Consider the following 330,137-nt stretch of genomic DNA (forward strand, 5'->3'; position numbering starts at 1 on the left):
CAGCTCGACAGTGAGCTGGCACAGGGCCGGGTGACCCCAGAGGACTACCGCCAGCGCCGTGACCAGCTGTTGGGGCTGGCCCAGCAGGCCGGCGGCGCGCCCACCGGGCCGCCCTCGCAGCCGGTGCCGGCCCAGCCCGAGCAGGCCGCGCCGAGCCCCTTCGGCGCGCCGTTCCGCTGGCAGCCGAGCAACCCCGGCGGGGAACCGGCCGCCGAGTCGACCACGATCATGCCGCCGATCACGGACCTGCCGCAGGCCGGCGACCACGCGGAGCGCACGCAGGTCGTCCGCGGCGGCACCGCCGGTGTGCAACCCCAGCAGGGCCCCGAGAACGCCGAGCGCACGCAGGTGGTGCGCAACCCGCAGCAGCCGAACTTCCCGCCGCCGAACTACCAGGGCGGCTTCGGCATGCAGCAGCAGTCGCAGGGCAACTGGAACCAGCCCGCCCCGTGGGACAACGACAACGACATGCCGCTGCCGAACCCGAGCTCGCTCAACTGGATGCGGCAGGGGCCCGAGGTCTTCGAGGAGCGCAAGCGCTCCCGGGGCAAGATCATCGGCATTGTCGCGGTGGTGGTCGTGCTGCTCGCGGCCGGCTTCGGCGCGTACATGATCTGGGGCCGCGGCGGGCCGAGCACCCCGACCGCCGGCGGCGGCTCGACGACCGTGGCGCCGACCACCACGACCAAACCGAGCGATCCGCTGCTGGCCGACATCGCCGGCACCTCGCTGATCCCGGAGGGCCGCAAGGTCACCGACTTCGCCGCCGTGCAGGGCCTGAACTACCTCACCCCCGGCGCCAAGGACAGCGAGGTCGCCGCGTACGAGGCGGGCAACCCGTCCACCGTGCGGTTCGCGATGTCCAAGAGCGGCGGCGACACGATCATCGTGCTGGTGGTCAAGGAAGGCAGTGCGGACGCGGCCAAGCAGGCCAAGACCCAGCTGCTCGCGCTCCAGACCGGCTACGGGCAGAAGACCGAGACCGCGCCCGTGGGTGTCAGCGCGACCGGCCTGGACACCACTCCCGGTGCGTCCCCGGTGCTGCGCCGGGCGCACTACGTCTCCGGCGACTACGTGGTGCGCATCGAGGTCAACGGCACCAGCGTCAGCAGCGTCGAGAAGGACTTCACCAACACGATCACCGCGCAGACCACCAAGCTGAAGCCCGATGCCTGATCAGCCCACCAGGGGGCCGGTCGCGTGCACGATCGTCGCTCGGAACTACCTGCCCGCCGCCCGGGTGCTGGCCGCGTCCTACCTGCGTCAGCACCCGCGCGGCCGGTTCACGATCATGGTCGTGGACGCGCTGCTCGGCGAGCTGACCGGCGGCACGGACCAGCTCGACCTGGTCGGTCCGGACGTGCTGACGGTGTCGGAGCTGGACTTCCACCGGATGGCCACCGCCTACTCGGTGACCGAGCTGTGCACGGCGGTCAAGCCGTTCCTGCTGCAACACCTGCTGCGCAGCCATGACGTCGTGACGTACCTGGACCCCGACATCGAGGTGTTCGCCCCGATCACCGAGGTCGACGAACTGGCGGCGCAGCATGGAATCGTGCTCACGCCGCACGTGCTGGAGCCCATGCCGCGGGACCAGTTGCGACCGTCCGAAGGCGACATCATGGCCGCGGGCGTGTTCAACCTCGGCTACGTCACGGTGTCCCGCAAAGCCGCCCCGTTCCTGGACTTCTGGGCCGAGCGGCTGCGCCACGACGCGATCTCCTCGGTGACCGAGCAGCTGTTCACCGACCAGCGCTGGGTCGACAACGTGCCGGCGCTGTTCGACCACACGGTGGTCCGCGATCCCGGTTTCAACCTGGCGTACTGGAACGTCTACCAGCGTGAGCTGGCCCGGACGGCCGACGGCACGCTGACCGCGAACGGCGTGCCGCTGCGGTTCGTGCACTTCAGCGGGTACCGGCCGGAGAAGCCGTGGCTGCTGAGCACGCACTACGCGGACAAGCCCCGGGCGCTGCTGTCGGAGTACCCGCTGCTGGCCGACCTGTGCGACAGCTACCGGGACAAGCTGATCGAGGCCGGCTACGCCGAGTCGCTGGAGTCGATCCCGTACCGCTGGAACACCGCGGCCGACGGCACTCCGCTGTCACATTCGCTGCGCCGCGCCTTCCGGACCGCGTGGGTGCAGGCCGAACGCAAGGGCGCCGAGATCCCGCCCACGCCGTTCGACCGGGACGACCCCGACGCGTTCCTGCGCTGGGCCTGCTCGCCCGCTGACGGGGCGCAGGCGGGCGTCGGCATGACGCGCTGGGCGATGTCGGTGTGGAGTGCCCGCGCCGACCTCCAGATCGCCTTCCCGGACCCGCTCGGCGCGAACGCCGAGGACTACCGCCACTGGTGCATCACCTCGGGCGTCGCCGAGCACGAGATGCCGCGGCGCGCGGTGCCCACGGGCCCGAAGGCCGGCTCCACGGTGGCGATCGAGGACACGCGCGGCGTCAACGTGCTGGGCTACCTGACTGCCGAACTGGGCGTCGGCGAGATGGGCCGGCTGGTGCACGACGCGATGCGCGAGGCCGGGCTGCCGATCGCCGTGGCGGTCGAGGAGTCGACGGTGCACAACCGCACCGACCACAAGCTGCCCGACGGCGTGCGCCCGCAACCCCCGAAGTTCCCGGTCAGCGTGCTGTGCGTGAACGCTGACATGACCGAGCAGACCCTGCGGCTGCACTCCCAACTGGGCGGCGATCGCTATGTGATCGGCGTGTGGTCCTGGGAACTCGAGGAGTTCCCCGAGTGGATGCACTCCGCCTACGGACTGGTCGACGAGGTCTGGACGGTCAGCGACTTCTGCCGCGCCGCGCTGGCCGAGCACTCCTCGGTTCCGGTGCACACCGTCCCTGTCCCGGTGCGTGATCCGCTCGACGGCGCCGAGCCGCCCGCCCGCGACGGCGACGGCCCGACCCGGTTCCTGTTTGCCTTCGACTACAACAGCTTGTTCGACCGGAAGAACCCGCTGGGTCTGGTCCGCGCCTTCCAGAAGGCATTCGACGGACGGACCGACGCTGCACTGGTGATCAAGTCGATCAACGGCGACCTGCATCCGGCGCAGCGCGAGCGGCTGCGTGCCGCCGTGCGCGGCGACGACCGGATCACTCTGGTCGAGCACTACCTGTCCAATGCCGAGGTGCGCGAACTGTTCGCGTCGGCGGACTGCTACGTGTCACTGCACCGCAGCGAGGGCTTCGGCCTGACCGTCGCCGAGGCGATGGCGCAGGGCCTGCCGGTGATCACCACCAACTACGGCGGCTCCGGCGAGTTCCTGACCGACGGCGTCGGCTGGATCGTGCCGTACGAGCGGGTGGCGGTCGGCAAGAACCAGCACCCCTACCCGCCGACCGCCGTGTGGGCCGAGCCTGACACGGACGCGGCGGCCGAGGCGATGCGTGCGGTCGCCGCCGACCCGGCCGAGGCTCGTCGCCGGGGCCTGGCTGGTCGCAACCACGTGCTGACGACGCGGACGTTCGAACGGGCCGCGGCCTGGGTCGACGAGCGGGTGACGGCGGCCTACCAGCAGTGGCGGGCCGAGCCTGACGCCGCCCCGGCGCCCACGGAGTCGGGTTCGGACGACGACCAGCAGGTGCTCGCCCCGCTCCAGCAGTCCCGCGAGGCGCTGCGCTGGCGGGCCGATCCCGGTGTGCCGAGCAGGATCCCGGTCGCGCCGATGGTGCGTCGTGGCGTGCTGCGCCTGATCGATCACTACGACGTGCACCAGCGGCGGGTGCTGGCCAAGCTGATGGACGGCGTCGAGGGCGCGGTGCGTCGGGTGGAGAACCGCCTGACGGTGTCCGAGCAACGCACGACCGCCCGGCAGACGCACCTGGACCAGCGCATGGACGAGGTGGTCAGCCGGCTGGCGGAGCTGAACGCCCAGGTCGGCGCGCTCGACAGCGACGCGCAGCGGCTGGGCAAGGGCCTGGCCGGCGAGGCCGAGGAACGGTTCCGGCAGGTCAGCGAGCTGGCCGGCCGCGCCGACGAGGCGAGCCGGCGCATCGACGACGTGCGGCGCAGCGCCGAGCACGTCGACCACAAGCTGGTCGGTATGGTGCAGGACCGAGACGCCCGGATCGAGGAGACGGCCGCGGCGGTGACGAGCCTGAGCCGTCAGGTCCGTGCGCTGGACCGCAGCGTCCGCAGCCACCACGAGCTGCTGGATCCCGCGCCGGTCGACGGCCCGAGCGAGCCGGTCTCGACCGACGTCGGCATGCTGCGGCTGCCGGCTGAGGACACGGTCGTGCTGCCCTGGCTGCGGGCGTATTCGACGTGGGAGGAACGCGAGTCCCAGCTGCTCGACGAGCTGCTGAGCCCGGGGGCCACCTTTGTCGACATCGGCGCGCACGTCGGCTACCACACGGTTCGGGCGCTCCGCCGAACCGGCGAGACCGGCGCCGTGTTCGCCGTCGAGCCCTGGCAGCGACTCGGCGAGCTGCTGGCGCACAACGTCCGCGCCAACCTCACCCCCGCTGTCGCCAGCACGCTCACCGTGCTGCCGGTCGCCGCGTGGGACGAGGACCAGACGCTACGGCTGGAGCTGGCCGGTGACGGCAACAGCGGCGACAACCGGATCGGCGCCAACGGCGAGATCGAGGTTCGGGGCGTGGCCCTGGCCGGCGTCGAGGAGCTGCGGGCCCGCCGCCTCGACGTCGTAAAGGTGGATGCCCAGGGCCGCGACCACCGGGCGCTGGCCGGGCTGGCGGAGCTGATCCGTCGCGACCGGCCGCACGTGGTCTGCGAGTTCTGGCCTGAGGGCGTGCGGGACCTCGGCGACGACCCGGCCGCGACGCTGGCCCGCTACCGGTCTTGGGGGTACGAGCTGGTGCCGGTGATCGAGGGTTCCGACGAGGACCTGACCGCCGCTTCCGACGACGACGTGATCCGGCGCGCCGAGGCCGAGCAGGGCGGATTCGTGACGTTGTGGCTGCGGCCGACGAGCAGAAGGAAGTAGCGGGATGCCCCCCAGCGATGTGACGTCGGTGCGCTCCACCTGGGAGCAGTTGGGCCGCACCGACCCGATGTGGGCGGTGCTGTCCACGCCCGGCCAGCGCGACGGCGAGTGGCGGCTGGAGGAGTTCCTGGCCACCGGCCGGGACGGCATTGCGCACATCCGCGGCCAGCTCGAGGCCTGCGGCGCGGAGCTGGGGCAGCGGGCGCTGGACTTCGGCTGCGGCATGGGCCGGCTCAGCTTCGCGCTGGCCGAACTGGTCGACGACGTCACCGGCATCGACATCGCGGCCTCGATGGTCGAGCAGGCCGACAAGCTCAACCGGGAGCCCGAGCGGATCCGGTTCGTGCACGGCGACGGCGAGACGCTGCCGTTCCCGGACAACTCGTTCGACAGCGCGATCAGCCTGATCGTGTTGCAGCACGCGCCCGCCGCGGTGTCGCTGCGCTGCCTGCTCGAGCTGGCCCGGGTGGTGCGCCCCGGCGGCGTGCTGGTCTTCCAGGTGCCCAGCCATCTCGAGGAGCCCGTGTCGCTGGACCCGCAGGCGTACCGGGCGCGGCTGGAGATGGTGGATCCGCCCACGCGGATGGCGGTCGGCGAGGCCGTGAAGGTCCGGGTGCGGGTGACCAACGACAGCCCGCTGGCCTGGCAGCACGCGGGCGCGCTGCGGCTGGGCAACCACTGGCAGCGCGACGGCCGGCACATCGTCCAGGACGACGGCCGGGTGCGGCTGCCCAGCACGGTCCAGCCGGGCGAGACCGTCGAGCTGGAGCTGCGGGTGTCCGCGCCGGAGCAGCCGGGACGCGCGCTGCTGGAGCTCGATCTCGTGCACGAGCACGTGACGTGGTGGAGCGGCGTGGGCAGCCCGACCACGTTCGCCGACGTGGACATCGAACCCGCGCCGACGGCGCCGGTCGAGACGGAAGAGACGGCGACCGAGACGCCGGTCACGGTGGACGCCGCGGTGTCCGACGCGGCGATCGAGATGCACCCGCTACGGATCGACCTGGTGCGCGGGCTGTTCGAGCACCTCGGAGCGGCCGTGCTGCGGGCCGAGCGGGACGACCTCGCCGGCGACGGCTGGATCAGCTACACGTACGTGATACGTCTGAATGGCCCATCGCACTGATCAGGCTCCACTAGTCTGACCACACTGGTCGGGCGTCCTGAGGGGGGCAGGTGGCAGCAGGGCAGCAGACGGGCAAGCGACGTGTCGTGTTCATCGACATCGCCCGTGCCCTCGCGGCCCTGCTCGTGATGGAGAGCCATCTCGTCACGGCCTGGACGGTGCGCCACCACGTCAGCTCGCCGGTGTTCGACGTGGTCAACTCGCTGTTCACCGATCCGCTGTACCTGTCCAACCAGGGGATCGGCCAGCCTGGGGTGCCGCTGTTCTTCCTGATTAGCGGCTTCATCGTGACGCCGTTGGCGGTGCGTCAGGGCGTGGGCCGGTTCGCCGTCGGCCGCGTGCTGCGGATCTATCCGACGTTGATCGTCGTGGTGTTGCTGACCGGCGGCGCGATGCTGCTCGGCCTGCAGCCGTTGCTGACCGGGCAGGCCGACGACGTCACCCCGCTGACCCTGCTGACCAACGCCACGCTGGTGAACTACCTGCTGGTGCCGCAGGTCGTGCTGATCGGCGTCGCCTGGACGTTGATCATCGAGGTCGTCTTCTACCTGTTGATCATCGCGCTGCTGCCGCTGGTGCGCCGGCACCTGTGGGCGGCGATCGCCGTCGAGCTGACGTTCGTGCAGATCGTGCTGATGACCGCGCGGTCGTTCGGCCCCAACTACCTGCTGTTCGCCGTGACGGTGTCCTACATCCCGATCGTGGTGATGGGCCAGGTGATCTGGGCCGCGAACAGCAAGCGGATCCCGCTGTGGGCGGCCGGTGTGCTGATGACCGCGTGCTGGGTGCTGTACGTGTGGGCGGGCATGCGTGACATGGGCCGGATCGACAGCTCCTACGATCTGTCGCTGGCGATCGCGCTGCTGTGCTTCCTGCTGGGCCTGTTCGCCGAGGACCGGCTGAAGGAACGCGCGGCCTGGACCTGGCTGTCCGAGCGGACCTACTCGCTGTACCTGTGGCACGGCCTGGTCGGCTACGGCGTGCTGAGCGCCGTCGAGCCGGTCGTCGGCTTCGAGTTCGCCCTGGTGGTCGCGGTGATCGCGACGTTCGGCGCGGTCGAGGTCAGCTACCGGCTGATCGAGCACCCCAGCCACGTGCTGGCCCGCAGACTGGCCAGCCGCAAGCCCGACGAGAAGCCGCGTGACATCGCCGCCGAGATCGCGGCCGAGGTCACCACCCGCATTCCTCGGGTCGAGGAGCCGACTCGACAGGTGGCGGTTCGTCCCCGCCCGCCGCAGCCGCCGCAACGCATGCCGATGCCGCAGCCGCGCGACCAGTACCCGCCCCGGAATCCGCAGGCCCGACCGGCCCCTCGTGCCCCGCAGCTGCCGACCGCGCCGCCGCCCGGCCGGCACCGCGGCTGACTACCGCCGGGGGTGGGTGGCCATCGCCTTGGTCAGCGTGTCCAGCACCTTCGGATCAAGTTCCACCGAGATGCCCGGGGCGATGCCCCGCTCGACCATCTCGACGACGACCGTGTCGCTGTCCACCATCAGCTGCGCGACGGCGGCCGGGTCGCTGAGCAGCTTCGCGCCCTGCACGACGCTGACGTTCTGGAAGGCCGCGGCGATCGACGGCGTCGCCCAGGTGGTGAACGAGTCGCCGATCCAGGTGGTCGTGCCGCCGACCGTGCCCTTGACGTCGGCCGGGTTGTGGAAGGTGAGCACGTTGCGGGCGTCGAACGAGTCCTGGAAGGTCCGGTCGGTCGTGCCGTCGGGGGCCAGGGTCAGCCGGTCGGTCGTGTCCACGCCGGTCCGGCCGATCAGCGGCGGCAGATCCGCCGGGCCGCTGTAGGACTGCCCCTTGGCGACCTTCCACGTGCTGTCGATGCCCGGCACGATCGAGTCGGCGACGGCGCGGGTCATCAGGAACCCGCCGACGAAGGTCCAGTGGCTGTCCTGCGGGAAGTACACCGGGCCGCCGATCTGCTTCTCCGCCGCGTGCACCGCGCCGCGCAGGTCGATCGCGCCGGCCTCCTTGACGATGCGCGGCCAGAACTGGTCGCTCAGCTTCTTGGCGCAGTCCTTGCCCTCGTACTGCGACGGCAGGTTCTGCGGCTCGATCGTCGACTTGTCCGGCGGCACCACCAGGACGAACCGGCGGCCGGAGCCCACCACGTCGTCCTTGAGCCGCAGCACGCTCTGCATCACCGCGTCCAGCGAGGCGTTCGGCTGGCACTTGGCCCGCATGTCCTCGCCGTAGTACATCCAGCCGTTGTTGCCCTCGATGACCTGGGGGAACACCGCCGCCTGCTGCGGCGGGGCCTGGATGCCGCCGGGGGCGGCGTCCGTGCCGCTGGAGCCGAGCGCCGGCGGCTCGCCGAACACGCCTCGGCTGATCTGGTCGTTGGCCTGGATCGCGCTGTTGCGGAAGGACAGGTTGTCCACCGCCCACGGCACCAGGCCGCTGAAGAAGCCCCAGCCCTGCGACAGGCTCGGGAACGGGTGCAGCGGTCGGTTCTCGATCGCCGGCGGCTGGCCGAACACCGCCAGCCCGGCGAGCGGACCGAGGAAGAAGATCACCGAGCACACCAGCGCGAGCCGTTGCTTGGCCGCGTGCCGCGGCCGATAGTTCGGATGGTCGCTCGGCAGCCGCGCCTCGTGCACGGTGAACGGTTGGGTCTGCTCCGGGTCGGGCTCCCCCGTTTTCAATGGCACCGACACGAGCAGCACTCTAGTCACCCGCCGAGCCGGCACGGCCCTGGTTGGGGAACTAGTGCGTAAGCGCACGCCGGGGCAGCGGGCTGGAATAGACGATCGTCGTCGTGACGGGGCCGAGGGAGGAGATGCGGCCGGTGACCTCCTCCAGGTGGCGCATCGAGTGGGCCAGGACCTTGAGCACGAAGCAGTCCTCGCCGGTCACGTGGTGGGCCTCGACGACCTCCCGGGTGGAGTCGAGGACGGCGTGGAACGGCTTGTAGTTGTTGGTGGGGTAGCGCAGCCGCACGAAGGCCATGATCGACAGGCCCAGGCGCTCGGGGTCGACGACGGCGGAGTAGCCGGTGATGACACCGGATTCCTCCAGCCGACGCACCCGTTCGGTGACGGCGCTGGGGGACATGGCGACGGTGCGGGCGAGGTCGGCGTAGCTGGCGCGGCCGTCGGCCTGGAGTGCCTCCAGGATGCGCCAATCGGTGGCGTCCAGGGAATCCATGGTCACAGCGGCAGAATGTCATGGAATCCCCGCCCGTTGGGCGAAGGTGCCGTGGACGTTGGGTTCAGCCCGGGGGCTCCCCTCCCTAGCGTTGAGGCATGAACTTCTTCGAAATGCGTCTGGCATCCCAGACGGACCCCAGCGACGTCAGACAGGCCCTGACCAGCGGAAACCCGGGTTTTGTGCTGGTGGACACACGCAGTGACGAAGCCTGGGCGCAGGGGCGGATTCCGGGGGCGGTGCGGCTGGCGGGGGCCGAACTGGACCCGGCGGTGCCGGTGGTGACCTACTGCTGGGGACCCGGCTGCAACGGCGCGACGAAGGCGGCGGCGGAGCTGACGCGGCGCGGCTACCAGGTGCGGGAGATGATCGGCGGCATCGAGTACTGGATCCGCGAGGGCTTCCCGGTCCGCACGGACACCGGCGACGAGCTGCGGGAACCGGATCCGCTGACGGCGCCGGCGCGAGCGGTGGACTGCGGTTGTTGACGAGTTAACCTTCGCTGGTGGCAGTTGTGCTCGACGGTAAGTCGCTGACGTGCACGGAGGTGATCGCGGTCGCCGTCCGCGGCGAGGCCGTGAGCATCGACCCGACCGCGCGGGAATGGGTGCGACGGGCGGCGGACCTGGCCAAGGAGGTCACGGGCCGCCGGCCGGTCTACGGCCGCACGACCGGCGTGGGCGCCAACCGGATGGTCAGCGTCGAGGAGCAGGAGGTCGCGGCGTTCGGCCGCCGGCTGCTGCGCAGCCACGCGGGCGGCACCGGACCGCTGATCCCGGAGGCGGAAGCGCGGGCGATGATGGTGGTCCGCGCCAACCAGATCCTCGCCGGCCACTCCGGCGTCTCGGAGCACGTGCTCGACTCGCTGGCGCTGGCCCTCAACGCGGGCTGCTACCCGCAGGTGCACTCGATCGGCGCGATCGGTACCGGCGACCTCACGGCGTTGGCGGAGCTGGCGCTGACCCTGCTCGGCGAGCAGCAGTGGCTGGGCCCGCACCCGTTGCCGCCGATCGACTTCGCGACCTCGGACGCGCTGGCGTTCCTGAGCAGCAACGCCCTGACGATCGGCCAGTCGGTGCTGGCACAGGGGCAGTTGTCGGCGTTGCTGGACCAGACGTGCACGACGGCGGCGCTCTCGCTGCTGGCGGTCGACGGCTCGGTGGAACCGTTCGCGGAAGTCGTGCACCAGTCCCGGCCGCACCACGGCAGTCAGCTGGTGGCGCGGCGCATCCGCGACCTGCTCGGCGAGATCACGCACACGCCGGCGCGGGTGCAGGACCCGTTCGGGCTGCGGTGTTTCCCGCAGGTGCACGGCGAGGCGGTGGACGGCCTGTCCGCGCTGGAGCAGGTGCTCAGCATCGAGATCAACGCCGGCGCGGAGAACCCGCTGGTGTCGGTGCTCGACGGCGACGTCTTCCACCACGGCGGATTCCACAGCATCACCCTCAGCCTGGCCCTGGACAAGGCGCGGCTGTCGGCGTTGCAGTCGGCGCAGCTGTGCGTGAGCCGGCTGGCAATGCTGTGCGAGCCGAACTACACGGGCCTGCGGCCGTTCGCGGCGGACGAGGCGAGCGGCAGCTCCGGCCTGATGGTGATCGAGTACACCGCGGCGGCCTCGCTGGCGAGTTTCCGATCGATGGCGATGCCGGCGGTGCTCGGCCACGCCACGCTGTCCCGCGGCGTGGAGGAACACGCGAGTTTCTCGGCCCAGTCGGCGCGGATGACCGGCGAGGTGGTGCCGCACTTCGTGATCGTGCTTGCGTGCGAGCTGATCGCGGCGGTCCGCGTGCTGCGGATGCGGCAGATGCACCCCATCAACAGCGTCGAACTGCGCACGGCGTTCGAGAACGCGGTGCACATGCTGCCCAAGGAGACCGAGGACCGGCCGCTGACCGTGGACCTGATGACGGCAAGCGCGCTGCTCACCGGTGAGCGCGTGGAGGTGCCGGAGCAGCTCCGCCGCGTCACAGATAAGCCTGCGTGAGCTGCCGCTCGGCGTCGTCCAGGTACTCGACGAGCATCCGTTCGGCCCGCTCCGGCCCATGCTCGGCCAGCGCGTCCAGGATCTCCCGGTTGCGCTTGATGTACGGCTCGTGGAACCGCTTCGGGTCGCCCATCACGTGAAAGACAAGCCGCAGCTCGGCCAGGATGCCGCGCATCATGTCCACCACTCGAGGGCTGCCTGCGAGGGCGCACAGTGCCTGGTGGAACCGCAGGTTGTGGGTGCCGACCGCGACCCAGTCGGCCCGGTCGGCGGCGGCCACGGCCTCGTCCACGACCTGGTGCAGCCGCCGCAGCTCGTCGTCGGTGACCACGGCGTAGCGCAGCGCGCCGCACTCGACGACCTTGCGCAGCCGGTACAGGTCGGTGACATCGTCCCTGGTCAGGGTGCGCACGAACACGCCCCGGTTCAGTTCGTGCACCAGCAGCCGCTCGTGGGTGAGCAGCCGGAACGCTTCGCGCAGGGTGTTGCGGGAGACGCCGAGGGCGGCGCCGATCGCCTCCTCGGACAGCCGGGTGCCCGGCGGCAGATCGCCGACGGTGATCCTGGTGCGCAGCACGTCGGCGACGCGTTCCGCGGTGCTCACGCGGTCCAGCTGGAGGCGGTCGGCGGCGAGCAGCTCCACCGGACCGCCGGTCGGATCGGCCACGGGGCTCCTTTCGGCGATAACGTTGAACAATATATTTTCACCGGTTCGAGCGGCCAAGCTCCACCCCAGCGTGTGACGGCGCCGGTGCCACAGTGGGACCGGCCGGGCGAAGTGGAACGTGGGCGTGGCAGGGGATGGGCGCCCGGCCACGCCCACGACAACTACGGTGGGGCCCGTGAAGGAGCGACGCGCCGCGCACCTGTTCGCCTTGTTGGTGCTCGTGGTGACGGTCGGACCGGTGGTGTCGATCTGGCTCTCTGTGATCGCGGCGGCCGCGCTGTTCCTGCCGCAGGTGCCGACCAGCTTCACCGGCGGCGGGCTGCGGTCGATCGGGCTGCTGGTGGCTGCGTCGCTCGCGGTGTCGCAGGTCCTGGTGCCGGTGCTGCGGTTGGTGCCCGGGCGGCCATACCCTCGCATCGGCGCTGCGCTGTGTGCGCTAATTGGGTTGTTTGCCGGCGTGCTCGTGGCGATCCTGGCCTAGCGTGAATCACATGACCGAGCGAGCCGAGGTGATCGTCGTCGGCGGTGGTGTGATGGGTCTGTCCGCGGCCTTCCACCTTGCCGAGGCAGGCGTCGACGTCATGCTGCTGGAACGGGACGAACTCGGCTCCGGCAGCACCTGCCGGGCGGCCGGCGGCGTGCGCGCCCAGTTCTCCGACCCGGTCAACATCGAGCTGGCCCGGCGCTCGCTCACGGCGTACGAGAGCTTCGGTCGTCGTCCCGGCGCCGAGATCGACCTCCGCCAGCACGGCTACCTGTTCCTGCTCGACAATGACGCCGACGTGGCCGCGTTCGAGGCCGGCGTCCGATTGCAGAACCAGCTCGGGGTGCCCAGCCGGATGCTGACCGTCGAGCAGGCGGTCGAGCTGTCGCCGCTGATCGTCGGGGACGGCCTGCTCGCCGCCGCTTTCTCGCCCACCGACGGTCACTGCACACCCGAGGCCGTCGTCCAGGGCTACGCCCGCGGCGCGCGGGCGCTCGGCGCGCGCATCCGTCAGCACTGCGCCGTCACCGGGATCGAGGCCGCCGACGGCGTGATCACCGGCGTTCGGACGACAGACGGACTTGTCGACACGTCGACCGTCGTCGTGACGGCTGGGGCGTGGTCGGCCGAGGTCGGTGCGATGGCCGGCGTGCCGCTGCCGGTGGTGCCGCTGCGGCGGCAGATCATCGTCACGTCCGAGCTGCCGGATGTGCGCGCCGACCTGCCGATGACCATCGACTTCGGCACCTCGTTCTACTTCCACCCCGAGGGCCCGGGGTTGCTGGTCGGCATGTCCGATCCGGACCAGGAGCCGGGTTTCCACCTGGGCACCGGCGACGAGTGGCTGCCCGGGCTGGCGGAGGCGGTGCAGCGGCGGGCCCCGGCGCTGGCCGACGTCGGCATCGCGCACCGGTGGGCCGGTCTGTACGAGATGAGCCCCGATCACAATGCGCTGATCGGCGAGGCCCGTGACGTCAGCCGGCTGCTGTACGCGACCGGCTTTTCCGGGCACGGGTTTCTCCAGGGGCCGGCCGTCGGCGAGGTGCTGCGGGACCTCGTGCTCGGCGTGCCGCCCGTGGTCGACGTGTCCGGCCTGTCCGCCGGCCGGTTCGCGGCCAGGTCGGCTCGCCCCGAGCTCAACTGCGTCTGATGCTGAACCCCATCCATCTCCGTACGCTGACCGAGGCGGTCCGAACCGGATCGTTCGCCGAGACCGCGCGTCTGCTCGGCTACACCACTTCCGCGGTGTCGCAGCAGATCGCCATGCTGGAACGGGCTGTGGGCGCCCAGCTGTTCGAACGCTCCGCGCGCAGCGTCCGGCCGACCGCCATCGCCGAGCGGATGGCGCTGCTCAGCCGGGACGCGCTGGCCGCACTGTCCGAACTGGAGCGTGAGGTGCGGGCCCTGACCCGTGGCGACGCCGGCACGTTGCGGCTGGCCAGTTTCGCCACCGCCAACGCGCGGATCATGGCCTCCACCCTCGCCGCCATCGTCGAACGCCGCCCCGGCGCCGATGTCCTGCTTGACGAGGGCGAACCCGACGAGGTGCTCGCCGGTGTGCTGGACGGCGACCGGGACGCCGCCGTCGTGTTCGCGTACGACCTCGATCCTCGGACCTGGCCCCGTGAGCTCATCGCCACGCCCCTGCTGTCCGAGCCCCTCGTGCTGGTCACCTCCCCCGGCCACCGGCTCGCATCGCGGGCCGACGCGTCCCTTGTGGAGGTCGCCGACGAGCGCTGGATCTGCACCCGCAGCGACACCGCCGGCTCGAAGTCCCTGGAACGCCTCTGCGCCACCGCCGGCTTCGTCCCGCGAATCACGTTGCGTAGCAACGACTACGGCGTCGTCTGCTCACTGGTGCGGCGCGGGCTCGGCGTCGCCGTCGTGCCCAAACTCGCCCTGGGCATCGACGCCGGGCTCGGTGTGCTGCGGATCGCCGACGGCGACGTGTTCCGGCGGATCCTCGCGTTGCACCGGCCCAGCAACACCAACCCCCTGCTGCCGATCGTGCTGGACGCGCTGCGAGCCCAGTGTCAGGCGATAGCCCACCGCTGGGGCTGACTTGTCCACAGGCGCCGAGTTGTCCACATCTGGATCTTCGCCCCGCCCGGAGACCCCTCCGGTCGGTACGCTGGGAGCGGGGCCGGCCCCCAGGGATGGGCGGGGGCTGTTTTTTGCTGGAGCTAGAGCTTCTTCATGCGGACGCGGCTGATGGAGTGGTCGGCCTCCTTGCGCAGCACCAGGGTCGCGCGGCCGCGGGTGGGACGGATGTTGTTGACCAGATTAGGCTCGTTGATCTCCTGCCAGATCTGCGTCGCCCGGGCCACGGCCTGCTCGTCGGTCAGCGACGCGTAGCGGTGGAAGTACGAGGCCGGGTTGGTGAACGCGGTGTCCCGCAGCTTGAGGAACCGGCTGACGTACCACTTCTGGATGCAGTCGGTGCGCGCGTCCACGTAGATCGAGAAGTCGAACAGGTCGGACACCGCGAGCCGCGCGCCGGGCTGGAGCACGTTGAGACCCTCGACGATGAGAATGTCGGGCTGCCGCACCGATTGCCGGGTTCCGGCCACGATGTCGTAGCTGAGATGCGAGTAGACCGGGGCCTCCACCTCGGGCGCGCCGGCCTTCACGTCGGCGACGAAGCGGACCAGCGCCCGGCGGTCGTAGCTCTCCGGGAATCCCTTGCGGGTCATCAGACCCCGCCGCTCCAGCTCCGCGTTGGGCAGCAGGAATCCGTCGGTGGTGATCAGGTCGACCCGCGGATGGTCGCTCCACCGGGCCAGCAGCGCCTGGAGGATGCGGGCGGTGGTGGACTTGCCGACCGCGACGCTGCCGGCGACGCCGATGATGAACGGCACCTTCTCGGACGGCTCGCCGAGGAACGTGGTGGTGGCGGCGTGCAGCCGCTGCCGGGCCGCGACCTGGAGGTTGATCAGTCGGGACAGCGGCAGGTAGATGTCGGCGACCTCGTCCATCGACACGCGGTCGCCGAGGCCCTGGAGGCGGTGCAGCTCCTCGGAGGTCAGGCTCATCGGCGTCGCCGCGCGAAGCTCGCGCCAGTGATCGCGCCCCAGTTCCACGTACGGGGTCAGGTCCCGAGCTCGCGTCACCCGCACAGTGTCCCCGCAGGTCCCGGTTTCGTTCACCCCCGCGACACGTGATGTTGACGACGCTGAGCACCTGCCACCGCTACACGAACGGAGTAACGCCCGAGATCAACATGTCTCCGTTGGATAACGATCTTATCGCGGAATGTCGACTGTTTCATGACAGCGTAATCGTTTGCGCCGATGTGACCTGCGAAAACGCAAAGCCGCGGATGACTCTCGTTAACTGTGATCGTCGCGGTGGATCGCCGAATTACGTGACGCTCGGTGATAACCGAGTTCAGCTCGCCTAGTCGATCTTCACGTCATGTCACGACCGGGTGACGTTTCCGCTGGTCAGACACTATGGGGTGAGCCTTGGGCGGCATAGATCACTCCATCGAGTAGTGTGACGCCGCGTTCCACACAGGACTTTCACCGAACGCGGCGCTAACCGCCCGTTCGGACTATGTGTCATGAGCTTCGAATACGCCCTTTCGGGTCAGCGCTGCTCGAACCGTGACACCGCAGGGCAGGTCAGAGGTCGGGGACCAGCGCTAGCAGGCAGTCAAAGAGGAGAGTCATGGCAAACCGGTTCCACCCGGGTCGTATCGGCGCGGCCGTGCTCGGCGCCTCGATCGCCCTGATGGCGGCGGCACCGCTGGCATTCGCGGCGCCGGCGGCCCCCGCGGACGGCACCTCGTCGGTGACCGCAACGCCGATCAAGCCGAACCCCGGGCCCACGGGCGTCAACGTCGAGCTGAAGAACGACAAGCAGCAGACCACGCCCGAGGAGACCGAGCTGATCGGGTTGAAGGTCGAGGGCGTCAAGGACCCGGTCTTCACCTATTGCATCGGCCTCACCCGTGACCTCAACGGCGAGAAGATGCACGAGGTCGACTGGGACAAGTACCCCAACGAGAGCGTCGACTTCAACAAGAACAAGGCGCAGATCAACTGGGTGCTGCACCACTCGTACCCGACCACGAGCCTGGCCGACCTGGGCAAGGCCGCTGGCATCCAGAACCTGGCGCAGGACGTGGCCATCGGCGCCACCCAGGCCGCCGTCTGGCACTACAGCGACGGCGTCGACCTGGTCGGCGCCCAGAGCACGGACCCGAGCCACCCGTACTCGCAGAAGGTGGTCCAGGACACCGACAAGCTGTACCACTTCCTGACCGACAACAACCCCGGTCTGGACCAGCCCAAGCCGACGCTGAACATCAACTCCAAGGACGCCAAGCAGAACGGCGACCTGGTCGGCCCGTTCGTCGTCGCCAGCACCGCGACCGGTGAGCTGAAGCTGGACACCAGCAAGCTGCCGAAGGGCGTGACGCTCGCCGACGGCAAGGGCAATGCGGTCACCTCCGTCAAGGACGGCGACAGCGTCTTCCTCAAGGTCGCGGACGGCACCCCGGCCGGCAGCGCCACGTTCGGCATCTCCACCGAGGCCACGCTGGAACTCGGCCGCATCTTCATCGGCGTCGACGACACCCCGAAGAAGTGCAGCGGTGATCTCACCGAGGACCAGAAGAAGCACGAGTGCCCGCAGGAGCTGATCGTCGCGCAGGCGTCCAAGGCCACCGTCTCGGCCCAGGCGACCGGCTCGTGGACCATCACCACGACGTCGAGCACGACGCCGCCGCCCACGACGACCACCACCACGACCACCACCACGACCACGACGCCCCCCACGTGCGTCACGGCCACCACCAGCAACACCAACGGCGGTGGCGGCGACACCCCGATGCCGCCGACCTGCGCCACCCCGACCACCAACGCGGACACCAGCCAGCTGGCTTACACCGGTGCCTCCGTGATCGGCCCGATCATCGCCGGCCTGGTGCTGATCGGCGCGGGTGTGGGCGCGCTGTTCTTCGTGCGTCGCCGTAAGGCCAAGCACACCGCCTGACATCAGGCGACACGCTGATCCATGTGGGGCCTCCCGTGCGAACGGGAGGCCCCACTGTCGTTCCGGTTAGGTACGCTCCGTTGTCGACCCTGACCTCGAAAGGTGGACAGTGAACGTCCCCAACGCGACTGAGCCCGCACAGTCCGACAGCACGCCCCGTGCCGGCCGCCGGCCGGTGATGGTGACGTGGCAGGGCCTGACCGGCCCCCGCCTGGAGTCGGCCCGGCTGGTGCTGTCCGAGCAGCGGATCAAGGGCAGCGGCCGGGTCGTCGCGGCCGCCATCGAGGGCAAGGAGGCGTACAACGCCTCCTTCGAGCTGTCCGTCGGTGAGGACGGTGTGGTGAGCCGGCTGCTGCTGCGCAGCACCACGGCGGAGGAGGAGCGCACCATGTCGCTCAGCCGCACCGAGGACGGCATGTGGATCGTCGACCGCGGTCGCGGCGCCGAGCGCCGGGACTTCGAGGGCGCGCTGGACGTCAACCTCCAGAGCAGTGTCCTGTTCAACACCCTGCCGGTGCGCCGGCTCGGGCTGCACCATGAGGCCGGCGAGCACGAGCTGCCCGTCGTCTGGGTGTCGCTGCCGGACCTGTCGGTCAGCCTCGTCCGCGAGCGCTACCGCACCGTCTCAGTCGACGAGAACGGCAGCGTGCTGGCCTTCGACCGCGGCGACGCCAGCGTCGAGCTCAGCGTCGACTCGAACGGCCTGGTCATCGAGTACCCGGGCCTGGCACGACGCGTCTGACGTCCCTTCCGTCCGTGATCACAGCACCTGGACGACGGCGACGGTGCCGTCCAGGGAGGTCAGCCGGCCGCCCTTGTTGCCCAGGTCCCGGAGGTTGGCCAGGGCGTCCCGTGCCTCCAGGTCGACCTTGACGGCATGCCGGGCGCCGGAGCGGTGCTGTTCGAGCTCGCGACGGGCGAGGTGACCGGCGTTGACGGTGGCGGCGAGGCCGCCGGTGGAGGCCAGGGAGCCACGAGCTGCGCCGAGGCGGCCGAGGGCGTCGTCGACGGCGTCGAGCAGGGCGGCCCGGTTGCCCTCGCACATGGCCTGCACGAGCTCGGGACGGCTGCCGGCGACGCGGGTGCCGTCGCCGAAGGCGCCGGCAGCCAGCGCGAGGGACAGCGGCCCGCCGGAGGCGCCGACGCTGGCCAGCACGGCGGCGAGCAGGTGCGGCAGATGCGAGATGCGGGCAACGGCGTCGTCATGTGCGGAGGCAGAGGCGGGCACGACGTGGGCACCGCAGGCCAGGGCCAGGTGCACGACCTCGGCCCACACCTCCTGGTCGCTGTCGTCCTCGGTGGTGACGACCCAGGCGGCGTCCCGGAACAGCTCGGCCGACCCGGCGGACCAGCCGGAGCGCGAGGTGCCGGCCATGGGGTGGCCGCCGACGTACCGCGCGTACGGGTTGATCTTGCTGACGGCCTCCGACACGGCGCCCTTGACGCTGATCACGTCGGTGAGCCGGCACCCCGGCGCGTAGGCGGACACCGACCGCAGCACGTCGGACAGCGCGGTCAGCGGCACGGCCAGCACGATGAGGGCGTCCTCCTCATCCGCCCGGCGCAGCGCGTCGTCGACGCTGTCCTCCACGGTGAAGCCGGCGGCCCGGGCCGCCTCGGCGTCGGTTGTCGACGCGGTGGCACCCCAGGTCGCCCGGCCGGCGGCGCTCGCGGCGCGCATCACGGACCCGCCGACCAGACCCAACCCGATAACACAAACAGGCAGCACGCTGCCCATCCTGCCGGCACGGGCAGACCCGGCGAAACCACCCCTCCGTGTTTAACGGAGCGCGTCCAGTGCGAAGGCCGCGTACATGGCCACGCCGTGCTCCATCGCGGCCTCGTCGAACAGCACCCGGTTGGAGTGGTTGGGGGCGGCGGCGTCCAGCTCGACCGACGGCGGGCAGGCCCCCAGGAAGGCCATGGTGCCCGGAATCTGCCTGGTCACGTACGAGAAGTCCTCGGCGCCCATCATCGGGTCGGCCATGGGCTCGCTGTTGCGGGTGCCGAGCACGGTGGCGGCCAGGTCGAGCACGGTCGCGGCGACCTCGGCGTCGTTCACGGTGATCGGGTAGCCGCGTTCGATCTGGAACGTGGCCGAGCAGCCGTAGGCGGCGGCGGTGTGCTCGCAGATCCGCTTCGCCTCGGTGTGCACCTGGCTGCGGGTGGTCTCGGTCAGGGTCCGGATGGTGCCCTCCAGCTCGGCGATCTCCGGGATGATGTTGTTCGTGGTGCCGGCGGCGATCTTGGCCACGGTCAGCACGGACGGCTCCGAGGCGCTGACCCGCCGGGTCATCATCGTCTGCAGCGCGCCGACCATCGCCGCCGCGGCCGGCACCGGGTCCAGGGCCTTGTGCGGTTGCGAGGCGTGCCCGCCGCGGCCGATGACCCGCACCCGGAACACGTCGGCGGCCGCCATGATCGGGCCGGGCCGGGTGGTGATCACGCCGGACCGCATCGTCGAGGTGATGTGCAGCGCGAGCGCCTTGTTTGCCAGCAGGCCGGACGCGCCGAGCACGCCCTCGTCGATCATGTGCTTGGCCCCGTGGTGGCCCTCCTCGCCGGGCTGGAACATGAACACGACGTGACCGGCCAGGGCCTCCTTGCGGGCGCACAGCAGCCGCGCGGCGGAGGCCAGCATCGCCACATGCGTGTCATGGCCACACGCGTGCATCGTCCCGTGCACCTCGGAGGCGAAGGCACAGCTGGTCTGCTCCGTCAGGGGCAACGCGTCCATGTCGGCCCGAAGCAGGACGGTCGGGCCGGGACGGGCCCCGTGCAGCACGGCCACCACCGAGTCGGTGGATTTCCCCGTGGTGATCTCCAGCGGCAGACCCTCCAGCGCGTGCAGCACCGCCGCCTGCGTCTGTGGGAGGCGAAGTCCCAGCTCAGGCCGCTTGTGGACCTGTCGGCGCAACGCCACCGTGCGGGGCTGGAGCGCGCGGGCTGCCTCGATGAGACCAGCGAGCCGGGGGTCGCCTGACTGGGTGGTAGCTGGGCGTGCCGCTGAAGTGGTCATCCAGCCATGGTCCCACCGGAACCACCGTCCGGCCGATCTTCGTGACGCCGGCTTGGGGGATGGTGCTTCCGGGTGACCGGCCCGTGCGCATACGGTGTGCACATGTCGGTGCACGAGCCGGTCAGTGGTTTCGGTGTCGCCGTCGTCCGGGAGGACGGCAAGTGGCGCTGTAGCTCGCTGGAACTGGCCACCCTGAGCGAGCTCGACGCCGCCATCACCGCGCTGCGGAAGATCCGGTCGACCGGGGCCCTGTTCGGCATGCTCAACGTCGACGACGAGTTCTTCGTGCTGCTGCGGCCCAGCCCGGGCGGCGTGTCGTTGCTGCTGTCCGACGCCGCCGCCGCGCTGGACTACGACATCGCCGCCGACGTGCTGGACCTGCTGCGCGTCGAGCCGCCCGACGACGAGGACGACGGCCTGTGGCCGGAGGGCGACCTGGCCATCCTCGCCGACCTGGGGCTGCCCGACGGCGAGTTGCAGGTGATCGTCGACGAGGTGGACCTCTACCCGGACGAGCAGCTCCAGATGATCGCCCAGCGCTGCGGCTTCAGCACGGAGTTCGCGGCGCTGGTCGACCGTGTCCAGCAGTGACGAGGAGCTGATCCGGGCGGCCATCCGGGTCGCCCGCGAGGCCGGCGAGGACATCCCCATCGGCGCCGTCGTGATCGACCGCGACGGCCGGGAGCTGGCCTCCGCATGCAACGCCCGGGAGCGCCTCGGCGACCCCACCGCTCACGCCGAGATCCTCGCCCTGCGCGCCGCTGCCGCCGAGCTCGGCGACGGTTGGCGACTGGAGGGCTGCACCCTCGCCGTCACCGTCGAGCCGTGCACCATGTGCGCCGGCGCCCTGGTGCTGGCCCGGGTCGAACGCGTCGTGTTCGGGGCGTGGGAGCCCAAGACCGGGGCCGTGGGTTCGCTGTGGGACGTCGTCCGTGACCGTCGGCTCAACCATCGGCCCGAGGTGCGCGGCGGCGTGCTCGAGGCCGAATGCGCCGCCTTGATGGACGATTTCTTCGCCGCCCACCGACCGTGACCTGGCTAACTGTCCCGTTTTGTCCGGCTCCGACCGGGCATCCCTGTGGGGACGGTCGCACAGGGAGGCACTGATGAGCGTGTTCGACAAGGCCAAGGACAAGGCCGAGCAGCTGATCGGCGAGGCCAAGCAGAAGGTCGGCGAGCTGACCGGCAACGAGAACCTACAGGCCGAGGGCCAGAAGGATCAGTTCGTCGGCAAGGCCAAGGCGGCCGGCCACGACCTGCTCGACAAGGCCGGCGCCGTCGTCGACGACCTCAAGGCCAGGCTCCACCGCAAGTGAGCCCCGCGTGCCGGCCGGCGCGACGGCTCCTGTAATGTTCTTACCGGTGGCGTGTCCGAGCGGCCGAAGGAGCACGCCTCGAAAGCGTGTGAGGGGAGACCCTCCGTGGGTTCAAATCCCACCGCCACCGCTGCTCAGAGCCCCGGCAACCGAACCAGGTTGCCGGGGCTCTGACGTGTGGTGGCATTCGTCGTCAGAAGTCGGTGCGTCGCCAGGCACCGACGAACTCGCGGTAGACGAACTTCTGGTACGCGTTTCCTGAGGCGGCTAGTCGACGGCCCAGCGTGCGTCCACCGATGAGCAACGGACTCACCACGGGAACTCCGATCGCGCTGTCCGCCACGGACGCGACCCCACGGACCAGCTCACGTTCGGTCTCGTTGAGCTGGGTGGAGCTAAGGCCGAGTCTCTCGAGCAGCTGCCGGCACACGTGATCGAGCTCGACGCGCAGCCGTAGCTTGTCCTCCTCACAGATGCACCGCGACACCGCGCGTCGCAGGTCCGTGGCACGGATTCGGTACTCGTCCAACCGCCCGCAAGCCAACTCGAGCCATCTGTCGTCGGTGTGACGTCCACGCTCGCGCGACGTCCACAGTCGACCACCCAGCAGCGGAAGCTCGAGTTCAAGCAGCTGCAACCTGCTGTCGTTCGCCGTCCCAGCAGCGTCGCGCAGCGTCCGGTGGATGCCCCTGATCTCCCGGATGACATCGAACACCTCGCTGTCGGACGCCCCGCCCGCAGTCATGTCGAACGTCAGACAGAAGTCGCGGCGGAGCGGGTGCGGCTGATAGGTCAACTTCTTCACGTCCGCTCGCGCGGTGTACTTCAGCGATCGGACGAGAGTCGCGGTGAGCCTCACCTGTGAGTCCGGCTCCGGAAGCACCTTGCGGAGCTGACCCTCGAGCGCCGAGGCGGACGCGCGTGCCCAGTCCCCGAGCTGATCGGCCTCCACGCCGTCCGGAGTGCCGATCCTCGGACCCTGATAGGGGTGCACACGGGCGGCCTGGAAGGCGGTCCAGTCGGTGATCCTGGCGAGCATCGGGTCCGTGCCGCCGCGCTCCCGCTGTGCACGGTCGCACCGGGCGGTCTTGTCCACGAAGCTGAGCAACGACAGCACACCGTCTGTCTTCAGCGCGTCGAGGACTCCACTTTCGACGCGTCGCAGGCTTGTGCCCTCCGTCTGGTCGAAAGTCAGCGGTTCGACCACTCCGAGGGCGAACAGGTTGCGGAGCAGGCGCGGGTGCTCGCCGAAGTCCTCGGGACCCGGCGTCAGCAGGGTCGGATGCGGGACGAACACGTGGTCGAAGAAGATCAGCGACTGGACCACTTCCGCGTAGCACTGCCGTGCGAACGGATCGGCGGGCTCCGTGCCGTGATTCTGGGACAGCACGAACTCCTCGGCGCTGATGAACGACGTCACGTCGAGAACGATCGCGCTGTCCCGGTTCACGAGCGCATGGCCTCCACGAGCCAGCGCACGCAGCCGGGCGCGCCCACGAGGGAACCCGCGAGCGTCGGCTCGCGCTGGGCGAGGAGATCCTCGCCGAAGGGCAACAGGTCCTCACCGTCGGTACCGACCGCGAGCCGCCCCATCGCCGTGCTCAGCCCGATGCCCGCGGCCCCGTCCCAGATCTTCTGCGAGGCCCGGTAGAACACGTCGAACTGCTCCTGCGGAGCGCCGGTGACGTCCGAGACGTCGATCGACGTACGCAACATGTCCAGCGTCTGCGACGTCGTCCGCAGCTTCACGCGCGAGCCGATCCGGTCCAGCTCCGCTTCGAACGGACGCGCGTCAGTGCCGCGGCTGCGCGTCACGGAGGCCCGGGCCGGTACGTCCGGCGTCGGCATCGCGACCGCGGCCGAACCGTTCACCTGCACCTGCCCCGCCCAGTGCACCCGGACCGGTCCGCCACCGGTCGCGAGCTCGGGGGCCAGCACGTACGCGCCCGTCGGGCGTCCCTCGTCGAGCCGGCACACCACGCTGCAGTACTCACGGGAGCCCGGGGCGAGGAACTCCGCCGTGCCGTCGATAGGGTCGACGACCCAGGTCGGGGAGCCCGTACGGGGCAACTGTTCGTCGTCCTCCTCGGCGACGAACCCGGAGTCGGGGTAGTGCTCCAGAATTGTGTCCACGATCATGCGCTGAGCCGCGATGTCCGCCTCGGACAGCAGCGTGCGGTCGGACTTCTCGACGACGTCGAGCGCCGACAGCCGGCCACGGTAGTCCAGCAGCAGCGGTAGCAGGTGTTCGTCCAGGGCGGTCCACAGCGACTCGAGGTCCACGGGAGGAAAGGCTACGGATACGCGGATCGGTGCGATTCCTCCGGACGGGCAGAACTGACGGGTTGCGCCCCCTAACCTGCTGTCGTGAGCCTTGCCGACATCACACGGGACGACGTGCTCCGGGCGATTGCCGAGTACGACGACATCGAGCGGTCCGCATTCCTGCGTCGCTACGGATTCAGGGGAGCGAGGTCGTACTTTCTCGTCCACAACGGACGGAGCTACGACTCGAAGGCGATCGTGGGTGTCGCGCACGGGTATGCCACCGGCCGCTTCCTGCGCGCGTCGGACTTCAGCGGTGGCCGGCGCACCGTCGCGGCAACCCTTGAGCGTCTGCAGTTCAAGATCGACGCGGACGTTGCGGACGATGAGCCGGGCGAGCTGCTCGGCGCGGTCGAGGATCCGAGCAAGGCGGAGGCCTTCGCGCTCGTCTGGGCCGTCTGCCAGTACTGCCTGGGGACCCGCGCGGAGTTCGACGTGGCCCGACTCGGGTCGCTGCTCACCCGATACGGCGTGCCGGGATCGGCCGAGAAGACGATCGTCGACCTGCGCCTGTCCGAGCTCTGGACCCTGGCCGACGGCCTGGTCGGACTGAGCGAACGGGCCGAGTCGGCGCTGAGTGACCGCGACGTCGCCTGGGAGTTCGTGGCGCACCTGACCGACACGTATCTCACCGAGATCGACCTCGTCGACCTGCTGCGTTCGGCGGGCCTGCCGGCGCCGGCACGAGGTCGCGCCCATCGGGCGTGGTCGCTGTTGACGCTGAGCGGCAGCCGGGACTTCCAGGGCAATGACGGATATGCCGACGTCACCGGCGCGACGTACACGTACGACTCGACGGTCGCCCATCATGCCGAGCTGGCCGAGGGCGACCTGGTCTTGCTGCGCGACCGGGAGATGGCGCTCGGGACGGCCAGCGTGGAACGGATCGAGGTGCAGCCGAACCGGACGAAGATCCGCCGACAGTGCCCTGACTGCCGGCGGACGGGTTTCAAGAGTCGTACCCGTCAGACGCCCCGCTACCTGTGTCTCGACTGCCGCCACACCTTCGACGAACCGGCCACCGCCGAGATCGAGGTGACCGTCTACACCGCGCACTACGGCGGTACGTGGTACTCGCTCGACGGCGCAATTGCCAAAGCCGACATCGAGGAACTGGCCACCAATCGGGCCATGCAGCAGTCGATCCGCCCCTTGGATGCCGACCGGGCGGCCGAACTGCTCGGGCAGCTCGCTGTCCCGCTGCCGCAGCCGAACGACACACCGACACCGGAAGCCCGGGAGATCCGCGGCGGGACGAGGTCGGCAACGGTCTCGGTGCGTAATGGCCAGGGGGATTTCCGCAGAACGTTGCTGCGTTGGTACGGGCTGCGTTGTGCAGTGACCGGGCCGTGCCCGGAGGAGGCTCTGGAAGCCGCGCACCTACGTGGATTCGCCGAGCACCAGCGGCACCGCAGGGAGGAGGGGTTGTTGTTGCGCGCCGACATCCACACGTTGTTCGACCGGGGCTTGGTAGCCGTCGATCCGGAACGGTTGGCGATCGTCGTCGACCCTCGTCTGATGCATTACGAGGACTATGCGGCCTTGGACGGACGCCCGCTCTGTGTTCCGGAGGGACGCGAACCGGACCGGTCGGCCCTGGCGGAGCACTACGCCGCGTCCAGCGCCGGGCGGTGAGCGCGAGGTGCGATGCGCGGATGGGCCGCGGCGGAGACAGCGGGCATTCGAACCAGGACTGTTACGCCTGTGCTCAGTCTTGCGGCGGGGAGTTGTCGATATCCCGGTGCAGCGTGATGTTCGTGCGGCGCTCGTCGGGCTCGGGCTCCGCCGGCTCGGGGCCGACGTTGAGCGCGATCAGGCAGTGCAGGGCCAGCATGGCCAGGAAGAACACCGCGAACCCGGCCTCTGACCGCGGCCAAGCCAAGTGGATCTGTGCCGCCTCGGCGGCGGTGTAATAGGTCTTGTGCCCGTGGTTGTTCGACACCCACTGGCCGTCGATGAGCTGCGGATTACTGAACGGCAGGTTGGCGAACAGGCAGCCGAGGCCGACGGCGGCCAGCACCTTCAATCGGCGGCCACGCAACGTCGACACCAGGAGCACGGCGATCGCGCCCGGCACGAAGAAGGCCACCAGTTCGGGCTCGGTGATCGGCAGCGCGACGGCGGGGATCCAGGACAGCACAACCGCGACGAGGGCGCACAAGGCGTCCACCGTCAGCACGATCGCCAGCCACTTCATGCGGCGACGGTAAAGCGCGATTCCGCCTGATATGACGGAAACATCCGACCTTGGTGCGAACGGCGCAGCAAGCGTGACGGCCGTTCGTACTACCAGGTAACCGTTGCGCAAAAGCCTCCCTTCGTTCACTCAACCGGGGGAGGATGCCCCGACCACTGAGCTAGGAGGACGAGGGTGACCCCATCCCCACACCGCCGTAGAGCCCTGGCCGGCACGGCGGTGACCGCGCTGCTGTCGGCCGGACTCGTCGTGACGGCGGCGCCGGTCTCGGCGGCGCCGAGTGCCGATGCCCTGATCGCCGAGGTATACGGGGGCGGCGGCAACTCCGGCGCCACGTTGACCTCCGACTACGTCGAGCTGGCGAACCGGGCCGCGACGGCGGTGTCGGTGGACGGCTGGAGCGTGCAGTACCTGCCGGCGGCGCCGAAGGCGACGAGCACCTGGCAGACGACGCCGCTGACGGGCAGCATCGCCCCGGGCGCGAAGTACCTGGTGGGCGAGGCGAAGGGCACGGGCGGCACGATGGCCCTGCCAACACCGGACGCCACGGGCACGATCAACATGTCGGCGACGGCGGGCACGGTGGCGCTGGTCTCGGGCAAGGACCCGCTGACCTGCCTGACGGCGGCGGACTGCGCGGCGGATTCGCGGGTGCACGACCTGGTGGGCTTCGGCGGCGCGGTGGTGGTCGAGGGCACGAGTGCGCCGGCCGCGAGCAACACGACGGCGGTGACCCGGGCGGCGGGCGACACCGACAACAACGCGGCGGACTTCACCGCCGGCACGCCGGCCCCGACGAACAGCAAGGGCGAGACGGCGCCGGGCGGCACGCCCCCGCCGACCGGGGTGCCTGCCCGCATCCACGACATCCAGGGCACGACCCGCCTCTCGCCGCTGGTCGGCAAGCAGGTGGTCGACGTGCCGGGCATCGTGACGGGCGTCCGCTCCTTCGGCTCCAGCCAGGGCTTCTTCTTCCAGGACCCGAACCCGGACAGCGATCCCCGCACGAGCGAGGGCATCTTCGTCTACACGGGATCGGCGAAGGTCACGGTGCAGCCGGGCGACTCGATCAAGGTCGCCGGCAAGGTGTCGGAGTTCTACCCGGACGAGACCGGCGCCAAGTCGCTCTACCAGTCCAACACGGAGATCGACTCGCCGACGATCACGGTGGTGTCGAGCGGCAACCCGCTGCCGGCGGCCGAGGTGCTCGGCCCGGACACGGTGCCGACGGCGTTCGCCCCGACCGGCGGCAACATCGAGTCGCTGGACCTCCAGCCGGACAAGTACGCGCTGGACTTCTTCGAGTCCCGCGAGGGCATGCGGGTCGAGGTGGACGACGCCCGCGTGGTCGGCCCGACCGACAAGTACAACGAGCTGTACGTCACCACCAAGCCGACGCAGAACCCGAGCGTCCGCGGCGGCACGGTGTACCTGGGCTATGACGACAACAACTCGGGCCGGCTCGAGGTGCAGTCGCTGATCCCGTTCTCCCAGACGCCCTTCCCCAAGGCGAACGTGGGCGACAAGCTCGCGGGCGCGACCGCGGGCCCGCTGGACTACACCCAGTTCGGCGGCTACGTGGTGCAGGCGACGCAGCTGGGCAGCTATGTCTCGGGCGGCATCAAGCCGGAGACGACGTCCAAGCAGACCGTGGACGAGCTCGCCGTGGCCACCTACAACGTGGAGAACCTGGCGCCGACCGACCCACAGGCCAAGTTCGACCGCCTCGCCGGCAACCTGGTGCACAACCTGGCCGCGCCGGACGTCGTGTCGCTGGAGGAGATCCAGGACAACTCGGGTGCCACCGACGACGGCACGGTCGCGGCGGACCAGACGCTGACGAAGTTCGCCGACGCAGTGGTGGCGGCGGGCGGCCCGCAGTACAAGTGGGCGGAGATCGATCCGACCAACGACGCCGACGGCGGCCAGCCGGGCGGCAACATCCGGATCGCCTTCTTCTACAACCCGAAGCGGGTGTCCCTCGTGGACCGTCCGGGCGGCGACGCGACCACCGCGACGACGATCGTGAACAAGCACGGGCAGGCCGAGCTGTCGATCTCGCCGGGCCGCGTCGACCCGACCAACCCGGCCTGGAACGCCAGCCGCAAGCCGCTGGCCGCCGAGTTCCGGTTCCAGGGCCGCGAGGTCATCGTGATCGGCAACCACCTGGTGTCCAAGCTCGGCGACCAGCCGGACGTGGGCCGCAACCAGCCGCCGGTGCGCTCCTCGGAGGTGCAGCGCGCGCAGCAGACGGCGGCGCTGCGGGCGTTCGTGGACCAGATCCTGGCGGTGAACCCGAAGGCGAACATCGTCATTCCGGGCGACTTCAACGACATGCAGTTCTCGCCGACGGTGGCCACGCTCACGGCCGGCGGCAAGCTGCGTGACCTGGTGAACGAGCTGCCCGCGGACCAGCGCTACAGCTACGTCTACCAGGGCAACTCCGAGGTGCTCGACCACCTGCTGGTCAGCACCGCGCCGCGCGGCGTGCAGTACGACGTGGTGCACGTCAACGCCGAGTTCGCCGACCAGGCCAGCGATCACGACCCGCAGGTGGTCCGATTCCGGCCGAGCACCGGGAACGAGTTCCTGGACGAGCTGCTCGACCTGGCCCACTGCTTCGCCCCGCCGGCGAAGTAACACCGCAGTTCCGTGAGGGGAGCGCTCAGCCCGAGCGCTCCCCTCATGTCATTGTTGGGGACGTGACTCAGCCGAGGGCCGGCCAGGTGTTGGCGGCGAACCTGAAGGTGCTGCGCGAGCGCAGCGGCCTGTCGCTGTCCGAACTGGCCCGCCGGTCGGGCATCGCCAAGGGCACGCTGTCCCAGCTGGAGTCCGGCGCGGGCAACCCGACCATCGAGACGGTGTTCAGTTTGTCGAACGCCTTGAGTGTGCCGGTGTCGACGCTGCTGACGTTGCGCGGCGACCCGGACGTGGTGCTGATCCGCTCCGCCGACCTGGAGGTGCTCAGCAGCAACGCGGTCGACCTGCGCATGCTGCGCCGGCTGGACGTCACCGAGACCGTGTTCGAGGTCTACGACCAGCGGGTCCGCCCCGGCCAGCAGCAGCACTCGGACGGCCACGCCGGCATCGAGCACGTCACGGTGGTCACCGGCCGACTGCTGATCGGCCCGCCGGAGGACCCCTACGAGCTCGGCCCCGGCGATTACGTGAGCTTCCCGGCCGACCGTCCGCACATCTACCGCGCGGTCGACGAGCCGGTGCTGTCGGTGCTGCTGCTCCAGTACCCCGCCGACGCCGGGCCGCCGGCCTTGACCTGCGCCACCCCCGACGCGTAGCGTTCATTTTAACGAACGAGGGTGGTGGCCGTGCACGTTGTGGTGGTGGGCGCCGGAGTGATCGGCGCGGCCTGCGCCGAGGCGCTCAGCGCGGCCGGCGCCACGGTCACCGTCGTCGACCGCAGCGGCCCGGCCGCCGGCACTACCGGCGCCGGCGAGGGCAACGTGCTCGTCTCGGACAAGGAACCGGGGCCTGAGCTCGAACTGGCCCAGGCCGCCCGCCGACAGCTCCCGGAACTGCTGGCCAAGCTCGCCGACGAGCTCGGGCCGGAGCTGTCCGATGTGGAATGGCAGCCCAAGGGCGGGCTGGTCGTCGCCACCACCGATCCCCGGCCGCTGCGGGACTTCGCCGAGCGGCAGCGAACCGCCGGCGTGACCGCGCACGAGATCACCCCGGAGCAGGCGTTCGAGCTGGAGCCGAACCTGACCCGCGAGATCACCACGGCCGTCCACTACCCCGAGGACGGCCAGGTGCAACCCGTGCTGCTGGCCACCACGCTGCTGTCCGCCGTACGGCAGCGTGGCGGCCGGCTCCTCTCCGGCGTGACCGCGACTGGTGCAACGAAGTCCGCATTGGTAACCGATAGCGGCACTATCGCGTGCGATCACATCGTCAACGCCTGCGGACCGTGGGCCGGCGACTTCGCGTCGAAGCTCGGCGCGCCGCTGCCGGTGCTGCCGAGGCGCGGCCTGATCCTGGTGACGACGCCGGTCGCGGATCTGGTGCGGCACAAGGTGTACGACGCGGATTACGTCGGCGCGGTGGCCAGCGGCGACGCCGATCTCCAGACGTCGACGGTGGTGGAGTCGACACCGGCCGGCACGGTGCTGATCGGCTCCAGCCGGCAGCGCGTCGGCTTCGACGAGACGATCCAGGTCGACGTCCTGCGCGAGCTGGCCCGCAAGGCGATCCGGCTCTTTCCCAGGCTGGCGGGCGTCAACGTGATGCGCGCCTACGGCGGGTTCCGGCCGTACACGCCGGATCACCTGCCGGTCGTCGGGGCCGATCCCCGGGTTCCCGGCCTCTGGCACGCCACCGGGCACGAGGGCGCCGGCATCGGACTCGCCGTCGCCACCGGCCGGCTGCTCGCGGAGCTGATGACCGGCCAGGAACCGCACGTCGACCCGAAGCCGTTCCGGGTCGACCGGCCGGGGCTGGCGGCATGAACGTCACGATCAACGGCGAGCCGGCGACGGTCGAACCGGGCCGGACTATTGCCGCAGTGGTGCCGAACGTGGGCGTGTTCTGCGCCATCGGCGTCTGCCACGGCTGCCTGGTCACGGTCAACGACGTGCCAGATGTTCGTGCGTGCCAGCGGGTTCTGCGCGAGGGTGACGAGGTGATCACGCGATGACCATCGTCGTGGTCGGCGCGGGCCCGGCCGGCGTCAACGCGGCCGTCACGGCGGCCCGCGCCGGCAAGGACGTGCTGCTGATCGACTCGGCTGCGCGGATCGGCGGCCAGTACCACCGGCAGTCCTTTCGTGCCAAGGAGATCCGCGTCGCCCACGAGCGGGTTCGGCACCTGCCGGACACCACGGTGTGGGCGATCGAGGACAACCGCCTGCACCTCACCGGATCTCGCGTCGTGACGGCCGAGAAGCTGATCCTGGCCACCGGCGCGTACGACCGCACGCTGCCGTTCCCCGGCTGGGACCTGCCCGGCGTCTACACCGCCGGCGCGGCGCAGGCGATGGCCAAGGGCCAGGGAATCGCCTTGGGCCGCAACGTGATCGTCGCAGGAACGGGGCCGTTCCTGCTGCCGGTGGCGAGCTCGCTCCTCGATGTCGGCGCGAAGGTGCGGGTCTTCGAGGCGAATTCGCCCTCCCACAGGTGGCTCCGCGAACCGACAGCCCTGTTCGCGGGCCGCCGCAAGCTTCTCGAACTGACTCGGTACGCCAAGGTCGCCCGGCACTACCGCGAGCGCACGGCCGTGATCGCCGCGCACGGCGACGACCGGGTTCGCGAGGTCACCGTCGCCGAGCTCGACGACAACTGGAACCCGTTGCGGCAGAAGAGGATCGCCGTCGACGCGGTCTGCGTCGGCTACGGCTTCGTGCCGCAGTTGGAACTCGCGATCGCCGCGGGCTGCCGCCTCAGCGACGGCTTCGTCGCCGTCGACGAGCAGCAGCGCACCTCGGTGCCGTGGATCTTCGCCGCCGGCGAGATCACCGGCGTCGGCGGCGCGGACCTCGCCGCCGACGAGGGTGTCATCGCCGGCGCCGCGGCGGCCGGCGTGCAACTCGGCCTCACCGTCGACCGGCGCTTCGCCGATGCCCTGACCAGGGTGTATGCCGTCAAAGACGGCTGGAAGTCCTGGCTCACGGACGACACGATCATCTGCCGCTGCGAGCGGGTCACCCGCCACAGGCTGCAAGAAGCCACCGGCAGAGGCGCCACCGCCACCCGGGCGGTGAAGCTCGCCAGCCGCGCCGGCCTCGGCCCCTGCCAGGGCCGGATCTGCGGCGCCACCGTCGCCGACCTGCTCGACCTCGATCCCACCACGTTCGCCCGCCGGCCGATCGCCACCCCGATCCCGCTCGGCGACCTCGCCGCCAATCCCGTGGAGGAGCAATGATCTTCGATGGAGTGGTCGTCGCGACCGCCCTGCCGTACAAGGAAGACCTCAGCGTCGACTACGACCGGTACGCCGAGCACTGCCGCTGGCTGATCGACAACGGCTGCCACGGCATCGGCCCGAACGGCTCGCTCGGCGAGTACTCGTCCCTCACCGACGACGAGCGCCGGTCGGTGGCCAGGACCGCGATCGAGACCGTCGGCGACGACGGCATCGTGGTCGTCGGCGTCCACGCGCCGGGCTCCCACCAGGCGAAACGCTGGGCCGAGCTGGCCGCCGAGGACGGCGCGGACGGCCTGCTCTGCCTGCCGCCGACCATGTACCGGGCCAACGACGCGGAGGTGGTGGCCCACTTCGAAGCGGTGGCGTCGGTCGGCCTGCCGGTGATGGTCTACAACAACCCGTTCGACACCAAGGTGGATCTCACGCCGGCGCTGCTGCGTGAGATCGCCCAGATCGACAACGTGCTGGCGGTCAAGGAGTTCTCCGGCGACGTCCGCCGCGTGCTGGAGATCCGTGAGCAGGCGCCGGAGCTCGCGGTGATCGCCGGCGCGGACGATGTGCTGCTGGAGGCCGTGCTGATGGGCGCGACCGGCTGGTTCGCCGGCTTCCCCAACGCCTACCCGGCGGAGTCGGTCGAGCTGTTCACGCTGGCCTCGCAGGGCCGGCTCGACGAGGCCCGCGAGCTGTACGAGCGGCTGGTCGCGGTGTTCCGCTGGGACTCGCGCACCGAGTTCGTGCAGGCCATCAAGTACGTGATGGACAAGATCGGCCGCTACGGCGGGCCCTGCCGGCCGCCGCGCGGTCCGCTCACCGAGGCCAACCGCGCCCGGCTGGACGCCGACCTGGCGCGGGTGGCCTGACGATGCGCGCGAGCAGGTACTTCACCGCCGTCGACTCGCACACCGAGGGCATGCCGACGCGTGTGGTCACCGGCGGCGTCGGGCCGATCCCCGGTGCCACGATGGCCGAGCGGCGCGAGCACTTCGTCAAGAACATGGACCACATCCGGCAGTTCCTGGTGAACGAGCCGCGCGGGCACGCCGCCATGAGCGGCGCGATCCTCCAGCCGGCGACCCGCCCGGACGCCGACTGGGGCGTGCTCTACATCGAGGTCTCCGGCTGCCTGCCGATGTGCGGGCACGGCACCATCGGCGTCGCGACCGTGCTGGTGGAGACCGGCATGGTCGAGGTCACCGAGCCGGTCACCACGATCCGCCTGGACACCCCGGCCGGCCTGGTCGTCGCCGAGGTGACCGTGCGCGACGGCCGCGCCGAGTCGGTGCGGTTCCAGAACGTGCCGGCGTACGCGCAGGAGCTCGACGCGGTGGTCGACGTGCCGGGCCTGGGCGAGGTCCGCTACGACATGGCCTACGGCGGGAACTTCTACGCCATCCTGCCGATCGACTCGATCGGGATTCCCTTCGACGTCAAGGAGAAAGACCGGATGCTGGCGTCCGGTCTGTCCATCATGGACGCTATCAATGCGCAGCGCCGGCCCGTGCACCGCGAGGACCCCGGCATCGCCGGCTGCAAGCACGTGCAACTGGTGGCCGAGGGCCGCGACGGCGGCCACGCCCGCAACGCGATGGTCATCCACCCCGGCTGGTTCGACCGGTCGCCGTGCGGAACCGGTACCAGCGCGCGGATGGCGCAGCTGCACGCCCGCGGCGAGCTCCCGCTGAACACCGATTTCGTGAACGAGTCGTTGCTGGGCACCAGGTTCACCGGCCGGCTGGTAGCGGAGACGTCACGAGGCGTGACCCCGACGATCGAGGGCCGCGCGTGGCTGACCGGCATGGCACAGTACCTGCTGGACCCAACCGACCCGTTCCCGAACGGGTTCACGCTGTGAGGAGTGCTCGTGATGACTGATCGGCCGGCGAGGCGCGACCCGTCCAGGCTGGTCGAGGCGACCGGATTCCGGACCTCGGTCGGAACCGGCTGGGGCGACGCCGCCCGGGAGGTCCGGCTGACCCCGGGCGCCCGCGAGGCCGCCGCCGCGCACCGGGCGCGGCTGTCCGCGGAGTTCCCGGGGCAGCGCATCGCGGTGGCGTCCGGGCGGGCCCCGGTCCGCGCCAACGACACCGACTACGACTTCCGCCCGGACAGCGACTTCTCGTGGCTCACCGGCTGCAACGCCGAGGGCGCGGTGCTGCTGATGCTGCCCGTGTCGGGCGGCCACGAGTCCGTGCTGCTGCTGCGCGAACCGGCGCGCCCCGGCGACCCCGAGTTCTTCGGCAGCGCCCGCGACGGCGAGCTGTGGATCGGCCCCGTGCCCGGGCTGGCCGAGTGGGGCGAGGCGCTCGGCCTGCCGTGCCGCCGGATCGAGGACCTGCCGGGGCTGCTGCGCGGCCAACACCCGTCGGTCAACGCGACCGGCGGCGTGGAGCCGATGCTGGACGCCCTCGGCTACGGCAACAGCTCCAACCTGCGCACGGTGCTGGCCGAGCTGCGCCGGTTCAAGGACGCGTGGGAGATCGGCCAGCTACAGGCCGCCGTCGACGCCACCGTGCTCGGCTTCGCCGAGGTGGCCGCCGAGCTGCCGATGGCGATCAAGGGCGGCGGCGAGCGCTGGCTCCAGGGCACCTTCGACCGGCGGGCCCGCACCAGCGGCAACGCCCCCGGCTACGCGTCCATCCTGGCCGCCGGGCCGCACGCCCCGGTGCTGCACTGGGTTCGCTGCGACGGCGACGTGCCGGCGGACGGCCTGCTGCTGATGGACGCCGGCGTCGAGGTCGACACGTACTACACCGCCGACGTCACGCGGACCTTCCCCGTCAGCGGCAAGTTCAGCGGCCCGCAGCGCCAGGTGTACGAGCTCGTGCTCAAGGCGCACCTCGCCGCCATGGCCGACGTGCGTCCCGGCGTCGAGTACCGGGCGTTCCACCACACGGCCATGCGGGTGCTCGCCGAGGGCCTGCACGACTGGGGCCTCCTCCCCGTCTCCGTCGACGAGGCGCTGGACCCGGACGGCCAGCACCACCGCCGCTACATCGTCTGCGGCGTCGGCCACTTCCTCGGCCTGGACGTGCACGACTGCGCCCGGGCGCGGGCCGAGGCGTACCACGAGGGCACGCTGGCCGCCGGCATGGCGCTGACCGTCGAGCCGGGGCTGTACTTCCACCCCAACGACCTCACCGTGCCGCCGGAGCTGCGGGGCATCGGCGTGCGCATCGAGGACGACCTGGTCGTCACCGAGACCGGCGCCGACGTGCTGTCCGCGGCGCTGCCGATCACCGCCGACGGCGTCGAGGAGTGGGTCAGCGGCTGTCTTCGGGGCTGACCAGCTCCAGTTCCAGCTGCGGCGGGACGTGGTCGGACGCTGCCTGCCGGACCTGCGGGGACCGCAGGCAGCGTCCGCACGTCACCGGGTCGTTGGTCGGCTCGAACCGGGTGAAGTCCCAGGTGCCGGTGCCCACGTGACAGCCAGGCGCCGGGATCAGCATCTCGCCCAGCCACCGCTGTAAATGCACCGCGTGCACGGTCGAGGAGTTGCCCAGCCGCCCGTTGCGCCGGTCGAACCGGCGGCGGGCCTGGGCTGCCGTCCCCTCCAGGAGCACGCTCAGCGGATCCGTCACCCCACCAGCCTGGCACGCGGGTCTGACATTTCGCCTCAGCAGGGCCGTCCGGCGTGGGGGCGCAGCCCGCCCGCCTTGGGGTCTGGGGCGAGAGCCCCAGAAAAGCGGAGAGCGAGGTGGCTGGCGTTGTCTGCCGGCACACCTCGCTCACTCGCGAGCGGAGGATACGGGATTTGAACCCGTGAGGGGTTTAATCCCCAACACGATTTCCAGTCGTGCGCCCTAGGCCACTAGGCGAATCCTCCGCGTGGGAGCTTACCCGAGGGGCTATTTACCAGCCAAAACGGCTGGTGAGGGCCTTGCGGGTGGATCAACGGGCACACTGGACCCGTGGGGGACAGGTTGTTCTGGGTCTACATGACGGTGACCGGCTGGCATCTCGCCTGGGTGATCGTGGCGATGGTCTACGCCGGCACCATGCCGTGGGGCGTGATCCTGCTCGCCCTGGCCGTGTCGGCGCTGGTGGTGTCGCTGCCGATCGGCCTGGGCACGGTGTGGCTCCTCGCGCGGGCGGGCGCACGCAACCGTGTGGGGCTGGCGATCGCCGGGTGCGTGGTGGGGCCGGCGATCGTCTTCCTCGCGGCGGTCGTGCTGGGTCAGCTGCGGGCGCGGGTGCCGGCGTAGACGTACTTCCAGCGGCCGCGGGTCGGCTCGGCCGGCCGCTCGTAGACGATCACCGGGGACGAGGCCAGCGCCGCCTTCAGCTTCTCCCGGTTGCGTTCCTTGGGCAGCTGCGGGAACTCCCAGCGCGGCAGCGTCGGGACCCCGTCCCGCTGCGCCGGGACCGTGATCGTCCGGCCGTCCTCGGGACCGCCGAACAGCTCGATGTCGATCTCAAGCCGTGTGTCCTCCGCCATGGCCCGGCATCCTGCTCCCGATCGCACGGCACCGCCCCTCGGAGCACCGGATCGGGCGACCCGCTACACTGAACGTGGACCTCGTGCGGTGTCCATCCTGTGAACCTCCCCAGGGCCGGAAGGCAGCAAGGATAAGCGGGCTCTGACAGGTGCGCGGGGTCCCCGAACTTAGGGACGCCCCTGTCCGCGGAGAGCGCGGACAGGGGCGTTCGGCGTTGTATCTGGGGTACGACCCCCAGGCCCCCGATGTGGGGGCTCCGCCCTCACGCCCCCGAGACGCACCCGCGGCCTCGGATTGTCGGACCACCGCAGTAGGGTCGTACCCGTGGCGCTCGCCCTCTACCGCAAGTACCGGCCCGCGACCTTTGCCGAGGTCGTCGGCCAGGATCACGTCACCGAGCCGCTGCGGGCCGCCCTGGCCGCGGGGCGGGTCAACCACGCCTACCTGTTCTCCGGGCCGCGGGGCTGCGGAAAGACGTCCAGCGCCCGCATCCTGGCCCGGTCGCTGAACTGCGTGCAGGGCCCGACGCCGAACCCGTGCGGGGTGTGCAACTCCTGCGTCGGCCTGGCGCCGGGCGGCTCCGGCACGGTGGACGTGGTGGAGCTGGACGCGGCCAGCCACGGCGGCGTCGACGACGCCCGCGAGCTGCGCGACCGCGCCTTCTACGCGCCGGCCGAGGCCCGCTACCGCGTCTTCATCATCGACGAGGCGCACATGGTCACCACGCAGGGCTTCAACGCCCTGCTGAAGATCGTGGAGGAGCCGCCGGAGCACCTCATCTTCGTGTTCGCCACCACCGAGCCGGAGAAGGTGCTGCCGACCATCCGGTCTCGCACCCACCATTACCCCTTCCGGCTGATTCCGCCGGGCACCCTGCGCGGGCTGCTGGAGAGCATCTGCGGCGACGAGGGCGTGAAGGTCGAGCCGGCGGTGTACCCGCTGGTGCTGCGCGCGGGCGGCGGCTCGGCCCGCGACACGCTGTCGGTGATGGACCAGCTGCTGGCCGGCGCGGGCGACGAGGGCGTCACCTACGAGCGGGCGATCTCGCTGCTCGGCGTCACCGACGTCGCGCTGATCGACGACATGGTGCGCGGCTTGGCCGCCAACGACGGGGCGGCCGTGTACGGCACGCTGGACCGCGTCGTCGAGGCCGGCCACGACCCCCGGCGCTTCGCCGCCGACCTGCTGGAGCGCCTGCGTGACCTGGTGCTGCTCTCGGCCGTGCCGGACGCCGGCCAGCGCGGGCTGATCACCGCGCCGGAGGACGAGCTCACCCAGATGCAGGACCAGGTCTCCGGCCTCGGCCCGGCCACGCTCACCCGGTACGCCGAGATCGTGCACGCCGGCCTGATCGAGATGCGCGGCGCGACCGCGCCCCGGCTGGTGCTGGAACTGTTGTGCTCCCGGATGATGCTGCCGGCCGCCAGCGCCACCGACGCGGCCCTGCTGCAACGGATCGAGCAGCTGGAGCACCGGCCGGTCGCGGCCGCCGGTGCGGTCGCCGCGCCGTCGTCGGAGGCACAGGCGCCGGTCGCGAACAAGTTCCAGCGGCCCTCCCAGCGGCCGGCGGAACCCCAGCCGGCCGCTGCGCCCGAACCCACCCTGACTCCGCCGCCGGCAGCTCAAATCCCTCAGCCCCAGGCCGCGGAGCCGGTCGCCCAGGCCCCCGCGCCCCGGCAGCCGGAACCCCCGCAGCCCCAGCCGGTCCAGGTGCAGCAGCCCGAACCCGAGCCGGCCCCCGCGAGCGACGGCGCGATGGACGTGGCGACGCTGCGCCGCCTGTGGTCCCAGCTGCTCGCGGCGATCCCCAGCAAGTCCACGCAGGCCATGCTGATGAACGCCGCTGTGCAGTCCGTGGACGGCAACAACGTCACCATCGCGCACACCTCGGCCCCGCTGGCCCGCCGGCTGGCGGCGGCCCAGAACCAGGACGCCATCGCCGCCGCGATCGGCTCGGTCGTCGGCGGGTCGTGGCAGGTTCGCGTCGTGCACGGCGAGGCCGGCGGTGGTCCGGGCGCGATGGCCGCCCCGGTCGCGGCCCCGCCCCGGCAGCGGCCCGCGCCGGTCCGGCCCAGCCAGGCCGCGCGCCCGCAGCCGGAGCCCGAGGCCCAGTCGACGCCGGTCGCGCCGCCCCCGACGGCGGCCCCGGTCGACGACATCCCGCTGCCGCCGGAGCCGGAGGAACCCGAGCCGGAGCCGGAGACCGAGGAGCAGATGCTGGCCGAGGCCGCGCGCAAGCCGGAGCCCGGCGAGCTCGTGGACCGCCGGGACCCGCACGACGTGCTGCTGGAGATGCTGGCCGAGGAGCTCGGCGCGGTGCCGATCGAGAAGCGCGCTAAGCCAGCCGGCGCGTGACGAACTCGATGGCCCGCGGATAGGTCGCCAGCTTGTTGTCCAGGTTGGCCATCTGGTGCCCCTCGTCGCCGTGCACGACCAGCTCGCACTCCACGCCGTTGGCGCGCACCGCCTCGGCCAGCTGCTGGGCCTCGCTCAGCGGCACCCGCGGGTCGTTCGCCCCGTGCACCACGAACAGCGGCGCCCGGATCTGGTCGACCTTGTTCAGCGGGGACGCCTCCTCGAGGAAGTCCCGGTCGCGGTCCAGCCAGCCGTACTCGCGCTCCCGCGCCCGCCGCCGGTACGGCGAGGTGTTCTCCAGGAACGTGACGAGCGAGGAGATGCCGACGATGTCCACGCCGGCCGCCCACCGCTCAGGCAGGAACGCCAACCCGGCCAGCACCAGGTAGCCGCCGTAGGACCGGCCCCACAGCGCGACCTTCGCCGGGTCCACCCCGATCGACGGCAGCCAGTCGTGCAGCACCGCCAGGTCCTGCACGGAGTCCAGCCGCTTGCGGCGGTCGTCGGCCGAGTAGTACGACTTGCCGTAGCCGATGGATCCTCGGATGTTCGGCACGACGACCACGTGCCCGGCCGCGGCCAGGCCCTGCACCAGCGCGTCGAACCGGCGCTGCGACTGCCCCTCCGGGCCGCCGTGCAGGAACAGCACCGCGGACGTCCCGCTGCCGTAGACGAAGCACGGGATCTGGCCGTTGGCGCGGACGTGCGTCGGCTCCACCATGCCGGCCAGCTGCGACCCGGTGTCGGTCAGCTGGGTGACCTTCGCCGACTCCAGGTCGACCACCAGCACGTCCATCGGGATCGTCGGCGAGCTGAAGGTCAGCGCCACGTACCGGGAGTTCGGCGAGAACACCGGCTCGGGCAGCGGATCCGACACCCAGCCGTCGGCCGGCAGCTGGATCTCGTCGAGCTGACGCCCGGTCGTGCCGTCGTGCACGGTCAGCCGTGCGACGCCGTCGACATTGGTCAGCACCAACAGCTTCCGGCCGTCCGGCGACAGCCAGCCGGTCAGGTCGTGGTGGTCGGAGGCGACCAGCCAGGTCCACGTCCCGGCGAGGTCGACCCGGGCGACCGCCTTGAACTCCCGGTCCCGGTTGCTGGTCACCAGCAGCCCGCCGCTGTCGGGCAGCCAGGCGACGCGGCCGTTGTAGGCCTCCTCGTCCGCGCCGGTCAGCTCCCGCACGCGGTCGGTCTCCGTCTCCGGCATGGTGTCGATCAGCACCAGCTGCGTGGAGTACGCCTGGTCGGCGGCCACCGTCGTGGCCAGGAACCGGCTGTCCGGCGACAGCGCCGCCGCGGACTGGTTGCCGCCGCGGTCGTAGACGACCTCCTCGGCGCCGCTGAACAGGTTGCGCACCAGGATGTCGAAGTCGACCTTGTTGCGCCGGTTCGTGGCGTACACGATCCGGCCCGGCAGCACGCCCATCAGCCGGTGCAGATACCGCTCGTCGTGCACCAGCGGCTCGAACTCGTCCTCGCCGATGCGCAGCAGCGACAGCTGCCCGCGCTCATTGCCGCCGTGGTCGTGCTCCACCACCACGGCCCGCTCGCTCTTGACATATTTCGCGGTGCTCACGCCGGTCAGGTGCGGCAGCGGGGTCGCCGTGCCGTCCGCCGCCAGCTCGACGAGCTGCACCCGGCCCGTCTCGTCCGAGCCGGCCAGCACCCGGCCCTCGTCGTCGACGTCGAACGCCCGCCAGGTGCGCAGTTCCAGAAGTCGCCTCACGTCCAGCCCCATGGATCCACCCTGTCACACCCGGCGACTACGCTGGTGCTGGTCACGCCGACGAGAGGAGCCGCGGTGCAGCCCGGCCAGCCCAACATGCAGCAGATCCTGCAACAGGCCCAGCAGATGCAGCAGCAGCTGGTGAACGCCCAGCAGGAGCTGGCGGCCGCGGAGGTCACCGGCACCGCGGGCGGCGGCCTGGTGACCGCGACCGTCACCGGCGCCGGCGAGCTCACGGCGCTGAGCATCGATCCCAAGGTGGTCGACCCCGACGACGTCGAGACGCTGTCCGACCTGATCGTCGCGGCCGTCCGGGACGCCAACACCAACGCCCAGGAGCTGGCCGCGCAGAAGATGGGTCCGCTGGCCGGTGGCCTCGGCGGCGGGTTCGACCTCGGCGGCCTGAGCCTGCCCGGGTTCTGACGGTGTACGAGGGACCGGTCCAGGACCTGATCGACGAGCTGGGCCGACTGCCCGGCGTCGGTCCGAAGAGCGCCCAGCGCATCGCCTTCCACCTGCTGGCCGCCGAACCGGCGGACATCGGGCGGCTCCAGGACGCGCTCCAGAAGGTGCGCGAAGGGGTGCAGTTCTGCCAGATCTGCGGCAACGTCTCCGAGGAGCAGACCTGCCGCATCTGCAAGGACTCGCGCCGCGACGCGACCGTGGTGTGCGTCGTCGAGGAGCCCAAGGACGTCGTCGCGGTGGAGAAGACCCGCGAGTTCAAGGGCCGCTACCACGTGCTCGGCGGCGCGCTCGACCCGTTGTCCGGCATCGGACCGGACCAGCTGCGCATCCGCGAGCTGCTGGCCCGGATGGGCGCGGACGACATCAAGGAGATCATCCTCGCCACCGACCCGAACACCGAGGGCGAGGCGACCGCGACCTACCTGGTCCGCCTGCTGCGCGACTTCCCCGGGCTCACCGTCACCCGGCTGGCCTCGGGCCTGCCGATGGGCGGCGACCTGGAGTTCGCCGACGAGCTGACGCTCGGCCGGGCCCTGTCCGGCCGCCGGACCGTGTGAGGATCATCGCGATCGACGGGCCGTCCGGCGCGGGCAAGTCCGAGTACGCGGCGACGCTCGGCCTGCCGACCGTGCCGACCGACCACTTCGCCACCTGGGACGACCCGGTCGCGTGGTGGCCGCGGCTGGTGGACGGCGTGATCCGGCCGCTGCTGCGCGGCGAACCGGGACGGTACCGGCGCATGGAGTGGACGGGCGGTGTGCCCGCGCTGGGCGCCGAGGTGATCGTCGAGCCGACGGAAGTCCTTGTCGTGGAAGGGGTTTCCGCCGGGCGCCGGGCGGCGATGCCGTGGCTGTCCCGCCTGGTCTGGGTTGAGGCCGACGATGCGCTGGAGCGGGCGGTCGCGCGTGACGGCGAGGCCAGCCGCGCGGATCTGTTGCGGTGGAAGGAATTCGAGCGCGGCTGGTTCCAGGTGGACGGCACGCGGGCGCGGGCCGACCTAATCGTCCAGCGCTAGCGCCAAGGCCTCCTGCGCCTGCTTGAGCAGCAGCGGGTCCACCACCGACTCGACCATCGCGAGTGCCTGCCGGGCCAGCTCCACCGCGTGTTTCCCGTTGCCCATCCGCCGGTGCAGCCTGGACTGCGCGATCAGCACGCCGGCTTCGAGGACCCGGTTGTCGATCTCCTGGGCGATACGCATCGCCTGGTCCAGCTGCCGCACGGCGCCGTCCCGGTCGCCGCGTCGGAACGCGACCTCGGACAGCGTGCCCAGCGCGGTCGCCTCGCCGCGACGGGAGCCGGTCTGACTGGCCTGCGCGACCGCGCTCGCCGCGTACTCCTCGGCCTGCGCCAGGTCCTCCAGCTCCAGGTACACCATGGCGATGTTGTCCAGCAGGTTGCTGCGGCCGTTCATCGAGCCCAGCTCCGTACGCAGGTCCAGCGCCGCGTGCAGGTGCGGCAACGCCTTGTCGGGCTGCCCCGTCTCCAGGTAGGTCAGGCCGAGATTGGTCAGCACCGACGCCTCGTCGTACCGGCGGTTCAGCGCCCGGAATCCGACCAGCGCGCGCTCGTACAGCGCCACCGCCTCGTCGTACTCCAACCACGCCATCTTCAGCGTGCCGAGCTTGGACAGCGCGGTGGCCCGGCCGCCCGGCAGGTCGACCTTGTCCGCCACGTCGAGCGCCTGCTCGAAACACGCCGCTGCCAGCGGCAGGTCCCCGGTCTCGCCGTACACGCCGCCGAGGTCGGTCAGCGCCTCGATGAGGGCCTCGTCCGGACCCATCTCGCGGTAGTAGGCCAGCGCCAGCGACAGCTGGTCGATGGCCTCCTCGTAGTGGCTCGAATCCCACGCCAGCGCGCCAAGTGCCTGACGCATAACGGCTTCCGCTCGCCGGTCGCCGGACCGCAGCGCCGCGGTGAGGCCGATCCTGGCGGTCGCCTCGCCCTCGTCGCCGGGCCGGTAGCCGCGGAAGTACCGGTGCAGCGCGTCGGCCAGGCCCCAGGCCGCCGGCAGCGGGCCCGTCTCCTCCGCCTGCGCCACCGCCGCGATCAGGTTCGCCCGCTCCGCGTCCAGCCACGCCAGCGCCTCGAAGTGGTCGCCGAACCGCGGCGTCGTCACGACGAAGCCGGCGCCCGGGACCGGCAGCCGCACGCTGCCCGGGGCCAGCGCGTTCGACGCCGCCGCCGACGCCTGGTGGTAGTACGCGGCCAGATTGGACCGGGCGATCACCTTCGAGCCGGGGTTCTCCTCGACGTTCGTGCGCAGCTCGGCGTACAGACGGAGCAGGTCGTGCAGCTGGTAGCGGCCCGGCGAGTGCTGCTGCACGAGGTTGGCCGCCGCGAGGCGGTCCAGCAGCCGCTGCGACTCGTCCAGCCGCAGCGAGGCCACCGCCGCGGCCGCCTCAGCCGTGAAGTCCGGGCCGGGGATCAGGCCCAGCAGCCGGAACAGCTGCCGCGCCGCCGGCTTCAACGCGTGATACGACAGGTCGAACGCCGTGTGCACGGCCGCCTCGTCGTCGCCGTCCACCACCAGCGCGTCCAGCCGGTTGCCCTGCCTCAGCTGCGCCACGTAGTTCGCCACACCCGGCCGGTTCGCCAGGTTCGCCGCCGCGATCCGCAGCGCGAGCGGCAGGTTGGCGCACAACTGCGCAAGCTCCACCACCGCCTCCGGCTCGGCGTTGACGGCCTCGGCGCCGAGCATCTTGCCGAGCAGGCCCGTCGCCTCGTCCGGCGTGAGCGCGTCCAGGCCGACCGGCCGCGCGCCCTGCAACGCCGTGAGCCCCAGCAGCGTGTCGCGGCTCGTCACCAGCACCGCACAGCCGGGGCTGCCCGGCAGCAGCGGGCGCACCTGCTCGGCCGCCGCCGCGTTGTCCAGCACCACAAGCACCTGCCGGCCCGCCATGCACGACCGGTAGAGCGTGATCTGCTCCTCGACGTCCAGCGGGATCTGCGACGGCGGAACCCCCAGCGCGCGCAGGAACCTGGTCAGCGCGTCCACCGTGCTCATCGGCGGGCCCGGGGCGTAGCCACGCAGATTCACGTACAGCTGACCGCCGGGGAAATGGCCGCTCACCTGGTGCGCGACGTGGATCGCCAGCGCCGTCTTGCCGATGCCGGGCGGCCCCGACAGCGTCACCAGCGGCACCGCGGTGTTCGTATTGCCGGCCAGCAGCCGGTGCGCGATCCGGTCCGACACCTCCTGCCGTCCGACGAAGTCCACCAGGTCGGCGGGCAGTTCCGAGGGCACCGCCTTCGACGGCGGGCGCGGCGACCGCTCCGGCGGCGCCAGGCCCGGGTCGTCGCGCAGCACCGCCTGGTGCAGCGCCCGCAGCCGCTCGCCGGGGCCCACCCCCAGCTCCTCCGCCAGCAGCCGGCTGATCTGGCGGAACGCCTCCAGCGCCTCCACCTGGCGGCCCGAGCGGTGCAGCGCCAGCATCAGCTGGCCCCAGAACCGCTCCTGAAACGGGTGCTCGCCCGTTACCGCGCGCAGCATCGGGATCAGGTCCGTGTGCCGGCCCAGGCTCAGCTCCACTTCGATGCGGCGCTCCAGCACCTCCAGCCGCCGCTCGACCAGGCGCTGGATCTCCTCGCGATGCAGCACGTCCGAGGGCACGTCCACCAGCGGCTGGCCGCGCCACAGGGCCAGCGCCTGGCCGTACAGCTCCGCTGCGGTCGGCAGGTCCCCGGTGGCCAGCGTCGACTGCGCCGCGGCGGCCAGGTCGGTGAATCGCAGCAGGTCCAGGTGGTCGGCGTCGACCGAGATCAGGTAGCCGTCCGGTGCGGTGCGGATCACCGACGGGTCGCCCAGCACCTGCCGCAGGCGCATCACGTACGTCTGGAGCGTCGCCTTGGACCGGTGCGGGGTGTCACCGTCCCAGATGCGGTCCACCAGCTCGTCCACCGAGACGACGCGGTTGGCCCGAAGGAGCAGGCAGGCGAGCAGGGTGCGGTGTTTGGCAGCGCCGATCGGCGCCACCTGGCCGTCCACGACGACCTCCAGTGGCCCGAGGATCCGGAACTCCACGGCCAACCCGGTCGCACCCCTTCTTCCCTGGCGAACGCTGCAAGTACAGATTGTGCACGCCGTCGGCGCGACGGCCGTCGGGTTCCCGCCCTATTGCGACAAGTAGGCACCGGCACGTGCACGGCGAATCGACTACCGGGCGCCACTCGCGCTGGTCACACCCCCCGACTGGTTTGCGGCGGGGCCGGCATCGAAGATGTGCGCGTGCGGTCCGGTCACGGCCGGACGGGAACCGGTCGCGCGCGACCGGCGTCGTAGGGCCCGACGTGAGAGGTGTTGGTGATGACCGATCCGGACCTGAGTCCTGAACAGCGCGTGGCCAAGGTCGCCGAGCTGCGGCAACAGGCCGACGGCGCGCTGGCCGGGCTGCGCGCCCAGATGGCCGCCGTGAAGCAGGCGCAGCAGCAGGCCCTGTCGAGCACCGGCGAGGCGACGTCGCGGGACGGCAGCGTGCAGGTCGCCGTGGACGCCACGGGCGTCGTCACGTCGCTGAAGTTCGCGCCCACCGCGTTCGACCGCACCACCCCCGACAAGCTGGCGCAGACCGTCGTCGCCACCATCCAGGCTGCCGCAGCAAAGGCCCGCGCCAAGGTCAGCGAGACCCTGGCACCGGTTCGCGCGCAGAGCGCCAACGTGCTCGCCGCCGCCGGCAGCGCCGTCGGCATGGACGCCGGGCAGCTCAGCACGCCCGCCGTGCCCCGGACCGCCACCGACCCCGGCGACCAGGCCGACCAGTGGCGTCAGCCCGCGCCGCCCGCGTACAGCCCGCCCCCGCCCGCTCCGCCGGCGCGCCCCGCACCGACCCAGCGGCCCGCCGCTCGCCGTGATGACGACGATGACGACGGCGGCTCCGTGCTCAACGAAGGGTCGTGGTGATAGCTCATGGGCGTCACCCTGCCTTCCGAGGTCACCTGGGTGCTGGACCTGATCGGCGTCGAGTGGCCCAACATCGACGAGGACGAGTTGAGATCGGCCGCCGACCAGCTGCGTCAGCTCGGCGGCGAGCTGTCCGGCAACAACGGTGACGCCAAGTCCGAGATCGAGGAGATGCTCGGCGTCAACTCGGCCGAGTCGCTGGAGATCTTCGAGGCGCTCTGGAAGAAGCTCTCCGATGGTCACCTCCAGCAGCTCGGCGAGGGTATGGACCTGCTCGCCACCGGCCTCGACATAGCGGCCGTCGTGATCATGGGCATGAAGCTGGCCGCCATCGTGCAGCTGGTCGTGCTCGCCGCCGAGCTGATCGCCGACCAGGCCGCCGCCATCGAGACGCTCGGCGCGTCCGAGGCGCTGGCCGTCGCGCAGACCGAGTTCACCGAGCAGATCGTCAAGCAGGCGATCAAGCAGGCCATCCAGACCGTCGAGCAGCAGCTGCTGTCCGTCGTCGAGGGCCCCATCTTCGCCGCGCTGGAGAGCGCCGGAGAGGAGCTCGCCACCCAACTCGTCGGCGACGCGCTGGGCACCCACCAGGGCATCGACCTCGGCGCCGTCGCCAATGCCGGCGCCGGCGGCTTCACCCAGGGCGTCAGCGACTCCGTCGACCAGGTCGAAGGCATGGTCTCCAGCGTCGTCAACGATCCCCTCGGCACCGCCGAGTCCGTCGCCACCAACCAGGGCATCCCGACATGAGCAAGGTCAACATCCACCCCGACCACCTGCGCAAGTCCGGCGGGAAGCTCAAGGACTTCGGCGGCAAGATCGAGCAGGGCGGCTCCAAGCTGGAGGAGACTGGCCAGAACCTCGTCTCCCACGCCTCCGGCGACCGCTCCGGCATCGGCGCCGTCGTCGCCAAGGCGATGGGCCGCGGCGTGGAGGTCACGGGCACGGTGTTCAAGGAGGGCGGCCGGGTCGCCGGCTCCGCCGGCGGCCGGCTCGGTACCACCGCCGACCTGTTCGAGGAGGCCGACGACACCGCCACCAAGGGCCTGCGCAAGGCTCATCCCGGCGTCAAGGGCAAGGTCGACCCGCCCGGTGCCTCTTCACGCGTCGGCTCCTCCGTCGGCAGCGGGGGTGGCGGCAAGGACAGGACCGCCAAGCCCGTTGCCGGTGGCAGTGCGAAGCCGACCAAGAAGGTCACCGTCGGCCGCGGCAAGGGGTTTCGGGCACCTGAGAAGCTTCCGTCCGGCACGGCCACGTTGCATCCGTCGGCCCGTGGCGACCTGCGGGATCCGGCGCCGTCCGGGAGCAAGGTCAGGTTCCTCGACGAGACCGGTATCCAGCAGCGCAACCCTGACGGCACCGCGATTCCCAGTTGGCAACTGAAGCATCCCCGGGCGGACCTGGTCGATTCCGCCGCGATCGAGCGAGCCCAACTCGACCCGCGCCGTCAGGGCATCGTCGACACGCCGGGCCGCCCGGCGTCGGATCCCGAAGTGCAGCGGCTCACCACCAGTTATGCCGGCACGCAGTGGCGGCCCTACAGCGCGGATGATCCGCAGGCCGAGCAGAAGTGGCGGCACGATTACGTCACCGCAGTCGATCCCGCCACGGGAAAGCCCAAGGACTACCACTGGCCGGACGCCGACACGCAGCCCAATGGATTCGACAGCCCGGAGGAGCGCCATCCCGCCGTCATCGAGTCAGGAAGCGTGATCGATCGATTCGGCAAGGCCGACGGGCGTTTCCTGTCGCCCGCGGGCACGCCGTACGAGCAGCGTGGGCTGCCGCCGCAGAACCTTGACGACGGCTACCATCAGTATCAGGTCATGAAGGACATCCCGGTGTGGGCAGGCAAGATCGCGCCGGCAATGGGGCAGCCCGGCGGCGGCATCCAATATCTCTCGCCGACCACGGTCGCTGACCTGATCCTTTCCGGTCATCTCAAGGAAATCTAGCCAGGAGCACACGTGATTATCTCGCTGAACAGCCTTCCCGATTTCCTTGAGACCATCGGCATCGATGAGGATGACGTCTCGATCGGTGAAAACGCCGACAACCGCTGGTGCATAGTGCGCCGCGAGGACGGAAAGTGGGCCGTGTTCTACCGCGAGCGCGGTGGCAACTTCGACGAGTCCATCTTCGATGCCGAGTCTGACGCCTGCTATACGATGCTGGGCAGGATGACGCTGCTTCAGATCACGAGGGGTGCGTTCCAGTTCGAGGACGACGACCGATGACAGATTTGTACGAGCAGCGGTACTACTCGCTGCTCGGCGGCCGCCAGTTCCGCACCGCCATGACCGTAGACCCGGATGTCGTCGACCTCTACTGGTACGACGACAATCCGCCGCTGACGGGATTCGAGAAGGTCGCGCCGAACATCTACATCCGGCACACGCCGCTCGTCGAGGTTGACAGTGTGCACCGCGTCGAGTGGTTCGCCGAGTATCGTGGCGAGCCGTTCAAGGTGACCGCCGGCCGAGGCGACAGGCTGCTCCTGTACTACCTCGGCGGGAGCGAGCCCAAGACGCGCGAACTGGGTCTCGACGTCGAGGAGCGGTTCGTAGCCACCGGCCTTATAGCCAAGTCCGACGTCGAGAACCTCCGCGAGGTGGACACGGTGGTCTGGCCCGAGGAAAAGGTTGCCAATTGAACGTGGCCGTCCTGACTGTCGACACCCTGCGTTCCGTGCTGGTTGCCATGGGCTGCTGGCATCGGGCGTGTGTCATCGGTGAAGCCGAGATGTGCTTCGGCATCGTCCACGACGATGACGGGTTGTGGCGGGTGTTCTGGATGGAGCGCGGAAACCGCAACGAGCTCTCGGAGTTCGCGGACGAGCAGGACGCCTGCCTCGAATACATGGGCAGGGTCGCCGGCAGCGCCAAGGTCGCCGAATGGCTCGTCGGTATCGGCCGTGCCGACCTGGTCACCAAGGTGGACTAAGACCTTGTCAACGCCGGTTAGCTGAGGGAGGTTCCCCGTGAATCGTGAAGAACTCAAGGAAGCGACCGCGGAAATTGGCATCGAGAACACTCTTGTTGCCATCAAGGGGTATGCGGAGTATGCGTGGTGCGTCGTTGAGGCTGACGACGGCGCGTGGGAAGTGTTCTGGGGCGAGCGTGGCAACAAGAACGAGTTGGAGCGGTTCTCTTCTGAGTATCAGGCGTGCAACTACCTCCTCGGTCGTCTCACGTATTCGCAGATTCTGGCTGGCCTGAGCTGGGTTGACGCTAATTAGTTCTCTTGATTGCGCCCTTGCGGTATGCCGTCCCGTCGGGAGGGTGCAATCGTTCGGGGGCTTTCGTGGTCAACTCGCTGGTCGGCCTTTCTGGGCGTCGAGTCTGATCTTTGGCGGCGGGTAATGCCACTCGATTCGGTGGAGGAGATCTACCACTCGAAGTGGTTGTGTGAGGTTCAAGGCGAGCCCGCTCTGGTGGGTGGCGAGACCGATGGCTCGGTATATCTACATTACATTGGCCATAATGGAATACGGGCTGCTGGGGAAGATGACAACGCTGGGTTATAACCGGATTTCGCGTTGATCAGAGCCGGTGGGTCACCAGTTGGTGGCGGCCGGTCTCTACGGAGCGTTGGCCGGCCTCGTAGGCGAGGCGGATGCGCAGGTCGGCGACGGTGAGGGCGGCGCCGTGGCGGGCGCCGGCGTGTTGGGGTTTGGGGCCGAAGACGTGCGGCTGGACGAGGACGGCGGCAACCAGAAGGACAACGCCGAGAGCGATCAGTACGAGCATGGCTGACGGAGGTCGGCGGCGGCTTGGCGCAGGGCGGCCTGGACGGCGAGGGGGTCGCCGGGGACCCAGTCGGTGGCGATGGGGGACACCCACCAGGTGAGGGCGCCGCCGCGGACGGGGCTGGGTGGCAGGGGGACGAACTCGCCGGCGGTGCAGAGTTCGGCGCCGGGGAGGTCGGGGGCGAGCGGGAAGCCGGGGAGCACGAGGAACCGGACACGGTCGGGCGACAGGGATGCCGGGGCGAGGGACCGTCGGAAGGGGCCGGTACGGGTGGCGGCGACGCCCAGTACGAGCGGCACGGAGATGACGTCGAACGCGGTGCCGGTGGGCGCGAGCACGGAGTACGGCGCGATCTTCCACAGCGAGTGGACGCGCCGGACGTCGCGGGTCGGCCGTGGGAAGACGGGCTCGAATTCGCCGGCGGCGCGGTCGGTGTGGCCGCGGGTGTACTCGCTGCCGGTCCACACCGAGCCCGGGACGATCTGCCAGCCGGCCAGGTGTGTGTAGTCGCACGCCGCCTGCTGGAGGCGGGTGCGGAGGGCGGGATTGGGGGTCATGGAGCCCAATCTAGTGGGTATGGTTGTTGGCAAGCTACCAAGTAGATGTCCCTCGATCGGGTGGGGTTGGGGGTGGCGGCCGGCTCGACGGGCAGGATGGGTGGCCGCGGAGTGGTTCGGAGGGGTGTGCTGATGGGGTCTGCCGCCGTCGCGGCGTACCGCGAGCTGCTGGGTGCGGTCCTGCGGAGCTGCCGGGAGAAGGCCGGCATGTCGCCGACCCAGGCCACGAAGTCCCTGGGCTGGTACAGCAGCGTCAAGATCGCCCGGCTCGAGGCGGGCGCCATCAAGATCCCGGAGGACGAGCTGGAGCGCATGCTCGAGCTCTTCGGGGTGCCGGCCGGCGAGGCCGAGAAGATCCGGTTCTTCGGCGTGAAGGCGCGCGAGCGGCCGTCCCGGGTGACGCCCAGCGAGAGCACGCTGCGGGCGTTCGTGGCCGAGGCGTCGGAGGTCAGGACGTACGCGGACCAACTGCTGCCGGAACTGACGCAGACCGTGGACTACGCGTACGCGCTGCTGTCGACGTCGCTGCGCACGGCGCCCTCGGACGTGGGACGGGAGGCGCGCGAACGGGTGGAGGCGCAGCGGCCGCTGACCTCGGTGCAGCCGCCGGACCTGCACGTCGTCGTGGGGGAGCCGGCGCTGTTGCGGCCGGTCGGCGGACGCCTGGTGCTCAGAAACCAGCTGGAGCACCTGCGCGCGCTCGTCGACCGGCCGAACGTGACGTTCCGGGTGATCCCCATCGACCACGGCGAGCACGCGGCCCTCGGCATGGCGTTCACGCTGATCACGCTGGCTGTGCCGGCGTTCACCACGGTCTACACCGAGGGGCTGACCGCCACCTCCTACGCGGACGCGCCGGACGAGGTGGACGCCTACAAGCTGGCGTTCCGCCGCATCACGGAGGCGGCGCTGCCCGAGGAGGACTCAGCGAAGCTGCTCGACCGTCGCATCGACGAGCTCGTCCAGTGACAGCCCGACCGCCTCGGCGACGGCGGCGACGGTGAAGAACGCGGGCGTCGGCACGCGGCCGGTCTCGATCTTGCGGAGGGTCTCCACCGAGATCCGGGCGTCCGCCGCGACGTCGACCATGCTGCGGCCGCCCCGCGCGGTGCGCAGCAGTCGGCCGAGCCGCTCGCCGCGGGCTCGTTCGGACTCGGTCAGCGGGACGCGCACCACAACCGTCATAGTAATACCGGTAAAGTTATTGGTGTGATCGAGCTGAAGACAAAAGCCGAGATCAGGGCCATGAGGGTGGCCGGCTCGGTGGTGGCCGCGGGGCTCGCGGCCGTCCGGGAACGAGCCGTCGTGGGCGTCGGCCTCAGGGAACTCGACGCGGTCGCGGCGGAGGTCCTCGCGCAGCGGGGCGCCCGCTCGTCCTTCCTGAACTACCACCCGCGCTTCGCGCCGACGCCTTATCCGGCGGTCCTGTGCACGAGCGTCAATGATGCGGTGGTGCACGGCATTCCGAACGACTACAGGCTTCGCGACGGCGACGTGCTCAGCATCGACTTCGGCGCCGAGGTAGACGGCTGGCACGGAGACGCGGCGATCACCGTGCTGATCGGCGGGCAGCAGCCGGAGGACGTGGCCCTGGTGGAGGCCACCGAGCGGGCGCTGCGAGCGGCGATCGAGGTCTGCCGGCCGGGCAACACCCTCGGCGACATCGGCCACGCGATCGGGCCGATCGCCCGCAACGCCGGTTACGGCATCCTCGCCGACCACGGCGGCCACGGCGTCGGCCACGCCATGCACGAGCTGCCCCACGTGCCCAACGAAGGGGAGCCGGGCAAGGGCCTGACGCTGCACCCGGGCCTGGTGATCGCGATCGAGCCGATGTTCACCGGCGGCGGCGAGGACACGTACTGGACCGGCGTCGACGGCTGGACACTGCTCACCGAGGACGGCAGCCGGGCGGCGCACTTCGAGCACACGATCGCGATCACCGAGGACGACCCGATCGTGCTGACGGCGCCCTGATGTTGCTCGCGGACGCCAGGCGACAGGTTGTCGAGACGTGTCGGCGAGCGGTCGAGGACCGGCTCGTCATCGGCACCGCCGGCAACGTGAGCGTCCGCGTCGGCGACCTCGTGGCCGTGACGCCCACCGGCCTGGACTACGGCGATCTGACGCCGGACCTGGTCGGCGTGCACGAACTGGACGGCACCGCCGTCGAGGCGCCGCTGAAGCCGACCAGCGAGCTGCCGATGCACCTCGCGGTCTACGCCGACACCGATGCCAAGGCGGTCGTGCACACGCATTCCATAGCCGCCGCTGCGCTGTCGGCGGTCGTGGACGAGGTGCCGGCTGTGCACTACTACCTGGCGCTGCTCGGCGGCCGGGTGCTGGTCGCGCCGTATCGCGCCTTCGGTTCGCCGGAGCTGGCCGCCGCGCTCGTGGACGCGCTGGGTGACCGAAGCGCCTGCCTGCTCGGCAACCATGGGGCCGTCACGACCGGTGTGGACTTGGCGCAGGCGTATCAGCGGGCCGGCTACCTGGAATGGGTCTGCGAGGTGGCGCTCAAGGTGCTCGGCACCGGGCACGAACCGACGTTGCTCTCACGGCGGCAGATGGACGAGGCCGTGGCCAATTTCGTCGGCTACGGCCAGTCAGCCGGCGACGGGCTCCAGATCGGGGTCGTCGTCGATGTCGAGGGCGACGGCGGTCTCTGCGGGGAGGGCACGACGCCGCTGGGCCCGTAGGAACATGCTGGCCGGCAGGCTGAGCACGGCCGCGATGCCGAGCGAGACGCCCAGCGCCAGCGGGATGTCGTCGTCGGCGAGCTCACCGCCGAGGTAGCCGAGCAGCGTCGCGTACAGGCACCAGAGCGTGCAGCCGATGGTCGACGCCATCGCGAACCGGCGCAGCGGGAAGCGGAGCGAGCCGCACAGCACGGCGCCGATGGTGCCGCCGCCGGGCAGCCAGCGGCCGCCGATCAGGATCGGCTCGGCGTTGCGGGCCAGCCGGTCCTTGATCCACTCCAGCACCAGCGCGGGCGTCCGGCGCTGGGCGAACTTCGCGATCGCCGGATGTCCGAGCCGTCGGCCGATGCCATAGTTGACGAGGTCGGCCAGCACACACGAGGTGATGGCCGTGATCACCACCCATTGCAGCGGGAGCTTGCCGGACGCGGCCAGCACCCCGCACGAGATGAGCACCGGCTCGGTCGGCAGCAGCGGCACGAAGCCGACGAGGAACACCAGTCCCAACGCCGCCGCCACACTGTCCGGAACGCTCATGTCCACAGTCAACATCGTCCCGGCCCGCGTGATGCCAGATCACATCGACTCCTCAGGAAGTCGACAGCGGCCCGACAGCCGGAGTTCGATCGGGCACACTGGACACAACGTACGGACAGGGGAAGGACCGACGACCTTGCACATCGACCAGTGGATCGCGGCCATCCCACCGCTCGCGGTGTACGTCACGATCGGCCTGATCGTGATGATCGAGAGCCTCGGCATCCCCATCCCGGGTGAGATCGCCCTGGTCAGCGCCACCCTGCTGACCATCCACCCGTCATCGGCGGTGCAGTGGGAGTTCATCGCGGTGGCGGCCACCGCCGGCGCGATCATCGGCGACTCGATCGGCTACTCCATCGGCCGCAAGGGCGGCAAACCGCTGTTCGAGTGGCTCGGCCGCAAGTTCCCCAAGCACTTCGGGCCCAGCCACCTGGCCACCGCCGAGCGGGCGTTCGCCAAGTGGGGCATGTGGGCGGTGTTCCTCGGCCGCTTCATCGCGTTGCTGCGGATCTTCGCCGGTCCGCTGGCCGGCGCGCTGCACATGCGCTACCCGAAGTTCCTGGTCGCCAACGCGCTCGGCGGCATCGTGTGGGCCACCGGCACAACGGCGCTGATCCACTTCGTCGGGCAGGCGGCGGAGAAGTGGCTGAGCGGTTTCGCCTGGGTCGGCCTCGGCGTGGCCGTCGTCGCCGGCGCCGGCATCTCGCTCTACGTCAAACACCGCGCCGGCAAGGCCATGGCCGCCCCGGCCGACGAGTCCCACTGACTTCTCGACGTTTGGAAAGGACCATTCCTGACGTCGAACGTCAGGAATGGTCCTTTCACCGTGTCAGCGCGAGGTGCGGTTGACCGCGGAGACCACCGCACGCAGCGAGGCGGCGACGATGGAGCTGTCCACCGCCACGCCCCAGAGCACGGCGTCGCCGACGGCGCACTCCACGTAGGAGGCGGCGCGGGCGTCGTCGCCGGCGGTGAGCGCGTGCTCGACGTAGTCCATGACCCGGACGTCGAAGCCGACGGTGCTCAGCGCGTCCACGAACGCGGCGAGCGGGCCGTTGCCGACGCCGGTGATCTCGTGCTGGTCGCCCTCCACCCGGACCTGGGCGGTGATCCGGTAGTGGCCCTCCTCGTCGTCGTCGACGCGGTGCCGGACCAGCTCCAGCGGCGTCACCCGGTCCAGGTACTCGCCGGCGAAGGCGTCCCACATCTGCTTCGGCGACACCTCGCCGCCCTGCGAGTCGGTGACGCGCTGGATGACCTTGGAGAACTCGATCTGCAACCGGCGCGGCAGATCGAGCTGGTGCTCGGTCTTCATCACGTAGGCGACGCCACCCTTGCCGGACTGCGAGTTGACCCGGATCACGGCCTCGTAGGTGCGGCCCACGTCCTTCGGGTCGATCGGCAGGTACGGGACCTCCCACGGGAAGTCCTCGACCGGCACGCCGGCCTGGTCGGCGGCGGCCTTCAGCGCGTCCAGGCCCTTGTTGATCGCGTCCTGGTGGCTGCCGGAGAACGCGGTGTACACCAGGTCGCCGCCATAGGGGTGGCGCTCGGGCACCGGCAACTGGTTGCAGTACTCGACGGTGCGCCGGATCTCGTCGATGTCGGACAGGTCCAGCTGAGGGTCGATGCCCTGGCTGAACAGGTTCATGGCCAGCGTGACCAGGCAGACGTTGCCGGTGCGTTCGCCGTTGCCGAACAGACAGCCCTCGATGCGGTCGGCGCCGGCCTGGTAGCCCAGCTCGGCGGCGGCCACGCCGGTGCCGCGGTCGTTGTGCGGGTGCAGCGACAGGATCACCGAGTCGCGGCGCTCCAGGTGGCGGTTCATCCACTCGATGGAGTCGGCGTACACGTTCGGCGTGGCCATCTCGACGGTGGCCGGCAGGTTGATGATCACCGGTCGCTCCGGGGTGGCGCCCAGGATCTCGGTGACGGCGTTGCACACCTCGACGGCGTAGGACAGCTCCGTGCCGGTGTAGGACTCGGGCGAGTACTCGAAGCGGAAGTCGGTGTCGGGCTGCTTCGCCGCCAGCTCGACGACGTACTCGGCGGCCGAGGTGGCGATCTTCTTGATGCCCTCGCGCTCCTCACGGAACACCACGCGGCGCTGGAGGATCGAGGTCGAGTTGTAGATGTGCACGATCGCCTTGCGGGCGCCGCGCAGCGACTCGAAGGTGCGCTCCAGCAGCTCGGGGCGGCATTGCGAGAGCACCTGGATGGTCACGTCATCCGGGATCGCGCCGTCGGTGATGATCTCGCGGACGAAGTCGAAGTCGGTCTGGCTGGCCGCCGGGAAACCGACCTCGATCTCCTTGAAGCCCATCCGGACCAGCAGGTCGAACATCTTGCGCTTGCGGGCCGGCGACATCGGGTCGATCAGCGCCTGGTTGCCGTCGCGCAGGTCGACCGCGCACCACAGCGGCGCCTTGGTGATCCGTTTGTCGGGCCAGGTGCGGTCGGGTACCGAGATCTCCTCGACCAGCTCGTGGAACGGCCGGTAGCGGTGCGTCGGCATCGAGCTGTCGCGCTGGGTGTTCCATACCGGCTGGTCGGCCGAGGCGGGGCGGGAGGGCGTGCGGATCTTGCTGGACTCGCTCATGGATGTGAACTCCTGCTGACCGGGATGACTCGACCGGCGGCAGCGCTCAACTCCGCGACGGGGGGCCGGTCTGGATCAGACCCCGCCACGGCAGCGAAGCAGGAGGGCGAAACGCACGGGCGGAGCGTAACCGCTATCGCCGGATCGTGAAACCCGGGACCCACATGCTGGGCACGATCGGGGAGCAAGGGGCTGTGGTTAGGTGGACCCATGGCGTCAGGGGGCAAGAAGACCGGCGTGCTGTCCACGGTGATCAACCTCTTCGGCGTGCTCACCGGCCTGGTCATGATCATCCGCATGCTGCTGGTGCTGACCGGCTCGACCTCGGACAACGTGTTGTTCTCCGTGGTCAAGGTGTGGTCCGACCTGCTGGTCCTGTGGTGGGGCAGCATCGTCAAGCCGGCCGGCGCGCCGGCCAGTGTGATCATCACGTACGCGCTCGCGGCGGCGTTCTGGCTGCTGGTGACCCGGATCGTGGCCCGGGTGCTGCGGTGACGGTGTAGCGATCACGCGGGGTGGGTATTCACCACTCGACGCCACCCGATCGGGTGGCAAACGTGTCGAGCGAGGTGAGGTCGGTCATGGCTACCTACGTTCGTGGCGGTCGCGCGACGGCCGGGACGGTAGTTCGCGTCATCGGAACGATCATCGCGGTCATCCTGGTCGCCCACATCCTGTTCGGCCTGCTAGGGGCCAACCCGAACAACCCGTTGGTGGTGTTCGTCGCGCAGTGGGCGGACGTGCTCGCGATCTGGTTCCGCGGCCTGTTCGCCACCGGTAGCGACGCGCTGAACGTGATCTTGAACTACGGCCTGGCTGCGGTGTTCTGGCTGGTCGTGACGGGTCTCATCGCCCGGGTGCTCTACCGCGCCGGCTGATCGACGCCGGCCGGCGGGCATGGCAGACTGCCCCGTATGGCGGAACAGACGGAGACGCACGCGCGCGGCAGGGTGATCGGCATCGTCGCCGCCGTCCTGCGCTGGGTCGGCACCATCATCGCCGTCATCCTCGTCGCGCACGTGCTGCTCACCGTGTTCGGCGCGAACCCGGACAACCCGATCACCGAGTTCGTCCGGTCCTGGGCCGACCCGCTGGCGCTGGCCTTCCGCGACCTGTTCACGCCGGCCGACGCCAGGCTGCGGGTGCTGGCGAACTACGGTCTCGCGGCGATCTTCTGGCTCATCGTCACCAGCATCGTGGTGCGGCTGGTTCGCCGCCTCGGCTGAGTTGTCCACAGGCGACCCGCTAACAAGATCGACTAGGCGTCTCCGCTGGTAGACTGGGCTTGGGGTCGCCCCCCTGGGTTGGGTGGGGGCTGGTCAGAAGGCTGGGGAGCCCCAATTTTCCGTGAAAACCAGCTCCGACAACGGCTTTCGGGTTCGCGGGGCAACTTCACGGGTGGCGAGGTCCTCGGGCAGTAGGTCGGTCGAGCCCAGCACCCCCACGGCGATCACCACGACGGCCCGGGCCGTCGACGGAAGGCCGAACGACGAGGCGATGTCCTCCGGCGAGAAGCCGCCCATCTGGTGCGCGACGAGGCCCTCGGCGACGGCCTGGAGCACCAGGTTCTGAGCGGCGAGCCCCAGCACGTAGTCGGGCTTGGGCATCGGCCGGCCGGTCTCGTCCTCGGTCACGACGCACCCGACGATCAGCGCCGACGCGGCGCCGGCCCATGTCTGGTTGCCGGGTCGCAGGGCGGCGAAGATCCGGTCGAAAGCCGACGAGCCGCGGCGGCCGACGAGCCAGCGGCCGGGCTGGGTGTTGCCGCTGGAGGCGGCCCAGCGGGCGGCCTCGAACAGGGACTCCAACTGCTCGTCGGTGATCTTCGCGGCGGGATCCAGGGCCCGGGGGCTCCAGCGCTGGCTGATCAGGGGATGCATGCTCAGATAGCGTAGGGCCAGGCGGTGATCGAGTACGCGCCGAACCAGGCGCTCATGGCGGCGACCGAGGCCAGGGTGAGCCACTGGGTCGGATTGCGCCGCTTGACCAGGGCCATGGCCAGCGGGATGAGCAGCGTGAACGCCGGCAGCATGAGCCGGGCCTTGGAGTTCATCAGGCCGTTCGAACCGAGGTCCATGACCAGGACGGCGACGCCGTACACGATCAGCGGCCACGGCACGCGGTGCCGGACGCACAGCACGATCAGGGCGATGGCGGCGACGCACAGGCCGACGGTGAGGACCTCGAGCACCGAACGGCCGGAGGCCAGGGCGTCGAGGGCGAACTTGAAGGTGGCCTTGCCGCCGTCGAACTCTGAGCCCCAGCCCCGCTGCTGCACCACGAACCAGCCGTCCCACTGCCCGGTCCGCACGCCGACCCACGCCAGGTACCCGAGGAGCCCGAGCGGCGAGAGCAGCGCCCCGACCCACGGCCGCCAGCCGTCCTCGCGCCGCACGATGGCGATCACGGCCGCCACGCCGATGGCGGCGATCACGGCGGCGGCGGTCGGCCGGACCAGACCGGACAGCAGGCACAGCACCCCGGCCCACAGCCACCGCCGCTCCAGCAGGAACACCAGCGACCACACGGCCAGCGCGCAGAACAACGCCTCGGAGTACGTCATCGACAGCACCACGGCCATCGGCGAGGCGGCGAACACCGCGGCCAGCACGAGCCCGAGCCGGCGGGACCCGCCGGGCACCAGCGAGCCGAGCCGGACCAGCCCGTACGAGCAGGCCAGACCGGCCAGCACGGTCACCGCGAAGGCGGCGTCGACCAACGTCACCCCGGGCAGGTGCGCGAACAGGCTGATCAACGCCGGGTAGCCGGGGAAGAAGGCCAGCAGGTTGGTCTGGTCGTGCTGGAAGTGGGCGTCCACGAGGCCGCCGCCGGCGATGTTGTAGCCGCCCTGCGCGAGCCCCAGGAACCACTGCCCGTCCCACGATGTGAGCGCGGCGGTGATCGTCCGGCCGTTGCGTGCGGCCATCCAGGCGAGCATCGCCAGCCCCGCGGCGCGCACCCCGAGGAACACCAGTGCGGGCGCGGTGAGGTACGCGACCTGCCGCGACGTGGCGGAACTGGCCTCGGGACGGGCCGTCGTGATGGCTGACACCCCGATCCCTTCGTCTGGCCACCGGGTCTGCTGCCGAGGGTACGCTGCGACCCGACACGCTCTGGCCCGGTCTGCGAGGAGGTTCGATCAGTGGCACTGGTCGTGCAGAAGTACGGCGGCTCCTCACTCGAAAGTGCCGACCGGATCAAACGCGTGGCCGAGCGGATCGTCGCTACCAAGAAGGCCGGCAACGACGTCGTCGTGGCCGTCTCGGCCATGGGCGACTCCACCGATGAGCTGCTGGACCTGGCCGCGCAGGTCGCGCCGGTGCCGCCCGCCCGCGAGCTGGACATGCTGCTGACCGCCGGCGAGCGGATCTCGATGTCGCTGGTCGCCATGGCCATCCACTCCTTGGGATCGGAGGCCCGGTCCTACACCGGCTCGCAGGCCGGCGTGATCACCACCGCGGTGCACGGCAACGCGCGCATCATCGACGTCACGCCGGGCCGGATCCAGGACGCGCTGGCCGACGGCGCGATCGCCATCGTGGCCGGCTTCCAGGGCGTCAGCCAGGACAGCAAGGAGATCACCACGATCGGCCGCGGCGGCACCGACACCACCGCCGTCGCGCTGGCCGCGGCGCTCAAGGCCGACGTCTGCGAGATCTACACCGACGTGGACGGCGTGTTCAGCGCCGACCCGCGCATCGTGCGGGACGCGGCGCACCTGCCCCAGATCACCTACGAGGAGATGCTGGAGATGGCGGCGGCCGGCGCGAAGGTGCTGCACCTGCGCTCGGTCGAGTACGCGCGCCGGTACGGGGTGCCGCTGCGCGTCCGTTCCTCGTTCAACAACAAGCCGGGCACGCTGGTGACCGGGTCGATGGAGGACCTTCCCGTGGAGCAGGCGATCATCACCGGCGTCGCGCACGACCGGTCGGAGGCCAAGGTCACCGTCACGGCGGTGCCGGACCACCCGGGCATCGCGGCGCGCATCTTCCGCGTGGTCGCCGACGCCGAGGTCGACATCGACATGGTCGTGCAGAACGTCTCCCAGGTCGCCACCGGCCGCACCGACATCACGTTCACGCTGCCCAAGGCCGACGGCCCGAAGGCGGTGGCCGCGCTGGAGAAGGCCAAGCCGGAGATCGGCCACAGCGGCGTGCTCTACGACGACCACGTGGGCAAGGTGTCGCTGATCGGCGCGGGCATGCGCTCGCACCCCGGCGTGACCGCCACCTTCTGCGAGGCGCTGTCCACCGCCGGCGTGAACATCGAGATCATCTCCACCTCGGAGATCCGGATCTCGGTGATCTGCCGCGATACCCAGTTGGATGACGCGGTCCGCGCCCTGCACGATGCGTTCGAACTCGGCGGCGAAGAAGAGGCCGTCGTCTACGCGGGGAGCGGGCGATGAGCAATCGACCGGTGCTCGCGCTGGTGGGTGCCACCGGCGCGGTCGGCAGCGTCATGATCGACATCATCAACGCGCGGGAAACCGTGCCGTGGGGCGAGATCCGGCTGATCGCGTCGGCCCGCTCGGCCGGCCGGAAGCTGACCGTGCGCGGCGAGGAGATCACCGTGCGGGCGCTCGCGCCCGAGGTCTTCGACGGCGTGGACATCGCGATGTTCGACGTGCCGGACGAGATCTCGGCGGAGTGGGCGCCGATCGCCGCCGAGCGCGGCGCGGTCGCGGTGGACAACTCCGGCGCGTTCCGGATGGACGACGACGTGCCGCTGGTGGTGCCGGAGGTGAACGCGCACAAGGTCGCCGAGCGGCCGCGCGGCATCATCGCCAACCCGAACTGCACGACGCTGTCCATGATGGCCGCGCTGGGCGCCCTGCACCGCGAGTTCGGCCTCAAGGAGCTCGTCGTCGCCTCGTACCAGGCCGTTTCCGGCGCCGGCGCGCCCGGCATCGACCGCCTGTACGCGGAGCTGGAGGCCGTCGCCGGCCAGAAGCTCGGCGTCAAGGCCGGCGACGTGCGCGAGGCGCTGGCCGCGGCGGGCCTGGGCTTCGAGGACTCGCCGTTCCCGGCCCCGCTCGCGCTGAACGTGGTGCCCTGGGCCGGTTCCTACAAGGGCGACGGCTGGACGTCCGAGGAGCTCAAGGTCCGCAACGAGTCCCGCAAGATCCTGGGCATCCCGGACCTCAAGGTCTCCGCGACCTGCGTGCGCGTCCCAGTGATTACCACGCACTCGCTGGCCGTGCACGCGGTGTTCGAGCGCGAGGTGACGGTGGAGCAGGCGCACAAGGTGTTCGCCGCGCAGCCCACGGTGGTGCTCGTGGACGAGCCGGAGCAGAAGAAGTTCCCGACACCCGCGGACGTCGTCGGCGAGGACCCGACCTACGTCGGCCGGGTGCGGCAGGCGCTGGATTTCCCGAACACGCTGGACTTCTTCGTGTGCGGCGACAACCTGCGCAAGGGTGCCGCGCTGAACACGTACGAGATCGCCGAGACGCTGGCCCCCGAGTTCGGCTGAGGCGGACATGACCGAGGTCGTGTTGGGTGTCGACCTCGGCACCACGGCGACGAAGGTGGTCGCCACCCGGCCCGACGGCCGGGTGGTGGCCACCGCCGAGCAGGGCTATCCGCTCAAGACCGGCGAGCACGGCGAGGCCGTGCAGGACCCGGACGTGGTGCTGGCCGCCGCCACCAAGGCGTTGTCTGAGTGCGTGCAGTGCACCGAAGGCGACATTCGCGCGCTGTCGTTCAGCTCGGCGATGCACACGCTGCTCGCCCTCGACGGTGACGGCGAGCCGATCACCCCGGCGCTGAGCTGGGCCGATCACCGCGCCGCCGACATCGCCAAACGCTTGCGGGCGGACCGCGGCCTTGCGCTGGACCTGCACGCGGCGACCGGCGCCCCGGTGCACCCCTCGTTCCCGCTGGCCAAGCTGGCCTGGTTCGCCGAGCACGAGCCGGATATCTGCCAGCGGGCCGCGAAATGGGCCGGCCTCAAGGACTACGTGCTGGCCCGCTTCACCGGACGGCTGGTCACCGAGCACTCCAACGCCTCGGGCACCGGCCTGTTCGACATGTACGACCTGACCTGGCACGGGCCGGCGCTGGCGATCGCCGGCGTGCACGCCGACCAACTGCCGACGCTCGTCGAGCCGACCAGGGCGCTGGCCCTGGCCGACGGCATCGCCGGCCTGCCGAGCGGCCTGCCGGTGATCGCCGGCGGCGGCGACGGGCCGCTGGCCAACCTCGGCGTCGGCGCGATCCGGCCGGGCATGGCGGCGTTGTCACTGGGCACCAGCGGCGCGCTGCGGGTCGTCCGAGACCGGCCCGGCGTCGACGATCGCGGCCGCGTCTTCTGCTACGCCCTGGCCGACGGGCTGTGGGTGCTCGGCGGCGCGGTCAGCAACGGCGGCGTGGTCGCGCAGTGGGCGTCCGAGGTGTTCGGCGTGCCGGTCCCGGAGCTGCTGGCGGAGGCCGAGGCGGAGCCGCCGGGCGCCGCCGGCCTGCTCGCTTTGCCTTACCTGCTGGGAGAACGGGCGCCCTGGTGGGACCCCGATCCGCGGGCGGTGCTGGTCGGCCTGCGCCGCGAGCACGGCCGGGCGGTGATCACCCGGGCCATGATCGAGGGCGTCGGCCAGCAGCTGGCGCTGGTGCTCGACGCCGTTCGGGACGCCGGCGCGAGCGTGCACGAGATCCGCGCAACCGGCGGCGCCTTCCGTGGTCCACTGTGGACGTCGGTGATCGCCGCCGCGTTCGGGCAGCCGCTGTCCTTCGTGGACGGCAACGAGGGATCCGGTGTGGGCGCGGCACTTCTGGGCTGGCGCGCGCTCGGCGAGCTGCCGTCCCTGGACGCGGCCGCGGACCTCGTGACGCCGGTCGACACGGTCGCGCCCGAAGAGTTCGCCAGCCACCGGATGGCCCGCAACCGCCCGGCGCTGGAACGGATCTACGACGCGCTGAGGGAGCTCGACAGCTGAGGACGGCCGAGCTTGCGCCCGCCCAGCGCGACGCCGACCGCAGTGCCCAGCAGCCCGACGCCGCCCGCGGCGGCGAAGCCCCACGCCGGTGACGAGTTGTCCATGACCACGCCGATCAGCGGCGCGCCGATGGCCGCCCCGATGGTGTACGCCGAGCTGTAGACGCCCATCACCGTGCCGCGCACCGACTCCGGCGACAGCCGCGTCACGGCGTCCGATGTGGACGAGAAGGTGGGCGCGCACAGCAATCCGTTGGGCACCAAGGCCAGGGCCAGCAGCCACCACTGGCTGGTGATCAGGCCGACCGGAATCATGGTCGCGCCGACCAGCGTGATCAGCACGACCAGCGGCACCGGGCGCGGCAGCGCGCCGTGCACGATGCCGCCGACCACCGAGGCCAGGCACCACACCGCGATCACCAGCCCCGACCAGCCGACCTGGCCGGTCTGGCGCAGCGCGGCGACGATCGCCACCTCGGACCCGGCCATGATCAGCACCATCGCGCCGGCGATCACCAGCGCGGCGATCATCGGCCCACGCAGCCACGACATCAGCGGCGCATGCTCGTGCTGCTCGGCTTCCTCCGACTTCACCGGCGGGTCCAGCGCGTACAGCCAGACGCCGGACAGCACCGAGGCGGCGCCGACGGTCAACATCGCCGTGGTCGAGGAGAACGTGGTGGTCAGGAACACGCCGGCGGACGGCCCGACCATGTACGAGAGCTCGGTGAGCACCGAATCCAGCGAGAACGCCGGCCGTCGGTAGCTGTCGTCCGGCGGCAGCAACGCGACCATCGACTGCCGGGCGATGGACATCACCGGCAGCGCCAGCACACCGCCGACGAAGGCCAGCACTATCAGCGACCAGTAGGGCAGCCAGGGGATCGAGGCCCAGAACACGCCCGCGGCGATCGTGCTCAGCAGCACCGTCCGGCGCACGCCGCGACGATCGATCATCCGGCCGAGCATCGGGCCGCCCAGCGCCATGCCGATCGTGGTGGCGGCGGCCACCGCGCCGGCCTCGCCGTAGCCCATGCCCAGGCCGAGCACTACGTGCAGGGTGATGGTCACGCCCGAGGCGGCCGCCGGGATGCGAGCCAGCCCGGTGACCACGAACAGGGTGCGCACGCCGGGCAGGCGCGCCACCCGGCCGTAGGACGTCAAGACCACACGCTCGATGTCACTAGGTACCAGGCCCGCCGCGCAACCGATTTCTTGTCGGATTCAAGGATGCGTGGTGAGCTGGTTGAACGATGACTCTCGACGACTCCAGCGTGCAGACACTGCGCCGACGCCTGCGCACGGCCGGGCTGCGGGTGACCGCGCCCCGGCTCGCCGTGCTGGAGTGGCTCGCCGGACATCCGCACACGACCGCCGACCAGGTCGCGACCGGCGTGCGCGACCACATCGGCTCGGTGTCCACGCAGGCCGTGTACGACGTGCTCAACGCCTGCGTGCGGGCCGAGCTGGTGCGCAAGATCGAGCCGGCCGGCTCGGCCGCCCGCTTCGAGACGCGTACCGGTGACAACCATCACCACCTGGTGTGCCGCGGGTGCGGCCGCACCGAGGACGTGGACTGCGCGGTCGGCCCCGCGCCGTGCCTGGACCCGTCCGACTCGCTGGGGTTCGAGCTGGACGAGGCCGAGGTGGTGTTCTGGGGCCGCTGCCCGGACTGCCTGCGGGCTCAGGTCAGCCAGCCGCCTACCGGGTAGCCGTTCAGCTCGTCGGGCTTCACGGCCTTGCGCCGCGGCCGGCCGTTGCGGCTGATCGCCAGGCCCGTGCGCAGCGCGCTGGCCGCCTCCAGCGTCGCCTCCTTGAACGAGTGCCCCAGGCCGGTCATGCTCGCGAAGCCGTGGAAGAGGCCCTCGTGCCGGCGCAGCACGATCGGCACGCCGGCCTCCGCGACGCGACGGGCGAACAGCTCGCCCTCGTCGCGCAGCGGGTCGAAGCCGGCCGTCGCGAGGTACGTGGGCGGCAGCCCGCTGAGGTCCTCGGCCAGCAGCGGCGACACCCGCGGGTCCGGCCGGGTCGCCGGGTCCGGGACGTAGCGCTCCATGAACCAGTCCATGCCGGCGTCGGTGAGAAAGTAGCCGTTGCCGAACAGCTCCCGCGATCGCCGCCGGGTCGTCGCGTCGACGGTGGGGTAGAGCAGCAGCAGGAACACCGGGCGGGCGTTGCCCGAGGCGACCTGCAACGCCGTGACGATCGACAGGTTGCCGCCCGCGCTGTCGCCGCCGAGCGCGATCAGCTTGGGGTCCGCGCCGAGGGCGGACGCCTCCGACACCGCCCACTTGAAGGCGGCGACGCAGTCGTCGACGGCGGCCGGGAAGGGGTCCTCCGGGGCGAGCCGGTAGCCGACGGACAGCACCCGCACACCGGCGTTGCGCGCGAGGAACCGGCACAACCCGTCGTGGCTGTCGATGTCGCCGATGACGAAGCCGCCGCCGTGGAAGAAGACCAGCAGCGGCGAGCCCTCCGGCAGGTCGCCGGGGCGGTAGAGCCGGGCCGGGATGTCGCCCGGCAGCAACAGATCCTTGGTCGAGACGGGCTCGATCTCCGCGCCGCCGACGAGCTCGCGGCCGCCGCTGATCGCCGCCCGTGCCTGCTGCACGCTCTTGCCGTGCAGCTCGACCCCGGACAGGCGCTGCATCTTCAGCAGCAGCTGCGCGTCCAGGTCGAGGGTCTGGCCGTCGATGCGCACCGGCCGGCCGGCGATCAGCCGCCGCGCGGGCGCCGGCAGCGCGAACAGCGCCTGAAGCAACTTGCCTTGCCATCGGACCGGAATGGACTGCGCAAGCGTCGCCATGGGGCAGGACACTACCCGTCGGTAGGTACCGGAGCGAGGGATCTTGACCTCAAGCGCGCTGTAACTCGTACGGTGTGTGTATGACGGTGACGGTGGTTGGTATCGGCGGCTCCTTGCGGGCCGACTCGCAGTCCGAGCGGGCGCTGCACGTCGCGCTGTCGGGCGCGGAGGACGCGGGCGTCAAGACCATCGCCATCACCGGAACCGACCTGGTGCTGCCGTTCTACGACCCCGCCGTGCCGGAACGCCCGGAGGCCGCGACCCGCCTGGTCGAGCTCCTGCGCGACGCCGACGGGGTGGTGCTGGTCTCGCCCGGCTACCACGGCTCGCTGTCGGGGCTGGTCAAGAACGCCCTCGACTACGTGCAGGACCTCAGCGACGACCCGCACCCGTTCCTGGACGGCCGTGCCGTCGGCTGCGTCACCAGCGCGATGGGGTGGCAGGCCGCCGTGAGCACGCTCACCGCGCTTCGCTCGATCGTGCACGCCCTGCGCGGTTGGCCCACGCCGCTGGGCGTGCCGCTGAATACTGCGGAGGTCCGCTTCGAGACCGACGGCACGTGCTCCGACCAGCGGGCCTACGACTCGCTGCGGTTGGTCGGGCGGCAGGTCGCCGAGTTCGCCCTGGGTGAAGTCGGTCACCACCGACTTCATTGAGCCGGGTCGGAGCGTTGTACCGGTCGGTAACTTTGAGCAGTAGGGAGACCGACATGGCAGCGCTGTACACCGCCGAGGCGATCGCGATCGGCGAAGGCCGCAACGGGGAGGTCCGCTCCTCCGACGGCGTGATCGACGAGATCCTGGCCGTGCCGAAGGAGCTCGGCGGCCCCGGCGGCGACAAGACCAACCCCGAGCAGCTGTTCGCCGCCGGCTACGCGGCCTGCTTCCACAGCGCGCTGCAGGCGGTCGCCCGCCGGCAGAAGATCACCCTGCCCGAGACGTCCATCACCGCCAAGGTGAGCCTGCTGCCGCTCGAGGGCGGCGCGTTCACCCTGGCCGTCGAGCTGTCGGGCCACTTCCCGGGCTTCGAGCAGGGCGCCGCCGACCAGCTGGTCGCCGCCGCGCACCAGGTGTGCCCGTACTCCAACGCCACCCGCGGCAACATCGACGTGACCGTCAACGCCACGGTGTGACTTTTAGCCGCTGCCTCCTCGGGTACTCGATCCGTACCCGATTCCCGAGGAGGCAGCAATGGGCAAGGCCCCGATCACCAGCCCGCTGGAGGCCAAGGCGCGGGACGCGACCGGGCAGGTGCTCCAGGAGGCGCTGGTCGACCTGATCGACCTGTCCCTGGTGGCCAAGCAGGCGCACTGGAACGTGGTCGGACGCAACTTCCGCAGCGTGCACCTCCAGCTCGACGAGCTGGTCGCCGCCGCCCGCGAGTACACCGACCAGGTCGCCGAGCGCGCCTCGGCGATCGGCGTGTCCCCGGACGGGCGTGCCGGCACCGTGGCCAAGCACTCCGGCGTGCCGGAGTTCGCGGTCGGCTGGCGCAACGACGAGGACGTGATCAAGGCGGTCACCGCGACCGTCGGCGAGGTCGTGCAGCGCATGCGCGCGCGGATCAAGACCACCGACGACACCGACCTGGTGACGCAGGACCTGATCATCGAGCTGACCGCCAAGCTGGAAGAGGCCCACTGGATGTGGCAGGCCCAGCTGGCGTGAGGCGAGGGGTGGGGCCGCGCGGCCCCACCCGTCTCACATGCCCAGGGCCCGCCGGGTGAAGTCCACCTCGATGGCCGTCTGCTTGATCGTCTCGGCGACCACCAGTGAGCCGTGGCCCGCCTCGTACCGGTACACCTCGTACGGGGCCGTGCGCGCGGCCAGCCGGTCCAGGTAGTTGTCGATCTGCCGGATCGGGCAGCGCGGGTCGTTCTCGCCGGCCAGCACCAGCACCGGGGCCGTCACCTCGTCCACGTAGGTCAGCGGCGAGCACTCCCGGTACAGGTCCGGCAGCTCCTCCGGCGAGCCGCCGAACAGGGCGCGGTCGAAGGCCCGCAGCGGCTCCATCTCGTCCTCGTACGCCGCGACGTAGTCCGCGACCGGCACGCCGGCGACGCCGACCGCCCAGCGCTTGGGCTGCACGCCCAGCGCCAGCAGGGTCAGGTAGCCGCCCCAGGACGCGCCGTTGATCACGCACTTGCTTGGGTCGGCGAGCCCGGACTCGACCGCCCAGTCGTGCACCGCGGCGATGTCCTCCAGCTCCGTCAGACCCGGCCGGCCCTCGATCGCGTCGCGCCACTGCGAGCCGTAGCCCGTGGAGCCGCGGTAGTTCACCTGCACCACCGCGAAGCCGGCGTCCAGCCAGACCGCGCGGTAGGGCGAGAACCGGTCCTCGTCGTTCGCGTGCGGGCCGCCGTGGATGGCGAAAACCGTTGGCAGCGGGCCGTCTCCGGCGTTCGCCGGGCGGGAGATCAGCGCGTGCACGTCACCGACGAAGGCATCCTCCATCGGCTGTGAGGACGGCGCCTTGTCACCCGGCGGCGTCAGCAGCACGCGGTCGCCGTCGGCGCTCAGCGTGCGCACCACCGACGGGTGCTCCGCCGAGGACCAGGAGTACTCCACCGACCCGTCCGGCCGCGCGCCCGCGCCGCCGATCGTCCCCTTGGGAATGTCCAGAGTGGACAGCTCGTCGGCGGCGATGTCGTAGCGGTGCAACGTGGTCCGCGACCGGTAGCTGTGCACGATCAGCAGCGCGCTGCCGTCGGTGTACCAGTCGGCGGAGAGCTCCCCGGGCAGGTCGAGGTGGATCTCCGTCTCGGTGTCGGCCTCGACGTCCCAGATCAGCAGCTCTTCCTTGCCGCGGCGTTCGTGCAGCACCAGCAGGCGGGGGTCGCCGGCTACGGGGCAGAACGCGATGCCGTCCAGGCCCTTGCCCTTGCCGTCCCACTTCTCCGCCACCACCACGCCGTCGGCCACGTTCAGCACGCGCAGTGCAGGGTGCCGGCTGTCGCCGTGTTCCGAGTGCGAGATCGCCAGCAGGCGTTCGTCGTGGGACAGGCTCGCCACGCCGCCGTCGTTCTCGTTGACGTAGATCACCTCCGGCTGGCCGCCCCGGGTCACCCAGATCGTCGTCCCGTCATCGGTCGACGCCCCCACCGCCACCGTGCCGTCCCCGACCTGGAGGCCCGCCGGGTACCCGTCGTGCACCCCCGGCAGCGCCGGCTGCTTCTCGCCGCCGGCGTAGGGCTCCACCACCCAGCTGCCGAACTCGTCGCCATCGGTGTCGTTGAACCACCAGATCTGCTCGCCGTTCGGGCTCAGCGTCGAGTGCAGGGTCCCGTTCGGCCGGTCCGTGACCTGCCGGTGCGTGTCCGTGGCGCGGTCCCAGGCGTACACCTCCCACACCCCGCTGGCGTTGGAGACGTACAGGGAGCGGTCCGGCGCGTTCAACGCCCAGTCCGGCAGCGACACCCGTCGCGCCGTGAACCGCGCGCGCCAGCGCTGTTCAGCCTCGGGGTCCTCGAACAGCCGATCCGGCACGGGGGCAACGGGATGATTGGTCACCCCCCGATCCTGTCACGACCGGCGGCGTTCTTCACGAGGGTGCGGACCGCCCCTGGTGGCGGCCAGGGTCGATCCGCCGCATCAATGAAAACGTTCTCAAACCGCCGTGTCAACTACCTTGCCGCCATGCAGCCGCAGGTCTCCATCTGGGTCCCCCTGGCCGTGGGTCTCATCGGTCTTCTCGGCGTCCTGGCCACGCAACTGATCACCACCCGCCGCGACCTCTCTCGCGAGGCCGCCGCCATCCGCCGTGCCGATCACATCTTCTGGCGCGACAAACGCCTCGACGCCGCCCTGACCCTTCTCGTCACCATGAACGCCTGGCGCGAGATCGTCGTCGACACCTGGCACAACCCGCCCGACGACGCCACCTACGCCGAACTCCACGCCGCCGTCACCACCATGAGCGACACCCTTGCCACTCTGAAACTCATAGGCACCAACGAAATCCGCCAGGCCGCCACCCAAGCAGTGGACGACCTCCTCACCACCGCCGCCACCGTCCGCACCTCCCCCGCCACCGCCGACCTAGCCGCCGCCTCCCGCCACCTCAGCGCCACCATCAACATCCTCCGCGACCACCTCCGACACTCCCTCTCGATTCCCTGACCGCTCTGGCAAGGCGAAGGAGTGGAGAGCAGGAAAGGTGTAGGGGACGGAGCGCCTCCTGCCTTGCCCTTGTCCGAGGGATTTACCACTCAGCAGTCTGTGATCTCGTCCGTAGAGCTGTCGTGGGTAGGAGTTGGTAGGTCCCCTGATACGACGGCTCGCGTCGTGCGCTCGGCGTCGCCCGTTCGGCAGATCGGCGGAGTCTGAGGGTCCCTCGCGGCCGTAATCTGGGACCTACGCCTGGAACGTCCAGGTCAGGGGCGTCCAGGTCGAGGGCTTGAGGTGCGGCATGTCGATGAGCACGGGCCAGAACCTGACAGCGTCGTTGGAGCATGTCACGGCCTCCTACCTCGATCCAACAGGTCAGGCCCGTCCGACCGCAGCGGCGGCGATCACCCCGACACCCGGCCAGTTGGCTGGTTACATCGATCTCAGCCTGAACGAACCCCAACTGGTCCGGAGCCTGCACGAAGCGACCACTGATCTGCACGAACGCCCCGGGCTCGCGGCGGTCCTGCCGACACTGCTCGAGGATGCGCTGTCCCTGACGGGCGCCGAGGCCGGGAACATCCAGCTGCTGGACCCTCGGGACGGCTCGCTGATACTGGTCACCCAACTCGGGTTCGGCCCCGAGTTCCTCGACCACTTCGCGGTCGTCAACGACGGCGGTTCCGTCTGTGGACGGGCCGCCTCCTCGTGTGCCCAGGTGGTCGTGCCCGACGTTCGGGAAGACCTGGCCTGTGCCCCGCATCAACGAGTGTTCCGCGCTGCCGGTGTTCGTGCCGTCCAGTCCACTCCCCTGGTGGACCGCGCCGGCCGGATGATCGGCATGATCTCCACCCACCGGCCGCATCCCGCCGAGCCAGGTGAACGGGACCTGCGGTTCATCGAGCTCTACGGCCACCTCGCCGGTGAGGTCATCGCCCGCCAGCTGGGCATTGCGTCTCCGGTGGCATCGAACGGCACCACGCCGAGGTCGGTCTCGCGTGAGGCGGCCCTGGCACAGCTGCTCGACGATGCGGTCAACGGGATCCTCGACGCCGGACTGAGCTTCGCCGCGGCCCTGTCGCTAAGCAGCGACGACCTCCTCGTCCAGCAGTTGCGGGCCGGTATCGCCACGCTGGACGACACCATCCGCGCAATTCAACTGAGCATGTACGAACTCGGCAGGCCCTGAGCCAGGCACGAGTTGGCTCGCAATCGATTCTCTCTGCGTGCCTGTGGGGCCGGGAATGGAGAAACGATTGTTCCTCACAAAGTCGGATGATCTTGAGTCATGCCCGCGCCCGCACCACGCTGGGGCTGGTCTCCGTCTTGGCCGCAGGCCTCGGAGTGGACGGCAACCTGACTGTCTTGCAGGCGTGAGGCGGCCCGGTGGAAGCCATCGCATCGGCTGTCGCCGGACGGACCTTCGCGGTCGAAGGAGCGTAGTCACTCAGACACAAATCAGGGGCTGCCCGCTATACAGCGAGCAGCCCCTGACCTGGTCGGGGTGACAGGATTTGAACCTGCGACCTCTTCGTCCCGAACGAAGCGCGCTACCAAACTGCGCCACACCCCGGTTGATCGAACGAGGGGAAGTCTAGCTGATGTCCGCGCCAGCTCCGAATCGGGTCCGGTTTCCGCGGCCGGACCCGTCTTGACCTGCGACGTTGCTGCGGGGCACGAGGGTGAGCAGGCTGGCTTCGGGCGGGCAGGCGAAGCGGACGGGCGCATAAGGCGAGGTCCCGAGGCCTGCGGACACGTTGAGCCAGGTGTGGGCGCCCCAGCGGGAGACGCCACGGGCGCGGGTGCGATCCAGCTCACAGTTCGTGACGAGCGCCCCGTAGCCGGGCACGCGGAGCTGGCCGCCGTGGGTGTGGCCGGCCATGACGAGGTCGTAGCCGTCGGCGGCGAACAGGTCGAGGACCCGGGGCTCGGGTGAGTGAGTGACGCCGAGCCGGAGCGCGGCGGAGGGGTCGGGCTGGCCGGCGATGTCCTCGTAGCGGTCGCGCTTGAGGTGCGGGTCGTCGACGCCGGCGGCGACGATGGTCTGCTCGGCGACGCTGAAGGTCTGCCGGCTGTGGGTGAGGTCGATCCAGCCGTGTTCGACGAACGCGGCGCGCAGGTCGCGCCAGGGCAGCGGGATGCCGTGGATGCGCTTCTTGCGGGCCTTGGGCAGCAGGTAGCGCACCGGGTTCTTGGGCTTGGGCGCGTAGTAGTCGTTGCTGCCGAACACGAACACGCCGGGCAGGTCGAGCAGCGGGCCGAGGGCCCGCACGACGGCGGGCACGGCGTGCCGGTGGGCCAGGTTGTCGCCGGTGTTGACGACGAGGTCGGGTGCGAGGGTGGCGAGGTCGGCGACCCAGCGCTGCTTGGACCGCTGCCCCGGCATCATGTGCAGGTCGGAGATGTGCAGCACCCGCAGCGGCGCCGCGCCTTCGGCGAGCACCGGCACGGTGGCTTCGCGCAGGGTCCACCGTGTCCGCTCGATGGCGGCGGCGTAGCCGACGGTGGCTGCTCCCAGGGCGGCGGTGCCCACGACTATCCGACCGAACGTCTTCACGCCTCCAGGGTACGGCCGTTTACTCGATCGGGGTTGTGGTGCCCGCCGGAGTAGCGTTTGCGCCCATGGCGGAGTTGAAGGCGAAGCTGCGGACCGATCTGACCGCGGCGATGAAGGCCAGGGAGACGACGGTGGTCGGCACCCTGCGGATGGCGTTGGCGGCGGTGACCAACGAGGAGGTCGCCGGCAAGGTCGCGCGTGAGCTGTCCGACGACGAGGTCCTCAAGGTGCTCACCCGCGAGGTGAAGAAGCGCAACGAGGCGGCGGAGGCGTTCGCCGGCGCGGGCCGCAAGGAGCAGGCGGACGCGGAGCTGGCCGAGGCCGAGGTGCTGAAGTCGTACCTGCCGGCGCAGCTGTCCGATGAGGAGCTCGCCGAGATCGTGGCGCAGGCCGTCGCCGAGGTCGCCGCGCAGTCGGGCGAGCAGCCGGGGCAGAAGCAGATGGGGCAGGTCATGAAGGCCGCCAATGCGAAGGTCGCCGGCCGCGCCGAGGGCGGCCGGGTCGCCGCCGCCGTGAAGGCGAAGCTGCTGGGCTGAGGCGCCGATGGGCCGGGAGTCGTCCGCTCCCGGTCCTGTGGGTCGCCCCGGAACCTTGTTGGATTCCTCGGTTTCCGGCGTTCGCCCACGTGCGAAGGGACGCTGGTGGCGGTGTCGATGTCGGAGCCGGCGGTGTACCGCTGTTCCCTGCGCAACGGGCGCGTGTCGTACCTGGTGTCCGTGATGGGACTGCTCACCGCCGGCGTCCTCGCCGCCGGCCTGCTCGGCGGCGGGGTGGCCGGCCGGGGCGTCGGTCAGCTCCTGGCCTGGCTGGCCGTGGTCGTGCTCGTGGTCGGGCCGACCATCGCCTACCTGCGCCGCACCAGGATCGTCATCGACGCAGAACAGGTCCGGGTACACACCCTGGTCGGCGTGGCCGGCTCCGCGCGGCGGGCGGCCGTCGCCAAGGTCATCGTTCCGCGGTCCGGTATCGGCTTTTTCGTCGATGCCGACGGAAAAGTGCTGGTTCCCTTCCGGGACGCCTACACCCGGGAGCAGCTGGCCGCGATGGCTGGCGTGCTCGGGGTCGACCTGGTGACGACAGGCAAGTCGAAGTGACCATTACGGCGAGCGCACGTGGTCGCTGTACGGCCGTCAGCGGAAACGGCCGCTGTCCGGGGTGGCGTACCTGATCGCGGCGCTGTCGTTCGGCGTCATCGTGCGGCGCCTGCGAATGACGAGGGGCCGGGAGCGATCGCTCCCGGCCCCTCGTCAGGTCAGCCGCCCGGTGTGTTCGACGTTGACGTCGGTGGCGGTGAGGTCGCGCCCGGGGCCTGGGGCACGAAGCCGGTGCTCACGTAGAGCGTGACGGTCTGGCTGTGCGGGGCCGAGCCGATCGGGGTCTCGCCGACGACGGTGCCCTTGGGGGCGGTGGAGTTGAAGTCGGCGGTCTGCACGCCGGGGTAGCCGGCGGACTTGAGCGCATTGGTGGCGTCGCCGACGTTCTGGCCGACAACGTACGGGATGGCGGGCCCATGGTTGTTCTTGTCCATGTACGCCGGGTCGGCGTTGGGCAGCGGCAGCGTCGGCGTGCCGGCGAGGATCTGGTTGAAGGCGTTGAAGAACGTCGGCGCGGCCACGGTGCCACCGAACGCGCCGTTGGCGCCGGCGCAGTTCGGGCTGCTGTGGACGGGCAGCGTGCCGCAGATGGGCTCCGGCGTGGAGCCGTCGGCGTAGACCATGGATGAGGCCGCGAAGTTGGGCAGGATGCCGAGGAATCCGACCGACCGGCTGGTCTCGGTGGTGCCGGTCTTGCCGGCCATCGGTCGGGTCCAGTGCGCATTCTTCGCGGCCTGCACCGAGGTGCCGCTGATGGTGTCGTCCTTGAGGCCGTTGACGATCGTGTCGGCGACGGCCTTGTTGACCACCTGCTCACAGGCCGGGGCGTTGATCTGGACCGGCTTGCCGGTGTGGTCGGTCACCCCGGCGATCGGGTTGGGCGGGCACCACACGCCGCCGCTGGCCAGGGTCGCGCCGACGTTGGCCAGCTCCAGCGGGCTCAGCGGGGTCACGCCGAGGGTGAACGACACATTGTTCAGCATCGACTGGCTCTGCGGCTTGGTCGTCAGCTCGTTCGCGCCGTTCGGGTCCGGCGCCCCGCCGGCCTGGTTGGTCTTCATTGTGTTGCGCATGCCCAGCCGCGACGCCATGTCCAGCACCGCCGGCATGCCCGCGCCGAGCTCGACGTTGGTGAACGAGGTGTTCGGCGAGATAGCTAGCGCCTCGTGCAGGGTGATCGGATCCGGGTTGGTCGCGTCGTCGTTGGCGACCGTGTGGCACTTCGTGTCGGGGTACCGGACCGGTGGGAAGAAGCAGAACGTCTTCGGATTGGGGATGCCGGTGTTGAGGCCGACCTGGCCCTTCTCCATGGCCGCCGCGGTGGTGAAGATCTTGTAGATGGAGCCGGCGCCGAAGTTGTCGCTGACGTCGGCGGGCAGGTTGGTCAGGGTCTGTCCCTGGGCCGAGTCCACGCCCAGGTCCCGGTTGGCCACCATGGCCACGATGTCGTGCGACTGGGTGCCCGGCTTGACGATCACGAACGTGTTCGCGATGCCGCTGGCCGTCTTGCCCACGTTCGTCTCGGCCGCCTGCTTGGCGATCTTGGAGATGCCCGGGTCCAGGTTGGTCTTGATCACGTAGCCACCGGTCTGCAACTGGTCCCCGGTGAAGCCGGCGTCGTGCAGGTAGCCGAGCACGTAGTCGCAGTAGAAGCCGTCCTCCGGGGCCACGCCCACGCAGCCGGAGCCGGGCAGCTGCGGCTCGGGGCCGACGCCCAGGTCGGTCTTCTTGGCGGCGGCGCCGGTGTCCTGGGTGATCTTGCCGGTCGACACCAGGGCGTCGATCACCTGGTCGCGGCGGTTCTTGGCGGCCTGCGGGTGCTGCCACGGGTCGAAGCTGACCGGGTTGTTGACCACGCCGGCCAGCAGCGCGGACTGCTGGAGGTTGAGCTTGTCGGGGGTGGTGTTGAAGAACACCTGCGCGGCGGTGCCGACGCCGTCCACCCGGCCGAGGAAGGTGACCAGGTTGAGGTATCGGGTCAGGATCTCGTCCTTGGACAGCTTCTTCTCCAGCTGGAGCGCGACCCGCGCCTCCTTGAGCTTGCGGGCGACGGTCTGCGCCTGCGCCTGCTCCTGGGCGGCCTTGTCGTCGCGCCCGGCGACCAGCACCTGGTAGTTCTTCACGTACTGCTGCGTGATGGTGGACGCGCCCTGCGACACGCTGCCGTTGACCTGGTTGGTCAGCATCGCGCGGAAGGTGCCCTGCCAGTCCACACCGTCGTGCTGGTAGAACCGCCGGTCCTCGATGGCGACGATCGCCGCCTTCATGAAGGGCGAGATCTGGTCGGACGGCGTGTTGACGCGGTACTGCTGGTACAGGTACGCGATCGGCTTGCCGTCCTTGTCCTCGACGACGGACATGAGCGGCGGGTCGGTGGTGACCAGGTCCGCCGACGTGGCGTCGACGGTGTCGCTCGCGCGGTTGGAGACCACGCCTAGCGCCCCGACCGTGGGGAAGAGCAGGCCCGCGACCAGAACACCGGCCAAAAGGCACAAACCGACCAACTTCACAAGACCGTTGCCGACACGCACGACAGCCACAGTACGCGTCATCACGTGGTGCTCCGGTGTGAGCGCTCACCGCTACGTTCATTCACCACTTCGGGTGGGTGAAGCTCACATTCGGGTAACCCGGTGTTGGCATGGGAACCGGATGGCTCTACAGTCCGTCAACGTCTCATGACAACGCCGGAGGACAGTCCGCACCCGCGGTCAGCCTACGGCACCCGGTACCGGGGGGTATCGGTTTTTGGACGAGACGTAGGGGAGCGGGGGTCATGCAGTTCGTTCAGGGGGATTGGCGTGTCAACGCCATGTGTCGTGACGAAGATCCGGAACAGCTGTTCGTTCGAGGCGCTGAGCAGCGCAAAGCCAAGGTCATCTGCCTGAGCTGCCCGGTGCGGACCGAGTGCCTGTCCGAGGCGCTCGACAATCGCATCGAGTTCGGTGTGTGGGGCGGAATGACCGAGCGTGAGCGCAGGGCTCTGCTCCGTCGTCGACCGGATGTCGACTCGTGGTTCGAGTTGCTGGAGTCCGCACGGCGCGAGCATGCCGATCTCGGCGAGTACAAGGTCAGTTGATCGACGCCCTTTGTTGAGGGCTCAAAAAACAATCCAAGATCGACACCAATTTTGCCGGGGGCGGCAATCCCGCCGCCCCCGGTGAAACGAAGCTGTCGTTTCACTCACCGGCCAGCCGGCGGCCGATTTCCCGCAGGCCGGCCAGATCGTGCACGTCCTCGGCCAGCGCCGGCACCCCGGTGACGGCCACCGACGGGTGCGCCTTGGTGAACCGGGCCAGCAGCCGCTGCTCCCGGGTCGCCACGGCCACCCGGTCGGCGTGCACGCGCAGCACGGCGGCGGCCAGCGGCGCGTCGCCGGCTCGGTCCAGCTCGTCGGCGGCGGCCAGCGCCCGGCCGACCGGCAGCTTCGCCAGCACCGGATGGGTGCGGTTGAGCACCAGCCCGGCCAACGGCATCGACTCGGCGGCCAGCCGCTCCACGAAGTAGGACGCCTCGCGGAGCGCGTCCGGCTCCGGCGCGGCCACCACCAGGAACGCGGTGCCCGGGGACCGCAGCAGCTGGTAGGTCTTCTGCGCCCGCTCCCGGAAGCCGCCGAACATGCTGTCGAAGGCCTGCACGAAGGCGGACGCGTCGGCCAGCAGCTGCCCGCCGATGATCGTCGAGATGGCCTTGGTGAACAGCCCGAACCCGGCGCCGACGATCTTCAGCAGGCCCCGGCCGCCGGCCCGCGCCGGCGCCGACAGCAGCCGGATGATCCGCCCGTCCAGCACGGTGGACAGCCGCTGCGGGGCGTCCAGGAAGTCCAGCGCGGACCGGCTGGGCGGGGTGTCCACCACGATCAGGTCCCACGACCCGTCCGCCGCCAGCTGCCCCAGCTTCTCCATGGCCATGTACTCCTGCGTGCCGGAGAACGAGGAGGAGATGGTCTGGTAGAAGGGATTGCCCAGGATCTGCTCGGCCCGCTCCGGGCCCGCGTGCGCCAGCACCATGTCGTCGAACGTGCGGCGCATGTCCAGCATCATCGCGTGCAGCCGGTCCTCGGTGTCGAAGCCCTCGACCTGCACCCTCCGTGGGGTGTTGTCCAGTTCCCGCAGGCCCAGCGACTGCGCCAGCCGGCGGGCCGGGTCGATCGTCAGCACGACGGTGCGCCGCCCGCGCTCGGCCGCCCGCGCGGCCAGCGCCGCCGCGGTGGTGGTCTTGCCCACGCCGCCGGAGCCGCAGCAGACGATCACCTTCGTCGCCGGGTCGTCCAGCAACTTGTCGACATGAAGCTTTGCCGCCATCAGCGGACCCCCTGGTCGACCAGCACCTCGGCCAGCTCGTAGAGCGCGCCGACGTCGACCCCGTCGACCAGTTCGGGCAGCTCCACCGCCGGCAGGTCGGCCTCGGCCAGCAGCTCACGGGCACGCGTCTCGGCCCGCAGCCGCACCGCGTGCTCGACGGTCTCCTCGACCAGGCCCTGGACCTCGTCGTCGGCCAGTTTCAGGCCGGCGGCGGCCAGTCCGGCGCGGACCCGGGCGGCGTCCACCCGGCCGTCGGCCGCGGCCGGCACCGAGCGGTCGGCCAGCCGCGCCGGCCGCACCCGGTTCACGAACACCGCGCCTGGCCGCAGGTCGGCGCCGTCCAGCTCGACGACCGCGTCCAGAGTCTCGCGGACCGGCATCTCCTCCAGCAGCGTCACCAGGTGCACGGCCGTGTCGCCGGAGTGCATCAGCCGCACCACGCCCTCGCTCTGGCCCTTGATCGGACCGACCTTGGCGACGTCCTGCACGGCCTTGGTGACGTCGAGGAACTTCACCACCCGGCCGGTCGGCGGCGCGTCCAGCACCACGTGGTCGTACATGTGCCGGCCGGTCGCCTCGGTGCGGCCCACGCACTCCTTGACCTTGCCGGTCTGCAACACGTCCCGCAGGCCGGGCGCGAGCGTGGTGACGAACTCGATCGCGCCCATCCGGCGCAGCGTCCGCCCGGCGAAGCCCAGGTTGTAGAACATGGCCAGGTACTCCATGAACGCCGCGTCGGCGTCCACCGCGAGCGCGCGGATCTCGCCGCCGCCGGGTGCGGAGGCGATGCGCTCCTCGGAGTACGGCAACGGCGGCCGGTCGAACAGCTGGGCGATGCCCTGCCGCTCCTCGACCTCGACGAGCAGCACGCGTCGGCCACCGGTGGCCAGCGCGATGGCCAGCGCCGCGGACACGGTGGTCTTGCCGGTGCCGCCCTTGCCGGTGACCACGTGCAACCTGGCTCGGCTGAGCTCCTCGGTCCAGCCGACGATGGGAGTGGTCACGGCATCCAGCCTAGGCGTCGCCATCGGACGTCGCTTTCGGTTGTGACGGGTTACCCGATGTGATGCATCAGGACGAGGATCATGTACTGGGCGGCGACGATGCCCCAGACCACGGTGCTGGGCAGCACGGTGCCGATGAGCAGGCACAACGCCAGGAAGAACAGGGACGCCCAGGCGGCGACCCGCCAGATGTCGCCGGCGGTGCTGTCCCGGCGGTCGCGGACCTTGCCGGTCATCAGCAGGATCATCACCACGCCGGCGAACGCGCACAGGCAGGTCGCGATGATCCGCCACGTCTCCACGTGATCGAAAATAGCGTGCCGGATAGGCTGCCGGCATGACTAAGTGGGAGTACGCCACCGTCCCGCTGCTGATCCACGCGACCAAGCAGATCCTGGACCAGTGGGGCCAGGACGGCTGGGAGCTCGTGACGGTGCTGCCCAACCCGAGCGGCGAGCAGCACGTCGCCTATCTCAAGCGGGAGAAGGCATGAGCTGGCAGGCCAGGCTGAAGGAGCTGGGCATCGAGCTGCCCGCGGTGGCCGCTCCGGTCGCCGCCTACGTGCCGGCGGTCCGCTCCGGCTCGCACGTCTACACCTCCGGCCAGCTGCCGTTCGTGGCGGGCGCGCTGCCCGCGACGGGCAAGGTCGGCGGGGAGATCGGGCCGGACGAGGCCAAGGGCTACGCCCGAACGTGCGCGCTGAACGCGCTGGCCGCGGTGGACGCGTTGGTCGGCCTGGACTCGATCACCCGGGTGGTCAAGGTGGTCGGCTTCGTCGCCTCCGCCGAGGGCTTCACCGGCCAGCCGGCCGTGGTCAACGGTGCCTCCGAGTTGCTGGGCGAGGTCTTCGGCGACGCCGGCGTGCACGCCCGTTCCGCCGTTGGGGTGGCCGAGCTGCCACTCGGTGCACCCGTCGAGGTGGAGTTGATCGTCGAAATCGGCTAATTCTGTCGCCCGTTCGGGTGGCGCTAAGGTGGCGTCTCCTGGTCTGCTAGACCGCGATGGTCACCTGCGCCACTGGAAGGGGCGGTGGGCGTGCCGGACAACGCCGAGCTGAACGCGCATGAGCTGCTGCTGAGACTGGCCGGACGGCTGTCCGACGCCCAGTTGTGGCGGTTTCGGGACTGGCTGGCCAGCGGGGCGCTGCCGGTGCTGGGCCGGGCACTGCCCCGGGCGCTGCTGCACGACCGGATCGGCCTGACCGCCGACGAGCACGGGCTGCTGCGGGAGATCGGCGCCGATCCCTCGCTGACCAGCTCCGTGCTCGGCATCGGCGCGGTGCCGGAGCCGGCCTTCACCTTCACCGGCGAGGCCGCCGACCAGGCCGCCAGCGGCGACCCGGTGGGCGTGGTGCTCGGCGCGACGCTGCGCGGCCGCGAGGGCCTCGGCGAGGTGCGCTGCGCGTGGCGGCACGCGCCCGGCGACTCCACGCACCGTGTCGTGCTGGTGTCGGCGGTCGACGACCACCACCGGCTGGCCGGCGAACTCCAGCGCATGCTGCGGGCGCTCGGCGAGCACGAGCCGTGCGTCGAGGTGCTGGCGCCCGACTTCGAGCTGCCGCCGTACCACCGCGCCGCGCTCGACGTGTCCGAACTGCTGTGCTTCGGCGCTGCCGATCTCGCCCACGCCTGAAAGGAGACCCGTCGTGTCGGACGTCGCGACTGGGGACGGACTGCCCGATCGGCTGCACGACATCCTGCTGCGGATGGCCGGGCGGGTCGACGACGACGCGCTGACCTCGGCGCGTGAGCTGGTCGCGATCGCCGAGTCGGACCGCGCCGTCGAGCTGCTGGTCGGCTGCCTGATCGCCGGCGGCGTGCCGGTGACCCCGGCCGAGAACGGCCAGCTGCGGGCGCTGCTGGACCAGTCCCGGTCCGAGCCGGCGCTGGCCGACCGGCTCAAGGTCCGCGACACCTGGTACGCCCCGCCGCACCGGTTCAGCTACGAGCCGGACGCCGGCGCGGGTGTCGGCGCGGCGCTGGCCCCGGTGGTCGACTTCCTGATCGGCGTGCGGTCGGTGGCGGCGGTGTGGCGCGTGACGCCGGCCGGCGCGACGCCGGGCGCGGTGCCGCAGCGGGTGGTGCTGGTCGAGATCGGCCCGGACGGGTTCGCGCCGGCGACTGCGTACCGCATCGCCCAGGCGCTCGAGACGGCCGGCATCCGGGCCGTGGTCGAGGTGCTGAAGTCCGGTGCGGACCGCAGCGACTACCACAAGCTGGCCGCGCAGGACGCGAAGCCGATCAACTTATCGGGCCAGCACGCGGCCGCGCCGGCCCCGTCGGGCGGTGGCCGTCGGGCCAAGGGCGCGTCGGTGGTGCCGATCAAGCCGGTCGCGCACGCCGAGGCGAAGCCGGAAGTGGTCGCGCAGGCCGCGCCGGTGGAGCCGGTCGCGGAGGAGAAGTCCGTGCCGCAGCCGCCGGTGCTGGAGCCCTCGGCCGACCCGTCGGCGCTCGGGCTGGTCGACTACAAGCCGATCGCCGAGGACAAGCTCAGCGACGTGGAGCGCGACCTGCTCCGTCAGCTGCACGAGGAACTCGCCCAGCGCGAGCAGTAAAGCCGGAAGGGGCGCTCACCACGGTGAGCGCCCCTTTTTTCATGCCAGCTTCCGGCGGACCTGGTCGAGGATGAGTTGCAGGTGCAGGCCGCGCCGCGCGTCGCAGGCGTGGGTCCGCACGTCGCTGTGCGCCATGGCGACGAAGTCGTTGAGCATCAGGGCGTAGGCCTGCTGCGCCGAGGTCTGGCGGCCGCCGAGCGCGCGGTAGCCGTGCGCGCCGTACACCGCGACGTCGACCACCGTGGGTCGGGTCGCCAGCCGCATCGACAGCGTGACGGTGCTGGTCACGCCGTTCTCGTGGCCCAGGATCAGGTGCCAGAGGTCGTTGTCGGCGTGGTGCGCGGCGAGGACCTCGGTGATCGGGCCCAGCGCCGCGTCGAGCAGGTCGAAGGCGTGCGGGCCGACGTCGGCCAGTGCACCGTCGTCGTGCCGCCACTGCGAACCCGAGTACGCGCCGCCCAGCAGCGCGCCGGACAGCCACTGCGCGCTGCCGCCGGCCCAGCCGCCGAGCTTGTCCAGCTCGGCCAGCCAGTCGACGACCTCGGGCGAGAACCGCAGCGTCAGCATCACCATCGAGGCCAGGTTGTTGTCCGCGATGGTGTCGACGATGCGACGCGCGTCCTCGACGGTCTCGGCCAGCGGTTTCTCCAGCAGCAGGTGCTTGCCGGCCCGCGCCGCCCGAAGGGCGAGGTCCGCCTGCACGGCGGGTGGCACCGCCACCGCCACCACGTCGACCTCGTCGATGAGCGTGTCCACGTCGTCGGCGACCTCGGCCCCGTAGCGACCGGCCAACTCGGCGGCGGCGTCCCTGCGGCGGGCCCACACCGTGGTCAGGCGGGTGCCGGGGTGGTCGGCCAGGCCGGGTGCGTGCACCGTGCTGGCCCAGGGCCCGGCGCCGATCAGTCCCACGCGCAGTTGTTCCTCCACGTGACGATTCTCCACAAGGCGGGACGGCCGATCGCCCTTAGGCTCGGGGACGTGCCACGACTGCCCGAGGAACTGACGCTGCCCGAAGAGATGGTGCCGGCGATCCCGCCGAACCCGCCCGTGACGCCCAAGGACGCCGCGACCGTCGCCCTGGTCCGCGAGGGCGGCGCCGGCCTGGAGGTGTTCCTGCTCCGTCGGGTCGCCGGCATGGCCTTCGCCGGCGGCATGACCGTGTTCCCCGGCGGCGGCGTGGACCGCCGCGACGCGGACACGTCGGTCGCGTGGGTCGGCCCCGAGCCGGCTTGGTGGGGCCGCAAGTTCGGCTGCGACCCGCACCTGGCCCGGGCCCTGGTCTGCGCGGCCGTGCGCGAGACGTTCGAGGAGTCGGGCGTGCTGCTCGCCGGCAAGGACGACACCTCGGTCGTCGCCGACGCCGCGAAGTACTCGGAGGCCCGGCACGCGCTGGTCAACCGCGAGGTGTCGCTGGCCCAGTTCCTCAGCGAGGCCAACCTGGTGCTGCGGGCCGACCTGCTGCGGCCGTGGGCGAACTGGGTGACGCCGACCGAGGAGCCCCGGCGCTACGACACCCGGTTCTTCCTGGCCGTGCTGCCCGAGGGCCAGCACGCCGACGGGCAGACCAGCGAGGCCGACCACGCCGGCTGGCAGCGCCCGCAGGACGCGATCGACGACTGGAAGGCCGGCCGGGTCGGCCTGCTGCCGCCGACCTGGATGACCCTGGCCGAGCTGCGCGAGGCCGGCACCGTGGCCGCCGCGATGACGGCCGAGCGGGCCACCGACAAGATCATCCCGAAGGTGATCCGGCGCGGCGGCACGCTGCACGCCGTGCTGCCCGGCGACCCCGAGTACGGCACCGCGCCGCTGGCCATCCAGCCCGGCCCCGACGACGAGGTGGCGGGCCGATGAGCGGCAGCCCCGCCGTCGGCGAACGCGCCGAGCATCCCGCCTACGGCGTCCTGCGCTCCGTGACGCCCACCGCCGCCGTGCTGCTGGCCGACAACCCGTCCGAGATGACCCTCGACGGCACCAACACCTGGGTGCTGCGCGCCCCCGGCTCCGAGACGTGCGTCGTCGTCGACCCCGGGCCCGACGACGAGCGGCACCTCGGCCTCGTCGCCGCGCACGGCCCGGTGAGCACCGTGCTGCTCACCCACGGCCACCCCGACCACTCCGCCGGCGCCCGGCGCTTCGCCGAGCTGGTCAAGGCCCCGGTGCTCGCGCTCGACCCCGCGATGCGGCTGGGCTCCGAGGGCCTGTCCGACGGCGACGTGCTGGCCGAGGCCGGCCTGGAGATCCGCGTGCTCGCCACCCCCGGCCACACTGCGGACTCCCTGTGCTTCTGGCTCGAACACGACGCCCCGCCGGCCGTGCTGACGGGCGACACGGTGCTCGGCCGTGGCACCACGGTCACCGACGACCTCGGGCCGTACCTCGAGTCGCTGCGCCGGCTCGCCGAGCTGCCGGACGGCACCGCCCTGCTGCCCGGCCACGGCCCCGACCTGCCCGATGCCGGCACCACCGCCCGCGCCTACCTCGCACACCGCGAACTGCGTCTGAACCAGGTTCGCGGCGCCCTCGCGCAGCTCGGTCCGGATGCGACTGCGCGCCAGGTGGTCGAGCTCGTCTACGCCGACGTGGACCGGTCGCTGTGGCCCGCCGCCGAATGGTCCGTACGGACCCAGCTGGCGTACTTGCGTTCGTTGACCTGAGGCATCACCCGCCCTGCGGCAGGATCGGCACCACCAGGTACTGGAGCCGTCTCCCCCCAGAATTGGACGCAGTGTCGGTGATCATGGTGCCGCGGCGGCCCGGCTGGATCGCCAGCGTGACCTGCCTGTGGGCGAACGCCTTGAGCGCATCGGACAGGTAGCGCAGCTGGTAGGCCGGCCGCGGCCGGCCGCCGGTGATCTCGGCCTTGACCAGCTCCTCGGCCTCGCCGACCTGCTGGCCGCCGCAGTGCACCCGGATCTCGCCGTCGCCGAGGTCGAGCTGCACGATGGCGTGGCCCTCGCTGAACAGGCCGACCCGGCGGACGGCCCCGGCCAGCGCGTCGGCGTCGACGGTGACGCTGGCGTCCACTGTGGACGGCAGCAGCTTGCGCTCGTCGGGCAGCGTCGAGGCCAGCAGCGAGGTGACGATCGCCGAGTCGTCCCACACCAGACCGGCCCGGTCGCCGTCGACGTGCAGGGCGACCCGCTCGGCCGACGCCGCCTGCTTCGCGGCCTCCACGAGCAGCGCCGCCGGCACCATAGCGTCCACTTCGGACTCCCCGGCCCACGGCAGCGTCGCGATCGCCAGCCGGTACCGGTCCGTCGCGACCATCGACAATGGACCGCCGGGGCCGCCACGAAGCCGCACACCGGTCAGCATCGGCAGCGCATCGTCACGGGAGGCCACCGATGCGACGACCGACAACAGGCCGGCGAACTCGGGGCCGTCGACCTCGCCGACCCGCGCCGGCGGCTCGGCGACTCCCGGGTGCAGGTCGGCCTCCAGCAGCGGCAGCGCGAACCGGCCGCCAGGCACCCGAACCGCCAGCCGCGCACCCTCCACGACCAGCCGAACCTGCGGGGCCTCCAACGCGCGCAGCGTCTCCGCGAGCGGCTTGGCCGGCACGAGGACCTGACCGTCCTCGTGCACCGTCGCCGCACACCGCAGCCGCACGCCACGCTCCCGATCGGTGCCGCGGACCAGCACCCCGTCCCGATCCGCGGTGATCAGAACGCCGGCCAGCACCGGGTCGTACATCTTGGTCGGCAGCAGCCGGACCAGGTCGGCGACGGTGCTCGCCAACTGGGCGGTCGTGGCGGTGAGGTCCATGTCCCGCAAGCTACGCGCCACCCCTGACAAAACCGGGTTCCCGTCAACGAGCAACAGCGTTCATCTCGCGGTGGTGTTCGAGTCACGTTCCGACGCCTAGCGTCGCCAGGCATGAGCATCAACCGGAGGGCGCTGCTCATCGCGGGTGGCGCGTTGGCAGCGGGCCAGATGTTGCCGGGCATCGCGTTCGCCGACGGCACGGACGGCAGCGCGCAGACGATCACCGTCACGGGTCGGTTCGAGCCGGGCGCTCCCGACTGGTACTACCTCCCCGTCGAGGTCCCACGCGGGGTCGCCGAGCTGACCGTCGTCTACAGCTACGACCACCCACAGGTGCCGTCCGGGCAGCTCGGCAATGCCCTGGACTTCGGCGTCTTCGGGCCGGCCGGCCACGAGTTGGGCAACCACCACGGCTTCCGCGGCTGGTCCGGCGGTGCCCGCGATCGGTTCACGCTCAGCGCCTCCGACGCGACCCCCGGCTACCTGCCCGGGCCGATCGACCCCGGCACCTGGCACGTGGTCCTCGGCCCGTACACCGTCGCCGAGCAGGGCCTGAACTATCGCGTCGACATCACGCTGACGTTCGGGCCGGCCGGCAAGCCGTTCGAGGTGAAGCCGGCCCCGTCGTTCGCGCCGGCCCGCCGCCGCGGCCGCGACTGGTACCGCGGCGACGGCCACCTCCACACGATCTACTCCGACGGCAAGCGCACGCCCGACGACCTGGTCGCGGCGGCGCGCGCGGCCGGCCTGGACTTCATCATCTCCACGGAGCACAACACGCCCAGCGCCTCGCTCCAGTGGGGCCGGCACGCCACCGAGGACCTGCTGATCCTCAACGGCGAGGAGGTCACCACCCGCTCCGGGCACTGGCCGGCGTGGAACCTGCCGGTCGGCCGCTGGATCGACTGGCGCTACCGCGACACCGAGCCCAACGAGTTCCGCCGCTTCGTCGACGAGGTGCACTCGGTGGGCGGCTTAGTCGTGGCGGCCCACCCGTACGCGCCGTGCATCGGCTGCTCGTTCGAGTTCCGCTATGACCTGGTCGACGCCATCGAGGTGTGGAACGGGCCGTGGACCGAGGACGACGAGAAGACGCTCCAGGCATGGGACGCGATGCTGCGGGAGGGCCGCTGGATCCCGGCGGTCGGCGACAGCGACGCGCACTCGGAGCCGCAGGTGGTGGGCCTGCCGCACAACGTCGTGCTGGCCGAGGACCTGTTCGGGCCGTTCCTGTTCGCGGGGCTCAAGGCCGGCCACAACTGGATCGCCGAATCGGTCCAGGTCCAGCTGTCCCTCACCGTGACGGACGGCCGGCGCAGCGCCGGCATCGGGGAGACGCTGCGCACGGGCCGTCCGGTGACCGTCCACGTCGAGGTGGACGGGGCGCCGGGCACTCAGACCAGGGTCATCGACCAGACCGGGGTCGTGCACACCGGCGAGGGGTCGGTCGATTTCGCGACCGGCCCCGCCGACTCCGACTGGATCCGGGTCGAGGTGCGGCGGGGCGAGCAGATGGTCGCGCTGACTAACCCAGTCTTTCTTCGACGCTGACCAGCGCCGCGGTCGTCAGGGTCGACTGCTTGACGGTGCCGCGGAACGCCCAGACCAGCGCGGCGATCACCAGGCCGGCGCCGGCGGCCGCGAGGAACGACCAGCTGGTGCCGAAGCTCTGCACGAGCTGGCCGCTGGTGGACTGGCCGATGGCCAGGCCCAGCGTCACCGAGGTGATCACCCAGCCGAACGCTTCCGTGGTGGTGCCGGCCGGCGCGACCAGCTCGATCGCCGCCGAGTGCGCGGTCGACTGCGGCGTGATCAGGATGCCCACCGCCAGCAGCGCCAGGCCCAGTCCGAACAGCGTGGACGGCAGCAGCAGGAGCAGCAGGAGCAGCGAGAACCCGGCCAGCAGCACCGGCAGCCGGTGGTGCATGGCCCGCGGCCACGGCCGAACCCCGTACAGCACGCCGAACGCCACCGAGCTGATCGACCACAGGCTCAGCATCAGGCCGCCGGCCGACGGCGCGCCCGCCTCGGTGGCGAACGCCGGCACCGCGACCTCGACGAAGCCGATGGTCACGCCGAAGCCCAGCGCGGCCAGCGCCACCGTCCGCATGCCGGGGCTGGCCAGCGCGCCGAGCAGGCTCGACGGCCGCAGCTCGTCGCGCTCGGGCCGCCAGGCGCGGACGGTCGGCGTCAGGGCGAACGCCAGGCCGCCGGCGACCATGCAGACCGTGCCCACGACCAGGCCCGTGCCGGCCCACGGCAGCGCAGTCATCAGGCCGGCCAGGCCCGGGCCCAGGATGAAGAAGACCTCCATGCTGATGGCCTCGTAGGCGTAGGCGGCCTGGCGCACCGGGCCGGGCGGCACCAGCCGCACCCACAGCGACCGGGACGCCGAGCCGACGGTCATCTCGGTCAGGCCGATGCCGAACGCCAGCGCCACCAGGATCCACTCGGCCTGGTGGGTCTCGACCGCCCACACCTCGGCGCCGACGAACAGCAGCGTCAGGGAGGCCGTCGCGCACAGCGGACGGGTCGGTCCCAGCCGGTCCATGATCCGCCCCTGGACCACCGAGCCGACCGAGACGCCGATCAGCGCCGCGGCCGAGGTGAGGCCGGCGATCGCGAACGAGTCGGTGGCGCGCTGCACGTAGAGCAGCAGCGCCAGGCCGATCATCGCGACCGGCAGCCGGGCCAGCGCGGAGGCGAGCACCGGCAGCTTGGCGCCGGGCGTGGTCAGGGCCGTGCGGTAGTCGGAGAGGGACGCGGAGTGGGACATGCGTACAAGTATGCCAGATACTGGTACGACCGTGCCAGAGTGGCGATGGAGGTCACGATGTAGTCACGGCGTTGCGATGACTGGGTGAACGCCGGCAACGTAAAGACCCAATTCGGAGTCCTTGAGAGTGAATCCGGTTGTTCGTGGCAGGCAGTTTCGTGTCACAGTGACCAGGCACAACCTCCTCTGGCGTCGGGTTCGGGGCCTGACATCGGAGGGGACGGGGTGCGCGGCCCGTCGGGGGATGGCCCGCGCAACACGAAAGGCCGGTACGTGGCGTCGGGGGCCACTACCGGCCTTTCGTCGTGGGCGGGCAGTGCGGTCATTCCGGGTGATCTTCGGCCGGGCGAAGTGTGGCCGATAGTTGACGCATGGTTGCCTGGTTGGGCAGCAGAACGGCCCCCGTCCCGAGTGGGACAGGGGCCGTTCGCGGTCTTGCGTGCGCTACCGAGCGCGGCGGGCGAGGCGCTCCGGGTCGAGGATGAGCACGCTCTTGCCCTCCAGGCGGAGCCAGCCGCGGTGCGCGAAGTCGGCCAGGGCCTTGTTCACGGTCTCGCGGGAGGCGCCGACGTACTGGGCGATCTCCTCCTGTGTGAGGTCGTGAGTGACCCTCAGCAGGCCCGCCTCCTGGCTGCCGAACTGCCGGGCGAACTGGAGCAGCGCCTTGGCCACGCGGCCGGGCACGTCCGTGAAGATCAGGTCGGCCAGCATGTTGTTCGTCCGGCGCAGCCTACGGGCCAGCACCCGCAGCAGCTGCTCGGCGATCTCGGGCCGCTTGCTGATCCATTCCCGCAGCTCGGGGCGGCCCATGGTGAGCGCCCGGACCTCGGTCACGGTGGTCGCGGTCGACGTGCGCGGCCCGGGGTCGAAGATCGACAGCTCGCCGAACATGTCCGACGGGCCCATGATGTTGAGCAGGTTCTCCCGACCGTCCGGCGACTTGCGGCCGATCTTCACCTTGCCGCTGTGGATGATGTACAGGCGGTCGCCCGGCTCACCCTCCGCGAAGATCACGTGCCCACGCGGGAAGTCGATCGCCTCCAGCGTGATGAGCAACGCCTCAGCCGCCGCGGGGTCCACACCCTGGAAGATGCCCGCGCGGGCCAGGGTCTCGTCCACCTCGTCCCTCCTTCGAGACGCGGCGGCCGGTGCCGCCGATCACTAGCGTGCCAGTCTAGGACCCGTTGCCCCTGGTCCGCCGGGGACGCAGCCTCGCGGCGCGTCCGCCCAGCCTACGCAGACGGAACAGCTCCAGCGCCCGGCCGATGCCGTGTCCGTAGAGCGCCCGGACCTCGTCCGGCCGGGCCTGCTCCAGGAATTCCTCGACCTCGTTCTCCTGCACGGCCACATGGCGCAGGCGAGCTTCCACGCGCTCCATGAAGAGCGCGAAGAACATGATCAGAAGTGGTACGACGAGCACCAACCAGGCAGTCATGATGACCTCATCCTCTCCCATGCCCGTCCGGACGCGCGCATCGGGGGGTCACCCCGGCGTGTCGGCGATGTCGGTGGGGGTCCGTACGCTGGGTGAGTGCCACCGACCGCCGCGAACAACCTGGGTCTGGTCCGCCGTGTGCGGCGGATGACGCGCGCGCTGCGGGAGGGGTACCCCGACGCGCACTGCGAACTCGACTTCGGCACCGCTCTCGACCTCACCGTCGCCGTCATCCTGTCGGCCCAGTGCACCGACAAACGGGTCAACGAGGTCACGCCGGCGCTGTTCGCACGGTTCAAGACGGCCGCCGACTACGCCGGCGCGAACCGGGTCGAGCTGGAGGAGATGATCCGGCCGACCGGCTTCTACCGGAACAAGGCCACCTCGATCATGGGCCTGGGCGCGGCGCTGGTCGACAAGCACGGCGGCGAGGTGCCCGGCACCCTGGAGGAGCTGGTCCGGCTGCCCGGGATCGGCCGCAAGACGGCCAACGTCGTGCTCGGCGAGGCCTTCGACGTGCCCGGCATCACCGTCGACACCCACTTCGGACGGCTGGTCCGGCGCTGGCAGTGGACCGACGAGACCGACCCGGTCAAGGTCGAGCACGCGATCGGCGAGCTCGTCCCGCGCAAGGACTGGACGATGCTCTCGCACTGGACGATCTTCCACGGCCGGCGCGTCTGCCACGCCCGCAAGCCGGCCTGCGGGGCCTGCTTCCTGGCCCCGGACTGCCCCTCCTACGGCGAGGGGCCGACCGACCCGGCAGTGGCGGAGAAGCTGGTCAAGGGCGACGAGGCGCCGCACCTGCTGGCCCTGGCCGAGAAGGTCCGGGCGACCAAGAAGCTCGGCAAGAAGGCCGGCGCCGCGCGATGAGCGTCCGCTGGCGTTGGGTGCTGGTCGCGGTGGTCATCGCGGTGGCCACCGCGGTCGCCGTCTGGCCCCGTGGCCAGGCGCCCACCCACGCCGATGTGCCCGCGCCGGACCTGAACGCCCTGCGGGCCACGGCCGCGCTGCCGCAATGTCCGAAACCTGTCGGCAAGGGCAGAACCGCCGGTCTCAAGGTCACCTGCATGGCTGACGGCGCGGAGACCACCCTCGGCGGCGGCCCGATGATCGTCAACTTCTGGGAGCCCTGGTGCGTGCCGTGCCGCACCGAGCTGCCGGCGCTCCAGGAATACGGGTCCCGACCTGGGGCGATGCCCGTGCTGCTGGTCGAGATCCCGGACCAGAGCGACCAGGCCGGCGGCCTGGACCTGCTCGGCTCGCTGCACGTCAAGCTGCCGTCGGTCTGGGATCCGAACGCATCCGTGGCCAACGCGCTGGGCAAGCCGAACGTCTTCCCTGTCAGCTACGTACTTGCAGCGGACGGCACGTCGAAGAGGATCACCACACCGGCCTCCTTCGACACGGCGGACCAGGTGGAACAGGCGGTGCGGCAGTATGCGGACGGGAGTGTCACCGGATGAGTCCTGGCCCCCTGGTGGACCCGGCGGACGTGCCCGGGTGGCTGTCCGGCCTGGTCGCGGCCACCGCCGACCTGGACGCCTCCGCGCTGACCAGGGTGCGCCCTCCCGGCGGCCTGCCGACCCGGCCCGCAGCGGTGCTGATGCTGCTCGGTGACGGCGACAACGGCCCGGACGTGCTGCTCACCCGCCGCGCCGACACGCTCAACTCGCATCCCGGCCAGGTCGCCTTCCCCGGCGGCGGCGCCGACGACAGCGACGACGGCCCGGTGGCCACGGCGCTGCGCGAGGCCGAGGAGGAGGCCGGCGTACGGGCTGACGGCGTGCGCGCGGTGGCCCTGCTGCCGGACCTGTACGTGCCGGTCTCGGGTTTCATGGTGACGCCCGTGCTGGCCCTGTGGGAGCATCCGTCGCCGGTTCGCGCGGTCGACCCGCGGGAGACGGCCGCGGTGGCCAGGGTGCCGATCGCGCACCTGGTGGACCCGGCCAACCGGTTCCGGGTGCGCCACCCCTCCGGTTTCACCGGACCCGCCTTTGCGGCCCCGGGCATGCTGGTGTGGGGTTTCACCGCCGGACTGCTCGCGGGGCTGCTGCGGCTGGCCGGCTGGGAACGCCCCTGGAACGCGGCGGACGTGCGGGATCTGGACGAGTCGCTGCGGGCGGCCAACGCGGAGGTGCAGGCGTGAACTGGGTCGACCTGGTTGTCGTGCTGCTGGCCGTGATCGCCGCGGTCTCGGGGGCGCGGCACGGCCTGATCACCACCCTGCCCGCCACCATCGGCGTGCTCGGCGGCACCGTGCTCGGCCTGATCGTGACGCCGATGATCATGTCCAACTTCAGCAGCAACGTCACCCGGATCGCGGTCTGGATGGGCGCGCTGGTGCTGCTGGTCGCCCTCGGCGAGACGTTAGGCGTGTGGCTGGGCCGGTCCATCCGCCAGCACGTGCGGCTCGGCCCGTTCACCGGCGTCGACCACACGCTCGGCGCGCTGGTGCAGTGCGCCGTGGTGTTCGTGGTGGCCTGGGTGTTCGCGCTGCCGCTGACCTCGGTGCCGGTGCCCGGGCTGGCCTCGGCAATCCGCGGCTCGGTCGTGCTGGGCACCGTCAACAATCTGATGCCGGCCGAGGCCGAGCAGCTGCCCAACGACGTGAGCCGGCTGCTCAGCTCGGGCCTGCTGACCGCCACCGGGCCGTTCACCCGGACCCCGATCACCGACGTCGACCCGCCGGACACCGCGCTCCAGAACAGCCAGGTCGTGCAGGCCGTGCAGTCCAGCGTGCTCAAGGTGCGCGGGCGGGCGCCGTCCTGCTCGCGGGCGCTGGAGGGCAGCGGCTTCGTGATCGCCCCGGAGCGCGTGATGACCAACGCGCACGTGGTCGCCGGCACCGACGACGAGTCCGTGGAGGTCGGCCGCGGCCAGCTCACCGCGCACGTCGTCTACTACGACCCGGAGGCCGACGTGGCGGTGCTGTCGGTGCCCGGCCTGGACGCCCGGCCGCTGCCGTTCACCCAGCAGGACTACACCTCCGGCCAGGACGCGATCGTGCTCGGCTACCCGCTGGACGGCCCGTACACCGCGCGGGCGGCCCGGGTGCGGCAGCGCATCCAGCTCAACGGTCCCGACATCTACGGCTCGCAGAAGGTCACCCGGGACGTCTACACGATCCGGTCGACGGTCAAGAGCGGCAACTCCGGCGGCCCGCTGATCAACCCGGCCGGCCAGGTGATGGGCGTGGTGTTCGGCGCGGCCGTGGACGACCCGGAGACCGGCTTCGCGCTGACCACCGCCGAGGTCAGCCGGGTCATCCAGCAGGCGCCGACGCTGTTCCGGCCGGTGTCAACGGGCTCCTGCGCCGAGTAGCAGCTCCGTGACGGCGTCGGGCCGCTCCCACTGCGGGAAGTGCCCGGCGCCGTCGATCACCTCGTACGGCTCGAAGCGCGTACGGGGCGACGTGCGGGCGTCGTGCGCGCCGCGCAGCCTGCGGACAGGGGCCTCCAGCGGCCGGCTGACAGCGGCCTTGAACTCGCGGCCGTCGCCGCGCAGCCGCGAGCGGAAGGCCCAGCGGAAGTACTCCATGCTGCAATGGGCCACGCCCCGAATCAGCATCGCCTCACGGTTGCGGCGCAGCACCTCGGCGTCGGGAGTCCACTGCGGACCGGCCCACGTGCGGATCAGGCGCTCGACCGCGGCGGCGTCGTCGGCGAGCAGCCGGCGTTCCGGCCAGAACGGCGGCTGAGCCGGCAGCAGTGGCCGCAGCGGAACTTCCAGCGGGTGCGGCGCGGAGATCGTCGTGACGGACTCGACGAGCCGGGGATGCAGCGCAGCCGTCGTCCAAGCGAGAACGCCGCCCCAGCCGTGCCCGACCAGGTGGGCTCGGCGCGCACCGAGGGCCTTGATCAGACCGGCGACGTCGCCGGCGAGCGTCCAGCCGTCGTAGCCGCGCGGCGTCTTGTCCGACTGGCCGTAGCCGCGCAGGTCCACCGCGACCGCGTGCCGGCCGTTCGCAGCGAGCGCGGGCAGCTGGTGCCGCCAGGTCCACCAGAACTCGGGGAACCCGTGCAGCATCAGCGTGAGCGGACCGCTGCCGGCCTCGGCGACGTGCAGCCGGATGCCGTTGGCCGAGACGGTCCGGTGGCGTGGGCCTGTTACGAGCGCTCGCCGGGGTGACTCAGCGCCGCGGCCGTGTCCTTGATCGTCTCGATGGTGCGTGCTGGGGCGCGCAGCTGGCGAGCCTTGCGGTAGCCCAGGAAGCCGAGGCCGCCGGCGCACAGCAGCATCGCGAACCAGACGATGCCGAACGACAACGACCGGTACAGGCCGAGGTCGGCCAGCAGCTCGGCGATCGCGAAGAAGAGGAAGAACAGGCTGAACATCAGGATCGTGATCCCGGCGATGATGAAGACGCTGCCGCGCAGCACCTTCTTCACCTCGGCGCTCAGCTCCAGCTTGGCCAGCTCGATCTCGGCGCGCAGCAGGACCGAGACCTGCGTCATCACGTCCTTGATCAGGCCGCCCACCGACTGCTCGCCGGCGACGTCGCGCGGCGTCTCGTCGGCCAGCGGGATCGAGGGCACCGGGGGCAGCCCAGCGCCGTGGCCGTTCGCGTTGTGTCCTGGGCCTGTCACGATGGTCATCGTGCCATGCACCCTCAGGTGTTCGCCGTGCGGTGCACCCGACTCCGTCGAAGAAGCAGGGCCGCGCCCAGCAGCGACGCGGCCGCCGAGGCGAGCAGCACCGCCGCCTTGGCCCGCTCGGCGGCGTCGCCGGCCAGGGCGAGTTCGGCCATCAGCAGACTGACCGTGAAGCCGACACCGCCCAACGTCGCCACCGCCGCCATGTCCCGCCAGCCCAGGCCACGCGGCTTGCTTGCCAACCCGGTCGTCACGGCCAGTGCCGACGCGCCCAGCACGCCGACGATCTTGCCGATCACCAACCCGACCACCACGGCGATGGCCACTGTGTCCGTGACGATCGCGTGCAGGGAGTCGGCCCCGATCGGCACGCCGGCCGCGAACAAGGCGAACATTGGCACCGCGACGCCCGCCGACCAGGGCTGCAACCGGTGCTCCAGCCTGATCGCCGGGGCCTCCGCCTCGCCTGGGTCGGCCGTCACGCGCGTGAGCAGACCCAGCGCGACGCCGGCGATCGTGGCGTGCAAGCCGGCCTCGTGCACGGCGAACCAGGTCGCGGCGGCGATCGGCACGTACAGCCAAGGGCTGCGGACCCGTCGCCGCTGCAAGAACCAGTAGCCGGCCAACAACGCGACGGCCGCACCCAGCGCGACCAGGTTGATCGTGGTGCTGAAGGCGACCGCGATCACCGCGATGGCGCCGAGGTCGTCGACCACGGCCAGGCTGAGCAGGAAGACCCGCGCGGTGGCCGGCAGGCCGGAACCGGTGATCGCCAGCACGGCCAGGGCGAATGCGATGTCCGTGGCCACGGGGATCGTCCAGGCCTGGCCGCCGCCGATGGCCAGGGCCAGCAGTGCCGGCACCACCATGCCGCCGAGCGCTGCCACCACCGGCAGCACCGCCGCCCGACGGTCGGCCAGTTCGCCGACCACCAGCTCGCGCTTGAGCTCCAGGCCGGCGACGAAGAAGAACAGCGCCAACAGGCCGTCCTCGGCCCAGGCGTCCAGCGCCAGCGGGCCGACGGTCAACTCGCGCAGCGCGTGGTAGCTGTCGGCGAGCGGGGAGTTGGCCCACAGCAGGGCCACGGCGGTCGCGGCCAGCAGGAGCAGGCCGCCGACGGTCTCGGTGCGCAGGTAACGGGTCACGGGCAGCTCCAGTGCGGTCGACGATCACGTTGCCGACCAGACTTCCCGGCGCACCCTTCGACATTATGTTAACCCGGGAACGCCGAAGCCGCCCGCGCAAGCGTTCGCGGGGGCGGCTTCGGGCTGTGCTCAGTCCTCGGACTTGCCCGACTTCAGGCCGCTCGAGATCAGGTCCATCACGGTCGAGTCGGCCAGCGTCGTGACGTCGCCGATCTGGCGGTTCTCGGCCACGTCCCGCAGCAGCCGCCGCATGATCTTGCCGGAGCGGGTCTTGGGCAGCTCCTGCACGACCAGGATCTGCCGCGGCTTGGCGATCGCGCCGATCTCCTTGGCCACGTGGTCGCGCAGGTCCTTCACCAGCTCGGTGGCGTCCTCGTCCTCCTTGACGCCGCGCAGGATCACGAACGCCACCACCGCCTGGGTCGTCGTCGGGTCGGTCGCGCCGACCACGGCCGCCTCGGCCACCCGCGGGTGCGAGACCAGCGCCGACTCCACCTCGGTGGTGGAGATGTTGTGGCCGGACACCAGCATCACGTCGTCGACCCGGCCGAGCAGCCAGATCGCGCCGTCCTCGTCGTACTTCGCGCCGTCGCCGGCGAAGTAGTAGCCCTGGTCGTGGAAGCGCGCCCAGTAGGTCTCGCGGAAGCGCTCCTCGTCACCCCACACGCCGCGCAGCATCGACGGCCACGGCTTGTCCAGCACCAGGTAGCCGCCGCCACCGCGGCCGACCTCCCGGCCGGTGTCGTCGACGACCTTCGCGCCGATTCCCGGCAGCGGGCCCATCGCCGAGCCGGGCTTGGCCACGGTGACGCCGGGCAGCGGGGCGACCATGATCGCGCCGGTCTCCGTCTGCCACCAGGTGTCCACCACCGGCGTCTTGCCGGCGCCGATGTGCTCGCGGTACCAGATCCAGGCCTCGGGGTTGATCGGCTCGCCGACGCTGCCCAGCACCCGCAGCGAGGACAGGTCGTAGCGGGCCGGGATCTCGTCGCCCCACTTCATGAAGGTGCGGATCAGCGTGGGCGCGGTGTAGTAGATGGAGACCTTGTACTGCTGGATGATCTCCCAGTGCCGGCCCTCGTGCGGGGTGTTCGGCGTGCCCTCGTAGACGATCTGGGTGACCCGGTTGGACAGTGGGCCGTACACGATGTAGCTGTGCCCGGTGACCCAGCCGATGTCGGCGGTGCACCAGTAGACGTCGGTGTCCGGCTTGAGGTCGAAGACGTTGTAGTGCGTGTAGGACGCCTGGGTGAGGTAGCCGCCCGAGGTGTGCAGAATGCCCTTCGGCTTCCCGGTGGTGCCCGAGGTGTACAGGATGAACAGCGGGTGCTCGGAGTCGAACGCCTCCGGCGTGTGCTCCTCGGACTGGCCCTCGACCACGTCGTGCCACCACAGGTCGCGGCCGTCGGTCCAGTCGACCTCGCCGCCCGTGCGGCGGACCACCAGCACGTTGCCGATGGTCGGCGTCTTCGCCACCGCCTCGTCCACGGCCGCCTTGAGCGAGACCGGGTTGCCGCGGCGGTACTGGCCGTCGGTGGTGATCACCAGCTTGGCCTGGGCGTCGTCGATACGGGAGCGCAGCGCCTCGGCGGAGAAGCCGCCGAAGACCACGCTGTGCACCAGGCCGAGGCGGGCGCAGGCCAGCATGGAGTAGATGGCCTCGGGCACCATCGGCATGTAGATGGCCACCCGGTCGCCGGTGGTCAGGCCCAGCGACAGCAGCGCGTTGGCGGTCTTGGAGACCTCGCGCTTGAGGTCGTCGTAGGTGATGGTGCGGGTGTCGCCGGGCTCGCCGACCCAGTGGATCGCGACCTGGTCGCCGTGGCCGGACTCCACGTGCCGGTCGACGCAGTTGTAGGCGACGTTGAGCTTCCCGCCGACGAACCACTTGGCGAAGGGGGCGCCGCTCCAGTCCAGCACCTGGTCCCATTTGGTCGCCCAGGTCAGGCGCTCGGCCTGCTTGGACCAGAAGGCCTCGCGATCCGCGTCCGCCTCCTCCTGCAGCGCGGCGGTCGCGTTGGCCTGAGCGGCGAACTCCTCGCTGGGCGGGAACGACCTGCTCTCGGAGAGCAGGTTGCTCAACGCGGACGACTCAGTCATGGTGCATGGCCTCCTGGATATCGCCTGCCGTATTGCTGCTGAACCTAGTGCTACGGGGACTCCCGTACCAGTGCCGTAAGGTCTAGACCATATCGGCGGGTAGGGTCGCGCGCTGTGACCGAGCTTGCGAGGGAACCATCCAGCATTGCGACCTTGGTCGCGGACCTTCGTGTGCCGAGCGTCAGCGAGGAAGGTCCGTGACCGACCCGCTGGCGCCGCTGCTGGATCTGCCTGGTGTCGAGGCTGCCGTCGAGGCCGCTCGCGATGCCGTCGCCGAGGTGCACCGCCACCCCTCCAACCGCCGTGGCTGGCCCACCACCGCCGCCGAGGCCTCCGTCCGCGCCGCCCGGGCGTCGGCTGCCCTGGACGGTGGGGCCGTGGAGATTCCCTCCGACGGTTCCGTATCCGATCCGATTCTGGCTGGGGCGCTGCGGGTCGCCGAGGCGATCGGCCCCCTGCTCGGCACTTGGCAGAAGGCGCCGCTGCAAGCGTTGGCGCGACTGCACGTGTTGGCCGCGGCCGATCTTGTGGAGTCGTCTGCTCTGGGACGCCCCTCCGCCGGCGGCGAACGCCTCGAACTTCTTGCCTCCTTGGTCGCCGGTGGCACGAAGGTCGCCGCTCCCGTGCTGGTCGCCGTCGTGCACGGCGAGCTGCTGGCGCTGGCTCCCTTCGGACCCGTCAGCGGCGTCATCGCCCGTGCCGCCGCGCGGTTGACGATGATCGGCACCGGATTGGACACCAAGGGGCTGGCCGTGCCGGAGGTCGCGTACCTGCGGCGTTCCGGGGAATACCGGTCCGCTTTGGACGGCTTCGCCTCCGGCACGCCTGAGGGCCTCGGCGCGTGGCTGCTGTTCAGCTGCTCCGCCCTCGAGGCCGGCGCCCGGGAAGCCGCCAGCATCGCCGACGCCGTCGGTCAAGGCTAGTTTCGCTGCTGTGGATGACTTCGCGGTTGTCCACAGCAGCGCCTTAGTCAAGATCACTGCAGTGTTTGCGCTGGTAGACTGGGCCTGGGACGCCCCCCGGGATCGGGTGGGGGCTGTTCTAGCTAGCTACGGCGCCCAAGGCCACCAGGGCGTTCCGGACGTGGCCGCCGGTGGCGGTCAGCGCCTCCGCGGCCTGTACGGAGTCGATGCCGGCGAGCAGCCGCACCAGCGCCACCTTCAGGTCACCGTCGGCGTCCAACAGCGCCGCCATGCACTCGGGCTCGTCCAGGCCGGTGGCCTCGCGCAGGATCCGCAGCGTCCGCCCACGGAGCTTGGCGTTGGTGGCCCGCATGCTCACCATCAGGTTGGAATACGTCCGTCCGAGCTCGATCATCACGGCCGTGGAGAAGGCGTTGAGCACCAGCTTCTGGGCGGTGCCGGCCTTCATCCGGGTGGAGCCGGCGATCACCTCGGGCCCGGTGGCCACGGCGATCAGCACGTCCACGGGCACGCTCGGGGTGGCGGCGGGGTTGGCCGACATCAGCACGGTCCGGGCCCCGATCTCGTTGCCGGCGGCCAGGCCGCCGAGCACGTACGGGGTGCGGCCGGAGGCAGTCAGCCCGAACACCACATCGGTGGGACGGACGGTGGCCCGGATCTCGGCGGCCCCGCCCTCCCTGTCGTCCTCGGCGTTCTCGACGGCGGTCCGCAGCGCGGTCGCCCCGCCGGCGTGGTGCGTGACGAACCAGTCGGCGGGGGTGTTGAACGTCGGCACGAGCTCGGCGGCGTCCAGGGTGGCCAGCCGCCCGGAGGTGCCGGCGCCGATGTAGTGCACCCGCCCGCCGGCGCGCAGGGCGTGGACGGTGAAGTCCACGGCCCGCGCCACCTCGGGCAGGACCTTGGCGACGGCGGCCGGCACGAGCCGATCCTCGTTGTTGATCATCCGCAGCACGTCCACCGTGGGCAGCCGGTCGATCCCTTCGGTTCTGGGGTTGCGCTGCTCGGTGGGGGAATCGACTCGCACGATCGACTCACGTGGCTGCGGCAAAGTCATTTACCTGCCTCCCGTGCCTTTCGACGGCCGTCGGGACGCGGACCGAGCCGGTGCCCGCCGACAGCCTCGTAGGTCGACTCCAGCGCGTTACGCGCGCTGTCCAGGTGTTTCTGCGCGACGCCGATGAACAGGCAGTCGATCACCGTGAGCTGGGCGATCCGGCTGGCCATCGCGCCCGACCGGAAGGTGGTTTCCCGCGCGGCGGTCGTCAACACATGGTCGGCGACCTCGGAGATCGGCGACCGCGGGAAGTTGGTCAGCGCCACGGTCGTGGCGCCGCGCTCCCGGGCCACCCGCAGCGCCTCCACGGTGTCGGCGGTGGCGCCGGTGTGGGAAATGCCGAAGGCGACGTCGCTGCTGCCGAGCACGGCGGCGGAGGTCAGCATGATGTGGGTGTCGCTCCACGCGAAGCTGACGCGCCCGATCCGGTGCAGCTTCTGCTGGAGGTCGGCGGCCACGAAGGCGCTCGCCCCGACGCCGTACACATCGACTCGCCCGGCGCCGGCCACGGCGTCGACGACGGCGCTGAGCGTGGCGATGTCGAGCTGGTCGGCGGTCTCCTCGACGGCCCGCGCGTCGGCGAACGCGACCTTGCCGACCACCTGCGACAGGTCGTCGGTGGGCGCGATGTCGCTGCCCAGGTCGCGATCGATCCGGGCGGCGGTCCGCGCGGTGTCGGCGGCAAGGGCGATGCGCAGCTCGGGGTAGCCCCCGACGCCGATCGCCTTGCAGAACCGGGTCACCGTCGTCTCGCTCGTGCCGGCCGCCTCGGCGACCTCGGTGATGCTGCGGTGCGCGACGACCTGGGGGTTGTCGAGCACGACCTTGGCCACTCGCTGTTCGGCCCGGGCCAGACCGGGTAGCAGCGAACGGATCCGGACCAGCGGGCTCGCCTCGCTGATCTCACTGGCTGACTTGGCGGGTGCCACGTGGGAAACTTACTAACAGTAACTGTTTCGGTCAACATGATGGCCCCTGACCTGCCGTTACACCAGTTGCCAGCCGGCCGGGGTGAACGTGGTCCGCCCGGTGCTCAACCGGATGTCGGCCACGTTCACGCCCCTACCTTCGTAAGCGGGGTCGGTTGTGTAACGCCATCGGAGCAGCAGACCGTTCGACGACCCGGCCACGTGTGCCCGAACCTGCCGCCACGCCCGTACGGACTGACCCGACAACGCCGTCTGCGGCGCGCTCTGACCACGCACCGTGAGCGGAACTGTGGTCCAGGTGGCTCCGCCGTCGACGCTGGATTCCAGCGTCAGCAGATCCGTCGACTCCGTGTTCACGAAGGCTTCGAACGAGACGTTCTCCGGACCGTGCAGGACGCCCGTCGTCAACGTGCTGGTCGACGCCGGCCCCTGCCCGGAGAACCACGACTGCCCGCCGCCCGGCGCCGACACGGTCATGGCTTGCGCCAACGCCTCCGCCGCGGCTCGGCGGGCGCCGTTGGTCGACGGCGTGTTCCGGGTCGGGTGCACGCGGTTCGTCAGCAGGATCGCGAACGACCGCGAGCCCGGGTCGATCACCAGCGACGTGCCGGTGAACCCGGTGTGCCCCAACGTGTTCGGCCCGGACAGACCGCCCATGTACCAGATCTGGTCCAGCTCGAAGCCGAGCCCGTGCGAGTCGTCCGGGAACTTCTGGTTGAAGTTCTGCTCCATCAGCTGCACGCCGTGCTCGCTGAGGACGCGGTGTCCCCGGTAGACGCCGCCATTGAGGATCGCCTGCGACAGAACCGCCAGGTCGTCGACGGTGGAGAAGACGCCGGCGTGCCCGGCGACGCCGCCCATCGCCCACGCGTTCTCGTCGTGCACAGAGCCACGCACCATGCCCCGCGGCGGCGAGGTCTGGTACTCGGTGGCGGCGATTCGCCCCAGCTTCGAGGCCGGTGGGTTGTACCCCGTGTCGACCATGTGCAGCGGCTCGGTGACGTCCTCGCGTACGAGCTGGTCGAGCGGCTTGCCGGTGACGTGTTGCAGCACCAGCTGCATGCTCAGCATGTTCAGGTCGGAGTACACGTACGCGGTGCCGGCGGGCTCCTGCGGCGCGGCGTCGAGGATCGCCTTCTCCCGCGACGGAATGTCCGGGTAGCCCTGCCACAGCGAGGGAACCGGGTCCGGCGCGAGGCCGGAGGTGTGCGTGAGCAGCTGCTCGATGGTGATGCCGCCCTTGCCGTTGGTGGCGAACTCCGGCAGGTAGTGGGCGACGGGCGTGTCCAGCGCGATCTTGCCGGCCTCCAGCTGCTGCACGGCGACGATCGACGTGAACAGCTTGGACAGCGACGCCAGGTCGTAGATGGTGTCGGTGCGGGCCGGCACCTGCTGATCCGCCGGCAGCAGCGTGGTGGCGTCCTTGTACTTGACGGCCTCCCCGGTCGCCGTCCGGTCGACCACGACACCGTTGTGCGCCAACAACACCGTCGCGCCGGGGTAGATCGACGGGACCCAGGCGGCGAGCTGCTTGTCGAAGGCGTCGATCGGCGCCGGGTTCAGCCCGGCCGCGGCCGGCGATCCCGCGCGCAGCACCGTGTTCGCCGGCGCGAAGCCCTGGTACGGGCGGTCGAACCGGGCCGCGTTCGGCGCGCCGCCGGCGGCGCTGGTCACGGCGAACGCCAGGACCAGCACGGCCGGTAAGGCGAGGGCACGAATCCGCATGGCCACCTCATCTGTACAGCAGATACCGGGAACGATCTCGGCGGAAGGCCGCGAGCTCGCCGGCCCACGCCCCCACGATGTCGTCGACGCCCGCGCCCGCGTCCACCATGCTGCGCAAACGCGCCGAGCCGCTGAGGTTGTCGACCCAGTGGTCCGGCCGCCAACCCCACACTTTCGGGTACAAATCGCGGGCCGTCACGAGCATGGCGACGGCGGTTCGGATGGCGTCGACGCGCGGCCGGTCGGTCAGATGCACCTGCACGCCGCCGCACGTCTGGTTGACGAACTTGCTGAACGTCGGCACGAAGTACGCCTCGCGGAACTCGACGCCGGGCAGGTGCAGGGTGTTCAGCCGCTCGGCCCACCGCCAGTCGATGCCCGGTGCCCCGATCGTCTCGAACGGCCGGCAGGTGCCGCGTCCCTCGGCCAGCAGTGTGCCCTCGAACAGGCAGGTGCCGGGGTAGAGCAGCGCCGTGTCCGGGGTCGGCATGTTCGGGCTCGGCGGCACCCACTGGCCGGTGAACAGGTCGTCGCGCCGCCAGCCAGTGCACTGGACGATCTCCAGGCTCGACAACCGCGTCGTCAGGAATTCCGCGTCGAACAGCCGCGCCAGCTCGCCGTTGGTCATGCCGGGCTGCTGCACGATCGGCTTCAACCCGACCAGCGTGGCGTACCTGGGATCCAGCTGCGGCCCGTACGCCCGGCCTCCGATCGGATTCGGCCGGTCCAGCACCATGAACGACGCCCCGGTGGTGGCGGCCGCCTCCATCGCGATGAACATCGTCCACGTGTAGGTGTAGAACCGCGCGCCGACGCCTGCGATGTCGAACACGACGGTGTCGACGCCGGCCTTGCGGTACATGGCGGCCAGCGCGTCGACGGTGACGTTGTACGCGTCGTACACCGGGATCCCGGTTCGCGGATCCGTGTAGTCACCCTCGGATCCGCCGGCCTGCGCGGTGCCACGAAAGCCGTGTTCGGGGCCGAAAACGGCAACAGGGCGGACTTCGTGCGCCACCATGTCGTCGACCAGGTGCGTGAGGTCGGCCAGGACGCCGGTCGGATTCGTCAGCACGCCGACCTTGTGCCCCTTGAGCCGCCGGTAACCCTCGGCCGCGAGGATGTCCGCGCCGTTCAACCGTTTCTGCGTCTGGGCTGTGGCCGGCACGGCCGGCGCTGCCGCCGTCAGCGCCGACGCGGCGAGGAAACCCCGGCGCGACAGGCTCACCAGGTCAGCCCCGTGCCGAACGAGTACGAGTTCGGGATGTCGACCGGCAGCTTGCCGCGCGGACCGACCACCCCGGCGAGCACCCGTGCCAGCGACCGCATCGACACCGCTGTGTACGAGTAGGTGTCGATCCACGTGTGGGCCTCGGGAATCGCGCCCGGGTCGTAGGGATTGCCCACGCCGACGGCGATCACCGGCTTGCCGGTGGCGACCAGGTCGCGTACCCGTTGCCGCTGCGCGGGATCCGTCGCCGCACCGTTCGTCGTCACGACGATCGCGTCGTAGTCGGTGGCGGTCTTGCTCGCCGGAATGCCTTGCGCAGTAAGGGCATCCGCCAACGTCTGAGTCGTCGTCACGCCCCATCCCGTGACCAGCACGGACTTCGCCTTCAGCGGCAGCGTTCCGTCGTTGCTCAGCACGGTCACCGACTTGTCGGTGATGCGCTGCGCGGTGGCCAGACTCGGTGCCGTGCCGACCTTCTTGGCCACGGTGTCGACGTTCACGAACGGGTTGAACAGCACGCCCCGCCGCAGCTTCGCGGCCAGGATGCGGGCGACGCTCTGATCGATGCGCTGCTCGGACAGCTGCCCGGTCTCGACGGCGTTGATCACCGCATCGACGGCGGTGCCGACGTTCTGCGGCATGAGCAGCATGTCCGCGCCCGCCTGCAACGCCTTCACCGGGATCTCGGCATCGCTGTACTTCTGCCGCACGCCGGCCATCTGCAACGAATCGGTGATCACCACGCCGCGGTAGTCGAGCTCGTCGCGCAGCATGCCGGTGAGGACCGTCGGCGACAGCGTGGACGGGTCGCCGGACGGGTCGATCTTCGGGAACACGATGTGCGCGCTCATGATCACGTCCACGCCGGCCTTGATGGCGGCCCGGAACGGCGGCGCGTCGATCTTCTCCCAGGTCGCCTTGTCGTGGTCGATGACCGGCAGCCCGGTGTGGCTGTCGGTGGCCGCGTCGCCGTGGCCGGGGAAGTGCTTCGACGTCGTCACGACGCTCTGCTGATAGCCCTTGACCTGAGCCGACACCATGTTCGAGACCAGCGTCGGGTCAGCGCCGAAGGACCGCACGCCGATCACCGGATTCGCCGGGTTCACGTTCACGTCGGAGTCCGGGGCGTTGTTCATGTTCACGCCCATCGCCCGCAGCTCACGGCCCGTGATGGCGGCCGCCTGCTCGGCGTCGGCGGTGCTGCGCGTCGCACCCAGAGCCATGCTGCCCGGGAAGGTGGTCGCCGGCGCCCCGATCCGCGTGACCAGGCCTTCTTCCTGGTCGGTGGAGATCAGCAGCGGGATGTGCGCGCCGGAGGAGAGCGCCGCTTGCTGGAGGCCGTTGGACAGGCCGGCGATCTGTGTGGGGTTCTGCACGTTGTCCGACCACGCGAAGTAGATGACGCCGCCGAGGTGGTACTTCTGCACCAGCTGGGCGGGGGTGTCGACGCCGAACTCGGACTGGTTGCGGGCGTCGACGGTGCCGGCGGTCGGGCCGTAGCCGTAGGTCATGAACAGCTGGCCGACCTTCTCCGCCAGCGTCATGCCGCGCATCAGGGCGCCGACCTGATTGGGTCGGGCCTGGTCGGGCTGGGCGTCGGCGGCGCCGGCGGGAACGGTGGTGGCCATCGCGGCCAACCCTGCCAGTAGGGCGACGACTGTCCTGCGCACGGCGTCCTCCCGTGACCGGAAATCTTCTCACCGACTATGCAGATCAATCGGCAAGTTACTGACGTCACGGGTTGGAGGTCAACGGCGCTAACTGGATTGGACCAGTGCCCACACAGCACAGCGGCTCCCCAGCCTCTCGCGAGGCTGGGGAGCCGCTAGTCTCAGCGCGAACGGATCGGGTTACCAAGCGTGCAACTGGTGTCGTATCAGCGGGGTGCTCGGCGTCCGGCGTCCCGGTACGCAGCCCCCAAACGACATGCCTCCCGCGGCGTGCAGTGCGTGGGTGCCCGATGTTCGCGCACGGAGATCTTCCGGGGTGGACGGGGCTTCTCCTCCGCTCCGTCCCTGGCCGACTCGATGTCCGCACCTCCTTTGTAGTGCGTGACGGCGGCCACAGCAAGGGCACGGACGGGTGCACCGGTCAAGTGGCGCTGGGTGACCGAGCGGGCCACCCGCACAGATCATGACCTGCGCCGATGCCCTCTTCGGGTGGTGTTCAGCTCCGGCGCCGCCGGCGGATGCCGTACCAGGCGACCCCGGCCGCGGCGACCGCGCCGAGCCCGACCGCCGTGACGGCGACGGCGGTGCCGGACGGGGTGGGGATGCGGGCGCGCAGCGACACCGGGTCGGAGAAGGTCAACACCGGCCAGCCCTGCTGCGCGGCGACCCTGCGCAGCGCCCGGTCCGGGTTGACCGCGGTGGGGTGGCCGACCACGGCCAGCATCGGCTCGTCGGTCGCTGAATCCGAGTAGGCGTGGCACTGCGCCAGGTCGTAGCCGTTGGTGGCGGCCAGCTGCTTGATCGCGACGGCCTTGTTCTCCGCATAGCAGTAGAAATCGACGTCGCCGGTGTAGCGGCCGTCGGCGACGACCATGCGGGTGGCCAGCGACTGCGTCGCGCCGAGCATCTCGGCGATCGGCGTCACGATCTCCTGCCCGGACGCCGAGACGACCACGACGTCGTGCCCCGCGTCGCGGTGGTCGGCGATCAGCTGGGTGGCTTCCTTGTAGACCAGCGGGTCGACGATGTCGTGCAGCGTCTCCTCGACGATGGAGCGCACCTGGCCGACGTCCCAGCCCGCGCACAGCGCGGTGATGTGCTGGCGCATCCGCTCGATCTGGTCGGCGTCCGCACCGGACTGCATGAACACGAACTGGGCGTACGCGCTCTTGAGCACCGCTCGCCGGTTGATCAGGCCCTCCTGGAAGAAGGGACGGCTGAAGGCCAGCAGGCTCGACTTCGCGATGACGGTCTTGTCCAGGTCGAAGAAGGCCGCCACACGTGCGCCGGTGCTGGGATTCACGCGGCCAGCATAGGTGTCGTCACGAAAATATGGCGTGTCTGTTGCGGGGATGGGAAGCGCGACGGGCCTCCGGGGGGATACAGTAGTGAGGTCCGGCCACAGATCCGGACGTGTTCAGTCCAACCCCCCGGGACTGAACCTTCGGCGACCCCCGTCCCTCCCCCCTGACGGGGGTCGTCCCATGTCCAGGTCCGGGTGGCTCTCTCCGCTGGTGCAGCCGCCTCCCTCGCATCGGCTGCCGGCGCGTCCAGCTCGAGGTGCCTGTCTCCTCGCTTATCCGCCCTCGGTCGTGTCCGTCTCCCGCCGTATCCAGCTCTCTGCGTCCGAGCCCGGGTATCGCCCCGCTCCAGTATGGCCAGAGGGTCTGACACTTTCGGTCGCGAAGATCAACCTCGGCCGAGTTGTCCACAGCCTCCGAGTTGTCCACATGTTGATCTCCGACCGCCCCGCGCCGCCGGCCGCCGGGGCGAGTCTGGTCCCGCGGCGCACCTCCGCGCCGAGTGACGAGGACGGGGGAGAACGTGGACCGAGCACGGCCGCTGGCCCTGGTCGACAGCGACGACCTGCTCGACGACCTGCTCAGAGTGGCCGCGGCGGCCGGCTGCGAGGTGGACCGCGCGGCCGATCTGGCGGCGGTCCGGGCCGGCTGGGCGCACGCGCCGATGGTGGTGCTGGACGAGCGGGCCGCCCGGCGCTGCGGCGAGGCCGGCCTGCCGCGACGGCCGGGCGTGGTCCTGCTCGCGGCGGGACAGCCGCCGCCGGTCATGTTCGAGCACGGCGTCGCCGTCGGCGCGGAACGTGTCGTGGGCCTGCCGGACGCGGAGTCGTGGCTGGCCGGGGCGATCGCGGACGCCGTCGAGGGTCCCGCCAAGGACACCGGCCGTGTGATGGCGGTGATCGGCGGCAGGGGCGGCGCCGGCGCGTCCGTGTTCACGGCGGCCGCGGGCTATGCGGCGCTGCGCCGAGGCCGCCGAGTGCTGCTCGTCGATTGCGATCCGATGGCCGGCGGGCTCGATCTGGTGCTCGGTGCGGAACGCGTGGACGGACTCCGCTGGCCGGATCTCAAGCTCAGCGCCGGCCGCGTCGCCGCGTCCTCGTTGCACTCGGCTCTGCCCGGCAACGAGCGCGGCCAGACCAGGCTGACGATCCTGTCGTGCGACCGGGGCAACGTCGAACTCGATCCGAACGCCGTGGCGACGGTGGTCAGCTCGGCCAAACGCAGCGGCGAACTGGTCATCTGTGATCTGCCACGGCACCAGACCGAGCCGTCCCGAGCGGTGCTCGACCGCGCCGATCTCATCGTCGTCGTCCTGCCGGCGGAACTGCGTGCCTGCGCGGCCGCGCGGCGGCTGGTCACCCGGTTCATCGAGGAGGGACGGCAGGCGCAGATCGTGGTGCGCGGGCCCGCGCCGGGCGGGTTGCGGGCCGACGAGGTGGCCAGCGTCGTCGGCCTGGACCTGCTGACCGGCATGCTGGCCGAGCCGGGGCTCGCGATGGCGCTGGAGGCCGGCAAGCCGCCGAACCGCCCGCGCGGCCCGCTCGCCGAGGCGGCCGACCTCGCCGTCGAGGTCCTGTGCGGGGTGCCCGATGCGGCGTGACCTGGTCGAACGGGTGCGGGAACGGCTGGCGGCGCTCGGCAGCGACGTCACCGATGCCGTCGTCGCCGACGCGTTCCGGGCCGAGACCGGCGGCGTGGCCAGCGATCTGGACACCCTGGGGGCGGTCCGGGAGTTGCGCCAGGAGTTCTCCGGCACCGGCCCGCTCGCGCCGCTGCTGCGCGATCCCGGCGTCACGGATGTGCTGGTCACCGGCCCCGAGGGGGTGTGGATCGACGGCCCGGAGGGCCTGCGCCGCACCGCCGTCGCGTTCCGGGACGACGACTCCGTGCGCCGGCTCGCCCAGCGCCTGGCGCTGGCCGCCGGCCGAAGGCTCGACGACGCCCAGCCGTTCGTCGACGCCTGGTTGCCGGACGGGATCCGATTGCACGCCATGCTGCCTCCCATCGCCGCCGACGGCACGTGCCTGTCGCTGCGTGTGCTCCGGCCCGCCGGGTACGACCTCACAGCGCTGCGGGACCTCGGCACATTCGACGCTGCCGCCGAGGAGTTGCTGGACCGGATCGTGCGAGCGCGGCTCGCGTTCCTGGTGATCGGCGCGACCGGTTCGGGCAAGACCACGTTGCTCGCGGCCTTGCTGGCCAAGGTGCCCGCCGGCGAACGGATCGTCTGCATCGAGGACGCCGGCGAGCTCAACCCCGAGCACCCGCAGATCGTGCGGCTGGTGTCGCGGCCGCCCAACGTCGAAGGGGCGGGCGAGGTGACCTCCCGGGAACTGGTGCGCCAGGCCCTGCGAATGCGGCCCGACCGCATCGTCGTCGGCGAGGTTCGCGGCGCCGAGGTCTGCGAGTTGTTGGCCGCCTTGAACACCGGCCACGACGGCGGCGCCGGCACCGTGCACGCCAACTCGCCGTCCGAGGTGCCCGCCCGCATGGAGGCCCTCGCCGCGCTGGGCGGCGTCTCGCGTTCCGCGCTGCACAGCCAACTCGCCGCCGCGATCCGGGTTGTCCTGCACATCAAGCGCTGTGCAGACGGCGTGCGACGCCTGGTCGAGATCGGTGTCGTTGCCCGCGACCGGGACGACGTCGTCGTACGCACCGCCTGGCGCGACGGCGAGCCGGGCGAGGCCTGGTCACAACTCACAGACCTGTTGGCAGAAAGGGGTTTCTCATGCTGAGCCTTTCCCTCGCTCTGCTGGCGGTGGCCGTTCTGGTCTGGCCCGTTCGGCATGCGCCGCGACGGCTGCGGGCGGTGCTGCCGGTGTCGCATCACCCGAAGCACCGTCGGCGGCTGCCCCGTCCGACCAGCGCGGTGCTGGCGGTCGCCGGTGCCTTCGTCGGATGGTCGGTGCTCGGGCCCGGTGGCGCGGTGGCGAATGCAGTGCTGTGTCTGACTTGTTGGCGGCGATGGCATTCCCGGCGCACCGCTCGTCGCCGGGCCCAGGTCACCGAGGGCATGGTCGGTGCGCTCGGGGCACTGGTGGCAGAACTCCGCGTGGGCGCCCATCCGGCCACCGCGGCCGAGCGGGCCGCCATGGACGCCGATCCGTTGGCGGCCAAGGCGATGAGCACCGTTGCTCACACCGCCCGACTCGGCGGTGACGTCGACCGGGCGCTGGCGCGCAGTGCTCACACCGAGCCCTCCCTGGCCGGCGTGCTGGGACATGTCGGCCGTGCGTGGCGGCTGGCCGCTCGGCACGGCGTTCCGCTCGCCGAGGTGCTCGACGCCGTCCGACGAGATCTCGACCAGCGGCTCCAGTTCAGTCGGCAGGTGCACGCCCGCATGGCCGGTCCACGGGCCAGTGCCGCCGTGCTCGCGGTCCTGCCCGAGCTCGGTGTGCTGCTCGGCGAGGCCATCGACGCACGGCCGCTGCACGTGCTCGCCAGCACGCTCATCGGACAGCTGTTGCTCGCCGGCGGCGCACTGCTCATCTGCGGCGGCGTCCTGTGGAGCGCCAAGCTGACCGACCACGCGGCGTTGCCGTGAGGTGGGGTCATGGGATGTGTTGCCGATGACCGGTTACGCGGTGTCCGCGCTCCTTCTCGCGGTCGCACTCCTTCTATTACCGGGACCGACGACTGCTCGCGTTCGGCTCACGATCGTGTTCGGGCCGGCGGGTGCCACGGCCCGGCGCGGACCGCGGGTGCCGCAGGAGTGGCTGCCGGCGTTGGCCGGAATCTCTGGCGGGGCGTTGGCCGAGGTGCTGTTCGGTTGGGTGCCGGCGCTGGTGGTGGCCGTTGCGGCGTTCCTGTGGTGCCGGCGGGTGACCCGCCGCGGACCGCCGCCACCGGATCCGCTGCGGATGGCAGCGACGTGGGATCTGCTCGCCGCCTGTCTGCGGGCCGGTCTTCCGGTGCCGACGGCGATCCGGGCCGTGGCGGTGGACGCGCCGTCCGGCTGTGCGGAGGTGCTGCACAACACCGCGGAACTGCTGGCGCTGGGTTCCGATCCCGTGCGCGCATGGGCACCTGCGCTGGCGGATCCGGCGACGGCGGCGTTGGCCAAGGCCGCTCGCCGCAGCGCCCGCTCCGGCACCGCGCTCGCCGAGGTCGCCGACGGCCTGGCGCGGCGGATCCGGGCCACGGCCGCCGACACGGCCGAGATCCGGGCGCAACGGGCGGCGGTGTTGATCACGGCTCCGCTCGGCCTGTGCTTCCTGCCGGCCTTCTTCTGCCTGGGTGTGCTGCCCGTGGTGGTGGGACTGGCCGGACGACTGCTCCTCACGTGGTGACAGAGAACAAGGAGGAAAGATGCGGGCTCTGCGCCGGCGGATCCGGGTGATGCTCGGTTCCGAGGACGCCGGAATGACGACTGTGGAATACGTCATCGGCACTCTCGGCGCTGCCGCGCTGGCGGTGGTGCTGTTCAAGGTGGTGACCGGTGAATCCGTCCTTTCCTTGCTGGAGGGTCTGATCGATCGTGCGCTGTCGGTGCCGCAGTGACCGGGGCGCGGTCACCGTCGAGGCCGCCATAGCCGTCTGCGGCCTGATCGCCGTGCTGGCGCTCAGTCTCTCGGCGGTCGGCGCCGTGATCGCCGCCATGCGCTCCATCGACGCCGCCGCCGAGGTCGCCCGGCTGGTCGCCCGCGGCGACCGGTCCCGTGGCACCGACGCCGCCCGTCGTCTCGGCCCCGAGGGCGCCGATGTGTCGATCACGGTCAACGGCGACGAGGTGAGCGTGACGGTCACCGCCAAGCCGGTGCCGCTGCTGCTGGGCCTACGCCCGTCCGGCACGGCCTACGCGGTGATGGAACCGGGGGCGGGGGACGGATGAGAGTCGCCCTCGACGAAGAACGAGGCGTGGCCACGGTGCTCGTGGTCGGCGTGATCGCGGTGCTGATGCTGCTCGTGGGCGTCGGCGTCCAGCTCGGCGCGGCGGTGGTGACCCGGCATCGGGTGGCCGCGGCGGCGGACCTCGCGGCGCTCGCGGCGGCCGGTCAACTGGTCGTCGGCGGGGACCGCGCCTGCGAGCGGGCGGGCCGGATCGTCGAGCGGATGTCGGCGTCGATGACCGCTTGTCGCATCAGCGGATGGGAGGCCTACGTCGAGGTGACCGCCCGACCACCGGGCTGGGCGGCGTTGTCCGGCACGGCCAACGCCCACGCCCGTGCAGGTCCGGCTGAAGTGGCCGGCGGCCGTTGACCGGTAATGACACGACGAGCGGTCGCTCAGCGGCGGTGAGTGGTGTCACACCCGCTTGGCGGCGTGTCGTCACTCTTCGGGGCCGCTCCTCGTCGCGGGACGGGCTGCCGTCCACCGTTCAGCCCATCGCCGGCGGGCGCATCACTCGCCGTGCGTCAGCTACCAGTGGTCGACGCGGGGTTACGGAGCCGGGACCGGATGCCGTTGAGTGTGTTGTGGGCGCCGACACGGTGCCTGACGGTCAAGGAGGCGACGGAAGATGGATTGGTCGGATAGCTGGCGCGGCGCGTTCCGCATCGAGCTGCGGGCTGAGGCGATGGGCCTCGCGTGGCGCGGATGGCCGGTGCTGCCGGGCACCTATCCGACGGGCTCGCAGTGGGCGGGCAGGGACGGCGTCGAGCAGACCGGCCCGGTGCCGGTGCACCGCGACTGGGTCGACCGCATCGGCACCAAGCCGGAGCAGGTCGCGGCCTGGTGGACCGGCCGGCGGTACAGCCTGCTGGTCGCCACCGGCTACGTGGTGGACGCCATCGAGGTGGACGCCGAGCTCGGCCGGCGCGTGGCCACGGTGCTGCGCTCGACCGGTGTGCCGGTGCCGATCGCCGCGACCCCTGCCGGCAAGTGGATGTTCCTGGTCAACTCCGGCCAGGAGCTGTCGGCCGATCTCGCCGGACGCGGCGACATCGTGCTGCACGGCCTGAACAGCTGGATCCCTTTGCCGCCCACGCCCTTCCAGCACGGTGTCGTGCACTGGCGGGTGAAGCCCGAGGTCTGCGGTTGGTCGCTGCCGGATTCCCAGGTCGTGCAGGAGGCCCTCGTCGAGGCCACCCGACCGGATCACGTTGTCGAGCTGCTGGGTTCCTCCGCCCAGCGCCTCGTGGCGGCCGACTCCTTCTGATCGCTCCACCGGCTGCGTCGGGTCCTCGCGACGTCTCCCGCGACGACCCCGAGCGCGCGGACCCGACGCAGCCACCGCACCACCGTCGAAGAACCGCACCACAGTTGGAAGAACGACCCTGCCCGACCGTCGCCTCGCCGTTCCCGCTCGTGGGCGAGGTGGACCCGGGACAGGTGCACAGCCGAACACCAGCACCGAAGATCGCCTCCCGGATGCGACCGGGAGGGGCCGGGTCCCGCCGGCCCCGACGAGGGCGACCGCCGCGCCGGACACCACCGCCTCCCTGGTGCCCGTGAAGCGCCTCGCGGTCGAGACGCCACCTCGCCGGTCGCACACACAACGCGGTGGCAGGCGATGGTGGAGATGTTCGGCGGAATATGGAGAGCGCCGGGGTGCGCGCCGAGAAGGCGCCCCCGGCGCCTTCCTCACGAATGAGCGAACCATGCTCGCGCACGCGCTCGCCTGGTTCGCTCGGAGCTTTTGCGGGGGTGCGGCTCCCGCCCCTCGGCCTTGGCCGCCGCGGCCTCCTGCTTGCCCGGCCCCCGCACCCCCACGCCGGGGCTTCGCCCCGGACCCCGTTTGCGGTGTTCGGGCTAGGCGGTCTTCGTGTCGATCACGTTCAGGATTGCCGTTAGGACGGCGACCGCGCCCTCCTTGTCCAGGGGCTCGTTGCCGTTGCCGCACTTGGGGGACTGGACGCAGGACGGGCAGCCCATCAGGCACTCGCACGAGGCGATGGCCTCACGGGTGGCGGTGAGCCAGGGAATCAGGGCGGCGTGGCCGCGGTCGGCGAAGCCGGCGCCGCCGGGATGGCCGTCGTGCACGAACACGGTGGCCTCGCCGGTGTCGGCGTGCAGGGCGGTGGACACGCCGCCGATGTCCCACCGGTCACAGGTGGCGAACAGCGGCAGCAGGCCGATGGCGGCGTGCTCGGCGGCGTGCAGGGCCCCGGGGACGCGAGGGGCCTCGGTGCCGGCGGCTTCGAGCAGGTCCTGGCTGACCGTGTACCAGACGGCGCGAGTGCGCAGGGTCTGCTCGGGCAGGTCCAGCGGCACTTGGTCGATGACCCGGCCGGACGGGAGTTTGCGCAGGTAGCCGACGACCTGTGAGGTCACGTCGACCTCGCCCAGGCACACCTGCACCCCGCCGGCGAAGTTCTCCTGCTGGGCGGTGCGCACGACCGAGATGTCGACGACGTTGCGCGGCTGGGTGGTCCACTCCGGGTCCTCGGCGTGCACCAGCGCCAGGCCGTCCTCCAGGTCGAGCACGTCGACCACGTACGAGGTGCCCTGGTGCAGGTACAGGGCGCCGGGATGGACCTGCCACGTGGCCGAGCCGGGGTCGACGGTGCCGAGCATCCGCCCGGAGTCGCCCTCGACGACGGCGATCTGCTCGCCGCCCGAGCCACGGATGTCGACGCCGGCGTGCGGCCGCTCGCGGGAGGTCCAGAACCAGCCGGTGGGGCGCTTGCGGAGCAGGCCGTCCTGCACCAGGTCGTCGACGATCTCCCGGGCGATCGGGCCGCCGAGGGTGGCCAGGCAGTCCGGGGTGAGCGGCAGTTCGGCGGCGGCACAGGCGAGCTGCGGGGCAAGCACGTACGGGTTGACGGGATCCAGCACGGTGGCCTCGACGGGCTTGTCCAGCACGGCGGCCGGGTGGTGAACGAGGTACGTGTCGAGCGGGTCGTCCCTGGCCACGAACACCACCAGCGACCCGTCGCCGGTCCGCCCGGCGCGGCCGGCCTGCTGCCAGAACGAGGCGAGGGTGCCCGGGTAGCCGGCGACCACAACGGCGTCCAGACCGGCGATGTCGACGCCGAGTTCGAGGGCGTTGGTGGTGGCGACGCCGAGCAGGCGACCGTCGGCCAGCGACCGCTCCAGCGCCCGGCGCTCCTCGGGCAGGAAGCCGGCGCGGTAGGCGGCGACTCGCCCGACCAGGTCGTCGTCGACCTCGGCCAACAGCCGCCGGGCGGCCAGCGCGGTCAGCTCCGCCCCTCGCCGGGAGCGGACGAACGCCAACGTCCGGGCCTTCTCTATGACCAGGTCGGCGAGGATGCGGGCGGCCTCGCTGCCGGCTGCCCGGCGGATCGGGGCCCCGTTCTCGCCGGCGAGCTCCTCCAGCAGCGGCGGCTCCCACAGCGCGACGGTCCGCTCGCCGCGCGGCGAGGCGTCCTCATCGATGGCCTCACATTCGACGCCGCAGAGTCGGTGCGCGGAGCCGGCCGGGTCGGCGACGGTGGCCGAGGCGAGCACGAACACCGGCGAGGCGCCGTACTTGGCCGCGACGCGACGAAGCCGGCGCATCAGCAGCGCCACGTGCGAGCCGAAAACGCCCCGGTAGGAGTGGCATTCGTCGACGACGACGTAGGCCAGTCGACGGAAGAAGGACTGCCAGCGTGCGTGGTTGGGCAGCACGCCGCGGTGCAGCATGTCGGGGTTGGTGAAGATCCAGCGGGAGTGCGCGCGGACCCAGTCCCGCTCGACCATCGGGGTGTCGCCGTCGAACGACGCGGGCCGCACCCCGTCGACCCCCAGCGCCGACACCGACCTGAGCTGGTCGGCGCCCAGCGCCTTGGTCGGGGCCAGGTACAACGCGGTCGCCCGCTGATCTTCAGCCAGACGGCTCAGCACCGGCAGCTGGTACCCGAGCGACTTCCCGGACGCCGTGCCTGTGGCGAGAACCACATGTTTTCCCGACCAGGCGAGCTCGGCGGCGCGCGCCTGGTGCGTCCACGGCCGCTCGACGCCGGCCTCGCGCAGCGCGCTGACCAGCCCCGGATCGGCCCAGGCCGGCCAGTCGGCGTGCCGGCCGCGCCGCTCGGGCTGGTCGGTGACGTGCGTCAGCGGCGACTCGCCCGCCGGCACTCCGGCCAGGACGCGCCGCAGCAGTTCGCGACCACGCTCGGTTCCGCCCACAGCCCCGAGCTTCGCACACAGGTGCGACACCACTCGACCGGCCGAGCGGACGTTCACTCAAGGTGTTCGGCGGCGCATCGCCACAGGCTCCGCAGATGCCCGCTTTATCGATTCACAAAGCCCGTTCCAGATAACGGACTGTGAACGGAACGGGACTGATCGTCTGGCCGCCTTGACCGACCAATAGACTCCGCCGGCATCGCACCCTTGTGTGAGGGTGCACACGCTGCGTCGGAGCCGACGCACGACACCGGCTCCTGGCGCTGACGGCTGTAACACGCATGACGTCACCAGGAGGACGGATGTCCCGGCAACAACTCGCGGACAGCAGCCTGACGCTGTCCGGGGGTGACTACACCATCGTCGGTGTGGTCGCCGTGGTCGCCATCATCGCCCTGGCCATCGCGTTCGTGCTGCGCAAGGAGGTGCTGGCCGCCGGCCAGGGCACCCCGAAGATGCAGGACATCGCGAAGGCTGTTCAAGAGGGCGCCGCGGCCTATCTCAACCGGCAGTTCCGCACGCTGGCCATTTTCGTGGTCATCGTCTTCGTGCTGCTGTTCTTCCTTCCCGCGGACAGTATCGGCGAACGCATCGGCCGCTCTGTCTTCTTCATCATCGGCGCCGTGTTCTCCGCGGCGATCGGCTACCTGGGCATGTGGCTGTCGACCCGCGCGAACCTGCGCGTTGCCGCAGCCGCCAACGAGCCCGAGGGCGGTCGCGAGAAGGCGATGCGCGTAGCTTTCCGCACCGGCGGTGTGGTCGGCATGAGCACGGTGGGCCTCGGCCTGCTGGGCGCCTCCGTGGTCGTGCTGGCCTTCGCCGGCGAGGCCCCCAAGGTGCTGGAGGGCTTCGGCTTCGGCGCCGCCCTGCTCGCCATGTTCATGCGTGTCGGCGGCGGCATCTTCACCAAGGCCGCGGACGTGGGCGCCGACCTGGTCGGCAAGGTCGAGCAGAACATCCCCGAGGACGACCCGCGCAACGCCGCGACCATCGCCGACAACGTCGGCGACAACGTGGGCGACTGCGCCGGCATGGCGGCGGACCTGTTCGAGTCCTACTCGGTGATGCTGGTCGCGGCGCTGATCCTCGGCTCGGTCGCCTTCGGCACCCAGGGCCTGCTGTTCCCGCTGATCGTGCCGGCCATCGGCGTGCTCACCGCGGTGATCGGCGTCTACATCACCAAGGCCCGGCCCGGCGAGAACGGCCTGGCGGCGATCAACCGCTCGTTCTACATCTCCGCGGTGATCTCCGCGGTGCTGTGCACCATCGCGGCCTTTGTCTACCTTCCGAGCACATTCGCCAAGCTCGACCACGGCATCTCCGACGGCGGCAACCCAGCGCTGATCGCGGCGGTCGCGGTGATCATCGGCATCGTGCTCGCGGCGATCATCCTGTGGCTGACCGGCTACTTCACCGGCACCGAGTACAAGCCGGTCAAGACCGTCGGCGAGACCTCGCTGACCGGCGCGGCCACCGTGATCCTGTCCGGCATCTCGGTCGGCTTCGAGTCCGCCGTCTACACCGCGATCGTCATCGGTGCCGCGGTCTACGGCGCGTTCCTGCTGTCCGGCAGCGTCGCGGTGGCGCTGTTCGCGGTGGCGCTGGCCGGCACCGGCCTGCTCACCACGGTCGGCGTCATCGTCGCCATGGACACCTTCGGCCCGGTCTCCGACAACGCGCAGGGCATCGCCGAGATGTCCGGCGAGATCAGCGAGGACGGCGCCAAGCTGCTCACCGAGCTGGACGCGGTCGGCAACACCACCAAGGCCATCACCAAGGGCATCGCGATCGCCACCGCCGTGCTCGCGGCGACCGCGCTGTTCGGCTCGTACGTCAACGGCGCCGGCCTGGACGTGGTGCAGCAGAACGTGAGCGCGGCCTTCGCGGTGTTCACGCCGAGCACGCTGGTCGGCCTGATCGTCGGCGCGGCCGTGGTGTTCATGTTCTCCGGCCTGGCGGTCAACGCCGTCACCCGGGCGGCCGGCGCGATCGTGTTCGAGGTGCGCCGCCAGTTCAAGGACAACCCCGGCATCATGGACGGCACCGTCCGCCCGGAGTACGGCAAGGTCGTGGACATCTGCACCCGCGACTCGCTGCGTGAGCTGGCCACCCCGGGCCTGCTGGCGATCCTGGCGCCGATCGCGGTCGGCTTCGGCCTCGGCGTCGGCCCGCTGGCCGGCTATCTGGCCGGCGCCATCGCCACCGGCACGCTGATGGCGGTGTTCCTGGCCAACTCCGGTGGCGCCTGGGACAACGCGAAGAAGCTGGTCGAGGACGGCAACCACGGCGGCAAGGGCTCCGACGCGCACGCCGCGACGGTCATCGGCGACACCGTCGGCGACCCGTTCAAGGACACCGCGGGCCCGGCCATCAACCCCCTGATGAAGGTCATGAACCTGGTGTCGGTGCTGATCGCGCCGGCCATCGTGGGGCTGAGCATGCCCGGCCAGTCGCCGGCCATCCGCATCGTCATCGCGATCGTCGCGGTGGCGGTCATCGTGGTCGCGGTCGTGGTGTCGAAGCGCCGCAGCACCACCATCGCCGACGCCCCGGCGGAGACCGTCTCCAACGGCGTGGGCTGATATACGGAACCGGCACGGCCCGTTTCGGAGGGTATCCTCCGGAACGGGCCGTTTCGGCAGGGTTTGTCCTCCAACAAGGTGTCGGACGCTACTCCCGATGGGTGCCGGCGCTGTGTTATGTCACTCTGTCCGTCACGGCCCTGCCTGACAACGGCGCCCGACGGTGCATAGTGGCGGGCTGGGGACACAGGTAGACAAGAGAGCGGGACGGCGTGGCTGGATCGACAAAGGCGAACAAGAGTGGTGCCGGGACGAACGGGTCCGGCCACCGCCGGTTGGTGATCGTCGAGTCGCCTGCCAAGGCCCGTAAAATCGCCTCCTACCTGGGCCGCAACTTCGTCGTGGAGTCGTCGAAGGGCCACATCCGGGACCTGCCGCGCAAGGCCGCGGAGATCCCGGCCAAGTACAAGGGCGAGCCGTGGGCCAACCTCGCCGTGGACATCGAGCACGGCTTCGAGCCGGTCTACATCGTCACCCCGGACAAGAAGTCGACCGTCACCGAGCTGAAGGAGAAGCTCAAGGACGTCGACGAGCTCTACCTCGCGACAGACGGTGACCGCGAGGGCGAGGCCATCGCGTGGCACCTGCTGGAGACGCTCAAGCCCAAGGTGCCGGTCCGCCGGATGGTCTTCCACGAGATCACCGAGCCGGCCATCCTGGCCGCCGCCGCCAACCCCCGCGACCTGGACACCGACCTGGTCGAGGCCTACGAGACCCGCCGCATCCTGGACCGCCTCTACGGCTACGAGGTCTCGCCCGTGCTGTGGAAGAAGGTCATGCCGAAGCTCTCGGCGGGCCGCGTGCAGTCCGTGGCGACCCGGATCGTGGTGCAGCGGGAGCGGGAGCGCATGCGCTTCGTCACCGCCTCGTACTGGGACATCGGCGCGCAGCTCGACGCCGGCGCGGACGCCGACCCCCGCCAGTTCGCCGCCCGGATGGTGCAGGTGGACGGCGCGCGGCTGGCCACCGGCCGCGACTTCGGCCCCGACGGCAAGATGAAGGGCTCCGGCGAGGTCCGGGTGCTCACCGAAGCCGAGGCCCGGCGGCTGGCCGACGGGCTGGCCAACGCCACCCTCAAGGTCACCTCGGTCGAGGAGAAGCCGTACACGCGGCGACCCTATGCGCCGTTCATGACGTCCACGTTGCAGCAGGAGGCCAGCCGCAAGCTGCGCTTCACCGCCGACCGGACGATGAGCACGGCCCAGCGGCTGTACGAGAACGGCTACATCACCTACATGCGTACCGACTCGACCACGCTGTCGGAGTCGGCGGTCGCGGCCGCGCGGGCCCAGGCCACGCAGCTCTACGGGGCCCAGTACGTCTCGGACAAGCCGCGCCAGTACACCCGCAAGGTCAAGAACGCGCAGGAGGCCCACGAGGCCATCCGGCCCGCCGGCGAGGTGTTCCGCACCCCCGGCGAGGTGGCCAACGAGCTGGCCGCCGACGAGTTCCGCCTGTACGAGCTGATCTGGCAGCGGACCATCGCGTCGCAGATGAACGACGCCCGCGGCACCACGATGAGCGTGCGCATCGCCGGCACCGCCGGCACCGGCGAGGTCTGCACCTTCGCCGCCTCCGGCCGCACGATCACCTTCGCCGGCTTCCTCAAGGCCTACGTGGAGGCGATCGACTCCGAGGCCGGCGGCGAGGCCGACGACGCCGAGCGCCGGCTGCCGAACCTGGTCAAGGACCAGGAGGTGACCGCGGTCGAGCTGACCGCCGACGGGCACACCACCAGCCCGCCGCCGCGCTACACCGACGCGAGCCTGATCAAGACCATGGAGGAGCTGGGCATCGGCCGGCCCTCCACGTACGCGACGATCATCAAGACCATCCAGGACCGCGGCTACGTGTGGAAGCGCGGCTCGGCGCTGATCCCGTCCTGGGTCGCGTTCGCCGTGGTGGGCCTGCTCGAGCAGCACTTCGAGCGGCTGGTGGACTACGACTTCACCGCCGCCATGGAGGACGAGCTGGAGCGGATCGCCGCCGGCGACCAGCACCGCACCAGCTGGCTGACCGGCTTCTACTTCGGCGGCGACATCGGCCCGGACGGCTCCGTCGGCCGCGGTGGCGGCCTGAAGAAGCTGATCGACGCCAGCGTCGAGGGCATCGACCCGCGGCAGGTCAACTCCATCCCGATGTTCACCGACGCCGACGGCCACACCGTCGTCGTGCGGGTGGGTCGCTTCGGGCCGTACCTGGAGCGCGAGGTCGACGGTGAGTCGCAGCGCGCCAACCTCCAGGACGGCATGCCGCCGGACGAGCTGACCCCGGAGGTGGCGGAGAAGCTGTTCGCCACCCCGATGGAGGGCCGCTCGCTGGGCAACGACCCGGTGACCGGGCACGAGATCGTGGCCAAGGACGGCCGGTTCGGGCCGTACGTCACCGAGGTGCTGCCGGAGCCGGCGGAGGGCGCGAACGGCAACAAGAAGACCGCCCCCAAGCCGCGTACGGGCTCGCTGTTCAAGGACATGTCGCTGGACACGGTGACCCTGGACGACGCGCTCAAGCTGCTCTCGCTGCCGCGCATGGTGGGCAAGGACCCGGAGACCGGCGCGGAGATCACCGCGCAGAACGGCCGCTACGGCCCGTACCTGAAGAAGGGCACGGACTCGCGGTCGCTGGCCACCGAGGCGCAGCTGTTCACCGTCACGCTGGACGAGGCGCTGAAGATCTACGCCGAGCCGAAGAAGCGCGGCCGGCAGTCGGCCGCCTCCGCGCCGCCGCTCAAGGAGCTGGGCAACGACCCGGTGTCCGGCAAGCCGATGGTGGTCAAGGACGGCCGGTTCGGCCCGTACGTGACCGACGGCGAGTACAACGCGTCGCTGCGCAAGAGCGACAGCGTCGAGGAGCTGACCGACGAGCGGGCGGCCGAGTTGCTGGCGGAGAAGCGGGCCAAGGGCCCGGCCCCCAAGCGGACGACCACCCGCAAGCCGGCGGCGGAGAAGAAGCCGGCGGCCGAGAAGAAGACCGCGGCGGCCAAGAAGCCGGCCGCGAAGAAAGCCCCGGCCAAGGCCAAGAGCTGACCCGCACGTGTGCGCCACGAGTCGACTCGTGGCGCACACGCCGCGGTTACGCTTGAGCCATGGCAGGCGAGTTCGGGCTCGACGGCACCCAGGCGTTGCCGCCGCTGCCGGTGTATCCGGATGCGCTGAGCGGCATCGTGCCCGGGGCGTCCTTGCCGGATGCGCCCGACACCGTCGTGCCGCCGCCCGCGCCGCTGGTGGCCGTCGACCCCGAGCAGGTGCGCGCCGCCGCCCAGCGTGAGCTGGCCCGGGATCGCGCCCGCCGGGCCGCCAAGCCCGCGCCGCCGGCGCCGCTGCCGCCCGCCCCGGGCCTCCAGTACAGGCGGTCGGCCCCGACGATCGGCCTGCCGGCCGCGGGTGGCCTGCCGCCCGCGCCCGGCGCGCAGCAGGTCCAGCGCAAGAACAACGCGGCCGGCTGCGTCGGCTGCGCGGTGGTGCTGGTGTTCGTCTTCATCGTGCTGGCGTTCGTGTTCGTGGCGGTGGGCACCCAGCGATGAGGCGTATCGCCGAGGTGATGGGCATCCCGGCGTTCCGCCGGCTCTGGACGTCCGCGTACCTCTGCTGCGTCGGTGACTGGCTGTCGCTTCTGGGCCTGTCCTCGCTGCTGGCCAAGCTCACCGGATCGAGTGAATTCGCGCTGAGCGGGGTCGTCGCCACTCAGCTGCTGCCCGGGCTGTTGCTGGCCCCGGTGGCCGGGCACCTGGCCGACCGCTTCGACCGCCGCAAGGTCATGATCGCCACCGACCTGGTCCGCTGCGGGCTGTTCCTGTCCATCGCAGTCATCGGCACGACGTGGTGGCTGCTCGCCGCGAACTTCCTCGTCGGCTGTTGTTCGATGCTCTGGATCCCGGCCAAGGACTCGGCGCTGCCGACCCTGCTGCACCGCCCGGGCCAGGTGCAGACGGCCAGCCAGCTGACGCTCGTCACCACGTACGGGCTGGCTTTACTGACCGGCGCCGGCCTGTACTCGGTGATCACGGCGGTGGCCCCGAACTCGGACGTGCACGTCATCGTCGTGATCAACGGGCTGCTCTACCTGAGCTCGGCGCTGGTGATCGCGACCCGGCTGCCGGAGGCGTCCGGCCGGTGGGTCGCGCCGGCGGTCGGCGAGCCCGGCATGGCCCGCGACGGCCTGCGCTACGTGCGCGGCAGCCGGCTGGTGCGGGGCCTGGTGATCGGCATCGTCGGGGCGCTGACCGCGGGCGGCACGGTGATCGCTATCGCCCGCCCGTACGCCAACGCGCTGCGCGGCGGCGAGGCGGCGTTCGGCACGCTGGTGATCGCGATGTTCATCGGCCTGGTGATCGGCGTGGTCGGCACGCCCCGGCTGCGGCTGCCGTTCGGCGTGGCGATCGTCGCCGCCGGCGGGCTGCTCGTGGCCGTCGCGGCGGCCCCACACCTGTGGTTCGCGCTGGCCGCCGTCGGCCTGGTCGGGGCCTGCGCCGGCGTCGCGTTCGTGACGGGCCTGACGCTGATCGGGGCGCAGGTGCCGGACGAGGTCCGTGGCCGCGTCAACGCGTTCGTGCAGGCGCTGGTCAAGGTGGTGCTGTTTGCCGCCACCACGATCGCGCCGGCGATGGTCGACCTGATCGGCATCCGGCCGGCGCTGCTGGTGGCGGCCGTGATCGCGGCCTTGGCCGGGGTCTTCGCGCATCGGCAGTTGGCCGCGCGGCATCATGACGAGGTGACCGAGAAGGTGCAGGCATGACGGTGTGGGCCGACGTCGTCGGCCAGCCCCACGCGGTCGAGGTGCTCGGCACGGCTGCCGAGGCCGCGGCCGACCTGGTCGCGGGCCGGCCCACGACGCCGGGCGCGATGACCCACGCGTGGCTGTTCACGGGCCCGCCCGGCTCCGGCCGGTCCACCGCCGCGCGCGCCTTCGCCGCCGCGTTGCAGTGCGAGGCCCCGGCCGGCCCACGCGGCTGCGGTCAGTGCCAGGCCTGCCGCACGACCATGCACGGCACGCACGCCGACGTGCGGCTGGTGGTGCCCGAGGGGCTGTCCATCTCCGTCGCCGAGATGCGGGCGCTGGTCCAGGTCTCCGCGAAGCGGCCGACCACCGGGCGCTGGCAGGTCGTGATCATCGAGGACGCTGACCGGTTGACCGAGGGCGCGGCGAACGCGCTGCTCAAGGCGGTCGAGGAGCCGCCGGACCGGACCGTGTTCCTGCTCTGCGCGCCGTCCGACCACCCGGACGACATCTCCGTGACGATCCGGTCGAGGTGCCGCAACGTCGGCCTGCGCACGCCCTCGGCGGCGGCCATCGCCGAGGTGCTGGAGCACCGTGACGGCATCGAGCCGGCGACCGCGCAGTGGGCGGCGTCGGTCTGCGGCGGCCACATCGGCCGGGCCAGCCGGCTGGCGACGGACCCGGACGCCCGGCAGCGGCGTGAGTCGGTGCTGGCGATTCCGTTGGGGCTGCGGCGTTTCGGCGACATCTTCAGCAGCGCGGACGCGTTGGTGAAGGCGGCCGAGCAGGACGCCGTCGCCGCCAATGAGGATCGCAACGCCGCCGAGACCGAGGCGCTGAAGACCGCCATGGGCGCGGGCGGCACCGGCAAGGGCACCGCCTCGGCGACCCGTGGCGCGGCCGGCGCGTTGAAGGAGCTGGAGAAGCGGCAGAAGTCGCGGGCGACGCGGACCCAGCGCGACTCGCTGGACCTGGCGCTGGTCGACCTGATGGGCTTCTACCGGGACGTGCTGGTGACGAAGGCGCGGGCGGAGGTGCCGCTGACCCATCCCGACCGCGCCAACGACGTCGCCAACGCCGCCTCGATGTGGACGTCCGAGTCCACGCTGCGCCGGCTGGAGGCCGTGCTGGCGTGCCGGGATGCGTTGCAGCAGAACGTGAAGCCGCGCTTCGCCATCGAGGCGATGATCACGTCGATGCACCGCGGCTAGCGGTGACGAAGCCGCTGCTGGTCTCCTTGCGGATCGGCCGACCGTAGCCCTCGGCGACCGGCCCGAGGGCGTGTTCCGTTGGCTGCCAACCATGTTCGGCCAGCCACTCGCTCGCCGGCCGGCCGAGACCACCCTTCCAGAGCGCCGAATACCGTTGCATGGAAGGGGAGTTCATCGCCTGGTCCTGGTAGGACCGGTCGCCGCGCTCGAACGCGATCCGGCTGCCTTCGGCTGACAACGCCGTGACCGTCGACAGCAGGCGGTCGGCGTCCTCAGGCGTGAGGTAGATCAGCAGACCCTCGACCAGCCACGCGGTCGGCTCGTCCGGTCGGAAGCCGCTGTCCCGCAGGGCCTTGGCCCAGTCGTCACGGAGATCGGCCGCCACAACCGTTCGGCGGCAACGGGGTTCGGCGTCGGCGAGCACAGTTTGCTTGAAGGCCAACACCTTCGGCAGGTCCACCTCGTAGAGGTCGGTGCCGGCCGGCCAGCCCAGCCGGAAGGCGCGGCTGTCCAGGCCGGCGGCCAGCAGCACGACCTGCCGGCAGCCCGATCCGAGCAGGTAGTCGTCGTAGAACCGGGTGCGGATGATCGCGTGGAACGCGAACGCCAGCGACAGCGGCGTCCGCTCGCCGCCCGGCACCCGGTCCGGCGCCGCCGCGCAGAACTTCGCCGCCCATGGGTCGTCGAACAGCGCGTCTCCCCGCTCGCTCTCCGCCGCCCGCACCCGGGCCACGCCCAGCGCCGTCGTGCTCACCTCGTCCATGCCCGCAGATTACATCGCTACCGATGAATCGCCAATGATGTACTTTCTCCGCCATGGACGGGGTGCAGCTGCACCGGCTGGGCAAGCGGCTCATCGACCTGGCCCGGCAGGTCACCACCGACGCCGGCGACACCGTGCTGACGCCCGGCGAGATCGCCGTGCTCGAGGACGTGCTCAAACACCCCGGCAGCGTGGTGACGGAGATCCAGGCCCGCACCGGCTTCGCCCAGAGCCACGTGTCCACCTCGGTGTCCCGGCTGCGCGAGCGGGGCCTGATCATCGCTTCGCCCGACCCGGAGGACCGCCGCCGCACCCGGCTGACGCTGGCGGAGATCGCCCACCAGGCGATCATGCGGCGGGCCGGGCGGCCGGCGGACGAGGCAATCGCCAAGGCCGTGGGTGAGGACAAGGCGGATCGCGTGCTGGCACTCCTGAACGAACTGACCCAGCTGCTCGACTAAACCCAACCCCCGCGAGTCGCGCTCTCAGGCACACCGAATGTGCGTCTCAGGCAGCCAGCTCGAGCTCCAACCACTTCGCCAGGTCCCTGATCTCCCGCCACACCGCCGCCGTGATCGCCGTGGTGAACGGCTCGTCCTCGTGGACCGCGTTGACCGTCAGCACTCCGGCCTTCCGATCCGCCGCGGCGTCGACCTTCCCCACAAGCTCGTCGCCGTGCAGGATCGGCAGCGCGTAGTAGCCCCAGCGCCGCTTGGCGGCCGGCTTGTACATCTCGAGCTGGTAGTCGAACTGGAAGATCTCGACCATGCGCTTGCGGTCGTAGACCAGCCGGTCCAGCGGCGACAGCAGCGCCGTCCGGCCGGCGAAGCGCTGCCCGAGCTGCGCCGGGTCGACCCGCCACTGCCCGCGGACGCCCTCGACGATCGCCGGCTCCCCGACCTCGCCCACGTCGATCGGCTCGACCGGACACCCCGGGCCCTTGGCCCGGGCGATGCCGAGCGACTGCAACCGCCGCTCGTTGCGCGTCCGAAGCGCCTCCGCCAGCGGCACGGCCGGCTGGTCGGGATAGACGCGTTCGGCGAGGTCCCACAGCCGGCCGCTGTCGTTGCCGGCCACCGCGACCTCGCCGGCCAGCAGCATGAACTCCAGCATCTGCACGACGTTCCGGTTGTTGGTCCAGCCACTGGACTTCCACGGCTCCACGCACGTGTCCTCGAACGCGCGTGCCGGTAGCGGCCCCTCGGCGTCGAGCCGGTTGAGGATGCTCTGCCGGCACATCTCGTTGGTGTGCAGCCACTTGTGCTGGTACCGGCGGTAGCCGGGGGCGTCGTCGCCGCCCGGCCATGCGTCCATTTCCGCCCGGTACAAGGCGATGTCCTCGGCCGGCCGGACCATTTGGCGCAGATCGACCAGGGACCGCTTGGCCAACGCCTCGGTCAGCTCCGTGGGGGAGTAGGCGGAGCCGAGCCGGCTCCACGCCACCAGATCCGCACTCGGCGCGACCGCCGCGGTGGCGTCGACCTGCAACAACGTCAAGCCGCGCACGACGTCGTGCAGGTCGGTCGGCCGGGCCTTGCCCAGCAGCTGCGCGCGCACCGCGATGCGCCGCGCATCCGTCCGGGACAGCTTGTGGACTGCCATCCGTCGAGGCTAATGCGTGTGGCCCAGCGCCCGCGAGACCTCGCGCGCGGCAGCCACCACCCGCGGCCCCAGCGCGATCAGCTCCGGCAACGTGTGCTCCAGCGCCAGCGTCGACACGCTCAGCCCGCCCACCACGGTCCCGTTGTGGTTGCGGACGGCCGCGCCGACGCAGCGCACCCCCGGCTCGTTCTCCTGCTCGTCCAAGGCGAACCCGCAGCTGCGGACCCGGTCCAGCTGGGCCCGCAGTCGCACCGGATCGGTGATCGTGCCGGGCGTGCGGGCCACCAGCTCCATCCCGTTCATGTCCCTCGTGGACAGCACCGCCTTGCCGATCGCCGTGCAGTGCAACAGAAGTCGGCCGCCGATGCGGGACGCCATCCGGTACGGCTTGCCGCCCTCCACCTTGTCCACGTACACCAGCTCGTCGCCGAGCAGCATGGCGAAGTGCACGGCGCACCCGGTGCGGGCCTGGAGGGCCTCCAGCACCGGGCGCGCCCGCTCGACGGAATCCACCGGCTGCAACACGTTTCCGGCCAGCACCAGCACCTTCGGGCCGATCCGGTAGTCGCCGTCGGCGGTGTTCACCGCGAAGCCGGTGTCCACCAGGGTGCGCAGCAGCCGGTGCACGGTCGACTTCGGAAAGCCCGTCACCCGCGCCAGCTCGCTGATCCGGCCGTGCTCGGCGAGCGCCGCCAGCACCGCGAGGGCCTTCTCGACCGCGCCCTCGGTCAACGCGACAGCCACCCGCCGTCGACGACCAGCACGTGACCGTTGACGTAGTCCGAGGCCGGCGAGGCCAGGAACACCGCCGCGCCGACCAGGTCCTCGGGCCGGCCCCAGCGGCCGGCCGGGATGCGGCCGCGGATCGCCGGCTCGCGGTCCGGGTCGGCCCGCAGCGCCTCGGTGTTGTTGGTCTCGATGTAGCCAGGTGCGATGGCGTTGACCTGCACGCCGTGCGGCGCCCACTCGTTGGCCAGCGCCTTGGTCAGGCCGGCCACCGCGTGCTTGCTGGTGGTGTAGCCGCTGACGTTGATGCCGCCCTGGAAGCTCAGCAGCGACGCGATGGTGATGATCTTGCCGGAGCCGCGGGCGGTCATCTGCCGGCCGACGGCCTGGCTGAGCGCGAACACCGAGTCCAGGTTCACCGCCTGCACCCGCCGCCAGTCCTCCAGCGACACGTCGGCGGCCGGCTGCCGGTGGATGATGCCGGCGTTGTTGACCAGCACGTCCACCTCGCGGCGGGCCAGCAGCTCGGCCAGCGCCGGCTCCACCGCGGCCGGATCCGTGAGGTCGACGATCATCGTCTCGACGGCCGCGCCGGCGGCTTTTCCCTCGGCGGTGACCTCGGCGAAGTCGGGGCGGTGCCCGAGCAGCACCAGGTCGGCCCCGGCCTGCGCCAGGCCGACCGCGATCGCCTTGCCGATGCCGGTGCGAGCCCCGGTGACCAGGGCGGTCCTGCCCTTGAGCGAGAACATCAGCGCAGCTCCGTCACGGCGACCTGGTCCATGTCGGTGAACGCCTGGTTCTCGCCGGCCATCGCCCACACGAAGGCGTACGAGTGCGTGCCGGCGCCGCTGTGGATGGACCAGCTCGGCGACACCACGGCCTGCTCGTTGGCGACGATGATGTCCCGGGTCTCCTGCGGCTCGCCGCACAGGTGCACGACGCGGTGCTCGGCCGGCAGGTCGAAGTACAGGTAGCACTCGGTGCGGCGGTCGTGGGTGTGCGGCGGCATCGTGTTCCACACGCTGCCGTCGGCCAGCTTGGTCACGCCGACCACGATCTGGCTCGACCGGATGCCGTCGGCGTGGATGTACTTGCGCAGCTCGCGGACGTTGGCGGTGGACTGCTCGCCGAGCTCCGCGAACTCGACCTCGTCGAACCGGGCCACGGCCGTCGGGTAGCTGGCGTGCGAGGTGGCCGAGAACAGGTAGAAGTGGGTCTCGCTGTCGCCGGCGTGGAACTGCACGTCCACCGCGCCCCGGCCGATGTACAGGCAGTCGCGGTGGCCGAGCTCGTGCTTGTCGCCGTCCACCACGACGCTGCCGGCGCCGCTGACCACGACCACCGCCATCTCGCGGCGCTCCAGGAACGACGTCGAGCGCAGCTGGTCGGGGTTGGGCAGCGTGAGCGGCTGGCCGGGCACCGGCGCGGCGCCGCCGAGCACGACCCGGTCGGCGTGGGTGAGGACCGTGCGCACCTCTCCGGTCCGGAACAGGTCCTCCACCAGGTAGTTCTCCCGCAGCTGGGCGGTGTCGAAACCGCGCAGCTGGGCGGGGTTGGTGTGGTGCCTGACCTCCATGTGGTGCTCCTGCTGGGCTAGCGGGGGCAGCGGCGGTTGACCCCTGGCGGATGTTGCGACCAGATGACACGATGTCGCCACTTATGGAACTACGTTCCGTCCTACGGAACAAGTGCCCCCGTGGCCACCGCCGCCGGTTACGGGGTCCGACTTCCATACGGGCTCCAACCTGGGAAAAGGCGGTGAGAAGTGTTCAGACAGACCCTCGACCCGGCCGGCTCGCTCACCTTGTCCGCGGTGCTGGCGCTCATCCCCCTGCTGGCGGTTCTGCTACTGCTGGGCGGGCTGCGCTGGAAGGCCCACTGGGCCGGCATCGCGGCGCTGGTGATCGCCATCGTGATCGCGGTGGCCGGCTTCGGCATGCCGTTGGGCACGGCGCTGGACGCCGGCGTGTACGGCATCGCGAACAGCGTGCTGCTGGTCCTGTGGATCACGTTCAACGCGATCTGGGTCTACAACCTGACCGTGCACAGCGGGCACTTCGAGGTGCTCCGGCGGGCGTTCAGCTCGGTCAGCGAGGACTCGCGGGTGCAGGCGATCGTGATCGCCTTTTCCTTCGGCGCGTTGTTGGAAGCGCTTGCCGGCGGCGGCAGCCCGGTCGCGATCTGCTCGGTCATGCTGATCGCGCTGGGCGTCAACCCGCTCAAGGCGGCGGCGCTGACGCTGGTCGCGGACACCGCGCCGGTCGCGTTCGGCGGCCTGGGCAACCCGATCACCGCGCTCGGCCCGATCAGCGGCCTGCCGGTGGACCAGTTCGGCGCGATGGCCGGCCGGCAGGTGTGTTTCCTGGCCGCGATCGTGCCGTTCGTGCTGCTGTTCATCGCCGACGGCCGCAAGGGCGTGCGTGAGGCGTGGCCGGCCGCGCTGGTCGCGGGTGTCAGCTTCGGCCTCACCCAGTTCCTGGTCTCCAGCTACCTCTCGTACCAGCTGTGCGACATCCTGGCCGCGATCGTGTCGGCCGGCGCCGTGCTGCTGCTGGTCCGGGTGTGGCAGCCGGCGACCGCGACCGTGTCCACCGGCCGGGGAGGCGGCGGTGGCAACGGTGGCGGTGGCGTGGCGACGGTGACCGGCGGCGCGGACGGAGCCCGCGACAGCCGGGCCGACGTGATCAAGGCCTTCACCCCGTACGCGATCATCGTGGTGGTCTTCTCGCTGGCCCAGATCGCGCCGATCAAGAAGGCCCTCAACGCCATCGTGTGGAAGTTCAGCTGGCCGGGCCTGGCCATCCAGAACGCCGCCGGCAAGAAGGTCGACACCAGCTACACGCTGAACTTCTTCGGCGCCACCGGCACGCTGCTGCTCGTATCCGGCCTGCTGTCGCTGTTCGTGCTGAGGATCGGCCTGGGCACCGCGGTGCGGATCTACGGGCGGACCGTCAAGCAGTTCGGCTGGGCGATCATCGCCATCCTCGCCGTGTTCGCGCTGTCGTACGTGATGAACCTGTCCGGCCAGATCACCACGCTCGGCTCGTGGCTGGCCGGCACCGGGGCGTTCTTCGCGTTCCTGTCACCCGTCGTCGGCTGGTTCGGCGTCACCATCACCGGCACCGACGTCGGCTCCAACACCCTGTTGGGCGGGTCGCAGTTCGCCGCCGCGCACCAGCTGGGCGCCTCGCCGATCCTGTTCGGCGCCGCGAACAGCTCCGGCGGCGTGATGGCCAAGATGATCTCTCCCCAGAACCTCGCCATCGGCACGGCCGCGGTCGGCCTGGTCGGCAAGGAGGGGGAGCTGTTCCGCCGGGTCTTCGGCTGGAGCATCGGGCTGCTGCTCGTCCTGTGCGTGCTCGTCTTCCTGCAGTCCACTCCCGTACTCGGATGGATGGTGCCCTGAGATGACCTTGTCGCGTCGCACGTTGATCGCCGGCGCCGCTGTCGCAGCTGGAGGAGCCTTGGTCGCCACACCCGCCACCGCAAGCGCCGCCGACGCCTCGTACGGCGGCAACCTGCGCGGCACGATGGACTACGCCATCGCCAAGCTGCGCGCGGTTGCGCCGACCGTGACGGCCTTCCCCACCGGCACGAAGTTCGAGAAGTACACCACCGCCGCCGACGGCAGCTGGGTCGGCGGCTTCTGGCCGGGCCAGCTGTGGATGGCCTACCTGTACACCAACGACGACTCGTTCAAGCAGCTCGCCGAGTCGTGGGCGCTCAAGCTGGCGCCCAGGCAGACCCAGAACACCGACCACGACCTCGGTTTCCTGTTCACCCCGTCGTGGGTAACCGCTTTCCGGCTGACCGGCGAGACGTCCTGGCGGGACGGCGCGCTGGTCGCCGCCGGCGAGCTGATCAAGCGGTTCAACGAGAAGGGCCAGTTCATCCGGGCCTGGGGCGCGCTGGGCACGCCCGCCAACGCCGGCCGGATGATCATCGACACCATGATGAACCTGGACCTGCTGTGCTGGGCCGCCAAGGTCACCGGCGACAGCAGGTACCAGGACGTGGCCGTCGCGCACGCCAAGACCGCCGCGAGGTACATGGTGCGGCCGGACAACACCACCTGCCACGTGTTCGACTTCGACCCCGACACCGGCGCGCCGATCGGGCAGAACACCGTGCAGGGCTACAGCGCCACGTCGTGCTGGTCGCGGGGCCAGTCGTGGGGCGTGTACGGCTTCGCCCGGATGTTCCACCGCACCGGCGACCGGGCCTTCCTGGACGTGTCGAGGCGGCTGGCGGACTGGACCATCCAGCACATCACCGACGACTACATCCCGGTGTGGGACTACCGGTCGCCGCTCGCGCCGTACGACGTGAAGGACTCGTCGGCCGCGACGGTCAACGCGGCCGGCATGTTGGACCTGGCCAAGCTCACCGGCAACCCGCGCTACGAGGCCGCCGCGCTGCGGTTCCTCGACGCGCTCGGCCGGTCGTGCCTGACCACCAGGTCGGCGCGGGCCGACGCCATCCTGGCGCGCGGCACCCGCAACCGGCCCGCGGAGGACGGCGTCGAGATCGGCCTGCCCTACGCGGACTACTACCTGATGGAGGCGATCCTGCGGGTCCTGCGGCCCGACCGGGCCACCCTCGCGTTGGACATCTGAGTCAGTGGTGGCGGCGCTGCCGGCGATACGGCAGCGCCGCCACCACGACCACCCCGGCCAGCAGCAAGGCGGTGCCCGTCCAGAACAGCGGGATCGTGTCGTAGGCGGCGTTGGTGTAGGCCAGCGGCGGCGAGCCCTGCGGGGCCGGGTTGGTCGCCGGCGGGGTCGTGGAGCCGCACACGACGCCGCCGGTCGGCGCCACCGCGCGGGCCACCTGCTCGCCCAGCGTCACCTGGGCCAGCGCGGACGGCAGGTTCGGCAGGCCCAGGGCGTCGGTCGGCAGCAGTTGGAGGTCCAGCAGCCGGGCCGTCGCGCCCAGCTGGAAGCCGGTGAACGGCTGACCGGTGATCTGCTGGGTCTTCTGGTCCAGCTCGGCGATCTGGAGCCGCAGCACGCCGATGTCGATCTTCTTCAGCGCCGCCGGGATGGGGCTGCCGTTGGGCAGCAGGCCGCCGATGATCGGAAGCTTGCCCAGCTGGTCGGCGCCCGGCAGCGGCACGCCCACCGGCACGTCCAGCTTCGGGTTCGCGGCGTCCAGCGTGCCCAGCGTCTTGCCGCCCTGTACCACCTGGAGCACCGGCGCCGTGTAGTTCACCGTCGAGGTCTTCGGGTCACCCGTCGACGTCACCTGGAGCGTCGGCTGGCTTACCACGTTGACGTCCAGCTCCATCGGCGTGCCCGCCAGCACCTTCACGCTGGCCACCTGCATGGTGGATGTCGACTGCACGGCCTTGTTGGGCGAGCCCGGGATGTCCACCAGCTTCACCACGGAGCGGGAGCTCAGCGTGTTCGGCAGGCTCACCAGCGAGCCCTTGCCGTCCGAGGTCTGCTTGCCCGACAGCAAGCCGCCCAGCTGGCTCAGCGGAGCCGTCATCGTCTTCAGCGAGTCCACGACCTGGTTGGCCGTGCCCTGGTCCAGCTTGCTCGACGGGTTCACCAGGCCGGTGAGGTCCGTCACGTTCGGCAGGTTCGGGATCGCGTTCAGCACGGACAGATCCGCCAGCGACGTCTGCGCGTCCGCGATCGTGTCCACGCACGGGCCCGCCGTCTCGCTCCACCTCGCGTGCACGCTGCCGTTGAGCACGCCCACCTTCAGCAGCGTGTCCAGCGGCGTCGACGGCGGGTTCAGGCCGCCCGACGTCGGCTGCGGGTTGTCCGGCAGGGCCGTCTGCGACAGCGCCCCCGGCGTCTGCGGCGCGTTGCCCGCGATCGCGAACCCCAGCGGCGATGCCTGTGCGATCGCGTGCTCGTAGGAGAGGTATGCCTCCGAGTTCGCCTGCGCGCTCGACAGGCCGAAGCCCGCCTCCGCCGCCGGCTGCTTCGGCAGCTCGTCCTGGAGGTTCGGCAGGATCGACGAGGTCGGCACCGAGTTCGGCAGCAACCGGATCACCGCCAGGCCGCCGCCCGCGTCCCCCACCGCGTGGCCCAGCGGCTGCGGCCCGTTCGGCGCCGAGGCGGGCGGCTGGTTCGGGTCCGCCGGGCTCGGGATCGGGGTCGTCGTCGGCACCGCGAAGGCCGGCCCCGCACCCACCGCCAGGAGGGCGACAGCGGCCGGCAGTGCCAGGGCGAGCGGCGGGCGACCTCGCATCAGCGGCTTCCTCCTCGGTGGCCAGCGCATGAGACCGGCGTCACGTAGGTGCTAACGACAGAGGTAACCGCAGGTAACGGGTTTGTTGCTAGCTTGATCAACACCACCCGGCCAGGTGAGACCCCCGTCACCCGCGCCCGGCCGGTATCCCGTGCACGACTGGTGCCCCCGGCCCGCTATAGTTGTCCACGCACCACGCCGCCTTAGCTCAGTCGGCCAGAGCAGCTCACTCGTAATGAGCAGGTCGTCGGTTCGATTCCGACAGGCGGCTCGCGATCCGGGCGATCCATGTCTGCTGTGAAGCGCAGACATGGATCGCTCGTTGTGTTTTGTGGGGGCCCGGCCCCCACACCCCCACGCCGGGGCTTCGCCCCGGACCCCGACGGGTGGTCCATGGGGTCTTCCCTCTCCGGAAGGCCCGCAGTTTCAGGACGGGTGCTGCCAGACCACCAGGTCGGTGGCCAGCGCGAACTGCCCCTCCGGGTGTCGGCCCTTCACGGTCATCAGGCCGATGTCCCCGTCCTTGTTCTGGAAGCACACACGGTCGCCGACGTGCACGTTCAGGAAGCTGCCGGAGATGTTGTGCAGGAGCAGTTGGCGGCAGTCGTCGAACCCGGCCCCGGCAGCGGGCGTGTCCAGCCTGGCCGCCAACGTGCCGTTGGCGAGGCTCAGCCTGTCCACTTGCTGCTCGTCGTCCATCAGGCCCACGGAGATATTGCCCTCGAGTTCGCTGTATTTGGGCGGCACTAAATGGATGCTCAGCCCGCTCAAGTCGCCGCCACTCGTCAGCACGACCTGACCACTCCATGACGGTGCTGCGCCCCCACCGGACGAGGCCGTACTGGAGACTCCGGGTGAGCTGCTCGGAGTTGTCGACGCCGGTCGGCTGCTCGGCCCGGTGGTGGGTTTGACCGTCGTCGACGTCTGGGTGGGGGTGGTCGTGGTGGACGGCTTCGTGCCGGCCTCGTCTGCGGGCAGCCTCGTCAGCCACAGAACAACAACGGCCGTGGCCAACACGATGATCACGACCAGCAGCACGATCACGACGCCGAGGCGGACACCAACCACGCGCGCCGGGCCGCCGGAACGGTCGTCGCGCCGCACCACAGGGCCAGTGGCGCGAGGCTCGACCTCTGCGGAGCTGGCCGGGACCAACTTTCCGCGGTCGGTCGCCGAGCCAGCCGCTGGCTGCCGAGCGCTGTCACCACCGGCGGGCGACGATGGCGCCGGGCGATGACCCTGCTGCTCGTCGTTGGCCACGTTCGATGCACCCCCAAGGAAAAACGGCGAGCGCCATGGTGGCACGCACGCTGGGGGTCTTCTGGTGTTTTGGTGGATCATCAGCCGGATGGCCGTTACCGCGCCGCGCGGAGTTTGCCCCAAACGTGTTGATCTTCTTGCTCGGGGCCGGCGCGGTGAAGAGGATGGCCGGATGTCGCAGTGGGCGGCCGGGGCCGACCCGGAGCGGGCGAACGTGGCGCGGGTGTACGACTTCCTGCTGGGCGGGTCGCACAACTTCGAGGCGGACCGGGAGATGGCGCGCCGGATGACGGCGGCGGCGCCGGAGGCGCCGATGGTGGCGCGGGCCAACCGGGCGTTCCTGCGGCGGGCGGTGCGGGAGCTGGGGAAGGCGGGGATCCGGCAGTTCCTGGACATCGGCGCGGGGATTCCGACGGTGGGGAGCACGCACGAGGTGGCGGCGCCGGGGGCGAGGGTGGTGTACGTCGACCTTGACCCGGTGGCGGTGGCGCACGCCCACGTGTTGCTGGCGGACGACCCGAACACGGCGGCGATCCAGGGAGACCTGAGGGAGCCGGATCTGCTGCTGGCGCTGGCGGAGGCGACGCAACTGCTGGACTTCGGGCAGCCGGTGGCGGTGCTGATGCTGGCGGTGCTGCCCTTCGTCAAGGACGAGGAGCGCCCGGCGGAGGCGATCGGGCACCTGCGCGAATCCCTGACGCCGGGCAGCCATCTGGTGATCTCGCACGGGGCGAGCGACGCGGTGGCGCCGGACGAGGTGGCGGACCTGTACGCGAAGCGCGCGACGGCGACGATCAACTTGCGCAGCAAGAAAGAGGTGACGGCCTTCCTCGACGGCTGGGAGGTGCTGCCGCCGGGGGTGGTGTGGCTGCCGGAGTGGCGGCCGGAGGACGAGGTGGGAGACCTGGCCGGGGCCAGGATGTACGGGGCGATGGCCCGCAAGCAGTAGCCCTTACAAACCCCGAACATGCGCCGCACGGGGACCGCACCGACGCGCTCCAGGCTGACGGCCATGAGAACAGCGATCACGGCACTGACCCTGACGGCGATGGCCCTGACCACCGCGCCGGCCTGGGCGGACACCACCGCGCCGGCGCCGATCACGATCTCCTCCGACCAGGTGAAACAGATCTGCGAGCAGCGGGTGCCGAGGCTGGAGGAGCGGATCACGGCCCTGACCAAACGCATCCAGGCCGGTCCGGGCGTGGCGGGCTCGGTGCAGTGGCTGCAGGCCCAGGCCAAGCGCGCCCAGGACACCGGCCACCAGGACATCGCGACCAGACTGACCGACCGGGCCGACCGCCGCCAGGGTGACCTGGCGAAACTCGACGACGCCAGCAAGAGGCTGGACGCCTTCAAGGCGGCGCACTGCGGATGAAGCGCCTGACGACAGGACTGCTGCTGGCGCTCGCGCTGTGCGCCGGCTGCCACGCCCGGACGGCCCAGGCGCCGAGTCCGACGACGGTCTCGACCAGCGAACTCGACGGCATCGACAACACGCTGAACAGCATCGAGTCGGACGTCGACGACAACGGGTGACAGGATCCCAGCCATGCAGCCCGGCCGAGGACTGGTGCTCGTCGTCGAGGACGAGCGGGCGATCGCGGACCTGATCGCGATGTACCTGCGTCGCGACGGCTTCGGCGTGCACGTGGACGGCGACGGCCGGAGCGCGCTGGCCTCGGTGCGCCGGCTCAAGCCGGTGGCGGTGATTCTCGACGTCGGCCTGCCGGTCGTTGACGGTATTGAGGTGTGCCGAACGCTGCGGGCGAACGGCGACTGGACTCCGGTGCTGTTCGTGACGGCCCGTGACGACGAGGTGGACCGGGTGCTGGGCCTGGAGCTGGGGGCCGACGACTACGTGACAAAACCGTTCAGTCCCAGGGAGTTGGCGGCGCGGGTCCGTACGGTCCTGCGCCGCGCCCAGGGTCCGCAGGACCCGGTGTTCGAGGTGGGCCGCGTCCGGCTGGATCCCCGACAGCGCCGAGCCTGGGCCGACGGCACGGAGGTCGACCTGACGTCCACGGAGTTCGACCTGCTGGCGCACCTGATGCGCAACCGTGGCCGGGTCTTCGACCGCGACCAGCTGCTGAGCGCGGTCTGGGGCTACGAGGCGGTGGCCGGCACCCGCACGGTCGACGTGCACATCGCGCAGCTGCGCGGAAAACTCGGCGACGCGAGTCCGATCAGGACGGTCCGCGGCGTCGGCTACTCGGCGGACGACAAGTGAAGAGCCTCGCGGTCCGGATCACGGCGCTGTGCCTGGGCGTGGCGGCGGTGGCGGTCATCGTCGCCGGCCTGGTGTCGGCGCGGCTGGTGGCCGGCGCGGCGCAGGAGGTCACTGGCCAGGTTCTGGCCAACCAGGCCGATGTGGTGGCCAGCCAGCTCGCCGACGGCTCGGCGGTGGGCCTGCTCAAGGTGGTCAAGGTGCTGCGCGGCCAGGGCATCACGGTGGTGCTGGTCGGTCCGAACGGGACGCTGAGCAGCACCGATCCGCGGTCGACGGAGGCGGCCCGGCTGGCGGGCTCGGCGAAAGCGGCACAGGGGCAGAGGGTTTCCGGCGTGGAGACGGTGCTGGGCCGCACGCTGCTGGTGGAGGCGCGGCCGGCGCCCAACGGCGCCTTCGCACTGGTGGAGGAGCCGGCGACCGACCCGGGCCGGCAGCTGCTGCGCAACATCCTGCTCGCGCTGGCGATCGGGCTCGGCGTGGCGGCTGTGGCCGGTCTGCTGCTGGCACGTGTGCTGGCCCGGCCCCTTCGACGGGCGGCGCAGGTGGCGCACACGATGAGCGACGGCCGCCGCGATCTGCGGGTGCCGGTGGAGGGCCCGGCCGAGGTCGCGGAGGTGGCGCACGCCGTCAACGGCCTCGCGGATGCTTTGCAGCACAGCGAATCCCGGCAGCGGGAGTTCCTGTTGTCCGTCTCGCACGAACTGCGCACGCCCCTGACGGCCGTCAGCGGTTTCGCGGAATCCCTTGCTGACAGCGTTGTCATCGGCGATCAGGTGGCCGAGGTGGGGCGCACCATCCAGTCGGAGGCGCACCGACTGGACCGTCTGGTAAGCGACCTGCTGGACCTGGCCCGGCTGGGCGCCGACGATTTCCGGTTGGACGTGGTGGAAGTCGACTTGGGGGCCGTGCTGCGGGACGCCGCCCAGGTGTGGGCCGACCGCTGCCGCCGCAAAGGCGTCGAGTTCGGTGTGGACGGCCCGGACGAACCACTGGTCGCCCGCGCGGATCCCCGTCGTCTGCGCCAGGTGCTCGACGGCCTGGCCGAGAACGCGCTGCGGGTGACGCCCGCCGGCCGCCCGATCGTGCTCAGCCTGTCGAAACCCTCTAACGCGGCGGTGCTCCAGGTGCGCGACGGCGGCCCGGGACTGTCCGAGGAGGACTACGGGGTCGCCTTCGAGCGCGGGGCGCTGCACGCGCGATACGAACGATTGCGGCCGGTCGGCAGCGGCGTGGGCCTGGCGCTCGTGCACGGACTGGTGGCCAGGATGGGCGGCACGATTGCAGCCGGTCCGGCGCCCGAGGGCGGCGCCGCCTTCACCGTCACTATCCCCCTCATTTGAGGGTCACTCGTTAGTGTCGGCGCGCACGACATTTGTGGAATTTCCGCCGCACGTGCATCTGCGCGTCATCCTTGAGTCACTCGATAGTGTGAACCGAAGCGTTTCGACGATCATGGCAGCCGATACCCGGACACCGTTCGTCGCCCGTGATCGACCGGTCGTCGATGATCGGGCGGGCGGGGCAACCGGGCTCGTGTCAGCGGCGCGTGACGGGAGCATGATTCCGGCACCGAAAAGCCGCGGTCGGCGTGCCAGCAGGAACCGCGGCGCAGTCCTTCCCTGTCGTCGCCCGAGAGAGGACCGAACTTGAGTGTAGAACCGCCACCGCAGCGTGACGGGTCACACGACCGAGTGCAGATCATCGTGCACGCGTTCCCGGATCGCACCCGGTCGGCGAGCCGGCCGCCGAGCTGCCCGCAGCAGCCGGCGACCGCGGGCCGTGGTCGCGGCGGCGCGCACCGCCGTCCCAGTTCGAGCCTGCTGCCGACGCTGGTCCGCCGGGTTTTCGCGGGGTGGCTGCCGTCCGATTGACGGCGCAAGAATCGATGCAGTGAATGGGCGGGGCGTCCATCGGGAGATCAATTCCGCTGGACGCCCCTTGGTGTGTTCGGGTGATTTACGACCCCCGCCACCCCAATGGGCGAGTTTCGTATCGGCGGTCCGGTCCGATGCTCCTATCAGCGGTACCCGCCGGGTTGCGGCGGGCCCTAGGAGGGGACATCGCCAATGACCAGTCCGACACCGAGGAGCGTCGCCCGCTACGGCTGGGTTCCTGATCTGCCCGACGCCAGGGACCACATCTACGCCGCGCCCCGCGCCGCCGTCGCCAACCTGCCCGCGAGCACCGACCTGCGTTCCGGCCTGCCCGACTGCTACGACCAGGGCCAGATCGGCAGCTGCACCGCCAACGCCATCGCCGGCGCGTTCGAGTTCGCGCTGCGCAAGCAGGCGCTCGCCGACTTCATGCCGTCCCGCCTGTTCATCTACTACAACGAGCGGGCCATGGAGGGCAACGTCGGCACCGACTCCGGCGCGCAGATCCGCGACGGCGTGAAGAGCGTGGCCAAGCAGGGCGTCTGCCCGGAGACCGAGTGGCCGTACGAGGCCATCCCGGCCGACGCCAACGGGCACTTCCCGCCCGGCTCGCGGGAGGCCACCAAGCCGACGGACGCCTGCTACCAGGACGCCCTGAAGAACCGGGTGACCACCTACCAGCGCGTGATCACCACGCTGGACCAGCTGCGCGGCTGCCTGGCCGCCGGCTACCCGTTCGTCTTCGGCTTCACCGTGTACGAGAGCTTCGAGAGCCAGCAGGTCGCGCAGACCGGCGTGGTCCCGATGCCCGGCCCGTCCGAGCAGGTGCTCGGCGGCCACGCGGTGCTCGCCGTCGGCTACGACGACGCCAGCCAGCGGTTCCTGGTGCGCAACTCGTGGGGCACCGGCTGGGGCCAGAACGGCCACTTCACGATGCCGTACGCGTACCTGACCGAGCGCAGCCTGTCCTCGGACTTCTGGACCGTCCGCGTCGTGTCCTGAGAAATGCGACCGCGAAACGGCCCGGCCGTGGCGGCCGGGCCGTTTTCCGTTGTCGGCACTCACTTCTCGCCGGCGGCGGCGTTCACCATCCGGGCCACCGGGACCAGCCAGCGGCGCTGCACCGCCGAGCAGCCGACGATCATCGCGAACAGCGGGATGTTGGTGGCCCACACCGCGGTGTCGAACGGCAGCGTGAAGACGATCAGCAGGCGCGCGGCCACCTCGAGCACGAAACCGATGGCCCACACCATGTTCACCCGCACCAGCAGGTCGCGGAACGCCGTCGAGTTCACCGAGAAGTCGTCCCAGGCCGCCGACTTGCCGGCGCTGTTGGCGATGAACGGCTTGAAGGCCGAGGTCATGACCGGCTGCCGGCGCAGCGCCATCACGCCCACGTAGACGCCCAGCGTCGCGGTGCCGACGCCGTCCTTGGCCAGCATGAACGTCGGCGACCCGGTCAGCAGCGTGATCGGGATGCTGACCAGCGTCAGCACCAGCACCGCCAGCGCGAACTGGTCGGGTTTGCCGGCCCGTAACGTGGTCCATATCGTGCGCGCCGCCGGCACCAGGCCGCTGATCACCAGGGCCGGGATGGCGTCCAGGCCGAAGGCGTTCTTCAGCAGGTAGTAGCTGCCCAGCGGGAGCGCGATGTCCAGGATCAGCGGCAGCACGCGACCCAGCGCGCCCTGCCCCTGAGCGGCGGTGGTGGGGGTCTGGGTGGCTGCGATCTGCTGCGTCGTCGTCATGACCGGAACGCTACGAACGCACGGCTTTCCGCGCGGGTGCCGGACGATCGAGGTCGGCCATGACAGTTGTCACGACCGGTTCGGGCGCAGGGTCCACAGCACGGTGAGCTCGGTGGTGACCACGCCCTCGGCGTTGCTGATGGTCACGTGCACCGGGAACTCCGGCCGCTGGCCGGCATCCAGCTCGGCGACGACCTCGGCGGCGTCCCGGCCGAGCACGGCCTCCGCGCGCAGCGGGCCCAGCGCCACCTTGCGGTAGCCGATCTCGGCCTTGGCCACCAGCGGCGTGGCCCGGCCGAGCTGGTCGGCGAACGCCGTGAGCAGCAGCGCCCCGGACGCGGTCTCGCCGATGCCGAAAATCATGGCCGCGTGCAAGCCGCCGACGTGGTTGTGTTGACGGGGGTCGTCGGCGATCGTCGCGACGACCTTGTCCGGTCCGATGTGCTCGAACTCGACCCCGTTGCTGCCGACCCACGGCACGGCCGTCTTCATGCCCTCGCCGATGAGTGCGTAGTCAGTGCTCATGGGCCGATGCTACTCGACGGTAACTTAGCTCGTCTCCCATGACCCAGCTCACAGAGTATTTCATTTGCTAAGACATCCCCTCGAGATGCATGCTTGTACTCGGCAACTACTTGGATGACACAAGCAACAGGGGGGAGCCCCGTGGTTCCGCTGGGTGAGGTCACGCAGGACGACCTGGAGGTGGCCGACGACATCGGGATGTCGATCGCCCGCCTGCACAGGTTGCTGGCCTGCGTGTCGTCCTCCGGCAGCAAGGCCAAGGCCGGCATGGACCGGCCGACGTTCATGCTGCTGGCCACCCTGGCCGAGCACGGTCCGCGCAGGTCGGGGGCGCTGGCCGAGGCGCTGCACTCCGACCCGTCCACGGTCAGCCGCCAGGTGGCGCAGCTGGTCAAGGCGGGTCTGGTCGAGCGCAAGGTGGACGACCAGGACGGCCGGGCGACCGTCCTGGCCGCGACCGAGCCGGGCCTGGCCCTGCTCGCGGAGATGCGCGGTCGGCGCAACGCGCAGATCGCACAAATGATCATGCACTGGCCCGATGACGACCGAGCCCGGTTCGCCGAGCTCTTCGAGCGGTTCATCACCGACTACGAGCGCCATCTGCCGGTGTTCATCGCCGCGTTCGCCGACAAGGCGGGCGTGGGAGGGGAGAAGTAATGTCACAGACCGCTTCCACGGCGGAACCCACCGCCGTTGTCGGCGGTGGGGGGTTCACCCAGCGTCAGATCATGACCGTGATCTCGGGTCTGATGCTGGGCATGCTGCTGGCCGCGCTGGACCAGACGATCGTCTCGTCCGCCATGCGCACCATCGCCGACCAGCTGCACGGCCAGACGCTCCAGGCGTGGGCCACCACCGCGTACCTGATCACCTCGACCATCGCGACCCCGCTGTACGGCAAGCTGTCCGACCTCTACGGCCGCAAGCCCATGTACCTGGCCGCGATCTCCATCTTCCTGGTCGGCTCCGTGCTGTCCGGCATCTCCACGTCGATGTACGAGCTGGCCGCGTTCCGCGCGCTGCAGGGCGTCGGCGCCGGCGGCCTGATGTCGCTGGCCTTCGCCATCGTCGGCGACATGATCCCGGCGCGGGAGCGGGGCAAGTACCAGGGCTACTTCCTGGCCGTGTTCGGCCTGTCCAGCGTGGCCGGCCCGGTGGTCGGCGGCTTCTTCGCCGGCCTGCACTCGCTGCTGGGCGTGGACGGCTGGCGCTGGGTGTTCCTGGTCAACGTGCCGATCGGCGTGATCGCGCTGATCGTCGTCAGCCGGGTGCTCAACCTGCCGCACCGCCGCGTCGAGCAGAAGGTGGACTACTGGGGCGCGCTCACGCTGTGCCTCGGCGTGGTGCCGCTGCTGATCGTGGCCGAGCAGGGCCAGCAGTGGGGCTGGGGTTCGGCCGGGTCGCTGGCGATGTTCGCCGTCGGCGCCGTCGGCATCGTGGCGTTCATCCTGGTCGAGCGCCGGATGGGCGACGCCGCGCTGCTGCCGATGCGACTGTTCCGCAACTCGGTGTTCAGCCTGGCCAACGTCCTCAACTTCATCGTCGGCATGGGCATGTTCGGCGGCCTGGTGGCGCTGCCGCTGTACCTCCAGATCGTCAAGGGCGAGTCGCCCACCGACGCCGGCCTGCTCACGCTGCCGTTGATGGTCGGCATCACGGTGTCGTCGCTGAGCTCCGGCCAGGTGATCGCCAGGACCGGCCGCTACAAGGTGCTGCCGATCATCGGCACCGCCACCATGGCGCTGGCGCTGTTCCTGTTCACCGGCCTCGGCCCCGACACCAACCTGGCCGTCGCCGGCCTGGTCATGGCGCTCATGGGCATCGGCCTGGGCCTGTGCATGCAGACCCTGGTGCTGGCGATCCAGAACGTCGCCAAGCCGCAGGACATGGGCGTGGCCACCGCGTCGGCCACGTTCTTCCGCGGCATCGGCGGCACCGCGGGCACGGCCATCTCGCTGTCCATCCTGTTCGGCGTGGTCGGCGACCGGATCGGCAACGCGTTCAAGACCGCGCAGACCGACCCGTCGTTCCTCGCCGCGACGCACGACCCGCAGGTGCTGGCCAACCCGGTCAACGCCGGCTTCCTCAAGGGGCTGGCCGGTGGCGGCGGCGGCATCGACCTGGAGAACACCTCGTTCATCCAGCTGCTCGACGCCCGGCTGGCGCGGCCGCTGCTGGAGGGCTTCTCCTCCGCGATGGACACCGTGTTCCTGGTCGGCGGCATCACCACCGCGATCGCGTTCGTGCTGGTCTGGTTCCTGCGGGAGGTCCCGCTGTCGACCAAGTCCGGCATCCAGCGCGCCAGCGAGGAGGAGAGCGCCGACGAGCGCCCGCTGATGCCCGTCATGGAGTGATCGATCCATAGGAAAGGGCCCCTCTCCGCGGAGAGGGGCCCTTTCCGTGATTCAGTGCTTCGCGAACGGCTCGATGCTGCCGTTGGCGATCGCGTCGCGGTAGCGCTGGTAGGAGCGCTCCACCTCGGCCTCGGCCTCGGCGCGGCCCACCCAGGTGGCGCCCTCCACGCTCTTGCCCGGCTCCAGGTCCTTGTACACCTCGAAGAAGTGCTGGATCTCCAGCTTGTGGAACTCGTTGAGGTGGTGGATGTCGCGCAGGTGCTCCGAGCGCGGGTCGTCCGCGGGCACGCAGAGCAGCTTGTCGTCGCCGCCCTTCTCGTCGGTCATCCGGAACATGCCGATCGTGCGGGCCCGGATCAGACAGCCCGGGAACGTCGGCTCCTGGACCAGCACGAGGGCGTCCAGCGGATCCCCGTCCTCGCCGAGCGTGTCGTCCACGAACCCGTAGTCGGCCGGGTACTGGGTCGCCGTGAACAGCGTCCGGTCTAGCCGGATGCGGCCCGTCTTGTGATCGACCTCGTACTTGTTCCGCACACCCTTGGGGATCTCGATGGTGACGTCGAACTCCACTGTCCTCGCTCGTTTCGCCTCTTTGCGCGGGCGCACTCCACGGTCGGCGCGCTGCGTCGGGGTTGGCACTCTCGTAACGCCACTAGTGTGGACCACGAGTCGTGCGTCTCCGGCACCCATGTGACCGGTGAGCTGTGTGAGCTTGGTCCGTGTGGTCACGGGCCCGTCGAGGAGGACCCTGTGCCCGAATCCGGCCAACCGGCGCCGAGCTGGCCGAGCCAGCCGACCGACGGTACCCCGGACCAGGCCGTCGCCGCAGGTGGGGGCGAGAGCGTCGGCTGGCCGGCCGCCGACGGCGACAACGGGGGGCCGGACTGGCCGACCGACGAGCTCGCGTCCCCTGATGTGGTGAAAACCGCAGACCAGGCCCCGGCGGCGGAGGCCGACGCGGAGGTCGAGCCGGACGCCGACGCCGAGCCGGAGCCCCTCTCGGCCGCGAAGCCCGAGGTGGAGGAGCCGGCGGCCGCCCAGGAGGCGGCGGCCGATTCGGAGCCGGAGAGCGCTCCGGAGCCGGAGCCGGAGGCCGGTCCGACGGCGGAAACCGAGTCCGAGCCCGCACCTGAACCGACTCACGACACCACCCCCGACCCGTCTGAGGATGACGCCTCGACCTCGGATCCGATCTCGAACGCCCAGGAGGCCGAGGCCCCGGAACCGGCCGCTGACCCCGAGCCGCAGCCGGCGCCGGCCGCGGACCTGGAGTCGGACTCGGACGTCGAACCGGATTCGGACCCGGAACCGCAATCGGATCGGGAACCGGATTCCGATCCGGAACCGGACTCGGCGGCGGATTCGGCCACGCCGGCTCCGGATGCTGAGGCCGACGACCTGGCGTCGGACGAGCCACCGACCCCGGCGCCGACCGTGGAGACGACGGCGACCTCGACCGACGCGCCGGAGGCCGACGCGAGCTCGACGGCGTCCAGCCCGGCCGACAGCTCGGCGGAGTCGATCACGTCGCCGTTGACGACACCGTCCGAGCAGCCGACCTCTTTCCTGCCGACACCGGTCCCGGAGCCGGATCCGACTTCGGCACCCGCAGAGCAGCCGACCTCGTCGTTCTCGACGCCGCCCACGGAGCCGGCCGAGCCACCGTCGGCCTCGATCACCAAGCCGGAGACTCCGGCCGCGGAGCCGCCCGAACCGGCCCCGGTCGAGCCGGCGTCCGACTCGACCCCGGTCACGAAGCCGCTGCCGGTCCCGCCGCCGGCGCCGACCACGAAACCGCTCACGACGTCGGCCTCGCTGGCCTCCGCGCCGCCCACCACCGAGTCGGCGCCGACGCCTCCCGCGAAGCCGATCCCTGCCCCAGCCCCGCCGCCCGCGGACTCGGCGCCGACCTCCCCGCTGCCGCCCACCAAGCCGGCTCCCACCTCGGCCCCGCCGATCTCCTCGCCGCCGCCCGTGAAGCCGGCGCCGACGGCCCAGCCACCGAGGCCGACGCCGCCCTCGGGTGGGCCGGCCATCCCGCCGTCGGCCCCCGTCCGGCCGCCGACGGGGAACCCCCTGCCGCCGGGCCTGGCCGCGAAGGCCCCGACCGCGCCGCCGCTCGGGCCGCGGCCGCCGATGCCGCCGAAGGCGCCGCCGACCCGGATCCCGCCGTCGCCCCCGATGGCGGCGAAGCAGCCGCCCCGGCAGCCGCCACCGCCGCCGAGGCCGGTCGCCAGCGAACCCGAGACGATCCGGATGAGGCTGGCGGACATCTCGTCGCTCGAGGACACGGTCACGAGCCTCGAAAGCACCATCACGATGCCGGTCGACAACGACCGGGCTCGCCTCGACCCGCCGACGGTCCAGATGTCGGCCCCGGTCGACACGCGGCGTGGCGACGATTCGCCGACGGTGCGGGTGCAGCTGCCGCGTCCGCCTGCTGCGGGACGTCCGGAGCTGGGCGATGACGTCCCCCAGCCGGCCCCGCAGCTGCCGCCACCGCCCCGTGACCACGACGATGACGCGCTGGAGGTGCCAGCGCCGCGGCGGTCCCGCAGGCCGGCGCTGGTGGGTCTGGCGATCGTCGTCGTGCTGGCGGTCGGTTGCGGCGTGTGGTTCGGCGCGCCGAGCGTCGTGCAGGCCCTCGGTTTCGGTGGGACGACGGCAATTCCGACCGCGCCGCCACCGTCGCCCGCGGCACCGGAGGAATTGCTGAAGCCCGTCACCAACGCGCCGACGCCGTCCGCCGAGGGCATCGCCGCGGCGCTGGCGGGCCCGGCGGGATCGCCGGCACTGGGCACGCTGACCGGCACGGTCATCGACCCGGCGACCGGAACCACGTTGTGGGACCACAACTCCACGACGCCGCTGACGCCCGCCTCGTCCGGCAAGCTGCTCGCGACGACGGCGGCGCTGCTGTCGCTGGACCCGCAGTTCCGCTTCACCACCACGGTGGTCGCCGGTCCCGACCCCGACACCGTGATCATCGTCGGCGGCGGCGACCCGTCGCTGTCGTCCCTCCCGGACGGCAAGGAGAGCGTCTACCCCGGCGCCGCCCACCTGGACGACCTGGTGGCCCAGGTGAAGCAGGCGACCGGCGGCGCCGTCCACAAGGTCCTGTTCGACACCAGCCGGTACAGCGGCGACGCGATGGCCCCGGGCTGGGAGGCCAGCGACATCGCCGGTGGCTCGGTCGCGCCGATCACGCCGCTCATGCTGGACGGCGGCCGCAGCCGGCCGACGGTCTCGGAACCGCCCCGCACGGCGACGCCGGACGTCGACGCGGCCAAGGAGTTCGCCCGCCGGCTCGGCGCGGATCCCAACTCGGTGGCCAAGACGACCGCGCCGGCCGGCGCGAAGGTGCTGGGCAGCGTGCAGTCGCCGCCGCTGACGGACATGATCAGCAACCTGCTCCAGATCTCCGACAACGTGATGGCCGAGGCCGTCGGCCGCGAGGTCGCCAAGCAGGCCGGCGCGCCGACGACGTTCGCCGGCGGCGCCAGCTCGGTGCTGAACATCCTGCGCAGCAACAACTTCGACCTGTCCGGTGTGACCATGATGGACGGCAGCGGACTGTCCACTCAGGACCGTGTGCCGGCCAAGCTGTTCGGCTCGATCATGTCGGTGGCCGCCGGCCCGGCGGGCGGCAACGACGCGCGGGTGGCCAAGCTGCGGCCGCTGCTGATCGGGCTGCCGGTCGCCGGCGGCAGCGGCACCCTGTCCGACCGCTACAACGACGCCACCTCCGCGCCGGGCAAGGGCTGGGTGCGGGCCAAGACGGGCACCCTAGACGGGGTGAACACGCTGGCCGGCATCGTCCAGGACACCGACGGCAAGGTGCTCGCGTTCGCCCTGATGTCCAACGGATCCCAGATCGACCAGGGCCGCGCCGCGCTGGACGACGTGGCCGCGGCGCTGCGCGGATGTGGATGCCGCTGATTCGGCTGCTGCCATCACCGCGTCACGCAAGGTAGCGTCGACAGGGTGAACGCGGGAAACGCAGCCAGGTCCCTGCCCGCCGGCGGTGCTCCGTCGCCGGTGGACTGGTCGGTCGCCGCGTCGACCGCCCAGCGGTTGATCCGGTCCGGCCCCGCCGTGCCCAGAGCCGAGGCCGACGCCGTCGTGCGCGAGCTGCGCGACATGACCGGCACGGCCGAGCTGCACGTGCGCGAGTTGACCGGCCTTGGCGCCGATCTGCCGCTGCATGAGGGCGTGGTCGTCGACCGGCACGGCTGGGTGCGGGCCGCGAGCGAGGGCCTGTCCATCCTCACCGAGGGCGCGATGCCCGCGACCGTGCCCGGGCCGCTGGCCGGCGTCCTCGCCGGCACCGCGGGCGTGCAGGCCGGCATGGTGCTGGCGTTCCTCAGCTCACGGGTGCTCGGCCAGTACGACCCGTTCGGCGGCGGCGGCCGGCTGCTGCTCGTCGCGCCCAACATCGTCGCCGCGCGGCAGGCGATGGACGTGCCCGCCAGCGACTTCAGCATGTGGGTCTGCCTGCACGAGGTGACGCACCGGTTGCAGTTCACCGCCGTGCCGTGGCTGCGGGACTACTTCTCCGGGCAGGTCGGCCAGCTGCTGTCCGTCATGGACGACACCGCGGTCGGGGCGTTCACCCGCGTCCCGGAGATGGTCCGCTCGGCGCGCGACCGGCTCAAGTCGGTGCGGCCCACCGAGGTCGGGCCGACCGCGCTGATGGAGCTGATCCAGTCGCCGGAACAGCGAGCCGTGCTCGACCGGCTGGTCGCCATGTCGACGCTGCTCGAGGGGCACGCCGACCACGTCATGGACGCCGTCGGGCCGGTGGTCGTGCCGTCCGTGACGACGCTGCGGACCCGGTTCACCGCGCGCCGCAAGGGCGGCGGTGTGCTGGACCGTGTGCTGCGCGCGGTGCTCGGCGTCGAGGCGAAGATCCGCCAGTACGCCGAGGGCGCCGCCTTCACGCGGCACGTTGTGGATGCCGTCGGCATGCACGGCTTCAACGAGGTGTGGACGTCGCCGGAGACGCTGCCGTCCCGCGCCGAGATCGCCGACCCCGACGCCTGGCTCCGCCGGGTGCTGCCCTGAGTTGTCCACAGGCGCCCCGTTTTCAAGATCGACTAGGGGTTGCCGCTGGTAGACTGGCTTCGGGGTCGCCCCCCTGGGACGGGTGGGGGCTGAGCTGGTTGGGGTTGGAGTGGCGGACAGTGCGCGTCCCGACGAGGCGGTGTCGGCGGTCCGCACCGCGGTACGCCGCCTGATCACCACCGCCCGCAAGGCCGGCCACCTCGCCGACGGGCAGCTGGCCGTGGCGGTCTCCGGCGGCGCGGACTCGCTCGCGCTGGCGGCCGCGGCGCAGCACCAGTCCCGACGCCTCGGCCTCACCGTGCACGGACTGATCGTCGACCACGGCCTCCAACCCGGCTCGGACAAGGTCGCGGCCGTGGCGGCGGACCAGCTCACCGACCTGGGCCTGCGCGCACAGGTCCTGACGGTCGACGTAGACGGCCCGGGCGGCATGGAGGCAGCCGCCCGCCGTGCCCGCTACGCGGCGCTACGCGGCGCCCTGCCGGCGCCGGACGCGATCGTGCTGCTCGGCCACACCCGTGACGACCAAGCCGAGACGGTGCTGCTGGGCCTCGGCCGCGGCTCCGGCCCCCGCTCGATCGCCGGCATGCGGCCGCTGGACCCGCCGTGGGGCCGCCCGCTGCTGGCCGTGACAAGAGCCCAGACGGAGCGCGCCTGCACGGCCCAAGGGCTGACCTGGTGGAGTGATCCGCACAACGCCGACCCGTCCTTCACCCGGGTCCGGCTGCGGCAGGAGGTCCTGCCGCTGCTGGAGGACGTGCTGCGGGGCGGCGTCGCCGACGCCCTGGCCCGCACGGCGGCGCAGCTGCGGGAGGACAACGACGCCCTGGACGCGATCGCGGCCGAACTGCTGGTCGGAGACCCGGCGGAGCTGGCGGTCGAGGCGCTCGCCGGTACCCCGGCCGCGATCCGCCGGCGGGTGCTGCGGACCTGGCTCCGGCGACGCGGTGTGACCGAACTCACCGACGCCCAGTTGCGTGACGTCGACGCACTGATCGGTGAATGGCGAGGTCAGGGGGGCGTGTTGCTTCGCGGCGGCTTGGTCGCACAGCGCGCACATGGCAGGCTGCAACTAGACCGAGCGTCGCCCTGACCAGGGGCGCGCATCCAGGCCGGAAGAGGGGAAGCTGCCCGTGTACGAGGGCGACATCGCCTCCGTGCTCATCACCGAGCAGCAGATCAGCGACAAGATCCAGGAACTCGCCAAGCAGGTCGCCGCGGACCATCCCGCGGCCGACGGCGGCTCCGACCTGTTGCTCGTCGGCGTGCTCAAGGGCGCGGTGATGTTCATGACGGACATGGCGCGGGCCCTCCCGGTGCCCGTCCAGCTGGAGTTCATGGCCGTCAGTTCCTACGGGTCCTCCACGTCGTCCTCGGGCGTGGTGCGCATCCTCAAGGACCTCGACCGGGACATCGCCGGCCGCAACGTGCTCATCGTCGAGGACATCGTCGACTCCGGGCTGACGCTGTCCTGGCTGCTCAAGAACCTGGCCTCGCGCCGGCCGGCGTCGCTGGAGGTGTGCGCCCTGCTGCGCAAGCCCGACGCCGTCAAGGTCGACGTGCCGGTCCGCTACGTCGGCTTCGACATCCCCAACGAGTTCGTCGTCGGCTACGGCCTCGACTACGCCGAGCGCTACCGGGACCTGCCCTACATCGGCACCCTGGACCCGGCGGTCTACTCCAGCTGAACGGAGTCGGTGACCCGCGAGGCCGCCGCCGGTGCCTGGACCGCGGGCATTTCTCGATCGAGTCTTTCCATCGATCGAGAAATGCCAAGGGAAGGCACCGGCCTCGTGGGCGGCCGAGCCGGCGCGCGGAACGCGCGCCAAAAGCTCAACAGCCGCTGCCCGTGCAGGGACGTCGGCTCAAGGCGTCGAACAGGACGCCGCGGAACGAGTTCGCGTCCTGCGCCTGGTAGGCCTTGCCGCCGGTGGCCTGCGCGATCTGGTTGAGGGCGTTCATGTCGGCGTCCGGCCCCAGCCCGATGCCGATCACCTCCACCGGCTTGGACGAGTCCTGCTGCGCCCGCAGCGTGCTCAGCAGGCCGGTGAGGTCCAGCCCGCCCTGCTTCTCGTTCTTGCCGTCGGTGATCAGCACGACCGCGTTCACCTTGGTCGGGTCGAAGTCGTCCCGCAGCGTCTCGTACGCCGCGAACGCCGTGTCGTAGAGCGCGGTCCCGCCCCTCACCCGCGCCGGCAGCGATGTCGCCGCCTGCTGGAGCGCGAACCGCTGGCTGATGCCGCCCACGGTGCCGCCCAGCGGCCCCAGCGGCACGAGCTCCTTCCAGTCGTTGGGCGGGCCCTGCTGCTGCGAGAACGCCCACAGCCCCACGTACGTGCTGTCCGGCATCAGCGACATCGCCGCCAGCGCGCCGTCGCGCGCCACCTCGATCCGGGACTGCCCATCCGGCATCGGCGTGGTCATCGACCCGGACACGTCGATCACCGCCAGCGTCCGTCCGTCCAGGTGCACCACGTTCCACGCCCGCAGCACCGTGCTCACCTGGGCCGCCGACGGCGCCGGCAGCAGTGGCGGGGTCGCGGCCTGCACACCGTCCTTGCCGCCCCAGGTCGCCGACGCGGCGCCCTTCGAGTCACGGAACCCGGCTGCGGCGAAGATGCCCGCCGACCGCGCCGACCGCAGCTCCTGCTCGAACGCGGCCGCCGCCCCGTCGGTGCCGGTGACCTCGCCCCTGGTCGTCACCCGCACCACCGGGTAGTCGAACAGCACCGTGCCCTCGGCCGGATAGATCGCCACCGCCTTCGACGCGGTCACCGAGTCCACGTTGTGCGACACCACCGACTGCTCGGTGGTGGTGAACAGGATCGCGTTCTCCGGGTCCTGCCGGATCTTGGCGAAACCGTCGGTCACCGAGCTCAGCGTCGTGCTGCGCAGGCGCAGCAGGATGGCGATCAGCTCCTGCGGCGGCAGCCCGCTCGGCTGCGCCGGCAGCAGGCCCTGCGCCAGCCCCAGCGTGGCCACGCCCTCGGTGTTGGTCACCGGGTCCGCGATGGCGATCGGCGTCTGCCCGGTCACCAGCCGCTGCCAGCTCACCGGCGACTTCGGCCAGCCCAGCTTGTTCGCCTGCGCCGTGCTGGCCGCCACCACCAGCGGCGAGGACGCCAGCGACGGGTGCTCGGCCAGCTTCGGGCTGTTGCCCGGGTCCTTGCTGTCCACGTCCTGCGCCGTCGACACCCACAGCGACGAGTCCGGGATCCACAGCGCCGGCGGGTCGATCGGCCGGGTCGGCAGCGACTGCACCACGTCCGCCGAGCCCTCGCTGACCACGGACACCTTCACGCACTGGCCGTTCACCGCGGCCTGGTCGTGCTGGAACGCGTCGGCCACCGACTGCACGGCCGTCGCCGCGCTCGGCGTCACCGCGACCCGCAGCGGCACCTCGCCGGCACAGCGCACGGAATTGGCCGTGTTCGCGACCACCACCCCGCCCACGGCCAGCGCGGCGACCACAAGAGGCAGGAAGAAATGCCATTTCCTCCCTCGACCGGGCCGGGACGGGGACCGGTGGGATGCAGTTGGCGTAGACATGGTGGTGCGCGAACCTCCTGGTCGGCGTCCCCCAGTGGGCGCGTTTCCTGCTCGGATCGTCGACGTGGCGGGCCCTACTGGTATCAGCCGGACGACCGGTCCGGCCCTTATTGCGCCGAACGGGGCATTTTCGGGGGCCGAAAGGCTCAGTCCGATGGTGGCGTTGGCACCCGGGCGCCCTCCTTCTTCCGGTGCAGAGCGGCTCCCGGAGGTACGTGGCCGCCGCCGCGCCGGTTCACCCCGAACGGCCCCGGCGTGGCGCCCGTCATGTCGGGGAACCCGACCGCGACCCCGTCCGTTGGGAGCCACGTGAGGCGGGCGTCCGCCGACCGCTGAACTTCCGTCCCGTGGTCCGTCCCCACCGGGCGGTAAGCTAGCTGGACGGGGCGGTCCCGCCGAGTGCGGTGACGCCACTGCTCGAGCTGTTAAGCAGTGTCGTGAGGCAGGGCTTGACGTAAACGCAGGGAGGGTCGAGGCCGCGTGACGGCCGTAGGTGCATGGACCGCAAGCGCGTTCTCCGCAACCCGCTGATCTGGATCGTGGCAGCGGTAGTTGTCTGGTTTGCCATCAGCACTCTGACCGATGACACGCGTGGGTACGCCACCGTGCAGACTTCGGATGCAATTAGCCAGGTGCAGAAGGGCAATGTCAAGTCGGCCACGCTCGAGGACAAGGAGCAGAAGCTCCTGCTCGACCTGAACACGCCGTTCCAGGGGCACAGCCAGATCGTCACGTCCTTCCCGGCCAACGGCTCGGAGGACGCGGTCTTCCGGATGCTCCAGGACCCGGCCAACAAGGTCGGCTCCTACGACGTGAAGGTCACCAGCGACTCGCCGCTGCTGCAGATGCTGATCATCCTGGTGCCCATCGGCCTGCTGCTGCTGGTGCTGATGTGGATGATGAACAACGTCCAGGGCGGCGGCAACCGGGTGCTGAACTTCGGCAAGTCCCGGGCCAAGCAGCTGTCCAAGGACATGCCCAAGACCACGTTCGGCGACGTCGCCGGCGCGGACGAGGCCGTCGAGGAGCTCCACGAGATCAAGGACTTCCTCCAGAACCCCGGCCGCTACCAGGCACTCGGCGCCAAGATCCCCAAGGGCGTGCTGCTCTACGGCCCGCCGGGCACCGGCAAGACCTTGCTGGCCAGGGCCGTCGCCGGCGAGGCCGGCGTGCCGTTCTACTCGATCTCCGGCTCGGACTTCGTCGAGATGTTCGTCGGCGTCGGCGCCTCCCGCGTGCGCGACCTGTTCGAGCAGGCCAAGCAGAACGCCCCGTGCATCATCTTCGTCGACGAGATCGACGCCGTCGGCCGGCACCGCGGCGCCGGCCTGGGCGGCGGCCACGACGAGCGCGAGCAGACCCTCAACCAGCTGCTGGTCGAGATGGACGGCTTCGACTCGCGCGGCGGCATCATCCTGATCGCGGCCACCAACCGGCCCGACATCCTGGACCCGGCGCTGCTGCGGCCCGGCCGGTTCGACCGGCAGATCCCCGTCGGCGCGCCCGACCTGCGCGGCCGCAAGGCCATCCTGCGGGTGCACGCCAAGGGCAAGCCGTTGGCCCAGGACGCCGACCTCGACGGCCTGGCCAAGCGCACCGTCGGCTTCTCCGGCGCCGACCTGGCCAACGTCATCAACGAGGCCGCCCTGCTCACCGCCCGGCACAACGGCACCATCATCACCGGCGCCGCGCTGGAGGAGTCGGTCGACCGCGTGATCGGCGGCCCGGCCCGCAAGAGCAAGATCATCTCCGAGAAGGAGAAGAAGATCACCGCGTACCACGAGGCCGGGCACGCCCTGGCCGCGTGGGCCATGCCGGACATCGACCCGGTCTACAAGGTCACCATCCTCGCCCGCGGCCGCACCGGCGGCCACACGCTGTCGGTGCCCGAGGAGGACAAGGACCTGATGACCAGGTCCGAGATGATCGCCCGGCTGGTGTTCGCGCTGGGCGGCCGCGCCGCCGAGGAGCTCGTCTTCCACGAGCCCACCACCGGCGCCTCCAACGACATCGAGCAGGCGACCAAGATCGCCCGCTCGATGGTCACGGACTACGGCATGAGCGCACGGCTGGGCGCCGTGAAGTACGGCCAGCACGAGGGCGAGCCGTTCCTGGGCCGGCAGATGTCGCACGCCCCGGACTACTCGCTCGAGGTCGCGCACGAGATCGACGAAGAGGTGCGCAAGCTCATCGAGGCCGCCCACGACGAGGCGTGGCAGGTGCTCAACACCTACCGCGACGTGCTCGACGACCTCGTCCTGGAGCTGGTGGACAAGGAGACGCTGCACCAGAAGGACCTGGAGCGGGTGTTCGCCCGGGTGCAGAAGCGGCCGCGGATCACCGAGTTCAACAACTTCGGCAACCGCACCCCGTCCGACAAGCCGCCGGTCAAGACGCCTGGCGAGCTGGCCAAGGAGCGCGGCGAGCCGTGGCCCCCGGTCACCGAGGAGGAGCCCGCGCCCACCCCGGTGGCGACCGTGCCCGGCGGCGGCGAGCTGCCCGGCACCAACGGCTCCGCCGCCTACCCGCCGGCCCGGCCGGCCGGCAACGCCGGCGGCCCGCCCAACTACGGCGCGCCGCCCGGATGGACGCCCGCGACGCAGCCCAACCCCAACGGCTCGTGGACGCCCAACTGGGATCAGAACCCGCCGTCGGGCAATCCGGGTGACACTGAGCGGGACAGCGGCCGTTGAGACGGTCCGCGACCCCGCGGAGGTGTGCATGACCAGCACTGTTGACCGAGGCGGCCCCACTTCCGGGGCCGCCTCGGCCGATCACGGCCCGTTCGACCGGGCCCGCGCCGAGGCCGCGGTCCGGGAGCTCCTGATCGCCTGCGGCGAGGACCCCGACCGCGAGGGCCTGCGCGACACGCCGGCCCGCGTCGCCCGCTCGTACCACGAGCTCTTCGCCGGCCTCTACACCGATCCGGAATCGGTGCTGGAAAAGACGTTCGACGAAAGCCACGAGGAATTGGTTCTCGTCACGGATATTCCCATGTACAGCACCTGTGAACATCATTTGGTGCCATTTCATGGCGTCGCCCATGTCGGTTATATTCCGAATTGCGACGGGCGGGTCACCGGGTTGTCGAAGCTGGCCCGGCTGGTCGACCTGTACGCGCGGCGGCCGCAGGTGCAGGAGCGGCTCACCTCGCAGATCGCGGACTCGCTGATGGCCAAGCTGGAGCCGCGCGGGGCGATCGTGGTGATCGAGGCGGAGCACCTGTGCATGGCGATGCGCGGGGTGCGCAAGCCGGGGGCGCGGACGACGACGTCGGCGGTGCGGGGGATCTTCAAGACATCGGCGACCTCGCGGGCCGAGGCGATCGAACTGATCAAGGGACGATAGGTGCACAGCCGGCTGCCGAATCCCGATCGCTGCGTGGTGATGGGAGTTGTGAACGTCACCGCCGACTCCTTTTCGGACGGCGGCAAATACCTGCGGGTGGACGACGCGGTGGAGCACGGCCTCCAGCTCTGGGCCGAGGGCGCGGACCTGGTGGACGTGGGCGGCGAGTCGACGCGGCCGGGGGCGGACCGGGTGGACGCGGAGGTGGAGATCGCGCGCGTGGTGCCGGTGATCGAGCGGCTGTCGGCGGCGGGCGTGCTGTGCAGCGTGGACACGACCCGCGCGGTGGTGGCGGACGCGTCGCTGGACGCGGGCGCGGCGGTGATCAACGACGTGTCGGGCGGCCTGGCCGACCCGCAGATGGCCAAGGTGGTCGCGGCGGCCGGGGCGCCGTGGATCCTGATGCACTGGCGCGGCCACAGCAAGAACATGAACGACCTGGCGACGTACAAGGACGTCGTGGCGGAGGTGCGCGACGAGCTGTCGGCACGGGTGGACGCGGCGCTGGCGGCGGGCATCGCGCCGGAGGCGCTGGTGCTGGACCCGGGCCTGGGCTTCGCCAAGCAGCGCGAGCACGACTGGGCCCTGCTGCACGGCCTGGATCAGCTGCTGGGTCTGGGCTTCCCGCTGCTGGTGGGGGCGTCCCGCAAACGTTTCCTCGGCGCGCTGCTGGCGGATGCCGACGGCAGCCCGAGACCGCCGGACGGCCGCGAGGTGGCGACGACGACGATTACGGCGCTGGCGGCCGCCGCGGGTGTGTGGGGCGTGCGGGTGCACGACGTCAGACGGTCGCTGGACGCGGCGCTGGTGGTGCGGGCCTGGCAGAGGGGAAGCGGGGAATGAGCGACCGGATCACGCTGACCGGGCTGCGGGTGCGCGGCTATCACGGGGTGTTCGACCACGAGAAGCGCGACGGCCAGGACTTCCTGGTGGACGTGTCGGCGTGGCTGGACCTGACGGCCGCGGCGGCGAGCGACGACCTGCGGCAGACGCTGCACTACGGCGAGCTGGCCGAGCGGGTGGCGGCGATCGTCAGCGGCGAGTCGCGGGACCTGATCGAGACGGTCGCGGGGGACATCGCCGACGAGGTGCTGACCGACGAGCGGGTGCGCGAGGTCGAGGTGACGGTGCACAAGCCGTCGGCGCCGATCCCACTGTCCTTCGAGGACGTGGCGGTCACGGTGCACCGGGCGCGGCCGTGACGAGGGCGGTGTTGTCGCTGGGGTCGAACCTGGGCGACCGGTTCGGTTTCCTCCAGGGTGCGGTGACGGGCCTGAAGGAGTACCTGCGCGCGGTGTCGCCGGTGTACGAGACGGCCGCGTGGGGCGTCGAGGACCAACCGGACTTCCTGAACGCGATCGTGGTGGTGGACGCGGACGACGTCGACGAGTGGGGCTGGCTGCGGTTGGGGCAGCGGCTGGAGAACGAGGCCGGACGAGTCCGAACGAAACACTGGGGCCCGCGCACGCTTGATGTCGATGTGGTCACTGTGGACGGTGTGACGTCTGAGCATCCTGAGTTGTCGCTGCCACATCCGGGAACTCCGGAGCGTGCCACCGTGCTGATTCCGTGGCTGGACGTGGAGCCGGACGCGGTGCTGCCGGGACATGGTCCGATCGCTGCGGTGATGTCCGGTTTGAGCGCCGAGGGTGTACGCCGCCGCGACGATCTCCGCCTGGAGTGGTGATGAAGTTCACGAAAATCCGGGATCTCGTCGGTGTTGCGCTGGTAGCCGGCCTGCTGACGGCGATTTTGCTGAAACTGGTCTACGCGGACCTTCCGACGCTGCCCCGACTGACCGGCGTGACCTTCGGCGTGCTGGCGATCGTCGAGGCGATCCTGGCGTGGCAGCTGCGCAATCGCATCGCCCGCAAGGACGGCGCGCGGCCGGTGCAGCCGTTGACGGCGGCGCGGGCGGTCGCGTTGGCGAAGGCGTCGTCGCTGGTGGGCGCGCTCATGGTCGGCGTGTGGGTCGGGGTGCTGGTGACCGTTTTTCCGATCATGGCGTCGTCCGCGGCGGCGGGCGAGGATCGGACGACCGCACTCGTCGGACTGGTCGGTTCGGCGGCGCTGGTTGCCGCCGCCCTGTGGCTGGAACACAGCTGCAAAACGCCCGATCCTCCGCAGCAGGATGACAATGTCGGTCTCCGTTGAGGGGCCAATCGAGTCCGGGTAGGTCTCGTTCGGGTAACTGACCGGTACCGTAGAGCCCATGACCGGCCGCAGCGGCTTGACCGAAGGCGAGCGCGGTGACAGTCGTGGATACGGTCGGCTACTCCTGGTAGCGGTTCTCGTCCTGGCCATCGCCGCGACCGCCGTGCTCGTCCTGAGCAACGACGCGAGGTTCTTGCGCCTCGGCGTCCTCGCAGCGCTGTGGGCCGCCCTGGTGGGGGCGTTCCTCGCGGTCAAGTACCGCAGAGAGGCCGCCGCGAGCGAGGACGAGGTCGCCGACCTCCAGGCCGTCTACGAGCTGGAGCTGGAGCGCGAGGTCGCGGCCCGGCGCGAGTACGAGTTGGAGATCGAGGCCGAGACGCGCCGCCGCGTGGAGGAGGAGTCCCGGGAGGACCTGGACGCCCTGCGCGGCGAGCTGCGGGCGCTGCGGGAGAACCTGGAGGCGCTGCTCGGCGGCGAGGTGCTGGTGGAGCGGGTGGCGCTGCGCGCGGAGTCGACGCGCATGCGGTCGCTGTCCGACCAGTCGCGGCTGTTGGCCGTGGGCGAGGACCGCATCATCGCCAAGGAGGAACGCAAGCCGATCACCGTCGGCACCGTGCGCAAGGAGACGCCGGCGGACAAGTCGGTGCTTCAGACGGAGTTGATCGAGCGGATCGCGCACGAGCCGGTGCGGGCCAAGGAGCAGTCGCCGCGGCGGCCGGAACCGAGCCGTCCGGAGCCGTCGCGGCAGCCGCTGCGGTCAGCGCAGACCGACGCGTTGAGCCGGCCCGCTTCGCAGGGACGGCGGGAGCCGCAGCGTCCGGCGCAGCAGCCGGCCCCGACCCAGTTCGTGAGCCGCCCGGCCGCCGCGAAGTCCGCCGAGGCCCGGCCGGCCGAACGTCGTCCCGAGCCGCGCCAGCCGGAGCCGCGCCAGCCCGAACCGCGGTCGACGGGTATGCCCGGCGTGGTCGGCATGCGGGTGCGGCCGCCGGAGCCGTCCCAGCCGATGGCGCAGCCGCCGATGTCCCAGCCCATGTCGCAGCCGGCGCGGGCGGCGGAGCCTCGCCAGCCGCGCCGCCCCGAGCCGCGTCAGCCCGAGCAGCGGACCCAGCGGCCGGACCCGGCGACGACCACGATGGCGATGCGCCTCAACCCCGATGCCCCGCCGGCGTCCCGTCAGCCGGCCGCCGCCGAGACCTCCGGTCGCCGTCGTCGTCCCGACCCCGAGGCCACCGCCATGTCGCCGATGCCGACGCAGGCGGAGACGTCCGGTCGCCGTCGTCGTCCCGAGCCGCCAGCAGCGGCGCCGGCACCGGCTGCCGCCGCCCCGCCGGAGCCCGCCGTGGACGGTCCGGTGTGGGACCCCGAGCTGGGCGACTGGGTGCCGAACTCGCTGGAGCTGCCCATCCCGGTGCGGACCGCCCCGGCCGTCACGCCGGCGCCGGCCCCCAGCGCGCCGCCGGTTCCGCCGACGCCGCCGGTCGTCGACACGGGCGCGCATGCCGCCGGCAAGTCCGTCAGCGAGCTGCTGGCCGCGTTAGGCCAGGACGAGTCGCGCGGCCGTCGCCGCCGTCGGTCGGACTGAGCTACTTGTCGATGTCCCCGACGACCACGGCGAAGGAGCCGAGGACGGCGGGGAGATCCGCGACGCGGGTGCCGGGGAGCAGGGCCGACAGGGCCTGCACGTTATTGAACGACGGAGTGCGCAGCTTGAGCCGCCACGGGGTCTTCTCGCCGCGTGAAGCCAGGTGCACGCCGGAGATGCCGAGCGGGGCCTCGGTCCACACGTAGACGGAGCCCTCGGGGGCCTTGACGGCCTTGGGCAGCCGCAGGTTGACCGGCCCGGACGGCAGCTCGTCCAGGGTGGACGCGATCAGCCGCAGGGACAGCTCGATCTCGCCGACCACGCATTCGACGCGGGTCAGCGCGTCGCCGGCGGTGCCCAGCACGGGCTGGAAGTCCTGGTACGCAAGGTGTTCGCCGTCGCGGCGGAGATCGACGTCGACACCGCTGGCCCGACCGGTGGGCCCGGTGACGCCCAGCGCCAGGGCGGCCTCACGGGTGAGCACGCCGAGGCCGGTGTGCCGGGTGCGGAAGGCGTCGTCGTCGACGGTGGCGGCGCGAACGGGGGCCAGCAAGGAGGAAAGTTCCGTCAGCAGCGCCCGGACGTTCGAGGTCCAGCCGGCGGGCATGTCCTCGCGCAGGCCGCCGATCCGGTTGGCCATGAAGTGGATCCGCCCGCCGGAGGCCTGCTCCATCACGGCCTGCACGGCTTCCCGGCCTCGCAGCGCGGCGACTGTGCCGGGGGTTGGCGTGCCGGTGAGCGAGCGGGTCAGCGGCGCGAGGAAGACCAGGTGCGCCAGCATCCGGTTCAGCTCGCACAGGATCATTCGCAGCCGTACGGACCGCGGCGGCACGTCCATGCCGGTCATCCGCTCCACGGCCAGCGCGACGGTGAGCTCGTTGCAGAAGGCGGCCAGCCAGTCGTGCCGGTTGGCCAGGGTGAGCACCTGCCGGTAGTCCCGCACCTCGAATAGCTTCTCCGCGCCGCGGTGCAGGTGTCCGACGAGCGGCTCGGCCTGGGTGACGATGTCGTCGGCGACGGTGAGCCGCAGCCGGTACGCGCCGTGCGCCGACGGGTGCAGCGGCCCGAGGTCGATGACGTGGTCGACGCCCAGGTACCTGGCCCCGGCGCCGACGCCGACAGTGATCTGCACGGGCCTCATGCTCGCACGAGGCCGATGCCGGCCGAGCGGGGACAGAGCAGCCAGTGGAAGCCGCCGAGGCCGGCGGGGTCGCGCAGTTCGACGACCCGGCCGGCACGGGCGGAGGCCGCGAGCCAGCCCGTCGGATCCCGCAGGGCCATCTCGACGGGAGGCGCCGAAGCGGTGATTCCCAAGGCTGCCAACGCATCCCGCTGGGTCATCAGCTCGTACGGACCATCGACGGCCGCGGCGACGGCGTCGAAGGCGACGTGCGCGGTGATGTCGCAACTGCCGTCCGGCACCGGCGGCACCTGCCGGCCCGCCCGGTAACCGGTGAGGGTGCCGGCGAACGGACGAGACCCGGCGAAGTGGCCGTAGTCGACTGCCAATGCGGCCCCTGCTGCGACTCGCGCCACCAAGTCCGCCCACGCGGCGTCCCGCGTCGACCCGATCTCCGCCCGCCGGCCGTCAGCGGACAGCGGCCACCACCTCGACAGCCACCGCGAAGACACCGCAGCGCCAAGGGATTCCGTTCCATCGGCGGACACATGAACCTCGAAGATCCCGTTCCCGTGCATCTGCACGACGCGGCATGGCAGCGAGTCCAGCCACTCGTGGGCGATGACCAAGCCCGTCACCTGATCGGGCAGTTCCGACGACCACTCGACACCGGCCGGCAGTGCCGGCCGGACCAGCTCGACGGCCCGCACGCGCAGCCGTCCGCCGAACCGCGCGGCCAACGAATGGACCTGTGCGGCGAGCTCCCCGCCGCCGGCCCCGACGTCCACGAAATCCAGCGGATCCGGCCGGTCCAGGGCCAGATCGACGCGCTCCAGCAGCGCCACCACGGCCTCGGCCAGCTCCGGTCCGACCAACGGGGAGGTGCGGAAGTGGTCGGCGGGGCGGGCCCCGCCGGCGAAGAAGCCCGTTGGTCCATACAGCGCTGCCCGCCAGGCCCTGTGCCAGTCGGGGTGTTCCATCGGGTCAACCTTATGGCCCTATGGTTCACCCCCGTGACGACAGCAGCGCCACGGACCCGGACCGTGTTGGCCCCGGTGGTCGGACTGATCGCCCTCGGCCTGGCCGGACTCATCCTGCTGGGACTCGGCGTGGGCAAGGTGGGCCCGCTCGGCGTGGCCGTCGGCGCGGCCGCCGCGCTGCTGCCGGTCGGCCCGGTGGTCGCCGTCTTCCTGTGGATCGACCGCTGGGAGCCGGAGCCGGCGAAGCTGCTGTGGCTGGCGTTCCTGTGGGGCGCGTGCGGCGCGACCATCTGCGCGCTGCTGATCAACAGCACCGCGGAGGCGCTCGGCGACCTCGCCTTCGGGCACGGCGGCGGCAACACGATCGCGGCCACCATCTCGGCGCCGATCGCCGAGGAGGCGGCCAAGGGCGTTTTCCTGGTCGGGCTGCTCGTGTGGCGGCGGCAGGAGTTCGACGGCCTGGTCGACGGCATCGTCTACGCGGGATTCGTCGCCACCGGCTTCGCCTTCACCGAGAACATCGAGTACTTCGGCCGCGCCTTCGTGACCTACGGCTTCGGCGGCGCGACCGGGGGCGTGATCGCGGCGTTCGTGCTGCGCGGGGTGTTGGCGCCGTTCACGCATCCGCTGTTCACCGCCATGACCGGCATCGGAATCGGCATCGCCGCCCGCACCACCAGCAGCAAGGTCCGGGTGTTCGCGCCGATCGCCGGCTACGTGTGCGCGGTGCTGCTGCACTCGCTGTGGAACTCGTCGGCGACGCTGGGCGGCGCGGACACGTTCCTGGTCGTCTACTTCCTGGTGATACTGCCGATCCTGGGCGCGATGGCGGCGCTGGTGGTGTGGCAGCGCCGTCGCGAGCAGCGGGTGGTGGCGGCCCAGCTTCCCGGCCTGGCCGCGGCGGGGTGGATCGCGGACAGCGAGGTGTCGCTGCTGTCCAGTCTCGCCGGCCGGCGAGGCTGGCGGGCGGCGGTGCGCAAGCGCGCCGGCAGCAACGCGGCGCGCGCCGTGCACTCGTACCAGACGGCCGCGACGGAACTGGCGTTTCTGCGGGACGCGGTCGAGCACGGCACGGCCGGCCCGGACGCCGACGTGCGGCAGCGGCAGTTGTTGGGGACGATGCTGACCGCGCGGCGGGCGGCCATGAACGCGCCCGACGCGCTCAAGGCGACCCGGCATCACCTGGACCGACGCCAGCAGTGACACCCGGTCTCGGCGGCGCCGGGCGCACCCGTGAAACTAGTCACGGCCGCCGGGCTGAATCGAAGAGTCCGGTTAGCCTCGTCCGGTCCGGTACCCGGCGTCTGATCGGGCCTGGAACAGCGATAAGGGAGCTCCTGCCATCATGACTCGCCCCGCCCGGCTCGCCGTGGGCGTGGTGTCCGCCGGCAGGGTCGGCTCGGTGCTCGGCGCCGCGCTGGCCAGGGCGGGCCACGTCGTCGTCGCCGCCTCCGGCGTGTCCAAGGCGTCCGTGCACCGCGCCGAGGAGCTCCTGCCGGACGTGCCGCTGCTGCCGCCGGACGAGGTCGCCGCGCGGGCGGATCTGGTGCTGCTGGCCGTGCCCGACGATGCCCTCGGCGGCCTGGTGCGCGGCCTGGTGGCGACGGAGTCGCTGCGGCCGGGGCAGATCGTGGTCCACACCTCCGGGGCGCACGGCGTCGAGGTGCTGCGGCCCGCCGCCGAGGTCGGCGTGCTGCCGCTGGCGCTGCACCCCGCGATGACGTTCACCGGTCGCGCCGAGGACCTGCACCGCGTGGTGGCCTGCTGCATCGCGGTCACCGCCGGCGCCGACGACCATGCCGCGTGGAACGTCGGCGAGGCGCTGGTGGTGGAGATGGGCGGCGAGCCGGTGCGGGTGCCGGAAACGGTCCGCCCGCTGTACCACGCGGCCCTCACCCACGGCGCGAACCACCTGGCCACGTTGGTCACCGAGTGCGTGGACCTGCTGCGCAACGCCGGCATCGAGCCGGCGGAGCGGGTGATCAGCCCGCTGCTGTCGGCGGCGCTGGACAACGCGCTGCGGCACGGCGACCGTGCGCTGACCGGGCCCGTCGCCCGCGGCGACATCGGGACCGTACGCAAGCACCTGGCCGTGCTGCGGGACGCTTCGCCGGACACCGTGCCGGGCTACGTGGCGCTGGCCCGCCGCACCGCGCGCCGGGCCGCCGAGGTCGGCGTGCTGCGCGCGGACGCCGTGCCCGAGATCCTGTCCGTGCTCGACGAGGAGACCGAGAGATGAATCTGACCCGGACCGACTACGCGCCCGGGCAGCTGACCGCGCACACCAGCCCGGACAAGCTGGGCCGGATCACCCGGGCGCTGCGCGTCGCCGGCCGCAAGGTGGTGCTGGTGCCGACCATGGGCGCGCTGCACGAGGGCCACCTGGAGCTGGTGCGCCGGGCCAAGCGGCTGGCCGGCACCGTGGTGGTGGTGTCGATCTTCGTGAACCCGCTCCAGTTCGGCGCGAACGAGGACATCGACCGGTACCCGCGGCCGCTGGAGGCCGACCTGGACAAGCTCCGGGCCGAGGGCGTGGAGCTGGTGTTCACGCCCGGCGTCGAGGACATCTACCCGGAGCCGCCGCAGATCACCGTGCAGCCCGGCCCGCTCGGCGACGAGCTGGAGGGCGCGGTGCGCAAGGGCCACTTCGCCGGCGTGCTGACCGTCGTGGCCAAGCTGTTCAACATCGTCCGGCCGGATATGGCGTTCTTCGGGGAGAAGGACTACCAGCAGCTCCAGCTGATCCGCCGGATGGTCCGCGAGCTGCAGTTCGACGTGCAGGTCGTGGGCGTGCCGACGATCAGGGAGGCCGACGGCCTGGCCCTGTCCTCGCGCAACGTCTACCTGTCCCCGGAGCAGCGGGAGGCCGCGGTGGCGCTGTCCGCCGCGCTGGCCGCCGGCCGGCACGCCGCCTTCGACGGCGCCGAGGCCGCGCTCAAGGCCGCCGGCGACGTGCTGGCGTCCCAGGACGGAGTGGACGTGTTCTACCTGGAGCTGCGCGCCCCCGACCTCGGCCCCGCGCCGGCGACGGGCGACGCGCGGCTGCTGGTCGCCGCCAAGGTCGGGAACACCCGGCTGATCGACAACGCCCCGGTGCAGCTCGGCGCCGTGGTCGCGAACCAGTAGAGGGGGCGGGCACATGTTCCGCACGATGCTGAAGTCCAAGATCCACAGAGCCACGGTCACCCAGGCCGACCTGAACTACGTCGGCTCGGTCACCATCGACGAGGACCTGATGCAGGCCGCCGACCTGCTGCCCGGCGAGCAGGTGGCGATCGTCGACGTGACCAACGGCGCGCGGCTGGAGACCTACGTGATCCCCGGCGAGCGGGGCAGCGGCGTCATCGGCATCAACGGCGCCGCCGCGCACCTGGTGCACCCGGGGGACCTGGTCATCCTCATCTCGTACGGGGTGATGGACGAGATCGAGTCCATCGCCTACCGGCCGAAGGTCCTGTTCGTCGACGCCGACAACAAGATCCTGGACCGGGGCGACGACCCGGCGCACGCGCCGGTCGACTCGGGCCTGGCCTCCGGCGCGGAGCTGCGCGGCGAGACCTCCGACGCGGCGCGGCTGGACGCGCTGCTCCAGGCGGAGGCGTAGACACCCGTGCTGCTGTGCGTCGACATCGGCAACACCAACATCTCGCTGGGCCTGTACCGGGGCGAGGAGCTGGTGCACGACTGGCGGATGCGGACCGACGCACGGATGACGGCCGACGAGCTGGCGCTGGGCATGCGAGGCATGCTCGGCCCGCTCGCCGACAAGGTGACCGGGGTGTCGGCGTTGTCCACCGTGCCGGCCGTGCTGCGTGAACTGCGAGTGATGCTCGGCCGCTACTACGGCGACGTGCCGCGCATCGTCGTGCAGCAGGGCGTGCGCACCGGAGTGCCGCTGCTGGTCGACAACCCGCGTGAGGTGGGCGGCGACCGGCTGGTCAACACCATGGCCGCGCACCACCTGTTCGGCACCGCCTGCGTGGTGGTGGACTTCGGCACGTCGACCAACATCGACGTGTCCACGGCCAAGGGCGAGTTCATCGGCGGGGCCTTCGCGCCCGGCATCGAGATCTCCGTGGACGCGCTCGCCGCCCGGGCCGCCCAGCTGCGCAAGGTCGAGCTGGTGCGGCCGCGGTCGGTGATCGGCAAGAACACCGTGGAGTGTCTCCAGTCGGGCATCCTCTACGGCTTCACCGGCCAGGTCGACGGCCTGGTCCGGCGGATCACCGCCGAGCTGGCGGCGTCCGGCGCCGGGCCGGTCACGGTGATCGGCACCGGCGGCCTGGCCCCGCTCGTTGTGGGGGAGTCGGAGACGATCGAGCATCACGTTCCGGAACTCACCCTGCTGGGCCTGCGCCTGGTCTACGAGCGCAACGTCTCCCAGCCGTCTTTTTAAGGCACCTCGACCTGGCCGACGAGATCGCCGGCAGCGCCGACCCGCTCACCCCCGAGCTCGTGCGCGACGCCCGCACCCAGGCCCATGCGCTGAAGGCGCTGGTCAACGACCTGATCGACCTCGCCCGCTACACGAGCGTCGAGTCCCACACCGAGGACACCCGGCTCGACCTGCTCACCCAGCAGGTCGTCGACCGCACGATGGCGCTGGCCACCGTCACGACCCGAGGCATCGGCTTCCGGCTCGACCTCGAACCGTGCCTGGCCCGGGTGGATCCCGACGCCATGCACCGGGCCGTCGCCAACCTCCTCGACAACGCCGTCAAGTGGGGCCCCGCCGGCGGCGCGATCCTCGTTGAGCTGCGCCGCACCGCCGGCGGCCACGTCGAACTCGGCGTCCAGGACCACGGGCCGGGTATCCCGCCCGAGGATCTGTCACGCGTCTTCGACCGCTTCTACCGGTCGCCGGCCGCGCGGGCCATGCCCGGCTCCGGCCTGGGGCTGGCGATAGTCCGTCAGATTGCCGAACAACACGGCGGCACGGTCAGCGCCGTCCCCAGCTCGACCGGCGCTCACATCCTGATGCGCCTGCCCCTGAGCCCGAGCGACCTTCAGGAGCGGATGGTCCGGAGCACCTCGACCCGCAGCGGGTAGTCGAACTCGCCCTCGGCGGTCTCCGGCCTCGACTTCAGGAACGCCAGCATCCGGTCCAGGGTCTCCGTCCGCAGCGGCTCGTCCATGGTCAGGAACAGCGAATGTGTCTCGGCCGTCGCCACCAGCGACTCCGCCGTCCGCCGCTGGCTGTGTTTGAACTCGGCCCGTGCCAGCGGCCCGAACGGCCCCAGCTCCACCGGCAGGTCGATGCCCTTCTTGTTCGGCACGTTGTCGGTTTCGATCTTGGTCGCGGTGTGCAGCCGGTCCAGGTTCCTGACCCAGTCCACGCTCACGTCGTCGTCGTTCCAGACGCCGGCCAGCACGCCGCCGGGCCGCAGCACGCGGCCGAGTTCCGGCATCGAACGCGTGTGGTCGAACCAGTGCATGGCCTGCCCGGCCAGCACGGCGTCGACGGAGCCGTCCGGCAGCGGGATGTCCTCGGCGGTCCCGGCCAGCGCCTGGACCTCCGGCATCCGCGCCGACAGCTCGGCCCGCATCGCGTCGTCCGGCTCGACGGCCACCACCTCGACGCCCAGCGAGGCGATCACCGCCGTCAGCTTTCCGGTGCCGGCGGCCAGGTCCAGCACCCGCGGCGCGGCCGCGAGAACCGGCTCCAGCGCCCACCGCACCGCCGCCGCCGGGTAGTCCGGCCGGTGCTCCGCATAGTCCGCCGCCCGGCGGCCGAACGACGATGCCCTCTTTGCGATCATCTCGTCACTTGTCACGGCGCGAGTATCCCGATAGTGGTCACGGCCGGCGACTACGTAACCTTGTGAGCCGTGACCGAACAGACCCCTTCCCATTCCGCCACGGACGACGACCTTCCCGAGCAGCTCCGCATCCGCCGGGAGAAGCGTGCGCGGATGCTGGAACGGGGCGTGTCGCCCTATCCGGTCGAGCTGCCGCGCACCCACTCGCTGCTCGAGGTCCGTGAATCCCACACGGATCTCGCGCCCGACACCGCGACCGGCGACATCGTCGGCGTCACCGGCCGAGTGATGTTCATCCGGAACACCGGCAAGCTGTGCTTCGCCACGTTGCGTGAGGGCGACGGAACCGAACTCCAGGCGATGCTGAGCCTCGCACAGGTCGGCGAGGAGTCCCTTTCCGAGTGGAAGGCGACCGTCGACCTCGGCGATCACGTATTCGTGCACGGAGAGGTCATCACCTCGCGTCGCGGCGAACTCTCGGTGATGGCCGACGAGTGGCGGATGGCGGCCAAGTCGGTTCGCCCGCTGCCCGTCGCGCACAAGGAGCTGGCCGAGGAAACGCGCATTCGGCAGCGTTACGTCGACCTGATCCTGCGGCCGCAGGCCATGGAGACGGTGCGCACCCGCGCCGGCGTTGTGCGTTCCCTGCGCGATTCGTTCCACGCCCGGGGTTTCCTCGAAGTCGAGACGCCGATGCTGCAAACGTTGCAGGGCGGCGCGTCCGCGCGCCCGTTCGTCACGCACTCGAACGCGCTCGGGATTGACCTGTTCCTGCGGATCGCGCCGGAACTGTACCTGAAGCGCTGTGTGGTCGGCGGTATCGAGAAGGTCTTCGAGATCAACAGGAACTTCCGGAACGAGGGATCCGACTCCTCGCACTCGCCGGAGTTCGCGATGCTCGAGTTCTACCAGGCTTATGGCACTTACGACTCGATGGCCGTGCTGACCAGGCAGCTGATCCAGGAGGCCGCGCAGGCCGTGCACGGCACCCAGGTCGTGACCCTGGCCGACGGCAGCGAGTACGACCTGTCCGGCGAGTGGACCGCGCTGACCATGTACGGGTCGCTGTCCGAGGCGCTGGACTCGGAGATCACCCCGGAGACCCCGGCCGAGCTGCTGCGCAAGCACGCCGACGAGCGCGGCCTGGAGACCGATCCCAAGCTCGGCCACGGAAAGCTCGTGGAGGAACTGTGGGAGCATCTGATCGGCAACCACCTGCACGCGCCGACATTCGTGCGCGATTTCCCGGTGGAGACCTCGCCGCTGACCCGCGAGCACCGCGATACGCCGGGACTGGCCGAGAAGTGGGACCTCTACGTCCGCGGATTCGAGCTGGCCACCGGTTACTCCGAGTTGGTCGATCCGGTGGTGGAGCGCCAGCGGTTGACCGACCAGGCGCGGCTGGCCGCGGCCGGCGACGACGAGGCGATGCCGGTCGATGAGGACTTTCTGCGTTCGCTGGAGTACGGAATGCCACCGAGCGGTGGTGTCGGAATGGGCATCGATCGGCTGCTGATGGCGCTCACCGGTCTCGGTATCCGGGAGACGATCCTGTTCCCACTCGTGCGACCCGAATGAGGTGATTCGGCGGCTGCCATTGACGGAACGCGATAGATATGCGCTAATCTGTTCCCAAGACAGATTTTCCGGGCAGCCGCCGATGGACCCTTTCCGCGGCGCACGTTGCGTAGGAGGCCGCTCATGGCGCAGAAGGTCACTGTCGCCCTGATCGACGATCTGGACGGGTCCGAGGCGAGTGAGACTCTCGAGTTCGCACTCGACGGCGTGTCCTACCAGATCGATCTTTCGGCAAAGAATGCCGGCAAGTTGCGCGACGGATTGGCGTCATTCGTCGCGTCGGCCCGCCGCTCCGGCGGCCGCAAGCGCGGCCCCGGCCGCGTCGCGAGCGGCCCGAGCAAGGCCCGTCCGGCGGCCGCGGACCGCGAGCAGAACCAGGCGATCCGGGAATGGGCCCGCAAGCAGGGCATGAAGGTGTCCGACCGGGGTCGCATCCCGGCCGAGGTGCTCGACGCCTACCACCAGCAGGCCTGACCGATGGTCCGCCCGAAGGGGCCGCCCGCCGGGGCGGCCCCTTCGCCGTTCTTGATGCAGGGAAGGACGCCTTACCCTCGTTCACCGCAGGGAAGGCGTCCTTCCCCGCATGCGTCAGACCCTCCATTGGGTTCGGTTAGGCTAACCGAAGTCGGAGAGGAGGGCTGGTGGGCGCACTCGCGCGGCGACGCCGTCGCCGCATCGTCGGCCTCCTCGTGCTGCTGGGTCTGGCCGCGCTGGCCTGCCTCGCCAGCATCGCCATCGGCTCCAAGCCCATCGCGCTGGACGCGGTCTGGCACGGACTGACCGCACCCACCGACACCGAGAACGACATCATCGTCCGATCCCTGCGTATTCCGCGGACGGAACTCGCGCTGCTGGCCGGGGCCGCGCTCGGCGTCGCCGGCGCGCTGATCCAGGGCCACACCCGCAACCCGCTGGCCGACCCCGGCCTGCTCGGCGTCACCAGCGGCGCCGCGTTCGCGGTGGTCGTCGGCATCTTCGCGTTCGGCCTGACCAGCCTGTACGGCTACGTCTGGCTGGCCTTCCTCGGCGCGGTGCTGACCACCGGCCTGGTGTTCCTGCTCGGCGCGGCCGGCCGCGGCGGGCCGACGCCGCTGACCCTGGCGCTGGCCGGGGCGGCGGTCAGCGCGCTGATGGTCGGCCTGATCTCGGCGATGGCCGTGATCGACCAGCAGAGCCTGGAGGCGTTCCGGTTCTGGCGGGTCGGCGCGGTCGCCGGCCGCGATCCCGTGATCATCGGGCAGGTGCTGCCGTTCCTGGCGGTGGGCCTGGTGCTGGCGCTGGCCAACGCGCCCGGGCTGAACGCGCTGTCGCTGGGGGAGGACGTGGCCCGCTCCATCGGCCAGCACGTGCTGCGGACGCGGGTGCTCGGCCTGGTCGCGATCACCCTGCTCACCGGCGGCGCGGTCGCGGCGTGCGGGCCGATCGGCTTCGTCGGGCTGGTGGTGCCGCACGTCGCCCGGTACGTCACGGGCCCCGACCACCGCTGGCTGCTGCCGTACGCGGGGCTGATCGGCGCGGTGTTGCTGCTGGTCGCGGACATCATCGGCCGGGTGATCGCCTGGCCGGGTGAACTCCAGGTGGGCATCGTGCTGGCGTTGATCGGCGCGCCGGTGTTCGTCGCCATCGTCCGGCGGAAGCGGCTGGTGCGGCTGTGACGGCGCTGCACGGGGTGCGGATCGGCCCGGTCGGCCTGCGGTTCCGGCTGCGGCCGCTGGTGGTGCCGCTGGTCGCGCTGGCGTTGACGGTCTTCGCGGTGGCGCTGAGCATCCGGCTCGGCGACTTCCCGATGTCCGTCGGCGACGTGCTGCGGGTGCTGGCCGGTGCGGGCGACGCGACCGAGCAGTACATCGTCTTCGACCTGCGGCTGCCGCGGACGCTGACCGGCTTGCTGATCGGGGCCGCGTTCGGTGTCGCCGGCGCGATCACGCAGGCGATCTCCCGGAACCCGTTGGCCAGCCCCGACATCCTCGGCGTCACCCCGGGCGCCTCCGCCGGCGCGGTCGGCGTGATCGTGCTGGCAAGCGGCTTCGGTGGGGTGGCCAGCGTGGCCGGGGCGATCGGCCTGCCGGTGGCGGCGCTGATCGGCGGCCTGGTGTCGGCCGCGCTGGTCTACGTCCTGGCCTGGCGGCGGGGCGTGGACGGGTACCGACTCGTGCTGGTCGGCATCGGCGTGCAGGCGTTCATGCTCAACCTCACGTACTGGCTGCTGACCATCGGCGACGTCAGCCAGGCCGGGCAGGCGCTGGTGTGGATCACCGGCAGCCTGGACGCCCGCAGCTGGGCCGACCTCGTGCCGGTGGCCGTCGCGCTCGCCGTGTTCCTGCCGTTGGCGTTGGTCGGGGCGCATGTGCTCGGCGCGCTCCAGTTCGACGACGACACCGTCCGCAACCTGGGCGCCCGCGTCGAGCTGAGCCGGTTCGCGCTGATCCTCATCGCCGTAATGCTCGCGGCGATCGCCACGGCCGCCGCCGGCCCGGTGTTCTTCGTCGCGCTGGCCACGCCGCAGATCGCCCAGCGGCTCGCCGGCACCGCCCGGCCGCCGCTGGTGGCGTCGGCGGTCATCGGCGCGCTGCTGGTCAGCGTCTCGGATCTGGTGGCGCGGACGGCGTTCCCCATCGAGCTGCCGGTCGGCGTCGTCACGGCCGTGCTCGGCGCGCCCTACCTGATGTTCCTGATCATTCGTAAGCGCCGGGAGGTGCGGGCGTGACGCCACGACTGCGGGCCGAAGAGCTCCGCCTGGGCTACGGCGACTCGCTGGTCGTCGACGGCCTCGACCTGGACGTCGTCGGCGGCACCATCACCGCCGTGATCGGGCCCAACGGCTGCGGCAAGTCCACCCTGCTGCGGGCCATGGGCCGCCTGCTCGCGCCGCGCGGCGGGCAGGTGCTGCTGGACGGCAAACGTATCGACAAGATGCCGACCCGTGAGGTCGCCAGGCTGCTGGGCGTGCTGCCGCAGTCGCCGCAGGCCCCCGAGGGGTTGACCGTCGCCGACCTAGTCGCCCGCGGCCGGCACCCGCACCAGGCCTGGTACCGGCAGTGGTCGTCCGACGACCACGCCGCCATCGACGAGGCGCTGGCCATGACCGGCATGACCGACCTCGCCGACCGCACCCTGGACGAGCTGTCCGGCGGCCAGCGGCAGCGGGCATGGATCTCCATGGCGCTGGCCCAGGGCACCGAGCTGTTGCTGCTCGACGAGCCGACCACGTACCTGGACCTGGCCCACCAGGTCGACGTGCTGGATCTCGTGCAGCGGCTGCACGGCGAGCTGGGGCGGACCGTGGTGATGGTGTTGCACGACCTCAACCTCGCCGCCCGCTACGCCGACCGGCTCGTGGCGCTGCGGGCCGGCAAGATGGTCGCGCAGGGCCGGCCGCACGAGGTGCTGACCGAGGACCTGCTGCGGGAGGTCTTCGACCTGGAGGCCAAGGTCATCGACGACCCCGTCGCCGGCACCCCGCTGGTCGTGCCGGTCGGCACCCGGCACCGCACCTAAAAACGCCACATGCGCTTCCTGCGTGGCGTCTGGTGCCAAGTAGGAAGCGCATGTGGCGTCAACGGGTGGCTCGTCGACTCCCCCACGGATACCGACGAGCCGGCGGGTCAGGCTTCGACCAGCTCCGGCTCCGGAGCGGTCACCACCGCCGCGCGCGGCTTGCGCAGGCCGGAGATGGAGACGGTGGCGATCAGGCCCAGCAGGGCCACGCCGGTGACGACGGCCAGCGCCGGGTGGTAGCTGGCGATGACCTCCGCGGTGGTGTGCGGGGTGACGGCGTTGAGCACCGCGGTCACCACCGCCAGCGCGATGGCCCCGCCGACCTGGAAGGACGTCTGGACCAGGCCGGCCGCCAGGCCCTGCTCGTCGTCGGCGACGCCGGTGGTGGCCTGCATGTTCAGCGCCGGGAAGGACAGCGCGAAGCCGATGCCCAGCAGGATCATGCTCGGCAGGATGGCCAGCGCGTAGTTCGGGTTGGCGTCGATCTGGAGGAACAGCCCGTACGCGACGACGAACGAGGCCAGGCCCAGCGCGATCACGCGGCCGGAGCCGAAGCGGTTGACCAGGGCGCCGGTGCGCGGGCCGCCGAAGGCGACGATCAGGCCGGCCGGCAGGAACGCCAGCGCCATGCTCAGCGGCGACCAGTGCAGCAGCGACTGCATGTAGATGGTGCCGATGAACTGGAAGCCGGCGTACGAGCCGAAGACGGCCATCGCGGTGAGGTCGGCGGCGAGCACGTTCTTGTTGCGCAGGATGCCCAGCCGCAGCAGCGGGTGCGCGACCCGCCGCTCGATCAGCACGAAGGCGGCGGCCAGCGCGATGACCACGGCGAACGAGCCGAGCGTGAGCGGCGAGGCCCAGCCGACCGCGGACGCGGACACCACGGTGTAGACGAGCAGCAGCAGCGCGAGCGTGCTGGTCACGGCGCCGGCGACGTCGTAGCCCTGGCGCGGGCCGTCGGGCCGGCCGTGGTTCGGGATGAGCCGGATGCCGAGCAGCAGCACGAGGATCGCGATCGGGGCCGGCATCAGGAAGGTCCAGCGCCAGCCGACCTCGGTCATCAGGCCGCCGAGGATCAGGCCGGAGGAGAAGCCGCTGGCCCCGAAGGCCGTGTAGATGGACAGCGCCCGGTTGCGGGACGGGCCCTCCGGGAACGTGGTGGTGATGATCGACAGGCCGGCGGGCGCGGTGAACGCGGCGGCCATGCCCTTCACGAAGCGGGCGGCGATCAGCAGCGTCGGGTCGTCGACCAGGCCGCCGAGCAGCGACGCGGCCGCGAACACGCCGAGCGCGACGAGCAGGACCTGGCGGCGGCCGAGCAGGTCGGCGGTGCGGCCGCCGAGCAGCAGGAAGCCGCCGTAGCCGAGCACGTAGCCGCTGATCACCCATTGCAGGGACGAGGTGGACATGTGCAGCTCGGAACCGATCGAGGGCAGCGCGACGCCGACCATGGAGACGTCGAGGCCGTCCAGGAACAGCACGCCGCACAGCAGCATCAATGCCGCCCACAGGCTCGCGGGCCAGCGCGTGCCGGGCTGGGCGGACAGGACGGGTGTTGCCGTTGTGGTCACGAGGACGAAGACTACATGCAGATGCATCTAATGCAAGCGGATTTAATGCAGTGGAATTTTATGACGGTGGGGACTATGATGCGGGGCGTGACCGAGAACGAGCTCGTCGACACCTGGCGCGACCTGCTGGGGCGCTACCACTCGACGTGGTGCGCGCTGGACCGCGAGCTGCGCGAGAGTCACGGCCTCGGCGCCAGCGAGTTCGAGGTGCTCGACCAGCTCACCGAGAGCTGCTGCGACAAGCAGGCCCTGCGCATGCAGGAGCTCGGCAAGAAGGTGCAACTCAGCCAGAGCGCCCTCTCGCGGGTGGTCGCCCGGCTGGAGGCCGAGGGTCTGGTCTTCCGGGCGCTGTGCGCCGACGACCGGCGCGGCATCTACGTCGAGCTGACCGACGCCGGCCGCGAGCGGCACGCCGCCGCCGCGCCGACTCATCGCACGGTGCTGGCCGCCAACCTGGCCTAGTGCCCGAAATATCACCCTTTCGGTGACCCCACTCACAGTGAATGTCAGCTGATGGTGGCTTGTTCGCGCTGAGCGGACAGTGGGAATCTCCCTGTCAGAACCCACGTTGTGCCAGACGTCAGGGCGCTCGCGGGGTCTGCGGCTGCGAGCGGCACTGAGAGCGACGGGTCCGCCTACTACAGTGGACCCCAGGTGCTGACCCCACCGGCGAGGACATGGGTGGGTGGAGGACCGCCGACGCAGCTGTCAGGGAGTGCATATGTTCGAGAGGTTCACCGACCGCGCGAGGCGGGTGGTCGTCCTGGCTCAAGAAGAGGCCAGGATGCTCAACCACAACTACATCGGCACCGAGCACATCCTCCTGGGTCTGATCCACGAGGGTGAGGGTGTCGCCGCCAAGGCGCTGGAGTCGCTGGGCATCGCCCTCGAGGGCGTTCGCCAGCAGGTGGAAGAGATCATCGGTCAGGGTCAGCAGGCGCCGAGCGGGCACATCCCGTTCACGCCCCGGGCCAAGAAGGTGCTGGAGCTGTCGCTGCGCGAGGCGCTGCAGCTCGGCCACAACTACATCGGCACCGAGCACATCCTGCTCGGGCTGATCCGCGAGGGCGAGGGCGTGGCCGCCCAGGTCCTGGTCAAGCTGGGCGCGGACCTCAACCGCGTCCGCCAGCAGGTGCTTCAGCTGCTGTCCGGCTACCAGGGCAAGGAGCCGGCCGAGGCCGGCGGCCGCGGCGAGGGCACCCCGTCCTCCTCGCTGGTGCTGGACCAGTTCGGCCGCAACCTCACGGCACTGGCCCGCGAGGGCAAGGTCGACCCGGTCATCGGCCGGGCCAAGGAGATCGAGCGGGTCATGCAGGTGCTGTCCCGCCGCACCAAGAACAACCCGGTGCTGATCGGCGAGCCGGGCGTCGGCAAGACCGCCGTCGTCGAGGGCCTGGCCCAGATGATCGTCAAGGGCGAGGTGCCCGAGACGCTCAAGGACAAGCAGCTCTACACGCTGGACCTGGGCTCGCTGGTCGCCGGCTCGCGCTACCGCGGTGACTTCGAGGAGCGCCTGAAGAAGGTGCTCAAGGAGATCCGCACCCGCGGCGACATCATCCTGTTCATCGACGAGATCCACACCCTGGTCGGCGCGGGCGCCGCCGAGGGCGCGATCGACGCCGCCAGCATCCTCAAGCCGATGCTGGCCCGTGGCGAGCTCCAGACCATCGGCGCCACCACGCTCGACGAGTACCGCAAGTACGTCGAGAAGGACCCGGCCCTGGAGCGCCGCTTCCAGCCGATCCAGGTCGGCGAGCCGACGCTCGAGCAGACCATCGAGATCCTCAAGGGCCTGCGCGACCGGTACGAGGCGCACCACCGCGTCTCCATCACCGACTCGGCGCTCGTGGCCGCGGCCACCCTGGCCGACCGGTACATCAACGACCGGTTCCTGCCGGACAAGGCGATCGACCTGATCGACGAGGCGGGCGCGCGGATGCGCATCCGCCGGATGACCGCGCCGCCGGACCTGCGCGAGTTCGACGAGAAGATCGCCGACGTGCGTCGGGACAAGGAGTCCGCGATCGACGCGCAGGACTTCGAGCGCGCGGCCAAGCTCCGTGACCAGGAGAAGCAGCTGCTCGCGCAGAAGGCCGAGCGCGAGAAGCAGTGGAAGGACGGCGACCTCGACGTCGTCGCCGAGGTCGACGACGAGCAGATCGCGGAGGTGCTGGCCAACTGGACCGGCATCCCCGTCTTCAAGCTCACCGAGGAGGAGACCACGCGTCTGCTCCGCATGGAGGACGAGGTCCACAAGCGGATCATCGGCCAGGAGGAGGCCGTCAAGGCCGTCTCCAAGGCGATCCGCCGCACCCGTGCCGGCCTGAAGGACCCCAAGCGCCCCTCCGGCTCGTTCATCTTCGCTGGCCCGTCCGGCGTCGGTAAGACCGAGCTGTCCAAGGCGCTGGCCAACTTCCTGTTCGGCGACGACGACGCGCTCATCCAGATCGACATGGGCGAGTTCCACGACCGGTACACCGCGTCCCGGCTCTTCGGCGCGCCCCCCGGCTACGTGGGCTACGAGGAGGGCGGCCAGCTCACCGAGAAGGTGCGCCGCAAGCCGTTCTCGGTGGTGCTCTTCGACGAGATCGAGAAGGCGCACCAGGAGGTGTACAACACGCTGCTCCAGGTCCTGGAGGACGGCCGCCTCACCGACGGCCAGGGACGCACGGTGGACTTCAAGAACACCGTGATCATCTTCACCTCCAACCTGGGCACGCAGGACATCTCCAAGGCCGTCGGCCTGGGCTTCTCCGGCGGTGGTGTCGAGGGCTCGAACTACGAGCGGATGAAGATCAAGGTCAACGACGAGCTGAAGAAGCATTTCCGCCCGGAGTTCCTCAACCGCATCGACGACATCATCGTGTTCCACCAGCTGACCCAGGAAGAGATCATCAAGATGGTCGACCTGATGGTCACGCGGGTCGAGGCCCAGCTGAAGAACAAGGACATGTCGCTCGAGCTGACGCCGCTGGCCAAGCAGCTGCTGGCCAAGCGCGGCTTCGACCCGGTGCTGGGCGCCCGGCCGCTGCGCCGGACCATCCAGCGCGAGATCGAGGACCAGCTGTCGGAGAAGATCCTGTTCGGGGAGCTCCAGCCCGGCCAGATCGTGCTCTGCGACGTCGAGGGCTGGAACGGCGAGGGCTCCGACGACAAGGCGCACTTCGTGTTCCGCGGCGAGTCCCGCCCGCTGCGGATCCCGGACGCCCCGCCGGTCGGCCTGGCCGCCCACGGTGGCGAGACCGCGCAGGAGTTCGACGGCGAGTGAGCTGACGTAGCAGCGCAGGAGGGCGGTTTCCCGGTTCGCCGGGGAACCGCCCTCTTTGTCGTTTTCCTGAGGGCTCGGCGTTTTTTGCTGCCACAAGACGGACCGACGGGTTCAATGGGACGGGTGGCCAGCAACGTGCGAACTCGAACTCGCGCGGCCAGGCCGCCCGCCTATCTCGACGAGGGCCGGCGCCGGGTCGGCGGCGCGCCGCTGACCTTCGTGTTCTCGCTGCTCACCGCCGCCGTGATCGGCATGGTCGCGCTGCGGCTGTTCGGCATCGACGGTGATCACCTGATGGTTGTCCTGCTGGCGGGAACCCCGTTCGCCGCCGCCGGCGGGGCGCTGCTGTCGATCGTCGCCATGATGTTCCGGCGGTGGGCCGTGGCCGTGGTCGCGCTGGCCTTCACCGCCTGCCTGTTCGCCGCCGTCGCCCCGCGGGCGTTCACCGCGCCCCGGCCGATCGGGTCCGGGCCGACCGTGCGGGTGCTCACCGTCGACCTCACCCAGGGCAAGGCCGACGCCGCCGCCGTCGTCACCCTGATCCGGGACCAGCACGTCGACGTCGTCGCCTTCCAGGAGCTGACCCCGCAGTCGGCCGCCGCGCTGGCCGCCGCCGGGCTCGCCGGCGTGCTGCCCGACCAGGTCTTCCAGCCCGGCGACGGGCCGACCGGCTCCGGCATCGCCTCCCGCTACCCGCTGCAGCCCGTCGAGGTCGAGGAGGCCGCGACCTTCCCGCAGGTCGCCGTGCAGGTGTCCCTGCCGCAGCAGCGGGCCATCCAGGTCGAGTCCGTGCACGTCCGGCCGCCGACCGACGACAACACCACCGACACCTGGAAGCGTGAGCTGGACGCCCTGCCCGACCCCGTCGACGGCTCGCCGCCGCTGGTGCTCGCCGGCGATTTCAACGCCACCGTCGACCACGCCGGGCTGCGCGCCGAGATGGTCACCGGGTACGTCGACGCCGCCTCCCAGGCCGGCGACGGACTGCTGCCCACCTGGCCCATCGGCGGCCAGCTGCCCGCGCTGCTGCCCATCGACCACGTGCTCGTGGACAAGCGCTGCCCCGTCGACAGCTTCGCCACCTTCGACGTGCCCGGCGGCGACCACAAGGCTGTGCTGACCCAATTCGTCGCCAGCAGCTGATCATCCCTGCCATGCTTCCCGCATGAGGGGGAGGAACTCTGTTGTGGTGCTGCTCGCGCTGGCCCTGGCCGGCTGCGGCGCGACCGATCAGCCCACGGCGCCGGCCCAGCAGCCGGACTTCGTCAAGCACGCCAACGCCGTCGACGTCGACCGCTGGGACGGCCAGCCGTCGGCCACCAGCGGAATCAACCACCTGGTGCCGTACGGACGGTGCGCCCTCGGGATCGGGGTCTACGCCGGCGAACGCGGCCCCGTCGGCACGCACTGGGCCGGCAACGCCGACTGCACCTCGTTCAAGCTGCCGGCGCAGGGCGTCGCCGGCCTGGCGGCCGTGTCCGCCGTCGCCATGCCCGACGGCTCGGTGATCGGCGCCAACACCGTGCTCCAGCGTCTCAACGCGGACGGGACGGTGACCCCGCTGGCCGCCCTGCCCCCGGCGTCAGCCGATTCGCAACAGGGGCCCGCAGAGGCCCGAGTCATCGTGCGGTCCGGCGACCGGCTGGTGACCGGTGGCGGCCATCTCGTCGGCGACAATCCCGCGCCGCTCGCGTGGACCTCGACCGACGGTGGCAAGACCGTGAAGCCGGTGGCGGTGCCGCCGGTCGACAACTACATCGGGGCGATGGCGGCGAGTGACAACACGGTCCTGGCGGTGGAGCAGACCGCCGAGAGCGGCCGGCTCGCCATCTGGCGGTCGACGGACAGCGGCCAGAGCTGGCAGCTGACCGAGCTCGACGCCAAGGCGAACCCAATGGTCGCCAACCTGCTGCGGACCCCGCAGGGTTGGCTGATCGTCGGCACCGGGGAGGACGAGAAGGACCCGGCGGGGCAACCGTTCCTGGCCAGCAGCTCGGACGGCGTCAGCTGGAAGGTGATCGACACCTCCGCCGTGGCGACCGGCCGGGTGGTCGACGCCACCGCCACCACGTCGGGTGAACTGGTGCTCGTCGGCGAGGGCGGCAAGTCCAACTGCGAGGTGGCGTGGGCCGGCGCCGTGGGCTCGCTGCGTCGGGTCGACCTCGGCTGCGGCGAGGCGGCCAAGGCCACGACCACGCTGGCCGACGGGCGGGTGATCATCGTCGGGACCACGTCGGTGTGGGTCAGGGACGTCAGGTGAGGGGTGTCGCGTCGGTAACAGGAAACGCGGGGGCCAGGTCGTGCGATGCTTCCACCATGAGGGGGAGGAACTACGCGATCGCCCTGCTGGCCCTGGCGCTGGCAGGCTGTGGTCACGCTGCGCAGAGCGCACCGACCAGAGCGCACGGTGACTTCGTCAAGCATCCCGACTCGGTGCAGGCGGGCAGCTTCGACGGCGACACCACGACCTACGGCATCGGCATCAACGTGCTGGTGCCGACCGGGACGTGCGCCATCGGCATCGGCACGTACAAGACCGGATACGACACGATCGGCGACAACTGGAACGGCAGCGCGGACTGCACGTCGTTCAAGCTGCCCGACCACGCGCCGACGGGCACGAGCCTGGCGCCGAACCCGACGTCGGCCATCGGCCAGCCGGGCGGGTCGGTGATCGTCGGCGCGGCCACGGTGCAGCGGCTCGACCCGGACGGCACGGTGACCTCGCTGGCCGACCTCGGCCTGGGCAGCACCGGCAAGGTGACGGCGCTCGCGCAGACCGGCAACCGGCTGCTGATCGCCGGCTCGCAGAACAACGGCTACCCGGCCCCGAAGCTGTGGACGTCCACCGACGGCGGCAAGACCGCGACGCCGGTGCAGCTGCCGGCGACCAAGGGCGACGTGGGCGCGCTGGCGGCCAACGACGGCACGGTGGTGGCGGTCGAGGCGGCCGCCGAGAAGAACACCGACGGCAGCCGCCAGCTCGGCGTCTGGCGGTCGCTGGACGGCGGCCAGAACTGGCAGCTGACCAAGTTCGCCACCGGGCAGTCGGAGGTGACCCCGACCGGGGTGCTGCACACCACCGGCGGCTGGCTGATCTTCGGCAACACCTCCGACGGCCAGCAGACCGGGACCTTCCTGGCCACCAGCTCGGACGGCGCGGCCTGGAAGGTGGTCGACGCCTCGTTCCTGGGCGGCGGCGTGGTCACCGGCGTCACCGGAACCGACGTCAACGACCTGGTGTTCACCGGCCAGACCACGATCGCCGTCGGCCAGCAGGCCTGCGGCCTGGCGTGGACCGGGGCGCTGGGCTCGATGACCCGGGTCGACCTGGGCTGCGACGACGTGCCCAAGGCCGTGACGACGCTGTCCGACGGGCGGGTGGTCGTCGTCGGTGGGACGGCGGTGTGGGTCAGGGCTTGAGGCCGCCCGGCCACAGGTACTGATCGGCCGGCTGGGTCACGCCGCGGAACCACGCGTCGAAGAATCCCTTCAGGTCCTTGCCGCTGACCTTCTCGACGTACGACTCGAACTCGGGCCAGGTGGCGTTGCCGTCGCGGTGCAACGCCGGCCAGGTCCTCAGCACCTGGAAGAAGGGATCGTCCCCGATGGCGCGGCGCAGCGCGTGCAGCGCCATCGGGCCCTTCGTGTAGACGGCGGTGAACTCGTTGCCGGCGCCCATGTCGTAGAGCTTGCCGCCGAACACCTGCTGGCCCTTCTGCGCCAGCAGGCGGTACTGGGCGTCGAGGTTCACGCCCTCCTTGGCCTCCGACCACAGCCATTGCGCGTAGCTGGCCATGCACTCGTTGAGGCAGACGTCCTTCCACTGCCGCACCGACACCGAGTCGCCCCACCACTGGTGGGCGTTCTCGTGCACGACCGTGCTCAGGTTGGTCCACTGCGCGAAGATCGGCCGGGTCTGCGTCTCCAGCGAGTAGCCGATCTTGTCGGCGATGAAGATGCCGCCGGCCGCGTCCTGCGGGTACTTGCCGAACTTCGACGACAGGAAGTCGAGGATCTCCGGCAGCCGCGCCTCCAGCGCCTTCTTGTCGTCGGTGCCCGGCGCGAACGCCGACACCACCGGCGTGCCGTCGGCCAGCTTGTCGTTGGCGATCGTCCAGTGGTCGACGCCGACCGTGGTCAGGTAGGACGCGATCGGGTCCGGCTCGTCCCAGCGGAAGGTGGTCCAGCCGTCCTTGGACTCGTTGCGGCCGGGCAGGCCGTTGGAGATCACGCTCCAGCCGTCCGGGACCTTCGCCGCCAGGTGGAACGACGCCTTGTCGGTCGGCGTGTCGTTGACCGGGTACCAGGTCGACGCCGACTGCGGCTCGCCCGCCGCGAACGCGCCGCCGCTGGTGGAGATCTGCCAGCCCTCCGCGCCGATCTTCGGCGACTTGACCGGGGTCGGCACGCCGTCGTACTGCACCTCGACGGTGAAGGTGCTGCCGTCGGCGACGCCCTGCGCCGGCGTGATCACCAACTTGCCGCCGTCCCGTTGCTGCTGCGCCGCGCGGCCGTCCACCGTCACGGTGCGGACGTCGAGGCCGCTCAGGTCGAGGCTGAACTCGCTGAGCGCCTGGCTGGCCTTCGCGGTGATCGTCGTGTCGCCGTCGAGGTGGTGCGAGGTCGGGTCGTACGTGATCGCCACGACGTAGTTCGAGGCGTTGTAGCCGCCGTTTCCGCTGGTCGGGTAGTACGGGTCGCCCGCGGTGCGCGCGCCCGCCGTGCCGGCCACCTCGTCGTCCGACTTGGCGCCGGGCGTGCAGCCCACGCACAGCGCCGCCACCGCCACCAGCGCCGCCACCCTTCGAACCCGCATGCCGTTACGTGTAGCAGGTGGTATGAGTGCTCCGTGTTCGATGTCGTCGAGTTCGGCGGCTCCGGTCCCGGGATCCTGCTGCTGCACGGGTTGATGGGCCGGGCCTCCACCTGGTGGCCGGTGGCGCAGTGGCTGCGGCGGTACGGGCGGGTTGTCGGCATCGATGCGCGGGGACACGGTCGTAATACGCAGCGCGGCGGCGATTGGCGCACCGAGGACTTCGCCGAAGACGCCGCCGCCGTGATCCGGCGGCTCGACCTCGGGCCCGTGATCGCCATCGGCCACTCGATGGGCGGGCTGCACGCCCTCGTGCTGGCGGCCGAGCATCCGGTGCTCGTGCGGGGCGTCGTCGTCGAGGACTTCGCCCCCGACCAGCGCGGACGCACCGTCGACGTGTGGCGGTCCGAGTTCGACGGCTGGCCCCGGCCCTTCGAGTCCCTCGCGCACGTCCGGTCCTTCTTTGGGCCGGTCGGCGACTACTTCGTCGAGTGCTTCGAGGAACGCGCCGACGGCTACCACCTCATCGCCGACTTCGCCGACCTCTACCGCATCGCCGCCGAGTGGGGTCTGCGCTCGTACTGGCCCTTCGTCGACCGGATCGAGGCCCCGCTGCTGGTCATCGAGGCCGAGCACTCGCTGATGCCGGCCGGGCAGCAGGCGGCGATGGCCGCCCGCGTCTCCGACGGCCGCCACCTCGTCGTGCCCGGCGCCGGGCATCTCGTCCAGCTCAGCGCACCCGACGTCTACCGCGGCGCAGTGGAGGCCTTCCTTTCGGGCCTACTGGACCGCTGAGCCTGGGCGTACCGTCAAATCGGTCCGACTGACGGGAGCCCCCGATGGGGACGCTCGCCTTCGACGGCGACAACCTCGAGCTCACCGAGGAATTCCTCAGCAGGGCGTACACGCCGATGCAGATCGGCGGCGACACCGAGCACACCCGGGCCCGGATCTCCCGCAACGTCGTCGGGCCGGTCAGCATCGACCTGCTCGACTTCGACTACGACATAAGCCACGACGCCGATGTCATGGGCAAGGTCTGCCTGTGCAGCGTGCTCTCCGGGACCGCGGAGCGGCAGATCTTCCACGGGGAGGCCGGCTCCTTCGGTCCCGGCGACGCGTTCGTGTACGCCCCGCACGACCGGCCCTACTCCGGCGTCATCCGGCGGGCCCGCTACAACATCGTCCTGTTCGACCCGGAGCTGCTGGACCGGGTGGCCGCCACCGTGCCCGGTCGACGAGCCGATCCGGTGCGGTTGACCGGCGACCGGCCCGTCTCCGCGGCGGCCGCGCGGCACCTGCGGCAGACCATCGCCTACCTGCGCGACGGCATCTTCGCGGATCCGATCCTGAGCGCGCAGCCGCTGTTGATCTCCACTGCCACCCAGCTGTTGGCCGCCACCGTGCTGACGACGCTTCCCAACACTGCGCTCATCGACCCCACCATCGAGGACCGCCACGACGCCACCCCGGACACCGTGCGCCGCGCCGTCGCCTTCATCGACGACAACGCCCACCTGGACCTCGCCGTCGCCGACATCGCCGCGGCCGTCAACGTCAGCGTTCGCACCGTGCAAGCCGCCTTCCTTCGACACCTGGACACGACGCCCATGAGCCATCTGCGCCGGGTCCGCCTGTCGAAAGTCCACGACGATCTGGTGGCGGCCGACCCCGCGACCGGAACGAGCGTCACCGCTGTCGCCGCGCGGTGGGGCTTCTTCGAACTCGGCCGGTTCGCCGCCGCCTACTCGCCGCGACGGCCTGAGCTCAGGCGCGGCTGAACAGGATGTCGACCTCGCCCGTCACGGTGTCGGTGATGCCGACCTCGTCGACCTTGGCGCGGACGGGTTCGACGGGATGCAGGGCGGCGATGCCGGCGGCCAGGGTGGGGGTGTCGATCTCCTGCGCCAACGCGCAGTGCGGCACCCACGAGCCCGGCAGGTAGTAGGCGACCGGGTTCTTGACCTTCTTCGCCAGCACGTCGTGCACGGCGGAGTGCACCGCGAGCAGCTCGGCGTCGACGACGGCGGTCAGCACCAGGTTGTTCTCGGTGGTGGGGAAGGTGCCCAGCGTGTAGAGCCAGATGCTGGGCAGCGCCAGCAGGTCGAGCTCGGCGGCGAGTTCGGCGCGGGTCTGCCGGGTGAAGGCGCCGCCGAGCGCGAAGGTGACGTGCGGCCGGTGCCGGCGGTGGCTGCGGGTGGCCAGGCTCGGCACGCCGGCGCGTTCCAGCCGCTGCCACATTCCCCGCACCGCGGTGTCGGCCTCACCGTCGAAGAAGAACTCCAGGGCCTGTGCCATGGAGTTCATCCAACACGGTCACGAGGGGCGCACACCCACGGCGTCGCGGATCTGGTTGCCGAGCTCGGCGACGGTGCGGGCGCAGTGCGCGCAGCAGTAGAACCGGCCGTCGACCTCGACGCCGTGGCCGACGATGCGGCAGCTGCACCGCTCGCAGCGCGGCGCGAGCTTCTCCATCGCGCACTCGAAGGAGTCGAACCAGTGGCTCTCGCCGGACACCGTCCGGATCTCGAAGGCCATCCAGTAGTCGTTGCCGCAGACATCACAGGTCGCCATGGCGCCAGGGTGCGGGCTGGCCGGGAACCCGGCAAACGGGAGCGCCGGCGCTCACCCGTCAGTGCTCACCCGGCAGGGCGAACAGGCCGGCGTCGGTCTGCTCGATCAGTCCGTCCACGAGCAGCGAGTCCAGGCATCGGTCGCGCTGGCCGGCGTCGGACCACGCGGCGTCGAGCAGCGGCCGGGCGACCGGTCCGGGGGCGCCGCGGAGCACGTCGAGCAGCCGACCCCGCACCTGGCGGTCGGTGCCGGCGAACTTCTGCACGGCCTTGACCGGCCCGTTGTACGCGGGGCGGCCGGCGAGCTGCCAGGCACAGGTGTCGAACACCGGGCAGTCCGCGCACCGGGGCGTCCGCGCGGTGCAGATCAACGCGCCGAGCTCCATCAACGCGGCGGAGTAGCGCGCGGCGGCGGCATCGGTGGCGGGCAGCAGGGCCTCGACGTCGGCCATGTCTCGGGTGGTCGACGGGGGACCGGCGTCGCCGGCGCCGTGCACGGCCCGGGCGACGACCCGCCGGACGTTGGTGTCGACGACGGGACACCGCTTGCCGTAGGCGAAGGCGGCGACGGCGCGAGCGGTGTACGCGCCGATGCCGGGCAGCGCCAGCAGGGTGTCCACGTCGTCGGGCACGACGTCGTCATGCTTGAGGGCGATGGCCGACGCGGCCTCGTGCAGGCGCAGCGCCCGCCGTGGGTAGCCGAGCTTTCCCCACGCCCGGACGACCTCGCCCTGGCTGGCGGCGGCCAGCGCGGACGGCACCGGCCAGCGCGCCATCCACTCGTGCCAGATCGGCTCCACGCGGGAGACCGGCGTCTGCTGGAGCATGATCTCACTGACCAGCACGCCCCAGGCGGTGCATTCGGGACGACGCCAGGGCAGATCACGCGCCGTGTCGTCGAACCAGCTCAGCAGTGTGTCGGCGGCAACCATCGCCCCCGATTATCCCTGGCCGGGTGACAACACCTCGTGCAGGGCACCGTTGTGCACGTCGTAGACGAAGCCGCGGATGCTCTCCTTGTGCGGCAGGAACACGCTGTGCCGCAGGCGGGCCATCGAGGTCCGGACGCTGTCCTTGACCTCCTTGAACGCCTCGACGGCCCAGGTCGGCCGCAGGCCGGTGTCGGCCTCCAGCTCGTCCTTGAACTCGTCGTCGGTGGTCATCGACAGCCCACACGAGGTGTGCTGCACGACCATGATCTCCCGCGTGCCCAGCTTGCGCTGGCTCAGCGCCAGCGAGCGGATGACGTCGTCGGTCACCACGCCGCCGCCGTTGCGCAGCACGTGCGCCTCGCCCTGCTGAAGGCCGAACAGCTCGAACACCCGGATCCGGGCGTCCATGCACGTGAGCACCGCGATGTGCAGCGATGGGCTGGCCGAGGACCGGTCCCCGCGGGTCCGGTCGACCAGTGCGGCATTGCGTTCGAGCAACTCGTCGATGGCGGTCATGTCGCACCTCCCTGCCTCTGATCTCTATGGCACCTGGTCGGGGCACGCCTGACAAGGGCAATTGACCAAAGACACAACCGGATTGGGTGACCGCCAGAATCCCTGGCCCTCGGTGCCGGCGGCGTTACCGTCGGTGCATGATCGAGCCAACCGGACCGCTCGACCCGTCGGTGTACTGGCGTCGCCGGGTGGTCGCGCTCGCCGGCTCGGTCCTGGCCGTGGTGCTGCTCGCGGTGATCATCTCAGGCTGGCTCGGCGGCGGCTCACAGGCCGATCCACAGGGGGTGGCCAACAGGCAGAACGTGGTGACGACCTCGGCCAAGCGGCTCACCTCCTCGCCGCCCACCAGCGGCACGATCACGCCGGCCGGGGCCTCCTCGTCCTCGTCGGCCTCGCCCGCGCCGCCGACGACCACCACCACGACCGGGCCGCCCCCACCGCCGCCCCCGCCCGGGCCGTGCCCGGACGCCTCGATCACCGTCGAGGCGCGCATCGCGCAGCCCAGCTACCGGGTCGGTCAGGCCCCGCTGCTCACGCTGGTGGTCACCAACTCCGGCAAGGTCGCCTGCAACCGGGAGGTCACCCGTCAGCTGCGGGAGCTGGTCGTGCTCACCGCGGACGCCAGCACCCGGCTGTGGTCCAGCTCCGACTGCTACTACAAGCAGGACCCGGACACCCGGCTGCTCCAGCCCGGCGAGCAGGCCACGTTCAGCATCGCCTGGGCCGGCCGCACCTCGTCGCCGAACTGCGCGCCCAGCGGGGCGCTGCTGCCGGCCGGCGATTACACGGTGGTCGGAAAGCTGGGTAACCTGACGAGTCGGCCGACGCCGTTCAAGCTCACGTGATTCGCCCAATGGTGTAACGGCTGGACGCACTATTCCCCAATGCCGATCCAGTACGGTGTGGATCCACGGGAAGTCGTTCGAAAGGATCCGTTTCCGGTCATGGACGAGCAGGCAGCGGCGGGAGTTGACCGTTTCCGGTCGACGCTGCTGCGCGCCCTGGTGCTGATCGGCGGCGTGCTCGCCGGCACCGCGCTGGCGTGGCTGCTGTCCTCGGCGACGGCGTCGGCCGCGGAGGAGAGCCCGGTCTCCGGGCTGGTGTCCACCGCGGGGTACGTGATCGACAACTCCGTCACCCACACCGTGCACATCGGCCAGGACGCGAAGGCGGCGGCGCAGGCGCTGCCGGCCGCCGCGCCCGCCGTGCCGGCCCTTCAGGTCCCGGTGCCGCACCTGGTGGCCCCGGTGATCCTGGTCGAGCAGCGGCTCGGCGAGCTGGCGCAGGCCGGTGCCGCCGAGTCGGTCGACCCGGTCGTGACCAGGACCTTCACTCCCGCCGACGGATCTTCGGCGCGGCACCGCGCCGAGGCGGCGCCGGCCGTGGACCGGGTCGTCGCCGACCCCGACCCGGCCGCCGCCGCGCGTCCGCAGGTCGGCCTGGGCACGACGCCGGCCGCGCCGATGCGGCCGGGCGGCCTGCCCAAGTCGTCCGAGGCCGTGCCGTTCGGCGCGCTGCCCGGCGGCGCCTGCGGCCACGACGGTCCGTCCAACGGCGGCGGCGCCTGCCTCGGCGACGGCTTCGCCGGAGTGCCGGCCGCCGCTCCCGCCATGCCCACGCACGCGCCGTCGCGCTGCGTTCCGATGACCGCGCGCCGTCAGCCCGGCATCACCCCCGACTGATTCGCCGCTCGCGCGAACGGTCCGCTCCACCCTCTTTTCTCTTCATCCCCATTTCTGGGTGATCCCTGCCCCGAATCCGTATTTCGTGGGATCACCCGTGTACTCCCGTGACCCGGGAATTCGACAAGGAGAACATTTCCCATGCGTACCTGGATGAGGCGCGGAATTCCGGCCGCCCTGCTCGCCGGTGGCGTGCTGGCGATGACCGCCGGCAACGCCGCCGCGGCGCTCGGCGACCCGACCGGTGTCGCGGACACCGCGCTGCGCCTGACCGACATCGTCGGCCACAAGGGCCTGCCGCCGCTGCCGGACACCAGCCAGATCCAGCTGCCGACCATGCCGATCGGCCAGTCGCAGCGCTCGCTCGACCCGTCCGACCTCGGCGGCAGCAGCCTCTCCCTGAGCAACGTGCAGCTCAACGGCACCGACCTGCCCAAGCCGGCGCTGCCCGGCCTGCCCGCCCTGCCGTCCCTCGGCGGCGACGACCAGCGGTCCATCGACCCCAGCCACATCGCCATCTCCGACCTGCCGCAGCTCCAGCAGCTGCCGAAGGTGCCGAACGTGGGCTCCGGCCTGCCGATCGCCCTGCTGCCCAACCTCAGCACCGAGCGCTCGCTGCCGAACCTCACCTACAGCGGCGCCGTGCCGACCGGTGGGTTGCACAGCCTGACCAAGGTGCCGGACCTGTCCAACGTGTCCGAGCTGACCCAGCTGTCCGACCCGGCCCAGTTGCCGTCGGTGCCGGCGCTGCCGCTCGGCGACGACCAGCGCTCGCTGCCGGCCGTGCCGGCGCTGCCGAAGCTGCCGCTCAACCTGCCGGGCGTGCCCGCCGGCCGTTCGCTGCCGGGCCTGGCCCTGCCGCAGCTCCCGCTGGCCGGCCTGCTGCCGGTGGGCGCTCAGCGTTCGCTGCCGGGCCTGCCCCAGCTGCCGCTCGCCGGCCTGCTGCCGGTGCCGGCTGGTCGTTCGCTGCCGGGCTTGGACCTGCTGAACACGCTGCCGCTCCAGGGTCTGCTGGGTGTTGCCGGCACTGAGCGTGACCTGCCGGGTCTGCCGGCTCTGCCGCTGGCTGGTCTGCTGCCGGTGCCGGCTGGTCGTTCGCTGCCGGGCTTGGATCTGCTGAACACGCTGCCGCTCCAGGGTCTGCTGGGTGTTGCCGGCACTGAGCGTGACCTGCCGGGTCTGCCGGCTCTGCCGCTGGCTGGTCTGCTGCCGGTGCCGGCTGGTCGTTCGCTGCCGGGCTTGGATCTGCTGAACACGCTGCCGCTCCAGGGTCTGCTGGGTGTTGCCGGCACTGAGCGTGACCTGCCGGGTCTGCCGGCTCTGCCGCTGGTTGGTCTGCTGCCGGTGCCGGCTGGTCGTTCGCTGCCGGCGCTGCCGGGCCTGGAGATGGTGCAGGGCCTGCTCACCAACACCCCGCTCGCCGCGCTGCTGGCCAGCACCCCGCTGGGCTCCGTCGCCGGTCGCGACCTCCCCGCCCTGCCGGGCCTGTCCGGCCTGCCGGCTCTGCCGCTGGCCGGTCTGCTGCCGGTGCCGGCTGGCCGTTCGCTGCCGGGTCTGGATCTGCTGAACACGCTGCCGCTCCAGGGCCTGCTGGGCGTCGCCGGCACCGAGCGTGACCTGCCGGCCCTGCCGAAGCTGCCGCTGAACGTGCTCCCCACCCAGCAGCGCGACCTCCCGCAGCTGCCGCTGGTCGGCTCCGCCCTGGCCAAGCTGCCCGCCCTGGGCAACGGCCTGCCGGGCGCCAGCGTGAACGGCATCCACGGCGTCCCCGAGCTCGGCCCGGAGTTCGCCCCGGCCATGCCGACCGACGACTCTGCTCGCTCCCTCGTGCCGGGTCTGCCCAGCACGCCCGCGGTTCTGGGCGGCCTTCTCGGCCACGCCCCGCGGCTGCCGATCAACGGCATCTGAGTAAGTAACCCCACGAAAACGGCCCCTGCCTTCCGCGCGAAGGCAGGGGCCGTTTCTATGGCACGCGTGCCGCGCGCGGCTCGGCCCCTTCGTCGCGACCTCGCGACTCCGCGGCAGGGCCTAGCAGCTGTTGCCGGATATCAGGGACCGAACCACCGCTCCTCGGTGATCCGCGGCGGCGCGGAGGTGGTGCCGATGACCAGCTCGGTGGACAGCGTCACGGTCCGCGGCCGGTTGTGGTCGGCGGCGTTGACCAGCAGCTTGCCGGCGGCGCGACCCTTCTCCAGTACGGGCTGGCGGACGGTGGTCAGCCCGGCCCGCTCGCTCTCCTGGATGCCGTCGAAGCCGGTGATGGTCAGGTCCTGCGGCACCCGCAGCCCCCGCCGCCGGGCCTCGGCCAGCGCGCCCAGCGCGAGGATGTCCGAGGTGCAGATCAGCGCCGTGACCTGGGGATCCCGGTCCAGCAGCTGGGCCGCGGCGGATGCGCCGGAGGCGATGTTGTGGTCGAAGCGCTCGACCACGGGGATGGTCGTCCAGTCCACGTTGGCCGAGGTGAACGCGGTGGCCAGCGCCTCCAGCCGGGCCCGCTGCACGTGGAAGTGCGCGTTGTGCTGCCGCTCGGCGTTGACGAAGTCGTCGTTGCGGTCCCGCGCCAGCCGCATGCACACCACGCCGACCCGCCGGTGGCCCAGCTCGATCAGGTGGTCCGCGACCTGGGTGATGGCGGCCCGGTCATCGATGCCGACCCGGTCCACGGTGTCCAGCTCGGGCTGGTCGCACACCACCGTCGGCACCGGCCGTTCGAGGACCGCCGCGAGGTGCGGGTCGTCGTCGGGCACCGAATAGACGACGAAGCCGTCGACGCCGGCGCGGTGCACCGCGGCGACGTCCTCCCGTTCCGGATTCGCCGGCACCAGGAGCAGGCCCTGGCCGGCGTCCTCGCACGCGAGCGCGAGACCCTCCAGGAAGCCGACCGCCGCCGGGTCGCGGAACGCGTAGGACAGGTTCTCGGTGAGCAGCAGCCCCACCGCGCCCGCCTTGCGGGTACGCAGCGACCGCGCCACCGGGTCGGGACCCGGGTAGCCCAGCCTCCTCGCCGTCTCCAACACCCGCCGCCGCAGCTCCGGCGAGAGCTGGTCCGGCCGGTTGTATGCGTTGGACACCGTTGTCCGCGAAACGCCCAGCTCAGCGGCGAGGGATGCCAGCGTCGCCGGCCGTCGCACATGCATTGACCGCGCCATGGAGTGACCGTAACGGTCAAGAACCAATTCGTGAAGCCGGGTGGGCGCGTGTCCCCCTGAAGCACTATCCCGGCACGTCAAGTGGTCTTTCCCGTTAAGCAACCTTGGTTTGGACCAAGTCACGCCCTCGGAATCGGTCCCGACGACTCTCTGACCACCAGTCTTGGCCGGAACAGCCGGGTGTGCGACGCCGACGGCTCGTGCCGGGAATCGGGGGCCAGACGCTGCACGAGCTCGTCCACGGCTGCGGCGGACATCTCACTGATGGGCTGCGCCACAGTCGTCAGCGCGGGGGTGCTGTGGGCGGCGAACGGGATGTCGTCGAAACCGACTACGGAGAGTTGCGCCGGCACGCACAGCCCGCGCCGGGCGGCCTCCCGCAGCGCCCCGATGGCCATCTGGTCCGACGAGCAGATCACCGCGGTCGGGGTGACGGTGTCGAGCAGCTGCCCGAGCGCGGCGGCCCCGCCCTCCGGCTCGAACGGGCCGTGCGCGACCAGCTCGGGCGGCGCGGGGTGGCCGTTCTCCTCCAGCGCCGCGGCCCAGCCGGCCCGCTTGAGCCGGGACGGCAGCGCCCGCGCCGGCCCGCTGACGAAGCCGATCCGGGTGTGCCCGAGCTCGATCAGGTGCGACGTGGCGAGGTAGCCGGCGAGCTGCTCGTCCACGGCGATGTCGGCGACGTCCAGGGCGGGGACGGCGCCGTTGATGAACACCATCCGCACGCCGTCGGCGACCAGCCGGGTGTAGTAGGCGGCCGCGGGGGCCTCGCCGGGCGGGGAGTTGGTGATCGCCGGCGACACGAAGATCATCCCCTCCACGCCGCGCGCCAGCACCATGCGCACGTACTCCTCCTCGCGCATGCCGGCCGACCGCGTGTTGCACAGCAGCGAGGAGTAGCCGGCGGCCGCCGCGCGGGTCTCCAGCGCCTCGGCGAAGGCCGGGAACACCGGGTTGGACAGTTCCGGCAGCAGCAGTCCGATCACGCCGGTGCGCTGCAGCGCGCCCAGTCCGCGGGGCGAGTACGGCAGGTCGGACAGCGCCGCCAGCACGCGCTGCCGGGTCTCCTCGTTCACGCCGGCGCGGCGGTTGATCACCCGGCTCACGGTCGAGACGCTGACGCCGGCGATCTTCGCGATCTCGGCCAGACCGGGCACCCGCGTCCTCCTGTGGTCAGGGCGTGTCGGGGGAAGCCTGCCCGTGCCGGAAAGCTTTTGCAACGACCGCGCCGAGTCACTGCGCCATTACGGTGCGATCACGACGGTCACCTTGCCGGAGTCCCGTTCACCTGCGTGAAATCCGTGGCAAAACTTTGCAGGGTAACCAGGAGGGGACGGACAGCAATCATGCGACGCACAGCCCTCGTGATCGCCGGCGCGCTGTTACTCACGGCCTGCGGCGGCGGCGCGAGCTCCGGCACGGACTCCGGCAAGGTCGTCTTCTGGGACACCAGCGGCCCCAACGAGCACCCGGTGTTCGACAAGGCAGCCAAGGACTGCGCGGCCAAGGGCGGCTACTCGGTCGACGTCCAGCAGGTCTCCTTCGACCAGGCGCTGGCCAACTACAAGACGGCCGCGCAGGGCGGGCAGGGCCCGGACGTGCTGCGCTCGGACGTCGGCTGGGTCGCCCAGTTGGCCCAGAACGGCCTGATCGCCGACCTGTCGGACGCCGTCACGGACACGTCCGACTACCTCGACGGGCCCCTGGGATCCACCAAGTACAACGGGAAGACCTACGCGGTGCCGCAGGTCACCGACACGCTTGCCTTGCTGTACAACAAGAAGAAGCTCACGGACGCGGGCGTGCAGCCGCCGGCCACCTGGGACGAGCTCAAGACCGACGCGCCGAAACTGGGCGGCCCCAACGCCATCTTCCTCAACAACGACGCCTACTACGCGCTGCCCTTCATCTACGGCGCCGGCGGCGACCTGCTCGACGTGCCGAACAAGAAGATCGTGGTGAACTCGGCGCGGAACGTGCAGGCGTTGCAGACCGCGAAGGGCCTGCTGGACGCCAAGGCCGCGACCACCGCGCTGGACCAGGCCAACTCGTACAACAACATGAAGGCGGCGTTCTCCGCCGGCCAGGTCGCGATGGAGATCGACGGCCCGTGGTCGGTGGTGGACCTGCTCAAGGGCGATGCCTTCAAGGACCCGGCCAATTTGGGCGTGGCGGTGCTGCCCGGGGTGACCGCCGGCAAGGGCAGCGGCCCCATCGGCGGCCAGGACTACGTCGTGCGGCAAGGAACCAAGGCCAAGGCGTCGTCGGTGAAGCTGATCCAGTGCATGAGCGCGACCGACGCGCAGGTGTCCATCTCCAAGCAACTCGGCCTGCTGCCGACGCGCAAGTCCGCCTACGACAGCCCGGACGTGAAGTCGCAGCCGACGGTCACGGCCTTCGAGCCGGCGATCAAGCAGGCGCATCCGCGGCCGTGGGTGCCGGCGGGCGCGCAGCTGTTCGACCAGCTCAAGATCGACTACGCATACGTGCTGTCCGGCCAGAAGGACGCCAAGACGGCGCTGGACGAGGTCGCGAAGACATACAAGGACCAGGTCGTCACCGACTACGCGGCGGGCTGACGTGCGACGCTCCCTGCAACGCCACTGGTACGCGTACGCGATGGTCGCGCCGGTGGTCGTGGTGCTCGCGGTGCTGGTGCTCTATCCGCTGGCGCAAGGCATCTGGTTCACCCTCACCGACATCAACGAGTCCAGCATCGCCAACCCGGTGCTGGACCGCCCGGCCAGCTACTCCTTCGTCGGGCTGCGCAACTACCTCAACGTGCTCTCCGGCGACGGCAGCTACGGCGCGTTCTGGGGCACGCTGGTGCGCACGGTGATCTGGACGGCCTCGTGCGTGGTGCTGACGTACGGCGTCGGCCTCGGGCTGGCGCTGCTGCTGAACCGGCCGATGCGGCTGCGGTCGCTGTACCGGGTGCTGCTGATCCTGCCGTGGGCGGTGCCGGTGTTCATCAGCGCGTTCGCCTGGAAGTTCATGTTCAACAGCCAGTTCGGCGTGATCAACCAGCTGCTCGGGGCGCTCGGGCTGGGCCAGCCGGTGTGGCTGGGGCAGACCGATCTCGCGCTGGTCGCGGTCGTCATCGTCAACGTCTGGGTGGGCGTGCCGTTCATGATGCTGGCGCTGCTCGGCGGCCTCCAGTCCATCCCGGCCGACCTGTACGAGGCGGCCGAGGTGGACGGGGCGACGCCGTGGCAGCGGTTCCGCGACGTGACGCTGCCGGGGCTGCGGTCGGTGTCCGGCACGGTGGTGCTGCTCGGCATCATCTGGACCTTCAACATGTTCCCGGTGATCTACCTGGTGACCGGGCCGGCCGCGAACCCGAACACCCGGATCCTCGTCACGTACGCGTTCGAGCGGTTCTTCTCCGGCGCGTCCCGGGACTACGCCGTGGCGTCCACGTACGGCGTGCTGATCCTGTCCGTGCTGCTGGTGTTCGCCACGTTCTACCGGCGGGCGCTGCGTCGTCAGGAGGCGTTCGCGTGAGCATCGAGACCCTTCAGGCTCCCGTTGTCAACATTCCGGTGCGGCACAAGAGATCCCGGGCGCGCAGCGTCGGCCTGCACGCGGCACTGGTGCTGGCGTCGCTGATCGCGGTGTTCCCGGTCTTCTGGGTGCTGGTGACGTCGTTCAAGCCGGACGGCCGGGCCGTCGCGCCGACGATCCGGCTGTTCGACGAGTCGTCGCTGGCCAACTACGGAGACGTGCTTTCCGGGCAGCAGGGCGACTTCCTGGCCTGGGTCGCCAACTCCGTGGAGATCGCGCTGCTCACCACGGTGATCGCCGTGTTCCTGTCGGCCACCACCGGGTACGCCGTCAGCCGCTTCCGTTTTCCGGGCAGCCGCAAGCTGTTGCTGTCGTTCCTGGTGGTGCAGATGTTCCCGTTCGCGGTGCTGATCGTGCCGCTGTTCAACGTGCTGCTCACGCTCGGGCTCCAGGGCACGAGCATCGGGCTGGTGCTGGTCTACTGCACCACCTCCGTGCCGTTCTGCACGTACATGTTGAAGGGGTACTTCGACACCATCCCGGCCGACATCGACGAGTCGGGGCGGGTGGACGGGCTGTCGCCGTTCGGCGTGTTCTGGCGGCTGGTGCTGCCGCTGGCCCGGCCGGGGCTGGCGGTGACGGCGTTCTACGCGTTCCTCACCGCCTGGGGCGAGGTCGCGTTCGCCTCGGCCTTCCTGAGCGCTTCGGACGAGTCCAAGACGCTGGCCGTCGGGCTCCAGGTGTTCGTGCAACAGAACCGCGTCGAGTGGGGCCACCTGGCCGCCGCGTCGATACTCGTAGCGATCCCCGCGGTCGCGGTGTTCTACCTGGTCCAGCGATTCCTGGTCGCCGGACTGGCCGCCGGGGCGGTCAAGGGGTGACGATTCAGAAACGGTGCGTAGTCGGGGTCCGTCGAGGGGCTGACGTAAACGCTTTCTCGGGTTACTTTGTCGTCACACGTTCGCAGTGAAAGGGACCACACATGGCCGAGGTCGCCTACGTCAGTGCCTCCCGGGTGTTCGCCGGGAACCCGCCGGTGCGCGCGGTCGACCAGCTGGAACTCGACGTCGCCGACGGTGAGTTCCTGGTGCTGGTCGGGCCGTCCGGCTCGGGAAAGTCCACCGCCCTGCGCATGCTCGCCGGCCTGGAGGACGTTGACGAGGGGGCCATCAAGATCGGCGGCAAGGACGTCACCAACGTGCCGCCGAAGGGCCGCGACATCGCCATGGTGTTCCAGTCCTACGCGCTCTACCCGCACATGACGGTCGCGGAGAACATGGGCTTCGCGCTCAAGCTGCGCGGAACGCCCAAGCAGGAGATCAAGGACAAGGTCGCCGAGGCGGCCAAGATGCTGGACCTGACCAAGTACCTGGACCGCAAGCCGAAGGCCCTGTCCGGCGGTCAGCGCCAGCGCGTCGCGATGGGCCGCGCCATCGTGCGCGAGCCCTCCGTCTTCCTGATGGACGAGCCGCTGTCCAACCTCGACGCCAAGCTCCGCGTCGAGACCCGCGCCAACATCGCCGCCCTCCAGCAGCGGCTGGGCACGACCACCATCTACGTCACGCACGACCAGGTCGAGGCCATGACCATGGGCGACCGGGTCGCCGTGCTCAAGGACGGCCTGCTCCAGCAGTGCGCCTCCCCGCGCGAGCTGTACGACCGCCCGGCCAACGCGTTCGTCGCCGGCTTCATCGGCTCGCCCGCGATGAACCTCAAGACGGTTCCGCTGTCCGCCGAGGGCGCCCAGCTGGACGGCCTGACCGTGCCGCTGACCAGGGCCGCGCTGGACAAGGCGTCGTCCGAGGGCCTCAAGGAGGTCACCTTCGGCGTCCGGCCCGAGACGCTGCGCCTGGCCTCCGGCGACGAGCCGGGCATGGAGCTGACCGTCGAGCTGGTCGAGGAGCTCGGCGCCGACGCGTACGTCTACGGCTCGGTGCGCATCGGCGGCCAGCCGGAGCGGTTCATCGTCCGCGTCGACGGCCGCACGCCGCCGGCGTTCGGGCAGAACGTCAAGGTCGCGGTCCGCGACACCAGCGAGGTGCACCTGTTCCACCCGGAGAGCGGCGCCCGCCTGGAAGTCTGATCCGCTGACTCGTGTGGCCCGCCCGGCTCGTCCGGGCGGGCCACACGCGCAACCGGGGTGACCAGGTCGTCGTCTGACCGGATATGCGCGACCTCTACCGGGATGGCTTCGACTACCTCACGTCGAGGCCCGACGTCACGGCTGCCCTGCTGCTCGGCGGCCTCGTCCTGGGGGCGTTGGCGCTGCTGGCGGCGCAGGTGTTCCGCTGGGGCCGGATCGCCTCCGTGCTGGCCGGCGTCAGCCTGGCGCTGGCCCTGTCGGTGACGCTGGTGCGGCCGTACTGGGGCGGCGTGCTGCTCGGCGACCCGCTGCTCGTGTGCGTGCCGGGCGTGTTCTCCGTGGCCGGCAGCGGGGCGATGCTCAACTTCGTGATGCTGATGCCGCTGGCCTTCTTCGGCGTGCTGGCGACCAAGCGGCCGCTGCTGGTGGCGCTGGGCTGTGCCTCGGTCAGCGCCGGCATCGAGATCAGCCAGGCCGTCTTCGAGCTGGGCGTCTGCGACGGCCAGGACTTCCTGAACAACAGCGTCGGCGCCGCGCTTGGCACCCTGGCCGGCTGGCTGCTCCTGCTGGCCTTCGGCCGTAATCGGCGGCAGCTGCGGCGCGAGGCCGCGCCGGTCGGTCCGCCGCCGCCGCTCTGGGCCTCCGTCCCGGCCCGGGTGGTGCCCGATCACGAGACCGTGCCGCTCGGCCGGCCGACCGCGGCCTCCGGGGCGTGGCGCAGGCCGTAACCGCCCGACTGCGGCGAAGAACACACCCCGGCGCACCGGCAGGCCCTCGACCTGCCGGTTCGTCGTGTCCGGCGGGTCAGATCACTCGTCCAGGTGATAACGATTTTCACTCCAACGGGGAAGTTGATCACTTTTCTCACCTAGGCTGCACACGACAACGGTTTCCATTGTTAGATCTTCACGCTGTCGAGGGGTGTGCTGATGACCGTCCGTTTCCGATGGGCCGGAGCGGCCGTGGTGGCCATGGCGGCGATGACCGCCGCCGCGTGCGGCAACGGCTCGGCCGCCCCGGCCGACGGCAAGATCAAGGTGGTCGCGTCCACGGACGTGTGGGGCAGCGTGGTCCGGGCGGTCGGCGGCGACGACGTCGCCGTCACGTCGATCATCGACGACCCGACCAAGGACCCCCACGACTACGAGATCAAGCCCACCGACACCGCCGCCGTCGCCGGCGCGCAGCTGCTGGTCTCCAACGGAATCGGCTACGACGACTTCTTCGCCAAGGCGGTGTCCACGGTCGGCGCGGGCAAGCCGAGCGTGGTGGCGTTCGACGTGTCCGGCAAGACCAAGACCGACGACACCAACGAGCACGTCTTCTACGACCTGCCCACCGTGAAGAAGGTCGCCGACAAGATCGCCGAGGACCTGGGCAACATCGACGCGGGCAGGAAGGCCACCTTCGACGCCAACGCCAAGGCGTTCGACGCCAAGATCGACGGCCTGATCGCCCAGCTCGGCAAGCTGCCCGCCGGCAAGAAGGCCGTGGTCACCGAGCCCGTCGCCAACTACCTGCTGGCCGCCGGCAACGTCTCCGACGCCACGCCCGAGGCGTTCGAGAAGGCCGTCGAGGGCGGCACCGACATCCCCGTCGCGGCCGTCGCCGCGGCTACCGCGCTCATCCAGAACCACCAGGTCGACGCGCTGGTGAACAACGCCCAGACCGAGACCGACGTGACCAACCAGCTCAAGGCGAAGGCCGCCGCGGCCAACATCCCCGTCGTGGACGTGACCGAGACGCTGCCCGCCGGCACGACCGACTACGTTGGTTGGATCGGCAAGGAGGTCGACGCCCTATCGAAAGCGCTCGTGAAGCAGTGACGGCGGACGCGCTCGTCGACGCCGCCCCGGTCAACGCGCCGGCGGCGGCGCTGCGCATGCGTTCCGCGCGGCTCGCGTACGGCAGCCGCGTGCTGTGGGACGGCCTCGACCTGGACATCAGGCCCGGCGAGTTCCTGGCCGTGCTCGGCCCCAACGGCTCCGGCAAGACCAGCATGCTGCGGGTGCTGCTCGGCCAGCAGCCGCTGTCGGCCGGCACCGTGACGATCGCCGGGCACGCGCCCGGCAAGGCCAACCACAAGCTCGGGTACATCCCGCAGCAGCGGGCCATCGACGCCAACCTCACGCTGCGCGCCCGTGACCTCGTCGGACTCGGCCTCGACGGCCACCGCTGGGGCCTCGGCCTGCGCGGGCGGGCCGAACGCCGGCGCAAGGTCGACGCCGTGCTGGCCGAGGTCGGCGCCAGCGACTACGCGGATCACCCGGTCGGGCTGCTCTCCGGCGGCGAGCAGCAGCGGCTGCGGGTCGCCCAGGCCCTGGTCGGCGACCCCGAGCTGCTGCTGTGCGACGAGCCGCTGCTGTCGCTGGACCTCGCCCACCAGCGGGTCGTCAGCGACCTGATCGACGCCCGCCGGCGCACCGCCGGCACCGCGGTGCTGTTCGTGACGCACGAGATCAATCCGGTGCTGCCGCTGGTGGACCGGGTGCTCTACCTGGTCAACGGCCGGTTCCGGATCGGGCCGCCGGACGAGGTGATGACGTCCGAGAACCTGTCCGAGCTGTACCGGACGCCCGTCGACGTGCTGCGCGTGCGCGGCCAGATCGTGGTGGTCGGCGCGCACCAGGAGGCCCACCACTGCCCCGAGCCCACAGCCGAGGTGCGGCCCTGATGCCGGACAAGCTCACCCTCGCCGTGCATCCGGAGGTGCGGCCCTGATGTCCGACTACATCTCCACCACCCTCCTTCTGCTTCCCTTCGTCGGCACCGCCCTGGTGGCCGCCGCCGTGCTCGGCGTGCTGGCCGGCGTGCTCGGGCCGCTGATCGTCACCCGCAACATGGCCTTCTCCGTGCACGGCACCAGCGAGCTGGCGTTGACCGGCGGCGCTGCGGCGCTGCTGGCCGGGATCAACGTCGGCTACGGCTCGTTGATCGGCGCGGTCGTCGCGGCGGTGATCCTCGGGCTGCTCACCCGCAAGGTGTCGGAACACGACTCGGTGATCGGCGCGGTGCTGGCGTTCGGGCTGGGCGTCGGCGTGCTGCTGCTGTCCTTCTACGAGGGCAACTCCGCCAACAAGTTCGGACTGCTCATCGGGCAGATCGCCAGCGTCGACCCGGGCAGCCTGGTGCTGCTGGTCAGCGCGGCGGTCGGCGTGCTGGTGGTGCTCGCTTTCATCTACCGGCCGCTGCTGTTCGCCAGCGTGGACGCCGAGGTGGCCGCCGCGCGCGGGGTGCCGCTGCGGGTGCTGTCGCCGGTGTTCGCGGTGCTGGTCGGCGTGGCGACGGCGCTGGGCGTGCAGACCGTCGGCTCGCTGCTGGTGCTGTCGTTGATGATCACGCCGGCGGCTGCGGCGTCGCGGGTGACGGCGTCGCCGCTGGTGGCCACCGTGCTGTCGATCGTGTTCGCGGAGCTGGCGGTGCTCGGCGGCATCGTGCTGTCGCTGGTGCCGGGCAAGCCGGTGAGCGCGTTCGTCACGGCCATCTCCTTCCTCATCTACCTGGTGTGCCGGCTCGTCGGCGTGTTGCGGGCGCGGCGCATCGGCAGCGGGCGCGGCATGGCGTCCGCCCACCTGGCCGTAGGGGCGGGGACTCCCTGACCCCTGATCGGGGCTTTCCCTAATGGAACGCCAGTCGTTCCGTACTAGCGTTGAACCATGACTGACGAGATCGCCTCGATCGACCCGGCCAATCTCAGAGTGTCCAACGCCGAGCGCGAGCGGGCGGGCTCGCTGCTCCAGGACGCGCTGGACCAGGGCATGATCACCATCGACGAGTTCGGCGAGCGCAGCGCGATCGCCGCGTCGGCCAAGGTGCGCGGGGAGCTGACCGCGATCCTGGCCGACCTGCCCGCCGCCGTGCAGAACGGCACCGTGGCCCTGACCTCGCGGGCGGCGGTCGACACCGAGCGTCCGCTGGAGCTCAACGCGGGCATGGGCAACGTGAACCAGGTCGGCGAGTGGACCGTGCCGGCCCGGATCAACGCCCGCTGCTCGATGGGCAACGTGAAGATCGACTTCAGCGAGGCGATCTGCCGGCACCGCGACGTGTGGCTGCACGCCGAGTGCGGCTGGGGCAACATCAAGGTGCTGGTGCCGCACGGCTGGACCGTGGTGGTGGAGTCGGTGTCCGTGGGCAGCGGCCGGCTGACCAACAAGATCACCTCGCCCGGTGACCCGCACCTGCCGGTGCTGCACGTCGAGGGCAGCGTGAGCGCGGGCGACATCAAGATCCGTTACGCGGACTGAGATATTCGCTCGTCCCGTTCGCTACCGTCGTCACATGCGGGCCTATTACGAGCGGGACGAAGAAGACGGGCGGCTCGGCCAGGGGGTCGGGCTGCTGGAGCTGGTGCGCACCAAGGAACTTGTGCGGCGCCATCTACCGCCCGCACCGGCGTCCATTGTGGACGTCGGTGATGGCACCGGGGTGCACGCGCGCTGGCTGGCCGAGCTCGGTTACGACGTCGACCTGGTCGACCCCGTGCCGCTGCACGTCGGCCGCGCGGCGGAAATCCCCGGCGTGACGGCGGTTCTCGGCGACGCGCGCAAGCTGGACGCGGCCGACGAGTCGTACGACTCGTCCTCATGTGCGGGCCGCTGTACCACCTGCTGACCGTCGAGGACCGGCTGGCGGCCTGGCGCGAGGCGCGGCGGGTTCTCAAGCCCGGTGGGCACGTCGCCGCCGCGACCATCTCCCGCTTCTCCTCGTTCCACGACGGCCTGTACCGAGATCTGTTCCGGTATCAGGAGTTCCGGGACATCGTGACGTCCACTGTGGTCGACGGGCACCACCGTCCGCCCGAGGACCGGCCGTTCAACTGGTTCACCCACACGTACTTCCACCGCCCGGAGGAGTCCGTCCAGGAGGCGGCGGACGCGGGATTCCTTGCGCCACAGGTGTTCGCCATCGAAGGCAGCGCGCGGGCGCTGTCCGACGACGAGGTGGAGGCCCGGCTGGCCGACCCCGAGCGCCGCGAGCGGCTGCTGTGGGCGCTGCGGCTGGCCGAGACCGAACCCAGCGTGCTCGGCGTCTCCTCGCACCTGCTCACCGTGGCGCGCAAGGGTCAGCCGGCCTGACAGCTCCGGGCGTAGGCGCTGGTCAGCTTGAGCGTCGCCGGCAGCGACGGGCGGGCCGGCCACACCTGCACCAGGTAGGAGTCGACCGGTTCGCCGTCGTGCTCGTCGGCCGTGTCCAGGTCGTGCCCGGCGTCCATTCCCCTTGCGTGGTAACGCAATCGGTGGTTGCCGGGGCCGGCCGGCAGCGCGCCCAGCGGGTGGCTGTCCTCGCCGGCCCACTCCACCAGGTGCAACTCGTCCTCGGTCGGCGCGAAGTCGATCTCCACCACGTCCTCGTAGTCGAGCAGGTTCGCGCCGGGATCGGCCGCGGCGACGTCCACCCGCATGCCGACGTGGCCGGTGTGCAGGCCGGTGAGCAGGATCGCCTCGCCGCCGTACACACCGACGATGCCGACCGGGTTCGCGGTGAAGCAGCGGTCCCAGTCGGGGCCGCCGTGGGGGTCTCCGCTGAGATAGAGCTGGCCGTCGTGAATCCAGACGTGACCGTCGAACGCCATCACCGCATGATCCTAATGGGTGACGTCGTATGGTGGGCCTATGACCGAGCACGATGATCGACAGGCCCGGTTCGACCGGGGGATGGCACTGCTCAACGAGGTCAGCGGGGGCATCGGGCCGGCGGTCGTGGAGTCGCTCGCCGACGTCTCGCCCGAACTCGCGCACCAGACGGTGGCCTGGGGTTTCGGCGAGATCTACTCCCGGCCGCAGCTGCCGCCGCGGGACCGGCAGCTCGTGACCATCGGCATGCTGACCGCGCTCGGCGGCTGCGAGCCGCAGCTGCGGGTGCACGTCAACACCTCGCTCAACGTCGGGCTCACGCCGGCCGAGATCGTCGAGGCGATGCTCCAGGCCGCCGGCTACTGCGGTTTTCCCCGTGCCCTGAATGCGACCGCCGTGGCCAAGGAGGTCTTCGCCGAGCGCGGCCTGCTGCCCGTGACCTGAGTCAGTTCGCGATCGACACCGTGGCCCGGACCGTGGCGTCGTCGGCGAGGCTGCGCAGGATGCTGTCGGCGACGTTCGCGCGGGAGATCCGGCTGCCGCCGCGGACGTTGCGGCCCAGCTGGCTGCGGTAGGCGCCGGTGAGCGGGCCGTTCGTCAGCATCGGCGGTCGGATGATCGTCCAGTCCAGGCCGCTGGCCGTCACCACGTCCTCCATGTGCCGCATGTCGGTCCAGCCGTGCACGAGGATGCGCCGCAGGATCGGCTTGACCAGGGTCTTCGTCAGCGGGCCGTCGCCGTCGGTGACCATGCCGCTGTTGCTCACCACGATCAGCCGGCGGACGCCCGTCGCGCGCATCGCCTCGACGATGCTGGCTGTGCTGTCCGTCTGCACGGTCGTCGGCCGGCGGGCGTCGCGTGATCCGATCGCCGTCACCACCGCGTGCCGGCCGTCGATGAACGGCGCGATCGCCGCCGGGTCCATCACATCCCCCTTGGCCACGTCCTTCGCCTCGAGCGCGGCCGGGTCGCGCACCACCGCCGTGACCTCGTGACCGGCCTTGGTCGCCTGGTCCAGGAACTGCCGCCCGGTGCCGCCGGTCGCGCCGAACAGGGTGATCAGCATCATTCGCCTTCCCTCGGTTGGTGAGTACTCACCAACCGCTATAGTTGGTGAGCACTTACTCACCTGTCAAGCGTTGGAGGCTCGGTGAGCACTCGGGACCGGATGGTCGACGCCGCGGCCGAGGTCATGCGCGCCCGCGGGCTTGCGCATGCCACCACCAAGGAGATCGCCCGAGCCGCCGGCTTCTCGGAAGCCGCCCTGTACAAGCACTTCCGGGACAAGACCGAGCTGTTCCTGGCCGTGCTCGCCGAGCGCACCCCCGGCGAGCTCACCGTCCTGCTCGCCGGCCTCCGCTCCCGGGCCGGCACCGACACCGTCCGTCAGCACCTCACCGACATCGCCCGCGCCGCGCTGGCCTTCTACGGCCACACCTTCCCCATGGCTGCGTCTTTGTTCGCCGAGCCTTCCCTCTTCGCCGCCCACCGCGCCGCCCTCCGCGCCCAGGACGCCGGCCCCCACCGCGTACGCGACGCCGTTGCCGATTACCTTGCCGCCGAACAGAACCTCGGCCGCGTCCCGGCCTCCGCCAACGTCCGCGCCGCCTCCGCCCTACTCATCGGCGCCTGCTTCCAACAGGCCTTTCTCGGCCACTTCGTGGAGGACATCGAGGACGCCGACTCCTTCGCCGAGTCGTTGGCAGACACCGTGATCGCCGGAATCGGCTGATCAGAACTGGTAGTACAGGAACGGGCTGAAGGTGCCTGACGCCAGGAGGATGGCGGCGTAGGGGAGGCCGAGGATCATCACGGCGGCGCGGAGGGCGACGGCGGGGCGGGTGCGGGCGGACTCGAGGAAGCGGCCGGTGGCGTGGCGCGCGGGCATGAGCACGATGAGCAGGGCCAGCAGGAGCACGAGGGTGCGCTGGTTGCTGAGGGTGGGGCCGACGACGTCGCCGAGGCCGGCGAAGTCGGGGACGATCATGTGCCCGAGCATGACGAAGGCCTTGCCGAGGTCGGGGGCGCGGAAGAAGACCCAGCCGACGACGACGAGCAGCATGGTGCCGATGCGGCGCAGGAGGCGGTGGATGGGGACCTCGGGGGAGGCCCGGAGGCCGAAGCCGCGTTCGACGACGAGCAGCGCCCCGTGGAAGAGGCCCCACACCAGGAAGGTCCAGTTGGCCCCGTGCCAGAAGCCGGTGAGCACGAAGACGACGGCCAGATTCCGGTACGTCTTGGCCTCGCCGTGCTTGTTGCCGCCCAACGGGATGTACACGTAGTCCCGGAACCAGCGCGACAGGGACATGTGCCACCGCCGCCAGAACTCGGTGATGGTGACCGACGAGTACGGCCGGGCGAAGTTCTCGGGCAGCCGGAAACCGAGCATGCGTCCGAGACCGATCGCCATGTCCGAATAGCCGGAGAAGTCGAAGTACAGCTGGAGCGTGTACGCGATCGCCCCGAGCCAGGCGATGCCGGACGTCATCTGCGGCGACGCGGTGTCGAAGCAGGCGGCGACGACCGGCCCGAGTTGGTCGGCGACGATGACCTTCTTGGTCAGCCCCAGGGCGAACCGGGGAAAGCCGGCGGCGAAGTCGTCGAGCCGGTGGTACCGCTTCTGCGGCAGCTGGTCGGCGATCTCCCGGTACCGCACGATCGGCCCGGCCACCAGCTGCGGGAACATCGCGATGTACGCGATGAAGGCCACCGGGTTGCGGGCGGCCTTGCGCTCCCCGCGGTGGATGTCGACCAGATACGAGATGTGGTGGAACGTGTAGAACGAGATGCCGATGGGCAGCGCGATCTGCGCCACCTGAACCCCGCCGCCGAACAGGCTCGCGAGGGCATTGGCCTGCTCGGTGAGGAATCCGGCGTACTTCCAGATCACCAGCGCGGCCAGGTTCACGGCGATCGCCCCGGCCAGCACGACGCGGCGGTCACCGGCGCTCAGCCGGCTGCGGTCGGCCTCGAGCAGCATGCCGACCATGTAGTTCAGGGCCATGCTGCCCAGCAGCAACAGCGTCGTCGGCCCGGCCCCCGCGGCGTAGAACACCAGGCTGGCCACGGCGACCACGCCGTTGCGCCAACCACGTGGCGTCGCGAGCACGGCCAGCAGCACGACCGGCACGAAGTACCACAGGAACAGCGGGCTGACGAAGTTCATCCTCGGCCTCGGGTCAGGGACGGACGGTCGACCCTAACCCAAGACCGAGCGGCCGATTGGCCGAACGTTCAGATCCGACCGGCCACCCGTCGACGGCGTGCCACTTCGGCCAGCACGACCCCGGCGGCGACGGAGGCGTTGAGCGATTCGACGCCCGCGGCCATCGGGATGGACACGGTCTGGTCGCACGTTTCCCGCACCAGCCGGGACAGCCCGCGACCCTCCGAGCCGACGACCACGACCAGCGGCCCGGTCGCCAGCTCCAGCTCGTCCACGGAGATCGTCGCGTCGGCGTCCAGGCCGATCACCATCAGCCCCTCCGACGCCCAGTCCTTGAGCGTCCGGGTGAGGTTGGTGGCGACGGCGATCGGCATCCGTGCGGCGGTGCCGGCGCTGGTCCGCCACGCCACGGCGGTCATACCGGCGCTGCGGCGCTGCGGCAGCAGCACGCCCTGCGCGCCGAACGCGGCGGCGGAGCGCACGACGGCGCCGAGGTTGCGCGGGTCGGTCACGCCGTCCAACGCGACCAGCAGCGGCGGCTCGCCGCTGTCCCGCGCCTGCTTGAGCAGCTCGTCGGGGTGCGAGTACGAGTACGGCGGCACCTGGAGCCCGAGCCCCTGGTGCATGGCCCCGGCGGTGATCCGGTCCAGCTCGCCCCGGGCCACCTCCAGCACGGAGATGCCCCGGTTGCCGGCGAGCTTGATCGACTCGGCGACGCGTTCGTCGGCGTCGATGCCGATCGCCACGTACAGCGCGGTGGCCGGCACGCCGGCCCGCAGACACTCGACGACCGGGTTGCGCCCGGCCACCGTCTCGGCGCTGTTGGCCGACCGCTTGGACCGCTTCTGCTGGTCCTCCTTGCGCGCGGCGGCGGCGTTGGCCTTGCGCTGCGCCGGATGCCCGGTGCGGTCCGACGCCTTCGGCGTCGGACCCTTGCCCTCCAGGCCCTTCGACCGCTGGCCACCCGAGCCGACGACGGCGCCCTTCTTGGTGCCGGTCTTGCGCATGGCGCCACGCCGCTGGGAGTTACCCGCCATCAGTCAGTTCCTCACAAGCTCCACTTAGGACCGCCGGGGGTGTCCTCGACGGTGATGCCGGCCTTGGAAAGCCGGTCGCGCAACAGGTCCGCGGTCGCGAAGTCGCGCTCGGCCCGGGCCCGCTGCCGTTCCTCCAGCAGGTGGCCGATCAGCACGTCCAGCGCCTGCTGCATGCCGTTGTCCGCAGTGGACGATCGGGACCACTTGTCGGACAACGGGTCCAGCCCCAGCACGCCCATCATGGCGCGCACCGAGCCGGCCGCCCCGCGGGCCGCCTCCTGGTCGCCGGCGTCCAGCGCGACGTTGCCCTCGCGCACGGCGGTGTGCACGGCGGCCAGCGCGGCCGGCGTGGCCAGGTCGTCGTCCATCGCGGCGGTGAAGTCGGCGCACAGCACGCCGGGCTCCACCGAGCCGGTCTGCTGGACGACGCGCTGCACGAAGTTCTCGATCCGCCCGTACGCCGACACGGCCTCGTCCAGCGCCGCGTCCGAGTACTCGATGGTCGACCGGTAGTGCGGGCCCACCAGGTAGTACCGCAGCTCGACGGCCCGGGCCTTGCCCAGCATGGCCGGGATGGACATGACGTTGCCGAGCGACTTGGACATCTTCTCGCCGCTCATGGTCACCCAGGCCCAGTGCATCCAGTACCGGGAGAACGGGTCGCCGGCCGCCCGGGACTGGGCCTGCTCGTTCTCGTGGTGCGGGAACACCAGGTCCAGCCCGCCGCCGTGGATGTCGAACTCCGCGCCCAGGTAGTACGTGGACATGGCGGAGCACTCCAGATGCCAGCCGGGCCGGCCGGCGCCCCACGGCGTCGGCCAGGACGGTTCGCCGGGCTTGGCGCCCTTCCACAGCGTGAAGTCGCGCGGGTCCCGCTTGCCGCCGAGCACCGGGCCCTCGCCCTGCTTCACCTCGTCCAGCCGCTGCCCGGACAGCGCGCCGTACTCGGGGAAGGACTCGACCGAGAAGTACACGTCGCCGTCGGCGGCGTAGGCCTTGCCGGCGTCGATCAGCCGCCGCATCAGCTCGACCATCTGCGTGATGTGCCCGGTGGCCCGCGGCGAGATGGAGGCCGGCAGGCAGCCCAGCACGTCGTAGGCGTCGAGGAACGCGCGCTCGTTCGTGGCCGCCCACTCCCACCAGGGGCGACCGGCCTCGGCGGCCTTGGTGAGCACCTTGTCGTCGATGTCGGTGACGTTGCGCACGTGCAGCACGGTGGTGCCGTCGTGCTCGAGCCAGCGCCGGAGAACGTCGAAGTTGACCGCGCCACGGATGTGTCCCAGATGCGGCGCGCCCTGCACTGTGGCCCCACACTCGTAGATCGACACGGTGCCACTGCGCGCAGGCTGGAAGGCCCGCAGACTACGGGTCGCGGTGTCGTGGAGGTGAAGGCTCACACGCAAATGGTACGCACCCCCGCATGGCCATTACATTCGCCCAGGTCACGCTGCGTGAGAAGGGGCGCCGGCCAACCGGCCGGCGCCCCTTCCGCGGACGGTCAGGTCAGCTGTCCGTCCTCCTCCTGCGTGTCAGCAGCACGAGCCCGCCGCCGAGGACCAGCAGCAGCCCGGCCAGCGCCACCAGCGGGGCGCTGTCGGCGCCGGTGTAGGCCAGCTGCGCCGGCTGGGCGCCGGTCGGCGTGGCCGGGACGACCGGAGCCGCTTGCGGCTGCGGGACCACACCGCAGTCCATCGACATGTCCTGCCGGTGCCCGGACCCGAGCGTGGTGCTCGGCGTGCAGGCCGACGCCGGCGCGGCCGCCGAGTCGGTGCCGTTGTGGTTGGCGGCGTTCTGCTTGGTGACCCGGTACTTCCCGGTGACCGCGAAGCACACCGTGTACGTGCCGTCCGGCAGGTTGTCGAACAGGTACTTGCCGTTGCCGTCGGTCGTGGTGGTGTACGACGTGCCCTTCAGCGTCACGGTCACACCCTTGATGCCGGGTTCACCGACGTCCTGGATGCCGTTGCCGTTGGTGTCGGACCACACGAAGTCGCCGATCCGGTTGGCCGGCGCGACGATGCCGGCGTCCAGGGTCAGGTCCTTGCGGTGCCCGACGCCGAGCGTGGTCGACTTCGTGCAGCCGCTCGCCGGGTCCGCCGCCGAGTCGGTGCCGTCATGGTTGGCGGCGTTCTGCCTGGTCACCAGGTATTCGGTGTACTGCGCCGGCAGCTTGGCCACGTCGAAGCAGACCGTGTACGTGCCGTCGGGCAGGTTGTCGAACAGGTACTTGCCGGCGGCATCGGTGGTCGTGGCGTAGGAGGTGCCCTTCAACGTCACGGTCACGCCCTGCACACCGGGCTCACCGGCGTCCTGGACGCCGTTGCGGTTGCCGTCGACCCACACGAAGTCGCCCAGCTGGTTCGGCGGCGCGGAGATGCCGGCGTCCAGCGTGAGGTCCTGCCGGTGCCCGACCCCCAGGGTGGTGGTCGTGGTGCAGCCGGTGGTGTCCGCGGCGGAGTCGGTTCCGTTGTGGTTGGCGGCGTTCTGCTTCGTCAGCGCGTAGTCGCCGTACTGCTGGGGGAGCTTCGACAGGTCGAAGCAGACGCTGTACGTGCCGTCGGGCAGGTTGTCGAAGGCGTACTTGCCTCCTGCGTCGGTCACGGTGCTGCCGGGGGTGGTTCCCTTCAGCGTCACCGGCACGTTCGGCACGCCGGGTTCACCGGCGTCCTGGATGCCGTTGTGGTTGCTGTCGACCCACACGAAGTCACCGAGCTTGTTGTTCGGCGCGGCGATGCCGGCGTCCAGCCTCAGATCCGAGCGGTGTCCGACGCCGACCGTGGCGTCCGGCGTGCAACCGTTGGTGCCGACCGCCGAGTCGGTTCCGTTGTGGTTGGCCGCGTTCTGCGTCGTGAAGGCGTAGTCCCCGTACTGCTGCGGGAGCTTCGACAGGTCCACGCACACCTTGTAGGTGCCGTCCGGCAGGTTGTCGAACAGGTACTTGCCGTTGGCGTCCGTGGTGGTGGAGGCGGTCTGCGTGCCGGTCAGGTTGACCGTCACGCCCTCCAGGCCGGGTTCACCGGTGTCCTGGATGCCGTTGTGGTTGCTGTCGACCCAGACGTAGTCGCCGACCTGGTTGGGCGGACTCATGATGCCCGCGTCCAGGGTCATGTCCGCACGGTGCCCGGCACCCAGCGTCGTGGTCATCGTGCAGCCGGTGGTGTCCGCGGCGGAGTCGGTTCCGTTGTGGTTGGCGGCATTCCGCTTGGTCACCTGGTAGTCGCCGTACTGCTGCGGCAACTTCGAGACGTCGAAGCAGACGCTGTACGTGCCGTCGGGCAGGTTGTCGAAGAGGTACTTGCCGCTGGCGTTGGTGGTGGTCGTCGCCGACTGCGGGCCCTTCAACGTCACCGTGATGCCCTGGACACCGGGTTCACCGGCATCCTGAACACCGTTCTTGTTGCTGTCGACCCAGAAGTAGTCGCCGAGGCGGTTCACCGGCGGCTGGATGCCGGCGTCCTGGGTCATGTCCGCCCGCTTGTCCGAGCCGAGCGTCGTCGGCGCGGTGCATGCGGTGCCGGGGTCGGCCGCGGAGTCGGTGCCGTTGTGGCTGGCGGCGTTCTGCTTGGTCAGCTGGTAGTCGCTGTACGCCTGCGGCAGCTTCGACAGGTCGAAGCAGACGGTGTAGGTGCCGTCGTTGAGGTTGTCCACCAGGTACTTGCCGTTGGCGTCGGTGGTCGCGGTGCCGACGACCTTGCCGGTGTTGTCCTTCACCGACACCGGAACGCCCTGCACGCCCGGCTCGCCGCTGTTCTGGATGCCGTCCTTGTTGAGGTCGACCCAGACGAAGTCACCGATCTTGTTCGGCGGGCTGACGATGCCGGCGTCCAGCGTCAGGTCCTCGCGCTTGGTCGGGCCCAGAGTCGTCGGCGCGGCGCACTTGGTCGACGGGTCGGCCGCCGAGTCCGTGCCGTTGTGGTTGGCGGCGTTGGCCTTGGTGAAGCTGTCCCCGCCGTACTGCGCCGGCGCCGTGCTCAGGTCGAAGCACGCCGTGTACGTGCCGTCCGGCAGGCTGTCGAACAGGTAGTGGCCGTCCACATCGGTGGTCGTCGTGGACGAGGTGCCATTCAGCGTGACGGTGACGCCCGGAACGCCCGGCTCGCCGCTGTCCTGGATGCCGTTCTTGTTGGTGTCCAGCCAGACGAAGTCGCCGAGCTTGTTGGTCGGCGGCACCAGGCCGGCGTCCAGGGTCAGGTCCTGGCGCTTGCCGGTGCCCAGCGTCGTGGTGTTGGTGCACTTCGTCGACGGGTCGGCGGCTGAGTCGGTGCCGTTGTGACCGGCGGCGTTGGCCTGGGTCAGCTGGTAGCTGGCGTACTGCCCGGCGGCGCTCGTGTCGAAGCAGACCTGGTAGGTGCCGTCGGCGAGGTTGTCGAACAGGTACTTGCCGCCGGCATCGGTCTTCGTGGTGCCCAGCGTCGTGCCCTGGTCGTTCTTCAGCGTCGCGGTGACGCCCAGGACACCGGGTTCGCCGCTGTCCTGGATGCCGTTCTTGTCGGTGTCGATCCAGACGTAGTCGCCGAGCTGGTTGGGCGGCCCGGTGATGCCGGCGTCGAGCGTGAGGTCCTCGCGCTTGCTGGCGCCCAGCGTGGTCGTCGCGGTGCAGCCGGTGGCGTCCGCCGCGGAGTCGGTGCCGTTGTGGCCGGCGGCGTTCTGCTTGGTCGGCTTGTAGTCGGCGTACTGGGCCGGCAGCTTGGAGAAGTCGAAGCAGACGCTGTACGTGCCGTCCGGCAGGCCGTCGAACAGGTACTTGCCGCTCGCGTCGGTGGTGCCGGTGCCGGTCTTCGTGCCCTTCAACGTCACGGGGATGCCCTGCAGACCCGGCTCGCCGGAGTCCTGGATGCCGTTGTGGTTGGTGTCCACCCAGACGTAGTCGCCGAGCTTGTTCGTCACCGGCGGGGTCGGCGTGGAGACCTTGATCGTCGCTGTCGCCGTCTGGTTCGGCAGGTTGCCGCCGGGGGAAGTCACGCCGGAGACGGTCGCGGTGTTGACGTGCCCGTCATCGGCCGCCGCCACGTTGGTGTGCGAGCAGGTCAGCGCCTTGTTGGCGCCGGCGGCCAGCGTGAACGGGCTGCCGGCGGGCTGCGTCGTGCACCACGGGTCGTTCACCGTGATGCCGGTCAGCTGCTGGGTGCCCTCGTTGGTCACGGTGATGCGGTAGTTGGCGGTGCCGCCGGCCGGGATCGTGGCGGTCGGCCCCCACGCGCCGGTGGTCGGGTCCTGCACCTCCTTCTTCACGCTGTACGCCGCGAGCTGGAGGAACACGCAGTCCCACTTCACCCAGTTGTAGTTGGTGCTGGCGAAGAACTTCACCGAGGCGGTGCCGGCGGGCGCGGTGTACGGCGCGAAGTCCTGCCGTCCGACCTTGCCGTCGGTGTTGACGTCGTGGGTGACCTTCAGCTGGGTCTGCGCCAGCTGGGTGCCGCCGGAATCGTAGAACCGCAGGCCGGTGTACTGGTCGTTGCCGCTCTGGGCCAGGTTCGACGCGTGCGTGCCGGTCCAGTCGGTGAGCGTGTAGATGCCGCCCGGGAACACCTTGGGCACGCTCTCGTACGCGGTGCTGACCTTGCCGTCCGGCGTGGAGATCAGCGCGTAGAGCTTGCCGTCCTGGGGGTAGGTGCCGTCCGTGTACAGCTTGGGCTGCTTGCTGTTCGGCGTGCCCGAGGGCACGGGCGAGGCCGGCGTGAAGGTGTAGCCGGTGGGGGCGCCACCGCTGCCCGTCTGCTCGACGCTCGGATTGGGCGCGATGCCGCCCACGCAGCCGGCCGGCACGGTCGGCCCGGCGGCCGTCGCCGACGGTGCGAGCACGGCGCCGCTGGCCACCAGTGCTATCGACGTGAAAACGGCCAGTATCGACGTTGATTTGGCGCGTGACCTGCTCACCTGACGGCACCTCGGTTCCGCTCGCAGGAGAATTCCTCGCGACCGTATTCGCCGGTGATCGTCGACGGTATCCCTGGAAGGGGGAAATCGTTTACACGCAGGTGGAAGGCCGGGTCGGTTCCGCAGGGAAAGGCCTTTTTCCACGCCGTGGCGGCGCCCGTTTGTCACCCGCGCGAGTTAGTCGCGCGCGCTATCGAACAGGCGTTTCCGGTAGTCGACGGCCCGTTCGGATTAGTCCCCGAAAGAGTGAGTTTGGGCGATGCCGTAAGCGGACAGCGCCGCCAGCAGGGCGTCCGGGCGCTGCGCGGTGGGCAGCGGGTCGACGATCGCCACCGAGCAGCCCAGCGCCGCGGCGCCGCCGTCGGCCTCCTCGCTGTCGCCGACCATCAGCGCGTTGGCCGGCTCCAGGCCGAGCCGCGCGCAGGCGGCGGCGAAGATCTCCGGCTCCGGCTTGACGTGACCCTCCACATAGGACATAACGACGACATCGACCAGGTCCACGATGCCGTGCCTGGCCAGCACCGGGCGGATGTCCCAGCCGATGTTGCTCACCACGGCGCTGCGCAGACCGGCGGCGCGCACGGCCCGAAGGGCCGGCAGCACGTCGGGGTACGGCACCCAGTTCTCGGCGTCCAGCATCCGTCGGTAGACGGTCTCCGCGGCCCCGCCGGGCAGCCCGGCCGCGTGCAGCGCGGCGGTGTAGACGGTGTGGTGCACGGTGGTGTCGAGGTCGCGGCGGTGCCACGCCTCGTGCAGCTCCTCGGGCAGGCCCTCGGAGATGCCGACGGGGGCGGTGAGCCGGCGCATGAGCTCCACCTGGTCGGTGATCTCCAGGGGCGCGCCCGCGTCGTCCATCAGGCCGTCCAGCACGCCGGAGCCGAACTCCAGGCGGCACAGCGTGCCGGAGAAGTCGAACAGGACACCTTGGATGTCAGCCACACCGCCAACGTAGTTGGTCTGGACCGCCGCGCCCAAGCGAACGTGACGCGGTCGCGGCGGTCCACAGTGGACTGATTACTCAGGCCGCGTAGCCGGTCACCTTCTGCGGCGTGAGTCGGATCACCACACGCACGGTGCTCTCCGGCTCCATCGGGTAGTCCTCGCCGCGGTACTTGTGCGACAGCGAGTTGATCAGCTCACGGCCGCCCTCCGGCGTCATCGTCGCCGAGCCGCGCACCTCGATGTAGCTGTACGGCTGCTGCTGGTCGAAGATCGTGACGCTGATCCGCGGGTCCCGGCGCAGGTTGCGCTCCTTCTGTCGGCCGACGACCGTCGAGAAGAGCAGGTCGTCGCCGTCGCGGGCGACCCACACGACCGAGGTCTGCGGGCTGCCGTCGGGGTTCAGGGTCGCGATGGACGCGAAGTTGGCGCCGTCGATGAGGGCGCGGGACGCATCGTTCAGGGAAACCGACATGTGCAGACCCTAGTTCGTTGCTGGCACAACCAGCGCGGTGGCGACCGCCGCGATGCCCTCGCCGCGGCCGGTGAGGCCCAGCCCGTCCGTGGTCGTCCCGGACACCGAGACGGGGCCGCCGATCGCGTCGGACAGCACGCGCTGCGCCTCCTCCCGGCGCTTGCCGATCTTCGGCCGGTTGCCGATCACCTGCACCGCCGCGTTGCCCACGCTGAAGCCGGCGTCGTCGAGCCGACGGCGCACCTCCGTCAGCAGGGTGACGCCGCTCGCGCCGGCCCAGCGCGGGTCGCCGGTGCCGAACACCGCGCCGAGATCGCCCAGACCGGCCGCCGACAGCAGCGCGTCGCACAGCGCGTGCGCGGCGACGTCGCCGTCGGAGTGGCCCTCGCAGCCGTCGACGTCCGGCCAGAGCAGCCCGGCCAGCCAGCAGTCGCGGCCGGCCTCGACGGGGTGCACGTCGGTGCCGACGCCCACGCGGGGGAGGAAGGTCACAGGCCCCCCCTCGCTGGCGCTCGGCGGGTCTGCGACCCAGGTCCCTGTGTTGAACGGTGCCCTCGCAAGCTCGGTCACAGTCCCCCCTCGCTGGCGCTCGGCGGGTCTGCGACCCAGGTCCCGGTGTTGAATGGTGCCCTCGCAAGCTCGGTCACAGCTGCGCTCCTGAGAACAGCGCCTCGGCGATCACCAGATCGAACGGGGTGGTGATCTTCAGGGCGTGCGGGTGGCCGGCGACGGTGGCGACGGGCTCGCCCAGCCGCTCGACCAGACCGGCGTCGTCGGTCACCGGGGCATCTTGCTGATCATGGGCCCGGCGCAGCAAGTCGATGTCGAAGCCCTGCGGGGTCTGCACGACGCGCAGCCGGGACCGATCGGGGGTGGCGACCACGTGCCCCGCGGAATCGACCTCTTTGACCGTGTCCGCGACGGGCAGCACGGGAATCACGGCGGGCGCGCCGGCTCGAACCGCTTCGACGACGGCGCGAATCACCTCGGGCGGGGTGAAGCAGCGGGCGGCGTCGTGCACGAGGACGACACGGGTGTCGGGGTGGGTCGAGACCGCCTCGTCGAGCGCGAGACGGACGGAGTCGGAGCGTTCCTCACCGCCGGGCACGACACGGACGGTGGGACCGAACTCACGCAGCGCGTCGACGACCACGTCCACCATGTCCGGCGGGGCCGCGACGACGACCTGGTCGACACAGCCGGCGGCGAGCAGGCCGCGCACGGCATGGACCAGAAGGGGAGCCCCGCAGACGGGGACCAGCGCCTTCGGGATGGGGGCGCCGAGGCGTACTCCCCGGCCGGCCGCGGGCACGAGCGCCACGACGCGCGCGTCCGCGGCCACCGGAGTCGTCAACGAAATTCAGGATGCGGTAGCGAGGACCTCGTCCAGCAGGACCTCGGCCTTGTCTTCGTCAGTGCCTTCGGCCAGTGCGAGCTCACTGACCAGTATCTGCCGTGCCTTGGCCAACATGCGCTTCTCGCCGGCGGACAGCCCGCGGTCCTTCTCGCGTCGCCACAGATCACGCACCACTTCGGCCACCTTGTTCACGTCGCCGGAGGCGAGCTTCTCGAGGTTGGCCTTGTACCGCCGGGACCAGTTGGTCGGCTCCTCCGTGTGGGGAGCACGCAAGACCTCGAAGACCCGGTTGAGCCCGTCCTGGCCCACGACGTCCCGCACGCCGACGATCTCGGCGTTGTCAGCGGGGACGCGGACCGTCAGGTCGCCCTGGGCGACCTTCAGGACGAGGTACTTCTTCTCCTCGCCCTTGATCAGACGGGTCTCGATCGCTTCGATGAGAGCGGCACCGTGGTGCGGGTAGACGACGGTCTCTCCGACCTTGAAAACCATGTGTCCTCTGCCCCTTTCGCTGACCCCAGCTTAACACGTCCGGCAACTCTCGCGCCTCGGGCCGAAGATCCGTTACCGCAGGTCAGCGGCCGCACGGGGGGTTGACAAACCCCGATTCGGCGTGCTGACACCCCCCTGTCGATCCACAGTGGACAACGCGAAGTGGCACCGTGTGCGCGGGCCGTCGGGGGCAGTGGTTAGGCTTCGGGCGCAGTGTCGGTCTTGAGGTGCGCCAAGGAAGGATCCCGCCACAGTGAGCAGCGGTGAGCAGAACCTGATCACGCGACTGCGCTTGCTTCCCGCCGTGTTGGGGATCGGCGCCGCCCTTGTCGTGTCCGGCTGCAGTGCGGGCCAGGTCACCCAGACCGACACGCAGGTGCCGGCCATCAACGGGGCGTCCGGCACGGTCGGCCAGATCGCGGTGCGTAACGTGCAGCTCGCGTTCCCTGCCGGCAAGCAGTACTACAGCCGGGGCGACAGCGCGCCGCTGGTCGTGACGATCGTCAACACCGGCAGCAAGTCCGACAGGCTGGCCGGGGTCACCAGCCCGCAGTTCGGCTCCGGCGCGCAGATCGTCGGCGACGCCACCATCCCGTCGCAGCACGCCATCGCCGCGTCCGCGAACAAGCTCATCCCGCTGACCACCACCGCGACGACGACGGCGACGTCCACCACCGGCACGTCGACCTCGGGCAGCGCGTCGAGCTCCACCTCCGTGAGCTCCTCCAGCTCCTCGTCGAGCAGCAGCTCCGCGACGTCCACCTCGGTCACGGCGACCACCACGCCGAGCGCGGACCTGCCGGTCGGCAGCATCCAGATCGTGCTGGTCGGCCTGACCCTGGACAAGCTCCAGCCGGGTCAGACCGTGTCGGTCACCTTCACGTTCGCCGGCGCCGGCGACCTGACGCTGAGCGTGCCGATCGCGGCCGACACCGCTCCCCGCGACAACAACTGAGTCGTTCCCAGGTGGCCATGCGAGGCCGCACCGGATCAGAGCGGCCGAGCCCCGCGCGACACGCGCGGCGAAAAAACTGTCAGACCCTCTCGATAGCGTTCCGTCCGTGGTGAAGAACACGAAGCCGGCGAAGTCCAGCTACCGGTGCGCGGAGTGCGGCTTCGAGGTGGCCAAGTGGGTCGGTCGCTGCCCGGAGTGCCAGGCCTGGGGCACCGTCGAGGAGCGCGCGCCGGCCCGCGCAGGGCTGGCCCGGATCGCCGCCGGCGCGCCGAGCTCGCCGGCCCGGCGGATCTCCGAGGTGGACGTCGAGGAGACCAAGGTCCGACCGACCGGCGTCTCGGAGCTGGACCGGGTGCTCGGCGGCGGCATCGTGCCGGGCGCGGTGGTGCTGCTGGCCGGCGAGCCTGGCGTGGGCAAGTCGACCCTGCTGCTGGAGGTCGCGCACCGCTGGGCGGAGAAGGGCGACTCCGGCCCGGTGCTGTACGTCACCGGCGAGGAGTCGGCGGGCCAGGTGCGGCTGCGGGCCGAGCGCACCGGCAACCTGCACCCGGAGATCTTCCTGGCGGCCGAGAGCGACCTGTCCGCGGTGCTCAGCCACGTCGAGGAGGTCAAGCCGGGCCTGATGATCGCCGACTCGGTGCAGACCATCCAGTCCGCCGAGGACAGCGGCACGGCCGGCGGCGTGACGCAGGTGCGCGCGGTGGCGTCGGCGCTGATCGCGCTGGCCAAGGAGAACGCGCTGCCGGTGGTGCTGGTGGGCCACGTCACCAAGGAGGGCTCGATCGCCGGCCCGCGGGTGCTGGAGCACCTGGTGGACGTGGTGCTCCAGTTCGAGGGCGACCGGCACAGCACGTTGCGCCTGGTCAGGGGCGTGAAGAACCGCTACGGACCGGCCGACGAGGTCGGCTGCTTCGAGCTGCGCGACGACGGCATCGCGGGCGTGCCCGATCCGTCCGGGCTGTTCCTGAACCGCAAGGACGTCGGCGTCCCGGGGACGGCCGTCACGGTCGTGATGGAGGGCAAGCGGCCGCTGCTGGCGGAGGTGCAGGCGCTGGTGTCCAAGACCGGCCTGCCGGCCCCGCGCCGCGCGGTCAGCGATCTGGACTCGGCCCGGCTGGCGATGATCCTGGCGGTCCTGGAGCGGCGCGGCCGGGTGCGGCTGACCGACCAGGACGTGTTCGCGGCGGCCGTCGGCGGCATGCGCATCACCGAGCCCGCGGCCGACCTCGCCATCGCGTTGGCGGTCGCCTCGGCCACCGTCGACGCGGCGCTGCCGGCGGACGTCGTGGCGGTCGGCGAGGTGGGCTTGGCGGGCGAGATCCGACGGGTCACCGGGGTCGGCCGGCGGCTGGCCGAGGCGGCGCGGCTGGGCTTCACCCGGGCGCTGGTGCCGCCGGATTCCGGTCCGCTGCCGCCGGAGGTGCGGGCGCTGGTGGTCAGCGACATGGGCCAGGCGCTCCAGGTGCTCTACGACGTGGCCAAGAAGTGACCACTCGTGCCGAGTTCGGGCTGGTGGTGAGGCGCGCGGCGGACGGCGGCGGCCCCGGCTGAGAGACTGCCGGCATGTCGCAATCCCCGTTGGTGCATTCCCTCGGCCCGGCCACCCGCGCGTACGAGCAGCCGACCGGTGGCTGGTTCCTGAACAACGCCGGCTGGGTGACCGGCGGCGAGCGCACACTCGTCGTCGACACCCTGGCCACAGAGGCGCGTACGGCCCGGTTCCTCGACGCCGTGCGCACGGACACGGGGCACGACGGGGACCGCCTCGTCGCGGCGATCACCCACTGGCACGGCGACCACGCCCACGGGGCCATCCAGATCGCCCGCGCCGGCGGCCGGCTGCTGGCCACCGGGCACAGCGCAGACATGATCGCCGCCGGGCCGCACCTGTTCGAGCAGGTCTTCGACTTCCACGGCTGGGGCGACGTCACGCCGCCCGCCATCGACCAGCTGGTCGCCGAGCCGAGCTCCGTCGAGCTGGGCGGCGTCAGCGCAGACGTGCTGCCGGTGCCGTGGATCGCGCACACCGCCGGCGACCTCGTCGTGCACGTGCCGTCCGACGGCGTGCTGTTCACCGGCGACCTGGTGTTCGTCGGCGTGGTGCCGCTGGTGATGGCCGGCACCGCCGCCGGCTGGGTCCAGGCCCTCGACTGGCTGACCACCCTGGAGCACCGGCACCTGGTGCCCGGCCACGGCCCGATGCAGGCCGCCGGTTCCACCGCGATCCCCGACCTGCGGGCGTACCTGAGCTGGCTGCTCGACGTCACCGCCGTCGAGGCGCCGGACTTCGCCGCCCTGGAGGCCGAGGCCCGGCAGCGGTGGTCGACGTGGTCGGAGGGGGAGCGGCACGCCGTGAACCTGATCAAGACTCACGCCGACCAGCACGGGCTGGACGCCGACATCGTCACCATGGCGATGGCCATGCTCAAGCCGTTCGGCGGCCCCATCAAGCTCGACATCTGACCTGTCCACAGTTGTCCCCACTTGTGCACAACCACTGTGCACAACCCTGTGGACAACTCGGGTGCGGAGACGACGGAAGGGGCGTTGCCGGTGGCAACACCCCTTCCGTTCGATCACGGAGAGTGTCGGTTTCCGTGTCACCCGATCGTGGACACGGCCTTTTAGCTACGTACTGTCACTGGTGCGTCGAGAGCAGCTGTGCACAGCGGATCAGGCCCAGGTGTGAATAAGCCTGGGGATGATTGCCCAGCGACCGCTCGGCGATGGGGTCGTACTCCTCGGGCAGCAGCCCCGTCGGCCCGGCGCAGTCGACGAGCTGCGCGAACAGCTCCTCGGCCTCGGTGCGCCGTCCCGACAGCAGGTACGCCTCGATCATCCACGCCGCGCAGAGGTGGAAACCACCCTCGTCGCCCGGCAGGCCGTCGTCCCGGTGGTAGCGGTAGACGGTGGAGCCGGAGCGCAGCTCGGCCTCGATCGCGGTGACCGTCGACTGGAAGCGCTCGTCGGTCGGGTCGATCAGGCCGGTCAGGCCCACGTGCAGCGACGCGGCGTCCAAGTCGGTGCCGTCGTAGGCGGTCGTGAAGGCGCCGACCTCCTCGTTCCAGCCGTTCTTTAGCACGTCGGTGGCGATCGCGTCGCGCAGCGCCGGCCAGGACGGGTCCAGCTCGCGGCCGTAGCCTTCGGCCAGCTTGACCGCCCGGTCGATGGTCATCCAGCACATGACCTTCGAGTAGACGTTGTGCCGCGGCGCGTGCCGCTCCTCCCAGATGCCGTGGTCGGGCTCGTGCCAGCGGCGCGAGACGGCCTCGGCCATGGCCTGCACCATGCGCCAGTCGTCGTCGGTGAGCTTCCCCCGCGCCTCGGTGAGCTTGGCGACGAGGTCCACCACCGGCCCGAACACGTCCAGCTGCACCTGCTGGTTGGCCAGGTTGCCGACGCGCACCGGCCGCGAGCCGGCGTAGCCCGGCAGCGTGTCGATGACGGCCTCCGGGCCGAGCGTGGTGCCGTGCAACGTGTACAGCGGGTGCAGCCGCTCCGGGCCGGGCAGCGTGGCCAGCACGCGGTGCACCCAGCCCAGGTACGCCTCGGCCTCGCTGGTGGAGCCCAGCGACACCAGGGCCTGCGCGGTCAGCGCCGCGTCACGCAGCCAGCAGTAGCGGTAGTCCCAGTTGCGGACACCGCCGATCTCCTCCGGCAGCGACGTGGTCGCCGCGGCCATGATCGAGCCGGACTCGGAGTGCACCAGCCCGCGCAGGGTCAGCGCGGACCGCAGCACCAGCTCCTTCTCCACCGGCGGCAGCGTGAGCGTCTCCACCCACTCCGACCAGTAGCGGCCGCTGCGAGCCCGCCGCTCCGCCTCGCTGACCGGGTTCGGCGACAGGTCGTCGGTCCCGCAGCGCAGCTCCAGCACGACCGGGGCGTCGGGGCCGGGCGAGACGATGGCGGTCGCCGTCTCGTGCATGCCGTCCGAGCTGATCGTCCAGGTAACGCCGGGTGACCGCAGCACGATCGGGTCCCCGGTGCCGACCACGCGCAGGCCGTCCTCCTCGGCGACCAGCGCGACCGGCACCTGCCCGAACTCCGGGCGCGGCGCGAACTCGATCTTCGCGGTGGTCGCGCCCGAGATGACCCGCACCAGGTCGGTGCGGTGCGGGGCGCTGTAGTGGTCCAGGTAGTCCGTGACCAGCAGCCGCGACCAGCGCGTCTCCACGGTCATGGTGTTGGGCAGGTAGCGCTGGCCCAGGGGCAGGCCGTTGCGCTCCGGCTTGATCGAGAACACCCCGGCGGTGGGGCCGCCGAGCAGGTCGGCGAACACCGCCGCCGAGTCCGGCTCGGGATGGCACAGCCAGGTGATCTTGGCGTCCGGCGTCACCAGCGCCACCGAGCGCTCGTTGGCCAGCATGGACAGCCGCTCGATCGGCGGCGCCTGCTCGCCGTACAGCCAGGTCCGGCGCTCCTCCAGGAGGAACGCCAGCACGGTGGCCACCTCGACCGTGTCGGCGATCTTGTAGCCGGCCAGGGTGTCGCCGTCGCCGACGTGGATACCCAGGTCGGGGCCGGTCAGCCGGGCGAACGCCTTCTCGTCGGTGACGTCGTCGCCGAGGAAGATCGCCGCGGTCGCGCCGACCTGGTGACGCAGCACGTCCAGGGCGTGGCCCTTGTCGGTCTGCACGACGGCGAGCTCGATCACCGCCTTGCCCTCGGTGACCTGCACGCCGTCCCAGGTGGCCGGCCCGGAGCGCACGGCGGCCAGCACCCGCTCGCCGGTCTCGGCGTCGGCGGCGCGGCGCACGTGCACCGCGATGCTGGCCGGCTTTGTCTCCAGGTGCACGCCCTCGGCGTCGGCGACCAGGGCCTCCAGGGCGTCCTCGATGCGCCGGTGCAGCGCCTTGGCGTCGGCGTCCAGGGCATGCACGAAGCCCACGTCGAACTCGGAGCCGTGGCTGCCGACCAGGTGCACCTCGCCCGGCAGCCGCGACAGTGTCGCAAGGTCGCGCAGGGCGCGACCACTGATCACCGCCGCGGTGGTCTCGTGGAGTCCGGCCAGCGAACGCAGCGCACCGACCGACTCGGTGGACGGCCGCGCTTGTTCGGGGTCGGACACGATCGGGGCGAGCGTTCCGTCGTAGTCGCACGCGACGAGCAGCCGCGGCGTTCGTGCCAGCTGCACGAGCGCGCGACGGAGCTCCGCGGGGAGGGCCTCGGCGGTCACGCGCCTCCTCCTCAGGCTTTCGGGGGATTTTCGGGGTATTCAGGTGTGGGCCACACTGGTACTGAATTGAATCAGTTCGGCGCCGCGGTGCCGAGAGCCTCGAGGAACGACCGCGCCCAGCGGTCGACGTCATGGGTCAGGACCTGACGGCGCAGTGCGCGCATCCTACGGCGGCCCTCGGCCGGATCCACGGTGAGGGCGGCATAGAGCGAGTTCTTCACCCCGTCCAGGTCGTGCGGGTTGACGAGGAACGCGCTGGTGAGCTCCGAGGCCGCGCCGGCGAACTCGCTGAGGACCAGTGCCCCGCCGAGGTCGTATCGGCAGGCCACGTACTCCTTGCAGACCAAATTCATACCATCTCGGACAGGCGTCACGATCATCACGTCCGCCGCACTCATGAACGCACACAGTTCCCGCCTGTCCACTGATTGGTGGAGATAGTGCACGGCCGGGTGGCCAACCCGGGAGAACTCGCCATTGATTCGCCCCACGACCTGCTCGATCTCGCCGCGCATCTGTTTGTAGTGCTCGACGCGTTCCCGGCTGGGCGTGGCCAGCTGCACCATCACCGTGTCCTCGGCGGTGATGCGCTCCTCGGCCAGCAGCTCGTGCAGGGCGTGCAGCCGCACGTCGATGCCCTTGGTGTAGTCGAGCCGGTCGACCCCGAGCATGATCCGCTTGGGGTTGCCCAGCTCCTCGCGGATCTGCTTGGCCCGGGCCTGGGTCTCCCGGCTGCGGGCGATCGCGTCCAGGCCGGCGGCGTCGATGGAGATCGGGAACGCTCCCACCCGCACCGTGCGGTCACCCACCTGGACGACACCCGGACGGGTGCGCACGCCGACCGCGCCGCGGCTGGGCTCCAGGCCCACCAGCCGGCGGGCCAGCCACAGGAAGTTCTGCGCGCCGCCGGGCCGGTGGAAGCCGACCAGGTCGGCGCCGAGCAGACCGCGGATGATCTCGGTCCGCCACGGCAGCTGCATGAACAGCTCGACCGGTGGGAACGGGATGTGCAGGAAGAAGCCGATCCGCAGGTCGGGGCGCTGCTCACGGAGCAGCTGCGGCACCAGCTGGAGCTGGTAGTCCTGCACCCACACCGTCGCGCCCTTGGCGGCGATCGACGCGCAGGCGTCGGCGAACCGCCGGTTGACCTTGACGTAGCTCTCCCACCAGGCCCGGTCGAACACCGGCGGCGCGACCACGTCGTGGTAGAGCGGCCACAGGGTGCCGTTGGAGAAGCCCTCGTAGTAGTCACGGACCTCGGCCGCGGACAGGCCCACCGGGTGCAGCCGCAGGCCCTCCTCCTCGAAGGCCTCCACCTCGGCGTCGGCCACGCCGGGCCAGCCGACCCAGGCGCCGCTGCGCGAGCGCAGGAACGGCTCGAGGGCGGTGACCAGGCCACCCGGGCTGTGTTTCCACCGCTGGGTGCCGTCCTCCATGCGTTCCAGATCGACCGGAAGCCGGTTGGCGACGACGATGAAATCCGAGCCGTTGGTGCTCAACGGGGTGACGCCTCCTCGACAGGTGCTCGTGGCGCTGCGCCTCCCGAGGCTAACCAGCTTCGGTTGCAGGCGCGTCCTGCCGACGGGGCTACCCCCGAGTGGCGACCGTCACCCGGGTCGAATTCTCGACCCGGCAATGGTATGCGCTCGGGAACTAGTGAAAGGACCATTCCTGACGTTCATCGAGTGGAATGGTCCCTTGCAAAGGAACGAAGGGGAGGGTTCGTCGGGGATTGGTCCGGTCAGCCGGGGCCGCGCAGGCGGCGTTCGAGCCGGCCGAGGCGGGCCCGGACCGGGTGGGCCAGGAACTCGCCGAGCACCATGCCCGCGGCCAGCGCCAGGCCGATGCCCATGGCCAGCACGAGGGTGGACAGGCCGGCCATGTCGCCCTGCACGGTGAGCTGGTACAGCCCGCGGTACGTGGTGAGGCCGGGCAGCAGCGGCGTCAGGCCGGAGATGGCCACCACCAGCGGCGGCACCTTCAGCCGCCGGGACAGCAGCTGGCCGCAGAAGCCGATCAGCACTGCCGCCAGCGCGGAGCCGGTGAGCACGTCCGCGCCGGCGGCTTGCAGCGTGCTGTACACGCCGACGCCCAGTGCGCTGGACAGGCCGGCGACGAGCAGCGCCCGTGGCTGGGCGTAGCTGGCCAGGGCGAAGAACACCGCCGCGGCCGCGCCGGTGACGATCTGGATGGGAACCGTGCCGAAGCTCAGCGGCGACACCGGCGCCAGCGTGGAACCGACCCCGAGCTTCACGCCGATGCGCAGCGCGAACGCCACGCCGGTGATCAGGCCGACCGACATCAGCAGCGTCTCCATCGTGCGGCCCGAGGCGGTGACGTTGTAGCCGTTGATGGCGTCCTGCACGGAGCTGACCACCGACAGGCCGGACAGCAGCACCACGATGCCCGCCGCGACGACCAGCGACAGCTGGTTCGGCGGCACCAGGCCGGTCGCGGTGGCGACCAGCGCCCCGCCGGCCCCGAGCGCGCCGCCGGCCACCTGCTGGAAGAAGAACGGCAGGTTGCGGCGGTTGAGGAGGCGGCCGACGCGGTCCACCACAGCCGTCACTGCCGCCGCGACCAGCGCCATCACCGGGCCGCCGCCGAGCAGCAGCGCAACCGACCCGGCCATCGCCGCCCACGCCACCGTCGCCAGCCAGCGCGGGTACGGGTGCTTCGCCGTGCTGATCTCGTCCAGCTCGGCGGACGCCTCCTCGGCCGACGCCGTGCCGGCGATGACCCGTCGGACCAGCGCCTCCAGACCGGCCAGGCGGGTGTAGTCGAGGCCGCGGGAGCGGACCACGCGCATCGACATCACCGGCGACGCGGCCGTGCCGCGATGACAGCAGACGGAGATCGAGATGAACGTCACATCCACCTCACAGCGGGGAAGGCCGTACGCCGCTGTCACCTGGACGAGTGTCGAGGCCACGTCCGCCGCCGCCGCGCCGCTGGCCAACTGCACCTCGCCGATGCGCAGCGCGAGGTCCAGAACCAGGTTCACCGTGCTGTCCGGCGGCAGCTCCGGGCCCACTTCCGTGGGCGGCCGCGAGGGTGACGGCACCGGTGTCCGCCGCCGTCGCCACAAGCTCGCCCGCACTCCCCGGGTGTGCCGCACGTTGCCCATTCCCTCCTCGATAGCCCGTACGCAGGATCGGCGTCGTTCACCCAACCGTTGCAAGGGCCACGACGTGGTCTCCGACACGCTCCGCCGGGTTACCCCGATCGGCCGACACCGATCACCGATTGCGCATGGCGCGTCTGCGCTGGTCAGGAGTGGTGCGCACCACCCGGGAGGCTGAGTCGACCTCCGGTCGGAGGAACGCGGTTCTACCCTGAGCAGCCCATTCGCCGCAGGTGCCACCAGGCCCTGCCAATTACCATGTGCAAGCGCCATGCCGGCGTAGCTCAATTGGCAGAGCACTCGCCTTGTAAGCGAGGGGTTGCGGGTTCAAGTCCCGCCGCCGGCTCAGTCTCTGGACACGTGTGCCCGCGGAAAGCGCGGGCCACGTCGCCTGATGTCGCGTCTGGGGGGCAACGCCCCAGACCTCGGCCTGGGGCGTTGCCCCAGACGTCACCCGCGTGCCAACGCCCCCAGGACCAGCCGAATCAGCGGGTGGTCCTCGCTGCCCTTCCGCACCGCCGCGAAGACCCGGCGCAGCGACAGGTTGCCCTTGACGGGCACCGCGACCGCGCCGGGTGTGCGGGTGAAGGCGTTGCGGGGGACCAGCGCGACGCCGGCGCCGGCGGCGACCAGGGCGACGATGGCGCGGAAGTCGTCGGACGTGTGCCGGATCCGGGCGTCGGAACAGGCCAGTAAGAGCACGTCCCGCAGCGGGTTGCCGGGCAGCGGCGCGATCCAGGGCTCGTCGCCGAGGGTGGCGACGTCCACTTCGGACTCGGCGGCGAGCCGGTGCGAGGCCGGCAGCACGACGTCGAAAGGCTCCACATACAACGGAAAACGCTTGAGGCGGCGGTCGTCGGTCTGCGGCGCGGGGCGGTACTCCTCGGTGATGGCGACGTCGATCTCGCCGTCCAGCAGCAGCGGGATGCTGGCGTGCCCCTCGGCGTCCTGGACGAGGACGGTGACGTCCGGCGCGGTGGCCCTCAGCGCGGCCACGGCGGGCGCGACGACCTGGGTGATCGCCGAGGCGAAGCTGGCCAGCCGGACCGGGCCCCGCAGGCCGGTGGAGAACGCCGCCAGGGTGGCCTCGGCCCGTTCCAGCTCGGCGGCGACGGCGTTGGCGTGCACCACGAGCAGCTCGCCGGCGGGCGTCAACCACACCCGCCGGCCCTTGCGCCGCAGCAACTCCTGCCCGGTCTCGGCCTCCAGCGCCGCCAGCTGCTGCGACACCGCCGACGGCGTCAGGTGCAGCGCGCGGCCGGCCGCGGTCACCGTGCCGTGGTCGGCCAGCGCCCGCAACACCCGCAGCCGTCGAGGGTCGATCATCCGTCCATCTTGGACCGTGCCGCGACGAACGCGTCGACGGCGCGGTTGACGTCCTCCAGCGTGTGCGCGGCGGACATCTGGGTGCGGATCCGGGCCTTCCCGTGCGGCACCACCGGATACGAGAAGCCGATCACGTAGATGCCCTGCTCCAGCAGCAGATCCGCCATGCGGCCGGCCTTCGCGGCGTCGCCGATCATCACGGGGATGATCGGGTGCTCGCCGGGCAGCAGGTCGAAGCCCTCCTCGGTCATCCGCCGACGGAAGAGCTCCGTGTTGGCCCGCAGCCGGTCCAGCAGCTCGCCGGACGAGCTGAGCAGGTCCAGCGCGGCCAGCGCGGCGCCGGCGATGGACGGGGCCAGCGAGTTGGAGAACAGGTACGGCCGCGACCGCTGGCGCAGCATCTCCACGATCTCCGCGCGGCCCGACACGTAGCCGCCGCTCGCGCCGCCCAGCGCCTTGCCGAGCGTGCCGGTCATGACGTCCACCTTGTCGGTGACGCCGAACAGCTCGGGCGTGCCGCGGCCGGTCGGGCCGGTGAAGCCGACGGCGTGCGAGTCGTCGACCATCACCAGGGCGTCGTAGCGCTCGGCCAGCTCGCAGATCTTGTCCAGCGGCGCGAGGTAGCCGTCCATGGAGAAGACGCCGTCGGTGGCGATCAGCCGGTAGCGGGCGTCGGCCGACTCCTGGAGGATCCGCTCCAGGTCGGCCATGTCCCGGTTGCGGTAGCGCTGCCGCTTGGCCTTGCACAGCCGGACGCCGTCGATGATCGACGCGTGGTTCAGCTCGTCGGAGATGACCACGTCCTGGTCGGTCAGCAGCGTCTCGAACAGGCCGCCGTTGGCGTCGAAGCAGGAGCTGTACAGGATCGTGTCCTCGGTGCCGAGGAACTCCGACAGCCGGGCCTCCAGCCGCTTGTGCAGCTCCTGGGTGCCGCAGATGAAGCGCACCGACGCCATGCCGAAGCCCCACTGGTCCAGCGCCTCGTGCGCGGCCCGCACCAGCACGGGGTGGTCGGCCAGGCCGAGGTAGTTGTTGGCGCAGAAGTTGAGCACGGTCTCGCCGGTGACGCTGACCTGCGCCGCCTGCGGCCCGCCCAGCACCCGCTCCGCCTTGTACAGCCCCGCCTCGCGGATCTCGGCCAGCCCGGCCCGCAGGTCGTCCCGCATCGCGCCGTACATCTACTTCTCCGTCCAGTCGAGCAGCACCTTGCCGCAGCGGCCCGCGCGCGTGGTGTCGAAGGCCGTGCGGTGTTCTGTGTAGTGGAACTTGTGCGTGATCACCGGGGCGACGTCCAGGCCGGCCTGGAGCAGCACCGACATCGAGTACCAGGTCTCGAACATCTCCCGGCCGTAGATGCCCTTGAGGTGCAGCATCTTCAGCACCACCGAGCCGAAGTCGACGGGGAACTCCTTCGACGGCAGGCCGAGCATCGCGATCCGGCCGCCGTGCGACATGTTGGCGATCATCTCCCGCAGCGCCGACGGCTGGCCGGACATCTCCATGCCCACGTCGAAGCCCTCGGTCATGTTCAGCCGGTCGTAGGCGTCGGCCAGCGTCGCGTCGGCGACGTTGAGCGCCAGGTCCACGCCGACCTTGCGGGCCAGCTCCAGCCGGTGCTCGCTGACGTCGGTGATGACGACGTGGCGCGCGCCCGCGTGCCGGGCGATGGCCGCGGCCATGATGCCGATCGGGCCGGCGCCGGTGATCAGCACGTCCTCGCCGATGACCGGGAAGGACAGCGCCGTGTGCACCGCGTTGCCCAGCGGGTCGAAGATCGCCGCCACGTCCAGGTCCACCTCGGTGCGGTGCGCCCAGGCGTTCTGCTCCGGCAGCACCGCGTACTGGGCGAAGGCGCCGTTGCTGTGCACGCCCAGGCCGCGCGTGTTGGCGCACAGGTGGCGGCGGCCGGCCTTGCAGTTGCGGCACGTGCCGCAGACCAGGTGGCCCTCGCCGCTGACCAGGTCGCCGACCTTGACGCCGGTGACGTTCCGGCCGGTCTCCACCACCTCGCCGACGAACTCGTGGCCGAGGACCAGCGGCGGCTTCACGTTCTTGGCCGCCCAGTCGTCCCAGGAGTCGATGTGCAGATCGGTGCCGCAGATGCCGGTGCGGAGCACCCGGACCGCCACGTCCGCGGGCCCGACCTGCGGATCCGCCACGTCGGTCAGCTCGAGACCCGGCGCCGCGTCGACCTTGACCAGTGCCTTCATGGCCGAAGTCTCGCCCTCCCTCCCTGTGTAGTCCATCGCGAGTTTCTGAAGACGCTTGTTAGGGTTATTTCACAGCGACGCCGGATCCGCAGGGCGGTAGCCTCTGGCTGTCCGTTAAGGGGAGAGACGGCGGTAATCCGGAAATGTCCACGGAGCACGAGCAGCAGCCCGCGTACCAGAACTACCCGGCGATGCCGCCCGCTCAGCCGGCGCCCTGGAGCCCCGGCATGCCGCCGAGCTACGGCATGCCAGCCGGTCCGTACGGAATGCCGCCGAGCCCGTACGGCATGCGCCCCGGCGTCAACGGCTTCGCCATCGCGTCCCTGGTGCTGGGCATTCTCGCCCCCTTCAGCGGCCTGGTGCTGGGGTTGGTGTTCGGCATCATCGCGCTCGTCGGCATCCGCCGCACCGGGGAGCGCGGACGCGGCATGGCCATCACCGGCATCGTGCTGTCCAGCCTGTGGATCTTGCTGGTCGTCGCCATCGTCGTTTTCGCCGTGATCGCCGCGGCGACGGATCCGACGCGGACGTCGTCCTCCGGCGCGAACACCAGCTACAACTTCAAGCCGGGGCAGTGCTTCGACCGGGACAACACCAGCAAGGCCGTGACCGTCCGGGACTGCGGCCAGCCGCACGACGCCGAGGTGTTCGCCGTCGAGCCGCTGTCCGCGACGTCCTTCCCCGGCACGGCCGCCGTCCAGGCCGTCGGCCGGTCCAGGTGCACCGCCGACTCCGACCAGTTCCTGACGCCCGGCATGAACTATCCCGACATCGAGGTCCTCTACCTGTACCCGCAGCAGGCTTCCTGGACTCACGGCGACCGGTCCGTGAAGTGCTACTTCGCGAACGCCACCGGGGCCAAGATGACGGGGCACGTCAAGGACACCGGGGTGCCCTACAACGCCGACCAGAAGCGCTACCTCGACGCCGTCGCGCCGTACAACAAGATCGTCGACGAGGAGGAGAACGCCGAGACGTTCGCCGAGGAGCACGACGTCGCGGTGCGGTCCGTTCCCGTTGTGCAGCAAGAGATCGCCGCGCTTCAGGCCGGTCCGTGGCCGGCCGCCGTGCAACCCTCGGTCGACAAGCTCGTGGCCGCCAAGCAGCAGGAGCTCGCCGACCGCCAGCGCGCCGCCGCGGCCACCGACGAGGACAGCCTGGACGACGCGCTGGACGACGCCGACAGTCATGACGGATCCGTCGAGGCCAAGGCCGTCCGGACGGCCCTGCACCTGCCGGCCGGCTGATCAGGGCCGTTCGCCGGGGATCGCGGTAGCCTGGGCTGTCCGTTAAGGGGAGAAACGGCGGTAGATCGCACATGTCCACCGAGCCCGAACAGCCCGCGTACCAGAACTACCCGGCCATGCCGCCGGCCCAGCCCGCGCCGTTCGTGCAGGTCAAACCCGGTGTCAACGGATTCGCCGTCGCCTCGTTCGTCACCGGCGTCGTCGGCATCGTCGGGGGCGCGATCTTCAGCGTGGTGTTCGGCATCATCGCGCTGGTCAGCATCAACCGGACCCGCCAGCGCGGCAAGGGTTTCGCCATCGCCGGCATCGTGCTGTCCGGGCTGTGGACCGTCGTCCTGGTGGTCTTCTTCGTGTCCGGCGTGCTCCAGGGCATCCGCGAGGCGCCGGCCCGGACCGCGGCCGACGCCAGCTACAACTTCAAGGTCGGGCAGTGCTTCGACCGTCCGCAGACCAACCAGTCCGCCGCCTCGACGCCGCTGGACTGCGCCAAGTCGCACTTCGGCGAGGTGTTCGCCGTCGAGCCGCTGTCCGGGAACGACTATCCCGGCAAATCCACCGTCGAGACCATCGGGCACAGCAAGTGCCCCGCCGACGCCGGCCGGTTCCTCACCCCGGGGCTGAACTACCCGGACGTCACCACCGCGTTCCTCTATCCGCTGGACACCTCGTGGGCGCACGGCGACCGGGACATCAAGTGCTTCTTCCACCGGATCGACGGCCTGCCGATGACCGGTCGCGTCAAGGACAGCGGGACGCCCTACACCGCCGACCAGAAGCTCTATCTCGAGGCCGTCGAGCCGTACTACAAGATCGCCGGTGAGCAGGACGCCGCGACGTCCTGGGTCGCCAAGCGCGATGTCTCCGCCCAGGCGGTGCCCGTGCTGGAGAAGGAGATCTCCGAGCTTCAGGCTCGGCCGTGGCCGGGCAACGCCCAGGGCCTGGTGACCGGCCTGATCAACGTCAAACAGATGGAGTTGGCCGACCGGCAGCGGGCCGCCGCCGCCACGGACGAGGGCAGCCTCGAGCACGCGCTCGACACCGCCAGGACTCACGACGTCGACAGCGACGACACGGACGGGGCCATCAGGACCGCCCTGCACCTGCCGCCGCGCTGATCACTGCTGCTCGCCGCGCCACTCCACCGTCTCGTCGTACGGGCCGATGTGGCGCTGGCGCGGCTGTGGGGGCTCCAGGTGCACGGTGCCAGGGGCGAAGCTGGTGAGGATGCTCGTCACGGCCAGGCCGATGGCCAGGTTGATCAGGCCCGTCGTGAGCCGGCTGGCCAGGTCCACCGGCAGGCTCAGCGGCAGCACCACCGCGATCAGCGTCAGCAGCACCATGATCCACGTGAAGAACACCGTCGCCCGCGGGGTCGTCACCAGGAGCAGGTGCAGCAGGCCCGTCGCGGCCAGCGCGATCGCCGCCGACACCAGCGCGTATGTGACCGTGTTGGCATTGCCCCACACCCCCTCGCCCTTCGGTGCCAGCACCTCCACCCCGACGAGGCCGCGGGCGATGAGAATGCCCACCACCGCTATCAGGCCCGCCACCAGCGCGGTCGCCACCGCACCGGCCCACAGCCTGCCCGCGTCGACCCGGATCTGGGGGTTGTTGTCGGTCATCACGCGTCCTTCCGCACGGCTTTCACCCCCGATTGTCCCGCCTATGGCGGCCGCGCGCCCGCCGTCGAACGGGCGCGTCCGGGTGGTGGCGTCCGTTCGTGTCGACTTGACGGCGCCATGTGATGAAACCGCAGGTAGGGCGGGCGTGGGAGGGTCGAACCGTGAAGGAGGTGCAGGTGAGCGCTGCGCTCGAGCATCCGATCGGCCCGAACACCATCGAGCACTGGCTGGCGGTGGACGCACCGGAAGACCGATCCCGCCTGGAGTTGATCTGGGGGACTTCCACGCGAGTCCGATGCCTTCTCTGCAACACCAGTTCGCCGTTGACGAGTTGCGGGCGCTGCTCAGGGACGCGCTCCAACGGGCTGACCGCACCGAGCTGCACGTGCTCACCGCAGCAGCGACCGCGATCAGTTCACCGCTGCGGACCGGCCTGATTCCGGAGGTGCTGGTGATCGACATCCCGCCGTTCGGCGCGGCCAGTACGTGGAGGAGATGACCGCCCAGCCGGGGGAGACCGTCACCGTCAAGGCAGCCCCCGTCCCCGTCACTTTCGATCCGGCGGTGCTCAGCCCCTGACGGTGAACCGACCTAGACTCGCGACCGGTTCGGTGGGACGCGAGAACAGGGAGGCCGGACGGTGCCGTACGAGGCAGCGGGGGCGCGATACGAGGACATGAACTACCGGCGTTGCGGGCGCAGCGGCCTGCGACTGCCGGGGATCTCGCTGGGGCTGTGGCACAACTTCGGCGACGACCGGCCGTACGAGTCGGGGCGGGCGATCGTGCGCAGGGCGTTCGATCTGGGCATCACGCACTTCGACCTGGCCAACAACTACGGCCCGCCCTACGGCAGCGCGGAGCGGAACTTCGGGCGGATGCTGGCGGACGATCTGCGGCCGTACCGGGACGAGTTGATCATCTCCACGAAGGCAGGCTACGACATGTGGCCGGGCCCGTACGGGGAGTGGGGCTCGCGCAAGTACCTGACGGCGTCGCTGGACCAGTCGCTGAAGCGGATGGGGCTGGACTACGTCGACATCTTCTACTCGCACCGGTTCGACCCGGACACCCCGCTCGAGGAGACGATGGGCGCGCTGGTCAGCGCCTACCAGCAGGGCAAGGCGCTGTACGTGGGCGTCTCCTCCTACTCGGCGACGAAAACCCGCGAGGCGGCGGAGATCCTGCGCACAGCGGGCGTCCCGCTGCTGATCCACCAGCCGTCCTACTCGATGCTGAACCGCTGGATCGAGGCCGAACTGCTGGACGCGCTGGACGAGGTGGGCGCGGGCTGCATCGCCTTCTCGCCGCTGGGCCAGGGAATGCTGACGGACAAGTACCTCAACGGTGTGCCCGAGGATTCCCGTGCGGCACAGGACAAGTCGCTGTCGACGAGCCTGCTCTCGGACGAGAATCTGGCCCGCATCCGGGCGCTGAACGAGATCGCGGGCCAGCGCGGGCAGTCGCTGGCCCAGCTGGCGCTGACCTGGTCGCTGCGCGACCCGAGGGTGACGTCGGCGCTGATCGGGGCGAGCTCGGTGCGGCAGCTGGAGGACAACGTGGCGGCGCTGTCGGCCCCGCCGCTGACCGACGACGAGCTGGCCGCGATCGACAAGCACGCCGTCGAGTCGGGCATCGACCTCTGGGCGCAGTCACACCTGGCCGGCTGACAGCGGGAACCGCACGGTGAACACGGTGGTGCCGGGCTGGCTGCGAAGCGAGACGGCGCCACCGTGCGCGGTGACGAGCGAGTGCACGACGGACAGCCCGAGCCCGGTGCCGCCGCTGCCACGCGTCCGCGAGTCGTCGACGCGGAAGAACCGGTCGAACACCTTGGCCTGGTTCTCGGGACTGATGCCCACCCCGGCGTCGGCGACGTCGACGACGGCCCACCCCGGCTCGGTCCGCAGCCGCAGCGCGACGGGCGTGCCGGGATCGGTGTGCACGGCGGCGTTGGTGAGCAGGTTGTCCAGCACCTGCCGAAGCCGCATCGGGTCGCCGACCATGGGCAGCGTCGCCGGCTCGACCTCCAGCGTGAACGGATGGTCGGGCCGCGCGGCCTGGAAACCGTCGGCGGCGGCCACGGCGATCTCGACGAGATCCACCGGCTCGGGTCGCAGCGGCGCCTCCGCGGCGTCCAACCGGGCCAGCAGCAGCAGGTCGTCGAGCAGCAGGCTCATCCGGCCGGCTTCCTCCCGCATCCGCGCGAGGTGCCGCTCCCGCTCGGCCGGCTCGTTCGCCGCGGCGTACGCGAACAGGTCGGCGTAGCCACGGATCGAGGTCAGCGGGGTGCGCAGCTCGTGCGACGCGTCGGCGACGAACTGCCGCAGCCGCTGCTCGGCGGCGGACCGCGCGACCAGCGACGTGTCGATGTGATCGACCATCACGTTGAACGCGGACCGCAGCTCCTCCACCTCGACGCCGCCGCCCTCGCCCTTGGCCCGCACGGAAAGGTCGACGGATTTGGCGGTCAGGTCGGTGGAGGCGATGGTGTTCGCCGTTGACGCCATGTCGGCCAGCGGTCGCAGGCCCCGCCGCAGAACCTGTTGTCCGGCGACGACAAGCACGATCAGCGCGACCGCGAACGTCACCAGGTCGACCATGATCAGCCGCCGGATGGTGGCCTCGGTGTCGGACTCGGACAGCCCGACCACGGCGATCTTGCGCTGTCCCAACTGGTTCGTGAACGGCGCCGCGGTGAACCGGTAGGTGGAGCCGTTGACCGTGATCTCCTGCTCCGGGTGCACGGGACCGCCGAGCAGCGACCGCTGGACGAGCGGGAGCAGCGCGTGCAGGTCGACCTGCGAGGGACCGGTGGCGACGAGGTTGTTGCTGCCGGGGCGGAGCTCGAACTGCATGCCGATCGGCGGGTCGTGCTCGGGTTGGTCGCCGCCGTGCCCGATCTTGCCCGGCGACACCGAGATCTGGCCGGTCGTCTTGTACTGGGTGAGCACCGTGCCCAGCTGCTCGCTCAGCCGCGCGGACAGGTACTGGTGCAGCAGCGACACCGTCACCGCGCCGACCAGCCCGAACACCACCAGCGCGAGGGCGCCGAGCGCCAGCGAGAGCTGGGTTCCCAGGCGCAGCCGCCGCCAGGCGGCCGTGAGTCTGGTCATCACGTGGCTCGGCGGACCACGTAGCCGACGCCGCGGATGGTGTGGATCAGCGGGATGTTGTCGGTGTCGAGCTTCCGGCGCAGGTGCGAGATGACCAGCTCGACCACGTTGGAGCGGCCGCCGAAGTCGTAGTCCCAGACGTGGTCGAGGATCTGCGCCTTGGTCAGCACGGCGGGCGAGCGCCGCATCAGGTAGCGCAGCAGCTCGAACTCGGTCGGCGTCAGCGACACGTTCTGCTCGCCACGGCGCACCTCACGGGTGTCCTCGTCGAGCTCCAGGTCCTCGACGGCCAGCACCGAGCGCTTCCAGCCGGGGCCGGTGGTGCGGCGCAGCACGGCCCGCAGGCGGGCCATCAGCTCCTCCACCGCGAACGGTTTGACCAGGTAGTCGTCGCCGCCGCGGGTCAGGCCGGCGACCCGGTCGGCGGTGGCGTCCTTGGCGGTCAGGAACACCACCGGCACCATCGCGCCGCTGGCCCGCAGCCGGTCCAGCACCGTGAAGCCGTCCAGGTCGGGCAGCATCAGGTCGAGCACGACGATGTCCGGGTTGAAGGCGGCCGCCTCGGTCAGGGCGTCGCCGCCGCTGTTGGCGACGCGCGCCTGCCAGCCCTCGTACTTGGCCACCGTGGCCACGAGGTCGGCGATGTGGGGCTCGTCGTCCACGACCAGCAGTCGGACCGGGGCTTCCGCCTTGTCAGCACGCACAGGACCAATGGTGCGTCAGGTAATCGACAGGTGGCGAGCCGACGCCCCGGTCGACAGCTCCCCGACAGAAGTCCCACAGGTGGGGCACAGCAAGACCACCCATTCTGGGGACATGCGGCACGTCGAGCAGGTGATGGGGATGCCGGTGTCGGTGGACGTCCGGGACCCGGTCGACGTGGCGCCGCTGTACGAGGACCTGCGGCGGGTGGACGCCCGGTTCTCGCCGTTCAAACCGGACAGCGAGGTCAGCCGGTACGGGCGCGGCGAGGTCGCCGAGGTCTCTGACGAGCTGGCCGAGGTGCTCGGCATCTGCAGCCACTACGAGCGGATCAGCTCGGGCGCGTTTACGGCGACGCTGCCGGGGCGGCCGTTCGATCCGTGCGGTGTGGTGAAGGGCTGGGCCGTGCAGCGGGCGGCTGACCTGCTGCGCAAGCAGGGCGCGACCCGGTTCTGTGTGAACGCCGGCGGCGACGTGGTGGCGGCCGGTGAACCCGAGCCCGGTCGGCCCTGGCTGGTCGGCATCCGGCATCCCGAGCTGGCCGACCGCATGTGCGCTGTGCTGGGCGTCAGCGACCTGGCGGTGGCGACCTCGGCGACGTACGAACGGGGCGAGCACATCCTCGACGGCCGCACCGGTCTGCAGGCGCGGGGCCTGCTCAGCGTGACGGTGGTGGCCGCCGACCTGACCACCGCCGATTGTGTTGCCACAGCGGCGTTCGCCATGGGACGGCACGGTGTCGCCTGGGCCGACGCCCAACCCGGCTGCCTGATCTTCGCCGTCGACGCCGACCACGTCGTCCACCGCTCCGCCGGCCTCGACCGCCACCTCATCGCCGACGTCACCTGACAACCCGGCGAGTCGCGCGCACAGACACACCGAAATGCGGTTTCGGGTAGATCGTCATCGGCTGGTGAGCCGGGCCAGCCGCAGTCCGCCGAGCAGCAGCTCCAACCCGTACTCGAAGGTCTCGGGGGTGTAGTAGTCGCCGCCCGCGGCCGTGAGCAGCGGAAACAGCACGGGGTCGGGGGTGTGGGCCACCGGACGTGGGGACTGCTCGTCCGCGACGAAGCCGGCGACGTAGCTCAGCACGGAAACGAGAGCCCGCATCGCGTCCTGGGGGCTGAAGCCGGCGGCGGTGAGGTTGCGCAGCGACAGCTCGGTGAGCCGGCTCATGGCGGGGTCGGCGGTGCGGGCCTCGGCCAGCACGCGAGCGCCGTCGCGGTGTGACAGCAGGGTTTGCCGGAAGCCACGGGCGATGTCGGCGAGCTGGTCCATCCACGCGCCGGCGGTGGCCAGGTCGCCTAGCCCGTCGCGGATCATCGCGGCAGCCATCTGGTCGACGAGCTCCTGGCGGTTCCGCACGTGCCAGTACAGCGCCGACGCCTGGACGTGCAGGCGTTCGGCCAGGGCGCGCAGCGTCAGACCATCCAGGCCGACGTCGTCCAGCAGTGCCAACGCGGCCCGCACGACCGACTCCCGGCTGAGTTTCACGGTGGGCAGCTTAACGGTGTTCTGCCTTGCCTGAACGACGTTCACGGCTGCGGCCGGAACCGATCAAGTCGCCCGATCGGGTTTGCCGCCGAGCACGGAGGGGCATATCGGCTGGGTCGGAGAGGAGACTGCCGGTGCGACTACGGTGCTGCGAACCTGGTTCGGCGGCCCTGATCACCGGTGATGCTCCGATAGGGTGGGGTGGCTGTGACCGGTCACACGCGCTCTGTTACGGTTGCCGCGCAAACCGGGGAGCGGCCGGGTTTGCCAATTCCGTTGGCGCAAGGCCACTTCCGCTTCGCCAGACCTTGATCACCGGCAGGTCGGGACTCCCGCTCGGGGTGAGTTCCGAGCTGTTGGCGGCCAACCTGGCGCAGCGCGGTCCCGCCGTCCGCAATCGGGAGCGGACGGCGGGACCGCTTCGCATCCGGCCGTCGAGTCGCCCACGAATCGGGCAAAGATGTTCGGGTTTTTCGACCAGCTGCCCGGTCCGCCGAAGACCGTCCACCGGCGGTGGCGGTAGCTTGCCCGTCAGAACGACCTGATGGGGCGGGGGAAGCTCGTGACCAGCGCGCATCCGGCAGTCCGTCGAGGCGGTGTCCTGATCCGCCTGCTCGGCCGGCCCGAGATCCTCGGAGTCGACGGCCCACTGGCCGTCGACTCGGCCGAGGCGTGCACGCTGCTGACCAGAATCGCCTTGCACCCCAACGAGATCGTGCTCACCGAGCACTCCGAGGCCGCCGACGAGCTGCGCGTGCTGCTGGACAAGGCCGATCCCGGCGGCGACATCGAGCTGATCACGGAGCGGTTCGGCTACCGGCTGCGCATCGACCCCGAGCGCATCGACGTGCACGACCCGATGGCCATCTCCGCCGCCGACCTCGCGCTGCTGCCGGATACCCTGCGCCGCGCCCTGGTCGGCCGCCAGATGACCGAGCTGCACCGGCAGGGCCGCCGCGCCGAGGCGCTGGCCGTCTACGAGCGCATCCAGGCCGGCCGCCGCGACCAGCCGCTGGACCCGGTGCTGCGCGCCCTCTACGAGCGGATCCTCTACGACGACCCGTCGCTGCTGCCGCCGGAACCGTCCAGTGTGGAGATCGCCGGCGTGATGGCGCCGGCGCAGCTGCCGCCCGCCCCGACCGGCTTCACCGGCCGGCACGAGGAGCTGTCCGGCCTGGACCGGCTGTTGCAGGAGGACACCTCCACGCTCGGCGTGGTGGTCGGCGCGGCCGGCACCGGCAAGACGGCGCTCGCGGTGACGTGGGCGAGCCAGGTGGCCCGGGACTTCCCCGACGGCCAGCTGTTCGCCTGCCTGCGCGGCTTCGACCAGAACCGGCCGCCGGCGGAGCCGGCGGAGGTGCTGCGCCGCTTCCTGATCGCGCTGGGCGTCGCGCCCCAGGCGGTGCCGATCGACCTGGCCGAGCGGGCCGCGCTGTACCGGTCGCTGCTGGCCGGCCGGCGGGTGCTGGTGCTGCTGGACGACGCCCGCGACTCCGAGCAGGTGCGCCCGCTGCTGCCCGGCGGACGCGGCCCGCTGACGGTCGTGACGAGCCGCCGTCGCCTGGACGGTCTGGTCGCCCGCGACGGCGCGGCCTACGTGCCGGTGGGCACGCTGCCCGGCCCCCAGGCCATCCGCCTGCTCGACGAGGTGTCGGACATCCGCTGGTCGCAGCGCGATCCGGTGAACGCCTCACGAATCGCAAGCCTTTGTGGTCATCTTCCGCTGGCGCTGCGCATCGTGGGCGCGCGGCTGGCCATGGCCCCGACCGGCACGCTGGCCCGGCTGGCCGACGAACTGGCCGACGAGCGGCACCGGCTTCAGATGCTCGACATTCAGGACACCGACGACGACATGCAGGTCAGCGTGCGGCGGGCGTTCGACGTCTCCTACCGCACGCTGCCGCCGGAGTTCGCCTCGGTGTTCCGGCTGCTGGGCCTGTTCCCTGGGGCCAACTTCGGCCCGCACCTGGTCGCCGCGATGGCCGACTGCGCGGTCGGCACCGCGCGCACCGCGCTGCGGGCGCTGAGCGCGGCCCACCTGATCACGGAGACCAGCCAGGACTGGTTCACCATGCACGACCTGGTCCGCCTGCACTCGCGGGAGCTCGCGTTCGCCGAGCTGACCCAGGCCGAGCGGTTCGCCGTCGCCGCGCGCGGGCTGGAGTACTACTGCGTGGTCTCCGACCGCGCCCGCCGGCTGATCCGGCCGCCGGCCGACTCGCTCGCCCCGTCGCTGGGCTCGCTGGTGGCCACGCCGCGGCTGGACACCCGCGCGCACGCGCTGGCCTGGTTCGAACGGGAGCGCGGCAACCTGATCTCCGTGCTGCGGGCGGCGCAGCAGAAGGCGTTCTACACCCAGATGTGGCAGCTGGTGCGGCTGCAACTGGACTTCCTGGCCACGCACTGTCCGTGGGAGGACTGGCGGACCAGCCACGAGCTGGGGCTGGCTGCGGCCAAGGAGGCCGGCGACCGCAACGGCGAGGCCCTCATGCACCACGGCCTCGGGCTGCTCTACGGGCGGCTCGGCGAGCACGAGCGGGCGCTGGCCGAGCACGAGGCCTGCCGCCGGCTGGCGGAGGGCGACGGCGACCTGCCGGTGGTGGCGCTGGGCTCGGCGCACGCGGCGTCGGCGCTGTTCCACCTGAGCCGCCATGACGAGGCGACGGCGCTGTCCCGGCAGGCGCTCGCGCTGTACCGGCTGCTCGGCGACCGGTACCGGCAGGCGCAGCCGCTGAGCACGCTCGGCGAGCTGGCCCGGCTGGGCGGCGACTACGAGGCCTCACTGGCCTACAACCAGCAGGCCCTGACCATCTACCAGCAGTACGACGACCAGGAGCGGCAGGCTTGGGTGCGGGTGCACCTGGGGGAGACCAACCGCGCCGCCGGCTGGCTGGACCACGCGGAAGCCTGCTTCACCGAGGCGGTGCGGCTGTCCCGCGTGAGCGGGACCGCGCTGCGTGAGGGGTACGCCGTGCGCGGGCTAGGCGATGTACACCTGGACCGGGGCGACCGTGACGCCGCCCGCGCGGTCTGGGAGGAGGCGCTGCGCTCGTTCGGCCACATCGGCGCGCCCTGGGTGGCCAGCGTCCGGGCCCGGCTCGCGAAGTTGTACGGCTGATACCGGAACTCTTCGCCCCCGCGGTGCGTCTAGTGAGTCATGCCCGAGGGATGACTCGATCGGCCCAATGAGGCCGTGACTCGCTACTGAGAGTGTTCTTTTGTTCGACCGTTCCGGGGAGACGCCTCACGAACGATTAACGGCTTCCCGTAAGTTGGATGCACCGCTCGCCTCAGGGAGCTGCCCCGAATGATGCTGCCGTCCACGACCGTCGAGCGAGCAGGTGCCACGCTCGAGTTCGGCGTGCTCGGACCGGTACAGCTGCTGGTCGACGGGCGCCCGGCGGCGCTCGGCGGATCCGGCGTCCGCAGCCTGCTCGCGCTGCTGGTGCTCGACGCCAACAAGGTCGTCCCGTTCGACCTGATCGTCGACGCGCTCTGGCGCGACGACCCGCCGGAGACCGCCCGCACCATCGTGCACGGCTACGTCTCCAAGCTCCGGCGCATCCTGGCCAAGGCCGGCGGCGCCGCGTCGATCCGCACCCAGCCGCCCGGCTACGTGCTCCAGGTGCAGCCCGAGCTGGTGGACCTGCACCGCGCCAAGCAGCTGATCGGCGAGGCCGGCGGCCGCCCGGCGGCGGAGCGCGCCGAGCTGCTCGGCCGCGCGCTGGAGCTGTGGCGCGGCCCGATGCTGGCCGGCGCCCAGCGGCACACCGGCTCGCCCGACATCGACGAGCTGCGGCTGGCCGCCGTCGAGGAGCGCATCGCCGCCGACCTGGAGCTGGGCCGGCACGCCGAGGTGATCGGCGAGCTGCGCCGGCTCGTCGACGACTACCCGTTCCGGGAGCGGCTGCTCAGCCTGCTGATGCTGGCCCAGTACCGGTCCGCGCGGCGCATCGACGCCCTCGTCTCGTACCGGCGGTTCCACCGCTACGCCACCGAGGAGCTGGGCGTCGACCCCGGCCCCGAGCTGCGTCAGCTGCACGAGCAGGTGCTGCGCGACGACCCCGGTCTGCGCCTGCCCGCGCCGGCGCAGACCGGCCGGCAGGTCTACGGCCCGCTCATCCCGGCCCAGCTGCCCGCGGCGACCAGCGCGTTCGCCGGCCGCGACGTGGAGCTGGCCTGGCTGGACGGGCTCCAGCACGGCGGCGGCGTGGACGGCGCCATCACCGTCGCCGGCGTGGTCGGCCCGGCCGGCATCGGCAAGACCGCGCTCGCGCTGACCTGGGCGCACCGCAACGCCGACGCGTTCCCGGACGGTCAGCTGTTCGCGGCGCTGCGCGGCTTCGACCCCGGCCACGAACCGACCTCGCCCGCCGATGTGCTCACCCAGTTCCTGCTGGCGCTGGGCGTGCCGGCGGAGGCGATCCCGCTGGACCGGGGCGAGCGCGCCGGCCTCTACCGGTCACTGCTGGCCGAGCGCCGCGTGCTGGTGCTGCTGGACGACGCCCGCGACTCCGAGCAGGTGCGCCCGCTGCTGCCGGCCGGTTCCGGCTCGCTGGTGCTGGTCACCAGCCGGCGCCGGCTGGACGGCCTGGTCGCCCGCGGCGGCGCGCGGCTGCTCGCGCTGACCACGCTGTCCAGCGAGGCGTCGGTGCGGCTGCTGGACTTCTCGACCGGGCATCAGCGGCGCAGCGCCGAGATCGACTCGCTGCGGCGGCTGGCCGCGCTGTGCGGACACCTGCCGCTGGCGCTGCGCATCGCCGCCGCCCGGCTCGCCGCCAGTCCACAGTGGACGGTCGACGACCTGGTGGCCGAGCTGGCCGACGAGCAGCACCGGCTGCGCGCCCTGGACCTGGAGGACGCCGACACCAGCGTGCGCGGCGCGTTCGACGTGTCCTACCGGACGCTGCACCCCGAGCTGGCCGAGACGTTCCGGGCGATCGGCGTGCACGAGGGCACGTCGGTGACGCCGCACGTGGTCGCCGCCCTGACCAGCGTCGACCTGGTGACCGCGCGCCGCCGGCTGCGCGAGCTGGCCAGCGCGCACCTGCTCACCGAGACCCGGGCCGACCGCTACACGCTGCACGACCTGATCCGGCTGCACGCCCGCGAGGTCGCCGGCGCCGAGCTGACCGTCGACCAGCGGGCGTCAGCGGCCGAGAAGTTGTTGGACTACTACCTCCTTGTCGCCGATCGGGCGCACCGGCTGATCCGCCCGCCCCGGGACGCCCACGTGCCGACGGTGTCCGGCGCGGTCGCCGAGACGCCGGTGCTGGCCTCGGCCGAGCAGGCGCTGCGCTGGTTCGACGCGGAGTGGCCGAACCTGGTGGCCGCGGTGCGGCTGGGCGCGGCGGTCGGGCTGGACCGGCACACCTGGCAGCTCGCGCTGTGCCTGCGGACCTATGTGTACCTCAGGGGTCTGACATCCGACTGGGCCATGCTGTTCGAGCTGGGCCTGCGCGGCGCGCGGGCGGCCGGCGACCGCGACGGCGAGTCGCGCATGCTGCGCGGCCTGGGCAACGCCGCCGAGCTCGTCGGCGAGTTCGACCTCGCGCTGACGCACTACCAGGACGCCTACCGGATCGCCGCAGACCTGGACGATCCGGCGCTGCTGGCCACCGCCGGCGACAACCTCGGCGGCATCCTGGCCGACCTCGGCCGGTTCGACGAGGCGGCCGAGCACCTGCGCACGTCGCTCGACCTGTTCCGCCGCATCGGCGACTGCCAGGGCGAGGCGATCGCCCTGAACAACCTCGGCGTGCAGGCCCAGGACCGCGGCGATCACCAGGCCGCGTTCGACTACTACGAGCGCGCGCTCGCCCTGCACCGCTCCGGCGGCAACCACGAGGACGGCGCCCGTTCGCTGGCCAACCTGTGCTGGGTGAGCCGGCAGCTGGGCCGCTATGCCGAGGCCGAGGGCTACGCCCGCGACGGCCTGCGACTGGCCCAGACCTACGGCATGGCCTACGTCGAGGCGATGCTGCACCACCAGCTCGGCGAACTGCACCTGGAGCAGGGCCGGGCGCAGGCCGCGCGGCTCGAGCTCAACCTCGCGCTGACCGTCTACCGGCGGATGCGTTCGCCCTACGCGGAGGCCGTCGAGACCCTGCTGGCCGGTTTAGCCGACGTTTAGCCCCCGCGCTGCCGAATGTGAAAGCGTGAAAGGCAGGCACCGCCCCGTGCCTCAAGCAAGGCAGCAGTGCGGGTGATGCTGGGGGACCCAGAGGGGGGTCTGTCACCCGGTCGGTCCAGCCGGCGCTCGGGGAGAGCGCCGGCTGGACCCGTGTCGTGTGGTTCCTACTTGCACCTGGGGGTCAGGTAGGAACCACACGACCGGCCTCAGACCTGGACCGGGCTCAGCTCCGGCCGCTTGGCCGTCAGGCCGTCGCCCGAGGTCACGCCGCGCAGCCGGCGCCCGATCCACGGCATGAAGAAGTCCTTGGCCCAGCGCAGATCCTGCCGTCGGCGGGCCATCGCGGCCAGCACCTCGGCCGGCGGCCACGGGTCGTCCCACGGATCGGCGTCGACGCCGAGGCGGTCGGCCACCAGCAGCGCCAGTCGGCGGTGTCCCTCCGGCGACGGGTGCAGCCGGTCCGCCGCCCACGCCCGGGAGTCGCGCAGCATCTCCAGCGGCCACAGGTCGATCACCGTCGCGCCGTGCCGGTCGGCGCTGGCGCGCAGGTGGCCGTTGTAGGTGGCGATCTTGCCCCGTAACCGGCCCAGCACCGGCGTGCCCTTGGTGTCCATACCCGTGAAGATCACCACGTGGCTGCCGGCGGCGGCCAGCTCGGCGACGGCCTCGTCGAACACCCGCGCCACCTCGTCCGGGTCGCTGCCGGGCCGGATGATGTCGTTCGTGCCGGCGCACAGCGTGACCAGGTCCGCCTTCATGGCCGCCGCGACCGGCACCTGCTCGGTGCGGATGGCCAGCATCTTCCGGCTGCGCACGGCCAGGTTGGCGTAGCGGAACTCCGGCCGGCCCGCCGCCAGCAGCTCGGCCAGCCGGTCGGCCCAGCCGCGGTAGACCAGGCCGTCCGGGCCGATGTCCTCCAGGCCCTCGGTGAAGCTGTCGCCGACGGCCACGAACGTGGTGAAGCGGTGCTGCACTGCCGTTCCCCTCCTCGCCAAACCCCCACAGAATGGTTGGACAGGCCAACCAACCAGTGAGGATGCACCGCTGACCTCGACCTACGCCACCGTCGGTTACGCCGACGTAGGTGATCGCCACCGGCTAGGGTCACCGCCATGTCTGCACGCGTGGCCCCGCTGGTCGCCGGCCTGTTCCTGCTGGTGGCCTGCTCCTCCGGTGCCAACACGGCGGCGTCGGGCGGCACTCCCGGCGTGTCCGGGATCTCATCGAACCGGCCGGCCTCACTCGATGGGGTCGACCCGTGCGCGCTGATCGACCAGTCCGGCCGCGCCGCCCTCGGCATCACCACCGATGCACACAATGGGGTGAATGTGGCGGCGGCCAGCTCGTGCGGCTGGCTGCTCGGCGACGGGGACTACGCCACCGTCAGCCTTTCCACCCAGATCGGCCTCGGTGACCTGGCCCTTCCCGCCTCGGCGACGGCCACCTCGGTGCACGGCCGGGCCGGCAAGAAGATCATCAAGACCGACGACCCGAGCTGCTCGGTGTACCTCGCGGCGACGGCCCATTCCACCGTGCAGATCGACGTTGGCCAGGGCAAAGACGCCGAGACCGCCTGCTACGACGCGGTGAAGGTGGCCTTCGTGGCAGACCCCAGGCTGCCGCCCGCGCCGTGATCCTTTAGGGGCTACTGTCTGCGCCGTCCCTGTCGCTCTCGGTGTCCCCTGGAGTTGACGATGCAGCGCTACGGGTGGCTGGTGGCCGCCGCGGCCACCGGTGTGGTGATGGTCCTCGTCGCCGTCGTGGCCAGTGGCAGCGACGCCGCCCCGCAGACGCAGCCCGGTTTTCTGCCGCCGCAGGGACAGCCGGTCGTCGTGCAGGAGCCGGGCGGCGGGGAGCCGCTCAACTACGGCGACACCGTCGCGTACGACGCCTGCGCGCTGCTGTCCACGCGCACCCTCGGAGACCTCGGCGTGCGCATCGATCCCGGGTCGTCGTTCATCGACAGCCACCTCGACGGCGACGTGCCGGCCGACGCCGCCGTGACGCAGGGGGGCCTGGACTCGATCAGCAACTGCCGGTACACGCTGGTCGGCGGCGACGAGCTGAACGTGACCGTGCAGCAGACGCCGTTCACCACCGAGGAGAAGGTCGACCAGACCCGGGCGTGGCCGCAGCAGAACAACGTCGCCGTCCGGCGCGATCGCGGGCTGGAGGTCGCGTCCTACCGGGACGGTGCCGGCTGGACCACCGTGATCGGCCGGCAGAAGCTGGCCGTGGCGATCAACTTCGACCTGCGGCGGCCGGTGTACGGCGACCGCGACCAGCGCCAGTTCGTCGCCGACGTGACCCGCGCCGTGGTCGACGCCGTGGTCGCCGGCGCGGCCGGGCCCGCGGTGTACCGGCACACCGGGCCGTTCGCCGGCGTGAAGAGCCCGTGCGCGCTGCTGTCCGCCGACGCCTTCCAGCTCGCGTACCCCGGCGGGCCCGCCCCGCTCGTGCTGGAGTACGCCGACGCCGGCTTCGCGACCGTGCGGGAGGGTGACGGCGAGACCGCGCTGCGCACCACCACCAGCTGCGTGCGGTCCAACGTCGTGCCCGACGGCGCGCTCGGCCCGGCGTACCGGGACATCCGGCTGGACATGACGGTGTGGGACAAACCACAGTGGACTGTCCAACGTGACCGGTCGGACTGCGGCGGCTCGGCCGTGACTCTTGGCGTGACTCTTGGTGACGGGGCCGCCTGCCTGACCGATACAGGCCCGTCGACCTGGAACCTGTCGTTCCGATCGGGTCGATCGGTGATCACTCTTTCCACCGGTGGGGCGGCCGCCGGGGACCGCGAGACGGTGAAACGCCTGCTCACGCCGGTGGCCCGGGCCCTGGTGGCCAAGCTGGGCTGAATTTGTCCCGACGAGGGAACCTTGGTGAACCTTTCCGCGTCCGAGTTGCCGATTCGCTAGCATCAGTAGCCGTCAGCGACTCAGGGTGGGGAGAAGCATGTCGACGACCGGCAGCTCGCAGCCGATGGATCCGGCCGCGCAGGCCACGTTCAATTACGCGCAGCAGGTGAACGCCCAGTCCGGCAACACGGGGGGCCTGTTCGGCACGATCTTCTCGGCGATCGACAGCCTCGCGGGCGCGGCCCAGGCCGGCCAGTTCGCCGTCGACGGCGACACCGCCAAGGTCATCAACGACAAGCTGACCGAGATCAAGAACATCGCGCTCTCCGCGAAGGCGAAGTTTCTGAACCTTCAGCAGATGCCGATCGGCGGCGGCTACGCGCAGCAGATTTCCCAGCGCAACCAGCAGATCTCCGTCGGCGGCCCCGATTCCGCGAGTGGACAGATGCTGGCGTTCGCCAACAATCTGGACAAGCTCATCGAAGCGATCAATTCCAGTGTGGCCGGATACCAGAGCACGGATCAGCAGGCCCACGGCGATGTGCGTCGGGCGGGGAACTACTAGTGCGTCGTTCCGTGCTACTCACCGTGGTCACGGCCGGTGTCGCGTTGGCGGCTGGCGGCTGTGGCGGCACCGCGTCCGGATCCGCGTCGCCGGCAACGAACTCGTCGTCCGCGACCGGAGGCCAGGCCACGTCGGCGGCGCCGCCGACCGCGAAGTTCGACCCGTGTGCGGTGCTGCCGGCCGACGGCTTGTCCAAGCTAGGGATCAGCGGACCGCCGAAGATCGATCCGGACACTCACGTGTGCACGTGGCAGGCGTACGCGTCCTTCATCGTCAACACGCATGTCAACACCTACGCACTGGGGCAGCGGCCGGACAACGGCTTCAGTCCGACCGTGACGCCGATGACCGTCGGCAGCCACAAGGCCGAACTGTGGCGGTCGGACTCCGGGGGCGCGTGCGCGGTGAACATCGCACTCGGCACCGGAACTTTCAGCGTCGACGTGAGCGCGGCCGACTCGAAGGGCATGGAGACCGCGTGCACGTCCGCCAAGGAACTGGCCACCGCAGCCGAGCCCAAGCTGCCGACGACATGAGCACCGCAGAAACAGGGGGTATTGAGCGATGAGCGGTCACCCGGCGGTTCCCCCGCGGAACCAGAACTACCCGCACATGACGCACGAGCAGATGCAGCAGCTCGTCACGCAGAACAGCAACCCGGGTGTGGCCTACGCGGCCGGGGACGACTGGAAGAACCTCGGGGGACAGCTGCGCGAGGCGGCGATCACGCTCGACGCGGCCATCAACGGCTCGCAGTCGCACTGGGAGGGCGCCGCCGCGGACCTCGCGCGCGCCCACCTGGCCAAGGTCCGTGACTGGTCGGCTGACACCGCGGAGTACTTCCACGCGACCGGCACCGCCATGCACGACCAGGTCGACGCGGCCGCCAAGGCCAAGTCCGACATGCCGCAGCCGGTGGACTTCGACCCGGCGAAGATGATCGAGCAGGCGGCCGGCAACCCGATCGCCATGCTGACGCTGCCGGTGCAGATGTACGCCACCTACGAGGCGTCCAACTCGGCCAAGGACAAGGCCGTCCAGGTGTTGCAGACGCGTGACGCCTCGATGGCGCAGGCTTCCGGGGCCATCCCGGCCTTCACGCCGCCGCCGGACATCAGCGACGGCAGCACGGCCAGCACGCAGGTGGCCAGCGCGGGCCCGGTGGGGGCCGGCGGCGGGGTCGCGGCGTACCACGGGACGGCCGGCGGCGGTGGCGGGTACACCGGCGGCAGCTACCACCCGGGCACTGGCGGCGGTTACACGCCGGGGTCTTCGGTGCCGGGCGGCGGCGGGTACAACGCGGGTCAGGTCGGCGCGGCGGGCGGCAGCCCGACCCGGATCGCGGGTTACGACCCTGGCATGGGCGGCCCCGGCTACAACGGCGGTCCCGGTTACGGCGGCCCGGGTGCGGGCGGTCCGAACAGCCCGTACGGCGGCGGTCCCGGCGGTCCCGGTCTCGGTGTGGCCGGCGGCTTCGGTCCCGGCGGCGGTGGCGGCACCGGTGGCGGCGCGGGCTACCGCGGCGGCGCCGGCGCGGCGGGCGGCAGCTCGTCGTCCACGTCCTCGGCGAAGCCGGGCGCGGGCTCCCAGGCCGGCACGGGCGGCATGGGCGAGGAAGGCGCGGGCGCGCGTGGCGGCATGGGCGCGGCCGGCAACGCCGGCGGCGCGGGCATGGGCGCCGGCGGCCGCGGCGGCAAGAAGGAAGAGGACAAGGAGCACAAGCGGCCGACCTTCCTGGTCGAGACCGACGACGTGTTCGGCGACGGCCAGATGGTCGCGCCGACCGTCATCGGTGAGAATCCGACCGGCGGGTACTGATGCCGCCGATCGCGATCCTCCCGCTGGCCGCGTTCGACATCGTGTGGGAGGACCTGCGACTCGGGTCCGTGCCCTACCCGTTCGACGTGCCCAGCCAGGGCGAGACCCTGGACGAGCGCGCGCGGATCCGCACGGCCGTCTACGAGGACCTGGAGCGGCACGAGCTGGCGCGCGGCCAGCAGCTCGACCCGAACCTGGTGGAGGCGCTGCGGCTGCTGGCGCGGCCGCACGTCCAGCTGGACACGATCTCCACGCTGGACCGGCAGCGCGGGCTGATGGTGCACGCCGCGTCGGTCGCCAACGGGCAGCGGGCGCTGCTGGCCGTGCAGCAGGGCGGCACGATGCGGCTGGAGCAGATCCGGGACACCGCGCTGGCGGCGTCGCTGGTCTCGCTGCTGCCGCCGCACCAGCCCGGGCCGGGGGAGCAGATCTCCGTGCCGGCGGCGGAGCTCGCCCAGCCCAACCGGCACAGTCCCGAGCACCAGTCGCTGACGGTCATGCTGGGCGAGCCGGTGTTGCGGCTCGGCCAGTTCGCCGGCGCGATGTTCGACGAGCGCGGGGTCGGTCGGCGGATGCCGGGGCTGAGCTGGTTCGACACCGAGGCCGGGCGGTACCTGGGTGTGGCCGGACGAGGGCGGGACGGCGCCGACTGGGCGACCGTGTCGCCGGCCGACGCGAGCGGGCTGATCCGCCGGCTCGGTGACATGATCAGCATGGCGAGCCGGCGCTGACGGTTACCCCTCGATAGGTGGAGATTGTTGACACGAAGGGGTGAGTAACTGCTCCATCCGGTAGCGCGCGTGGTGTGCTGCCCGATGGTCCGACCGACGTGGTCGATGGAGCAGGAGTCCAACCCGTGCGCTTGTCCTTTCGCTCGGCGGTGTCCGCCAGTGCGGCCATCGCCGCCGTCATCGGGATCGTGGTCGGTGTGCAGTTGACGTCCACCGCGGACGGGCAGACCCCGCCCCGCACGGTCGACCGGGGCGGGCAGCCGCTGCCGACCAGCTTCCAGGACGGCGGCGACGCCATGCCGATGGACGGCGACGGCTTCCCCGTCACCGTGATCGCCTCCACGGTGACGGTCAACGGCACCCCGACCGTGAAGACGGTGACGGTCAGCAAGTCCCCGGCGCCGACCTCACAGGTCGAGGCGGTGCGGGCGACGGTGACCACCACCGCGCCCCCGGTCGTCACCACGACGACCACGACCACCACCACGACCACGCCGCCGCCGGCCACCACGACGACCACGACCACGGAGTCCCCGACAGGCCGGTGAGACCGTGGTGGCGGGCGTTCGCGAGGCCCCGCCGATGCTTCGCCTGGTTGGTGGATTTCGATCGGCCGCCACCCGAAGCACACACCACCGAGCCGACGCGGCCGATCGACATCCAGCAAAGGCGAGGCGTCGGCTTGGAAGGGGCCGAGCCGCGACGCCGAAGGCGGCGCCAAAGACACAGCGCCGAGCCCCGCGCGGAACGCGCGGCAACAACTCAGCCCGCGACGAGCCGTTCCTCGGCCTCGGGGGCGTAGTGCGCGCGGAGGCGTCCCTCCACCTCGGCGCTGGCGCCGATGGCGTCCAGGCCGAGCAGTGCCGCGCCGGCGACCGGCGGTAAGTCGACCAGGTGCACGTCGGCCAGCGGGGCCACCTCGTGGCAGCGGCGGGTGATCTCCTCGATCATCGCCGGCCCCGAGTTGGTCAGCACGCCGCCGCCGAGCACGATGTCGACCTGCTCCCCGAGCAGGTCCAGTCGCCGCAGGGACACGGTGGCCAGCAGGTAGATCTCCTCGATCAGCCGCTCGACGACGGAGGCGGCGATCGCGTCACCCTCGGCGGCGACGCGGAACAGGAGCGGGCAGAGCTCGTGCACCACCTCACCGCTGATCTCCTCGAAGTGCAGTCCGGCGACGACCTCGCTGATGCTGGTCACGCCGAAGTGCGCGAGGATGGCCGGCAGCAGGGCGGTCTGCGGGCCACGGCCGTCGTCGGCGCGGACGGCGTGCCACAGCGCGTCCCCGCCGATCTGCGAGCCGCCGCCCCAGTCGCCGGAGATCCGGCCCAGCGCGGGAAACCGGTGCACCCGGCCGTCCCGCGCCACCGCGACGCAGTTGATGCCGGCGCCGCACACCACGGCCACGCCGACGCCGTCGGAGGTGCCGGACCGCAGCAGCGCGAACGTGTCGTTGCCGACGGTCGTGGTGTCCGACCAGCCCAGCTTCCCGAACTCGCGCTGGAGGATCTCCTCCTCCCGCGGCAGGTCGGCGCCGGCCAGGTAGGCCGCCGTGTGCCGGGCGAACGGCTTGTTCGTCGCCAGCCCGGCCTTGCTCGCCGCCTCGCACACCATCCGGTTGAACGATTCGAGGCTGGGGTGCAGACCGATGTTCTGCGGCGACGCGCCGGGCCCGCGCACGTGCGAGAGCACGGACCCGTCGTCGTCGATCAGGATCACGTCGGTCTTGCTGTTCCCGCCGTCGATGGCGAGCACGGCGGCCTTCACGCCTTGGCCCATGGCAGTAGGTCCTTGTTCTCCGCGACCAGCTCGTCGGCGAGCTTCTCGGCGATCGAGTACTGGCCGATCAACGGGTGGGCGAGCAGTGCGTCGGCGACCCGGTCGCGGCCGCCGTGAACGGCCGCCTCCAGCGCCAGGTACTCGTACCCGGTCACGTGCGAGATCAGCCCGGCGAAGCCGGGCTCGACCGGCTTGACCGGAAGTGGGGTCGCACCGCGACTGTCCACAATGGCCGGCACCTCGACCACCGCGTCGTCCGGCAGGAACGGCAGCGTGCCGTTGTTGCGCACGTTGACCACGTGCTCCTCGCCGGCGGCGCCGCTGGTCAGGGAGTGCACCAGCTGGACCGCGGCCTCCGAGTAGTAGGCCCCGCCGCGCTGTGACAAAGCCTCGGGCTTGGTCACGACCTTGGGGTCCTGGTAGACCTTCAGCAGTTCGTTCTCGACCTCGATCACGACGTCGGCGCGCGGCCGCTCGTGCTTCTGCTTGGCCACCACCTCGTCGTGCTCGTAGAAGTACTTCAGGTAGTACGACGGCACGACGCCCAGCCGCCGGATCAGCGGCGCGGGAATGCCGATGTGGCCGGCCAGTTCCTCCGAGTGGTCCTCGATCAGCTTCGGCAACACGTTCTCGCCGTTGACGATCAGGCCCCGCTCCCAGGTGAGGTGGTTGAGCCCCACGTGCTCCAGCTTCACCTCGTCCGGCCGCAGGCCCAGCAGCTGCGAGGTCCAGCGCTGGAAGGTGATCGCCACGTTGCACAGGCCGACCGCCTTGTGACCCGCCTGAAGCAGCGCGCGGGTGACGATGCCGACCGGGTTGGTGAAGTTGACGATCCACGTGTCCTCGCCGGCGATCGCCCGCACGCGGTCGGCGATGTCCAGCACCACCGGCACCGTGCGCAGCGCCTTGGCCAGGCCGCCTGCGCCGGTCGTCTCCTGGCCGACGCAGTCGCAGACCAGCGGGAACGTCTCGTCGGACCGGCGGGCGGTCTGGCCCCCGACCCTCAGCTGAAGAAGAACGGCGGACGCACCGTCGACACCCTCCTCGAGAACGCTGGTGGTGCGAACCTTGGCCGGGTGACCGGCGTGGTCGAGCAGGCGCTGGCTGAACGGGCCGACCACCGCGAGACGCTCCGCGTCCGGGTCGACCAGCACGATCTCGTCGACGTCCAGACTGGTGCGGCGGCCGGCGATGCCGTCGATCAGCTCCGGGGTGTAGGTGGAACCGCCCCCTACGACAGTGAGTTTCACCCTTTGACTCCCGTGAAAGTGATCCCCTTGACAAAAGACTTCTGTGCGAACAGGAACAGCACGATCACCGGCACCAGGACGAGAACGGTCGCGGCCATCGTCAGGTTCCACTGCACCTGGTGCATGCCCCGGAAGGACGCCAGGGCCAGGGAGAGCGTCCAGCTGTCCTGCTTCTCGCCCACGTACAGCAGCGGTCCGAAGTAGTCGTTCCAGGTGTAGAGGAAGGTGAACAGGCCGGCCGCGGCCAGGCCCGGCTTGGTCATCGGCACCAGCACCCGGTACAGCATCTGGAACTCGTTGCAGCCGTCCATCCTGGCCGCGTCGAAGTAGTCCTGCGGCACGGTCACGAAGAACTGGCGCAGCAGGAAGATGCTGAAGGCGTCGCCGAGGAAGTACGGCACCACCAGCGGCCACAGCGTGCCGGTCAGGTGCAGGTTCGCCCACATGCTGTAGATCGGCACGGCCACCACCTGCGGCGGCAGCATCATCGCGGCGATCACCAGCATGAAGATGAAGTTGCTGCCCCGGAAGCGCAGCCGGGCCAGCGCGTACGCCGCGGGGATGCTGGACAGCAGCATGCCGGCGGTGGCCAGCACCGAGTACAGCAGGCTGTTGCCGAAGAACTCCAGCATCGGCGCCTTGTCGAACACCTCGAGGAAGTTCTCCGGGTGCCACGAGCGCGGCCACAGGTCCGAGGTGAGCGCCTGCTGGTCGGACATGAACGCGGTGAGCACCACGAACACGATCGGCAGCGCGAAGCCGATGCCCATGGCCAGCGCGACGGCGTGCACGGCGACCCAGCCGACGATGTCGCGCGGGTGCCTCTTCTTGCGCAGTGCCGCCGAACGCGTCGGCGCCGCGGTCGCGGTCAGGGTCGCCATCAGGATGCCTCCGCCTTGCCGGCGCGCAGCTGCCGGATCAGGATCGCGGTGAACGCGAACGAGACGATGAACAGCAGCACCGCCATCGCCGACGCGTAACCCATGTGGTATGAGCGGAATCCCTCGTTGTACATCCACACCGGGAAGGTCAGGGTGCTGTTGTCCGGGAAGCCGATCAGCTTGCTGTTGCCGACCGCGTCGGCCGAGCCGGACGCCACCGAGCCGGCGACCACCGCCTGGGTGAAGTACTGGAGCGCGAAGATGATCGAGTTGACCACGCCGAACAGCAGCACCGGCGCGATGGACGGCAGCGTGATCTTGCGGAACCGCATCCACGGGCCGGCGCCGTCGATCTGCGCCGCCTCGTAGAGGTCCGCGGGCACGTCCAGCATCGCGGCCAGGATGATGATCATCAGCTCGCCGGAGCCCCACAGCGTGAGCAGGGTCAGCGACGGCTTGGACAGGTTCGGGTCGTTGAACCACAGCGGTCCGTTGATGCCGAGCCAGCCCAGGATCGTGTTCACCGGGCCGGTGCCCGGGTTGAACAGGAACACGAACGTCAGCGTCGCGGCCACCGGGGGCGCCAGCGAGGGCAGATAGCACAGCGCGCGCAGGAAGCCGGAGCCGTTGCGCACCTTGGTGAGGATCTGGGCCACGCCCATCGCGAACAGCAGCCGGCCGATGGTCAGGATCACCACGAGCCAGAGCGTGTTGTACGCGGCCGCCTTCACCAGCGGGTCGCTGGTGAACATGAAGACGTAGTTGCGCAAGCCCACGAAGTCGGCGGTGTTCAGACCGTCGTAATTGGTGAACGAGAAGTACACCGTCGCCAGCAGCGGGTACACGAAGAACAGCACCATGCCGGCGGCCCACGGCGCCAGGAAGAGCAGCACCCACTTCAGATGGCGACTGCGCCGCCGCGCCCGCCCCCGGGAGGGAGCGGACGCGGCGGCCGCGTCGGCCGAGCCGAGCAGAGTCGCTGTCATCAGTTGCCGCCGAGCGCCTTGGCGTCGTCGATCGTCTTGTCCGCCTGGGCGAACGCGGCGTGCAGGTCCTTGACCGTGCCGCTCTGCCAGGAGGAGCCGAGGTCCTCGACGGTCTTCAGGTACGCGCCGCCGTTGGGGCTGGCCGGGTTGTTGGCCAGGTTCGGGTTGTCGAACACCTTGAGGAAGGTGTTGAACTGCGCCGGCAGCTTCAGGTCGGAGCTGTGCAGCGCGGCCTTGGTGGTCGGCACGTTGCCCAGGCCGTTGGCCAGCTGCACCAACGCGTTCGTGTCGAAGGACAGGTACTTGATCAGCTCCCACGCGGCGCCGGCGTTCTTGACGCCCTTGGGGATGCCGATGATCGTGCCGGTCACGTAGCCGCCGCCGTACAGGTTCGACTTGTCGTCGGCGACCGGCGAGGGCGCGGTGTCGTAGTTGACGTTCGGGGCGTCGGACTTGAGGAACGCGGTCCGGTACTCACCGTCGTACATCATCGCGACCTGGCCCTTGTTGAAGGCGTGGTCGGGCGAGTACTCCTGGCCGAGGCCCGCGGTGAACTTCTGGAGCTTGTCCCAGCCGTAGAAGTCGACCAGCTGCTTCTGGAAGTTGAACATCTCGGTCCACGCCGGGTCGGTCGCCAGGTCCGACTTCCCGTTGTTGTCCAGCCACTTCGCGCCGAACTGCGGGGCCCACACCTGCGGGTGGTTGGCGTAGAAGCCGAACTGCGGGATGAAGCCGGCCACCTTGATCGAGCCGTCCGCGTTGAACTCGGTCAGCTTCTTGGTGTCCTCGAGCAGCTCGCTCATCGTCTTGGGCGGCGCGGTGATGCCCTTCGCGGCGAACAGGTCCTTGTTGTAGTACAGACCGTAGTCGTCGGCCAGCATCGGCAGCGCGCAGCGGGTGCCCTTGAACTGGGTGTAGTCCTGCACGGCCTGCGGGATCTGGGTGAGGTCCACCTTGTCCCGGTCGATGTAGGGCTTGAGGTCCTGCCACGCGCCGCTCGAGCAGAACTGCCCGATGTTGTCGGTGGAGAACGAGATCGCCACGTCCGGCGGGTTGCCGCCGCGGATGGACTGGGTGATCTTGTCGTCGTCCTGGCTGCCCTGGCTGTTGATCGTGATGTTGGGATGGGCGGTGTGGAAGCCGTCCAGCACCTTGTTCAGGATGCCCAGCTCGCGATCGGCGAAGTTGCTGTAGACGGTGAGCGTGACCTTCTGGTCCGCGCTCGGCGCTTCCTGCGCGCCGTTGGAACCGCCGCCGCCGGCGGTGCACGCCGAGAGCAGCAGGACTAATGCTCCGACCGAACAGGTGGCTGCTCGGGACAGGGCGGCGCGTCTGGGGGTACGCATGGGCCCTCCAAGGACAGGGGGTTTCATCGGCGGATTTGATGCAGCGGCGGCAGCATGTCGTTGGCCGGGAGGCCGAAGACCTCTTCCCTGACCACGGCCAGGGCGGAGTGCATGGCCCCGGCTCGAACGGCGTGGCCGGCGACCAGCGCGAGTTCGACCGGGGTTCGGGGGATGACCAGGCGGCGCAGCTCGGCGGCGACCAGCTCGCACAGCATCGAGCCGCCGGCCTGTGCGACCTCGCCGGACAGCAGGACCAGCTCGGGGTCGACGACGCTGACCACGTTGGCCACGCCGACGGCGATGCGCCGGGCCAGGTCGGTGAGGAACTCGCGGCCGGCGGTGCCCTGGGACAGCGCCTTGGTGACGGCGCCGAGCGCGTGCCGGGCGGAGATTCCGTGCGAGCGGGCCAACTTCGTCACCGACGAGTTGGACAGCAGGTCGCCGTAGCGGGTGCCGGCGCGGTCGATGCCGGTGTCCTGGCGGGAGAGATCCGGCACGCGCATCCAGTCGACCTCGCCGGCGCCGCCGGTGGCGCCGCGCAGCAGCACCCGGTTGATCACGACCGCGGAGCCGACCGCGTCCACCGGCCAGACGAGCACGAAATCGCGCACGTCCACCGCGCGACCCGTGATCATCTCCTCCAGGGCAACCAGGTTGACGTCGTTCTCCACGGTGACCGAGGTGCCGAGCATGTCGTGCAGCCGCCCGACCACGTCGAAGCCCTCCCAGCCGGGCAGGTGCGGCGCGAAACCGAGCTGTCCGGTGGCGGGGTCGACGGCGCCGGGGCTGCCGACCACGACGTGGTGCAGGTCGCTGACCTGCAGGTTGGCGTCGCTGGCGGCCTTGCCCATGGCCTCGTTGAACACGGCGAGCACGTCGGTGCCCTTGGGCATGAGGGCGTGGTGCTCGGTCAGCGTGGCGCCGGAGATGTCGGCGATGGCCACGTCCACCGAGTCGGGGGTGAGGTCGACGGCCGCCACGTGGGCCAGACCGCCGTTGACCGCCCACAGCTGGGCGCGCGGACCCCGGCCGCCGCCGCGCAGACCGTCGCGGCGCACGATGTCCTGGGCCTCCAGGCGGGTCAACAGTTGGGCCGTCGCGGGCTTGGACAGCCCGATGATGCCCTCCAGTTCGGACCGGGTGAGCGGCCCGTTGCGCAGCAGCGCGTCGATCGCCGCGCGATCGTTGATCTCGCGCAGCAGTCTCGGGCTTCCGGCACGCACTGGTTAACTCCTGTCTGTTAACTTTCCAGACGATTTCGTGCCACCGTAGTGACCGCGCTCACCCAGGTCAATGGGTCGTTCATGGAGTATTCAGGTTGTGACAGTGTGTGCAAGTTACCCATTAGGTTTGCCTTACCTGGCAGGCTGAGGGGGTGATCGAGCGGGAAGAGACCTTCGCCCAGCTGCTCGGCGGCCGCAGCGCGGCCCTGGACGCCACGCTGCCGTCGGTCGCCTTTGTGGCCGGATGGCTACTGACAAATCACTCCGTCGGGTGGGCCGCGCTGATCGCGGTGGCGACGGCCGTGGTGGTCGGCGCGATCCGACTCTTCCGCGGCGACAAGATCCGGGCGGTGCTGGTCGGCGCGTTCGTGGTGTCCGTGGCCGCGCTGGTCGCGCTGTACACCGGCCAGGCCATCGACTTCTTCCTGGTGCAGCTGCTCAGCAACGCCGCCAGCGGGCTGGCCTTCGTGGTCAGCTGGGCGATCCGCTGGCCGCTGCTCGGCGTGATCATCGGCGCGCTGCTGGGCCAGCGCACCCGCTGGCGCCAGGACCCGGACCTGCTGCGCGCCTACGGCCGCGCCACTCTGGTCTACGCCATCCAGTACGGCATCCGGGTGATCGTCTTCGGGTACCTGTGGTGGCAGGACGACGTGGTCGCCTCCGGCATCGCGCGGGTCGCGCTGTCCTGGCCGCTCTACGTGCTGATGCTGGCCCCGACCTGGTGGATCTTCCGCCGAACCCTGCCCTTGGACCACCCGGGTCTACGGCATCCGCGAAGTAGGATCCAGGGGGAATCCGACCCGGGGTAGGGAACATGCGGCGAGGCGGCGCGTCGGCGCTGTTCGGCATCGAGCTGCGGCGGCTGCGCCAGCAGCACGGCCTGTCCCTGCGCGACCTGTCCAGGGTCGTCGGCTTCACGCCCGGCTACCTGAGCAAGGTGGAGAACGGCCGCTCGCCGTCGGCGGAACTGGCCCGGGCCTGCGACGACACGCTCGTGGCCGGCGGCGCGCTGCTCGCCATGGCCAACGCCGAGCCGGCCGTGCGCCCGGCCCAGCTGCCCGCCGGCATCCGCCGCTTCGTCGGTCGGGACGACCAGCTCGAACGGCTCGACACCGCCGGCGCGCGGGTCGTGATCATCGACGGGCCGCCGGGCGCGGGCAAGACGATGCTGGCGTTGCACTGGGCGCACCACGCCGTGGACCGCTTCCCCGACGGCCAGCTCTACGTCGATCTGCGTGGGCACTGCGCGGATGACCGCCCGATGGACGCAAGGGTGGCGCTGGACGAGTTCCTCGCGGCGCTGGGCGTGCCGGCCGACGGCATCCCCGACAGCCTGGAGCTCGGCTCGGCGCTGTACCGGTCGATGCTCGCGGACCGGAAGATGCTGGTGGTCCTGGACAACGCCGCCGACGCCGCCCAGGTCCGACCGCTGCTGCCGGCCGCCGCGGGCTGCGTGGCCGTCGTGACGAGTCGCGGGCGCCTGCCCCGCATCGCCGCTTCGCGAGTGACCCTCGGCCCGATGACGCCGGCCGACTCCGTCGCCCTGATCCGGCGCGTGATCGGCGACGAGCGTGCCGACCGTGAGCCGGCGGCCGTCGCCGATCTCGCCGCACGCTGCGACTACCTGCCGCTGGCGCTGCGGATCGCAGCCGAGCGGGTGGTGGCCCAGCCACACTCCCTGGTCCGCGACCTCGTCGAGGAGCTGGACGCCGACGGCCGCCTGAACGTGCTGTCGACGTACGACTCCATTGCCCTGCGGACGGTTTTCGACTGGTCCTACCGGCGGCTGGACGAGGGCTGTGCACGGATGTTCCGGCTGCTCGGGCTGCACCGGGAGTCGCACATCGACCCCGGCGCCGCGGCCGCGCTGGCCGGCGTCACCGAGCCGGTCGCGCACCTGCTGCTCGATCGGCTCGCCGGCGTGCACCTCGTGCAGAAGGTCGGCGACCGGTACCGGCTGCACGGTCTGCTCCGCGAATACGCCGCCGACCCCCGCGAGTCACGCGTGAGGTCGCGCCGGTCTCTGGACCGCGGGCTCAGCTCGATCGAGTCTGTTCATCGATCGAGCTGAGACAAGGGAAGAGACCGGACCTCCAGCGACCTCACCCCGCGCGGAACGCGCGGCACGAGCACCGTCACACCGAAATGCGGTTTCAGGCACCCAGCAGCTGCGGTCGTAGCGACTGGGCGGCCGGTCCGAGCAGCTCCAATCCCGCCAGCCACGCCGCCCCGGCCGCCCCGTCCCGAGCCACCGACACCACCCCGCCGCACGCCTCCGCCAGCGCCGCCAGCAGACGCTCGCCGAGCACCCCGCCGCCCGCCGCGACGCTGCCGATCACCACCACCGGCGTCCGCTCGCCGGCCGACCGGGCGTCCCGGGCGGTCCGCACCAGCCACTCCACCGCCTCGTCGACGATCTCCGTCGCCAGCGGGTCGTGCGCCGCCGCGCCGGCGGCGACGAGCGGTGCCAGCCTGGCCAGGTGGATGGGAGCCTCGGCGTTCACGGCGGTGATCAACCGCGACACCACCGACCGCCGCAGCACGGGATCGCCGCTGACGTCCTGGATGGCCAGCACGTCGGCCAGCACGCTGCGGGCCAGCACGCCCAGCGCGGCGCCGGTGGCCAGCGTGCGCAGGGTGGCGCGCACGGCCTGCCGCCCCAGCCAGAACGCCGATCCCTCGTCACCGAGCAGCCAGCCGAAGCCGCCGGCGATCGCGACCTGACGACGGTTCACGATCCGCGCCGCCGCCGATCCCGTGCCGGCGACCAGCACGGTGCCGTCGGACACGGCCGTGCCGGCGGCGAAGGCAGCCTCACAATCCGTCACGACCCGCAGCCCGCACTTGAGCCCGGCCCCGTGCCACGCGGCGTCGAACAGCGCGGCGACCCGGTCGTCGGCGAGCTTGCTGGCGCCGGCCAGCCCCAGCACGCCGGCGCGCACCCGGTCGGCGGGCACGCCCGCGGACGCCAGCGCGGCGGCGATCGACGCGGCCACCTGCTCGGCGGCCACCTCCGGCGGATGCGAGTTCGGATTGGCCCCGCCGGCCCGCCCGGTGCCCACCCGAGCCCCGCTCAGGTCGGCCACGAGGGCCCGCGTCGTGGTCCCCCCGGCGTCCACGCCGACCAGGTAACCCTCGGTATTCGCCACAACCACCCCACGAAGTCATCGGATCAGTTGACTGATTGTTGCCACCATGAGTCTGGACTTCCCCGGACTCAGCGGATATACATCGGATGTCTTTCGGTACGAGCGAGGAGGAACCCTCCGTGCAGCTGCTGCGCCTCGGCGCTCCCGGTAGCGAGCGCCCCGCCGTCCGCACCGACGAGGGCGTCGTCCACGACCTCACCCCGGTGACGGCGGACATCGACGGAGCCTTCCTCGGCGGGGGCGGTCTGGCCAGAGCCCGTACGGCCCTGAACGCCGGCGAACTGCCCGTGCTGGACGACAGTGGCCTCCGCGTGGGGCCCCCGCTCGCCGGCATCGGCAAGATCATCTGCATCGGGCTGAACTACTCCGACCACGCGGCCGAGACCGGCGCGACCGTGCCGGACGAGCCGGTGATCTTCCTCAAGACGTCGGACACCGTGGTCGGCCCGTACGACGAGGTCCTGGTGCCGCGCAAGTCCGTGAAGACGGACTGGGAGGTCGAGCTCGGCGTCGTGATCGGCAGGACCGCGCGCTACCTCGACACGCACGAGGAGGCGCTGGCCTGCGTCGCCGGCTACGTGCTCTCGCACGACGTCTCCGAGCGCGAGTTCCAGATCGAGCGCGGCGGCACCTGGGACAAGGGCAAGAACTGCGAGACCTTCAACCCGCTCGGACCGCACCTCGTGCCCGCCGACGACGTCGACGACCCGCAGGAACTCGGCCTGCGGCTGTGGGTGAACGGCGAGCTCAAACAGGACTCCTCCACCAAGAACATGATCTTCCCCGTGGCCGAGGTGATCCGGTACCTCAGCCAGTTCATGGTGCTGCGCCCCGGTGATCTGATCAATACCGGCACTCCGGCGGGCGTCGCGCTGGGCCAGCCGGACCCCAAGCCGTACCTGCGGGCGGGTGACGTCGTCGAGTTGGAGATCGACGGCCTCGGCCGCCAGCGGCAGACCTTCGGGGCGGCCTGAGATGGCCCGCATCGTCGCACTCGACGTCCAGGACATCCGGTTCCCCACGTCGCGCGAGCTGGACGGCTCCGACGCGATGAACCCGGACCCGGACTACTCGGCCGCCTACGTCACGCTGCGGACCGACGACGGCCCCGACGGCTACGGCCTGGCCTTCACCATCGGCCGCGGCAACGACGTGCAGGCCGCCGCCATCCGCGCGCTGGGCCCGCACGTGGTCGGCAAGCCGGTGCCCGAGGACGCGGCGGCGCTGGCCGCGCTGTCGTCGGAGCTGATCGGCGATTCGCAGCTGCGCTGGCTCGGCCCCGAGAAGGGCGTCGTGCACATGGCGATCGGCGCGGTGGTCAACGCCGCGTGGGACCTCGCGTCCCGGCGGGCCGGCCTACCGCTGTGGCGGTTCCTGGCCGGCATGACGCCGGAGGAGATCGTCGGACTGGTCGACTTCCGCTACCTGAGCGACGCGCTCACCCCGGACGAGGCGCTGGGCATCCTCCGCAAGGCGGAGCCCACCCGCGCCGGCCGGATCGCGCAGTTGACCGAGCAGGGCTTCCCCGCCTACACCACCTCGCCCGGCTGGCTGGGCTACTCCGACGAGAAGCTGTCGCGGCTGGCCAAGCAGGCCATCACCGAGGGCTTCGACATGATCAAGCTCAAGGTCGGCGGCGACCTGGACGACGACGTGCGGCGGATGAAGCTCGCCCGGGAGGTGGTCGGCCCCGGCGTGCGCGTCGCCGTGGACGCCAACCAGCGTTGGGACACCGACATCGCGATCCGCTGGATGCGCGAGCTGGCGCCGTACGGGCCGTACTGGATCGAGGAGCCGACCTCGCCGGACGACGTGCTGGCGCACCGGGCGATCGCCGACGCGCTGGCCCCGATCAAGATCGCCACCGGCGAGCACGTGCAGAACCGCGTGGTGTTCAAGCAGCTGCTCCAGGCCGGCGCGGTCGACGTGGTGCAGATCGACGCCTGCCGCGTCGGCGGCGTCAACGAGAACATCGCGATCCTGTTGCTGGCGGCCAAGTTCGGCGTGCCGGTGTGCCCGCATGCCGGCGGCGTCGGCCTGTGCGAGCTGGTCCGGCACCTGTCCTTCTTCGACTACGCCGCGGTCTCCGCCTCGCTGGACGGCCGCGTCATCGAGTGGGTGGACCACCTGCACGAGCACTTCCTGGACCCGGCGGGCGTGGTCAACGGCCGCTACACCGCGCCGAACCAGCCCGGCTTCTCGGCCCGGTTGCGGGACGAGACGCTGAGCCAGTACGTCTATCCGGACGGTCCAGTGTGGACGGAGGTTGTGGCATGACCGACTTCGACGGCCTGGCGGCGATCGTCACCGGCGGAGCATCCGGCATCGGCCGCGCCACGGCGGAACTGCTGGCCGCGCGCGGTGCGCGGGTCGCGGCGCTGGACCTCAACCCGGACCAGGTCGCCGACCCCGTCGTCGGAATCCGGTGCGACGTCACGGATGACGCGAGCGTGCGGGCGGCCGTGGCGGAAGCGGCCGAGCGCTTCGGCCGGCTGGACATCGTCATCAACAACGCCGGCATCGGGGCCCAGGGCGACGTCGCCGCCAACGACGACGCGCAGTGGGCGCAGGTGCTGGACGTGAACGTGATCGGCATGGCTCGGGTCAGCCGCGCCGCGCTGCCGCACCTGCGGCAGTCGCCGGCGGCCGCGATCGTCAACACCTGCTCCATCGCCGCCTGGGCTGGTCTGCCCCAGCGGGCGCTGTACTCCGCCAGCAAGGGCGCGGTGTACGGGCTGACCCTGGCGATGGCCGCCGACCACGTGCGGGAGGGCATCCGGGTCAACGCCGTGGCGCCCGGCACCGTGGACACACCCTGGGTGGGCCGGCTGCTCGACGCCGCCGCCGACCCCGCCGCCGAACGGGCCGCGCTGCAGGCGCGCCAGCCGTCCGGGCGGCTCGTCACCGCCGACGAGGTCGCGCACGCCGTCTGCTACCTCGCCAGCCCCCTGTCGGGATCGACCGCCGGCACCGTGCTCGCGGTGGACGGCGGCATGTACGGCCTGCGCCTTCGGCCGCCGAGTTAGACGAGAAACGAGGAACGATGGACAAGCGCAGCATCCTCACCGTGGCGGTGTGCGTAGCGCTCGCCGGCACGCTGGCCGCCTGCAACAGAGGCGACGCCGCCGGAGGTGGCGGCGACAACGCCAGCGTCGGGCCGATCGGCGTGGACTTCCCCCGGGCCGACACGGACTTCTGGAACTCGTACAACAAGTACGTGCCGACCGAGGCCAAGGACCTCGGCATCAACCTGATGACCCCGACCAACTCCCAGAACGACATCACCAAGCTGGTGTCCAACGTGCAGGCGCTGACCGCGCAGGGGGCCAAGGCGATCGTGATGGCCCCGCAGGACACCGGAGCCATCGCCAGCACCATCACCCAGCTCAACCAGCAGAAGATCCCGGTCGTCACGGTCGACACCCGGCCGGACAAGGGCGGCGCCTACATGGTTGTCCGCGCGGACAACAAGGCGTACGGCCAGAAGGCGTGCAAGTACCTGGGTGACAAGCTCGGCGGCAAGGGCAAGGTGGTCGAGTTCGAGGGCGACCTGTCCTCGATCAACGGCCGCGACCGCTCGGAGGCGTTCGGCGACTGCATCAAGCAGAACTACCCGGGCATCACGGTGTTCGCCGAGCCGACCAACTGGGAGGGCGCCAAGGCGTCGGCCGCGCTGCAGACCGACCTGACCGCCAACCCGGACATCAACGGCATCTACATGCAGGCCGGCGGCGCGTTCCTGGCCGCGACGCTGCAACTGCTGAAGTCCACCAACCACCTGATCCCGGCCGGCCAGCCCGGACACATCGCGATCGTCTCCAACGACGGCATCCCGCAGGAGTTCGACGCGATCCGGCAGGGCCAGATCGACGCCACCGTGTCGCAGCCGGCCGACCTGTACGCCAAGTGGGCGCTGTTCTACGCCAAGGCCGCGGTGCAGGGCAAGACGTTCAAGGCCGGCCCGACCGACCACAACAGCACGATCCTGGACGTCGGCGGCGGCCAGCTGGAGGACCAGCTGCCGGCCCCGCTGGTGACCAAGGACAACGTGGACGACAAGAGCCTCTGGGGCAACCAGGTAGCGAAGTGATGAACGCAGTCGAGGCCAGCAACATCACCAAACGGTTCGGGCAGACCGTCGCGCTGAACGACGTGCACATCACCGTCGCCGACGGGGAGACGCACGCGCTGGTCGGCCGCAACGGCGCCGGCAAGTCCACCCTGGTCTCCATGCTGACCGGCCTGAACCGGCCGGACAGCGGGGAGATCACGTTCCGCGGCGAGCCGGCGCCGGCGCTGTCCGACCGTCAGGCGTGGCGGACGAAGGTGGCGTGCGTCTACCAGAAGTCCACCATCATCCCGACCCTGACCGTCGCCGAGAACCTGTTCATCAACCGGCAGAATCTCGACGGCGGCGCGGTGATCAGCTGGTCTCGGCTGCGTCGCAAGGCATCGGACGTGCTCGGCGAGTACGGCGTGGACGTGGATCCCAATGTCGAGGCGGCGACGCTGACCGTCGAGCAGCGGCAGTTGGTGGAGATCGCCCGCGCGCTGTCGTTCGGCGCCAAGTTCATCATTCTCGACGAGCCGACCGCCCAGCTGGACGGTCCGGCGATCGAGCGGCTGTTCGAGCGGATGCGCTCGCTGCGGGCGGCCGGGGTGACATTCCTGTTCATCTCCCATCACCTCCAGGAGATCTTCGAGATCTGCCAGACGGTGACGGTGTTCCGGGACGCCCGGCACATCGTCACCAGTCCGGTCGCCGACCTGTCCAAGGACCAGCTGGTGGAGGCCATGACCGGCGAGGCGGTCGGCCTCGGCGCCGTCGCGAGCCGGCCGGCGGTCGGCTCGGAGTCCGTCCTGGACATCCGCGATCTGGCTCTGGGCAAGCACTTCAGCGGCATCGACCTGTCGGTGCGCCGGGGCGAGGTGGTCGGCATCGCCGGCTCGGCCAGCAGCGGCAAGGTGGAGCTGGGCGAGGTGATCGTCGGTCTGCGCAAGGCCGACGCCGGAACCGTTGCGGTGTCAGGGAAATCCCTGAAGCCGGGTAGCGTGCCGGCGGCCCTGGCCGGTGGCGTCGGCTTCGTGCCGGAGGACCGCCACAAGGAGGGTTTCGTGCCCGGCCTGAGCATCGCGGAGAACGCGACGTTCCCGATCGCCGGGCGACTGGGCCGGTTCGGCTCGATCTCCGGCCGGCGGCGGGACCAGGTGGCGGCCAGGATGATCGACGAGCTGGCGATCAAGACGTCCGGGCCGGACCAGGACGTGGCCGACCTGTCCGGTGGCAACCAGCAGAAGGTCGTGATGGCGCGGGCGCTGTCCAGCGAGCCGGACCTGCTGGTGCTGATGGACCCGACCGCGGGCGTGGACGTGAAGTCCAAGGAGAACCTGCTGGACGCGGTGGACCGGGCGGCCGCCGCCGGCGCCGCGGTGCTGGTGATCTCCGACGAGCTGGACGACCTGCGTCCCTGCGACCGGGTGCTGGTGATGTTCCACGGCTCGGTGGCCGGCGAGTTCCCCGCCGGCTGGACCGACAACGAGCTGGTCAGTGTGATCGAAGGGATCGGGGAGAGCAGTGGTGAGTGACGTGTCCACCCCGGTCGTGGCCGCCCGGCCGCGACTACAAGTCGCCAAGCTGCGCGACCTGGCGCTGCTGCCGGCGATCCTGGTGCTGCTGGTCGTCGGCTTCATCGCCAGCCCGATCTTCCTGACCAGCGGCAACCTGCTCAACGTCGTGCAGCAGCAGTCCGAGCTGGGCCTGGTCGTGCTCGGCGAGGCGCTGGTGCTGATCGTCGGCAAGATGGACCTGTCGCTGGAGTCGACCCTGGGCTTCGCGCCGGCGCTGGCCATGGTCCTGGTGCTGCCGACGTCGGAGAACGGCCTCGGCCTCGGGCTGCCCGAGTGGACCGCGCTGCCGGTCTGCCTGCTGGCCGGCGTGGCCATCGGCGCCGTCAACGCGTTCCTGGTGCTGCGGCTGCAGCTGTCCGGCTTCATCATCACGCTGGGCATGCTGATCACCATTCGTGGCCTCCAGCAGGGCCTCACCGTCGGCCAGTCGCTGTCCAGCCCGAACATGCCGTCGCTGTACTACCTGGGCAACGCGGTGTGGTTCGGCGTGCACGCGTCGATCTGGATCTTCCTCGCGCTGTTCGTGATCGCCATCGCCTTCGTGGGCTACTTCCGGCACGGCCGCTCGCTGTACGCCATCGGCGGCAACGAGGCCGCGGCCAAGGCCGCCGGTATCCGCACCACCCGCGTCGCCGCCATCGTGCTGATCGTGGCCAGCGTGCTGGCCGCGCTGGCCGGCGCCATGATGGTCGGCCACTACGGCTCCATCACCGCCAACCAGGGCTCCGGCTGGATCTTCAACGCCTTCGCCGCGGCCGTGCTCGGCGGCGTCAGCCTCAACGGCGGCAAGGGCACCCTGTTCGGCGCCATGTGCGGCGTGCTGATGCTCGGCCTGGTGCAGAACATCCTCACCCTGGCGCACGTGAACCCGTACTGGCTCGGCGCGATCAACGGGGCCATCATCATCGGTGCGCTGGTGCTCGCGCGGCTGACGACCGGAAAGGCCCAGGATTAGTGGAGATCCGCGGACTCGGCTTCGGCGGAGCGCCGATCGGGAACCTGTACGCCGAGGTGTCGGACGCGGACGCGCGTGCGACCGTCGACGCCGCGTGGGACGCGGGCGTGCGGTACTTCGACACCGCCCCGCACTACGGCCTCGGCCTCTCCGAGCGACGCCTCGGCGCCGCGCTGGCCGACCGTCCGCGCGACGAGTTCGTCCTCTCCACCAAGGTCGGCCGGATCCTCGAGCCTCGCGACGGCGGGGGGCTCGATGACGCCGGCTTTCTCGTGCCCGCCACACACCGGCGGGTGTGGGACTTCAGCGCCGACGGCGTGCGCCGGTCGCTGGACTCCTCGCTGGAACGCCTCGGCGTGGATCGGGTGGACGTCGTCTACCTGCACGATCCCGACGACCACTGGGAGCAGGCCGTCTCCGAGGGGTTGCCGGCGCTGCACGCGCTGAAGGAACAGGGCGTGATCGGCGCCGTCGGCGTCGGCATGAACCAGTGGCAGATGCCCGAGCGGTTCATTCGCGAGGCGTCGCTGGACTACGTCATGCTCGCCGGCCGGTACACGCTGCTGGAGCAGGAATCGCTGGCCTCCTTCCTGCCGCTGTGCGTGGAACGGGGCGTGTCGGTGGTGGCGGTGGCGGTGTTCAACTCCGGTCTGCTGGCGCGGCCCGAGGTGCCCGTCGACGCCACGTACAACTACGCCGCGGCCCCGGCCGAGGTGATGGAGAAGGCCCGGCGCATCGCGTCCGTCGGCAAGCGGCACGGGGTCGTGCTGCCGCAGGCGGCGCTGCAGTTCCCGTTCGGCCACCCCGCGGTGACGGGCATTGCCGTCGGCGCGCGGACGCCGGCGGAGATCACCGAGAACGCGGCGCTGCTGGCGGAGACCGTGCCGGCGGAGCTGTGGGCGGACCTCAAGGCCGAGGGCCTGTTGGGGGCCGACGTACCGACGCCGGGAGTCGCTTCGTGAGGGTTGACGCGCATCACCACATGTGGGACCTGGCCGTCCGCGACCAGCCCTGGACGGCCGACCCGGACGTCGCCGACACCCTGCACCGCACGTTCCTCCTGACCGACCTGACGCCGCTGACCTCGGCGGCCGGCATCGACGCCAGCGTGCTCGTCCAGACGATCACTGTGCCCGAGGAGACTCCGGAGTTCCTCGCCCTGGCCGAGGAGTCCCCGCTAGTCCAGGCGGTCACCGGCTGGACGGACCTGACCGCGCCGGACGTCGCCGAGACCCTCGCGGCGTTGCGGGCCAGCCACGGCGGCCGGTGGCTGAAGGGCATCCGCCACCAGGTGCAAGGGGAGCCCGACCCCGACTGGCTCATCCGCGACGACGTGCTGCGCGGCCTGAAGGCGGTAGGGGAGGCGGGCCTGGTGTACGAACTGCTCACCTATCCGCACCAGCTGCCGGCGGCCACCCGGGCGGCGGCAGAGCTGCCGGGCACCCGGTTCGTGCTCGATCACTGTTCGAAGCCTCCGATCACCAGCGGTGACCTGGAGCCGTGGGCGACGCGCCTGCGTGCGCTGGCGGCGCTGCCGAACGTGACGTGCAAGCTGTCCGGCCTGGTCACGGAGGCCAGCCCGGACTGGACCGTCGCCGACCTGCGCCCGTACGTCGAGGTCGTGCTGGACGCGTTCGGCCCCGATCGGGTGATGTTCGGCTCGGACTGGCCGGTCTGCCTGCTCGCCGCCACGTACGCCGAGGTCGTGGAGGCAACCGCCGAGCTCATCGGGGGTCTGTCCGAGACCGAGCAGGACGCGGTGCTCGGCGGCACCGCGGCCCGGGTCTACGGGATCACGCCAGGTCTTTGAGCCACTGCTCCACGCCGGCCACGTGCACGGTCGACCATGACCGGGCCAGGTCGGGCTGCCGCGCGGCCAGCGCGTCGACGATCGCCCGGTGCTCGGCGACGGTGCGGTCCACGGCGCTGGCCTGCGTGATGCCGCGCCAGATGCGCACCCGCACGGTCGGGCCGGCCAGCGTGTCCAGCAGCTGCGCCAGGTAGGCGTTGCCGGAGGCCTGCACCACCCGGCGGTGGAACTCCAGGTCGTGCTCGACCAGCTCCTCGACGGATTCGGCCGCGGCGGCCGCGTCGCACAGCTCCCGCAGGGCGATGACCTCCTGGTCGTCGATGCGCTGCGCGGCCATCGCGGCGGCGGCCGGCTCCAGGATGCGGCGGACCTCCAGCACCTCCTGCACCGAGTCCTCGCCGCTGTGCAGGTCCAGCACGAACGACAGCGCCCCGAGCAGGTCGTCGGCCCGCAGGCTGGACACGTAGGTGCCGTCGCCCTGCCGCACGTCCAGCACCCTGACCAGCGACAACGCCTTCACGGCCTCGCGCAGTGAGTTGCGGGACAGGCCGAGGCGCTCGGCCAGGTCCGCCTCGCGGGGCAGCCGGTCGCCCGGCTTCAGCTCCCCGGAGACGATCATCTCCTTCACGCGCAGGATCGCGTCGTCGGTGACTGCCACGACCGCCTCGAATTCGTCGATCAGACCTCGGATGTTTCCCGTCCAGTATGCGTCATGGTCCGTCCTGTCGTGATCGCCGGGCTGGTGGCGGCCGTTCGGGTAGCCCGTTCGGCGTATTTGGTCAGCAAGTGACCAAAAGTTGTCTTATTTGGTGGATGATTGACTGGACGTTGGCCGCCACTGCCCGTACCGTCTAATGGTCTGGACCAATGGAGGGCAATTTGGACGCCGTAGTCGCAGCGCCACGAGCACTCGTCGGCGGGGCCATGACCGGCCCGGTCGCGGTGCGCATCCGGGGCGGCCGTTTCGTCGACGTCAGCGACGGCCACGCCGGCGCGACCGAGGTGCTGCCCACCGGGCTGCTCACCGCCGGCCTGGTGGACGTCCAGATCAACGGCGCCTTCGGCGTCGACTTCGCCGACGTGGACGCGGACGCCCTGCGGCTGGTCGCGGAGTCCCTGCCGTCCACCGGCGTCACCCGGTTCCTGCCGACGCTCATCACGGCGCCGGTGCCGACGGTGCTGCGCCAGTCGCACGCGGTGGTCGCCGCCGCGGCGGCCCTGCCCGCCACCGGCGTCGCCCGGCCGCTCGGCCTGCACCTGGAGGGCCCCTTCCTGTCCCCGGTTCGGCACGGTGTGCACGAGCCGGCCCTGATGGTGCCGCCGGAGCCGGCCAATCTCGACCAGCTGCTGGCCGACGAGACCGTCGCCGCGGCGCTGCGCATCGTCACCCTGGCGCCGGAGATGCCGGGCGGCATGGACGCCGTCCGGCGGCTCGTGGACGCCGGCGTGGTCGTCTCGGTCGGACACAGCAACGCCACCGCCGAGCAGACCGTCGAGGCCGCGGACGCCGGCGCGACGATGGTGACGCACCTGTTCAACGCGCAGAGCCCGCTGACGCACCGGGAACCCGGCGTGCCCGGCATCGCCCTGACCGACAAGCGGTTCACCCTCGGTCTCATCGCCGACCTCGCCCACGTCGCCGGTCCGATCTGCCGGCTCGTCTTCGCGGCGGCCGGCCCGCGTGTCGCGCTGGTGACGGACGCGGTCGCGGCGGCGGGCATGCCGCCGGGCCGCTACCGGTTGGGCGGCGCGGACGTGCTGCTGACCGAGGCCGGCGTGCCCCGCTCGCCGGACGGCACCATCGCCGGCAGCGCCCTGACGTTGGACCGCGCCGTCCGGAACATCGTCTCCCTGGGAGTGTCCGAACAGGACGCTCTGATCGCCGCCACCCGGACCCCGGCCGACGTCATCGGCGAGAAGTGGTTGGGGCGCATCGCCCCCGGCGCCGTCGCCGACCTCGTGTGGTGGGACGACGACCTGCGCCCCCGCAAGGTCTGGGTCGACGGCGAGGTCGTCTTCGACGCCGAGGTCGACGACTACGCCGAACTGGCCACCGCCGGCAACTGACTCGAACCCCCGCGAGTCGCGTTGTGGGACACACCGAATGTGAGTCTCGGGCACATGCCTGAGACTCACATTCGGTGTGCTTGAGAACGCGACTCGCGGGGGTTGCCGTCAGCGAGTCTTGGTCACCTTGTTGAGGCCGCGGGGGCTGTCGGGGTCGCCGCCGCGGGCCAGCGACAGGCCCAGGGCGAGCCGCTGGACGGGGAGCACCTCCAGCACGGGGGCGACCTCCTCGGCGGTCTCGGCGACGGGGATCCGCAGCGCCGCGGACACCCGGGACGCGGCCGAGCCGACCGCGAACACATCGGCGCCGCGGGAGTGGATGACGTCGAGGACCTCACTCATCGCGGCGCCGCCCTTGCCGGCGCTGGTGATGGCCAGCACGCCGGTCTCCGCGTCGACCGCGGCGACCGGGCCGTGCAGCAGGTCGGCGCCGCTGTACGAGCGGGCCGACAGGTAGCTGGTCTCGGCGAGTTTGAGGGCGGCCTCGGCGGCGGTGGCCGACGAGTAGCCGCGGCCGGTGGTCAGCACCCGGTTGACGAACCGGAACCGCTGCACGGCCTCCTGAACGGCCGCCGCCGAGTCGTCCAGGGTCTGCTGGGCCAGCTCGCCCAGCGCGGCGGCGTGCTCGCCGCTGCCGCCCCGCACGGCGTCGATGAGCAGGTACAGCGCCAGCAGCGTGGCGGAGTACGTCTTCGTGGCCGCCACGGCCAGCTCGGGCCCGGCGCCGACGTCCACCGACAGCTCGGCGGCGTTGTTCAGCGGCGAGTCCGGCGTGTTGGTCACCGCGACGGTCAACGCGCCGCGGGAGCGCGCCGACTCGGTGACCTCCAGCAGGTCGGGCGACCCGCCGCTCTGGCTGACCGAGATCAGCAGCACGTCGGTGAGGTCGGGCTGGGCGCCGTACAACGTCGTCGTCGACGGCGACACCAGCCCGGCCGGCAGTTGCAGCAGCACCTCGATCAGGTACTTGGCGTACAGCGCCGCGTGGTCGCTGGACCCCCGGGCGGCCAGCAGCGCGAACCGGGGGCGCCGAGCGGTCACCTGCGCCGCGATCTCCGCGATCTCGCCGCGCCGCGCGACGAGGTCCGCGAAGATCTTGGGCTGCGAGGCGACCTCGGCACTCATGTGCTGCCCGGCCGAGGATTCGGTCTGGCGGGTCATCGCACTCCTCAATCTTGGGATCCTGTGGCGGCGGGGCCCAGGTCCGGCCTGCCGCTGACGGTAGTCCATCCACGGCCGGGATCTCAGCCCTTGACCGCGCCGGCGGTCACCCCCGAGACCAGGTTGCGCTGCACGATCAGGAAGAAGATCAGCACCGGCAGGGTGAACACCGACGACGCCGCCATCGCGCCGCCCCAGTCCACGCCGAACTTCGAGACGAAGCCCGACAGCCACACCGGCAGCGTCACGTTCGACGGGTCCTGCATGAAGGTCAGCGCGTACAGGAACTCGTTCCAGGCGGTGATGAAGCTGAACACCGAGGTGGCGACCAGGCCGGGACCCAGCAGCGGCAGCGTGACCCGGCGGAACGCCGCCCACCGGCCGCAGCCGTCCACCATCGCGGCCTCCTCCAGGTCCACCGGGATGCCCTTGACGAAGCCGCGCAGCGTCCACGCGGTGAACGGCAGTGCGGCCGCGAAGTAGACCAGGATCAGCCCGGGCAGCGCGTTGAGCAGGTCGAACGAGCGAATCATCAGGAACATCGGGATCAGCAGCGCCTCGAACGGCGCCATCTGCGCCACCAGCACCAGCAGCAGGAAGCCCTTGCGGCCGCGGAAGCGCAGCCGGGCCAGCGGCACCGCCGCGAGCAGGCCGGCGACCAGCGCGAAGACCACCGCGGCCAGCGCCACGATCACGCTGTTGCCCAGCGAGTTGAGGAAGCCCTCCTTGGAGATGCCGTCCACGAAGTGCTGGAACGTCAGCCCGAGCGGGACCAGGTCGTAGTCGTCGGACAGCAGCTGGTTGGCCGGCTTGAGCGCGGTGGTGACCATCCAGTAGATCGGGAACGCGAAGACGACCGCGACCAGCAGGCCGATCACCGAGGCGAGGCGCTTGCGGGTCCGCCCCATGTCAGTCCACCTCCTCGGTGCGCAGCATCAGCCGCAGGTTCTGGCCGGTGAGCACGACGAGCGCGAGGATCATGATCACGCTGACCGCCGCCGCCACGCCGAAGTGCTGGGTGGCGATGCCCTTGAGGTACTGCAGCGTCGGCAGCGTCTGGCTGCCGCCGTCCGGGCCGCCCTGGCGGATGGCCCACACCTGGGTGAACACCTTGAAGTCCCACAGCAGGGACAGGAACGTCACCACGTTGACCAGCGGCCGCAGCGCGGTCCAGGTCACCGAGCGGAACGTCTGCCAGCTGGACGCGCCGTCCAGGCCGGCCGCCTCGTACAGGTCCGACGGCACCCCCAGGACGCCGGCGTACAGCGTGAAGGCCACGAACGGGATGCCCTGCCAGGTGATCAGGATGACGATCACCGCCATGGTGCTGAACCCGGTCTGGAACCACGAGTAGTGGTGGAAGCCCGAGAAGCCCAGCACGACCAGGGTCTTGTTCAGGATCCCGTAGTTCTGGTCGAACATCCACTGGAACACGGTGGTCGCGGCCAGGATCGGCATCGCCCAGGCCAGCACCAGCGCCAGCTGGATCACCACCCGCACCCAGCCGTACACGTGCTTCATCAGCAGCGCCACCAGCAGGCCGCCGCCGACGGTGCAGACCACGCAGGCCGCGGTGAACAGCACGGTGCGCAGGGTGATCTGCCAGAACGAGGAGTCCGAGATGAGCGTGGTGTAGTTGTCCAGGCCGACCCAGACGATCTTGCCCTGAAACAGCTCGCCCAGGTCGAGCTTGCGGAAGCTGGTCAGGACCACGGACACGACCGGCCAGCCGAGCATCACCAGGATGGTCGCCGTCGCCGGCAGCAGGAGCAGGTAGGGCAGCGTGCGCTGGCTGAACAGCCGGCGCACGAACGCGCTGATCCCCGACTCACTGTCCGAGACAGTGGAACGCGGTGCCGGCGGGGTGGTCCCCGCCGGCACCGCGGCCTTCGTCGTCACCGACACCAGGTCAGCTCGCGCTCAACGTCTTGTTGATCGCGGCGTCGGCGTCGGCAACGGCCTGGTCCAGGCTCTTCTGACCGGTCAGGTACGCGGTCAGCGCGGCCTTGATCGGGTTGTCGGCCTCGACCGCGGCCCACTTCGGCGTGGTCGGGGTGCCCTTGCCGTTCTTGGCGCCCGCGGCCATCGCCTTGCCGGTCTCGGTGCTGTTCAGGGCGCTGGTGTCGGTCGAGGTGCCCGGCACCACGCCGGCCGCGGCCAGCTGAGACTGGTACTTGGCGCTGGTCTCGATCTTCAGCCAGGCCTTGGCCAGGTCGGCGTTCTTGCTGTTGGCCGGGATGGCCAGGTCGGAGCCGCCGAGGAAGACCGGCGCGGTCTGGCCCGCCGTCTTGGACGGGATCGGGAACGCGGCGAACTTGCCCTTCAGCGCCGGGTTGGCCTTCTCCACCGCGGCCAGCTCGTAGCCGAAGCCGATGAAGCTGGCGGTGTTGCCCTTGGCGACCACGTCGGACTGCTGCGGCGTGGCCTCGTCGGCGTCCTTGGGCGCGGACGTGCCGGAGGTGTCCACGAGCTTCTTGTAGAAGTCGAACGCGGCCTTGCCGGCCGGGCTGTTGATCGCCGACTTCCAGGTGCCGCCGCTGTTGGTGGCCAGGTCACCGCCCTGGTCCCAGAGGAAGGACAGCCACTCGTACCAGTTCTGTCCCGGCTGGTACAGCGGGTCGATGTTCGGCAGCGCCTTGAGCTTGGTCAGGTCGGCCAGCCACTCGTCGTCCGAGGTGGGCGGCGCGCTGATGCCGGCCTGCTGGAACAGGTCCGTGCGGTAGATGACCACGCGGTTGGCCGCGTAGAACGGGATGCCGTACTGCTTGCCCTGCCACGCGCCCTCGTCCTTGAGCGCCGAGAGCCACTGGCTGCCGTTCAGGTCGTTCACCGAGTCGGTGACGTCCGCGAGGGTGCCCTGCGAGGAGTACTGCGCAACCTGGGTGTTGCCCAGCTCGATCACGTCCGGACCGCCGCTGGTGCCGGTCAGCGCGGTGGTCAGCTTCTGACCGATGCCGTTCCACTGCTGAACCTCGTACTTGACCTTGACGCCCGGGTTCGCGGCCTCGAAGTCCTTGTCGATCGCCGCGACGGTGGCGTCCGGCGCGGAGCCCGTCATCAGCCAGACCGTGAGGGTCTTGTTGTCGCCACTGCCACTGCTGGAACCACCGCCGCAACCGGCCGCGACCATCGACACCGCCGCGGCGCCCACCGCCGCCACGATCCACTTTCTACGCAGCACTGCTTCCGCCCTTCCACCCCGGCTCACCTGCCGGACGAGCTTGTCTGGTGCAGACCAATTTGGTGTAGACCAATGAGGAAAAAGGGTGTGCCGTGCCACACTCGATGTCAAGGTCGTTGCAAGACCGTTGCAAAGTCATCGGACGAATGACCGGGGGTGTGATCGCGCAGCCAGCGGTTGACAAGGCATCCTGTTCGCTGGGGAGTGGGCGAAGTCAAGGAGGAGGCCATGCTCGAAACCTCGCCGGCCGGGGGTAACGACGCCGGCTTGCGGTCGCGTGCGCAGCGAGAGCCCAAGTACTGGGGGCTCAAGCGGCACCTGCTCGACCTGCTGCGGTCCATGCCGCCGGGGTCGCCGATACCGACCGAGCGCTCGCTCGCGGCCGATTTCGACGTGTCCCGGACGACCGTTCGGCAAGCGCTTGCCGAGCTGACGGTGGAGGGTCGGCTGCTGCGGGTGCAGGGCAAGGGCACCTTCGCCGCCGAACCCAAGGTGGCGCAGCGGTTGCAGCTGTCCTCGTACACAGAGGACATGCGGGCCCAGGGCCGCCAGCCCTCGTCCCGGCTGCTGGAGGCCTCCGAGGAGGCGGCCGACGCGGAGCTGGCCCGCTACCTGGGCGTGCGGGCCGGAGCCAAGGTGCTGCGGCTGCACCGCCTGCGGCTGGCCGACGGCGAGCCGATGGCGCTGGAGACCACGCACCTGGCGCTGGGGCGGTTCCGCGGCCTGCGCCGCTATGTCAGCTCCGGCGGCTCGCTGTACCAGGTGCTGCGTGAGCGGTTCGGGGTCGAGATGGGGCACGCCGAGGAGACCATCGAGACCGCGCTGGCCACGCCCGAGGAGGCGGAGCTGCTCGGTGCCGACATCGGCCTGCCCATGCTGCTGCTGTCCCGGCACTCGTTCGACACCGAGGGCAACCCGGTGGAGTGGGTGCGCTCGGTCTACCGCGGCGACCGCTACAAGTTCGTGGCCACACTGAACCGTCCGCACGACTGACCCGGCCTCAGTGGTTGCCGGGCGGCACCGGCGCTCCCGAGCCGCCCACCAGGAAGTCCAGGTCGGCGCCGCGGTCGGCCTGGCCGACGTGGTCGACGTAGAGCCGCACCCACCCCCGATCGGCCGCGCGGGGCGGCGGGGTCCACGCCGCCTTGCGGGCCGCGAGCTCGACGTCGTCGACGGCCAGGTGCAGCCGCCGGCGGTCGACGTCCAGCTCGATCACGTCGCCGTCGCGGACCAGCGCCAACGGGCCGCCCACCGCGGACTCCGGCGCCACGTGCAGCACCACGGTGCCGTAGGCGGTGCCGCTCATCCGGCCGTCGGAGATCCGGACGGCGTCGTCCACACCGGACTCCAACAGCCGGCGCGGCAGGCCGAAGTTGCCCACCTCGGGCATGCCGGGAAAGCCCCGCGGCCCGACGCCGGTCAGCACGAACACGCTGTCCCGGTCGCATTCGACAGTATCGATGCGACTGTGCAGGTCGTCCACGCCGTGGAAGACCACCGCGCGGCCGGCGTGGCGCAGCAGGGAGGGTGACGCCGCGGCAGGTTTGATGACCGCGCCGTCCGGGGCGAGATTGCCGCGCAGCACGGCCAATCCGGCGTCGGTCCGCAATGGATCGGTCGCGGTCCGTATCACCTCGCGGTCGAACACCTCGGCGTCGGCGACGTTCTCGGTCACCGTCCCGCCGGTCACGGTGATCGCGTCCGGGTGCGGCAGCAGGTCGCCCAGCTCGCGCAGCACGGCCGGCAGGCCGCCGGCGTAGCAGAAGTCCTCCATCAGGAACCGGCCCGCCGGCATCAGGTCCACCAGCAGCGGCACGGACCGACCCAAGCGATCCAGGTCGTCCAGGTCGAAGGGCACGCCCAGGCGGCCGGCCAGCGCCAGCAGATGGACCGCGAAGTTGCTGGAGCCGCCGATCGCCGCGTTCACCACGACCGCGTTCTCGACGGCCTCCCTGGTCACGATCGACGACATGCGGACGTCCTCGCGCACCAGCTCCACGATCCTGATGCCGCTGACGTGGGCCATCGCCTTGCGGCGCGAGTCCACCGCGGGCAGCGCCGCCATGCCGGGCAGCGACAGCCCCATCGACTCCGCCCAGCAGCCCATCGTGGAGGCGGTGCCCATGGTGTTGCAGTGGCCGGCCGACCGGGACATGCACGCCTCGGCGGCGTTCATGTCGGCCTGGGACATCGCGCCGGTGCGACGGGCGTCCGCGAACCGCCAGACGTCGGTGCCGGAGCCGAGCTGCTTGCCGCGGAACCGCCCGTTGAGCATCGGCCCGCCGCCCACCACCATCGTCGGCAGGTCCACGCTGGCCGCGCCCATCAGCAGCGCCGGGGTGGTCTTGTCGCAGCCGGTCAGCAGCACGACGCCGTCCAGCGGGTTGGCCCGCAGCGTCTCCTCCACGTCCATCGAGACGAGGTTGCGGAACAGCATGGTCGTCGGGCGCATCAGGATCTCGCCGAGCGAGGTGACCGGGAACTCCATCGGCAGCCCGCCGGCCTCGTACACGCCCCGCTTGACGTGCTCGGCGATCTCCCGCAGGTGCGCGTTGCACGGCGTGAGGTCGCTGGCGGTCTGGCAGATGCCGATCACCGGCCGGCCGTCGAAGGCGTGGTCGGGATGGCCCTGGTTGCGCAGCCAGGACCGGTGGGTGAAGCCCAGCACGCCCTGGTCGCGGAACCAGCCGTGGCTGCGCAGTGCTCGCGTTTCGGCCATGCGGCGGACGCTAGTCACACCCACGCGGCGCGGGGAAGGACGAAGCCCGCGAGTGCGCGAAAATTCCCCGAACCGGCAACGAAGGCGGACTTCGTTGCACTCGGCTTGCATCGGACGGGGTGGCAGTAGCACGGTGCTGGCATGACCACCACGGGCTCCGCGTCGGCCGGAGTGAGCTGGGGCAGCGCGCAGGCCCGCGGCGTGCTCGCCGCCACCGTCGTCGGCTCCGGCATGGCGATGCTCGACGGCACCATCGTCAACGTCGCGCTGCCCAAGATCGGCGGCGAGCTCGGCGCGTCGGTCACGGGGTTGCAGTGGGTGCTCGACGGCTACCTGCTCTCGTTGGCGTCGCTGATCCTCGTCGCCGGCTCGCTCGGCGACCGCTACGGCCGGCGCCGCGTGTTCGAGCTCGGAGTGGTCTGGTTCGGCCTGGCTTCGGTCCTGTGCGGCGCGGCGCCCACCACCGGGGTCCTGGTGGCCGCGCGGGTGCTCCAGGGCGTTGGCGGGGCTCTCCTGACCCCGGGCTCGCTGGCGCTGCTCCAGTCGACCTTCCGGCACGACGACCGGGCGCGGGCCATCGGCGCGTGGTCCGGCCTGGGCGGGGTGGCTGCCGCGGTCGGCCCGCTGGTCGGCGGCCTGCTCGTCCAGGCCTGGTCCTGGCGGCTGGCCTTCCTGGTCAACGTGCCGGTCGCGGCGCTGTGCATCTACCTGTGCCGCAAGTACGTGCCGGAGTCGCGTGACGCGTCCATGAAGGGCCACCCGGACGTCGTCGGCACGGTGCTGTGCGCGCTGGGGCTGGCCGGCGTCACCGGGGCCCTGGTCGAGGGGCCGGCGCGCGGCCTGGGCGACCCGTTCGTGCTGGTCGCGCTCGTCGTCGGGGTGCTGGGCCTGGCCGCGTTCTGCGTGCTCCAGATCCGCGAGCGCGACCCGCTGGTCCCGCCGGACCTGTTCGCCAACCGCACGTTCACCGTGTCCAACCTGCTGACGTTCCTGATGTACGCGGCGCTCGGCGGCGTGATGATGCTGATGGTCATGCAGTTGCAGGTGTCGCTGCACTACCCGCCGGTGCTGGCCGGCCTGGCCGGGCTGCCGATCACGCTGATCATGCTCGTCGGCTCCGCCCGGTCCGGGAAGCTGGCCCAGCGCATCGGCCCGCGGCTCCAGCTGATCGTCGGGCCGATCCTGGTCGGCGCCGGCATGCTGATGCTGCGCTGGGCCGTGCCGGGCGCGTCCTACCTGTCCGGCGTGCTGCCCGGCGTGGTGGTGTTCGGCCTCGGCCTGGTGATCGCGGTCGCGCCGGTGACGGCGACGGTGCTGGCCGCCGCGCCGGACCGGCATGCGGGGGTGGCCTCCGGCGTGAACAACGCCGTCGCGCGCACGGGATCGCTGCTCGCGGTGGCCGTGCTGCCGGCGGCGGCCGGCATCACCGGAGACAAGTACGCCGATCCGACCGCGCTGACGGCCGGCTGGCAGATGGCCCTGCTCATTTGCGCAGTCGCCGCGGTGGCCGGCGGTGTGATCGCTTTCTGGGTGGACAACGGGGTTCTGGGCGAGGCGCCGACGGAGGCGGTAGTCGAGGATTCCCCGCATCCGGGCGACTGCCTGCACTGCGGCGTGGAGGGGCCGCCCACGCACGTGGTGCCGCGTCAAGTGTCCACAGTGGACTGAAGGGGGTGTTCGTGCTCACCATCGCCCAACCCCGGGAGTGCTCGCCACGTCTTGTGCGTTGGTAGTGCAGTAGGGGATTGGGAGCGATGAGCAAGGAGCAGGGTACGAAGGGCTTGGACATCAAGCCGACGCAGGTCGCGGCGGGCGCGCTGGCGTCCGTGACGGCGGCCGTGCTGGGGTCGAAGCTGGGGGTCGCGGGCACCGTGGCCGGCGCCGGCATGGCCAGCGTGGTCGGCACCGTGGGCACCGCCATGTACGAGCGGTCGATCCAGGCGGCCCGGTCCCGGGTCACGGCCCGCATCAAGCAGGAGGAGCCGCCCGCCGGCGCGTCGCACGACGCCGAGACCGTGCGGCTGATGGTGGCGCCGCCCGGGGAGGAGACGACCGGCCGGCGTCGGTGGCCGCTGATGGTCGCCGGCGTGGTGGCCGCGTTCGTGCTGGGCATGGGCGTGCTGACGGTCGTCGAACTGCTGGACGGCCACGCCACCTCCGGCACCGGAAATCGCACCACCGTCGGCGCCTTGTTCGGCCAGCCGGGGCAGAGCACGCCGGCGCCGACGACGTCCAACGCGCCGCCGCCCACGTCGTCCTCTGCGACCACCTCCAGCAGCACTCCGACGACCACCTCCAACACCCCGCCGTCGTCGTCTTCGAGCACGTCCACCAGCACCACGACGTCGTCCTCGACGACCACCACCACGTCTGCGCCGCAGGCGACGACCACCACGGGCGGGACGCCGCCGGGGGCGAACTAGCCGGTGTCGGCCTCCTGCGCCAGGGGCCATGGCGGCTGCCGCCGGTCCGGGTAGTTCGACTGCCGCCGGATGGCCGATCGGTCACGGCGGTGACCGGACGGGCAGCCGATCGCGGCCGGCGGTATTGAACAGCAATTCTGCGTGGCGTTACTTAAACGTCAACTGTTAACCGCTACGCGTCGTACCCACGCGGGCGGCACGTGTGACACGCTTTGCGCCCGATCGGACTCTCGGCCGAAAGACATTCGGCGGCGTGCCCCAGGCGGATTTCAGGGGGAGGGAAGTTTGGCGGAAGAGGCGACCACGGTGACGCCCGATCTCGGCTCTGCGGGTCTCAGACCCGGGGGATCACGAGGTGGGGGGAGGGTGGGGCGACCCCTGCCGCCGCCCCACCGCCCGTCCCCCTGAAAGGCTCGGGAAGGGGTCCCTGCAACCGCCACTCCCGAGTCCCCGCATCCGAAGATGAGGGAGACGTCTGATGAACCGCACTCGTGCGGCTCGGATCACCGGCGCTGCCCTGCTGAGCTTTGGCCTCGCCGCTACTGTCAGCGTACCGGCCGCGGCGACTTCTGCGCCCGTCTCTGTCGATACGTCCACGAATGGTGTGGTCATATCACCCGATGTAGCGAGCGCGCTGCGACGGGATCTGGGTTTGTCACCCGCTCGGGCGAGGGATCTGTTCGCCCGACAGAATCGCGCCGATGTGCAGGTCGCGACGCTGCGCACAGCGCTCGGGCCGATCTTTGCCGGCTCCTGGTTCGACGCGGCGGCCGGCGAGGCCGTGGTGGCAGTGACCGACGTCACATTTGTCCCGTCCGTGCGCGCGGCGGGTGTTGAGGCAAGGGTTGTCCCCCGAACGGACGCCCAGTTGACCGCCGTCGCCGAGGGGCTGAACGCCCGCCCGGCTCCCGCCGGAGTGGCCGGTTGGTACGTCGACCTGCCGAGCGACCAGGTTGTGGTTCAAGTTCTGGACCATTCGGGCCCGACCGAATCGTTCGTCGCGGCGGCCGGCCCGGCCGTCCGCGAGGAGACCGTCGCGGCCCGGCCGCGCCCGCTGTACGCCGTCCGTGGCGGCGATGCCTGGTACGGACCGGACTTCCGGTGCTCGGTCGGATTCGCCGCCACGGACGGAGGCGGCGGCAAACACTTCGTGACGGCCGGGCATTGCACGGCCGGCGGTGGTACTGCATTCGGGTACAACCGAGTTTCACTCGGCCGGAGCAGCGGCAGCCACTTCGGTTCCGGCGGCGATTTCGGCAAGGTCGACATCACCTCCGACCAGTGGACTCTCGCCGGCCTCGTGATCAACGGCGGCGGCACGGTCGCGGTCAGGGGCTCGGCCGAGGCGGCCGTCGGCGCGGCGGTCTGCCGCTCCGGCTCCACCTCCGGCTGGCACTGCGGTGTCATCCAGGCCAAGAACCAGACGGTGGTCTACTCCGAGGGCACGGTCACCGGTCTGACCAGGACGAACGTCTGCGCCGAGCCCGGTGACTCCGGCGGCGCCTGGATCAGCGGCAACCAGGCGCAGGGCGTCACCTCCGGCGGCTCGGGCGACTGCACACACGGCGGCACCACGTACTTCAGTCCGGTGAACCCGGCACTGAGCGCATACGGACTTCGGCTCGTCACGAGCTGATCCCTAGGGGTGGGAGTCCTTCCCTGCACTCCCGCCCACCGCCCCGGCGGCCGGCACCCTGCGCCGGCCGTCGGGGCCTGTGTTCTTGGCGCTCGCTTCGCTCGCGCGCGCTCGGCCCCTGTGGGGCCGACGCCTCGCCCTTGCTGGATTTCGATCGGCCACGTCGGCTCGGGTGGTGGGTGCGTGGGTGGTGGCCGATCGAAATCCGGCAACCGGGCGAAGCGCCGGCGGGGCCGAGCGATTAGCCGGGGAGGCGGGACTTGAGGGCCTCGGCTGCTGCCTTCGGGTCGTCGGCGTCGGTGATGGCGCGGACGACGACGATCCGGCGGGCGCCGGCGGCCAGGACATCGGCGAGCCGGGTCTGGTCGATGCCGCCGATGGCGAACCAGGGCCGCGGCGACGTCACGTGCCGCACCAGGTCCAGTCCGGGCGCCGGGCGTCCCGGCTTGGTCGGCGTGGGCCAGCACGGGCCGGTGCAGAAGTAGTCCACCCCCGGCTCCACCGCGGCGGCGTCGGCCTGTGCGGCGTCGTGGGTGGACCGGCCGATGGCGATGTCGTCGCCGGCGATGCGGCGGGCCAGCGGCACCGGCAGGTCGTCCTGACCGAGGTGCAGCACGTCGGCCCCGGCGGCGACCGCGACGTCGGCCCGGTCGTTCACGGCGAGCAGTGCGCCGTGCCGGGCGCAGGCCTCGGCGAGCACCTCCAGCGCGGCCAGCTCGAACCGGGCCTCCAGGCCCTTGTCCCGCAGCTGCACGATGTCGACGCCGCCGGCGAGCGCGGCGTCGGCGAACGCGGCGAGATCCCCGGTGGCGGCGCGGGCGTCGGTGCACAGGTACAGCCGTGCGTCCGCGAGCCGCTTCCTGATCTGTTCTCCATCCAGTCCTGGCACGGGTGCTACGGTAGGCCCCAGTGGTCCGCACGGGAGCCTGGAGGAACCGGGCTGAGAGGGGGCTTGCCAGCCCCGACCGTCGAACCTGATCCGGGTCATGCCGGCGCAGGGAGCGTGATGTGTCTTGAAGGTCGCCGTTGTCGGTGGTGGGGTCGTCGGTCTGTCGGTCGCGTGGGCGGCCGCCGAGGCGGGCCACCAGGTGGTGCTGATCGATGCCGCGCCGGGGTCCGGCGCGTCCTGGGTGGCGGGCGGCATGCTCGCGCCGGTCACGGAGGCGTGGCCGGGCGAGGAGCACGTGCTGGCGCTGGGCAGCGCGTCGCTGGACCGCTGGCCGGATTTCGCCGCCAGGCTGGAAAAGAAGGGCGGCCTGCGCGAAGAGGGAACCCTGGCGGTGGCCGTGGACGCGGCCGACCGGGAGGAACTCGACGGCGTCGCCGACTATCTCGCCAGACTCGGCCGGGAGGTGCGGCGCCTCACCGCGCGTGAGGTGCGACGACTCGAGCCGACCCTGGGCATGTCCGTCCGAAGTGGACTGTCGGTGCCTGGGGACCTGGCCGTGGACAACAGGGTGCTGCTGGCGTCGCTGCGCAAGGCGGCCACAGATGCCGGCGCACAGCCGATTGCGGTGGCAGCGCGCAGCGTCAGCGCAGGTGAAGTGTTGCTGGTCAACGGATCGACCGTCGCCTGTGACGCCGTCGTGCTGGCAGCCGGGGCGCGGAGCGGCGGCCTGTACGAGGGACTGGCGAAGGTGGTCCGGCCGGTCAAGGGCGAGATCCTCCGGCTCAAGGCCCGGCCGGGCGCGCTGGATCCGCCGACGAGAACGGTCCGCGCGCTGGTCGAAGGCCGGCACGTCTACCTGGTGCCGCGGGAAGGTCGTGGGCTTGTGCTGGGCGCGACCCAGTACGAGACGGGCTTCGACACCGACGTGACGGTCGCCGGCGTCCGCGACCTGCTGCGCGACGCCGAGCGGGTGCTGCCCGGCATCGGCGAGTACGCGGTCGTGGAATGCGCCGCCGGCCTGCGGCCCGGCAGTCCCGACAACCTGCCGCTGCTGGGCTGGCTGGAGCCGGGGGTGCTGGCCGCGACCGGCCACCACCGCAACGGGATCCTGCTCGCCCCGATCACCGCCGAGGCGGTGGTGGACCTGCTCGCCGGCCGGGAACCGCCGGAGCCGGCGCGCGCCGCCGACCCGGCCCGACTGCTCGACGTCACGAACGGGGGAGGCTGAATTGCTGGTCGTGGTCAACGGGACCGAGCGCGAGCTCGCCGACGGAGCCACCGTCGCCGACGTGCTCGCGGCGCTGGACGCCCCGCCGCGGGGCATCGCGGTCGCGCTGAACGGCGAGGTCGTGCCGCGTGTCGACTGGTCGGACACGGTGCTGCCGCCCGGCGGCGCCGTCGAGGTGCTCACCGCGGTGCAGGGAGGCTGACGCCATGGACGATCCGCTGGTCATCGCCGACCGCGAGTTCGGCTCGCGACTGATCATGGGCACCGGCGGCGCGGCCAACCTGGCCGTGCTGGAGCGGGCGCTGCTGGCCGCCGGCACGCAGCTGACCACCGTCGCCATGCGGCGGATGGACGCCGTCGGCGGCACCGGCGTGCTGGATCTGCTGCGCCGCCTGGGCATCGAGGCGTTGCCGAACACGGCCGGCTGCCGCACGGCGGCGGAGGCGGTGCTCACCGCCCGGCTGGCGCGGGAGGCGCTGGAGACCAATTGGGTGAAGCTGGAGGTCGTCGCCGACGACCGCACGCTGCTGCCGGACTCCGTCGAGCTGCTCGACGCCGCCCAGCAGCTGGTGGACGACGGTTTCGTGGTGTTGCCGTACACCAACGACGACCCCGTGCTGGCGCTGCGGCTGGAGGAGGCCGGCTGCGCCGCGGTGATGCCGCTGGGCTCGCCGATCGGCACCGGGCTGGGCATCCGCAATCCGCACAACATCGAGCTGATCGTGTCCCGCGCCACCGTGCCGGTGATCCTCGACGCCGGCATCGGCACCGCCTCGGACGCCGCGCGGGCCATGGAGCTGGGGTGTTCCGCGGTGTTGCTGGCGACGGCCGTCACCCGGGCGCAGGACCCCGAACGGATGGCGGCGGCGATGCGCAGCGCCGTCGATGCCGGCCGTTCGGCCCTACTTGCGGGGAGAATTCCGCAACGCTTCTGGGCCCAGGCGTCCAGCCCGGCCCGCTGAGTCATCATGAACGGTAGGTGCCACCTACCTGAGGAGTGAGTGTCGTGGCGATGTCGACGACGGCGGCCACGGTCGACGAGACCACGCGGCTGTACCTGGCGGTCGGCCGGCTGTCCCGGATCCTGCGCCGCAGCGGGTCCCCCGGCCTGGGCCAGGGCTCGATCTCGGCGCTGGCCACGCTGACGTACAAGGGCCCGATGCGGCTGGGCGACCTGGCGGCCCGGGAGGGGGTGGCCCCGCCGACGCTGTCCCGGATCATCGCCGCACTGGTGGAGTCCGGCTTCGTGATGCGGGAGGCCGACCCGCAGGACGGCCGGGCGTCGCTGGTGCGGGCCACGCCGGAGGGGGAGCGGATCATGGCCGGGGTCCGCTCCGAGCGGCTGCACGAGCTGCACAACCGCCTGGAGCGGCTCACCGATGAGCAGCGGACCGCGCTGACCGCGGCGCTGCCGGCGCTGGAGGAGCTGGTGGCCGAGGACGGCCTCGGCTAGGCCAATACGTCCAGCACCAGCTTCCCGGTCAGCGCGTTGGCGGCGCCGATCTCGTGCGCCTTGCCGGCCTCGGCCAGCGGCAGCACCTGGTCGACGTGCACGGTCAGCCGGCCGGCGGCGATCAGGTCCAGCAAGGCGAGCAGTCCTCGCTGATCGGGCTCGACGAGGATGCCGGTGGCGCGCACGTCGTGCTGCCGGGCCTTGTCGGCCAGCTCTTCGCTGACGCCGCCGGGCACCGCGAAGACGGTGCCGCCGGGCTTGAGGACGTCGACCGAGCGCAGCGCGTTGTCGCCGCCGATCAGGTCGAACACCACGTCGACGTCCGCGGCGACCTCGGTGAAGTCGGTGGTGGTGTAGTCGATCGGCTCGTCGACGCCGATGCCGCGCAGGAAGTCGTGCTTCACGGCGCGACCGGTGCCGTAGACGAACGCGCCGTGCGCCTTGGCGATCTGCACGGCCAGGTGCCCGACGCCGCCGGCCGCGGCGTGCACGAGCACCTTCTGCCCGGGCTTGATGCCGGCGTCGTCGACCAGCGCCTGCCACGCGGTGAGGCCGGCCAGCGGCAGCGCGGCCGCCTCGGCGTGGCTCAGACCGGCCGGCTTGCGCACGAACTGCCGCGACGGCGCGACGACGAACTCGCCGTAGCCCCCGACCTCGCGCGGGAACAGCGGCATGCCCAGCACCTCGTCGCCCGGCTGGAGCCAGCTCACGCCGAAGCCGACCTGTTCGACCGTGCCGGACACGTCCCAGCCCAGCACGAACGGCGGCCGGCCGAGGAACACGCCGTGCTCCCGGGTCTTCCAGTCCACCGGGTTGACGCCGGCCGCGTGCACGCGGACCAGGATCTCCGTCGGCCCCGGCTCCGGCCGGGCCACCTCGGCCAGCTCCAGCACCTCGGGGCCGCCCAACTCGGTCTGGCGCACGACTCGCATGACTTGTCCCTTCCCATCGAACGGTTGCTCGGCCATCCTGTGGGAGGCGGTACACATCCGCTAGTACGCACTAATTTGTAAAGTAGGTACCTGATGGAAACCACCTGGGATCCGTACCTGGCCGCCTGCCCGTGCCGGGACGTGCTGGATCTCGTGGCCAACAAGTGGACCGCGCTGATGGTCGGCGTGCTGGCCCGGCGGCCGCACCGGTTCGGCGAGCTGCGCCGCGAGGTGGCCGGCATCACGCCCAAGGTGCTCACCCAGAACCTGCGCAGCCTGGAGCGCGACGGCCTGGTCAGCCGCAAGGTCTACCCGACCACGCCGCCGAGCGTGGAGTACGCGCTGACGCCGCTGGGCGAGAGCATCAGCGGCTACCTGATCGCGCTGAACAACTGGACCGCCGCCAACTTCGACGACATCAAGCGCGCCCGCGCGGCGTACGACGCGGCCCAGGAGGCCGCGCCGCAGCCGGTGGGCTAGAAGCGGTCGTCCGACAGCCGCCAGAAGTTCGACACCGGGCCGACGCCGGCGCCGAGCGGATAGGCGTTCTGCACGGCCTTGGTGATGAACCGCTTGCCGAACTCCACCGCGGACGGCATGGTCGCGCCCTTGGCCAGCGCCGAGGTGATCGACGAGGCGAGGGTGTCGCCGCTGCCGTGTGTGTCCTTGACGTCGAAGCGCGGTCCGGGCAGCTCGATCACCGCGACGCCGTCGTAGAGGATGTCCACGCATTCCGGGTCGGACCGCAGGTGCCCGGCCTTGATCAGCACCCATTGCGGCCCGAAGTCGAACATCGCCTTGGCCGCGTCCAGCATCATGTCCCGGCTCGTCACGTCGATGCCGGTGAGCAGCCGCACCTCGTCCAGGTTGGGCGTGACCAGAGAAGCTCTCGGAAACAGGCGATTCTTCAGGCCTGCCAACGCGTTGTCGTGCAGCAGCTGGTCGCCGTGCATGGACGCGGACACCGGGTCCACCACGAACGGGATGGTGTGGTCCCGTCCGATGCCCACCTTGTCGCAGGTGTCGGCGATCGCGTCGATGATCGCCGCCGACGCCAGCATGCCGGTTTTCGCCGCCGTCACGCCGATGTCGGTCACCACCGCCTCGATCTGCGCGGCCACCACCTCGGGCGGGATCTCGTGGAAACCCGAGACCCCGACCGAGTTCTGCACGGTGACGGCGGTGACCGCGGTGGTGGCGTGCACGCCGCAGGCGAAGAACGTCCGGCAGTCCGCGTGCACGCCCGCTCCACCGCCGGAATCCGTGCCGGCGATGGTCAAAGCCCTTGGGGGAGTGGAATTGCTCATGATGTTCTCCGCGAGTTCGCGCCGGTCTCTGGAGCCGCGGCCGGGGAAAATCGCGTCTTTTCAGCGATTTTTCCCGGCAAGGCGAAGAGACCGGTCACGAGCGAACTCGCCCCGCGCGGCACGCGCGGCATGGGCACTGTGCTCACTGCTCCACTACCGGTAGGTAGACCTGCTTGCCGTGGGCGCTGAACTCCGCCGACATCTCCGCCATTCCCGCCTCGATCGCTTCCACAGAGGACAAGTTGTGCTCCTCAGCGTACTTGCGCACGTCCTGGGTGATGCGCATGGAGCAGAACTTGGGCCCGCACATGGAGCAGAAGTGCGCGGTCTTGGCCGGCTCGGCCGGCAGCGTCTCGTCGTGGTAGGCCCGGGCGGTGTCGGGGTCCAGCGACAGGTTGAACTGGTCGGTCCAGCGGAACTCGAAGCGGGCCTTGGACAGCGCGTCGTCCCGCTCCTGCGCCCTCGGGTGGCCCTTGGCCAGGTCGGCCGAGTGCGCCGCGATCTTGTACGTGATCACGCCGACCTTCACGTCGTCGCGGTTGGGCAGGCCGAGGTGCTCCTTGGGGGTGACGTAGCAGAGCATCGCGGTGCCGGCCCAGCCGATCTGCGCGGCACCGATGGCGGAGGTGATGTGGTCGTAGGCCGGCGCGATGTCGGTGGCCAGCGGGCCGAGCGTGTAGAACGGCGCCTCGCCGCAGACCTCCTCCTCCAGCCGCACGTTCTCCACGATCTTGTGCATCGGCACGTGGCCGGGGCCCTCGATCATCACCTGCACGTCCTTGGCCCGCGCGATGTGCGTGAGCTCGCCGAGGGTGCGCAGCTCCGCGAACTGGGCGGCGTCGTTGGCGTCCGCGATGGATCCCGGCCGCAGCCCGTCGCCCAGCGAGAACGTCACGTCGTAGGCCCGCAGGATGTCGCAGAGTTCCTCGAAGTTGGTGTACAGGAAGCTTTCCTTGTGGTGCGCCAGGCACCAGGCGGCCATGATCGAGCCGCCGCGGGACACGATGCCGGTCACCCGCTTGGCCGTCAGCGGCACGTACCGCAGCAGCACGCCGGCGTGCACGGTCATGTAGTCCACGCCCTGCTCGCACTGCTCGATCACGGTGTCCCGGTAGATCTCCCAGGACAGCTCGGTCGGATCCCCGTTGACCTTCTCCAGCGCCTGGTAGATCGGCACGGTGCCGACCGGCACCGGCGAGTTGCGCAGGATCCACTCCCGCGTCTCGTGGATCCGCTTGCCGGTGGACAGGTCCATGATGGTGTCCGCGCCCCAGCGGGTCGCCCACACCATCTTGTCCACCTCCTCCTCGATGGACGAGGAGACCGCGGAGTTGCCCATGTTGGCGTTGATCTTGACCAGGAACTTCTTGCCGATGATCGCCGGCTCGGACTCGGGATGGTTGCGGTTGACCGGGATCACCGCTCGGCCGATCGCCACCTCGCTGCGCACGAACTCGGGGTCGACGCCCTCGCGGGCGGCGCAGAAGGCCATCTCCTTGGTGACGATGCCGGCCTTGGCGTAGGCCAGCTGCGTCACCGCGCCGTTGATCGGTTCCCGTTCGGACACCCACGGTTCCCGCAGCCGGGACAGTCCACTGTGGACGTCGATGACGGCGTCGGAGTCGGTGTACGGGCCGGAGGTGTCGTACAGGTCAAGGTGTTCGCCATTGGTGAGCTCGACCCGCCGCATCGGAACGCGGATGCCGTCCGGACCGTCGACGTAGACCTTGCGGGAGCCCTGGATCGGGCCCGTGGTCACGGTGGGCCGGACACGGTCGTCAAGAGACGTCATGGCGATTCCTCCCTACGCTGGCATTACCCAGTCAGGTTCAGGCGGTCGGCGGCACCGGATCCGGATCGACCCAGCCGCCCTCTCAGCCCGCTGTGGCGCGAGCTCCCGCGTTGTGTTCAGTTGTCGGGTCCCGAGGCTAGCGAGTGCGGGCGGTTCCTGCCAGCCTCGCTTCGCGTACCTTGTGCCGGTGGCAGACGATCAACCGTTTCCACCCGGCGCCCGGCGGGCCGTGCGGCCGACGGCGGTCATCGACTGCCCGGCCTGCGGCGAGCTGGCCGGGCGTGGCTACCCGACGTGCCTGGTGTGCGCGGAGCTGGTCGACCAGTTCTGGACGCTGGACTGGCGGCCGCTGGTGGAGGCGGCCGGCCTGCCCGAGCAGGAGCTGGCCGAGCTGGTGCTGCAGGAGGACGTCGGCAAGCTGCCGTGGACCTGCACCGACATGGCGATGACGGTGCTGCGCTGCACGGCCTGCGGCGCGGAGCTGGGCACCGGCGACCTGCCGTGCCTGCGCTGCCGGGTCGCCGACGAGCAGCGCTGGGCGTGGGACCACATCGGCTACCCGACCCGGATGACCGGCAACGAGCACGCCATGCGGGTGGCTCGGATGGTGCTGCGCGCCCCGCACCGGCAGCGGGAGACGATCGTCGAGGGCTGGCGGCTGACCCTGCCGTTCCTGCTGCTCGGCGAGCTGCCGACCAACTCGCAGGCGCAGCGGATCCGCGCCCACGTGCTGGCCGAGCGCTACGACGAGCTGGCCGCCTGCCGCTCGCTGTACGAGCTGGCGGCCCTGCCCAGCGTCCCCTGGCGCAAAGAAGGTTGACTGTGCCCATGCCGCGCGTCCCGCGTGGGGCGAATCCGCAGATGACTTGACCTGGAGTGCGCTCCAGCCTGTTGGATCGGCTCCATGGTGAGTCTGGGTATTGGGACGTGGGCGATGGGCGGTCCGTTCTGGGCCGGCACGCAGGCGGTGGGGTGGGGACCGACGGACGACGCCGAGTCGGAACGGGCGCTGCGCCGGGCGCTGGAGCTGGGCGCGACCCTGTTCGACACCGCCGACGTGTACGGCACCGGCCACGCCGAGGAGCTGCTCGGGCGGGTCTTCGCCGGCCGCAGGGACGAGATCCGCATCGCGACGAAGTGGGGCAACGTCTTCGACCCCGCCGAGCGTCAGATCGTCGGACACGATGGCAGCGTGCCGTTCATGCGGCGGGCGCTGGAGGGGTCGCTGCGCAGGCTGGGCACCGACTACGTCGACATCTACCAGCTGCACCGCGGCGACCTGCCGCTGGACCAGGCGGCGGAGCTGCGCGAGGCGTGCGAGGAGCTGGTCGCGGAGGGCAAGATCCGGGCGTACGGCTGGAGCACCGACGACCCGGAGCGGGCGGCGGCGTTCGGCTCGTACGTGCAGGCGGAGATGAACGTCCTGCACGATCGGCCGGACATGTATCCCGTGCTGGAGGCCAGGGATCTGACGATGCTGTGCCGCGGTCCGCTGGCGATGGGCCTGCTGACCGGCCGCGACTGGGCGACGGCGGTGCTGCCCGACGACGACGTGCGCAACAAGGTGCCGGAGTGGATGCAGTTCTTCAAGGACGGCAAGCCGACGCCGGAGTTCGCCAAGCGGGTGGAGGCGGTTCGCGAGGTGCTGACTTCGCGGGGCCGCACCCTCTCGCAGGGCGCGCTGGCGTGGATCTGGGCGCGGTGCGACCGCGCGGTGCCGATTCCCGGCTGCCGCACGGTCGCCCAGGTCGAGGAGAACGTCGGCGCGCTGGAGTTCGGGGCGCTGACACCGAGTGAGCTGGCCGAGGTGCAGGGCCTGCTAGCGGCCTAGGTAACCCGCCACGACGTCGGCGATGCTGCCGAGTGCGTCCAGCCGGGCGTACTCGGCGGCCAGCCGCTCGGCGTTGCCCCGATAGGTCGGATCGGTCGACACGATCCGGATGGCCTCGTCGATGTCGTCCTCGGACGGCTTGTCCGTGGCCAGGTACAGCGCGGCCCCGGTGGCGGCGGCCCGCGTGTTGCCTTCGAGCTGCTGCGCCGAGCGCCCGGTCAGCACCAGCGGCTTCGCGTGCCGCAACGCGTTCTGCACGGTGTCGAAGCTGCCGTCGCTGACGACGACCTCGTCCGCGCAGCCGGCCGACGGCAGCGCGCCGACGAACCGCACGTGCGAGGGGGTGTCGCTGCGCCGGTAGCTCAGCTCCTCGACGGACAGCTGGAGGAACCGGTCCGCGGCCAGGATCGGGGCGTCCATCACGAACGGCAGCGGATCGCGGGTGACGCCGACAGACCTCATGGCGTCGACGAACTCCTCCTGCACGCAGCCGAGGGCGTCCCGGACGTACTCATACGCGCGGCGGTTGCGCTCGCGGCCCGCGGCCGTGCGGTCCGGCGGCAGGCCGAAACCCGCGGGGGCGGTGTCGATGCTGCTCAGCGAGTACGGCTCCGTGCCGACCAGGATCAGCGCCGCCGGCCGGGGGCCGGGGGCGCCGTAGCTGAGCGGCAGCGTGCCGTGGAACACGACGTCGCCGACCACGACCGTCGGCTGGTCGGACTCGGCCAGCAGCCGGCACAGGCGGCGGTGCTGGTCGACCAGCGACCGTCCGGTCGGCGGCTCCAGGCCGGTGATCAGCTCGATGTCGTGCCCGCGGTTGGCGATCGTCGCGGCGATCGTCCGCATCGGGCCGAGGTGCGAGGTGGTGGCCGTGATGACGACCCTGCCCATGGCTAGTTCCTCCCCAGGATTGCGCCCACGGAGGAGAGACGTGTGATCACCCTGGGTGGATCAACGGCCGGACGAACGGGCACCGGGAACGACCCGGCCGCCCGCGACCGCTCCGCCGCTCGGTGCAACGGAGGCGTCCGACCGGCCGCTCAGTCCTCCTCGTCCTCGTCCGCGAACGGGTCCGGCTCCACCGCCGGGTCCCAGGACAGGCCGGGCACACCCCAGCCGTTGCGCTTGAGCATCTTCTTCGCGGCGCGCGCGTTGCGGCCCACCAGCCGGTCCAGGTAGAGCAGGCCGTCCAGGTGGTCGGTCTCGTGCTGGAGGCAGCGCGCGAAGAAGCCGGCGCCCTCGACCTCGACCGGCTCGCCGTGCTCGTCGAAGCCGGTGACCTTCGCGGACTTCGCCCGCCCGGTCGGGTAGGTCTCGCCCGGCACCGAGAGGCAGCCCTCGAAGTCGTCGTCCGGATCGGGCATGCCCTCCGGCCGTTCGGACGTGGTCAGAGTCGGGTTGACCACCACACCCTTGAACCGATTGCCCTCGTCGTCCGGGCAGTCGTAGACGAAAACCCGCAGGTCGACACCGATCTGGTTGGCGGCGAGGCCGACGCCGTTGGCCGCCGCCATCGTCTCGTACATGTCCGCGACCAGCGTGCGCAGCTCGTCGTCGAAGTCCGTGACCGGGCGGGTCGGCGTGCTCAGCACCGGGTCGCCCACCACGCGGATCGGGTGAATCGCCATGCGCCGACCCTAGGGGCCGGTTCGCCATGATCACTGTCAGGGGTGGCCGGTAGGGTCACCCGATCGGGACGCGCCGGGGTCGGGCACGGCTCGTAGCAAGATCACGTGATTGAATGGGTCCCGGAATCACACGCGTGTGATTTCTGCGACCGCAGGGATCCGCGACCGTGAGGGGCGAGGAGCCAGATGGACGCCGCAAAGGCCATCACGCAGGTGGCGGAGCCTGCCGACGGCCTGACCGGCCGCGAGCACGCCATCCTGGCGTTCGAGCGGCAGTGGTGGAAGTACGCCGGGGCCAAGGAGCAGGCCATCCGGGAGCTCTTCGACATGTCCTCGACCCGCTACTACCAGGTGCTCAACGGTCTGATCGAGAAGCAGGAAGCGATGGCGGCCGATCCGATGCTGATCAAGCGGCTGCGCCGGCTGCGCGCCGGCCGGCAGCGCGCCCGCGCCGCGCGCAGGCTGGGGTTCGAGCCGCGATGACCGCGCCGGAACCCACCGGCGGCCCGGCCCGGCCGGCCCGCATCGCCGGCATCGTGCTGCTCGTCGTCGCCGCCATCGCCCTCGTGATGGGCGTCGTCAGCCTGCTGCCGCTCGGCGGCGGGGGCAGCGAGGCCGGCGGCTCCACGAACAACTCGACGCCGGCCGGCACCTCCTCGTCCACCCCCGCCAAGACCACCACGACGTCCAAGGCCGCGCCGACGACCACCACGACGGCCAAGCCGCCGGCCACGACCACCACCAACGGCCAGCCGACGCAGCAGCCGCCGCCCGCGAACCCGGCCCAGACGGCACAGCTGCGCGTCTACAACAACGGCACCATCAAGGGCATGGCCCAGCAGGCGGCCAACGACTTCACCACCGCCGGCTGGCATGTGACCACCGTCAGCAACTACTCGCAGGGCATCATCGCGACCAGCACGGTGTACTTCCGGCCCGGCACCGACGAGGAAGCCGCCGCCAACGCGCTGGGCCAGCAGTTCCACCTCCGGGTCATGCCGAGGTTCGACGGCATCCAGACCGCCGACCCCGGCGTCATCGTGATCATCACCGATGACTACAGCCCGCCCCGCAAGGGCTAGCGAACGACCTTCTTCGCGGTGAAGTACTGGTTCGACTCCGGCAGGAACAGCAGCACGGTGGCGACGATCGCGCCCACCACGGTGATGACGCCGAACAGCGTCACGCCGGCGGCCAGCGCCAGCAGCCGCAGCACGGTGAGCACCGTCAGCGTGATGCGGGCCCAGTTACGGCCGGCCCGCGCCTTGAACGCGAACAGCAGGTAGAGACCGGCGAAGACGATCGCGATGACGGCCGCGAAGATCAGGGCGCCGGTGACGATGGCCTGCAGCTGGGCGTCGGTCAGCCCGCTGTTGGCGGACCGGGCCGCGGCGAGGGCGTCGCCGCTGCCGGCGAAGCCGACGACCGCGCCGATGAGGCTGAGCACGACGGTCGCCACCCACACCCAGAACGAGGCCTGGACGGTGGTGGGCACCGGGATGTTCTGCGTCGCCGGCTCGGTGAACTGCGGGGCGGCGGGCGGCATGCCGTAGGGCTGAGGCTGGCCGTACTGGTTCGGATCCTGAGGGTTGGTCATGGAGCGGACGGTACGACTAACCGGGCACTTTCGCGGCCTTTCGCCCGCGCCGTTGCCGATCCGACATCCAGGGCTTTCAGAGCTTGCGCGACTCGGCGTAAGCCGCCAGCTCCGCCAGCTGTACCGGGTCGAGTGACGGCCGTACGGCGGTGCGCGCCTTGGCCAGGTGGGCCGCGGTGACCTCGGCCGCGGACAGCGACTCGCGCATCGCGGTCAGCGCCGCCTCCCGGACCAGGCCGGCGCAGTCGGCGGCGGAGTAGCCGTCCAGCTCCGCGGCCAGCGCGGGCAGGTCCACGTCGGGGCCGAGCGGCATGTTGCGGGAGGCCGACCGCAGGATCTCGGCCCGGGCGTCGGCGTCCGGCGGCGGCACGTAGATCACCCGCTCCAGCCGGCCCGGCCGCAGCAGCGCCGGGTCCAGCAGCTCGGGCCGGTTGGTCGCGCCGACCACGATCACGTCCCGCAGCGGCTCCACGCCGTCCAGTTCGGTCAGCAGCGCCGCCACCACGCGGTCGGCCACGCCCGAGTCGGAGGACTGGCCCCGGCGCGCCGCGAGCGCGTCGACCTCGTCCAGGAACACCAGGGTCGGCGCGGCCTCGGCGGCCCGGCGGAACAACTCCCGCACCGCCCGCTCGGACTCGCCGACGAACTTGTCCATCAGCTCCGCGCCCTTGACCGACAGCACGTTCAGCCGCCCGCTGCCGGCCAGGGCCCGCACCAGGAACGTCTTGCCGCAGCCGGGTGGACCGTACATCAGCACCCCGCGCGGCGGCTCGACTCCCAGCCGGGCAAAGGAATCCGGGTACTGCAACGGCCACAGCACGGCCTCGGTGAGCGCCTGCTTGACCTCGCTCATGTCGCCGACGTCGTCCAGCGTGAGGCCGCCGGTCCGCAAAGTGTCCGAAGTGGACATCGAGATCGGACGGACGGTCTCCAGCGCGCCGAGCAGATCCTGCTGGCTGACCTTGAGCACGCCCCCGGCGTGGCGCATGGCCGCCCGCAGCGCGGCCTCCCGGCGCAACGCGGCCAGGTCGGCGGCGACGAAACCCGGTGTGCGGTCGGCAATCGCGCCGAGGTCCACATCGGACTCCACCGGGACCTCGCGCAGCAGCACCCGCAGCAGGTCGACGCGCACCTTGCCGTCGGGCAGCGGCAGCGACAGCGCCCGGTCCACCAGTTCCGGCGCGCGCAGCCGCGGATCGATCGCCTCCGGGTGCGCGCTCGTCACGACCACGGCCAGGCCCTCGGTGCGGACGGCCGAGCGCAGGATGTCCAACACGATCGTCGCCACCGGCGGGGGCGTCGCGGCCGGCAGCAGCGCATCGATGTCGCCGATCAACAGCACGGACGGCTTGGTGGCGTTCGCGATCGCCGCCGAGACCTGTTTGGCGGCGGCATTCGCCTCCAGCGCGGCGATGCTCGGCGCGGACAGCTCGATCACCGAAGCGCCGACGCCGGCGGCGACCGACCGCACGAGCGTCGCCTTGCCCACGCCCTCCGGACCGCTGACCAGCACGCCCAGCTGCGCGGACGCGCCGAGCTGGGCCAGCAGCTCCGGCTGGTGGATGGTCAGGTTCAGCCACTCCGTGAGCAGCTGGGCGGAGTCCTGGTGCCCGACCAGGTCGGCGACCGGCACCGGCGCGGCCGCCGGCGCCTCCACAGGCACCACCACCGGCTCGGCCTCGGGCTCCGGCTCGGTCACAACCTCGGTGCCACGCCAGGTCAGCACGCTGCTCGGGCCGACGGTCACCGGCCCGACCGGCTGCGTCGCCGTCACGGTGATCAGCTCGTTCGTCCACGTCGTGCCGATGGCCAGCGAGAGCTGCCGGCGGGCCTGCGAGACGTCCGAACCGGGCGGCGGGGCCAGGTCCTGGGGGAGCAGTGACACCGCGTCGCCGGTGGTCAGCACCTTGCCGGTCAGCGCCAGCCGCAGGGTGTCCGGGTGCACCGACGCCGACGCGAGCCGGGAGCCGGACACCACGATCGACCGCGCCGCCGACACCTCCACCGGCGCCACCACGATCTCCGAGCCCTCGACGATGCCGAGGTTGGACAGCGTCACGTCGTCCACGTAGACGATGCCGTGCGGGCTCTCGCCGTCGTGTGCGGCGGCGAGAGCGGCGCTGACGCGGGAGCCGGTGAGCTTGACCGCGTCCCACGGGCGCAGGCCCAGCGCGTCCAGCACCTCGGGGTGCAGGCGGACGACACCGCGCCTGGTGTCCAACGCGGACGGGGACAGGCGGGCGGTCAGCGAGATCACGCCGCCAGCTTATCCGTGACTCAGCGGCGTTCCTGGCGGCGCAGCCCGAGCTGGCGCCAGCCGCCGCGGCGGCGGCCGTCCCCGTTGGCCTGGCCGTTGGTGGACTGGTCGCCGCGCCGGGGCAGCCGGACCTGGCTGATCCGGCTGGCCGCGCCGGCGACCCGGCGCCGCAGCGGCGGCCGCAGACCGAACCGGCGGGCGGCGCTGCCGGCGCGGCGGATGGCCCGCCGCTCCCGCGACGGCACCGACCACGCCTCCGGGTGCCGGGCCAGCCAGTAGTAGCGGTACACGGCGTACGGGATGTGCGCGAGGTAGATCAGCATCGCCGCGACCAGCGCCCACAGCGGGTACAGCAGCACGGTCGCCGCCACCAGCACCACGCCGACCAGCAGCGGGGCCACGATGCGCGGCGGCACCTTGATCGTCTTGAGGGACAGCGTGGGGACCCGGCTGATCATCAGCGCCGCCACGATCACCGTCCACACCGCGACCGCCGCCGTGGAGGTCCACCAGCCGGAGCCGGCGGCCAGCCAGAGCACGATCGGCAGCAGCGCCAGCAGCGCCCCCGGCGGGGCCGGCACGCCGACGAAGAACTCCTTGGTGAACGGCGGCTTCTCGGTGTCGTCGAGCAGCGTGTTGAACCGGGCCAGCCGCAGCACCATGCACGCCGCGAAGATCAGGGAGACGATCCACAGGCCGCTGTTCGAGCCGTGGGCCCAGATGTAGAGCATCAGCGCCGGCGAGACGCCGAAGGAGATGGCGTCGGCCAGCGAGTCCAGTTCGGCGCCCATCTTGCTGGTGGCGTCGAGCAGCCGGGCGATCCGGCCGTCCAGGCTGTCCAGGATCGCGGCCGCGCCGATCGCGCCGATCGCCACCGCGTAGTTGTTGGTCATGGCGAACTGCACGCCGGACAGGCCCGCGCACATCGCGAGCACCGTGATGGCGTTGGGCAGCAGCCGGACGCCGGGACCCGTGGGCATCGGAGTCAGCCTCCGAGTTCGGCGAGCACGGTCTCGCCGCCGATCGTGCGCTGTCCCGGCTCGACCAGCACCCTGCTGCCCAGCGGCACGTAGAGGTCCACCCGGGAGCCGAAGCGGATCAGGCCGTAGGTGCGGCCGGCCACGGCGGTGTCGCCCTGGTTGACCTCGCAGACGATGCGCCGCGCGACCAGGCCGGCGATCTGCACCACGACCAGGTCCTTGCCGTCCTCGGTGCGGATGGCCAGCGAGTTGCGCTCGTTGTCCTCGGACGCCTTGTCCAGGTCGGCCGACAGGAACTTGCCCGGCCGGTAGTGCACCGCCGTGATCTCGCCGCTGGCCGGCAGCCGCTGCACGTGCACGTCGAAGATGTTGAGGAAGGTGCTGATCCGCAGCATCGTCCGGCCGGCCGGCAGGCCCAGCTCGGCCGGCGGCTCCACCTCGACGACGTCGGCGACCGTGCCGTCGGCCGCGGCCACCGCCACGTTCGGCCGGGTCGGCGTCACCCGCGCCGGCTCCCGGAAGAACCAGGCGCACCAGGCGGTGGCCACGAAGCCCAGGAAGCCCAGCCGGCGGTTGAGCAGCCGCAGCACGAGCGCGCCGACGGCGAAGCCGGCCACGATCGGCCGGCCGCCCGGGTGCATCGGCGGCACGGTCTTACGGGCCAGTTCCAGGAAGTGGCTGACGGAGAACCCGGCGGGGTCGGGCGAGTTGGCGTTCATCGCGGCACACGATAGGGCACCCCGCCCGGGCCCCCGCGTGGGCTATCCGCGGCGGCCCGCGTTCCGGAACAGGCTCAGCACCGCCAGCAAGATCACCGCGCCGACCAGTGCGATGCCGAAGCTGCTGAAGTTCCAGCCGAAGTCCTGCGGATGCCCGGTGGCCAGCTGGAACAGCCAGCCGCCCAGAAACGCGCCGGCGATGCCGACCAAGATGCTGACGATGCAGCCCTGCGGTCGTCGGTCCCGGCCGCCCACGACGAGGTTGGCGGCCCAGCCCACGATCGCGCCGAGCACGATCCACCCGATGAGTCCCACGACACGACTCTACGCAAGTCCGACGACCGTCACGGCGTCGCCCGCCGCCACCTCGCCGACCCCCTCCGGCACGATGACCAGGCAGTTCGCCACCGCGAGCGCGTTGAGCAGGTGGGAGCCGGGCCCGCCGACCAGCTTGACGGTGCCGGCCGCCGGGTCGAGCAGGCCGCGGCGGAACTGCCGGCGGCCCGGCGGCGAGTGCAGCGCGTCGGTGATCACGGCGGTCCGGGTCGGCCGGTGGATCACCGCGTGCCCCATCGCCGACCGCAGCGCCGGCCGCAGGAACACCTCGAACGACACCTGCGCGCTGACCGGGTTGCCGGGCAGCGTCACCACCGGCACGCCGCGGTACTTCCCGGCGCCCTGCGGCATGCCCGGCTGCATGGCCACCTTGCGGAACTCCACGCCCTGACCGGTGAACGCGTCCTTCACCACTTCATAGGCGCCGGCGCTGACCCCGCCGGAGGTGACGATCAGGTCGGCCGAGTCCAGCCGGTCCGCCAGCGTCTTGTGGAACGCGTCGACGTCGTCCGGGACGAAGCTCAGCACCTCGGCCAGCGCGCCGGCCGAGCGGATCGCCGCGCCCAGCATCACGCCGTTGGACTCGTAGATCTGCCCCGGCAGCAACGGATTCCCGGGCGCGACGAGCTCGGATCCGGTGGACAGCACCAGAACCCGCGGCCGACGGCGCACCGGCAGCTCGCCGGCGCCGACCGCGGCGGCCAGACCCAGTTGCGCGGGACCGAGTTCCGCGCCGGCGCGCAGCACCACGTCGCCGACCTTCACGTCCTCGCCGGCACGCCGGATGTGCGCGCCCGGCTCCACCTCGCCGTTGATCAGCACGCTTTCCGTGCCGCCGTCGGTGAGTTCCACCTGCACGACGGCGTCCGCGCCGGGCGGCACCGGCGCGCCGGTCATGATTCGCTGCGCGGTGCCGGGGGCCAGTTCGGACAGTTCGGTCTTACCGGCCGGGATGTCGTCGGTCACCGGCAGTTCGACCGGCGCGTCCCTAATGTCTCGCGCCCGAACGGCGTAACCATCCATCGCCGAATTGTCGAACGGTGGGAGTGCGACCGGAGAGATCAGGTCCTCGGCGATCGCGAGACCGAGACAGTCCGCGATCCGAATACGTTCGACCGGTGTATTGCCGACCAGCCCCAACACCGTTTCCAGGTGTTCGTCGACGCTGGCCAGGCGCGTTGCTGAAGTGGACACGGGACCCATCCTCCCGCATACCGGCCGGCGTCGGCGGTACCGCCGTTCGAGTCACCGGAAATTGCTGTGCGGCAACGAACCCGTCGCAGCAAGAGCACCCAACAAGCAGATGGCGTGACGCCCTGTGGCCGCTAACGTTGACGTGAGATCCAATCGGCGCCCCCAGCGCCGGGTTCCACCATCTCAAGGAGGACGCCGTGGCAGTCGGCACGGTCAAGTGGTTCAACTCGGAAAAGGGCTACGGCTTCATCGCTCAGGACAGTGGTCAGGACGTGTTCGTCCACTACTCGGCGATTCAGATGGACGGATTCAGGGCACTGGCAGAGGGCGACCGGGTTGAGTTCGAGGTCCAGGCCGGCCGCGACGGCCGTAGCCAGGCCGCGGACGTCCGCAAGGTCTGAGGCAAGCAGCTCATCACGGCGGCGGCCCGCGTGGCCGCCGCCGTTTTCCCCCTAACCGGCCGCAACGCGAAACTGGCGGACGTTACGCTGGCCACGTGTCGGATGACTTGACCGGAAAGCGCCTGGGCCACTACCGCATCGACGCGGTGCTGGGCCGTGGCGGCATGAGCGTCATGTACCGGGCGACGGACATGAGGCTCGGCCGCAAGGTCGCGTTGAAGGTCATCTCCGAACACCTCACCGAGGACCCGGAGTTCCGGGAGCGGTTCGTGGACGAGGCGCGCAACACCGCCGCCATCGACCACTCCAACGTGGTGCCGCTGTACGACTTCGGCGAGCTGGACGGCCTGCTCTACATCGCCATGCGGCTGGTGGACGGGTCCGACCTGGCCAGCCTGATCAAGGACGGCCCGCTGCCGCCCTCGCGCGCCCTGATCCTGGTCAGCCAGGCCGGCGAGGCGCTGGACATGCTGGCCGGACGTGGCCTGGTGCACCTGGACGTCAAGCCGGCCAACATGCTGGTCACCAGCCGCGAGTCCGCCGGCGAGCACGTCTACCTGGCCGACTTCGGCCTGACGCGGCGCGGCGCCACCGGCCACCGCACCCGCGGCGGCGACTTCCTCGGCTCGCCCACCTACGCGGCGCCTGAGCACCTGCGCGGCGAGCCCGTCGACGGCCGCACCGACCTCTACTCCCTGGCCTGCGTGCTGTTCGCCTGCCTGACCGGCCGCCCGCCGTACCAGGGCAGCGTGTCCGAGGTGATCCAGGGCCACCTGGGCAGCCAGCCGCCGTCGGTGACGAAGCTGGTGAACCTGCCGGCCGGCATCGACGACGTGATCCGCAAGGGCATGGCCAAGGACCCCAAGCAGCGCTACGGCAACTGCCGCGAGCTGGTCGCCGCCGCGCGCTCGGCGTTGGTCACCGTCGCGCAGCCGGGTGTGCCCGCGCCGACGCCGGTGGCGCAGCAGGCGATCGTCCGCACCGAGCCGGCCAGCGGTCCGGTGCCGGTGCAGGCCGGCCCCGCGCAGCAGCAGGCCATGGGTCCGTCCTCGCAGCCGTTCCCCAGCCAGCCCCGGCCGTACCAGCAGCCCGCGCCGGGGCAGCCGCAGTACGGCGGCTATCCGCAGGCCGGCGACCAGCCGATCCGGCTGCGGCCGCCGGCGCCGATCAACAACTCCGCCTTCCGCGAGGACGGCGGCGCCGCCCGCTGGGCCGTGCCGGTGCTGCTGGGCACCGCGGTGCTGGTGCTGCTCGTGGTGCTCATCGTGTTCCTCACCGCCTGAGCGGACTTTCTTGCACTCGGCGTCCCCGAGTGCTAAACACGAACTAGCACTCGGGCACTGCGAGTGCCAACACGTTAGGTCGGGACGGTGAGGCCCACCCCTGGTGGGTCGTCCGTCGCGGGCACCGAGCCTGGCCGAGCACCGTGTCATCCATAACCCGGAGGACCACACCGCAATGGCCAAGATGATCGCGTTCGACGAGGACGCCCGCCGCGGTCTCGAGCGCGGGATGAACACCCTCGCTGACGCCGTCAAGGTGACGCTCGGCCCCAAGGGTCGCAACGTCGTGCTGGAGAAGAAGTGGGGCGCCCCCACCATCACCAACGATGGTGTCTCCATCGCCAAGGAGATCGAGCTCGAGGACCCGTGGGAGAAGATCGGGGCCGAGCTCGTCAAGGAGGTCGCCAAGAAGACCGATGACGTCGCGGGTGACGGCACCACCACCGCCACCGTGCTGGCCCAGGCGCTGGTGCGCGAGGGCCTGCGCAACGTCGCCGCCGGCGCCAACCCGCTGGGTCTGAAGCGGGGCATCGAGAAGGCCGTCGAGGCGGTTGCCGAGCAGCTGCTGAAGACCGCCAAGGAGATCGAGACGAAGGAGCAGATCGCTGCCACCGCGTCCATCTCCGCCGCCGACTCCACCATCGGCGAGCTGATCGCCGAGGCGATGGACAAGGTCGGCAAGGAAGGCGTCATCACCGTCGAGGAGAGCAACACCCTCGGGCTCGAGCTGGAGCTCACCGAGGGCATGCGCTTCGACAAGGGCTACATCTCCGGTTACTTCGTGACCGACGCCGAGCGTCAGGAAGCGGTCCTCGAGGACCCGTACATCCTGCTGTTCGGCTCCAAGATCGCGTCCGTCAAGGACCTGCTGCCGCTGCTGGAGAAGGTCATCCAGGCCGGCAAGCCGCTGCTGATCATCTCCGAGGACGTCGAGGGCGAGGCCCTGGCGACCCTGGTGGTCAACAAGATCCGCGGCACCTTCAAGTCCGTCGCCGTCAAGGCCCCGGGCTTCGGCGACCGCCGCAAGGCGATCCTCCAGGACATCGCCACCCTGACCGGTGGCCAGGTCATCTCCGAGGACGTGGGCCTCAAGCTGGAGAACGCCGACCTGTCCCTGCTGGGCAAGGCGCGCAAGGTCGTGGTGACCAAGGACGAGACCACGATCGTCGAGGGCGCCGGCGACGCCGAGCAGATCCAGGGTCGCGTCAAGCAGATCCGCGCGGAGATCGAGAAGTCCGACTCGGACTACGACCGCGAGAAGCTCCAGGAGCGCCTGGCGAAGCTGGCCGGCGGCGTGGCCGTCATCAAGGCCGGCGCCGCCACCGAGGTGGAGCTCAAGGAGCGCAAGCACCGCATCGAGGACGCGGTGCGCAACGCCAAGGCCGCCGTCGAGGAGGGCATCGTCGCCGGTGGTGGCGTGGCCCTGCTCCAGGCCGCCGAGACCGCGTTCGCCGGCCTCACCCTGTCGGGTGACGAGGCGACCGGTGCGAACATCGTCAAGGTCGCCGTCGAGGCGCCCCTGAAGCAGATCGCCGTGAACGCCGGCCTCGAGGGCGGCGTCGTGGTGGAGAAGGTCAAGGGCCTCAAGGCCGGCGAGGGTCTGGACGCCGCCACCGGCGAGTACAAGGACCTGGTGGCCGCGGGCATCATCGACCCGGCCAAGGTGACCCGCTCGGCGCTGCAGAACGCCGCGTCGATCGCCGCCCTGTTCCTCACCACCGAGGCGGTCGTCGCCGACAAGCCGGAGAAGAACCCGGCCCCGGCCGGTGCTCCGGACGCCGGCGGCATGGACTTCTGATAGAAGCCCAGCGCTAGCAAGCACAAGAAGGCCGGTCCCGCACAGCGGGACCGGCCTTCTGCTGTGCCCACGAACCCCCGCGAGTCGCGCTCAGCACCAGATCGGATGTAAGAACGAGGCAGAAGTGAGCCCCGGAGCTCAGTTCTGCCCGAAACCTACATTCGCTCTGTCTGTGAGCGCGACTCGCGGGGGTTCAGTTGCTGGCGCCCAGGCAGATGAAGGGACGGCGGAGGGGGTCGGCGGCGGTGGCGTCGGCCAGGGCTACCGCCGGGCGGGCGCCTTCGGCTACTCGGCGGTGGTACGAGGCCATGGACTCGGCGGCGGTGTGGTCGCCGACGCGGGAGACGGCGGCGGTGACGGTGCGGACGCCGGTGGCCAGGAGGGCGCCGGCGAAGCCGAGGGCCTCGTCGCCGGGGCGGATGCGGGTCAGGGCGAGCTCGCAGGCGGCCAGCACGACCTGCTCGGGCGGCCGCTGCAACCGCGCGGTCTCGTGGGCGAACAGGCCGCCGTCGACAAGATCCAGCCGGGAGAACAGGGCGTTGCCGGGCTCGTGCATGCCGTGGGCGGCGATGTGCGCCAACTGTGCCCCGTCCAACGCCTCCAGCACAGCCTCGACGGTCGCCTGCGCGCCGTCGAGGACCTGAGCCCCGGGCAGGTACCGGGTGAGCTGCGCGACCTCGCCGACGGCGGCGGGCAGGTCGGGGCCGCCGACCAGGACGCTGCGGCCGGTGCCGGGCAGCTGCTGATCACCGGACGCCGCGAGCCACGCGGTGGCCGACGGCGCGACGACCACGGGCCGTCCACGCAGCGACGGCAGCGCGCCCCAGGCGACGGGGTACAGCGGCCCGGTCGGCACGACCACGAGCTCGCGGTCGCCGATGACGCCGGCCAGCGGCCGCAGCAGCTGCTCGTCCAGGAACTGCGCCCGCCGGCGGGCGGACGCCGACACGACCTCGACCAGCGCGGGCGGCAGGTGGTCGGGGGCGAGGGCGTCCAGGTCGGCGTGCAGCATCTTGGCCGCCTGCCGGGCATCGGTGACGCTGCCGAGACGGACCAGCCGCGGCCGACCGTCCACAATCACCACGGCGACCAGCGCGTCGTCGACGGCGGCGAAGCTGATCATCGCCCGGTCCTCGAGGCGCTTGCCGACCTCGGCCAGGTCGGCGACCGGCCGCGGCCGTCCCCACACGGTGGTCTGCCAACCCAGCCGGGTGACCTCCTGCTGCAACGCGGCGTGCCGGGCGGCCATCTCCCGCACCCGCCGCCCCTCGGCCTTGGCCAGCTGCATGGCCCGCGTGAGGTTGCGGATTTCGCTGATCCGGTCGGCCAGCTCCGGGTCGTCGATGGACGGCTGCGGCTCGTACCGGTACACCTGCGCCCGGGTCCGCTCCAGCCAGCCGAACAGCCGCCGCGCGTCCGACGCCGACTTGCCGCCGTCCAGCACCAGCCGCACCGCCAGCACGCCGAGCTCACGCCCGTGTACGGCGGTGCCGCACACCAGCTCCAGACCGCCCATACGGTCCCGAGTGCGCCCCAGCTCCGTGAACCCGACCCGCGCCTGGCTGAACGCGCTGCGCCGGTCGCCGGTCGCCACGGCCACCTCGGCGCGGGCGAGACGTCGCAGCATGCGGTGGTCGATGGACGTGAACCGCCCCGGCGCGGGCACCTCGCCGAGCAGGCGCGCGGCGTCCTCGACCTCGCCGCGCCGCAGCTGGAGGCGTACGGCGAGGAGCTTGGCCACCGCGGACTCGTCGGTCTGCCCGAGCCCGCCGAGCCGCTCCGACAGCTCCAACGCCCGCCGCACCAACGCCTTTGACGGCTTGCGAGGGCCCCTCAGCGCGGTGGCGGTGGCGGCGTGCAGACCCGTCAGCGACGCCAGCCACGCCAGCGCGGGCCGCTCCTGCCGCAGGTATCGCCGCCGCGCGAGGTCGGCGAAGGCCCGCGCGGTGGCGTAGTCGCCCTCCATCACGGCTGCGGCGGCGCGCAGCGTCTCCGCCTCCGCGAGGTCGCGGTTGCCGCCCTGCTCACGCAGGCTGCCGAACGCCTCATCCAGCGCGTTGGCGGCCTCCTCGGCCAGTCCCGCGTACAGCAGCACCTGCGCACGGTCGGACCGCACCTTCGGCACCGCCGTCGGCGCGACACGCAGCATCAGGCGCTCGGCCTCTTCGTAGTACCGGAGCGCCGTCGGGGCGTCGCCCATGCGGTAGTGCACGTCGCCGAGGTTGCTGGTGGTGATCGCCAGCGACAGGGGGGAGTGGTACGTGTGTCCGAGCCACAGGCAGCGGCGCAGGTCGTCGCCGGCCGAGTGCGGATTGCCCAGGGCGCTGTTCACCAGCGCACGAGCCGTGAGGGCGCTGACCAGACCCGTCTCCACGGGGGCGCCGGAGGCCAGCGCCTTGTTCGTCGCGGCCACGGCCTGGTCCAGCACGGGCAACGCCTCCGACAGCAGCCCGGCCCGCCACAGCAGGTTGCCGTGCTGGCGCTGGATCAGGCCCTCCAGCGCCATCCGGGTGCCGCCGGGCGGCATCGACGACACCAGCTTGTGCGCGAGTTCCAGCGACGGCATGCCCTCACGCAGCCCGTACGCCTCGGCGTCGGTGTGCGCGAGCGAGGTGAGCACCCGCACCCGCAGGCGCTGCTGCTCGGCGTCCTCCGTCGGCAGCCGGTCGAGCAGCTTCAGCCCGCGCCGGTGCAGCCGGGACGCCTCGGCGTACTGCTGGGACAGGGCGGTCTGGTGCGCGCCGGCGTGCAGCTTCGCCACCCGAGCCAGCACGTCCGCGGCGACATGGAGGCGCGCGGCAGTAGCGGTGGACGTCGAAGGCACTCGTACATACCAGCACACCCGGTCAAAGGTGTGGTGTCCACCGTCGGGGGGAAGATCGCTTCGCCTAGAGCACGAGCGTCGGCGTCACGACCGTCCGGGGCCGCGAACCCGCGCCGTTGGCCAGGTGCACGACCAGCTGGGTGGTGCCCTTGGGCACGTCGTCCACGGCGAACCGGCCGCCCTCGTCCGCTTCCGCGGTGGTCGAGGTGTGGCCCGCCACCCGGACCTCGACGGTGTGCGGTCCCCCGGGTACCAGCCAGCCGTCGAACCGGTATCCGGCACCGGCCGGGGCGAAGCTGACCATGATGGTCAGGTCTTCCACGGTGAACGTGACAGTGTTCGGGCCGGCGCCCCGGACGCCGGCCAGCTCCTCGCCGCGCTGCCAGCGGGCCACCTCGACGTCGAGGTCCTCGAGCGCGATGGCGAACTGCACGCGTTCGACCAGGTCGGCCGGCACCGGGTCGACCTTGTCGAACAGCACGTCGAGCTCGGCGAGCAGCAGCAGGTCCTGCTCGGTGAGGTTGTCCATGTCCAGACCGGCCTCGAACTCGTTCTGGTCGTCGGTGGCGCTCACTGCGGCCCCCCTTCCTGGTCCAGCAGCTCGCGCAGCGCGGTCAGGCACCGTCCCCGGGTCGGGCCGATGCTGCCGCGGCGCATGTCCAGCGCCTCCGCGACCGCGTCGTACTGGGCCCGGCCGGACAGGACGGTCAGCGTGAGCAATTTTTGACAACGGTCGGTGAGCTGTTTGAACGCGGCCCACAGCCGGCGGTCCCGGTCGTCGCGCAGCGCGTGCTGCTCGGGACCGTCCACCTGGGCCGGGATGTCCACCAGGTCCTCGGCCGCCACCAGGGTCTCCCGGTCGAAGCCGGACGTCTTGGCCCGCTGCGCCTCGCGCCGGGCCGTGACGATGAGCCACGCGGCGAGCGCCTTGGGCTGCTGGAGACGGTCCAGGTGGCGCAGCAGCGCCAGCCAGACGGTCTGCACGACGTCCTCCGCGTGCACCTTGTCCAGCCCCTGGCTGCGCGTGACGTGCCAGACCAGGGGCGTGAGGTCGGCGACCAACACGTCCAATGCCTTGCGGTTGCCGGCTCTGGCCGCGACGAGACATGCCGCGTGGCGGTCGTGACCGGTCAGCCCCTCCCACGGGTCGTGGCCGGTCAGCCCGTCCCACGTGTCAACGGCCATGCGATGCACCTCCGGGTTTGAGGTACGTCGGCGCGCCCCGGTCCCCCCGCCACGGGGACGCACCCCGTGCCTGCATCCTGCCCTACCTGGTGTAGTGGTCCACAGCCAGTCGGGCCAATCGTGCTCGATGACGGCCACGCCCCCCGGCGTGTTCCCGTGTGCTGCCACCGCCGCCCCATTCACTCCGGCGGGACCCCCGGACGGGTCCCGACGTGATTAAGAGCAGCGAACCGGGCGTCAGATACTCACGAAATGATAACGACATGTCCGCGCTGGTGGCAGGCCTGCCACCAGCGCGGACGTCGATTCACGGGCGGACGGTCTCCGACTGCGGGATGCCGTTGGCGTGCGCGACCGGTCGGGTCGTCTCCGCCTGCGGGATCCCGTCCGCGTGCGCCACCGGCCGGGCGGTCTCGGCCTGCGGGATGCCGTCGGCGTGCGCGACGCTGCCGGGCTTCGGGCTCTCCGCCTGCGGAATGCCGTCGGTGGTCTCGGCCTGCGGGATGCCGTTCGCGTGCGCGACCGGTCCCTCGATGGTCTCGGCCTGCGGGATGCCGTTCGCGTGGGCGACCGGTCCCTCGATGGTTTCCGCCTGCGGAATGCCATTGGCATGCGCGACCGGGCCGTGCACCGTTTCGGCCTGCGGAATGCCATTCGCCTGCGCGGCCGGCCGGGTGCTTTCCGCCTGCGGAATGCCGTCGTCGGTCTGGACCCCGCCCTGCACGGCGTCCAGCGCCTGCTCAACCTCGTCCAGCATCGCCGGGTCGATCGCGGTGACGTCCGGCGTGCTGGTCGACGTGGTGTCGTCCGTGGTGCTCATGAGTCGTCCCCTCTGCTGTTCCCCGGTGACGCGCCCGCCCCTTCTTCATCCCCCGGGCGGCTGCGTCCTGTCGTGGAGCGCACACGGTGCGTCGGCCCCTTCCGGCTCACCATGCGTGCTCATTGTGCCGTCGATTCGCCTCGAACAGCGCAACGATTTAACAAGGGATCGCTCGATCGGACTAGATACACGCCAGCGCGTGATCAACAAGACGGAAGAGTGCCCTTTCGGACGCGCGAAAGGGCCGGAGGCGACTGTGGCGGCCCTGGCGTCGGGTCTCCCCTTCCGACGCCGGCTCCATCGCCTCCGGCCCGGACCCTTCACACCCCCGCTGACGTGAAGGGTCCACCGCGCTCTCGGCTGCCGACTCCGTTGGACGGCCGTTCCGATGCCCCCTCGACATCGGGCCGGCCGGCACCCCGGTGGGGCCGACGCCTGCCGCGCGTACTGCGGACCTGGTGCAACCGCCTCCCCCGAGTCGGCTCCACCACCCCGACCGGCGCCCGTGAGACGCCCGGTCGTCCCGCCCGCTCCCCATGGCGTGGGTGAACGGGCCGGACAACTGGACAGGAGTTGTGCCGGCGGTGGGAGATACACCGTCGAGAAATTTTTCTCGAAGTTTCCGATCTTGCCTGATCGGCGGTGGTGATCACGGCCAGGTAGCCCCTATGGTCTAGACCATGCTGCTGGAAGTCATCGCGCTCGACGCCCGGGACGCGCACGCCGCCCAGGAGGGCGGGGCGGACCGGCTCGAACTGGTCAGCGACATGGCCGCCGACGGGCTGACGCCCGCCGTGGCCACCGCGCGCCGCGTGCTAGCCGCCACCGACCTGCCCGTGCGCGCCATGCTGCGCGACGACGCGGGCTTCGCGCCGTGGTCGCTGGCGCACCTGCGGGCCGAGGCGATCGCGCTGCGGGACGTCGGCGTGACCGAGTTCGTGCTGGGCTGGCTCACCGACGCCGGCGCCATCGACGTCGCCGCCTGTCAGACCGTGATCGACGAGCTGGACGGCTGCAAGTTCACCTTCCACCGGGCCCTGGACAACTCGACCGACCCCATTACGGCGTGGAAGGACGTGGTGGCGCTCGGCGCGGACACCGTGCTGGCGGCCGGCAGCGGGACCGGCGTCGCCGACGGGCTGCCGGTGCTGCGCAAGCTGGCGGCCCTCCAGGAGGCCGACGGCGTGACCGTGATGGCCGGCGGCGGGCTGAGCGCCGAGCAGGTGCCGGGGCTGCGGGCCGACGGCGTGCACAGCTTCCATGTCGGCAGCGCCGTGCGCCCCGGCGGCTGGAACTACCCGGTCGACGCCGCGGTGGTGGCCCAGTGGGTCGAGCTCGTCAAGGGCTGACTTTTCCGCCACATGCGCGCTCTTCGTTTGCGCTCGGACGCCAAATGGGAAGCGCATGTGGCGTATCCAGGGAGCGGGAAGCGGCTGGTATGGACCTTAAAGGTGGCCTAGCATCGCGTCCCGTGCCCGGATTCGAGACACTGCTGCCCAGACCGTCGCGAGTGGACGCCACCGGTGGGCTGCTGCCGCTGACCGAGAACACCACTCTGGACGGCGATCCGGCGGCGGTGACCTGGCTGCGTGAGGTGCTGGTGGCGGCGACCGGCCTGCCACTGCGGCCCGCGGCCGATCCGACGATCCGGTTCCGCATCGTGCCGTGGCTGTCCGGCCATCTGATCCGCGTGTTTCCGGACGGCGTGCTGGTGGAGGCCCAGGACGAGGAGTCCGCCTTCCATGCGGCGCAGTCCATCCGCCAGCTGCTGGGCCCGGCGGCTTTCCGCCGGGCGCCGATCGGGCCGGCCGACTGGGCGCTGCCGTGCGGCGTGGTCGAGGACCGCCCGCGTTTCGCCTGGCGGGGCGCTTTGCTCGACGTGGCAAGGCATTTCATGCCGAAGGACGGCCTGCTGCGGTTCATCGACCTGCTCGCGGCGCACAAGCTGAACCGGCTGCACCTGCACCTCACCGACGACCAGGGCTGGCGGTTCGAGGTCAAGCGCTACCCGAAGCTGACGGAGGTCGGCGGCTGGCGTGAGGGGTCACGGGTCGGGGTGCGCACCGACGACGTGACGGACGGCCGGCCGCACGGCGGCTTCTACACCCAGGACGATCTGCGCGAGGTCGTCGCGTACGCGGCGCGGCGGCACGTCGTCGTCGTGCCGGAGATCGACATTCCGGGCCACAGCCAGGCGGCCATCGCCGCGTATCCGGAGCTGGGCAACCTGACCTACCCGCTGCCGGTGTGGCCGCTGTGGGGCGTCAACGAGAACGTGCTCAACACCGACGACTCCACTGTGGACTTCTACCGGCACGTGTTCGACGAGCTGGTGGACGTGTTCCCGTCGGAGATCATCTGCGTCGGCGGTGACGAGGTGCCGACCGTGCAGTGGACCGCCGAGCAGGCCTCGAGGCGGGGGCTGGCGACCGTGCCGGAGCTGCACGGCTGGTTCATCCGCCAGATCGCCGAACACCTTGGCGCGCATGGACGTCGCGCGATGGGCTGGGACGAGATCGCCGAGGTCGGCCCGCTGCCGGGCGGCGCGGTGATCGCCTCCTGGCGGGGCGAGCGGGCCGGGGTGGACGCCGCCCGCGCCGGCTTCGACGTCGTGATGTGCCCGGAGCAGAAGGTGTACCTGGACCACCGCGAGTCCGACCGGCGCGACGAGCCGATTCCGGTCGGCATGGTCCACACGGTGTCCGATGTGTACGAGTACGACCCGATCCCGGCCGACCTCACCGGCGACGCGGTGCGGCGGGTGCTCGGCGCGCAGGCCAACGTCTGGACCGAGCACCTGGACTCGCCGCGCCGGGTCGACTACGCCGCCTTCCCGCGGCTGTCGGCGTTCGCCGAGGTGGTCTGGACCGAACGGAGCAACCGGGATCTGGCCGACTTCACGCGCCGGCTGGCCGACGAGCATCTGCCCAGGCTGGACGCGCTCGGCGTGGAGTACCGGCCGCTGGCCGGGCCGCACCCGTGGCAGACGCGGCCGGGGGTGCCAGGCCGACCGCGTTAGGCGACGTGGGTGAAAAGCCCGCGACGACCACCCGTTCCGCTTACCAGTCGCTACCGTGCGGGCACGGACGGTGGGGGCGGTGCGTATGGCGGGACGGTTCGGGGCGGTCTTCGCGGTCGCCGAGTTTCGCGCGGTATGGGCGGCCAGCGGGCTGTCCATGGTCGGCGACCAGTTGGCCCGGGTCGCGCTGGTGGTGCTGGTCTACGGCAACACCGGATCGGCGGCGCTGACCGGTCTGACCTTCGCGCTGACGCTGGTGCCGTCCTTCCTGGGCGGCGTCTTCCTGTCCGGGCTCGCCGACCGGCTGCCCCGGCGCCGGGTGATGGTGGCCGCGGATCTGTTGCGGGCGGCCATGATCGTGCCGGTCGCGGTGCCCGGCATGCCGTTCCCGGTGCTGTGCGTGCTGGTCGCCGGGGTGTCGCTGCTGAACGCCCCGTTCCGCGCCGCCGAGCAGGCCCTGTACGCGGATGTGTTGCCGCGGAACGACTTCGTCACCGGCATGGCGGTTCGCAACATCACCAACCAGTCCGCGCAGGTGCTCGGTTTCGCCGGCGGCGGCCTGCTGCTCGCGGTCACCGGCCCGTACTGGGCGCTGTCGCTGGATGCCTTGTCGTTCCTGGTGTCCGCCGCCTTGCTGCGGGCCGGCGTACGGTTCCGCCCCGCCGCCCTCAACCCCGCCGCCCGCGCCACGCCGGGCGGCTTTTCGTTGCTACGCAGGGATTCCGGCCTACGATCGCTGCTGCTGATCGGCTGGCTCACCGGCGTGTTCATCGTGTACGAGGGCCTCGCCGGCCCGTACAACGACCAGCTCGGCGGCACCACCGTCACCCTCGGCCTGCTGCTGGCCGCCGACCCGGTCGGCAGCGTGATCGGCGCGTTCGTCTTCGGCCGGTTCGTGCCGGAACGGCAGCAGGCCCGGCAGTTGGTGCTGATGTGCGTGGCCTCGGGCGTGCCGCTGCTGCTCTGCCTGTTCCATCCGGGACTGATCGTGTCCGCCGCGATATTCATCGTCGCCGGGGCATTCGGCACCGCGACATACATGCAGACCACATCGTCGATTGTGCGAGGCGTGCCCGATTCCCGACGTTCCCAGGTGTTGGGACTTGCGTATGCGGGAATGATGGCGGCGCAGGGGTTGAGCCCATTCGTGGGCGGCCTGGTCGCGGACCGTGTCGGCGCGGCGAACGCCGTCGGCTGGTTCGGGCTGGCCGGGCTGGCGATCGCGGCGCCGGTGGCGGTGGCATGGCGCCGCGCCACCACCGACCGGGCGGAAATCTGGCTGCCCGTACCGGAATCCGGGGCGGACAGTCGCAGGAGCTAGTCTCAGTCGCGAGTCTTTCGTGCACCGGTCATGGCCGAACCTCCCTGATCACGGTTGTGAACTCACCCGGATGAACCTAGCGAATCTGCCGCGCCCGGCTGAACACTGGACGCGGCGGTCGAAATAAGGGGGCGACGTGTCGAGTATGAGCCAGTCCAGATCCTCTCCGAAAGGGGTGGATCGTTACGGGCTCATAGATCGCATGGCCGGATTCGCGTTGTGGGCGCTGCCCGCCCGGTGGATCGCCTACGCCGTTCTGGTGGAGGCGATCGCTCTCGTTCTGGCCCTCGCCTCGTTCACTCACGGCGCGCCCAGCGATGTCGCGCTGGCGCGGTTCGCCGTGTTGCTGGTGTTGGGCATGGTGCAGGCCGAGCTGTCCCGGCGCATCGAGCGCGACCGCCGGCGGATGAGCGGCAACACGCACATCAACATGACGTCGATCTGGCTGATCCCCGCGGTGCTCATGCTGCCGCCGCAGCTGGTCGCCGTGCTCTGCATCGCCCTGTACGCGCACATGTGGCTGCGGATCTGGCGGCACCTGCACAACGTCTCGCTCTACCGCACTGTGTTCGGCGCGAGCGCGGCGGTCGTCGCGTGCCTGGCCGCGAGCACCGTCGCCGGCACCCCGCTGGCGGACCGGCTGCCGGCGTGGAGCCTCGGCGTCACCCTGGCCTGCTTGCTCGGGGGCCTCACGTTCGAGTTGGTTGACGCCCTGCTGCTGGCGGTGTCGATCAACCTGCGCAGCCGGGGGAACGCGACCCTGACGGAGTTGTTCGGCAGCTGGGACGACAACGCCCTGGAGCTGACCACCCTCTGCCTCGGCGGCCTGACCGCGCTCACCCTGGTGTACCAGCCGCTGTTCACGGTGCTGCTGTTCTGCCCGATCGTCGTGCTGCACCGCAGCGTGCTGGTCAAGGAGTTGGAGGCGGCCGCCACCATCGACGTGAAGACCGGGCTGCTCAACGCCGTGACCTGGCACCACCTCGCCACGCAGGAACTGGCCCGGACCAGACAGGACCGGCGCGCGACGATCGGCGTGCTGATGGTCGACCTGGACCACTTCAAGCGGGTCAACGACACGTACGGGCATCTGGCCGGCGATGCCGTGCTGAAGTCGGTGGCGACGGCGGTGAAGAACCAGGTGCGTGCGGACGACGCCGTCGGCCGGTTCGGCGGCGAGGAATTCGTGGTGCTGTTACCTGGCGTCGACGAGGCCGGCGCGCTGGTCGTCGCGGAACGGATCCGCAAGACCGTCGGCGCGCTGTACGTGCTGGCGCCGCAGGAAGGCGTGCCGATCGCGGGACTGTCCTGTTCGATCGGTGTCGCCGTGCACCGCAGCAGTATGACCACCATGGAACGGTTGCTGCTGGCGGCCGACACGGCCGTGTACCGGGCCAAGCGCACCGGCCGCAACCGGGTCGTGGCCACTGTGGACCAGCGGGACGCGGCGTAGAACCGAGTGCCGCTCATGGGGTGACCCGGGATCTACCCCTCGAAGGTCCCGGGTCACCCGCCCTGCTCACGGATGTGCGAGGCCGCCGTCGATGCCTGGACCGCGGGCAGTTTTCGATCGAGTCTGTCCATCGATCGAAAACTGACAAGGGAAGGCATCGACCTCGTGGGCGGCCGAGCCCCGCGCGGAACGCGCGGCAAAGGCGGAGTCCCGGGTCACCCGCCGAACTCACTCACTCTCCGCCTCGGGCACCAGCAGCCAGCAGGCCGCGTAGAGGACGATGCCGGCGCCGGCGAAGAACACCGTGCCGACGACCATGCCGACCCGCAGCAGGGCCGCGTCCACGCCGAGCAGCTCGGCCGCGCCGCCACACACGCCGGCGAGCATGCGGTTCTCCCGACTGCGACGGAAGGTGCGGATCTTGGTGCCGGCCTCGTTCAGGATGTCGTTTGTCATGACACAGAGCTTGCCGGCGCGCCGGCTCCGCGCCATCCGGGTTCGTCCCTGGTTCGACCCGGAGATGGGCCTACCCTGAGCCTCATGGACACCCCGGGTGAGCTGGCCGCGGCCCTGGACCGGGTCGGCTATCTCGCGGACGAGGGGCTGGCCACGGCGGCGTTCCTGGCGCTGCGGATGCGGCGGCCGCTGTTCTGCGAGGGCGAGCCCGGCACCGGCAAGACGGCCCTGGCCCGTGCGCTGGCCGACGCCCTGGGCACGCCGCTGATCCGGTTGCAGTGCCACGAGGGCATCGACGCCGCGCGCGCCCTGTACGACTGGGACTTCCCGCGCCAGCTGCTGCACCTGCGGGCGTTGGAGGCGCAGGGGCGCACCGAGGGCGCGGAGGCGGAGCTGTTCACCCGGCGGTTCCTGCTGGCCCGGCCGCTGCTCCAGGCGCTGGAGACGCCGGGCTGCGTGCTGCTGGTGGACGAGATCGACCGCGCCGACGACGAGTTCGAGGCGTTCCTGCTGGAGGTGCTCAGCGAGCACGCGGTGAGCATCCCGGAGCTGGGGGAGATCCGGGCGGCCGAGCCGCCGGTGGTGGTGCTGACGTCGAACCGGACCCGCGAGGTGCACGACGCCGTGAAGCGCCGCTGCCTGTACCACTGGCTGGAGCACCCGGGCCTGGCCCGCGAGGTGGCGATCCTGCGGCGCCGGCTGCCGGAGCTGACACAGGCGCTGGCCACGCAGGTGGCGACCGCGGTGTCCCGGATGCGGGCGGCGGAGCTGCTGAAGCCGCCGGGGGTGGCTGAGTCGCTGGACTGGGCGCAGGCGCTGCTGGCGCTGGACCGGCCGGTGCTGGACGTCGAGGCGGCGGCGATCACCCTGGGCGCGGTGCTGAAGTACCGGGAGGACGCGGACCGGGTGGTGGCGGCCGGGTTGGACGCGCTGCTCGCGTGAGTCGCATTATTCGAAGATGACGGACCCGCTGCCCGGACTGACGGGGTTCGCCGAGGTGTTGCGACGCATCGGCCTCGGCGCCGACCCTTCGCGGGCGCAGGCGTACCTGGAGGCGTTGAGCCACGTGGACGTCGCCGAGCCGGGGCAGGTGTACTGGGCGGGCCGGCTGAGCCTCTGCGCCGAGCCCGACGACATCCCCGCGTACGACGCGGCCTTCGCCGCCTGGTTCGGCGGCACTCCGCCGCGGGTCACGAGCAACGGCCGCACGCGGCGGCGGACGACCGTCAGCGCTCCGCTGGTGGCCCCCGTGTCGGGGGAGGGTTCCGAGCCGGCGCCGGAGCTGCATGTGGCCGCGAGCGACGCGGAAATTCTTCGCCGTCGGGACGTCACTGCCCTGGACGGTGCGGCATTGAAGGAACTTCTGGCCACTCTTCGCACGGATCCGCCGCTGCGGCGAAGCGTCCGCACCCGTCGTGCGCCGAAAGGCCTGCTCGATCCCGACGAGACCCTTCGCGAGCTGCTGCGATCCGGCGGCGAGCCGGTTCGCCTGCGGTACCGCCGCAAGCGCTTGCGGCCACGCCGGCTGGTGCTGCTGATCGACGTCTCGGGCTCGATGAGCCCGTACGCGGACGCGCTGCTGCGGTTCGCCCACGCCGTCGTCCGGCGCTCCCCGCCGAGCACGGAGGCGTTCACGCTCGGCACCCGCCTGACCCGCGTGAGCCGGCAGCTGCGGATGCGCGACCCTGAGCAGGCGCTCGCGGCGGCAGCCCGAGCCGTGCCCGATTTCGCCGGCGGCACCCGGCTCGGGGAGACCGTTCGGGCATTTCTTGATCGCTGGGGGCAGCGCGGGCTGGCGCGGCAGGCCGTCACGGTGGTGTTCTCGGACGGCTGGGAGCGCGGCGACGCGGCGCTGCTCGGCGAGCAACTGGCCCGGCTGCGCCGGCTCGCACACGCCGTCCTGTGGGTGAACCCGCATGCCGGCCGTTCGGGCTACGCCCCGGTACAGTCCGGTATCCGCGCGGCGCTGCCGCACGTCGACCGGCTGCTGGCCGGGCACAGCCTGGCCACACTGGACGAACTGCTGACGGAGGTGCGCCGTGCGTGACGTCCTCGACATCGTCGACGAGAACTGGCAGGAGGGTCGGCCGACGGCGCTGGGCACGGTGGTGGCGACCTTCCGCTCGGCGCCCCGGCAGCCCGGCGCGGCGATGCTCGTCGCCGACGACGGGCAGGTCGCCGGGAGCGTGTCCGGCGGCTGCGTGGAGGGGGCGGTCTACGAGCTGGCGCAGCAGGTGATGGCCGACGGGCGGCCGGTGCTCCAGCGCTACGGCGTCACCGACGACGACGCCTTCGCGGTCGGCCTGACCTGCGGCGGCATTCTGGACGTCTTCGTGGAACGCGTTGACGGCAAGCGTTTCCCGGAGCTGGCCTCGGTGGTGGAGTCGGTGCGCGCCGAGGAGCCGGTGGCCGTGACGACCGTCGTCGAGCATCCCGACGAGTCGCTGGTCGGGCGGCACCTGGTGGTGTGGCCGGATCGGCGCGCCGGCGACCTCGGCTCCGCGCGTATCGACGACGCCGTCACCGACGACGCCCGCGGCATGCTGGCCAGCGGCCGCAGCGGGCTGCTGCACTACGGCCCGGACGGGCAGCGCCGCGGCGAGGGCATGGCGGTGTTCGTGAACTCGTTCGAGCCGCCGCCGCGGATGCTGGTGTTCGGCGCGATCGACTTCGCCGCCGCGATGGTCCGGCTCGGCGCGTACCTCGGCTACCGCGTCACGGTCTGCGACGCGCGGGCGGTGTTCGCGACGAAGGGCCGTTTCCCGGACGCCGACGAGGTGGTCGTGGACTGGCCGCACCGGTACCTGGTCAAGCAGGCCGAGGAGGGCAGGATCGATCACCGCACGGTGATCGCCGTGCTCACCCACGACCCGAAGTTCGACGTGCCGGTGCTGGAAGTCGCGCTGCGCCTGGACGTCGCCTACGTCGGCGCGATGGGGTCGCGCCGCACGCACGACGACCGGCTGGCCCGGTTGCGGGAGGCCGGCCTGTCCGATGCGGACCTGGCCCGGCTGTCCTCGCCGATCGGACTCGACCTCGGCGCGCGGACCCCGGAGGAGACCGCGGTGTCGATCGCGGCGGAGATCATCGCGTTGCGCTGGGGCGGTCGCGGAGAGCGACTGGCCCATTCCGAGGGCCCGATCCACCGCGCCGGCTGAACCGCAGCTGCGGCGAATTTCCCTTGGTATTACCGCATTTGCGCGAGGGGTTGTGCCCGCCGGACGACGGGAGCAGGCTCGCCCTGTGAGCCCGGTCACGACGCGGTGGTGGGCCGCCCACCGGGTTCGGCGCTGCCTGGAGGCGACATGCGTGTGACCATGGTCGTGGACGGGGTGAGCTACACCGACGAGGTCGAGCCCCGCACCCTGCTCGTCCAGCATCTGCGGGAGAAACTCGGGAAAACCGGCACGGTCGTCGGCTGCGACACCGGCAACTGCGGGGCCTGCACCGTGCACGTGGACGGGCACAGCGTGAAGTCGTGCTCGATGCTGGCGGCGCAGGCCGACGGCTGCGAGATCACCACCATCGAGGGGCTGGCCCGGGACGGCAAGCTGCACCCCGTGCAGCAGGCGTTCCACGACAACCACGCGTTGCAGTGCGGGTTCTGCACGCCGGGCATGATCATGCAGGCGATCGACCTGCTGGCCGACGATCCCGATCCGGACGAGCGCACCGTGCGGCACGGCCTGGAGGGCAACCTCTGCCGCTGCACCGGATACCAGAACATCGTGCGCGCGGTCCAGGACGCCGCGCACCGGTTGAAGCCGGCGGCCGAGGCGGACCGCGAGCGCGAGACCGTGGCAGGTGGCGAATGACCGCCACCGTCGAACCCGAGGTAGGAAAGTCCAGGCGCCGCAAGGAAGACGCCCGCCTGATCACCGGCCGTACCCGGTGGACGGACAACATCGCGCTGCCGGGCATGCTGCACATGGCGATCCTGCGCAGCCCCGCCGCGCACGCCCGGATCGCCGCCATCGACACCTCGGCCGCCAAGGGCATGTCCGGCGTGCTGGCCGTGGTCACCGGCGCGGACCTGGCCGAGGAGCAGGGCAGCCTGCCGTGCGCGTGGGCGATCACCCCGGACATGAAGAACCCGCCACACCCGGCACTCGCCGTCGACACCGTGCACTACGCGGGCGAGGCGGTGGCGGTGGTCGTCGCGCGGAGTTCGGCCGAGGCGCAGGACGCCCTGGAGGCCATCGACGTCGACTACGACGACCTGCCGGTGGTGCTGGACATGGAGGCGGCGATCGCCGACGACGCGCCGCTCGTGCACGAGTCCTTGGGCACCAACAAGAACGCGCTCTGGGTGTTCGACTCGGCGGAGGCCGGCACCGGTGGCAGCGTGGATGAGGCCATCGCCGCCGGCGAGGTGGTCATCGAGCGGAAGTACCGGCAGCAGCGGCTGATCCCGGCGTTCATGGAGCCGCGGTCCGTGCTGTGCGACCCGACCGGCGAGCAGTTCACGCTCTGGTCGGCCACCCAGATCCCGCACATCCTGCGGCTGATGCTGGCCCTGACGCTGGGCGTGCCGGAGCACAAGATCCGGGTGATCGCGCCGGACGTCGGCGGCGGCTTCGGCGGCAAGCTCCAGGTGACGCCGGAGGAGCTGCTGGTGTTCCTGCTGGCCCGCCGCCTCGGCAAGCCGGTCAAGTACACCGAGACCCGCTCCGAGGCGATGGCGACCGCCCACCACGGTCGCGACCAGATCCAGCGGCTGACGCTGTCGGCCCGCCGCGACGGCACGATCACCGGACTCAAGGTCGACCTGCTGGCCGACATGGGCGCGTACCTGAGCCTGGTCACGCCGGGCATCCCCATCCTGGGCGCGTTCATGTACAACGCGATCTACAAGATCCCGGCCTACCGGTTCAGCTGCACCAACGTGTTCACCAACAAGGTGATGACCGACGCCTACCGCGGCGCCGGCCGGCCGGAGGCCACCTTCGCCATCGAGCGCCTGATGGACGAGTTGGCGGCGGAGCTGGAGCTGGACCCGATGGAGGTCCGCGAGCGGAACTGGATCAGGCACGAGGAGTTCCCGTTCACCACGGTCTGCGGCCTGACCTACGACTCCGGAAACTACGAGGCCGCCACCGACAAGGCCAAGGAGCTCTTCGACTACGACGGCCTGCGCCGCGAGCAGCTCGAACGCCGTGAGCGCGGCGACGCCGTGCAGCTGGGCGTCGGCATCTCCACCTTCACGGAGATGTGCGGCCTGGCTCCGTCCCGGGTGCTGGGCTCGCTGTCCTACGGGGCCGGCGGCTGGGAGCACGCGGCGATCCGGATGCTGCCCAGCGGCAAGGTCGAGGTCGTCACCGGTTCCTCCCCGCACGGCCAGGGGCACGAGACGGCGTGGAGCCAGATCGTCGCCGACCAGCTGGGCGTGCCGTTCGAGGACGTCGAGGTGCTGCACGGCGACACCCAGTCCTCGCACAAGGGCATGGACACCTACGGCTCCCGCTCGCTGACCGTCGGCGCGATCGCCGTCGTGAAGGCGGCGGACAAGGTGATCGCCAAGGCCCGCCGGATCGCCGCGCACATGCTGGAGTGCGGCGAGGACGACCTGGACTTCGCCGGCGGCCGGTTCACCGTGCGCGGCACCGACAAGGGCGCCGGCATCGGGGACATCGCGCTGGCCGTGTTCGCCGCGCACGACCTGCCCGACGGCGTGGAGCCCAGCCTCGACTCGGAGGCCACCTTCGATCCGGAGAACTTCTCGTTCCCGCACGGAACCCACCTCTGTGCGACCGAGGTGGACACCGAGACCGGCCGCGTCACGATCCGCAAGTACGTGTGCGTGGACGACGTCGGCAAGGTGGTGAACCCGCTGATCGTCGAGGGCCAGGTGCACGGCGGCCTGGCCCAGGGCATCGCGCAGGCGCTGTTCGAGGAGGCCGTGCACGACGAGAACGGCACCCTGACCACCGGCACCTTCGCCGACTACCTGCTGCCGTCGGCGGCGGACCTGCCGTCGTTCGTGACGGACCGGACGGAGACCCCGTCGACGACGAACCCGTTGGGCGTCAAGGGAGTCGGCGAGGCCGGCACGATCGCCTCCACGCCGGCGGTGGTCAACGCCATCGTGGACGCCGTGCGACACCTCGGCGTCGACGACATCGAGATGCCGTGCACGCCGTTCCGGGTGTGGAGCGCGATTCACGGGCGAACAGCGGACACCAGCGGCGGACAGGCCGGCGGCGGTCTCGGTTCGATCCAGGGAGGCCTGCAGTGATCCCCTCCGCATTCGACTACGCCCGTCCGTCCACGGTGGAGGAAGCCGTCCAGGCGCTGGTGGACGCCGGCGAGGACGCGAAGGTGTTGGCCGGCGGGCAGAGCCTGCTGCCCGTGCTGCGCATGCGGCTGGCCGCGCCGACCGTCGTCGTCGACATCGGCCGGGTGCCGGAGCTGCGCGGCATCACCGAGGACGCCGACAACGTGGTGATCGGGGCGATGACGACGCACTACGACGTGGCCCGCGACCACCTCGTGCAGGACCACGCGTCGCTGATCGCGCGGGCGACGGAAACCGTTGCCGATCCCCAGATTCGGCACCGCGGCACGTTCGGCGGCTCGCTGGCGCACGCCGACCCGGCCGGCGACCTGCTGGCCCCGGCGCTGGCGCTGGGCGCGGTGATGGTCGTCGCCGGTCCGAACGGCCGGCGCGAGGTGCCGGCGAGCGAGTTCTTCGTCGACTACTTCACCACCACACTGGCCGCCGACGAGCTGCTCGTGGCCGTGAAGGTGCCCAAGCACACCGGCTGGCTCTCGCACTACGAGAAGTTCAACCGGGTCGCGCAGGCGTGGTCCATCGTGGCCGTCGGCGTCTCGCTGCGAGTCAGCGGCGGCCAGATCGCGGACGCCCGGGTCGGGCTGACCAACATGGCGTCGGTGCCGGTGCGGGCCGTCGGCGTGGAGCAGGCGCTGATCGGCCAGCCGGCCGGCGCGGACGTGCTGCGGGCCGCCGCCGAGCACGCGGCCGAGGGCACCAGCCCCGGCAGCGACGGCAACGGCGACGCGGCGTACCGGAGCCAGCTGGCGAAGGTGCTGACCGGGCGGGCGTTGTCGATGGCGGTCGGGGGCTGACGGGTGCGGTTGGAACACCAGTTCCGGGTGGCGGCGCCGATCGGCGAGGTCTGGTCGGCGCTGCGCGACCCGCAGCGCGTCGCCCCCTGCATGCCGGGGGCGACGCTGACCTCGGCCGAGGGCGAGTCGTTCGCCGGCACCGTGAAGGTGAAGCTCGGGCCGGTCGCGTTGCTGTACAAGGGGAGCGGCTCGTTCGACTCGATCGACGACGCCGCGCACCGGGCCGTGATCACGGCGTCCGGAAAGGACAGTCGCGGCAACGGCACCGCCTCGGCCACCGTGGAGGTCACTCTTTCGGCTGATGATGGCGGCGGCACGGCGGCCGCGGTCGTCACCGAGCTGGCGGTGACCGGTCGGCCGGCGCAGTTCGGCCGCGGCCTGATCAGCGAGGTCGGCGGCAAGATCCTCGACCAGTTCGCGGCCTGCCTGGCCGACAAGCTCGCGCCGCCGGTCGAATCCGTCGAACAGGCGACCGCCGTCGCGCCCCCACAGGCCGAAGAGCCCGCGGCCGACCAGCCACCCGCCGCGCCGCCGAAGGCCGCCGGGCCACCGGTTCAACCCCAGCCGGAGGCCGAACCCCTGGACCTGATGGAGTTCGCCGGCCGGTCGGTTGCGAAGCGGGCCGTGTTCGCGATCGGCGCAGCGGTGCTGCTCATCGTGCTCATCAGCCGGCTGCGACGGCGCTGAACGGCTACTTCGGAGCGCCCATTGGGATGGCGTACACCCGGGGTTCGCCCGGGGGCGGCATACTGTCGGCCGTGCCGAGCAAGCGAGTGACGATCACCCTGCCCGAGGACCTGGCGCCCCGGGTCCAGGAGCTGGCCGACGACGCCCACATGGCGTTGGCCAGCTACGTCACCCGGATCGTGGAGCACCACGTGCTCAACCAGGACGGGCTGACGGCGATGGAGTACTGGGAGACCCGGCACTCGCCGCTGCGCAAACCGGAGCTGGCCAGCGCGGACGAGGCCATCGAGGCCGCCCGGGCCCGGCTCCGGCCGCGCGAGCAGTGACCGGCAAGTTCCGGCCGCCGGTGGTCTACACCGTCGGCGCGCTGCTGGCGGCGCTGGACGACAACCGCCGGTTCATGGCCCTGCACAAGTGCTTCCTGCTCGACGAGTGCCGGATCATCGTGCCGCACGCGGTGCTGACCGAGCTGCGCAACCGCTCGGACGGCCGGGAACCCACCACCGTGCTGCGGGCGTGCAAGATCGACGAGGACCACCAGGGCGGCGTCATCCACGACTACTGGATCGACTTCCTGGTGACGACCAAGCCCGACCAGGTCGACGCCATGGTCGCGGCGACCGCGGTGGCCCACCGTGGCATCGTCGTCACGACCGAGGTGAACGCCCTGGAGCTGATGTGGGCGGTCGACGACGTCGACCGCCCCATGTCGATCATCACCATCTAGCCGACCTCGGGCACCGCCGGGCCCAGCAGGTCGTCGGCGTCCACGATCTTGTAGGCGTAGCCCTGCTCGGCCAGGAAGCGCTGCCGGTGCGCCGCGTAGTCGGCGTCGAGCGTGTCCCGGGAGACGATCGAGTAGAAGTGCGCCTGCCGGCCGTCGCCCTTGGGCCGCAGCAGCCGGCCCAGCCGCTGCGCCTCCTCCTGCCGCGAGCCGAACGTGCCCGACACCTGCACGGCGATCGAGGCCTCCGGCAGGTCGATGGAGAAGTTGGCGACCTTGGACACCACCAGCGTCTTCAGCTCGCCGCGGCGGAACGCGTCGAACAGCTCCTCGCGCTCCTTGTTCTTGGTCGAGCCCTGGATCACCGGCGCGTTCAGGCCCTCGCCCAGCTCGTCCAGCTGGTCCAGGTACGCGCCGATGACCAGCGTCGGCTCGCCCTTGTGCCGGTCCAGGATCGCCCGCACCACCGGCAGCTTCGTGCGCGCCGTGGAGCAGAGCTTGTACCGCTCCTCGGGCTCGGCCGTCGCGTACTGGAGCCGCTCGTTGTCGGTCAGCGTCACCCGGACCTCGACGCAGTCCGCCGGCGCGATCCAGCCCTGCGCCTCGATGTCGCGCCACGGCACGTCGTAGCGCTTCGGGCCGATCAGCGAGAACACGTCGCCCTCGCGGCCGTCCTCGCGCACCAGCGTCGCCGTCAGGCCCAGCCGGCGGCGGGACTGGAGGTCCGCCGTCATCCGGAACACCGGCGCCGGCAGCAGGTGCACCTCGTCGTAGATGACCAGGCCCCAGTCGCGGGAGTCGAACAGCTCCAGGTGCCGGTACTCGCCCTTGGTCTTGCGGGTGATCACCTGGTACGTGGCGATGGTGACCGGCCGGATCTCCTTGCGCTCGCCCGAGTACTCGCCGATCTCGTCCTCGGTCAGCGACGTGCGGGCGATCAGCTCGCGCTTCCACTGCCGGCCCGCGACCGTGTTCGTCACCAGGATCAGCGTGGTCGCCTGCGCCTCGGCCATCGCCGCCGCGCCGACCAGCGTCTTGCCCGCGCCGCACGGGAGCACCACGACGCCCGAGCCGCCGGCCCAGAACGACTGGGCCGCCAGCCGCTGGTAGTCGCGCAGCTGCCAGCCGTCCTCGGCCAGCGCGATCGGATGCGCCTCGCCGTCGACGTAGCCCGCGTGGTCCTCCGCCGGCCAGCCCACCTTCAGCAGCGCCTGCTTGAGCCGGCCGCGCTCGCTCGGGTGCACCACCACCGTGTCGTCACCGACCCGCGCGCCCAGCATCGGGCTGATCTTCTTGTTGCGCAGCACCTCTTCCAGCACCGCGCGGTCCAGCGACACCATGGTCAGGCCGTGCGCCGGGTTGTTGACCAGCTGGAGCCGGCCGAAGCGCGCCATCGTGTCGACCACGTCCACCAGCAGCGGCTGCGGCACCGGGTAGCGGCTGTAGCGGACCAGCGCGTCCACCACCTGCTCCGCGTCGTGCCCCGCCGCCCGGGCGTTCCACAGCGCCAGCGGCGTCACCCGATACGTGTGCACGTGCTCCGGCGCCCGCTCCAACTCGGCGAACGGCGCGATCGCGGTGCGCGTCTCGTCGGCGTGCGGGTGGTCGACCTCCAGCAGCAGCGTCTTGTCGGACTGGACGATCAAGGGTCCGTCGGTCACCGCTCGCGCTCCTCACCTCGGCGTCCGTCCAGTGTGCCGAGCCGGGGCCCCCGAATGCCAATCACCCGGCCGCTCACCAGCGGTGATCGTCCGGCTGCCGGCCGTGGCGACGAGGGCGTTCGGGGGCAACGAAAGTTCCCGATTCCGGGATTCACATAACCAACGGATAAATACCCGGCGGCGGGTGCTCACCGCTGGCTACAGTCCGCCGCATCGGGGGTTGTTACGCCTGAGGCCAGGCGTTTCGTCACGGGGAACCACACAAAGAGGACATTCATGAGCACTCCACCCATGCCCGGTGGGCCGCAGGGCCCGCAGGCGCCCCAGGGCCAGCCGTATCCCGCGGCGCCTCAGGGTCAGCCGTACCCGGCGGGTCCCCAGGGCCAGCAGTTCCCCGGCGCGCAGCAGCCGTACCCGGGCGGCGCACCTGGCCAGCAGCAGTACCCGGGCGCCGGCCCGGTTCCGGGCGGGGGCCCGGTTCCCGGCACCGGCCCGATGCCGCAGGGGGCGAACCCGGGTGCCTACCCGCCTGCGCCCGGCCAGCCGCAACCATTCCCGCAGGCGCCGCTGACCGCGCCGGTGAAGAAGAAGCGCGGCCGGCTGGTCGCCATCCTCACCGGCGTCGGTGTCGTGGTCATCGGCCTCATCGTCAAGGTGGCGCTGAGCTTCGGCTTGAGCACGGCGGTCACCAGCGCCGACGACGCGCACAACACCGCGGTCGGTGAGTGCGCGACTGTTTCCGGCACGACGACCAAGCCGAACTACGAGAAGGTCGACTGCGCCAGCGGCAAGCAGAACTACGTCGTGGGCATCGTGCTCAAGTCCACGGACGAGTGCCCGACGGACAAGGGCTACGACGAGTACTACGAAGAGGGCACGCTCAACAACGTCAAGTTGTGCATCGCGCCGGTATTCGAGGACGGCAAGTGCTACGACCTGGTCACCACCGGGGGGACCACCATGGGTCACCCGGCCATCCCCTGCACGGATCCGAACGCGATCAAGATCAAGGTCGTGAAGGACAAGGCGAGCGCGAGCGCCTGCACGGATCCCGACCCGACGCACGCGATCGTGTACGACCCGCTCAAGCTCACCTACTGTATGTCACAGCCCAGCGGTTCCTGATATTGCCGTGACGGCAAACATAGGCGACGGCCGGGTCGGGATTTCCCGACCCGGCCGTCGCCTATTTCGTCAGAAAATGTCGATCAGCTGTTCTGTGCCGACGGCGGCAGCATCGACTGGACGTCCAGGCGGTTCTGGAGCACGCCGGAGGTCTCCATCATGTCGGCGACGCGCTGCAAGCGGACCGCGTTGAGCGTGCTGGGGAAGGTGCCGACGGAGATCAGGTCGGCGGTGCTGGCGTCGATGCCGGCGTACTCCTTCAGCACGCCCTGCACCTGGAGCCGGTCCGAGGCCTGCTCCTGAGCCTGCTGCAACGCCTTGCGGAACGCCGTCATGGTGTTCGTGTTGGCGTCGGCGAACTTCTTGGCCGAGGCGTACCCGGTCATCGGGAACTCCTGGGTGGCGCCGCGGGCGGCGTCGGTCACGACGGTCGCGCCCAGGTTCTGCTCGGCCTTGGTGATGAACGGCTCGATCATCCACGCCGCGTCCACGGTGCGGTTCTGGAGCGCGGTGGACATGTCGGCGAACGACATCGTCTGGAAGGCGATCTTGTTCTGCGACACGCCCGCGGTGTCCAGCACCGACTTCGTCGCCAGCTCGCCCAGGTCGTCCGGAGCGTTCACGGCGACGCGCGGCGTCTGCTTGGCGGTCGGCGAGTTGTAGTTCAGCGACGGCAGCGTGACCAGCGCCATCGTGTTGGTGCCGGCCTGGTAGGCCTCGCCCTGCAACTCCAGCTGCGCGCCGCCGGCCTCGGCCTTGAAGAACGCGACGTGGGTGGCGAACGCGACGTCCAGCTGCCCGTTGGCCAGCTGCTGGATCGCCTCCTGGTCGCTGTTCTCCTGCACCAGTTCGATCTTCAGGCCGGCGTTGCTGAACAGCCCGCTCTTCACCGCCATGTACAGCGGGGCCACGTCGACCTGGGGCTCGTAACCGACCCGTAGCGTCGGGTGCTCCAGGTTCGGTGTGGACGATCCGGATCCGGGCAGCATGCTGCACCCGGCCGCGGAAGCGACCAGACCCAGCGCGCCGACGAGCGCCACAGCGGTCCGTCGTACCGCTCCGATGGCCATGCGCACCTCATTAATTTGATCTACGGGCCCCCCAACCGGGCCGCTGGCATCAAACCACGATCGATACCAACATGCGGGGATGGTAGCCACCCGGACGTATGAAGGCATCCCCCGCGGCGGATACGGTGAGTGCATCTGGAGTCTTCCCGTCCGAGGTATCCACCACTACGCTCATTGGGCTAGTGGACGTGGTCGGCGCGGACCACAGAACAACTGCTTGGCGGGGCCGTCTGGCATTGCGCCCCGTGGTTGTGCTGCAATTCGGCCCACTTCGGAACCAAGCTCGGTCCGGGGAGGGACCGAGACACTGCTGCTGGAATGAGGAAGCCCAGGGTGGCCCGTCGAGACAAAGGCCCCGGCCGACCAGGCCAAGCTGGTCCGGCGCGTTCGGGTGGCCCCGAAAAGGGTGAAGGACTGGCTGCGCAGCGTGATGTGGACGTGAGCGAAGAAACCGCACATAACGGACCTAGCGTCGATGTCGGATCCGACATCGACCGCAGCGCCGAGGGCACCGGCTCGCGGTGGCGGCTACAGAACTGGCGACTGCGTACCAAACTGCTGGTCGTCCTCTTGATCCCGACGATCCTCGCGCTGATCCTCGGCGGCATCCGGGTGAGCGCCGACGTGTCCAACCTCACCGACGCGCAGCGGCTGGCCAAGCAGGTTCAGCTGGAGAGCTCGGTCGCGGAACTGGTCCAGCAGCTCCAGCGCGAGCGCGACCTGACCGCGCAGTACGTCGCGGCCAACCGCAGCGGCGACAAGGTGAACCTGGACCGCGAGCGGGACCGGGTGGTGCAGGACGTCAACGCGTTCCGCAACCTGGTCGACACGCTCGGTCCCGGCCTGTCGCCGGACGTCGAGCAGCGCTTCCGCACCGCCGCCGACCAGTTGTCCCGCCTGACCAACCTGCGCAAGGCCGCGCAGGACACGCAGTACCCGGCCAGCGCCGTGTTCAACTCCTACAGCGACTCCATCCAGAACCTGCTGGACCTGGGTGAGCAGGCCATCTCCACGATCTCCGACCCGGGCCTGGTCAAGCTGCAGCTCGCGGTGAACGCGGTGGCCCGCGCCAAGGAGCAGGACTCCCGCAAGCGCGGCATCCTGCTCCAGGTCTTCCAGAACAAGGGCTTCCAGCAGGACCAGCTGCGCGCGCTGCTGGCCGCGGACGCCGAGCTCAGCGCGGCCAAGAACGACTTTGCCAAGTCGGCGACGCCCGACCAGCAGCGGATCTTCGACGACACGGTCACCGGCCTGATCGTCGACGACGCCAACAAGCTGGAGGAGTCGGCGCTGATCCGCGGTTCCACCAACGCGGACCTGAACGGCCTGACCACGACCCAGTGGGACATCGACTCCACGCTGACGGTCAACCTGACCAACCAGGTCCAGCAGGCCCTGTTGCAGCAGCTCCAGCAGCAGACCAACGACCTGGCGAACGCCTCGCAGGACTCTGCGATCCGCAACTCCGCGCTGGTCCTCGGCGCGCTGCTGCTGGCGCTGGTGACGGCCCTGTTCGTGGCCCGCTCGCTGCTGCGCCCGCTGCGGGTGCTGCGGCGCACCGCGCTGGACATCGCCGACCACCGGCTGCCGGAGGAAGTGCAGCGCATCCTCACCGACCCGAACCCGGCCGAGGCGGCCCGGGAAGTGGTCGAGCCCGTCCCGATCCACACCAAGGAAGAGGTCGGCCAGCTGGCCCGGGCCTTCGACGCGGTGCACGGCGAGGCGGTCCGGATGGCGGCCCAGCAGGCCCTCCTGCGGGACAACGTCAACGCCATGTTCGTCAACCTGTCCCGTCGCTCGCAGGCCCTGGTCGAACGCCAGCTGGGCCTGATCGACCGGTTGGAGCAGGACGAGCAGGACCCGGACCAGCTGGCTAACCTCTTCGAGCTGGACCACCTGGCCACCCGTATGCGGCGCAACTCGGAGAACCTGCTGGTTCTCTCGGGCACCGACCTGGGCCGCCGGCTGACCCGGCCGGTCCCGGCCGGCGACGTCGTCGGCGCCGCGGTGTCCGAGGTCGAGCAGTACGCCCGCATCCAGGTCGCGCCGACGCCGGAGCTGACCGTGCAGGGCCGGGCCGTCAACGACCTCGTGCACCTGATCGCCGAGCTGCTGGACAACGCGACCGCGTTCTCCGACCCGAACACCAAGGTCACCGTGCGCACCGCCAAGACCCGGCGGGGCGAGCTGGCCATCGAGATCCACGACCGCGGCGTGGGCATGTCGGCCGCGGACGTGGAGGAGACCAACCAGCGGCTGGCCGACCCGCCCGAGGTCGACGTCGCGGTGTCCCGGCGCATGGGCCTGTACGTGGTCGCGCGGCTGGCCAAGCGGCACGACATCAAGGTCCGGCTGCGCGGCAACGAGGACATCGAGGGCGGCATGACCGCGCTCGTGGTGGTGCCGGCCTCGCTGGTGCTCGCCCCCGGGGCCGAGGTCAACACGCCCCCGTCGGGCACCGAGCGGCCCATGGCCACGCCCGGCGGCGGCATCGCCAACGCCTTCGGCATGGCCCGCCGCCAGGCCGCGCCGTTCGAGGAGCCGCCGGCGCCGGAGCCGGTGGGCGACCCCGGCATGCCGGTGCAGTTCGTGTCCAGCGCGGGCAGCCCGGAGCTGGGCGTCACCGGCGTGCCGCGCTGGTCGCCGGGCGCGCCGCAGGCGCCGGCCCCGCAGCCGCAGGAGAGCACCGCCACCTGGTTCCCGTCGCTGGAGGACTCCGCCGCCGGCCAGCCGGTGGACATGTTCGCCGGCTTCCAGGAGATGCCCCAGGAGCAGGTCACCCGCGGCTCGACCAACGGCAGCCTGAACGGCCACGCCGCGCCGCCGGCCGCCGTGCCGGCGCCGGCCCAGCCGGAGGCCAACCCGTTCCCGTCGCGTGATCTGGATCACGAACTGGACGCGCCGACCGAGCGGCTGCCGATCTACGAGGCCGTCCTGTCGCAGTGGTTCCAGGCCGTCGAGGAGGAGACGCCCGACCTGGAGGGCCCGTTCGGCGTGCCGGCCCAGGCCGGCGCCAGCGCCGACGACCTGCCCGCCGGTCCGGCCACCGCCACCATGTCCATGCCGCTGCCCGAGGTGCCCGACCAGCCGGTCGCCGAGCCGCGGATCGAGCCGGAGCAGGTCACGCAGGCCCTCGAGCGGCCCGTGCCCACGCCCGAGCCGGTCGCCGAGCCCGAACCGGCCGAGCCGCCGGCCGCCGCCGCGCAGCAGTCGACCGCGTCCCTGCCGCTGCCCAAGCGCACCCCGCGCTCGAGCACGCCGGCGCCGGCCGCGGCCACCGAGTCCGAACCCGCCCGCCAGCAGCAGCCGGAGACCCCGGCGGCCCGCAACGGTTCGGCCCCGCTGCCCACCAGACCGGCCCGCCCGGCAGCGGCCAGGAGTAACGAATGGACATCACCTGGCGACGAAGGATGGCAGGCTGCTGAATCCTTGCTGAGCCAGGCGCCTGACGCGCAGACCCAGGCCGGGCTGCCGAAACGGGTGCCGAAGGCGCACCTCATCCCGGGTTCGGCCGCACCGAAGAACCCGGCCGCGGCGGCCACCAGGTCCCCGGCCGCGCCGCGGTCGGCTGACTCGGTGCGGGGTCGCATGTCAAGCTTCCAGCAGGGCGTGCGCCGTGGCCGGCACGCTTTGATAGACGCCTACTCTGGTGATGCGTCCACATCGCCGCAGAGCAGTGAAGACGAGGAGCAGGAGTGACTACCGCGTCTGTACAGCAGCCGGGCAGCTTCAGCTGGCTGATCACCGACTTCGTCCGCCGGGTCCCCGGCGTGGCGCACGCCGTCGTCGTCTCCGCCGACGGTCTCCTGCTGGCCGGCTCGCACGGCCTGCCGAGGGACCGTGCGGAGCAGCTGTCGGCCGTGTCGTCCGGGCTGATCAGCCTGACTCAGGGCGCCGCGCGCTGTTTCGAGGGCGGCTCGGTCAACCAGACCGTGGTGGAGATGGAGCGGGGGTACCTGTTCCTGATGTCCATCAGCGACGGCTCGTGCCTCTCCGTCCTCGCCGCGCCCAACTGTGACATCGGGCTCGTCGCCTACGAGATGACCCTTCTGGTCGAGCGGGTGGGCCAGCAGCTGACGCCGGAACTACGGGCGCAGCTGCAAGGCGTGGTCCGCAGATAGGCCCGGGTGGGGGTGAGACGTGATGGCCAAGGGTTCTGGCGTACCCGGCGGCCGGTTCGGTAAGAAGTTCGACTACCAGGCCTGGGCCGCCGAGGGCTTCAGCTTCTCCGATCCCGATTCGGAGGGGTCCTCGGACGCCGAGGACGACGCGCACTACGAGCTGGATGAGGTGCTGGATGATCCGCCACGACACCAGCTGCACGACGCACCCCGACAACAGCCCGGTGGCCGTGCCTTCGGCACGACGGGACGAGGTCTAGGCGACATGGCAGCGCACGGTCTAGACGACCCGCCCCAGCACGGCCTGGACGAAGTGCCCAACCGGTTCGACATCGACGGGTACGGCAACGGCCTGTTCGGCGGGCCCGGCGCCGACCTGTTCGGCGAGCACGGCTTCGTCGAGGGTCCGCCGCGCAGCCGGGGGGCCTACGGCCTGCCGGAGGAGATGCCCGGCGGGGGCGCGTTCGGCTTCGCCGACGAGCGTCCCGGCGAGCGCAGCGCCCCCGGCTACCGTGGTGGACCGCCCTCGGGCCCCATCTCGGACCCGATGTCCGGCCCGCTCTACGATGCCGACGGCTACGAGGTGCACTTCGTGCAGCCGCCGGATCCGGAACCCGAACCGGACCCGGCGCAGAACGAGCCCGTGGTCGAGACCGGATCGCTGGTCCGTCCCTACACCAGGACCGGCGGCCGGACGAGGCCCGATTACGACCTGGCGATCGAGGCGCTGGTGTCCACCAGCGACCACGGCCGCGACAGGGATGCCGCAGTGACCGCCGAGCACCGGTCAATCTGCGGCTTGTGCGTTGAGACCCGCTCGGTCGCGGAGATCGCGGCGCACCTGCGGCTGCCCCTCGGGGTGGTCCGGGTGCTCATCGGTGACATGGCCAGCATGGGTCTAGTCCTGATTCACCAAAGCGGCCTGGTCGTGGGGGACAGGCCGTCCATTGAATTCCTGGAGAGGGTGCTCAGTGGGCTCCGCAGGCTCTAGTCCCCAGGTCGCGCGGCAGGCGACGACGTCGGCGAAGATCGTGGTCGCCGGTGGGTTCGGTGTCGGGAAGACGACGTTCGTGGGGTCGGTGTCCGAGATCGTGCCGTT

Annotated in this window: 318 protein-coding genes, 5 tRNA genes, 1 other RNA gene, 1 pseudogene and 1 riboswitch (1 of these 326 running past the window's edge); of the genes and pseudogenes, 203 read left to right on the plus strand and 122 right to left on the minus strand. The window is 71.1% G+C overall.

Going from position 1 to position 330,137, the window contains the following annotated elements:
- The 4 genes in view from BCF44_RS13635 to BCF44_RS13650 are tightly spaced (at most 50 nt apart) and all read left to right on the plus strand, a layout consistent with a single transcriptional unit that may run on beyond the window.
- On the plus strand, positions 1 to 1,176 hold the 3' portion of the coding sequence (locus BCF44_RS13635) for a chromosomal replication initiator protein DnaA (RefSeq protein ID WP_116174598.1). The gene continues 24 nt to the left of window position 1, outside the view; 1,176 of the gene's 1,200 nt are visible here — the last part of the coding sequence; its start codon lies off the left edge, out of view; its stop codon occupies positions 1,174 to 1,176.
- Positions 1,169 to 4,963 (plus strand): FkbM family methyltransferase, encoded by a 3,795-nt coding sequence (locus BCF44_RS13640; RefSeq protein ID WP_116174599.1) that lies wholly within the window; start codon positions 1,169 to 1,171, stop codon positions 4,961 to 4,963. The genes BCF44_RS13635 and BCF44_RS13640 overlap by 8 nt, the downstream gene beginning before the upstream one ends.
- A 4-nt stretch (positions 4,964 to 4,967) precedes the next feature.
- Positions 4,968 to 6,089 (plus strand): class I SAM-dependent methyltransferase, encoded by a 1,122-nt coding sequence (locus BCF44_RS13645; protein ID WP_116174600.1) that lies wholly within the window; start codon positions 4,968 to 4,970, stop codon positions 6,087 to 6,089.
- Between the two features lie 50 nt (positions 6,090 to 6,139).
- Positions 6,140 to 7,453 (plus strand): acyltransferase family protein, encoded by a 1,314-nt coding sequence (locus BCF44_RS13650; RefSeq protein ID WP_147328486.1) that lies wholly within the window; start codon positions 6,140 to 6,142, stop codon positions 7,451 to 7,453.
- Here the strand turns inward: BCF44_RS13650 and BCF44_RS13655 are convergent, their stop codons facing one another.
- A complete protein-coding gene (locus tag BCF44_RS13655; RefSeq protein ID WP_147328487.1) occupies positions 7,454 to 8,752 on the minus strand; it encodes an alginate O-acetyltransferase AlgX-related protein in 1,299 nt (432 codons plus the stop codon). It abuts the gene before it with no gap.
- A 49-nt stretch (positions 8,753 to 8,801) separates the two neighbouring features.
- Positions 8,802 to 9,242, minus strand: a complete 441-nt coding sequence (locus BCF44_RS13660) for an Lrp/AsnC family transcriptional regulator (protein WP_246015083.1) — start codon at positions 9,240 to 9,242, stop codon at positions 8,802 to 8,804.
- 98 nt (positions 9,243 to 9,340) lie between these two features.
- Between BCF44_RS13660 and BCF44_RS13665 the strand changes: the two genes are divergently transcribed.
- Both BCF44_RS13665 and BCF44_RS13670 read left to right on the plus strand, forming a co-directional pair.
- The gene (locus BCF44_RS13665; RefSeq protein WP_116174604.1) at positions 9,341 to 9,730 is read left to right on the plus strand and encodes a rhodanese-like domain-containing protein; all 390 of its coding nucleotides are present in this window, start codon (positions 9,341 to 9,343) and stop codon (positions 9,728 to 9,730) included.
- Between the two features lie 17 nt (positions 9,731 to 9,747).
- The gene (locus tag BCF44_RS13670; RefSeq protein ID WP_211353017.1) at positions 9,748 to 11,226 is read left to right on the plus strand and encodes an aromatic amino acid ammonia-lyase; all 1,479 of its coding nucleotides are present in this window, start codon (positions 9,748 to 9,750) and stop codon (positions 11,224 to 11,226) included.
- Here the strand turns inward: BCF44_RS13670 and BCF44_RS57485 are convergent.
- Positions 11,207 to 11,893 (minus strand): GntR family transcriptional regulator, encoded by a 687-nt coding sequence (locus BCF44_RS57485; protein ID WP_246015007.1) that lies wholly within the window; start codon positions 11,891 to 11,893, stop codon positions 11,207 to 11,209. The two genes, BCF44_RS13670 and BCF44_RS57485, sit on opposite strands and share 20 nt — an antisense overlap.
- A gap of 175 nt (positions 11,894 to 12,068) precedes the next feature.
- On the opposite strand from BCF44_RS57485, the gene BCF44_RS57490 reads away from it, so the two are divergent.
- The 3 genes from BCF44_RS57490 to BCF44_RS13685 are packed head-to-tail and all read left to right on the plus strand — an operon-like array spanning position 12,069 to position 14,438.
- On the plus strand, positions 12,069 to 12,374 hold the full coding sequence (locus BCF44_RS57490) for a hypothetical protein (RefSeq protein ID WP_246015009.1): 306 nt from the start codon (positions 12,069 to 12,071) through the stop codon (positions 12,372 to 12,374).
- Positions 12,375 to 12,384: 10 nt separating this feature from the next.
- Positions 12,385 to 13,527, plus strand: a complete 1,143-nt coding sequence (locus tag BCF44_RS13680; RefSeq protein ID WP_116174607.1) for an NAD(P)/FAD-dependent oxidoreductase — start codon at positions 12,385 to 12,387, stop codon at positions 13,525 to 13,527.
- Positions 13,527 to 14,438, plus strand: a complete 912-nt coding sequence (locus tag BCF44_RS13685; RefSeq protein WP_116174608.1) for a LysR family transcriptional regulator — start codon at positions 13,527 to 13,529, stop codon at positions 14,436 to 14,438. Before BCF44_RS13680 ends, BCF44_RS13685 begins: the two co-directional genes overlap by 1 nt.
- A 122-nt stretch (positions 14,439 to 14,560) precedes the next feature.
- On the opposite strand, the gene coaA is transcribed toward BCF44_RS13685, so the two are convergent.
- Positions 14,561 to 15,487, minus strand: a complete 927-nt coding sequence (gene coaA / locus BCF44_RS13690; protein WP_116174922.1) for a type I pantothenate kinase — start codon at positions 15,485 to 15,487, stop codon at positions 14,561 to 14,563.
- A gap of 559 nt (positions 15,488 to 16,046) precedes the next feature.
- Between coaA and BCF44_RS13695 the strand changes: the two genes are divergently transcribed.
- Positions 16,047 to 17,375 carry a thioester domain-containing protein gene (locus BCF44_RS13695; RefSeq protein WP_116174609.1) on the plus strand — a complete coding sequence of 443 codons (1,329 nt, stop codon included), beginning with the start codon at positions 16,047 to 16,049 and terminating at the stop codon, positions 17,373 to 17,375.
- Positions 17,376 to 17,484: 109 nt separating this feature from the next.
- Positions 17,485 to 18,117: a putative glycolipid-binding domain-containing protein gene (locus BCF44_RS13700; protein WP_116174610.1), complete on the plus strand. Its 633-nt coding sequence runs from the start codon at positions 17,485 to 17,487 to the stop codon at positions 18,115 to 18,117.
- Between the two features lie 18 nt (positions 18,118 to 18,135).
- Here the strand turns inward: BCF44_RS13700 and BCF44_RS13705 are convergent, their stop codons facing one another.
- Entirely contained in the window at positions 18,136 to 19,113 is a 978-nt protein-coding gene (locus BCF44_RS13705; RefSeq protein ID WP_379796552.1) for a prephenate dehydrogenase, read from the minus strand.
- Between the two features lie 42 nt (positions 19,114 to 19,155).
- Positions 19,156 to 20,394 (minus strand): M20 metallopeptidase family protein, encoded by a 1,239-nt coding sequence (locus BCF44_RS13710; RefSeq protein WP_116174611.1) that lies wholly within the window; start codon positions 20,392 to 20,394, stop codon positions 19,156 to 19,158.
- A 102-nt stretch (positions 20,395 to 20,496) separates the two neighbouring features.
- Between BCF44_RS13710 and BCF44_RS13715 the strand changes: the two genes are divergently transcribed.
- From BCF44_RS13715 to BCF44_RS13730, 4 genes are all read left to right on the plus strand, one after another.
- Positions 20,497 to 20,985, plus strand: coding sequence for a tRNA adenosine deaminase-associated protein (locus tag BCF44_RS13715; protein ID WP_116174924.1), 489 nt, complete (start codon positions 20,497 to 20,499; stop codon positions 20,983 to 20,985).
- Positions 20,972 to 21,427, plus strand: coding sequence for a nucleoside deaminase (locus tag BCF44_RS13720; protein ID WP_116174612.1), 456 nt, complete (start codon positions 20,972 to 20,974; stop codon positions 21,425 to 21,427). The genes BCF44_RS13715 and BCF44_RS13720 overlap by 14 nt, the downstream gene beginning before the upstream one ends.
- A gap of 73 nt (positions 21,428 to 21,500) precedes the next feature.
- Positions 21,501 to 21,710 (plus strand): CsbD family protein, encoded by a 210-nt coding sequence (locus BCF44_RS13725; protein ID WP_116174613.1) that lies wholly within the window; start codon positions 21,501 to 21,503, stop codon positions 21,708 to 21,710.
- Positions 21,711 to 21,755: 45 nt separating this feature from the next.
- Positions 21,756 to 21,840, plus strand: a tRNA-Ser gene (locus BCF44_RS13730).
- Between the two features lie 63 nt (positions 21,841 to 21,903).
- Here the strand turns inward: BCF44_RS13730 and BCF44_RS13735 are convergent.
- Positions 21,904 to 23,160: a hypothetical protein gene (locus BCF44_RS13735; protein WP_116174614.1), complete on the minus strand. Its 1,257-nt coding sequence runs from the start codon at positions 23,158 to 23,160 to the stop codon at positions 21,904 to 21,906.
- Positions 23,157 to 23,993, minus strand: coding sequence for an inositol monophosphatase family protein (locus BCF44_RS13740; protein ID WP_116174615.1), 837 nt, complete (start codon positions 23,991 to 23,993; stop codon positions 23,157 to 23,159). The genes BCF44_RS13735 and BCF44_RS13740 overlap by 4 nt, the downstream gene beginning before the upstream one ends.
- An 84-nt stretch (positions 23,994 to 24,077) precedes the next feature.
- On the opposite strand from BCF44_RS13740, the gene BCF44_RS13745 reads away from it, so the two are divergent.
- Positions 24,078 to 25,670: an HNH endonuclease gene (locus BCF44_RS13745; RefSeq protein WP_116174616.1), complete on the plus strand. Its 1,593-nt coding sequence runs from the start codon at positions 24,078 to 24,080 to the stop codon at positions 25,668 to 25,670.
- Positions 25,671 to 25,743: 73 nt separating this feature from the next.
- Here the strand turns inward: BCF44_RS13745 and BCF44_RS13750 are convergent, their stop codons facing one another.
- Positions 25,744 to 26,232 (minus strand): hypothetical protein, encoded by a 489-nt coding sequence (locus tag BCF44_RS13750; RefSeq protein WP_116174617.1) that lies wholly within the window; start codon positions 26,230 to 26,232, stop codon positions 25,744 to 25,746.
- A gap of 174 nt (positions 26,233 to 26,406) precedes the next feature.
- Between BCF44_RS13750 and BCF44_RS13755 the strand changes: the two genes are divergently transcribed.
- The 8 genes from BCF44_RS13755 to BCF44_RS13790 all read left to right on the plus strand — a co-directional run bounded on the left by BCF44_RS13755 (position 26,407) and on the right by BCF44_RS13790 (position 35,392).
- Positions 26,407 to 28,872, plus strand: a complete 2,466-nt coding sequence (locus tag BCF44_RS13755) for an endonuclease/exonuclease/phosphatase family protein (RefSeq protein WP_246015013.1) — start codon at positions 26,407 to 26,409, stop codon at positions 28,870 to 28,872.
- A gap of 62 nt (positions 28,873 to 28,934) precedes the next feature.
- Complete coding sequence (locus tag BCF44_RS13760) at positions 28,935 to 29,528, plus strand: helix-turn-helix domain-containing protein (RefSeq protein WP_116174618.1); 594 nt, start codon at positions 28,935 to 28,937, stop codon at positions 29,526 to 29,528.
- 39 nt (positions 29,529 to 29,567) lie between these two features.
- Positions 29,568 to 30,695 carry an NAD(P)/FAD-dependent oxidoreductase gene (locus tag BCF44_RS13765; RefSeq protein ID WP_211353031.1) on the plus strand — a complete coding sequence of 376 codons (1,128 nt, stop codon included), beginning with the start codon at positions 29,568 to 29,570 and terminating at the stop codon, positions 30,693 to 30,695.
- A complete protein-coding gene (locus BCF44_RS13770; protein ID WP_116174619.1) occupies positions 30,692 to 30,883 on the plus strand; it encodes a 2Fe-2S iron-sulfur cluster-binding protein in 192 nt (63 codons plus the stop codon). The genes BCF44_RS13765 and BCF44_RS13770 overlap by 4 nt, the downstream gene beginning before the upstream one ends.
- Entirely contained in the window at positions 30,880 to 32,106 is a 1,227-nt protein-coding gene (locus tag BCF44_RS13775) for an FAD/NAD(P)-dependent oxidoreductase (protein ID WP_116174620.1), read from the plus strand. Before BCF44_RS13770 ends, BCF44_RS13775 begins: the two co-directional genes overlap by 4 nt.
- Complete coding sequence (locus tag BCF44_RS13780) at positions 32,103 to 32,969, plus strand: dihydrodipicolinate synthase family protein (RefSeq protein ID WP_116174621.1); 867 nt, start codon at positions 32,103 to 32,105, stop codon at positions 32,967 to 32,969. The genes BCF44_RS13775 and BCF44_RS13780 overlap by 4 nt, the downstream gene beginning before the upstream one ends.
- A gap of 2 nt (positions 32,970 to 32,971) precedes the next feature.
- A complete protein-coding gene (locus BCF44_RS13785) occupies positions 32,972 to 33,961 on the plus strand; it encodes a proline racemase family protein (protein WP_116174622.1) in 990 nt (329 codons plus the stop codon).
- Between the two features lie 12 nt (positions 33,962 to 33,973).
- Positions 33,974 to 35,392, plus strand: coding sequence for an aminopeptidase P family protein (locus BCF44_RS13790; RefSeq protein ID WP_116174623.1), 1,419 nt, complete (start codon positions 33,974 to 33,976; stop codon positions 35,390 to 35,392).
- Here the strand turns inward: BCF44_RS13790 and BCF44_RS13795 are convergent.
- Together BCF44_RS13795 and BCF44_RS13800 are read right to left on the minus strand one after the other, a co-directional pair.
- The gene (locus BCF44_RS13795) at positions 35,370 to 35,687 is read right to left on the minus strand and encodes a hypothetical protein (RefSeq protein WP_116174624.1); all 318 of its coding nucleotides are present in this window, start codon (positions 35,685 to 35,687) and stop codon (positions 35,370 to 35,372) included. The genes BCF44_RS13790 and BCF44_RS13795 overlap by 23 nt on opposite strands.
- 158 nt (positions 35,688 to 35,845) lie before the next feature.
- Positions 35,846 to 35,932, minus strand: a tRNA-Ser gene (locus BCF44_RS13800).
- An 85-nt stretch (positions 35,933 to 36,017) separates the two neighbouring features.
- Between BCF44_RS13800 and BCF44_RS13805 the strand changes: the two genes are divergently transcribed.
- The gene (locus BCF44_RS13805) at positions 36,018 to 36,311 is read left to right on the plus strand and encodes a hypothetical protein (RefSeq protein ID WP_116174625.1); all 294 of its coding nucleotides are present in this window, start codon (positions 36,018 to 36,020) and stop codon (positions 36,309 to 36,311) included.
- Here the strand turns inward: BCF44_RS13805 and BCF44_RS13810 are convergent.
- Positions 36,284 to 36,544 (minus strand): hypothetical protein, encoded by a 261-nt coding sequence (locus tag BCF44_RS13810; protein WP_116174626.1) that lies wholly within the window; start codon positions 36,542 to 36,544, stop codon positions 36,284 to 36,286. The genes BCF44_RS13805 and BCF44_RS13810 overlap by 28 nt on opposite strands.
- Before the next feature lie 73 nt (positions 36,545 to 36,617).
- Between BCF44_RS13810 and ffs the strand changes: the two genes are divergently transcribed.
- Together ffs and BCF44_RS13820 are read left to right on the plus strand one after the other, a co-directional pair.
- An RNA gene (gene ffs / locus BCF44_RS13815) (signal recognition particle sRNA small type) lies at positions 36,618 to 36,712 on the plus strand.
- A 157-nt stretch (positions 36,713 to 36,869) separates the two neighbouring features.
- A complete protein-coding gene (locus BCF44_RS13820; RefSeq protein ID WP_116174627.1) occupies positions 36,870 to 38,900 on the plus strand; it encodes a DNA polymerase III subunit gamma and tau in 2,031 nt (676 codons plus the stop codon).
- Here BCF44_RS13820 and BCF44_RS13825 read toward each other — a convergent pair.
- Positions 38,881 to 40,638 carry a S9 family peptidase gene (locus BCF44_RS13825; protein WP_116174628.1) on the minus strand — a complete coding sequence of 586 codons (1,758 nt, stop codon included), beginning with the start codon at positions 40,636 to 40,638 and terminating at the stop codon, positions 38,881 to 38,883. The genes BCF44_RS13820 and BCF44_RS13825 overlap by 20 nt on opposite strands.
- 84 nt (positions 40,639 to 40,722) lie before the next feature.
- Here BCF44_RS13825 and BCF44_RS13830 point away from each other — a divergent pair, with 84 nt between their 5' ends.
- The 3 genes from BCF44_RS13830 to BCF44_RS13840 are packed head-to-tail and all read left to right on the plus strand — an operon-like array spanning position 40,723 to position 42,106.
- Positions 40,723 to 41,049 (plus strand): YbaB/EbfC family nucleoid-associated protein, encoded by a 327-nt coding sequence (locus BCF44_RS13830; protein WP_116174927.1) that lies wholly within the window; start codon positions 40,723 to 40,725, stop codon positions 41,047 to 41,049.
- Between the two features lie 2 nt (positions 41,050 to 41,051).
- Positions 41,052 to 41,648, plus strand: coding sequence for a recombination mediator RecR (gene recR, locus BCF44_RS13835; protein ID WP_116174629.1), 597 nt, complete (start codon positions 41,052 to 41,054; stop codon positions 41,646 to 41,648).
- Entirely contained in the window at positions 41,645 to 42,106 is a 462-nt protein-coding gene (locus BCF44_RS13840) for a uridine kinase family protein (RefSeq protein WP_116174630.1), read from the plus strand. The genes recR and BCF44_RS13840 overlap by 4 nt, the downstream gene beginning before the upstream one ends.
- On the opposite strand, the gene BCF44_RS58500 is transcribed toward BCF44_RS13840, so the two are convergent.
- Positions 42,089 to 45,112: an AfsR/SARP family transcriptional regulator gene (locus BCF44_RS58500; protein ID WP_281283109.1), complete on the minus strand. Its 3,024-nt coding sequence runs from the start codon at positions 45,110 to 45,112 to the stop codon at positions 42,089 to 42,091. The genes BCF44_RS13840 and BCF44_RS58500 overlap by 18 nt on opposite strands.
- Positions 45,113 to 45,394: 282 nt before the next feature.
- Between BCF44_RS58500 and BCF44_RS13850 the strand changes: the two genes are divergently transcribed.
- The 8 genes from BCF44_RS13850 (at position 45,395) to BCF44_RS13885 (ending at position 49,743) form a co-directional block, all read left to right on the plus strand.
- Positions 45,395 to 45,988: a YbaB/EbfC family nucleoid-associated protein gene (locus tag BCF44_RS13850; protein WP_147328488.1), complete on the plus strand. Its 594-nt coding sequence runs from the start codon at positions 45,395 to 45,397 to the stop codon at positions 45,986 to 45,988.
- Positions 45,989 to 45,994: 6 nt separating this feature from the next.
- Positions 45,995 to 46,738 carry a WXG100-like domain-containing protein gene (locus tag BCF44_RS13855; protein ID WP_116174633.1) on the plus strand — a complete coding sequence of 248 codons (744 nt, stop codon included), beginning with the start codon at positions 45,995 to 45,997 and terminating at the stop codon, positions 46,736 to 46,738.
- Positions 46,735 to 47,943, plus strand: coding sequence for a TNT domain-containing protein (locus tag BCF44_RS13860; RefSeq protein WP_116174634.1), 1,209 nt, complete (start codon positions 46,735 to 46,737; stop codon positions 47,941 to 47,943). Before BCF44_RS13855 ends, BCF44_RS13860 begins: the two co-directional genes overlap by 4 nt.
- Before the next feature lie 12 nt (positions 47,944 to 47,955).
- A complete protein-coding gene (locus BCF44_RS13865; protein ID WP_116174635.1) occupies positions 47,956 to 48,225 on the plus strand; it encodes a hypothetical protein in 270 nt (89 codons plus the stop codon).
- A complete protein-coding gene (locus BCF44_RS13870) occupies positions 48,222 to 48,641 on the plus strand; it encodes a hypothetical protein (protein WP_147328489.1) in 420 nt (139 codons plus the stop codon). Before BCF44_RS13865 ends, BCF44_RS13870 begins: the two co-directional genes overlap by 4 nt.
- A gap of 2 nt (positions 48,642 to 48,643) precedes the next feature.
- Positions 48,644 to 48,931 (plus strand): hypothetical protein, encoded by a 288-nt coding sequence (locus BCF44_RS13875; RefSeq protein ID WP_116174637.1) that lies wholly within the window; start codon positions 48,644 to 48,646, stop codon positions 48,929 to 48,931.
- Positions 48,932 to 48,968: 37 nt separating this feature from the next.
- Positions 48,969 to 49,226, plus strand: coding sequence for a hypothetical protein (locus tag BCF44_RS13880; RefSeq protein ID WP_116174638.1), 258 nt, complete (start codon positions 48,969 to 48,971; stop codon positions 49,224 to 49,226).
- Positions 49,227 to 49,539: 313 nt separating this feature from the next.
- Positions 49,540 to 49,743 carry a hypothetical protein gene (locus BCF44_RS13885; RefSeq protein ID WP_116174639.1) on the plus strand — a complete coding sequence of 68 codons (204 nt, stop codon included), beginning with the start codon at positions 49,540 to 49,542 and terminating at the stop codon, positions 49,741 to 49,743.
- Here the strand turns inward: BCF44_RS13885 and BCF44_RS13890 are convergent.
- Complete coding sequence (locus BCF44_RS13890; RefSeq protein ID WP_116174640.1) at positions 49,725 to 50,294, minus strand: hypothetical protein; 570 nt, start codon at positions 50,292 to 50,294, stop codon at positions 49,725 to 49,727. The genes BCF44_RS13885 and BCF44_RS13890 overlap by 19 nt on opposite strands.
- A gap of 132 nt (positions 50,295 to 50,426) precedes the next feature.
- On the opposite strand from BCF44_RS13890, the gene BCF44_RS13895 reads away from it, so the two are divergent.
- The gene (locus BCF44_RS13895) at positions 50,427 to 51,263 is read left to right on the plus strand and encodes a helix-turn-helix domain-containing protein (protein ID WP_170217523.1); all 837 of its coding nucleotides are present in this window, start codon (positions 50,427 to 50,429) and stop codon (positions 51,261 to 51,263) included.
- Here the strand turns inward: BCF44_RS13895 and BCF44_RS13900 are convergent.
- Positions 51,219 to 51,470, minus strand: coding sequence for a helix-turn-helix domain-containing protein (locus BCF44_RS13900; RefSeq protein ID WP_116174928.1), 252 nt, complete (start codon positions 51,468 to 51,470; stop codon positions 51,219 to 51,221). The two genes, BCF44_RS13895 and BCF44_RS13900, sit on opposite strands and share 45 nt — an antisense overlap.
- A 33-nt stretch (positions 51,471 to 51,503) precedes the next feature.
- Between BCF44_RS13900 and map the strand changes: the two genes are divergently transcribed.
- Together map and BCF44_RS13910 are read left to right on the plus strand one after the other, a co-directional pair.
- A complete protein-coding gene (gene map, locus BCF44_RS13905) occupies positions 51,504 to 52,271 on the plus strand; it encodes a type I methionyl aminopeptidase (protein ID WP_116174642.1) in 768 nt (255 codons plus the stop codon).
- On the plus strand, positions 52,271 to 52,993 hold the full coding sequence (locus BCF44_RS13910) for a class II aldolase/adducin family protein (protein WP_116174643.1): 723 nt from the start codon (positions 52,271 to 52,273) through the stop codon (positions 52,991 to 52,993). Before map ends, BCF44_RS13910 begins: the two co-directional genes overlap by 1 nt.
- On the opposite strand, the gene BCF44_RS13915 is transcribed toward BCF44_RS13910, so the two are convergent.
- A complete protein-coding gene (locus tag BCF44_RS13915) occupies positions 52,901 to 53,530 on the minus strand; it encodes a DedA family protein (protein ID WP_170217524.1) in 630 nt (209 codons plus the stop codon). The two genes, BCF44_RS13910 and BCF44_RS13915, sit on opposite strands and share 93 nt — an antisense overlap.
- A gap of 136 nt (positions 53,531 to 53,666) precedes the next feature.
- Here BCF44_RS13915 and BCF44_RS13920 point away from each other — a divergent pair, with 136 nt between their 5' ends.
- Positions 53,667 to 54,299, plus strand: coding sequence for a DedA family protein (locus BCF44_RS13920; protein WP_116174645.1), 633 nt, complete (start codon positions 53,667 to 53,669; stop codon positions 54,297 to 54,299).
- Between the two features lie 63 nt (positions 54,300 to 54,362).
- On the opposite strand, the gene leuA is transcribed toward BCF44_RS13920, so the two are convergent.
- Positions 54,363 to 56,132, minus strand: coding sequence for a 2-isopropylmalate synthase (gene leuA / locus BCF44_RS13925; RefSeq protein ID WP_116174646.1), 1,770 nt, complete (start codon positions 56,130 to 56,132; stop codon positions 54,363 to 54,365).
- A gap of 210 nt (positions 56,133 to 56,342) precedes the next feature.
- Here leuA and BCF44_RS13930 point away from each other — a divergent pair, with 210 nt between their 5' ends.
- From BCF44_RS13930 to BCF44_RS13940, 3 genes are all read left to right on the plus strand, one after another.
- Positions 56,343 to 56,627: a hypothetical protein gene (locus tag BCF44_RS13930; protein WP_116174647.1), complete on the plus strand. Its 285-nt coding sequence runs from the start codon at positions 56,343 to 56,345 to the stop codon at positions 56,625 to 56,627.
- Positions 56,628 to 56,713: 86 nt separating this feature from the next.
- Positions 56,714 to 57,010, plus strand: a complete 297-nt coding sequence (locus BCF44_RS13935) for a hypothetical protein (RefSeq protein ID WP_116174648.1) — start codon at positions 56,714 to 56,716, stop codon at positions 57,008 to 57,010.
- A 36-nt stretch (positions 57,011 to 57,046) separates the two neighbouring features.
- Positions 57,047 to 57,358: a YggT family protein gene (locus BCF44_RS13940; protein ID WP_116174649.1), complete on the plus strand. Its 312-nt coding sequence runs from the start codon at positions 57,047 to 57,049 to the stop codon at positions 57,356 to 57,358.
- Between the two features lie 93 nt (positions 57,359 to 57,451).
- Here BCF44_RS13940 and BCF44_RS13945 read toward each other — a convergent pair whose 3' ends face one another.
- Positions 57,452 to 58,012, minus strand: coding sequence for a nitroreductase family protein (locus tag BCF44_RS13945; protein ID WP_116174650.1), 561 nt, complete (start codon positions 58,010 to 58,012; stop codon positions 57,452 to 57,454).
- A gap of 2 nt (positions 58,013 to 58,014) precedes the next feature.
- Entirely contained in the window at positions 58,015 to 59,184 is a 1,170-nt protein-coding gene (locus tag BCF44_RS13950; protein WP_246015015.1) for a hypothetical protein, read from the minus strand.
- A 90-nt stretch (positions 59,185 to 59,274) separates the two neighbouring features.
- Between BCF44_RS13950 and BCF44_RS13955 the strand changes: the two genes are divergently transcribed.
- The 3 genes from BCF44_RS13955 to BCF44_RS13965 are packed head-to-tail and all read left to right on the plus strand — an operon-like array spanning position 59,275 to position 63,066.
- On the plus strand, positions 59,275 to 60,540 hold the full coding sequence (locus tag BCF44_RS13955) for an aspartate kinase (protein WP_116174651.1): 1,266 nt from the start codon (positions 59,275 to 59,277) through the stop codon (positions 60,538 to 60,540).
- Positions 60,537 to 61,607, plus strand: a complete 1,071-nt coding sequence (locus BCF44_RS13960; RefSeq protein ID WP_116174652.1) for an aspartate-semialdehyde dehydrogenase — start codon at positions 60,537 to 60,539, stop codon at positions 61,605 to 61,607. The genes BCF44_RS13955 and BCF44_RS13960 overlap by 4 nt, the downstream gene beginning before the upstream one ends.
- A gap of 7 nt (positions 61,608 to 61,614) precedes the next feature.
- Positions 61,615 to 63,066 (plus strand): gluconokinase, encoded by a 1,452-nt coding sequence (locus BCF44_RS13965; RefSeq protein WP_116174653.1) that lies wholly within the window; start codon positions 61,615 to 61,617, stop codon positions 63,064 to 63,066.
- On the opposite strand, the gene BCF44_RS13970 is transcribed toward BCF44_RS13965, so the two are convergent.
- The gene (locus BCF44_RS13970) at positions 63,036 to 64,235 is read right to left on the minus strand and encodes an MFS transporter (RefSeq protein ID WP_170217525.1); all 1,200 of its coding nucleotides are present in this window, start codon (positions 64,233 to 64,235) and stop codon (positions 63,036 to 63,038) included. The two genes, BCF44_RS13965 and BCF44_RS13970, sit on opposite strands and share 31 nt — an antisense overlap.
- Positions 64,236 to 64,318: 83 nt before the next feature.
- Between BCF44_RS13970 and BCF44_RS13975 the strand changes: the two genes are divergently transcribed.
- Positions 64,319 to 64,777 carry a Fur family transcriptional regulator gene (locus tag BCF44_RS13975; RefSeq protein ID WP_116174655.1) on the plus strand — a complete coding sequence of 153 codons (459 nt, stop codon included), beginning with the start codon at positions 64,319 to 64,321 and terminating at the stop codon, positions 64,775 to 64,777.
- On the opposite strand, the gene BCF44_RS13980 is transcribed toward BCF44_RS13975, so the two are convergent.
- The gene (locus BCF44_RS13980) at positions 64,750 to 65,871 is read right to left on the minus strand and encodes an alpha/beta hydrolase (RefSeq protein ID WP_116174656.1); all 1,122 of its coding nucleotides are present in this window, start codon (positions 65,869 to 65,871) and stop codon (positions 64,750 to 64,752) included. The genes BCF44_RS13975 and BCF44_RS13980 overlap by 28 nt on opposite strands.
- 80 nt (positions 65,872 to 65,951) lie before the next feature.
- Between BCF44_RS13980 and BCF44_RS13985 the strand changes: the two genes are divergently transcribed.
- Genes BCF44_RS13985 through BCF44_RS13995 form a run of 3 tightly spaced genes read left to right on the plus strand, consistent with a single transcriptional unit; the run spans position 65,952 to position 67,538 of the window.
- Complete coding sequence (locus tag BCF44_RS13985; RefSeq protein WP_116174657.1) at positions 65,952 to 66,527, plus strand: NADPH-dependent FMN reductase; 576 nt, start codon at positions 65,952 to 65,954, stop codon at positions 66,525 to 66,527.
- Positions 66,528 to 66,580: 53 nt separating this feature from the next.
- Positions 66,581 to 67,003, plus strand: a complete 423-nt coding sequence (locus BCF44_RS13990; RefSeq protein ID WP_116174658.1) for an organic hydroperoxide resistance protein — start codon at positions 66,581 to 66,583, stop codon at positions 67,001 to 67,003.
- Positions 67,004 to 67,061: 58 nt separating this feature from the next.
- Complete coding sequence (locus tag BCF44_RS13995; RefSeq protein ID WP_116174659.1) at positions 67,062 to 67,538, plus strand: Dps family protein; 477 nt, start codon at positions 67,062 to 67,064, stop codon at positions 67,536 to 67,538.
- 33 nt (positions 67,539 to 67,571) lie between these two features.
- Here the strand turns inward: BCF44_RS13995 and BCF44_RS14000 are convergent, their stop codons facing one another.
- Positions 67,572 to 69,380, minus strand: coding sequence for a S9 family peptidase (locus tag BCF44_RS14000; protein ID WP_116174660.1), 1,809 nt, complete (start codon positions 69,378 to 69,380; stop codon positions 67,572 to 67,574).
- Positions 69,381 to 69,506: 126 nt separating this feature from the next.
- Between BCF44_RS14000 and BCF44_RS14005 the strand changes: the two genes are divergently transcribed.
- Both BCF44_RS14005 and BCF44_RS14010 read left to right on the plus strand, forming a co-directional pair.
- Positions 69,507 to 69,989 carry a hypothetical protein gene (locus tag BCF44_RS14005; protein ID WP_147328490.1) on the plus strand — a complete coding sequence of 161 codons (483 nt, stop codon included), beginning with the start codon at positions 69,507 to 69,509 and terminating at the stop codon, positions 69,987 to 69,989.
- A gap of 289 nt (positions 69,990 to 70,278) precedes the next feature.
- Positions 70,279 to 71,166, plus strand: a complete 888-nt coding sequence (locus tag BCF44_RS14010; RefSeq protein ID WP_116174662.1) for a GAF domain-containing protein — start codon at positions 70,279 to 70,281, stop codon at positions 71,164 to 71,166.
- 307 nt (positions 71,167 to 71,473) lie between these two features.
- Here the strand turns inward: BCF44_RS14010 and BCF44_RS14015 are convergent.
- Both BCF44_RS14015 and BCF44_RS14020 read right to left on the minus strand, forming a co-directional pair.
- Positions 71,474 to 71,550, minus strand: a tRNA-Pro gene (locus tag BCF44_RS14015).
- A 21-nt stretch (positions 71,551 to 71,571) separates the two neighbouring features.
- A complete protein-coding gene (locus tag BCF44_RS14020) occupies positions 71,572 to 72,534 on the minus strand; it encodes a metallophosphoesterase (protein WP_116174663.1) in 963 nt (320 codons plus the stop codon).
- A gap of 65 nt (positions 72,535 to 72,599) precedes the next feature.
- Here BCF44_RS14020 and BCF44_RS14025 point away from each other — a divergent pair, with 65 nt between their 5' ends.
- Positions 72,600 to 73,070 (plus strand): GatB/YqeY domain-containing protein, encoded by a 471-nt coding sequence (locus BCF44_RS14025; protein WP_116174664.1) that lies wholly within the window; start codon positions 72,600 to 72,602, stop codon positions 73,068 to 73,070.
- A 111-nt stretch (positions 73,071 to 73,181) separates the two neighbouring features.
- The gene (locus BCF44_RS14030; RefSeq protein WP_147328491.1) at positions 73,182 to 73,628 is read left to right on the plus strand and encodes a hypothetical protein; all 447 of its coding nucleotides are present in this window, start codon (positions 73,182 to 73,184) and stop codon (positions 73,626 to 73,628) included.
- A gap of 158 nt (positions 73,629 to 73,786) precedes the next feature.
- Here the strand turns inward: BCF44_RS14030 and BCF44_RS14035 are convergent, their stop codons facing one another.
- A complete protein-coding gene (locus tag BCF44_RS14035; protein ID WP_246015017.1) occupies positions 73,787 to 76,159 on the minus strand; it encodes a transglycosylase domain-containing protein in 2,373 nt (790 codons plus the stop codon).
- Positions 76,160 to 76,404: 245 nt separating this feature from the next.
- Between BCF44_RS14035 and BCF44_RS14040 the strand changes: the two genes are divergently transcribed.
- The gene (locus BCF44_RS14040; protein WP_116174667.1) at positions 76,405 to 76,707 is read left to right on the plus strand and encodes a WhiB family transcriptional regulator; all 303 of its coding nucleotides are present in this window, start codon (positions 76,405 to 76,407) and stop codon (positions 76,705 to 76,707) included.
- Positions 76,708 to 76,807: 100 nt separating this feature from the next.
- Here the strand turns inward: BCF44_RS14040 and bagB are convergent, their stop codons facing one another.
- Genes bagB through BCF44_RS14055 form a run of 3 tightly spaced genes read right to left on the minus strand, consistent with a single transcriptional unit; the run spans position 76,808 to position 79,238 of the window.
- Positions 76,808 to 77,932 carry an ATPase BagB gene (gene bagB, locus BCF44_RS14045; RefSeq protein ID WP_116174668.1) on the minus strand — a complete coding sequence of 375 codons (1,125 nt, stop codon included), beginning with the start codon at positions 77,930 to 77,932 and terminating at the stop codon, positions 76,808 to 76,810.
- Entirely contained in the window at positions 77,932 to 78,936 is a 1,005-nt protein-coding gene (gene bagA, locus BCF44_RS14050; RefSeq protein WP_170217526.1) for an ATPase BagA, read from the minus strand. The genes bagB and bagA overlap by 1 nt, the downstream gene beginning before the upstream one ends.
- A gap of 50 nt (positions 78,937 to 78,986) precedes the next feature.
- The gene (locus BCF44_RS14055) at positions 78,987 to 79,238 is read right to left on the minus strand and encodes a hypothetical protein (protein ID WP_116174670.1); all 252 of its coding nucleotides are present in this window, start codon (positions 79,236 to 79,238) and stop codon (positions 78,987 to 78,989) included.
- Between the two features lie 35 nt (positions 79,239 to 79,273).
- Between BCF44_RS14055 and sp36 the strand changes: the two genes are divergently transcribed.
- The 4 genes from sp36 to BCF44_RS14075 all read left to right on the plus strand — a co-directional run bounded on the left by sp36 (position 79,274) and on the right by BCF44_RS14075 (position 81,490).
- A complete protein-coding gene (gene sp36 / locus BCF44_RS14060) occupies positions 79,274 to 79,429 on the plus strand; it encodes a Sp36 family protein (protein WP_116174671.1) in 156 nt (51 codons plus the stop codon).
- The gene (locus tag BCF44_RS14065; protein ID WP_116174672.1) at positions 79,426 to 79,881 is read left to right on the plus strand and encodes a RidA family protein; all 456 of its coding nucleotides are present in this window, start codon (positions 79,426 to 79,428) and stop codon (positions 79,879 to 79,881) included. Before sp36 ends, BCF44_RS14065 begins: the two co-directional genes overlap by 4 nt.
- 90 nt (positions 79,882 to 79,971) lie before the next feature.
- A complete protein-coding gene (locus BCF44_RS14070) occupies positions 79,972 to 80,568 on the plus strand; it encodes a hypothetical protein (protein WP_116174930.1) in 597 nt (198 codons plus the stop codon).
- A 13-nt stretch (positions 80,569 to 80,581) separates the two neighbouring features.
- A complete protein-coding gene (locus tag BCF44_RS14075; RefSeq protein ID WP_116174673.1) occupies positions 80,582 to 81,490 on the plus strand; it encodes a hypothetical protein in 909 nt (302 codons plus the stop codon).
- A 39-nt stretch (positions 81,491 to 81,529) separates the two neighbouring features.
- Here BCF44_RS14075 and BCF44_RS14080 read toward each other — a convergent pair whose 3' ends face one another.
- The gene (locus tag BCF44_RS14080) at positions 81,530 to 82,417 is read right to left on the minus strand and encodes a Gfo/Idh/MocA family protein (RefSeq protein WP_116174674.1); all 888 of its coding nucleotides are present in this window, start codon (positions 82,415 to 82,417) and stop codon (positions 81,530 to 81,532) included.
- Between the two features lie 90 nt (positions 82,418 to 82,507).
- On the opposite strand from BCF44_RS14080, the gene BCF44_RS14085 reads away from it, so the two are divergent.
- Positions 82,508 to 83,341 carry an NUDIX hydrolase gene (locus BCF44_RS14085; RefSeq protein ID WP_246015087.1) on the plus strand — a complete coding sequence of 278 codons (834 nt, stop codon included), beginning with the start codon at positions 82,508 to 82,510 and terminating at the stop codon, positions 83,339 to 83,341.
- Positions 83,338 to 84,144 (plus strand): MBL fold metallo-hydrolase, encoded by an 807-nt coding sequence (locus tag BCF44_RS14090; RefSeq protein WP_116174676.1) that lies wholly within the window; start codon positions 83,338 to 83,340, stop codon positions 84,142 to 84,144. The genes BCF44_RS14085 and BCF44_RS14090 overlap by 4 nt, the downstream gene beginning before the upstream one ends.
- 4 nt (positions 84,145 to 84,148) lie before the next feature.
- On the opposite strand, the gene dnaN is transcribed toward BCF44_RS14090, so the two are convergent.
- The gene (dnaN, locus tag BCF44_RS14095; RefSeq protein WP_116174931.1) at positions 84,149 to 85,255 is read right to left on the minus strand and encodes a DNA polymerase III subunit beta; all 1,107 of its coding nucleotides are present in this window, start codon (positions 85,253 to 85,255) and stop codon (positions 84,149 to 84,151) included.
- Between the two features lie 111 nt (positions 85,256 to 85,366).
- Between dnaN and BCF44_RS14100 the strand changes: the two genes are divergently transcribed.
- Positions 85,367 to 86,806, plus strand: a complete 1,440-nt coding sequence (locus tag BCF44_RS14100; protein WP_170217527.1) for a CehA/McbA family metallohydrolase — start codon at positions 85,367 to 85,369, stop codon at positions 86,804 to 86,806.
- On the opposite strand, the gene BCF44_RS14105 is transcribed toward BCF44_RS14100, so the two are convergent.
- The 3 genes from BCF44_RS14105 to BCF44_RS14115 all read right to left on the minus strand — a co-directional run bounded on the left by BCF44_RS14105 (position 86,781) and on the right by BCF44_RS14115 (position 89,466).
- The gene (locus BCF44_RS14105) at positions 86,781 to 88,031 is read right to left on the minus strand and encodes an MFS transporter (protein WP_116174677.1); all 1,251 of its coding nucleotides are present in this window, start codon (positions 88,029 to 88,031) and stop codon (positions 86,781 to 86,783) included. The two genes, BCF44_RS14100 and BCF44_RS14105, sit on opposite strands and share 26 nt — an antisense overlap.
- A 444-nt stretch (positions 88,032 to 88,475) precedes the next feature.
- Positions 88,476 to 89,150, minus strand: a complete 675-nt coding sequence (locus BCF44_RS14110) for a Crp/Fnr family transcriptional regulator (protein ID WP_116174678.1) — start codon at positions 89,148 to 89,150, stop codon at positions 88,476 to 88,478.
- A gap of 55 nt (positions 89,151 to 89,205) precedes the next feature.
- The gene (locus tag BCF44_RS14115) at positions 89,206 to 89,466 is read right to left on the minus strand and encodes a hypothetical protein (protein WP_043730536.1); all 261 of its coding nucleotides are present in this window, start codon (positions 89,464 to 89,466) and stop codon (positions 89,206 to 89,208) included.
- A gap of 147 nt (positions 89,467 to 89,613) precedes the next feature.
- On the opposite strand from BCF44_RS14115, the gene nth reads away from it, so the two are divergent.
- The 4 genes from nth to BCF44_RS14135 are packed head-to-tail and all read left to right on the plus strand — an operon-like array spanning position 89,614 to position 92,790.
- The gene (gene nth / locus BCF44_RS14120) at positions 89,614 to 90,339 is read left to right on the plus strand and encodes an endonuclease III (RefSeq protein WP_116174933.1); all 726 of its coding nucleotides are present in this window, start codon (positions 89,614 to 89,616) and stop codon (positions 90,337 to 90,339) included.
- Positions 90,336 to 90,932 carry a TlpA family protein disulfide reductase gene (locus tag BCF44_RS14125; protein WP_116174679.1) on the plus strand — a complete coding sequence of 199 codons (597 nt, stop codon included), beginning with the start codon at positions 90,336 to 90,338 and terminating at the stop codon, positions 90,930 to 90,932. Before nth ends, BCF44_RS14125 begins: the two co-directional genes overlap by 4 nt.
- The gene (locus BCF44_RS14130) at positions 90,929 to 91,615 is read left to right on the plus strand and encodes an NUDIX hydrolase (RefSeq protein WP_116174680.1); all 687 of its coding nucleotides are present in this window, start codon (positions 90,929 to 90,931) and stop codon (positions 91,613 to 91,615) included. The genes BCF44_RS14125 and BCF44_RS14130 overlap by 4 nt, the downstream gene beginning before the upstream one ends.
- Complete coding sequence (locus BCF44_RS14135) at positions 91,612 to 92,790, plus strand: MarP family serine protease (protein ID WP_116174681.1); 1,179 nt, start codon at positions 91,612 to 91,614, stop codon at positions 92,788 to 92,790. Before BCF44_RS14130 ends, BCF44_RS14135 begins: the two co-directional genes overlap by 4 nt.
- Here BCF44_RS14135 and BCF44_RS14140 read toward each other — a convergent pair.
- The 4 genes from BCF44_RS14140 to acs all read right to left on the minus strand — a co-directional run bounded on the left by BCF44_RS14140 (position 92,767) and on the right by acs (position 97,306).
- Positions 92,767 to 93,495, minus strand: coding sequence for an alpha/beta fold hydrolase (locus BCF44_RS14140; RefSeq protein WP_116174682.1), 729 nt, complete (start codon positions 93,493 to 93,495; stop codon positions 92,767 to 92,769). The genes BCF44_RS14135 and BCF44_RS14140 overlap by 24 nt on opposite strands.
- 80 nt (positions 93,496 to 93,575) lie before the next feature.
- Complete coding sequence (locus BCF44_RS14145) at positions 93,576 to 94,064, minus strand: phage holin family protein (RefSeq protein ID WP_116174934.1); 489 nt, start codon at positions 94,062 to 94,064, stop codon at positions 93,576 to 93,578.
- Positions 94,065 to 94,078: 14 nt separating this feature from the next.
- Positions 94,079 to 95,212, minus strand: coding sequence for a Na+/H+ antiporter NhaA (nhaA, locus tag BCF44_RS14150; protein WP_379796692.1), 1,134 nt, complete (start codon positions 95,210 to 95,212; stop codon positions 94,079 to 94,081).
- A gap of 123 nt (positions 95,213 to 95,335) precedes the next feature.
- Positions 95,336 to 97,306, minus strand: a complete 1,971-nt coding sequence (gene acs, locus BCF44_RS14155; RefSeq protein ID WP_116174684.1) for an acetate--CoA ligase — start codon at positions 97,304 to 97,306, stop codon at positions 95,336 to 95,338.
- Positions 97,307 to 97,503: 197 nt separating this feature from the next.
- Between acs and BCF44_RS14160 the strand changes: the two genes are divergently transcribed.
- On the plus strand, positions 97,504 to 98,229 hold the full coding sequence (locus BCF44_RS14160) for an oxidoreductase (RefSeq protein WP_116174685.1): 726 nt from the start codon (positions 97,504 to 97,506) through the stop codon (positions 98,227 to 98,229).
- Between the two features lie 118 nt (positions 98,230 to 98,347).
- On the opposite strand, the gene murQ is transcribed toward BCF44_RS14160, so the two are convergent.
- The 6 genes from murQ to BCF44_RS14190 form a co-directional block, all read right to left on the minus strand.
- Positions 98,348 to 99,283, minus strand: a complete 936-nt coding sequence (gene murQ, locus BCF44_RS14165; protein WP_116174686.1) for an N-acetylmuramic acid 6-phosphate etherase — start codon at positions 99,281 to 99,283, stop codon at positions 98,348 to 98,350.
- On the minus strand, positions 99,280 to 100,212 hold the full coding sequence (locus BCF44_RS14170) for a MurR/RpiR family transcriptional regulator (RefSeq protein WP_246015021.1): 933 nt from the start codon (positions 100,210 to 100,212) through the stop codon (positions 99,280 to 99,282). The genes murQ and BCF44_RS14170 overlap by 4 nt, the downstream gene beginning before the upstream one ends.
- 57 nt (positions 100,213 to 100,269) lie before the next feature.
- Positions 100,270 to 101,937 carry a serine hydrolase domain-containing protein gene (locus tag BCF44_RS14175; RefSeq protein WP_116174936.1) on the minus strand — a complete coding sequence of 556 codons (1,668 nt, stop codon included), beginning with the start codon at positions 101,935 to 101,937 and terminating at the stop codon, positions 100,270 to 100,272.
- 7 nt (positions 101,938 to 101,944) lie between these two features.
- A complete protein-coding gene (locus BCF44_RS14180) occupies positions 101,945 to 103,165 on the minus strand; it encodes an exo-beta-N-acetylmuramidase NamZ family protein (RefSeq protein WP_116174687.1) in 1,221 nt (406 codons plus the stop codon).
- Positions 103,162 to 104,796, minus strand: a complete 1,635-nt coding sequence (locus BCF44_RS14185) for a glycoside hydrolase family 3 protein (protein WP_116174688.1) — start codon at positions 104,794 to 104,796, stop codon at positions 103,162 to 103,164. The genes BCF44_RS14180 and BCF44_RS14185 overlap by 4 nt, the downstream gene beginning before the upstream one ends.
- A gap of 538 nt (positions 104,797 to 105,334) precedes the next feature.
- Entirely contained in the window at positions 105,335 to 106,141 is an 807-nt protein-coding gene (locus BCF44_RS14190; RefSeq protein ID WP_116174689.1) for an HAD family hydrolase, read from the minus strand.
- Positions 106,142 to 106,662: 521 nt separating this feature from the next.
- On the opposite strand from BCF44_RS14190, the gene ssd reads away from it, so the two are divergent.
- From ssd to BCF44_RS14230, 8 genes are all read left to right on the plus strand, one after another.
- Positions 106,663 to 107,739 (plus strand): septum site-determining protein Ssd, encoded by a 1,077-nt coding sequence (gene ssd / locus BCF44_RS14195; protein WP_246015025.1) that lies wholly within the window; start codon positions 106,663 to 106,665, stop codon positions 107,737 to 107,739.
- Entirely contained in the window at positions 107,729 to 108,874 is a 1,146-nt protein-coding gene (locus tag BCF44_RS14200) for a TadA family conjugal transfer-associated ATPase (RefSeq protein ID WP_116174690.1), read from the plus strand. Before ssd ends, BCF44_RS14200 begins: the two co-directional genes overlap by 11 nt.
- Positions 108,868 to 109,683 (plus strand): type II secretion system F family protein, encoded by an 816-nt coding sequence (locus BCF44_RS14205; protein ID WP_116174691.1) that lies wholly within the window; start codon positions 108,868 to 108,870, stop codon positions 109,681 to 109,683. The genes BCF44_RS14200 and BCF44_RS14205 overlap by 7 nt, the downstream gene beginning before the upstream one ends.
- A gap of 157 nt (positions 109,684 to 109,840) precedes the next feature.
- Entirely contained in the window at positions 109,841 to 110,428 is a 588-nt protein-coding gene (locus BCF44_RS14210) for a type II secretion system F family protein (RefSeq protein ID WP_246015027.1), read from the plus strand.
- Positions 110,429 to 110,447: 19 nt separating this feature from the next.
- Positions 110,448 to 110,639, plus strand: coding sequence for a DUF4244 domain-containing protein (locus BCF44_RS14215; RefSeq protein ID WP_116174693.1), 192 nt, complete (start codon positions 110,448 to 110,450; stop codon positions 110,637 to 110,639).
- Entirely contained in the window at positions 110,617 to 110,970 is a 354-nt protein-coding gene (locus BCF44_RS14220) for a TadE family type IV pilus minor pilin (protein WP_211353018.1), read from the plus strand. Before BCF44_RS14215 ends, BCF44_RS14220 begins: the two co-directional genes overlap by 23 nt.
- Entirely contained in the window at positions 110,967 to 111,338 is a 372-nt protein-coding gene (locus BCF44_RS14225) for an Rv3654c family TadE-like protein (protein WP_116174695.1), read from the plus strand. The genes BCF44_RS14220 and BCF44_RS14225 overlap by 4 nt, the downstream gene beginning before the upstream one ends.
- Before the next feature lie 259 nt (positions 111,339 to 111,597).
- The gene (locus BCF44_RS14230) at positions 111,598 to 112,236 is read left to right on the plus strand and encodes a bifunctional DNA primase/polymerase (protein ID WP_116174696.1); all 639 of its coding nucleotides are present in this window, start codon (positions 111,598 to 111,600) and stop codon (positions 112,234 to 112,236) included.
- 593 nt (positions 112,237 to 112,829) lie between these two features.
- Here BCF44_RS14230 and BCF44_RS14235 read toward each other — a convergent pair.
- A complete protein-coding gene (locus BCF44_RS14235) occupies positions 112,830 to 115,151 on the minus strand; it encodes a DEAD/DEAH box helicase (protein ID WP_211353019.1) in 2,322 nt (773 codons plus the stop codon).
- 302 nt (positions 115,152 to 115,453) lie between these two features.
- On the opposite strand from BCF44_RS14235, the gene BCF44_RS14240 reads away from it, so the two are divergent.
- The 5 genes from BCF44_RS14240 (at position 115,454) to BCF44_RS14260 (ending at position 123,660) form a co-directional block, all read left to right on the plus strand.
- Positions 115,454 to 117,733, plus strand: a complete 2,280-nt coding sequence (locus BCF44_RS14240; RefSeq protein WP_116174697.1) for a sodium-translocating pyrophosphatase — start codon at positions 115,454 to 115,456, stop codon at positions 117,731 to 117,733.
- 212 nt (positions 117,734 to 117,945) lie between these two features.
- Positions 117,946 to 120,759, plus strand: a complete 2,814-nt coding sequence (topA, locus tag BCF44_RS14245; RefSeq protein ID WP_116174698.1) for a type I DNA topoisomerase — start codon at positions 117,946 to 117,948, stop codon at positions 120,757 to 120,759.
- A gap of 59 nt (positions 120,760 to 120,818) precedes the next feature.
- Entirely contained in the window at positions 120,819 to 121,256 is a 438-nt protein-coding gene (locus BCF44_RS14250) for a hypothetical protein (RefSeq protein ID WP_116174699.1), read from the plus strand.
- Positions 121,253 to 122,467, plus strand: coding sequence for an MFS transporter (locus BCF44_RS14255; protein ID WP_116174700.1), 1,215 nt, complete (start codon positions 121,253 to 121,255; stop codon positions 122,465 to 122,467). The genes BCF44_RS14250 and BCF44_RS14255 overlap by 4 nt, the downstream gene beginning before the upstream one ends.
- Positions 122,464 to 123,660: a DNA polymerase III subunit delta' gene (locus BCF44_RS14260; RefSeq protein ID WP_116174701.1), complete on the plus strand. Its 1,197-nt coding sequence runs from the start codon at positions 122,464 to 122,466 to the stop codon at positions 123,658 to 123,660. The genes BCF44_RS14255 and BCF44_RS14260 overlap by 4 nt, the downstream gene beginning before the upstream one ends.
- On the opposite strand, the gene BCF44_RS14265 is transcribed toward BCF44_RS14260, so the two are convergent.
- A complete protein-coding gene (locus BCF44_RS14265; protein WP_116174702.1) occupies positions 123,638 to 124,423 on the minus strand; it encodes an SAM-dependent methyltransferase in 786 nt (261 codons plus the stop codon). The genes BCF44_RS14260 and BCF44_RS14265 overlap by 23 nt on opposite strands.
- 53 nt (positions 124,424 to 124,476) lie before the next feature.
- Here BCF44_RS14265 and BCF44_RS14270 point away from each other — a divergent pair, with 53 nt between their 5' ends.
- Positions 124,477 to 124,884, plus strand: coding sequence for a MarR family winged helix-turn-helix transcriptional regulator (locus BCF44_RS14270; protein WP_116174703.1), 408 nt, complete (start codon positions 124,477 to 124,479; stop codon positions 124,882 to 124,884).
- 46 nt (positions 124,885 to 124,930) lie between these two features.
- Here BCF44_RS14270 and BCF44_RS14275 read toward each other — a convergent pair whose 3' ends face one another.
- From BCF44_RS14275 to kduI, 4 genes are read right to left on the minus strand one after another with little or no spacing between them, the layout of a single operon-like run.
- Positions 124,931 to 126,025 (minus strand): DNA glycosylase AlkZ-like family protein, encoded by a 1,095-nt coding sequence (locus BCF44_RS14275; RefSeq protein WP_116174704.1) that lies wholly within the window; start codon positions 126,023 to 126,025, stop codon positions 124,931 to 124,933.
- A 9-nt stretch (positions 126,026 to 126,034) separates the two neighbouring features.
- Complete coding sequence (locus tag BCF44_RS14280) at positions 126,035 to 126,769, minus strand: IclR family transcriptional regulator (protein WP_170217528.1); 735 nt, start codon at positions 126,767 to 126,769, stop codon at positions 126,035 to 126,037.
- Positions 126,754 to 127,500, minus strand: coding sequence for a 2-dehydro-3-deoxy-D-gluconate 5-dehydrogenase KduD (kduD, locus tag BCF44_RS14285; protein ID WP_116174706.1), 747 nt, complete (start codon positions 127,498 to 127,500; stop codon positions 126,754 to 126,756). The genes BCF44_RS14280 and kduD overlap by 16 nt, the downstream gene beginning before the upstream one ends.
- Positions 127,500 to 128,327, minus strand: coding sequence for a 5-dehydro-4-deoxy-D-glucuronate isomerase (gene kduI / locus BCF44_RS14290; protein ID WP_116174707.1), 828 nt, complete (start codon positions 128,325 to 128,327; stop codon positions 127,500 to 127,502). The genes kduD and kduI overlap by 1 nt, the downstream gene beginning before the upstream one ends.
- 189 nt (positions 128,328 to 128,516) lie before the next feature.
- On the opposite strand from kduI, the gene BCF44_RS14295 reads away from it, so the two are divergent.
- Together BCF44_RS14295 and BCF44_RS14300 are read left to right on the plus strand one after the other, a co-directional pair.
- Complete coding sequence (locus BCF44_RS14295; RefSeq protein WP_116174708.1) at positions 128,517 to 130,157, plus strand: L-lactate permease; 1,641 nt, start codon at positions 128,517 to 128,519, stop codon at positions 130,155 to 130,157.
- A 1-nt stretch (position 130,158) separates the two neighbouring features.
- On the plus strand, positions 130,159 to 131,367 hold the full coding sequence (locus BCF44_RS14300; RefSeq protein ID WP_116174709.1) for a glycoside hydrolase family 88 protein: 1,209 nt from the start codon (positions 130,159 to 130,161) through the stop codon (positions 131,365 to 131,367).
- A 1-nt stretch (position 131,368) separates the two neighbouring features.
- Here the strand turns inward: BCF44_RS14300 and BCF44_RS14305 are convergent, their stop codons facing one another.
- Positions 131,369 to 132,955 carry a hypothetical protein gene (locus BCF44_RS14305; protein WP_116174710.1) on the minus strand — a complete coding sequence of 529 codons (1,587 nt, stop codon included), beginning with the start codon at positions 132,953 to 132,955 and terminating at the stop codon, positions 131,369 to 131,371.
- A gap of 197 nt (positions 132,956 to 133,152) precedes the next feature.
- Here BCF44_RS14305 and BCF44_RS14310 point away from each other — a divergent pair.
- Positions 133,153 to 133,226, plus strand: a tRNA-Thr gene (locus BCF44_RS14310).
- Between the two features lie 155 nt (positions 133,227 to 133,381).
- Here the strand turns inward: BCF44_RS14310 and BCF44_RS14315 are convergent.
- Complete coding sequence (locus tag BCF44_RS14315; RefSeq protein ID WP_147328492.1) at positions 133,382 to 134,215, minus strand: hypothetical protein; 834 nt, start codon at positions 134,213 to 134,215, stop codon at positions 133,382 to 133,384.
- A 172-nt stretch (positions 134,216 to 134,387) separates the two neighbouring features.
- Here BCF44_RS14315 and BCF44_RS14320 point away from each other — a divergent pair, with 172 nt between their 5' ends.
- The 7 genes from BCF44_RS14320 to BCF44_RS14345 all read left to right on the plus strand — a co-directional run bounded on the left by BCF44_RS14320 (position 134,388) and on the right by BCF44_RS14345 (position 139,321).
- Positions 134,388 to 135,164 (plus strand): SAM-dependent methyltransferase, encoded by a 777-nt coding sequence (locus tag BCF44_RS14320; RefSeq protein WP_170217529.1) that lies wholly within the window; start codon positions 134,388 to 134,390, stop codon positions 135,162 to 135,164.
- Positions 135,165 to 135,227: 63 nt separating this feature from the next.
- Positions 135,228 to 135,593, plus strand: a complete 366-nt coding sequence (locus BCF44_RS14325; RefSeq protein WP_116174713.1) for a hypothetical protein — start codon at positions 135,228 to 135,230, stop codon at positions 135,591 to 135,593.
- The gene (locus BCF44_RS55450) at positions 135,590 to 135,754 is read left to right on the plus strand and encodes a hypothetical protein (protein WP_170217530.1); all 165 of its coding nucleotides are present in this window, start codon (positions 135,590 to 135,592) and stop codon (positions 135,752 to 135,754) included. Before BCF44_RS14325 ends, BCF44_RS55450 begins: the two co-directional genes overlap by 4 nt.
- Before the next feature lie 13 nt (positions 135,755 to 135,767).
- Entirely contained in the window at positions 135,768 to 136,445 is a 678-nt protein-coding gene (locus BCF44_RS14330) for a response regulator transcription factor (RefSeq protein ID WP_116174714.1), read from the plus strand.
- Positions 136,442 to 137,785, plus strand: coding sequence for a HAMP domain-containing sensor histidine kinase (locus BCF44_RS14335; protein ID WP_116174715.1), 1,344 nt, complete (start codon positions 136,442 to 136,444; stop codon positions 137,783 to 137,785). The genes BCF44_RS14330 and BCF44_RS14335 overlap by 4 nt, the downstream gene beginning before the upstream one ends.
- Before the next feature lie 351 nt (positions 137,786 to 138,136).
- Complete coding sequence (locus BCF44_RS14340; protein WP_116174716.1) at positions 138,137 to 138,316, plus strand: hypothetical protein; 180 nt, start codon at positions 138,137 to 138,139, stop codon at positions 138,314 to 138,316.
- A 195-nt stretch (positions 138,317 to 138,511) separates the two neighbouring features.
- Positions 138,512 to 139,321, plus strand: a complete 810-nt coding sequence (locus BCF44_RS14345) for a C1 family peptidase (protein ID WP_116174717.1) — start codon at positions 138,512 to 138,514, stop codon at positions 139,319 to 139,321.
- A 59-nt stretch (positions 139,322 to 139,380) separates the two neighbouring features.
- On the opposite strand, the gene BCF44_RS14350 is transcribed toward BCF44_RS14345, so the two are convergent.
- Both BCF44_RS14350 and BCF44_RS14355 read right to left on the minus strand, forming a co-directional pair.
- Positions 139,381 to 140,067, minus strand: a complete 687-nt coding sequence (locus BCF44_RS14350) for a VC0807 family protein (protein WP_116174718.1) — start codon at positions 140,065 to 140,067, stop codon at positions 139,381 to 139,383.
- 69 nt (positions 140,068 to 140,136) lie between these two features.
- The gene (locus BCF44_RS14355) at positions 140,137 to 140,592 is read right to left on the minus strand and encodes a DUF4442 domain-containing protein (protein WP_116174719.1); all 456 of its coding nucleotides are present in this window, start codon (positions 140,590 to 140,592) and stop codon (positions 140,137 to 140,139) included.
- 141 nt (positions 140,593 to 140,733) lie between these two features.
- On the opposite strand from BCF44_RS14355, the gene BCF44_RS14360 reads away from it, so the two are divergent.
- The gene (locus BCF44_RS14360) at positions 140,734 to 141,249 is read left to right on the plus strand and encodes a MarR family winged helix-turn-helix transcriptional regulator (RefSeq protein WP_246015030.1); all 516 of its coding nucleotides are present in this window, start codon (positions 140,734 to 140,736) and stop codon (positions 141,247 to 141,249) included.
- A complete protein-coding gene (locus BCF44_RS14365) occupies positions 141,249 to 142,946 on the plus strand; it encodes an MDR family MFS transporter (protein ID WP_116174721.1) in 1,698 nt (565 codons plus the stop codon). The genes BCF44_RS14360 and BCF44_RS14365 overlap by 1 nt, the downstream gene beginning before the upstream one ends.
- 51 nt (positions 142,947 to 142,997) lie before the next feature.
- Here the strand turns inward: BCF44_RS14365 and BCF44_RS14370 are convergent, their stop codons facing one another.
- Entirely contained in the window at positions 142,998 to 143,516 is a 519-nt protein-coding gene (locus BCF44_RS14370; protein ID WP_116174722.1) for an inorganic diphosphatase, read from the minus strand.
- Positions 143,517 to 144,085: 569 nt separating this feature from the next.
- Complete coding sequence (locus BCF44_RS14375; RefSeq protein WP_147328493.1) at positions 144,086 to 145,237, minus strand: hypothetical protein; 1,152 nt, start codon at positions 145,235 to 145,237, stop codon at positions 144,086 to 144,088.
- Here BCF44_RS14375 and dacB point away from each other — a divergent pair.
- The 4 genes from dacB to hpt all read left to right on the plus strand — a co-directional run bounded on the left by dacB (position 145,203) and on the right by hpt (position 149,698).
- A complete protein-coding gene (gene dacB, locus BCF44_RS14380) occupies positions 145,203 to 146,885 on the plus strand; it encodes a D-alanyl-D-alanine carboxypeptidase/D-alanyl-D-alanine endopeptidase (protein WP_116174724.1) in 1,683 nt (560 codons plus the stop codon). The genes BCF44_RS14375 and dacB overlap by 35 nt on opposite strands.
- Positions 146,886 to 146,930: 45 nt before the next feature.
- Complete coding sequence (locus tag BCF44_RS14385; protein ID WP_246015034.1) at positions 146,931 to 148,010, plus strand: zinc-dependent metalloprotease; 1,080 nt, start codon at positions 146,931 to 146,933, stop codon at positions 148,008 to 148,010.
- A 109-nt stretch (positions 148,011 to 148,119) separates the two neighbouring features.
- The gene (tilS, locus tag BCF44_RS14390) at positions 148,120 to 149,103 is read left to right on the plus strand and encodes a tRNA lysidine(34) synthetase TilS (RefSeq protein ID WP_116174725.1); all 984 of its coding nucleotides are present in this window, start codon (positions 148,120 to 148,122) and stop codon (positions 149,101 to 149,103) included.
- Between the two features lie 40 nt (positions 149,104 to 149,143).
- Positions 149,144 to 149,698, plus strand: coding sequence for a hypoxanthine phosphoribosyltransferase (gene hpt / locus BCF44_RS14395; protein WP_116174726.1), 555 nt, complete (start codon positions 149,144 to 149,146; stop codon positions 149,696 to 149,698).
- 145 nt (positions 149,699 to 149,843) lie between these two features.
- Here the strand turns inward: hpt and BCF44_RS14400 are convergent, their stop codons facing one another.
- The gene (locus tag BCF44_RS14400; protein ID WP_170217531.1) at positions 149,844 to 151,481 is read right to left on the minus strand and encodes a substrate-binding domain-containing protein; all 1,638 of its coding nucleotides are present in this window, start codon (positions 151,479 to 151,481) and stop codon (positions 149,844 to 149,846) included.
- Between the two features lie 575 nt (positions 151,482 to 152,056).
- Here BCF44_RS14400 and ftsH point away from each other — a divergent pair.
- Genes ftsH through BCF44_RS14435 form a run of 7 tightly spaced genes read left to right on the plus strand, consistent with a single transcriptional unit; the run spans position 152,057 to position 158,643 of the window.
- A complete protein-coding gene (gene ftsH / locus BCF44_RS14405; protein WP_116174728.1) occupies positions 152,057 to 154,252 on the plus strand; it encodes an ATP-dependent zinc metalloprotease FtsH in 2,196 nt (731 codons plus the stop codon).
- 28 nt (positions 154,253 to 154,280) lie between these two features.
- Entirely contained in the window at positions 154,281 to 154,907 is a 627-nt protein-coding gene (folE, locus tag BCF44_RS14410) for a GTP cyclohydrolase I FolE (RefSeq protein ID WP_116174729.1), read from the plus strand.
- Positions 154,908 to 154,946: 39 nt separating this feature from the next.
- The gene (gene folP, locus BCF44_RS14415) at positions 154,947 to 155,750 is read left to right on the plus strand and encodes a dihydropteroate synthase (protein WP_116174940.1); all 804 of its coding nucleotides are present in this window, start codon (positions 154,947 to 154,949) and stop codon (positions 155,748 to 155,750) included.
- Positions 155,747 to 156,109: a dihydroneopterin aldolase gene (folB, locus tag BCF44_RS14420; RefSeq protein ID WP_116174730.1), complete on the plus strand. Its 363-nt coding sequence runs from the start codon at positions 155,747 to 155,749 to the stop codon at positions 156,107 to 156,109. The genes folP and folB overlap by 4 nt, the downstream gene beginning before the upstream one ends.
- Positions 156,106 to 156,594, plus strand: coding sequence for a 2-amino-4-hydroxy-6-hydroxymethyldihydropteridine diphosphokinase (folK, locus tag BCF44_RS14425; protein WP_116174731.1), 489 nt, complete (start codon positions 156,106 to 156,108; stop codon positions 156,592 to 156,594). Before folB ends, folK begins: the two co-directional genes overlap by 4 nt.
- Positions 156,594 to 157,061: a DUF3180 domain-containing protein gene (locus BCF44_RS14430; protein WP_116174941.1), complete on the plus strand. Its 468-nt coding sequence runs from the start codon at positions 156,594 to 156,596 to the stop codon at positions 157,059 to 157,061. The genes folK and BCF44_RS14430 overlap by 1 nt, the downstream gene beginning before the upstream one ends.
- Positions 157,062 to 157,119: 58 nt before the next feature.
- A complete protein-coding gene (locus BCF44_RS14435) occupies positions 157,120 to 158,643 on the plus strand; it encodes a DUF6779 domain-containing protein (protein ID WP_116174732.1) in 1,524 nt (507 codons plus the stop codon).
- Between the two features lies 1 nt (position 158,644).
- Here BCF44_RS14435 and BCF44_RS14440 read toward each other — a convergent pair whose 3' ends face one another.
- Positions 158,645 to 159,775: an NADH-quinone oxidoreductase subunit D gene (locus tag BCF44_RS14440; protein ID WP_211353020.1), complete on the minus strand. Its 1,131-nt coding sequence runs from the start codon at positions 159,773 to 159,775 to the stop codon at positions 158,645 to 158,647.
- A 5-nt stretch (positions 159,776 to 159,780) separates the two neighbouring features.
- Positions 159,781 to 160,743, minus strand: coding sequence for an SAM-dependent methyltransferase (locus tag BCF44_RS14445; protein ID WP_116174734.1), 963 nt, complete (start codon positions 160,741 to 160,743; stop codon positions 159,781 to 159,783).
- Between the two features lie 63 nt (positions 160,744 to 160,806).
- Between BCF44_RS14445 and BCF44_RS14450 the strand changes: the two genes are divergently transcribed.
- From BCF44_RS14450 to BCF44_RS14475, 6 genes are all read left to right on the plus strand, one after another.
- Positions 160,807 to 161,946, plus strand: a complete 1,140-nt coding sequence (locus tag BCF44_RS14450; RefSeq protein WP_116174735.1) for a PrsW family intramembrane metalloprotease — start codon at positions 160,807 to 160,809, stop codon at positions 161,944 to 161,946.
- Between the two features lie 142 nt (positions 161,947 to 162,088).
- Positions 162,089 to 162,982: a Rossmann-like and DUF2520 domain-containing protein gene (locus tag BCF44_RS14455; protein WP_116174736.1), complete on the plus strand. Its 894-nt coding sequence runs from the start codon at positions 162,089 to 162,091 to the stop codon at positions 162,980 to 162,982.
- Positions 162,979 to 163,869, plus strand: a complete 891-nt coding sequence (gene panC / locus BCF44_RS14460; protein WP_116174737.1) for a pantoate--beta-alanine ligase — start codon at positions 162,979 to 162,981, stop codon at positions 163,867 to 163,869. Before BCF44_RS14455 ends, panC begins: the two co-directional genes overlap by 4 nt.
- Before the next feature lie 13 nt (positions 163,870 to 163,882).
- Positions 163,883 to 164,347, plus strand: coding sequence for an aspartate 1-decarboxylase (panD, locus tag BCF44_RS14465; RefSeq protein ID WP_116174738.1), 465 nt, complete (start codon positions 163,883 to 163,885; stop codon positions 164,345 to 164,347).
- A gap of 6 nt (positions 164,348 to 164,353) precedes the next feature.
- Entirely contained in the window at positions 164,354 to 165,139 is a 786-nt protein-coding gene (locus tag BCF44_RS14470) for a type III pantothenate kinase (protein WP_116174739.1), read from the plus strand.
- Positions 165,140 to 165,198: 59 nt separating this feature from the next.
- Positions 165,199 to 165,792 carry a sensor histidine kinase gene (locus tag BCF44_RS14475; protein ID WP_116174740.1) on the plus strand — a complete coding sequence of 198 codons (594 nt, stop codon included), beginning with the start codon at positions 165,199 to 165,201 and terminating at the stop codon, positions 165,790 to 165,792.
- Here the strand turns inward: BCF44_RS14475 and BCF44_RS14480 are convergent.
- Complete coding sequence (locus BCF44_RS14480) at positions 165,750 to 166,517, minus strand: class I SAM-dependent methyltransferase (protein WP_246015036.1); 768 nt, start codon at positions 166,515 to 166,517, stop codon at positions 165,750 to 165,752. The two genes, BCF44_RS14475 and BCF44_RS14480, sit on opposite strands and share 43 nt — an antisense overlap.
- A 54-nt stretch (positions 166,518 to 166,571) precedes the next feature.
- On the opposite strand from BCF44_RS14480, the gene lysS reads away from it, so the two are divergent.
- The 5 genes from lysS to BCF44_RS14505 all read left to right on the plus strand — a co-directional run bounded on the left by lysS (position 166,572) and on the right by BCF44_RS14505 (position 171,578).
- The gene (lysS, locus tag BCF44_RS14485; protein ID WP_116174742.1) at positions 166,572 to 168,080 is read left to right on the plus strand and encodes a lysine--tRNA ligase; all 1,509 of its coding nucleotides are present in this window, start codon (positions 166,572 to 166,574) and stop codon (positions 168,078 to 168,080) included.
- Between the two features lie 123 nt (positions 168,081 to 168,203).
- Positions 168,204 to 168,554 (plus strand): histone-like nucleoid-structuring protein Lsr2, encoded by a 351-nt coding sequence (locus BCF44_RS14490; protein WP_116174743.1) that lies wholly within the window; start codon positions 168,204 to 168,206, stop codon positions 168,552 to 168,554.
- A 167-nt stretch (positions 168,555 to 168,721) separates the two neighbouring features.
- On the plus strand, positions 168,722 to 169,735 hold the full coding sequence (locus BCF44_RS14495; protein ID WP_246015038.1) for a FecCD family ABC transporter permease: 1,014 nt from the start codon (positions 168,722 to 168,724) through the stop codon (positions 169,733 to 169,735).
- Positions 169,732 to 170,787 (plus strand): FecCD family ABC transporter permease, encoded by a 1,056-nt coding sequence (locus BCF44_RS14500; RefSeq protein WP_116174745.1) that lies wholly within the window; start codon positions 169,732 to 169,734, stop codon positions 170,785 to 170,787. The genes BCF44_RS14495 and BCF44_RS14500 overlap by 4 nt, the downstream gene beginning before the upstream one ends.
- The gene (locus BCF44_RS14505) at positions 170,784 to 171,578 is read left to right on the plus strand and encodes an ABC transporter ATP-binding protein (RefSeq protein ID WP_116174746.1); all 795 of its coding nucleotides are present in this window, start codon (positions 170,784 to 170,786) and stop codon (positions 171,576 to 171,578) included. Before BCF44_RS14500 ends, BCF44_RS14505 begins: the two co-directional genes overlap by 4 nt.
- 107 nt (positions 171,579 to 171,685) lie before the next feature.
- Here the strand turns inward: BCF44_RS14505 and BCF44_RS14510 are convergent, their stop codons facing one another.
- Positions 171,686 to 173,074 carry an MFS transporter gene (locus tag BCF44_RS14510; RefSeq protein WP_246015090.1) on the minus strand — a complete coding sequence of 463 codons (1,389 nt, stop codon included), beginning with the start codon at positions 173,072 to 173,074 and terminating at the stop codon, positions 171,686 to 171,688.
- Positions 173,075 to 173,227: 153 nt separating this feature from the next.
- Between BCF44_RS14510 and BCF44_RS14515 the strand changes: the two genes are divergently transcribed.
- From BCF44_RS14515 to BCF44_RS14535, 5 genes are all read left to right on the plus strand, one after another.
- Positions 173,228 to 173,611 carry a MarR family winged helix-turn-helix transcriptional regulator gene (locus BCF44_RS14515; protein WP_116174942.1) on the plus strand — a complete coding sequence of 128 codons (384 nt, stop codon included), beginning with the start codon at positions 173,228 to 173,230 and terminating at the stop codon, positions 173,609 to 173,611.
- Positions 173,612 to 173,870: 259 nt separating this feature from the next.
- Positions 173,871 to 176,417: an ATP-dependent Clp protease ATP-binding subunit gene (locus BCF44_RS14520; RefSeq protein ID WP_116174748.1), complete on the plus strand. Its 2,547-nt coding sequence runs from the start codon at positions 173,871 to 173,873 to the stop codon at positions 176,415 to 176,417.
- A gap of 123 nt (positions 176,418 to 176,540) precedes the next feature.
- A complete protein-coding gene (locus tag BCF44_RS14525; RefSeq protein WP_170217532.1) occupies positions 176,541 to 177,560 on the plus strand; it encodes an endonuclease/exonuclease/phosphatase family protein in 1,020 nt (339 codons plus the stop codon).
- A gap of 22 nt (positions 177,561 to 177,582) precedes the next feature.
- A complete protein-coding gene (locus tag BCF44_RS14530) occupies positions 177,583 to 178,677 on the plus strand; it encodes a WD40/YVTN/BNR-like repeat-containing protein (protein WP_147328494.1) in 1,095 nt (364 codons plus the stop codon).
- A 56-nt stretch (positions 178,678 to 178,733) separates the two neighbouring features.
- The gene (locus tag BCF44_RS14535; protein ID WP_116174751.1) at positions 178,734 to 179,840 is read left to right on the plus strand and encodes a WD40/YVTN/BNR-like repeat-containing protein; all 1,107 of its coding nucleotides are present in this window, start codon (positions 178,734 to 178,736) and stop codon (positions 179,838 to 179,840) included.
- On the opposite strand, the gene BCF44_RS14540 is transcribed toward BCF44_RS14535, so the two are convergent.
- Entirely contained in the window at positions 179,830 to 181,236 is a 1,407-nt protein-coding gene (locus BCF44_RS14540; RefSeq protein ID WP_116174752.1) for a M1 family metallopeptidase, read from the minus strand. The two genes, BCF44_RS14535 and BCF44_RS14540, sit on opposite strands and share 11 nt — an antisense overlap.
- 33 nt (positions 181,237 to 181,269) lie before the next feature.
- Between BCF44_RS14540 and BCF44_RS14545 the strand changes: the two genes are divergently transcribed.
- The gene (locus BCF44_RS14545) at positions 181,270 to 182,028 is read left to right on the plus strand and encodes an alpha/beta fold hydrolase (protein WP_281283107.1); all 759 of its coding nucleotides are present in this window, start codon (positions 181,270 to 181,272) and stop codon (positions 182,026 to 182,028) included.
- Between the two features lie 44 nt (positions 182,029 to 182,072).
- Complete coding sequence (locus BCF44_RS14550) at positions 182,073 to 183,014, plus strand: helix-turn-helix transcriptional regulator (protein ID WP_116174753.1); 942 nt, start codon at positions 182,073 to 182,075, stop codon at positions 183,012 to 183,014.
- Here BCF44_RS14550 and BCF44_RS14555 read toward each other — a convergent pair.
- The 4 genes from BCF44_RS14555 to BCF44_RS14570 are packed head-to-tail and all read right to left on the minus strand — an operon-like array spanning position 183,001 to position 185,254.
- On the minus strand, positions 183,001 to 183,531 hold the full coding sequence (locus tag BCF44_RS14555; protein ID WP_116174754.1) for a 2'-5' RNA ligase family protein: 531 nt from the start codon (positions 183,529 to 183,531) through the stop codon (positions 183,001 to 183,003). The two genes, BCF44_RS14550 and BCF44_RS14555, sit on opposite strands and share 14 nt — an antisense overlap.
- Before the next feature lie 18 nt (positions 183,532 to 183,549).
- Positions 183,550 to 183,807, minus strand: coding sequence for a Prokaryotic metallothionein (locus tag BCF44_RS14560; RefSeq protein WP_116174755.1), 258 nt, complete (start codon positions 183,805 to 183,807; stop codon positions 183,550 to 183,552).
- A 58-nt stretch (positions 183,808 to 183,865) separates the two neighbouring features.
- Positions 183,866 to 184,738, minus strand: coding sequence for an HhH-GPD family protein (locus BCF44_RS14565; protein WP_116174756.1), 873 nt, complete (start codon positions 184,736 to 184,738; stop codon positions 183,866 to 183,868).
- A 9-nt stretch (positions 184,739 to 184,747) separates the two neighbouring features.
- Positions 184,748 to 185,254: a beta-class carbonic anhydrase gene (locus BCF44_RS14570; RefSeq protein WP_116174757.1), complete on the minus strand. Its 507-nt coding sequence runs from the start codon at positions 185,252 to 185,254 to the stop codon at positions 184,748 to 184,750.
- Between the two features lie 137 nt (positions 185,255 to 185,391).
- Here BCF44_RS14570 and BCF44_RS14575 point away from each other — a divergent pair, with 137 nt between their 5' ends.
- The 3 genes from BCF44_RS14575 (at position 185,392) to BCF44_RS14585 (ending at position 188,844) form a co-directional block, all read left to right on the plus strand.
- Positions 185,392 to 186,099, plus strand: coding sequence for a hypothetical protein (locus tag BCF44_RS14575; RefSeq protein ID WP_116174758.1), 708 nt, complete (start codon positions 185,392 to 185,394; stop codon positions 186,097 to 186,099).
- A gap of 99 nt (positions 186,100 to 186,198) precedes the next feature.
- The gene (locus BCF44_RS14580; protein WP_147328495.1) at positions 186,199 to 186,936 is read left to right on the plus strand and encodes a hypothetical protein; all 738 of its coding nucleotides are present in this window, start codon (positions 186,199 to 186,201) and stop codon (positions 186,934 to 186,936) included.
- A gap of 141 nt (positions 186,937 to 187,077) precedes the next feature.
- On the plus strand, positions 187,078 to 188,844 hold the full coding sequence (locus BCF44_RS14585; protein WP_116174760.1) for a hypothetical protein: 1,767 nt from the start codon (positions 187,078 to 187,080) through the stop codon (positions 188,842 to 188,844).
- Between the two features lie 140 nt (positions 188,845 to 188,984).
- Here BCF44_RS14585 and BCF44_RS14590 read toward each other — a convergent pair whose 3' ends face one another.
- Positions 188,985 to 190,085, minus strand: a complete 1,101-nt coding sequence (locus BCF44_RS14590; RefSeq protein WP_116174761.1) for a LacI family DNA-binding transcriptional regulator — start codon at positions 190,083 to 190,085, stop codon at positions 188,985 to 188,987.
- A 119-nt stretch (positions 190,086 to 190,204) separates the two neighbouring features.
- Entirely contained in the window at positions 190,205 to 191,239 is a 1,035-nt protein-coding gene (locus BCF44_RS14595; RefSeq protein WP_116174762.1) for a LacI family DNA-binding transcriptional regulator, read from the minus strand.
- Positions 191,240 to 191,428: 189 nt separating this feature from the next.
- Between BCF44_RS14595 and BCF44_RS14600 the strand changes: the two genes are divergently transcribed.
- The 11 genes from BCF44_RS14600 (at position 191,429) to BCF44_RS14650 (ending at position 200,747) form a co-directional block, all read left to right on the plus strand.
- The gene (locus BCF44_RS14600; protein ID WP_116174763.1) at positions 191,429 to 192,661 is read left to right on the plus strand and encodes an extracellular solute-binding protein; all 1,233 of its coding nucleotides are present in this window, start codon (positions 191,429 to 191,431) and stop codon (positions 192,659 to 192,661) included.
- Position 192,662: 1 nt separating this feature from the next.
- Entirely contained in the window at positions 192,663 to 193,586 is a 924-nt protein-coding gene (locus BCF44_RS14605) for a carbohydrate ABC transporter permease (RefSeq protein ID WP_379797056.1), read from the plus strand.
- A complete protein-coding gene (locus tag BCF44_RS14610) occupies positions 193,583 to 194,467 on the plus strand; it encodes a sugar ABC transporter permease (protein WP_116174764.1) in 885 nt (294 codons plus the stop codon). Before BCF44_RS14605 ends, BCF44_RS14610 begins: the two co-directional genes overlap by 4 nt.
- 101 nt (positions 194,468 to 194,568) lie before the next feature.
- Positions 194,569 to 195,669, plus strand: coding sequence for an ABC transporter ATP-binding protein (locus BCF44_RS14615; protein WP_116174765.1), 1,101 nt, complete (start codon positions 194,569 to 194,571; stop codon positions 195,667 to 195,669).
- A gap of 83 nt (positions 195,670 to 195,752) precedes the next feature.
- Entirely contained in the window at positions 195,753 to 196,397 is a 645-nt protein-coding gene (locus tag BCF44_RS14620) for a VanZ family protein (protein WP_116174766.1), read from the plus strand.
- 201 nt (positions 196,398 to 196,598) lie between these two features.
- Positions 196,599 to 197,495 (plus strand): metal ABC transporter solute-binding protein, Zn/Mn family, encoded by an 897-nt coding sequence (locus tag BCF44_RS14625; protein WP_116174945.1) that lies wholly within the window; start codon positions 196,599 to 196,601, stop codon positions 197,493 to 197,495.
- 56 nt (positions 197,496 to 197,551) lie between these two features.
- Positions 197,552 to 198,343 carry a metal ABC transporter ATP-binding protein gene (locus BCF44_RS14630; RefSeq protein ID WP_116174946.1) on the plus strand — a complete coding sequence of 264 codons (792 nt, stop codon included), beginning with the start codon at positions 197,552 to 197,554 and terminating at the stop codon, positions 198,341 to 198,343.
- Positions 198,344 to 198,389: 46 nt separating this feature from the next.
- A complete protein-coding gene (locus tag BCF44_RS14635; RefSeq protein ID WP_116174767.1) occupies positions 198,390 to 199,268 on the plus strand; it encodes a metal ABC transporter permease in 879 nt (292 codons plus the stop codon).
- A gap of 57 nt (positions 199,269 to 199,325) precedes the next feature.
- Positions 199,326 to 199,916, plus strand: a complete 591-nt coding sequence (locus tag BCF44_RS14640) for a DUF1707 SHOCT-like domain-containing protein (RefSeq protein ID WP_116174768.1) — start codon at positions 199,326 to 199,328, stop codon at positions 199,914 to 199,916.
- 34 nt (positions 199,917 to 199,950) lie between these two features.
- Positions 199,951 to 200,283 (plus strand): class I SAM-dependent methyltransferase, encoded by a 333-nt coding sequence (locus tag BCF44_RS14645; protein ID WP_116174769.1) that lies wholly within the window; start codon positions 199,951 to 199,953, stop codon positions 200,281 to 200,283.
- Positions 200,256 to 200,747: a class I SAM-dependent methyltransferase gene (locus BCF44_RS14650; protein WP_116174770.1), complete on the plus strand. Its 492-nt coding sequence runs from the start codon at positions 200,256 to 200,258 to the stop codon at positions 200,745 to 200,747. The genes BCF44_RS14645 and BCF44_RS14650 overlap by 28 nt, the downstream gene beginning before the upstream one ends.
- Here the strand turns inward: BCF44_RS14650 and BCF44_RS14655 are convergent.
- Complete coding sequence (locus BCF44_RS14655) at positions 200,735 to 201,244, minus strand: hypothetical protein (RefSeq protein ID WP_116174771.1); 510 nt, start codon at positions 201,242 to 201,244, stop codon at positions 200,735 to 200,737. The genes BCF44_RS14650 and BCF44_RS14655 overlap by 13 nt on opposite strands.
- A gap of 40 nt (positions 201,245 to 201,284) precedes the next feature.
- Here BCF44_RS14655 and BCF44_RS14660 point away from each other — a divergent pair, with 40 nt between their 5' ends.
- Positions 201,285 to 201,689, plus strand: coding sequence for a carboxymuconolactone decarboxylase family protein (locus BCF44_RS14660; protein WP_116174772.1), 405 nt, complete (start codon positions 201,285 to 201,287; stop codon positions 201,687 to 201,689).
- Between the two features lies 1 nt (position 201,690).
- Here BCF44_RS14660 and BCF44_RS14665 read toward each other — a convergent pair whose 3' ends face one another.
- The gene (locus tag BCF44_RS14665) at positions 201,691 to 202,314 is read right to left on the minus strand and encodes an NAD(P)-dependent oxidoreductase (protein ID WP_342775597.1); all 624 of its coding nucleotides are present in this window, start codon (positions 202,312 to 202,314) and stop codon (positions 201,691 to 201,693) included.
- An 81-nt stretch (positions 202,315 to 202,395) separates the two neighbouring features.
- On the opposite strand from BCF44_RS14665, the gene BCF44_RS14670 reads away from it, so the two are divergent.
- Entirely contained in the window at positions 202,396 to 202,977 is a 582-nt protein-coding gene (locus BCF44_RS14670; RefSeq protein ID WP_116174773.1) for a TetR/AcrR family transcriptional regulator, read from the plus strand.
- On the opposite strand, the gene BCF44_RS14675 is transcribed toward BCF44_RS14670, so the two are convergent.
- The 9 genes from BCF44_RS14675 to BCF44_RS14715 form a co-directional block, all read right to left on the minus strand.
- Complete coding sequence (locus tag BCF44_RS14675) at positions 202,978 to 204,411, minus strand: MBOAT family O-acyltransferase (protein ID WP_116174774.1); 1,434 nt, start codon at positions 204,409 to 204,411, stop codon at positions 202,978 to 202,980. It abuts the gene before it with no gap.
- 68 nt (positions 204,412 to 204,479) lie between these two features.
- Positions 204,480 to 205,448, minus strand: a complete 969-nt coding sequence (gene rlmB, locus BCF44_RS14680; protein WP_116174775.1) for a 23S rRNA (guanosine(2251)-2'-O)-methyltransferase RlmB — start codon at positions 205,446 to 205,448, stop codon at positions 204,480 to 204,482.
- Positions 205,449 to 205,459: 11 nt separating this feature from the next.
- Entirely contained in the window at positions 205,460 to 206,845 is a 1,386-nt protein-coding gene (gene cysS / locus BCF44_RS14685) for a cysteine--tRNA ligase (RefSeq protein ID WP_116174776.1), read from the minus strand.
- Positions 206,846 to 206,951: 106 nt separating this feature from the next.
- A complete protein-coding gene (locus tag BCF44_RS14690; RefSeq protein ID WP_116174777.1) occupies positions 206,952 to 211,325 on the minus strand; it encodes an SdrD B-like domain-containing protein in 4,374 nt (1,457 codons plus the stop codon).
- 231 nt (positions 211,326 to 211,556) lie between these two features.
- Positions 211,557 to 212,264, minus strand: coding sequence for an HAD family hydrolase (locus BCF44_RS14695; RefSeq protein ID WP_246015041.1), 708 nt, complete (start codon positions 212,262 to 212,264; stop codon positions 211,557 to 211,559).
- Positions 212,265 to 212,343: 79 nt separating this feature from the next.
- Positions 212,344 to 212,739 (minus strand): PPOX class F420-dependent oxidoreductase, encoded by a 396-nt coding sequence (locus BCF44_RS14700; RefSeq protein ID WP_116174778.1) that lies wholly within the window; start codon positions 212,737 to 212,739, stop codon positions 212,344 to 212,346.
- Positions 212,740 to 212,748: 9 nt separating this feature from the next.
- Positions 212,749 to 213,231: a 2-C-methyl-D-erythritol 2,4-cyclodiphosphate synthase gene (gene ispF / locus BCF44_RS14705; RefSeq protein ID WP_116174779.1), complete on the minus strand. Its 483-nt coding sequence runs from the start codon at positions 213,229 to 213,231 to the stop codon at positions 212,749 to 212,751.
- 151 nt (positions 213,232 to 213,382) lie between these two features.
- A complete protein-coding gene (gene ispD, locus BCF44_RS14710; protein ID WP_246015043.1) occupies positions 213,383 to 214,093 on the minus strand; it encodes a 2-C-methyl-D-erythritol 4-phosphate cytidylyltransferase in 711 nt (236 codons plus the stop codon).
- A 6-nt stretch (positions 214,094 to 214,099) separates the two neighbouring features.
- Positions 214,100 to 214,588: a CarD family transcriptional regulator gene (locus BCF44_RS14715; protein ID WP_043719844.1), complete on the minus strand. Its 489-nt coding sequence runs from the start codon at positions 214,586 to 214,588 to the stop codon at positions 214,100 to 214,102.
- 253 nt (positions 214,589 to 214,841) lie between these two features.
- Between BCF44_RS14715 and BCF44_RS14720 the strand changes: the two genes are divergently transcribed.
- The 3 genes from BCF44_RS14720 to BCF44_RS14730 all read left to right on the plus strand — a co-directional run bounded on the left by BCF44_RS14720 (position 214,842) and on the right by BCF44_RS14730 (position 218,006).
- Positions 214,842 to 215,543 carry a hypothetical protein gene (locus BCF44_RS14720; protein ID WP_116174780.1) on the plus strand — a complete coding sequence of 234 codons (702 nt, stop codon included), beginning with the start codon at positions 214,842 to 214,844 and terminating at the stop codon, positions 215,541 to 215,543.
- A gap of 106 nt (positions 215,544 to 215,649) precedes the next feature.
- Positions 215,650 to 217,032 (plus strand): DNA repair protein RadA, encoded by a 1,383-nt coding sequence (gene radA / locus BCF44_RS14725; RefSeq protein WP_246015046.1) that lies wholly within the window; start codon positions 215,650 to 215,652, stop codon positions 217,030 to 217,032.
- Positions 217,033 to 217,106: 74 nt separating this feature from the next.
- Entirely contained in the window at positions 217,107 to 218,006 is a 900-nt protein-coding gene (locus BCF44_RS14730; protein ID WP_116174782.1) for an MBL fold metallo-hydrolase, read from the plus strand.
- A gap of 175 nt (positions 218,007 to 218,181) precedes the next feature.
- Here the strand turns inward: BCF44_RS14730 and otsB are convergent, their stop codons facing one another.
- The 3 genes from otsB to BCF44_RS14745 all read right to left on the minus strand — a co-directional run bounded on the left by otsB (position 218,182) and on the right by BCF44_RS14745 (position 223,846).
- Complete coding sequence (otsB, locus tag BCF44_RS14735; protein ID WP_116174783.1) at positions 218,182 to 220,719, minus strand: trehalose-phosphatase; 2,538 nt, start codon at positions 220,717 to 220,719, stop codon at positions 218,182 to 218,184.
- A gap of 71 nt (positions 220,720 to 220,790) precedes the next feature.
- Positions 220,791 to 222,218, minus strand: a complete 1,428-nt coding sequence (locus tag BCF44_RS14740) for an alpha,alpha-trehalose-phosphate synthase (UDP-forming) (RefSeq protein WP_246015048.1) — start codon at positions 222,216 to 222,218, stop codon at positions 220,791 to 220,793.
- Positions 222,219 to 222,460: 242 nt separating this feature from the next.
- Positions 222,461 to 223,846 carry a threonine/serine exporter family protein gene (locus tag BCF44_RS14745; protein WP_116174785.1) on the minus strand — a complete coding sequence of 462 codons (1,386 nt, stop codon included), beginning with the start codon at positions 223,844 to 223,846 and terminating at the stop codon, positions 222,461 to 222,463.
- 270 nt (positions 223,847 to 224,116) lie between these two features.
- Between BCF44_RS14745 and BCF44_RS14750 the strand changes: the two genes are divergently transcribed.
- A tRNA-Thr gene (locus BCF44_RS14750) sits at positions 224,117 to 224,189 on the plus strand.
- A 104-nt stretch (positions 224,190 to 224,293) separates the two neighbouring features.
- Here BCF44_RS14750 and BCF44_RS14755 read toward each other — a convergent pair.
- From BCF44_RS14755 to tdh, 3 genes are read right to left on the minus strand one after another with little or no spacing between them, the layout of a single operon-like run.
- Entirely contained in the window at positions 224,294 to 225,169 is an 876-nt protein-coding gene (locus BCF44_RS14755) for a LysR family transcriptional regulator (RefSeq protein WP_116174786.1), read from the minus strand.
- Complete coding sequence (locus BCF44_RS14760; protein WP_116174787.1) at positions 225,166 to 226,347, minus strand: glycine C-acetyltransferase; 1,182 nt, start codon at positions 226,345 to 226,347, stop codon at positions 225,166 to 225,168. Before BCF44_RS14760 ends, BCF44_RS14755 begins: the two co-directional genes overlap by 4 nt.
- On the minus strand, positions 226,348 to 227,379 hold the full coding sequence (gene tdh, locus BCF44_RS14765; protein WP_116174788.1) for an L-threonine 3-dehydrogenase: 1,032 nt from the start codon (positions 227,377 to 227,379) through the stop codon (positions 226,348 to 226,350).
- A 143-nt stretch (positions 227,380 to 227,522) separates the two neighbouring features.
- Between tdh and BCF44_RS14770 the strand changes: the two genes are divergently transcribed.
- Positions 227,523 to 228,626 carry a DUF4190 domain-containing protein gene (locus BCF44_RS14770; protein ID WP_116174789.1) on the plus strand — a complete coding sequence of 368 codons (1,104 nt, stop codon included), beginning with the start codon at positions 227,523 to 227,525 and terminating at the stop codon, positions 228,624 to 228,626.
- A 71-nt stretch (positions 228,627 to 228,697) separates the two neighbouring features.
- Positions 228,698 to 229,741, plus strand: a complete 1,044-nt coding sequence (locus BCF44_RS14775; protein WP_116174790.1) for a DUF4190 domain-containing protein — start codon at positions 228,698 to 228,700, stop codon at positions 229,739 to 229,741.
- On the opposite strand, the gene BCF44_RS14780 is transcribed toward BCF44_RS14775, so the two are convergent.
- Entirely contained in the window at positions 229,742 to 230,248 is a 507-nt protein-coding gene (locus tag BCF44_RS14780) for a DUF6069 family protein (protein ID WP_211353021.1), read from the minus strand. It lies immediately after the preceding gene.
- Positions 230,249 to 230,543: 295 nt separating this feature from the next.
- Here BCF44_RS14780 and BCF44_RS14785 point away from each other — a divergent pair, with 295 nt between their 5' ends.
- Positions 230,544 to 230,747, plus strand: a complete 204-nt coding sequence (locus tag BCF44_RS14785; protein ID WP_116174791.1) for a hypothetical protein — start codon at positions 230,544 to 230,546, stop codon at positions 230,745 to 230,747.
- A 141-nt stretch (positions 230,748 to 230,888) separates the two neighbouring features.
- Positions 230,889 to 231,917 carry an L-glyceraldehyde 3-phosphate reductase gene (gene mgrA, locus BCF44_RS14790; RefSeq protein WP_116174792.1) on the plus strand — a complete coding sequence of 343 codons (1,029 nt, stop codon included), beginning with the start codon at positions 230,889 to 230,891 and terminating at the stop codon, positions 231,915 to 231,917.
- On the opposite strand, the gene BCF44_RS14795 is transcribed toward mgrA, so the two are convergent.
- The gene (locus BCF44_RS14795; RefSeq protein ID WP_116174793.1) at positions 231,900 to 233,363 is read right to left on the minus strand and encodes a sensor histidine kinase; all 1,464 of its coding nucleotides are present in this window, start codon (positions 233,361 to 233,363) and stop codon (positions 231,900 to 231,902) included. The two genes, mgrA and BCF44_RS14795, sit on opposite strands and share 18 nt — an antisense overlap.
- Positions 233,363 to 234,067, minus strand: a complete 705-nt coding sequence (locus BCF44_RS14800) for a response regulator transcription factor (RefSeq protein ID WP_116174794.1) — start codon at positions 234,065 to 234,067, stop codon at positions 233,363 to 233,365. Before BCF44_RS14800 ends, BCF44_RS14795 begins: the two co-directional genes overlap by 1 nt.
- Before the next feature lie 112 nt (positions 234,068 to 234,179).
- Here BCF44_RS14800 and BCF44_RS14805 point away from each other — a divergent pair, with 112 nt between their 5' ends.
- Complete coding sequence (locus BCF44_RS14805) at positions 234,180 to 234,914, plus strand: FAD:protein FMN transferase (RefSeq protein ID WP_116174795.1); 735 nt, start codon at positions 234,180 to 234,182, stop codon at positions 234,912 to 234,914.
- Between the two features lie 54 nt (positions 234,915 to 234,968).
- On the opposite strand, the gene BCF44_RS14810 is transcribed toward BCF44_RS14805, so the two are convergent.
- Entirely contained in the window at positions 234,969 to 235,559 is a 591-nt protein-coding gene (locus BCF44_RS14810; protein WP_116174796.1) for a TetR/AcrR family transcriptional regulator C-terminal domain-containing protein, read from the minus strand.
- Between the two features lie 544 nt (positions 235,560 to 236,103).
- Here BCF44_RS14810 and BCF44_RS14815 point away from each other — a divergent pair.
- Positions 236,104 to 238,677: an ATP-binding protein gene (locus BCF44_RS14815; RefSeq protein WP_116174797.1), complete on the plus strand. Its 2,574-nt coding sequence runs from the start codon at positions 236,104 to 236,106 to the stop codon at positions 238,675 to 238,677.
- 189 nt (positions 238,678 to 238,866) lie between these two features.
- Positions 238,867 to 241,692, plus strand: coding sequence for an AfsR/SARP family transcriptional regulator (locus tag BCF44_RS14820; RefSeq protein WP_246015050.1), 2,826 nt, complete (start codon positions 238,867 to 238,869; stop codon positions 241,690 to 241,692).
- 206 nt (positions 241,693 to 241,898) lie between these two features.
- On the opposite strand, the gene BCF44_RS14825 is transcribed toward BCF44_RS14820, so the two are convergent.
- Positions 241,899 to 242,666 (minus strand): SGNH/GDSL hydrolase family protein, encoded by a 768-nt coding sequence (locus BCF44_RS14825; RefSeq protein ID WP_246015052.1) that lies wholly within the window; start codon positions 242,664 to 242,666, stop codon positions 241,899 to 241,901.
- 138 nt (positions 242,667 to 242,804) lie between these two features.
- Here BCF44_RS14825 and BCF44_RS14830 point away from each other — a divergent pair, with 138 nt between their 5' ends.
- The 7 genes from BCF44_RS14830 to BCF44_RS55455 all read left to right on the plus strand — a co-directional run bounded on the left by BCF44_RS14830 (position 242,805) and on the right by BCF44_RS55455 (position 248,215).
- Positions 242,805 to 243,326: a DUF3558 family protein gene (locus BCF44_RS14830; protein WP_116174799.1), complete on the plus strand. Its 522-nt coding sequence runs from the start codon at positions 242,805 to 242,807 to the stop codon at positions 243,324 to 243,326.
- A gap of 60 nt (positions 243,327 to 243,386) precedes the next feature.
- Positions 243,387 to 244,553 (plus strand): hypothetical protein, encoded by a 1,167-nt coding sequence (locus BCF44_RS14835; RefSeq protein WP_116174800.1) that lies wholly within the window; start codon positions 243,387 to 243,389, stop codon positions 244,551 to 244,553.
- 97 nt (positions 244,554 to 244,650) lie between these two features.
- Positions 244,651 to 245,118, plus strand: coding sequence for a hypothetical protein (locus tag BCF44_RS14840; protein WP_116174801.1), 468 nt, complete (start codon positions 244,651 to 244,653; stop codon positions 245,116 to 245,118).
- Positions 245,118 to 245,654: a DUF3558 domain-containing protein gene (locus tag BCF44_RS14845; protein ID WP_170217533.1), complete on the plus strand. Its 537-nt coding sequence runs from the start codon at positions 245,118 to 245,120 to the stop codon at positions 245,652 to 245,654. Before BCF44_RS14840 ends, BCF44_RS14845 begins: the two co-directional genes overlap by 1 nt.
- Positions 245,655 to 245,682: 28 nt before the next feature.
- Positions 245,683 to 246,936: a PPE domain-containing protein gene (locus BCF44_RS14850; protein ID WP_116174803.1), complete on the plus strand. Its 1,254-nt coding sequence runs from the start codon at positions 245,683 to 245,685 to the stop codon at positions 246,934 to 246,936.
- Positions 246,936 to 247,667, plus strand: coding sequence for an ESX secretion-associated protein EspG (locus BCF44_RS14855; RefSeq protein WP_116174804.1), 732 nt, complete (start codon positions 246,936 to 246,938; stop codon positions 247,665 to 247,667). The genes BCF44_RS14850 and BCF44_RS14855 overlap by 1 nt, the downstream gene beginning before the upstream one ends.
- 125 nt (positions 247,668 to 247,792) lie before the next feature.
- Complete coding sequence (locus tag BCF44_RS55455; RefSeq protein WP_170217505.1) at positions 247,793 to 248,215, plus strand: hypothetical protein; 423 nt, start codon at positions 247,793 to 247,795, stop codon at positions 248,213 to 248,215.
- A 214-nt stretch (positions 248,216 to 248,429) separates the two neighbouring features.
- Here the strand turns inward: BCF44_RS55455 and BCF44_RS14865 are convergent, their stop codons facing one another.
- From BCF44_RS14865 to BCF44_RS14890, 6 genes are read right to left on the minus strand one after another with little or no spacing between them, the layout of a single operon-like run.
- Positions 248,430 to 249,446: an N-acetylglucosamine kinase gene (locus BCF44_RS14865; RefSeq protein ID WP_170217534.1), complete on the minus strand. Its 1,017-nt coding sequence runs from the start codon at positions 249,444 to 249,446 to the stop codon at positions 248,430 to 248,432.
- Positions 249,431 to 250,696 carry a 6-phospho-beta-glucosidase gene (locus tag BCF44_RS14870; RefSeq protein ID WP_116174806.1) on the minus strand — a complete coding sequence of 422 codons (1,266 nt, stop codon included), beginning with the start codon at positions 250,694 to 250,696 and terminating at the stop codon, positions 249,431 to 249,433. Before BCF44_RS14870 ends, BCF44_RS14865 begins: the two co-directional genes overlap by 16 nt.
- Positions 250,693 to 251,577, minus strand: coding sequence for a carbohydrate ABC transporter permease (locus BCF44_RS14875; protein WP_116174807.1), 885 nt, complete (start codon positions 251,575 to 251,577; stop codon positions 250,693 to 250,695). Before BCF44_RS14875 ends, BCF44_RS14870 begins: the two co-directional genes overlap by 4 nt.
- Entirely contained in the window at positions 251,577 to 252,563 is a 987-nt protein-coding gene (locus tag BCF44_RS14880; protein WP_116174808.1) for a carbohydrate ABC transporter permease, read from the minus strand. Before BCF44_RS14880 ends, BCF44_RS14875 begins: the two co-directional genes overlap by 1 nt.
- Entirely contained in the window at positions 252,563 to 253,909 is a 1,347-nt protein-coding gene (locus BCF44_RS14885; RefSeq protein ID WP_116174809.1) for an ABC transporter substrate-binding protein, read from the minus strand. The genes BCF44_RS14880 and BCF44_RS14885 overlap by 1 nt, the downstream gene beginning before the upstream one ends.
- 23 nt (positions 253,910 to 253,932) lie before the next feature.
- Positions 253,933 to 255,132 (minus strand): ROK family transcriptional regulator, encoded by a 1,200-nt coding sequence (locus tag BCF44_RS14890; RefSeq protein ID WP_116174810.1) that lies wholly within the window; start codon positions 255,130 to 255,132, stop codon positions 253,933 to 253,935.
- Positions 255,133 to 255,284: 152 nt separating this feature from the next.
- Here BCF44_RS14890 and BCF44_RS14895 point away from each other — a divergent pair, with 152 nt between their 5' ends.
- Both BCF44_RS14895 and BCF44_RS14900 read left to right on the plus strand, forming a co-directional pair.
- Entirely contained in the window at positions 255,285 to 255,941 is a 657-nt protein-coding gene (locus BCF44_RS14895) for a DUF3159 domain-containing protein (protein ID WP_116174811.1), read from the plus strand.
- 5 nt (positions 255,942 to 255,946) lie between these two features.
- On the plus strand, positions 255,947 to 257,203 hold the full coding sequence (locus BCF44_RS14900; protein WP_116174812.1) for an ATP-binding protein: 1,257 nt from the start codon (positions 255,947 to 255,949) through the stop codon (positions 257,201 to 257,203).
- 82 nt (positions 257,204 to 257,285) lie between these two features.
- Here the strand turns inward: BCF44_RS14900 and BCF44_RS14905 are convergent, their stop codons facing one another.
- Positions 257,286 to 258,281 carry an N-acetylglucosamine kinase gene (locus BCF44_RS14905; protein ID WP_116174813.1) on the minus strand — a complete coding sequence of 332 codons (996 nt, stop codon included), beginning with the start codon at positions 258,279 to 258,281 and terminating at the stop codon, positions 257,286 to 257,288.
- 119 nt (positions 258,282 to 258,400) lie between these two features.
- On the opposite strand from BCF44_RS14905, the gene BCF44_RS14910 reads away from it, so the two are divergent.
- From BCF44_RS14910 to BCF44_RS14945, 8 genes are read left to right on the plus strand one after another with little or no spacing between them, the layout of a single operon-like run.
- Positions 258,401 to 259,255 (plus strand): fumarylacetoacetate hydrolase family protein, encoded by an 855-nt coding sequence (locus BCF44_RS14910; protein WP_116174814.1) that lies wholly within the window; start codon positions 258,401 to 258,403, stop codon positions 259,253 to 259,255.
- A 1-nt stretch (position 259,256) separates the two neighbouring features.
- Positions 259,257 to 260,558, plus strand: a complete 1,302-nt coding sequence (locus BCF44_RS14915) for an enolase C-terminal domain-like protein (protein WP_116174815.1) — start codon at positions 259,257 to 259,259, stop codon at positions 260,556 to 260,558.
- Positions 260,555 to 261,307: an SDR family NAD(P)-dependent oxidoreductase gene (locus BCF44_RS14920; RefSeq protein WP_116174816.1), complete on the plus strand. Its 753-nt coding sequence runs from the start codon at positions 260,555 to 260,557 to the stop codon at positions 261,305 to 261,307. Before BCF44_RS14915 ends, BCF44_RS14920 begins: the two co-directional genes overlap by 4 nt.
- A gap of 17 nt (positions 261,308 to 261,324) precedes the next feature.
- A complete protein-coding gene (locus BCF44_RS14925; RefSeq protein WP_116174817.1) occupies positions 261,325 to 262,371 on the plus strand; it encodes a sugar ABC transporter substrate-binding protein in 1,047 nt (348 codons plus the stop codon).
- On the plus strand, positions 262,371 to 263,867 hold the full coding sequence (locus BCF44_RS14930; RefSeq protein ID WP_116174818.1) for a sugar ABC transporter ATP-binding protein: 1,497 nt from the start codon (positions 262,371 to 262,373) through the stop codon (positions 263,865 to 263,867). The genes BCF44_RS14925 and BCF44_RS14930 overlap by 1 nt, the downstream gene beginning before the upstream one ends.
- Entirely contained in the window at positions 263,860 to 264,864 is a 1,005-nt protein-coding gene (locus BCF44_RS14935) for an ABC transporter permease (RefSeq protein WP_246015054.1), read from the plus strand. Before BCF44_RS14930 ends, BCF44_RS14935 begins: the two co-directional genes overlap by 8 nt.
- Positions 264,864 to 265,826, plus strand: coding sequence for an aldo/keto reductase (locus tag BCF44_RS14940; RefSeq protein ID WP_116174820.1), 963 nt, complete (start codon positions 264,864 to 264,866; stop codon positions 265,824 to 265,826). Before BCF44_RS14935 ends, BCF44_RS14940 begins: the two co-directional genes overlap by 1 nt.
- Entirely contained in the window at positions 265,823 to 266,674 is an 852-nt protein-coding gene (locus BCF44_RS14945) for an amidohydrolase family protein (RefSeq protein WP_116174821.1), read from the plus strand. Before BCF44_RS14940 ends, BCF44_RS14945 begins: the two co-directional genes overlap by 4 nt.
- Here BCF44_RS14945 and BCF44_RS14950 read toward each other — a convergent pair.
- Positions 266,658 to 267,332, minus strand: a complete 675-nt coding sequence (locus tag BCF44_RS14950; RefSeq protein ID WP_116174822.1) for a FadR/GntR family transcriptional regulator — start codon at positions 267,330 to 267,332, stop codon at positions 266,658 to 266,660. The two genes, BCF44_RS14945 and BCF44_RS14950, sit on opposite strands and share 17 nt — an antisense overlap.
- A 221-nt stretch (positions 267,333 to 267,553) precedes the next feature.
- On the opposite strand from BCF44_RS14950, the gene nagA reads away from it, so the two are divergent.
- Complete coding sequence (gene nagA / locus BCF44_RS14955) at positions 267,554 to 268,741, plus strand: N-acetylglucosamine-6-phosphate deacetylase (protein WP_116174952.1); 1,188 nt, start codon at positions 267,554 to 267,556, stop codon at positions 268,739 to 268,741.
- A 108-nt stretch (positions 268,742 to 268,849) separates the two neighbouring features.
- Here nagA and BCF44_RS14960 read toward each other — a convergent pair whose 3' ends face one another.
- From BCF44_RS14960 to BCF44_RS14975, 4 genes are all read right to left on the minus strand, one after another.
- Positions 268,850 to 269,902, minus strand: coding sequence for an SIS domain-containing protein (locus BCF44_RS14960; RefSeq protein WP_116174823.1), 1,053 nt, complete (start codon positions 269,900 to 269,902; stop codon positions 268,850 to 268,852).
- Positions 269,903 to 269,985: 83 nt separating this feature from the next.
- Complete coding sequence (locus BCF44_RS14965; RefSeq protein WP_116174824.1) at positions 269,986 to 270,810, minus strand: carbohydrate ABC transporter permease; 825 nt, start codon at positions 270,808 to 270,810, stop codon at positions 269,986 to 269,988.
- 1 nt (position 270,811) lies between these two features.
- Positions 270,812 to 271,807: a carbohydrate ABC transporter permease gene (locus BCF44_RS14970; protein ID WP_246015056.1), complete on the minus strand. Its 996-nt coding sequence runs from the start codon at positions 271,805 to 271,807 to the stop codon at positions 270,812 to 270,814.
- A 4-nt stretch (positions 271,808 to 271,811) separates the two neighbouring features.
- Positions 271,812 to 273,032 (minus strand): extracellular solute-binding protein, encoded by a 1,221-nt coding sequence (locus BCF44_RS14975; RefSeq protein ID WP_116174954.1) that lies wholly within the window; start codon positions 273,030 to 273,032, stop codon positions 271,812 to 271,814.
- Between the two features lie 279 nt (positions 273,033 to 273,311).
- On the opposite strand from BCF44_RS14975, the gene BCF44_RS14980 reads away from it, so the two are divergent.
- On the plus strand, positions 273,312 to 274,076 hold the full coding sequence (locus tag BCF44_RS14980) for a GntR family transcriptional regulator (RefSeq protein ID WP_116174955.1): 765 nt from the start codon (positions 273,312 to 273,314) through the stop codon (positions 274,074 to 274,076).
- Positions 274,077 to 274,083: 7 nt separating this feature from the next.
- Here BCF44_RS14980 and BCF44_RS14985 read toward each other — a convergent pair whose 3' ends face one another.
- On the minus strand, positions 274,084 to 275,802 hold the full coding sequence (locus tag BCF44_RS14985) for an IlvD/Edd family dehydratase (RefSeq protein ID WP_116174825.1): 1,719 nt from the start codon (positions 275,800 to 275,802) through the stop codon (positions 274,084 to 274,086).
- A 141-nt stretch (positions 275,803 to 275,943) separates the two neighbouring features.
- Between BCF44_RS14985 and BCF44_RS14990 the strand changes: the two genes are divergently transcribed.
- The 3 genes from BCF44_RS14990 (at position 275,944) to BCF44_RS15000 (ending at position 279,861) form a co-directional block, all read left to right on the plus strand.
- Complete coding sequence (locus BCF44_RS14990) at positions 275,944 to 277,470, plus strand: MFS transporter (protein ID WP_116174826.1); 1,527 nt, start codon at positions 275,944 to 275,946, stop codon at positions 277,468 to 277,470.
- 86 nt (positions 277,471 to 277,556) lie between these two features.
- Positions 277,557 to 278,225, plus strand: a complete 669-nt coding sequence (locus BCF44_RS14995; protein WP_116174827.1) for a hypothetical protein — start codon at positions 277,557 to 277,559, stop codon at positions 278,223 to 278,225.
- A gap of 703 nt (positions 278,226 to 278,928) precedes the next feature.
- Complete coding sequence (locus BCF44_RS15000; RefSeq protein WP_246015058.1) at positions 278,929 to 279,861, plus strand: S1 family peptidase; 933 nt, start codon at positions 278,929 to 278,931, stop codon at positions 279,859 to 279,861.
- Between the two features lie 241 nt (positions 279,862 to 280,102).
- Here BCF44_RS15000 and thiE read toward each other — a convergent pair whose 3' ends face one another.
- Positions 280,103 to 280,750 carry a thiamine phosphate synthase gene (thiE, locus tag BCF44_RS15005; RefSeq protein WP_116174829.1) on the minus strand — a complete coding sequence of 216 codons (648 nt, stop codon included), beginning with the start codon at positions 280,748 to 280,750 and terminating at the stop codon, positions 280,103 to 280,105.
- A gap of 19 nt (positions 280,751 to 280,769) precedes the next feature.
- Positions 280,770 to 280,879: riboswitch (TPP riboswitch) on the plus strand.
- Between thiE and thiO the strand changes: the two genes are divergently transcribed.
- The 4 genes from thiO to BCF44_RS15025 all read left to right on the plus strand — a co-directional run bounded on the left by thiO (position 280,875) and on the right by BCF44_RS15025 (position 283,431).
- On the plus strand, positions 280,875 to 281,978 hold the full coding sequence (gene thiO, locus BCF44_RS15010) for a glycine oxidase ThiO (RefSeq protein ID WP_116174830.1): 1,104 nt from the start codon (positions 280,875 to 280,877) through the stop codon (positions 281,976 to 281,978). It overlaps the preceding riboswitch by 5 nt.
- A 1-nt stretch (position 281,979) precedes the next feature.
- Positions 281,980 to 282,180, plus strand: a complete 201-nt coding sequence (gene thiS, locus BCF44_RS15015) for a sulfur carrier protein ThiS (RefSeq protein ID WP_116174831.1) — start codon at positions 281,980 to 281,982, stop codon at positions 282,178 to 282,180.
- A gap of 4 nt (positions 282,181 to 282,184) precedes the next feature.
- Positions 282,185 to 282,940: a thiazole synthase gene (thiG, locus tag BCF44_RS15020; protein WP_116174832.1), complete on the plus strand. Its 756-nt coding sequence runs from the start codon at positions 282,185 to 282,187 to the stop codon at positions 282,938 to 282,940.
- A gap of 50 nt (positions 282,941 to 282,990) precedes the next feature.
- Positions 282,991 to 283,431, plus strand: coding sequence for a MarR family winged helix-turn-helix transcriptional regulator (locus BCF44_RS15025; protein ID WP_116174956.1), 441 nt, complete (start codon positions 282,991 to 282,993; stop codon positions 283,429 to 283,431).
- Here BCF44_RS15025 and BCF44_RS15030 read toward each other — a convergent pair.
- The gene (locus tag BCF44_RS15030) at positions 283,428 to 284,363 is read right to left on the minus strand and encodes an NADP-dependent oxidoreductase (RefSeq protein ID WP_116174833.1); all 936 of its coding nucleotides are present in this window, start codon (positions 284,361 to 284,363) and stop codon (positions 283,428 to 283,430) included. The two genes, BCF44_RS15025 and BCF44_RS15030, sit on opposite strands and share 4 nt — an antisense overlap.
- Positions 284,364 to 284,456: 93 nt before the next feature.
- Between BCF44_RS15030 and BCF44_RS15035 the strand changes: the two genes are divergently transcribed.
- The gene (locus tag BCF44_RS15035; RefSeq protein ID WP_170217535.1) at positions 284,457 to 284,843 is read left to right on the plus strand and encodes a winged helix-turn-helix transcriptional regulator; all 387 of its coding nucleotides are present in this window, start codon (positions 284,457 to 284,459) and stop codon (positions 284,841 to 284,843) included.
- Here the strand turns inward: BCF44_RS15035 and thiD are convergent.
- Both thiD and thiC read right to left on the minus strand, forming a co-directional pair.
- Positions 284,840 to 285,670 carry a bifunctional hydroxymethylpyrimidine kinase/phosphomethylpyrimidine kinase gene (gene thiD, locus BCF44_RS15040; RefSeq protein ID WP_116174835.1) on the minus strand — a complete coding sequence of 277 codons (831 nt, stop codon included), beginning with the start codon at positions 285,668 to 285,670 and terminating at the stop codon, positions 284,840 to 284,842. The two genes, BCF44_RS15035 and thiD, sit on opposite strands and share 4 nt — an antisense overlap.
- 142 nt (positions 285,671 to 285,812) lie before the next feature.
- Complete coding sequence (gene thiC / locus BCF44_RS15045) at positions 285,813 to 287,462, minus strand: phosphomethylpyrimidine synthase ThiC (RefSeq protein WP_116174836.1); 1,650 nt, start codon at positions 287,460 to 287,462, stop codon at positions 285,813 to 285,815.
- A gap of 187 nt (positions 287,463 to 287,649) precedes the next feature.
- Here thiC and BCF44_RS15050 point away from each other — a divergent pair, with 187 nt between their 5' ends.
- Together BCF44_RS15050 and BCF44_RS15055 are read left to right on the plus strand one after the other, a co-directional pair.
- Positions 287,650 to 288,282 (plus strand): hypothetical protein, encoded by a 633-nt coding sequence (locus BCF44_RS15050; protein WP_116174957.1) that lies wholly within the window; start codon positions 287,650 to 287,652, stop codon positions 288,280 to 288,282.
- A gap of 84 nt (positions 288,283 to 288,366) precedes the next feature.
- Complete coding sequence (locus BCF44_RS15055) at positions 288,367 to 289,293, plus strand: aldo/keto reductase (protein WP_116174837.1); 927 nt, start codon at positions 288,367 to 288,369, stop codon at positions 289,291 to 289,293.
- Here BCF44_RS15055 and BCF44_RS15060 read toward each other — a convergent pair.
- Together BCF44_RS15060 and BCF44_RS15065 are read right to left on the minus strand one after the other, a co-directional pair.
- The gene (locus BCF44_RS15060) at positions 289,282 to 290,184 is read right to left on the minus strand and encodes a glycosyltransferase (RefSeq protein ID WP_116174838.1); all 903 of its coding nucleotides are present in this window, start codon (positions 290,182 to 290,184) and stop codon (positions 289,282 to 289,284) included. The genes BCF44_RS15055 and BCF44_RS15060 overlap by 12 nt on opposite strands.
- Before the next feature lie 149 nt (positions 290,185 to 290,333).
- The gene (locus BCF44_RS15065) at positions 290,334 to 290,921 is read right to left on the minus strand and encodes a peptide deformylase (protein ID WP_116174839.1); all 588 of its coding nucleotides are present in this window, start codon (positions 290,919 to 290,921) and stop codon (positions 290,334 to 290,336) included.
- A gap of 186 nt (positions 290,922 to 291,107) precedes the next feature.
- Here BCF44_RS15065 and napA point away from each other — a divergent pair, with 186 nt between their 5' ends.
- Both napA and BCF44_RS15075 read left to right on the plus strand, forming a co-directional pair.
- Complete coding sequence (gene napA / locus BCF44_RS15070; protein WP_116174840.1) at positions 291,108 to 291,404, plus strand: nucleoid-associated protein NapA; 297 nt, start codon at positions 291,108 to 291,110, stop codon at positions 291,402 to 291,404.
- Positions 291,401 to 292,003 carry a LytR C-terminal domain-containing protein gene (locus BCF44_RS15075; RefSeq protein ID WP_116174841.1) on the plus strand — a complete coding sequence of 201 codons (603 nt, stop codon included), beginning with the start codon at positions 291,401 to 291,403 and terminating at the stop codon, positions 292,001 to 292,003. The genes napA and BCF44_RS15075 overlap by 4 nt, the downstream gene beginning before the upstream one ends.
- On the opposite strand, the gene BCF44_RS15080 is transcribed toward BCF44_RS15075, so the two are convergent.
- The 6 genes from BCF44_RS15080 to moeA all read right to left on the minus strand — a co-directional run bounded on the left by BCF44_RS15080 (position 292,000) and on the right by moeA (position 297,983).
- The gene (locus BCF44_RS15080; RefSeq protein ID WP_116174842.1) at positions 292,000 to 292,518 is read right to left on the minus strand and encodes a hypothetical protein; all 519 of its coding nucleotides are present in this window, start codon (positions 292,516 to 292,518) and stop codon (positions 292,000 to 292,002) included. The two genes, BCF44_RS15075 and BCF44_RS15080, sit on opposite strands and share 4 nt — an antisense overlap.
- Before the next feature lie 76 nt (positions 292,519 to 292,594).
- The gene (locus BCF44_RS15085) at positions 292,595 to 294,775 is read right to left on the minus strand and encodes an AAA family ATPase (RefSeq protein ID WP_116174843.1); all 2,181 of its coding nucleotides are present in this window, start codon (positions 294,773 to 294,775) and stop codon (positions 292,595 to 292,597) included.
- Positions 294,776 to 294,795: 20 nt separating this feature from the next.
- Positions 294,796 to 295,755, minus strand: coding sequence for a CDP-diacylglycerol--serine O-phosphatidyltransferase (gene pssA / locus BCF44_RS15090; RefSeq protein ID WP_116174844.1), 960 nt, complete (start codon positions 295,753 to 295,755; stop codon positions 294,796 to 294,798).
- Positions 295,756 to 295,760: 5 nt separating this feature from the next.
- Positions 295,761 to 296,474: a phosphatidylserine decarboxylase gene (locus tag BCF44_RS15095; protein WP_116174845.1), complete on the minus strand. Its 714-nt coding sequence runs from the start codon at positions 296,472 to 296,474 to the stop codon at positions 295,761 to 295,763.
- A 42-nt stretch (positions 296,475 to 296,516) separates the two neighbouring features.
- Entirely contained in the window at positions 296,517 to 296,789 is a 273-nt protein-coding gene (locus BCF44_RS15100) for a GlsB/YeaQ/YmgE family stress response membrane protein (protein ID WP_116174846.1), read from the minus strand.
- Between the two features lie 9 nt (positions 296,790 to 296,798).
- Positions 296,799 to 297,983, minus strand: a complete 1,185-nt coding sequence (moeA, locus tag BCF44_RS15105; RefSeq protein WP_116174958.1) for a molybdopterin molybdotransferase MoeA — start codon at positions 297,981 to 297,983, stop codon at positions 296,799 to 296,801.
- 218 nt (positions 297,984 to 298,201) lie between these two features.
- On the opposite strand from moeA, the gene BCF44_RS15110 reads away from it, so the two are divergent.
- The 3 genes from BCF44_RS15110 to groL all read left to right on the plus strand — a co-directional run bounded on the left by BCF44_RS15110 (position 298,202) and on the right by groL (position 301,486).
- Complete coding sequence (locus tag BCF44_RS15110) at positions 298,202 to 298,405, plus strand: cold-shock protein (protein WP_025354171.1); 204 nt, start codon at positions 298,202 to 298,204, stop codon at positions 298,403 to 298,405.
- A gap of 95 nt (positions 298,406 to 298,500) precedes the next feature.
- The gene (locus BCF44_RS15115; RefSeq protein ID WP_116174847.1) at positions 298,501 to 299,688 is read left to right on the plus strand and encodes a serine/threonine-protein kinase; all 1,188 of its coding nucleotides are present in this window, start codon (positions 298,501 to 298,503) and stop codon (positions 299,686 to 299,688) included.
- Between the two features lie 175 nt (positions 299,689 to 299,863).
- A complete protein-coding gene (gene groL, locus BCF44_RS15120) occupies positions 299,864 to 301,486 on the plus strand; it encodes a chaperonin GroEL (protein WP_116174848.1) in 1,623 nt (540 codons plus the stop codon).
- Positions 301,487 to 301,679: 193 nt separating this feature from the next.
- Here the strand turns inward: groL and BCF44_RS15125 are convergent, their stop codons facing one another.
- The 4 genes from BCF44_RS15125 to BCF44_RS15140 form a co-directional block, all read right to left on the minus strand.
- A complete protein-coding gene (locus tag BCF44_RS15125; RefSeq protein WP_246015060.1) occupies positions 301,680 to 304,310 on the minus strand; it encodes a CHAT domain-containing protein in 2,631 nt (876 codons plus the stop codon).
- 64 nt (positions 304,311 to 304,374) lie between these two features.
- A complete protein-coding gene (locus BCF44_RS15130; RefSeq protein WP_116174959.1) occupies positions 304,375 to 304,839 on the minus strand; it encodes a carboxypeptidase regulatory-like domain-containing protein in 465 nt (154 codons plus the stop codon).
- Between the two features lie 41 nt (positions 304,840 to 304,880).
- Positions 304,881 to 305,495 carry an RNA polymerase sigma factor gene (locus tag BCF44_RS15135; RefSeq protein WP_116174850.1) on the minus strand — a complete coding sequence of 205 codons (615 nt, stop codon included), beginning with the start codon at positions 305,493 to 305,495 and terminating at the stop codon, positions 304,881 to 304,883.
- A 307-nt stretch (positions 305,496 to 305,802) separates the two neighbouring features.
- Positions 305,803 to 306,315 carry a hypothetical protein gene (locus BCF44_RS15140; protein WP_116174851.1) on the minus strand — a complete coding sequence of 171 codons (513 nt, stop codon included), beginning with the start codon at positions 306,313 to 306,315 and terminating at the stop codon, positions 305,803 to 305,805.
- Positions 306,316 to 306,995: 680 nt separating this feature from the next.
- Between BCF44_RS15140 and BCF44_RS15145 the strand changes: the two genes are divergently transcribed.
- From BCF44_RS15145 to BCF44_RS15160, 4 genes are all read left to right on the plus strand, one after another.
- The gene (locus BCF44_RS15145) at positions 306,996 to 307,664 is read left to right on the plus strand and encodes a copper homeostasis protein CutC (RefSeq protein WP_116174852.1); all 669 of its coding nucleotides are present in this window, start codon (positions 306,996 to 306,998) and stop codon (positions 307,662 to 307,664) included.
- Positions 307,665 to 307,786: 122 nt separating this feature from the next.
- A complete protein-coding gene (locus tag BCF44_RS15150; RefSeq protein ID WP_246015062.1) occupies positions 307,787 to 309,334 on the plus strand; it encodes a beta-N-acetylhexosaminidase in 1,548 nt (515 codons plus the stop codon).
- Positions 309,335 to 309,419: 85 nt separating this feature from the next.
- Positions 309,420 to 310,655: an MFS transporter gene (locus tag BCF44_RS15155; protein WP_116174854.1), complete on the plus strand. Its 1,236-nt coding sequence runs from the start codon at positions 309,420 to 309,422 to the stop codon at positions 310,653 to 310,655.
- 202 nt (positions 310,656 to 310,857) lie between these two features.
- Entirely contained in the window at positions 310,858 to 312,108 is a 1,251-nt protein-coding gene (locus BCF44_RS15160) for a GGDEF domain-containing protein (RefSeq protein ID WP_116174855.1), read from the plus strand.
- A gap of 228 nt (positions 312,109 to 312,336) precedes the next feature.
- Here BCF44_RS15160 and BCF44_RS15165 read toward each other — a convergent pair whose 3' ends face one another.
- Positions 312,337 to 312,564: a PspC domain-containing protein gene (locus tag BCF44_RS15165; RefSeq protein ID WP_116174960.1), complete on the minus strand. Its 228-nt coding sequence runs from the start codon at positions 312,562 to 312,564 to the stop codon at positions 312,337 to 312,339.
- A gap of 84 nt (positions 312,565 to 312,648) precedes the next feature.
- Between BCF44_RS15165 and BCF44_RS15170 the strand changes: the two genes are divergently transcribed.
- The 9 genes from BCF44_RS15170 (at position 312,649) to BCF44_RS15210 (ending at position 321,064) form a co-directional block, all read left to right on the plus strand.
- A complete protein-coding gene (locus BCF44_RS15170; RefSeq protein ID WP_116174856.1) occupies positions 312,649 to 313,506 on the plus strand; it encodes an AAA family ATPase in 858 nt (285 codons plus the stop codon).
- 16 nt (positions 313,507 to 313,522) lie between these two features.
- Complete coding sequence (locus tag BCF44_RS15175; protein ID WP_116174857.1) at positions 313,523 to 314,611, plus strand: vWA domain-containing protein; 1,089 nt, start codon at positions 313,523 to 313,525, stop codon at positions 314,609 to 314,611.
- Positions 314,604 to 315,722, plus strand: a complete 1,119-nt coding sequence (locus BCF44_RS15180; protein WP_116174858.1) for an XdhC family protein — start codon at positions 314,604 to 314,606, stop codon at positions 315,720 to 315,722. The genes BCF44_RS15175 and BCF44_RS15180 overlap by 8 nt, the downstream gene beginning before the upstream one ends.
- Before the next feature lie 147 nt (positions 315,723 to 315,869).
- Positions 315,870 to 316,379, plus strand: a complete 510-nt coding sequence (locus BCF44_RS15185; RefSeq protein WP_116174859.1) for a (2Fe-2S)-binding protein — start codon at positions 315,870 to 315,872, stop codon at positions 316,377 to 316,379.
- The gene (locus BCF44_RS15190) at positions 316,376 to 318,799 is read left to right on the plus strand and encodes a xanthine dehydrogenase family protein molybdopterin-binding subunit (protein WP_116174860.1); all 2,424 of its coding nucleotides are present in this window, start codon (positions 316,376 to 316,378) and stop codon (positions 318,797 to 318,799) included. The genes BCF44_RS15185 and BCF44_RS15190 overlap by 4 nt, the downstream gene beginning before the upstream one ends.
- A complete protein-coding gene (locus BCF44_RS15195) occupies positions 318,796 to 319,650 on the plus strand; it encodes an FAD binding domain-containing protein (protein WP_116174861.1) in 855 nt (284 codons plus the stop codon). The genes BCF44_RS15190 and BCF44_RS15195 overlap by 4 nt, the downstream gene beginning before the upstream one ends.
- 3 nt (positions 319,651 to 319,653) lie before the next feature.
- Positions 319,654 to 320,337 carry an SRPBCC family protein gene (locus tag BCF44_RS15200; protein WP_116174862.1) on the plus strand — a complete coding sequence of 228 codons (684 nt, stop codon included), beginning with the start codon at positions 319,654 to 319,656 and terminating at the stop codon, positions 320,335 to 320,337.
- A gap of 71 nt (positions 320,338 to 320,408) precedes the next feature.
- Positions 320,409 to 320,663: a hypothetical protein gene (locus BCF44_RS15205; protein ID WP_147328496.1), complete on the plus strand. Its 255-nt coding sequence runs from the start codon at positions 320,409 to 320,411 to the stop codon at positions 320,661 to 320,663.
- Positions 320,660 to 321,064 carry a hypothetical protein gene (locus tag BCF44_RS15210; RefSeq protein WP_116174864.1) on the plus strand — a complete coding sequence of 135 codons (405 nt, stop codon included), beginning with the start codon at positions 320,660 to 320,662 and terminating at the stop codon, positions 321,062 to 321,064. Before BCF44_RS15205 ends, BCF44_RS15210 begins: the two co-directional genes overlap by 4 nt.
- Here BCF44_RS15210 and BCF44_RS15215 read toward each other — a convergent pair.
- Positions 321,061 to 322,722 (minus strand): DNA repair helicase XPB, encoded by a 1,662-nt coding sequence (locus BCF44_RS15215; RefSeq protein WP_116174865.1) that lies wholly within the window; start codon positions 322,720 to 322,722, stop codon positions 321,061 to 321,063. The two genes, BCF44_RS15210 and BCF44_RS15215, sit on opposite strands and share 4 nt — an antisense overlap.
- A 276-nt stretch (positions 322,723 to 322,998) precedes the next feature.
- Here BCF44_RS15215 and BCF44_RS55460 point away from each other — a divergent pair, with 276 nt between their 5' ends.
- Complete coding sequence (locus BCF44_RS55460; protein ID WP_170217507.1) at positions 322,999 to 323,847, plus strand: LppU/SCO3897 family protein; 849 nt, start codon at positions 322,999 to 323,001, stop codon at positions 323,845 to 323,847.
- Positions 323,848 to 323,930: 83 nt separating this feature from the next.
- On the opposite strand, the gene BCF44_RS15225 is transcribed toward BCF44_RS55460, so the two are convergent.
- A complete protein-coding gene (locus BCF44_RS15225; RefSeq protein WP_116174866.1) occupies positions 323,931 to 324,917 on the minus strand; it encodes an ABC transporter substrate-binding protein in 987 nt (328 codons plus the stop codon).
- A gap of 438 nt (positions 324,918 to 325,355) precedes the next feature.
- On the opposite strand from BCF44_RS15225, the gene BCF44_RS15230 reads away from it, so the two are divergent.
- The 4 genes and pseudogenes from BCF44_RS15230 to BCF44_RS57510 form a co-directional block, all read left to right on the plus strand.
- A complete protein-coding gene (locus BCF44_RS15230) occupies positions 325,356 to 328,616 on the plus strand; it encodes a nitrate- and nitrite sensing domain-containing protein (protein ID WP_246015064.1) in 3,261 nt (1,086 codons plus the stop codon).
- Positions 328,613 to 329,038, plus strand: coding sequence for a roadblock/LC7 domain-containing protein (locus BCF44_RS15235; protein ID WP_116174868.1), 426 nt, complete (start codon positions 328,613 to 328,615; stop codon positions 329,036 to 329,038). The genes BCF44_RS15230 and BCF44_RS15235 overlap by 4 nt, the downstream gene beginning before the upstream one ends.
- A gap of 22 nt (positions 329,039 to 329,060) precedes the next feature.
- The gene (locus BCF44_RS57505) at positions 329,061 to 330,029 is read left to right on the plus strand and encodes a DUF742 domain-containing protein (RefSeq protein ID WP_246015067.1); all 969 of its coding nucleotides are present in this window, start codon (positions 329,061 to 329,063) and stop codon (positions 330,027 to 330,029) included.
- Positions 330,010 to 330,137: pseudogene (locus tag BCF44_RS57510) on the plus strand (ATP/GTP-binding protein); the annotation flags it as partial. The gene BCF44_RS57505 and the pseudogene BCF44_RS57510, both read left to right, overlap by 20 nt.

The organism is Kutzneria buriramensis, assembly GCF_003387475.1.
GTDB lineage: Bacteria > Actinomycetota > Actinomycetes > Mycobacteriales > Pseudonocardiaceae > Kutzneria > Kutzneria buriramensis.

Excerpts from the sequence above, each read along its gene's own strand:
- BCF44_RS13640 (WP_116174599.1), top strand. The coding sequence starts at position 1,169 with ATGCCTGATCAGCCCACCAGGGGGCCGGTCGCGTGCACGATCGTCGCT.
- BCF44_RS13645 (WP_116174600.1), top strand. The coding sequence starts at position 4,968 with ATGCCCCCCAGCGATGTGACGTCGGTGCGCTCCACCTGGGAGCAGTTG.
- BCF44_RS13660 (WP_246015083.1), bottom strand. The coding sequence starts at position 9,242 with ATGGATTCCCTGGACGCCACCGATTGGCGCATCCTGGAGGCACTCCAG.
- BCF44_RS13665 (WP_116174604.1), top strand. The coding sequence starts at position 9,341 with ATGAACTTCTTCGAAATGCGTCTGGCATCCCAGACGGACCCCAGCGAC.
- BCF44_RS13680 (WP_116174607.1), top strand. The coding sequence starts at position 12,385 with ATGACCGAGCGAGCCGAGGTGATCGTCGTCGGCGGTGGTGTGATGGGT.
- BCF44_RS13685 (WP_116174608.1), top strand. The coding sequence starts at position 13,527 with ATGCTGAACCCCATCCATCTCCGTACGCTGACCGAGGCGGTCCGAACC.
- BCF44_RS13695 (WP_116174609.1), top strand. The coding sequence starts at position 16,047 with ATGGCAAACCGGTTCCACCCGGGTCGTATCGGCGCGGCCGTGCTCGGC.
- BCF44_RS13705 (WP_379796552.1), bottom strand. The coding sequence starts at position 19,113 with ATGGGCAGCGTGCTGCCTGTTTGTGTTATCGGGTTGGGTCTGGTCGGC.
- BCF44_RS13710 (WP_116174611.1), bottom strand. The coding sequence starts at position 20,394 with ATGACCACTTCAGCGGCACGCCCAGCTACCACCCAGTCAGGCGACCCC.
- BCF44_RS13715 (WP_116174924.1), top strand. The coding sequence starts at position 20,497 with ATGTCGGTGCACGAGCCGGTCAGTGGTTTCGGTGTCGCCGTCGTCCGG.
- BCF44_RS13725 (WP_116174613.1), top strand. The coding sequence starts at position 21,501 with ATGAGCGTGTTCGACAAGGCCAAGGACAAGGCCGAGCAGCTGATCGGC.
- BCF44_RS13750 (WP_116174617.1), bottom strand. The coding sequence starts at position 26,232 with ATGAAGTGGCTGGCGATCGTGCTGACGGTGGACGCCTTGTGCGCCCTC.
- BCF44_RS13770 (WP_116174619.1), top strand. The coding sequence starts at position 30,692 with ATGAACGTCACGATCAACGGCGAGCCGGCGACGGTCGAACCGGGCCGG.
- BCF44_RS13775 (WP_116174620.1), top strand. The coding sequence starts at position 30,880 with ATGACCATCGTCGTGGTCGGCGCGGGCCCGGCCGGCGTCAACGCGGCC.
- BCF44_RS13780 (WP_116174621.1), top strand. The coding sequence starts at position 32,103 with ATGATCTTCGATGGAGTGGTCGTCGCGACCGCCCTGCCGTACAAGGAA.
- BCF44_RS13785 (WP_116174622.1), top strand. The coding sequence starts at position 32,972 with ATGCGCGCGAGCAGGTACTTCACCGCCGTCGACTCGCACACCGAGGGC.
- BCF44_RS13790 (WP_116174623.1), top strand. The coding sequence starts at position 33,974 with ATGACTGATCGGCCGGCGAGGCGCGACCCGTCCAGGCTGGTCGAGGCG.
- BCF44_RS13810 (WP_116174626.1), bottom strand. The coding sequence starts at position 36,544 with ATGGCGGAGGACACACGGCTTGAGATCGACATCGAGCTGTTCGGCGGT.
- BCF44_RS13825 (WP_116174628.1), bottom strand. The coding sequence starts at position 40,638 with ATGGGGCTGGACGTGAGGCGACTTCTGGAACTGCGCACCTGGCGGGCG.
- BCF44_RS13830 (WP_116174927.1), top strand. The coding sequence starts at position 40,723 with ATGCAGCAGATCCTGCAACAGGCCCAGCAGATGCAGCAGCAGCTGGTG.
- BCF44_RS13850 (WP_147328488.1), top strand. The coding sequence starts at position 45,395 with ATGACCGATCCGGACCTGAGTCCTGAACAGCGCGTGGCCAAGGTCGCC.
- BCF44_RS13855 (WP_116174633.1), top strand. The coding sequence starts at position 45,995 with ATGGGCGTCACCCTGCCTTCCGAGGTCACCTGGGTGCTGGACCTGATC.
- BCF44_RS13860 (WP_116174634.1), top strand. The coding sequence starts at position 46,735 with ATGAGCAAGGTCAACATCCACCCCGACCACCTGCGCAAGTCCGGCGGG.
- BCF44_RS13870 (WP_147328489.1), top strand. The coding sequence starts at position 48,222 with ATGACAGATTTGTACGAGCAGCGGTACTACTCGCTGCTCGGCGGCCGC.
- BCF44_RS13890 (WP_116174640.1), bottom strand. The coding sequence starts at position 50,294 with ATGACCCCCAATCCCGCCCTCCGCACCCGCCTCCAGCAGGCGGCGTGC.
- BCF44_RS13895 (WP_170217523.1), top strand. The coding sequence starts at position 50,427 with ATGGGGTCTGCCGCCGTCGCGGCGTACCGCGAGCTGCTGGGTGCGGTC.
- BCF44_RS13910 (WP_116174643.1), top strand. The coding sequence starts at position 52,271 with ATGTTGCTCGCGGACGCCAGGCGACAGGTTGTCGAGACGTGTCGGCGA.
- BCF44_RS13915 (WP_170217524.1), bottom strand. The coding sequence starts at position 53,530 with ATGAGCGTTCCGGACAGTGTGGCGGCGGCGTTGGGACTGGTGTTCCTC.
- leuA (WP_116174646.1), bottom strand. The coding sequence starts at position 56,132 with ATGAGCGAGTCCAGCAAGATCCGCACGCCCTCCCGCCCCGCCTCGGCC.
- BCF44_RS13930 (WP_116174647.1), top strand. The coding sequence starts at position 56,343 with ATGGCGTCAGGGGGCAAGAAGACCGGCGTGCTGTCCACGGTGATCAAC.
- BCF44_RS13935 (WP_116174648.1), top strand. The coding sequence starts at position 56,714 with ATGGCTACCTACGTTCGTGGCGGTCGCGCGACGGCCGGGACGGTAGTT.
- BCF44_RS13940 (WP_116174649.1), top strand. The coding sequence starts at position 57,047 with ATGGCGGAACAGACGGAGACGCACGCGCGCGGCAGGGTGATCGGCATC.
- BCF44_RS13945 (WP_116174650.1), bottom strand. The coding sequence starts at position 58,012 with ATGCATCCCCTGATCAGCCAGCGCTGGAGCCCCCGGGCCCTGGATCCC.
- BCF44_RS13960 (WP_116174652.1), top strand. The coding sequence starts at position 60,537 with ATGAGCAATCGACCGGTGCTCGCGCTGGTGGGTGCCACCGGCGCGGTC.
- BCF44_RS13965 (WP_116174653.1), top strand. The coding sequence starts at position 61,615 with ATGACCGAGGTCGTGTTGGGTGTCGACCTCGGCACCACGGCGACGAAG.
- BCF44_RS13975 (WP_116174655.1), top strand. The coding sequence starts at position 64,319 with ATGACTCTCGACGACTCCAGCGTGCAGACACTGCGCCGACGCCTGCGC.
- BCF44_RS13980 (WP_116174656.1), bottom strand. The coding sequence starts at position 65,871 with ATGGCGACGCTTGCGCAGTCCATTCCGGTCCGATGGCAAGGCAAGTTG.
- BCF44_RS13985 (WP_116174657.1), top strand. The coding sequence starts at position 65,952 with ATGACGGTGACGGTGGTTGGTATCGGCGGCTCCTTGCGGGCCGACTCG.
- BCF44_RS13990 (WP_116174658.1), top strand. The coding sequence starts at position 66,581 with ATGGCAGCGCTGTACACCGCCGAGGCGATCGCGATCGGCGAAGGCCGC.
- BCF44_RS13995 (WP_116174659.1), top strand. The coding sequence starts at position 67,062 with ATGGGCAAGGCCCCGATCACCAGCCCGCTGGAGGCCAAGGCGCGGGAC.
- BCF44_RS14005 (WP_147328490.1), top strand. The coding sequence starts at position 69,507 with ATGCAGCCGCAGGTCTCCATCTGGGTCCCCCTGGCCGTGGGTCTCATC.
- BCF44_RS14010 (WP_116174662.1), top strand. The coding sequence starts at position 70,279 with ATGTCGATGAGCACGGGCCAGAACCTGACAGCGTCGTTGGAGCATGTC.
- BCF44_RS14025 (WP_116174664.1), top strand. The coding sequence starts at position 72,600 with ATGGCGGAGTTGAAGGCGAAGCTGCGGACCGATCTGACCGCGGCGATG.
- BCF44_RS14040 (WP_116174667.1), top strand. The coding sequence starts at position 76,405 with ATGCAGTTCGTTCAGGGGGATTGGCGTGTCAACGCCATGTGTCGTGAC.
- bagB (WP_116174668.1), bottom strand. The coding sequence starts at position 77,932 with ATGGCGGCAAAGCTTCATGTCGACAAGTTGCTGGACGACCCGGCGACG.
- sp36 (WP_116174671.1), top strand. The coding sequence starts at position 79,274 with ATGACTAAGTGGGAGTACGCCACCGTCCCGCTGCTGATCCACGCGACC.
- BCF44_RS14065 (WP_116174672.1), top strand. The coding sequence starts at position 79,426 with ATGAGCTGGCAGGCCAGGCTGAAGGAGCTGGGCATCGAGCTGCCCGCG.
- BCF44_RS14085 (WP_246015087.1), top strand. The coding sequence starts at position 82,508 with ATGGTGCCGGCGATCCCGCCGAACCCGCCCGTGACGCCCAAGGACGCC.
- BCF44_RS14090 (WP_116174676.1), top strand. The coding sequence starts at position 83,338 with ATGAGCGGCAGCCCCGCCGTCGGCGAACGCGCCGAGCATCCCGCCTAC.
- dnaN (WP_116174931.1), bottom strand. The coding sequence starts at position 85,255 with ATGGACCTCACCGCCACGACCGCCCAGTTGGCGAGCACCGTCGCCGAC.
- BCF44_RS14100 (WP_170217527.1), top strand. The coding sequence starts at position 85,367 with ATGAGCATCAACCGGAGGGCGCTGCTCATCGCGGGTGGCGCGTTGGCA.
- BCF44_RS14105 (WP_116174677.1), bottom strand. The coding sequence starts at position 88,031 with ATGTCCCACTCCGCGTCCCTCTCCGACTACCGCACGGCCCTGACCACG.
- BCF44_RS14115 (WP_043730536.1), bottom strand. The coding sequence starts at position 89,466 with ATGACTGCCTGGTTGGTGCTCGTCGTACCACTTCTGATCATGTTCTTC.
- nth (WP_116174933.1), top strand. The coding sequence starts at position 89,614 with ATGACGCGCGCGCTGCGGGAGGGGTACCCCGACGCGCACTGCGAACTC.
- BCF44_RS14125 (WP_116174679.1), top strand. The coding sequence starts at position 90,336 with ATGAGCGTCCGCTGGCGTTGGGTGCTGGTCGCGGTGGTCATCGCGGTG.
- BCF44_RS14130 (WP_116174680.1), top strand. The coding sequence starts at position 90,929 with ATGAGTCCTGGCCCCCTGGTGGACCCGGCGGACGTGCCCGGGTGGCTG.
- BCF44_RS14140 (WP_116174682.1), bottom strand. The coding sequence starts at position 93,495 with ATGCTGCACGGGTTCCCCGAGTTCTGGTGGACCTGGCGGCACCAGCTG.
- BCF44_RS14145 (WP_116174934.1), bottom strand. The coding sequence starts at position 94,064 with ATGACCATCGTGACAGGCCCAGGACACAACGCGAACGGCCACGGCGCT.
- acs (WP_116174684.1), bottom strand. The coding sequence starts at position 97,306 with ATGACTGAGTCGTCCGCGTTGAGCAACCTGCTCTCCGAGAGCAGGTCG.
- murQ (WP_116174686.1), bottom strand. The coding sequence starts at position 99,283 with ATGACTTTGCCGCAGCCACGTGAGTCGATCGTGCGAGTCGATTCCCCC.
- BCF44_RS14175 (WP_116174936.1), bottom strand. The coding sequence starts at position 101,937 with ATGCGGATTCGTGCCCTCGCCTTACCGGCCGTGCTGGTCCTGGCGTTC.
- BCF44_RS14185 (WP_116174688.1), bottom strand. The coding sequence starts at position 104,796 with ATGGCCACCACCGTTCCCGCCGGCGCCGCCGACGCCCAGCCCGACCAG.
- BCF44_RS14200 (WP_116174690.1), top strand. The coding sequence starts at position 107,729 with ATGCGGCGTGACCTGGTCGAACGGGTGCGGGAACGGCTGGCGGCGCTC.
- BCF44_RS14205 (WP_116174691.1), top strand. The coding sequence starts at position 108,868 with ATGCTGAGCCTTTCCCTCGCTCTGCTGGCGGTGGCCGTTCTGGTCTGG.
- BCF44_RS14215 (WP_116174693.1), top strand. The coding sequence starts at position 110,448 with ATGCGGGCTCTGCGCCGGCGGATCCGGGTGATGCTCGGTTCCGAGGAC.
- BCF44_RS14225 (WP_116174695.1), top strand. The coding sequence starts at position 110,967 with ATGAGAGTCGCCCTCGACGAAGAACGAGGCGTGGCCACGGTGCTCGTG.
- BCF44_RS14230 (WP_116174696.1), top strand. The coding sequence starts at position 111,598 with ATGGATTGGTCGGATAGCTGGCGCGGCGCGTTCCGCATCGAGCTGCGG.
- BCF44_RS14240 (WP_116174697.1), top strand. The coding sequence starts at position 115,454 with ATGTCCCGGCAACAACTCGCGGACAGCAGCCTGACGCTGTCCGGGGGT.
- BCF44_RS14250 (WP_116174699.1), top strand. The coding sequence starts at position 120,819 with ATGGCAGGCGAGTTCGGGCTCGACGGCACCCAGGCGTTGCCGCCGCTG.
- BCF44_RS14255 (WP_116174700.1), top strand. The coding sequence starts at position 121,253 with ATGAGGCGTATCGCCGAGGTGATGGGCATCCCGGCGTTCCGCCGGCTC.
- BCF44_RS14260 (WP_116174701.1), top strand. The coding sequence starts at position 122,464 with ATGACGGTGTGGGCCGACGTCGTCGGCCAGCCCCACGCGGTCGAGGTG.
- BCF44_RS14265 (WP_116174702.1), bottom strand. The coding sequence starts at position 124,423 with ATGGACGAGGTGAGCACGACGGCGCTGGGCGTGGCCCGGGTGCGGGCG.
- BCF44_RS14270 (WP_116174703.1), top strand. The coding sequence starts at position 124,477 with ATGGACGGGGTGCAGCTGCACCGGCTGGGCAAGCGGCTCATCGACCTG.
- BCF44_RS14275 (WP_116174704.1), bottom strand. The coding sequence starts at position 126,025 with ATGGCAGTCCACAAGCTGTCCCGGACGGATGCGCGGCGCATCGCGGTG.
- kduD (WP_116174706.1), bottom strand. The coding sequence starts at position 127,500 with ATGTTCTCGCTCAAGGGCAGGACCGCCCTGGTCACCGGGGCTCGCACC.
- kduI (WP_116174707.1), bottom strand. The coding sequence starts at position 128,327 with ATGGAGGTCAGGCACCACACCAACCCCGCCCAGCTGCGCGGTTTCGAC.
- BCF44_RS14300 (WP_116174709.1), top strand. The coding sequence starts at position 130,159 with ATGACCTTGTCGCGTCGCACGTTGATCGCCGGCGCCGCTGTCGCAGCT.
- BCF44_RS14305 (WP_116174710.1), bottom strand. The coding sequence starts at position 132,955 with ATGCGAGGTCGCCCGCCGCTCGCCCTGGCACTGCCGGCCGCTGTCGCC.
- BCF44_RS14320 (WP_170217529.1), top strand. The coding sequence starts at position 134,388 with ATGTCGCAGTGGGCGGCCGGGGCCGACCCGGAGCGGGCGAACGTGGCG.
- BCF44_RS14325 (WP_116174713.1), top strand. The coding sequence starts at position 135,228 with ATGAGAACAGCGATCACGGCACTGACCCTGACGGCGATGGCCCTGACC.
- BCF44_RS55450 (WP_170217530.1), top strand. The coding sequence starts at position 135,590 with ATGAAGCGCCTGACGACAGGACTGCTGCTGGCGCTCGCGCTGTGCGCC.
- BCF44_RS14330 (WP_116174714.1), top strand. The coding sequence starts at position 135,768 with ATGCAGCCCGGCCGAGGACTGGTGCTCGTCGTCGAGGACGAGCGGGCG.
- BCF44_RS14345 (WP_116174717.1), top strand. The coding sequence starts at position 138,512 with ATGACCAGTCCGACACCGAGGAGCGTCGCCCGCTACGGCTGGGTTCCT.
- BCF44_RS14350 (WP_116174718.1), bottom strand. The coding sequence starts at position 140,067 with ATGACGACGACGCAGCAGATCGCAGCCACCCAGACCCCCACCACCGCC.
- BCF44_RS14355 (WP_116174719.1), bottom strand. The coding sequence starts at position 140,592 with ATGAGCACTGACTACGCACTCATCGGCGAGGGCATGAAGACGGCCGTG.
- BCF44_RS14365 (WP_116174721.1), top strand. The coding sequence starts at position 141,249 with ATGTCACAGACCGCTTCCACGGCGGAACCCACCGCCGTTGTCGGCGGT.
- dacB (WP_116174724.1), top strand. The coding sequence starts at position 145,203 with ATGAGGCTGGCGGACATCTCGTCGCTCGAGGACACGGTCACGAGCCTC.
- ftsH (WP_116174728.1), top strand. The coding sequence starts at position 152,057 with ATGGACCGCAAGCGCGTTCTCCGCAACCCGCTGATCTGGATCGTGGCA.
- folE (WP_116174729.1), top strand. The coding sequence starts at position 154,281 with ATGACCAGCACTGTTGACCGAGGCGGCCCCACTTCCGGGGCCGCCTCG.
- folP (WP_116174940.1), top strand. The coding sequence starts at position 154,947 with ATGGGAGTTGTGAACGTCACCGCCGACTCCTTTTCGGACGGCGGCAAA.
- folB (WP_116174730.1), top strand. The coding sequence starts at position 155,747 with ATGAGCGACCGGATCACGCTGACCGGGCTGCGGGTGCGCGGCTATCAC.
- BCF44_RS14430 (WP_116174941.1), top strand. The coding sequence starts at position 156,594 with ATGAAGTTCACGAAAATCCGGGATCTCGTCGGTGTTGCGCTGGTAGCC.
- BCF44_RS14435 (WP_116174732.1), top strand. The coding sequence starts at position 157,120 with ATGACCGGCCGCAGCGGCTTGACCGAAGGCGAGCGCGGTGACAGTCGT.
- BCF44_RS14445 (WP_116174734.1), bottom strand. The coding sequence starts at position 160,743 with ATGGAACACCCCGACTGGCACAGGGCCTGGCGGGCAGCGCTGTATGGA.
- BCF44_RS14455 (WP_116174736.1), top strand. The coding sequence starts at position 162,089 with ATGACTCGCCCCGCCCGGCTCGCCGTGGGCGTGGTGTCCGCCGGCAGG.
- panC (WP_116174737.1), top strand. The coding sequence starts at position 162,979 with ATGAATCTGACCCGGACCGACTACGCGCCCGGGCAGCTGACCGCGCAC.
- panD (WP_116174738.1), top strand. The coding sequence starts at position 163,883 with ATGTTCCGCACGATGCTGAAGTCCAAGATCCACAGAGCCACGGTCACC.
- BCF44_RS14490 (WP_116174743.1), top strand. The coding sequence starts at position 168,204 with ATGGCGCAGAAGGTCACTGTCGCCCTGATCGACGATCTGGACGGGTCC.
- BCF44_RS14510 (WP_246015090.1), bottom strand. The coding sequence starts at position 173,074 with ATGCTGCTGTGCGGCGTGCTGTTCCTGGACGGCCTCGACGTCTCCATG.
- BCF44_RS14515 (WP_116174942.1), top strand. The coding sequence starts at position 173,228 with ATGCGGGGCGTGACCGAGAACGAGCTCGTCGACACCTGGCGCGACCTG.
- BCF44_RS14520 (WP_116174748.1), top strand. The coding sequence starts at position 173,871 with ATGTTCGAGAGGTTCACCGACCGCGCGAGGCGGGTGGTCGTCCTGGCT.
- BCF44_RS14530 (WP_147328494.1), top strand. The coding sequence starts at position 177,583 with ATGAGGGGGAGGAACTCTGTTGTGGTGCTGCTCGCGCTGGCCCTGGCC.
- BCF44_RS14535 (WP_116174751.1), top strand. The coding sequence starts at position 178,734 with ATGAGGGGGAGGAACTACGCGATCGCCCTGCTGGCCCTGGCGCTGGCA.
- BCF44_RS14540 (WP_116174752.1), bottom strand. The coding sequence starts at position 181,236 with ATGCGGGTTCGAAGGGTGGCGGCGCTGGTGGCGGTGGCGGCGCTGTGC.
- BCF44_RS14550 (WP_116174753.1), top strand. The coding sequence starts at position 182,073 with ATGGGGACGCTCGCCTTCGACGGCGACAACCTCGAGCTCACCGAGGAA.
- BCF44_RS14555 (WP_116174754.1), bottom strand. The coding sequence starts at position 183,531 with ATGGCACAGGCCCTGGAGTTCTTCTTCGACGGTGAGGCCGACACCGCG.
- BCF44_RS14560 (WP_116174755.1), bottom strand. The coding sequence starts at position 183,807 with ATGGCGACCTGTGATGTCTGCGGCAACGACTACTGGATGGCCTTCGAG.
- BCF44_RS14565 (WP_116174756.1), bottom strand. The coding sequence starts at position 184,738 with ATGGTTGCCGCCGACACACTGCTGAGCTGGTTCGACGACACGGCGCGT.
- BCF44_RS14570 (WP_116174757.1), bottom strand. The coding sequence starts at position 185,254 with ATGACCGCCATCGACGAGTTGCTCGAACGCAATGCCGCACTGGTCGAC.
- BCF44_RS14575 (WP_116174758.1), top strand. The coding sequence starts at position 185,392 with ATGATCGAGCCAACCGGACCGCTCGACCCGTCGGTGTACTGGCGTCGC.
- BCF44_RS14580 (WP_147328495.1), top strand. The coding sequence starts at position 186,199 with ATGGACGAGCAGGCAGCGGCGGGAGTTGACCGTTTCCGGTCGACGCTG.
- BCF44_RS14585 (WP_116174760.1), top strand. The coding sequence starts at position 187,078 with ATGCGTACCTGGATGAGGCGCGGAATTCCGGCCGCCCTGCTCGCCGGT.
- BCF44_RS14590 (WP_116174761.1), bottom strand. The coding sequence starts at position 190,085 with ATGGCGCGGTCAATGCATGTGCGACGGCCGGCGACGCTGGCATCCCTC.
- BCF44_RS14600 (WP_116174763.1), top strand. The coding sequence starts at position 191,429 with ATGCGACGCACAGCCCTCGTGATCGCCGGCGCGCTGTTACTCACGGCC.
- BCF44_RS14615 (WP_116174765.1), top strand. The coding sequence starts at position 194,569 with ATGGCCGAGGTCGCCTACGTCAGTGCCTCCCGGGTGTTCGCCGGGAAC.
- BCF44_RS14620 (WP_116174766.1), top strand. The coding sequence starts at position 195,753 with ATGCGCGACCTCTACCGGGATGGCTTCGACTACCTCACGTCGAGGCCC.
- BCF44_RS14625 (WP_116174945.1), top strand. The coding sequence starts at position 196,599 with ATGACCGTCCGTTTCCGATGGGCCGGAGCGGCCGTGGTGGCCATGGCG.
- BCF44_RS14630 (WP_116174946.1), top strand. The coding sequence starts at position 197,552 with ATGCGTTCCGCGCGGCTCGCGTACGGCAGCCGCGTGCTGTGGGACGGC.
- BCF44_RS14635 (WP_116174767.1), top strand. The coding sequence starts at position 198,390 with ATGTCCGACTACATCTCCACCACCCTCCTTCTGCTTCCCTTCGTCGGC.
- BCF44_RS14640 (WP_116174768.1), top strand. The coding sequence starts at position 199,326 with ATGACTGACGAGATCGCCTCGATCGACCCGGCCAATCTCAGAGTGTCC.
- BCF44_RS14645 (WP_116174769.1), top strand. The coding sequence starts at position 199,951 with ATGCGGGCCTATTACGAGCGGGACGAAGAAGACGGGCGGCTCGGCCAG.
- BCF44_RS14650 (WP_116174770.1), top strand. The coding sequence starts at position 200,256 with ATGTGCGGGCCGCTGTACCACCTGCTGACCGTCGAGGACCGGCTGGCG.
- BCF44_RS14655 (WP_116174771.1), bottom strand. The coding sequence starts at position 201,244 with ATGGCGTTCGACGGTCACGTCTGGATTCACGACGGCCAGCTCTATCTC.
- BCF44_RS14660 (WP_116174772.1), top strand. The coding sequence starts at position 201,285 with ATGACCGAGCACGATGATCGACAGGCCCGGTTCGACCGGGGGATGGCA.
- BCF44_RS14665 (WP_342775597.1), bottom strand. The coding sequence starts at position 202,314 with ATGATGCTGATCACCCTGTTCGGCGCGACCGGCGGCACCGGGCGGCAG.
- BCF44_RS14675 (WP_116174774.1), bottom strand. The coding sequence starts at position 204,411 with ATGAACTTCGTCAGCCCGCTGTTCCTGTGGTACTTCGTGCCGGTCGTG.
- rlmB (WP_116174775.1), bottom strand. The coding sequence starts at position 205,448 with ATGGCGGGTAACTCCCAGCGGCGTGGCGCCATGCGCAAGACCGGCACC.
- BCF44_RS14700 (WP_116174778.1), bottom strand. The coding sequence starts at position 212,739 with ATGTCGGTTTCCCTGAACGATGCGTCCCGCGCCCTCATCGACGGCGCC.
- BCF44_RS14715 (WP_043719844.1), bottom strand. The coding sequence starts at position 214,588 with ATGGTTTTCAAGGTCGGAGAGACCGTCGTCTACCCGCACCACGGTGCC.
- BCF44_RS14730 (WP_116174782.1), top strand. The coding sequence starts at position 217,107 with ATGTCGCAATCCCCGTTGGTGCATTCCCTCGGCCCGGCCACCCGCGCG.
- BCF44_RS14745 (WP_116174785.1), bottom strand. The coding sequence starts at position 223,846 with ATGGGCAACGTGCGGCACACCCGGGGAGTGCGGGCGAGCTTGTGGCGA.
- BCF44_RS14755 (WP_116174786.1), bottom strand. The coding sequence starts at position 225,169 with ATGATCGACCCTCGACGGCTGCGGGTGTTGCGGGCGCTGGCCGACCAC.
- BCF44_RS14760 (WP_116174787.1), bottom strand. The coding sequence starts at position 226,347 with ATGTACGGCGCGATGCGGGACGACCTGCGGGCCGGGCTGGCCGAGATC.
- tdh (WP_116174788.1), bottom strand. The coding sequence starts at position 227,379 with ATGAAGGCACTGGTCAAGGTCGACGCGGCGCCGGGTCTCGAGCTGACC.
- BCF44_RS14770 (WP_116174789.1), top strand. The coding sequence starts at position 227,523 with ATGTCCACGGAGCACGAGCAGCAGCCCGCGTACCAGAACTACCCGGCG.
- BCF44_RS14775 (WP_116174790.1), top strand. The coding sequence starts at position 228,698 with ATGTCCACCGAGCCCGAACAGCCCGCGTACCAGAACTACCCGGCCATG.
- BCF44_RS14780 (WP_211353021.1), bottom strand. The coding sequence starts at position 230,248 with ATGACCGACAACAACCCCCAGATCCGGGTCGACGCGGGCAGGCTGTGG.
- BCF44_RS14785 (WP_116174791.1), top strand. The coding sequence starts at position 230,544 with ATGCCTTCTCTGCAACACCAGTTCGCCGTTGACGAGTTGCGGGCGCTG.
- BCF44_RS14795 (WP_116174793.1), bottom strand. The coding sequence starts at position 233,363 with ATGACCAGACTCACGGCCGCCTGGCGGCGGCTGCGCCTGGGAACCCAG.
- BCF44_RS14805 (WP_116174795.1), top strand. The coding sequence starts at position 234,180 with ATGCGGCACGTCGAGCAGGTGATGGGGATGCCGGTGTCGGTGGACGTC.
- BCF44_RS14815 (WP_116174797.1), top strand. The coding sequence starts at position 236,104 with ATGGGGCGGGGGAAGCTCGTGACCAGCGCGCATCCGGCAGTCCGTCGA.
- BCF44_RS14820 (WP_246015050.1), top strand. The coding sequence starts at position 238,867 with ATGATGCTGCCGTCCACGACCGTCGAGCGAGCAGGTGCCACGCTCGAG.
- BCF44_RS14830 (WP_116174799.1), top strand. The coding sequence starts at position 242,805 with ATGTCTGCACGCGTGGCCCCGCTGGTCGCCGGCCTGTTCCTGCTGGTG.
- BCF44_RS14835 (WP_116174800.1), top strand. The coding sequence starts at position 243,387 with ATGCAGCGCTACGGGTGGCTGGTGGCCGCCGCGGCCACCGGTGTGGTG.
- BCF44_RS14840 (WP_116174801.1), top strand. The coding sequence starts at position 244,651 with ATGTCGACGACCGGCAGCTCGCAGCCGATGGATCCGGCCGCGCAGGCC.
- BCF44_RS14850 (WP_116174803.1), top strand. The coding sequence starts at position 245,683 with ATGAGCGGTCACCCGGCGGTTCCCCCGCGGAACCAGAACTACCCGCAC.
- BCF44_RS14855 (WP_116174804.1), top strand. The coding sequence starts at position 246,936 with ATGCCGCCGATCGCGATCCTCCCGCTGGCCGCGTTCGACATCGTGTGG.
- BCF44_RS14865 (WP_170217534.1), bottom strand. The coding sequence starts at position 249,446 with ATGGGCCAAGGCGTGAAGGCCGCCGTGCTCGCCATCGACGGCGGGAAC.
- BCF44_RS14875 (WP_116174807.1), bottom strand. The coding sequence starts at position 251,577 with ATGGCGACCCTGACCGCGACCGCGGCGCCGACGCGTTCGGCGGCACTG.
- BCF44_RS14880 (WP_116174808.1), bottom strand. The coding sequence starts at position 252,563 with ATGACAGCGACTCTGCTCGGCTCGGCCGACGCGGCCGCCGCGTCCGCT.
- BCF44_RS14885 (WP_116174809.1), bottom strand. The coding sequence starts at position 253,909 with ATGCGTACCCCCAGACGCGCCGCCCTGTCCCGAGCAGCCACCTGTTCG.
- BCF44_RS14900 (WP_116174812.1), top strand. The coding sequence starts at position 255,947 with ATGCGGCGAGGCGGCGCGTCGGCGCTGTTCGGCATCGAGCTGCGGCGG.
- BCF44_RS14915 (WP_116174815.1), top strand. The coding sequence starts at position 259,257 with ATGGCCCGCATCGTCGCACTCGACGTCCAGGACATCCGGTTCCCCACG.
- BCF44_RS14920 (WP_116174816.1), top strand. The coding sequence starts at position 260,555 with ATGACCGACTTCGACGGCCTGGCGGCGATCGTCACCGGCGGAGCATCC.
- BCF44_RS14925 (WP_116174817.1), top strand. The coding sequence starts at position 261,325 with ATGGACAAGCGCAGCATCCTCACCGTGGCGGTGTGCGTAGCGCTCGCC.
- BCF44_RS14930 (WP_116174818.1), top strand. The coding sequence starts at position 262,371 with ATGAACGCAGTCGAGGCCAGCAACATCACCAAACGGTTCGGGCAGACC.
- BCF44_RS14960 (WP_116174823.1), bottom strand. The coding sequence starts at position 269,902 with ATGACCCGCCAGACCGAATCCTCGGCCGGGCAGCACATGAGTGCCGAG.
- BCF44_RS14965 (WP_116174824.1), bottom strand. The coding sequence starts at position 270,810 with ATGGGGCGGACCCGCAAGCGCCTCGCCTCGGTGATCGGCCTGCTGGTC.
- BCF44_RS14975 (WP_116174954.1), bottom strand. The coding sequence starts at position 273,032 with ATGGTCGCGGCCGGTTGCGGCGGTGGTTCCAGCAGTGGCAGTGGCGAC.
- BCF44_RS14980 (WP_116174955.1), top strand. The coding sequence starts at position 273,312 with ATGCTCGAAACCTCGCCGGCCGGGGGTAACGACGCCGGCTTGCGGTCG.
- BCF44_RS14985 (WP_116174825.1), bottom strand. The coding sequence starts at position 275,802 with ATGGCCGAAACGCGAGCACTGCGCAGCCACGGCTGGTTCCGCGACCAG.
- BCF44_RS14990 (WP_116174826.1), top strand. The coding sequence starts at position 275,944 with ATGACCACCACGGGCTCCGCGTCGGCCGGAGTGAGCTGGGGCAGCGCG.
- BCF44_RS14995 (WP_116174827.1), top strand. The coding sequence starts at position 277,557 with ATGAGCAAGGAGCAGGGTACGAAGGGCTTGGACATCAAGCCGACGCAG.
- thiG (WP_116174832.1), top strand. The coding sequence starts at position 282,185 with ATGGACGATCCGCTGGTCATCGCCGACCGCGAGTTCGGCTCGCGACTG.
- BCF44_RS15025 (WP_116174956.1), top strand. The coding sequence starts at position 282,991 with ATGTCGACGACGGCGGCCACGGTCGACGAGACCACGCGGCTGTACCTG.
- BCF44_RS15030 (WP_116174833.1), bottom strand. The coding sequence starts at position 284,363 with ATGCGAGTCGTGCGCCAGACCGAGTTGGGCGGCCCCGAGGTGCTGGAG.
- BCF44_RS15035 (WP_170217535.1), top strand. The coding sequence starts at position 284,457 with ATGGAAACCACCTGGGATCCGTACCTGGCCGCCTGCCCGTGCCGGGAC.
- thiD (WP_116174835.1), bottom strand. The coding sequence starts at position 285,670 with ATGAGCAATTCCACTCCCCCAAGGGCTTTGACCATCGCCGGCACGGAT.
- thiC (WP_116174836.1), bottom strand. The coding sequence starts at position 287,462 with ATGACGTCTCTTGACGACCGTGTCCGGCCCACCGTGACCACGGGCCCG.
- BCF44_RS15055 (WP_116174837.1), top strand. The coding sequence starts at position 288,367 with ATGGTGAGTCTGGGTATTGGGACGTGGGCGATGGGCGGTCCGTTCTGG.
- BCF44_RS15060 (WP_116174838.1), bottom strand. The coding sequence starts at position 290,184 with ATGGGCAGGGTCGTCATCACGGCCACCACCTCGCACCTCGGCCCGATG.
- BCF44_RS15065 (WP_116174839.1), bottom strand. The coding sequence starts at position 290,921 with ATGGCGATTCACCCGATCCGCGTGGTGGGCGACCCGGTGCTGAGCACG.
- napA (WP_116174840.1), top strand. The coding sequence starts at position 291,108 with ATGGACGCCGCAAAGGCCATCACGCAGGTGGCGGAGCCTGCCGACGGC.
- BCF44_RS15075 (WP_116174841.1), top strand. The coding sequence starts at position 291,401 with ATGACCGCGCCGGAACCCACCGGCGGCCCGGCCCGGCCGGCCCGCATC.
- BCF44_RS15080 (WP_116174842.1), bottom strand. The coding sequence starts at position 292,518 with ATGACCAACCCTCAGGATCCGAACCAGTACGGCCAGCCTCAGCCCTAC.
- pssA (WP_116174844.1), bottom strand. The coding sequence starts at position 295,755 with ATGCCCACGGGTCCCGGCGTCCGGCTGCTGCCCAACGCCATCACGGTG.
- BCF44_RS15095 (WP_116174845.1), bottom strand. The coding sequence starts at position 296,474 with ATGAACGCCAACTCGCCCGACCCCGCCGGGTTCTCCGTCAGCCACTTC.
- groL (WP_116174848.1), top strand. The coding sequence starts at position 299,864 with ATGGCCAAGATGATCGCGTTCGACGAGGACGCCCGCCGCGGTCTCGAG.
- BCF44_RS15130 (WP_116174959.1), bottom strand. The coding sequence starts at position 304,839 with ATGGACAACCTCACCGAGCAGGACCTGCTGCTGCTCGCCGAGCTCGAC.
- BCF44_RS15135 (WP_116174850.1), bottom strand. The coding sequence starts at position 305,495 with ATGGCCGTTGACACGTGGGACGGGCTGACCGGCCACGACCCGTGGGAG.
- BCF44_RS15140 (WP_116174851.1), bottom strand. The coding sequence starts at position 306,315 with ATGAGCACCACGGACGACACCACGTCGACCAGCACGCCGGACGTCACC.
- BCF44_RS15145 (WP_116174852.1), top strand. The coding sequence starts at position 306,996 with ATGCTGCTGGAAGTCATCGCGCTCGACGCCCGGGACGCGCACGCCGCC.
- BCF44_RS15155 (WP_116174854.1), top strand. The coding sequence starts at position 309,420 with ATGGCGGGACGGTTCGGGGCGGTCTTCGCGGTCGCCGAGTTTCGCGCG.
- BCF44_RS15160 (WP_116174855.1), top strand. The coding sequence starts at position 310,858 with ATGGCCGGATTCGCGTTGTGGGCGCTGCCCGCCCGGTGGATCGCCTAC.
- BCF44_RS15165 (WP_116174960.1), bottom strand. The coding sequence starts at position 312,564 with ATGACAAACGACATCCTGAACGAGGCCGGCACCAAGATCCGCACCTTC.
- BCF44_RS15170 (WP_116174856.1), top strand. The coding sequence starts at position 312,649 with ATGGACACCCCGGGTGAGCTGGCCGCGGCCCTGGACCGGGTCGGCTAT.
- BCF44_RS15175 (WP_116174857.1), top strand. The coding sequence starts at position 313,523 with ATGACGGACCCGCTGCCCGGACTGACGGGGTTCGCCGAGGTGTTGCGA.
- BCF44_RS15185 (WP_116174859.1), top strand. The coding sequence starts at position 315,870 with ATGCGTGTGACCATGGTCGTGGACGGGGTGAGCTACACCGACGAGGTC.
- BCF44_RS15190 (WP_116174860.1), top strand. The coding sequence starts at position 316,376 with ATGACCGCCACCGTCGAACCCGAGGTAGGAAAGTCCAGGCGCCGCAAG.
- BCF44_RS55460 (WP_170217507.1), top strand. The coding sequence starts at position 322,999 with ATGAGCACTCCACCCATGCCCGGTGGGCCGCAGGGCCCGCAGGCGCCC.
- BCF44_RS15225 (WP_116174866.1), bottom strand. The coding sequence starts at position 324,917 with ATGGCCATCGGAGCGGTACGACGGACCGCTGTGGCGCTCGTCGGCGCG.
- BCF44_RS57505 (WP_246015067.1), top strand. The coding sequence starts at position 329,061 with ATGGCCAAGGGTTCTGGCGTACCCGGCGGCCGGTTCGGTAAGAAGTTC.